Raw genomic sequence first — 461,373 nt, forward strand, 5'->3', positions numbered from 1 at the left:
CTGATACGTAATGGGCCATTTGATGCCGGTGGATAACCCCGGGAGTATCGAATAATGAACTTTGAGCATCCAGTGGAATATCAATAAACCCGAGAGTTGTGCCAGGAAAATAGGAAGTAGTGATAGCATTCTCTACTCCGGATGTGCGATTTATCAATGCATTTATAAAGGTTGACTTTCCAACATTCGTTGTCCCAACTACATACACATCACCACGATCCCTATAGCGGTCGATCGCTATGGAGAGATCATCAATGCCCTGTTGCTTTTCAGCTGAAATTAAGTATATATCCTCTACCTTCAGTCCCTGCTCTTTTGCTTCATGGCGAAGCCATTGCTTTACTTTATTGTGATTTACTGACTTTGGAAGGACATCCATCTTATTACCGACCAGGATGATTGGATTTTGGCCCGTTAATCGCTTTAACCCAGGGATAAAACTCCCATTAAAGTCAAAAATATCAACCAGTTGCACAATGAGACCTTTATTTTTACTAATTTGATTTAACATCTCCAGGAAATCATCGTCCTGATAAGGAACATCCTGTACTTCATTGTAATGTTTTAGCCGAAAACACCGTTTACAAATAACATCGTCTTTCTCAAGTGCAGACTTTGGGGCAAAGCCAGGCTGTTTAGGGTCTGTAGACTGGATCACCGCTCCACATCCCTGACAAATTACTTCACTCATTGGCCGTTTCCCTCCTCCCAAGTAATCTTACCTTTACGTTTCATCCAACTTAAAATTCTCCGTTCAATTCTCCTGTTAAAACGAGTCCAAAAGCCGTCCGTTTCAACAATCGGTACAACTAATATAGTATATAACCCTGCCACGTTTCCTCCTAAAACATCTGTCATCAGTTGATCTCCTACTACGACAATTTCGTTTTTCTGGATTTTCATCTCTTTCCTGGCTCGTTTAAATGCTCTCGATAATGGCTTTCGGGCACTGTGAATAAACGATGTATTCAATGGTTCGGAAAATAATTTCACACGATTTTCATTATTGTTTGAGGCAATCGTAACTTGAATACCATGATGATTCATGAGTCGAAACCAGTTTACGATTTCCTCTGTTGCATCGGGCTCATCCCAAGCAACAAGAGTATTATCTAAATCTGTAATAATCCCTTTGATCCCTTTCCGTATTAAATCCTCTGGGTCTATATCATGTATGCTTTGTACATGCTCATTAGGTAAAAAATGTTTAAACATCACTAATCACTCCATCCTTCACGACAAAATCTCCTTACCCATCATATACAAAATTTCTACAGGATTCAAAACAATAGTGAAACTTTCCTCTTTATGCAAAGAATCGTTCGACAATTCGCGACAACGTTGCCCTGTGGATAAGTTTATGCACATATTCCACACCCCAAATCCTTTGTCTTCACTATCTTGCTAAACATTAACGTTACACTTATCTACAATTACCTGTAGATAAATGGTGTATTGTAGGCTATCTATGAAACATGGTAAGGTAAACGTGCATTACTTAACTATACTCTTTAATAAACAGGAGGTGGCTGCCACAAAAGTGGCAGAGAGATGAAGCAATTATCTGATACCCTGTTACTACAATCTTACCACAAAGCTATCGAACTCAATCTATCACAAGATTTTATTAAACAAATCGAAGAAGAAATACACGAACGCTCTATTGCCCATTTAATTAATAAGAAATTAAATCATGTAGGATAAAAGTGGAACCACCTACAAATACTGAGAATTATCAACTCGTTTCCAGGGGAGGAAACGAGTTTTTTATTTATATTTTCTTTCTTTACTTTTGTCGTGTCTCTACTTATTTAAAAGAATTGTCAAAAATACTCCATGATTCATTATCTGAAAGTAGTATTCAGTTGAATATTCCTTTACTTTTTGATTACAATTGAGTGAAGTAACATTTGCTTGAACGATATCACTTTTGAACTTAGCCAGAGGGAGGAACAACTAGATGCTATTGGCTGTACTATTGCCTTTTATTATTGCCATTTTTATCCCATTCCTAAGCAAATGGAAAGATAAATTTCATACTGGCTTCATTGTAACCGCTGTACCCACTGTGATTTTTATTTATTTTGCTCAATTTTTAGGTTCGGGATTTGATCCGGTATCAAGAGAATATACTTGGATACCATCGTTAAATATGAATATCGTCTTTTATTTAGACGGATTGAGCTTATTATTTGTTCTGCTAATAAGCGGAATCGGTTCCCTAGTTGCTTTTTATTCGATCTATTATCTACATAAATCAGAGCAGCTAGGACATTTTTACGTTTACTTTCTATTATTTATGGGATCGATGTTAGGAGTAGTCCTTTCCGATAACGTGTTCGTGCTATATACGTTTTGGGAGTTTACTTCGTTGTCATCCTTCTTACTTATTGGTTATTGGCACTATAAAGAGGGATCTAGATACGGTGCCCTAAAGTCAATGTTGATCACTGTATTTGGCGGTCTCAGCTTACTGGGTGCCTTAGTTTTCATGAGTGTGATTACAGGGACATCAAGCATTCAGCAGATGATTCTTCAGCAGGAGCTTATTCTGAATCACCAATTCTTCCCTCTAATCCTTGTTTTAATTTTATTAGGTGCTTTTACAAAGTCGGCACAGTTTCCATTTCATATCTGGCTGCCAGATGCAATGGAGGCTCCAACTCCTGTCAGTGCGTACCTGCACTCGGCAACAATGGTTAAAGCCGGACTCTTTTTAGTGGCCAGATTTTCACCTATGTTATCAACATCTGATTGGTTTTTTATCATTGTCTCAAGTGTTGGGATTGTTACACTATGTTGGGGGTCCTATATGGCCGTACGTCAAACCGATCTCAAAGCCATCCTGGCCTTCTCGACAATCAGTCAACTTGGAATGATTATGGCCATGCTTGGATTTGGAACAAAGGTTGCCGTATTTGCAGCCGTCTTCCACATCTTGAATCATGCAACCTTTAAAGGAAGCTTGTTTATGGTCGCCGGGATTGTTGATCATGAAACAGGTTCGCGCGATATTCGTAAACTTGGTGGACTGATGACATTCCTTCCGATCACTGCAACATTAGCCCTGTTCGCTTCCTTTTCTATGGCAGGTGTCCCATTGCCATTCTTAAACGGGTTTTACAGTAAAGAATTATTCTTTGATTCTGCAATTCATTTACAACAAACTACAACTGGATTCATTGCTTTTCTAAAAACAGCCTTCCCTTACCTGGCCGTTTTCGGAAGTATCTTCACGTTCGTCTATTCTATGTATTTCTTTTTCGGGACATTCAGAGGGAAAGCGAACGTGCACGAGCTTCCTAAGAAGCCGCATGAAGCACCATTTGGAATGCTCGTATCACCGATGATCTTAGTGGCTGGAGTCATTGTCATTGGACTCTTTCCTCAATTGATCAATGAACCCTTGATCGCCCATGCGGCTTCAGCCGTAAAAGGCTTTGATCTTCCTGGTCATCACATAGCCTTTTGGCATGGAATTAAACTGCCGCTGATTATGTCACTGACCGTGATCGTATTTGGTACGGTTCTTGTCCTATCTATGAGTAAATGGCAAGGAATCTACCGGTTTATCCCTGGGGGCTTAAGCCTCAATAAATTCTATGATGGACTCGTTGATCGAACAGTAGAATACTCTTCTGCTTTAACTAAGGGCTATATGAACGGTTCGATCGGTCGGTATGTCCGCTTAATTGTAGGAGCGATTATTATTGGCAGCTTCGGCATCATGATAGCAACAAATGGGTTTCGTCTGGAAACTGGGAACCTTGCCGAAGTGACTATAACAGAATTGTTTGTGGCAGTGATGATGGTCATTGCCGCTATCGGCACGATCATAGTCAGAAACCGAATTGCTGCGATTCTCATTTTAGGGGTTGTAGGATATGGTCTCTCGCTCTTGTTCGTCATCTATCGAGCTCCCGACCTGGCTCTGACTCAATTTATTATCGAAACCGTTACACTGGCCCTGTTCTTGCTTGTGTTTTATCACTTGCCCAAGTTTGAGAACCATACTCAATCCGCAAAGACTAAAACTGTTAATTTAATTATCTCAATCGGCTTTGGAGCCCTCATGACGATGGTGGCCATTTCTGCCCATAGCAGCAAGATGTTTGATTCGATTGCCAGTTATTTTATCGAAAACTCTTATAAACTCGGCGGTGGAGATAATATTGTTAATGTGATTCTAGTGGACATGCGCGGACTGGATACATTGTTTGAAATTACTGTACTTGGAATAGCCGCGATGGCCATCTATGGACTGATTCGATTACGTGGAAACAGGAAGGGGGATTAAATCATGGAAATCGTTATGGCCGTTCTTGCTGGTATTTTATTTACCACAGCCGTTTATAACCTCCTCCAGAAGCAGATGCTTCGTATTATCATAGGTACAGCGCTGCTTTCTCACGGTGCACATTTATTTATCCTGACTATGGGAGAGCTGAAAAGAGATAAACCACCTATTCTTTCGGAAGGGGTTGAAAATTATACGGACCCGCTTCCACAAGCATTAATTCTCACTTCCATTGTGATCAGCTTTGGGATCACGAGTTTATTACTCGTCCTAGCTTATCGAACATCTAAAATCAATGGTACAGATAATATGGAGCAATTGAGAGGTAACGATTATGAGTAATTTAATATCACTTCCCATTATCCTGCCGCTTCTGGCAGGAATTATAGTCGCATTTTTTGCAAATAAGTTACCGCTGGCACGAGCGATATCAAAAGTGATTGCTTTAACAAACCTGGCTGTGACCGGTTTTATTCTTTATCGAATTTACCAAAATGGACCCATTATTCTTGAAACCGGTGACTGGGCAGCTCCCTATGGCATTATCCTCGTAGGGGACATGTTATCGATAACGCTCGCTTTCACTACCAACCTTGTCGCCGTTGCCTGCGTTTTTTATGCATCAAAATCCTTGACGGAACAACAGGAATCTTATTATTTTTACAGCTTTTTCTTCTTGTTGATTACTGGGGTCAGTGGTGCATTTATAACAGGGGATATTTTCAACCTGTTTGTGTTTTTTGAAGTGTTGCTGATGGCATCCTATGGCCTAATCGTGCTTGGAAATGGACGAGCTCAACTTCGTGAGTCGATGAAATATGTATTGATCAATCTGTTTTCTTCCATGGTTTTTGTCACAACAGTTTCTTTCTTGTATTCGGTTGTAGGAACATTGAATATGGCTCACATTGCTGAGCGTGTTCAGGAAGTGGATCAGCAAGGAATCCTGACGACAATCGGTATTTTATTATTCTTTGTGTTTGCCACGAAGGCAGCCGTCTTTCCATTGTATTATTGGCTCCCCAACTCCTATAGCGCGCCCAACCCTGTTGTATCAGCATTATTTGGGGCTTTATTGACGAAAGTAGGAATTTATTCGATCCTAAGAGTTTTCACATTGATCTTTGCCTGGGAAGCAGATTTAACCCATACCCTCTTCATTTATTTAGCAGCTTTCACAATGATTTTTGGTGTGATCGGTGCTTTATCAACGAATAATATAAAATTGATTATGGCTTACAATATTATTCCAGCAGTAGGGTTTATGATAATGGGGATAGGTATTTTTACGGAAACATCGATCAGTGGTACGGTTTACTATTTAATTCATGATATGGTGATCAAGGCCGCATTCTTTTTATTAATTGGAGTTATCGTCTACGCAGCCGGAACCTCCGACTTAAGAAAAATAAAAGGGTTGATTCATCATTACCCTGTGCTCGGCTGGTTTTTCTTTATTGCCACTCTCGTCCTTGCAGGTATTCCTCCGTTTAGCGGATTCATTGGAAAGCTTCTCCTCATCCGGGGAGCCTTGGCTCAGGAGGAGATTTTGATTGTCATTGTTGCTCTCATCTCCAGCCTGCTCATTCTCTTTTCCATGATCAGAATCTTTATTCAAGGATTCTGGGGAGAGAAAACACAGCTTGCTCATCCTGAGCGAAAGCAGGCTGCCAATAAGATGACCTGGCCAATTGGATTTCTGTTATCCATTTCTGTGCTTCTCGGGGTAGGGGCTGAGTGGTTTTACCCTTCTGTTGAATGGATAGGTGAATATTTAATGAATCCGCAAATTTATATCGATTCTGTTCTAAAGGAGTAGAAAGCTTATGCCATTTCAAATCGTCATCAATTTGATTTTAGCTGCGATGTGGATGTTTTTAAGTGAAACTTACAATGTTAAAACATTCATTGTCGGCTACCTATTAGGAATTGCCCTGCTCTTTTTATTGCAACGATTCATTCCTGATGCTTTTTACATGAAAAAAGCAGGTAAAGTCATTAAATTAATTTTATTATTTATTCGCGAGCTTATACTATCAAATATTGATATTGTCAAACACGTTTATCGTCCAAAGCTTGATATTCAGCCTGGGATTTTTGCTCTTCCTACCGAGTTAAAAAGTAATTGGGAGATTACGCTGTTAGCAAATTTGATAACTTTAACTCCTGGAACTTTATCCTTAGTCATTAGTGATGATTATTCCGTCATCTATGTCCATGCGATGGATATTGCTGATGTCGAAGAGTCAATAAGCGAGATTAAGGAAACATTTGAGAAAGCCATCATGGAGGTGACTCGCTAATGGGAGATATTTTAAATCTCACCCAATCACTTATCGACATCTCTGTGATTATCGCAATCATAGGTGTTTCTATTTCCTTGCTTTTGCTTCTTTATCGCACGGTGAAGGGACCGACCAATTCGGACCGTGCTGTGGCCCTTGACACCATTGGGGTTAACATTATGGCACTTGCAGGATTAATCGCCATCCACCTCGTAACCACTAAAGTAAATGATGTCATTTTGCTTATCGGAATCTTGCTGTTCATTGGAAATGTAGGATTGGCCAAATTTCTAGAAAAGGGTGTTATTATTGAGCGGGATATGGATTAACGCTGTACTTGATATTCTGATTTGTCTTTGTCTGCTCTTTGGGACATTTTTTATAGTGTCTACGGCTTTAGGTGTGTTAAGATTTCCAGACGTGTACACACGACTTCACGCAGCCACTAAGAGCTCAACGTTAGGAATTACGGGTATTCTTATCGGGGCTTTCCTGTTTATGTACGTTGAGCATGGGATTGTCAGCGGAAAGTTATTGTTGGGCATCCTTTTCATCCTGTTAACAGCCCCAGTTACAGGGCATGTTCTTGGGAGGTCTGCTTACTATAGTCGAGTTCCTTTAAGTGATAAAAGTGTTGAAGATGAATATAAAAGTAATTTAGAAAAAGTAAAAGAACACTAAATCGTACTACTAGCAAAGAAGCCGGATATCCCGGCTTCTTTTTTAATCTTACTTTTTCTTTACTGTACAAGCACAGGGACACGCCTGCGCACATACACTTGTGATAGGCACGAGCCTAATACTTACGGAGGTGTGTGCATTGTGAGCAGTCTAATCGCTTCCATACTTTATTTCTTTAAGGAATCGCTTCTATTCATGTCGTATGTCAAAAATCAGGCTTTCCCCAACCCACTGTCGAAAGAGGAAGAGGCCAGACAGCTTAAACTTATGGAGGAAGGCAGCCGCGAAGCAAGAGACACTTTAATTGAGCATAATTTAAGACTCGTAGCTCATATTGTCAAAAAGTTTGAAAATACAAAGGAGGATTTCGAGGATTTAATTTCAATTGGAACGATAGGTTTGATAAAAGGCATAGAGAGCTATTCTACGGGGAAGGGAACCAAATTGGCCACGTATGCTGCAAGATGTATTGAAAATGAAATCCTGATGCATTTACGTTCCACTAAGAAGATGAATAAAGACATCTCTTTGCAAGATCCGATCGGTCATGACAAAGAAGGAAATGAATTAAACTTGCTCGATATTTTGCAAGCAGATGTCGAGGATATTGTGGAAGAAATACAGCTTCACATGGAGCTTGAACAAATCAAGGAGTTTATCACCGTATTAGATGAACGGGAAAAAGAGGTGATTGTTTTCCGTTACGGACTTGGAGACACTGATGAGCGAACCCAGCGGGAGATTGCTAAGGAGCTTGGCATTTCGAGAAGCTATGTTTCCCGAATCGAGAAGAGAGCCTTAATGAAAATCTTTCATGAATTTTATAAACAAAGCAAACAAGGTAAATCTTCTTAACAACAGTTTCTGGCTAGGAAACATAAGTAAAGCCACTGCACAGGCAGTGGCTTCTATTCTTCAAGTAAACGCTGGCGCAGTTTCTTCAACTTGAGAACTAGCATAAATGCGGAACCTAATAACCCTGCGATCATGACTAGCAAATAAAGATAAGCTGAAGAATGATATTCATAGATACTTATCAGTACGCCAATATATAAATAGCTGCTCAATATGAGTAACGTTAACGTAAAACGTTTATAATCTGTAATTTTGTTCTCGATCGATTCGGCAGACTTCATAATGCCACCTCCTGCACGTACAACTATAGTAACATATCTATAGTCAAACAGGAGCGGTAATTTCTTCTAGTCTAGTGATGAAAGCATCTTCATGATCATCGTTGCAGCATTCGTTGCCGCCTTTGGAAGGAATTGGTCAAATGAAATGGAAGATTCCTTCCCAGCGATGTCTGAAAGAGCCCGGATCACAACGAAGGGCGTACTATATTTATAGCATACCTGGGCGATCGCTGCGGCTTCCATCTCTGCAGCAATCATCTCAGGGAATTTACCTCGTACAAAGTTGACACGAGCTTCCTCTTGCATAAAAGAATCACCTGTAGCAATGATCCCTTTTTTCGCCTTCGCATCTGTTGACTTCACGGCCTCCATCGCCTTCTCCATCAAAACAGAATCTGCCGGATACATAGCGGGTAGTCCAGGAACTTGTCCGTATTCATATTTAAAGGCTGTCACATCCACATCGTGATGAGTAACCAGTGTAGAAATCACCAGATCTCCGACTTCCAGTTCCTTCGCAAATCCTCCCGCTGAACCCGTATTAATAACGCGATCAATGGTAAACCTTTCATGCAAAATCGTCGTTGCAATTGCAGCATTTACTTTTCCAATTCCTGATTTTAGCAGGACAACTGGCTGATCACATAATAAGCCTTTTATAAACACACTCCCTGCCGCTTCGACGGTTTCCTCCATGGTCATTTTGTTTTTTAGTAGTTCTATTTCTTCGTCCATTGCTCCGATTATTCCGATCGCCATGCTTTAGCTCTCCTTCGCTTAGTCCATTTTCTACTGATAAGGGTTACTTGCCAGCTCTTCTACTTTAACTGGTTTATAGCCTGCACCTTCTACCCAGTGTATATAAACACGATACGTCTGCTGTTGCGCTTTATCTGAGACAGTGGCTTCTACTTTCTGCGGTCCGCCCCCGTTTTCCACTCGCCAGGCAATCATGTTGCTCGTATCGATTGAAGTAGCCTTACTTGCAGCTTGTAAGATTTCCTGCCAATCCTGAGAGGACTTTTCATAGGTCACGGTATGGTTGCCACTGGTTTGCTGCTCTGTCGCGACCGGTTCCCAATCTTTAGTAATCACACGGTCTACATTTTTCTTATCACTTTCTTTAATGACCGCGTCTTCTTCCTTTTTATTTTTCTCTTGTTCTTTATCTTTTTGTTGTGAGGACTCACTATCCTGTTCTTCTTGTTCGTCCGTTATTACGTTTAATTCTTGATCATTAGAAGAATTACCATTATCTGCTTGCTGATTACTGGCTGTCTGCTCACTTTCTCCTCCAAAAATAAAGGAGGCTATAAATACAACGATCAACAATGCTCCTGCCCCTGCGAGCCATGTGACCAGTCTAGTACCTTTTCTTTTTTTCTCAAATCGGTTTGCTCTTGAAAAAGAAGATTCTTTTTCACTCATAGTTTCCCCTCCTCTTCTACCCCACCTATTATACATGAAAAAAGTAAGGCTCTAAAATGCACTAAAGTCATAACACCTGGCTTTAATGTTAGAGAAAAAGACAGGGAAGCCCCTGCCTTTCTGAGTTTACTTAGTTGTCACAGATACAATCTTGACATCAAGTTCTCCGCCTGGAGTCACTACAGTTACCTGATCTCCTACTTCATGACCGATTAAACTTTGAGCCATTGGTGAATCATTACTAATTTTCCCTTCGAAGGGATCAGCTTCGGCGCTTCCTACGATCGTATAAGTCTCCTCATCGCCGTCTGGAAGCTCTTGAAAGGTAACCGATTTACCCATGGATACCATATCAGGATTGTCATTATCATTTTCAATGATAACCGCATGACGGATCATATTTTCAACATGCTGGATTCTCGCTTCCACAAAAGCTTGTTCATCCTTTGCAGCATCATACTCAGAGTTCTCAGATAAATCACCGAACCCGCGTGCTTCTTTAATTCGTTCAACCACTTCTTTTCGGCGTTCATTTTTTAAATGCTCAAGTTCTTCTTGAAGCTTTACTTTACCTTCTTCAGTCATATAATAGCTTTTCTCTTGTGCCATTTCCAATACACTCCTCTTTCCGACAAAAAATGACCGTTATCCCGGCATATAGCGAAATGAGCAGTACATTATGTACGCTCATTTGATAACTAATATAGTGTATCTGGGACATAGGTTTTCTAGAACTTCTATCATGAACTATGCCAGATATCTTATAATTTTTCAACTATTTTCTTTACTAAGTTTTTGTCCTTTTTCATATAGAACCGTCTGGATCTTCGTAGCCATTAAATCAATGGCTACATGATTCTGACCGCCTTCTGGGATGATCAAGTCAGCATATCGCTTCGTTGGCTCCACAAACTGAAGATGCATGGGCCGCACCACATTCGTATATTGTTCAATGACCGAATCCAATGTCCGTCCTCGTTCATTAATATCACGCATCATTCTTCGTATAATTCGAACGTCAGCATCGGTATCCACAAACACTTTAATATCCATTAAATCACGTAGCCGAGCGTCCTCTAATACTAATATTCCTTCGACAATAATGACTTCCTTAGGTTCAATCTTGATCGTTTCTTCAGACCTCGTGTGCATCTTATAATCGTAAACAGGTTTTGAAACTGTCTTTTGTTGAATCAGATCGTTTAAATGGTCGATGAGTAAATCATTATCAAAAGCCAGAGGATGGTCATAGTTTGTCTTCAACCTTTCTTCAAGAGGAAGATGACTCTGATCCTTATAATAATAATCTTGCTCAACCATAAGAATTGTCTTATCAGCAAAACGCTGAATAATAGAACGGGTTACACTTGTCTTGCCAGAGCCTGTCCCTCCAGCTACACCAATTACAACAGGTTTATCACTCATGCTTATGGGTTCTCCTTTCATCCCAAAAAGTCGGTTTAATTTGTATAGTTATGGTTCTTAACAGTAATGGCTACTCCATCACCAATCGGAACAACCGATGTATGATATTGTTCTTGAGCTGCCAACCATTGGTTGAAATTTCGAATCTTCTTAGCCAATTTTGCCATTCGTTTTGTGGCCTGGCGGTCGTCTGCCACATATCCTTTAAACAGAACGTTATCAGTAACAATCATCCCGTTTTCCGATAACAGTGGGGCATATAAATGGAAAAACTCTTCATATTTACCTTTGGCAGCATCTATAAAAATGAAATCAAAGGGAGCGGATTGACTCACTTTATTTTTTAAGTCTAGTGCATCACCATGAAAAATCTCAATACAATCTTGCACCTGAAATTTGCAGACATTTTCAACCGCTTGCTCAAAACGCTCCCCATCTCTTTCTATCGTCGTAATCGAGCTGTTTGGAGCAGCCTCGTGCATTCGAAGCGCAGAGTATCCAATCGCCGTACCAATCTCAAGCAGCTTATTTGGTTTGTGCAAACGGATTAGCTGCATCAAGAATTGAATGCCTAAAGGTTCCATAATGGGGACTCCCTGTTTACGTGCCTCATGTTCTAATTGTTTTAGTGCTTCGGACGATTCCGGCAGTAAAGATTGCAAGTACGCATTTTGTTCCATTAATATGCTGTCCCCTTTCTTATTGGACAAGTCCATTTACAACCCTGTTATTTTAACATAAACAAAGAGAGGAATGCGAGTGATTCTCTGCATTCCTCTCTTTTACGCTTATGAAATGTGTTCTTCTTTTAACTTGTTGTGTTCCTCAAGTGTTTTTGAGTAATAAATATTGCCTTCATCATCTGCCAGGAAGTATAGGTAATCGGACTCAATCGGGTTAGCTGCCGCTTCAATGGCATTTTTGTGGAAGCTTGAAATAGGTCCTACTGGTAACTCTTTAACATGATAGGTGTTGTAAGGTGATTCTACTTCGAGATCCTCATAAAGCACACGATCTTTATGCTCACCAAGTGCATAAAGAACTGTTGGATCCGTCTGCAGTTTCATCTCTTTTTCGATTCGATTATAAAAAACACCTGCAATTTTCTTTCTGTTCTCCGCTGTTCGAGCCTCATTTTCAAGTAATGAAGCCATCGTAATTCCTTCATGGAGCGTCATTTTTCGCTTAGCAAAAGCATCACGATAAGGCAGAACAACTTTCTCAGTCCGTTTGATCATTTTTTCAACAATTTGTTCGATACTTGGATCCTCAACATAAAAGGCATAGGTTGAAGCAAACAAGTAGCCTTCTAGAGGATATCGGATTTCCTGTTTTAAAATGACATCATCCAGCAAAGCAGGATGTTGTTCGATGAGTTGGTTTACATACTCCCGGTCGTTCACTTTCGCCATAAACTCTTCTTTTGTAAACTTCAACTCTTTGGCATAGGATTCAGCTATTTGCTCCAATGTATAGCCTTCCGGAATCGTAACACTAAATACTGGGTCTTTCCTGACTTTCCCTGTTTTTAATGATTCAATAATTTGATCAATTGTCATCGCAGAAGTAAATTGATACGTCCCTGCTTGAAAGCCTGTCTCATTTTTAAACTTTGTGTAAAACCTGAAAATAAGAGCATTATTAATCACATTATTTTCTTCTAATATTTGAGCAATTTGCGAAGTTGAAGACCCCAGTGGTATTTTAATATTCTTCTGTGTTTCGTCATCTGGATCTACAGGCTGCAGTGCATTGTTGATATAAAAATATCCTGACACGCCCCCAACTAGAAGAACGATGATAATTGTGGTTAAAACAATCGAAACAATTTTACGAACTGTGCTTGCTTCTTCACTTCTCTTTTTTATGCGGTCTTTATATTTCTTCTTAAAATTTGAATCAGACAACAACGTTCCTCCTTCCGTCCGCTACATTATACTACAAATAACGCGCTATTTTCCATATCTTCACACAATATACATGATAACCTGAAAGTTGTGCAAATCATCAAATCGATTCCACAAAAAAAGCCTATAGCCTTCAGGCTATAGGCAGATCATAAATAATGGTACATAACTTACGTTAAATCTTCATCTGCGAGCGTGTTTAACATTTCCTCTACCATTTCCCACTCTTCGTCTGATTCGATTTGATAAAGAGCTAAGTCGTCTTCTTCATTTCCTTTCTCTTCATATCGGAAAGCAAATACTTCGACTTCGTCTCCTTCTTTTTGCTCTGCCGGTACGACTGCTATATAGGATTGCTCCGTTTGCTCTACGTCAAATGTAAACAATACTTCAAATAAATGTTCTTCTCCGTTTTCATCCGGGATGATAATTCGCTCTTCTTTTTCTAATGCCATTAGTGTGAGCCTCCTTATTGTTGTGAATCTAAATAACTTTGCAGAATGATCACTGCAGCCATCTTATCAATGACTTTCTTCCTTTTTGCACGGCTGACATCTGCTTCGAGCAAAACACGCTCTGCAGCCATGGTAGTCAGCCGTTCATCCCATAGATGAACGACCAGCTTATAATGTTTCTCCAGCCATTTTGCAAATTGCTGGCTGGCTTCGCCTCGGGGACCGATCGTGCCATCCATATTTTTAGGAAGACCTACAACAGCTTCTGTAATATTATTCTCATCTATCAGCGTTTTCAGAGGCTCCTTAGCTGTCGTATAATTTCGTTCATCCCATTTCAATGTGGTAAGGCCTTGGGCTGTCCATCCCAGTGCATCTGAGATAGCAACACCAATCGTTTTCTCCCCTACATCTAATCCAATTTTTTTCATTAAGCATCTCCATTATTCTTTTCCAGATAAAATTTGACTAATTCTTCAATAAGCTCGTCCCGCTCCATTTTGCGTATTAGATTTCTTGCATCCTGATGGCGTGGAATGTAAGCCGGGTCACCCGAGAGCAAATACCCTACAATCTGGTTGATTGGATTATAGCCCTTCTCCTGCAAGGAATTGTGTACAGATAATAACACGGACCGGACATCCTCTTCAAATGGTTCTTCTGAGAAATTAAAGCGCATCGTCTTGTCCATTGAACTCATTTACAGTCACCTCGCACTTCATAGTATTTAACTCCATTATATACCTATTTATAGGAATGTAAAAACTAGTTGTTATTGCTTGCGTATTCTTTGGCATATTTCAGGGCTTCAGGGATCTTTGCAGCATTCTTTCCTCCGGCTTGTGCCATGTCTGGACGGCCGCCACCCCCACCACCGCAGATGGCTGCAGCTTGTTTAATTAGATGACCTGCATGATATCCTTTTTCGATTAAATCCTTGGAAACTCCTGCAATAAGCTGAACTTTTTCTCCATTAGGTGTTGCCAGCAGGATTATCCCGGAGCCAATGTTTTGTTTTAAATCATCAACCATTGCCCGGAGCGCATTCATATCCTTAACGTCTACTTGTTTAGCTAAAACATTCACACCCTCTACTTCTTCGATCTCATCAAGGATAGAAGCAGCTTCTATATTAGAGATTTTAGTGGATAGTGATTCATTTTCTCTTTGAAGCTGCTTAATTTCTTGATGCAGGGCCTGAATGCGATCAGGGACCGTCTCAATCTTCGTCTTCAATAAAGAACCTGTCTCTTTTAGAAGAGATTCTTTGTTATTCATGTATTGATAGGCAGCTTTAGCTGTTACAGCCTCCATTCTTCTCGTTCCTGCGCCTATACCTGATTCAGTAACAATCTTAAATAACCCAATTTCGGCCGTATTATTTACATGACAGCCTCCACAAAGTTCGAGACTATAATCTCCTATCTCAACGAGCCGAACTTCTGAACCATATTTTTCCCCAAATAAAGCCATTGCTCCTTTTTCCTTCGCTTCTTGTAAAGAAGTATAGGCAACGGAAACAGGAATCGATTGCCATATTCTTTCATTCACAATGGCTTCAATCTGTTCTATTTCTTTATCTGTTACAGACCCAAAATGGGAGAAATCAAAGCGAAGACGATCTGTTGCTACAAGTGAGCCAGCCTGATTGACATGCTCGCCTAATACATCTTTCAATGCCTGGTGAAGCAGGTGTGTAGCCGTATGATTCTTAACGATAAAGGTCCTTTGTTTTTGATCGACTTCTGCTAAAACAAGCTCACCCTTTCTGACCGTTCCGTGTTTTACAAAAGCCTCATGCATATTTTGCCCGTTTGGAGCTTTTTGAACAGTGGTCACTTCAAGCAAGGCTTCACCCGCTTTAACCGTGCCCTTATCTGCAATCTGCCCGCCGCTTTCAGCATAAAAAGGTGTGTTCTCCAAGAAGAAATAGACTCTATCTCCCTCGCCTGCTTCTGAAGCAAAGTCTTCTCCTTTGATCAGTTCAACCACCTTCGTTTCGATGGAAAGCTGATCATAACCAATAAATTCACTTGCCACATGAACCTCTCCAAGGACTCCTGCCTGGACTTGCATACTATCAGACTTCTGTCGTGCATTACGAGCACGTTCTCTTTGTTTCGCCATTTCTGTCTGATACCCTTCTTCGTCTATTGTAAATCCAGCCTCGGCAATATACTCCTCCGTGAGCTCCTTCGGAAATCCATATGTGTCATAAAGACGAAAAACTTCTGAACCAGGGAAGATGTTGCTGCCTTTCTCTGTCTCCTGTTTCATAATCGTAGAAAGAATGGCCAGGCCATCGTTTAATGTTTCATGGAAGCGTTCTTCTTCCGTACGAATTACATTCTGGATAAATTCTTGCTTTTGTTGCACCTCTGGATAAAAGTCATGCATGATTTTTGCTACTTCAGGAACGAGCCTGTACATAAATGGCTGGTCAATTCCAATCTGTTTTGCAAATCGAACAGCCCTCCGCAATAATCGGCGAAGGACATACCCACGTCCTTCATTAGAGGGCAACGCTCCATCACTAACAGCAAATGTAACCGTGCGCATATGGTCAGCAATTACTTTGAACGCCGAATCATGTGCAACATCTTTTCCATACTCATAACCCGAGATGGCTTCTGTTGCTTCAATGATTGGCATAAACAAATCCGTTTCAAAGTTGGTTGGCGTGTCCTGAATAACGCTAACCATCCGCTCGAGCCCCATTCCTGTATCAATGTTCTTTTTTGGAAGCGGTGTGTACGTATCATCAGGATTGTGATTAAATTGGGAGAATACAAGGTTCCATATTTCCAGATAACGCTCATTTTCTCCTCCAGGATATAATTCTGGATCAGCTGGATCATCTCCATACGCTTCACCACGATCATAGAAAACCTCCGTGTTGGGACCGCTTGGACCTTCGCCAATGTCCCAAAAGTTCTCTTCTAACCGGATGATCCTTTCTTCTTCTACCCCAATCTGATCTTTCCAAAGGGAGTAGGCCTCATCGTCTTCAGGATGAACAGTAACGGAAAGTTTTTCAGGATCAAAACCGATCCAGTCTGGGCTCGTAAGAAATTCCCATCCCCAGGCCATGGCTTCTTCCTTAAAATAGTCGCCGATTGAGAAGTTTCCGAGCATTTCAAAAAATGTATGGTGACGAGCCGTGAAACCTACATTTTCAATATCATTAGTACGGATCGACTTTTGCACATTTACAATTCTCGGATTCTCTGGGATAACCCTACCATCAAAGTATTTCTTTAAGGTAGCTACACCACTATTAATCCATAATAGAGATGGGTCTTCGTGTGGAACGAGTGAGGCACTCGGTTCGACACTGTGTCCTTTTTCTTTAAAAAAGTCTAAAAACATTTGGCGTACTTCAGCCGAAGTCAACGATTTCATCTTCCTACCTCCTATAATGATATCTCCATACAAACGAAAAACTCCCGTTCCTGCATTATGCAGGGACGGGAGTTTATCTCCGCGGTACCACCCTGATTATAGACAATAACATTTTGCCTATCACCTTAAAACGCATAACGGGGCGCTTGCCGGCGGGGATTAACCGCACTCAGGAATAGCGTTCAACAGAGCTTCTTTTCATACTTCTTTCAGCCTGGGGAAGTATCTCTCTTCTAAAGGGGCTGCTGCCTACTGATTTCCTTCAAAGTGTTCATCGTTCATATAGTATTGATATGCGCTATTATAGATAACATCTGTTTATCTGTCAACGCGCACGGACGAATGGCTGATCTCCTCAACCACCACTTTTAAACAAGTAAGGACCGGAACAGCGGCGATCATACCTACCACACCGGCAAGCTCACCGCCCGCCAGTAGAGCTAGTATAATTAATAGTGGATGGATGTGAATACTTTTTCCCATAATATAAGGAGATAACAAGTTTCCTTCCATGATCTGAATCACAAAAATAGCAATGAGTGCTATAATAAGTGTTTTTACAGAAATCGTAACCGCCACGATTAAAGCTGGAATCGCCCCAAGCAATGGTCCAAAGTAGGGGATAATATTAGTAATCCCAGCCACTACTCCCAATACGAGCGGATAAGGCAGCCCGGCGAGCCAAAAACCAACCGTCGCAAAAAAGCCGACAAATAAGCTGATAAGTAATTGTCCTCTAATGTAGCCCCCCAGTGAATGACTAAGTTTACCGCTTAGATGTTTGGCTTCGTTATGCCATTTTTCCGGGAGCAGACGCAGCAGAGAATGAAAGATTAGTGAATGGTCCTTTAAGAAGTAGAACGTCATCACTGGAATTACAGCCAATAATATAATCACGTTAAATACTCCGCTTAAAGCAGTAACTGCTGACATCAGCCATTCACTAAGCCATGCTTCAAAGTCAGAAAAGTGCTCATCCAGATGTTCATGAATGCCATCCGGAAAACGTTCTGTCTGTGCATAAAATTCGCTTGTCCAGTTTTGATAGGCTTCCATTAAATTCGGTAGTTGAACACTTAAAGCTTTCAACTGTTCCAATAAGTGCGGGTAACCACGATAAAGGGAGAAACCAGTGATTGAAAAAAAGACAGCAAAGATAAGCAGGATCGATAGCCCCCGCGATAAACCAAGCCCCTCTAAAAATTGAACAACTGGATGGAGCAATAAAGATAACACTATTGCGAGTATAAAGGGTAAAAGAATTCGCAGGATCATCAGTACTACATGGTCATAATAGGGATACAGCCAAGCTAAAATAAGCATGAACAGTAACACTACGAAGCCTATGACACTACGACTGATCCATTTAACGGCTCTCTCGCTCATTATGATCCCGACTGATAGAAAATATCATTTAAGGAACTTAAACTTCCATCCTCTTCTATTTGATTAATATTCACCTTTCCATCTTCAATTGACAATTCAATAAAACATGTCCAGCAATAATATTGGTCATTGCCTATTCGCCCTAAATTTCGACCCTGGCAATTTGGACATTTCATAGGACATACTCCTTTTTTTACCAAGTAGTATGTCCTATGTTATCTCCCTTCATACATGAAGAAGGCTTTCTATCCAGCTTATCGATTCATTTACAAATTGATCGGAAGGATTTGAATGTGGAGTATGTTCGAATATGAAATATTTAGCCTGCCCACGGGCCAAGTATTCGACGATTGGCTTGATTCTGAAATACTCGTTTGATTCCTCTAAAGCAGGATGTGGCGGCACCCAAATATACTTTGCTCCTTCAATTAAAATATTATGTAAGTGGACTACTTTAATAAACGGCTGCAGCTGCTTAAGGTATACAGGCCACTCTTCTCCAACTGCTAATAAATAGTCGCCAATATCAATGCAAAGCGATAAGCCATATGCTTCCCATAATTGCTTAGGGAAATCATGAAGAATTTCTATATTATGAGGAGACATGGAAGGCCCAAGTTTAGGCTCACAAACAATGAGAATCTTATAGTTTTCCTGCAATCTGTTGAGAAAACTCAAACCCTCCTTCACTCTCTCTATTATATCCTGGCTGCTGCTATCCTTTATAAAAGGGAAGTGAACAAGCACATAAGCAGCACCTAACTGGGATAATGTACGGACTTCATCCTCAAACTGCAGTCTAGCCTGTTCAGGTTCAAAAGATATGAAGTCGAGCAGATCATATTTACTCTCCCCACGTATAAGCGGAGAGTGGATGCCATAGCGATATCCCTTTTCCCTGGACAGTTGCAAGAATGATTCAAAGTCTATATAGGTTGGAAATTCTCCTATTTCTACGTGTTTAAACCGAGCGTTAAATAAACGTGCGAACTGATTTGGATTTGACATAATCGTACTGCCTGAAAAACCTAATTCATGGGTCACGATGGTACCTGCCTTTACATAAAATCATAAGGGGAAAGTTCCTCTTCTTCCTCATTCAACTCATTAACCGTTTCGTTCTGCAGTTTTTCTACTAAGTGAGTATACCTTAAATTTGTATCAGTCGTCTGCACACCTTCGAGGAAAGCATTTGTGTCCCCGCATATAATAAGAGAATGCTTCGATCTCGTTATTGCCGTGTACAACAGATTTTTCCTGAGCATTCTGCGATAGCTGCGTACAACGGGCAAAATCACAATAGAAAATTCGCTTCCCTGCGATTTATGAATGGACGTGCAATAGGCATGCATGATGTTATTAAGGTTTTTTTTTGGATAGACGACTTCTTTACCATCATAATCGACGACGACCTGCTCCACTTGATCCACGTTTTCTTCTGCTCGGAAAATAGCTGCAATTTCTCCTATATCGCCATTATAAACACCATCTTCCGGCTGATTGACAAGCTGGATCACCTTGTCGCCTTTCCGGTAAGTCAGATCTTTAAACGTCAGATCACGCTTTTGCTTACTTTTTGGATTTACAACACGCTGGATCTCTTCATTCAATTTATGAATGCCGACATCTGTTCGATACATCGGGGCCAGGACTTGCACCTCTCGTAATTCTATTCCTTTATCCAAGGCCTTCTTGACAATATTCGTAACCAAATCTTTCAGCTGATGCTCCCGCGCATTTATAAAATTAAAATCATGCTCTTTCGTCAGCGACTGTCTGGTACACTGGTCATTTTTAATTTCGTGGGCAAGCTGAATTATTTTTGATCCTTCTTTCTGTCTGTACACCTCTGATAGTTGAACAGAAGGAAGCTGGTTGGACGCTAATAAATCTGCCAATACTTGACCTGGGCCGACAGATGGCAGCTGGTCCTCATCCCCGACGATCAAGACTTGCATATCAGAGGGAATGGCGCGGAACAATTGGTTGGCAAGCCACATATCAACCATCGAGAATTCATCAATAATTAATAGCTTCCCTTCAAGTTGGTTGTTTTGATTTTTATCAAAACTGTCATGCCCATCCCAGACGAGCAATCGATGGATCGTGCTGGCTGGCAGGCCGGTTGACTCTGTCATACGCTTGGCGGCACGACCGGTCGGGGCAGCAAGTATAAAGGGAAAAGGCTCTCCCTGATCGTAATCACCTTTGTCGGTAGACAGGTCATAAAGTGTTGAATATGCCTTAATAATGCCTTTAATCACTGTGGTCTTACCAGTCCCCGGACCTCCTGTCAGAATCATAACTTTCGATTGCAGTGCTTTCTCGATTGCCGCAAACTGGTCTTCACCATAACTAATCGACTCTTCTTCTTCCATATCGCCAACAATCTTTAACAGCTCTGCCTGAGTATGCTCCGTTTCGAGTTCTTGCTCCATGATTCTTTCAAGCTGGTGGCAGAAGCCATTTTCTGCATGAAAAAGGGATGGCAAGTAAACACGGTCTTCTTCGATAAAGACATACCGGTCTTCTGCCAGGCGAATAACTTGTTCGGATAATTGATCGAAAGTAATCGATTTCTCCCCACTGCTGCTATTAAGAAGGTTTTCCACTTGAGATAAACAGGACGCTGTCGGCAAATATACATGGCCAGCCGATAGGCTCTGTTGCAAGATATATAAACATGCTGCTCGCAGTCTTGTTGGATGATCAAGCGGTAATTTCTGGACTTTTGCCATTTCATCCGCACGGTGAAAGCCAAAGCCATCCACCTTGAACACCAGTTGATAAGGATCCTCCTCAATAATGGCAAGTGTTTGATCTTTAAATGCTTCATAAATCTTCTGTGAAAGCTTAAGACCGAAGCCATACTGATTCAGGTGGATCATTACATGTTCAAATCCTTGATGTTCCTTTAACGTATTGTAAAGCGTTTCACGTTTTTCTTTCGGAAGTTTGGGAACCTTTTTCAAAACGTCTGGATCTTCCAAAATTGCGGAAATAGCTTGCTCACCTAATTGATCAACCACCCGTTCGGCCGTTTTTTTGCCAATGCCGTGAAAAAGATCGCTCGATAAATAAACAACCAATCCATCCTTAGTTTCCGGAAGTACCCGTTGATAGAATTCGACCTGGTATTGACGTCCGAACTTTTTATGCTCCAGGAAAACACCATGAAAAATATAAGTTTCCCCATCTTCGAGAGGAGGAAAATGACCTTTAATCACTACGCTTCTTTCATCGAAGTCTTCGTTCGTTTCCTGCACGATTATGGAAGCAATTGAAAAGTGCTCCGACTCCTTATGAAAAATCATCCGGCCCAGTTCTCCTTTTATATATGGGCGTTCTTCACTTGTCTCAGAAAATAGCGTTCGTTCAGCCATGTTGTTGCTCCTTTAACTTAATCTTCACCAAGTGCTTGTTCAACTTGTGCCTTAGCATGGGACGCCAGCATATGCTCCTTATTAATTCCGAGCGCTTTATTGAAGTAGGCAAGAGCTGATTCAGCGTCCTCCTTATGTAAGGCAACTACTCCCAAATTATAGTAGGCATCACTGTGCTGATCCTCTAATTGTAGCACACGATTCATCGTCTGTTCAGCCGCTTCAATTTGACCATTTTGTGCTAAACAGAGACCATATTGGAATTGAATATCTACATCCTCGGGATTCAGTTCTACCGCTCTTAGTAAATAGGGGAGGGCCAGCTTAACATACTCCTGATGGATAAATGTCATTCCCATCATAAAGTGAACATCAGCTTCATCTAATCCCTTTTCTATCGCCATTAAATATTGCTTCTGGGCTTTCGTATAGGATTCCTGTTCATAATACACATTGCCTAGTCCATAATAGGCTGTTCCAGCTTCGTCATCTAGTTCAATGGCTCTGTTAAAGAAGCGCTCTGCCCGTTCGAATTCATTTAAATGCACAAGTAAATTACCAAAATTAATATATCCAATTGGATCTTTCGGATTTTCATCAATAGCTTCCGTAAATAACTTAGCCGCCTCTTCCAGCTTATGATTCTGCATGAGTTCAATCGCTTTCGTCATTTTATCCATCTTTCATTCCCCTTTACATAAAAATGGCCATGTCCGTTTAATTTCGGACATGGCCGTATCATTAACCGACATAAGACAATGTTTTGTTTTCTTTCATAATTTCATCAATCGTCGCACCGCCAAGGCACACTTCACCATTATAAAAAACTACCGCCTGCCCTGGTGTAACAGCACGCTCAGGTTCATGGAAGTCGATCTTCCATTTTCCATTCTCAAGCGGGGTAACTGTCACCGTACTGTCGTCCTGTCTATAACGGAACTTAGCAGTACATTCCATACTTTCTGCTGGTGCTTCACCACTTGTCCAGTTGGCATCTGTTGCGATCAGTCCGTCTGAATATAATGCTTCATGATGATATCCTTGCCCTACATATAAAACATTATCATTCACGTTTTTACCGACAACAAACCAGGGTTCACCCGGGCCGCCGATCCCGAGTCCCTGTCTTTGTCCTAATGTGTAATACATAAGCCCGTCATGCTTTCCTTTCACTTCACCTTCAAGTGTTTGCATAGTGCCTGGCTGGGCAGGTAAATATTCACTTAAAAAGTCCTTAAAATTACGCTCCCCGATAAAGCAAATCCCTGTAGAATCTTTTTTCTTCGCTGTCGCAAGATCATTTTCTTCCGCAATTACCCTCACTTGTTTTTTCTCCATATGACCAAGCGGGAACATGACTTTAGCCAATACGTCCTGGGAAAGCTGATTCAAGAAATACGTTTGATCTTTATTGTTATCCACGCCTCGCAGCATTTCGAAAGATCCATTCACTTCACGTACTTGAGCATAGTGCCCTGTCGCTAGATAATCAGCCCCAAGCGCTAAGGCATGGTCGAGAAACGCTTTGAATTTTATCTCTTTATTACACATCACATCAGGGTTGGGAGTTCGTCCTGCTTTATACTCATCGAGAAAATAAGTGAATACTTTATCCCAATACTGTTTCTCAAAGTTAACAGCATAGTAAGGAATATCCAATTGATTACAGACACGTATCACATCTTCATAATCCTCAGTGGCCGTACATACCCCGTTCTCATCCGTATCGTCCCAGTTTTTCATAAAGATACCGACAACATCATAACCTTGCTGCTTAAGCAGCAGGGCCGCTACAGAGGAATCAACTCCCCCGCTCATCCCTACAACTACCCGTGTATCTTTTACTTCTTTCATATTCATTCACCTTCCTATTTCAGCCTTTTAATGATTTGGCTGATCCGCTGCGCTGCTTCTTTGACATTTTCCTCATGATTAGCAATCCCAAAGCTAAACCGAACAGAATTCACCGTTCTTGCATCTCCTTTACCGTACATGGCTGTTAAAACATGGGAAGGTTCCACTGAGCCCGCTGTACAAGCACTGCCACTAGAGGCTGCTATTCCTGATAAATCAAAATTTGTCAGTAATGCTTCAACGTTCATGTTTGGAAAACTAATATTAACGATGGTTTCAATGGTTTGGTTTTCTATCCCATTTATCTGATAGTCAACAGCTTCGTTCGATAATTCCTCTAAAAATATTTGCTTATAACGACTGTACCGCTCTTTTCTGTCAGAACGTACTGTTTCAGTCAATTCAATTGCCTTCTGAAACCCAACGATTCCCGGAACATTTTCTGTTCCTGCCCGCCGTTTCCTCTCCTGTTCACCGCCATGTGCAAGTGACTGCATGGGTGTACCTTCACGAATATAAAGAAACCCTATTCCTTTTGGACCATTAATTTTATGACTGGATACAGCTAATAAATCAACTGGAAGCTCAGTCACATTGATCTCTATTAACCCGTATGCCTGGACAATATCAGAATGGAAGTAAGCCTGATGTGAAGCAAGCAATTCCGCTATTTCCATTATAGGCTGCATCGCCCCTGTCTCATTGTTCACCATCATGATCGAGACTAAGACAGTGTCTTCTCTTAACGAAGCTTCCAAATCGTCAATGCGAATACGACCATCTTCATATACAGGTAAATAAGTGATCTCAAAACCATTCTGCTCCAAGTATTGTGCAGCATGAAGTGATGCATGATGCTCAACCTCTGTGGTAATCACATGCTTTCCTTTCCCTTGATTAGCCAGGACCGTTCCGATGATAGCTAAATTATCAGCTTCCGTTCCGCCACTCGTAAACACGATCTCCTTTTCTTTGGCACCTATGCTGCGAGCAGCTGTTCTTCGCGCTTGATCCAGAGCATTTCTGGCTTTACGGCCGAATTGATGGACACTTGAGGGATTTCCATAAATCGTCTGGTAAACTGGGACCATCGCTTCGATTACCTCGTCATGAACAGGGGTTGTGGCAGCATGATCTAAATAAATAGGCTTCACGTGCTGACACCTCCATATCTTTAAATGTAAAACATATAGGCATCTTGTGTTTGATCGTCTACATGATCTTTAAGATCCTCTAATGTTGTTGTATCTAAAACATCCTTCACTGCATCACGAACCCGTTTCCAAAGAGCCTGTTTCGCTGGCTCTTCGTCCTCAATACCTTCCACTGGGGTGATCGGACCTTCCAATATCCTGATTACGTCTCCCGCTGTAATTTCGTGAGGGGATTTTGTTAACATATAGCCGCCGTAAGCACCCCTGACACTTTTAACAAGACCTGCGTTCCGGAGCGGTGCGATTAATTGTTCTAAATAATGTTCGGACAAATTATTATCCCTCGCTATTTGCTTTAAGGAGATCGGGCCTTCACCAAACTTTCTAGCCAGCTCGATCATAATCGTCAGTCCGTAACGTCCCTTCGTAGAGATTTTCATATCATTCACCCTTCTTCCTTCAATAAGCGAACACAACCGCTTATTGCTCGACAACTTTATTATATAAACATATATCGGTTTTACGTAAAAGGCTCTTTTCGCAAATTTTATTGCTCATTACCTTATAAAATAGCCAACTAAAAAGACAAACCTTACTTTATTAGCGTTTCAAACATGATGAAACAATTTCAGATTTACTAGTAATACCAAACGCTATTATAGCATGAATAGTATGTCTCTTGCATTTTGTTAAGATTAGTCCTACGCTAAAAACTATCAATTCAATAGGAAAGCACACAAGCACTTCCATATATCCGTTTCTATATGCTTGCTACTCCGTTCTCAATCGCACACACACAAACGTGGATGCACAGAGGATAATAATGTAGCGTCCATTGGGAAGCTGCTTGGACGAGCCCATTAAAGGAGAATAAACATATGAGCACGAAACCATTAGCTTTTCGCATGCGCCCTTCTGACATTAATGACATTATCGGCCAGAAACACTTAGTCGAAAAAGATAAAACCATTCATCGGATGGTTACAGCAAACCGCCTGGCATCCATGATTCTTTTTGGCCCTCCAGGCACAGGAAAAACATCGATGGCACAAGCGCTGGCAAAAAGTCTTCGACTGCCATTCAAAACACTTAATGCTGTTACAGATAAGAAAAAAGATATGGAGATTGCCGTTGAAGAAGCAAAAATGCACGGTCAAATGGTATTAATTCTCGATGAGGTCCATCGGTTAGATAAAGCGAAGCAGGATTTCCTTCTCCCACACCTTGAAAGCAATAGATTAACGATGATTGGCTGCACAACGAGCAATCCTTATCATTCTATTAACCCCGCCATCCGAAGCCGATGTCACCTATTTGAATTATATCGCTTAGAAAGAGAAGATATTATCGAGGCGATCCATCGAGCACTTGAAGACAAGGAAGATGGTCTTGGGGACATGCGTATAGAACTAACAGAAGAAGCTCTCACCCATTTCGCCAATGCCGCGAACGGTGATTTAAGAGCAGCTTTAAATGGATTAGAGCTTGCTGCCTTTTCCACTCCAGAAGATAAAGCTGGTGTGGTTTCCATTGATTTATCAACTGCCGAAGAGTGTATGCAAAAGAAAAGCTTTTCCCACGATAAAGACGGCGATGCCCATTATGACGTTCTATCCGCTTTTCAAAAGTCGATTCGCGGAAGTGATGTCAATGCCTCTCTCCATTATTTAGCGCGGTTAATTGAAGCAGGTGACTTAGACAGCATTGGCAGAAGGTTAGTGGTTATTGCCTACGAAGACATAGGTCTTGCCAGTCCCCAGGCTGGGCCTCGCACCTTAGCAGCAGTAGAAGCTGCTGAGCGGATAGGATTCCCAGAAGCCAGAATACCCCTTGCATCTGTGGTAACCGAACTCGCTCTTTCACCTAAGTCGAATAGTTCTTACGTGGCATTGGATGCGGCTCTTGCGGATATTCGCAAAGGAAAAAGCGGTGATGTCCCTATTCATCTTAAAGATTCCCATTACAAAGGAGCAGCCCATTTAGGCCGGGGAGTACAGTATCAATATCCGCACAATTTTGAACATGCCTGGGTAGATCAGCAGTATCTTCCGGACACCATTAAAGATCGGACTTACTACGAACCAAAGACTACCGGAAAATTCGAACAGGCGTTGAAACAAGTGTACGACAAAATAAATAAACAAAAATCATAGACAAGTATAATTCTTCCTCCTGTTGGAAACACTACAAATAAATCTGAGAAACTACTTTTCTAATAGAAAAACAGGAGTGATGAATATGCCAAAGGTTAGACAAGATGCCTGGTCTCATGAAGATGATCTATTATTAGCTGAAACCGTACTAAGACACATACGTGAAGGCAGTACCCAATTAAGAGCTTTCGATGAAGTTGGAGATCTGCTCAATCGTACCTCAGCCGCCTGTGGCTTTCGTTGGAATGCTGAAGTAAGACAAAAATATGAACAAGCAGTAGAACTGGCCAAGAAACAACGTAAAGAGAAAAAGCGCAGTGAAGCAAACATGCCAAGCCCGATGGTCGTTAACACGTTTGAAGAAGAGGAAGAGGAGTATGAAGGGGATGAAATAAGGCAGGAGGTTCCTGTGGTTGCAAATAAAGAGAGCGCTCATCAGCCTGAACCGAGCTTATCACTTTCTCAAATCATTAAACAATTAAAGGCCTATCAAAAAGAGTCTTCCAACCAGCAAAATCTAACTCAAAAATATCAGACGCTAGAAAATGAAAATAAAAAACTTGCATCTATGAATCAACAATTAACCAGTCAATTGAATTCCATGACGGAGGATTATCAAGCTTTAATACAAATCATGGATCGTGCTAGAAAAATGGTTATGTTCGATGACCAAGATTATTCTCAGAGACCACAATTTCGAATGGAGAAAAACGGAAACCTCGAACATGTTGTACGATAATCTAAACTTAAAGCAGCCATTGAATGGGCTGCTTTTTTATGTAACAAAAAGAAATAAAAAAAACCAATCCCAATTGTGCCGTTGTATCATGAGTTTTGAACCCGCTCCAGGCAGGTGGGTGCCCTGCTCCGCACTTCTTGCGTCCTCTCATTATAGTAATGAGGCTTGCATTCCATGCGGAAACTCCAAGCTCCCGTCTCAAAAATGTTCGGTCAAAACGTACATTCGAACAACGTACACATCAGGATTGGTTTCTTTAATTGTATTCAAATCATAGCATAAATATTTCTGCTAATCAAGGTGATATGCTTGAAGTTTTTACCTGCTTTAGTCCTGTTTTTTCTTTTTAAGCTGCAAGTGCAATTCATCTAATTGAGCCTCGCTTACACTCCCAGGTGCATTTGTAAGAGGGTCCTGGGCAGAAGCCGTTTTTGGAAATAAAATGGTGTCACGCAAATTAGTTCTGCCGGCTAACAGCATAATAAACCGGTCAAAACCTAGCGCAATTCCGCCATGTGGCGGGGTTCCGTATTCCAGGGCTTCTAATAAGAACCCAAATTGCTCTCCAGCTTCTTCTTTAGAGAAGCCAAGCACCTCGAACATGCGCTCCTGCATGTCTTTTTGGTAAATACGTAACGAACCTCCGCCTAACTCATATCCGTTCAATACAATGTCATACGCCTCAGCCATCGCATTTCCTGGGTTATTATTTAATTCCTCAATATTCCCATGTGCTGGCATTGTAAATGGATGGTGGGCAGCAAAGTATCTTCCTTCTTCCTCGTCATATTCAAATAACGGCCAATCCGTTACCCAGAGGAAGTTAAACTTTGTTTGGTCAATTAACTCAAGCTGCTTTCCAAGCTTTAACCGAAGCGCACCTAAGCTATCCAGTACTACAGATGTTTTGTCGGCTACAAATAGAAGCAAGTCTCCTTCTTCTGCCGTTAACGCTTCTTTCAATTGAACTGCATCTTGTTCAGAAAAGAATTTGGAAATCGGGCCATTCAATCCTCCGTCCTTCACTTTCAGCCAGGCAAGACCCTTGGCACCATATACCTTAACATCGTCAGTAAGATTATCAATATCCTTTCTTGAGAATGTGTCAGCTTGACCCTTGACGTTAATGGCGCTGACACGGCCTTCTGAAGCTACTGCCCCGCTGAATACTTTAAAATCAGAGTCCTTAACTACTTCAGATACATTAACAAGTTCCATGTCAAAGCGCGTATCCGGTTTATCAGAACCGAAGCGATCCATCGCTTCCTGATATGGCATTTTCTCAAAAGGCGTTGGAATGTCGATTCCCTTGACATCCTTCAATACTTTGGACATCATTCTTTCCGTCATCGCCATAATCTCTTCTTTATTCATGAATGAGGTTTCGATGTCGACTTGGGTGAATTCAGGTTGACGATCTGCACGTAAATCTTCATCACGGAAGCAACGGGCAATTTGATAATATTTTTCAAACCCTGACATCATCAACATCTGCTTAAATAACTGCGGTGATTGTGGAAGGGCATAAAATTCTCCCTCATGTACTCGGCTCGGTACTAAGTAATCACGCGCCCCCTCCGGAGTACTTTTTGTTAAAAGCGGTGTTTCCATTTCAAGATAACCTTCGTCATTTAAAAATGTACGGATAGATTGGGTTGCTTGATGCCTGAGCTTAAACGTTTCCTGCATTTCTTTTCTGCGAAGATCCAAGTAACGATACTTTAAACGAAGATCTTCGGAGACTTCTGAGTGGTCCTCAAGCATGAATGGCGGTGTCTTCGCTTTGTTAAGCACGTTAACTTCCTGAGCCAGTACTTCGATGTCACCTGTTGCCATGTTTTTATTAACCGTTCCTGCGTCACGTTCAACGACTTGACCAACGACTTCCAGCACGTATTCGGTACGAACCTGTTCAGCTAATTGAAGAGCCTCTTTTGATACCTCAGGGTTGAAAACGACCTGGACAACACCTGATCTATCTCTTAAATCAATGAATATAAGCCCGCCAAGGTCACGGCGTTTCTGTACCCAGCCCTTCAAAGTTACTTGAGCTTCTATATCAGAGGTTCGTATCGTTCCACATTCTGTACGATGCATATTATTCTCTCCCGTCTAATTCTTGTTTTACATACCCTGTAATTTCTTCTAAAGGAAGTTCAAACTGATCACCGCTCACCATATTTTTAACAGTAGCAGCATTCTGTTCAAGCTCCCGTTCGCCGAGTACAACGACATATTTAGCATTTAACCTGTCGGCAGCCTTGAACTGGCCTTTCATTTTTTTACCTTGATAATCTTTATCTGCTTGTATTCCAGCATTTCGCAAATTATAGGTTAGACGAACAGCTTCTTGCTCAGCCTCTTCACCGAGTGCTACGACATAACAATCAAGTGATTCCTCAATTGGTAATTCTATTCCTTCTGCCTCAAGCGCCATCAGCAAACGTTCAAGGCTCATGGCAAATCCAATTCCTGACGTTTCTGGACCACCCACTTCTTCTACAAGGCCGTTGTAACGTCCACCGCCACTTAAAGTAGTAATCGCTCCAAACCCGTCTGCATCACTCATTATTTCAAATGCAGTATGGTTATAATAATCCAGTCCTCGGACTAAATTAGCGTCAATGACGTAATCGATCCCCATCGCCTGCAAGTGATTTTTCACATCTTCAAAATACTTTCTAGACTCACCATTCAAGTAGTCCAATATCGATGGGGCCGATTCCATGGCAGGATGATCTTTATCCTTTTTACAGTCAAGTACGCGTAGTGGATTTTGTTCGAGACGTAATTGACAATCCGAGCAGAGTTCATTTTTGTGAGGCTCAAAATGACGAACAAGGGCATCTTTATGCGCTTCTCTACTTTCGTGATCCCCAAGACTATTCAAAACTAGTTTTAAAGAGGTCAAACCGAGCCCCTGATAAGCATTCATAGCTAATGCCATCACCTCAGCGTCCACCGAAGGATCATTGCTGCCAAGCGCTTCTACCCCAAATTGTACAAATTGCCGCATTCTCCCCTGCTGAGGTCTTTCATAGCGAAACATCGGACCAATATAGAATAATTTTGTCGGCTGGTTTGGCTGACCAAATAGTTTATTTTGCACAAACGAACGGACAACGGATGCTGTACCCTCCGGACGCAGGGTAATACTCCGGTCACCACGGTCTGTAAATGTGTACATTTCTTTCTGGACGATATCTGTGCTGTCCCCCACACTACGCTGAAACAATTCTGTATGTTCGAAAATAGGTGTTCTAATTTCTTTATAGTTGTATCGACGACTTAGCTCAATAAGCTGTTGTTCCACATATTGCCATTTTTCCGAAGTACCAGGTAAAATATCCTGTGTACCACGTGGTGCTCTCATATTCATAATGTTTCCTCCTTGAAAATTATCTCATGATCCAAATTTTTTAGACCATATAAAAAACTCCCGTCCCTTTTCTATATCCATATAGAAAAGGGACGGGAGTTGAAGGCCCGCGTTGCCACCCTGGTTGAGGTGAACCATACACCCCCACTCGATAAACAGTTAACGCCTGTATAAACGTTCACACCTACTGTGGATTCGATGCGAAACCTAAGAAATGTCTTTCATCTAATCATTATAGAGAAATGTTTTCAGCCAAATGACATTTCCTCTCTGTCTACATAGAATCAGATTACTCTTTTCCTCAATGGTTTTATTCGATTCATTTAGAATTGATTACTATCATATAGTTTTAGGTGTTCCGCTGTCAAGCTTATCATTCTAGAAAAATAAAGCAGACTTTCCAATCCCCGCATTACATTCTTACAATCACTGAAAATTTTTAGGCAATTCGGGCAGGTTATGGTAAACTTTTCTCGAATATGTGTAAAATCAGCAAAATATGGAGGTGGATACAAAAGTATGAAGCAATGGCTATCATTTATATTTATTCTGACCAGCTTAATCTGGTTAATGCCTAATTTAGTTCATGCAAACAAAGCTGTAATACAGGTAGACCATCTGAATATCAGATCAGGTCCAAGTCTGTCACATTCCATTATTGGGAAAGCTCATAACGATGAAACCTATCAAATTGTAGATAGAAAAGATGATTGGGTCCAAATACAATGGAACGATAAAAAAGGCTGGGTCGCTGGGTATCTAGTTAAAATGAAGAAAGAGCAGCCCGTGACATCGGAAGCAGATCATTTACGCGTCCGATCCGAACCAACATCTCTAGGAGAAGTAACTGTAACAGCCGCAATTTTGAATGTAAGAAGTCAAAGTTCTACCAATAGTTCCGTTATTGCTCAAGTAAGCAAAGGAAAAACATTTACGTATATTGCAGAAAGCAAAGGCTGGTATCAGATAAAACTGGATGACACTAAAACCGGATGGGTTGCAGGATGGCTCGTAACAAGTGATGCTGCTGAAAATAGCACCACGTCTCGTACAGAAGTGACGAAGGTAACTCTTCAATTTAATGGCACAAATATTAGATCTGGTCCATCTTCGGACACAACAGTACTAGCACGCGCTCATAAAGGCGAGCAATTTAACGTATTGGGTAAGGAAGACCAATGGTATAAAATCCAATACAAAGGGAAAGAAGCCTATGTAGCGGGATGGATTGTGAAAGAAGAAACTTCTTCGAATGCCCCTCCCCCCGTTCCTTCTCCATCAGCCCCATCTGGCTCCGGTGGTTTGGACAGTAAAACCATTGTGGTCGATGCGGGGCATGGAGGATTTGATCCTGGATCAATTGGCGTAAGTGGAAGCTATGAAAAGACACTGACCCTGCAAACGGCTCAACAGTTGAAGCAAACACTGGAACAAAACGGAGCTCAAGTAATCATGACCCGCTCCAATGATTCATATGTATCGTTGTCAGCGAGGACCATCATTTCAAATGCTTCACAGGCGGACCTTTTCATAAGTGTTCATTATAATAGCTACCCACAAGCTGCTAGTGCAACTGGAATTAACACATACTATTATCATAGCAACGCAAAATCACTTGCAAGCAACATTCAATCTGGCATGGTTGGCACTACTAAATTAAGGGACCGCGGTATTAGGCATGGCGACTTCCATGTACTGAGAAATAATAACAAACCGGCTGTTTTGCTTGAACTAGGGTTCCTATCAAACCCCAATGAAGAACAAACAGTCAGCAGCACAAGTTACCAGAAAAAAGTTAGCCAGGGAATTAAAAATGGCCTCGAAAACTATTTCAACTAAGATTACTAAAACTCCTATACACGATAAAACAAGCCTGCAGCTAAGCTGCAGGCTTGTTTTATTTTGTGTTCTTACTATCTAATATCAATGTTACAGGTCCTGTATTCGTTAACTGTACATTCATCATAGACCCAAATTTACCGGTTTCAACCTTTATCCCTTCACCTCTTACCATTTCATTGAAGCGTTCGTATAGTTGACTGGCGATATCAGGCTTCGCCGCTTCCATAAAATTAGGACGTCTCCCTTTACGAGTATCTCCATATAAAGTGAACTGGGAGATTGAGAGCAATCCTCCTTTGACATCGTGTAAGGAGCGATTCATTTTTCCTTCCTCATCTTCAAAAATTCTCAGGTGTGGAATTTTATTCGCCAAATAACGAGCATCTTCTTCCGTATCTTCATGCGTAACCCCCAGCAAGACAACAAGTCCTTCTTGGATAGCCCCCATTTGCTCCTGTTCTACTTCAACCGAGGCATTTACTGCTCTTTGTATTACAGCTCTCATGCTTATCCTTCTCCTTCTACTCTTATTGCATAACACGACGAACCGTATACACGTCGTGAATTTGTTTGATTCGCTCCACAATTTTACGTAAGTGGTCTGTATTTTGGATAAGAATAGTAATATGGATGGTTGCCATTTTATTACGGTCAGACTTCCCAGAGACAGCAGTTATATTCGTTTTCGTTTCATTGACAGCCTGCAGCACTTCATTTAGCAGCCCGCGGCGGTCATAACCCCATATTTCCAAGTCAACATGATATTGTTTCGTATCCTGCGGTCCTTTTTCCCAGTGAACGGGGAGTAGCCGTGCTCTAGCTTCCTCCGTATGGACATTTGGACAATCCGCCCGGTGAACGGATACTCCCCTGCCCTTGGTTATATAGCCGACAATCTCGTCGCCAGGTACAGGGTTGCAGCATTTTGACAAGCGAACAAGAAGGTTGTCCACTCCCTCCACTCGAACGCCTGAGTCTCTTTTGCCAGTCTTTGAAGATCTTTTTATTTCAGTAGTGGTGACATCAGCCAAAGTCTCCTCTAGGTTCTGCTCTTTTTGCTGCTGTTTCCTGATTTTTTCAGTTAACCGGGTAGCAATTTGGGCAGCTGTGATCCCCTGGTACCCAACAGCAGCAAACATATCCTCTTCATTGGTAAAATTAAACTTTTCAGCCACACGATTAAGGTTCTCCATCGTGAAAACTTCTTTCGGCTGAATATCAAGGTTTCGTATTTCACGTTCTACCATTTCGCGACCTTTTGTAACGTTCTCTTCTTTTCGCTGCCGCTTGAAAAACTGTTTGATTTTACTTTTGGCTTGAGAGGTTTGGGTGAGCTTAATCCAGTCTTTAGACGGACCGTACGAGTGCTTAGAAGTCATCATTTCGACGATATCGCCTGTCTTTAACTGATAATCGAGCGGCTCCATCTTCCCATTCACCTTTGCCCCAATAGTCTGGTTTCCTACCTCCGTATGAATTCGATAGGCAAAATCAATAGGTACAGACCCTGACGGCAGTTCGATCACGTCCCCTTTAGGTGTGAAAACATAGACCATGTCCGAAAACAAATCAACTTTTAAGGACTCCATAAATTCTTCGGCATCATGGGTTTCATTTTGCCAGTCCAAAATCTCACGGAACCATGTAAGCTTTTCCTCAAAAGATTGAACAACCGGTGTCTGTTTGCCTTCTTTGTAGGCCCAATGAGCAGCGATCCCATATTCCGCAATCTCATGCATATCGTGGGTGCGAATCTGCACTTCCAGAGGGTCACCTTTTGGTCCAATAACGGTAGTGTGCAACGATTGATACAAATTAGGTTTAGGCATGGCAATATAGTCTTTAAATCGTCCAGGCATTGGTTTCCAGCATGTATGAATAATACCTAATACGGCATAACAATCTTTTATACTGTCGACTTGTATTCTGACTGCCAGTAAGTCATAAATTTCATTGAATTGTTTGTTTTGTAAGACCATCTTGCGATAAATACTATATAAATGCTTAGGCCGTCCATTCAAATCTGCTTCAATATTTACATCTCTCAACTGCTCACGAATTTCATCAATAACTTCATCTATATAGGATTCACGTTCATTACGCTTCTGCTTCATTAAATGAACAATCCGGTAATACTGCTGTGGATTTAAATAACGCAGAGCAGTATCTTCCAGTTCCCACTTAATAGTAGAAATTCCGAGCCGGTGAGCGAGCGGTGCGAAAATTTCTAATGTTTCATTTGAAATTCGCCGCTGCTTTTCTGGAGGAAGATGCTTTAATGTTCGCATATTGTGCAAACGATCAGCTAGTTTAATTAAAATCACACGCATATCTTTCGCCATCGCAACAAACATTTTACGATGGTTCTCAGCTTGCTGTGCTTCTTTTGATTTATATTTAATTTTTCCTAATTTTGTTACCCCATCGACAAGCATAGACACTTCCGTGTTAAATGCTTCCTCAATCTCTTCTAATTTAATCTCCGTATCTTCTACCACATCGTGAAGAAAACCGCCCGCAATCGTTTCAGGATCCATCTCAAGGTTAACTAGAATACCGGCAACTTGAATCGGGTGGATAATGTACGGCTCCCCAGATTTTCGGTATTGCTCACTGTGAGCCTCATTGGCAAACTCAAAAGCCTTGCGAATAAATGCAAGGTCATCCTTATTCATATAGTGTCCTGCCTGCTCTATTACTTCTTCAGCTGTAAGTATGTTATCTTTAGCCATATCATCACCCTGATTTCTGTATGCTTCTTCACAAATTTTGTGGTTTGCTTACCATTATCAAAAAAAGCTTGTCAATTGTAAAGGAAAAACGTCTAAAAAACGGATTTACTTGACCATCCCTTGAACGTTTCGTGTCTTTTACATGCAAGGAGAGTAAGAAGCTCGGTTAGCGGCAGCAGCGTAGCACAACCACTAACCGAACTTCCTCATTGCCAGTCCACTGATGTCGGTCCCTTTACGTGTAAAACAAAGAGCGCCCTGTAAAAGGACACTCTCGTTCTTTTAATATTGCATTAATGTAAGTACATCATACCCGTCAAGCTTGTTACGTCCATCTAAGTAGGTCAGTTCAACGAGAAAGGCACAGCCTGCTACAACTCCGCCGAGTTGTTCTACCAATGCAATTGTCGCTTCAATGGTTCCTCCTGTAGCTAGTAAATCGTCTACAATCAGGACTCTTTGACCCGGCTTAATTGCATCTTTATGAATGGTAAGTACATCCTTACCGTATTCAAGCCCATAATCCACCTTAATGGTTTCCCTCGGCAGCTTCCCCTCTTTTCTTACGGGAGCGAAACCGATCTCAAGGGCATAGGATACTGGACAACCTACAATAAACCCGCGAGCTTCAGGACCTACAACTAAATCAATTTCTTTATCTTCTGAGTAATCCACAATTTCGTCTACTGCAGATTTAAAGACTTTTCCATTATCCATAAGCGGAGTGATATCTTTGAATGTTATTCCTTCTTTTGGCCAGTCCTGTACAATAGCGATATGTTCTTTATAATCCATTTACTACTTCCTCCCTGAGGCTGTTTCTCTGCGTATCAAACCAACTCTTCAACTCTTTATAAGTCGAATAATATAAGGATTGTTCAACATATAATTGATTTTTCCGTTCCTGGTAAAGAATAGACTCTGTTAAGTCTCTATGTGAAGGAGTTGAATTAATCGTTAAAATTCCATCTTCCATTTTAACAAAACCCAGCTCAAAAAACACCTTCGAAATAAAATCAATCATGGATCGGTCCCACCCTTTTCGAGCAGCTAATTTGTCTCGATCTTGTGCCAAATGGAACGTTTCACGCTTTACTAGCATACCATAAAACCATTTAAAATGATCTCGGCTAGGCCATGTTTTTAAAAAAGCACTGTCTTCAACTTGATAACAAGCATATACTTTACCTGGCTTAACTTCACGAATCAGATCTGATAAATCTGATAGTTTTTCAGGTAAATCAATGAGCAATAGGCCGTCAACTTTAGAAAGGTAAGCCAGGTCTGCCGGATTATAGATAGGAAGTTGAAACGGAACAGATGTGGAAGAAGATTGCCGAAAACTAACAGCAGCATACGTTTCCTGCTCTGAAAGAGTGATATGTTTTTCGAGATGTTTTGATCCTCTCAAGTCAAACAGCTGCCATGATTGGACCTGTAAATCTTTCACCATAATCTGAGCATTCTTCTTGCCATTCCATTCATTTATTCCTAATTCGCCTACTACTTCAAGTTCGGCATGAGGAGAAATGTGAGGATACATATCTCCCATTCCAAAAGCGATCCCATCTAATCTGGCAGAGTTATCTTGGAAGAGCACTTTAAGATGGTTTTTACGGCTTCCGATCAATCTAAGTTCTTTCGGAGAGTGCTTCATATGGAATAACGGCTTCGGATTCCCCATTCCAAATGGCCGGAGTTTATTCACTTCCTCAATCTGCTGCAAGGAAACCTCCCCAACTTCGATAGACATCTCAATATCAAGAACCTGCTGATAATCATCTGCTGTCAGTTTTTGTTGTGCTAAATGACTTAATTGCTGTCTTAGTTCATCAATTTGTCCCACATCAAGTGTCATGCCGGCAGCCTGGGCATGTCCGCCAAAATGTATGAACCGGTCCCTTACTTCCATACAATTCGCAAATAAATCGTAGGCATCGATACTGCGCGCCGAACCTTTTGCTTGTTGTGATTCGGGATCAATCGCCAAAACAATGGCTGGACGTTCAAATGTCCGCACTAACTTTGAAGCGACAATACCAAGAACCCCCGGATTCCAGCCTTCTTTAGCTACAACGATCACATTACTTAGCTCCTGCTCGCCGCTCCTGAGCATTCGTTCTGCTTCCTTCGCAATATCAGCAACAATTTTTTGCCGTTCCTGGTTGAGTTGATTAATAAATTCAGCTAAACGATCTGCTTCTTCCGCATCTTCTGTTAAGAACAACTGTACAGCAGGGGCAGCATCCTGCAAGCGGCCAACAGCGTTCACGCGTGGACCAATGGTAAATCCAATCGTTTCTTCATCCACTTCACTCTCTATGCCAGCTACCTTTGTTAATGCTTGAATTCCCCTTCTGTTCGACCTGGAAATAGCTTTTAAACCGTAAGACACTAGAACCCGATTTTCATCCTGTAAAGGGACGAGATCAGCAATCGTTCCAATTGCTACCATATCTAGTAAATGACCTGGAAACCTGCCTAGCAAAGCGGTAGCAAATTTGAAAGCTACTCCTACCCCGGCAAGTTCATTGAATGGATAGCTTTCAGAAGTTTTCGGATGGATGATCGCATAGGCTGCCGGCAGAGTCTCCTGCACTTCGTGATGATCCGTGATGATCAGGTCTATGCCAAGTTCTTTGGCCGTATCAGCTTCGGGGATAGCTGCAATTCCTGTATCCACTGTAATAATTACCGTATAGCCATCACCTGCAGCTTGGCTAAAGGCAGCTTCGTTAGGCCCATACCCTTCTGTAAAACGGTTTGGTATGTAAAAATCACAGTCAGCCCCTGCTTCAGTCAATGCTTCCATCAAAACGGTTGTCGAGCTAACCCCATCAGCATCATAATCTCCAAAAACGAGAATTTTTTCTTGATTGCTGATTGCTGTCTGAACCCTTTCAACAGCTCGTTCCATATCTTCCATCAAAAAAGGATCATGGAGATCATCCAAGGATGGATGAAGAAAACGGTCGATAGCCTCCGGGTCAGTCAAGTTCCTTTTTTCAAGGAGGCGTTTCGTCACCCCCGACATTCCCTTGATTGAAGTTGTATCGGAAGAGTGTTGTTGATCATTATATGTAAACTTCCATTTCATTTTACTCTGTAACATGAATTCACCCCTGACCCATCTATTATACAAGAGGGATTCAGGGGTAGCAAACTGCACTTACTTAACATTTGAGTCTGAGTCTCCAGACTGGCTTCCTTCACCTTGCCTATCAGCTACTGGATATGTTTGGTCGGCGTTTGTTGACTGAGCGTCTTCATTTGTAGACTCCTTAAAGCGGTTTTTCAACGAACGATTTTCACGCTGCAGCTTAAAAAACCGAACCGCTCCAGCTAATGCTGTGACGAGCACACCCATTAGAGCAGAAATGATAATAACTAAAATCAATGGTGCTTCACCCGTTCCAAACAAGTAATTTACTTGAACAGGGTCCACATTAATGACGGCGAATACAGCAATAACTAAAGCAAATATGAGCGCAAGAATGATATAAGTCTGGCCCTTCATTTTCCCCCTCCTTCACCCTATCTATCCATCATTTCATATTTCTTTATACCCTATTCTGCCAAGAAATAATCACGCTATAACTGATCTTAAGGAAAAAACAAAAGCGACTGCCCTTCGAAAGGACAATCGCTTTTGCTAGTTAGGCTTAAACTTGGGGACCACCCGTATTTTTCTTCTTACTATATTCAATCGGTTTTTCTTTGATATTCTTACCACGCCATACGAGCCACAGCTGGGCAGCGATGAAAAGAGACGAATACGTACCAGCAATTAATCCAATTACAAGAGCGAAAGCAAAGTTTGTAATTGAAGAAGCACCGAATACGAACAGCATGATCGCTGCAAAGACTACGGTGAGAACCGTATTAAGACTTCGAGCCATCGTCTGAAGTAAACTATCGTTTACGATCTTAGCCAGCTCCTTGAAGGATTTGACTTTCTTTCTCAATTTAACATTTTCCCGTATCCGGTCAAATGTCACAATCGTATCATTTATCGAGTACCCGACGATCGTCAAAATGGCTGCAATTATGGTTACATCAAACTCTAACTGGGTGATACTAAATAACACAATCATGAAAAAGGCATCATGCAACAGGGCTAATATAGCCGTCACAGCAAAGAACAACTCAAACCTTATTGCTACATAGATGATAATACCAATTGAAGCGTATAAGACGGATAGAGCTGCATTTTTAGCCAATTGCTGACCGACAATAGGTGAAACCGTACTAATATTAGGCGTGCTTCCATACTCTTCTTTAAAATAATTTTGTACTTCAGCTACTTTAGCCTTACTTAATTCTGTTTCGAAACGGGCTACGGCAATTTGATCCTGATCACCAGAAATAACAACCTGCTTCGTATTTAAGCCAAATTCACTCTCAAACGTTTCTTCAACCTGTTCCGCCTCAATTTTTTCATTAGCAAGAATCGAAACGCGTGAACCGCTTGTAAAATCAATACCGAGGTTAAGCCTGAATACGCCTAACACGATCGCCCCTACTACAATTAATAGGATAGACAATGCAAAGAAACGTTTACGTGCCCCAACTAAATCAAATTTACGATTAAGGAATGTTGCTTCAGGCTCTTCGCCATCCTTAAGGGAATGGATTTTTTTCGGTTTAACTCCAAACCACTGTGGCCGTTTGTTTAAGAAACGGCTATTCACCCATAGGCCGAGGAATAGACGGCTGGCATATACAGATGTGATGAAACTGACTAGTATACTGATAATCAGCATGGTGGCGAACCCTTTAACAGAACTGGTACCAAAAGTAAAGAGTACGGCAGCTGCAATTAAGGTTGTAATGTTGGCATCTAAAATGGTCGTCAGTGATCGTTTGTTACCAGCTTTAAATGCTGACTTCACCGACTTGCCGGTCTTCAATTCTTCCTTTATCCGCTCGTAGGTAATAATATTGGCGTCAACCGCCATACCGACACCTAAGATGATGGCTGCTATTCCAGGTAATGTAAGAATCCCTTGTAACAGCTCGAACACAAGAAGTACTAAATAAATATAGGCGGAAAGGGTTACAACGGATATTACACCAGGGAATCGATAGTAAACGATCATATAAATAAAAATTAACGCGATTCCAATTAATCCGGCTATGACTGTTTTGTTCATTGCCTGTTCACCAAATTGAGCTCCCACTGAAGTAGAGTATGTTTCCTCAAGTTCAACAGGAAGGGAACCTGCATTAATCAGATCCGCCAGTTGCTTGGCCGACTCTACTGTAAAATCACCAGTAATTTGGACTGTAGTGCTTCTTACTGGTCCATCTGAAAAAGCGGGTGCAGATAAATACGCTGGATCTTCAGTCCCGTATTCCTCTGCAAACGAGGTATCCTCATCATAATCGAGCCAAATAACTAACAGATCGTCACGATAAGGCGTACTCGGATCTTGTTCCTTATTAACAATTTCTTTTGATACTTCATAGAATTCTGAAGCACTTTTCACTTCTAAGGAGACGGCCGGATTATTCATCTGATCATATGTCTGCTGGGCACTTCCTTCTACTATGTCCGAGCCATCCATATATTCTTTTCCTTCTACACCTCTGAAAGATAATTCAGCAGTAGTGGATAAAAGCTTCCTAGCTTCTTCTTGATTCTCAACCCCAGCTAATTGAACACGAATTTTTGATTCATCTTCAATAGTAATGTTCGCTTCACTAATTCCTAATGTGTTCACACGTCGAGTTAATGACTCAACGGTTGCTTCCAGAGCTGTTCGATTAATTTCCTGACCCTCATTCAACGGCTCAACATCATAAAGAATTTCAAAGCCGCCTTGCAGGTCCAACCCTAAATTAATGTCTTTTGTCACACCAGTTATGGTTGTGCCAATCGTAGTAGCTACTAAGATAACCACTAGAAAAAAGGCAACAATTCGACCCCGTTTGACCATAACGCATTTGCCCCCTTCATTTCACGCTCTTAGCTTATGTAATAGAAAAGCATACAATATGCCATCAATCCCTCTATAAGCTCCTCACATCCGTTATTCCTATCATTCCACAGATAACAACAATAGACTCATTATAATACTTAGCCAAAAGATGTCAATCTGAGTTGCTTTCATTAGACAGTGCCTGAATAGACGCCATCAAATCTTCTTCCTGATAAGCTTCAACTGTAAGATAGCTGATATATTGGTTGGTACTTAAGCGAAAGATGTCCTGAACAACCTCATGCAACCTTTTCTCGACTTCCTTCTTCCAGATTTTCTTCTCCAGGCATTTCCATATATCATCCACAGTTGCTTCGGCGTACCCCATATTTATAAATTCTTCCTTTTTACTGATTAAAACGGGCTTCACTTCATCCTTCCATTCACGAACATGTTTTGTCACTTCCATTTTAACTATCACCCACCTGTAAGTTATCTAGACAAAATCTATTGTCATGCCTTGTCCATCTCATCGCATATACTTCATTGTAGCTGAATTTCAATTCTTTGAGAAGGCGGATCTATTATGTCTAAACAAACCTTTCTGCACGGAGCACTTATTCTAGTTGTTGCAGGACTAGTCACACGTTTGCTCGGCTTTATCAATCGTATTGTTCTAGCCCGAGTAATGGGAGAAGAAGGCGTTGGGCTATACATGATGGCTCTTCCTACATTATTTTTAGCCTATACGATAACGCAATTCGGCCTTCCAGTGGCCATAGCTAAAAGGGTTTCCGAAGCAGAAGCTGTAGGAAATGAACGGCAGATTAAACGAATCTTAGCGGTATCGCTCACAGTGACTGGAACATTGAGCATTGTGTTCACAGTCGGTCTATTCATGCTCTCACCGCTTGTAGCTAACTACTTTTTAACCGATGAAAGAGCATTAGCTCCACTGCTCGCCATTACTCCTATTCTACCGATTGTTGCGATCTCATCTGTATTAAGAGGCTATTTTCAAGGGCGGCAAAACATGAAGCCCCAAGCCATATCACAAGTTATCGAACAGGTTGTCCGAATTTCGGCTGTCTTTCTTTTAACAAAACTTTTCTACCCATATGGAATTGAGTATGCGGCAGCCGGAGCAATGATTGCCGTGATCTTAGGTGAATTCGTTTCATTAATTTACATGACAAGGCAATTTAATATTCATAAAAAATTTAAATTACGAAAAACGTGGAAAAAGCATGTCCAGGAAGGTAAAAATACATTGAATCAGCTAATGACGATTGCTTTACCTACTACAGGAAGCCGCTTTATCGGTTCAATCACACACTTCTTTGAACCGATACTAGTTGCTCAAAGTCTTGCTTTTGCAGGATTAACAGCTATTGAATCAACAAAACAATATGGGGAACTAACGGGATATATTTTACCACTGCTCTTCTTACCAACATTTTTAACTCATGCCCTTTCTGCAGCATTGGTTCCTTCTATTAGTGAAGCGGCTGCCATGAGTAAAGGAAACACCATACAATACCGGATTTTACAGTCGATTCGTCTCTCCCTTGCTTCCGGTGGACTTGTCACTATTATCTTTATGATTTTTCCATCTATTATTTTAATGACCATTTACGGTACAAGCAATGCGTCATTCCTTCTTCAGTTCATGGCACCATTCTTTCTGCTTCATTACATTCAAACACCCCTGCAAGCAAGCCTGCAGGCGCTGGATCTGGCAAAGTCCGCGATGTGGAATACCCTGATTGGTGCTTTAATAAAATTCGTTGTGCTCGTTGGGTTAGCGTCAAAGCCTGAATTTGGTATTCACGGGGTCGCCATAGCCATGGTCGTAGGCGTGGTGGTCGTTACAATACTGCATTTATCAGTCTTAATACGCCATGCTGGTTTCAAACTCCCTCCCTTACTGGTGCTCCAATTCTCTACTGTGATCATAGCAACAGGCTGGATCGGTTATCAGCTCAAAGCACACTGGCTGGCAACAAGTCAGCCTTTAACACAACTCCTGGCGATGGGAACCGTTTTAACGATTATTTATGTCATTCTTTTATTCACATGCAGAATGCTTTATGTTAGTGAGTGGAAACTCATCCCCTGGGGGAAGTTATTTAAACAAAAGTAACCCGCATTAGCGTCTGCGGGTTACTTTTTTAAGTATATTCATCTTTCTTGTCAATCCAGATTTCCCCTTCATCATTAATGGAACAAAGTGAAATGTCTTCGAACGACGTGAACCCCCGTTTTTTTACTTCGTTCATTAACCACGCTTTATTTTTTCTAGTTTGTTTCAAGCCACTATATTGCACTTTACCGTCTGCAATCAAGATGACGGCATACGCCGAACTTCCATCTTTCTCCCTCTCAAAGACTGATAATTTTCCAGAGGGTTCAAGAATGGCATACGCCACCTTATCAATTTGTTGTATTCCTTGCTCACGGAGCTGCAGAAGCAAATCCGAAAAATTGTAGCGCTGCTTTCTCATTTCTCTTTCATCAATTTTACCATGCTTAATTAACATGGACGGTTTCCCATCAAACCAGGTTCTGAATCGTTGGCTTTTTATTGAAAAAAAGGCGCTGCCCCACTGGATCAGCAAGAGGATCAACATGGGAACTAATGCTTGCATTATGGAAGCTTCCGGCTTTTCAATAAGGGACACTGCAATCTCCGCAAGCATGATAAATACAACAAGATCCATCACACTTAATTCGCCAATTTCCCGCTTCCCCATCAAACGAAAGACAACCAGAATGATAACGTACGTAAATATGGTGCGAATAATCATCGCGCTTAAAAACATACCACCATCAACCCTTCAATATCACCTGCTTCTTATAACATGACCTAAAATAAACAAATTTATGATAAAAAAGGAACCAAATAACGTAAGATCACATAAATCGTACAAATCACGAGTGAGAGCAGCATCACAGGAATCCCATATAGTGCAAATTTAACGAAAGGAATGGGATGTTTATGACTCGCTGCGAGGCCAGCCACTACTACATTCGCTGAGGCGCCGATGAGGGTAGCATTGCCTCCTAAGCAGGCTCCTAATGCAAGCGACCACCACACTGGGTCGACGTTCATCATTCCGTACCCCTGAAGTTCTTGCACCACAGGGATCATCGCTGCTACGAAAGGGATATTATCGACGATCCCGGACAACAAACCAGAAGCCCAAAGCATCATAAGGGAAGTTATCGGCATATCACCACCGGAAACCACCATCATCCCCCGAGCAATTTCATCTATAATTCCGACTTTCTCAAGTCCACCAACTAACATAAATAAGCCAATAAAGAAAAACAGGGTGACCCATTCAACTTCCTGGAAAACTCGTTCAGCCTCAAGCTGCTTGTCTGATAAAAATAGCAGGAGAATTGCACCACTTACAGCAATTGTCGTAATGTCCATATGAATAAAGGGGTGAAGCATGAATCCTGTAACCGTCAGGATCATAACAAGGATAGAATGAAACAACAATTTGTTCACGACTACATGTTCTCGTGCATCCATATCAAGTAACTGACGAGCCAGACGCTCATTATAAGCAAACTGTTTTTTAAAAAGAACCAGAATGAACCCAAGAACAACTACAAAAATAATTATAACGACAGGACCAAGATGATTCAGGAATGATAGAAAAGTAAAATGCTCTACCGCCTGTCCGATCATAATATTTGGCGGATCGCCGATCAGCGTAGCCGTTCCTCCTATATTGGCACAAAGAATCGTGGTCAACAGATAAGGAAAAGCCGGCAGGTGCAGGCGTTCAACTAGAGTTAACAGCACTGGAACAAACAACATTACCGTCGTTACATTATCTAAAAAAGCTGAGCCTATTGCTGTAAACAGCGCCGTCACGATGAGTAATGGAACGGGTTTTCCTTGAACTGCCTGGGCTAGCTTTATAGCTGCAAATGTAAAAATTCCGGTCTTTTTTGTAATCGACACAAGTACCATCATGGAAAACAGGAGTGCGATGGTTTCCCAATCGATAAAACCTAATGCCTCTTCCCAGTCCAATACCTGAGTAATAAGGAGCAATACTCCCCCAGCTAAAGCTATGAGAGCCCTATTCCATTTCTCCGTCATAATTAAGCAATAGCTTACAACAAAGATCAGTAAAGCAAGTATTGTTGTCATACACCTACTCCTTTTAAATGGTACTTTTCTTATACCTATTCAAAAGGTTGGCAAAATATATACTTCTATCTTAAGGGTTTACATGCATATAGTTTAGAAGACAAGCTAAAAAGGGGATGATGTTTTTGAAGAAACTCCTGCAAGGCGTTCTTGGCTACGGCATAGGTTCAATTCTGTTATTAATGGTAATTGTTGCTGCTGCCCTCGCTCTCCTGCTGCGTTTCACAACCATTGACATTGATACACTCAACCAAATCTCTTTAGTAGCCGGCTTGACCATCCTGGCCTTTGGCGGACTTATTGCCGCTTATAAAGCAGAACAAAAAGGGTGGCTGTCTGGTATTTTAACAGGACTTATTTTCGTATTAGCTATGATTGGATTTCAATTAATCTTTGAGAATTCATGGGTATCTCTTACCCAGCTCAGCTATTTTGGCGGGCTTGTTATTGCAGCTTTATTAGGAGGAATGATCGGAGTTAATATGCCGAGAAGTACAACCGGAAAGAAATAAATGCAAATCTGTCTAACATCAATTTAAAGGATAAATAAAAAAAATCCCGCCGCTTGCGGGATTCTTTCCATTAATCTTGATTTAGTTTCTCACGTATAGAGGAACGGTCAAACTTCATTTGTGTGCCATCCTGTGCGCTAACGATTAATGTAGCTTCATCCAACGCATGGATTGTCCCATGGAGACCTCCAATGGTGATGATTCTATCTCCCTTTTGAAGTTCCGTCTGCATTTGCTGCACTTTCTTTTGTTTCTTCTGTTGTGGACGGATTAACAAGAAGTAGAAAATGACAAACATTAGAATAATCGGCAATAATCCAACTAATGTATCCATTCATATTCCCCCTTTCTAAAAGTTCTTTGCATTTGGTTTGTTGAAACCATACTGTTCAAAGAATTCTTCTCTAAAGTCACCGAGTCGATCTTCTCTAATGGCCTCACGAACTTGCCTCATTAATTTTAACAAAAAATATAGGTTATGATAAGTAGTAAGCCTGAAGCCAAACGTTTCATTTGCTTTTACGAGATGACGGATATAGGCGCGGCTATAATTCCGACATGTATGGCAGTCACAATGTTCATCAATTGGGCGAAAATCTCGCGCAAATTTAGCGTTTCTTACAACAAGACGGCCCTGGGAAGTCATACATGTACCATTCCTCGCAATTCTTGTAGGAAGGACACAGTCAAACATATCAATCCCTCGAATAGACCCATCAATAAGCGAATCTGGAGAGCCAACCCCCATAAGATAGCGGGGTTTATGGTCTGGTAAAAGCGGTGTCGTAAAATCGAGAACCCGGTTCATAACATCCTTTGGCTCCCCAACGGATAGCCCGCCTACAGCATAACCAGGGAAATCAAGGGATGTAAGGTCTTTTGCACTTTGTTCGCGCAAATCCTCATATTCGCCTCCCTGTACAATGCCAAATAACCCCTGGGTTTCTGGCTTTTGATGGCCTTCCAGGCAGCGTTCTGCCCATCGGCTTGTTCGCTCTACTGACTTTTTCATATAATCGTGATCAGCAGGATACGGCGGACACTCATCAAAAGCCATCATGATATCGGCCCCTAGAGAGTTCTGAATGTGCATCGCCTTCTCAGGAGATAAGAATAACTTCTCACCGCTAATGTGGTTACGGAAATGGACACCTTCTTCTTCTATTTGCCGTAGATCACTTAAACTAAAGACTTGAAATCCGCCAGAATCGGTAAGGATGGAGCCATTCCAATTCATAAATTTATGCAGCCCGCCTGCTTCCTCGACAATATCTTCCCCCGGACGCAGCCAGAGATGGTACGTATTCGAGAGAATGATTGACGCCCCCATTCTCTCCAACTCTTCGGGACTCATCGTTTTCACCGTAGCAAGTGTCCCTACCGGCATGAACATAGGCGTTTCAAAAGAACCATGCGGTGTGTGTACACGGCCGAGTCTTGCCCCTGTTTGTTTACATGTTTTAATTAATTCATATCTGATTGCCATGAGTTCGTTCCTTTCCTTCCTCGACTTATATAATGAGCATGGCATCGCCAAAGCTAAAGAACCGATATTTTTCTTCCACTGCTTTATGGTAGGCTTCTAAAATAAAGTCCCTCCCTGCTAAGGCACTAACGAGCATAATGAGGGTGGATTGCGGCAGATGAAAGTTTGTGATCAGACCATCGACAGCTTTCACTTGATAAGGAGGATAAATAAAAATATTTGTCCAGCCGCTTGCCTCTCTAAAACTGCCATAGTCACGTATAATCGTTTCCAGTGTACGGGTTGATGTCGTCCCCACCGAGATAATCCTTCCGCCTTTCTGTTTTACACGTTGCAGCTGCTCCGCAGTTTCATGACTGAGTTGATAAAATTCGGCGTGCATTTCATGTTCTTCAACGTTCTCAACGCTGACAGGCCGAAATGTACCTAATCCTACGTGTAATGTTAAATAGGCAATTTCGACGCCGCTCTGTTCGATATCCGTAAGCAGCTCCTTTGTAAAATGCAGCCCTGCTGTTGGGGCAGCTGCAGATCCTTCTTCTTTCGCATACACAGTTTGATAACGCTCCTGATCCGGAAGCTGTTCCTTGATATATGGAGGAAGGGGCATCTCCCCTAACGATTCAAGTACTTCCAGGAATATCCCCTCATAACTGAATCGAACTTTTCTCCCTCCGTGATCCTGTACTCCGATACATTCTGCTACAAGTTTTCCTTCGCCAAAAACAATTTTCGTCCCGAGTTTTACCTTTTTAGCCGGTTTAACTAGAACTTCCCATTCATCCTCATGATCCTGATGCAGGAGCAGAACTTCCACCTTACCACCACTATCCTCTTTCGAACCATAAAGACGGGCAGGCAGCACCCGGGTATCATTTAATACGAGACAATCCCCAGGCTGTAAAAACTGTTTAATGTCTGAAAAATGATGATGACTGACGTCCTGTTTCTCCCTGTTCAGCACCATTAATCTAGAAGCTGATCGATCTAACAGTGGTACTTGCGCTATGAGTTCTTCCGGTAATTTAAAATCATATTGCTTAACGTCCATGTAAATCCCCTATCCTAAACTTAACGAATTTTGCCGATGATATAAAAAATGAGTGATAACACTATACTTACTACGACCGATGTCATAATTGGAAAATAAAAAGTAACATTGCCCTTTTTAAAACTGATATCACCTGGCAGTTTACCAATCAGGCTCCATACTAATCCGATGACTATAAACACAATCCCTATTACAATAAAGATTTTCCCAAAACCAGTCAAGCTTCTGGCACCTCTCTGTTAAAATGGGTGTACGCTTTCGGCGTCACCATTCTTCCTCTTGGTGTCCGCTGAATAAAGCCCATTTGTAATAAAAATGGTTCGTAGACATCTTCAATCGTTTGCGATTCTTCTCCAATCGTGGCTGCAATTGTATCCAAACCGACAGGCCCCCCCTTGAAGCTGTCCATAATAGCCATTAGCAATTTATGGTCGATATGGTCGAGTCCCTCTCCGTCGACTTGCAGCATTTTCAATGCAGTCTTCGTTGTTTCCTCAGTGATCATATCTTCCCCTTTTACTTGAGCAATATCACGTACCCGCTTCAATAAACGGTTTGCAATTCGCGGCGTCCCTCGGGATCTGCGTGCCACTTCGACAGCAGCATCTCGTGCGATCCCTACGTGAAAAATATCTGCTGTCCGTTCCACAATGTCACATAACGCTCTTGGTTCATAATAATCAAGACGGCTATGTACGCCAAACCGGTCACGCAATGGAGCTGACAATAACCCTGCACGCGTCGTAGCACCGACGAGGGTGAACGGCGGGAGGTCCAGTCGAACGGACCTGGCGCTTGGGCCACTGCCGACAATGATATCCAGACAAAAATCCTCCATAGCGGGATAAAGGATTTCCTCAACAGAACGAGGAAGCCGATGAATTTCATCAATAAATAAAATATCCCCCGCTTCTAAGGAGGACAAAATGGCTGCTAAATCACCCGCACGTTCAATAGCCGGACCTGATGTGGAACGAAATTGACCTTCCATTTCATTTGCAATGATTGAGGCAAGTGTTGTTTTTCCAAGACCAGGAGGACCATACAGCAGAACGTGATCAAGCGGTTCATTACGCATTCTTGCCGCTTCGATAAAAATACGCAGGTTTTCCTTTGTTTTCTCTTGTCCAATATACTGACCGAGGGTTTCTGGACGGAGGCTCAGCTCAATTTGCTGTTCTTCCCCTTGTAACTCCCCTGATATCATGCGTTCTTCCATAGATGTACCTCCTTCCTCCTATGATTTCATGAGCAGCTGAAGTCCTTTTCTGACTAAGTCATCTACCTGACCCTGTTTTGACTTGACAAGTTCACTATGAACCGTTTTAAGCTCACGGTCAGAATAACCAAGCGCCTTCAGAGCTTCAAGCGCCTCTTCTATATGCACTCTCTTATCCTTCGCAGCAGTATCCTCCTGATAGAATAGCGAGTCTTCATTTTCTTCTTCAGGCAACCAAACAATCAGTTTACCCTTCAAATCCAAAATCATCTGTCGCGCTGTTTTTTTCCCTACCCCGGGAAAACGGGTTAAGTATTTCTCATCCTCTTGTTCAATGGCTGAAACAAACTCTGGTACACTAACGGTTCCTAATATCGCCAATGCACCCTTTGGACCAATCCCAGAGACATTCAGAAGTTTTGCAAATAAAAGCTTGTCTTCTTTTTTTTTGAAGCCAAACAGCAGCTGCTGATCTTCTCTTATATAGTGATAAGTATGGACTTTAACTTCCTTGTGCCTTTCGCTTTGAAAATGAAGGGGATTAGCGCAAAGGATTTCATATCCAACCCCTTGAGTTTCAATTGTGACCGAATCGTCCTCGACTGTTGTCAGGAGGCCTTTTACATAAGTAATCATTCATCTATTTCCCTTCTAATCCTAATTTAACATCACTGTGTTTATTGTAACACACAAGCACACGTTCGTATCAAAGAAAAATCGACGAGGGATTGGCGGGGTAGTAAGGTGATTTTTTATGAGAAAAGGATGTCCAGAAACAAAACTTCTGAACATCCCTTAGACTAATCAACATGATTATTTTTTTCATCAACTATAGAAAGGGTCGGTAGATCACTGGCCACTAGCCTCCATTACAACCCCTCTTCATTAGTTAATTGACTAATAACTTGCTGGAAATGTTCAGAACTGGTGATTTTAATTCCATCCGCTAATTTCAGCTTACTTTTTGCCTCAAGAGGCTTTAGTGGAATAGGATTAAAAGACTCCATTACATTTCCTTTCGAAGGTGCTCCCTGAAAGACTGCTAGCTCCCCGTCCTTTGTTACTCCAAAGTACCCCTGTTGCTCCGTAATTGGCGAAATACTATTTACTTGCTTCGAAAAAACCATATTCTCGCGCTTATGTTCTTCAATTGTCCAGTCACGATACTTCGACCAGAAATCTTCCATTGACCAAATGACCTCTTGTTCCTCGGTAATTTCTGTTACCCCGTCTATATAATGCTTTTTTGTAACAACATGAAAGATGACCGGTTCTTGGTGACTAGGTTCAGAAGATGCCATTTCTGCTTTCCTTTCCACAGATCGTTGTTTGGGCAACTCTTCACTGGTTAACGTTTCATGATCTATCCCGTAAACCTGCCATACAGTAAACGAAAGAATAAGCATAACTCCATAAATCCATCGAAACATCTTGATCCTCCTCACAAATAAATATAGCTTCTGTTTCTAGTATGTACAGAAACAGAAGCTATTATCAGGAGGATTTCATTTTAAGAGAGCTCGTCGAGAATTTCATCATCCGCATCTAAATTATGATAGATATCCTGCACGTCATCATTATCTTCAAGCATATCGATCAGCTTTACCATTTTTTCAACGCCTTCTTTATCTAAAGGCGTATAGGTGCTTGGGAACATCGTCACTTCTGAAGCTTGAAAGGTATACCCGCCTTTTTCGAGGGCTCCTTTGACTTCTGTAAAATCTTCAGGTGCCGTGAAAATTTCAAATTGTTCTTCATTAGTTTCCATTTCTTCTGCTCCCGCTTCTATCACTTCAAGCAACATGTCATCTTCATCTGAATCCGTTGTTTGTCTATCGATGACAAGATAACCTTTGCGGTCAAACATGAAGGCAACGCAGCCGTTTTCACCAAGATTTCCATCATTTTTATTGAAGGCATGACGGACATCAGCAGCCGTTCGGTTCTTATTATCAGTGAGCACCTTAACCATAACGGCTACGCCCTCTGGTCCATAACCTTCGTAAGTGAATTCTTCGTAATGAACGCCATCCAGATCTCCAGTTGCTTTTTTAATAGCCCTGTCTATATTATCGTTTGGCATATTGTTGGATTTTGCTTTATCTACTGCTAAACGAAGGTTTGAATTCATTTCCGGGTCTCCGCCGCCTTCTTTTGCAGCCATAAAGATCTCACGAGCGAGCTTCATAAACAACTTACCACGCTTGGCATCCTGCGCTCCTTTACGACGTTTAATATTGTTCCATTTCGAATGTCCAGCCATAGGTATTTCTCCTCTCTTGGAGCAAGTTTTTCCTATAACAATATACCACATTTGGAAATGGATATTAAACAATCCAGATTAATCGTTCTGCTGAAAAAACTGTTTGATTCTTTCTCTAAGGTTCTTCGGCATTTGCTGAGCTTTCAACCTTGCATTCAAGTCTTTCATATCTTCCCATTGACTATTGTTTGAATAGACCGTAACCGGAAGGTCAGTCATAGACTCGACCTTTTGGCGTACCTCCTTGATCACATTGCCATTCCTTCGATCATGAGGATTAATCATAACAGCCACATATACTCTTTCACCGTTTGTAAACGCCTGGGTTTGAGTAACCTCTGTTAATTCGTTGACGGCCTGGGTAATCTCCATGGATTCCTCATTATTGAAATCATTATCGTGAGACTTGTTCGTTTCACTATATTTTGAATCGCGCATTTCCTCATCCGTGCTACGCTTAAAGTAGTTTTCTTCACCTGTTGGAATTTTTCCTTCGTGCTTTGGAGCGTCCTCTTTTCCGTACTCAACTGGTTCATAGAAGTAACTTTCATTACCAGTCTTCGCTGGTCCATCAGCCTGACAAGCAACGAGAAATATCCCGCTCATTAAAGATATAGCAATTATTTTCCACATAAAAACATTCTCCTTTTACCATTACTATGGACTAAGAAGAATGATTTACTCAGTTAATATTAGGTAATTGTTGGAGACGGAGCAGCAGGTAGCTGGCGTTTATGCTGTGAACGTTTATGCAAGCGGTCAATAATGTCTAAATCTTTTTCGGGGACCTGCTCACCTTTTAAGTATTTATCAATCATTTCATAACTCGTTCCCATTTCATTCTCATCTGTTTGACCTTCCCAGAGGCCGGCACTTGGCTGTTTATGAATCACTTCATCAGGGACCCCTAGATGTTTAGCCATTTCTCTTACTTCTCCTTTAGTCAAATGGACAAGTGGAACAAGATCCACACCACCATCACCAAACTTTGTGAAGTAACCCGTGTGCCATTCAGCAGCATTATCCGTACCTACGACAAGATAACGATGATTGGTTGCAACTGTGTAAAGAGTACTCATTCTGAGACGTGCACGTAAATTTGCATCAGCCAGCTGCTGCTGGTCTTCATTTAATGTCCCCAAATCTCTTAGCTTTTGCTGTATAGAGGGAAACATAACCCGGTGTGTTTCTGTCAGGTCAACGGTCAGCGAGGATATATCGCACGACTCAATGACTTTATGAGCATGTTCTTGATCACTAGGCTGGCTTTTACAAGGCATAATTACCCCTAGGGATTGCTCGGGACAAGCCTGTTTAATTAAATGAGCCACAACTGCTGAATCAATTCCTCCGCTAACCCCTACTAGTAAACCATCAACGTTTGCTTCTTTTACTTTTTCATGTAACCAGCTCACAATTTGTTCTACTGTTTCCTGCACGAGTTTGTTCATCCTTTCACACTAATAATGCTTTATTTTAGCATATATTCTGTGTAACGAACAAACCTCTTACGTCTCTGCCATGCCTGATCCAACTTGTTTAGATGAGAGGATATAGAAATCTCTTCCTCCAGACATTTCCGATAGCCATAGAGCCATTCTCTCAGTAAATCAGCAGGGACTAAAACGCCTTGTAACCACAAGCGAGGGTATTCCATTTTCTTGAATAGTGTAAAGAACTCGGATTTGTACTCTTCCATATGTGGTAGAAACCGTTGCGCTAACTGTATGTCATCATAGAGCTTTGGACCATTGTATAATAGGTCAAAATCAATGATCTTAACGTTATGATGAGCATCTATTATAAAGTTATGATGAGCGACATCTCCATGAATCCAAACATGTTTTTGCCATGCCCTCTCCTCTAGTTCCCCCCAGGGGTTATCTGCAAAAAGAGCAAGCTGTTTAACCATCGTAATGTGAATTTCATCATACAATGTTTTTTTCCTATGGGTCATAAACACATCTTTCGTGTCTTCAAATTGTTTGAGACGATGGCCCCATTTTACATACAAAGGATCTCTTGGTATAGAGACTAAGGAAATTCCTTGTGTGGTCCGATGAAATCGCCTCATTATAGCATAAGTTTTAAATCGGTCTTCCTGCCATTTAAAATTAGCATGTCTCCCATCAATCCATTTGAATATTCCCCATTCCCAGCCAAAATTGTTTTTCGTATAGCTTCCATCCGGAAAAGGCACAGGCACTGCAGCCATTTTTTCAGCATCATACCAGCTTTTAAAAAAACGAATTTGTTGAGTTAATACTCTCGAGCGTCGATATCCCTTGATCAGAACTGGCATTCCATTATAATAAGCTTTATATATCTTAGGTTTAATGGTTGAATGATAGGTGACATTCATCTTAACGCCCGTATAAAGCCAATTAAAAAGGCGATCCGTAAAAGAATCGCCCATTCTATCTTTACTCGTCATCTTCATCATCATCTCGCCATGGCTGGTTTCCACTCCAATTTTGCATGGGTCCTTCAGGGTACTGTGCTCCCCCCATTTGATCCCCTTTCATTGGCGGCTGATGCCACCCTCCTACTTGCGGATCTCCGTGACAAGGTTGATGAGCTCCTCCTCCCATATGCGGGTCTGCAAACATTGGCTGGTGTGACCATCCACCCACTTGCGGATTCATGAATGGATCCGGATAACCGCCGTACATCTGAGGCTGAGGGTATCCATGCATCTGCGGACTGTGAGGATCACCACATCCACAGCCTGAATCTGGCATTTGTTGTGCAGGCAGATTCATATGATGTTGTGGGGGAAATTCCATTTCATTTCCCTGCCATGGCATCATTTGCTGCGGGGGATAAGGTTGCTGCATCATCGGATACGGATGAGGTGGACAGCAATAACAATCACTGTGAACCAACTGACCTTGCGGCATCATGTGGCCTTGGGGCATCATGTGACCCTGTGGCATCATTGGGTATGTCGGCATATGCTGCATAGGCATATAATATTCTTCATTATCCGGGGGACCCATACTGTATTCTTGTTCATGAGTGTTTGTTGCTGGCTGCTGTTGAGGTGCATTCGACATTGGATTTTGCATAAAATCTTTTGAGGCTGGCTGCTGTTGAGAATCTTTTGACGCCGGCTTCTGCTCAGGTTTTTCTGGTGCAGGCATCTCAGGTAAATGAAATGTTGTATAATAATTATGCATTGTTTTCTCTGGCATAGGCATCTGTACCGGCATCATGGGCTTTTCCTTAATCGGTTGAGACTTAGGCTGAGGCTTAGGCATTTTTTCATCTTCTTTAATAACAGGAATCGGTTTAGGAGATTGATCCTTATAAGGGTGTTTGGCAGCATTTTCTTTCTTTATAGGAGCTTCTTTCTTCTTTTGAGCCTCTTTTTTTGGTGCTTCTTTCTTCTTCTGAGCCTCTTTTTTCGGTGCTTCTTTCTTTGGTGCTTCCTTTTTAGGAGCTTCTTTCTTCACCGATTTCGACCCCTGAGGGACCTTGATTTTCATTCCCGGCATAATCATATCAGGATTGGAAAGTTGGGAATTTAACGCTTTAAGTTGTTCAAAATCAACTCCATACTTTTTTGATATTTTCCAAAGTGTATCACCTTTTTGTACAATGTGAATTCTCACAGTTGCAACTCCTTTCCTGTGATCTATAATCGATAAGACAATAATAGCTTCATAACACTCTATGCAACGAAACAGAAAAGGTTGATGAATTTGCCTATATTTATTTTTGGAGATTCAAAACAAAAACCCGCATTTTTCAACATGAAAATGAAAAATACGGGTTCTTCGTTACTTATTTGCAACTGGATCCATTTCTAATAAGTAGCTGGGATAGGTTCCAAGCAGTTTAAACGTACATCCTAACATTTCTAGTTCTGCTTTTACCCCAGGGAACAACACCTCGTCATAGGGTTGATCAACGTCTATTAAGAAAAAATAGTTGCCAAGTCCTGTTTTCATCGGTCTGGATTCGATTTTAGACAGGTTCATTTTTCGCCAGGCAAATGCTGAAAGTACTTGATGAAGGGCTCCCACATAATCCTTCGGCAACGTAATCATCACGGTAGTTTTGTGTTTCATTGGCTTGTGGGTTTTTGTCTCGAGTGGCACCGGCGTATTTTGAACCACAGCAAACCTTGTATGATTATTGTCATAATCATGGATATTATGTGTTAAAATGTTCAAACCATTTTGCTCTGCAGCTAGATGATTTCCAATAGCAGCCGTATGAACCCCTTGTTCAACAACAACCTCGGCGGCTTTAGCTGTAGAGGCCGTGTACGCTATTTCAGCTTCTGGATATTTCTTATAAAGATATTGCTGACATTGAGCAATTGCCTGGTTGTGTGAATAAATATGTGTCAGTTCTTCGCCATTATAATCAGGATGAACGAGAAAATGCTGGCGGATCGGTACGGTTAACTCTGTAACCACAGCCTGGTTCACTTCATGAATCAAATAATCAATGGTTAAATGTACGGAACCTTCGATAGAGTTCTCAAGCGGCACGACCCCTAAGTCCACATCTCCGCGCTCCACCGCTTCAAGACATGCTGGGATGTTTTCATAACCGATAAATGGTCCTTCTTCAAAGAAGGCATCAACAGCCATTTTAGTGAATGTCCCTTTTGGTCCAAGGTATCCAACTCGTTGCATAAAGCCTTCACTTCTCCTAACCTTAAGCTCCTGAACTTAAAATCTCCACCCGATCTACGAAGTCCAATTTATGAAGCTTTTGTAATAATTTCTCGATGGAATAAGTCATTCCTGTTGTATTTAAAGACAACGTTACGTTTGCTTTCCCTTGCAATGGAATTGTTTGGTGAATGGTTAAAATATTACAGCCTGACTCTGCCACCGTTAATAATAGATTTGAAAGCGTCCCGGTGCGATCTTCTAAATGAAAGAATAATGTAATCATCTGCTCTTTAACCATCGCCTGGAACGGGAAGACAGCATCCCTGTATTTATAAAAAGCACTGCGGGAAAGATCAACATGTTGAACAGCTTCAAAAATGGATTCCGCTTTGCCGCGTTCCAGTAATTCCTTTGCTTCGATCGTTTTCCTCATAGCATCAGGGAGAATATCGCTACGGACTAAATAAAATTGCTCATTGTAATCCGCCATTACACTACCCCCTTAATCAACAAATTCAAATTCATAATCAAGAAGCCTAACCGTATCTCCATCTTTAGCTCCTCGTTTTCTAAGCTCTTCATCCACACCCATGCCACGCATTTGTCTGGCAAACCGATTGATGGACTGATCTCGAGAGAAATCGGTGCGCCTGAATACAGACTCAATTTTCTCCCCATAAAGAACATAGGCTCCATCATCAGCACGAGTAACCTTAAAAGGAGCTTCTTCTTTTTCAAACTTATATACAACGCGTTCATCGACTTCCTCAATTGGCTGCTCTTCCTGCTTAGGGATTTCATCCAGACGATCTGCTACCGCATACAACAGTTCATCCAATCCGTCTCTTGTCACAGTAGAAATAGGAAAAATGGGTACATTACCGACTTTCTCCTTAAAAGAAGCTAAATTTTCTCTCGCTTCAGGAATATCCATTTTATTAGCAATAATGATTTGAGGGCGTTTGGCTAACCGTTCATCATAGGAGGAAAGTTCATGATTAATTGTTACGTAATCCTCATAAGGGTCTCGTCCCTCAAGTGATGCCATGTCAACTACATGTAGGATTAGTCGCGTACGCTCGACATGTCTCAAAAATTGATATCCTAGACCTACCCCTTCGTGTGCTCCTTCGATCAATCCTGGCAAATCAGCTAACACGAAACTACGGTGATCCTGACTTTCAACTACACCCAGATTTGGAGCCAGAGTAGTGAAATGGTAATCGGCAATCTTTGGTTTAGCCGCCGTTACAACTGAAAGAAAAGTGGACTTACCGACACTTGGAAAACCTACAAGACCAACATCAGCCAGCAGCTTCAGTTCAACTTGTACGTCCAGAGCCTCTCCCAGCTCCCCGTTTTCTGCTATTTCCGGCGCTGGATTCCTCGGTGTTGCAAACCGGGCGTTCCCACGGCCGCCACGACCGCCTTTAGCTATAACAGCTGACTGTTTATGCTCCGTTAAATCTGCTATAACTCTTCCTGTCTCCACATCCTTTACTGTAGTGCCAGGCGGAACACTAACGACCAGGGGTTGAGCATTCTTTCCATGCTGTTTCTGGTTCATTCCATTTTCCCCGCGTTTGGCTTTAAAGTGATGTTGATAACGAAAGTCCATGAGCGTGTTTAAGCCTTCATCGACTTCAAAAACAACATCTCCTCCGTTCCCGCCGTCACCGCCGGCAGGGCCACCCATTGGAACATATTTTTCACGGCGATAGGCTACTAATCCATTTCCTCCATCGCCGCCTTTAACAAATACCTTGACCTGATCCACAAACATTGTGATCACCTCTTATTCTATCGTCATTTCAACGGAAAGTTCATCCTCCTCGCAAAAGGCGATAAACCCTTCCTGTTCCAGCTTTTTATTCAATTGCATGGGATATGTAAAGTTTCCCTTCCATTCCCAGGTTATACCTAGCTGGTGGCTGCCAGCCCCTTGATAAACTTGGACACTTCCTTCATAAAGTTCATCTTTTTTACTGAATTCATCCAACAAAATAAGTAAACGTTTCGCATAAGCCGTCATCTTTTGGTCATGACGGGGTAAATCAACATTATTCTGGATCGTATACACTAAGCGGTATTGCTCTTGGGTCCAATTAAATGTAAGCAGCCAAACAGTGAATTCATAAGCACCACTATTCAACAATCTTCGTTCTTGTTCCGAATCATGAGATATCTTGTTGAGCTGTATTTGGAGCTTATCCATTTTTCCCATGGAAGCATAACCTTGGACTAATTGAATTTGATTCATCCAGTCATGACGCTTATGCCTTAGTATGGCAATTATCTCTTCCTTACTCAAATAAAACAGCCCCCTACCCTGCATATTATTAAAAAGTATAGCAAAGTTTGGCGAGAAACTGAATGATTTTATGAACGAAAGCGCAAGCTCCCTGGTAAACACGACAGAGTTCGGCAATGAACGGGATGAAAGATGTAATACAAGAAAAAGCCGCGCTTATGCAATAGGCATAGGCGCGACTTACATGTTTACGTATGAAACATACTATATTGAATTTAAGCTTCCTGTGCTACAGGATAAACGCTCACTTTCTTGCGGTTACGTCCATAACGTTCGAACTTAACAACACCGTCCACTTTAGCGAATAGTGTGTCATCTCCTCCACGTCCAACGTTTTCACCAGGATATACTTTGGTTCCACGTTGACGGTAAAGGATAGATCCACCTGTTACAGATTGTCCGTCTGCACGTTTCGCTCCAAGACGTTTAGACTCAGAGTCACGACCGTTTTTTGTACTACTTACACCTTTTTTAGAGGCAAAAAACTGCAAATCTAGACGTAGCATGGCTTTGCACCTCCTTACATTTGTGTGATTTTAATATATTGGCTGTATTCATTTTCTATCGTTTCAAGTGAAACCTGCATGCCTTCCAGCAAAGTCTGGGCTTTAGAATGGGCAATTCCATCTAAATTTCCCGGCAAAGTTATCTTTAAATAACCGCCTTGCCCGCCTTGTGCAACTTCAGGTTGAGTATCACAGAGACTTTCAATGGCATTCACTGCACCAAAGGATACAGCGGAAACTGCAGCACACACTAGATCGTGTCCATAAGGTCCACTCTCCGCGTGCCCCGTAATTTCAAAACCTGTGATGTCTCCATGATTGCGAAACATAGATACATTAATCATCGTCAGGATCCCTTACGCCTTGATACTCTCAACAACAAGTTTCGTGTACGGTTGACGGTGACCTTGTTTGCGTTTGTAGTTCTTTTTCGGCTTATACTTAAAGACAGTCAATTTCTTTTGACGACCTTGTTTTTCAACTTTAGCCGTTACAGAAGCACCATCTACGAAAGGAGCACCGACTTTTGTGTCGTCGCCGCCTACGAAAAGAACTTTATCAAAAGTAACAGTTTCCCCAGCTTCTCCGTTTACTTTCTCAACGTAGATTTCCTGGCCTTCCTGAACTTTGATTTGCTTACCACCAGTTTCAATAATTGCGTACATACTTGCACCTCCTTAAATTCACTCAGACTCGCCATTCAGGTACCGATTTACGGTTTCAAAACCTGTTCTGTGCGGTTGTAGCATGAAAGTGCTACTTATATAACATATTGATGTTACCACAGATCAAAACAAGTTGTCAACATGATACCCGCGCCGTTTGATGGCTTCACGTATCATAGTTAATGACCCTTCAAGCTCTATTTGCCATCCCGTAACCTCAGGGTCCGTCCTAACAAATAGCTCCTGTGGAATTTTACTAGAAATATCGTAAGAAAGCAATTGTTTTTTCAGCTCGTAAAGGCTTGGCGAAATCGCTACAAGCGCAGATTCACTCTGTACACTTTCTAATAACTCACGCTCTAAGCGAAAAAGAAGTGTGTCTTTTGAAAAGGAAGGTGTTTGTTGAGCCGTTAATTCCCTGATTACATTCGTCCAGTTTCGTTTCCTTGTGATTTCCATTAAGCCAAGTTTTGTCATCCCTACAATAGTTACAACAACTGGGTCCTTTTTGACTGCTGTATTCATGAACCGAAGCAGTTCTTTCTCATGTTTTTTTTCCTGCATAGATATAAAGTCAACTAATATCATTCCTGAGATATTTCGCAGTTGGATTTGCTTAGCCACTTCTTTCGCCGCTTCCTTATTCATTTCCAGCTTGTGAGAAGATGATAAGGTTTTCTGTTTGTACTTGTGGCTGTTGATATCAATCACTGTCATGGCTTCTGTATGCTCAATGATCAATTCCATTCCTTGCTCTGTTCGTGCAACAGGCTCGATAAGCTGCGATTGAACTTCATTAATTGATTTTCCGGTGTAGCCAGAAATGCTTTTGACCCATTTAACTTTTTCCGCAAGCACAGGGTAGCGGTTCTTAATGGACTGACTTAATTGACTATCATCCAAAATAATTTCTTGTACCTGTGATAACGGATGCTTGCGAATCAGCTGATCAGGTAAAATTGGATCCTCAAGTATTTTACTAATTTTAGCAGCTGACTCATGAGGCAGAAGCTCCTTCCACTGTTTTCTCAGCTGATTTATTTCATTCATAATTGTCGTTACTGAAACGATTGCAGCAGCAGTACGGATAATCACTCCTTCATCTGAATGAAGCTGCTCATTGAGCAATGATTTCAATTCCCCTGCCTGTACCGAATCCATCTTCTTTGAGACTGAGACTCTTTTTCCAAAAGGCTGATAAATGACTAACAGTCCGGGAATAGTAATATCAGCACTAAGCTGAGCCCCTTTTTCTCCAAGTGGTTCTTTTGTTACTTGTACGACTAGTAATTGTCCTTCAGTTAGTGTCCTCTCGATCGAAGCATTTGCCCATGGAATAGCTTCCTTTCTTAAGAACCCTTTACGTTCTTCGCCAAAATCAATAAAAGCTGCTTGCAAGCCTTTATTGATTTGGCTGACTTTTCCTAAATAAATTGAACCCGAAAGCGTTTTGACCTTCGGGCGAGTTGATATATATTCAACGATTTCGTTATTTTCAATTACAATCCCTACTTGCTCGCTTGTCTGTGTTTGTACGGCAATTGTCTTCATCTGACCCCTCTTTTAGTGTAAAATTTTCGGCAGATCTCCCATCCGAAGACTTGTCTTCTTCTGTTCGATAAACATTCGAAGACATTCTTGTTCATCTACTATATATAAACCTGGTTTTCGTTTCAATATATATAGATGTCGGCGATTCGCATGTACATTCTTAAGAACCCTCCGAACAGGAGTATTTGGGTCAATAGACAAATATTTGACCTTTAAGTGCTCTTGGTCTCTTCGAACACCGTACATCAGAAATCTCATGAACGTAAACGTTCGCCGCTTCCACTCCAGGCTGTTTTCTACCACCAGAAAACCAGCTAAGAGCATTCCGGCAAGTGTCATTCTTTCTTCTATGAGGAGGATGACGATGGTGGATAATATACAGGAAAAGGAGACCCACAATGTTGCCTTTATGCTTTTCTGAAAAGAGATCAACTGTGTTAAAACATAGAACAATAACTTGCCGCCATCAAGCGGCCAAATAGGTAACAAATTTAATAATAAGATAATCCGATTGTAATGAACGGCGGTGTCTAATAGCGGATGAGGACCGATGAAAGTTTGAAGTAAAAAAAGCAGGACAGCTATCCATACATGTTGAAGTGGACCTGACAAAATAACATGTACCTGCTCCTTGAATGGTTTGGCTGAATGTTCGTCGCTTACCACCGCACCGCCGAACAGCCAGAATTCAATATGGGAAACGCGCCACCCGTAGGAACGAGCTGTGGAAAAGTGCCCCCATTCATGGAGGGCAACGATTGAAAATAAAACGATGAACTCATAAAACGCACCAGTGAGGAAGGCAGAAAAGGCCAGCAGGAAAAATAAGGGATGAATGCGTACTCTGTTTATGATTACTCAGACCCTTCATCAACTTTTATGACCTGAATCGGATCCAGGTATTGCTCGTCCTTTTTAACCGCAAAGAAAAAATCTTTTGTTTCGCCCTCTGCCGGGTTTAACTGCGCAATTGCCTCTTGTGCCTCTATATGCTCGTATAAATGAACATTAATGGAAGATAGAAAACCGTAAATCGTATTTGTTCCATCTTTGTGCTGAACAATAACGGTTTTATTCGTTTGCTCATCATTCCCTGCAAAAATTACAGTTCCTGCCTTAACCGCCTTCACGGCAGATCCGCCATCTGTTGTCATTACAATTCCTTTCCCGTGATTTTGAAAGGGTTCGGTCACCGTTCCATTCACGGGCAGAGCTAACCCCTTGCTCTGGTTTTCATCCTTAGACTGAACAAGTTGCAAAGGGTCTCCAAACCGCTCGTTATACCAAGCAGTTACACTCGCAAATGGGAACTCCTCTTCAAGCTGGTTCACCACCCATGCCTCAGGCTCTGCAGTAATGGCCAAATTCGTTTTTTGACTAACGAACATCCCTGTAAATAACAAAACTGAACAAATAACTTGTACACCTAAATAAGAAGATCGCTTTTTACTTGTAGGAGCACCTGGAAATCCACCCGTTACGATGGGCGGGAACCCATGCATCTCTTCGTCTTGAGGTGGTGCAATTCTTCTGCTGACTGGGTCGTAACCAGTTGACTTCACTTTATTTCTTTTGCGTTGAGCTATACTTTTACGTACATAGTCAATATTTCTATTCACTCTAACCCCTTCTCTCTTACACCTTTTCTATCAGTCTATGGGGAGTAGATCGTGAATATGAATCGTTTGAATTCAACAAAAATATATTTCCACTTATTGAAAATAAAGAGATTATGAAATCAACGTAAAAAAGCGACATTCCAACACCATGAAGGAATGCCGTTTATATACGTGTTGCTAAGTGCGTAAACCGAAAAAACGCTTAACTTTGGCCATTAGAGTTAAATCTTCTTCCAGGCTTAACAGCGGGACAGATTCTCCTAAGATTCGTCTTGCAATATTTCGATAAGCCAGCGATGACTTTGTATTCGGCTGAAGCGCAACAGGCTCACCTTTATTAGACCCTGTGATGACCGCGTCATCATCAATTACGATGCCTAGTAAGTCAATAGAGAGAATGTTAACGATCTCATCTACATCCAGCATATCGCCATTTTTCATTAAATGATTCCGGATTCGATTGATTACGAGCTTCGGCGGTTCAATATCCTCCTGTTCCAATAACCCAATAATACGATCGGCATCTCGGACACTAGATTTCTCCGGAGTGGAAATGACAATGGCTCGATCCGCTCCAGACACCGCGTTTTTATAGCCCTGTTCGATTCCTGCCGGACAATCGATAATAACATAGTCATAATCTTGTTTCAGTTCATCAACAATAGCTTTGATACCTTCTGGCGTAACCGCAGATTTGTCCGATGTTTGAGCGGCCGGTAATAAATGAAGGCAATCAAATCGTTTATCTGTAATTAATGCTTGCTTTGTTTTACAGCGTTCCTCTACTACATCTACAATATCGTAAATGATGCGATTCTCTAGCCCCATCACTACATCTAAGTTTCTAAGCCCAATGTCGGTGTCTACAAGGCATACTTTCTTATTCTGAAGAGCCAGAGCGGTTCCCAGATTAGCTGTAGTCGTTGTTTTCCCAACTCCACCCTTTCCAGAAGTAATTACAATAGCCTCACCCATTAAGCATTCTCCTTTCAAAACTAGCCAAATCCGGTCTTCTTCTCGTAACTTCCTGTAAGGATTCAATTCGAATGCTGCCTTTCACTTCGTCAACAAAGCCACACTCCATATAAACTCCTTCTGACTCATAATCAGGGGCGCGAGATAATTGGTCCGCAATCCGAAGCTGGTTAGGCTTCATGTAGGATGCAGCAATAATTGCCTGTTCATCGCCTTGAGTTCCTGCATGTGCCACCCCTCTTAAGCGTCCCATAATAAAAATATTACCTGTAGCCATCACTTGTCCTCCGGGATTTACATCGCCGATTAATAACATATCGCCACGGACTTCGAAAACTTGACCTGAGCGAATCGTTTTTACAATAGGTGTGACTTCGGTATTTTCTTTCCACGCAAGTGCTTCCTTCTTGGTCATAACTTCCGATTCAATAGCTTCTACAACCAGCCTCTGTTTTTCCCGGACGATTTCTTTTAACGTTTCTTGTTGCTGACCACTTAAATACCGTTTCCCTATCCGGATAGTTACCCGGATCATAGGTTCATCATGATCCACTCCATTAACGGAAAGCTTCTGTTCAAGTTCATGTATGATCGACTCAAATGAACATTGATCATTTAAGTGAAGAATTAATCCATCTCTTGTTCCTTTTATCATTACAATTTGACCATTCACTGCCACAAGCCCTCACCTCAAAGTCTTAAACAATTCTCCTTTTCTCTCTTACGCACTGGTTAAATCTTCTGACCATTGCTCTAATCGACTTTTCACGCATGGATATAAAATGATGAAAAATATCATATTGCCCGCAACTGTCGGGAGCAGCCGTAATGTTGCGTAAGTGCCCCATGAAATCGTCGTCACTTGCACAAAAGAATAGATCATGTACAGCATCGTATCAGCTAGAGCCACACTAAGCACCGCTAACAATGAAGTCACAATAAAGTTTGCATGAACTAACTTCTTTAGCCCGTGCAAAACATAAGCAGTCATAGCATATGTAGCCATATAAACTCCGAGCACTCCTGTATATACTACGTCAATTAACAAACCAAAGATTATACCATACCAAATCGCATGATAGGTATGATCTTTATCGTAGAAGATGGCAATGATGACAATTAAGCATAACACCCAATGTGGAGTTATTAGTAGATCAGAATAAACGATATTGGCTGGTAATAAACTCATGGCCATCCCTTGTAAAGCGAGTAGGATGAACAGGGCGGCGGGGATTATATAGCGCCTCATTGTTGTTCCCCTCCACCTTGTTCTTCCTCCGGGATGGATTGCATGTCCCGATCAACTACCATGACGTGATTGATATCAAACAAATCTGCAAAAGGTTCAACATAAGCGGTTTTAGTTAAACCAAATTGATCGTTGACCACTTTATCAATCTTACCAATTCTAAGGTTTTTAGGGAAAACACCGCCAAGGCCAGATGAGATCACTACATCTCCCTTTTTAAGCTCAACATCCTGTTTAATCCCCTCTAGAAGCAGACGCCCGCTTTCCTTATCATATCCTTCAATTAAGCCAAACACATTATCTTCGCCCTCTCGAACAACCCATGAAGAGATTTTGTTCGAGCGGTCAAAACCACTTAACAGCTGGACAGTAGAGTGGAAAGCACCAACAGACTTGATTTTGCCTACCATGCCCTCACTCGTAATGACAGCCATATCCTTAGCCACTCCGTGCTCTTCTCCTCGATTGATTGTCATTTGTTCAAACCACCGTTCAGAACTGCGCGCAATGACTGTAGCTTGAATAGGAGTGTAATCACTTAATGATTCTGTCTTATCAATCGTTGCTCTTAATTCTTCATTTTCTTTCTTCAATTGCTGATTTTTTTGAATAAGTCCTTTATACTCAGCTAGACGTGATTTCAGAACTTCATTTTGTTCATAAACATGGAACATATCTTGGATATTGTTTGTTGTATTCGTTATTAATTGGATCGGTGAGTGAAAAATAGATTGAGCCCAGCCCACCGTATCCTGAATAAACTTTTCTGGAACAGTTAATTCAGTACGATCTCTCATTGAAAAACCTATAAGTACTACTAAGATGACGAAACCGATTAACACGGTCATCAGTCTTTTTCTGCGAATAAAAGAAGGCATAAATGCGGCTCCTTATTCCGGTTTCGGGCGAGACGCTACATTAGGTTGAGATCTAAAGTGTTGAATGTATTCCAGAGATTTTCCTGTACCTATTGCTACACAGTCTAGGGGCTCATCCGCTATGAAGACAGGCATGTTCGTTTCTTCACTAATAATAGAGTCCATGTTATTTAGGAGAGCCCCGCCACCAGTCAGGACGATTCCCCGCTCCATAATGTCTGAAGCCAGCTCTGGTGGTGTTTTCTCCAGGGTGTTCTTGACAGTTTCCACAATAGATTCTACTGTATCATGAAGTGCGCCAACGATTTCTTCGGATTTAACGGTAATGGTTTTCGGTAACCCACTTAACAGATCACGACCGCGAATATCCATTTCTTCATTACTTTTGAAATTTCCTGCACCGCCAATTTCCATTTTCACTTCTTCGGCCGTTCTTTCCCCGATCATGAGGTTATACGTTTTACGAACATGCTGGATAATTGCATCATCCATTTCATCACCAGCCACCCGGATAGATTGGCTCGTTACGATCCCTCCTAATGAGATAATGGCTACTTCTGTCGTACCTCCCCCAATATCTACAACCATACTGCCTGTCGGCTCCCATACAGGCATGCCTGCTCCAATTGCTGCAGCAAATGGCTCCGCAATGGGAAAAGCATCTTTTGCCCCTGCCTGTTTTGTTGCATCAATCACAGCACGTTCTTCTACCATAGTGATGCCAGAGGGCACACATACCATGACATTTGGCTTGCTGGCAAATGTAGAACGTGTTTTTAGGGCTTGTTTAATATAATGCTTCATCATTTGAGCTGTTGTTTCATAATCAGCTATAACACCGTCTTTCATCGGTCGAACAACAGTTATGTATCCAGGTGTGCGTCCAATCATGTTTCTTGCATCATTTCCTACCGCTTCTATATCTCCTGTATGAGCATTCTTCGCCACTACGGAAGGTTCGCGTAAAATAATTCCTTTATTTTTTAAAAAAACTAATGTATTTGCAGTTCCCAGGTCAATTCCTAAATCTTGAGAAAATCCAAATAAACCCAATACTATCTTCCTTTCTAAAACCCGTTTTACCAAACAGGAAGAACATCTAATTTTTATGAGAAGAAGCGCCAATTATAAGATAGTCCTTATAAATGGCGCTCATATAGTTCATCAATTTAATTATACGAAAAATCATAGAAAATAGATAGTGTTACAAGTATCCTTTTTCTTTTAATGAAATGAACTTTCTGTCACCAATTACAAGATGATCTAATAATTCTATCCCAATCATCTTACCACATTCTTGCAATCTCCTGGTAACATGAATATCTTCCTGTGATGGCGTAGGGTCTCCCGAAGGATGGTTGTGGGCACAAATAATTGAAGCAGCCGAACGTTTGACTGCTTCCTTAAAGACTTCACGCGGGTGTACAATCGAGGCGTTTAAGCTTCCGATGAAAATTGTCTGACGGTGGAGAACCTGATTCTTCGTGTTCAAAAATAAAACGATAAAGTGTTCCTGTTTTAGTTCACGCATTTCTTCCATTACGAAATCTGCTCCATCTTCCGGACTGCGAATCATATACCTTTCCACAGGTTTCATCTGCTGAATTCTTCGTCCAAGCTCAATAGCCGAAAGAATAAGAACGGCCTTTGCTGCCCCAATCCCTCGAATGGCCGTTAATTCTTCAATGGTCGCATCTTTTAAAAGTATAACCCCTTCGAAATGAATCAACAGCCTCTGCGCAAGGGAAGTGACAGATTCTTGTTTCGTACCACTCCCTAGCAAAATAGCTAGTAGTTCCTGATTTGATAACTGAGCTGCTCCAAGCTCTATTAACCTTTCTCTCGGCCGATCCTGTTTGGGTACATCTTTAATCATGATACTTGTTTCAGCCATTGACGCTTCGCATCCCTTCTTATCTATTCCTCAAAAGAAAGAAGGTCAGCCAGGAGCGATCTTAAAAGCAGTCAGCTCCCTCGTTAATTTTGAAATAGGTAACCCGACAACATTAAAATAGTCCCCTTCAATTTTTTCTACCAGAAGTGCCCCTGAACCTTGAATTCCATATCCTCCAGCTTTGTCCAATGATTCCTGTTTGCTTAAATACCATTCAATCTGATCGTGCGATAATGTCCAAAAATAAACTTTTGTACTTACTACGAAGGAGACCCAGAGACAGCTGTCCCTAATCGAAACCCCCGTATAAACTTTATGACAACTACCACTTAGCTGTTTCAACATAGAATAGGCCTCATCATAGCTCTCGGGTTTTCCCAGCAATTGTGTCCCTTGATAAACGATCGTGTCGGCGGTCAAGACCACTTCATTTGCCGATCGAGAAATGGCAGTATTCTTTTGTTCTGCAAGGTTCTGTACGACGTCTTCTGGATTCATATCTTCTGAAATCACTTCATCCAATAAACTTGAGCGGACTTCAAAGGAAAAACCAGCTTGTAACATGAGCTCCTTCCTTCGAGGTGAAGCCGAGCCTAGAATAAGGTCAGGCAAAGGGACACGTCCTTTCTTTTGAGGTACCTATAGTTTACACAAAAACAAAGCTGCATAAGATTATCTACTTTCTATTTATGACTGTTCATGACTTGGGAGAAATAGTCGAATTCGTAAGTGAAGGTTGATTTTTCACAGCAGTTAAAAGAAGCATTGTTCTGATTATTACTATTTTTTCATTTGCTCAAGCGCCTTCGCAAACATAAGCCAAACAATCCCGTTTTCTCCTTCATTCGCCCACTTTTTTATGGCATTAGTGAAATTCCCGTCTGCATGCTCTGTTTCTTGCCACGTCTTCAGCAGCTGTTTCCTTTCTTTTACAGGGACATCTGCAAGAGACTTTCCTTCTAAATGTTGGATAATAGTATTCACGACAGAAGACTGCGCTTCAGAAACCTCTACATTTCCAGCTGAAACAGACCATGTTTTAATGTAAGTAGGGATGTCACCAGCTGAAAGTTCTGCTGCAATCAGTTCGACTTCTGCTTGATTAGCTCCACTTCCTGCAAGTAAATAATATTGGGATTCGCGTTCCCATATGACAGACGGCAGAGATTGTTCAGTTAAGTCCGCTTTCCATTCATTAGCTTTGGCTTCACTTGAAAAAACTCCAGCCTGGACGATTAATTTATCTAAGCCGGGAAAATCGACGGGAACGGTAGCTGAAGGAGTGGACTGGACAGCCTTCATGTCTGCGTTGGCTGCTCCACTAGTTGGACTCGCCTCATCTGTAACAGATACAAACATTCGCAACAATAAAAAACCAAGAGCCAAACTAATCACCAATGCTGTAGCAATAGATAATCCTATATTCTTCATAAACGATGGACTGCTCGGTTTTTTCCCTTTATGCGGCATTTCATGTACGTGCATCTGCGTCGATTCTCCCCAATAATCATAGGAGTCTTTAGCATTAGTAGAAGCTGCCTGCTCTTTTTTAGCTTGGACGATTTCTTGACTAATCGGATCTTCTTTTTTTCGTAAGGAAATAGAGATTTTATTATTTCGGCTCATTCTATATCACTCCTGCTTGGGTTTCTACCAACCCTATCACAAGGTTTATAAAAAACTAGCTGAATTTTGTCATGTGTCCTTCGACAAGTTTCCCTGTTAAAGAAAGAATCGAGTTATATACCATTCAATTATTTGTGCACCTGAGAAAAAGGAGGTCATAGTACCTGCTGCGATAAAAGGACCGAATGGAAAAGGCTGATGTCTGGATATCAAACCAGTTCGAAGAAGAACGACACAAACTATTGCTCCCATTACAACAGCTAAAAAGAAAGAGACTAGTAACAGCTTTATTCCTAAAGCGAATCCAATTAACCCTAGCAGTTTCATATCGCCTCCCCCCATCCCCCCGCGACTGACCATAATAATTACAGCTGTCCCCATCAGACCAACTAAAGCACCCAGGATGGCCGTCCACCATGTCCCTGAGGGTGCGAGTACACGGTAAATCATGATCAATATGAAGAAAAAGACGAGTACCTTATCCGGGATAATCATATAGCTTAAATCACTTACAACAATTATATGGAGCAAAGACATCAGCAATAGAGCTAACGCTAATTCGGGTCGGAAGCCTATCAGAATATAACTACACATAAATGAGATTCCACTGGCACATTCCATTAGTGGATAGAGGAGGGGAATTTTTTGTTCACAATAGCGGCATCGAGCGCCCAAGAAGAGGTAAGAAATGAGGGGGATGAGATCGAACCAAGATAATGAATGAAGACATTTCGGACAATACGAGCGCTTTCGTTTGAGAAATTCTCTTTTTGGAACACGCAAACCGACAACATTAAAAAAAGAACCGAACAATAGGCCAAGTATAAGAAAATAAAAGCTAAAAACCGTAGTCATTATGCTTACACCTTTTTCTATTTATTTTTTATAGGGGGTTATTTCTGGGAGAGATTTTTCTGAAGTACGATGACTTTCAAGGAGAGCAAACGGTTGAAGAAAGTTATTCAACCGCTTATTTCATATTTTCGTAACCAGCCACGCGATTACGGCCGCTTTGTTTGTTCCGGTCATAAAATCTAAAAATCTAATTAATGTGAACCACATCAAATTACCTGTTAATCGTTGACTTGTTTACTGTTGCACCCCATTACATAAGTCATTTTTCCTATAAAGGCTGTTTCAGATAAATTATATATTATCATAGAGGTTCTTATTATTCAAAAAATTTCCTTATTGCGGAAATAAAATACAAGGATCCTGTAATAAGTAAGACGTCTGATTCATTCATCGTTGGACAAATTTCTTCTAGAGCCTGCTTATAATTCGTATGCACGTGTAGTCGATTATGGGTGACAAGTTGAGAGATCTCTTCAGCCTCCATCGCTTTTGGAAAATCAAAGTGGGTTACCCATAACTCATCAGCTATTCCCTTTAACTGTGCCAGCATCTCCTTTACAGGCTTATCAAGAAGAGCAGCATACATGATGATAATCCTTTTATCATCATAGTGTTTGATCATGGTCTCCACTAATGCTTTAGTCCCTTCCTGGTTATGTGCTCCATCCAAAATGATTTGAGGCTGCTCAGAAACTCTTTCAAAACGAGCTGGCCAAAACGTCGATTCTATGCCTGCTTTGTATTGGCTGCGGTCAACTTTATAACCTGCATCCTTAAGCAGTTCCATTGCATAAAGGGCTAAGGAAGCATTTTTAACTTGATGTTCTCCTTTCAATGGTGAGAAAAAAGAAGACTCTCCGTAACCTGGTGCTGAAAATGAAAAATATTCTCCATTTTGTACACTTTTCAGGTGAGTGCTGGTAAAGCTTTCACCCATCGTAAATAATGGAGCATGCTGTTCCGCTGCCTTATGTTTGATAACATGAAGCACATCGTCTCGTTCCGCTCCAGTAATAACATGGGTTTTTTCTTTAATTATTCCCGCTTTTTCATAAGCGATTTGTTCATAACTGTCGCCAAGTATCCCCATATGATCTAACCCTATATTTGTAATTATGGATAGAGCCGGATGGATAATATTCGTTGAATCCATCCTTCCTCCAAGACCTGCTTCAAACAAAACAAAATCTAAGGGCTGACGAGAAAAATATAGAATAGCCATCGCTGTAATCACTTCAAACTCTGTAGGCTCTCCCCAAACCGTGTTCGCCAATTGTTCTGCAAGTGGCTGAATATCGAGGACAAGGTTCGCAAGTTCCTCATCATCAATCGGATTCCCATTTACGCTAATTCGCTCATTAAATCGCGTGATATAAGGTGACGTAAAACTACCTGCTGTATACCCTTGCTTCTGAACCAAATTCCGTAAAAATGTCAACGTAGATCCTTTTCCATTCGTCCCGGCAATATGAATAGATGTTATTTTTTTCTCTGGATGCCCCAGCTTCTCCATCATCCATTTCATTCGATTTAAACCAGGCTTAACTTTGAACTTTTCGCGTGAATGGATCCATTGTAACGCTTCATCATAATTCATCTATACGACCTTCCTTCAAAAAAGAGGAGAGCATTCGCTTGAATACCCTCCCATAGCTTTATGCTTTTAGTTCACTGATGCGAGTCTCTACTTTACCGCGTTTATCCAAATAATCCTGTTCTTTTTTACGTTCTTCTTCGACAACATGCTCAGGGGCTTTTTTAACAAAACCTTCATTCGAAAGTTTCTTCTGAACACGTTCTACTTCTTTATCCCATTTCTGCCAATCTTTTTCTAAACGTTTTATTTCGTCATCGATATTAATCAGACCAGCAAGCGGCAGATAAAGCTCTGCTCCTGTTATTACGGCAGACATTGCTTTTTCAGGTGCCTTGAGATCTGTACCAATAACGAGTTCACTTGGATTACAGAATCGCTCCAAATAGCTTCGGTTCTTCTCGAGCTCTGCAGCCACTGATTCATCCTTGGCTTGAATCATCAATTGAATTTCCTTAGACATTGGTGTATCAACTTCAGCCCGGATATTACGCACAGAACGAATGATCGATACCAATCGTTCCATTTCGGCAACGGCCGTTTCATTGTGATGCTCTTCTTTCACCTGTGGCCATGCAGCCTGAGTGATCGACTCTCCTAGGTGAGGAAGATGCTGCCAGATTTCTTCCGTAATAAACGGCATAAACGGGTGAAGCATACGCATAATCTGATCTAAAGTGTAAGCTAAAATCGAACGTGTTGTATGAATACGGGCTTCATCTTCTCCGTAGAGCGGAAGTTTGGCCATTTCGATATACCAGTCACAAAACTCATCCCAGATAAAATTGTATAAGTGACGTCCTGCCTCCCCAAATTCGTATTTGTCGATATTCCGTGTTACCTGCTCAATCGTTTCATTTAATCGGGTAAGAATCCAATCATCAGCCACTGATTTTTCACCAGATAAGTCAATGTCATCGTATGTTAAATCACCCATGTTCATTAAGGCAAACCGTGAAGCATTCCAAATTTTATTGGCGAAGTTCCACGTGGATTCAACCTTCTCCCACTGGAAGCGCAGGTCCTGACCTGGAGCGGAGCCGGTAGAAAGGAAGTATCGTAATGAATCTGCACCGTATTCCTCAATGACCTCCATCGGGTCGACTCCGTTACCGAGCGACTTACTCATTTTACGACCTTCTGCATCGCGAACTAGTCCGTGAATGAGCACATCTTCAAATGGACGACGGTCTGTAAATTCAATCGACTGAAAAATCATCCTGCTAACCCAGAAGAAGATAATATCATACCCGGTGACAAGCGCATTGGTTGGGAAGAACCGCTGGAAGTCCTCACTATTCTCATCAGGCCACCCCATCGTAGAAAAAGGCCATAATGCAGATGAAAACCAGGTATCGAGCACATCCTCATCCTGCTCCCAGTTCTCAGCGTCTGTTGGAGCTTTCTTCCCTACGTAGATTTCGCCAGTTTCTTTATGGTACCAGGCAGGAATCCGATGTCCCCACCACAACTGACGGGATATACACCAATCACGAATGTTCTCCATCCAGCGCAGGTATGTCTTCTCAAAACGGTCCGGGACGAAATGAACCTTATCATTCCCGCTTTGTAAGTTAATGGCTTTTTTCGCTAGCGGTTCCATATTAACAAACCATTGTGTAGATAAATACGGTTCCACTACAGCTCCGCTACGCTCAGAGTGACCAACAGAGTGCCAATGGTCTTCTATTTCAAAAAGAACACCTTCCGCTTGCAAGTCCTTGACGATTTGCTTACGACACTCAAATCGGTCCATACCCTGATATTGCCCAGCCTGATCATTCATCGTCCCGTCTTCATTCATAACCAGGACACGTTTTAATTTATGGCGGTTACCAATTTCAAAATCATTGGGATCGTGGGCCGGAGTAATTTTAACTGCCCCTGATCCGAATTCCATTTCTACATAGTCATCCGCTACAATTTCAAGTTCCCGCCCTATAATTGGCAGAATTGCTTTCTTACCAATGAGGTGTTTGTAACGATCATCATCAGGGTGAACTGCAATTGCTGTATCTCCAAGCATTGTTTCAGGGCGAGTCGTAGCGATCTCTATCGAACCTTCCCCATCCTTTAAAGGATAACGCATGTGATAAAAAGCACCCTGGACATCTTTGTATTCTACTTCAATGTCCGACAAGGCGGTTTTTGTAGCTGGGTCCCAGTTGATGATATATTCTCCACGGTAAATCAAATCTTTTTCATAAAGTTTTACAAACACTTCCTTAACAGCTTCGGATAAGCCATCATCAAGTGTGAAACGCTCACGTGAATAATCAAGCCCGAGACCTAATTTTTCCCACTGGGTACGAATAAACTGGGCGTACTCCTTCTTCCATTCCCATGACTTCTCCAGAAATTCCTCTCGACCGAGATCATAGCGGGTTGTTCCCTGTTCTTTAAGCTTCGCTTCCACTTTTGCCTGTGTGGCAATCCCAGCATGGTCCATTCCAGGAAGCCATAATACGTCATATCCTTGCATCCGTTTAACGCGTGTCAAAATATCTTGTAATGTCGTATCCCAGGCGTGACCTAAGTGAAGTTTGCCTGTGACATTCGGCGGTGGAATAACAATCGTATAAGGTTCCTTGTTCTTATCACCTGTTGCTTCAAAAAATTTGCCGTCCACCCAGTATTTGTAACGATCCTTTTCGACTGCTGATGGATCATACTTTGTTGGCATGGTTACATCCTTTTCCTCCATGGATCTGTTCCTCCTTTAATCATCTCGTGAAATAAAAAAATCCCCTTCATCCATAAAAAGGACGAAAGAGATTACTATCCGTGGTACCACCTTTATTTACAGGGATTCCCTGTACACTTCATTAGTTCATAACGGTTTTGAACCGGCTTCTTCTACTTTACTTTCAAAGAAACTGCATCCAGGGCGACCTTCCATCAATAAACTGGCTGGGAAACTTTCAGCACGTGTTTCCCTCTCTGGAGCGTCTATTCATGTACTCTTCCCTATCACGGCATTTCACATATAGGTATTCTTTTTCATATTGTATATAGAATTCACTGTTGAAGTCAACTTTTTTTATTAAATTAGGCTTTAGTATTTGTTTAATGTCAGAAAACCTGTAATGAATGATTGCTGCTCGGCCCATCCACGTCTTGTCATTTATGATAAAAGGAGGAACATATCATGAGTCGTTTCTATCGCTACCGGCTCCCACCATGGTGCAGACATTGGCTGTTAATTATCGAAAGAGCCATTCTGCCTATTATGATTTATCAGCTGTTCCGAACCATATTTTGGCCAACTACACTAGATGTTTTCTTAACAGGTATCTTCATCGGCTTATATATAGCGTTCCATTTAAAATGGATTTAATGCGGAATATAAACGATTTGACCAGGAGTTACATCTTCCTCCAAATCATTGATCTTCTCGATTTGTTTAACAGGAACTTCATATCTTTCCGCAATCATTTCAATGGTTTCATTATCTTGGGCGATATACATTTTCATTTTGGTGTAGGAGTCTTCCCGATTAGGAAAGAGATGTTTAAATATCTGTTTAATCCCATTTACACCAGATGAAGGGGATGCTTCTTCTTCATTTTCGTTTTCTTCCTCTTCCTGGTACGAAGCGAGAGTGGAATGGGGAGGTGTGTCACTCGCATTTACATGGTTTGTCGTTCCTTCCCATTCACTCGTGCTTTCAGAAGAAATCTCCTGTACATGCTCAATTTTATTTTCTTTAAAATAATCCGACAAACTTTGTGATTTTTTATAGGACCATCTTCCCTCTTCATCCTCTTCCTCTTCAATATCCTCTGGTTGCTCAGGCTCATGTAGTTTTCGATGTTCCTGAAGATCAAAAATCGAAGTATCAGGTCTCTCAGGTTCTTCTTTGTTAAAGTCAACAGGTCCAACCGTTAACGATTCATCAAATACTTCTTGCTCAGGAACTGGCGGTGCCTGCTCTTGTCTCAGGCCATTTATGTTAAGTTGAGCCTCTAGCCTAAGATAATGTTCAGCCGGGATTTCATAATCAAAGCTTTCAATGTTAATGTGAACTTGGTCTGTATCCTCCACCCGATCCGCCGGAATCGTCACTTCGACCGGAAAAGAATGAGAAAATTCGTAAACTCCCTCTTCCCCCCTCTCTATTAAATCAACCACCCGTCCTGATTGAATCGGAGCTGTATCTGCATATTTATCTTCTTCCTGCCCCGGCATATATTCGCCTGCTAGAATGACAGTCCCCTTTAAGCGGACTTCATCTCCTAAATCTTCGAGCGTAATTTCCGGTTCTAAAGAAATGCCAAGCAGTTCACGAACGCCCTGTCCTCCCTTAAACTGTAAGGATTCATTTAAATGGAATGAAAAAACTTGTTCTTCCTGATTACCCACTCTATCGTCCCCTCCCTATTTAAAATCAACATAGTTGTTTAATACACCATATGCACAACTCTGTCTTATATACATTATTTAGAGAGTTGACGCCCCCTGACCGCACAAAAAAGGAACATCATCTATTATGATAATGTCCCTCTTTATCACCTCTATAGTGAAGCAAATACCTTCTCAGCCGCTTTAATTGTATATTCAATATCTTCATCCGTATGAGCAACCGACAAGAAAGTCCCTTCGAACTGTGATGGCGGCAGGAAGATTCCTTCTTCAATCATGCCACGATAATATCTGGAGAACATCTCCAAATCTGATTGATTTGCGGTTTCAAAATTGGTGACTGGCTGATTTGTAAAGAAGAACCCAACCATGGAACCTGCACGGTTTACTGTTAAAGGAATCTGATGTTCTGCTGCTGCTGCAGTGAACCCTTCAATGAGACGATCTACTTTTTTACTAATTTGTTCGTATGCTTCTTCGTCCATTGCCTTTAAGGTCTCGTAACCAGCCATCATGGCTAATGGGTTTCCCGAAAGCGTTCCCGCCTGATAAATGTCTCCAACCGGTGCTACACTTTCCATGATTTCACGCTTCCCGCCGTAGGCACCTACAGGAAGTCCTCCGCCAATCACTTTACCTAGACAGGTCATATCAGGGGTTACACCAAAATGCCCCTGGGCACTATTATAACCCACACGAAAGCCTGTCATGACCTCGTCAAAAATAAGTACGGTTTCGTGCTCTTGTGTAATCGACCGCAAGCCTGTTAAAAACTCTTCATTAGGCGGTACAACGCCCATATTTCCAGACACGGGCTCCACAATAACAGCTGCCAGGTCATCACCGTATTCTTCAAATACATAACGCACACTTTCCAGATCGTTATAAGGAACGGTAATCGTATTTTTAGCAATTGATTCCGGTACACCTGGGGAATCCGGAAGTCCTAGTGTAGCTACACCAGAGCCTGCCTTAATCAACAAAGAATCACCGTGCCCATGGTAATTTCCTTCGAACTTAAGTATTTTGTTACGCCCTGTATACCCTCTTGCTACTCTTAGTGCACTCATAGTAGCCTCTGTTCCTGAGTTCACCATTCGCAGCATTTCGATCGATGGCACTCGATCAATAACAAGCTGCGCTAACTTATTTTCAATTAATGTCGGTGTACCAAAGCTTGTCCCGAGCTCGGTCGTTTTCTTAAGCGACTCCACAACTCTTTCATCAGCATGACCAAGTATTAATGGGCCCCAGCTCAATACATAGTCCACATACTCTTGCCCATCGATGTCGTAAATTTTCGAGCCTTTTCCCCGCTCCATGAAAATCGGGTTCATATTAACTGATTTAAAAGCACGGACAGGAGAGTTCACCCCTCCCGGCATTAAGTCTACTGCCTCGTTATACGCATCTGTAGATCGATCAAAGTTCATCCTGAACACCCTTTCCCTTTAACAAAATTACTTCTCTAAATAGCGTGCGACATCTTTTGCAAAATAAGTGACTATTAAATCGGCGCCTGCCCGCTTCATGGAAGTCAGTTTCTCAAGTACGATTTCTTGTTCGTTAACCCAGCCATTTTGGGCTGCCGCTTTAATCATCGAATACTCTCCACTTACGTTGTAAGCCACCAATGGTAAATGATAACGATCTTTCAATTCTCTCATAATATCAAGGTAGGATAAGGCTGGCTTTACAATCAAAAAGTCCGCACCCTCCTCAATATCAGATTCCGCTTCACGAAGGGCTTCCAAACGATTCGCCGGATCCATTTGATAGGCGCGGCGGTCGCCAAATTGCGGAGAACTATGAGCTGCATCACGGAATGGACCGTAGAAGGCTGAAGCATATTTAACAGCATAGGACATAACAGGAATTTGGCTGTAGCCTGCTTCATCTAACCCCTTACGGATTGCAGCAACAAAACCATCCATCATATTAGATGGTGCGATTACATCGGCTCCTGCTTCAGCCTGGGTTACAGCGGTCTTCGTAATCAATTCTAATGATTCATCATTGGCGATATCTCCATTTCTAATCACACCACAGTGACCATGATCCGTATATTGACACAAACAAGTGTCAGCAATAACGGTTAACGAAGTATGTTCTTTTTTAATATAACGAATCGCTTGTTGTACGATTCCTTCATTATGATAAGCTTGCGTACCAACCGCATCCTTCTCGTTAGGCACCCCAAAGACGATCACTGAACGCACACCCAGGTGTTCCAGCTCCGTCATTTCCTCTGCTAAATAATCCAGAGACACTTGATGTACCCCAGGCATAGATGCAACGGCATTTTTAACTCCGCTTCCTTCTACTACAAAGATCGGGTAAATTAAATCTTCTTTATGAAGATATGTCTCTCTAACAAGGGAACGCATTGATTCTGTCTTTCTCAGCCTGCGATGCCGCTTAAACTGTAATGGATTCATTGGGAACTATCCTTTCTTACCAAAATGGTCTGCCATATTACAGACCATAGATTTAATTGTGTATGTTTCTGGAACATAAACCGTCAGGAAACCAGAAGATTTTGCGGCCTCCCCAGTTGTCGGCCCGATGCAAAAGCAAGGGATATGCAGAGCAGGCTCTTTATGATCCTTTGTCAGCTGCATAAATGCTTCTACTGTAGATGGACTAGTGAAAGTCAAAGCATCAAGCCCATCTAGCTGGTTAGCCAGCAAGTTATTCTCATTTACTAATAGCGTATCATATACAGTAGCGGTTTTGAAAAATACTCCCTGTTGTTTGAAGGCGCGAGGCAAGATTTCCCGAGATCGATTGCCCCGTACAAATAAAATCTTCCCGGGTTGCTCTACCTGTTCGAAAAATTGCTCGACCATAGATGATGCTTGATAGTCTGACGGTATAAAATCCGGTGTTATGCCACATGTTTCAAGCATGTGGGCAGTTTTATCACCAACCACGGCCCACTTACAATTCTCAGGTATTTTTATCTGATAAAGACGAATCAACTCGAAAAAAAACTTCACGCCATTAGAGCTTGTCAAAAAAACCCAGCTGAAGTCGTGAAGTTTTGTAAGAATGTTGTGGTTATCTAAAGAGTCATTCAACTTAAACTGAAGGAGAGGAGCATGAAGAACCTTTCCTCCAAATCGTTCAACTTCCTTCTTTATAGATGAGGATTGAGAAGATGCCCTCGTCACCAGAATATTCTTCCCCGCTAGTGGTAACATTACTTGTCATACTCCTCAATAGCGTCATTAACAATTTCTTGAGCTCCTTGCTTTTTCAAGCGTTGAGCAGCTTCTGTCCCTACTGCGATAGGATCTGTCCCAGACACTGTTTCGTTTAGAATCGTTGTACCGTCAGGTTTACCTACCAAGGCTGTCAGCGTTATCGTTTCTCCATTAAGATAGGCATATCCCCCGATAGGAACTTGACAGCCGCCATTCAAATCGTGGAGGAATTTACGCTCTGCAGCGACAGTTGTTTCAGTTGTTTTGTGATTAATTTGTTGTAAGAAATCCAGTAATTCCTTGTCATCTTCACGACATTGGATTGCGAGTGCCCCCTGGCCTACTGCTGGGACACATACATCCGGCTGTAAATACTCGGTCACGAGGTCATCACTCCAGCCCATTCTTTTAAGGCCCGCAGCTGCCAGAACGATGGCATCATACTCCCCATCATTAAGCTTTTGAAGGCGAGTATCAATGTTTCCGCGAATCCACTTAATCTCAAGGTCAGGCCGAACCGCTTTAATCTGAGAGCCGCGTCGCAAGCTGCTTGTGCCAACAATAGCTCCTTCTTGCAAGTCCATTAATGCTATGTGTCCATTCGATACAAATGCATCACGATGATCTTCACGGATCGGAACCGAAGCAACCGTTAACCCTTCAGCTACAACAGCAGGCATATCTTTCATACTGTGAACAGCCATATCAATTTCTTTATCATACATAGCTTGTTCAATCTCTTTAATAAACAATCCTTTTCCGCCCACTTTATTTAAGGTAACGTCCAGAACTCGATCACCTTTCGTGGAAATCCTTTTGATTTCAAATTCGTAAGAAGGATTTATCTTTTTCAACTGATCAATAACCCACTCTGTTTGTGTAATTGCCAAATTACTCTTTCGCGACCCTATTACTATTTTTCTCACAGTCATCCTCCTAGAAGAATTTTAGAAATGAAAATTCGATAACGAACCGAATAAAAAGAAATTAATTAAGAGAACCAGAAATGCCGCCGTATTAAATAGCGAAATTGCGCGACCCTGATACCCTTTGACTACCCGTAAAAACAAGTAGATGATATAGACAAGTAGAACAATAAATGACCCAAGGGTTTTGGAATCGTACCAATAAAACACATCTTCCGACACATAACCCCATGTTACCCCTAAAATCACAGCAATAAGAAGCAATGGCACCCCAAGAATAACCGAAATATATGAAAAGTGGTCCAGCTTCGTTAAATCTCCAAGTCGAAGCAGCTTGGTATTCCATTTCTTCTGTTTAAGTAACCGGTACTGAAAGAGATACATGAGAGAAAAAATAAACGAAAATGTAAAAAACCCGTAAGAAATAATGGCCAACGTTATATGAGCTACAAGCATTTCATGAACTAGCTCAATTCCCTGATCATCAAGCACGCTTGGTGCCCTCGTTGATATGTGAAGCAGCATTACCAAAAATCCTACTACATTTGTAAAAAATACAAGGAAATCCACACGAAATAACCGATTAATAATTAAAGAAAATGTTACTAAGATCCAGGCATAAAAGTACAGGCCATCATAAACTGTCATAACTGGAAAATTTTCTTCTATGAAAATCTGCCTTAATAAAAAAAGGGTCTGAAGTCCCCAAACCATACTAAGTAACCAGAAGGCTGCTCTATTGGCCTTCCGGTTATTTTGAATGAAATCAATAAAATATCCAATTAAGCTGCAACCATACAGGAAGAGGATTAATTCATAGACCCACTTAAACTCGAACATAGTAAACCTCCACCCTTAAAACTTTACAGTCTGAGTAAGTGTGGGGAAGGAAATAGGATCATCAGAACCCTTTACTGACTTATTATTTTTCTTATCCTGTTCCTTCAATTCCTCCTCAACCTCTTCTTCAATCCCAAAGATTTGAGTAAAGAGATGCAGGGATTCTTCAGCGTCTGGCTTGGCAGCAAGCTCCTTGGCCTGAAGAATGGGATCTTTGAGCATCTGGTTGATAATACTCTTCGTATGCTTTCGCAATACTTTCTTTTCCCGCTCTGTTAAATCAGGCATTTTTCTTTCAATACTGCTCATTGTCTCTGCCTGGATGCCCAATGCTTTAGCACGAAGCGCAGAAATTACCGGGATAACTCCGATCGTTTGAAGCCATTCTTTAAATTCTACAATTTCAGCTTCGATCATTAGTTCAATTTTTTCTGCAGCTTGCTTACGAACAGCTAAGTTCGCGTCAACGATCCCTTGTAAATCATCAATATCATAGAGAAAGACGCTCTCAAGCTCTTCTAAACGTGGGTCCAGATCCCTCGGAACAGCTATATCCACAAAGAAAAGCGGTTTCCCTTTTCTGGAACGGTGGATAGGTTCCATCTGTTCGTGTGTAAGTACATATTCAGTAGAGCCTGTTGAACTGATCACGATATCCGCATCCATTAACACAGATTCTAAATGATCCATAGTAGATGCTTGTCCGTTAAATTGATCGGCCACTACTTTAGCCTTCGATAACGTCCGGTTAAGAACTGTGACCTGTCTCACACCGAAACCATGAAGGTTCTTGGCAGCAAGTTCTCCCATTTTCCCTGCTCCCATAATGACGATGTGTTTATGAACTAAATCACCAAAGATTTTACGCGCTAATTCTACGGCTGCATAACTGACAGACACAGCATTTTCCCCGATGCTCGTGTCTTTGTGCGCTTTCTTTGCCATAGTAACGGCCTGCTTAAATAATTGGTTAAAAATAGTCCCTGTGGTATTTGCCTCTTGAGCCTGCAAGAAGACCTGCTTGACTTGTCCTAGGATTTGCGTCTCACCTAGAACCATTGAGTCAAGCCCAGACGTCACACGCATTAAATGTTCCATAGCCCCATCCGCTTCATATATGGAAAGAAACGAAGAAAACTCTTCCTTATCAATATCAAACCAGTTAGCCAAAAACTGTTTAATATAATAGCGGCCTGTGTGGAGTTGATCAACGACAGCAAAAATCTCTGTTCGATTGCATGTAGAAATGATTACATTCTCGAGGATGCTTTTTTGCGAATTAAGCTGCTGCATGGCTTCAGCTAAACGCTCATCTGAAAATGTAAGTTTCTCTCGAATTTCCACAGGGGCTGTTTTATAGTTGAGACCTACTGCTAAAATGTGCATTTCATCTACCCCCATATAACGTTCAAAACTATCACATATTACTTATTATAACATGAAACCTGATATTTTTTTGTGAAAATATGAACAGATTTTGAATCCCTTATGATAGGATACATTTAAGTCCATTACTCACTCAAGGTTCTTAGATTAGAACAACTCTAATTTAATAACTCGTCTGTAATATACCAGAACGAACCGTTAATCGCAAGAAATCAATACTCTGTTCAGCAATACAACTCACTGGACTTGAATATTACGGTTTGCAAACCTAAGTACTACAGTGAGATTCTAGAACGTATGTATCCCTGGAGGTGAATCATATGAAAAAAACTGACTCGTTTGCAGGCTTTTTACTAATCGGGCTTGGACTGTATTTTCTTATCCGACAGTTTAATATACCCTTTTTAAACCCTTTTTACTCATGGCCGACTATACTTATGATCATTGGGGCTGCCTTTCTTCTACATAGTAACATTTCGCGTGAATTTGCTAATATCTTCACCGGAGTCCTGCTTCTAGGTTTAGGGGTTCATTTTCATGGCAAAGTCCACTATTCATTTTGGATTGATCACTGGGGTGTTTATCCCTTTATTATTGGCATTGCTTTTCTGCTTCGATCTTTTAAAACTAAATCAGGTCTGTTACCGGGGCTTATTTTAATAGCGGTAGCAATCTTCGCCTTCCTCACCACATCCAACCCAATATGGTTTCGTTTCATTAACCTGTTGTTTAATTGGATTGAGAACTTCTGGCCTGTCGTACTGATCGGATTTGGTTGTTATTTAATTTATAAAAAGAGATAATCACCATTACATTTAAGGAAGTCCATCAAATCACAGAAATCCCCCTACATAGAAAAAGCAGGGGGATTCCGTTTTATAAGATAGAACTTAAAAAGGCCTGGGTTCGTTTCTCCTTCGGGTAATCGAAAATTTCATTTGGCTGGCCTGCTTCAACAATTCTTCCATCGTGCATGTAGACGACGCGATCCGCGACTTCGCGGGCAAACCCCATTTCATGCGTCACCACAACCATAGTCATCCCTTCCCGTGCTAAATCTTTCATAGTTTGTAACACTTCACCTACAAGCTCCGGGTCAAGAGCAGAGGTCGGCTCATCAAACAGCATAATTTCTGGTTTCATCGCAAGGGCTCGGGCAATTGCAACTCGTTGCTTTTGACCACCAGACAAACGGGATGGGTAGTCATTTGCTTTATCTTCAAGCCCTACTTTGCTAAGCAATTCTTTACCGTCTTCGATTGCTTTAGCTTTTGGAATTTTTTTAACCTGGATCGGAGCTTCAATAACATTTTCCAAGACTGTTTTATGGGGAAACAAATTAAAGTGCTGAAACACCATGCCTACTTTCTGCCTGACTTCATTTAAATTATCTTTTCTAGGATCTATGTCTTCTCCCCTTATAATAACCTCTCCGCTATTTTTCATCTCAAGGAAGTTGAGGCAACGTAGCATGGTACTTTTACCAGAACCACTGGCACCGATTAATACAACCACTTCACTCTCATCGACATTAAAATCAATATCCTTAAGAACATGTAAATCACCAAAGTATTTATTTAATTGGTCTACACGAATCATTTCTTTAGTTTTAATCAAACTACTTCAACCTCCTCATTAATCACTTACTGCTAACTTCTTCTCGACTAAGCTTACTAAAATCGTAAGCAGGAATACAAGAATTAAATAGTACACAGCACTAACAAGCAGCCATGTCATATAATCAAATGTATTAGCTCCTTGAGTTGTAGCGACAGCGAAAATTTCTGCAACACCTACAAATGCGGCTAAGGAGGAATCCTTCAAACCAATGATAAACTGGTTTCCAAGTGGGGGCAAGGCACGTCTAAATGCTTGTGGTAAAATAATGCGGCGCATCGTTAGGGAACGACTCATTCCGAGCGAACGACCCGCTTCAGATTGCCCTTTGCCAATCGACTGAATAGACCCTCGGAAAATTTCGGCAATATAGGCACCATTGTGAAACGCCAGCCCTAAAGATACAGCCCAGAAACCGCTCATCATCCAAATTTCAGTAAGTCCATAGTAGAAGACAAAGATTTGCACAATAAGCGGAGTGCCTCGAACGATGTAGATGTATATGTTCGCTATCCACATTAGCGGTCTAATAGCTGAAATCTTTAATAGGGCAAAAAACAATCCAATAAAGACGGCTAAGAAAATAGAGACTGCTGTTAGTTTTAACGTCATTAGCGCGGCTTCGATAAATATGCCCCGACTTTCTACCAATGCTCCAAAGAATCCACTGTATTCCATAAATCCACTCCCTTTCAAGTGAAAAAGAGTACGCAAAGCGTACTCTTTATTCAGGTCTTACCCATAATTAAGCAGTTCACTCAGGCACAGTTGTAATATCATCATTAAAATACTTTTCGCTAATTTCCTTTAACGTTCCATTTTCTCGCAGTGTTTCTAAGGCAGTGTTGATGTCCTCTAATAGTTTGTCTTTTCCTTTTGCGACAGCGATTGCCTGGTCACTGCGTTCAATAATCTTTTTACCTTCAATCTCAAGATCTTGACCAATCGCTTCCTTACCGGTTAAGAAGTCAGTAATCACGGCATCATGTCTGCCTTTAGCTAATGCTTGTAAAGCAACAACATCACTATCGTATACCTTTACGTTTTCCGTTACTTGTTCAGCAAATTTCACGTAGGTTGATCCTTTTGAAACAGCTATTTCAAGACCTTCCAAATCTTCAAGTGTTTCATGGTCACTATCAGGTCTAGTAAAAATTTGCGCCCCTGAATAATAGTATGGCGTAGAAAAATTTACTTCTTTGGCCCGTTTTTCTGTTATTGTATGACTGGCCACCGCGATATCATAGCGACCCGTTTTAACCCCTTCAACAATAGCAGCAAATTTAGATTTCTCCTGGGCAGGCTCTAACCCCAACTCTTTTGCGACGGCATTTCCGACATCGATATCAAAACCTGTCATCTCTCCCCCTGTTGTCATACTAAATGGACGGAATTCCCCAGAGGCAGCAAAAGTTAACTTTCCCTCTTCCACAAGGTCATACCCAGAAGAAGATTCGCTCGAACCATCTGAACTTGAAGTTGATTCCTCTTCACCACTGCTCCCACAAGCGGAAAGTGTGAAGATCATTAGACTTCCAAGTAAAATAGTAAATAATAATTTTTTCATAAGTTCTAAATCTCCCCCCAATTTTATTGCGACACCTTTATAGTATATACTAAATTCTGACTTTTCCCAAAATTTGAATTATATTATATTCCTCTGTATTCCGAGAAAATACATAGGTTCTTTCCCGATACCTGTACAATCCTCCTGAATTCCTCCAAATCCTCTAAATAACCGATTTCAGCCATAAAAAAAGAACCACCCAAAAGGTGATCCTTTCTATCGATTAATATTTGCCATTCAAATACTTAAGCATCGTTGTCCAAGCCAATTCCTTCCCTTCCCCTGTTTCAGAAGAGAAGGGAATCAGAATATCGTCATCTTCCATCTCAAGCGTTTCATTTATTAATTTCAACTGTTTATTACGCTGACCTTTTTTTATTTTATCTAACTTAGTTGCAATAACCATGACAGGGAGCTCAAAATGCTTCAAATAATCATACATCAAGCAATCATCTTCAGTCGGCTTGTGCCGACTATCAATCACTAGAGCAGTTGCACGAAGCTGCTCCCTTTCAGCAAAGTACTCCTCCATCATTTTGCCCCATTTGGCACGCTCTTTTTTCGATACTTTGGCATACCCATAGCCCGGTACATCTACAAAATGAAAGCTTTCATTAATTCTATAGAAATTTAATGTTTGTGTTTTTCCCGGCTTGGAAGAGGTTCTTGCCAGATTCTTTCTCTGTATCATTCGATTAATAAAAGAGGATTTCCCCACATTGGATCGACCCGCTAAAGCAATTTCTGGGAGTGGTTCTTTTGGATATTGCTTCTTGCTCGCTGCACTTATTATAATTTCTGCCTGATTAACTTTCATGATTTTCAGCCGCCAATGCCTGGTCAAGCACTTCATCTAAATGTTTCACCGGAATGAACGTCAGCCCTTCTCTTACGCTCTCAGGGATGTCTTCCAGATCTTTCTCATTTTCAGCTGGAATAATAATAGTTGAAAGCCCTGCACGATGGGCGCTTAAGGATTTTTGCTTTAGTCCACCTATAGGCAGGACGCGACCTCTTAGTGTTATTTCTCCAGTCATCCCTACTTCTTTTCGAACAGGACGACCTGTAAGAGCCGAAACGAGGGCAGTTGCCATCGTTATTCCTGCAGAAGGACCATCTTTTGGAGTTGCTCCTTCAGGCACATGAACATGAATATCATTCTTTTCCACAAACTCTGGGTCAATATGAAGGTCATCTGCTCTGGAGCGAATATAACTGAAGGCTGCTTGTGCTGACTCCTTCATAACATCCCCCAGCTTACCTGTCAGTGTTAAGTTTCCTTTACCAGGGTAGATGGATACCTCGATCGATAATGTATCTCCACCTGCTGCAGTGTAAGCTAGGCCAGTAGCTGCCCCAACTTGATCTTCAAGTTCAGCTTGTCCATAACGAAATAGAGGGCGGCCTAGAAGTTCTTCAAGTTGGTTCTCCGTAACAATCACTCGTTTCTTCTCTTTGGCCACAATAATCTTCGCCGCTTTGCGGCAGACACTGGCCAATTGTCTTTCAAGATTACGTACACCCGCCTCACGCGTGTATCTCCTGATTAGCTTTAATATGGCCTGTTCCTTAAATTGAATTTGACTCTTTGTCAGTCCATTCTCTTTTATTTGTTTAGGAAGTAAATGTTCTTTAGCTATGTGAAGCTTCTCTACTTCGGTATAACCGGCAATCGAAATAACCTCCATACGGTCAAGCAAAGGACCCGGAATAGAGGTCATCGTATTTGCGGTTGCCACGAACATCACTTTTGATAAATCATAATGCTCCTCAATAAAGTGATCACTGAAGGTGCTGTTTTGTTCTGGATCCAGTACTTCAAGCATAGCAGAGGACGGGTCCCCGCGAAAATCACTAGCCATTTTATCGATTTCATCTAGCAAGAACACTGGATTTACAGTTTCAGCACGTTTCATGCCCTGAATAATTCGTCCTGGCATGGCTCCAATATAAGTTCTTCTGTGGCCGCGGATTTCAGCTTCGTCTCGCACCCCGCCCAAGGATATCCTGACAAAATGACGGTTAATCGCGCGACTAATCGATTTAGCCAGGGATGTTTTACCGACTCCAGGCGGTCCAACTAAACAAAGTATCGGACCTTTTATGGATTGTGTAAGCTGTTGAACAGCCAAGTACTCTAAAACACGTTCCTTAACTTTCTCCAATCCGTAATGGTCTTCATCTAGAATCTTCTCTGCATGAGTTACATCAAGATTATCCTCCGTCTCATTAGACCAAGGGAGGGCAACTAGCCACTCGATATAATTGCGTATGACTGAGCTCTCTGCAGAACTTTGCGGAACCTTTTCGTATCTACCTAATTCCTTTTCGGCAATAGCTTCGACTCTTTCCGGCATTTGGGCTTCTTGAATCTTTTCACGAAGCTGGGCTACCTCTCCCGATTTACCGTCCTTGTCGCCTAGCTCACTTTGGATGGCTTTCATCTGTTCCCGTAAGTAGTATTCTTTTTGCGTTTTCTCCATGGATTTCTTAACATGCTGACCAATTTTCTGTTCGATCTGAAGAACATCTCGTTCATTTCCAATGATTTCGATCAGATGCTTTAAACGAGCTTTCACATTTTCGATTTCTAAAATACTTTGTTTATCCTTAATCTTTATTGGCAAATGCGAGGAGATTAAATCCGCTAAATGGCTTGGGTCATCAATATCAGAAACAGTGTTATATGTTTCTTGACTCACTTTCTTTGAGACCTTTACATATTGTTCAAACTGACTAAGTAGTGTTCTCATCAATGCTTCCTCTTCATTAGCATCTTCATGCACATCGTCCAGTTTTATAATGTCAGCCTGATAATATTCTTCCCCTTCAGTTATATGGTCTATGGAAGCTCGATACAGTCCTTCCACCAAAACCCGATTTGTACCGTTTGGAAGTTTGACCATTTGTTTGACAGTGGCAACAGTGCCTACATCATATACATCCTCGGTCGTCGGTTCATCAATATTAATTTCCTTTTGGGAAACTAAAAACACTTCATTGTCATCCATCATTGCTTGTTCTAGAGCTTGTACAGATTTATCTCTGCCTACATCAAGGTGCAATACCATAGATGGGTACACCAGTAGTCCTCTTAAAGGTAGGAGGGGGATTTGCGTTCTCATTTTTTCTGTCAAAGCTTGCACCTCCGATTAATGCGAATTCGTATATTTATCATATAGAAATCTATTTAGATTGTAAAACGTTAGCCTTAGGGAAAAAGACCGTAAACATACGTATTGTCAACAACTTATCCTACGCCTATTATGAGCAAACAGCTTGCAATTCATGCTTGTATGTACCAATACCTCTTCTCTAACATAGAAGCCGCGCTACATACAATACGTAGCGCGGCTTCTAGCTAAGAAGAGATGAGGTTTAAAGTTTAGGCACTTTCCTTGGGTGTTTCCTTATTCTCATCCTCAACTGAACCATCTGTCAAAATCAATTTAGGATGACTTTTTTCAGCTGTTACCGTATCTTTTGTAATAATACATTTTTCAATATCATCTCGAGAAGGCAAGTCATACATTACATCCAGCATGATTCCTTCAATAATTGAACGAAGACCACGGGCTCCTGTTTTCCGCTCGATTGCTAACTTCGCTATTTCACGAAGAGCTTCCTCTTCAAACTCAAGCTCCACATGATCAATTTGCAGGAGCTTCTGGTACTGTTTGACGAGAGCATTTTTTGGTTTTGTTAGAATTTCCACTAACGCATCTTCATCGAGTTGCTCAAGGCTTCCGATTACTGGTAACCGTCCAATGAATTCGGGAATTAGACCGTAACTTAATAGGTCTTCTGGAAGCACTTTAGTTAGGAGTTCACTTTTCTCATCGTCAACTTCCACCTGTCCTGAACCAAACCCGATAACTTTCTTCCCTAAACGGCGCTTAATAATTTGTTCGATCCCATCAAATGCCCCGCCGACAACGAACAGTACGTTTGTCGTATCGATTTGGATAAACTCTTGATGAGGATGTTTTCTTCCGCCTTGAGGAGGAACGCTAGCCTGAGTACCCTCGAGAATTTTAAGCAAGGCTTGCTGCACACCTTCCCCTGAAACATCCCTTGTAATAGATGGGTTTTCAGATTTACGAGCCACCTTATCTATTTCGTCGATATAAATAATTCCTTTTTCAGCTTTATCAACATCATAGTCAGCAGCCTGGATCAGTTTGAGTAAAATATTCTCAACATCTTCCCCAACATATCCTGCCTCTGTTAATGATGTGGCGTCAGCAATCGCAAACGGTACATTCAAGATCCGTGCAAGCGTCTGGGCAAGTAAAGTCTTTCCGCTTCCCGTCGGTCCAAGCATAAGAATATTACTTTTTGCCAGTTCAACGTCATCGTTCTTAACCCCGGCGTTAATCCTCTTATAATGATTATAGACGGCTACAGACAAGTTCTTTTTAGCCTGGTCCTGCCCGATCACATAATCATTAAGAATGCCGCGAATCTCTTGAGGCTTAGGGACTTCTTTAAATTCCACTTCCTCTTCATTACCCAGTTCTTCTTCAACGATTTCTGTACAAAGTTCAATACATTCATCACATATATAAACACCAGGTCCAGCTACGAGCTTACGAACTTGTTCCTGACTTTTGCCGCAGAAGGAGCACTTAAGCTGACCTTTTTCTTCATTAAATTTAAACATTTCATTCACCCCTTAGTAAAATGACGCCATAAGCGCCTGGTAATTATCCTAGGCATTCGAGCATCAGTTTCTTTTGCTCATCATACCAGATTCATGTAAAACAAAAAAGCAATACCTTTTCAGAGGTGTGCGTATCACGATGCAACATCCTCATTATGTAGATTTATGATCCATAAGTCAAACATTAGCCGCTCTACTATTATATGTAAAAAAACAGGTGTTTCATTCATGATTTAACTATTTTTTATCACTTTATGTACGAGGAATATATGAGAAGACAAGGAACAATCTGCCCCTTGTCTTCCTAGCTTACTATTCTGTTTTACTGTTATCAACTAAAACCTCAATCGCTTTACGTACTTTCAGATCTTCTTTAATCATGTCAGTGTTTCCACCAAGCATTTGAGTTAGTTGGTCTACATCAGTCTGATACATAGATGCCATGTTTTCAAGCTCTGACTTCACGTCTTCCTCGGAAGCTTCCACATTCTCTTCCATAGCAATCGCTTCTAGAGTAAGGTTTGTTTTTACACGTTTACCTGCATCCTCTGCCATTTGCTCACGCAGTGCATCTTCGTCCTGGCCTGTAAATTGGAAGTACATGTCTTTTGTCATGCCTTGCATTTGCAGACGCTGTTCGAATTCACTAACCATACGGTCGAGTTCTGTATCAACCATAGCTTGTGGAATTTCAACTTCCGCATTTTCACTGGCTTTTTGAACAAGAGTGTCACGCTTGTGATTGTCAGCTTCTGTTTTCTTTTGCTCCTCAAGACGCTCACGCGTTTTCTTCTTAAGTTCTTCCAATGATTCCACTTCTTCATCAACATCTTTTGCTAGCTCATCATCTAGTTCAGGAAGTTCTTTCCCTTTTATTTCATGGATTTTCACTTTAAAAGTAGCTTCTTTACCAGCTAACTCTTCTGCATGATATTCCTCTGGGAACGTAACTTCAACTTCTGTTTCTTCCCCTGATTTCTTACCTGTAAGCTGTTCTTCAAAGCCTGGAATAAAGGAGCCGGACCCTACTTCAAGTGAATAGTTATCAGCTTGTCCTCCTTCAAAAGCCTCTCCATCAACGAAGCCTTCAAAGTCCATAACTACAGTATCTCCGTCTTCTACTTCGCCCTCTTCTTTGACAACTAGTTCTGCTTGTTTTTCCTGAAGTTGTTTCAGTTCGTTCTCAACATCTTCATCCGTTACTTCTGTGCTGAGCTCTTCAACTTCAAGACCTTTATAGTCACCGAGTTTAACTTCAGGCTTAACCGTAACTTCCGCAGAGAAAACTAAGGGTTCATTTTTCTCGATTTGTTTCACGTCGACTTCTGGACGATCAACTGGCTCAATACCTGTTTCTTCCACAGCATCTGAGTATGCCTTTGGGAGAACAATATCGAGAGCATCTTGATAAAGTGATTCGACTCCGAAGCGTTGTTCGAACAACTTACGTGGTACTTTCCCTTTACGGAACCCAGGAACCTGGACCTGTTTCACTACTTTCTTAAAAGCTTCATCAAGAGCATTGTTGAAATCCTCTACAGGTACTTCAACTGTAAGTGTCCCCTGATTTCCTTCTTGCTTTTCCCATTTTGCTGACATAAAATTCCCTCCAACATCTATAAATTCCTTTTTTCGTCCAAAGACGACCATTAGGCGATTCTATGATTCTATATACACACGAATCTCATTTGCAACCCCTACATTATAACACAAACATATAGGCTTTCAACATTTGAAATATTTCCTGTATAAAATTGGGGAAACATCAGATTACTCTCCTACCAACAATACGTAATGCTGCTCACTTAATTCAATTTCCTCTTTATACTTCTGTACTTTCTCATCCCTGCCAAACAAGGACTGGTAGGGAATTTGTAAATAATCGTGGCCAAGCTGCTTTAAGGCTTCAACGATATGATCCACTTCTTCTTCATCAGGATAAAACGGATAGCGCACATAACAATAATGCTTCAATAGGCTGTTGATGATCTCATACATCGTTGGATTGCTTTGCTCAACTGCACCGAGCCTAAGTTGAATTTGCTGGATAATATATTCAGACTCAAGCGTATTTAACTCTGAAGGGATAATTAACATATCATTTGAAAATTTACGAATGGGTACCTTATGATCGACTTTATTATCTCTGAACCACTGTATGATAGCTGTTTTAATGATCGGATGAGTAGAATCCTTAGTTAACAGTTTTTCAAACGCTTCTATATCTGTTGAAACGGGTTGCTTCGTTAGCTGTTGGATAGACTTCCATTGAGTATGTATATCCTGATTATCGATAGCTGCGAAGAAAGATTGAACATACTTCTCCCCTTCTTTCTTATGGGTGTCCTGAAGCAGTTTGTTACTGATTTCGTATATTTGCCATAATTGTGTACGACTTTGATGGGGAATAGATTCAGTTTCAAAAACTTCGTCCAATAAGTCAATAAGTTCCTGGTAACGATTATCTTGAAAAAGTATTGTTATGTAAATATGTAAGTAATGATAATAATTCTCTTCCTCAGCCTTCATCTGCTCCTGGCATAAATCTTCCGCTTGGCTAAAGTTACCGAGTTCAATCCAACTCATGAGCAGGCCCGTAGTGACTTCACGAGAAGCAACCTGATAATTCACGAGAGGAAGAAGGAATTCTACAGCCTCCTGGTAGCTTTTTTCTTCAACCGCTTTAAGACCCTTCTCCTCTAACATTGTTTTCCATTTTGGGAACATAACAATATCCCCTTTTCGTTTTTCCATAGGACACCCTTCCTCATACTATTTTTATTACCCGTCTATTTTTACCTTTTTCAGCCGAAAATAAACATAAACATTAAGAACTGATTAATCTGCTTGCTTCAAAAAAATATTAGGGAACACCCTAAAGCTTTAAAGGATTAACGAAACTTATGGATGTACCTCCCCTTAATAAAATATAGAAGAGAGACGTCCAAGGTGGCGTCTCTTTTCATGTATCTTCCAACGCAGTATAGCGAAACTTTATGTATATATATGAAACAATAATAAAATTATATCACAATGAGACAATCATTAACTCCATCTCGTTACCCTCCTTTCATCTTCTATCTAGTTCCTTCATTAATATTGCAACTTCATAATTGAGAGAGCGTTATTTCCAAGTGTGAACTCCGTGTCCTTTGACTAGTATTATCAGGTAGATTGAACTACAATATATAATGGAGATCCTTCTCCAATAATAGAATTATGAGGAGATTTGATATGGAAGAGACGATCAAGCTTGTAACGGTAGCTCTGTTGATTTTAGCGACAGCGTTCTTCGTTGCAAGCGAATTCGCAATTGTTAAAGTAAGACGAACCAAACTAGAAGCACGGGCTGCTGATGGGAATAAAAAAGCTTTAAACGCTTTAGAAGTAACTGGCAACTTAGATTATTACTTATCAGCGAACCAGCTTGGGATTACAATAACTGCCCTTGGTCTTGGTTGGTTAGGAGAACCGACCTTAGAGGTTCTGCTTCATCCACTGCTGGAAGGATTAAACCTGCCGGCAACAGTTAGTCACACTATAACTTTTGTGATTGCCTTTTTTGTTATCACCTTTTTACACGTTGTCCTCGGAGAACTAGCTCCCAAGACAATCGCTATTCAAAGGGCGGAGAATATTACACTTATGCTCTCCGGGCCTCTAATTATATACAGTAAAATTATGTACCCACTAATTTGGCTGTTAAATGGGTCAGCAAATTTATTAGTACGTTTATTAGGGTACCATTCTGCTAAAGAATCGGATGAAGTCCATTCCGAGGAAGAACTTCGTCATATATTAAGCGAAAGTTACCAACAAGGTGAAATCAACCAATCGGAATTTGAATATGTTGATCGAATCTTTGAATTTGACAACCGAACTGCAAAGGAGATTATGATCCCCCGCACAGACATGGCCGTTGTAGATATTGAAGATCCGATAGAAGAATCCTTACAATTCATGAACAAGGAACGCTTTACTAGATATCCTGTTTTCCAGGATGATAAAGATCATATCATCGGTGTTCTTCATTTAAAAGAATTATTTTACAATGACTGGAGCAATACTGAAACTCTTCAACCGTATGTTCGACCAGTATTAAAAGTTTTTGAAAATATCCGTATTCACGACCTGTTAGTCAGAATGCAACGGCAACGAACACACCTAGTAGTCTTAACTGATGAATATGGCGGCACCTCAGGTATGATTACTGCTGAGGACATTATTGAAGAAATTGTCGGTGATATCAGGGACGAATTTGATCATGAAGAAGAGCAAACAATTGTTCAACAAGAAGACGGTTCTTACCTTATTGATGGGAAAACATCCATTCAAGATGTTAATGATTTTTTTGAGATTGAACTTGAGAATGAAGACGTGGATACTATATCCGGCTGGGTATACAACCAATTAATTGATGTAACAAAGGGGTCTGAACTCTCTCATGGCTCTTTTCATTTTAGAGTATTGGAAATGGAAGATCAGCAGATCATATCCATAATGGTATGGGATGACGGTAACATAGAGAAAGTAACCAAATAGCAAAAAAAATGATGATTAAACAAAGCAAAGCCCCCTATTAGCAAAAGAGGGCTTTCCTTACATTGTTCGTTCTGCTCCATTTGTAGCATCCAATAAGATAAGTAAGGAAGGAGAAACTGTACTAACATCTATCAAGCCATCATCCTCTTCCTTAACCTTATCAAGCTGCTGAATAATATAATCGTCTCTACATTTAAACTTTAATTGACCTGAACAAATTTTCCCTTTCAAGGAGAGTACTTGTTCATGCAGTGTCACTCTATCCAAACCATCCACTCCTTTGCATGTTAATACCTTAACGATTACCCTGTGGATTGCCGACTATATTCCTTCTTGCCAATTTGACTGCCTGTAGTTATTTCTTAGTATAGGCAGGACAATTATTATACATACATTCAATGAACCGTCGTATCCATTAAGGTTGAGCAGACTTTGTTCAAGATTATATAAACTCTTTGTTAAAGTGAGGTGTGAAGCAAGCTAGATTAGTTATCTGACTAGCCCCCTATTATGAAATTAAGGAAAATAACATTCTTACTTATTATGCTCACCGGCTTTTCTATTGGTATTTATCAATCTTTTTCTAATCCTTTCACTCTGATCATACTGATTGCGTTTATCATCTGTACGATTGGATTTATCCTGCGTGACCTGCTTAGTAATTCCAGAAACTAGCTTCAAAGGAGCCGTTACCTATGCTGTTCATTCCGACCATGTTAAATCTAGAGGGGAAAAAAGTAGTAGTTGTAGGCGGAGGAAATGTGGCGAAAAGAAAAATCGATAGTCTTCTTATGAGTAAAGCCCAACTAACAGTAGTGAGTCCCTCGCTTACGGACGAGCTTATCTCTTACTATGAAACGGGGAGTATAGATTGGAAGCAAAAGAACTTCGCCCCCGCTGACATTGATGAGGCATTCCTGATTATCGCGGCTACCAATAGTGAATCCGTCAACAATGCCGTGATCAAGGCTGCCCCGGGCGATCGATTACTTAATGCAGCTTCTAACGTCCAAAACGGGAACGTCAGCTTTCCTGCCTATTTCACACGCGGGAAATTGACCATAGCTATTTCTACTGCAGGTGCCAGTCCTTTATTCGCAAAAAAAGTAAAACAAGAATTATCCTGTCAATATAATGAGAGATATGAACAATACCTGGATTTTTTATTTGATGTTCGTCACCTGCTAAAGAAAATCAATCTCTCTTCTGAAGAAAAAAACAACTATTTACATGAAGTCCTTTCAAATACATATCTAGACAGTAAAAAACAAAAAGATATGCTTCATTACCTGAAGCATTATCGAAGACATTTGAAATAACTTATATTTAACTATTCCCAATTAAATAAGCTTTATCTAATTCGTTACGATCACTTCTAACAGTTAATACTGACATTAGAAAATATCACCCATAGAGTCAAATTATTGAGAATGCATAAAAAAGCTAACTCGTATAAAAACCAAGCGCGCGACTCTCCACATAGAGGGTTTCTATCTTTTCGTACGAAAATGAGCATTTAACTGGCCACGGATCATATTCCTGCGCATTTGCGCCTCTCCCTCTTTCTTTTCCTTTCTCATTTCTTGACTTATTTCATATGATTGAACTCCTTCTTCTCGCTTCTCGGCTATCTTTACCAATGTTTCTACATCAGAAAATGAATATTTACGCGTCCCATTCGCAGTTCGATCGGGAAGAATAAGCTTTCGCTCTTCATTGTATCTGATCTGTCGTTCCGATAGACCCGTTAGTTCCTTAACTACCCCTATGGAAATTACTTTTTTACTCTTATAGTCGTCGGTCAAAGCACCCCTCACCCCTCAACTAAGTTACTTTGCCCCAAAAGCAATAGAAAACCCTATGGCGGACATTTGCCGATCCTGTATTTTTCTGATTTCAGCACATCTTTTTAGTAAGGTAACATTCCTTGACTTCAACTAAAAGACTGTTCTGTGTTCCGTCTATGCACCTTTTTTCGTATTTGGATGAGATACATTTTCCGGGTATCCGTAACCACCATGTTCACTTAAGTCAAGTCCCATGACCTCCTCTTCCTCTGTTACACGAATCCCTCCCATGGCTTTATCCATCACTTTCAAAATAATAAAAGCTATCACAAACGCATAAAGACCACAAGTACCAACACCTAACAATTGAACACCAAGCTGTTCAAATCCACCACCATAGAATAAACCTGCCTGCCCTACAGTAGCTAATTCAGGTGTTGCAAATAACCCATTCGAAAGTGTGCCCCATACACCAACTGTACCATGAACAGATAAAGCAAAAATTGGATCATCTATTTTCCTTCTATCAAAGAACTTCATACTGAAGAACACTAAAAACCCGCCAATCAGACCAATAATGACTGCGGCCCACGGTTCAACAAAGGCACAAGAAGCGGTAATGGCAACAAGTCCCGCTAAAGCTCCGTTTAATGTTGTCGGAACATCCGCTTTTCCTGTAATAGCCCACACGACAAGCATGGCACCAACTGCCCCTGCGCCTGCAGCTAATTGTGTGTTTAGTGCTACATAACCAAAGAAGGCATCAGCTACACCAAATGTACTTCCCGCATTAAATCCGAACCACCCAACCCAGAGGAGGAGCACACCTAAGGCAGTAAACACCTGGTTATGGCCAGCAATGTCATTGGATGTTCCATCTTTATTATATTTACCGATGCGCGGTTTCAAAATAATTGTAGCAGCTAAAGCAGCCATCGCTCCTGTTAAATGAACTACAGTTGAACCGGCAAAGTCCTGCTTCCCATGCTCTGCTAACCAGCCACCTCCCCAAATCCAGTGAGCAATTACAGGATATACGACAACAGAAAATAATATCGCAAAAATAACATAGGCTGATAATTTAGCCCGCTCAGCAAATCCGCCGAATGCAATCGTCATAGCAATTGCAGCAAATGCCAGTTGAAAGAAGAAGTCTACAGATCCTGCCAGACCTTCACCCATGGTAGTCGCGTCACCATAAAAGAAATTCGAAAAACCTATTAAAGCATTTCCTTTTCCATAAATTAATCCATACCCTACAGCCCAAAAAACAAGTGATACAATACCGACCGTAAATACTGTCTTACCAGCAATATGCCCTGCATTCTTCATTCTTGTTGAGCCAGCCTCAAGTAAAATGAAACCACCTTGCATAAATAAAACGAGTATGGTGCAAATAACAATCCAAAGATTATTCATTAGAAAAATAGTGTCCATTAACACATAACTCCTTTGTGTAAGTTTTCTTAACATCATTCGTTATATATTAATGTATCAGTATCAAAGTATTCGCACAATAAATATGTGAGATAATCTAACAAGGTATTTTCCAAGCAAAAAACCCCATCCAATCATCTATTTGGACGAGGGGATGGGGTGTTCAATATTTAATTAGATAGAATTTCCTCAGCTATCAGCTTATATGACTGAATACGTTCGCCATAATCATAGGTAATTGTAATGATCATGATTTCATCCGCTAGATATAACCTTTGTAAGTCTATTAGGTTTTGCTTGACTGTCTTCGGATTACCAATTACCATTTTCTTCTTCATCTTCTCCAACTTTTTTTGCTCCTCAATACTAAACGAATATCGTTTGGCTTCCTCCACTGAAGGCACTCCTTTTCCTTCTTCTCCTTTACTACGTTGAATACCCCACAACAAACTACTCCGAGCTATTTCTTCTGCCCGTTCGCTTGTTTCTGAGCACATAACGGTTACGGCAAGAATACAGTGAGGCTGCTGCAACATACCGCTTTGTCTGAAATTGTGTTTATAAGTCTGTATAATCTCGGGATCATTGTTATTACTCATAAAGTGTCCAAATGCATAGGCAGTCCCTTTTCCTGCTGCGAGCAGGGCGCTTTTCTCACTTGTTCCTAGCATCCAAACTTCCGGCAGCACAGCAGGTCGAGGTGATGCAGATACTTTGGAAAACAAATGATCTGAGGGAAAATCATGATTCAGGAAGTGAAGAAGCTCATCAACGGATTCAGGCATTCTTCGGACTTGTTCCAAAAAGTTATCTGAGAGTGCCATTGTCGCTTCCGCAGAACCACCCGGAGCTCTCCCAATTCCAATATCAATACGTTCCGGGAATAAGGTAGCCAACATATTATAAGTTTCGGCAATTCTATATGGTTTATAATGGGGGAGCAAGACAGCTCCAGACCCAATTCGAATGGATTCTGTATTGGCTCCAATGTAACCTAACATGACCTCAGGGGCGGGACAGGAAAAACCCGCAATATCATGGTGCTCCGCAATCCAATAACGTTCAAATCCCAATACCTCCCCAATTTTTGCAAGTTTCATGGATTCTTTTAATGCTTGCTCAGCTGTTGTTCCTGAAGACACAGGAGATTGATCCAATATACTTAGTTTCACAACCGTCTTCCTCCCTTCTCTTAGGCGGCAGCTTCCGGAATATCCCTTCCTATTTAACAGTTAAATTCGATTAGATTTCCATCTGGGTCACTCACGAATACTTGATGCCAATCTGTTTGATTATTCGGTTTATCAACGATTTCGACCTGGTATCTTCGCATTCTTTTAATAAAGCTTTCCATATCCTGCACTCGGATGGCAAAATGACCGTCTCTTGAATCAATGGATGTGACACCTCTTAATGTTCTTCCCTCTTCATGTACAATTAAATGGATTTGCGTTTCTCCCACTTGGTACCATGCCCCGGAAAAATCAAAATCAGGGCGTTCTTCGCTTTCTTGAAACCCAAGCACCTCTCCGTAAAACCGCTTCGCTCTCTTAATATCTGTTACAAGCAATGATACATGATGAATACCTTCGTACATATTACCGACCCACTCCGTTTCATAATTTTAGCTGGTTATCCCATTTTAACACCTTTCTGATTATTTCAATGGTTTCTAGCTCCTAAAATTATTTAATAAATTGAAAAAGACGCTAACCACCTTCATATAAAATGGTGTCAGCGTCTTTTCTTCTAAATCTTCATGCAATTTTATCAGCTAGTCTAATAACCCCTCCAATAGTAAAACACTATGATGAAAGATACCCTCCTCGTTTCAAATAATCCACGATTACCTGAACGGATTCCTCTAACGTTTGCTGATCCGTTTCTATTAAGACCTCCGGATTAAGAGGTTCTTCGTAGGGGGCATCAATTCCGGTAAACCCTTTAATTTCACCAGCACGAGCTTTCTTATATAAACCTTTCGGGTCACGCTCCTCACACTCTTCTACATTGCACTTCACATAGACTTCGATAAATTCTTTCTCGTCTAGTAATTCCCTAGCTCTAGCTCGATCCACACGGTATGGAGAAATGAACGCCGTCAGAGTTACTAGACCTGCGTCAACCATCAGATTAGCCACCTCTCCAATGCGGCGAATATTCTCCTGACGATCTTCAGGGCTGAAACCTAAATTTTTATTCAATCCGTGACGAACGTTGTCTCCATCCAAACGATAAGTGTGGACCCCCAGTCCATGCAGTTTCTTTTCTAGTGCTGCCGATACCGTGGATTTACCTGAGCCGGATAACCCTGTGAACCATAGGGCAGCACTCTTATGATGATTTAACTTCCTTCTGTCCAGTTTGGTTACTTCTGAATCATGCCATACGATGTTTGTTGATTCAGTCATCTTTTTCCTCCTCGAACATTCATAGGTAGATCATGTGTTCAGATTTAGCATTTTAAATTAGAAGAAGACCGAAAAAGCCTTCCTCATATTAGAAAAATATCATCTGCTCATTCAACTATTTTTTCTCATTCCTTTAATAAGTACTTCTGCAACTTCTGGACGAGAGAATTCTTTCGGTGGTTTCTCGCCATTACGAAGTTTTTCACGTACCTTCGTACCACTGAGATGCACATGATGTTCCTTTCCGTGTGGACACGTTTTTGCCGTCCCCATGTTTTCACATTTCGTGCAATAGAACGCATGTTCAAACTTGAATACTTGAATCCCCAATTCTTTTTCAAATTTAGAAATGAATTCTTGTGCTTCATATGTGCCATAATAGTCACCTACACCTGCGTGATCACGTCCCACAATAAAATGCGTACAGCCATAATTTTTGCGGACAATCGCATGCAAAATGGCTTCCTTAGGACCTGCATATCGCATGGCTGCAGGATAGATTACTAGACGTGTGCGATTTTCTGGGTAGTAATTGTTTAAGATCACTTGATAGCTTTCCATACGAATGTCTGCAGGTATATCATCTGATTTAGTTTCACCAACCAACGGGTTTAACAACAACCCGTCTACAGCTTCCAGGGCACATTTTTGAATATATTCATGTGCACGATGAACTGGATTACGCGTTTGAAACCCGACTACGGTATTCCAGCCTAGATCGGAAAACATTTTCCTTGTTTGCAATGGATCAAGGTAAAAATCTTCAAATTCACCGTGGCTGGGACGATTTAATAAATAAACAGGACCTGCAAGATGAACGTCCCCTTTATTATAAACATTTTTCACGCCGGGATGAGCCTCATCCGTGGTCCCATAAACACAACTTGCCTCTTTTTCCTTATCATATGTGTACTTTTCTTCCAGTTTAAGTACACCATAAACCACATCATCATCCCCAATAAGCGCGATCTCTGACCCGATGTCATATTCATCCGCTTGCTGCTGAGTTACAGGTAATGTAATCGGGATACTCCAAACTGTTCCATCTTCAAGACGCATTTCTTCAACGACTCGAGTGTAGTCTGCTTCCCCCATAAAACCACTTAGTGGGCTGAATCCTCCGATAGCAATCAGTTCTAAATCCGACAGACTCCAGGCATTTAATGTTAATGACTTCAATGAACCTGCTTTGTTTAAATAATCTTCTCGCTGGGAACCAGTCAATTCCCGTATTACAAGCTCTCCTCCGTGTGGTAAAATGGTCGCTTCTTCAGTTTGGGTTACTGTCATTAAACGAACCTCCTTTTAATTAATTGAATACCTTTAATTTGGCAACTTGACCCAAAGGCTTATTTATGAAAATCAAGACCGGAGCTGACTTCTTCAACATAACCAGCTCGAACAACATAATCTCCGAAGTGCTCATTTTCGCGGCGTCTTTTTCCATATTGCAAAAGAATCGGCTTTAACGTCTCTAAGATCTCTTCCTCTCCGATATTCTCCCGATACAGCTTGTTTAGTCGATCCCCGGTGAAACCAGCACCCAAATACATGTTGTATTTTCCAGGAGCTTTACCAATGAAAGCAATTTCACCTAGAGCCGGGCGTGAACAACCATTCGGACATCCTGACATACGAATGATAATGTCTTCTTCCCGGATCCCTGCTTCATCAAGGATGTCCTCGATTTTGTCTAGTAGTACCGGAAGATATCGTTCCGATTCAGCCATCGCCAGCCCGCATGTCGGAAAGGCGACACAGGCCATAGAATTTCTGCGTAGGGCGGAATTTTGTTTCCCATCCGTTAGTCCATATTTATTGACTAGTTCCACGATCTCGGGCTTCATTTCTTCCGTGACGTTGGCGATAATGAGATTCTGGTTTGGGGTAAGCCTGAAATCTCCAGTATGAATCTTTGCAATCTCTCGCAGTCCAGTCATTAACGGATAATCTTCTGAATCATTAATACGGCCATTTTGGATAAACAGATTTAAATGCCATCTTCCACTACCCTTGATCCAGCCATAGTGGTCGCCATTATGCTCAAAGTGGTAAGGTTTTGCCTCCCCAAGGTCCCAGCCTAATCTTGCTTGCAGTTCATGAACAAACCACTCGATCCCATATCTATCAATCGTGTACTTGAAGCGCGCGTTCTTTCGCTCTGAGCGGTTGCCATAATCTCGTTGAATCGTGATGATCTGCTCTGCCACCTTTACAATTTGATTAGCTGGACAGAAGCCAATGACTCGTGATAGTTGAGGATATGTAGTTGTATCCCCATGAGTCATCCCCATCCCTCCTCCTACAGCAACATTGAACCCTACTAGCTCTCCATCTTCCATGACCGCAATGAAACCGAGATCTTGAGAAAAAATGTCCACATCATTAGACGGTGGGACCGCGATACCGATTTTAAATTTTCGTGGCAAGTACACAGGACCATACATTGGCTCTATATCACCTTCTGCTTCACGGCTGTCCAGCACTTTCTCTTCGTCAAGCCATATTTCATGGTAGGCTTTTGTCTTTGGTAATAGTTCTTCACTTAAATTTTGTGCCCAACCATAAACTTCTGTGTGAATGTCTGATTGATCTGGATTAACATTGCACATCACATTTCTGTTCACATCACCACAAGCAGCAATGGTATCTAACAGGGCATCATTGATTTCCTGCATACTTTTTTTCATATTCCACTTTAAAACCCCGTGTAATTGAAACGTCTGTCGGGTTGTCAGCTTCAGAGTTCCATTTCCATAAGTGTTTGCGAGGTTATCCATAGTTTGCCACTGACGGGGAGTTGCCACGCCTCCTGGCAAACGCACACGAACCATGTACTGATAAGCTGGTTCCAGCTTTTGCTGCTTCCGTTCATTTCTTAAGTCCCTGTCATCCTGCTGATAGCTTCCATGAAACTTCAATAACTTTGTATCTTCATCAGGAATTCCCGCCGTAATGCGATCTGCAAAGCTTTCTGCGATTGAACCACGCAGGTAATTACTGTCATCCTTAATCCTCTCCATGTCACTTGGGGATCCATGCAGGTGAGTATGTTCCTTTTCCGTCATGAAAAATCTCCTTTCTATCAAACTGCCACTCTACTTTTATAAATTTAGATCATTCTTAATATACATCACGCTGGTAACGTTTCTGCTTACGCAATTCAGCTAAATATGTTTCCGCTTCCTCTATACTCATCTGTCCTTCTTGCTCCAAAATAGTTAACAGAGTAGCTTCTACGTCTTTGGCCATGTATTTTTCGTCACCACATACATAAATAGCAGCTCCGTCTTGCAGCCATTGATACAGGTCGTGACTTTTCTCCAGCATACGATGCTGTACATAGACCTTCTCAGATGTATCACGGGAAAAGGCCACATCTACTCTGGTTAGAATCCCTTCCCTGAGCCACCTTTGCCATTCAACTTGGTAAAGAAAATCGGTGACAAAGTGCTGATCTCCAAAGAATAACCATGATTCCCCTTCAGCACCTGTTTCTTCGCGTTCTTCAAGGAAAGCCCTGTAAGGAGCAACCCCTGTTCCGGCCCCGATCATAATGACTGGAGTATCCGGATTTTCAGGAAGTTTGAAATTTGAATTACGTTGAATAAAAACCGGCAGCGTGTCCCCAGGTTGTGATCGTTCCGCACACTGTCCGGAGCAGACACCCGTTCGTTTGCGCCCATGTGCATCATACCTCAGCGCCCCGACCGTAAGGTGTACCTCATCAGGATTCGCCTTTAAACTACTCGCAATCGAATAGAGACGAGGCGGAATTTTGCGAAGAATCGCAGTAAATTCTTCTGCCGTAACATTCCAAGGGCCAAAATCCTGGACTAAGTCAATAAGATCCCGCCCATATAAGTAGGCTTTCAATTGTTCCTGATTATCTGGCATGACAAGCTTATTCAGTTCTTCATTTGCAGAAAGCTGTCCTGCTTTTTCAAGCAACGGTTTTGTTAACCCGGTAATTTCGAAAGTTGAAGTTAAGGCGTCACGCAATGGCCGCAATTCCCCTTGCTTGTTTACAGGAACAAGCTCTTCAGGGTCCCATTCCAACTCTTGGATCAGTTTAGCTACAAGAGCAGGATCATTTTCCGGAAAAATCCCGAGACTGTCACCTGGTTCAAACTCAAAATTCGCGCCTTCTAGATCTAATTCAAGGTGGCGATTCTCTTTGTTTGACCCTCGGCCATTTAAATTCAAATTTTCCAGGATTTCTGCCTTAAATGGATTTGACCTGGAATAGACCGACTTTCTAATGGATGTGTTTGTTTGCTCTTGCTGAGAGCCTTGCCCCTCCTCTGTATTCACCTGCTTCGCATTATTTAATGTAGCTAGGACTCCGTCAAACCATTCCTCTGCAGGCTCCTCAAAGTCCAGGTCACAGTCTATACGAGGATAGATCCTTTTTCCGCCTAAATCCTCCAGTTTTTTATCAAAATCCTTGCCAGTTTGACAAAAGAACTCATAAGAGCTGTCTCCCAAGGAAAGGACGGAGTATCTGAGGTCATCTAATGCTGGTGCTCTTTTGCTATGTATAAAATCATAGAAAGCCATCGCATTGTCAGGGGGGTCCCCATCACCATGAGTGCTCGTCAGGATAAGTAAATCCTTAACCTTTTTTAAAGACTTGGGTTTAAAGTCATCCATGTCTGATAGTATTACCTTGTAATCTTGCTCCTTCAGCTTTTCCGAGATTTCCCCAGCCAGCGCTTCACAATTTCCAGTGTGCGAACCGAAAAGAATTGTCACTTCACGCGTTGCGGTTTGGTCGACTGTTAGTGAGGACGCTTCCGTCCCTGAATCATTTCCAGTATCTGGTTCGGCTGTTACCGTAGATGCTGCCTGGGAACTAGCTAAGTATCCACTTAACCATATTTTCTGGCTTTCTGTCATCGACGGCAGAACCTGATTTAACAAGTCTGCCTGCTCTTGTTTAAAGGGACTATTCATTACCTGGAACTGCAAATATACCCACCTCACAAAATTCTGTTTAATTTGTAACTAGTAATAGCATCACGTTCATTGTTTTGTGTGAATGTCCTTTCTCACACCTAATCAATGGTTGTACAAGGCTATTTGTCGGACGTAACGTTCAAGAGCTACTACCATCGGCCCCATTTTGGGCTGATCAGGCTTAAGAACATTCAGCACCCCATTTCTGTTTAATTCATTTGCTGTCACTTTCCCAACCGCCACTGCCAACACCTTGTCGTTGAAAGCCTGAATGATTTCATGTTTGTCGCGACTTTTCCCAAATAAATTATTGACCTGTGTTTTACTTGTAAAGACAACGGCATCAAGTGATTGAGTTATGATGGCATTTTTAAGATTGTGTAACACCTCGGGAATTGGTTCTTCATAGGAATAAGGCTGAGACAGATAAACATGACAGCCAGCCTTCTCTAATTCCTCCTTGAGCTTTGCATCATCCTGACTATAAACTTGTAAAAAAACCTGGGTCTGCTTGCGATCTATTTGTTCATCGGCAAATGTTTTCAGGATACTTTCCATTGTCCCATCTTCGGAGACCAGACTGACTTGGACAGCATTGCTCTTACACCAATTCAGTGTCTTTTTCCCGCGAATTGCTACTCGCGTTTCATTTAACTTTTCAATAAATGATGAGTAAAGCCCCACTTCTACTGAAGAGTCAGCCAAGGTTTTAGCTCCTATACCTGTCGTAATAATGGCCCAATCAAATGGTTCAAAAAGAAAATCCTTTATATTCTGTTGGCTAGTTTGTTCGTTTAACGTTTGTTTTCCTTGGATGGGATAAACTACCGGTTTTCCGCCTTTTTTCTGGATCAAGTTTCTTAATGACTCAGCACTTCGATCAGCAGCGACTCCAATAAGTTTTCCATCTAACCAGTTCATAACTCGTACTCCTTTCAATTAATTCCTTTCTTTCGCTGCTGAAGAATACATCAATTAGCCTCGCAAAGCTTCATTGACCCGGTCAGTCAAAGCATCAATCATAATGGGATGGTTACCAAGATATTGACACAACACCACCTGTTGACCTTTCTTCTGTACTTCATTGATTTTGGCTTCCATCGAACGCATAAGCAGCCCGGTAAACCATAGGTAGGGAATCACGAACGTTTGTGACCATCCTCCACGCTTAGAAGTTTGCAAACCATCATGAAAAGAAGGTGAACAGGCAGCTAAATAGCTCACATCGACATTAGCTGCGTCCGTTTTCGCCCTTAATTTACGTGCGATTTGTTCAATTGAATCTTTAGTCTCTGGATGACGGCTGCCTCTTCCAACTAGCAAGATGTTCATGTCTGATTGGTTGGGTACCTTTTTTTCCTGCACACGTTGAACCAAAATATCAATCACCCGATCCTGGACGCCGATCGTTCGTCCGTAAACGAGGTGAACTTGCGGATAGCGAAGTTTCGCTCGATCGATCTCTTCCGGTATATCACTGTAGTAATGACCTGCACTTAGCAATAAGACAGGTATAATAGCAACCTTCGTTGCTCCACGCCGTACAAGGTTCTCAATTCCTTGAGCCATATCCGGTTCTGCCAGTTCTAAGAAGCACGTTTCCTGAAGAGGAACGTCTACCCTTTTTTGGACGGATTGAAGGAAGGAAACAGCTTCTTTACGTGCCTTCTCAACTCGGCTTCCATGACTCACATATAAAACTGCTTCCATGCAAATATCTCCCTCGCTTTCACCCTACAATTGATGGCACATGAGTTTCTGTCTTGTTCTCAAGCTGTTCAAACCATTGCAGCTGTTCCCTCAGCTTCACGACCTTTCCCACAATAATTATTGAGGGATTCTTGAGGTCATTAGCCTTTTCTACAATATTCCTCAGGCTCCCTGTAACGGTACGCTGATGTGCTGTAGTTCCCCACTCCACCAGAGCTATCGGCGTTTCTGGGGGACGACCATGGCGGATGAGCCGCGCACAAATTTCGGGTAGCTTTTTCACACCCATATAAATACACAAAGTATCCATGCTTTTCACAACGTGCTCCCAATATTCTTCCTGATCATATCCATGTTTGTTCACCCCTGAAAGAAAAGCTACAGACGAGCTATAGTTACGATGTGTGACTGGAATACCAGCATAAGCTGGGGCGGCTACCCCAGACGATATTCCGGGAACGATTTCAAAAGGAATCCTATTCTTTGCTAATTCTTCCGCTTCTTCCCCACCTCGCCCAAAAACGAAGGGATCTCCTCCCTTTAAGCGGGTTACTGATTTACCTTGTAAGGCAAAGTTGCAAAGAAGTCTATTAATTGTTTTCTGATCCAAAGAGTGATTATCAGGCCGTTTACCACAATAAATCAGTTCAGCTTCATCCCCCGCTTCATTCAGTAATTCGGTGTTAATCAACCGATCGTATAAAATGACATCTGCTCGCTGAATGGTCTTCAAGCCCTTCACAGTTATTAATTCTGGGTCACCTGGTCCAGCACCGACAATATAAACTTTATTCATAAGTCCCCCCGGGTTCTCCTTGCACATGTAATTCATTGTAGTCCAAGGTATTTAGTTGGGTATAACGAAAACATCTTCCCGTATATATCTTCCTTCAATCCACATAACTCTTAGCGTTGAACACTAAAAAACCTCTCTTCTTATCAACGATAAGAAGAGAGGTTTTAACACATAAATTTAGCTACCTATCTCCTTATCTTTCAAATGCCGGAGCATCTGCTGGAATTGGCACAGTTTTCTGATGATCAATCATCAGACCCGTTGCCGAGGCTTCAAAGGGCCAGTCCCTCCACCTCTCACGATAAGAATGTGAAAATATGTTATTGAATTATTGGTATATATACTATCCACGTTTAGAAAAAATGTCAATAGAATATGGGAAAATTAACAACATTTAATATTTTCTGCAACAAAAATCGGGCAACTTATTTACTATTCGTGCTGAAGAAACTGCGGTTCTCAGTCCCTTAATGTATCCAACCTATTCTAACTTATTGGTTGCGATGTAATTGAAGCAACTAGTGCATACTGCTCAGCTCGAGTATTTCTTTTTTAAAACACAAAAAAGCCAGAATCCTTATGTATTAAGGATTCCGGCTTTTTCTTTTAGCGTCCCAGGCAGGATTCGAACCTGCGACCCACAGCTTAGAAGGCTGTTGCTCTATCCAGCTGAGCTACTGGGACAAGTCATAAGATTGTAGAATTATGTAGGATTAGAGTGGAGCGGGTGAAGGGAATCGAACCCTCATCATCAGCTTGGAAGGCTGAGGTTTTACCACTAAACTACACCCGCATTTACATTATATCATTAGCCACGTTTGGTCATGCCCTTACCTCTGCTAGCTTAGTCAAAGAAGTTGATCGGGCGGGCAACTCGAAGAACATTCGGTGAAGTTTCGCTCGTGGCTGAGGTTTTACCACTAAACTACACCCGCAAAACAATAAAGTTAATGAACGATTTATTTTTTCCGACAAGGATAATTATAGTAAAATACCGTGTCTTTGTCAACAACTCCGCAGCAAAGAGTTAATTCTTTGCTGCTAGAGATGTTTCCAACCTTAACTCTGGCATAGGTTTCCCAGTCACGTGATAATATTGAAGTTCGATCTTATCAAGTGTTTCCCATTCCATGATGGCGTAGGTCGGTTCTTCACGGTCCCTCGGCAATCTGGCACTGCCTGGATTAATGAACAGTTTGTCTTTCACTTTTTCTGCCCCTGCCATATGTGAATGTCCAAAACAAGCTACCTGAGCACCAAGTTCCTCTGCCCGATACGATAGTGGCATTAACGTTGACTTAATTTGGTGTAAATGGCCATGAACAACCAAAATAGTTAAATCACCAATAGACACTAATTGTTCATTTTCCATGTCGGTATCGAAATCACAATTACCTTTAGCGTAATGAAAACCTTCCAACTCTTCAGACTGGTAGCCGAGTTCTGAATCACCACAATGAATGAGCGCATCCACTTCATAACGGTAACGCTGTTTAATCTCCATCACTTCATTGGTTAATCCGTGCGTGTCACTAATAATTAGCACTTTTGGCATTACAAACACCTCTTTATGATAGATCCTGCAACCATTGTTCTATTTTTAGGATAGCATGCTTTCGGTGACTAATTGAATTCTTTTCCGCTGATGTATACTCTGCCATTGTTCGATGAGAATCACTTGGGATAAATATTGGGTCATAGCCGAAACCGTTGTTACCTGCTGGCTCCATAGCAATCCGCCCTTCACAAGTACCCCTTTCCACAAAAGTTTTATGGCCGGGACGTGCAACAGCGACTGCACATACGAAACGTGCTGTACGATCGTGTGCTGGAACGTGGCTCAATTCATCCATAACTTTTTCGATGTTCTTGCGGTCATCCTTGTCTTTTCCCGCATAACGAGCGGAGTAAATACCAGGAGCACCGTTTAGAGCATCAATTTCAAGACCGGAATCATCGGCAACGACAGGAATTTGGAATTGTTCAGCAATTGCCTCGGCTTTGATGACTGAATTTTCCTCAAAGGAGTCACCATCTTCAACTATATCAGCTATCTTCTGATCAAAATCAAGCAATGATTTTACTGTTATATGATATTTCGAAAACATCTCATCAAACTCGTCAACTTTACCCTTGTTTTTTGTGGCAATAACTAATTCTTTCATCGGATTATTTCTCCGAAACTGCTGATGATGTTTCAATGACATCAGCCCATTTTCCAATTGCATCTTTTTGCAGTTTAGTAAGCTCTGCCACTCCTTCTTGGGCCAGGGATATCATCTTCTGAAGTTGTTTCATTGAAAAAGTGGCTTCTTCTCCTGTTCCTTGAAGCTCCACAAATTCCCCTTGACCTGTCATGACAATATTCATATCCACATGGGCTTTGCTATCCTCTTCATAACAAAGATCCAGAATTTCTTCGCCATCAGGGAGGACTCCCACCGAAATAGCTGTTAAAAAGTCAGTCACAGGAAGCTTTTTTAATACTCCTTTTTCAACTAACTTGCCAAACGCAAGTACAACCGCAACGAAAGCACCAGTAATCGATGCTGTTCTCGTGCCGCCGTCTGCCTGAATCACATCACAATCGACCCATAAGGTACGTTCACCTATACGATCTAAGTCAACTACGGCACGTAAGGCGCGACCAATAAGACGCTGTATCTCCATCGTCCTCCCGGAAACCTTTCCCTTTGAGGATTCACGAATATTTCGCTGTTCTGTAGCACGTGGCAGCATCGCATATTCTGCTGTAATCCAGCCTTTTCCCTGTCCGCGTAGAAATGGCGGGACCCGGTCCTCCACACTCGCATTACAGATCACTTTCGTGTCCCCGAAACTTATTAATACAGATCCTTCCGGGTGCTTCACATAATCCGTTTCGATTGTAATTTCCCTTAATTCATTGACTGCACGTCCGCTTCTCATGGCTATGTCCTCCCTTTCGTTCTCTACAACTATACCTAGCCCATCTTAACATAAAAAAAGGTCTATATACAGATTACACTCTTTGCTGCCTTATGTAAAAATGGGCCACTACATCATTATAGTGACCCGTGATTTTCATTTTTATAAACTTCCAGGTTCATTTGCTCCATTAATATCTGAACGTGTTACAGGTTCAGCCAGCGGCTCCCCTGCTTCATTTAAAACTTGTTCGACCCCTTCAACTTTTACTTCAACCGCTTCCACATCATTCATATTGGTTAAGCTCATGACAAGGCTGGCGAGAGCTTGTTCAGACACCGCTTTAGATTCTTGTCCATTTAACAAAGCCTCATTGAAGGTTACACTCAACACCCCTTCATTGAGTTCAGCACTTGTGGCTTGAACGCCTTCATTGAAAGGTTGAAGCAGGGATGTTCCAAGCGCTGGTCCATCGAGGAGGGTCTGTACTAAAGAAGTGTACAAATTACCCTCTGTACTTACTCTCGTGGTTACCGGGACTTGATATACTTCTTCGTCACCTTGTTGAGATGGGAAGTAGACCGTTACGGCTTTACTTCCCACAACATCCGTTTGGTCACCAACATGGACATTGATCCCGTCCGAGCGGGAAACTCCTCCATTGATCGGAGTCCCGCTCACAGGCATTTCCTTAAGTTCATGTCCGTTGATCCATAACTTCATTCGATCTACATTATCAAACTGTGTAACTGTAAAGGTCATTGCCTGCAAAATCTTTTTTTCTTCGTTAGGCTGGTAATTTTTAAATTCTTTTGAGACATCCACGACCATCGTGCCATTATCCTTTAGATTCAATCCTAAAATTTCAGTTCCAGCCGGTAATACCGCCTTAAAGCCGGTTGGTAATAAACTTGAGATTGGTCCATCTTTAACTAAGTATTCTAGGGCTTGTGTAGCTACCTCTTTAGAAGCTGGCAGTTCTACCGTCTGAGGGACAACCATCCCATTAGAATCAATTAAAAATAATTCTCTCGCCACTGTTTCTGCTGCCTCTTCTGCTTCCTTCTGACCTTCTCCTTCAACACTTTCCTTGCCACTGCCTTTTTCTGGTGGTGACTCCTTTGTATTCGTTTCAGGAGTCGCTGCCGTCTCCTCTTCTGGCGGAGCATCCATCTCCTCTAATGATTGCTCCCCTTCAAATAAACAACCCGACAGCAATCCTGTACTTAATAGTACGGCAATCGATAAGGGTTTAATTCCGCATGTTTTCATGCTATTCCCTCCCATGATAGTTTGTACTACCATATATACGAGCTGTAATAAAGTTTAGACCACTGATTTTATGTTGCAAGACAAGATTTTCTAGAAAATGTGTTTTTGTCAGGGGCAGCACTTAGTAGACTCAAGAAAGATTCTCTTTCGAACTTACATAAATAACCTTCAAGATCTAAAACGAAACTTGAAGGTTAATCCTTTCAGTCTTTATTAAGATATACTTTCGATACAGGCAGAATAGGTAATCAGCTTGTCTATTACTTAATCAAGCCTTCCAAACGTGGAAAAATAACAAAGTATTCACACGGCTTTCAAGCTAGCTATTTTGCTGTCTTTTCGAATTGTTCAAGTTCAATAAGCTTTAAGACTTGGATCGGCTCTTCAAACCACCTATTGGCCACCAGCCTGAATTTTTCCATATCTCCTGTTGTATAAAATTCATGCACGGGGGTACTATCTCCCTGTTCTAAAACATTATGGTAGGCCAGAATTAAACTAGTTTCACTAGCGGTTTCCTCTCCAGAGCTTATCACGTTAATGTGGCTTCCCATTTCCTTCTGCACTAAATCCTTTATAAGTGGGTAATGAGTACATCCGAGAATTAATGTATCAATATGGTTCATCTCTTTTAAGGGTAACAAAGTCGAGCTAACAATTTCTTCTGCTTCCGGACCCTCTAAAATACCGTTCTCCACCATAGGAACAAAAGGAGGACAGGCGAGACCATTTACTCGCATAGAATGGTCGATTGCCTTGAGTGCTTCTGGGTATGCTTGACTTTTTATTGTACCTTCTGTCCCAATTACACCTATCCGTTTATTTCTACTGCTCTTGATTGCTGCCCGGGCTCCTGGTTCAATTACACCAATTACCGGGATCGGCAATACGGACTGAAGTTCATTTAATGTGTAGGCGGTCGCTGTATTACAAGCAATAATGAGCATCTTAATATCGCGTCGCATGAGATAATGAACCATCTGCCATGTAAATTCTTTCACTTGATCTTTTGGCCGTGGTCCATAGGGGCATCTTAATGTGTCACCCAAGTAAATAAATTTTTCTTTGGGGAGTTGACGCATCAGTTCACGGGCTACGGTCAATCCTCCAACTCCTGAATCAATCACACCTATCGGCTTTCCCATGAAATCCCTCATTTCTGTTTTTCCTTAGATGTCTCTCGCATATTTTCATGAAGTACATGTAATAAGTGGGTTAATTGTTTAACCTCATCGTCCGAAACATCCTTAAGAACGTCTTGTAAATAGTTTTGGCGTTTTTCTATTACCTCATGAATAATTTGTGTACCTTTTTCTAAGAGATGGGTACGAACAATCCGACGGTCCTTCGAGTCGCGAATCCTCTCCACCAACTCATTCTTCTCCAAACGATCGACGAGATCCGTCGTAGTGCTACAAGCTAAATGAAGATGAGTAGATAGTTCGCCAATTGTCAAATCTCCTTTATCGAGCAGCCACTGTAAAGCTACAAACTGTGGAGTAGTTATCGGGTAGTGATTTAAAATTTCACGTCCCTGCTGCTTTATGATACCTGATATGTACCGTAATTCTTTCTCAACATCTGCAATCGATGATGTGGCCTGCGATTCTGTCACAACCAGCACTCCTCACACAATAAAATGTATTTCTAATACTGCTGTTCTATTTAAAAAAATTCAAGAATTTTTATCAAATTGTCTAAAAAACGTCAGAAAATTGCCTTTTCTTGTTAAAAATCCTTTCAGGTATGGAGTGAAATCATTCATCCATTACCTGAAAGGCCCTATCCATTCCTCATACCAACACATCTACATTTAGAGTTCAAGTTCTCCCATCCGTAATAACTCGACTACGGCTTGAGATCTTCCTTTTACCCCAAGCTTCTGCATTGCATTTGAAATGTGATTCCGAACTGTTTTCTCAGAGATAAACAGTTCATTAGCAATTTCTTTCGTAGTTTTGTCTTGCACTAGAAGCTCAAAAACTTCTCGCTCTCGCTTGGTTAGAATTTGTGTTGGCCTGTAGCCGTCTTCCTTCACAAGCGTACCCCTCCCTTGTTGTCTAGCTATTATTTTGAGGGGAATTATTTAGTCATCATATCTTATGTGCGAAAACATGGCCTCGTGTCGGCCGTTTACGATTTAGATACCAGTCCAAGTTCCTGCGCTTTGAATAAGGCCTCTGTCCGAGACTTGACAGTCAACTTATTAAAGATTCCCGTTAGCGTGTACTCCACACTGCGCTGAGACATGTGCAGGGACTGAGCAATTTCACGATTAGTTAGCCCTGAGGCCACTTCCTTTAGGATAGACTGCTCTTTTTCATTAAGGGAAGGCCCTGCTCCTTCCCTCTTATTAACGGAGTGACTAATGCTCGCTTCCGATCTTCGCAGCTGTTTAAATAAGTGAAGGGGGATGACCACTTCATCGCGAAGCGCACATCGAATCGCTGTAATCAATTGTTCGCTTGTAGCTGTTTTACTCACAAACCCATTTATATTGGCCTCCACCATCATATTAAAATGGGTATTAAGATCAAAACCTGTATAAATCAAAATGGTTAGATCCGGGGAAGTCCTTTTCAGCCTCTTCGCAAGATCTACCCCGCTAATCCCGGGCATATATAAATCAAGCAGCAGGATATCGTATAACTGATTTTTTATCAGCTCTTCTACTTCGCTTGCCTGATCAGTAACATCTACCTTCATATCTTCCTCTTGTTCAAGCATTGCTTTTGTTCCCGCACCTACTGCGGGATGGTCATCAACAATTAAAATACGGGTCATAGTCCCACCTCCTTTGATAGTACATAAGGAAAGGTAATGATGGATTTAAAACCTTCTCCTGGCGCAGTTTCTATTTCAAGGTGACCGTTTAGTCCGTTTACTCGTTGTTCTATGCCAGATAAGCCAATGTGAGAAAATAGATCTCTTTGAAGGGAGTAATCCATCCCTTGCCCATCATCGGAGTATAACAGCATAATTTGGTGTTGGTTGCTAGATAGACTTAGCTTTACAATTTTTGCATTTGAATGTTTGGATGCATTGGTTAACAGTTCCTGTACGACCCGAAAAATAGTTAATACGTGCTCTTGATCAAGCTTCGCGTCAAACCCGTCACTTGTAAAATATACCGTGAAGTTTGAACGTAATTGATACTGCTCAATTAGATTTTCCAGGGAATGAACCAAACCCATCTCTTCAATAAACGCCGGACGCAATTCATTACATGTTTCACGTATTAGGTGAATACTATCTAAAAGTGATTCTTTATAAATGGTAAGCTCTGCCTCTAACGTCTTCGACAAGTCCGACCTTTTATTAATTAAATCATCCATTCTTCTGTACAAGTATAGCTGTTCCTGTAAAACTGTATCGTGTAGATCAATCGAAAGCTGTTTTCTCTGATTCTCTGCAATCGTAAATACTAATCTAGAGAGCCAGGTGGGAGATTTATGAGTTGGATCACTTCTTAAAGTGCGTAATTCTTTAACCAGATCTTCAATCAAGTTCATATTCTCTATAGCAATATTGGCATTATGAGAAATGGTCTGTAAATACGTCTTTTCATCTCGGTTTAGATTCGTATAATCCTTCTTCCCTCTGCACCAAAGCATGGTCACCTTATCTAAAGTAAATCCTACAATTACACCAAAGCCTTTATCTGTTTCCAGAATTGATCCAATATCATATTGCCGGTTCGGAAAATAGTCGTCAAAATGATCCAGTATGTCAGCAGGGATCGGGTCATATACACAATACATTTTCCGGTGATTATGAATAGAATATATATACATTTCCCGTACTTTTAAGACGTTTCCTATTTCCTTTCGCATTACCTTCATAAGATCAACAGCATTCGACTGTTCTTTCATATCTTTAGACATCCTGTGCATACTTTCTTGATAACTATATTTAGCCACAAACAAGAATTTTTGCAATCGGAAGTCCAGCCCTTCTTTTATTGATAACAATAAAATAAGCAGAACATGGATACCCAGATAGATTTGTAAATAATGAATCATTGCAATTTCTTCCCTTACATAAATAGAAAAAATGCAAGGGATTAGAATACTTGGAAGCGCAGATAACAATGCGTAATAGCGAAGACGACCTATCACAAAGGTTATATCAATTAACCTTTCCCTCGTTACTAAATACATAAATGTGATGGGTAAGGCAATTAAAAATAAAGCACCTATTTCCAGGGGAATAATCTTCTCCTTAATCGTCAATGCAGGAATTAAATATAGGAAAATATATGGAAAGAAGGCTACTGACATCCCAATACTCATATACTTAAAAATAGTTCCTACAGATGTATCCTTGTAACTATGCAACCCTTTAAAAATGATGAAAAATAATACAATATACAGACCAAGCAATGTAAAAGGAGGCACATTGTAAAAGAAACTCGGATAATTAGTCGTAATCAGAAAGTAACTTTCCAGTACAGTTATCAAGCTGACAAGCACATACAAAACTTGATAAACTTTTTTTGAGAACCAATATACTTTTAGCTCAGAGAAGTAATTATAAAGGAAATGGATGAGTACGACGGGTGATATTAGAAAGAGAATAGAATTAAGAAAAATACTGTACAGATCATCCCGAACTGCTCCACTATTACTTAAATACCCTAAAGCTATTAGCAAAAAATAGAGCATTAACTGATTGGCCGAAAAACGTTTAGCCACTTTTTTCTCGACAATCCTGGAGATCCAAAATGCTGCAATTAAAAATAATAAAGGTAAAAGAATAAATAATGTCCAATGCAGCAAGGTAGACTCATTAATTGAGGAATAGGTCACTTTTTTGTCTAACTTTTCAACGGTAAACGATTCAACACTTTCCAATTCATGGAACATACGCACCGTGTAATAATCCTCAGGTGATTTTCCTTGCACTGACGTTAATACCGCTCCCGCTTCTACTCCATTTTCATCTGCCCATGAGCCTTCTTTAATCTGTGAGATGACCCAGGCACCGTTTTGACTTCGTTCTAAATCAATTCCAATTAAAGGTTGAGAAAGAGAAATCAAGGTAATATAGCAAGCTGAAAGCAAAATAAAGGATACGAGTACTGTTTGTTTCCAATTTGACATGCGAATATTCACCCCATGAATTCAATCCTATTTATTATACTATGACATTCTAATAGATTAAACAAAGAAGTGCCATAGCCTAACAGTAAAGTTAGGCTATGGCACTTCTATAGATTCATTTATTAAACGCGCTCGTCACTTCCGAAAAAGCTCTTGAATGATTCGATGGCTGTATCACGATTTAGAGCAGCAATTGAAGTAGTCAAAGGAATTCCTTTTGGACATGATTCCACACAGTTCTGTGCATTTCCACATCCCATTAGCCCTTCCTCGTCCATAATTGTCTGCAATCTTTCACTCTTATTCATCGCTCCTGTTGGGTGAGCATTTTTGAGACGAACTTGTGAAAGAGATGCTGGACCAATAAAGTCAGACTTGCTATTGACGTTAGGGCAAGCTTCTAAACAAACCCCGCATGTCATACATTTAGATAGCTCATAGGCCCACTGACGCTTGCTTTCTGGCATTTTTGGTCCTGGCCCAAGATCGTAAGTTCCATCAATTGGAACCCAGGCTTTGACTTTTTTCAAGGAATCAAACATGCGGCTCCTATCGACGGCCAAGTCGCGATTTACGGGAAATGTCGTCATTGGAGCTAATTTGATAGGTTGCTCCAATTGATCAACAAGTGCTGTACAAGATTGTCTTGGCGTTCCATTAATCACCATGGAACATGCGCCACAAACTTCCTCCAGGCATCCCATTTCCCAAAATACGGGCGTTGTTTCTTTCCCGTCAGCGTTCACTGGATTTCTACGGATCTCCATTAATGCGGAAATAACGTTCATATTTTGGCGATAAGGAATGTTAAAGGTTTCTTCGTAAGGACTAGATTCGGGATCGTCTTGGCGCGTAATGATAAACGTAACCGTTTTATTTTCGCTCATGATCATTGTCCTCCTTTATTTACTTTTCGAGTAATCGCGCTTTCGCGGCTCGAGTAGAGATGTGTCTACCTTCTCATAGCTGATCACAGGTTCGTTATTTTCTCTATCATAACTTGCTATTGTTGTTTTCAAAAACTCTTCATCATTACGTTCAGGGAAGTCTGGTTTGAAGTGAGCCCCGCGGCTTTCGTTACGATGGTAAGCACCCTGAGTAATCACACGAGCTAATTGAAGCATGTTCCATAGCTGACGTGTAAACATCGCTCCCTGGTTACTCCAGCGAGACGTATCGTTAATATTAATTCGCTCATACCGCTCCATAAGTTCAACGATCTTTTCATCTGTTTTAAGCAGCTTGTCATTTTCGCGAACAACAGTCACGTTATCTGTCATCCATTCACCAAGCTCTTTATGGATTTGGTAGGCATTTTCATCCCCATCCATACTCATAATCTTTTCAAATTTCTCTTGCTCTTCTTTAACTTTCTCATCGAATAGAGATGAGCTTATGTCATCAGCTATCGTATCAAGACCTTCTGTATATTTCGCTGCATTAGGTCCTGCTACCATTCCGCCAAAAATGGCAGACAGCAACGAGTTTGCACCCAAACGGTTTCCACCGTGCTGACTATAATCACATTCTCCGGCAGCAAAAATACCAGGAATATTTGTCATTTGATCAAAATCTACCCACATACCACCCATGGAATAATGAACAGCAGGGAAAATTTTCATCGGTACTTTCTTAGGGTCATCCCCTACAAATTTTTCATAAATTTCGATGATTCCGCCTAACTTAACATCTAACTCCTTAGGATCTTTATGAGATAGGTCAAGATAAACCATGTTTTCACCATTGATTCCGAGTTTCTGATTCACGCACACATCAAAAATTTCCCGTGTAGCGATATCACGAGGAACAAGGTTACCATAAGCTGGGTACTTCTCTTCTAGGAAATACCATGGCTCACCATCTTTATATGTCCAGATTCGTCCACCTTCACCACGAGCTGACTCACTCATAAGACGCAGCTTGTCGTCTCCTGGAATGGCAGTTGGGTGAATCTGAATGAATTCACCATTTGCATATTTTACCCCTTGCTGATAAAGAGAACCAGCAGCAGAACCTGTATTGATTACAGAGTTCGTCGATTTACCAAAGATAATTCCAGGTCCACCTGACGCCATGATCACAGCGTCCGCCGGGAATGCTTTGATTTCATGATCTTTAAGGTTCTGTCCAACGACTCCGCGACCAACACCATTCTCGTCAATGATTGCTGAAAGGAATTCCCAGTTTTCGTATTTAGTCACTAAGCCATTTACTTCATGACGGCGAACTTGTTCATCAAGAGCGTACAACAACTGTTGTCCAGTTGTAGCCCCGGCAAAGGCTGTACGGTGGTGCTGTGTTCCGCCAAAGCGTCGGAAATCAAGCAGTCCTTCAGGTGTACGGTTAAACATTACACCCATACGATCCAAGAGATGAATGATGCTTGGCGCAGCATCGCACATGGCCTTAACGGGTGGCTGGTTGGCTAAAAAGTCACCACCGTAAACAGTATCATCAAAGTGTTCCCAAGGTGAATCACCTTCACCCTTCGTATTAACTGCACCGTTAATGCCGCCTTGCGCACAAACAGAGTGAGAGCGCTTTACCGGCACTAGTGACAGCATATCGACATGTACACCTTGCTCTGCTGCCTTAATAGCTGCCATAAGTCCCGCAAGACCTCCACCAACTATAACAATATTTTTATTAGACATGATTGAACCTCACTCCCTTAACTTTCAATAGATCAACGTTGCATTAAGAAAATTATGTTAAATACCGTAAGCGAATTGAATCAGCGTACGAACACCTACATAAGAAATAGCTACGAAGATGACGATACTCGCATACGTCATGATACGCTGAGAACGTGGAGAGACTGTAATCCCCCAGCTGACAAAGAATGACCAAAGCCCATTAGAGAAGTGGAATGTAGTTGAAATGACACCTACTATGTAGAACCAGAAAAAGAACGGTTCACTAAGAATGCCTTCCATCAACTGATAGTTTAGGTCTGCCCAGCCGAGTCCAATGGCAATTCGTGTTTCCCATACGTGCCACGCAATAAAAATAAGCGTAATAATCCCAGTAATACGCTGAAACATGAACATCCAGTTTCTGAAATATCCAAAGTTCGACAAGTTACTCTTCGCTGTGAATGCAATATATACTCCGTAAATGGAATGGAATAAAAGTGGTAAAAAGATAATAAAAATCTCCAGTACGTAACGATATGGCAAGCTCTCCATAACATGAGCTGCCGAGTTAAACGCCTCTGGTCCACGAGTTGCAAAAAAGTTCACAGTTAAGTGCTGAAGCAGGAATATCCCAATGGGTAGTACTCCTAATAATGAATGTAATCTCCTGTTAACATATCCGCGCGTTCCTGCCATGTTTACCCCCCTCGAGATGATAACGATTAATGTATGTACATTTTTCAGAAAGTGAAGCGCTTTAAAAACGCATATTAAATATAGGAAAACCCCTTTTCCCAACAAAAAACTGGCAAATGTACAATTTGTGACACGTTTATTGTACTTCTATCATTTCATAGCGTCAAGAAAACGAACTACAATTTGATTAAAAATACACATTTTTTCTAAATTGATAAAATGTAAGATTACTGTTGCTACTTTTATAAATTCAAGCGATAATAATTGTGTAGAAAGGAATGAGCGTCATGAGAGAAACAGCTAAGCTATCCACTCAAAACATCTCATCGCTAGTGTCTACTGGCGCAGGGTTTGATTTGCTGCGTTACTATACTTTGCCCGACTTTCTCGGAAAAGATGCCCCATATCTCTTATATTTCATGGGGAAAAATATAGCTCGCGAAACAACCCTTGAAACATGGGAAGACCTTTATGAATTTTTTCAATATATGGGATGGGGCGAACTCAAGCTGATCAAAGAAAAGAAAAAAGAAATCATATTTCATTTATCAGGACACATAGTCGAGAAGCGTTTAACACAGAAACTACACAATGTTGATTTCCGGTTAGAGAGTGGATTTTTAGCCCAGATGATCCAAATCATTACCAGTGATACATATGAATGCTTTGAGCAGATAAATAAAAAAGAAAATGCGGTTGAAATAACTGCGATTAAAGGATAGAAGCCACCTGATTACTCAGCTGGCTTCTCTTCATTTAGATGTCTTAATATTTGATCCGCTACCGGTTCAGGTATCCCTAAGCGGGTTAAATCTACAGGCGCAGCCTCTTTAATCTCTTTGACAGATTTGAAATGGCGTAACAGCAATCTTCTTCGCTTCTGTCCCACTCCTGGTATGTCATCAAGTTCTGATTGAATAGCACCTTTACCGCGTAACTGTCTATGAAAGGAAATAGCAAAGCGGTGCACTTCGTCCTGAATTCGCTGAACTAAATAAAACTCCTGTGAATTTCGATCTAAATCAACGAGAACCGGTGGGTCTCCATACAAAAGCTCGCTTGTCTTATGTTGGTCATCCTTCGCCAATCCACACAAAGGAATATCCAGCCCCAATTCATTTTCGAGAATATCCATAGCTGCACTCATCTGGCCTTTCCCACCATCGACTACAATGAGATCAGGTAAAGGAAGTTCCTCTTTTAGCACACGAGTATACCTTCTGCGGATAACTTCACGCATCGTATCATAATCATCAGGACCCTTGACGTCACGAACTTTATACTTCCGATAGTCCTTTTTACTTGGTTTTCCATCAATAAATGTAACCATAGCCGAGACGGGATCAGTTCCTTGTATATTAGAATTGTCAAAGGCTTCAATACGGTGAGGAGTTTGTATATTCAGCTGGTTTCCGAGCGACTCCACAGCCTTAATCGTCCGCTCCTCATCTCGCTCAATTAAAGCAAACTTTTCTTCGAGAGCGATCCCTGCATTTTTCCTGGCTAACTCAACTAACTCTTTCTTTCTCCCTCTCATAGGAATGAGAACCTTAGTATCGATTGCTCCTTCCAGCACCTCTCTGTTTGTCCCTACAGGCACAAGAATTTGCCTCGGATATGGGTGATTCTGATGCAAATAGAACCGTCCAACATAACTAAGAAATGTCTCTTCTGGAGCATCAAAGAACGGAAACAAAGCTACATCACGCTCAATCAATTTACCTTGTCTTATGAAAAAGACCTGAACACACATCCATCCTTTATCATACGAATAGCCGAAGACATCACGGTCTACTTCATCATTTAAGGTCATTTTCTGTTGCTCCATGACTGATTCAATATGTTCAATTTGATCTCGTAATTCTTTTGCTCGTTCAAAGTCCATTTCTTCAGAAGACTTATACATTTGCTGTTGCAAATCTTTCTTAATTTCTTTGTGGCCTCCATTTAAAAAGGACGTAATATTCTGCACGATTTCCTGATTTGTTTCTTTTGACACTGGAAACTCACAGGGACCCAGGCATTGATGCATATGATAATAAAGACAAACACGATCGGGCATCGTGTTACATTTTCTTAGTGGATATAATCGGTCAAGCAGCTTTTTAGTTTCTCTGGCTGCAATCACATTAGGATAAGGACCATAATACTTTCCTTTATCTTTCTTAACCTTTCTTGTAACAATCAATCTTGGATGTCTTTCAGCCGTAACTTTTAAATAAGGGTAGGATTTATCATCTTTTAAGAGCACATTGTATTTAGGATCATGCTTTTTTATTAAATTCATTTCTAAAATGAGAGCTTCCATATCAGAAGTTGTCACGATATATTCAAAGTCATTAATTTCCCTTACAAGCCTTTGGGTTTTCCCATCGTGAGCTCCGGTAAAATAAGAGCGGACTCGGTTTTTGAGTACTTTTGATTTACCGACATAGATAATGGTGTCATTCTTATCTTTCATAAGATAACACCCTGGCTGATCAGGCAAAACCGCTAGCTTTTCTTTTATAGTTGCGTTCATGATTACTTCACTCCAACTTATTAGACATCTATAGCCAACCTGCCACACTTCAGTCCTTAGGGGGAGTTATGAATATTTTTCTCCGAAAAAAAGCCACGCTGCAGGGCAACGCGGCTACTACCACTTCTACTTCTCACTAAGAATGTTTAGTAACTAATTCAGCTAGTGCTTCTTTAGGTTGAAAGCCGATTACTTGATCAACGACCTTCCCATCTTTAAAGAGAAGTAATGTTGGAATACTCATAACACCGAACTTACTTGCTGTTTCCTGGTTTTCATCGACATCCAATTTAACGATCTTCACTTGATCGCTCATTTCTTCATCTAGTTCTTCAAGCACTGGAGCAATCATTTTACATGGACCACACCAAGGTGCCCAGAAATCTGCAATAACAAGACCTTCGTTTGTTTCTTCAGTAAAGTTTTGATCTGTTCCTTTTACAATTGCCATCGTTTATTCCTCCTCGATCATGTAGTCTGTTAAGAGTATATCATTTTCTATTTTGAGTGACTAACAATATGTTTTGTAACGATGGAGGTGTCCTGTAGCGGCTAAAACAAATGAGAATATAAAAAAGCCAAAGCAAGTAACGCTTAGCTTTGGCTGCTTCTTCATGAATTATGCATTTACCTTCATTTGTTTCACTTCATCAACAAGCTTTGGCACAACATCAAAGAGATCCCCGACAATTCCATAATCGGCAACGTTAAAGATGTTGGCTTCCGGATCCTTGTTAATTGCAACGATCACTTTAGAGTTGGACATACCAGCTAAATGCTGAATCGCTCCAGATATTCCGCAAGCAATATATAAGTCTGGTGTTACCACTTTTCCTGTCTGGCCAATTTGTAGTGAATAATCACAGTAGCCCGCATCACATGCGCCTCTTGAAGCACCAACCGTACCACCAAGAACTTCAGCAAGCTCTTCAAGGGGTTCGAAGCCTTCAGAACTTTTGACACCGCGTCCACCAGCTACAATAACTTTCGCTTCAGAAAGGTCAACTCCATCAGATGATTTACGAATGATATCCTTAATAATAGTACGTATATCCTTAACATCAACATCCTTTGTAGTTACTTCCCCTTCCAGAGCGTCATTCCTTTCAAGGGATGGAATGTTATTCGGACGAATTGTTGCGAAAACCAGGCCATCCGTGATTTCTTTCTTCTCAAAAGCTTTACCTGAATAAATCGGTCTAGTGAATACAATAGCGCCGTTTTCGGCTGCAACCTCTGTGGTATCTGAAATTAGTCCGGATTCCAGCTTACTTGCAAGTTTTGGTGTTAAATCCTTTCCCTGAGAGGTGTGGCCCATAATAATTCCTTCTGGTGACTCTTCCTCGATTACAGGAAAAATTGCCTGCGCATGACCTTCAGATGTATACGTTTTCAAATTATCGTGTGCAACAGTTATAACTCGGTCTGCGCCGTAGTACACCATTTCCTTACCCATCTCATGAAGGTCTCCGGCACCACTTAGAACACCGATCACTTCTCCTCCATCACTAACAATTCTTGCTGCAGCAATAGCCTCAAAGGTTACATTTCTAAGAGAACCTTCCCGTATTTCTCCGATTACTAATACCTTTTTACCCATAACAAATCTCCTTCCCTGTCTCGAATATTTAAAGTACTTTCGCCTCAGTTTTTAATAAGGATACAAGTTCCTTCACCGCATCTTCAGTTTCACCTTCCAACACTTTGCCTGCCTGTTTTTCCGGTGGTAAGAAGATTTCTGTGGTTTTTGTTTTTGGTTCAACATCCTCTTCGTCAAGATCCAGGTCATCGATCTCTAACTCTTCAAGCGGTTTCTTCTTCGCTTTCATGATTCCCGGCAAAGAAGGATAACGAGGTTCGTTAAGACCTTGTTGACACGTTACCAGTAGTGGAAATGACGTTTCTACCTTTTCTACATCCCCTTCGACATCACGTTCAATGTGAACGGTTTCACCATCAACTGAAATGTTGGTAATCGTAGTTACACAAGCTATATCCAGACGCTCTGCCAAGCGAGGACCCACTTGACCGCTTGCTTCATCGATGGCTACGTTCCCGCCTAGGATGAGATCTACTTCTCGATCAGCAAAAAATGCTTCTAGAATTTTAACGGTTGTAAACTGATCTCCATCTTCCAAATCTTCTTCCGTATTAATCAGTACCGCCTTGTCCGCTCCCATTGCAAGGGCAGTCCGCAGCTGCTTCTCGGATTCCTCTTCCCCAATAGTTACAACGGTAACTTCTCCGCCGTGCTCATCCCTAAGATTAATAGCTTCTTCAACAGCGTATTCATCGTAAGGGTTAATAATAAATTCTGCGCCGTCCTCTTCAATACGACCACTATTGATCGATATTTTTTCTTCTGTGTCAAAAGTACGTTTCAATAATACGAAAATGTTCATTCTGATTCCTCCTAATCTATTGGTCTTTAAATACTGGTTTTCTTTTCTCAATGAATGCCTGTATTCCTTCTTTGGCATCTTCATTGCCGAAGACTTCGCCAAACGCTGCAGCTTCAGCTCTGTTACCATCTGAAAACTGACCAGTGTGAGCATATGGGATTAGTTTCATTATTTGATGAATAGCAGGTCCGCTTTTAACAGAAACCTGTACAGCGAGCTTCTCCGCCGCTTCAAATAATTCCCCCCGAGCAAAGCTCTGGTTCGCAAGGCCGGCTGCTGCCGCCTCTTTGCCGCTGATGGGAACGCCTGTCAAAATCATTTCATAGGCTTTGGCGGCGCCTACATATCGTGGCAGGCGCTGGGAGCCCGCAAAACCAGGAATAATACCCAGGTTCAGCTCTGGTAAACCTAACTTTGCATCTTCTGCTACGTATCGTATGTGACAAGCCATTGCCAGCTCCAGTCCTCCCCCAAGTGCTGCTCCATGGATGGCAGCAATGATAGGAATATGAAAGTTTTCCATACGATTAAAAAGTTGTTGGCCCGTGCTGGAAAGCTGCTCATAATCCGAGGCAGCTTGTAAGGAGGTGAATTCCTTAATATCTGCACCTGCTGAGAAAAACTTTCCCTCCCCATGTATAAGGATAGCCTTTATACTGTTATCTTTCTCCACGTCATCCAGTACTTTAGATAGATCATTTAATAGTGTACTAGACAAAGCATTAGCCGGTGGGCTTTGAATCGTAATTCTTGCAAGGTGGTTTTCTTTCTGCAAATAGACTGTAGACACTAGCATCACTCCTTTACGATTTATGCAGAGTCAGTCCGTTGATGATAAAGCTATGGACTTCTTTCGCTTGATCTCCTATGTGATAACGCTGGTCTTTCATAACCCAATTGGTTACCGCTTCATCCATCATGCCGAAAATCAGCTGACGAACAAGTTTACGGTTTAAATCATCACGAAACAACTTTTCTTTTATTCCCTCTTCCAATATTTGATCAATTACAGCTAAATACCTCTTTAACACCTGATTTATTTTAGACCGTAATTCTTTATTGGATTGCCGGAGTTCAAGCTGCGTAACAATCGCTAAATGATGATCGGCAGCCAGCTGCTCGAAATGAGTTTCAACTAGAGTAAGAAGTTTTTCTTCAGCTGTCTGCCTTGAGGTTGTTTCTTGTTCAATTCTTTCGATAAACTGCCCCATTTTATCCTGAAATAAAGAGATTAAAATATCCTCTTTATTTTTAAAATAGAGGTAAATGGTCCCATCAGCCACCCCTGCTTTTTTTGCGATTTTTGAAACCTGCGAAGAGTGGTATCCATTTTCAGCAATAACGACAACTGCTGCGTCGATGATCTGTTTATATTTTGGTTTATCTTTTTTCATAAATCTCCCTGCCTTTATTGTGAAAATGAATGAATGGTCATTCACACATCATAATACATACTTCTAACTATTCTGTCAACTTTCTATGAATCTATGAGTTTTGCAGATTGCTTTCTTCCAGCTTCTTATTCTCTTCATCAACAAGTGTACGTCGAAGAATTTTCCCGACCGCTGTTTTCGGAAGCTCATCGCGGAATTCATAAATACGCGGAACTTTAAATGCTGCCATATGTTTTCGGCAAAATTCATTTAATTCTTCTTCTGTTACATTCTGACCCTGCTTCCTTACTATAAACGCTTTAACAGTTTCCCCGCGATAGGCATCTGGTACACCGATAATGACTGCTTCCTGAACTGAATTATGCTCATAAAGGACTTCTTCTACTTCACGAGGGTAAATATTATAGCCTCCGGCAATAATCATATCCTTTTTGCGGTCAACTACATAGAAATAACCATTCTCATCCATACGACCCATATCACCTGTACGAAACCATCCCTCTTCACTGAGTACCTGATCCGTGTCTTCTTTTCTGTTCCAATACCCTTTCATGATTTGCGGTCCTTTTACGACGATTTCTCCTATCTCCCCAATGGGAACTTCTTCGCCTGCTTCCATACTTACAATCTTAGCATCGGTATTCGGCCACGGTACCCCGATACTTCCACTTATACGATTACCCCAAATAAAATTAGAATGCGTGACGGGAGATGTTTCGGTTAAGCCATACCCCTCTACAAGCTTTCCGCCGGTAACACTTTCAAATTTCTCCTGAACTTCCACAGGAAGCGGTGCCGAACCGCTAATACAAGCCTCGATAGATGACAGGTCATACTTTTTCAGGTCAGGATGATTCAGGAGAGCAATATAAATAGTTGGGGCACCTGGAAATAAGGACGGTTTCTGCTTTTCAATCGTTTTCAGTACCTCACCTGGTTCGAACTTAGGCACTAAAACCATTTTTGAACCCATCATAACAGACAAATTCATAACGGAGGTCATCCCGTAAACATGGAAGAATGGTAAAATGGCAAGAACCACTTCCTTCCCCTTCTCACACTTATACATCCATGTCATGGCCATTTGAGTATTTACAACTAAATTATAGTGACTTAGCATTACCCCTTTAGGAGAACCTGTAGTTCCACCTGTGTATTGCAAGAGGGCTATGTCCTCAACTGGATCTATTTCTACTGGAGAAAGCTGGCCGCTGCTATTATCCAAAATGTGTTTCCATAAATGTGTGTCGTATGATTGTTCTGGTTTCACCAAAACCTGATGCTGACGCTTCTGTATGAAAGGGTACAGTTTGTTTTTCGGAAATGGGAGGTAGTCTTTAACACCGGTAACAATAATATGTTCAAGAGAAGTGTTTGGTTTAACATTAACCGCTTTTGGATATAGAATATCCAGGCAGATGATCATCTTTGCCTCGGAATCCTTCAACTGATATTCAAGTTCTCGCTCCATATACAGCGGGTTGGTCTGAACTACAATACCGCCAGACATTAAAATTGCGTAATAAGCGATCACCGACTGAGGACAGTTAGGCAGCATTACGGATACACGATCGCCTTTTTCGAGCCCTAACTTCTGTAAGTAACTCGCAAAGCTCCGGGTCTCGTCAAAAAGCTCCTGAAAGGTCATTTCTTTCCCCATGAAATGAAGCGCTTTCTTTTTTCCGTAGAGCTCAACGCTATCCTCCAAAAAGCTGTGCAGCGGACGTTTATCATAATCTACTGCTGCAGGAATTTCAGGCGGATAATTTTTGAGCCAAGGACGTCGACCACTCTCCATAAAAACCCCTCCCTCTTTGTATTACTTTTTATTATACCGTTATCGACGTCAAATTTGAAATATATAATTATAATTTTGAAAATATTTACTTTGAGTAAGCAAACCATCTGAAAGTACATGCCTATAACAGAACATACACGATACCAATCACAATAAACAATGAAGCAATAACGATCAATATTTTTGCTAATGTCTCCATATTATTCCACCCTTCAAATGATGTTAGCCCCGATCACGTATGACAATCCTGCTGAAATAATAAATGAAATAAAACCAACAGCCCGGTTATCTTCAGTGATCTCGTCATCGATCTTGAATGAGGGAGTGAGAAATTCAAATATGAAATAGCCAATTAACAGTAGGATGAATCCGAACAGCCCCCACCCCATCGTTTGGAGGAGGGAGTCATTCTCTTGAATGGAGAAGCGGAAAATATTAGCGATGCCAAATATTTTCCCCCCAGTTGCCATAGCTACAGCTAAATTACCATTCTGAATTTCTCTCCAATTATTATAGGTGGTTACTAGTTCAAATACAGCCATAAATACAACAACACACAGAACTACAACACTATAGCTTGCTGCGGTTTCAATGAGTGCATGTTCCCAGAATCCTGTCATAAATAAGCTCTCCCTTTGTACGAGTTTACCTTAATTCGAGCACGGTGACTCCGCTGCCACCTTCATTCATGCCGCCAGCACGGTACGAGTCAACTTGGCGATGGTTTTTCGCATAATTTTGGACAGCTGTTCTCAGTGCGCCTGTTCCTTTTCCGTGTATAATGGAAACACGTGGATAATTCGCTAACAATGCATCATCAATATATTTTTCCAATTGATTTAAAGCTTCTTCGTAACGTTCCCCTCTTAGATCAAGCTCCGTTTTAACATGATAGCCTTTCCCTTTCACGGTAGCCATAGGTTTTTCCTTGTATGGCTGTTGAGCCTTTACAAATTCTAAATCGTTCCGTTTTGCCTTAACCTTCATCGCGCCAACCTGAACCTGGAATTCATTGCTGCTCGTTTGCTCCAGAATAACCCCTTGCTGATTTAACGTAAGCAGTTTCACCTCGTCACCAGGTCTTAACTCTTTGTCTTCTTGTTTAGATACTGGTTTCTTACTGGTTTTTTTCTTATTTGCCAGGTTCGGCTTTGTTTCATCCAATGCTTTTCTTGCCTCAATCAATTCGTGGTCTTTAATTTCAGCCTGGTTCTTCATTTGTCGAAGCTGCTGGACTATTTCTTCCGCTTCATGTCTTGCTTTTTCAACTGCTTTCTCTGCTTTAGTTTCAGCTTTTGTATATAATCGTTCTCGTTTCTCCTCAAACTGTTTCCATTGCGTTTGCAAATCACGATACAATTCTTCTGCTTTTGTTAATGTTTCTTCCGCTATATCGTAGTCTCTTTCAGCATTTCTTGTTGATGCTTCAAGTGAAGCAATCATATTCTCAACGCTTTGTGAATCAACTCCGACCTGCTGCTTAGCAGTTTCTATAATCGGCTCTTCTAGACCAAGCCTTCTGGATATCTCAAACGCATTACTACGTCCAGGAACCCCTATCAGAAGGCGGTAGGTTGGCTTTAATGTTTGGATATCAAATTCAACGGAGGCATTCGTAACCCCTTCCCTATTGTACCCATACGCTTTGAGCTCAGGGTAGTGTGTCGTCGCAACTACCCGGGCTCTGCGGCCAACTACCTCATCTAATATGGACATAGCTAAAGCAGCTCCTTCTTGAGGGTCTGTTCCTGCCCCTAGCTCATCGAATAAAACTAATGTACGTTCATGGACATGCTTTAAAATTTCCACAATATTGGTCATGTGAGAGGAAAAAGTTGATAGGCTTTGTTCGATGGACTGCTCATCCCCAATATCCGCATATACCTGTTCGAATACAGCCAATTCACATCCATCCATAGCAGGCACCTGGAGACCGGACTGAGCCATTAATGTAAACAAACCAAGCAGTTTCAAGGTAACTGTTTTACCTCCAGTGTTTGGCCCTGTAATCACAATTGAAGTGAAATCAACTCCTAAATCGATATCATTAGGAACAACTTCCTCTGGGTCTATAAGCGGGTGTCTTGCCTGTTTAAGATGAATACGACCTTCATCATTCATAGTCGGCATAGCGGCTTTCATTTCACTGCCAAGTTTGGCCCTGGCAAACATAAAATCTACATAGGCAAGTATTTCAACATTAGAATAGAGCAAGGATTGTTCTTCTGAAATAGCTAAGGACAATTCTGTTAAAATACGCTCTACTTCCTGGCGCTCTTGTACTTTTGATTCCTGTAATTGATTATTTAAATCTACCACCACTTGTGGTTCGATGAATAAGGTAGCTCCTGATGCAGATTGATCGTGAACAATCCCACCTATTGAACCTCGATATTCTTGTTTTACGGGTAATACGTACCGTTCATTTCTAATAGTGACGATGGCATCAGAAAGCATGTTACTTTTCGATCTGGTGAAGGTCTCCATCTTATCGCGGACACGGCTTTCTGAAGTTCTAATTTTCGAACGGATCGTTCTAAGTTTATCAGAAGCTCCGTCCATCACTCCTCCGTGCTCATCAATACAGTTTCTAATTTTTCTTTCAAGTTCTGTGAGGGGAACGATACCTTCCACAAGTCCCCTCAATATAGGCATTTCAGGTTCTTCCATCTCTTCAACAAATCGTTTTAACTGCTTTCCACCGTAAATCGTGCTTGCAATATCAAGACATTCGAAGGCACTAAGCACTCCTCCAATAGTTGTCCGCTTAATGCTCGGTTTAATGTCAAAAATTCCGCCCAGTGGAATGTAACCCTTAAGACGGATCACCTGGGCTGCTTCATCTGTTTCTTTTTGCCACTGAGTGACTTCCTCAAGTTCAATTGAAGGCTTCAATGCGAGCGCACGTTCCTTACCAAGTGAGGAAGCCGCCTGCTCCGCTAATTGTTCAATAATTTTTTTGTATTCTAAAACATGAAGGATTCGTTGGTTCATGTTAATAAAGTCTCCTTTATGCACAACTAATTCTTACCAAGACGTTCCATCAACTGCTGTGTCGTCATTGTATTTAGTACAGATTCCTTACGGAGCCACCCTTTTCTAGCGGTGCCGATCCCAACCTCCATATGGTCAAGCATCGGATAGCTATGGGCATCCGTATTAATTGCGATCGTTACGCCAGCATCCTGTGCTCTCATTAGCCATTCCCAACTTAAGTCAAGGCGATTGGGGTTCGCATTAAGTTCCAAAATTGTTCCCGTTTTCTGTGCACCTTCAATTAGCTTCTCTAATTGTACTTGATAACCGGCTCTGCGGCCAATTAATCGTCCAGTTGGGTGGGCAATCATATCAACGTAAGGATTCTGAAGTGCAGTGTTAAGCCGATGCATAATTTGGTCTTCAGATTGATTAAAGCTGGAATGGATAGAGGCAATAACAAAATCCATTTCCTTTAAAAACTCGTCCTCAAAGTCTAGAGAACCGTCTGGTAGGATATCCATTTCAACTCCGGCAAATATGTGGAAGCCCTCCATTTCAAGATTAATCTTGTCAATCTCTTGTCTTTGCATTCGTAAACGCTCTTCATTTAACCCGTTGGCAATTCTTAAATACTTGGAATGATCTGTTATAGCGATGTATTCATATCCCATATTCTTGCTTTGTTCTGCCATTTCTCTTATCGATTGGGCACCATCACTCCACGTTGAGTGCATATGAAGGTCGCCGCGAATATCTTTTGATTCAAGGAGAGAAACTGACTCTTGAAATGCTTCAACTTCTCCCTTGTTTTCACGTACTTCAGGAGGAATATAGTGAAGTCCAAAATGCTGAAAGAAATGTTCTTCGGTTTCAAAGGTCAGCATTTCACCTGTCTCCGCATTTTCTACCCCATACTCACTTATTTTTTCTTGTTTTTGCTTGGCCAGTTGTCTCATTGCTACATTATGTTCTTTTGACCCAGTAAAATGATGCAAGGTAGAAGCAAACTCTTCAGGTTCGACAATTCGAAAATCCACACCTATATCGTATCCTTCATCTATGATAATCGAAACCTTTGTATCACCAGAGGAAACAATTTCTTTTAGCTCCGGGTAGGCAAGTAATTCTTCTCTTGTCTGCTCAGGATTTTTAGAAGCAATAATGAAATCGAGATCCTTAATCGTTTCCCGCATTCTTCTTAAGCTGCCTGCCACAGAGAAACGTATAATCGTTTCTGCTTGATTCAAAAAGGCTTCGATTTTTTCTGCGATCGGCAGCATAAAAGCAATAGGAAGCCTTTCAGGTCTTGAACCGTATTCCTCTAGCGTTTTCAATATTTTCTCTGCTGACTTCTTGCCAAAGCCTTCAAGCTGTTCTACCTTACCCTCTTCAAGGGCTTCTTTCAGTGATTCAGCATCGGTTACTCCTAATTGTTGATAGAGTTTAGCGAGCTTCTTCCCGCCCAAGCCCTGAATATCAAGTAAGGGAACCAGACCGGCCGGCACCTCCGCCTGTAATTGTTCTAACGTTTCAGATCTCCCTTGATCCACATACTCCTGGATGACGGCTGCAGTACCTTTACCGATGCCTTTGATCTTAGTAAAATCGTTGATTTCATTCAGAGAATAATCATTTCTTTCTAACGCTTGGGCAGCTTTACGGTAAGCTGAAACTTTAAATGAATTTTCTCCTTTTAATTCCAGATAAACAGCAATTGTTTCAAGTAATTGAATCACTTTCTTTTTATCAATTGTCATGATTTAGTCCACCTTTCATGCATTTCAACAGTTGAAGATACAAAGAAAAGGCCGCTATGAAATTTTCACAGCGACCTTTCCATAACAAGCCAAAAACAGGAGATAGCCACGTCAAACTTAACAAATCTCCTTCAACTTCCGAATAGCTCACATGTAAAACCATAGAAAATAACAATTCGTTCTACTGTAGCAAGCTTATCATATGGTCTACCCACATTGTCTTGATTTGGCTGGACAGGATGGGAGTGCTTTCAATAATAAACTGGGCAAGAAACGAACCGTCCAAAGCGTTTTGAACAACACTTAAAGGTACTAATGCCGCTATGTATAATAGAATAAACAAAAGAAAATATCTTTCTGCAAACCCTAAAATGCCGCCTAACAGACTATTTATTGAACTCAGGATGGGTAGTTCTGCAACAAAGTCCAGCATGGAAGCAATAATCTGTAAGATAATTTTAACACCAAAAAATAAAATAGCGAAGGCTGCAGCATTATAAAATGCTTGTTCTAAAGGAAGGTTCTCCGCAAAAATTGCCCAGGACGCTCCCTCTGGGAGTTCTGGGTAGGGAACCCACAAAATAAGTTTTGGTGCTAGATTGTCATAATACATTACAGCAACGATAAAAGCAGCAATAAATCCTATCAGATGAAATAACTGGAGGATAAAGCCCCTTCGCACGCCTACCATAACGCCAAAGAATAAAATAATTAAAAGCAGTATATCAATCATGTCAGTCGTCGTCCTCTTTCTCTATCTTGTCAATATAATTCATTAATTCCGTACACTCTTCTTTTAGTTTAATATATTCATTCATTGTATTAACCGCTGTCAAGACTGCAAGCTTAGACGTATCTAAACTTGGATTAGCTTCATGTATTTCGCGCATTTTCTGATCCACAAGACTAGATACCATGCGGATATGGTGCGGCTCTTCATGCCCAACAATTGTGTACGAGCGATTGTTAATCTCAACGGTGATTCTTCTTCTGTTTTTATCTGATTGGGACACATCCATACCCCCTTGATTCTCAAGTCCTAAGCATAATAGTAACATGAAGCTGAACATTTGGGAAACCAAAAAGTATTAATAACTCTGTTCTGTTCATGTTTCTAATTTGCTATACTGATTTTATACTTTTCAATAGAGAGGACTTAACTATGTCACAAGTTGTTCTAACCTTACCTAAAGAAAAACTTCAGGAAATGCAAAGTTATTATAAACAAAGTCTGAAGGCCACACCCCAGAATGCTGCTTTTGCAGCCAAAACACCAAGTTGTACAATCACAGCGTACAACTCTGGAAAAGTACTTTTTCAAGGAAAAGCTCCGCAGCAGGAATCAGATAAATGGGGAAAATCCGCTGCTCAATCTTCCTCTAAAAAGTCAAAACCAAAATCCACTCATCGATTTCATCCCGATAAAGCGTTGTTTGCCCAATCCCATATTGGGTCAGATGAAGCCGGAACTGGTGACTTTTTCGGTCCGATAACTGTGGCTGCGGCCTATGTAAAAGATCATCAAATTGGCCAGTTGAAAGCAATCGGGGTAAAGGATTCAAAACACCTCAGTGACAAACAAATCACACATATCGCTAAACAAATTGTGGAAATGAATATTCCTTACAGTCTGCTGCGTTTAGATAATATGAAATATAATGAATGGCAGGAGAGGGATTGGACACAAGGCAAAATGAAGACAATGCTTCACCATAAAGCTTTAGAAAATTTGCTTACAAAAATTGCGCCTGAGCAGCCGGCTATTCTGGTTGACCAATTCTCCCAGCCTGACGTTTACGCAAAACACTTGAAATCTGAACGTAAACAGCTTCAGAAGAACATATTCTTTATGACCAAAGCCGAAAGCTATTCCACGTCTGTCGCTGTCGCTTCCATTATTGCCAGGTCGAGTTTCGTGAAAGCGATGAATCAAATTGAGATGGACACCGGGCTTCCTATTCCTAAAGGAGCTTCAGGAACCGTTGACAAAGCGGCAGCAAAAGTTATTACCGTTTATGGAGAAGACAAACTGCGTGAAATTGCCAAAATACATTTTGCTACTTTAGAGAAAGCCCGAAAATTAACGTAGCCACAAACAAAGCGTGCCATAAAATGGCACGCTTTTGTTACGCTCTATTTAGCAAAACTAACCGCGGAGCTCAGCCCGGTGAGTTTGTTTAACGGCTTCAAGAATTTGATTGTGAGCTTCTTCTACTTCCTTATCCTTCAATGTTCGTTGTGGATTTAAATAAACAAGGTTAAAAGCCAGTGATTTCTTCCCGTCTTCAAGATGTTCGCCCTGATAAACATCAAAGACCTGTACAGCCTGAATGAGCGGATCTCCGGCCTCGGCAATCGTCTTTTCAATATCAGCAGCAGGTATAGATTCGTCTACAACTAAGGCAATGTCTCGACTCACCGCCGGATATTTAGGTATTGCTCGAAAGCCTTCTTCTTTCGTGTACATGTTGAAGAGCTCCTCAATATTTAGATCAAACACATACGTTTCCTTTAATCCCATTTCCTTTTGGAGTTTCGGATGGACTTGTCCAAGGAACCCAACCGTTCTCCCACCGGATTTAATGAGAGCCGTTCTTCCAGGGTGCATGTGATCAATCTTTCCTTTCTCAAATGAAACAGACAGATCCAGCTTAGCAGCCAGCCCCTCAACAATTCCTTTTACAACGAAGAAATCGACAGCCTTTTTCTCTTGCTGCCATAGATGACTTACCCATTCACCCGTTAAGGCACCAGAGGCTCGCAGTGTTTCAACAGGCTGTTTCGTGACTCGTTCTTCTTCATTGATGAAAACTTGACCAATTTCATAATACCCCAGGTTATTTTGTTTACGTGCAGTATTATAGGCTAGCGACTGAAGCATCTCAGGAAGTATGCTTAGACGAAGATGGCTATGATCTTCACTCATTGGCATAGCCAATTTAACAGGTTGCTTGGCCTGATTAGCAATCTCCACGCTTACAAGCATGGCGGCTCTTTTTTCACTAGTAAGTGAATACGTAATTACCTCATCTAAGCCTGCCCCTTCAAGGTATGTCTTGATTTCACGCTTCAACTTTTGATTCTGTGACAATCCGCCTGCCTGTGAAGCACCTTGTGGAAAAGTATACGGCAGTTGATCATACCCGTATATACGAGCCACTTCTTCAAGCATATCCTCAAACTGGGTGACATCTCCCCTTCTCGTCGGTACGGAAATTTGAAAATCATCTCCGGATTGAGTGAATGTAAATTGAAGGCGATTGAGAATATTCGCGATTTCTTTTGTTGAAATTTCAGTCCCTAACCGATCATTTATGCGCTGGGTATCAATGGACACTTTTCGCTCGGTCCGATCAAGTTGATCAAACTTAGCAACTCCTGAAAGTACACTGGCACCTGCGTATTTTTCTAAAAGCTCACATGCTCTTTGGCCTGCTCGCTCTACTCGATTTGGATCCACTCCTTTTTCAAAACGTGTACTTGATTCACTGCGTAGTCCATGATCCTTGGAGGACTGTCTCACAACAGCTGGATCAAAATAAGCAGCCTCCAGCAAAATCGTTGTGGTGCTCTCGTTAACCTCAGAATCTGCCCCGCCCATTACACCAGCAATCGCCTGTGGCTTAGTACCGTTTGTAATGACTAAATGATCTGGTGTTAATGTGCGTTCTTGATCATCTAACGTCACAATCGTTTCGCCGTCTTTTGCTTTACGGGTTACGACTTCTTTAGAGCCGAAACGATCGTAATCAAAAGCGTGAAGCGGCTGTCCATATTCAAGCAATACATAGTTTGTGATGTCCACTACGTTATTAATCGGGCGAATTCCAGCTGCCGTTAAACGATTTTGTATCCATAACGGAGACGTTCCTACTTTTACATCTTTGATTATAAACGCACCATAGTAAGGATTGGCCTCTTGGTCTTCAACCGTGACAGATAGATATTCTGATGCTTTCTCCGAAACAGGATGGACTTCCTCAACAGCCAATTCGTACTCACGACCCAGAGCTGCCGCCACTTCATAGGCTACCCCAGCCATGCTTAGACAGTCTGCCCTGTTTGGCGTTAAACCAAGCTCGATGATGATATCATCCAGATTCAGCAATGATACAGCATTTTCACCTGCTTGCACATCCTCCGGAAAAACAAAAATCCCATCATGGTATTCTTTCGGAACATCTTTCTCATCTACACCAAGTTCTTGAAGGGAACAAACCATTCCGTTTGACTCTTCTCCGCGCAGCTTTGTTTTCTTAATTTTAAAATTGCCAGGCAGTACAGCTCCTGGAACAGCAACAGGAACATACTGACCTTCTGCTATATTAGGGGCACCGCATACAATTTGTAATGTCTCGGTTCCCACGTCAATTTGACACAATGATAATTTATCTGCATTCGGATGCTGCTCACATGAAACCACATGACCAACCACTACCCCTGTAACTTTTTCAGCCACAGGTTCTACACTCTCTACTTCTATGCCTGTTTTCGTTATAATTTCAGCAAGGTCTTCCGGCTGATAATCACGCACATTTATATATTGATTTAGCCAATTCAAGGATACTAGCATGTCCTTATCCTCCTTATGCTTTATGGTATTGTTTTAAAAATCGTTGATCGTTTGTATAGAAATGACGAATGTCATCCACACCATATTTCAACATGGCAATTCGTTCTGGGCCCATTCCAAAAGCAAAGCCGGAATACTCATCTGGATCGTACCCTGCCATTTCGAGTACATTAGGGTGAACCATGCCAGCCCCCAGGATTTCAATCCATCCCGTTCCTTTACAAACGGAGCATCCGCTTCCACCGCACATTTTACAGGAGATATCCATCTCCACAGACGGTTCTGTAAAAGGGAAGAAGCTTGGACGCAGCCTGATTTCCCGCTCAGCTCCGAACATTTGCTTAGCAAATGTATCAAGAACTCCTTTTAAATCGCTCATCCGCACATCTTTATCGACGAGCAGCCCTTCAATTTGAGTAAACTGATGGGAGTGGGTGGCGTCATCTGTATCACGGCGATAGACTTTTCCCGGGCAAATCATACGTACAGGTTCAGAACCATTTTTCTGCCCCATTGTTCTCGCCTGGACAGGTGATGTATGGGTACGTAGTAAAAGTTCCTCCGTAACGTAAAAGGAATCCTGCATATCACGAGCAGGGTGACCTTTAGGCAGGTTCAGCGCTTCAAAATTGTAATAATCCGTTTCCACTTCCGGCCCCTCTTTAATTTCAAATCCCATCCCGATAAACAGGTCTTCTATTTCCTCTACAAGAGAAGTTAACAAGTGAGGACCTCCGACCTGTATCGGGCGGCCAGGCAATGTAATATCAATACTTTCAGCCTCTAATTGTTTTTCAAGCGCCTCGTCTTCAAGACGGGTTTGTTTAGATTCGATTGCATCGGCTATCTCTTCCCGAACATCATTTGCCAGTTGACCGATAACCGGTCGTTCCTCTTTCGAGAGTTTTCCCATCCCGCGTAATACTTCTGTGATCGGACCTTTCTTGCCCAAGTATTCGACACGAATGTCTTTAAGGGCTTGCACTTCTTCGGATTTCTCAACTTTGCTTAATGCTTCTTGCTTTAATTCCTGCAAACGTTCCTTCATGTCCTGCTTCCTCCTTCAATCTCAAAATAAAAAAAAGCCTCATCCCCTCATAAAAAAGGGACGAGACTTGTTTAATCGTTTCGCGGTACCACCCTTGTTGACACACCAGTGTGCCCACTCAAGTTCTTAGATAACGGATATGAATCCGGCACATCTTTAACAGATGCCAGCTCCAGAGTGAAATTTCAACAACGGCCACGATAGAAATGCTTTCAGTCTAAGGCATTTCTTCCCTTAATCGATGCTGCCCTTATTTACTATGCTCCTTCTTCACTATTCACTATATAACTGTTCATTAATTATAGAGAAAGACGATGAGTTATGCAAGCCTATCCTTTTAAATGATACATTAATATGGCCGCAGCAATCGCCACGTTTAATGATTCAGCCTGTCCATAAATCGGGATATAGACTCTCTCGCTTGCATAAGCTAGCAATTCATTGCGAATGCCCTGTCCCTCATTACCGACAATCAAAGCTGCTTTCTCAGGTTGTGGTAACTTTTTATAAGGTTCAGCATCCTGAAGAGCTGAGGCCCAAACCATAACATTAGCAGCTTGCAGATCCCGTATAACGTCTTCTAATTCCCCTTGAAAAATTGGAATATGAAACAATGACCCCTGGGTTGAGCGAATCGTCTTTTCATTAAAAGGATCCACACAGCCTTCTCCAACCACTACATGGTCAAAACCAGCGGCATCAGCCGTGCGAATTAACGTGCCAAGGTTCCCCGGGTCTTGCACAGCATCAATTAACAAGGTCAACGTTTGCGGTTGGAAAGGCACAATCTTTCGCTCAACAATCGCTGCGATCCCTTGAGGCGTTTGTGTTTGAGAAATGGTCTGAAACACTTGCTCACTTACATCAGTAAGCTGTACGTCCGTGTCAGGAACAAAAGATTCTCCTTCTCTTCTGATCACTTCCACTACTTTCCAGTCACTTTTTTGTGCTTCTTCTATTAAATGGTGCCCTTCCACTAAAAAGGTTCCCGTTCTTTCTCTATATTTTCGTTTATGTAACTTTTTCCATTCTTTCACTTTCGAGTTATTGACAGATGTTAGCATATTATGTTTTCCCTCGTTTAATTTGAAGTTTTCTTTTAATCATACATAGCTTATTCTCATTTGGTCAAACTAAACATAATTCAAAAGTGGAGGTAGACAAAAAATGGACTTAAACTTAAGAAAAGCAATCCTGTCTAACGTTTCAGGACACAATACGGATCAGCTGGAAGCTACTATTGTTGACGCCGTCGAAAATGGTGAAGAGAAGATGCTTCCTGGGCTTGGGGTTTTATTTGAAATGATCTGGAAAGAAGCGAACGAACAGGATAAACATGAAATGCTTGAAACTCTTGAACACAGTCTGCAGAAGCAATCATAAAAGCCACCCCTAAGGGGATGGCTTTTTATTTTAGTCAAATGTAATTTCTTTTACTTTTTTATCATCGAGTCGTTTAATAACTTCTACAATTAGATGAACAGCATTCTCAAAATCGTCCCGATGAAGCATCGCTGCATGGGAATGAATATACCGTGTTGCAATGGTTATGGATAAGGCTGGCACCCCATCATGGGTTAAATGAATAGCACCTGAATCTGTACCGCCTCCAGCCAAGGAATCAAACTGATAAGGGATAGCATTTTCATCTGCTGTATCGACCACAAAATCTCTCAGTCCTTTATGAGAAACCATGGAAGCATCATATAAAATTATTTGCGGCCCATCTCCCATTTTACTTTGAGCATCACGCTCAGAAACTCCCGGAGTATCTCCTGCAATACCTACATCTACGCCAAAAGCGATATCCGGATTAATTAAATGAGCGGAAGTACGAGCACCTCGTAAGCCAACTTCTTCTTGTACCGTACCAACACCATAAACAATGTTCGGGTGTTTCTCAGACTTCAGGCGTTTGAGTACTTCAATTGCAATAGCACAGCCGATCCGGTTGTCCCAAGCTTTGGCAAGCAGCATTTTCTCATTTTTCATTTGAGTGAATTCAAAATAGGGAACGATAGAATCTCCTGGTACTACACCAAACTCTTTTGCTTCTTCTTTACTTGAAGCACCAATATCTATGAACATGTCTTTAATTTCGACAGCCTTTTTACGCTGGTCGGCAGGTAGAATATGAGGAGGCTTAGAACCGATAATTCCAGTTAGATTGCCTTCACGAGTCATGATAGTTACGCGCTGGGCAAGCATTACCTGACTCCACCATCCGCCAACAGGCTGAAAGTAGATATAGCCTTTGTCATCGATACGTGTCACCATGAAGCCTACTTCATCCAGGTGACCTGCGACCATGACTTTCGGACCTTTTTTATTTCCTACCTTCTTAGCTACCAGGCTTCCGAGATTATCTGTATACACCTCATCCGCATAAGGGGTGATATACTTAGTCATGACATCCCTAGCTTCGCGTTCGTGCCCCGGAATTCCATTCGCATCTGTTAAATCTTTGAGCATCATTAGTGTTTCATCTTTTTTAGCCATATGTACAATTCCTCCTTTTGTCTCACTATTCCCTATTATATAGTTTTTATTATGAATTCACAAAAAATTACGTCTAATATCCCTGATCCTGCCGCTCAAAGTTCACTTCATTTTTTTGAATATATGCCTTCTGTAACTCCCCGGCCTGGAAGCCAAGCGTTTTTCCTAGTGATAAAAAGGCTGCAAACAATTCAAAATAGCTTGTCTCGTTTTTTTCCCGTTTAAAACTCTCGATAGCTGTGAATATAGCAAGAAAAGCTTCTGTTTGATTCATCTTCTCGTTAAGCGCTGAAGTTTGATACCGAAAGCCGAGATCCAGCCCCAGAGAAAGGATGAAATGTAACCCATCCACGTACTCCTCCAGCACAACTTCTTTAGGGCTTGCTGGCTTCTTACTCCAAAATTTAAAACACCGGGTTTCGTTCGCTAACTCCCCGATCTCAACTAATAGTGCCAGTATTTTATTATCTACAACATTCATCTCTTGCAGATCATGCGTATGTATAATGTGAGCATCTAGCTTCTGCTGCATGTGATAAAAAGATTCCCAATTCATGATATTCCTCCTAAAAAAATTTTCTTCAACATAAATGTATCACTTTTTGAAACAAATAGGGAACGTTAATCGTACATGTGCTAACAATCACTTTCAGGGAGAAGGTAACTATGATAATTATACTCTTTCGAATCTTATTAATTATAGCGATATTGTTCATCATTTACACAGTTTACAAATTCATAGTAAACCCCAGAAGAAGGCTTGATCATGCCCATCAAAAGCACGAGTTTTACTTTCACGATACCCCTGAAAATACGAAACAGAATTTCTTCATTACCTATAAAGGATTAATGTTTGAAGGAGAAAAATATCTTGGGACTACTGAGGAAGCGTTTGAAGTTGTCACTATTAATATTTTCACCCATTATCCTGAAAAGTTACAAGGATTAGAGAGAAATGACTTATACTTTCTTGAAGAGCAAGTTTTAATAAGGTACCCTTATGCCAGAATCGAATGGAAATATCCGATCAATCGGTTAAATATACGCCCGATCAATGATGATCAGTAACTGATTAATTAGGTGTTTTCTATTAAAATACCTCGGACACATAAAAACATGGCCAGTACCTCAGAGCAGCGGGTACCGGCCTCTTTTTTAACTGGTTTGAAAGAAATCCTGCCAAATCAACACTTCATATTTCTTCCTTAGCAAGTAACACGCGAAAGCAAGCAATCCAGAGAATAATAACAGCATAGGGATGGATAAGAGGGTAATCCATTGCCCTACTGAAGTGTATACCACAGCCAATGGAAAGTTTGCCAGCAAGGAAGATTTAGTGTAATCCTTAAAATCTTTACTCATTTCAATTAGACAATAAGACAATAAATGAAAATGGATGAATGGAATTAAGCGAAGAATTGCCACCTGTCTTACCGTTAAATGAGATTTCCGTTTATTCCACTTCTGATACATAGCCTGCATTTTCTTTAGACCAAAGGGAACAAGACGAATCATTCGATAAAATATAAGACTGGAGAGCAAGGTTCCAATGACTGAATAGGCAGTTCCAGCAACTGGTCCGAATAGCATACCACCTGTGACACAAACGAGCATTACCGGTAAAAATAAAAAAGGACGTAACAAATGGATCGCAATAAATAATAGTGGTGCCCACGCTCCTTGATGTTCTACCCATGCCAGAACGGCAGTCGATGTTTCGGCCATCCACTTCGCCTCCCTGCCTACAGATTATGACAGCATTATGGAAAATAGAACCACATGAGCATCAACAAACCAACTAGCTGAATCACTGCTAATATGGACCATCCAATACGGAAACGGGAATAATTTAACTTGTGTCGAAAGACTCTCATTCCGGCAACTCCGCCGCACGCTCCCCCCATTAAAGCGAATAACCACAATCGTTTCTCTGTCACTCGCCATTGCCCTTTTTTAGCTTTCCTTTTGTCATACCCCATTAAAATAAACAGCGCAGTGCTGGATAGAATAAAAACAAACAGGATCCAATAAGATACGGCCATCATTACTCCCCCGTCCATCACGAAAAGAGCCATTTCCAGGCGAACGGAAATGGCTTCTTATATTTAAATATTTTCTTTATTTAAGAGCTGATTTGGCTTGCTCTGCCAGGCTTGAGAACCCTTTTTCATCATTGATGGCAAGCTCAGCAAGCATTTTACGGTTTACTTCTACACCGGCAAGCTTAAGTCCATGCATTAAGCGGCTGTAAGAAATGTCATTCATACGAGCTGCTGCATTAATACGTGCAATCCAAAGTTTACGGAAGTCACGTTTTTTCTGACGGCGGTCGCGGTATGCATACTGACCTGACTTCATTACTTGCTGTTTAGCAGTTTTAAATAGTGCGTGTTTTGAACCATAATAACCTTTAGCTAATTTAAGGACACGATTACGACGTTTACGTGTCACTGTTCCACCTTTAACTCGTGGCATTGTAATTCCCTCCTATATGAATCTGTTTCGTTTATTATTTTTTCGGAAGCATGTGTTTAATACGACGGAAGTCTCCGTTTGAAACTAATGTCGCTTTACGCAATTTGCGTTTTTGCTTCGTAGATTTATTTGCGAATAAGTGGCTTGTAAACGCATGGGAGCGTTTCACCTTTCCACTACCAGTTTTTTTGAAACGTTTCTGAGAACCTTTATGGGTTTTCATCTTAGGCATTGACATTTTCCTCCTTTAACTGATTCTACTTACTTCTCTGCTAGAGGAGCAAGCATCATAAACATATTGCGACCTTCCATTTTTGGTTTGGTCTCAATAGTAGCAACGTCCTTACATTCTTCAGCCAGACGTTCAAGAACTTTTTGTCCAAGTTCTTTATGAGTGATTGCACGACCACGGAAACGGACAGATGCTTTCACTTTGTCACCTTTTATTAAGAATTTACGAGCATTACGAAGCTTCGTATTGAAGTCATGCTCTTCAATTCCCGGGCTTAATCGAACTTCTTTAAGCTTGATAATCGTTTGATTCTTACGAGCTTCTTTCTCTTTCTTCTGCTGCTCATAACGGTACTTACCGTAATCCATGATCCGGCAGACCGGTGGTTTCGCATTTGGAGCTACCATGACAAGGTCAAGGTTGGCATTTGTCGCAATGTCAAGTGCTTCATTACGAGATTTAACTCCGAGCTGCTCACCGTTTACATCAATGAGTCTTACTTCACGTGCGCGAATTTTCTCATTAACATTCATGTTATCCTTGCTAATAGTCAGCCACCTCCATCATAATTTAGAAACTTATATAAGATCCGTCATCGACAAGTGGTTTTGAATCCATAAAAAAAGTGTCGGCACACAGACTGCACCCACACGTTTCCCTTATAGAATACAAAGGATAATTAACCTGCCAACTGCATATGTTTGCGTCGATCAGGTGAGAAGCGGGTGCTTCTTCTTGTCTCAGATCCGTTCATTCAGTTACCTAACAATAATAGCACGCTGGTTTCTCCATGTCAACAGCTATTGCCTTGCAGTTCATCGTTAGATCATATGAAGGTTTTTTCCGAAAGGCTCTTTTCGTAAATTTTGTTGCTCCGAGAACTATAAACTACTTCTTAAAGTACGATTTCGGAAATACACTAGGCTGGTATGCGGTGGATTGAAGCGTTGCCCGCGGAAAGCGACTGCCCGAAGTGAAAATCAACCTCGCTTTTGGGACGAAAGTTTATATCAACTTCGAGGGTTAGGTCAAAAACAACAATCTTTTAGAAAACAGCCTTCCAAAAAGCTCAGCTGATAACACTTTTACGTCCGCTATTTATTTAAAAGTTTTAAATCAATTTCATTACGGATTTCATCTTTAAAAGTCGCCACGGTCTTCGTTTCTGACTTCTGTTCACCATAACGACGGACATTTACGGCATGGTCTTCGATCTCTTTATCCCCCACGACGAGCTGGAATGGGATTTTTTGAGTTTGAGCTTCGCGAATCTTATATCCTATTTTTTCATTACGCTCATCCACTTCAACCCTGACGCCTGCCTCTCTTAGTTCATCTTCAAGCTTTTTCGCATAGTCAAGGTGGGCCTCAGCCGAAACTGGTATAATTTTGGCCTGAACGGGCGCGAGCCATGTCGGAAAAGCCCCTTTATACTCTTCAATTAAGAAAGCAACGAATCGCTCCATGGTAGAAACAACTCCGCGGTGAATAACAACCGGACGGTGATCCTTGCCATCCTCGCCAACGTACGTCAGGTCAAATCGTTCAGGGAGATGAAAGTCCAGCTGAACAGTGGACAGTGTTTCTTCTTTTCCAAGTGCTGTTTTCACTTGAACATCAAGTTTCGGACCATAAAAAGCGGCCTCTCCTTCAGCTTCCACATATTCAAGTTCCATATCTTCCATCGTTTCCTTTAACATTGCCTGAGCTCTATTCCACATTTCATCATTATCTACATACTTCTCTTTATCTTCCGGATCACGATAAGACAGACGGAACCGGTAATCGTTAATTCCGAAATCACGGTAAACCTCTTGTACGAGGCGAACGACACGTTTAAACTCATCCTTCAACTGATCTGGGCGAGCAAAGATATGAGCATCATTCAAGGTCATCGCTCGAACACGCTGCAAGCCAGCAAGAGCTCCAGACATTTCATGACGGTGCATTGTTCCCAGTTCAGCAATCCGGACGGGAAGGTTACGATAACTGTAAAACTCATTTTTATACACCATCATATGGTGCGGACAGTTCATTGGGCGCAGAACTAAGTCTTCATTGTCCATTTCCAATGTTGGGAACATGTCATCTTGATAGTGATCCCAGTGCCCACTTGTTTTATAAAGGTCTACACTCCCTAGCACAGGTGTGTACACATGGTCATAACCTAAACGTTCTTCTGTATCAACTATATAACGCTCAATGTTACGACGAATTGTCGCCCCTTTCGGTAACCAGAGCGGCAAGCCTTGCCCTACTTTTTGATTGACTGTAAACAGCCCCAGCTCCTTACCTAGTTTACGATGATCGCGCTCTTTTGCTTCCTCTAAAAGATGAAGATATTCTTCAAGTTGTGCTTTTTTCTCAAATGCTGTCCCATAAATTCGCTGCAGCATCTTGTTATCACTGTCCCCACGCCAATAGGCACCAGAGATGTTCAGTAACTTAAATATTTTAATTTTACTCGTTTGAGGAACATGAACTCCACGGCAAAGGTCGAAAAATTCACCTTGTTTATAAATGGTAAGGGTCTCCCCTTCTGGGATATCTTGAATAAGCTCGAGTTTTAAATCATCACCAAGCTCTTTATACTTTTCAATTGCCTCTTCACGAGTAAGTTCAATTCGCTGGATTTCAAGATTCTCATCAACGATACGCTGCATTTCCTTCTCAATTTTCGGCAAATCCTCAGGTGTTAAAGAAACATCGAGGTCAATATCGTAGTAAAAACCACTTTCAATCACAGGACCGACACCAAGCTTGACCTCACCATACAGACGTTTAATAGCTTGTGCCATTAAATGGGCTGTAGAGTGACGCAGAATATCGATTCCTTCTGGATTTTTATAAGTTAAAATTTCCACTGCACCGTCCTGTTCAATGGGACGCCTTAAATCATAATCTTCTCCATCTAATTTAATTGCTAATGATTGTTTCTTAAGCCCTGGCGAAATCGACTGGGCAATCTCTTCTCCAGTAGTTCCTATAGGAAATTCCTTCTTATTACCATCTGGAAACGTAATATGAATTGCTTCTGCCATGTTGCCACTCCTTTTTCATAAAATTAAAAAAACGCTCGCCCCTTCTGCTGCTAAGCAAAAGGGGCGAGCGTGATTACTCGCGGTTCCACCCATCAATTCCCACAAAAAATACTTTGTGGCTCCATTCATCCTTAACGCGGACCAAACGCTGTTTATTACTCATTTCCTTTCACAAACAGAGCTCAGAGGTGGTAAACAGCTAATCCGTCAAGGAAGAGTTTTCAGCCAGTGACTCTTCTCTCTATACAAGCGTCCATTAGAGTTCTTGTCCTCATCAGTGCAGTAAATATATGTAGGTATTATAGCGGTAAACAAGAAAGAAATCAAGCCCAATCGAAAGGAAATTCCGAAAGGGGCTTACAAGACGCTTTTTCTTCAAACAAATTTGTTAGCAAATCAAGCTTCGAATCTCCCAAGTGATCAGAATAAATAATTAGCTCGTCCGGCGCAAAAATAAGGGCTGGGGTAATTCCAAAATTAATAGGTAAATTGGTTAGAAAAGGAGCTGGATATTGATTCAAATAAAGAACGAGTTCGTCCCGACTAACTTTATTTCCCTCATCATGGAAATAATGAAGCTCCTCGTCATGAAATACATGTAATACATGCACCCCCGTGTCCCTATTATTGACACCGCGCCTCCATGAATCAACCATAAGCTGATGCGCCTCTTCCAGCTTATATTCATCTAATATTTTCCCTGTAAAATCCACTAAATCCTCATAGATCTTTTCCAGACAAACAGCACTTAACCAGTCAAAATCGACATAAAAACGACCTGATAACTTGTCATTTACACATGTCTCGATAGCTTGTTCTAAATCAGGGATTACAATTCCTGCCGGAGGTTCCAGTCTGAACTCACTGCTCAATTCTATAATCCGTTTAATCTCCTGCTTTTCTTTATAGTGAAATACATGCTTGAGTACACCCTCTGTCCATGGTGCCAGCTTTTGATCCTTAATGACTCTTGTCACACTTTGTACAAAATCATTAAAAACTTCTCTCAACGACAACTCAGTTTCTATTAATAACTTGTTATGTGAGATATCTTTAACCATCCAGGGGCAGGAGTGATCTATTTGAAGTTCTGTTATCACCTGATGGAAATAAAAAGCAACTTTTCGACTGGAAAACTGTATACATACCAACACACTTCCCCCTCATCACAAAAACATCCCCACCTGCAGTGAGCATTTATTTAGACTATTACGTCTTATACATATGATAAGAAGGAATGAAACATGCCTATTGACCTCGTCGATTCTGTCCCTCCACAGGTACACTATCACTTAATTGCTTCACACGTTCCGTAATTCGCTGTGCTTTAACTTGATCAATATCTCCACGATTGCTCGTCATTAATACTTTTTCTAATTCATTTAGAGAATAGTTAGAAGTGAAAAAGACCGGAAGCCGCTCCATCATTCGGTATTGTAATATAGATCCCAAGACTTCGTCACGAAACCACGCGGATTGAGATTCTGCTCCTATATCATCCAGCATGAGCACAGGTGTTTTTTTAAAGGCCTCAATCTTGTCATTCATGGAATCGTCTTTTATAGAGGCTTTGATCTCCCGAACAAATTCAGGCATATAAATAATCATCGAAGCAATATTTTTTTTCATTAATTCATTAGCAATCACTCCGAGGAAAAATGTCTTACCCACTCCAAAAGGACCGTGAAAATACAATCCTCTGCTCGGAAGCTGCTCATCTATTTTTTCGAGATATTGTACGGTTCTCTGGATAGCCTGACCACGATCATCATCATTAAAGTCTATTCGATCAAGGTTAGCCTCCAAAATTTCCCTTGGGATATGAAGGCTGCTTATTAAAGAGCGCTGATTCCGCTGCTGCTCTTGTTGACGTTCACTGCGGCACTTATTATAAACCAATTTAATTTCTGAACCTGTCACCTCTAACTGAGGAACGTGACCAGGTAAAATATTGATACAAGCTTCGCGAGAAGGACACTTTTCACAATCCTTTGATTGCGATTGATACTCATAAAGTTTGATCAGCTGTTTTTCCAGGACATCTTCCGTTAGAGAAGGATGGTCCCTGACCAGCTGTTTTATCTCTGATGAATTCAGAACTTCACGCTTCATGTGACCTAGACGTTGTTGAAATTGTTTATGATTACTCATCCACTTTTGCAAAGATTTTTGAATGGGCTCCACGAATTACTACACCTCACGATTCATTTCCTTTATTCGACAGCTTCCGTATACGCTCAGCAATATCCTGCTTATTGATCGGGGCTGCAGGTTGTTTCTCTTTAGGCTCCCCGCGCTTCTTAAACCAATCCGGGATAACTTCCTGATTTGTATTTTTTTTCCGATATGTGTTTCTCTGTTTCCCCCACTGCTGATACTTCTGATGTTCAGCCTTGGCAAGGTTCATTGCCTGTCTCACAGTAGACACATTTTTGCGTGCCCAATGACTGGCAATTTTCTCAAGGTAAGGCTTCGATAGTTTCATATCCGTTTTTAATAGCACATAGTGAATCAGAACATTCATGACCCCAGGCTGGAGGCCTTGTTCTGTCATAATATCTCGAATTATTTTCATTTCCTGCTCTGAGGCTTGATTACCGTTCGATAGATCCTCCAAAAGTTCTCTAGGTGAGATTTCTTCTAGTAATTGAATAAACTGCTCTTCCTTATTGCCTGCTTCTTTATTAGTAGACTCAGGGACCTTTTCCCGCTCGTCAATACTCCCATTCTCTGCAGAAGGCCTGTCTTTCATATAATCATGACAAGCAGCTTTTAGTTCATCAATTATCAATTCATTTTCCTCATTAATAGCCCAGATAATCGCCCGCTCGATTTCACTGGACGTTAAGTTGTACAAAGCAACTAGCTGGGAAATAATCCTCCGATGATCCCCAGTAAGAATCTTCTCACTCGGATACATCCTCTGCTTTAATGCATGATGCAGCCAATTAAAATCTACCCGGCTGTTTAAAATCGCTGGACCGCGGGACACTGTGCCTTCTCGACGTTGCGCAGATTGTTTTTGCTGATCCAGTAAAGCTGACGAAGGGTACACCCCATGAAATACACGATCAAATGTTTCTGTTACTTCCTCATATTCTTCCACAGAAACAGTAGGCAAGGAAAACCTGGTGCGCAATGATTTAAATTTATCTTCACCCATTTCATGTCTTAACAACAAGGAAAGCATATCATCATTAAAAAATTCCTCCGGGGAAAATGGGGGCCTGATTTCATATAAGTAAACAGTTGTCGCTTCTTTTTTTGATAGATATGTTCGTAAAAGCCCTAGCGCCTCAAGCTTTTGCCTGGCTTTATATACTTGATCCAAGGGGGTAGACAGAAACGCCATAATCGCATGATGGGATTGTACAAACCCTCGCTCGCACGTTTCATATTCATTAACTAAAAATTGATATAAGGAAATAGCTAGCTTTCCTATTAGTGGTTGATATAAATGGGTTAATGACCATTGAGCGGATTGAGGAGCTGAACCTGTTTGAATAATTCTAAATCCATCTATTGGTAAAAGCTTTCCTATATACCGATCCATGAATAGACCCCCCTTTCATCTGAAAAAGAAAATGAGCCCCAACCCGGCTCATCCTTTATCTTCATGTTTAATTAATTCTTTTAACTCGTCTATAAACACATTAATATCTTTAAATTGGCGATATACTGATGCAAAACGAACATAAGCTACCTCATCAATTCTTGAAAGTCGCCCCATGATCATTTCACCTATATCCTTGCTTTGAACTTCTGATACACCACGATTTCTCAGTTCCTTCTCAATATCAAGGGTTACAGCTTCCAATTCCTCAACAGCAACCGGTCTTTTTTCACATGCACGTATAAGACCGCGCATAAGCTTCTCACGGCTGAACTCTTCTCTCGTTCCTTCCTTTTTTACGACAATCAGCGGTACCTCTTCGATTCTCTCAAAGGTCGTAAAGCGAAAGTCACATTGTTCGCATTCCCTTCTCCGCCTGATCGAATGTCCCTCCTCGATCGGCCTCGAATCCAGCACCTTCGTACTTTTATAGTGGCAATTTGGGCATTTCAATACAATCAACTCCACATATTCTTCGATTCATTCTCATCTTTCTGACGATTTTAATGAAGGAAACTGACGATCAAGCTGCTCGTAAAGCTGAAGAATCAACCTGTCACTGAAGCCAAAATCTACCGGTCCACCTGAATCACTAGTCACAGAAAAATCTACAGATGTTTGAAATGGACGTACCATAATAATGGTTGCAACGATGAAGGCTTTTCTGTTTCCCTTATAGTTCACGGTAATCTCTCCACGCTCATTTGAAACGGCCGCTTTTTCAGAAGGTGCAGGAAATAGATCCGCTACCGCTCTGAATACTTCGTCTTTCTTGGCTTTATAGTAATGTGTTTTAAGTCTCTTATCATGTGGTTCTTCACTTGTTTCTGCATGATTACTAAAATACCTGGAAATAAATGATTTCACATACCTAACCCCTTCAAAACAAATTCGACATCATCTGATTATATTTTAACACGTTTTACTAAAAAAAAAAGTGAAGGTTCCCTAAACGCACTTAACGCGAAAGCAAAGTTCGAATCAATGCAGACAAGAACAAAAGCGGAAGCGGATGACTGGTCCTGCGTGCTGGAGCTGGATGTTGCTAATTTCAGTATGGTTATTCACAAGCAAATATTTTTGTAATTTCTTATATAACAAAAAAAGCCGTACAGAAGGAACTGTACGGCTTTCAATCACTATAGGACACGGGACTGTGGCACTTCAACAGGCCCCATCCCTCTCGGAACTTCCACTGTTTCATTTCGACCAGCCTCTAGTGCTTCGACAATAAATTCAGCTGCTACATTTGGATCGATGCGATCACCGCAAGTATATACATCGATACTTGCATATCCATGCTCGGGAAAGCTATGGATCGTTAAGTGCGACTCCGAAATAATAACAACCCCGCTTACCCCGTGTGGAGCGAATTTGTGAAAGGCAACTTCCCTTACTTCAGCACCTGCTTTGAGTGCTGCATCTACAAAAGTTTGTTCGATATATGACATATCGTTTAATTTATCTTCGTTACAATCCCATAATTCTGCAATAACATGTCTTCCCATTGTATCCATTCAAGGACCCCCCTTTTGATCAGTAACAAATTCACTTCCAAATGCCTAACATGCTCTACCACGGGGGAAAGTTAGTCCTGAGAGGTCCTAACCCTTTGAGCAGACATGAAGTCAATAATATTCAGAAGTTCAGAAAAAGTATATACGGTTTCCTGCATTATTGCAAGACACATTTTTTATTCTCTCATGGGGTGGTTCCTATTATAGATACAAAGACATATTAACGCCACTATTTACGATACTTTTACTTTCTTCTCTTGGCTTAAAAAGCTTCCGACATATTTGGCTAAATCCACAACTCTGCAGGAGTAACCCCACTCATTGTCGTACCACGCTAACACTTTAACTTTACGATCTTCGATAACTTGAGTGGATAATCCATCTATAATAGCCGAAGTTTCTGAAGTTGTATAATCAATGGAGACAAGCGGTTCATCACTGTATTCAAGAATTCCCTTCATTTTATCATCTGCCACTTTTGAAAAAGCCTTATTTATCTGCTCTTCCGTAACATCCACTTTCAGGTCAACGACTAAATCAACCAGGGAGACATTTGGGGTAGGAACCCTTAAAGCCATGCCATTTAATTTCCCCTTCATCGATGGAATAACCTCACCAAGAGCCTTGGCAGCTCCCGTGGACGTTGGGATAATAGATTGCGTGCATCCACGTGCACGGCGAAGGTCCTTGTGCGGATTATCTAAGTTTTTTTGATCGTTGGTAAAGGCATGGACAGTCGTCATTAATCCATTCTCAATGCCAAATTGATCTTCAAGCACTTTGACCACGGGTGCTAAACAATTTGTCGTGCAAGAAGCGTTTGAAATCACATCGTGCTGTCCTGGTTCATACGCTTCCTCGTTTACTCCCATCACAATTGTGGCATCAACTTCCTTTCCTGGAGCTGTAATGATAACTTTTTTTGCACCGGATTGGATATGCAACGATGCGTCCTTCTGTGTTTTAAACTTACCGGTCGCTTCAATAACAATGTCTACATTTAATTCATCCCAAGGCAGTTCTAAGGGATCTCGAGTCGCACAGAGTTTTATTTTCTTTCCGTTAACGACAATTCCTTGATCTATCGCTTTAATAGTTCCTTCAAAGCGTCCATGAACACTATCATATTTCACCATGTGTGCAATGGTTTCAGCAGGATAACTTGCATTAACTGCAACTAATTCAATCGAGTCGTCTAACACAGCCTTTCGAAAGACCATGCGCCCTATTCTGCCTAATCCATTTATCGCAATTCGCGTTTTCCCCATAAAGCAAGCCCCCTATATATGATATACTTTTGATCATTTTCACAAAAATAGTATAGCACATTGAAAGCGTTTTTGCAGAATTAAATACTTTTTTTAAAAAAAATAACTAACCTAAACAGATAAGATTTCCTGTCAGGTTAGTTTATGATGTTCCATTTCTCAAGTATGCTTTTTAATTGTTCCTGACTCTCTTTAACACTTCCTGTGTTATCAATGACAGCATCCGCCATCTCAGCCTTTTCGCCAACAGGGATTTGAGAACTTATTCGTTGTTCGGCATCCTCCATACTTGACTGGTCACGCTCCATCAGCCTTTGTAATTGCGTACCCTCATCTACGTATACCACAAGTGTCAGATCGGCGTAATGGGCAAGTTTACTTTCAAATAGTAATGGGATATCAAGCACAACGGCAGAATTTTGTTCTGCTTTATAAGCATCCCTTTGGCGCAGCATCTCTTTTCGGACTTCCGGGTGCACAATTTGATTTAAAAGATCTCGTTTTTCCTTATTTTTAAACACTATTTTTCCCAAGCTCTTTCGATCGATCGTTTTATCCTCATGCAATACTTCTTCACCAAATGCGTCAACGATTTTATGGTAAGCAGGCTCACCAACATTAACTACTTCTCTGGAAATTACATCGGCATCCACTACGGGGATATTGAAGGTATGAAACATTTCAGAAACTGTACTTTTACCACTTGCTATACTGCCGGTTAACCCGATTACAACTGTCATAATAACCTCCTCATACAAGCTTAATCAGTCCAATAATAATGAGTAGCATTCCTGGAAGTATTGATATATTGTTGATTTTTTTGCTCAGTTTCTCACCGCTTCGAACGCCTGCAAGTAACATGAAGGTCGTCATGATTAAAATTAAGCAAGCCGTTAAGTTAGGATCGATTCCTATGAATGAACCGCTGATTCCTGCTGCAAAGGTATCTAACGAGAGGGCAAGACTGAGAAGCAGCAGTTCTCTCCCTTTAATTTGCCCCGATCTGTCTAAATCAGCCGCTTCAGGTGATTGTAATACCTTCGTGGGCTGTGCCCAGACATTGTCCTCCTGTGTTGGTTTCTCAGGCTTCCTTAAACAATGGAAGAGGAAAAACAGCCCAATTGCGATCAGTCCTAATGCACCAAATCTTTCAGCATATGCTTGATCAATGAACGGTTTAATCCATTCACCTAAGTAGGCAGATAACAGGTAACAGCAGCCCGATAAACAAGCAATGGCACAAATTCCTTTTTTCGAAATCCCAATCTTTTTTAAACCAATCATACAGCCGATCCCAAAGCTGTCCACGCTCACAGCCAGGCCGAAGAGGAATGTAAATAGAACGATGCCCAATACGGTTCACCTCATATCCAAGAATGTGTGACATAGTATATGGACTCTCTTCGAAACCTGTTACTTCTGACAAATCGGGCAAATATGGGTGCCTCGCCCACTTACTTTTAACTTCACAATAGGGGTGCCACAGTCCAAACAATCCGTATCCTGCTTCCCGTAAACTCGCAGCTTCTGCTGAAACATTCCCATCTGTCCCTGGCTGTTCAAGTAAGACCGAATGGTAGTGCCTCTCTGTTCTACCGCCTCCATGATCGTATCAATACTCGCCTGTCTAACTCGTGCAGCTTCTTCTATAGAGAGTTGGTTTGCCAATCGCTCAGGGTGAATTCCGCTGCGATAAAGGGTCTCGTCCACGTAAATATTGCCCAGCCCCGCTACGACAGACTGATCTAGCAGGACTGCCTTCATATTGCGTGTAGTTTTACTAATTTTTTCATAAAAGTATTCAATGGTAAAAGCGGGATCGAATGGATCAGGCCCCAATTGATTTAAAGGTTTCTCATTCCATTCTGTTCCTTTCTTAAATAAATGCATCGTTCCAAATTTACGAACGTCGTTATAACGCAATTCAGTACCATCAGTAAAATGAAAAATAACATGAGTATGCTTCGGCTTCTCCACCGAAGCATCGTACACACCAAACTTCCCTTCCATTCGCAAATGGGAGACCATTGAAATATCATCCATCTTGAATATAAGGAACTTTCCTTTTCTTCCAATATCACGAATCGTCTGTGAATGAACCCATTGCTTAAAGTCATTTGGGTCTTGCGGGCGTTTAATAATATTTCCCCAATATATTGAAACGTCTTCAATTTTCTTATTTAGAACGAGTTGCTTTAATGTTTGTCTGACCGTTTCCACTTCAGGTAGTTCCGGCATGTTGGATCTTGTTCCCCTCTCTTACTTCGCGTCATACCAGGTTGGCCCATAAGAATAATCCACCTCTAGTGGCACCTCTAACTTGACTGTATTCTCCATGACCTCTGCTACAACATCTTTTAGTTTTTCTATTTCTTCTTCAGGCACTTCCAGAATAAGTTCATCATGTACCTGAAGTAACATTCGCGCCTTGAAACCGTCCGCTCGCAAGCGATGATATAAATCGATCATTGCTTTTTTAATAATGTCTGCTGCACTTCCTTGAATAGGTGTATTCATAGCTGTTCGTTCAGCAAAACTTCGCTTATTAAAGTTACGGCTTGTAATATCCGGCAAGTATCTACGCCGTTGCATAAATGTTGTTACATAGCCTGACTGTTTCGCTTCTTGAACAGACTCTTCCATGTAGTCTTTTACGCCAGGATAACTATTTAAATATTTTTCAATAAAACTCTTGGCTTCCTTACGGGAAATACCCAGACTCTGGGATAAGCCATAATCACTAATGCCATACACGATTCCGAAGTTAACGGCCTTAGCCTGACGTCTCATTTGATTTGTGACTTCATTACCGGGCACATCAAAGACTTCGCTGGCTGTTTGAGTATGAATATCTTTTCCTTCTTTAAAGGCCGCCATTAATTTTTCATCCCGGGCAATATGAGCTAAAACCCGAAGCTCAATTTGAGAATAATCACTTGAAAACATAAGCCATCCTTCTTCAGAAGGTACAAAAGCCTGTCTGATTTTCCTTCCCTCTTCAAGACGAATAGGTATGTTTTGCAAGTTAGGTTCAATAGAACTTAGGCGCCCCGTTTGAGCAAGTGCCTGGTTAAATCGAGTATGAATCATATTATTTGAGCTATCCACCACCTTCAGTAATCCCTCGAGGTAAGTAGATTGAAGTTTACTTAACTGCCTGTACAAAAGGATTTCTGGAATGATCGGATGCTGATCTTCAAGCTGTTCCAAGATGTCTGCTGAAGTTGAATAACCTGTTTTTGTCTTTTTAATGACTGGTAGTTGAAGGTCTTCAAACAGAACCGGCCCAAGCTGTTTAGGTGAATTCAAATTAAACGATTTTCCTGCAAGCTCATAGATTTCTGCCTTGATCGTTTCAAGTCTTTCTTCAAGCTCGCCTCTCATCTGTTCAAGTCGGTCCACGTCAACCTTTACTCCTTGATGTTCCATTTCTCCTAAAATTAATGCTAATGGCATCTCCAGGTTTTTATATAATTCCATCTGTTCGTTTTGTTCTAATTTTTGTTCCATAAGATCTTTAAGTTTAAACAACATCGTTGCTTTTCGGGCAAGATGCACATGGAAAACATCCTCAGAATCCGGAAGCTTCACTTTAGCTCCCTTTCCATATATTTCTTCATCATATTGCACCGCATTTTCATTCATTCGATGACTAATGGATGGAATATCATGGTTATTTTCCGAAGGGTTAAGTAAATAGGAGGCAAGCAGTAAATCAAAACTGATCCCTTTCGCTTCTATTCCGTAACGCTTTAAGGCTACTACCGTTTGCTTTGCATCAAAGACCCATTTTTCTTTCGTTTCATCCTCCATCCATGCTTTAAAACCTGCAGACTTTTCCGCATCTTCTATCGAAATAAAGTAATGCTCATGCTTATTGACAAAAGCAACCCCTTCAATCGGAGCCTTATGGTAATTATCAGAAAGCATTTCTACAATTAAGGCTTCTTGTCCAGCCAATATTTCCTCGTTAACATCCGTGATAACATTCACATTCATTTCCGGCCACTCATCATCTTGATCCAGCGGTGTTGAGTCCCCTTCTGGTGAAGCTACACGATTCATAAGTGACTGAAAACCAAGGTTGCGGAACAGAGCACTTATATTCTTACTTTCATAACCAATATAACGGATATCTTCAAGGCTGATTTCAATCGGAGCTTTTCTTTCGATGGTGACAAGCTGCTTACTCATAAATGCTTCTTCTTTATTAAGTTCCAGCTTTTCTTTCAATTTCTTTCCGCTCACATCTTCCAGGTTGTCATACACGTTCTCAAGCTTATCGAATTGACTTAGCAGTTTGACTGCGGTCTTTTCGCCAACACCCGGAACACCTGGAATATTATCCGAACTGTCTCCCATCAATGCCTTCAGATCGATAATTTGGTCTGGACGCACTCCCATTTTTTCCTGCATAAAAGCAGGATCATATGAATCAACAGTTGTGATCCCTTTTTTAGTCAGGCTTACATGAATACGATCTGAAACGAGCTGTAATAAATCCTTATCCCCTGAAATTACTTTTACTTCCAAATTGCTTTCGCCCGCTTGGGTCGCTAGCGTTCCGATGATGTCATCGGCTTCATAATTTTCAAGTTGGTAATATGGAATAGCAAACGCGTCCAATAGTTCTTTGATGACCGGAAACTGCTCAGACAGTTCAGAAGGCGTCTTCTGCCTGCCGCCTTTATAGTCCGAATACGTCTTGTGGCGAAATGTTGTTTTACCAGCATCAAATGCGACTAATAAACGATCGGGCTTATCCTCTTCTAGGATCTTTAACAGCATTGTCGTAAATCCATAGACCGCGTTCGTATAAACCCCCTTATCGTTATTCAACAAAGGCAGCGCAAAAAATGCCCGATACGCTATACTGTTTCCATCTATTAGTACGACTTTTTCCGCCATTTGCTCAACTCCTCAAGTATATGTATGTCTTTGCTCTATTCTACCACGTTTGTTGTCAGGAATAAAAAGACAGCTATTTCTCTGACCACCATGAGCAACCCTGAATCCTTCTCCCAACAAAAAATTGCATTAAAAAAGAGCAGAAGCAAGGGTTCGCTTCTGCCCAATAAGAGAAAACACCTTGGATGAAAGGGTTTCATTGGTAATAGTACCAAAACTTTATAAAGGGTCCTTTAAAAAAATATTAATGATTTGTAAATTTCTTCGGCAAAATAATTTCGAAGGTTGTACCTTCATTCACTTCACTTTCAACTTTGATAGATCCCTGATGAGCTTCGACAATGTGCTTTACAATCGCCAGACCCAGCCCAGTGCCTCCGGAATTACGGCTACGGGCCTTATCGACTCTATAAAATCTTTCAAATATCCTGGAAATTTCCTCCTCTGGAATCCCAACTCCATTATCCTTAATGGAAATACTAACGGACTCTCCATGATTTTGAAGCGATACTTGTACCAGTCCTGCTTCTCCTGTGTAGTTAACAGCATTTGTAAGCAAGTTCAGAAACACTTGCTTTAACCTGCTTACGTCTCCTTGAATGGTAGCCTTCTCGTCAATGGACATATCGAGACGAATGGATTTTTGAGCTGCTTGATGTTCTATGATCGGGAACAGTTCACCTAGAAGGTTCTGCAGCTCGATCTCTTCAACAAGTAATTTAAAATCATCTCTTTCTACTCTGGAGAGCTCCAGCAAATCTTCAATAAGCGATTGTAGACGCCCGCTTTCCTTCAGGATGATTCGCATAAATTGCTCCATCATAGCTTCATCTTTCATCGCGCCGTCCAGCAGCGTCTCTGAAAATCCTCTAATCGATGTAATAGGCGTTTTAAGTTCATGAGAGACATTAGCAACAAAGTCTTTACGCATTTGTTCAAGTTTTTTCATTTCAGTAATATCATGAAAAACAAGCACGATACCTTTCCATTTATTGTTACTACTAAAGATGGGCGCACCCGTCACTTCAAAATGCCTTCGGTCAATATGGACAGGCAGAGCAAATTTTTCACTGATCGTCTCTTCAAACATATAGATAGTCTGTACTGTTTCGTGAATGGCTGGGTAAGGAATGGCATCATGGTAAAGGTAACCTATGTATTCCTTCTTAATGCCGCCAAAACTTTCAAGAAAAGCTTTATTAACAATAAGAATATAACCCTTTTCATCTATTAAAATCAGGCCATTCCCCATGTTATTAATGACTGCTTCTAGTTGAGTTTCCTGCATTCCTTTGGTACTCATCATATCCTGAAGGTTCCTGGCAAGAACATTGATAGATCGGCTCAATTGACCTGCTTCACCAAAATGTCCTTCGTAGGTGCGGGCATTGTAATTTCCTTCAGCTAATTCTGTAGCCGCCTTTGATGCAGCACGAATTGGCCGAATATATTTAGAAAAAACATTAAAAACAACTAAGAAAATAGCAATGATCCCAAGCAGCAAAGTAAATCCAATGAGTAGCCAAATGTTTTTCGTAATATCTAATAACGACTGTACCGGTGAAAACACTACAAGAGTGCCAGTTATACCTTCCAAGTTCATCTGGAGGGGATAGTAGAAAACGGTCTCCCCTAATCGCCCTGCATTCATCGGAAATTGGTTTAATTGGATATTTGCAATAATTGTTTCTTTTTCGTCCTTCTGAATCGTCGGCAGTGTCTCAACCGTATCAATAATAACTTCACCTTGATTAGAGACCAATAAGATTCCTGTGTTCAGCTGCTTGCTAAAATCATTAAGGGAATTAGCCGTAAGTTGACCATCTTCTGAAAATTCCTTAAGGTAGCTGGCGACGTATTCACTCTGAACTGAAATGCGTTCTTCAAAGACATCAATAAAATAACTTCTTGTTAGCTGGGCTAATAAAATACCTAATCCGACCATGACAATAATGACAACTATCATATAGGTCAGAAGCGGCCTTTTATTGATCTTCATTTACTTTGGCTCCTCCATCTTGTAGCCCAATCCACGGATCGTTTTGATATAGACAGGCTTTTTTGTATCCGGTTCTATCTTCTCACGTAAATGACTGACATGGACATCAACAATTCTAGTATCTCCAACGAAGTCATAGTTCCAAACAGCACTTAGTAATTGATCTCTTGATAAAACCCGTCCAATATTTTGAGCCAAATAATGAAGCAGTTCAAATTCCTTCGGGGTAAATAGTAGTGAATTCCCTTTAATCGTTGCTTCATATTGTTCTGGATAAATAATTAAATCGGCTATTTCAATGAACCGTGATTCTTGTCCCATGGGCTCTCGTACCATTCTGCGTAAAATCGCCTTAATACGGGCCACCACTTCACGCGGGCTGAATGGCTTTGTTAAATAGTCATCCGCTCCTAATTCCAACCCTAATACTTTATCGAACTCATCATCTTTAGCTGTAAGCATTAGAATAGGGGTCTCCACTTGGTTCTGGCGGAGTTGTTTACATACTTCCATTCCATCCATCCCTGGAAGCATGACATCAAGTACGATCATGTCATAAGTCGTGGCTGATGCTTTCTCAAGGGCTTCTGGGCCAGTGTAAGCGACATCAGTTTCATACCCCGCTTGATCGATATTGTATTTTAATAACATAACAATGGATTCTTCGTCATCAACTATGAGTATTCTTTGCGCCACTTCGATCACCTCAATCTACAGGATACGTTCATGTTCATCATACAATGAAGTTTACACGGTGAACACGTATCTTTACAACTTTTACTTAAACTTTACATTTTATCCGGAAATTATAGTCCTAGTTATGGTGAGCGATAAATTCATCTATGAAAAAAAGCCAGCTTCCGCTGGCTTTTTCACGAAACTAATAAAAATTCTCTAAGGAGCTCGCATTCATAGATTTAGGTTCAAACGGAGGCTGGACAGCCAGCTTCCCTTCCACAACCACATCTCCTTCTTCGTCATACCCGACAACTTCCAAATCAACTACATGCTCTTCCTTCCGGACCGATTTCACTTCAAGCCTTATCCGAACTTCACTATAGTGATGAACAGGCTTAGGATAGGAGAGTTGTTGTCTCGTAATATGACTCCCTGGACCAGGTAAATGCATGGAGACCATCGACGATATCATTCCAAATACCATAACGGTGGGCACCACAGGACGTTTAAATGGAGTTCCGGATGCATAATCATGCTGAATGTATAAAGGATTAGCATCATCTGTTAAACCAAGATACATTAACAGTTCCCGATCTTCTATAGTAGAAGATGCCGTGAATGTGTCCCCGACTTTTAAGTCATTGATTTTTTTACCTAGTTTCCTCTTTTTACCAAGCATACTTCCACCTCTTTTGAAAGCGTTTTCCCATTTTAGTAAGAAAAAGGTTCGAGGCGTACCCCGAACCTGTCTCCTTTAGTTTAATACATTGAGTACATTTTTAACAGAGTCAGCAGATTGATCTAATTGTTTTTTCTCATCCTCTGTAAGTTCAAGCTCAATCACTTCTTCAATTCCGTTTCCGCCTAAAATTGTAGGTACACCGAGGTAGATGCCCTCATAACCATACTCACCTTCTAGATATGCAATCGCTGGGAGTATTCTCCGCTGATCTTTAAGAATCGCTTCAGCCATTTGTACTAATGAGGCTGCTGGAGCATAATAGGCACTCCCATTTCCAAGTAGTCCTACAATTTCTCCTCCACCCTTACGAGTACGTTCCACGATCGCATCAAGGCGCTCTTTAGAAATAAGCTTTTCTAACGGAATGCCACCTGCAAATGAGTAGCGTACAAGTGGAACCATGTCATCCCCATGTCCACCTAATACGAATCCTGTAACATCTTTAATGGATACGTTGAGTTCTTCTGCAACAAATGTGCGGAAGCGAGAAGTATCCAGTACACCAGACTGACCAATTACCCGATTCTTAGGAAGTCCAGCTTCCTGAAATACAGAATAGGTCATCGCATCAACAGGATTTGTTAATACAATTATATAGCAATCAGGTGAATACTTAACAATTTCTTTTGTAACGCTTTTCATAATTTTGGAGTTTGTACTGACGAGGTCGTCACGGCTCATTCCTGGCTTACGGGCAATACCTGCTGTAATGATGACTAGGTCAGAGTCTTTTGTATCCTCATAGTCGGCTGTACCTTTTATATTTGCGTCAAATCCTTGCACAGGACTTGCTTCAAGCATGTCTAAGGCTTTTCCTTTAGTCGGATCTTCCATATCAGGAATGTCTACTAATACAACATCGCCTAGTTCCTTTTGAGCTGCCATTAGTGCAGTTGTAGCACCAGTAAAGCCGCTGCCAATTACAGAAATCTTATTTCTACGAATTGCCATCATGATCCCCTTCCTTAGTCCATGTTTTTAATTAAAGCGTCACCAAACTCAGAACATTTTACTTCAGTAGCACCGTCCATCATTCGTGCAAAGTCATACGTCACAACTTTGCTTCCGATTGTCTTGTCCATAGCTTTAGAAATAAGCTCTCCAGCTTCTCTCCAACCTAGGTGGTCAAGCATAAGAACCCCGGAAAGAATAACAGAAGATGGGTTTACTTTATCCATTCCTGCATACTTAGGTGCTGTACCGTGTGTGGCTTCAAAAATAGCATGTCCAGTTTCAAAGTTGATGTTAGCACCTGGAGCGATACCAATTCCGCCAACTTGGGCAGCCAGGGCATCAGAAATATAATCCCCATTTAAGTTCATTGTTGCCACAACGTCGAATTCCTTTGGACGAGTTAAAATTTGCTGCAAGAAGATATCGGCAATTGCATCTTTAACGATCATTTTACCCTCAGCTTCTGCTTTATCTTGTGCTGCATTTGCAGCATCTTTGCCTTCCTTTTCTACAATACGATCATATTCAGCCCATGTGAATACTTTATCACCGTATTCTTCTTCTGCCACTTCATAGCCCCAATTTTTGAAGGAGCCTTCTGTGAATTTCATAATGTTGCCTTTATGGACGAGGGTTACATTTTTACGTCCTTCATTAAATGCATAATCTATGGCCGCACGTACAAGACGTTTTGTACCTTCTTCTGAAACAGGCTTAACACCAATACCGGAAGTTTCAGGAAAACGTATATTATGTACGCCCATTTCGTTTTGAAGGAAATCAATGACCTTCTTCACTTCAGGTGAACCTTCCTGCCACTCGATTCCCGCATAGATATCTTCTGTATTTTCACGGAAAATCGCCATATCTGTGTCTTCAGGGCGTTTAACTGGAGATGGCACACCTTCAAAATATCGTACAGGACGAAGACAAGTAAACAAATCCAGCTCTTGTCTTAGTGCCACATTTAATGAGCGAATTCCACCGCCGATAGGTGTAGTAAGTGGACCTTTAATAGCAATTTTGTAATCACGAATCGTATCTAGCGTAGCATCTGGCAGCCATTCACCTGTTTCGTCATAGGCCTTTTGACCAGCAAGTACTTCTTTCCATTCGATAGATTTTTCACCGTTATAAGCTTTATCAACAGCAGCTTCGATCACCTTGCTGGCTGCTGCCCAAATATCTGGTCCAATTCCGTCACCTTCGATGTACGGTATAACCGGACGGTCTGGTACGTTCAAATTACCATTCTGTTCTACTGAGATTTTCTGTGATTGTGTCAAAATAAACCCTCCTGAAAATTAGTATCTGGGATAAAGCATCCTTTTCTATCATACGTTAAAATAACCCGAATAAAAAGAGCAGAGAAAAAGCATACATTCAAAAATATTCAGCTTCTCTTGGGAGCTAATACATTCGTCATCCTTAAGTAAACTTTCATATTGGCTTACCAAACGTTATGCTCTTTCTAATTCACCCATACAATTCTATTCTAACGCTCTTCGATTGGCTTGTATGTTTGCCCTTTAGGCCCAACGTACTCAGCTCTTGGACGAATCAAACGATTATCTGCATATTGCTCTAGAATGTGTGCAAGCCAGCCAGACACACGGCTTACTGCGAAGATTGGTGTAAAGATATCGTGATCGATTCCAAGACTGTGATAAACGGATGCAGAATAAAAGTCTACATTGGCAGGTAAGCCTTTGTTTTCTTTAATGTAATCTTCAATCTTAATAGACATATCATAGTATTTAGAATGGCCAGTGAGTTCCGTCAGCTCGCGGGACATTTCACGTAAATGCTTGGCACGTGGGTCGCCATTACGATAAACACGGTGCCCCATACCCATGATTTTTTCTTTGTTTTCCAGTTTTTTCTCAATTTCTGGAATCGCTTGCTCTACAGATCCGATCTCTGTAAGCATCTCCATGACACGCTCATTTGCTCCACCATGAAGGGGCCCTTTGAGTGCACCGATAGCAGCTGTTACACCTGAATAAACATCAGAAAGTGTAGCCACACAAACTCGTGCAGTAAATGTAGATGCATTCAATTCGTGGTCTGCATGAAGCACCAATGCCTTGTTAAAAGCTTCTACTTCGATATCTTCCGGATCTTTCCCGTTCATCATATATAAGAAATTCGCAGCAAAACTAAGATCTCTCTTAGGTTCTACAGGGTCTTTGCCATTACGTATGCGAGCAAAAGCTGTAACCACTGTCGGAATTTTTGCTTGTAAACGAAGTGCTTTACGTTTATTTGCTTCTTCCTCCATAACATCTGATTCGGGATCAAATAAACCTAACATGGACACAGCTGTGCGTACAGCAGCCATTGGGTGAACGGTAGATAGATCATACGACTTCAGGTGGTCCACTACTTCACTCGGAATACCCATATTCGAAATAAGTTCTGTTTTAAACTGGTTCAATTCGTTTTGTGTCGGAAGCTTTTGATTCCAGAGCAAATAAACAACTTCTTCAAAACTAGAGTTGTTTGCTAAATCATCGATATCATATCCAACATAGGTTAATTTGTCATCGATAATCGAACTGATAGTTGACTCTGTAGCTGTAATTCCTTCTAAGCCTTTTGTTGATGCCATACAATCTCTCCTTTTTAATATGTTCCATTCTTTCATTATCGGTGAGATAAACACTTGATAATAGACCTATAAATGGATTTGCAATTCATCCCCACGGCTAATTATAAAGTATTCTGAGTTCAATGTGAATTGAAACCGTTTAATTTACGATATTTTATAAACTATTGACGATTCTTGGAAACCAATGAATTCCCTGAATGTCTGCATTAAAGAGTTTACTTATGTTAGGTGGGACGAGCATGAACAAATTCCGCGTTCAGCAATTTATCCGCTTCTTAATCGTTTGCGCCGGTACACTTATCTGTATTATTGTTGCCCTTACATTGTGGCAATATTTATTTCCATTTATTTTTGCTTTTATCATTTCTTGGACGTTACAACCATTTATAAGGATTTTCGAACAGCATCTTCATTTACCGAGAACGCTTTCCATCTTGCTCTTACTTCTATCAATCGCTACCTTTGCACTCGGTTCGTTAACCTTAATCATCGCTGAACTTATTGACCAGATGCAAAGGTTATTGTCAGGTGGTGCCCACCATTACTTACAAATCATTAACACCTTACATGATAAGCTTCTTGGGTTGATCCAGCCACCATTAAACTACATTGACCAATGGCTCGGGATGATCGATTCTTCCTGGCAGCAGTCTATCTATCAATCGGCAGATATATTCCGTGAAAAGCTAAGTGTTACCGGAATGGAATGGATGAATAATATTTTACAATTTCTCAGCAGCGGGCTGGCTGGTGTACCTGAATTTACAATGACATTAATCGTCGGTATTCTTTCTACTTTTTTCCTTAGTAAAGATTGGGACATAATTCAAAATTACCTTGTCCAACAAATGAACATATCCGTCCAACATCATACATCGGCTGTATTTTCCGATTTCAAAGAAACGGTTAGCGGTATTGTAAGAGCACAAATTATTTTGATGAGTATATCTATTGCGATGATTTACGTGGGACTAGTTATATTGGACATTCCCAATGCTTTAACCATTGCCCTTGTCTCAGGTGTCGTTGATTTTATCCCTTACATTGGTACAGGTATTATTTTCATTCCATGGATCGTCTATCAATTTATAATGGGTCAATTCGAAATGACGATCTGCCTGGCGGTACTCTATATGGTGATTATCATTACAAGGCAATTGCTGGAACCAAAAATCTTAGCTTCACATTTCGGTGTCCACCCACTTGTTTTGTTAACAGGCCTGTTTGTTGGCTTTCAACTGGTGGGTATGTATGCAGTCATCGTAAGCCCGATTATTATTGCCTTTATCAAAACACTTCATACAACAGGTGTCATATCGCAGGCATGGTACTTCATTAAAGGCCAAGAATAAGAAGCTGTTCCTCAGGTCTCTAAGGAACAGCCTAGCATTATCTTCGGTAAATCGTAATGGTATTCCGGTCCACCAGTTTCATAATAATTCTGCGTATAAACGATTTAATTAAGGGTCTTGTTCTAGGAAGCAGTAAAAGAAAGCCGGTAGCATCCGTAATAAAGCCCGGCGTTAGAAGTAATACAGAGCCTACCAAAATACAGGCACCGTCCAGTAACGCATCCGCTGGTTCCTGACCAACTCCAACAGAGGACTGTACTTTGCGAATAGTTTCAAGCCCTTGCTGCTTAGCAAGCCATGCTCCAATAACACCAGTGGTTATGATCAGCAGGATCACCCACCACGCACCGATTATTTGTCCAGCCCAGATAAACAAGGCTATTTCTAATGCCGGTATAATAATAATGAGTAGAAACAACCAGCGAAACATAAGATCGTCCTTTCTGAACCTTTTTCCTTTATTATATGACAGATTCGATTTCATACCAAAAGAAAAAAGCAGAGTCTAAATTTGACTCTGCCTATTACTCTTTATTAAAGCACACTTGCATGTCCTTCATAAATATCCCCACGAGAACTATCCATCGTGATATCTGATCCATCTGTGATTTTGGTAAGCGCACCTTCCACACCTACAATAACCGGAATCCCAAGGCTCAGTCCTACAACTGCAGCATGTGAAGTTAATCCGCCTTCCTGTGTGATTAGTCCAGCAGCCCTTTCAATAGCTGGCATCATGTCACGATCTGTACCATAAGTGACAAGAATATCTCCATCTTCGACTCTGTTCATCGCTTCTTCAGCATCTTTTGCTACTACAACACGGCCATAGGCACTCTTGCGTCCTACTCCTTGGCCTTTCACGAGTACATCCCCGATGACATGAATCTTCATCAAGTTCGTTGTACCACTTTCACCTACAGGGACACCTGCTGTAATTATGACCCGGTCTCCCCGCGTTACAACTCCTGAAGCCAGTCCACGGTCTACTGCAACGTCTAGCATATCATCTGTTGAATGCGCATGAGGTCCCATTACAGCATGTACCCCCCATACAAGGGAAAGCTTACGATTGACCCGTTCGCTTGAAGTGATCGCAACGATCGGAGCAAATGGACGATATTTAGAAATCATTCTTGCCGTGTGACCACTCTCTGTTGGTGTAATTACCGCATTGACCTCAAGGTTAATGGCTGTATGGGTAACAGATTGACTGATACCGTCCGTGATCGTCATATCACTGTGTTTAGAACGTTCACTAAGAATCGCTTTATAATTTAAGCCTGTTTCTGTTTTTCTCGCGATATTATGCATCGTGCGGACTGCTTCTTCAGGGTAGTCTCCCGCAGCTGTTTCTCCTGAAAGCATAATCGCATCTGTCCCGTCAAAAATAGCATTGGCCACATCGGAAGCTTCTGCACGAGTTGGCCGAGGATTTCGCTGCATGGAATCAAGCATTTGTGTGGCAGTAATAACAGGTTTCCCAGCTTTATTACATTTTCGAATTAATTCCTTTTGAACAAGCGGGACATCCTCAGCAGGGATCTCAACGCCTAAGTCACCCCGAGCTACCATTAATCCATCACTTACTTCTAAAATTTCTTCAATATTGTCGACACCTTCCTGGTTTTCAATCTTAGGAATGATTTGAATGTGTGTCGCATCATGTTTTTCTAGAAGCTCTTTAATTTCAAGTACATCTGAGGCTCGGCGCACGAAAGAAGCAGCAATAAAATCAACATCCTGCTCAATACCAAATTCAATATCTTTTGCATCCTTATCCGTAATTCCAGGAAGGTTCACACTGACGTTCGGAACGTTTACGCCTTTTTTATTTTTTAATAGGCCATTGTTTAATACGGTTGTTTTAATTTCATTTTGTTCTGGGAGAACTTCTTCTACCAGAAGCTCGACCAGACCGTCATCAAGCAGGATTTTTGAACCTTTATGAACATCGTTAATTAATCCTGGATAAGTTACAGAGAAGCGCTCGGCATCACCTTCGATTTCTTCCATGGACACGTAGGCTGTTGATCCTTTTTCCAATTGAGCTTCGCCGCCCTTAAGTGTACCTGTCCTGATTTCAGGACCTTTCGTATCCAGTAGTATGGCTACTGTTTTTCCAGTTGCATCCGCCGCTTGACGAATATTCTTAATGCGTGCCCCGTGTTCTTCAAAATCCCCGTGTGAAAAATTTAAACGGGTAACGTTCATTCCTGCTTCAATTAACTTAGTCAGCATCTCCACAGATTCGGATGCAGGTCCGATGGTGCTTACGATCTTGGTTTTTCTAATCATATTACTTCCTCCTCAAAACATCTATTCACTTAATTAGATCGATAACTCTTTTGACAGACGATACAAGTTTAAGTCGACTGAATGCTTGGCATTTAGGATTTCCAGTATATCGTGGTCTACTAGTTCATTTTTCTCTATACCGACCATGCGCCCGGCCTTCCCTGCGATGAGCAAGTCAACAGCATAGGCTCCCAGACGACTTGCCAACACGCGGTCAGAAGCTGATGGAGAACCGCCGCGCTGGGTATGTCCTAAGACTGTTACACGTGTTTCCAGGTCGGTCGCTTCTTTAATTTTTTTACCAAATTCGAATCCACTTCCCATTCCTTCTGCCAGTATGATAATACTATGTTTTTTTCCGCGATCGTGTCCGCGCTTCAGACGGTCGATCACATCATCAAAGTCATCTTTAACTTCAGGGATCAAAATACTTTCTGCTCCATCGGCAAGACCTGCCCAGAGAGCCAAATCCCCGGCATCTCGTCCCATTACTTCAATTACATACGTCCGCTCATGGGATGTTGCTGTATCACGGATCTTATCGATCGCGTCAATAATTGTATTTAAAGCCGTGTCAAATCCAATGGTAAAATCAGTTCCAGGAATGTCGTTATCAATAGTTCCAGGCACACCAATACATGGGTAGCCGTGTTCCGTTAGTTTCTTTGCACCCATGAATGTCCCATCTCCACCGATGACAATTAATCCTTCGATGCCATGCTTTTGTAATTGTTCTATTCCCTTCTGCTGACCTTCTGCTGTTTTGAATTCTTCACAGCGAGCTGAATATAGTTTCGTCCCTCCACGTTGAATAATATCCCCTACAGAACCAAGTTCCAGCTTTTCTATAGTACCATCAATCAGTCCCTGGTACCCGTGCTGGATTCCATAAACCTCAATGTCATGGTAGATTGCCTTTCGAACAACGGCACGTATAGCAGCATTCATGCCCGGGGCATCTCCGCCACTTGTTAATACACCTATTTTTTTCATCCTCATTCACCTCAAAAAGTTATACGTATTAATCTGTCTCCCCATTCACATGTAAAGTGAAACCTCTATTCTATATCAGACTAAGCTTTAACCACTTATCCTTATTTATAGACATAAACTAGAACAGGAATACAAAGTCTTCGACCGAATGATAGCGTTACCATTCTGTAAAGATGACAAAAGTCGCACGTGGATCTTGTGCGACTTCGCAATTTAAGCTTTATTTTTACCCTATCATTATATATCAAGATGTGTATAATCACCAATTTTTTTGTATTTATTAAATCGATTTTCTAACAAGTCAGACTCACTACTTTTTTCAAGCTCCTTTAAGGACTCATCCAGCAATTCCCTTATTTGATCTGATTGAGCCTTAATATCTCGATGAGCCCCGCCGCGTATTTCCGGAATAACTTCATCAATTACGTTGAGAGTTTTCAAGTCATTGGCGGTAATCTTCATCGACTCAGCCGCTTGCTGAGCTAAGCCTGAATCTTTCCAAAGGATGGAGGCAGCTCCTTCCGGTGAAATAACGGAGTAGGTCGAATTCTCGAGCATAAATACACGATCACCAATTCCAAGACCTAAAGCACCACCGCTTCCACCTTCACCAATCACAATACAAACAATTGGAACAGTAAGGCCGGCCATTTCCATTAAATTTCTGGCAATGGCTTCACTTTGCCCGCGCTCTTCAGCTGCTCTGCCTGGGTAGGCACCCTTCGTATCAATAAAGGTGATGATAGGGCGTTTGAACTTCTCAGCCTGCTTCATTAGGCGCAGTGCTTTTCGGTAACCTTCCGGATGAGGCATACCGAAGTTCCGCCTGATATTTTCTTTCGTATCTTTTCCACGTTGGTGGCCAATTATAGTTACCGGTCGTTCCCCGAACTTCGCAATACCTGAGACAATGGCTTCATCATCTCCGTATAAACGATCACCGTGCAGTTCGAGAAAATCTGTAAATAGTTCCTCAATGTAATCAAGAGTGGTCGGGCGCTCAGGGTGTCGTGCCATTTGCACTCTATCCCACGGTTTCATTCGATCGTATACATCTTTTTCCAGCTTCTCTAATCGATTTTCTAAAGTGACGATCTCGTCACTTAAGTCCATCTCACTCTCTTCTGTTAAACGTTTTAGTTCAGCTATTTTCTCCCGAAGTTCTACTACTGGTTTTTCAAACTCCAATACGTGCTTCATGTGGCTTCGCCTCCCGTCTGATGCAGCTCGAGCACCGTTGTCAGTGTTGCTTTCATGTCATGACGGTGGATGACGCGGTCTAATTGTCCGTGCTCAAGCAAAAATTCAGCAGTTTGGAAATCATCTGGGAGTTTCTCGCGTATTGTCTGTTCTATAATCCTGCGTCCGGCAAAGCCTATTAAAGCGGCGGGCTCTGCAAAGTTATAATCCCCTAACGAAGCAAAGCTGGCTGAAACGCCTCCTGTAGTAGGATGAGTCATGACCGAAATGAACAAACCTTGCTCCTGGTGGAGACGCTGTAAGGCAATCGATGTTTTACCCATTTGCATAAGGCTTAGCACACCCTCTTGCATCCGCGCACCGCCAGAAGCCGTGAAGATAATAAACGGAATCTTTTCTTTTCTGGCTTGTTCAATGGCATTGGTAATTTTCTCTCCTACAACCGAGCCCATACTGCCCATCCGAAAACGAGCATCCATAACAGCTAACGCTGTGGGGATCCCATTTAACGCTGCTTTTCCAGTAACAACAGCTTCATTTAAGTCTGATTTCTTCCTGTCTTTCTCAAGCTTTTCCTCATAATCCGGAAACTCCAGCGGGTTATTTGAGATCATGTACTTGTCCCATTCTTCAAAAGAGTCACCATCGAACAAGTGATCAATTCTTTCGTAAGCACTTAGCCTATGGTGATGACCACAATGTGGACATACGTTATGATTTCTAATTAATTCTTTTCTATAAAATATCTTTTGACAACTTGGGCACTTTTGCATTAGACCCTCAGGTACATCCTGCTTTGCTTCCTGACTAGGGATGGATGCATACCTTTTTTTCTTGCTGAAAAAATCTCTAAGCAAGCTGATTCCTCCTTTAGGACAAAGGTTTCTACTATATACTATACAATAATGTAATCAGATAACATCACTTAATATGTCGGGGTATATTAAACAACATTAATTATGATCGAACAACGTTGTGACCTGTGCAGCAGAACCCTGTCTGATCACTGATTCCATTTCCTCATACCAGGATGCATGATAGGTAATATCATGAACTGTATGGGTGAACCCGGTAATAAATTGCCACATCGATAATAGCAAGGGATGCCTGCTTTGTTCAAATAAATAGTGAAAAAGACGCTGGTGCCTCTCACAAGAATGCTCTTCCCGTAACAATGAGGATATGACTGACAGCTGTTGATTTGACAACCTTCCAACTGACATGAATAACACTTCTTTCTCCAACATCTGCTTCGCCGTTAGCAGCTCGTCTCTGGTTCGTGAATTATTGAGTAAGAATTTAGACAATAATTCTACCATGTGATAAGGACGGTATGTTCTCATATACGTTCCCTCACCACGCCGAGTTTCAATTAATCCTAATAATTCCATTGCTCGTAAAGCCTCTCGAATGGAGGATCTTCCTACTTTAAGTCGTTCGCTCAACTCTCGTTCGGAAGGCAGTTTATCACCAGGTTTTAACTCGTGAGCTTCAATATATGACTTAATTTGTTCCAGAACCCCTTCATACACTTTCTCATTTAAAGATCGGGACACACCTAAAGCCCCCTCCTTCACACATACAATATGTAAGAACAAAAGTGCAAGCGCCCGGGCAGACAAGACAAGCGTACCATTTCAAAAACCACAAGAGAAAAGCCGGAGAGCTTTTCTCTTGTGTTACCTTCACTCTTCATCAATAAGGGTAAGTTGTCGGGTCTTTTCTGCCACTTCTTCAGGATCTACATGATGTCTGGCTACACCTGATTCCATAGCAGCCTGCGCTACACTGGCTGCAACAGCAGGTGCTACTCTTGGATCAAATGGTGCTGGAATAACGTAATCCTCATGAAGTTCCTCATCGCTCACTAAAGAAGCAATGGCTTCCACTGCAGCAATCTTCATCTTTTCATTTATACGTGTTGCTCGAACGTCAAGAGCTCCGCGAAAAATCCCAGGGAAAGCAAGAACGTTGTTCACCTGATTAGGAAAGTCGGATCGGCCCGTCCCAATTACACGTGCGCCAGACTCCTTCGCATCCTCAGGCATAATTTCCGGTTCCGGGTTAGCCATAGCAAAAATAATAGAATCATCGTTCATTTTAGAGACCATTTCTTTAGAAAGGAGGCCTCCAACAGAAACTCCGATAAATACGTCTGCTCCTTCCATTACTTCTTCTAAACTGCCACTTACTTTATCTTTATTCGTAATTTTAGCTACTTCATCTTTTACATCATTCATTCCGTTCGGGCGACCTTCGTAAATCGCTCCTTTTGAGTCACACATAATAATGTCGCGAACGCCAAAATGGTAGAGCAATTTAATAATGGCAATTCCGGCTGCTCCTGCTCCGTTAGCCACTACTTTAATTTCAGAGAAAGACTTCCCGGTAATTTTTAATGCATTAACTAACCCGGCTAGAGTTACAATCGCTGTGCCGTGCTGGTCATCATGGAAAATTGGGATATTTGTTTCTTTTTTCAAACGGTCTTCAATGATAAAACAATTTGGGGCCGCAATGTCCTCCAGGTTTACGCCACCAAAAGTAGGCTCCATTAATTTAACTGTTTGAACAATCTCATCTATGTCTCTAGTATTTAAGCAGATCGGAAACGCATCTACACCGGCAAAACTTTTAAAGAGGGCAGCTTTCCCTTCCATTACAGGCAGGGCTGCTTCTGGCCCGATATTCCCTAAACCCAATACCGCGGATCCATCACTAACGACAGCTACCATATTCCCTTTCATTGTATAATCATATACCGATTCTTTATGATCATAAATCTCTTTACATGGTTCAGCAACCCCAGGAGAATAAGCGAGGCTTAAATCTTTTGAATTTCTAACAGGAACCTTTGAGTTAGTTTCCAGTTTCCCTTTATTAGCACGATGTATATGCAGTGCTTCATCACGCAAATTTGACACGAGTACACGCTCCTTTATAACAGATAGAATAAAGCCGATTTGGTGGTCAGACCACTATTAACCTCTTCATTATAACAGATCGATTTGGGCTGTAAAGAATATGACTAAAGCTTTTATGCCCTAAGCGGGACCATTAGAATAAAATCGACTAATTTCGCGTTGCTCTGAAACAAGATTAAACCTATCTACCTTAAAATCATACCAGTAGATTATTTGAGTCGTCTTGGGCGTCTTCTAATTAATTTGTCTTACTAACCTATTATCGTAAGGCAACGGAGGATAAACCAAAAAACTCGTGTAGTTTTCGTAAGCATTCTTCAGAAACAGATAAAGAATAGGATTCACTTAATTGGTAAGTTTTGCGGTCTTCAGCCAGAAAGAGCAGTACTGGTGTGTCTCCAGGAAAATAGGTCGATAATTTATTTAATCTGGCCAATGTTTGTTTTTCTTCAGATATGCTCGTTTTTATAAACAGCCTTTGTTCGGTACGATCAGATTTCTCCTCGTTATCTAAACGGGAAATCTCATTAACCACCCATTGTTTACGGCCATTTCGCTCTTCAATCTTCCCTTCTATCACGGCAAGCATTTGTTCTGAAATCCATTGTTTCACACTTCGGTACAGTTCCGGAAAAACGACAGCGTCCATTTCTGTTGTTTCGTCGCTCACTGTCAAGAACGCCATCGGATCTCCCCGCTTCGTCCTTATCTCTTTCAGCTTTTCAATGACAACAGCTGATTTAACAGACTTTACACCTTTTTTTTGAAGAATATCTTTCAACAGTCTAATGTTCAATCGAGTAAGCTGCTGACGGTGAACCTCAAGCGGATGTTCTGATAGATAGGTGCCTAATACTTCTTTCTCCATGGAGAGCTGTTGTAAAACAGGGAAAGGATCGACTTTCAGCGTTTGTCTGCCCAATTCTAAATCTGAACTAAACAGGCCAGGCTGGTCCTGAAACTCTTTAAACAATTCCCCTTGTTCTAAAGCCTGATCGATACTGGCGAGCAGACTTGCTCGATTGTGCTGCAAATCATCAAACGCGCCTGCCATGATCAAAGCTTCAATCACTGACCTGGAAACCTCTTTGTTCCGAACTCTTAAACAAAAGTCATTTAAATGTTTAAACGGCGCCTCTTTTCTGGCATTCAAGATTGCCTGGGCAGCCTGAAAACCGATCCCTTTAATGGACAAAAAACCCAGCCGGATTGCTCCATGCTCATCACGAGCATATATATGACTTTTGTTGATCGATGGTCCTTTTATTGAAGTTCCTAAATCTTTTGCTTCCCGTAAATATGTTGATAACTTATCGCGGTCACCTATTGTTGAATTAATAAGTTCTGCTAAAAAATAAGAAGGGTAATGTGCCTTCAGATAAGCCAACTGATAAGAAATCATACTATAAGCCACAGCATGACTTCGATTAAACCCATAATTCGAAAACTTAACAATCCAGTCAAACAACTCATTTGCCACATCATCAGTGTAGCCTGTTTCTACCGTCCTCGAAATGAATTGCTCTCGCTGCTGTACAAGTATTTCTCTTTGTTTCTTACTTACTGCCCGTCTTAATAAGTCTGCCTCTCCCAGTGAATATCCTGCCATTTTCTTAGCAACTTGCATAATTTGTTCTTGATAGACGAGCACTCCAAACGTTGATTTTAGGATCGGCTGCAAATCAGGATGAGGATAATCAATTTCCTCTACTCCATGCTTTCTATTGATATAGACTGGAATGTATTCCATTGGACCAGGACGATAGAGGGCGTTAACGGCAACGACATCCTCAAAGTGACTTGGTTTTAATCGACGAAGGACATCCTTCATCCCTTGTGATTCCAGCTGAAACACGCCATTTGTTTTTCCCTTCTGTAACAGTTCAAATGATTGATTATCGACAAGAGGAATTCCTTTAATGGAAAAATTCGAATCTCTGTAATCCTGAATTTTCTTTTCTATTCTTCTCATCAAAGAAAGGTTCCGAAGACCAAGAAAGTCCATCTTTAACAGGCCGACAGCCTCGATGTCCCCCATCGCAAATTGAGTAAGCTGAACATCACCTTGCCCTTGCATCAGGGCTGTATATTCAATAAGTGGCTGCTCACTGATCACTACCCCCGCTGCGTGGGTAGAAACATGTCGTGGCAGTCCTTCCAGTTTACTTGCCAGCTGGAACACTTTTTGTAAATGAGGAGAGGAGCGAATGTATTCTTTTAATGCTGAAGATTTTTGCACCTGCTGCCTCAATTTACTGGATGACCCTCCTTTAATATGATTAAGAATAAAGGAAGCATCCCTGTGATCCACATTCATCGTTTTAAACAGCTCCCGTAATACACTTCGTGAGGCAAAAGTACCAAACGTACAAATTTGGGCAACGTGTTCCTTCCCATATTTATTTGCTACGTACTCAATCACTTCATCACGCCTGTCGTCTGGAAAATCAATATCTATATCAGGCATAGTCAACCGTTCAGGATTTAAAAATCGTTCAAAAAACAGGTGATATTCCAGGGGGTCAACCTGTGTGATGCCTAACAAATAGCTAACGATCGAACCAGCAGCCGAACCCCTTCCTGGTCCTGCCTCCATACCAGCTTCTCTAGCATAATCGATGAAATCCCACACAATGAGAAAGTAATCACTGAAATTCATAGAGGTGATGACCTTCAGCTCATGTTCCAACCTTTCCCTTGCCTCCTGTTGATTCTCTGTATACTTTCTTGTTAATTCACGTTCACAAAGAAAGCGTAAAAATTGGGCAGAGGATTTTCCGTCCGGTACAGGGAATGAAGGGATAAGCTGCTGGTGGAGATCAAGCTGGATGTTACAGGACTCCACAATAGTTTGATTGGCCTCCAGCACTTCCGGCCACCAATCTTTATAATAATTTTCTACTTCCGCGGATGGTTTTAAATATTGATGATGACTGCTAATCTCATCAAGCGTAAATGTTTCGTCACGATCAATGGCGCGTAAACATTCATACGCCTCAGCGTCATCAGCATTAAGATAGCGAACCTCATTCATCGCTGTCACCGGTATGCCGCTTTGCATTGACCACTCTTTCAATGGGTGGTGAAGCTGCCGTTCTATGTGAACACCATAATCTTTTACACCTAAATATACCTCATCGAAATAAAGCCGCCAGTTCGACAAGTCATCCTCAACATCCTCAGTCATGCCATTGAGAATCGAAGGACCCCAGGAAGTTTCAGAAACGGAAACAATCGCAATGAGATCCGCAGGATATACAGGTATATCCTCAAGGGAAATCTCCTCTGATGCCTGCCTCAATGTACTTATAGACAGTAGCTCCTGGTAGCCTTGCTTACTTTTCGCAAGCAATACGACTGGAAAGTATTCTCCCTTATACAGTAGTTGTATTTTCATTCCTAATAAAGGCTTTATCCCTGCCTCAAGACAAGCCCTGTAAAAAGCTACGGCTCCACTCATTACGTTGTCATCTGTGAGCGCAAGGGAAGTGAAACCAAGTTCTTTCGCTTTTTTTACAAGAGAAGGGATTTGGATCGTACTGTTCATTAGGCTATATCCACTATGTACATGTAAATGTGTAAACGACATCGGAGCCACCTTCTTTCTATCTTATATTATATGGAAGTTATCCCACCTAAGAAAGCCTCCTGCATAATTCCTTAAAGCTAAGAATATTTTGAGTAATAAGTGAAATCTTTAATAACTTTTTTAGCAGAAAGAGGGACGAGATGGAAGAGGAAAGACTTATTGTATCCATGATCCAATGCTTTTTCATTGCTTTTGGTGTAATAATGGGAGGAACCTTAATCGGCAGTATTGGCAGCTTCCTCACCGGTGAAGCTCCTCTTACCTCTATGTATAGAATTGCAAAAGCCCTGCGCATTTGGGCGATCGTAGCCGCAATTGGAGGGACTTTTGACGCAATCAGCAATTTTGAAAAAGGTATATTTGACGGTTCAACGTTTGATTTGTTTAAACAAGTGATGATTATCGTCTCAGCCATGGGAGGTGTCCAAGCTGCCCTTCTACTATTCGAATTCCTGCTTGGGGAGGAGGTTACTTAATGTACATCCCTCCACAAGTTAGAAGTACCGAGTGGCGACGCTTCTTTGCAGGAATGGTATTTGGGATCATCTTCGGATATGTATTATTTGTATTTATAAATGGTCAGTTACAGGAACAGCTGCTGGAAGAAAACATTGAGTTATCGACTGACCTCAAGGACACAGAGGCGAAATACGAGAAACTGCTAAATGCGGAAGAAGAAGAAGAGGAAGAGAGAACAAAAGGACTGACAGTTCAAGAAATTGTCGTTGAATTCCAAAATGCAAAAGAACTAGAAGTGGATAAACTTACTCAGCACCAACTTTCATCCATGGTGAAAGAGCAACTTACCTCCCTCACCGGCGAGAAAATTGAGGACGCTGCCAAGCAAAGAGAACTGATAGTCTCAGCAATTGAAAACAAACGGTTTAAAGTCGACGATTTCATTTATCTATTAACTGTCGAGCAGCTCGTAATCGCAAATGAATTAATTGTAGACATATCGATCTCCATAGACCGATAGAAATGTCAGCAGGCAGATAAAGTCCTGCTGACACAATTTATTATGAACGATAAGCCAGACAAGCAGCTTCTAATTCGTTCACGATTTCATCTGTTTCATCCCAGGAATAGGCAGAAGCTCCTGCCGCCATCGGATGACCGCCTCCATTATGGTTGGCAGCAATTGTATTAACAACAGGTCCTTTCGAGCGCAGCCGCACACGAATTACGTCTTCCTCCTCCACAAAAAAAGCCCAAGCCAGAATTCCTTCGATATCGCCAAGCAACCCTACAAGCGCACTTGTTTCTGTCGCCGTCACGTTGTGTCTTTCAAGTATTTCCTTTGGGAGCCGCACTGTACTATATCCTGCTTCGTTTAAGGTAAAGTTCTGGAGCACATACCCTTTCAATTTAGCCACATTTATAGATGTTTTGTACATATTATTATACAGCTCAGGCCGGTCGAACGAATAGTTAACAAGCTCAGCAGCCGAAGTTAACGTATGGTTCGTTGTACTAGGAAACAAAAAACGTCCGGTATCACCGACAATTCCGGCATACACCAATCTCGCTGCTACATTGTTAAATGTAAATCCTAAATCAAACATTTCTTTGAAAAACGTGTATATCATTTCAGATGTTGAGCTAGCATCCGTATTGACCCAGCTCACATCTCCATAATCATCTACGACCGGGTGATGATCAATTTTGATTAGTTTATCGCCTTTCTTATACCTCTGATCATCGATGCGTGCTTGATTCGCTGTATCACAAACAATAACAAGGGCTCCCACATAATCCCGATCTGAAACCTCATCCATTTTTGCTAAGAACTGAAGGGAAGGTTCATCATACCCTGCGATCATAACTTTCTTCGATGGAAAACTGTGCTGAATCATTTCAGCCAGACCTGCCTGTGAACCAATTGCATCCGGATCTGGACGCACATGACGATGTATGATAATCGTTTCATAATGTAGAATAGCTTCTGCAATCTCTCTCATTAACATTATTTCAACCCTCTCTCTATCATTCCTGTTCTAATTAAAACACAAAAGTTAGTGCGATAGGTAGCAAAACCGTGAGAAACAAGCTACAATTAATGAGTAACTATTTATCATCAGGAGTCGATTCAGATTGATCATTTTCCCAATTATTATCCTTATCTCATTTGTGCTTTACATTTACTATAAAGTGATGCTTGTAAAGTCTCGTGATCCTTTAGAACAATCCTATATGAACAGTAAAGCGAAAGTATTCCTTGGCATCTTTGTTTTTTTCTTCGGGATCAATCAATATCTTTATTACGAAACTCAACTCTCTTTATTTATTGGAATTCTATTCCTAGTCATAGGCGGGTTCCAATTGCGGCTTGGCATGAAAATGACCCGCCATTACCGGAATGAATTTAGAAAGCACCGTGCATAACCTTGAAACTAATATTCAGGGAGAAAAACAGCTGTCTCAATCGATACGGAATGTAAATCCGATTTTGAGGCAGCTGTTTTATCTATCTATAAGCTGTGCCATTAATAATGCTTTACCAACAATAGCCTGATCATGGTGCACTTCTATATCCACTTTAGCAAACTTTCTGCCCACTTCAAGAATCTCTGGCTTAATCTGAATTTCACTCTCTAATTGTACGGGCTTAATGAAAAAGACGGATATGTTTTCAACAACCAAGTCTCCTTTTTTATGCTTGCTTAACAGCCTGCTGGTAGATTCTGTGATGAGCGATGTAAACACCCCATAGGACATAGTCCCAAGTTGATTGGTCATCTGGGGAGTCACTTTTGTTTTTAACAAGAACTCACCATTTTCCGTTTCCCCTAATTCAAGCTGGCTTGTTATGAGATCGTCAATGGTTTCTCCCACCTGAGGCTGGCGCTGAATTTGCTGCAGGGCTTTTAATACATCTTGCCTTGAGATAATCCCTTGAAGCTTATGTGCCGGGTCTACCACAGGCATAAGTTCGATCCCTTCCCAGACCATCATATGGGCAGCATTCGCTAAAGAGGTTTTCGTATGAACGATCATCGGATTCTTCGTCATAACCTTATCTATTCTAACCTGCTTTTCTTTTCCGATTACGTCTTTTGATGTAATCATCCCCACAACTCGATTCTTTGCATCCACTACAGGATACCTGCTGTGCAAAGTTTCCTCATTCAGCCGGTGCCAGTCCTGCACACAATCTTTCGTTGTTAAGAATTTTGCTTCATCGAATGGTGTGTAGATGTCATTGACTAGCACGATTTCCTTTTTAATAAGCTGATCATAGATAGCGCGGTTGATCATGGCAGCAACCGTAAACGTGTCATAACTCGTTGAAATAACAGGCAGTTTCTTTTCATCAGCAAGTCGCTTAACAGCGTCGGTAGTATCAAAACCGCCAGTAACCAATACCGCAGCACCTTCTTTTACTGCGAGCTCGTGTGCATTCGTCCGATTCCCAACAATCAGAAGCGAACCAGCTTCCGTATAACGCATCATCGCATCCAGCTTCATAGCCCCAATGACAAATTTACTTAATGTTTTGTATAACCCTTCCCTTCCACCAAGCACTTGTCCGTCTACTATGTTAATAATTTCAGCGAACGTTAATCGTTCTATGTTTTCTCTCTTCTTTTTCTCAATTCGGATCGTCCCCACACGTTCGATCGTACTAACAAGATCCTGATTTTCTGCTTCCTTAATGGCACGATATGCGGTTCCTTCACTTACATTTAGAGCCTTTGCTATTCCCCTCACTGAGATTTTACTTCCCACAGAGAGGGAGTCTATGTGGTCCAGAATCTGCTCATGTTTGGTAGCCATTTTCTCTCACCAATCTTTCCAACTGTACTAATAAATTAATCGTTGATTGTTATTATACTAGTGATACAGTTTAACCGCAATTTTTACAACATAAACAAAGGCTTACCTTTTAATCATGCTTTTTCGGAGAAAAAAAGTTGTAGGGAGGCAGAAGATTATCTAGATTTATTAGCTGAAACAAGCACAAAAAACCCGCGGAATCTCCGCGGGTCTCTCATCTCTCTAAAGTTCGATTAAATCACCAGGCTGTAACGCTTTTCCTCTCCCTGGTTTCACTTTTGAAGCAAAACCTTCACCATCTTGGTTAATTAAATCGAAGGTGTTGTAATGAACCGGGACTACTTGTTTCGCGTTAAGCCACTCTGCAGCAGTCAATGCGTCCTCTGGGCCCATTGTAAAGTTATCTCCGATTGGGAGAAATGCCAGATCAATATCATTTCGTTCGCCAATCATCTTCATATCTGTAAACAATCCAGTATCCCCAGCATGGAAAATCGTTTTCCCATCAATGGTTAATAAAATTCCTGTAGGCATTCCTGTATATATGATCGTTCCATCCTCTTCAGTATAAGAAGAACCGTGGAATGCCTGGGTGAATTTCACTTCCCCAAAGTCAAATTCCTTACTGCCTCCAATATACATCGGATGGGTATTTAACCCTTTACTTCCCAGATAAGAAGCTAATTCAAAAGGCGCAATGATTTGTGACTCATTGCGATTTGCGATTGCAAAAGTGTCCCCAACATGATCATTGTGACCATGTGTTAATAAAATCACATCAGCCTGCACATCATCGGCATTTAAATCCGTATTCCCATTATCTGAAATGAACGGATCAAACAAAATTGTTTTTCCATGAGCTTCAACTTTTACAACAGAATGTCCATGATAAGATACTTTCACACTTACACTCCTTTTCACTTTTTACCCTCCTCAATAATATTGCCATGCGTGCTCATATTTTTGAATGAGGTTAGGATCAATTAATGTATTAGGTTCAAATGAAACGGTTTCCCCGTCCCTGTTTACAATTTCCCGATCTTCATCATTTCCAAACACGGTCAGGGACTTTAATAATTCACTCGTTAGAAATTCAGTTTCCTTAGTTATCTCAAGTTGACTTACATCAATAGGTTCGCGGCTTGCCATGACAAATCCCCAATCTCCGAAACTGGGAATCCCGACATGGAAGTTTTCAATATGAAGCCCTGTAGCTGCAACCGTCTCACTGATTGTCCAATAAACTTCCGTTGCAAAGACAGGACTCGTTGCTTGAATCATGGCTGCTCCGCCAGGTTTCAAGTGATTTCTAACGAGGGAATAGAATTCTTTTGTATATAATTTATTGAGACTCTCGTTGTTCGGATCAGGTAAATCAATAATAATCACATCATAAAACTGATCTGCTTTTTCAAGAAACTGAAATGCATCTTTATTATGAACGGTGACTCTCTCATCGAGAAGTGATCCTTCGTTTAAATTGAGTAAATGATGATTTGTCTTGGCCAGATTAGTAACAGAAGGGTCGAGATCGACAAGGGTAATCTCCTCTACATCTGAATACTCTAACAACTCCCGAGCCGCTAATCCATCACCACCTCCAAGGACGAGTACCTCTTCATGGCTTTCTGCTTGAGCCATGGGAGGATGGACAAGCGTTTCGTGATAACGGTGCTCATCTGAAGAACTAAATTGAAGCGACCCATTTAAATATAGTCGAGTATCTCCCTGTTCTTTAGTCAAAACGATTTTTTGATAGGCACTTTCCTCCATATAAATAATCGGGTCCTGGTAGAGCTTTTGTTCGAAGGAAAAGGCCATCTCTTCTCCGAAAAATAATCCGCCGACTAATAATATTCCGATCACTACAGCCGCTGAGACATGAAAGACCATTTTTTTAATTTCTTGCCTAAATAGGTACAGGACGACAACAGCAACTCCAAGATTAATACAAGCGACAAAGAAAGCACTCTTCACCATACCCATTTGCGGGCGCAAATAAAAAGCGAATAGCAATCCGCCAATTAATCCCCCAGCGTAATCTGAGAACAGCACTCTTGCAGTACTTCTGCTTAATTCCACGCCAATTTCATTCGCTTTTCGAATCAAAATCGGCAATTCCACCCCGGTAAGTGCACCGACCGTAAATGTGATTAAATATAAAAATAAGGCATCCGAACCAGCCGGGGCAAATGCTGTCATGCCAAACATCATAAAGCTGGAGAATCCGCCGATTAGCGCAACCATAAATTCAATCCATACAAATGTAATGATCAATTTCTTCATCACTTTCTCGCTCAAACTGGCACCGATCCCCATACCAGTTAAAAACAAGCTGATCGTCAACGTATATTGTTTCACACCATCTCCAAGTATGTATGAGCCCAGCGCGCCGAACAACACTTCAAAAATAATGCCGCAAATCGAGACAATTCCAGAAGCCCAATAAATTACCCTGCTCTTTCTTATGGCTTCGTTATTCATTGTTTTCACTCCTACATCAAACAACCGACTTTAAAAAGGCCACTATGAATCAGTAATCCATAGCGGCTCAAAACACATTCTTTTTTGATTAGAAAGTACACCTGCGCTGTTTATGTAATGGAGGCGCCAATTACAAAAGCCAGCCCGATTGATACACCCATCGAAACAATTCCAACAGCTGTATTATTTTCTTTGAGTTTGGACTCTACAGAAAACTTCCTCATGAATAATTCAAATAACAAGTAAGTAACCATTTGCAAGACAACCCCAACAGCACCCCAAATCAAGGTATCCCATAACGTAAAGCTATGATAAATGGCAAAGGATAAGATAATACAAATCCCAATAACCTTTCCTGAAATTGACATGGCGACAGCTTGATTTCCGTTACTTATTTCGTCCCAATCCTTATATTGCTTCGTAAGCCATTCAAACAAAACTAAACCAATCACTACAACAACTACGCCTAGAGCGAAATACCCTAATGTGGCTATAAATGGTTCCATTCCATTCCCTCCTTTATTTTCCTGCACCAGGTCCGCCGCCGCGGTTTGAAGAGCCGCGAAAAGAACCGGGTTTTCCTGAGTTGTATCCTCCGTACTTGTTATAACCGCCGTAGCAATTACCTGTTGACTGACAAGTTGATGCACGTTTTCTCGCCCAATCATCAGAGTCAAGCATTCGATTCAATAAGGAGTATGCTAATAATCCTTGGAAAAAGCTCGGTGAATAATGGTTTCGTACAAATTCGTCACTGGATAATTCAATTAAGACCAGACCGGGTTCCGCATCGCTTTCCTGTAAGATTACAAAGTGCTCTGGATAAACGAGTACTTGTTTCCCATCATTTCGTTCGCTTACTTCTTCAGGTGGAATATTCTTTTTAAGGAGCTCAGTAACCTTTGGCAGCGTGAGCTCCTGTGTCATATAAATTTCAGAAATTCCCCTGTCAGTCTTGACAGTATCAAGTAAAGGAAAACCCTTTCTGATTAATTCTTCAATGGATGAAGTATCCGTGTTATTAATGTTATCAATAATTTCATTCCGGGATGGTTCCTCAGGCAGCTCTTCATATGTATCTTCTGTATATGAACCAGAAATCCCTCTTGAATCACCATTATTTCCAAACATATTCATTCCTAGAACTACTGCGATGATCACAACGATTATAACTCCGCCAAAACCTCTCACGTGCAACCCCTCCCTTCATCAAAAAATACACGTGCCCAACGTACAGTCAGGCACGATTCATCTCCCGCTTTATTACTCTTTATTCATTCTCTTTTTAAGGGCAGCCAATTCATCATCTACACTATTTTTATCATCTAAAGCATCAAACTCATCATCGAGAGAACGATTTGATTTGGAGAGATCCTCACTTGTCTCAGCCTCCGCTTCATGCTGCATGACTTTCTCTTCCATTCTTTCAAATCCCTGACGTGACTCGTCACTGCCAATGCCGGACATCGTACGGTTCATCTTCGTGCGTGTTTTCGCTGATTCTGCTCTTGCTTTAAGCGAATCCTTTTTCAGCTTCATTTCCTGATACTCTTTCTTCATTTCATCAAGTTTCTTACGAAGATTATTAGAATCCTGCTCTGCACGTTCATGTGAAGCTTTAAATTGATCAGCCTGTTCCTGATGATTGTTTTTATCTTCAAGTGCACGACGGGCTAAATCTTCATTTCCTGCTTCAATGGCTTTCTCAGCCTGCTTCATGCGTTTGTCACTTAATGCCTGTGCGTCATCATATTTACGCTTCAGCATTTTTTCATTAGCGATTTGCTTAGCCACGGCACTCTCTGCATCACGGATGTCGCTCTCCATATCTCTCATGAATTGCTCCAGCATTTTCACTGGATCTTCAGCTTTATCTAACATAGAGTTAAGCTCAGCACCGACAACCGTTTTGACCCGATTAAAAAGTTTAAACATTTCATTTCCTCCTTATTATTTAGAACCGGCTATGATTTTTATTTCATACGCTTCAATATCATATCCATAGCTCACTTCAATTTCACTGCCCCAGGATTCTAAGGATAAGTATGTTTCCTCATCATTAGAAATATACTCAGCGTAACGAGTGGTCCGGCCATTTATATTTTGGCTCCGGCCTTCTCCCGTCACATATGCTTCACCCTCCTCATCCTTATGATAAGTGGTACCTTCATATTCAATTTGCTTGGGAAAGGAATCCTGCGGAAGCTTAATTGTCTCATATATACCCAGTTCCAGCACATCATCCATCTCTGCAGAAAGCCACTTTATATTAGTACCTTCCAGTAGTTGATAAGAGTACCATTCATAAGACCCGTCACGGTAAGTAATTTTACCGACCACTTCATAATCCACAAGGTCAAATGTGACGATATCACCTACCTGAATGTTAAGAACCGTTCTTTCTTTCACTTCGGGAGTTTCTGTTTTTTTATTTGAAAACAGTTTCGAAAAGAATCCCAAATGCTCACCTCTCTTCAACTAAGACCTTGTATCTGTATGTACGGGGTGAACCCGTACTTGGTTTCACTTTATTATAACTTTTTATAAAAAAACAGCAGAACGAAAGAAAGTCCTACTATTTGACAAGTTATGCTTTTAATAATTCATCCGCACTTGCATAATCAAGGCCATGGGCTTCAGCTACTGCTTGGTAGGTTACATAGCCGTCAAGAGTATTTATTCCTTTAAAGAGCGCTTCATTATCCTTGCTTGCCTGTTTGTACCCTTTGTTGGCAAGCTGCAGGGCATAAGGAACCGTCACGTTTGTCAAACCGATTGTTGATGTTCGCGGGACTGCCCCCGGCATGTTGGCTACAGCGTAATGTAATACTCCATGTTTTTCATATGTCGGATTATCGTGTGTTGTAATTCGATCAGTTGTTTCAAAAATCCCCCCCTGGTCGATGGCAACATCAACAATGACTGACCCTTCAGGCATCGATTTCACCATTTCTTCTGTTACAAGTTTAGGTGCTTTTGCCCCCGGGATAAGGACAGCTCCGACAACCAAATCCGACTCTTCAAGTGCTTCTTGGATATTTAATGGATTGGACATCAACGTATTAATGTCTGAACCGAAAATATCATCAAGCTGCCGCAAACGTTCAGGGTTCAGATCGATGATCGTAACATCAGCTCCTAGTCCCATTGCAATTTTGGCTGCATTTGTTCCTACAACCCCTCCACCTATGATGGTTACTCTACCTCTTCTTACACCAGGAATCCCCCCAAGCAGAACGCCTCTTCCACCATGAGATTTTTCTAAGAACTGCGCTCCGATTTGAGAAGCCATTCGCCCAGCTACTTCACTCATCGGAGTAAGCAAAGGCAATGAACCATTAGCCAGCTGTACCGTTTCATAAGCAATGGCAACCACTTTTCGATCGATCAAAGCTTTTGTTAATTCTGGTTCTGGAGCTAAGTGTAAATAAGTAAATAAGATAAGTCCTTCATAAAAGAAATCATATTCTTCTGGAAGCGGCTCTTTCACTTTCATAACCATTTCCTGCCCCCATGCTTCTTTTGCTGTGGAAACGATTGTAGCACCAGCTTCTTTGTATTGCTCATCTGTAAAGCTAGACCCAACACCTGCATTTGTTTCAACAAAAACCTGATGTCCGGAATTCTGTAAAGTAATCACTCCGGCCGGTGTCATAGCAACACGGTTTTCGTTATTTTTCACTTCTCTGGGCACACCTATTTTCACGAATACTCAACCTCCTACTTCGATTCGACCAGGGTAAACCTCACTTCCTGTCAAAATCAGCTATAACTTCATTTTTTACAAGTGAACAGAAGACTATTCTGTAAGCCCTTTCATTGTATCAAATTCATGTAAGAAACTGTAGTCATGGTCAAAAAAATGAAGGATCTTCTTTCAACGATATCGATTAATGACATCTAGCCCACCCGTGACTTCATAAATGGTCCCCGTTATCATATCTGACTGTTCTTCACATAGAAAGGCGATCGTTCGGGCTATATCCTCACCGGTTCCAGGTCTGCCGATCGGTGTTTTATCACCTTTTATTTTTTTGCCTTGTTCGATAGTCGCTTCCTTCATATCACCAGTAATATTGCCTGGACATACCATGTTCGATGTTATACCATTTTCAGCTTCTTCAAAGGCGATCGTTTTCGTTAATGATACTAAACCAACCTTCGCAGCAGCAAAGGCTGAGCGGTAGATCCACCCTGACGAGGTACCTGCCCCTTGAAAACCATAGTTAATAATTCGTCCAAACGCTTGAGTCCTCATAACAGGAATAATCTGTTTGAGTAAATAAAACGCAGCATCAAGATTCCCTCTGATCATATCGTTCCATTCGTCATCGCTGTAATCGACCAGCTTCTTTCTTTCAAAAATATAAGGGCCTGCATTATTGATCAGAAAATCTATCCGTCCAAAGCGGCCTACTGCTTTTTCAACCAGTTGTTTCAAATCAAATTGAGAAGTAACATCTACTTGAACCAACTGTATTCTATCTGATAGTTCACTATATTGTTCCAATAGCTCCTTAGCTTTCTTTTCATCTGTTCGATAAGTGACGGTAACCGTATGATCTGCCTTGAGAAATTGCTCTGTCACTTTCTTCCCCAACCCTTTTGTCCCTGCTGTAATGATTGCGTGCCGCATATGTATTCTCCCTTCTATTATCAGGTTGCTTATGTTCGATTTCGTTATGATCACTCTGTATGGGAAACATAGTTCCTTTTTTCGCCTTGGGTGTGAATACTGACCGTTTATACATATACTGTACTATAAACAAAGATTAAGGTTCAGCTAAATTGCCTCTATATGTATATTACGGAATATGAAAAAAATCACTAACCGCTTCATATGTAAGCACTGTCACAACTTTTATCGTGTTATAATAAAGGTAATTAACGGAAGGGAGAGTTCATGATGACATTTGAGTACAAAGATATCGTCGTCGCCGTTGATGGGTCTGAAACTGCGGAGGTAGCCTTTAATAAGGCCATCGATATCGCTAATCGGAATCAATCAAAATTGATCCTTGCCCACATTGTCGACACTCGTGCGTTTTCAACCGTAGAAGCATACGACCGTTCGCTTGCTATTCGGGCCGAGAAATACGCCACGGAATTACTTGAGGATTACCGAAGCAAAGCAGAAGCTGCAGGTGTAACCAATGTAGTGATTGATATTGATTACGGTTCCCCTAAAGTGAAAATCGCCAAAGATGTCGCTCCCAAGCACAAAGCCGATTTAATCATTTGCGGGGCTACTGGCTTAAACGTCATGGAACGCTTCTTTATCGGCAGTGTTTCCGAGCACATCATAAGATATGCGAGTTGCGATGTACTCGTGGTACGTGAAGATAACGCGGAAGAAGAATAAATGAAGCTAATTTCAGTATCTTTTTTCATTGGCTCCATACGAGAGAAGATGCTCGACTAAGAACATCCTCTCTCGTTTCTGCCAAGATGCTTATCTTTGTTCTTTCATTCAATAATCTTTCTGCACTTCTCTTACTACGTGAGTGATCTCGGGTAAGACCAGACTGTCCATTGCTAGTTTCACTGCCCCGCTCGACCCTGGTGTAGAAAAGACAGCCGTTCTGCGGGCTACACCGGCTGTTGCTCGGGATAAGAGCGCAGCCGAACCAATGTCTTCCGTATAACTAAGCATCCGAAATAACTCACCAAAACCAGGAATTTCTTTATCAAACATTGACGTCACGGTTTCGATCGTCACGTCTCTCTTTGCTATCCCCGTGCCCCCGTTAGTTAACACAACATCAATTTGTTCGTCCATAATCCCTTGCTGCACTGCATCCCTTATGGTGCTTATCTCATCTTTAACTATTAGATAATTGTTAACTTGATGATCCTTGGCTGTGAGCTTTTCGATCATTAATCGTCCACTCTTATCCGTTTCTTTCGTCCTTGTATCGCTAATAGTAACAACCATACAGCGCACTGCATGAGGTGCGTTTTGCTTGTGTTGCTCCACAGCCATTCTCTAGACCTCCTTCTCCATTAATAAATGACGGTATTGGTAAAATTTCATAGCGAATTCAGTCATTTGCTTCGTCAATTGGTAGTTGGAATAAGCCCCGACCGCTACACTAATAAGAGGAATGCCCTGGAATAGCTTTCTTTTGAACACGAGGATAAACAATGACTTGAATGCCTGCTTCATAGGCTGCTCAAACCATGTTTCATCCGTGAGCTGGTCCTCTCCTTCATATACATAGGGATGCTGAGTCAACTTGATTTCCTCTATCAATTGATCCCAAGCAGCTTCTTGCAGTCGCTTAGGCAGCATAGCTGCATGAAACACTTTAAACGAAATCATCATCTCATAGGGGTGATTCATCTCGTGACCAAATGTCAAGCCAACTAGCTGAACTGCCCGCAAATTCAATATGGTCATAAGCGGGAAGTCTATCCCCAGTAACAGCCACCCTCCCGTACCAGTTAACCCGCCTTGAGCAAACGAATACAAACGGCCTCTGGCTACCTGCTGATCTGCTATGTACGTTAGTTGATTGACATCAAGCTGCTTCATGTCTTCAATGTGAGTGACATTTGACTGAAAAATCCGCCCAACCATTAATATGCGTTCACGTGCATCGTTTTGGAAAGCAGAACTCTGAAGAAAAGCATGGGTATGAAATAGCCAGCCATCCAGTTTTGAAAAGAACTTTTGCTTTACTTCCGGACTGATGCGGCTAAAGGAGTCACGGATCCAATCATCGTACATCATCTCAAAATCATTGGCTTGATAACTCGACTGGTGCTCCCGCCACGTTTCAATCCCCTCTATCACTCTTTTCTTTGTCAAAAACACCCCTCCTTCAATACCTTTCACTAGCCTAATTGTAGCTCGTATCGATGAAAAATGAAAATGGTTTAGGAAGGTTGTTTATTCAAAAAAAGAGTTAGACATCGACTGTCTAACTCTTCTCCGATTTATAAGCCTTTTTCAACTGTATCGCGAGCAATCATAACCTCTTCATTCGTTGGAATGACCATCACTTTAACAGGAGAATGCGGATAATTGACAAACGCTTCTTTCCCACGCACCTGGTTAAGAGAAGGATCCCAATAAACTCCCATAAACTCTAAGCCTTTTAACACGCGTTCACGAATGGATGTACTATTTTCCCCAACACCTGCTGTGAAAATAATCCCATCAATCCCATGCATACGAGAAGCGTAGGAACCGATGTATTTGTGAATGCGATTAGCAAAAACCTCCAGCGCAAGTTCAGCACGCTCATCCCCCACTGAAGCTTTTTCCTCAATGTCACGCAAATCACTTGAGAAACCTGATAAAGCAAGCATTCCACTTTCTTTATTTAGCACATTCATCACTTCATTTGCTGATTTCCCTGTTTTATCCATAATGAATGGAATAAGAGCAGGATCAATATTTCCTGAACGAGTTCCCATCGTAACTCCGGCAAGTGGTGTGAATCCCATGGATGTATCAATAGATTTGCCACCTTCAATTGCTGCAATACTTGCACCATTTCCAAGGTGACAGGAAAGCAGACGAAGCTGTTCTACAGGGCGTCCAAGCATTTCCGCTGCACGCTCAGAAACATACTTATGGGATGTACCATGGAAACCGTACTTACGAATTCCATATTGCTCATAATACTCGTAAGGCAAGCTATATAAGTACGATTGTTCCGGCATCGTCTGGTGGAACGCTGTATCAAATACAGCTACATGAGGAACATTTGGCATTAGCCCCCTGAATGCTTGAATTCCGGTTAAGTTAGCAGGATTGTGCAGTGGAGCAAGGTCAGATACATCCTCAATTTCCTGGATGACTTCATCCGTGATCAAGACAGAATCACTGAACCGCTCTCCTCCGTGCACGACACGGTGTCCTACCCCATCGATTTCGTCAAGTGATTGAATAATTCCATGACCTGTCAGCTTATCTAAAAGTAAAGAAACAGCTTCACTGTGGTCGGGAATTTCTGTTACAGTTTTATCTTTTTCACCATTAAACTCTATTGTAAATACAGCATCATCTAGTCCGATTCGCTCTATAAGTCCTTTTGTCACGACGGTTTCCTCCGGCATTTCAATCAATTGAAACTTTAAAGAAGAACTGCCTGCATTTATCGCAAGAATATTATTCAACGTTGCTCATCCCCTTAAATATAGGTTCGTATCTTTCTGCCAATACCATTTAACCACCAGCCAGACTCGTTTTCAAGGTCTAAGGAATATGATAACGTTTACTTGATATATTTCTTATTTTCTCACTTTTCTATCGCTTTATAATCTTGAAACCACTGATTCATTTGAGCTAGAATATCCGCCATTGCGTCCGGATTCTTAAAGGACGGAAGCTGAACGAGCAATGCTTGCTTAGGTGCTGTTGTGGATTGACCTTTCTTTTGCAAAATTAAGATGCTTTTTCCGTGCTTCTCATCCTTGAATAGAGAGTCTGATAGCTGCAGCATCCCGACTATATGGGCTTCTTCCCTAAGAAACTCGTTGAGTTGCTGAGATTGATCACTGTCAAAGAGGAAGTTCGGTACAATAAACATTAAATAACCGCCGTCTTTCGTATAGTTTAACCCTTGTTCAATAAATAAATGATGGGCATACGAATGATCTTCTTCCGCCTTAAGCTTGTACTGTTTAGCCTGGCCATCATCAGGATAATAACCAACTGGAAGATCAGCAAACACAAAATCTACCGGTTCCATTAAAAATGGACGCAGACTATCCTGATGGAAAAACTCAACATGATTTTTTTGCAAGTTCGCATTAGCTAAAGCCAGTTGGATCAATGTTTGGTCTACTTCACTTCCGTAAGCTGTAATCTCCATATCAAGTTGATTGATGACAGCCGTCATTAAATTCCCTGTCCCGGCGGCTGGGTCAAATAATTTCAACTGCTCTTCACCTTCAAATAGCTTAGATGCTATATACCCCATAAACATAGCTACGGAATCGGGTGTAATGAGGTGCTGCTGTTGCGTTGCATCTTTCATTCCTTTTAATATTCCCAGCTGTATGGCTTTACGTACTTCCTCTTTGCTATATTCATCACTCTTTATTTTCACCAGCTGATTATTTAATTTAGTTGAGAGCTGGTCATCTATATCCTCAAAAGGCTGTCCGTTAAACAACGTATCCAGTGTTTCAGCAATTCCCTCCAGGTACGTAACATTCAAATCCATTTCAATGATTGTAGCTGTTTCATCGATCCAAATATATAATGCCTCTACGTTTTCTTGTTTCATCATGATCCTCCTGTCTCCATCATAACCTTATTTCATACGAAAGGAACGCATTGCGAATCTGCAAGGTATGCGTTCCTCAAACGTGCTTAATTCTAATTCTAACCATACCGGAAATAGGCATCCACTTCAACACTAAACCATCTCAAATACATGACTTCCCCAAGTCACCCAGACCGATCATCTATCCATTTAATTGCCTAAATGGTAAAATACATGGTGAATGATATGAAGGAGGCTTTCTCAGATGGATAACCAACGCAGAAATCTCTATTTTTATTACCACCCTGACCCTGAGCTGGAAGAGAAACTGGAACCACTTTACCGGCTGGCAAAAGAAAACGACTTTACGCTTGTAGACGAATCAAAAGATGCAAATATCATCGTATCGGTAGGTGGAGACGGTACTTTCCTCCAGGCAGTAAGAAAGACAGGCTTTCGACAAGATTGTTTGTACGTCGGAGTCAGGACAAAAGATGAAGCCGGATTGTATTGCGACTTTAATCTTGATCATTACAATGACATGGTTCATTCCATGCTGCACGCCGAACTTGAAGTCAGACGTTTCCCGGTTATTGAATCTACGGTAAATGAAGAATCGAGCTATCTTTGTCTTAATGAATGCAGCGTTCGTTCTACATTGATTAAATCAGTCGTTATCGATGTTTATATCGATGAGATTCATTTCGAGACGTTCAGAGGAGATGGCCTTATCGTAGCCACACCAACAGGTAGTACTGGCTATAATAAATCAACCAAGGGAGCTGTAGTTGATCCTAAACTTCCATGCTTCCAGGTCAGTGAACTTGCCTCATTGAACAATAATCGGTACCGGACACTTGGGTCTTCCTTTATTTTAAGTTCAGAACGTACTCTTCGTTTAAGCGTTCGGCAGGACGGCAATGATTACCCTATCATCGGCATGGATAACGAGGCATTTTCAATACGAAACATTCAAGATATCACTGTGAAATTAAGTGATAAGGTTATTAAAACAGTCAAGCTGAAAAATAACTCTTATTGGGAACGGGTTCAGCGCACCTTTCTATAAAAGGATTCATTTGGAAAAGCCGGGCAGACGATCGCCTGGCTTTTCATTTATACTCGCTGATACATAATTTCACCATCTACCACAGTCATCATTACCGTTGCATCGGTTAATTCATGCGGCTTAAGAGCAAATAAATCACGGTCTAAAACAGTAAAATCGGCAACGTAATTTTTTTCAAGGATTCCATGAGCATCTTCTTTCCCCATCGCATAAGCGCTCCCCTTCGTGTATAAAGAAACAGCCTCATAAACCGTCAGGCGCTCCTCGACCTGATACACTTCATTGTCGTAGGTGGACCTGCGATCGACTGCAGCCCGAATTCCAAGTAATGGATCGATCTCTTCGATCGGTGCATCCGAGCCACCTGCACAAACAATCCCTTCATCCAGCAAAGTTTTCCAGGAGTATGAGGTTTTTAGACGAACAAGACCGAGACGATCCATCACCCATGGGAAGTCTGAAGCAACAAAAGTCGGCTGAATATCAAGAATGACATTAAGCTGCTGGAGCTTGTTAATGAGAGACGGACTTAAAATTTGTGCATGGATAATCCGATCTCTCTCTCCCGTCTGAATCGGGTGTTCCATAATTACCTCAGCAATTGCCTCTACTGCTGCATCCCCGATTGCATGAACGGCAACAGGCATCTGTCTTTGTCGTGCTTTAAGGACGAGTTCTTTCAACTGTTCACGAGTATAGATAGCTACACCTTGATTCCCTTTATCATCGGCGTAATCTTTTGTGAGCCAGGCAGTTCGTCCACCAAGCGCTCCATCCGCGAATATTTTCATTGCCCCAAGTTCAACAAAGTCCGTACCTTTTTTAAAACCTAAACCCTCTGCATCCATATCCTCTATAACTCCATGATGTACGAGCAAATGAGCCCTGAATTTCACATCTTGACCATTAATGACATCGGTAAAGACGTCAAATGTTTTCTTAAAGCCTCCATAATAATTGAGATCCTCACTATGACCGCCCACCAGTCCGTGTGCATGCATATCACTGACAGCAAGCTCTGTTGCTTTTCTTAAATAGTGGGGGGTCACTTCAGGTGTTGCCTTTTTAATTAATTCCTGTGCTTGGTCATGAAAGTACCCTGTTAGTTCAAGGTGTTCATCTCGCACAATCACTCCGCCTTGAGGGTCGGGTGTTCGCTCTGTAACACCTGCAAGTTCCATTGCTTTTGAATTGGCTAATAAGGCATGACGGCAGACTCGCGTAAGCATCATAGGATGGTCTTTAGTGAGTTCATCTAACTCTTTTTTATGTATAATTCGTTTGTCTTCCCATTGGTTCTCATTCCATCCTTCTCCGATGATCCATTTACCTTTTTCAAGCTGTTCAGCATGAAGGCTTAAAGCTTGCTTCACTTCCTCAGCAGATTTCATAAATGACAAATCAAGCCGCATTAATCGTTCTCCATGCCCGATGATATGAAGGTGACTGTCTGTAAAACCAGGGTACATCACAGCACCCTTTAAATCGATTTCTTCTGTTATCGAAGGCTGATATGCAGCATAAAGTTCCTGGGTGTACCCTGTCGCTACAATCGTTCCTCCATCAGAGATAACGGCCTCTACCCAGTCTCCTTCTTCTTTCATCGTATATATTTTCCCACCATACCATAACTTCATATGTCTGCCCCTTCCCATTATTTTTATATTTACCATACAGGAATTCACATCACATTGTAAATTAAGAGGCAGACGCAATTTGCCTATCGCGCTTATCATCAAACCCATCATATACTACGAAAGCCCACCATGCTAAGCGCATCGTGGGCCTTTTTCTAAAGTAATTCATCAAACTCATCTTTTTCCGTTTGGTTTCGATCCATTTCAACAACAACGGATTGATTGATAGCCTCTGCAATATCCTGACTAAAATCAACTTTGGATTCATAAAAATTGGCTTTTTCTCTTGTGGGCTTCGTTTTAGGAGCTTTCGGTACAAAGATGGTACAACAGTCTTCGTAAGGCAGCACAGATATATTATAAGTACCGATTTTCCTGGAGACCTCGATAATTTCAAGCTTATCCATTGCTGCTAACGGGCGAAGGATCGGCAAGTTGGTTACTTCATTAATCGTGTTCATGCTTTCCATTGTCTGGCTAGCCACTTGGCCAAGGCTTTCCCCGGTGTTTAAGGATAGAATTCCCTCTCGATCCGCTAGTTGCTCACTAATTCTCATCATCATTCTTCTCATGATCGTCATACTGTAACCTTCAGGCATTTCCCGGTGAATTTTTTGCTGGATGTTCGTAAATGGGATGATATGGACTTTAACCTTCGTACCATATTTGGAAAGTTCGCCTGCGAGGTCCAGCACTTTTTGTTTAGCCCGCTCACTTGTATAAGGTGGGGAGTGAAAATGTATCGCCTCTAGTTCAACTCCACGCTTCATTGTCAAAAAACCGGCTACAGGACTATCTATCCCTCCTGATAGAAGCAAGAGTGACTTGCCAGATGTCCCAACAGGGAGACCACCTGCTCCAGGGTAATCTTTTGCTGTAATATATGCGGCTCCATTTCTTAACTCTACTTTTAACTCAACATCAGGGTTATGAACGTCAACAGTGATCCCTTCTGTATTCGAGAGCACATAACCTCCGATAATATGATTCAGATCTTGAGAACCAATCGGAAAATCCTTGTCCGCTCGTTTTGATGAGACCTTAAAGGTACGTGCCTCTGGTGCATCGTTTATGGCATATAGGGCCGCCTGTTTAATTTCTTCCTCACTCTTATTAACTTTAATAGCAAAACTTAATGTATGAATGCCAAAAACTTGCTGACACTTTTTCATGACAGGATGAGGGTCTGTCCCGTTTAAAAGCACATACATTCGCTCTCTTTTTTTAGAAACCCGAACACTTGGAAACTCTTTTAACTTTTTAATCAGGTTACTTTGCAGTTTACTTTCGAATTTCCTCCTGTTCTTCCCTTTTATAAACATTTCACCATAGCGAATTAATATATGATCAAATTCCATAGTTACCTCCTTATTGATGCGTTACATGAACAACCGCACTTTTTAGTGCTTGTACAAACTGATCGATTTCAGCTTTTGTATTTTGATAAGATAAGCTTATTCTCAGAGAAGATGTAGACCTTTCAGCTTCTAACTTGCACGCCTCTAATACAGCACTTACATCTGACTGCTTAGAAGAACAAGCTGATTTTGTTGAAATATATATTTCGTTCTCGGCAAGTTTATGGATGAGCACTTCCGGTTTAAAACCAGGCAGTGAAATATTAACGATATGCGGTGCACCATTTTCAGGGGAATTTATCACCAAGCCATCAATTTGCCGGAGTTGTTGTTTTAAATCACCTTGCAACGCTTTTAACTCCTGCAAATGGTCCTTCTCCTTCTGCTTGATTAACCTTATAGCCTTAGCCAAAGCTACGATTCCCGGAAGATTCTCTGTGCCAGCCCGCTTCTCTTGTTCTTGCCTTCCTCCATGTAATAAAGGAAACAAAGAAACATTTTTCCGAACAAAAAGTGCTCCTGTTCCTTTTAAACCGTGAATTTTATGACCAGATATCGAGACTAAATCAATACTCCAATCCTTTATATGAATGGGTACTTTTCCTAGTCCTTGGACATGATCGACATGGAAAAACAACTTGGGATACTTGTTAGTAAGCCTACCGATTTCCTCGATAGGCTGAACGGTTCCTATTTCATTATTTACAGACATCACACTGACTAAGATCGTGTCCTTACGAATAGCTTTATCAATTTCGTCTGGATCAACATGGCCTGCTTCATCTACGTTCACATACGTTACCTCAAACCCAAGTGATTCCAACGAATGGAAAGCTTCAAGAACGGATGGATGCTCTATTGTAGTCGTAATCAAGTGTTTCCCTCTATTTTGATGCTTCAAAGCAATTCCCTTTATAGCCAAATTATTCGCCTCTGTTCCTCCTGAAGTAAACAACACTTCACTGGCCTCAAGTTCCATCAGGTCAGCTACTAGTGTCCGGGATTTTGTAAGCAGCCTTTCAGCGTCACTACCTAGCTGATGAACGGAAGATGGGTTAGCATAAAAGCTTTCAGCAGATTTCATGAAGCTCTCAAGAACCTCTGGCAATGGTTTAGTTGTAGCACTATTATCTAAATATATCAAAAGGAAGCACCTCTTTCCTATTTCGCAGTACATTATCGTACCATAACAAGCGGGCAAATTAAATGTTTATACTCAAAAATAAGAGCTAGCACCCATTCGAGGATACTAGCTCCGTTAATCGTGCCTATTTATTTTAAACGGGTACTTGCTCTCCTTCTTTGATCCGGCTAAGTGCCTCTGGATCCACTTCATTAATGGCCGAACTAGCTCTATTCAACGCTTCTTCATAACGATAGGATCGGAAATCATTTTCCGCTTCAAGTAATTCAGCTGCAAGCAGTGGGTATTGACTGCGATATCGATTCCCATACTGGATCAACCGTTCTACGAGGTGAGCTTTTGTAATAACAATCTCAGCTTCTTTATTTATCGCTTCTGTTTCCTCAATAGCTTTTTCAAGCTTAAGATTTACTTCTGCCATATCAAGCGGCTGAGTCTCCAAACTTCGAAAAACCTCATCAATATCTTCGCTAGCTCTTTGCATTCCTTCAAAGAAATAGATGGGGATTCCTGGTAAATTACTTCTCTTCAATCGGCGATGGGTATCGAGGATCAGCTGCTCCATTTCGGACAGTCTATTCTTAGCATCCATTTCATCCTTTCGAAGGGTTTGAATCCGTTCATTGAAAGTACTATGTTTCTCTTTTACCTCTTCTAGTTGTTCCTGTGCTTCTTCAAGTTCTTTACGCAGCTCCGTAAAAGATGTTTTCCCATCTTCGAGTTTTTTATCGAAGCTCAAATACTTCTTCTTCAATAACATCATAGATTGGTCAATACTATGGTACGTATCAACGTCATCCGTTTCCATTTGATAAGTTATTTGTAACCTTTCTAATTCTTGCTTCGTTTCTTCGAGTATGGTTTCTAACTTCTCAAGTGAGGCCTGAAAGGATGGATGCTGTTGTCCTACAAATGTATGAGCTAGGGCTTCTTGTTCCAGTGTTTGATAGATTTCTTGAACTCGAACCTCTATCTCATCAATAAGAGATTGCACATCTTCTTGATCTCCCTTTTCTAAACGTTCGACAGCATTTTTCAATTGTTCTTGATAATTTTCCACCTCTGGCTCTAAGCTTAGATGAGAGACACGATAGCCGTCTTCTTCCATGTCTTTAATTCCTGCTAGGAGCTCAGTTAACTGTTCTGGAAGTTCCGTTTGACTTTTTTTCAGACGGTCAGGGAAAACAGCTGCTTCTTCAGATAAAAGGCTAAGCTTTTCACGAATAGAGTGAACAAGGTCATTTGCCTCCAAATAGTTCCCTTGCTCGATTTCCTCTTCGTACTGCATTAATTCAGTCTCAAGTTCTTCGGTTCTCGTTTCAAAAACCTGAACCGCTTTACCGTATTGATAACGGTTATGTATCAGCTTCTTCTTTAGTTCCTTCAGGTCGGGCGCCAGAGATTCAAGTTCCAAACGGCTGCTTTTCTCCGAATCAAGCAGCATTTCCAATTCATCGAACATCTCTTCAATATCCCGCTCAACTGATTTCAATTCATTTTCTGTGTGGTTCAAGGCTTTTCTTACCCGCTTAAACCGATAACGGTCAGCTGCCTCTTCCGCATCAAACAAATGCTCTTCTAAATCAGGAAGTTCTCTGGTTAGAATTTGATCCCAGCGGTTACGCCACGTCTCAAACCGCTCCTGGGTTTGACCCGAAAGGTTTAATGATTTTACACGGGATAGTTCCTCTGTCACATTTCGATTCATGATATCCATCTTCCATCCTTCTAAACGGTCGACTTCATCATACACTTTTTTTCGCCAGATCAATCCAATGATGATCAGTGCGATTAGTACTAGAATGCCCCCAATGAAGTACCTCATAAACAGCCTCCTTACAAAATGCACGTTCACGGATCATTACGATCATATTAATAAAATTTAGATACTTCTTATGATATCATGTATGTAATCATTTTGGCTAAAATATTTCAAATTTATTAACATATTGACAATTAATGCAAGGAAAGCAGGTGAAAGTTTATGATTGACGGTCACGTACACTCTCCATATTGTCCACACGGGACTTCTGACTCCTTTGATTCCTATGTGGAAAAGGCCATTGAATTCGGGTATGATTCATTGACGTTTACTGAACATGCCCCTTTGCCCTCTTCCTTCATTGATCCTGTTCCATTAAGAGACAGTGGGATGGATGCAAATGCGCTTGAATCATATATCAGGGATTTAGAAAAAGTGAAGAGATCCTATGCTCCTGATATTAATGTACAGATAGGACTGGAAGTTGATTATATTCGAGGATTTGAGAAAGAAACTGAGAGTTTATTAAATGAATACGGACCTTCCCTTGACGACAGCATCCTATCTGTCCACTTTCTCCCCATTCATAATGATTGGTACTGCATAGATTACAGTTCGGATATGTATAAAAGTGCTCTTGCGGCTATTGGTGATCAGTGGCAACTCTATAAACTATATTTTGATATACTCCTTCAATCTGTTTTAACTGATTTAGGCTCCTTCAAGCCGAACAGGATTGGACATATGACCCTTATTAAAAAATTTCAGAGGTTATATGAACCGCCGCAAGGATGGGAACAAATGGCTGAATCCTTACTTGAATCTGTCAGGAACAAAGGGATGACTCTTGATTATAATGGAGCCGGTATAAAAAAAGAACAATGCAAAGAAGCCTATCCGCCAATAAACATCGCTCGGAAGGCTTCCGCAAAAGGAATTCCGCTTATTTATGGTTCGGATGCACACAACAGTTCTTCGTTAAAGCAAGGCTATTCATCTATTGACACTTCTATTATACGCTAAAGACCCGCCTCGCCTTCAACGCTTTACGTTCCATCATGAGTGAACTGTAAACGTCGATAAAATGAGAAACAGAAGTATCTGTTAAAAGGGACTCCTGGAATTCAAGCGGCATTACAAATGGAGCATTTAACAGACCTTTTAGCTGTACCAAGCATAGCTTTTCTTTATAAGTAACCTCAAGTTTGCTCGATTTATTAAATAGAAGTTTTGTGAAGAGATGGTTCTCTTTAGCTAAATAGGTGACTAACATTTCTCTGGCAAAAACAGTGTTCAACGTTAATTCACGATTCACCAAACAGGAAAGTTGATAATGTTCCTGCTTATATTGTAAAATTCTTTTCACTAATGATTCTAAATTTTGCTCCAAATTTGCATTTAGTTCTTGCTCAATCATCTCAAGGTACGGTTCAAAGTAATGAACGGCTAAAGACTCAAACAACCCTTGTTTACTCTTGAAATAGTAATGAATCAATGACACGTTAACCTGTGCACGGTTGGCGATATCCCGGACAGATGTTCCGTTAAACCCTTGACTATAGAAAAGCTGGCTGGCGACATCTAACACCTTTTGTCTTGTTGTATTTTGACGGTTCATCATTGAATTCCTCCTTACTAGAGGAGTTCCCCATTATCCGTTAAAATCCTTTAAGAATCGTACATCAATTCCCGACATTCCGGCAGGAATCCTGTCGAAATAATTAAATCATAGGAGGCTTTATCATGTTTCAGACCACACAGTATAAAGGTACAAAACAAGAACAATATCACCTGCTCATTAAACAGCTTGATGCACTGCTCGAGGGTGAACCCGATCAAATAGCCAACCTGGCAAATGCATCTTCCTTGCTTAATCAATTTCTAGAAAATGTGAACTGGGTCGGTTTTTATGTGTGGAGAGAGGATGAGCTGGTCTTAGGACCATTCCAGGGGCTCCCGGCATGTGTCCGTATTCCAGCTGGTAAAGGCGTCTGTGGAACTGCTGTTTCGGAAGGTACCTCTCAACGAGTTCACGATGTGAATGCTTTCCCGGGACATATTGCTTGTGATGCAGCCAGCCAATCAGAAGTTGTCGTTCCTATCTTCAAAGATGGTTCTATATACGGTGTCCTCGATATTGACAGTCCGTCTGTAGGCAGATTTGACGATACAGATGAAGAATTTCTATCGTTATTCGTTAAAACTCTTGAAAAACATCTTTAATAGTATGATTTAGGCTCTCTTAATAACTTAATAACAGATTACAGCCGCTCTTCTATATGATGGAGCGGTTTTATTGTTTCTTATTCGAGAATTTAATGTAAGCTAATAGTCTGGACAGGATTCATCCTTGACTTATATCTATAAAAATTCTATAATAGCCTTTGTGTAAAATAAATGGCAGCCTATGTGAATCCGGCGACTGTCTTCATTTTGTTCCTCGTTTAAGAGGTGCATCGCGTAACTCTCTGCTGCTGGAGCGATGGTGCATGAAAACAAAATGTACAGCGTTACAAGGAACACACTGTTTTTATTTTATGCAAAATAAAATAAAAGAGGAGGAAATACCAATGGCACGTTATACAGGATCAACCTGGAAAAAATCACGTCGTTATGGCATTTCTTTAAGTGGAACTGGTAAGGAACTAGACAAGCGTCCTTACGCTCCTGGACAGCATGGTCCAAATCAAAGAAGAAAACAATCTGAATACGGACTTCAGCTTCAAGAGAAGCAGAAGCTTCGTTTCATGTACGGCTTAACTGAGCGTCAATTCCGTCGCTTGTTCGAAGAAGCTGGTAACATGAAAGGTATTCATGGTGAGAACTTCATGATTCTCCTTGAATCTCGTTTAGATAACCTTGTGTACCGTCTAGGTCTAGCACGTACGCGCCCACAAGCTCGTCAGCTAGTAAACCACGGTCACGTAACTGTTGATGGCGGCCGCGTAGATATTCCATCATACCGCGTTGCCCCTGGCCAAGTAATTGGTCTTCGTGAGAAATCACAGAACCTAAACATCGTACAGGAAGCTGTTGAAGTGAGCAACTTCGTACCGGAGTATCTTTCTTTTGATGCTGATAAGGCAGAAGGATCTTACTCTCGCTACCCTGAGCGTTCTGAACTTCCAGCTGAAATTAATGAAGCTCTTATCGTTGAGTTCTACTCTCGTTAATAGCCTATTCTATGAAAACCACCCCATTCAGGGTGGTTTTCTTTTATGAATAAAATGGCAAAAACCGCCACCTCAGGTCATCCAATAAATGGGTGACCTGAGGTGGCGGTTTTTGGTAAATAATGAGCAATAAAAATACTTAACTAAGGGTAAGCTTAAATGAAGTAGCCTCTCCAGTTCCACTCAAGTCATGCAAAAACTAGTCAATCGACTCAGTGACCCCCACAACGTAGGGTAGTTCGGCGTTGGAACAGGACCGTTCTTAGCCGAACTTCCTTAAATGTCGAACTACCCCTGTCGTGACTACAGGCACTTGCCCATTATCTTTAAACGTACCGAATTAAAAAGTATTTTTTCTTTCCTCTGCGAATGATGGTAAACTTATCTTCAATCCGGTCCGTTTTGTTAATTGTATGTGATAGTTCCTGGTTTCGTTCCCCATTAATATAGACGGCCCCGTTCTTAATATCTTCTCGCGCCTGGCGCTTGGAAGAAGAAATTCCAGCTGCAACTAACAATTCAACCAACGCTGGTTCTTTTTCCTCTGAGTGGTATGCCGGCACATCTTTGAAACCCTGTTCGATCTCTGCCCCGGAAAGGGATTTTATATCTCCGCTAAACAAAGCTTCACTAATTCGCTCTGCTTGCTTCAAGGCATCCTCATCATGTACAAGTCGTGTCATCTCTTCAGCAAGACGACGTTGAGCTACCCGTTTCTCAGGCTGTGACTCTACTTCCTTCTCAAGATCAGCGATTTCGTCATGGCTTAAGAATGTAAAATACTTCAAAAACTTCACCACGTCACGATCATCGGCATTGATCCAAAACTGGTAGAATTCGTATGGAGTCGTTTTCTCAGGATCTAACCAAATGGCCCCTCCGGCTGTTTTACCAAATTTGGAACCATCTGCTTTCGTAATCAAAGGCATCGTTAAGCCAAAGGCTTCCGTTTCTTGCTCCCCGGCAGATGACCTGCGAATGTATTCAAGCCCTGCAGTTATATTTCCCCACTGGTCACTGCCGCCAATTTGTAGTGTACAATTTTCTTTTTCGTTTAGCTGTTGAAAGTCAAGAGCCTGTAAGATCATATAACTAAATTCCGTAAAGCTTATGCCGCTTTCAATACGAGACTCAACAGAATCTTTTGCCAGCATGTAATTGATACCAAAGTGTTTTCCTGTATCACGAAGGAAATCAATTATAGTCATCTGCGATAGCCATTCGTGGTTGTTTCTGGCGACAGCTGCGTTTTCTCCTTTATCAAAATCAAGCAATTTCGCAAGCTGCTGGCTCAATTTTTCGCTATAGCCAAGTACAACCTCAGCCGAGTTCAACTGACGCTCTGTAGACCGCCCGCTGGGATCTCCTATCATTCCCGTTCCGCCGCCAACTAAGGCAATCGGCCTGTGTCCAGCTTCCTGAAATCGTTTCAATAACAAGGCCGGAACTAAATGTCCAATGTGAAGACTGTCACCCGTTGGATCAAACCCGCAGTACAGTGTTACCTGTTTTTCATTTAAATGTTTACGTAATCCTTCTTCGTCGGTGATTTGATTAACCAAACCACGTTTCTCTAAATCTGTTAAGATATCCAATCTTCAACACCTCTGTTTTCTTGAAATTTTTAAAAAACAAAAAGACCTCCTCCCTAATAAAAGGGACGAGGTCTTTTCGCGGTACCACCCTTGTTGCACATAACATGCCACTCCATTGATAACGGTTGAACAATCAACCGTCTTCCGACCCTGTCAGAAGACTGCTCCAGACCGTAATTCAAGAGTAAATATATGCTGACTTCCAGCAGCCGCCAGCTCTCTAAAAAAGGGATTTACTCTCTACTTCAGCCATTCATCACACGAATAATTAAACTGTATTCAATTATTATCATAACTTGATTAAAAAGGCAACAGTGAATTTATGTAGAACCATGTCTTAAAACGACGGATATGTTATAATGTAGTGTGGAATTTAGGAGGGTTTTTAAATATGGGGAACAATAAAAAGTTTGATTTTCAGTATCTTAAGTCCCTTTGGGAGAGGGGAGTCATCCAAAAGAATACTCGCATCGGCTACGATGTGGCTTGGAATATTATATTATTTTTTATCATTATTGGAGTCGTCGGACTATTCTTCGCAGGCGGTGTCGGAGCTGGATATTTTGCCTCTCTCGTAAAGGACGAGCCTATGAGAAGTGAGGCAGAGATGCGGGAAAGTATATATAACTATGAGGAAACATCAGAGATTTATTTTGACGATGAAAACTACTTAGGAAAAATCCAATCGGATATATACCGTGAGGAAGTTTCTATAGACCAAATGAGTAAGCATCTGAGAAATGCGGTTATTGCAACAGAGGATGCCTACTTTAATACACATAATGGCGTTGTCCCTAAAGCTGTCATGCGTGCGATCATGCAAGAGGCTACGAACGCAGCAGTTAAAACAGGCGGTAGTACATTAACGCAGCAACTCGTGAAAAACCAAATTCTAACAAATGAAGTATCTTTTGAGCGAAAAGCAAAAGAAATGCTAATAGCCCTAAGGGTCGAGCGTTTTTTTGAGAAAGAAGAAATTTTAGAAGCATACTTAAATATTGTTCCCTTTGGCCGTAACGCAAACGGCCAAAACATAGCGGGTGCTCAATCAGCTGCTGAAGGTATATTTGGTGTAAGTGCGAAGGATTTATCCATCCCTCAAGCTGCTTTTATCGCAGGGCTCCCACAAAGTCCCTTTGCGTATACGCCATTTAAAAATAATGGTGAAGTAAAAAGTGAGGAAGAGCTTCAGCCAGGAATTAACCGCATGAAAGAAGTACTACAGAGAATGTATGAAACAGAATCCATTACTAAGGAACAATACGAGAAAGCACTGAACTTTAATCTAGTAGAAAATCTAGCAGAACCTACAAATTCATCGTATGAGAAATACCCTTTCTTAACCGATGAGATTCATAGACGTGCGAAAGATATTATCATCAAGCAGTTAGTTAAAAAGAACGGCGATACTATGGAAGACCTGGCTAACAATGATGAGCTGGCAGAGGAATACAATATTCTGGCAGAAAGGCGTTTGAGTACAGGCGGCTTCAAGATTCATACAACGATAGACCAGGAGATTTATGGTGTTCTTCAAAAAGTAAAAAATAATTACAATCGTTACCCTCGAAACAAGACGATTACGGTTACAGACCCTGAAACTGGAAAACAGGTTCAAAAAGTAATCCTTGGCCAAGTGGGGAGTACAGTTATTGAGAATTCCACTGGTAAAATAAAAGGGTTTATTGCTGGTCGTGACTTTGATCAGATGCAAGTGAACCATGCCACTCAGAGACCGCGTTCGATTGGGAGTACTATGAAACCACTGGCTGTATATGGACCTGCTATTGATATGGGGCGCCTTCAGCCCGGATCAGTGCTTGCTGACGTTCCTTATCAATATCGTGGTACAAGCGATGATGTTACAAACTACAGCATGGGGTACCACGGACTCGTATCGGCACGATATGCATTAGCTAAATCCTATAACGTGCCGGCGGTTAAAGCATATATGAAAATTATTGACGAAAACCCAGCTAAAAATTATTTAGAAAAGATGGGGATCACAACATTGAGTGAAGAGCACTATACGAACCCTTCCCTGGCACTCGGTTCTGCACTCATTAAGAACTCAGAAAACACTAATGCTTACGCTACTTTTGGAAACATGGGAACATTTGTAGATGCCTATATGATCGAGAAGATTGTAACGAAAGACGGAGAAGTTTTCTATCAGCATGAAAAAGAATCTGCAGAGGTCTTCAGTCCTCAAGCTGCCTACCTGACGATTGATATGATGCGGGATGTCTTACAATACGGTACAGCAGCAGGATTAAAGGGTCAGCTTACGAATCCCGGTGTAGACTGGGCGGGTAAAACAGGAACCTCTCAAAACAAAAGAGATACATGGTTTGTAGCCACCAACCCTAACGTGACCGTGAGCATGTGGATGGGTTATGACCGTAAGGAAAATTTACAAGATGTTCCTAACTATAGTGGAAGAAATACAGCACTATGGGCTGATGTAGTCAACGCTTTATCAGAAATCCGACCTGAGCTGATGATACCAGACAGTGGATTCCAGCGTCCGAATGGGATCGTGTCACGTTCTTACTGCGCGACATCAGGATTATTAGCTTCTGAGCTATGTTCCTCAGTAGGACTAGCTAAAAGTGACCTCTATATCCCTGAATACGCTCCTACGAAAGTGGACGACAGCTTAATTAGTGGTAATTTTGTCAGAGTGAAGGACAAACTAGTGGCTGCCGGAGGTAATACGCCAAGTGAATTTGTGATAGACGAAGGCGGCGTCACTCTGAGCCCAGAATTTATCAAAGAAAACAACTATGATTCACAATCGACGTTAAATTATCTGATTCCAAATAGAGGGGCCTGGGAGAATGTTGCACTTCCTTCCTCCGGATCGTTATCAACGTCATCGTCTATAGAAAATGATGGGAAGAATCCTGCAGCTCCAAGCTCTGTTTCAGTAAGCTCTTCAACCATTTCCTGGTCCGCCTCATCAAGTAATGATGTTGTCGGTTACAGAGTTTACAAGGCTTCTAAACCCGGAGGCTCATTCTCAGTAATAGGAAGTACGACTGAGACTTCCCTTAACTTCTCTGGTGGAGATGGTGTTTATGCAGTCAGAGCCGTAGATTATTTCGGTCAATCTTCGGGAAATTCATCTACTGTTAAGGTGGGTGATCCTGGAAAACAATCATCCAAACCAGAGAAAGAGGAAAAGGAAAAACAAAAACCTAAACAAGATCAGCAGTCAGAATCTACAACAGAGCAATCTGAAACTAATGATGCGAGTTCATCATCAGAAGAACCTGAAAGCAATAATGGTTCACAAGAGGAGAATGCTTCTGAAGAAACCTCTTCAGAACAAGAATCTACGGAAAGTGAAAATGCTTCTTCAGATTCTAACACGGAAGACCCTAACAAACAGGATCAAGACGATTCTGAAGAATAGATCACACCATTCATATCTACTCCAGTCCTGTGCCAGGGCTGGAGTTTTCTTATGCAGATGATTTAAAATAACAATCAATCATGTATAATGTGAAGAGTAGATAAGAAATCCCTCACAGCTAGGTGGTGACGCAATGGAACATACGAAAACACTTTACTCAGAAACCTTTGATAGTAAATATGGGCCTATCACAGTTGAAGGTCCGCTCCTGCCAGATCAACTATCTCGTTATACATTCGACGAAGGGCTAAATGCCTTCCGTCCTCCAGCCAAACAGTTCGAAGCACTTCAAAGTATTGCTGATTTTAAAGAGGGACGAATTGTTATCGCCCGTAATCAAGATAATATTATTGGTTATGTTACGTTTCTCCATCCTGATCCGTTAGAGCGTTGGTCAGAAGGAAATATGGAAGACCTCATAGAACTAGGAGCCATAGAGGTAATTCCGAAGTTTCGTGGCTTTCGTGTAGGCTCACGCTTGCTTCAAATATCTATGCAAGATGAATATATGGAAAACTACATCATTATTTCAAATGAGTACTATTGGCATTGGGATCTTAAAGGAACGCACCTGTCCATTTGGGACTATCGAAAAGTTATGGAAAAAATGATGGCTGCCGGCGGGCTGACACCAGCTCCAACAGATGACCCTGAAATCATATCCCATCCTGCAAATTGCTTAATGGTAAGAATAGGAAAACATGTTCCCCAGGAATCTGTCGAACAGTTTGATCACTTACGGTTTCTCACCCGCCATCAATATCGTAAAGCAAGGGGCGAATGAGTATGAAAGTCGAAGAAATTATGAATAAAGATGTCATCACTATGTCTCCTGACGATTGCATTGAAACAGCGTTAAAGCTGTTAAATGCTCACCGGATTCGCCACATTCCTATTGTTGATCAGCAAAACTGTGTGATCGGAATTGTCTCCGACCGGGACGTCAGGGATGCAAGTCCGTCTATTTTTGATGATCCTGAACAATCAGAACAACTTAACCACCCGATCCAATCAATCATGACTACACCAGTTACAACCGTCCACCCACTTGATTTTGTAGAAGAAGTAGCAGGCATTTTTTACGAACAGGAAATTGCCTGTGTCCCCGTTACAAGAAATGATGAACTTATTGGAATCATTACAGAAAAGGATATGCTGCACACACTCATCCAGCTAACTGGAACGAATGTACAAAGCTCTCAAATAGAAATAAAAGTGATCAACAAACCCGGAATGCTCCCCCAGGTAACACAGGTTTTCGGAAAGCGGAAGGTAAACATCAGTTCTGTCCTCATCTATCCATACAAACCTGATCAAAACTATAAAATTATAGTTGTGCGGATCCAAACCATGAATCCACTGCCAACGATCGAGGATTTAAAAGCTGAAGGGTATGAGGTGCTTTGGCCGAATTTGCCGGGGATGACATCATGACCTGTCCATCAAGCTTCGTTTTTTCAGAAGAGTTTACACGCTATCGATTCCGAGACGATCATCCATTTAACCAACAACGAGTACTTATGACAAAGGATTTACTTGAAAAAGAGCATGCCCTTACTGATGACCAGATTATCCCGCCCCGCGTGGCTACTGAACAAGAATTAAGACTCGTCCATCATCCTAAATACATCAATGCTGTAAAAAGGGGCGGTGAAGGGCTGCTAACCGAAAGTGAAGCGTTGGAATATGGAATTGGAACTGAGGATACGCCAATATTTTCTGGTATGCATGAAGCTTCCTCCCTCTTAGTTGGAGGCACACTTGCGGCTATCGATTCTGTCCTGCAGGGAAAGGTAAAACATTCAACTAATTTAGGCGGTGGTCTTCACCACGGATTTGAAAGAAAGGCCTCAGGATTTTGTATTTACAACGATGGGGCTGTTGGCATTAAATATATCCGAAAACACACCGATTACAAAGTCCTCTATGTTGATACGGACGCGCATCATGGAGATGGTGTGCAATGGGCCTTTTATGATGACCCGAATGTTTGTACCTTCTCTATCCATGAAACAGGGCGCTACCTTTTCCCGGGTACTGGAAATGTTAACGAACGCGGCCTCAAAGAAGGGTATGGTTATTCGTTTAATTTGCCTATAGATGCCTTTACTGAAAATGAATCGTTTATACAGTTGTATGAATACGCTTTCAGACAAATCGTAGACTATTTCAGACCAGACATTATTATTACCCAGAATGGTGCAGATGCCCATTTTTTGGATCCACTTACCCACTTATGTGGAACCATGAAATTATATGAGAAAATCCCAATGCTTGCTCATCAACTTGCTCATGAGTATTGTGAAGGAAGATGGGTTGCGCTTGGAGGAGGAGGTTATGATATTTGGCGGGTTGTCCCAAGAGCTTGGGCACAACTCTGGAAGATCATGTCAACAGGAAGCCCTTTTAATGGTCCCTTACCTGCTTCTTGGAAAGACCATTGGCAGTCCAAATCCCCAGTACAATTGCCTTTACACTGGGATGACCCGGCGGGAAGTTATCAGGAAATTCCGAGAAAACAGGAAATATCCGAAAAAAACCAAAAAATATTAGAAAAATCAATGCAGTTCATTCTCAATCAGAAAAAATTTAACTCATAATAAAAGACCTGACCTTGATATTATCCCCCTCAGGTAGACAGCAAAAAAAGAGAGCATTTGATATGATGATCTTAACATACTACCTGGAGGGGATTTTCTATGGCTAAAAAGGGACAAACCTTTACTACCTATACTGAAGGTTTAAAGCGTGAAGTCGCTCGTTTGAAGGTTGAAGAAGGATGGTCATATCGACAGCTTAAAGAACGTTTTGGAATTAAGAGTGACGCCCAAATAGCCAACTGGGTACAAAAAGTACAAAAGAATGAATCATTCGAGGACCAACGTGGAAAATGGAATAAGGAACATTTTAGTACTCCCGAAGAAGAGAATGCTTATTTGAAAGCGCAGGTAGCTTACTTAAAAAAGCGCAATCCAAATCTCCATGGGAAGGAGTGATCCTAAAAGCAAAACGGTTTGAAATCATTGATAAACTAAGAAGGAAACACCCATTAGTATGGCTCCTTAAAATTGGGGAAGTTTCGAAAGCAGGGTATTACAAATGGCGAAACACGCATTCCAAACGTGTCATCAGGGACAAAGATGACCTACTACTGAAAGAACATATTATAGCTATTCATAAAGTCCATCCTTATTATGGATATAAAAGGATGACACGAGCTCTATGCAGGGAAGGTATAAAAGTCAATCATAAACGGGTCCGTCGACTAATGAGAGAATTAGGGATTAAGTCCATCATTCGTAGAAAACGCCCCTTCTATGGTAAAAGAGGATCCGTGATTTTTAGCAATGTCTTGAATAGAGAATTTCAAGCAGAGAAACCTTATCAAAAACTCGTTACAGATATTACTTACATTCGAGTTGGTGATTCTTTTCGGTATTTATCTGCCGTTTTGGACTTATTCAATAATGAGATTGTAGCTTGGGAATTGTCAGCAAGAAACGATCTTGATTTAGTATTGAAGACGATGAAGCAACTGGAGGATAAGCCTTTTATTGAGGATAGCCTTATCCATTCCGACCAGGGTTTTCAATACACAACAAACGCCTTCAAAAAGCAAGTGACAGAAAAGATGAACATACAAGGGAGTCATTCTCGGAGAGGGGACTGCCACGATAATGCATGTACTGAATGTTTCTTCTCTCATTTAAAAACAGAAAAGTTATATATAAAGAAACCAAAAACAGAAGAAGAAACTTATAAATATATTGAGGAATATATACGCTTCTATAATTATGATCGATTTCAAGAAAAATTTAACGGCCTTTCCCCAATTGAATATCGGGAAAAGACCGCAGCTTAAGTTACTCTTTTATTAATGGTCTAGTTGACAGGGATATGTGCACCTCAGGTCTTTTTTTATGAAGAAATACCAGTGTCAAGAATGACAATCTCAACCCTGCGATTCTTACTCCAATTCTCTGTCGAATTGTTTGGTACAACAGGGCGCGTATCAGCATAGGCAGACGCTGTGAATCGACTTTGCTTTAATCCTTCTGTATTTGAAAGTAAGTACCTAATGACACTCCCTGCCCGGGCACCTGATAGTTCCCAGTTCGAGGGATATTTAAAGGTGGCGATTGGACGGTTATCCGTATGTCCTTCTACTTTTACCTCATTTGGTATAGCAGCCAACAGTGTTCCCACTTTGTTAAGAAAAGGCTTACCTGCTTCAAGAATCGCTGCCTCACCGCTGTCAAACAGCAGCTGTTCCTGCAACACTAATACAATCCCCTGGTCTGTTCTACTAGCTGAGATCGTGTCCTGTAGATGGTGGCTTTCAAGGTATTGGTTTACTTCCTTAAGCAGATCATCCAAGTCAGAAGGTTGACCTGCAGTATGTTCAGGATCAGCTATAATTATCGAACTGTTTGTTGACTGATTAAACTTGTTACTCAACTGCCCATTTTCTTGAATCTTCACTTGATCTGTCGGATTCTCATTATCAACAAGAGAAGGGTAAAATTCAAAAACCATTTTGTTTTGAAAGGACTCAGCTATCGCATCAAATTTTACTAGGTTGACTTGAGACATTGAAAATAAAAGAATGAAGAATACTAAAATTAAAGTGACCATGTCTGCATATGTAGTCATCCATTTGGGGGAGCCTTTTTGATCTGTTTTTCTTCGACGCTCAAACTTCATTTGCTGGTTCCTTTACTTGAGCTCTCCCATACTTTGCCTTCTCTTTCGGTACATTTTTATCTTCCTCCGAAAGAAAAGCACTTAGTTTTTCTTCAAGAAGTTTAGGGTTCTGGCCGGATTGTATTCCTATAACTCCTTCAATGATCACTTGCTTAATAAAAACTTCCTGATCGGTTTTATTTGCAAGTTTCCCAGCCATAGGGTTAAATACTAAATTAGCCAATAACGTACCATATAGTGTTGTCAGAAGCGCTACTGCCATCTTCGGACCTAAGGTTTCAGGGCTGCTTAATGTCTGCAACATAAGTACAAGCCCGATTAACGTCCCAATCATCCCCCAGGCTGGAGCATACTCTCCTGCCTTTTCAATAATCTTTCTTCCTCGCTCGTGCCGTTCTTCAACTGCCACAATCTCTGCGGTCATGATCTCGTTAATCATTTCTGGCTGGGCCCCGTCCACCGCCAGTAGAATGCCTTTCTTAATAAAAGGGTCTTCTACTTCATTAAGCTCACTCTCGAGTGAAAGCAGACCTTCTCTGCGCGCTTTGTCGGATAGTTTAACGAATAATTGTACTAATTCACGTAAACTCATATCACATCTCTTAAATGATTCCTTGAGCACGCGAGACGTGACCTTCATTTCTGTTACATTAAAATTTACCATTAAAGCCGCGAAAAGTCCGCCAATTACAATTAAAATAGAAGCGGCATCAGCAAAAGAAGCCGCTCCTCTGATGCCTGCACTCGACATGATTCCATACATAACCATCACAATACCTATAGTGAGCCCGATTGGAGTCAACACATCCCGCTTGTTCATTGATCTCTCTCCCCGATTTATAAATACATTTAGTATTTATATCGGCACTACTTCGATTGTGTTGAGTTCCTTTCAATAATTCTATGAGGCAAAGTAACATTTTGCTCTTCGACTTCTTCTTTGTTCATAAACTTCGTGAGTAACCGCATAGCTACTGCCCCAATGTCATACATAGGCTGAACCACTGTTGATAAGGTCGGTCGAACCATCGTAGCCAGACGAGTGTTGTCAAACCCAAACACCTCTACATCTTCAGGTACTGACAATCCCCTGTCTTGTGCTCCATGAATGACCCCTAAAGCCATTTCATCCGCTGCAACAAAAATAGCACTAGGCTTATCATTAAGCTCCCAAAGCTGTTCAAATGCCTCAATCCCTGAGTCGTAGGAATAGTCTCCAGTAATAATCAACTCATCATTTATGGAAAGGTTACGATCACGCAGAGCACGCTTGTATCCTTCAAGCTTTTGATTGTTTATTTCAGTATTTTCAGCCCCCGACACGTAGGCGATCTGCTCATTATTGTGAGAAACTAATAATTCTACAGCTTCATAGGCAGCCTGTTCATAATTAATATTGACTGAAGGAGTTTCCTTCGTTTCATCTACTGTCGCTGCAAGAGCCACAGGTACGGAAGCATTTTTAAATTCGTGGACATGATCGTCAGTAATTTTTCCGCCCATAAATACAAGTCCGTCCACTTGTTTTCCGAGCATAGCATTAATTAAGTGGAGTTCCTTGTCTTTATTTTGATCAGAGTTACTAAGAATAATGTTGTAATTGTACATCGTTGCTATATCTTCAATCCCTCGAGCTAATTCCGCGAAAAAGATACTTGAAATATCAGGAATAATTACCCCGACTGTCGTAGTTTTCTTGCTGGCCAGTCCCCGTGCTACAGCGTTTGGCCGATAACCAAGCCGCTCGATAGCATCATTTACTTTTTTTCTCGTTGCTGGTTTTACATTGGGGTTACCGTTCACTACTCTTGACACCGTGGCCATTGATACACTTGCTTCTCTCGCTACATCATATATTGTTACATTCATACTGCTTCCTCCTCCGTCGATTACAACTATTCCGACATATTATAAATCTCATCATACGATAATTAGCTATCCTCCGCAATGTCCCTTAATTGTTCGTTAGTTCTAGGATACCCTAACTATTATACCGAATAACATGATAACAAAAAAATAAGTCAAGCTGAAATTTCAGCCTGACTTATTTAACATGACATAATTTGTTCATAAAATTGTGCAGATCATTGTCTAGCTAAGGCATTTACGTTAAAGTTATTTAATTCTTTCATAAATGATTCAAAGGTTGGAATATCCATTTGCTGTGCTGAATCTGAAAGAGCAACAGCAGGGTCTGGATGTACCTCTGCCATCACACCATCCGCACCAATAGCAAGGGCTGCTTTTGCTGCAGGCAGAAGCAGGTCTCTTCGCCCTGTTGAGTGTGTTACATCAACCATAACAGGTAAATGCGTTTCTTGCTTTAGAATTGGAACGCTTGAGATATCCAGAGTATTTCTAGTTGCCTTCTCATATGTCCGAATTCCACGTTCACAAAGAATAATATTACCGTTCCCACGAGATATTATATATTCTGCTGCGTTAATGAACTCGGAGATAGTTGCGGACATTCCACGTTTTAATAAGACAGGTTTATTGACAGACCCAGCTTCTTTCAACAACTCAAAGTTTTGCATGTTCCGTGCACCAATCTGAATGACATCGAGATAATCAACCGCTTGTTCAATATCAGCTGGATTAACGATTTCACTTACAACTGCTAAATCATGTTCATCAGCTGCTTTTTTTAATATTTTCAAACCTTCGATACCAAGGCCCTGGAAATCATAAGGTGAAGTTCTTGGTTTAAAGGCACCGCCTCGCAATAATTTCAACCCTTGCTTTTTAACGGCTTCAGCCACAGTAGATACTTGTTCATAACTTTCTACTGCACATGGCCCCATGATAAAGTGGTGTTCTCCATCGCCAAATTTTTCACCTTTAATGTCAATTACCGTATCTTCAGGCTTTTTCTTCCTGGAAACTAGCAATGCTTTTCTATGGTCATCCTCTTGAAGTTCAAGACCAGCCTTGAATATTTCCTTAAACAAATGAATAACCGTTGAATCTTCAAAAGGACCATCATTGTGTTTTGAAATTTGGTCAAACATGACTCTTTCTCTAACAGGGTCAAACCGATTCATCCCTTGTTTTTCTTTAATCTGACCAATATCCTTTACCAATTCACCGCGTTTATTGATTAAATTCAAAAGCTGCAAATTAACCTCTTCCAGTTGATTACGCAACTGGTCTAACTGTTGGTTACTCATAACTAGTCCTCCTATGTCTATTATTATTATTTTAGAACCCAAAATTCATTCAAAAGATAATTAGGAATAATTATAGCTAATTTTACGAAAGTTGTCACCCATAGTAAGGGCTTTCATGAAAAATTGTTTAAAAAGTTCATCATTTTCAGTCATATCACTATATAAATTCAAAGATTAGAGGCTGATCATAAACGCACTTCCTTTTTCTTATGTGTGATCAGAAGCATTTGTTAATGATGCGACTGTGATATTATGATGGCTATTATGCCAGCAAACAGCCTTGTCTTTAAATAACAACGCCTGTGGGGATTCATGTTTCACGTGATAGTCTTCAGCAATTTTGTTGCTAAGCACTCTATCTTCCTGTACATAAAGTATGAAACAGGGAAGGTCAGATTCCTTGCAATATAATTCGTACTCTTCTTTCGCTGAAGCACTAATCGGACAAGTAAGACTATGCTTTAAAAGAAAAAATACCTCGTTGTTCCTAATAAGATCACTCAATTCCTGCTCAGTTGTTATGTGCTGAATAGTCATAGAAAAGTCTCCTTCTACAGAATATCTGTTAGAAAAGCTCTAGGTTAAAAAAAGCAGGGGCTCCTGCCCCCGCTCTAATGGATCTTATACGTTTGAAGAAGTCGTTGAATCTTGTTGTTTCTCAAGCTCCTGTGCTGCTTCTTCGATCGCCTCCGCAACCTCCTGGGCAGCTTTCTCGGCTTCCTCATCATCATTACTTCTAGCGCTATTTACTTTGTCTTGGAAAGATTTTGTAGAGTCCTTTACTTTTGAACCTAGCTCCTGTGATTTTTCTGAAACTGTTCTTGAAAATTGTGAAGAAGATTCAACAGCACGGTCTTTCCACTCACCGCCTTTTTCATATGCCACATCTTTCCACTCGCCAGCACGCTCTCTCCAATCACTTGAACCTTCACTAATATTCGTGCGCAACTCTTTACCTGATTTAGGGGCAAACAATAACGCCACAACTGCACCCACTAGTCCACCAATAAGTGATCCCAGTACAAAATCTCTTCCATTCCCATTAGACTTATCAGTTTGCTGGTTGTTTTGATTACTCATCATTGCATTCCTCCTATTTTATTTATGATCTTCATTTTTCGATTTCTTCCAGAGATTAATGGCTACTTGTCCCCACTTCATCGCCTGAGCTGCTGAATCTGTGTTGTTATTCGCAGATGTCGTCAGACCCTTGGAAAAGGTTCTTAGAGACTGATTAAAGTCCTGCACAGAATCGCCAATCCCTTTAACACCATCTACCAATGTATTTAGCTTTTGAGATTTTTCGCCTACATCTTCTGCTAATTTATTGGTTTTATTTAATAATGCTGTCGTTTCTAACGTAATACCTTCCATTTGTTTCTCAACGCCTTCTAATGTGTCAGCTACATTATTCATGGTACGGCGTACGGCGACTAGTGTTCGAGCTACATAAATGACCAGAACCGCAAATGCTATCGCTGCAATAAGTGCAGCAATATATAACATAATTATCATTGCCCCTAAGCACACTCCTTCTTCGTATGTATTTACAGTTTAGTAATTACCCATTACAGGAAATTTATAAACGTGTATCGCTATTATTGGATATATTCTAGATACATTTTGTAAAACCCTCTAAATTTAGACGGAATTTTCACAAAGTAATAACGTGCGAACTAAAATGCGTTGTCCGCACGTTCATATACTAAACACTGCTTTCTTCATAAGCCTTTTGAAACTTCTGAATATCTCCTGCACCCATAAATAATAAAACCCCTTCTTCATATTGCGCCAATTGATTTGTATCTTCAATATTAAGAATATAAGCTTCAGGTATAAGATTTTGCAGATGTTCAATGGTAAGCTTACCACTGTTTTCCCTTGCAGATCCAAATATATCACACAAATATACAGCATCAGCCAATTTTAAGCTTTCAGCAAACTCATTTAGAAATGTTTTTGTTCGAGTGTACGTATGGGGCTGGAAGATAGCGACAATCGACCTGTCTGAATACTTCTTCCTTGCTGAATCAATCGTAGCTGTAATTTCAATCGGATGATGGGCATAATCATCAACTAAAATTTGATCATTCCATTCCTTTTCTGTAAACCTTCGTTTCACACCAGAAAAGGTGGAGAGTTTGCGAATTTGCTCGGCTGGCATCCCTTCATAGTGACATATGGCTATAACACTCAAAGCATTTAAAACCGTATGTGTTCCAAATTGCGGAATGGTAAACGATTCATAGAACGTATTGCGTACAAACACATCGAAGGTCGTTCCCTGCTCGTCTTCATGAATATTTTGAGCCTGAAAATCATTTGTATCCGCTAATCCGTAATACAACACAGGAACATTTGCCTGAATGTGCTGAAGATGCTCATCATCACCACAAGCTATAATTCCTTTTTTCACTTGCTTCGCCATTTGCTGAAAAGCTTGGAATACATCTTCAATACTTGTGAAATAATCAGGATGGTCGAAATCAATGTTGGTCATAATCGCATAATCAGGTTCATATTCTAAGAAATGTCTGCGATATTCACAGGCTTCAAAAGCAAAAAATTGACTTTTCTCATGCCCTTTTCCCGTTCCATCGCCAATTAAGTAGGAAGTGGGATAATTTTCAGAAAGGACATGAGCCAGCAGCCCTGTAGTCGATGTTTTGCCATGGGCCCCTGTTACCGCAATACTTGTGTACCTCTGCAGCCAGTTACCCAGGAATTCGTGATACCAATAAAATGGTAGCCCAAGTTGTTTGGCTGCATTAACTTCTTCATGGTCGTCATTAAATGCATTTCCAGCAATAATAATTAGTCCTTCTTTTATATTATCTTTAGTAAAAGGAAGAATAGGGATCTCTCTCTCTTCAAGGACTTCCTGTGTAAAAAATCTTTTTTCCACATCAGAACCTTGAACATTTTTTCCGGAATCATGCAAAATTTGTGCCAGCGCACTCATTCCTGTTCCTTTAATACCAATAAAATGGTAAGTTGTCATAAACAAGAACCTCCAAAATAAAGTAAATCACTATTGTATAGTGTATGTAATTACAAGTTAGCTTGCGATTATTTTGCTCGCCTCATACTCTCTTCGTAAAAGAATACTCTTCATTCTACCATGTCAATACCTCGTAAAAAAGCGTCTAATCTTATGAAGCTTACTCCATGAGAGAGCAAGCTTCAGCCGCTGTCTCCACAAGGAGAAATAGGCAGTACACCTTATTCATTCCCAATAAAATCAACAAGCTCAAGACGAGGATTAGGTTTATAACGTCTTCCTTCTTTTGCCTCTTGATTCCCATTAATTTTGACATTATCTCCTGTAAACCCGATTCCTATTTTCAAAAGGCTTCCGCCAACTCCATACATATCCACAGGTACGTTTAATTCTTCAAATGATCGGATCCGCTTTTCAGTGAATCCTCCGGTCACAACTATTTTCACATGTTCAAACCCTTCTTGATCGAGGGCTTTACGAAGGGCAAAAACCAACTCTGGATTAACACCTCTAGGATCAAAAGTTCCCATCAGGTGTTGATTTCTAAGAAAATACTTATCAACTAAATTTCGGGAGGTATCCAGTCTTACACTTACAAGGTCATCACCGAATTCACGAGCAACTCGCAGAGAATCCGTAATGACATCATTATTGTAGTCTACGAGTGCCATAAGCTGGTCTTCAGGAAATTGACTTTGATAAGCTTTGCATGCTGCCACTACGTCCCCTCTGAACATTTGGATCAAAGCATGGGGCATTGTGCCCATTCCTTCTTTTCCCCACCATTCATTCATAGCATGAGTAGCCTGGGCCGTTGAACCACCGATAAAGGCAGAATAACCATCTCCCGACTGTTGCGTGAAATGGTCGTCTCTATCCCCCATGAAAATAACCGGTTTTTGCTTTCCAGAAGTTCGGCCAGCTTTTACGACGTTGTACACATTTGTAGCCACGGATGTGCGCCGTGCCAATATTCCATCGATAATCCCTTCTAAAAAGCCAAAGTACTGGTAGGGACCTGTGATAGTCAGAACTGTTTCATATGGACTGATTTTATCGCCATCTTTTAAAGAGCGTATTTCAAGCTCCTCAGGGTGATCGGCAAACGTATGGATCAGAGCAATGGCTTCATCTGTTCCGCACAGGACAGCGTTATGCTTTTTTTGGAAGAACTGCATCGTTACCACGTTATCAGCTAAATGTTTTTCGATGATTTCTTTCGTTTTTAAAAAATAAACAGCTGAAAACCATCCTTCAGCAACACGTTCATCAAATTTGAATGTTCTATTCGTTAAGCGAGAAATCTCGCCATTTAATTTACTTTCAATTTCTTTCATCTTTTTACTCCTTAAGAAATTAGGATCTGTTAAAGCTTCATTCTTTGTATATGATATAGAATTGGTACATTTTTAACAAGAGCTTTTCTAGTTTGAATGAGAAGGTATTAGGCCATAGTCCCCATCAGTTCGTCTACTTGCTGTTTAGTTAGGAGGATATCTCTCGGTTTGCTGCCTTTTTGTTCGGAAATAATCCCATAATCCTCCATTTGATCAATCAACCTGGCGGCCCGGTTATAACCAACTTTAAAACGACGCTGCAACAGGGAGGCGCTTGCTCCATTGTGATCAAGGACAAAATGGACAGCTTCTTCAAACAAAGCATCTGTTGCCTCTTCATTCGAAAGCTGCTTGATCAGCTCTTCTTGCTCGAATAAGTAATTTGGCGGTGCTATTTTCTTTACATACCCGGTGATCCGCTCAATTTCATCGTCTGACACAAAAGCGCCCTGAATCCGAACAGATCGTCCTGAACCATTTTCTATGAACAGCATGTCCCCTTTACCGAGCAGCTTCTCCGCTCCGCCTGTATCGATGATCGTTCTGGAATCTACTTGTGAAGAAACACTAAAGGCGATTCGAGTTGGGATATTTGCCTTAATTAACCCAGTAATTACGTCTACAGATGGCCGCTGGGTAGCTACTAATAAGTGAATGCCACATGCTCTGGCCTTTTGAGCAATTCGGCAAATAGAATCCTCCACATCCTGCGGAGAAACCATCATAAGGTCAGCCAGTTCATCTATGACAATAACGAGATAAGGCAGCTTTTCAGACTTTCTTCCCTGCTGGATCATCTTCTCATTATAGCGCTCAACATCCCTTGCTCCTTCAGCTACGAATTTTTCATAGCGCTCTTCCATTTCTTTTACCGCCCATTTCAAAGCAGTTGTGGCTGCTTTTACATCTGTAATTACCGGAGAAACAAGATGTGGAAGATTATTATACGGAGCGAGTTCTACCATTTTCGGATCAATCAATAGGAACTTCACATCTTCATGGTGTGCTTTGTATAACAGACTAATTAATATGGTATTTATACATACACTTTTCCCAGAACCTGTCGCCCCGGCAATAAGTCCATGCGGCATTTTTTTCAGGTTCGTCACAACAGAGTCTCCACCAATATCCAAACCTAGAGCAACGGATAAAGGAGATGAGTCATCCCTAAATGCTTCGGACTCAAAAATCTTCTGTAACCCAACCATTTCTGCCTGCTGGTTAGGAACCTCTATGCCTACCGCCTGTTTCCCCGGAATAGGGGCCTCAATCCGAATGTCCCTCGCAGCCATGCTCAACTTAATATCATCAGATAGATTTGTAATCTTACTGACCTTTACACCTGGCTCAGGCTGAACCTCAAACCTTGTCACTGCCGGTCCTTTCATTGCATGGACCACCTTTGCCTTTACATGAAATTGGCGCAAGGTTGTCTCCAGCAATTCCATCTGTTCATGGATCCACGTCTGATCATCCGACGATTTTTTAACAGGGTCATTTAATAAATGTAACGGTGTGGAGTATTCCAGCCTCTCATCGGCTTCAGGATCATGTTCTTCCACTTGATCACTGGCTTTCACTGATACAGGCTCCTCATCATTGTCCTTTAAAAGAGTTTTTTTTTGCTGATCTCTACTTCGTTTATCACGAGGAGTCATCACTACATTGAACGGCACACGTGAACCTTTGGATCGACCGGCAGGCTTTGTAGGTTTTGGCTCGGGAAGAGATTCACTTTTTTCCTTCGAAGACCCTGATTGATTTTCTTCCTTTGTTACAGTCTTTTCTTTTGTATTTGCTATGGTTTGCTCACTTGAATTTGCCGCAGTCTCTGCGCCTGTATTAATTGTACTCTCTTCTTCTGAAGGAATGTCCTCTGCTTTTTCTAGTGTGTTATTTAGCTGCTCCTTCTCCCCTATTGGAAACTCTTTTATCTCGTTATCCACTACATCTTGCCGAGGCTCCTTGACTGAAAGATCGCTTTTTTCAGCAGGCTTTTCCGCCTGTCTATTCAAGGAAACAGGACGTTTTTCACGCTTTTTACCTTCATCGATCTTGCCACGCATTCTTTGGCGAATCGCCTGCCACTGTTCCTCATCACTCCTAGCTTGTTCCATACTCAAAGATTGAGAGAAGTTGTTTGGATTTTGCTTTTTATATTCAGGCTCCTCTTCATTTACTACAGGCTTTGCCCGCGGATTATAACCATAAATGGGTGAGGGGACATCACTCGGTGTAAAGGGCTGTGACGATGTTTCCGGCAGCTTAGGCTTGGATTGCTTGGACTTCTCAGCTGATTTCCTGTACGTATCCTCCTTACTTTTCTTACCTTCTTTAGTAAAACCGTCGTAATTAAATTCTCGCTTTTTTTCTTGTTCTCTTTTTTTTGAACGTGTTTTATAAGCTGGTTTTTCATGGTTATTTTGTTTTGAAGTGTCAGGTATTACAGGAAAACGAAAATTCCCTGCTTTAGGATATTTATAAGTCATTTTTGTATTAGCATTTGACTCATGATGGTTTCTCTTAGACTCATGCGGCTTCCGTCTTTGTGTCTGATCCTCATCAGAATCAAACAAACCCTTAAATTTATTCTTAAATTCATTCCACATTATTTATCACACTCTCTTTACGTACATAATGGATAGAGGGTATATTCATTCTAACAGGTTTTAGACCGATTTTGGTTTACAATATGTTTAAAATAAGACTCAACTACAGAAAAAGAAGCAAAGGGCTTAGTTCTTAAGTTCCCTTTGCTTCCATATTTATCTTAAAATTCAAATGGTTGTCCGACCTCGTAGTCTTTTTCTAATACTAAGATGCCTTTTTCCTTCGGAGCATTTTCCAGTTCCAGTTCTCTTGCTGAGCAAATCATCCCGCTCGAAGGTACCCCGCGCAATGATGCATCTTTAATTTTCATACCGCTAGGCATTACAGCCCCGACTTTAGCGATGACGACTTTTTGGCCTTGCTCAACATTAGGAGCCCCACACACAATTTGCAGGGTATCATTACCTATATCTACATGGCAGACACTAAGCTTGTCCGCATTTTCATGTGGGCCTTTTTCTGCTACATAGCCGACTACAAACTTAGGGGTCAAATCAAAATCGAGTGAATCATCTAGCTGCTCCAGTTTAAACAATGTTCGTAACTGACCAAGGATCTCTTTTGTCAGCCGTAGCTTACCTTCCCCTTTTAGCGACAAATGTTCGGATGCATTAAAAATGTTATAGCCAAGCAGAGATCCGTCCTGACTATTCGTAATCTTCACCACATCTCCATATATCTTTGAATGAGTCGTTAAACGATCTCCTTCTTTAACTGGAACGAGTAAAACGTCCCCAATTCCTTTTGGGTTATAAAACACATCCATTCATTCATCGCCCTTTCTGTTTTTCTTAGGTTTTTTTTGAGCGAGTATAAAAATTGGTTCCAACTGTTTATCTTCATATAAGAAAGATAATGAGGTTACAGGGACGAGCCCTTCCGCGAAAAACTTCATCGCCATTTGGGCCAGAATGTCATATCCTTCTGGATTCTTAATATCTGCAAAAATGATGACATCCTGATGAGGGATGCTAATCGCTAGCTCCCCTTCAAATTCAACTTTTAATTTCTCTAACAAAACTTCGTTTAAGATTCTGCTCGCATCGTACCCATCCTGAGCTGATTGAAAGTAAAAGTCATTTCCGTAAACCGTGTCTTTTTTCATGTCAATTGGAAGAGAACGAACATTAAAGCTGGCGATCTCCTTCATGCGTTCCTCCGTCCATTGTTCTCTTTCCAGCATATCTTTATCTATAAGCTGATAGGACTTACCAAGATCCAATGCATAATATATCCTAGTTTCAGCTGTATGCTCCTCTACCACCAATTTCTTGCCGTTTTCTGTCTCTATTGGAAAAGAAGCCGCCCGTATAACAGGATAAATATGTTGTTCTTTACCCGAAAGTTCATGAGTTTCATTCATGATCCGCAAGGCCTCCTGAACATGGTCCACCAGTTCATCAACTGCCTTTTCCCCACGGTTCTCATACTTAGAAATCACGTTGGGAAGTGTGATCGTAATTCCTTTTCCAGAATCGTCCCATTCAACCCTAAACGTATCTTTATCACGGTTAAAAACCGTTTTCCATTCCTCACACTGCAATCGTTCTTCGAGAATTTTCTTCATCTTTATACTCGTCATTTTCATATTCTCTTCCTCCTTCTATGATGGAAGAATGATTCCGCAATCCATTTTAGCATATAGGATAAAGCTATTACACTCAGTTGCTGTCCTTTTTCTCCAAAAAAGAAACAAGCTGCACTCAAAACAGCTTGTTACAATTCTATACCGGCCATAAACGATTCAATTTCCTGTTGTGTTTTCCGGTCTTTGCTAACGAAGCGGCCGACTTCCTCGCCCTTTTGGAAGGCAACAAAGCTTGGTATTCCAAAAACATCATACTCCGCACAGACATGAATAAATTGATCGCGATCAACATAGACAAACGTCCACTCTTTGAAACGTTCTTCTATCTCCGGAAGAACAGGTTCAATCACACGACAATCCGGACACCAGTCCGCAGAAAATAATAAGACCGTTTGCTTCTCATTTATTAGTTCCTTTAATTGACCATCTGATTCTAAAGTAATCATTCATACACCCCCAAGCCTTATTTTAGCACACGATTACTCATATTCAATTAACATGTCCCCATCCTTGATCAGCCCTCTTCTCCTAAGCCAAAGCGCAATTAAATAACTAATAATTGCCGGGGAAATGAAATGAAGAATCAAAACGATGCCAACAATATCCCATGAGAATCCCATAGTCTGAAAGGTCATGATTTGGCCAACTAACCCGCTCGTCCCCATCCCTGCTCCTGAAGCATTATTTTCTAATTCCAGCCAAACGGTCGCAACAGGTGCAAGTAAGGCCCCGGCAGCTGTTGGAGGAAGAAGAATGATGGGCTTTTTAACAACATTCGCTACCTGGAGCATGGAGGTGCCAATACCTTGGGCTATGAATCCTCCTAATCCATTGTCACGATAACTTATCGTAGCAAAGCCGATCATTTGCGCAGCACAACCGATCGTAGCCGCACCAGCAGCCAGCCCATCAATAGATAACATGATTGCAATAGCTAAACTTGAGATCGGTGCCGTTAAAGCAAGCCCCATCAGCACAGCCACAATGGTTCCCATTATAAAAGGCTGTTGAGCAGTGGCCCAGTTAATAATTTCCCCGAACCCAGTCATAAACTGGTCGATGGGAGGACCGATGAACTTCCCGGTAAAAAAACCTACTGTTAAAGTTACGAATGGCGTTAGGATAATGTCCACTCGCGTCTCTTTACTAATTAACTTTCCAACTTCAGTCGCCAATAATGCAGAAATATAACTTCCTGCCGGCCCACCTAAATCTGCACCAAAAGCCCCACTAAACAAAGCTGCAAAAATAACAAGGGGAGGTGCTTTCAATCCATAGGCGATGGCTACCCCTATCGCCCCACCCCAAATCTTGGTATCCATAGCGAAGTTGCCCAACTCTATGAAAGAATCGAGGGAAGGAATCTGCTGACCGATTGTTTTAATAATCAACCCAATAATTAAGGATGAGAACAAACCTAAGGCCATATAGCTTAATGCTGTTATTAAATAAGAATGCACAGAAATATGTACGCCTTTTCTCTCTAAGAAGTTTTTCATAAAGACCCCTCTTTCTATAACGCATTCATTTTACATTATAATTAAACACGTGTAAACACACATGAACCTTTCACTTTTATTTACTTTTAACAAGTACACTTACCCCCGCACATAATTATTTAGTCCTGTTTAGTTGAAATTATGGAAAAATTCCCGATACATACAAAAGGGGGGATATCATATGAAATCATTAAGAAGCCGTGTTCGGTTCATAGTTGGATTGGCTTTAATCAGCTTGCTTGTTCTAATAGGATTTTCTACATACTTTTTTACGAAACAGACAGAGATAGCAGATGAAAGCAAACAAGTTCAGACGGCGTTAACAGCCAGTACAGAAATTAAGTATTTAATGACAGATACTACCAAGGCGCAACAAGCTTTTTTTACAAATCCAAGTAAGGAGACAGCGGAAGCTATTACAAAGTCTATATCACTAGTGAGGGAAAATGCTCAAACCTATGCGGATAAATACAGTTCATATGAAGCTGTATCTAAGAGGTTTTCTGCCATTTCTGAGCAGGCTAAACAATATGAACAGGAACTTGAAAATCTGATCAATGCATTCAAATTACTTGGGTACACCGAATCGGAGGGAATGTATAAATTTATCAATGAATCCTATCAGTCTTTTAACGAGCTAGTCACCACCATCAATGACCCTAAATTGGAAACAGCTTTATTGCAAATGAGGCTCCAAGAACAGGCGTTTCTGAACCAGCCAACGAAAGAACGATTGTCAAATTTCAAGGAGAGTTCAGGATCATTTGAACAAGTTGCTGATTCGTTAAGTTTACCGGAAGAACAAGCCACTAGTGTAGATCGAACTTTATTAAAATATGAGCAATCTTTAAACACCGTCCATAGCACATTTAACCAGGCGGATACAGTAAGATCTACCTTCGAAAAGATTTCAAACGATATATCAAAACTAGTGAATCAAGCTATCGTTTCGGCAGAAGAAGTGAATGAGCTGATTACAGCAGAACAAAACACATTGAAGAATTTTATCATGAAACTTTTGTTCATTATAGGAGGTATTGCTTTACTCGCAACCTTAAGTACAGGATTCATCATAATTCGTTCAATTACAAAGTCTGTCACTACGCTTAAAGAAGGTACTGCAATCATTGGAGATGGTGACCTTTCTCATCGAATTCACTTATACTCTAAAGATGAAATGGCTGAGATCGCAAATCAATTCAACATCATGGCTGAGAAAATGGAGCGCTCCGTTCACAAAGTGCTAGGAGCTTCAGGTGTGTTAAATACATCTTCAGACCATTTGACTTCAGTATCTGACCATTCTGCCACTCAAGCACAGGAGGTTAATGATGCTATTAATCAAGTGGCTATAGGTTCTCAGGACCAGGCTCAGAAAATTGAAGAAACGGCGAAGCTGATCGAGCATGTTTCGGAAGCGATTAGTGATACATGTCTGGCTACAGAGGATATAACCCACCGTTTGCAAGAAGCGGACAAAGAAGGAAGAGATGGATTAGGAACAGTTAATGAACTTGAATCAACCTCAAATTCCTTCATAGAACTAGCCTCTCATATGTCCAGCAAGGTTCAATCGGCTTCTGAGCAGTCGGAGGAAGTGAAAAAGATTGTGGGAACGATTGAGGATATCGCTGATAGTACTGATTTATTAGCGCTTAATGCAGCTATTGAATCCGCACGAGCTGGTGAGGCAGGAAGAGGATTTGCCGTCGTTGCGGATGAAGTAAGAAAACTATCCGAGCGATCAAAACAGGAAGCAGGGAGAATTCACGAGCTCGTCTTAAATATGTCTAAGCAGATGACCATACTCACCACAGACGCTGGCCAATTTGATGACTATCAAACTTCGCAAAACAAGGCGGTTCTTCAAACGAAAGAAGCGTTTACTCGTATTTCTTCTTATGTAAAAGATATGAATCACCAGATTAATCAAGTGAAAACGGCTGTAAATGGAGTAGAAACAGTTAATGATAATGTAAAAAGTAAGCTCCACGAGATTAGTATTATCTCAGAAGAAGCTGTAGCAACCGCTGAAGAGGTAGCAGCATCGAGTGAGAATCAACTTCACTCCATTGAACAAGTACATCAAGCGGCAACGGGCTTACAATCTCTCTCACAAGAATTATCATCAGAGGTAAGTCAATTTACGATCCAGGAAAATAGAAGCATTTACGAAGATACATTTGATGAGTCAGCAAGCGTAAACAAGGGACTCTTCCAACATAATGATACTCATGATGAGTATAGTGATCTTGATCAAGAGAATATCCCAGTACCTCTAGAAGAAGACAATGACATAAACACGGAAAATGAAGAATTCTACGATCACGAAAGAAAATCATCATAATAAATAAGCCCCTCTCCAATGAGGGGCTTATTTATTATTCCCTGACAAGGCTACCAGAATATTGAACAGAATTGGCAATTTCCATCATTTTTTCAGAGTCTGAAACAAGCTCACCTTTTTCAGTGTATGTTGTTATTTTCACACCGCCTACACTGACTTGAAGCTCATATTCTTCCTCCTTATTCAACGGCAAAACACGAACATAGCTAAACCGATCTTCATCTTTATAAGACTGAAACAACAAACTTTTATCTATGGTTGAAGCCGCCTTGTAGTTCAAACGACTGGCCTGACTTTCCATTGAATTATAAAAAAGAATGTATGTCTGCTCATTACCCTCTGTCATGACTATATTGTTATTAGCCTGCTGCTTTACTTCCATTGAGCCAGGCAGATACATGGATAGCGCCTGGCCATCATAGTTCGGCTCCATACTTTCTTGTTCAAATGCTTTCAAAGAGGCCTCTTTCGTCTGACTAATCGCCTCTTTTTCAGAAAGCATGAAATTGCATCCCCCAAGGAGCATAGCCAATACTATGAAAAGTATCCCCTTTATTAAATACATGTTCAGTTACTCTCCTTACGCCCAATTTTGTCTACTTTTATCATACTATGTCGATTAAATTTAACAAGGGTTAATTTTATCCATTCCAAGTTGATTTTCTGGACAATAACCTGTATCTAACAACATACTAGGAATAGATCTAATATTGGGAGGGGAATTATATGGAACTTACTATTTATTTAGCTGGCCAAATTCATGACGATTGGCGTGATGAACTGAAGGATAAGGCTGAAAGAAAGAATTTTTCCATTAACTTTGTAGGTCCACAGGAAAACCACCAACTTTCTGACAGTATTGGAGAAGACATTATGGGGCAGCAGCCAGGGAAGGTATATCGAGATGAGGCCGCCTCAAGTATTAATAATTTCCGAACTCAATTATTGCTTTCTAAAGCAGATGCTGTGATCGCCTTATTCGGGGAAGAATACAAACAGTGGAATACAGCTATGGATGCCAGCCTTGCTATTCAGGCCAATAAGCCATTAATATTAATCAGACCCGAGTCCCTGGTCCATCCATTAAAAGAATTGTCTAACCAGGCTACGGTTACAGTTGAAACCATTGAACAAGCATTAAAAGTTCTAGGTTATGTTTATGAATGACCTTGCCATAACAAGAGCCTGCCCATCGTTGATCTGGCAGGCTCTTTAACTTTCTGATCTTTAAAATTCAGTATCGTTTTACATGCTAAACCTCAAAACCCTTTCCATTTGTTCACTTATTTCATATTAATTTTTAGTAAGTCGAAGGATGATCTGGGCCACTTCTCAATTTTTTCTCGTCTTTTTTATTTGAACGGGCTAAAGGTTTAGATAAAGCGTTGAGCTCTTCTTTACTTTTGTTTTTAGATTTGTTTTTCATTTCCCATAACCTCCTCATCAATAGTCTGTCTCATTATCAGAATATGATGACCAAAAAAAGAACATCCTTTGTAAACAGGATGCCCTTCTCGTTATTGATCGTATAGCCATTGACCTCTCAGAAGTTTGACTACATGTCCAAACATTTCTTCACGTTTAACTAAACCGTTTGTGAAAACACCAATCGTACCTTCACGTTTCCGTACATCTGTCTTCTCAGTGTACACATCAATTAACTCCCCAAGCTCTCTTCCTGTCTGAAGTCCTTTTTTAATTTCTTCGGGCAGTGGGATTCGTGCTCCGCTTGCTTTATACACGTTCTCTTTTTGGTCTACAAGCACTCCCCAATTACAAAGGTACCACTCGTCTTCTATTTCCATGACACCACCTTCTAATCCAATACCGATATCACTTTTTTTTAGGGCTGCACACTCACGCGCACGATTAATCGCCCCTTCTAAAGTTTCTTCGTCTGAAAAGGGTTGTGCGGCTACCTTGGATTGTGCTTCCACCCCGATGATTTCATCCTCTGCAAAGATTCGCTTGACGGATTCAATCTTTGTAGGGTTGAGTGATCCTATATAAATTTTCACAGGTGACGGCACCTTCCTCATTAAAAAATTTTTCAGTTTCTAGCATAGCACAAAGCCGCACCATGTGAAATATGAACCAGGGTGCGACTTTATTATTACATCTTATACGTTTGACCTGATAGCATCAACTGTATTTTGATCCGTGGATTTAACTAGTTTCGTGATCAATTCTTTAGCCGCTGCATAGTCATCGATATGGATGATCGAGGAAGACGTGTGAATGTATCTTGAACATATTCCAACAACAGCTGATGGAACACCATTATTCGTTACATGGACACGTCCAGCATCTGTACCTCCCTGAGAGACAAAATATTGGTAAGGGATATCATTCGTTTCCGCTGTATCCAATACGAATTCTCTCATGCCTCTGTGAGTGACCATCGACTTATCGAGAATGCGTAGAAGAGCTCCTTTGCCCATCTGGCCAAATTCTTTATCCTCTCCACTCATATCATTAGCGGGGGAAGCATCCAGGGCATAAAATATATCTGGTTTAATCATTTGTGAAGCTGCTTGAGCTCCTCGCAATCCAACTTCTTCCTGAACAGTAGCTCCTGAATAAAGTTGATTGGATAACTTCTCTCCCTGTAATTCTTTTAACAGTTCTATCGCCAGACCACATCCATAGCGGTTGTCCCAGGCTTTAGCTAAGATCTTCTTTTCATTTGCCATTGGTGTGTACGGGCAGATAGGCAGGATGGATTGACCAGGTCTGATGCCGATGGCCGCTGCATCTTCTTTATCATCCGCTCCGATATCTATAAGCATATTTTTCAGTTCCATTGGCTTTTTACGCTGCTCTGGTGTTAAATTATGAGGAGGAATCGAGCCAATCACTCCAACAACAGGACCTTTATCTGTCAACACTTGAACCCGCTGTGCCAACAGCACTTGATTCCACCAACCGCCTAATGGCTGAAAGCGAAGCATCCCGTTCTTTGTTATTTGGGTGACCATAAAACCTACTTCATCCATATGCCCCGCCACCATTACCTTTGGTCCTTTCCCGTGACGGACACCAAACACACCGCCTAGTCGATCCTGGATGATTTCATCTGAATAGTTTTCCAATTCTCTCTTCATAAATTTGCGGACGTGATGTTCGTTTCCAGGTGCCCCTGGGAGTTCTGTCAGCGTCTTAAAAAGATCCTGTGTCTCTTGATTCATGTTATGTACTCTCCTTTTTGGTTTCTATACTATAGTTTAACGAAAAAGTAAGAACGTTTCTACAAATCAGTTTTTTTATTGTTATATTTCCTTTTAGCAAGAAATTCTAGTATACTGAAAATAGAATATAGATTTGAGGTGAGTGAACTATGAATTGGAAAAAGGTTGCAATAGCTGCAGGTGTTGGAGCACTTGCTGGTTATGTTGTAAAAGAACAAGTGGCAAACAAACAAGGTGTCACTCCTGAAAAAGCTTTAAAAATTGCCAAGGAAGCATTTAAAAAGCAAGGACCTATCAGCGGTTCATGGATTTACATGAAGCCAGAAGATTTAAACAAAAACGGAATCAACTATGAAGTATATCGTGGCGGAATTTCTAAAAACCAGGATGGCGAAACCTCACAATATGAATTCTTCATTGATTCAGAAACAGGCACTATTATCGATGTAGAAGAAGCATCAGCTTAACTAAATATGGATTTCAGATATAAAGATTCCCCGCCTGATTAATATTCAGCGCGGGGTGTTCTTTTATTCATATGCATGTGCAATTCGACTCAGCTGATCAATCACTTCTCCCTTTTGATCAAACTTCATGGCGCGGTATTGTGCGTCATGGTAAAAAACATACCAGGCTTCCCTGCTGTAACCATAATCCATCCACTTTTTCTTTTCATGGACAGAGGTAACAGGGAAATCATCATAAGCCAAAGCCCAGAGCACATTTTGATGAGCATGAGTTGGCATGATGTCTGCCATATGAATAAACGTCTCCTCACCATCTTCAAAAATAATAATGGCATGCCCATCGCTGTGACCACTTGTGTGAACCATTCGTAAGCCAGGTAAAACCTCAATGGAACTTACAAATGTATGTACGAGTGATTCTACAGGCTTCCAATTCGCTTCCCAATACGTATTTTTCGAGCGCATATTCGGGTTTCTCATTTCATTCCATTCTGTTTCGCTCGTATAGATCTTCGCATTAGGGTAGGCAGGAACGAGCTCGTCCTCATCCCAGGCCGTCAAGCCACAAGCATGATCAAAATGTAAATGTGTCATCAATACGGTATCAATATCTTTATTTGTGAAGCCTAATTCTTCTAAGCTTTTTTCAATATTTGAATCCTCAAGGACCCCGAAATTACGCTTTTCCTTCTCTGTCAGCTTGTCCTCGCCAATTCCTGAATCGATTAACAAGTTCTGGCCGTCTATTTGTAATAAGATCGGATCAGTTCGTAATTCAATTTGGTTTTTCTCATTTACAGGATATTTACGACTCCAGAGCGCTCTAGGGACGACTCCAAACATCGCTCCTCCATCCAAATGGGTTACACCGCCATTTAACCATGTTAATGTCGCCCTGCCTATTTTCATTGTTTCCAACACAATCTCCTCCTCCACTCCGTTATGAAGCTATTCTACCATAGGAAAGAATTGTTTTGAAAACGTTATCAACCTTTAAAACGAGCTTTACACCTGTATATCGGCTGACCTTTAGCCGAGAACTTCTCCTCGTATTCTGTAGGAACATTCAGGGAATCCTCAAGCCCATGAAGATCCAGGGAAACTTCTTCAAGGACCATACCAAACTGTGAAAAACTGGCCAGAGAATACTCGAATAATCCACGGTTATCAGTTTTAAGCGTCAGCTCTCCCCCAGGTTTTAATACATCCTCATACTGCTCTAGAAAGGTATGAAAGGTAAGCCTTCTTTTTTCATGGCGACTTTTCGGCCATGGATCTGAGAAATTTAAGTAAATATGATCAATTTCATTCGGGGCAAAAAGGTCACGCAAGTCTTGAGCATCTTCATTAATGAGGCGTACATTCTCCGTTTCTGCATCAAGCGCCTTCTTTAAAGCTCCTACAATGACACTTTTCACACGTTCAACACCAATGAAATTGACTTCAGGATGCTGTTTACCCATCCCTGCAATAAATTGTCCCTTTCCTGACCCTATTTCTAAATGAAGTGGTTGTTTCTTATCAAACACTTCGTTCCAGGTGCCTTTCCATTCAAAAGGACTGCGAATCACAATATGATTGTTATCATCCATATAATCGTCTGCCCAGGGTTTATGTCTTAAACGCATAGGTTGAAATTCCTCCTTTTATCCGTTAAAAGCTTACCACGAATTATGCAATTTGTTAAAGTTTTTTAATAATGTGAAGAAAACAGAGGTATGTGCACTTATACAGCTATATTAGTAATCATGAGGCAGTTATATCGCGACCAGGATAAACAATCCCATTACATTCAGCTATATCGTAAAAATTAACTATTGGGTTGTAAGCGCTTCCTGATATATGATTAAAATCGTTATATTAAAACCTGAACGGTCTGGAACATCAAGACGGAAGAACGAAGCCAGCCAACTAAAAAATAAAACAGGAGTGAGTGTAAACGAATGAATCTTATTACTGGAATGATCGAATTGACTGTACTTGCTGTTTTCTCCGTACTCTTTGCAGGATACGCTTTACTTATATACCCTTTTGAAAAGTTAAACGAAAAAATGAGTTCAGAAGTACGTGAAAAGAAACTGAAGTATTCAGCTATCTCTCAATAAGAAACGAAAAAAACTTGCGTTAGTAACCCTAACGCAAGTTTTTTTCGTTCAGATGATTTCGTGATGAACCATCATGTCCCTTAATTTAATCATTCTAATAGAAGCCTCCTGATATTCGCCCCGCATCATATGCCATTGAATGAACGCTAATGATTGAGAGACTGCATACCATGTCATTCGATTAAATAAATGAGCATTTGGTTCTACACCATATTGATTCAACCATCGATTCCAGTCTTCCTGAGGGATATAAGAATATAGCAGCATTCCAAGATCCAATGCCGGATCCGCTACCATCGCATTATCCCAATCGATTAAATACAATTGATCCCTTGAGGAAAGCAGCCAGTTATTATGGTTTGTATCACAATGACATACCACATGGCGAGCAAACTCTACTTCTTGTACATGTTTTTCTAAGTATTGAATGGCTTGATGCATTTCAATGCGCGGCTCTACCTGGCCTAGTATTTTTTGATTTTCCTTTATATCTGTTAGAACCTCACTTGGTGTTAACGGATGTTTTCCCAACCTCATAAGCATGTCTAACAGTTCAGATGAATGGTGAATCTTACTTAGTAATGCAGCTACTCTGGGATGCTTCATTTCTTCGGCGCTTAGCTCATGACCTTCAAGCCAGTCCTGTGCTGTAATTACATCCCCATTTTCTAATCTTTTCGTCCACATAAGCTTAGGTACGATTCCTTCAGCAGAAAGAACGGCAAGAAAAGGTGAAGAGTTACGTTTTAAAAATAAACGCTTCCCCCCGTTTTGAGCATAATATGCTTCACCCGTGGATCCTCCAGCAGGCGTTATTTTCCAGTTGCTTCCTAATATGTGCTCCAACCAATTCACCTTCAATTCCTCAAATCTCCCTGTGATGGCATCACATTTTTATCTTCTATCAGTATACCGTATCTAGTAAAAAATCTGTAGTCTGTCTCACAACTGTATATTTTAAGACACCTTCTAATAGATTAACTCAAAAGAGCATCAACATTCAAGCGAAAACCTATCCAATATACAAGATGCGTAATTGCTCAGCACGTTTGTATGACACACTAAATACACAGGACTGCTCAATAAAGAACACTTTAGAATACAGGAATGCTATTCCTTACTTGTTTGATCTACCTCCCATTCTGGACGCTTAAAGGCAATCTTCTTTGTATGACGCATAAGCAAATCAGCCATTTTCAACTGGTTATGTTTCAGAGGAGCACTATATTCTCTTTTCTTGTTAAGCCAATCAGAAAAACGTGTTTCATCGATGTACGAAGTAAGAAATGGTGGCTTCGCTCCATCGAATGTATGAGAAGGTGCCAGTACAACTTTATGGAAAGAATAATCAATTGCATATGTATGAAGAACACTTCTCACAAAGGTTTCCGTTCTCTTTAATCCGTGCATTGGACTGAGCACCTTCGAACGCTTCTCTTTTTTTTCTACATGCCAGCTTGACTCGCTTGATGGATGAATCATGGTCACATCAGGGAAATCCATGACTGAAATAATTTCAACTTCTTGCGGACCAATGAGTAAAATCTCCGCCTTAACCGGAACCGATTTAATTTCCACTACAGGGTAGTACATCACTAAAAATGTGTCAGGTAATCGTTGCAGCAGCATTTTCAACATTTGATCTTTATGGATAGTTCTATCTATAAACGATTTCTTCTGAATGGTTGTAGAAGCCCACTTAACTTGGAATGGAAAAATTCCATTAAGAAAATATTGTTTAAGTTCTATCATTGTTTTTGGGGACCACTGTACTTCTCCCTGTTGATCCCCAGATTCTACCTGTTTCTTTTTTAAAAAACGATGCCACGATTTACCTTTATCATCTTTCTCAAGTATGAATTTTCCACCTTCTTCGTTGGGACAAAGTTCTCCTTGTTCCCAAAGGTGCTTCATCTTTTTCCAGTTATCCTGCTTTAAACGAATATACTGACTGGAATATTGATACATATTAGTTTCATAGCGCGAAATATAATCATACAGTTTAATTAACTGTGCCATTATACTTCACCTCCACGTTGCAACCTGACTTCGCAAACGGCTTCATATTTCGGGGTTTGTTGAGGGTGTATTCGGTAAAGACAAAAGCGATCCACATCCATTAAATAGTTACTCATAAACAGAGGGTCCACTTCCTCATCCATCAACGGGCATTGTCCATCAACCCATTTTTTCGCCAAGGTCACGTGGGGCGAGTATGCTCTCTTTTCTTTTGCAAAACCTGCTTGCTCACAAATCTGTTCTACGCCTTCCTGGATCATCATAAGAGAAGAAGAAGCTTCGACTGAAATATGAAACACTCTTGGACGTTCCCGCTTACCAAAAGTATCAGCAGGTCCAAGACTTAATTCGAAGGGTTCCGGCCATGAATAGCCCATCAGCTGCTGCTCTATCTTTTCAAGTGGGGTGCTTTCACACGCTCCTAAAAACTTTAAGGTAATATGAAAATCATCAGGATGTGTCCAGTTCTTATAAGACATGTCATGCTTAAGCAGTTTTTGTAGATCAGCAAATTCATCCCGCTTATCTTCTGAAATTGGAATCCCAATAAAATAATGGTTTCCCATCAAGATACACTCCTTTTTGACGATTCTACAATCCACACCGGACGGTAAATTAATGTAAGGCACTATTTTGTTAATTGATAAATGGATTCAGCGTAAATAGCGATCGCCTTCACCATATCCTTGATGCGAACGTGCTCATTTTCCTGATGGGCTGTATCAGGACTGTCTTTAAATAAAGCTCCAAAAGCCACACCGGACGAAAGTGATCGGGCATAAGTAGCTCCGCCAATTGACTGGACGTTCTCTTCTTCGTTTGTAGCTCTGTTATAAATAGATAGTAATGTTTGGACATAAGGATGCTTCGCTTCTATATAAAGAGCGGGCAAATGATCGTATAACTCCAAGGTCCCTCCTGTTTCCTTAGCGAACTGTGATAATTTGTTTATAACAGTTTCCCCATCGACCGTGACTGGGTAACGCGTATTGATCCCCACCTGACACTTGTCTCCTTTAACCCAGCTTATGGAGCCGACGTTAAGTGTTAAAGCACCAGAATTATCAGCACATTTTAATCCTATTGTTTCCCCAGAGTAATCATATAACCCGTTGGATAATTTGGTAAGAATTGTGCCCTGCTCTTTTGAAAAAGGAAGTTGTTGCAGATACTCCAGCATAAGAAGGGCAGCATTTTTTCCTTTTTCTGGTCTGCTTCCATGAGCAGAAATACCCTCAATGCTTAAGGTTACTTCTCCATCGTGTTTGTTCATCTTCCCCTTTATTTCTTTCGCTTCCAGAAAAGATTGGAACGACTCACTTAAGCTGGCGGTCGTTTTAACACTGGCCTTCGCTCGGGAAGGAACCATATTAAGGCGACCCCCACTTTCCAGCGTTAATAGCTCAAAATCTTCCCCTTCCCTATCTTGGATAGGGATCGTAACATAAGTATCTATTAATCCTTTTTCTGCATTAATAACCGGGAAAGAAGCATCCGGGGAGAAACCAAATTCGGGCATAGATTCGTGCGTAAAATAATGTTTAATGCCCTGCCAGTCCCTTTCTTCATCCGTTCCAAGGATAAGGCGTACACGCCTATTAGGCTGAAACCCCTGATCCTTTAGAAGTTTCATGGCGATATAAGCAGCCATTATAGGCCCTTTATCATCCTGGGCCCCTCTCCCATAAAGGTTCCCATCTTTTATTACCGGTGAAAAGGGATCAGTGTCCCACCCTTCTTCCGCAGGCACGACATCCAGATGACCGAGAATACCAAGAATTTCTTCCCCCTGGCCAAATTCAATATGACCGGCATGGCTTTCAACATTCTTTGTTTTAAAACCGTCATCCTCAGCTAATTTCAACATAGTTTGAAGAGCTTGATCAATGGGTTCACCATAGGGATATCCCTCGTCTGATTTATAAACACTGGGGATACGGATTAGTTTCATGGTCTTTTCAATAAATTCTGGTTCATATTGCTGGCTTAATAAAGTAAAATTCATAGAGATCCTCCCTTTTTCATAATCTTTTGATAAGTAAAGTCATCACAGACGGCATACAGCTCAGCTTGGGGTGGCAGTTTCTCATCAAGTTTGCGATTAATTGTGAGGTCACTTCTGTCTGCGATCAGCGTTGCTCCTTCATCAATTAACGCTTGAAATGCATCTCGATAGGTACTCCATGAGGAACGAATGGGGATTCGATAAAGATCATCCCCAACGGAACGTCTCAAAAGTTGGTTATAAAGATTTGAAACCCCTTTACTAAAGGCTGATCGCACTGCAAGAGAGGAGATGGTTTCATTTGAAATAATAAATTCATCCACACTAGCATGTTGAAAGTTCTTGATATGTTTTTGTTCCATAACTTCAACAACAGTATGAACATCAGGAGCAACAGATTCAATGGTGGAAGCAATCAAAAGGGTTTTGCCATCGATCACTTGATCGCCTGATAAGCTATCATCTGCAAATATTACAACCGAACGGGCATTGGTTATAGAAGCTTTTTCTAAAATGTAGAGTTCTGAAGCATTTCCTTTTATGTAGTGAATGTTCTCGGTTAATACAGGAGCTTCATCTAGCTCGTCAATTATAATAATTTCTACATTCTTATATGTATCCACCATTTCATTGACGGCAAAGCGTGCTTTTTGTGACCATCCAACAATAATAAAATGATCTTTACCTTTAAACATAATATCACCCTCCACCCGTTTTCTCCTAAATACAGCAAGTATATCAATAATTTTACCTATCACGATTCCGATCAAACCGATTCCGAATACGTATAAAAATATGGCGATACCACGACCAGCAGCGGTTACAGGATAATAATCACCATACCCTACTGTGGTTACGGTCGTCATCACCCACCAGAAACCATCGAAAACAGTAGGAAACGTATCTTTTTCCACATAGACGATAAGAAAAGAGGATAAAATTACAAGTAAAGCGCTGCTCATAAATAATACGTAATTATTCACCTTTACCATTTTTAAGATAATCTTTCTTAATATCAACATCGTGTACTCACCTCTATCTTTAATTCGTTGTTAAATTTGACGAAAAGTCTGTAAATTTAATGTATTTGTCTAGCCGTTTTGGTTTCAGTGTTGTAATATAGAGATAACTTCATACATTCACTAGCACCGCGAGAATTCCAATGAATGACAATAAGGAGTGGTTTTTTGAATCATCCATCATCCCGTATGCTAAACCGAATCAAAGCTGTTTACTTGTACATTAAGGACCAAGGAACAGTTACGACCAGGCAGCTATCTGAGGAGTTCGGTATCACTGACCGAACGATGCAAAGGGACTTAAGCATTTTGGAATACAACGGACTTGTCTCAAGTCCGCACCGTGGAAAGTGGACAACAACAGAGAAAAAGGTAAAAATATCATGACGAATAGATAGAACACCCGGAAAAATTCCGGGTGTTTTTTTGTTAGTCCATTTTGGTAATGGTCATTAAATATTCGATTTCCTCATCAGTTAGCTCTCTATACTCGCCAAGCTCAAGCTCTGGGTCAAGCTTTAGGCTCCCCATTTGTATTCGCTTCAAATACGTAACCTTCTTGTTAACGGCTTCAAACATTCGTTTCACTTGATGGAATTTGCCTTCTGTTATCGTCAGTTCAATTTCAGAGACTTGATCTGACTTAATAATGTTCAGGTCGGCTGGTTTTGTAATATAGCTATCATCAAGCGTGACTCCTTGTTTAAACTTTGAAACATCTTCTTCTGTTACTACACCTTCGATGACAGCATAATAGGTTTTCCCAATATCTTTCTTTGGTGTTGTTAAACGATGTGCAAGCTGGCCGTCGTTGGTAATTAAAAGTAAACCTTCTGTATCTTTATCTAATCTGCCAACAGGAAATGGTGCAAAAACCTGATCTTCTGGCTGCAGAATATCAATTACAGTCATATCATGAGCATCTTCTGTGGCTGAGATAAGATCACCAGGTTTATTAAGCATTAAATAAATATACTCCCGGTAATTCACTTCTTCCCCCATGACGGTTACTGAATCGTCTTCCGGGTTAACATGAGTCTTACCATTTTTTTCGGGGTGGCCATTGACTCTTACATTTCCACCTCTCAGCAGCCCTTTAACTTCTTTACGTGTTCCATATCCCATATTCGCTAACAGTTTATCAATTCTCATAACTTACCCCCTTTGCCTGCGATGCAAAAACTTATCGAGAATTCGGACTCGACCGCCTAGAATTCGCTCAAGCAGCGTTGTTTTATAAGCCATCCACATATAAAGGATGCCTCCAACACTAACACCTAATACTAATATAAAGAAAGCAGCCAGTCTGCTGTCCATCGGATTCCATAAAAGCCCTATAGACCATTTAATGACAAAAACAACCGCTGCCATGATCGTTGAGATAATTAATATAAGCAAAGTCCTCTTGTATACTTGTTTGAAGGAGAAATCGATAGCTCTATGAATGCGCCATAGGTTCAATGATACAGCGACAAGAACAGCTAATCCTGTGGAAATAATCGAACCCTTTGCTCCAAACTCAACGATAAACCAGGAATTTGTAAGTAACTTAATGGCAAGCCCTGAACCGAGACTAATCACTGCGAAGTTTTGACGGTTGATTCCTTGCAAGATCGATGACGTCACAGTATATAAGGCAAAAAATAATCCAACAGGCGCATACCACCTAAGTAAGCTACCTCGATAGCTTAATTTTTCCAACCCATAAAAGGAACCATAAGCTTCATAAGCAAGAACAGATAACCCAACAACAGCAGGCAAAATTAGAAGTGAGATAATCTGTAAAGCTTGGTTAATCTGATGATTTAATTGGTCCATGTGCTCTCCTGTAAATGACCGTGTGATCGCTGGGAGCATTGCAAGCGACAACCCAATCCCAAGGGTCACAGGGATAATCACTAATTTATGGCTTAACACATGAATAGCAGATATAGAGTCGTTAGAAATTTCACTAAGACCAGCCGCAGACATCGCCTGGTTAAACGTAAATTGATCTATCAACTGATATAAAGGTGTCGCAATTCCTACTAATACAAATGGACCAGCGTAACCCAATAACTCCTTCATCATTGATTTTTTAGATAAATCGTATGTGTACTCTTGTTGATCTACTAGCTTGTCTAAATGAGGTTTGCGCTTTTTCCAAAACACAGCCAGGACGAGTAATGAAGCAACCGCCCCTATAAAGGCCGCAAAAGTGGCAAAACCAATGGCTGTTGCACGAGTGCCGTCCACTATATTAAGTACCACGTATACTGATATTAGTAAAAAGATGATCCGGACTATTTGCTCGATAACTTGCGAGATTCCGGTCGGAGCCATCGACTCATTTCCCTGGAAAAATCCTCTTATGATACTCATGCAAGGAATGATCAGCAAAGCAAAACTAACCATCTTAATGACCATAGTTACGTCGGCAACACTAGTAACCGAATCTTCATTCAATGACAAACTATGAATGGCAATTTGTTCTGCACTAAAAAATAACAACAAAAACGCGACAACTCCGGTAAAAGCCATTAACTGCATTCCGGATTTAAACATATCCCGTCCCGTTTGGTAATCTTCCAACGAATTATACTTAGACACAAACTTGGAGACAGCCATCGGGACACCAAGTGTAGATAAACTCAATAAAATGTTGTATGGTGTATAAGCATAGAAGTAAAGCGCTATCCCGTTAGCACCTACCATCTGTTCAAATGGAACTGTATAGATCATACCTAGAAATTTTGACAGAAATGTTGCACCTGTCAAAATCATTGTACCCTTTAAAATCTTCGACATAATATTCTATTCACCTTCAATTGTTGTAGAGTCGAACGCATCTATTTTATCATAAAAATCGACGAAATATCTGCTTTAGTGGTTAAAAGAAAGGAAGAACAACATGAGTTACCAAGTTACGGTCATCGGCGGAGGCCCATCAGGCTTAATGGCTGCGATTGCAGCAGCTGAACAAGGGATGAAAACACTACTCCTTGATAAAGGAAAGAAACTCGGCACTAAACTTGCCATCTCAGGTGGCGGACGCTGTAATGTCACTAATCGTCTTCCTGAAGACGAAGTGATCAGACACCTTCCTGGCAACGGCAAATTTTTGTATAGTCCATTTTCTGTTTTCAATAACTATGATATTATCGAGTTTTTTGAAGAGCTAGGGGTTGGATTAAAAGAAGAGGACCATGGACGAATGTTTCCAGTTAGTAATAAAGCAAAAGATGTCGTCAATGCTCTTCTTAATCGTCTCGAGGAATTAAACGTTGAAATTCGAACAAAAACGCCCGTAGAAGCAATTCATTATGGACAGGATGACCATCAAATTATCTTACAATCCAAAGAGAAAATCAGTACACGCTCTGTCGTATTAGCCGTTGGCGGTAAAGCTGTCCCTCATACAGGCAGTACTGGGGACGGGTATGCATGGGCTAAAAAAGCGGGCCATACCATCACTGAGTTATTTCCAACTGAAGTCCCTTTAATTTCGAAAGACTCTTTCATTCAAGAAAAGACCCTCCAGGGACTTTCTTTACGAGATGTTAACGTGTCAGTATTAAGTAAGAAAAATAAACCACTGATCACCCATCGTATGGACATGCTGTTCACACATTTTGGATTATCAGGACCAGCTATTTTAAGATGTTCGCAATTTGTAGTAAAAGAATTTATGAAAGGTCATAGACCCGTAACCATCGAAATCGACTGCTTACCCGATCGAAATGAACACTCTATAATTGATGAATTTTACAAGCAAATGAATGAGCAGCCCAGGAAGTCATTTCGCAACATTGTGAAGGGAATTGTTCCCGAGCGCTTACTTGACTATCTACTGCAACATATTAGTGTGAAATCTGGAGACAAAGCAGCAAACATCTCAAACCATCAGCTGCGTGACTTCGTTAACGATCTAAAACATTTTCAAGTATCCATACATGATTCCCAGCCTATTGAAAAAGCTTTTGTAACAGGCGGTGGTGTCTCCATTAAAGAAATCGTACCAAACACGATGCAATCAAAACTAATGAATCGGTTATATTTTTGTGGAGAAATTCTCGATATTCATGGGTATACGGGAGGCTATAATATTACAGCGGCTATGGTTACGGGAAGAGTGGCCGGGATCCATGCTGCCTATGAAGCAATGGGCACTTAAAACATGTATGGCTCAAAAGGAAATATTCTGAGAGAGTAAAAAGTCTGCTCTCTCAGCCTCTTTACCAATAGATATCCCTAAGAAATTCACCAGGATACTAAGTAACCCTTTGAATCCACATAGTAATTCCCCGACCAACCACATTCCTTGCCCCTCCACTATATTTACATCTGCTTTTCAGTAATCATACAAATACCTCCGGTGCCAAATATACCTTTTAAGTCAACCCACTTCAAAAAAGTTTTAAGTAACTTGCAAATCTCAGTTTAAAATAACTCTTTTAAAGCAAAATAAAAAAGTACTTATTAAAATTGTGAGGGTGAAAATTTTATGGCCTTTTTTAAATTGCTCAAAAAGGGAAATAAATCATCTGGTATTGCAGCAATAGGGAACACATTGTTGGCGATCATTAAAGGGATAGCTGCTGCAGTGAGTGGGAGTGGAGCCATGTTCGCTACTGCCATTCATTCTGCCGCAGATGCGACTAACCAGGGATTTGTGTATTTCGGAAGCGCATTAGCTGAAAAAGAACCAACTAAGCGATTCCCTACTGGATTCGGACGAGTCGTGAACCTTTTTGTGCTCATTGCTGTAACCATAATAACGATCATGGCTTATGAAACCATCTTAAAAGGATGGAAATTAATACAAGAACCGCATCCTTCTTCTAACATTTGGCTAAACGTTGGCATACTAGCGATCGCCATTTTGGTCGACGGCTATATTTTAATTAAGGTAATGAAAGAAATTGGTAAGGAAAGCCGTTCTGAGTCAAACGGTGGCAATATCTTTATAAATGCATTTAAAAACGTTAGTCTGGCCGCACCGCCGACACGTCTCGTTTTCTATGAAGATATTGTAGCAACAGCCGGTTCAGCGATCGCCCTTATTTTTGTGGTACTTTCCTACTTTACTGGTCTTTACTTTCTAGATGGGCTAGGTACTTTAATTATCGGTATATTACTCATTGGCATCGCATTGAAAATTGGGTATGAAAACACACTCGGTCTTATTGGTGTCGCGGCTCCTAAAATTGTAGAGGAGAGGGTAGCTAAAGTTATTTTAAATGACGATAATGTTGTGGATATTAACAAACTACGTATCCTTCAAGAAGGAAGAGACTACCATGTAGAAAGTTATATTGAATTAAGAAAAGGGATGACTTTAGCCGAAGCAGATGATATTAAGTATCAAATACAAGAAAAAGTGTTACAAGATGAAAGTATCGTCGATGCTACTATAGGTATTTTAGAGACAGATGAACAGAAAGACTGGTCACCTGATAAAAAAGAAAGTGATCGTTCTGAATAAAGGTAACCCCTTCATGTTCTAACCTCTACTGAAGAATTAAAACATACAAAAAAGCCTTGGATATATCCAAGGCTTTTTAAATTGACGTGGCCGCGTCCTACTCTCACGGGGATCGACCCGACTACCATCGGCGCTGAAGAGCTTAACTACTGTGTTCGGCATGGGAACAGGTGTGACCTCTTCGCTGTCGCCACCACATCATTCTGTTAGGAAGGGTGAACCTTCAAAACTGGATAAGAGGGGCAAGACAAACATCATGTTTACGTTAATAATCTAGCTTTGACTCCCATAAACGGTCGTCTCCGCTTTTTGATATAGTTAAGTCATCGATTGATTAGTATCCGTCAGCTCCACGTGTCACCACGCTTCCACCTCGGACCTATCGACCTCATCGTCTCTGAGGAATCTTACTTACTTGGCGTAAGGGGAAATCTCATCTCAAGGGGGGCTTCATGCTTAGATGCTTTCAGCACTTATCCCGTCCACACGTAGCTACCCAGCCATGCTCCTGGCGGAACAACTGGTACACCAGCGGTGTGTCCATCCCGGTCCTCTCGTACTAAGGACAGCTCCTTTCAGATTTCCAACGCCCACGACGGATAGGGACCGAACTGTCTCACGACGTTCTGAACCCAGCTCGCGTACCGCTTTAATGGGCGAACAGCCCAACCCTTGGGACCGACTACAGCCCCAGGATGCGATGAGCCGACATCGAGGTGCCAAACCTCCCCGTCGATGTGGACTCTTGGGGGAGATAAGCCTGTTATCCCCGGGGTAGCTTTTATCCGTTGAGCGACGGCCCTTCCATACGGTACCGCCGGATCACTAAGCCCGACTTTCGTCCCTGCTCGACTTGTAAGTCTCGCAGTCAAGCTCCCTTGTGCCTTTACACTCTGCGAATGATTTCCAACCATTCTGAGGGAACCTTTGGGCGCCTCCGTTACTCTTTAGGAGGCGACCGCCCCAGTCAAACTGCCCACCTGACACTGTCTCCGAACCGGATCACGGTCCTGGGTTAGAATGTCCGTACAGCCAGGGTGGTATCCCACCAGCGCCTCCACCGAAGCTAGCGCTCCGGTTTCTCAGGCTCCCACCTATCCTGTACAAGCTGTACCAACATTCAATATCAGGCTACAGTAAAGCTCCACGGGGTCTTTCCGTCCTGTCGCGGGTAATGCGCATCTTCACGCATAGTATAATTTCACCGGGTCTCTCGTTGAGACAGTGCCCAAGTCGTTGCACCTTTCGTGCGGGTCGGAACTTACCCGACAAGGAATTTCGCTACCTTAGGACCGTTATAGTTACGGCCGCCGTTTACTGGGGCTTCGGTTCAACGCTTCGCGCCAAAAGCGCTAACGCATCCCCTTAACCTTCCAGCACCGGGCAGGTGTCAGCCCCTATACTTCGCCTTACGGCTTCGCAGAGACCTGTGTTTTTGGTAAACAGTCGCTTGGGCCTTTTCACTGCGGCTCCTCGGCAGAGGAGCACCCCTTCTCCCGAAGTTACGGGGTCATTTTGCCGAGTTCCTTAACGAGAGTTCTCCCGCTCACCTTAGGATTCTCTCCTCGCCTACCTGTGTTGGTTTGCGGTACGGGCGCCTCTTTCCTCACTAGAGGATTTTCTTGGCAGTGTGAAATCAGGAGCTTCGGTACTTTAGTTCCCTCCCCATCACAGCTTGACGTTGCCGAGTGGATTTACCTGCCTCGACCGTCTTACTGCTTGGACGCACACATCCAATGGTGCGCTCTCCTTATCCTCCTGCGTCCCCCCGTCGTTCAAACGGAAAGGAGGCGGTACAGGAATATCAACCTGTTGTCCATCGCCTACGCCTTTCGGCCTCGGCTTAGGTCCCGACTAACCCTGAGAGGACGAGCCTTCCTCAGGAAACCTTGGGCTTTCGGTGAAAGAGATTCTCACTCTTTTTTCGCTACTCATACCGGCATTCTCACTTCTAAGCGCTCCACCAGTCCTTACGGTCTGACTTCGCAGCCCTTAGAACGCTCTCCTACCACTGATCCGTTCGGATCAATCCGCAGCTTCGGTGGTGTGTTTAGCCCCGGTACATTTTCGGCGCAGAGTCACTCGACCAGTGAGCTATTACGCACTCTTTCAATGATGGCTGCTTCTAAGCCAACATCCTGGTTGTCTAAGCAACTCCACATCCTTTTCCACTTAACACACACTTAGGGACCTTAGCTGGCGGTCTGGGCTGTTTCCCTCTCGACCATGAACCTTATCACCCATGGTCTGACTCCCAGAACAAAGTCGTTGGCATTCGGAGTTTGACTGAATTCGGTAACCCGGTAGGGGCCCCTCGTCCAATCAGTGCTCTACCTCCAAGACTTTCTATTCTGAGGCTAGCCCTAAAGCTATTTCGGAGAGAACCAGCTATCTCCGTGTTCGATTGGCATTTCACCCCTACCCACACCTCATCCCCGCAATTTTCAACTTGCGTGGGTTCGGGCCTCCAGTCAGTGTTACCTGACCTTCACCCTGGACATGGGTAGATCACACGGTTTCGGGTCTACGACCGCATACTCACGCGCCCTGTTCAGACTCGCTTTCGCTGCGGCTCCGCTTCTGATGCTTAACCTTGCATACAGTCGTAACTCGCCGGTTCATTCTACAAAAGGCACGCCGTCACCCATCAATGGGCTCCGACTACTTGTAGGCACACGGTTTCAGGTTCTCTTTCACTCCCCTTCCGGGGTGCTTTTCACCTTTCCCTCACGGTACTGGTTCACTATCGGTCACTAGGGAGTATTTAGCCTTGGGAGATGGTCCTCCCGGATTCCGACGGAATTCCTCGTGTTCCGCCGTACTCAGGATCCACTCCGGAGAAAAGAAGATGTCGATTACAGGGCTCTTACCCGCTCTGGCTGATCGTTCCAGATCGATTCATCTATCTTCTTTTTTGGTAACTCCAATGGAGTGTCCTACAACCCCAGAAAGCAAGCTTTCTGGTTTGGGCTGATTCCGTTTCGCTCGCCGCTACTCGGGAAATCGCGTTTGCTTTCTCTTCCTCCGGGTACTGAGATGTTTCAGTTCCCCGAGTCTGCCTTCGTTTACCTATGAATTCAGTAAACGATCCTACTCCATTACGAGCAGGGGGTTTCCCCATTCGGAAATCTTCGGTGCACAGCCTACTTACGGCTTCCCAAAGCATATCGGTGTTAGTCCCGTCCTTCATCGGCTCCTAGTACCAAGGCATCCACCGTGCGCCCTTATTCACTTAACTATCTGTGAAAAGACGTTTGAAAATTGATGTTTGATGTCTTGTCATCCCGTGTTGATCTTGCGATCAAACACGTTCTGAAATATCTTATCCAGTTTTCAAGGTTCACATTGAGAAGATCGTTTGATCTCTCAAAACTGAACAACCAACCAGTGCGTCTTCCGTATGGATCAGCATCCATCAACCCGAAGGTTGTGTCCGCCTTCCATAGTTCCTTAGAAAGGAGGTGATCCAGCCGCACCTTCCGATACGGCTACCTTGTTACGACTTCACCCCAATCATTGGCCCCACCTTCGGCGGCTGGCTCACATAATGTGTTACCTCACCGACTTCGGGTGTTGCCAACTCTCGTGGTGTGACGGGCGGTGTGTACAAGGCCCGGGAACGTATTCACCGCGGCATGCTGATCCGCGATTACTAGCGATTCCGGCTTCATGCAGGCGAGTTGCAGCCTGCAATCCGAACTGAGAATGGTTTTATGGGATTTGCTACACCTTGCGGCTTCGCTGCCCTTTGTACCATCCATTGTAGCACGTGTGTAGCCCAGGTCATAAGGGGCATGATGATTTGACGTCATCCCCACCTTCCTCCGGTTTGTCACCGGCAGTCACCTTAGAGTGCCCAACTAAATGCTGGCAACTAAGATTAGGGGTTGCGCTCGTTGCGGGACTTAACCCAACATCTCACGACACGAGCTGACGACAACCATGCACCACCTGTCACTTGGTCCCCGAAGGGAAAACCCTATCTCTAGGGTGGTCCAAGGATGTCAAGACCTGGTAAGGTTCTTCGCGTTGCTTCGAATTAAACCACATGCTCCACCGCTTGTGCGGGCCCCCGTCAATTCCTTTGAGTTTCAGCCTTGCGGCCGTACTCCCCAGGCGGAGTGCTTAATGCGTTAACTTCAGCACTAAGGGGTGGAAGCCCCCTAACACCTAGCACTCATCGTTTACGGCGTGGACTACCAGGGTATCTAATCCTGTTTGCTACCCACGCTTTCGCACCTCAGCGTCAGAAACAGACCAGAGAGTCGCCTTCGCCACTGGTGTTCCTCCACATATCTACGCATTTCACCGCTACACGTGGAATTCCACTCTCCTCTTCTGTCCTCAAGTTCCCCAGTTTCCAATGACCCTCCACGGTTGAGCCGTGGGCTTTCACATCAGACTTAAGAAACCGCCTGCGCGCGCTTTACGCCCAATAATTCCGGACAACGCTTGCCCCCTACGTATTACCGCGGCTGCTGGCACGTAGTTAGCCGGGGCTTCCTCGTTAGGTACCGTCAAGGTACCGCTCTATTCGCACGGTACTTGTTCTTCCCTAACAACAGAACTTTACGATCCGAAGACCTTCATCGTTCACGCGGCGTTGCTCCGTCAGACTTTCGTCCATTGCGGAAGATTCCCTACTGCTGCCTCCCGTAGGAGTCTGGGCCGTGTCTCAGTCCCAGTGTGGCCGATCACCCTCTCAGGTCGGCTACGCATCGTCGCCTTGGTGAGCTATTACCTCACCAACTAGCTAATGCGCCGCGGGCCCATCTGTAAGTGATAGCCAAAGGCCATCTTTTACTTCTCCCTCATGCGAGGGAAAAGATTACCCGGCATTAGCCCCGGTTTCCCGGAGTTATTCCGATCTTACAGGCAGGTTGCCCACGTGTTACTCACCCGTCCGCCGCTCATTCCACAGGCATCACCCCCGAAGGGGATCTGCCTGCTTCCTGCGCTCGACTTGCATGTATTAGGCACGCCGCCAGCGTTCGTCCTGAGCCAGGATCAAACTCTCCATAAAAGTTAAGTTTGCTTGTGCACGGATGCACTGCCTTCAACGTTGCAACAGGACGTTGCGAACCTATTTGAAGATCCTTTGACTCTTTGCACACCGAATGTGCTTGTTTGTATTCCCTCTATATAATAGAAAGAATGTATTGACGTACTGGTTGGTTCGTTCAGTTTTCAAAGATCAAAATGTTGAGTGCCGCTTCAAAACAGCGACCTAATTAATGTAACATGGTAAAAGAGTTGAAGTCAACAACTTTCTTTATGAAATATCAGTTGCATTAATAGGTATTCGCAATGGATTGATGCGACGTAAATTAATTCTAGCATAAAGCCTAAAAGATTGTCAATAGTTCAATAGATTTTTCGAATCACCAATCAAATTGTAACTATTTGTATTTTAAAAGCAACACTAAATACTCTATATGTTATGAAATAAATTGTCAATGACTATTTTAAAAAAACCACACCCAGGATAAGTGTAGTTTTTCAGGCTGACTTTATATAATAAATAGAGCTTTTCCATTTCTTTCTAATGATTTTGGCTGCCATTTTTGCACCGCGTTTATCATCGGTGATCAGTAAAATATTCTTTTCACAGTCCATACGCTCTTTAAGCTCACGAGATAGATAGCTAAGGGGGATATTTTCAGACCCTGGGTATGGAGAATGTGAAGCCGATATATAATCTCGGATGTCTATGATACAGTACTCCTTTATAGAAATCTGTTCATCCCCAATATAAGTAAGCGACTTATGGTCTGCTGCATTTTTCAGGAAAAGTATTAGTACGATTACAATTATTAAAATTAAGATAAGTTCCATACAATGTTTCCTCTATTACCTTAAAAAACGAGCTCACCATTCCAGGCAAGCATACCGCCTTTAAGATTGTGGACCTGTTCAAATCCATTTTCCTTTAAAAATTCAGAGGCATTCATGCTTCTTCTTCCAGAGCGGCAAACCATGATATATTCTTTTCTTGGGTCTAGGTTGCCAACAGCTTCTGGTATATGACCTAGCGGAATGTGGTTGGCAGTAGGAATTACACCCTGTTCTACTTCTTCATCTTCCCTTACATCTATAACGGTGAACTCCTTGTTACTATCAAGAGCCTCTTGCAGTTCGTCTGCAGTGATTTCAGGAATATTGCTCATCAGAGATCTCCTCCTTAAAGTTATCTGTGATTCATATTGTATTAGTCTACATATTGAAGTCAAGAATTTGAACTCAATGTTACTGTTCAAAAGCACAAGCGTTCGATAGACAAGACAGAGGAAGTTCGTCTAAGACCGAACTAACCACTACGAGCGAGGGCGTGTGCCACCTTCAATGCGGAGCCACGGAGACAATTGACTAGTCTTGCGCGCTGGAGCTGGATGTCGCTTTCGTATGCCTAAAAAAAGGACGCCTTCGAAAGAATGACGTCCTCTCTCCTATATAATTAGTTGGCTACAATGTTTACCAGTTTACCTGGCACAGCAATTACCTTACGAACTGTTTTCCCCTCCAGCCATTCTTGCACTTGTTCATTCTCTAACGCAGCTTTTTCCAAATCCTCTTTTGAAGCATCTACATTAATCATCATCTTGGCCCGTACTTTTCCCATGACCTGGATTACAATCTCCACCTCATTTTCTACGAGCTTCGATTCATCGAAAGTCGGCCATTCCTGGTAGCTGATTGTTTCCTTGTGCTCAAGTTTCTCCCATAGTTCTTCAGCCAAGTGAGGGGCTACAGGGGATAACAACTTGACAAACCCTTCAGCAAATTCTTTAGGAATCTCGTTCGCTTTATAACCTTCATTAATGAAAACCATCATTTGGGAAATCCCTGTGTTAAAGCGTAGCTCCTGGAAGTTTTCACTTACCCTTTGGACAGTTTCATGATACGTCTTCTCCAATGACATATCAGCACTATTTTCTTTAACAGCTTTCGAAAGTTGTCCGTCGACCACAAACAATCTCCACACACGGTCTAGAAAACGTCTTGCTCCATCAAGCCCATTCGTAGACCAGGCAACCGAAGCGTCAAGAGGACCCATAAACATTTCATATAACCTTAGTGTATCCGCGCCGTGACTATAAACAATATCGTCCGGGTTCACTACATTTCCTTTAGATTTACTCATTTTCTCGTTACCTTCACCAAGAATCATCCCTTGGTTAAACAATTTTTGGAAAGGTTCTTTTGTGGGAACAGCACCAATGTCATAAAGCACTTTATGCCAGAAGCGTGCATATAGCAAGTGTAGAACTGCGTGCTCTGCTCCTCCAATATAGACGTCGACAGGCAGCCATTTCTTTAATTTTTCGAAATCGGCAAACACCCCGTCGTTATGAGCGTCAATGTATCGAAGGTAATACCAGCAGCTGCCCGCCCACTGCGGCATTGTATTCGTTTCACGGCGCCCCTTCATGCCTGTTTCCGGGTCAACCACATTCACCCATTCACTAATATTGGCTAATGGCGATTCCCCCGTGCCTGAAGGTTTGATTTCCGTAGTTATTGGCAGCGTTACAGGAAGTTGATCTTCCGGAACAGGTGAAGTCGTTCCATCCTCCCAATGGATAATAGGAATCGGTTCTCCCCAATATCTCTGACGGCTGAATAACCAGTCACGGAGCCGGTAAGTCGTTTTCTTCGTGCCTTTTTCATTTTTCTCCAGCCAGTTAATTGATTTCTTAATCGCTTCTTCTTTATCTAATCCATTTAAGAAATCAGAGTTCACATGTTTTCCATCACCCGTGTACGGCTCTTCTTCAATATCCCCGCCTTCAACTACTTCGATAATTGGAAGATCATACTTTGTAGCAAATTCATAATCACGTTCATCATGGGCCGGGACCGCCATGATTGCGCCGCTACCATAACTCATCAGCACATAATCAGCTACCCATATCGGCAATTTATTACCATCAATCGGGTTGACAGCATAAGCCCCGGTAAATACACCTGATTTATTTTTGGCCAAGTCTGTTCGCTCAAGATCACTTTTCTTCTGTGCTTGATCGATGTAATCCTTCACAGCTTCTTGTTGTTCATCTGTCACAATTACATCCACTAGTGGATGCTCAGGCGCCAGCACAGCATAGGTCGCTCCAAAAAGTGTATCAGGTCTCGTAGTAAATACGCCAAAAGAAGTTCCGTGACCGGCGATATCGAAGCTTACTTCCGCACCTTCTGATTTGCCGATCCAGTTTCGCTGCATATCTTTAATGCTTTCAGGCCAATCTAATTCTTCAAGATCATCAAGAAGCCGGTCTGCATAGGCAGTAATTTTAAGCATCCACTGTTTCATAGGTCTGCGTTCAACAGGATGGCCTCCACGCTCACTTTTGCCGTCGATTACTTCCTCATTGGCAAGTACCGTACCTAGTGCGGGGCACCAGTTCACGGCTACCTCATCAATATAAGCAAGTCCTTTTTCATATAGTTTAAGAAAAATCCATTGTGTCCATTTATAATAGTCGGGATCGGTCGTATTAACTTCCCTGTCCCAATCATAAGAGAAGCCTAGTTCCTGGATTTGCCTGCGAAAAGTATCAATATTATGTTTTGTAAATTCCCGAGGGTCATTCCCAGTGTCCAGGGCATATTGTTCAGCAGGGAGCCCAAAAGCATCCCAGCCAATTGGGTGCAGCACTTCATATCCCTGCATACGCTTCATTCTTGAAAGAATATCTGTTGCTGTATAGCCTTCAGGATGACCGACATGAAGACCAGCACCTGATGGATAAGGGAACATATCCAGCGCATAAAACTTCTCTTTTTCCGAATCATTGTCTGTTTTAAAAACTTTATTATCTACCCAGTATTTCTGCCATTTCTTTTCAATTTTCTTATGATCAAAAGCCATACTGTTCCTCCTTCTTACTTTTGCTATATAAAAAAGTCTCTCGTCCCTTATATTCAAAGGGACGAGAGACTTATCTCCCGCGGTACCACCCAAATTAACGTTATCATACGCTCACTTGACATCGATAACGGTGATAGAGCCGGAAGGAACTACTGACTTGTTCGCTCCTTCAACATCCAAGGCGAGTTCATAAAGGTCAAGGACAGCTTACACCGACCGCTGCCTCTCTTATGCTTGAAACTTTACTACTAGTCCTCTTCCACGTTTATTATATATATTCGTATAGTAATGAATGGTGATAGCTTTGTCAAGCTTACTCCCTATAATGTTTAGTAAACGTTTATACTGGGTATCTAGATAGTTACATCAAACTATTACCTAATGGAGGGTGCCCATGGTACGAAAATTATTTAAAAAGGCAACGGATTATGCAAAACAAAACCCTGAACAAACTAAACGTTATGCTAAAAAAGCCTTTGATACAATCAAAAACAAGCAAAAATCTTCATCTAGTAAACAGCCTAAAAAATAAAAGGTGTAAGCCTATTTTTCAAAATGGGCTTACATGTCGAATCTTTTCCTATATGTGCGCTGTAACCCCCACTCCTCCAATGAAAGACCTCCAATCTAATCTATTTTAAACAATTTTATTTTGGTCACTTATCATGATAACTCAAATGGATTCGTTTCAAAATTTAAATTTAAACCAAAACATGCTACAATACTTTTGCTATACATTGAACAAGACACGCTTAGAAAGAAGGCATCTAAACATGACCCTTAAAAGAGTCCTGCATTACGCTCATGAATTGATGACAGATGTGCTAACAATGGGGGATATCGCCATAGACGGGACGTGCGGTAATGGACATGATACTCTATTAATCAGCCAGCTCGTTGGTGAAACCGGACACATATATGGATTTGATATCCAGGATGAAGCCATCTTCAATACCAAACAGCGGCTGATCGACCATCAGGCAATCGAGCAGACCACACTGATTCATGATAGCCACGCTACTATTGAACAACACATTCCTATCGAACATCTCACACGTCTTAAAGCGGCAATTTTTAACCTTGGTTATTTACCTGGCAGTGATAAGTCCGTTATTACTGAAGCCAATCACACTCTTTCTTCCATTCAAAGCATTCTCTCCTATCTCCAAAAAGGAGGGCTGGTTGTACTGGTGGTTTATTATGGTCATCCGGGTGGCGAAGAGGAGAAAACAGCATTACTCGACTATGTAAGCCATTTGGATCAGCGTCAATACAATGTGCTGCAGTATGGATTTATCAATCAACGAAATCAACCGCCGTTTATTCTAGCCATCGAAAAGAAATAGCCTGGTACCCTATAACGGTTTACCAGGCTTTAATTTGTGATACATTTTCGTATTAATATAAAAGAAAGTCGCTTTTACTCCACTTACCTTTAATAATTCCCTCACAAAGCCTTTTGCATGTTGAATATTGCTTACCTTCCGATCAGCGAGGTACATGCCTACTAATCCTTCATGGATCATTTGATGAAAAGCAGCATCAGGCAGCTTTTGGACTTCCTGATTCGTTTGCTTCACGAAAAAAACAAATCGTTGTTTCATTTGTTCTTCATGATCATAATAGGAACAGAAATTTAAATCCCCCTCTTCTTCATCTTCCTGCTGATCAATATAATAATCGAGCAGAATATGAAGGCCCTGCATAAACGGAAAGTAGCTTTTCTCAATTTGGTTAGCCAGACTGTCTGTCATTTCCCCGCCTAATGTATAGGAAATCAGGCAGAAAATCCCCAATGTAGAACCCGTACAAGCAGAGAATTCAAACCACTCTAAATTCGGCCAGTGCTTCTGGTGATCCTTAAACCAGTTTTTCAAACGCGGTATACGCTCCTCTTCAATCACATGCTTATGTACTTGAAGATCACTATAAAGCCCTCCAAGTTTCAAGGTATGTTCATATACTCCGACGTAGTCTTTCGCGTTACGCAGCACAGACTGACAAGTTTGCACAAGATCGCCTAAATATCCGCCATCATTTTTATCTTCACGATAGTAATAATAATCTTTTATTTCATTATCTGGTGTTAGCGCATCAATCATTGCCTGATGAAGCATCCTGAAATCTTTCGGATCCATTGAAGTACTTCGATCACACAAATTATCTAAATAGTCACTAATCGTTTGATAAGCCACGATAAAACGGATCGACTCTTTCCATTTGTCTCTAGCTAACAGGGCGTATATCCCACCGCCCTCACAATGAAAAGTTTTTGATTCGATACTGGCTAATGCCTGATCTCTTAACTCAGAATTTGGTATATCTTTTGCCTTACTAATCCATTGATTCAGCTCTGTGTGTACTCTCGGGAAAATATCCTTGTACACTCTAGCCATTAGATGCAAAGCATTCGCAGGGACTTGAGGAGCCACAAGTCATCCCTCCTTATGATGTAGGTTAGATAGTTGTTGGTGAATAAAATGGCTGGTATATGTGTAAACTTGTTTCCATTCCGGTTCATTAAAAATCTCATGATAAAGCCCCGGCCACTCTTTATATGTTTTCTCAGAAAGATCGACGCTATGAAACCATTCTTTTGTTTTCTCTGCGTCAACCATCAGATCTTCTCCTGCTTGCATAATCAGCAAAGGAACTTCTGGAAATTCATTAATTTTGACAAAGGCTTGTTGAATATTATGTTGAAATTCCCTATACCACCTTACTGATACTTTTTCTAAAATTAGTGCATCTTCACCGTCACGTTTACGGACAGATTCATTTCTCGTAACTTTTTCAGACTTGAGCTGAGTGCCCACCTGCAGCTTAGGACATACACGGTTTAACATTCGAGACGCCACTTCCATAGGTTTAGAGGCCCCTTCAAGAATTCCAACCGCCGGGGAGGCCAAGATTACACCATTAACCTTAGGTTTAATCTGCTGCATCGTGCGTATAACAGCTAGTCCACCCATACTATGCCCCAAAAGAAAAACCGGACCTTCATCCGCTTCCTGCAGCCATTCTTCTATCGTATGTATGTACTGATGAAAGGAGTCAATATGGCCTTTCACCCCTTCTGATCTGCCTTGACCTGGGAGATCCCGGCAAATCACCTTGTAACCATCATCCTTAAGCTGCTTGATTAAATGTTGATACCTTCCGATGTGTTCAAAAGCTCCATGAACGATCACAATAGTCGTCTGGACCGCACTCATATGAATCCTCCCCATGCAACAGCTTACTTTTGCTATACTAGATTATAATCATATTATAAGGGGGATTATCGTGATTTGCGAATATAAAGGAAAGCACCCACAAATTGATTCGACAGCCTACATAGCTGAAGATGCAGTCGTTACGGGCGATGTCGCCATTGGTTCGTATGCAAGTATTTGGTTTAAAACTGTTGTACGCGGAGACGTAGCTCCCGTTAAAATTGGTAGCGAAGTAAATATCCAAGACTTGAGTATGCTGCATCAAAGTCCCAACCAGCCGTTGATTATTGAAGATGGTGTAACTGTAGGACATCAAGTCACCCTTCACTCCGCTCATATTAAAAGGGACGCACTCATTGGTATGGGGTCTCTCATTCTCGATGGCGCCGAAATAGGTGAGCAGGCATTTATCGGAGCAGGCAGTCTTGTTCCTCCAGGAAAAGTCATACCTCCCCGAACGCTGGCTTTTGGCCGTCCAGCAAAAGTGGTTCGGAAACTAAACGAGGAAGATTATAAAGAGCTGGACCGAATTCTGACAACTTATGTCGAGAAAGGTCAAATTTATAAACAGCTTAGACAAGAATCATAACAAAAATAAAAAGAACCGATCTTCAAAAAATTGAAGGCCGGTTCTCCTCTTATTTACTTCAGACGTTTTTTCAACTCTTCAGCCCGATCTGTTTTTTCCCATGGGAATTCAACATCTGTTCGGCCAAAGTGACCGAAGGCAGCCGTTTGACGATAGATAGGACGGCGAAGATCCAGCATTTTGATAATACCAGCAGGACGTAGATCAAACAATTCTCTTACTGCTGTCACAAGCTTCTCTTCTGTTACTTTTCCTGACCCGTTAGTATCAATGGAAATTGATACTGGCTGTGCTACGCCAATAGCATAAGCCAATTGAACTTCACAGGAATCGGCTAAACCGGCAGCTACAATGTTTTTCGCAACATAGCGAGCAGCATAAGCTCCAGATCGGTCAACTTTAGTAGCATCTTTACCACTAAAGGCCCCACCCCCATGACGGGCATAGCCTCCGTAGGTGTCTACGATAATCTTTCTTCCGGTTAGCCCGGCATCACCTTGGGGGCCACCAATCACGAACCTTCCAGTAGGATTAATAAAATATTTAGTATTCTCATCAATAAGTTCTGACGGCACTACTGGAAGGATAACTTTTTCCTTCAAATCTCTTTGAATTTGTTCAAGTGTTATTTCTTCTGCATGCTGTGTCGAAATAACAATAGTATCGACACGAACAGGCTGATCCTGTTCATCGTATTCAATTGTTACCTGAGTCTTTCCATCGGGGCGCAAATAGCTGAGGGTACCATCATTGCGCATATCAGAAAGTCGTTTGGATAACTTATGAGCAAGAGAAATTGGCAAAGGCATCAGTTCTGTCGTTTCGTTATTTGCATAACCAAACATTAGACCCTGATCTCCCGCACCAATAGACTCAATTTCTTCATCGCTCATTTGACCTTCCCTTGACTCCAGTGCTTCATCTACTCCGCCTGCAATGTCAGGAGATTGTTCATCTATAGCTGTTAATACGGCACATGTATCAGCGTCAAATCCGTATTTCGCTCTTGTATAGCCAATATCTTTAATGGTTTGACGTACAATAGCAGGGATATCTACATACGTATTCGTGCTGATCTCACCTGAAACGAGGACTAGCCCAGTTGTAACAGTTGTTTCACACGCAACACGTGCGTTTGGATCGTTTTTTAAAATTTCATCTAGAATAGCATCAGAAATCTGGTCACAGATTTTATCAGGATGACCTTCTGTTACAGATTCAGATGTGAATAACCGGCGATTGGCAGGCATTCTGCTAAACTCCTCCTTCTGTTATATACATAGATTAGACGGAACTCTTTACCAGTATCACTAGAAACCTATAAGTTTCCTTACAATCGTTATTATGGCTATCGCACATTTCACGTTATATGTACATATGAATATGAACATCATAAGAAATTGTGCTGGAACCTTTTTCCAATAAAAGAAAAAACCCTTCCTTCGTTCAGAGGAAAGGTACTGTTCCCTTTCGCTCTTATCGTCCAAGGCTAACAACTGCCTTGCTCCAGGTTAGCACCATGTCAGGTATTTATCTGACGGTTGCCGGGTTTCTTAGGGCCTGTCCCTCCACCAACTCTGGATAAGAGAGTATCCGTTCGGAATAATCGTACCGAAATCCTCATTTAATGTCAATCAGTTTACTATGCTTTAAGAAACAGGCAATTCCCTCTAAACAAGTATAACTATTATTATAGAACAATAATCACTTTACATTTCCCTTGAAACTACGATAGACTGGCTGCCCTATTTGTTGAAAATTCAATGGTTGAAATAACCAATGTTTAAAGCTTTAAATGGGTGAGGAAAAAGCAGATGTTCTTCCATAACCATACGTAGTAATAGGTTTAATCGTATAGTAAGTTTACTCTGCCCAAGACTTCATATCCCTCGCATGCATGATACACAACTTTATAGTAAAATAAATTGAAAGCATTTTCATGATTAGTATGGAATATTAAAATGAATGTGTTATACTATTAATCAGCTTAAAGCAATGTGCTTTTTATTAATTTTATAGTAAAGGCGGGTTGACACATATGAGTGCCATTAACCAAATGTCAGATTTAAACCAACTTTTAGCACAAGAGCATGTCCTCCATCATTTGTCTGTACCACAACTTGTAGAAAAAATACTTTCCAAGAAAGAAGGATCGTTAACGGATCGCGGGGCTGTTCTTGCTACCACAGGCACCTATACTGGCCGGTCTCCAAAGGATAAATTTATCGTAAAAGATCATGAGTCAGAATCCACCGTCAACTGGGGAAGCACCAATCAATCTATAGATGACAGCACGTTTGTTCGCTTATACCACAAAGTGCTGGATTATTTAAAAGAACGTGATGAATTATTTGTTTTTAAAGGCTACGCAGGCGCAGACAAGAAAAACCGTCTACCTATTCAAGTCATCAATGAATTCGCGTGGCATAATTTATTCGCCCATCAAATGTTTATCCGCCCTACGGAGCAAGAGCTTTCTCAACACGAAGCCGAGTTTACAGTCATCTCTGCCCCAACATTTAAAGCCGATCCAAAAGTAGATGGAACAAACTCGGAAGCTTTCATTATAATTTCATTTAAACATAGAATTGTACTCATTGGAGGAACAGAATACGCAGGCGAAATTAAAAAGTCGATATTTTCTGTTATGAACTACTTGCTTCCTAAACAAAATAGTATGCCTATGCATTGTTCAGCTAACGTTGGAAAAGAAGGCGATGTAGCGTTATTTTTTGGTTTATCAGGAACAGGGAAAACAACGTTGTCTGCTGATCCGGAACGACGGCTGATCGGTGATGACGAGCATGCCTGGTCACATAATGGAGTGGCTAATATCGAGGGTGGCTGTTACGCCAAGTGCATTAGTTTATCAGCTGAGAAAGAGCCGCAAATTTTTAACGCCATCCAATTTGGATCAGTGTTAGAAAACGTAGTAGTGGATGAGGAGACCCGGGTTCCTGACTATGATAATACCAGCCTGACTGAAAACACACGAGCGGCTTATCCATTACATCATATTGATAATACCGTACAACCAAGCATTGCAGGACACCCAAATGCAATTGTTTTTCTAACTGCAGATGCTACAGGAGTTCTCCCGCCGATCAGTAAATTGACAAAAGAACAGGCGATGTACCACTTCTTAAGCGGATACACAAGTAAATTAGCGGGTACAGAACGTGGGGTTACTTCTCCACAGGCTACCTTCTCTGCTTGTTTTGGATCTCCATTTCTGCCATTAGCACCTTCAGTATATGCAGAGATGCTGGGCGAGAAAATTGACCAATTTGATACGAGCGTTTATCTCGTCAATACAGGCTGGACAGGAGGAGCTTACGGGGAGGGAGAAAGAATGAAACTGTCCCATACCCGTTCAATGGTGCATGCAGCTCTTGAAGATGAGCTAAATTCAGTAGAAACATACACAGACCCAGTATTTGGCCTTCAAATTCCGCTTCACTGTCCTGGGGTACCAGATGATGTGTTGTTACCGAGAAAGACATGGAGCAACCCTGAAGCTTATGATAAGAAAGCCCAGGAACTAGCAGAAAAATTTCACGAGAACTTCAAGAAATTTACTCATGCCAGCTCAGCTATTAAAAATGCTGGTCCTGCTTCCGGCAGGAACTAAATTATGTTTCCTCATCTCCTCAATATAGATAAAGCAAGCGCGCAGTATTAACTGCGCGCTTGCTTTTGTTACTGCAGCTTATTCAGCAGGCTCTCCTAGAAACTTCTCTCTAATTTGTCTCATACAATTGGGCAGCACATCATCTTTCATCATAAAGCTGTACTGCTCATCACTTACAATTCCTTCAGGGAGCTTCTCAAGCAAAACAGGACCATCCGTTTCAAAATAATGATCTTGCGCTTGTAACTGCGATATGGAAGCGAAATAGACATTTTTAACAATTGTTCCGCCCTTCCCAGCTACATGGTACTGGCCGACATAGTCGATCTGCTTGACACATCCTCCAGTTTCCTCCAACACTTCTCTGATTGCAGCATCTTTCGCATTTTCTCCTTTTTCTACTTTGCCACCAGGAAATTCGAGACCCCTGTCCTTATGGTTAGTTAACAGCCAATTATTATCGAATCGACAAATAACCCAAACATGCTTTGGTGTCTTAGAAAATGGATGATTATCAAAAGATAACTTAACTTGATTTCGATAGTAATCGCTAAATGTTTTCATATAAGATCATCTGCCTTTAATCCGTTGTTTATGTAATGAAGAAGAACTTTAGCGATACACTCTGTCATGTATTGCTATTTAAATCGTATCATAAGCAAGCCAGATTACAAACAGTACCGTTCTTTTTATCACTATGATTACTGTTACCCTCCTGTATAGTTTGTAAACGCAAGACTTATTACCATAATTATGAAACTGAAACTAATATCAATCGTATGTACTTATACATGAATAAGGTGGAGCACTTAACTTTGGGACCAATTGGCCAAAGGAGTGCTCCCAGTAAACACTTAGAAAGCAAAGCATCCGTAAATCAAAAAATGAGGTGCCTAATTTAAGTTCCATAACGCAATAATACAAATAAACCGCTTCTAGGATTAGAGGCGGTTATTTATCTTCTAAAACACCCATCCCACTGATGTGGTGCCTGGTCGTATCATCACCTAAATCATAAATCATCTGCAAGGCTCGCGTCATCCCCTCATCATACTCATCATTCGAACTGTCTTTATGATATTCTACAAATGGAACGTGTGATCGAAAGAACGCTCTTGTATCCGAGTTATATATTTCATTAAAAACCTCTCTTAATAAAAGGAGTTCTTCTCGATCTGCGTTAATGATGAACTCATCATTGTTGCCGTTACGATTGATTGAAATTTCACGTGTGCCGATATTGACAAAATATTGGTTTTTTCCTTCCATAATAAAAAACCTCCTCTATATGTAGCTTTAGCTACAAAGGAAGGCTTTATTACTTGAAAAGGCAAGAAGCAGATATTACCAAACCGATAAAATGCAAACCTATTCCCACTCCCAGGTATAGCTTTGCACGGTAATCTGATCCAAATAGGATTCATCAACGCTAACCCCTATTCCATTTTCAGCAGGCACACTTATTTGACCGTCTTTTACCTCAATGGGTTCTTTGAGGACATCCCTATAAAAGTATCTGTCTGAACTTGATAAATCCCCTGGAATCGTAAAGTTTGGTAAAGAAGCGAGGGCTAGATTATGTGCCTTAGCGATTCCCGTCTCTACCATACCGCCACACCAAACTGGAAGTCCATTGCTTTGACAGTGATCATGGATATTCAGTGCTGCTGTCAAGCCCCCTACCCGGCAGACCTTTATATTGATGACCTGGCAGCTGCCGAGTTCAATCGCTTGCTTTGCATCATGTAATGACGTTATGGATTCATCCAAACAAATGGGAGTATTCATTTGTTCCTGTGCTAGTTTATGCAGATAGAAATCACCAGGCTCAAAAGGCTGCTCAATCATCAGCAATCCTAAATCATCGAGAGCAATTAGGTAATCTAAATCCTCTTCCCTGTACATTCCATTCGCATCAATCATAATACCAAGGTTAGGTTCGACAGACTGAATCTGTTTGATTTTGTCCCTTTCCTTGCCTTTTTCAACCTTTAACTTATACCGCTCATAACCTGACTGCCGCATCCGGTTTATATCTTCAGTGATGGAATCAGACAGACTTAAGACGGCGCCCGCTTTAACAGAGGCACGCGTACCTCCAATCAATTTAGCCAGACTCACGTTGCTCTGTTTCGCACATAAATCCCACAGAGCTCCTTCCAAGCCAGCTTTAGCCATTTGATTACCTTGTATAAAGGAAGTTATGCGTACGAAATCCCCTGGTTCTTGGATGTGTTGGACGTCTAAATGAGGAAGGATAATATCTCTAAGCACGTGCCAGGCTGTTTCGATAGTTTCGGCTGTGTAAAAAGGGGTAGAAAATGCCGAAACCTCTCCGTATCCTTTCAGACCCTGATGGTCACTAACCTCAATAATAATTACTGAGCGCTCATGGAGTTTTCCCTGATGTGTTACAAATGGGCTCCTTAGCGGCAGTGAAATTTTACGTAAAATGAGACGATGTATATCCATTAGTATACGTCCCTTTCCATACACTCAAATAATTTTCTTCTGACAATTTTATTCGAAGCATTTCTCGGCAGCTCTGATATAATGAACAACCGTTTCGGGATTTTATAGGAAGCCAAATATTGGCGACAATATGTGGTCATCTCTTCTAGAGACAGATCCGCTCCTGCCTGGAGAACCACAAAGGCTACCGGCACCTCTCCCCATTCCTCATCTGCTGTACCAGTTACCCCCACCTCTTCGACTCCTGCAAGCCCCATTATAACGCTCTCAATCTCAGCCGGATAAATATTTTCTCCTCCTGATATAATCATATCTTTAACACGATCGACAACGTACAGAAAGCCTTCGTCATCTAGGTACCCTGCATCACCCGTTGCCAAATATTCTGAGTCATTTCCCGCTTTTTTATAATACCCACCAGATACCATCGGTCCTTTAACATGTATTTCTCCTGTTTCATAGGCAGCAGCTGTTCTTCCATCCGCTATAACTTTCAGCGTGGCCGGAGCCAGGGCTTTGCCGGCTGATCCGAGCTTTCGAAAGGCATCCACAGGACTTAATGTTGCAATTTGAGAACTGGTTTCCGTCATGCCATACGTTTGGAAAACAGGAATATCCTTCTTACTTGCCCTCTCTAATAACGGCCTGGGAACTGGCCCACCGCCCAATAACATGCATCGAAAAGATGAAGGATAGTCCTCTTGTTGTAGGTCTAGTATCAACCTTTGAAGCATGACGGTTACCACGGAAACGATCGTTACACCACGATAGCGAATCTCATCATTGATCACCTGGGCATCGAAATGTGACAGTAATCGGATGGGCATTCCATAGATGACATTCTTCATTAGTAAAGAAAAGCCACCAACATGGAACATAGGCAGGCAAATCAGCCATTTGTCTGATTGCGACAAACCCAAATTCAAAGCTGAACCGACAGCACTGAACCAATGATTTCCGTAAGTATGCATAACAGCTTTAGGTTTTCCAGTTGTGCCCGATGTGTACATCATGGTAAAAACTTCTTCTAAATATAACTGTTCTTTCAACTCAATGGACTCATTGCATGTTGGTAGATGATTCATATAAATTAGATCGTCATGTCCTAACAAAACTTCTTCAATAGTACGATGGGCTTTTTCTACAAGATTCGGATCAACAATCAATGCGGAAACTTCTGCATCGTTTAATTGATAGGCAAGTTCTTCAGGAGTCAATCGCGTATTTAAACAGACAGCTACTGCTCCAATATAGCTTAGTGCGTGAATACAAATGGGAAACTCTATTCGGTTACCAGACAATAGGGCAACATGATCTCCAGTCTTCACACCCTCTTTTATTAACCCCTTGGCCAGCTTTCGACTTTCTTCTCTTAGAGCAGAATAACTCAAAGATAGATGTTCACCATATTCAATCGCTGTTGCTTCTGGTTGTAATTCATGCTGTTTTTCCAGCCAATGAGGAATTACATTCATGCTCATATCCTCCCTTTTATCATATAAAAAGGGCTGCCTAAGCTATAGGAAGCCCTTCTTTAACCATTCATTTTGTGATCATGGGAAACGCGGGAACTGACCGAAATCAGGTTTGCGTTTTTCTTTAAACGCATCGCGTCCTTCTTTCGCTTCCTCAGTTGTGTAATAAAGCAAGGTTGCGTCACCACCCATTTGCTGCAGGCCTGCTAGACCATCTGTATCAGCATTGAAGGAAGCTTTCAAGAAACGAAGAGCTGTCGGTGACTTCTCAAGCATTTCTCTGCACCATTGCACTGTTTCATCCTCAAGTTGCTCAAGAGGAACAACTGTATTAACGAGTCCCATATCCTCCGCTTCTTTTGCACTATATTGACGGCATAGGTACCAAATTTCACGTGCCTTCTTTTGACCGACAATACGTGCAAGTAAACCAGCGCCATATCCTGCGTCAAAACTTCCAACCTTTGGACCTGTTTGACCAAAGATGGCATTGTCAGCAGCAATCGTCAAGTCACAAACAATATGTAGGACATGACCGCCGCCTACCGCATAGCCAGAAACCATCGCAACGACTGGTTTAGGAATAACTCGGATAAGTCGTTGTAAGTCCAGCACGTTCAAACGAGGAATATGGTCGTCGCCCACATAACCTCCGTGCCCTCTTACACTTTGATCTCCACCTGAGCAAAATGCGTCATCGCCAGCTCCTGCCAATACAATGACTCCGATTTTGGAATCATCACGTGCGTAAGCAAAAGCATCAATTAATTCTTGCACAGTTCTAGGGGTAAAGGCATTACGAACTTGTGGACGATTAATCGTAATTTTAGCAATTCCTTCATACGTTTCGTAGAGAATTTCTTCGTATTCTCGCTCGGTAATCCAGTTATAAGTCATACATAACCCTCCATTGTAAACAAATTGCGGACAAGCTTATCCGCTTCCATACAATTACTATTGTATCACGAAGTCTTCGACAGTTTTAGCAAAAAACTCTGGTTGTTCGAGATGTATTGTATGTCCTGCCCTTTCAACCACGACTAAAGTTGATTGAGACAGGCGCAAGTCCATCCCCTTATTAATAGTAAAAAATTTATCATCCCACTCGCCAACGATCAGTAGCACCTCTACTGGAAGGTCAGCAAGCTTTTCCCACCAGGAAGGCTGCTGCCCCGTTCCCATCCCTTCGAGGGACTGAATTAAGCCAAGGGGATCCTGACTTAATCGTTCTTCATGCAATTGAGCAATGTCTTCAGCAGCCAGTTGTTTTTGACTCTCAAAAAGCGGGATTTTCCTCCAATAATTAACGAACTCCTGTAAGCCTTCGTTTGTAATTTTGTCCATTAATGTTTGATCCTTAGCTCGTCTAGTGATTTGTTCCTCAGAATTGGCAAGACCAGGGGAAGCACTTTCGAGAATTAGTTTATTTGTATACTCAGGGTAAAGCATAGCAAAGGATAGGGCTGCTCGTCCGCCCATGGAATAACCTAGCACATCGACAACAGAGAGTTGTAAATGTTCCAGAATTTCCACTACATCTGCAGCAAATTGTTCCATTGTTACCGCACCGACGGCTCCTGTATATCCGTGCCCTGGCATGTCGATGCAAATCGACCTGATGGAATCTGGCAATAACCGCTGTATTTTAGAAAAAGTGCGGCCACTGCCCGTAAACCCATGGAGCATCAGGACAGGCAGTCCCTCCCCTTCATCGTCTACCCAGTAAGTACGATGACTCAGTTTGATATACATCAACTAGACCTCATCCAGGAAATCCAAGGTTTCTGCGATACCCTGCCATTTATCTTTATGAAAAGCCACATGATCTTCCCTGTTCGTGATTACTTCTACTACACTTAAACCCTTCTCTTTATAGCTATCCTCTAATGAACGTTTGTAGGCTTCCCAATTATGAACACGTCTATGTGTTCCACCATACATGTCAACAGCTTTTTTAAAGTCCACCCCGGTCGGCGTTCCGAATAGCTCTTCAAAATAGGCAGGCTGGTTAGCTTGGGGAAGGTAAGAAAAGATTCCGCCACCATCGTTATTAATGATAACAATCGTAATGGGCAGTTGATGCTGCTTAGCAAGCAGCAATCCATTCATATCGTGAAAAAAGGATAAATCCCCCAGAAGCAGTGTTGTGGGTTGTCCAGTTGCCGCTACCCCGATGGCTGTCGAAACTACCCCATCAATCCCATTTGCTCCACGGTTAGCCATCACTTTAATATGCTTCGGAGTGGCCATAAAGAAGCTGTCGACATCTCGAATTGGCATACTATTTCCAACAAATAAAACAGAATGATCCAGCATTGAATTCGTCAGATGAACCACAGCATGACCTTCGTTTAAATCCTTACTTTGTTCAGCAAGCATATGACTTTTAGCGATCATATTCATCTCCTGCCAATGCTGTAACCAAGCATTCTCAATATGGTCTGCCTGCAGGCGGTCAAAGATCCTTTGGCAAAACTCACCGGGATCACTCCAAACAAACTGTGTAGCTATACCTGAGGGCTCCCGATAGCTTGCGTATGTGTCTACAACATAATGATCGATCGTAGAATCATGTTTTTGTATCCACTGCAAGTATGGTTTGGAGACAGGCATCGCCCCAAACCGAATGATATAGTCCGGCTTGAGCGCCTCTTTTCTCTTATCTGATTTTAAAATGGCATCGTAGTTTTCAATAATATTTCGTTTATCATGCTCGCCCGCTCTTAATTGGGCTAAAGGATCAGCCAGAATAGGAACCCCTGAGCGTGCGGCCAACTTTGTAAGATGGACTGCTATGTCAGTATCCGTCTGCGGTCCGCATACGATTAATCCATTTTTATCGCTCGCCAGTAATTCCACAAATTCAGCTGCCTGATCTTCCGAAATCTGAGGCAGACCGTATATACTTTTCGGAATCGGTTTTACTCCTTCATTCCAAAGATCATTTATATTGAAATCTGGAACTAATGGTTCTCTCAATGGAAGGTTTACATGTACGGGGCCAGGATGGTTCGATTCACTTTCCCCCACTGCACGAGCGGCCTGTTTTCTCACATAAGAGAGTAACCCATCTTCGGGTAATGCTAAATCGTGAAACCATTTGACGTAATGGCCATACATACCAATTTGGTCAATAGATTGGGGTGCTCCTACATCCCTAAGCTCATGGGGACGATCCGCTGTTAAAACAACAAGTGGAACCCTGCTATAGTAAGCCTCGACGATAGCCGGATAATAATTAGCTGCAGCGGTGCCAGACGTACAGACAAGCGCTACGGTCTTTTGTTTTGCTTTAGCTAAGCCCAGCGCGAAAAAAGCAGCAGATCTCTCATCGACATGGACCCAGTGTTTCACTCTATCGTATCGACTAAATGTCATGGCGAGCGGGGTAGATCGTGATCCGGGTGAAATTACCACATCTTCTATACCCGAATAAGCGAGCTGGGCAACAAAATGTGTCATATATCTTGATAAGGTGTCCGTGTAATTCATACTGATCCCCCTAATACAGATAACATAGGCCGAAGCTTCACGGCTGTTTCTTCGTATTCCGCATCAGGATCAGAATCTTCTACGACCCCACATCCAGCAAATAAAGAAGCTTCATCCTGTTGAAGCAGTGCGGAACGGATCGCTACTGCAAACTCCCCATTATTATGACCATCAAACCAGCCAACAGGGCCCGCATACCAGCCTCGATTTAATGTTTCATGTTTCCTGATATAATCAACAGATTGCTTCTGAGGCATGCCCCCAAGTGCTGGAGTTGGGTGAAGTTTCTCCACAACATCAAGCAGTGTATACCCTTGTTCAAGAGTGGCTGTTACAGGAGTATATAAATGCTGTAAATTGCGGAGCGGATAAACGACTGGTGCACTAGGAATATCAACATTATAGCAACACGCTTCCACAGCTTCCCTAATCATCTGAACAACAAAATCATGCTCCTGACGATTTTTTGGATCATTCAGAAGCTGCTGACTGAGGAGGTGATCCTCCTTTTTATCCTTCCCACGTGGAATAGTTCCCGCTAAACAAGTAGAGACAAGCTTCTGATTTTCTAATTTAGCCAGCCTTTCCGGCGTCGCCCCGATAAAATAATCTCCACCATTTTCGAAAACAAAAATATAGCTATTTTGTTGAGTCTCGCATAATTCCTCCACGATTGCGGCCAATTCAACTAAGGCATCAAATTTCACACGCAGTTCACGGGCCAGTACAACTTTCCCTAGCTTTCCTTGCTTAATATCATCGGTAGCTTGCTTGACACTCTGTTTCCATTTCTCCGCTTCCGTTTCCACCCATGCTGTTTGTTTGGGCAGATTCAACTCTTGACGAGCCCCGTGTAAAAGATGATGTTGCTGCTCCTCTATTTGGCGAATAATTTGCTGCTTATGATCTTCCTCAAAAATCAGCAAGTTTGTCGTCAAGTACGATTTTGAGCCTTTATTCGTCAACAAATAGGCCGGAACCGTCATCTGGCAGTCAGGAAAGCCCTCCCATGGAGTTGAATTATTCTGGTTGGCATCGAAGCTAAAGCCTCCCAGCGTGACAAGGCCTGTCCCTTTTTCATAGTACGGGTCGTATACTTGGGCTTCGTTCATAAGTTCATTCCAGTTTGATTCTATTTTCCTGAATCGGTTCGGGTGAGCTGCTGTCATCCTGTGAGCAGCACCTACACCTGCCATCGTGAAATCCTCATCTGCACTTTTCCAAAATAAACGATGCTGGTCTACCTTCTGTGATCGATCCAAAAAGGTAAAAGCCTCTGTATAATCTATTTCATTCACAAAACTGATAAGTTGCGGCTTTCTTTCAGAAGTCGCCTTATTAATCGCTTCCTCAACCATTTCATCTATTTGAGGCACTTTTATATGAAGCATTAAAATTCCTCCCACCCCAGTTAGGGACGTTGCATTATATTAAGATAAATCATTTACACACCATTTATAAAAGATAGTGATCCTCTTCTATTTTATTCTCTTTTTTATCTTGACTCAAGGAATCTTAATCGGTTCCTGCATATTCTTACAAGGATTGACACCAGAGGACTGTTTGCCTAAACTTAAGTTGATATTATATTACTAGTTTGATTACAAGGGAGATGACACCCATGAGTTCTGTTTCAAATCAAAATATGAGAGCTTCCTTGAATGAACGTGACGGATTTCAAGTTTGGTGGAGGTTACTGCGTCCTCATACGTTAACCGCTGCTTTCGTACCCGTATTCGTGGGGACGATGCTTGCTGCTCTGGATCATGGGATTCATCTTGGATTATTTGCTGCAATGCTTTTCGCTTCGGTCTTAATTCAGGCTGCCACAAATATGTTTAACGAATATTATGATTTCGTCAGAGGTTTAGACAATGAGAACTCTGTTGGAATAGGCGGAACGATTGTGCGGGATGGAATCCGACCGCGAACGATTTTAAACTTAGCCATCGGCTTCCTCGTAGTGGCTACATTGCTTGGTGTTTATATCTGCGCCTCTTCCAGTTGGTGGGTGGCTGTGATCGGTCTAGTCTCCATGCTGCTAGGGTATCTTTACTCAGGCGGTCCTTACCCGATAGCCTACACCCCATTAGGAGAGCTAGCTGCAGGGCTATTCATGGGCACAATCATTATTGGCATAAGTTATTATATCCAATCATTGAGTTTAACATGGGAAGTTATTGTGATCTCGGTTCCAGTGGCGATATTTATTGGAGCGATCAACTTGGCAAACAACATTCGTGACCGCGTCGGGGACGCTGAAAACGGCCGCAAAACTATAGCCATTTTATTCGGCCATCATGGAGCTGTCCGCTTCTTATTAAGCTTATATGTGATTGCCTATGGAATAACTGTAGTGTTAACCGCAATAGGAATGCTTCCCATCTGGTCTATCTTTACATTGCTTAGCATTAGAAAAGGCATCCAATCTATACGGGGATTTGCTGGGGAGAAATCCCCATTAGAAATGATGCCGGCCATGAAGGCAACGGCACAGACCAATACCTTATACGGTTTATTACTAGGAATTTCACTTCTATTGCAATTGTTTTTCCCCTTTTCATTTTAGCTAGTATAAGAGCAGTTGAAATGGAAGGCAACCTTATTACAACCCGAGCTCAAAAAACAGGCCGGGTTGTTTTTTTGGGGGATAGGATAAGCTGGAAATACCTCATCTTTATATATGTTTGATATTATGAAATCAGGGAATTAAAAATAGAGGATGATAAAATGGATATATCTATACAAAACACATTAATGGAAGCACTAGGAATGGAAGTTATCGAAGCCAGGCCGGACAAAGTTATCCTTAAAATGCCTGTAGACCATCGCACACATCAGCCGATGGGCTTTCTCCATGGGGGAGCAAGTGTAGCACTGGCTGAATCCGCTGCAAGCATTGGGTCCTTTTTAAATATTGATCCAGAACGACAGCAGATTTTTGGAATTGAGATTAATGCTAACCATACGAAAAGTATACGCTCCGGGTTTGTTTATGGCACTGCCATCCCCCACCACCGTGGCAAAACAACTATGGTTTGGGAAATTCGAATAGAAGGTGAAGACCACCAATTGATCTCTATTTCAAGGTGTACGGTGGGGGTCGTGTCCCGCCAAAGTTCCTAGCCGCTTCCAACTAATTAGGAGTGAAATAATGTTAACTGATAAACAGTTGAATGAATTCAAACAACAGCTAGAAGCAATGAAAGAAGAAGCGGAACAAGAGTTGGCTAAATTTCAAAACCAGCAGAAAAATAGTGAAGACCCTAATGATAAGGAAGGTGAACTTTCCAGTGTAGCTGATCACCCTGGAGATCTAGGAACTTCACAATTTGAAAAAGAGAAAGAGTATACACTTCATGAGCAAACACGGGAAAAGCTAAAAGAAATTTATGCTGCTCTTGATCGGATTAAAGATGGTAGTTATGGAAAGAGTGAAAAGTCGGGAGAGCCGATCCCGCTTGAACGTCTAAAGGCAATGCCGACAGCGAGAATGACCGTAGAGGAAGCAGAAAGCACCTGAAGAAGGAGAGCGGTCCATACGCTCTCCTAAATTTCTGTTTTTATAACGCTAGAAAAATTCGTTCTCTATGAGACATTTATGCAGCGGAAGAGGTCTTTATCCGTTTCTGCTCAATCCACGGCTTAAGTTTAATAAACAGTGGGATAAATAATATTCCAACAATGACTCCCTTTAGTGCATTAAAGGGAAGAATTGCCCCTACAACCGTCAACCATTTTACTTGATCAGACATTGTTTCCCACCCCATAAACCAGCTATATGCAGGTAAAAAAAGAAAATAATTGAGGACGCTCATCCCTATCGCCATGATAACAGAGCCTGTAATTAACCCCGAAACAAGGCTTTTTACGTTCTTAAATTTGTGATAGAACATGGAAACAGGCACGATGAATAAAACGCCGGCCATAAAGTTACTAACAACTCCTACAGGATCAGCTGCTCCTGTATAAATTAAATAAAGAGTATTTTTCAAACCTTCCACAATGATCCCCGCTGCTGGAGTAAACAGAATAGCAGCAACAAGCGCAGGAACTTCACTGAAATCAATTTTCAAATATTGAGGAAGCATTGGTAACGGAAAATTTAGCAGCATTAAAATCATCGAAATACTTCCAAACAATGATAATATAATTAACTTTAATAGCTTTGATGATTGACCTGTGTACGGGTTCATCAACAATCTCCTCCTTCATCTTTTGCATCGATTCAAAATCCCAGATGAAGGTAACCGAAAGACAAGTTCCCATATAAAAAACCTTAAGCAACAGGGCTTAAGGTTAGAGGTTTGTCCATAGGAAAGTAAAGGCAGGTTCCTCACCTACCATTCCACTCGACATCTTCTCCCATCCAGACTTTAACTGTCGGTCCCGGAATTCAACCGGGTCCACCGTCAGGCTAAACACCTAACGGGTCACGGACTTAGAATACTTTTGAAGTATTCCTTACCGTCGGTCGGGAATTGCACCCTGCCCCGAAGATTTGAATCGATATTATATAATTAAGCTAATCTTACAAAAAAGCGAACGAAATTGCAATATTTTTTTTATGCTTACTCAGTGAGTTCAAGTTCCATAATTATCGTTTCACCTTTTATAACATTAGATTGTGACGTATAGGAGAACTGAGCAACTTGGTTACGATTCATAATTACAATTGGAGAGGCAAGACTGGAAAGTTCCCGTGTTACTTTTGCTAAATCGAACGTAATTAGAGAATCGCCCCTTGAAACACGACTTTTCTCTTTTATATTTGTCTCGAATCCTACACCTTCCAGCTCTTCTGCATCGATTCCAACTTGTAGTAACAATTCAACACCTGTATCTGTTAATAAATTTACAGCATCTTTGGTCGGAAAAATTTGTGTAACTTCACCCGATACGGGAGCAACCATTTCTCCCTCAGTTGGCTCAATTGCTATTCCTTCGCCCATCATCTTGTTAGAAAACTTCTGTTTCGGAACATCGGACAGCTGAATTATTTTCCCAGAGAAAGGGCTACTAATCATAATTTTATTTTGTGTCACTTTAAATCCCCCTCTACAACGATCAAGGTTTTACTACTTCCGCAGATGGAAAGATATTCTCTAATGATTGAAGACGCCCATGTTCATCACGATAAACAATATGTTTGCGCTCAAATTTAGTAGGGCAGTCAATACCCACGGAAGCTGCCAAATTGTATAGACCATCCCTTATGGATAATACATAATTACAGGTTCGGAACGACTTTTCTTCTACAATTAAGGCTTTTTGAAGATCGGGGTTCGTAGTGGCCACTCCCACCGGACAATTATTCGTATGACAAATTTCAGCCTGAATGCAGCCTACAGAGAACATCATTCCTCTGGCAATATTTACTAGATCGGCACCCATCGCGAGAGCCATTGCAACTTTGTCAGGAGATATTAGCTGACCTGATGCAAACACTTTCACACGATCTCGCACATTATATTTCTTCAACATATCGTCTACTACAGGCAGGGCGGAGTTAATTGGCAGACCGGTCGCATCTGCAAGTTCCTGGTAAGACGCACCCGTGCCCCCTTCCCCTCCATCAACTGTAATGAAATCGGGGCCTTCTCGACTGTCTGCCATATGTGATACCATTTCCTCTAATTGTTCAATATTCCCTACCACGATCTTCATTCCAATAGGTTTGCCACTTACTTCACGCAACTCCTTCATAAATTCAAACATTTCTTCATTATTACTGAATTGGTAAAAACGGTTGGGGCTATCTATGGACTCCCACGGTTCAACATTACGGATTTCAGCAATCTCAGGCGTCACCTTAGCTCCGTCAACGTGCCCGCCTCGTGTTTTTGCACCTTGTGCAAGCTTCAGTTCAAACGCTTTTACCTCGTCTATTTCACTCTTTCGTTTAAATTCTTCCCATGAAAATTCGCCATCCTTAGTCCGAACACCAAATAACCCTGGTCCGATTTGGTAAATGATATCCACGCCACCTTTAAGATGGTGATGGGACAATCCGCCTTCTCCAGTATTCATCCATGCACCGCCTGCTAATCCAAGTCCAGTAGACAGGGCGGTAATTGCCTTTTCACCAAGGGATCCGTAACTCATAGCAGATTGACCAACCAGCCCCTTCACCGTAAAGGGGTGTTTGCATGTATCTCCCCCAATCACGACTGCTTCCTCATCTGGTAAATAAAATGGATTCGCTTCTTTATAAGAAGGATGCTCCTTGCGTTGGAAAAGCTTTTCTTTATCCACATGATACACTTTCGTACGTACTTTATTCTCGTTATCGACAAGCATTTCTTCACGCTGGGTAGGGTACATAGCATTTTTAAGATAATAACCAGGGGCCTCAAAATCGCGTTCCGATCCAAAACCGATTAACCGTTTATTATATTTAGCTGAAATATATGTACCCTCCATTTGGTTTCGGGTAAATGGTTTCCCCTCATTATCATCGTTAAATAAATATTGTCGTAATTCAGGTCCCATTTTTTCAGTGATATATCTCATCTTTCCAAGAATAGGGTAATTTCTTAGGATCGAATGGCTTTCCTGCCTCTTATCTTTCAACATTATTCTTATAATAAGTATAGTTATAGCTAAAATTATGGCAAAAAAAACAGACATAATCCCTATCAATAGCAGAGCTGCTATTTCCATAAGACCACTCCTTCGAATGTAAATCATTCAACTCTTCCTAGTTTCATATACCACATATCCCATATTCTCAATCATTTTTTAGCAAAAATAAAAACCCTGGCTATGCGCCAGAGTTTCATTTTTAGTCTTCTAAAGGGTTTAAGCTTTCTTCACCAGTCAGGTTGGCGATCATATCAACTAAAAGATCGATTTCTTCATTCATATCTTTTATACTGACCGTCTCTACAGGTGAGTGCATATAGCGTAATGGAAGAGAGACAAGACTAACCGGAACTCCTTGCCCGGTTAAACGCATGCGATCTGCATCAGTCCCAGTCATACGAGGTGTTAATTCATACTGCAAATCTAGGTTTAAAGAGGTCGCACTCTTCTCGAGCAGCTGATTGATTTTTCGATTGATCGGCGCTCCTTTAGCTAATACGGGCCCCCCTTCCAGGCGGACATCTCCATACTTGTTTTTGTTTACACCAGGATAATCCGTGGCAAAGGTGACGTCACAAGCGATCGCCATTGTTGGTTGAATGCCAGCCGCCGCGAAATAGGCACCTCCCATGTTAGTTTCCTCGTTAACTGTACTAACTGCATACACGCCTACGTTAATGTTTCGTTGTGCTAGTTTTCTTAACACTTCTCCAACGATAAACTGCCCTGTACGATTATCGAGTCCTCGGCCGGAAATATATCGATCCATCATAACTTCTGGATCACGTTTATATACGGCTAAATCACCGATTTGAACAAGCTTTTCCATCTCCTGTTTTGATTTCGCTCCACAGTCGATAAAGAGATCTTCTAATCCAAATTCATCCTTTAATCCCCCATGGTGCTGGGCGTTGACCCCAATTACTCCAGTAATGGATTTGTTATTGCCTAGAATAATCACCTTCATCCCAACTGCAGCTTTAGGATTGACTCCACCCATTTTATCGAAGTGGAGATAGCCTTGGTCATCGATACGGTTAATCACAAGAGCAATTTCATCACAGTGACCGGCAAGCAGCACCTTGAATTCTGCACCAGGATTTAATACAGCAATGACATTTCCAGCGTTATCCGTTCTTATTTCATCGGCATGTTTATTTATTTCTTTCATCCATGATTTCTGAATTTCCATCTCCATACTTGACGGAGAAGGGGTCTGTAACATTTTTAGTAAAAAATTTGTTTGTTTTTTTTCCAAGAAACTAAACCTCCTTAAATAGTTCACTCTGTTGAAAATTATACCATTCATCATGATTTATTTAAAAACTGCATAATTAATCAACATTTCGGGAAAATGAAGAGCTGTATGCATAGAAAAGGAGAGAGTTTGAAATGAATTTACATGAATGGTTTCATAAAGGGGTAACACCTGACACTTATATCGAAGCGATGGAACAGCATAAAGAAAACTTACTCAGTATCTATGATCAGTTCATGGTTCCTGAGGAGGATCTGTCATTTTTCAACCCGTTAAGGTCCGAGCAGCTCCGAGCCATTGTCATTACCGAAGACTGGTGTGGAGATGCCATGCTTAATGTACCGATTTATTTACGTATCGCAGAGGCAGGTGGAATTGAGACCCGTTTCCTGAAACGCGATGAAAACCTTGAACTGATGGACCAATACCTGACAAATGGAAAATCCCGTTCGATTCCGAAAATTATCGTCATAAATAAAAACGGGGGCGAAATATTTAATTGGGGGCCACGTGCTCCGAAATTACAGGCGTTTATCGATAAGTCGTTAGCCAGTCTTCCTCCAAATGATGCAGGTGACTTTAAAGAAAAACAACAAGAGATGTTTCAGTTTGTATCAAAGGCTTACCGTGACAACAAAGAGTTTCACTCATTTGTGTATCAGGATATAAAAAAGCATTTGCTAAATAATGACTAAGCATGCCGTTCTTATGACGGCATGCTTCCCTTATGTTTGAATCCTTTCCCTGGGAGCCATACTAGTAGATAAAAAAGGGGATTTATGGGTATGCAGCAATGGATTCGCGATTATTTTCAACTTCCTCTCTTTATCCGCCTGCTATCGGTGATATTTATTACAATGATCATTTTTGGTACTATGATCCATCTGATAGAACCAAACAGCTTCCCAACGATTTTTGACGGGATTTGGTGGGCATTTGTAACAGGGGCTACAGTCGGCTATGGTGATTACGTACCACTGACTGTACCAGGTAAACTTATAGCAATGTTATTAATTTTTTCAGGTGGAGGACTTCTCACTTTTTATATGGTGACCTTAGCCTCTACAACTGTTGAACATGAGCGGGCCCTTTCGAAAGGCCAAGTACGTTATAAAGGAGAGTCTCATATCATTTTAATCGGCTGGAATGAACGGACAAGACAGCTGATCAATATGATGAGAAAAGATGACATCGATGATAGTATTGTTTTAATTGACGAGACGAATAATCAAATGTATCAAAAACTGTCAAATGTCCATTTCATCAAAGGGGACGCCACAAACGAAGAAACACTTGAGAAAGCAAACGTATGTAAAGCTAGAATGGCCGTTGTTACATCCAACCCTTCAAAGAAAGAACATCAATCCGATCAAGCTGTCATCCACCAGCTTGTCGCTTTAAAAGGGCATCACCCTAATTTATTTATCATTGCAGAAGTATTGACAGAACGTCAAAAAGTTAATGCTGAAAGAGCTGGAGCCAATACGGTAATTCGCTCAAATGATTTCATGAGCAGTTTATTTTACCATGAGCTTTACCGAAAAGACCCCCTTCAGCCCTTTCAACTTTTTTTAAATTTATTAACCAATCGTCAATTTCATGAAGAAAAAGTGTCTTCTTCCTTAGCCGGACAGCCAATGATTCAGATCATCGAACATTATTTAAAACAAAGCTCACAAATAATTGGTATACGAAATGGGAAGAATTTCTCCTTCGATTTCGATGCGAATACAACTTTAACTGAGGAGGATTACTTAATTTTATTTACCCCGTTCAACGAGTAATACTTGCTCACATTGTTGGACCAATTCTTTACCTGTTTGGATAAATTCCTCTGGAAAATCCGCATCCTTGTCCCGTGGGGTTTGAAACTGATCAAATGCTGCCCGGAAGTTCCCTTCTTGCACATGATCATCAATACCATCTTGGTAAGCATGAGAAAGAAGGTACGGTTGGTTAACTTTTACAGTCGCAGGGGCTGTTGGCGAATCTAGTGTCCCTTCGACAACAGAAAAGGGGATCCTAAGAAATTGATAGCCACCCTGCTCCGCAATTTTATAGTCAAAATAGCCGTGTTCATAATCCCAATTATCCGAAAAGGAAAATCCAATAGGTTGAAGCTTTTGTTCAAGCTCGTGTAAATCGAATAACTCACCTGTCAGTTGAGACGACAAATTAATCACACACATTCCCTCCTTTTCATCTTATCGTACCCAAATAAAACCACCTCAGGTCATCCATTTTCTGGATGACCTGAGGTGGTAATTTATGGTCTTTTATAGGCGTTTTTCTAGATCTTGCTTTTGTTGTTCGAATCCTGGCTTTCCGAGAAGTGCGAACATATTTTTCTTATATGCTTCAACACCGGGCTGATCAAATGGGTTCACACCAAGAATATATCCGCTGATCGCACACGCTTTTTCAAAGAAATAAGCAAGATAGCCAAATGTAAATGCATCTCGCTTTGGTATATGCACAATAAGATTCGGCACTTGACCATCCGTGTGAGCAAGCATCGTACCCTGGTACGCTTTCTCATTCACTTCATCAACTGTCTTTCCAGCTAAATAATTCAGGCCATCTAAGTTTTGCTCATCTTCTTCTATCGTATAATCTGATGTCGGCTCTTCCACATGCAGTATCGTCTCAAATAAGTCACGACGACCGTCTTGTACGTATTGTCCTAATGAATGAAGATCCGTTGAGAAGTTTGCGGAACTTGGAAAAATCCCCTTCTGATCCTTTCCTTCACTCTCACCAAACAACTGTTTCCACCACTCAGAAAAATATTGCAGAGAAGGCTCGTAATTGATCATCATCTCGATCGTTTTCCCTTTATTATACAGCGTATTTCTAACCGCAGCATATTGGTAGGCAGGGTTTTCAGACAAACGATCTGTACTTAATTCTTCTCGACTTGCCTGAGCCCCTTTCATCATGTCATCAATATCAATGCCACTGGCTGCAATGGGAAGCAATCCTACAGCTGTAAGTACAGAATAACGCCCGCCCACATCGTCAGGGACTACGAACGACTCATAGCCTTGTTCATCAGCTAGTGTCTTCAGTGCACCTTTTTCCTTATCTGTAGTGGCGTAGATTCGTTTCTGGGCTTCTTCACGACCATACTTTTCCTCCAAAAACTTACGGAAAATGCGAAATGCAATCGCCGGTTCTGTCGTCGTTCCGCTTTTTGAGATCACATTGATCGATACATCTTTATTCTTCAACACATCAAATAACTCATTCATGTAAGGAGCACTAATACTGTTCCCCACAAAGAAAACTTGAGGCGTGGTGCGCTGATCAATAGATAATTCATTGTAAAAGCTATGATTTAGCATTTCTGTCGCTGCACGCGCTCCTAAGTATGAGCCGCCGATCCCGATAACAAGCAAAACATCTGAATCTTGCTTTATCTTTTCAGCAGCTTCCTTAATTCTTGAAAATTCTTCTTTATCATAATCAACAGGTAAATCAAGCCAGCCAAGGAAGTCATTTCCTGCACCCGTTTTCTCATGTAATGCTTTATGAGCTAATGATACAGTTCCTTCCATATATTCAAGTTCATGTTCATTGAAAAATGGTAAAGCTTTTTCATAATCAAACCGAACGTGTGTCATCTTCATCCCTCCAAGATTCATCATTTAAAAAATTAAGCCATTTTCACTTTACCTAAACGTTCTAAGCAAATCAAGTAGGCCTATTCATGTAACCGCATTCAATCAAAAAAAGAAGTACAGGTCAGCCTGTACTTCTTACGATGATTACTTAGACATTTCTAATATAGACTCTACATCGCTGGCTTCAAGCGTGCTAAAGTTACCAAAAGGTCCTCGTTTCATGGCGCGATCAACGATCAAGTCAAAGTTCTGATCATCTATATCGTAGTCAGCAAGTCTCTCAGGGGCCCCTATAGATGTCCAGAACTGCTGTAAAGCGTCGATCCCTTCCTCAGCTATCTGACGATCCGATTTGCCTTCAGAATCTATTGAAAACACTTTCGTAGCCAACCGCACGAATCGATCTTCGTCGACACCAAGGTTATGCTTCATCCAATTTGGGAAAAGAATCGCGAGTCCTCCAGCATGCGGAATGTCATACACAGCCGAGACCGCGTGTTCAATATTATGGCTCGCCCAATCTCCCCGGTATCCCATTTGCAACATTCCGTTTAAAGCAATCGTTCCAGCATATAAGATCGTCTCTCGATATTCGTATGATTCAAGGTCATCCAGAAGCTTAGGTGCCGTATCAATCACTGTCCGTAAAACACCCTCGACCATTTCATCCTGCACAGGTGATGGCGTTGGATTGTGGAAATATTGCTCTAATAGATGTGACATCATATCAACTATCCCATAAATGGTCTGATCACGCGGTACTGTTATGGTGTTTTGCGGATCTAAAATAGAGAATGTTGGAAACGTATAAGGAGCATAACCCCAGCCATATTTTTCGTTCGTTTCCCAATTGGTAATGACTGCCCCAGCATTCATTTCAGAACCGGTAGCCGCCAGAGTTAACACAGTACCGAATGGAAGAACTCCGTCTGGGATAGCTTTGCGAGTAACTAAATCCCAAGCATCCCCTTCGTATCTTGCGCCGGCAGCAATTGTTTTTGTACAGTCAATAACGCTGCCCCCGCCTACAGCAAGAAGAAAATCGATGTCTTCTCTTTTACAAAGTTCAACACCTTTTCGAACTGTACTCAGTTTGGGGTTTGGTTCGACACCAGACAACTCATGAATCTTGATCGTTGTTTTATTTAATTCTGTTATGATACGATCGTAAACCCCATTTTTCTTAATACTGCCTCCACCATAAACAATTAAAATGTTTTTTATATCATTAGGAAGCTGTTCAGTTAATTGTTCGCCCTGATTTTTACCGAAAATCAGCTTAGTCGGATTTTGAAATGTAAATGCGTCCATTGCTACTTCCCCTCTCTGTATTTCTCAGTTTTCCATTATCCATGATCCATGTAAATTTCTCAAAAGAAACGCAATATGTATAAAATGGCTTTTATTACTAAGACTATAAATGTTCATTTTACTAATATGAGGAGTGAAAATATGAATACAATCCAACGAATCGCTTTACTACTGACGATTATTGGTGCGATAAACTGGGGTCTGATTGGTTTGTTCCAATATGATCTTGTCGCTGGTTTATTTGGAGGCGGAGAGCAAAGTGGAGCGTTTGCGCGCATTATCTATACGCTTGTAGGAATTAGCGGACTTATTACTATTTCCCTTTATTTCTCCCGTGCTGCCGAACACCATGAAGCAACGACAGCAGAATCAACCGAGTAAGAGAAATAAAATAAAGAATACTAAAACCCGGCTGTGGAAGCCGGGCTTTTAGCGTGGAAATCATTTCCATTATTTGCGGAATTTTTCACGGTCATCAGACTGTTTAATCCAGTCTTCTAACTTATCCTTAAGTGTGTTGAATCCTGCTGAAGCATCTTCTTGCTGGGGAGCCGCTTGTTTACGAGGACGACGCTCCTTTTTAGGTGCTTCTTGTGTGGCACGAATAGAGAGAGAGTATTTATTATTTTTCTCATCAATGTTTAGAATTTTAACTTGAACTTCATCACCTTCAGAAAGATGTTCGTTAATATCCTTTACATAGCCATGAGTTACTTCAGAAATATGCACAAGTCCTTGTACTTGTTGATCGAGTGCAACGAAAGCACCGTATGGCTGTATTCCTGTAACTTTACCCTCTAAAACTTGACCTTCTTGGAACTTATCTGACATGCTATACAACTCCTGATTTAAATTATTCGTTTCTTTTAACGCAATTACTGATTTTATCATAACTCCTCATAATAAGCAAAAGGCTTCTGATGATCATTTCCCTCTTAAACTATTATTTTCACATGATTTTTCAATAAATATTAAAAAACAGGTTTAAAGGAAGGACCATAAGGATATTAATATTAGCGTAAGACTTTCTCGTATTCCCCCTGTGAAAGCAAAGCGAATCGTTCGCTTTGCTTTTTTTTGTTTTTTACGATGTCAAGCTTTCTATTTCTATATTTTCCAATAATTCGTTACTATAAGAATGAGATCCGCTTAAAGGAGCAGTGATACAATGAACCGTTTCTATGAACTAACAGAAAGAAGAGGAACAAGATCTGTTAAGTGGGATTTAGCTGAAGAACTGTACCAAGATTCAGATGTGCTCCCCATGTGGGTAGCCGATATGGATTTTAAGGCTCCTGAAGCAGTTGTCCAGGCACTAACCCAAAGGGTTGAACACGGAATTTTTGGATATACGATAGCTGATGATCCACTTAAGTCTGCCATTATCGAATGGCTTAACAAGCGTCATAATTGGAATGTGGAAAGAAACTGGATCACATACAGTCCCGGTGTCATCCCAAGTTTGCATATGGCCGTGCAATCTTTAACCGGTAAAAATGATGCAATTTTGATTCAGACTCCTGTATACCCACCTTTTTCAAGCGTAGTCAAGGACCATGACCGTACACTAGTTGAAAATCCCTTAGTCTTTAATGAAGGGATATATTCTATTGATTTTAGTGACTTTGAAGCTAAGATACAGGACCATCAGGTTAAGCTATTTATTCTTTGCAACCCTCATAACCCCGTCGGCAGAGTGTGGACGCGGGCAGAGCTTGAACAAATCAATGATATTTGTTTAAAACATGGAGTTATAGTAATTTCGGATGAAATACATGCTGACCTGATTTTTCCTGGCCACACACACATCCCGATAGCTTCTCTGTCTAAAGAGGCTAGCAACAATACCATAACCTGTCTTTCTCCAACAAAAACTTTTAACCTGGCAGGATTACAAGCCTCTTACTTAATTACAGAGAATGATGAAGCCAGAGGGTTACTAACAGATCATTTCAATAAACAAGGGATGTTTATGCTGAACACATTAGGTATTACTGCGATGGAAGCAGCATACCTGCACGGAGAAGAATGGCTTGAGGAACTGATCGAAACCCTTGAGATGAATCGGAACTACGTCACACAGCGTCTCCACGAAGAAACTGAAACGCTGCGGGTTACTCCTGCTGAAGGCACCTATTTATTATGGATTGACTGTCGTAAACTAAACCTCTCCCAGCCTGAATTGATTTCCTTTATGCAGAAGAAGGCGAAGGTCGGGCTTAATGAAGGGGCCTCCTTTGGCGAAGAAGGGACAGGCTTTATGCGAATGAATATCGCTGCACCCAAGAAACTTATTGAAGAGGGAGTTTCACGAATCATACAGGCCGTCAATAACGATAAAACAAAAACGTAAACGCCCCAGTAGCCACGAATAGCATAAGACAGCAGCGCAGCAAAGTAAAACAACAGCCCCTCTCCCGACCATACGAGAAGGGGCTGTTGCTATTCTTTTTGCTTCTCATTTAAATCAGTAGGATCACTTGCCTTATCCTTATCACTATTTAATGTGATTTCTGCACAAGCCACCCGATCTCCTGAATCTCCTGCAGGCTGTGACATGCCGTCATCAGGTTCGCTATGAATGACTAATGATGTCCCTTCTTTTCTTAATAAAGAGGTTTGACCATCTTTCAAGGTAGCCCCTGAAATCATTAATTTTGCCTTAGCTGAGCCGCTTGATTCTACATCAAGGTTAGGCAGATCGCCTACATGGGCGCCTTTCTGATTTAATAAACCATGCTTCTTTTTAGTAGGGTTAAAATGATTTCCTGCACTTTTAAAGTCCGGCCCTTCACATTTTGGAAACTCATGGATATGAATGCCATGCGGGCCTGCTTCTAGACCTTCTGCTTGCACTTTCACCTCTACTCCATCTGACTGCTCTGTTAAGGTGACGCTGCCAATTCGATCTCCTTCCTGATTATAAAGAGCCGATTCCAAAGGTGAACGTTTTTCACCGCATCCCGTTATCATTAATAAACTAACTAATGCACCGATCCAAACAACTCTCATATTGTACGTCCTTTCAAAATGTAATCTTACCTTTAGCTTTTCCAAGAAGCTTTGTATTTATAATCAATTGAAGCAATGAGAGTGCTGCGATACAAAAAAGCAACACCTGAGATAGAACCCAAGTGCTGCCGTTCACTGATTATGCTGATAGTTATCTTGTTCTTCTTTAACGGGAGAGTAATCTGTCCGTTCCTCCTCTTTACGAGAAACTTTAATGATAAAGTACATCGTAACTGCAGCACCAACGATAAATACTAATAAGGTCAGAAGAGCTGGAATATATTCAGATTTATCTTGGGGGAAATAGAGAAATTCCATCATAGGGCAACACACCTTTCCTTATACACCACCATTATAACAAATACATATATCCATAAGTGATGCTTCTCTATTTTTTCAAAAATTTAAACTCTGGTACAATAGTCAACAAGGAGGGGTTTAAATGTCAGAGTTTCAGAATGGAACAGTCGTTAAGGCTCATTATAAATCAGGGATTTACATAGGTGAAGTAATGGAAGATCGCAATCAACATTATTTAGTTAAAATACTTGCCGTCGACAAACATCCTATGCAAGGCGACCTTCATAACCCAGGAAAAACAGAGGATGTATTTTTTCATCAACGAAAAGCATTAAGTCATAAGGAAAAAGCAAATATCCATAAACACGCTGTCCACCCTTATGAAAGCGAACAGGTACCCGATTACGACGATTCTTTGAAACAATCAGTAGAAAGGTTAAAGCAAAAATTGACACGGCGGGAAACTGAGTTTAATCAGCATGCTTTAGATCAACTGAACGATCTCGAAAAACAATACTTCAGATAAAAACGCGCTCACCTTGAGCGTGTTTTTAACTTCCGGGAACTTTCAAGCTTTTCTTCTTTTTCTGGGGCTTCCCGTAAATTTTTGTAACAATCTTTGGTGCTTGCTCAAATAAAACCATCCCTATAAATGCCGCGAGGAGAATATATAACCCGCTAAAGGCTTTAAGCACCCCGGTAGCTACACCAGCGATGACTACAGAAAATTCACCCCTTGAGCAGATCGATAATCCTGCTCGTAAGGAGGCACGTTTTGGCAGTCCATAAAGTGGTCCGCCAAGGATGCCTACTAGCAGTTTTGCAATTACTGACCAAATCAGAACAGTAACGAGCAGACCAGCCATCGGTACGCCGTTGCCTAAGTTAATGGTTGTCCCAAAGTAAACAAAAAATGTCGGAAGCATAAGATCACGAATCGGAAAAACGGTTTGCTCTACTTTTTCAATTTTACCAATTTCAGCGAGCATCATGCCTGCCAAAAAAGCCCCCAGTACTTCTGAGAGCCCAAGATAAAGAGCCAAACCACCGTAAGATAGGGCTATCCCTGTTAGCAATGCAATCTTAAAATCTTCATCTGCTATTCGATCAAGCAATGTCTCAATTTGTTTAAATACGGTTTTACCAAGGATGATCGCTGCTAATGTCAACCCGATAATCTTACCTGTAATCGCAAGAAAAGAAACCGTAGTGAAGGTCTCACCAGAACTGACACCGAATAAGATGGCTACCACGATCGGCGCAGCAAGATCTTCGAAAATAAGTATCCCTAAAATATATTCTGTTTCTATGTTAGCCATTCTGCCTCGGTCATCCAGCAGCTTAGCTGTAATCGATGAACTAGTCGCATAGGCAATTCCACCGATTAAAAAACTTGAAAATAAATCAAGATTGAATAAAAGGGCAATACCTGTAGTAATCCCTAAGCTTAAGAACAAGTCCATCAACCCGGAAGGCCAGATTTTTTTAGCAATCCCGCCAAGCCGTTTCACATTGAACTCCAAACCTAATAAGAAAAATAGCAGGACAATTCCTATTTCACTTGCAAAATGAAGAAGTTCGTTTCCAGCAAGTTCTCCAGCCAGAACGATCCCTAAAAGTATATACAGAATAACTCCAGGGATTTTGATTTTAAGACTTAAAAAACCTAAATAAAAAATGGCAATTAGAATTAGCCCTGCACCCAACAGGGCAGGAAATTCACTGTGCACTAATCATCAGCCCTTTCCACTGCACAATTCAGAGAAGCTGTCAATCTGCTCCTGCTTACCAATCGTCATAATGACATCCCCTGGGAACAGTTTAGTGTCTGCTTCTGGGATGGCAATACTTTCGTCTCCTTTTATGATACCAATGATTGTGACTCCTGTCCTATTTCTAATTTCAGACTGCTCAATTGTTTGTTCAATGATGGGAGAAGCCTCCTTTAACTCTATCCAATCAATTACAATTTGATTTCTGAACATCTTTAATTTATTGGCATCCACAGGCTGGTATGTTGCACCGAGTAACTGGGCACCAAGTTCTCTCGTTTCATCTGATGTCAAATCCATGGCAAAGTCCGCTTCTTCACTGTCAGCCTCTTCAAAAAAATACAGTTCCCGCTTCCCTGTATGATGTACGATCAGCACAAGCATACTGTCTTCAGCTGTTTTTAAAGTGATTTTTTGACCAATGCCTGGTAACTGTGAAACAGAAATATTCATTACTATCCACTCCTTTTTCTTTTTTGACCTGATCTCATTAGTATGACACATTATAAGGTCTTCATTAAAATTAACCATTGGATTAACTCCATCGGTTACATTGTAATACTATCAGGAGTTGAGCTGTCAATCTACACCCCAGTTTGTTTTCTGATATCGGGTGTGGTAATTTAAAATAGTTAAATGTTTAAGAGGAGGTAATACCAATGAGTGTACATATTGGTGCCAAACCTGGAGAGATTGCCGATAAAATTCTATTACCTGGAGATCCCTTAAGAGCAAAGTATATTGCTGAGAATTTCCTGGAAGATGCAACATGCTACAATGAAGTCCGCGGCATGTATGGTTACACAGGAACCTATAAAGGTGAACGTATTTCTGTTCAAGGAACTGGCATGGGTGTCCCATCCATCTCAATTTATATTAATGAACTTATGGAAAGCTATGATGTTAAGAAGCTCATCCGTGTGGGCACATGCGGAGCCCTGCAAAAGGATGTTCAAGTGCGTGATGTCATTCTAGCCTCAACATCAACTACTGACTCACAGATGAATCGAATGGTATTTGACCACATAGATTTTGCCCCGACTGCTGATTTTAGTCTTTTGAAAACCGCTTATGATGCTGGTGTTGATAAAGGACTTAACTTGCGTGTCGGTAATGTTTTCACTAGCGATAGCTTTTACCGGGATAATGCCATGGACCTTTTCAACTTATTGGCTAAATACAATGTGTTAGCAGTGGAAATGGAAACGACCGCATTATACACACTTGCAGCCAAATACAACCGCCAGGCGTTATCTGTGCTTACCGTTAGTGATCACATTTTAACGGGTGAAGAAACTTCTTCTGAAGAACGTCAGACTACTTTTAACGACATGATTGAAGTAGCGTTAGAAGCAGCTATTGAAGACTAATTTCATATCCGCTTCAATTTAAATGCCCGCCATTGTGCGGGCTTATTTATTTGAGACTAACATTGAACCGTATTCCTCTAATGTATACCCCATACCTGACTTTGCTCAGTGCCATCGCCTATTAAATAGTTAATAAATTCCCATGCAAAAAAGCAACCTGAATGATAAACCATTCAGGTTGCTTTATAAATAGTAAAAAAGCTATTAAGATCTTGTTAAAAGGTAATGGGCTAAAGTTCGAGCCATCACACCTGTTGGACCTTTAGGGCCTAAATCGTGCGATTTTTCAGCCATTGATGTTCCAGCAATATCTAAGTGTACCCAAGGAGTTTCTTCTGCAAACTCCCCGACAAAAGCTCCCCCCATAATTGGATGAGCTTTGCGTGTAGGAGAATTATTTAGGTCAGCAATTGAGCTGTTTCTAACTTGTTCCCGGTAATCTTCGTTATAAGGAAGCTGCCAAATTGGTTCATCCACAGCTTCACTGCTCTTCTGCACAGCATTGAAGAAGATTTCGTTATTCGTCATCGCACCTGTCATCCAGGAACCTAATGCTGTAACTACACCACCTGTTAAGGTAGCTATGTTTATAATACGTTCAGCACCCAATTGTTTAGCATAGGTCACTCCATCGGCCAGGGCTAGTCTGCCTTCCGCATCAGTATTTAGCACTTCGATTGTACGGCCACTCATAGATGTAATGACGTCATCAGGTTTAAACGCAGCACCGGAAATCATATTGTCAGAGGAAGGAATTACAGCTAAAACATTTTGCTTTGGCTGTAAACGGCCAACAATATCCATTGCCCCAAGAACAGCTGCTGCTCCACCCATATCTCCTTTCATTCCTGGCATGCCTGTCTTCGTCTTGATTGAATAGCCTCCAGTGTCATATGTAATCCCTTTCCCCACTAGTGCTGTGACATCTGTCCATTTCTCCAGCCCCTGATATTTCAATACAATCATCTTCGGCGGCTCAACGGAACCTTGATTAACAGCGAGTAAGGCTCCCATACCCAGATCTTCCATTTGATTCTTATCAAGGATCTCCACTGCAAAACCATAACTATCAGCCAAATCTACAGCGTATTGTGCCATATTGGTAGATGTCAGCATATTGGCGGGTAGATGCACTAGATGCCTGGCTGTATTTACACCGTGACTGAAGGAGTATCCTTTTTCTAACGAACGAAGCAGAATGTCTTCTTTTTCGTTTGAAATTAAAGTAAGTGAGTCCATCATCGATTGTGGCTCAGGTTGCTCACGTTTAAAATTAATGAGTCGATAAGTGGATGTTCCCATCGATTCGGCAATAAGTTGAGCACAATCACTACTGGAATGTTTGTCCGATTGGAAACTATCAAGAGCTATGGACACTTCGGTGACTTTGTCAGATTGCAGCCTTTTAAATAACTTTCCAAAAGCATTCTTAAGCTGTTTTCTTGTAAGTTGAGCTCGATCTCCTAACCCCAAAAAATAAATCCGCTTAAGAGGAAGCTGGCCAGGAGGCAGATATTTAGAAATTTCTTTATACTCCCTGGAAAGATCACCTTCTTGGATATGTGCAGCAACTTGGCCAGTGGAGTGATCATTTAATGTTTGATAGATTACTTGTTGATCGATATCTCCCTTGGTTAAACCGACAATAAGGGTATGTTTCTGGCCAAACAAATCTTTTTGAACGTTGAACATAGTTTACACCTCCATTGCCAGTATACTAAAAATATTGCCGATTTGCCTCCTGCAGTTTTAGAAGGGACTAATGAAAGAAACATGTGATACAATACCATTAAGATTTATTGAAACCTATATTCCTTTACAGGCATAATGAAGGAAAGGATGTCTTTTGACCGTATGGATTTACTACAAAATTTCCCTCTTTGGGCGGCACTCGCCGCCATAATTTTCGCACAAATTGTTAAGATTCCCATTCAATTTATCGCCTCTCGCAAATTTGACGGTGGGCTTGCGTTTAGCACTGGCGGGATGCCAAGCAGCCATTCCGCAGCTGTCACTGCTTTAGCAACAGGAGTGGGGGTCGACCAAGGATTCGATTCCTCGATTTTCGCTGTTGCTTGTGTATTTGCTATTATCGTTATGTTTGATTCCACTGGTGTCCGAAGACAAACAGGTGAACAAGCTATTATGTTAAATATTTTATTAAATGACTTTCACCGTTTTGTTGGTGAGGCAAAAGAATGGGGAAATAAAGAAGAATTTCAAAAACGCGAAGAACTGAAGGAGCTTCTTGGCCACAGACCGATTGAAGTCTTTTTTGGGGCTCTCACTGGTATTGGTTTAACCCTGGTACTGAATGTACTCGTCTAATTAATGCAAGAAACCGGATCCGACTTATTCGGATCCGGTTTAGTTCTATTCTTCAAGAATCTGTGTTCTGAATACCTGTAAGGCTTCATTTTTATTCAGTTTAGTTAAATCTTCGTCAGTAAGGGTTCCATCGCCTTCTTTAATGACATACACATTGACCTTCTTCTTCCCCCAATGCTCATAAACATCATCTACTGTCGGGTAATACAAATCAATCTCATTTCCGTTGATCGCAGAACCTTTATCTGCCACAACGCCATAACCGTAATTGGGAATAAATAATATCGTTCCTATTGGATATACTGATAAATCTGCTGCAATAGTAGAATATAAGTCTCTCTTTACAGTAACACCGGAAAAGGTTATTCCAAACTGGGGATGATCTGGTGTTTTTCCTGTTGATTCATATCCAGCTGTATAGCCTGTCGCAACCACTGTATGACTGGGATACTGAGATAAGTCAATCGCTTCCCGGAGAGAAGCAGGTGCTTCCACAGTAGAAGTTGAAACATAACGTTGTTGTGCCTTTTTTACGTTAAGAGATTTGGTTTCAAGCCCTACCCTTCTTTCATCAAATGCAGTCATGGTCAGTGCTGAAACTTTCTCATGATTACTAGATATCCAGTTATCAACGTCTTTGAGTGAAATGTTTGTAATGTTCACCCAGGTAAAATAAATAGCTGTCGCAAATAACGCTACGAAAAATAGAGTCCGTAAATATTTTCTCATGATTATCACCTCACGATGTCATCATGTCCAACATTTACCTGAAATATACAACACCACGGTATCTATACAGAAGCCGTGGTGTGTAAATTAGAACATTTGATATCCGTGTTTTCTAAGTAATTTGATGACAATACCTGCTCCAATGGTTCCAGCAAAGCCACAAAGAAGAATAGTAATATCAACAGCTTGAAGTTTGACTATCTGATCAAAAACAGTTCCAAAAGCTTCAGAAGTTTCAGTAAAATATCGACCTATTTCAAAATTATCTACGATGAGTAAGACAATGGCAGGATAGACAATAGCCATAATCCAGGATGATCGTAGAATCATGTTAATTAAGAAAGAGATCCCAAAAAACAACACAAAAAACAATAACATGGATACAACAAACTGAACAATATTCAAAATAAATCCCCCTAATTAAAAGCGCAAGAGCGATCGTGCATAAAAATTATATATTCTCGGCTTTAAAAAAGCAAAGACAGCTGACCTGCCTTTGCTTTTACTTATCAAACTTATTTAAAGAGATTAAGCTTTCCTTTTTTAAGAAGAAGCCCGATGCCACCCAGTTTAAGAAGATAACGATTATCAATCACTTTCTTCATTGCTGAAGCAGACCATCCAAATAGTTTCTTATCATCGAACACGACACCAATCGCATCACTATGACCGAGTGAAGCAACCGTACCTTGGATCTTAGGAGTGAACGACTCTAGATGGTTATCGCCTTGCACTAATTTCGTAAGGCTTGCTGCTGTGTGTTCAGCCATTTGAATAGCAATTTGTGCTGTTGGAGGGTACGGACGTTCTGTTTCCTCATTCATAATTACCGCGCAGTCACCAACGATGAAGACATCATCATAATTAGGAGCACGTAGGTCATCACGAACTGGAATTCGACCACGATTTGTTTCAAATCCAGCGTCAACAATTAAGGAATTCCCTTGAACACCAGCTGCCCACACAACCGTATTCGTAGCAATCTCTTCTCGCTTTTCATCTTTTTCAAATATCAGTTTATCTTCAGTAACTTCCTTGATCATCGCACCGATTTTAAATTCTACACCGCGTGCTTCAAGAGAATTCATTGCATATTCCACTAATTCAGGATCGAAGCCTGGAAGCGCAGTTGGTGCAGCTTCAACGTTTATAATACGTACCTTTTCTCGAGGAATATCATATTCCTTACAGAGTTCCGGAACTCTGTTCGCAAGTTCACCAACAAATTCAATTCCAGTGAATCCAGCCCCGCCGACAACAAGATTTAAACGCTCTTCTTTCTTGTCTGCCTCATTGTTGTATTTAGCAAAGTTGTATTCAATATGTTGACGAATGAGTCGTGCACTATTAATACTGCTAATTGTAAACGCATTTTCTTTAAGACCGGAAATTCCAAACGTTGCAGCTTCAAAGCCAAGACCGACTACTAAATAATCATAAGAAAGTTCCCCATTTTCCAGTGTAACCTTCTTTTCATCGGGTCTTACTTTCGTTACAGTATCTTGAACAAAATTAATTTTGCTAGTGTCAATAAGCTCGTTAATCTGGATCCTCGTCTTATCATGGTGCAGCGTGCCAGCAGCATTTTCATGCAGCCATGTCGTTTGGTAATGATAGTTATGCTTGTTCACTAAAGTAATGTTCGCTTCGTTCACGTTTAAGCTTTTTTGAAGCTTAACCGCTGTCATAATTCCACCGTATCCGGCTCCAATGATCACGATATTAGGGTTATTCATGATTATCACTTCCATCTCGAGATTTTTAACCACTTTCTGGCCTACATCTTAAATATCGTTCTTTGTGACTCGTTTCACACAATCCAACATAAAAAAAAGCCCGTCGATTCTTATTTAGTTTTGTCATAAAATCGTAAAATGTTTTCTGATTTTATCTTAGACCTTTTCCTTTCTATTTTCAACCCTTGAGTAATTTTCCGAAAGTTCCTAACCTTTATGACTTTATACTAATCAATGCAAATCAATAGAAATGCCAATAAAATTCATTTTATGATAGAATAAAAAAAGTGTCATTTTATCAAGAGGAGGCAATCTTAATGGATGATAAAGTTTATGATATAACCATCATCGGCGGAGGTCCCGTCGGTTTATTTACTGCATTCTATGGTGGCATGCGTCAAGCTAGCGTTAAGATAATAGAGAGTTTACCTCATTTGGGTGGGCAGCTTACGGCACTATACCCTGAGAAATATATATTCGATGTAGCCGGGTTTCCACGGGTTCGGGCACAAGAGCTTGTTGATAACTTGGAGGAACAAGCATTGGCATTTGATCCTGCGATCGCTTTGGATCAAGCAGTTGAGACAGTTGAACGTCTTGAAGATGGCTCTTTCAAGCTGACAACAAATTCTGAAGCACACTATACACGCACACTTATTATCACTGCCGGCAACGGGGCTTTTCAACCACGAAGACTGAAGATTGACGACACGGAGCGATTCGAAGAGACTAACTTACATTATCACGTTAATGATATGAATCATTTTGCTGACAAAAATGTCATGATTTGCGGTGGAGGAGATTCAGCAGTGGATTGGGCATTAATGCTTGAACCTGTCGCGAAGCAGGTTTCACTTGTTCATCGTCGTGATAAATTCCGTGCCCATGAACATAGTGTCGAGCAGCTGATGAACTCTAGTGTCAAATTGATGACGCCTTTCACACCCGAAAAAATGATTGGGGAAGCTCGGATCAACCAGGTGGAGCTTCATGAAGTTAAAGGCGATCGGGTAGAAACGGTCGACGTTGATGAAGTAGTTGTGAACTACGGCTTTATCTCATCCCTAGGTCCCATTAAAAATTGGGAACTGGAAATCGAGAAAAACAGTATTGTGGTGAATTCTAAAATGGAAACTAATATTGAGGGAATTTATGCAGCGGGTGATATTTGCACCTATCCTGGAAAAGTGAAGCTGATTGCTTCCGGTTTTGGGGAAGGACCCACTGCCGTAAACAACGCGAAAGCTTATTTAGACCCAAGTGCGCGGGTACAACCTAAGCATTCTACAAGCATGTTTTCCTAACTTGTAGGCTGCGAAAAGCTATCTTCAGGTCATTAACTGAAGATAGCTTTTTTTCTTTGAAGAGGTCATGGAGTGGGATTGCACAGAAAAGCAAAATAATTGCACATAAATTTGATTAATTGAATATAACTTTAATTATTCGCTTATAAAAACTATTGGGTCATTTTCCACGCTACAAAAAATCCTTCTTCACATTCGATAGAACGTAAAGAAGGATGATCAGCTATTAGCAATTAGGATCAGGTGTTCCAGCATTTGTTGCTGTTTTAAAGGAAGATCCGCAGCCGCATGATACAATGGCGTTCGGATTATCAATTGTAAACCCGCCGCCCATCATATTTTGTTTAAAATCAATCGTTGTGCCTTCAATGATCGGAATATCTTGATTATGGATGACAACAGGGATGCCGTCTAAAACCATAGTCTTGTCTAACTCTTCATTTATTTCATCTTCGAAGCCCATCGCATAAGACAATCCACTACAGCCCCCACCTTTTATTCCAAAACGAAGGTGTACGTCCCCTGACTCTTCTTCCTTCATCATTTCTTTTATTCGATGGTTAGCTGCTTCCGTGATATTAAGAATCATCTGGAGCCTCTCCTTTCATATCATTATAATTAGTATACTAAAATGACACGACCCTGATCAAATATCCGCTACGCTATCAAAAAACCCCTTTATGAAAAAGATCATAAAAGGATTTTCACGGGCAGCATGACACCTTTAAAATAGGGGATTTTCTTCCAGGTGCTGATAAATATTTTGCACTAACTCTTCAGGTGTGTCCGCCATTACGCGGTCGCCATTTACCAGGGCATACAGTCCTTGTGAACAAATGCCGCACTGGCTGAGGCAACCATATTCTATAACATCAAGATCCGGGTCTTTTTCAAGCTCTTCCATAGCTTCATCAGCCCCGCTGATTAAATTATTTACACAAAACTCAATAATTGGATTCATCCGCTTCACCTCTTCATCCTGGATGAAACCCCGCTAGAATATAATCCTACCACATTATTAAATAAAAAGACACCATCAAACCTACTGATAGACAGGCTTAAGAGATCCCTTACAACCCATGTTGTTCAAGCACGGAATAAACAGATTTCAAGCGCGGAATTCCTTCCCCAGCCACTTCTCCGTTTACGACGATTAACGGATAGAAAAGCTCGTCATTTAAGACTTGCTGTACAAATTCTTGATCTGTTTTATGATGATGTTGTGAGTAGATATCTACATAATTAAAATCCACATGTCCTTGTCCATACTTTCGTGTAATAGCTGCCTCCAGCCATTCAAACGTTTCTTTTGATCCTGGTGCATTGACACAGCTGGCACACCTTTCTTCCGCACCGTACACTGTTAAGTAAATTTTTTGATCACTCATTTACGCCCCTCCATCTCAATGTTGTTCGTATATAACCATTTTACAAAAGAAGATAAAAAAGATAAAATGAAAGTAGTTCTCAATTGAATTATATTTTGAAGAGACATCCATAGATTTTTAGTTCATTCCGTTTTATAATGAGGATATTGAAAGGGGAAGATCGAACATGGAAGCACAAGTTCAAGAAGTACTCAATAAACTTCGCCCATTTTTACTACGTGATGGAGGAGATGTAGAATTAGTGGACGTTGAAGATGGCATTGTCCGTCTTCGTTTAATGGGAGCATGCGGGAATTGCCCAAGTTCTACCATTACGCTTAAAGCAGGGATTGAGCGTGCACTTTCTCAAGAGGTTCCTGGAATTTATGAAGTGGAACAAGTATTTTAATTAATTGACAGGTGTTAGCTGAAGAGGATAAAGCATTTCGATGCAGTACATCCCATTTTGATTAAGTCCGTACATAATTATGTACGGACTTAGTTGTTTTTCTAATCAACTGCTGTCATCGGGCCATTGCCTTCAAGTACTTGAAGAATGTTATTAAGACTTAACTCCATCATTTGATATCTGGTTTCAAGACTTGCTGAGCCAATGTGAGGCAGACAAGTCACTTCTTTAAGCGTTAAAAGCGGGTGATCAGCAGATATCGGTTCATCCTCAAATACATCAAGCCCCGCTCCTCTAATTTCACCAGACTTTACTGCTTCGTAAAGGGCCATTTCATCCATTACTTTTCCTCTGGATGCATTAATAAAAATAGCTTCGTCTTTCATATGGCTAAAAACATTCGCATTAAACAAATGATGCGTCTCGTCTGTCAATGGAACTAAGGAAACAACAAAATCAGCCGAACTGATAAGCTGGTCAAAACTGACATAGTTCAGCCCCAATTCTTCTTCAGCTTTTTGCTTTCGGGTTCTATTATGATAGATCACATTCATATCGAAACCTCTAGCCCGCTTAGCCACAACTTCACCTATTCTCCCCATGCCGACAATTCCTATAGTTTTATGATGAATATCTGAACCAGCAAGTAATAGGGGTGACCAATGCTCCCACTCTCCTTTTTTGACCATATCAGCGGCTTCGAGAATCCTTCTCGCTGTGGTCATTAATAGAGCAAAAGTTAAATCAGCCGTTGTATCTGTCAATACATCTGGCGTATTAGTAACCGTTATTCTATGTTTTTTAGCCGATTCGATATCAATATTGTCAAAACCTACCGCCAAATTAGCAACCACCTTCAAGGTATCCGTCTGGCTTAGTATCGTCTCGTCAATAGGATCACTCAGCATCGTTACCAGTCCTTCGGCTTTCTTGGATTCCTCTAACAACTTTTTATAAGGTACTGATTCTTCTGCGCTGTCCCACATGTTGATGTTCAATTTTTCCCTAAATGAATCAACAACATCATCAGGCAGTTTTCTAGTGATATAAACATAAGGCTTCGTCACTTTTATCCCTTCCTCTCTTTCATCCTTGTAGAATTTATTATAAACGAAAATAAGCAGTAAAACATATGATGGAATGCCTAACAGAAATTTTTGATATAATGCAGTTATGCCCAATCTTTTTTCCATAAGACAGAAACATCTATTGTGCTGTAACTACATGCAAGGAGGTCGATAATCATGAGTGGAGAAAATCGAACAATGACTGTATTAGAGAAAAAAGCAAGAGAATGGCTGATTGAAAGAGGTGTAACTGTCGACGATATGGCTGAACTTGTCCATTATCTTCAATCGAAATACCATCCTAAACTAACCATGGAGGAGTGTCGCTTTAACGTTAATCAAGTACTTAAAAAGCGGGAAGTGCAAAATGCGATCGTCACAGGGATACAACTCGATGTGCTCGCTGAACAAAAAAAGCTTGAAGAACCGCTTCAATCCACCATTGAAGTGGATGAAGGGTTATATGGGGTAGATGAAATCATCGCCTTTTCTATTGTAAATGTTTATGGATCCATTGGTTTCACAAATTATGGGTATATTGATAAACAGAAGCCCGGAATCCTTAAGGCCCTGAATGATAAATCCTCCGGTAATTGTCATACCTTCTTAGACGACATCGTTGGAGCCATTGCAGCGGCTGCCTCAAGCAGACTTGCCCACAGTGCGGTTGGCGAAGCAGAAGAAGAATAAATAAGAGTAAAGTCACGCTACGTGCGTGGCTTTTTTTAATTTTTCTGAAACCTTGCGGCCTTTTTATTCGTTATATCATATAATAGTTATAATGACTTTGGAAAGGGATGGGGTAATGGCACGTTTAAAGAGAAGTTGGATATGGATTGGCCCTTTAATAATTCTGCTTGTTGGTGTTTTCATCCTGTTTGTTGAAAATTACCAGGAAGTAACTGGACCTCCGAGTGAAGAATGGAGTCGGGAAATTGAACTAGGAACCCTTTCTTCAAACATTCAACCACACGTATCAGAAATGAGTAATAGCACGCTATCCATTTCATATGCAACGAAAAAAGGGGTACAACAGAAAATACTTAGTGATACCAATCAAGTAATTGCGAAGCATACATACGATATTCCTTATAATAAATGGACAGAAACATATGTAAAGAATGACCATGTACTTTATTTTGATTACTATGCGATTTATGATGGGAAAACAAAGGAAAAAATCACCGACGCTTCTCGTTTCATTCCATTAAAAAATAACGTAGTCTATCAACAAGGATTGGAAATTTTCATCATGAATCCTGAAACTAAAACTTCTTCTTCATTACTAACTTTACCAGACGATAATGTTGAATTCAGTATGTATGAAGCTGACTCTCAGATCTATTTAATGACACAGAAAACAGATACTTCAGGGATTGACATCACTTTTTATCAGGTAAAACAAACCACAGTTTCTAAACTGGCAGAAACACAATTCCAGACAAAGCCATCAGAGGTTGCGAAGTCTATTCAGTTCACGATAGAAGATCATCAGTATTCGCTCTTCCTCCAAACATTCCAGAAACAAAGTATGTCCGGCAAACCAGTTTCTCACTATTATTACTCTAAACAACCCTTAGATGAGAAGCCACAGTTAGAATCGATTACGTTTTCAGATCCAGCGGCAAACCAGGCGCTGTCAGAAATCTCGGACTTCGAAATAGGGACCGAAAATGGGCAAACAGTTCTTTTGTTTAAAGGATATGGATTTACGAAAACAGGCTACCGGGAAGATGGTCAGTTCAACATTTATCAAGCCATAATAAACGAACAAGGTAAATCAACCACTACACGGTTGAGTAATACACCTGATTCCTCCTCCCAGCCGGAACGAATCAATGAAGACGCAATCATTTGGGTGGACGGACAGGGCGATACAAACCGCCTGCTGCTTGCATCATCCCATCCTGAGGTTATTGAACAAGCTCAGCAGGTTTCCGGGGAATATCTTCTCGGCGCATTAGGAAAAACAGTAGGAATGCTTTCATATAGCTTTTTTGCAGTTATTGTGGGGCTCATTTGGTATATATGGCCATTGATTTTCCTTGCTGTTATGATGTTTAGTTCAAACAAGGCCTATGATAAAGATCAGGAATGGGTATTCTTCTTAGGGGCCTTCATCTACCTCGGAGCAGCCATTCTTTTTAAAGATCGTATTTACACACCTTCCCTCTTATCACGTGCTCCTGAGTATTTAAGTTTTACAGGGAGTTCCATTGTCTACACCCTTGTATTTGCCTTGGTCATCTATGCTATTATGCAACTGAGTAAAAGAGATTGGTCGATTACAGTACGTCTTAGTTACTTTGTCGGTGTTCATCTTCTGTTCGTCACGATATTTTATGGACCCTACCTTATCTAATAAAAGGAGATGTCCCAAATCCCCTCAGGTCATCTTTTTCGTTTAGACTGTTCTCAAAAGGAGTGGCTGCATCCTCTGCAAGCCACTCCTTTTGCCAGACTGAACATTATTTTTTTATAACACCCTAATAGTGTAGTGGATGATTTGTTTGTAAGCCTGTCCTGTCTGTCCCTTTCCATTCCATTAGCAACAGACTGACTTATCCCTTTTTATCTTTTTAACCACTCATATAAGTCCTTCATTTTGTAGGTTGGCTGTTTCACGCTATATTGAATGTCCTTAAAAGAAGTAACACCCGTTTCAACCATCAGTGTATCAAGACCTGCATTTATTCCTGCCAGAATATCTGTCTCATAATTATCACCAACCATGAGGACATCTTTTTTTTCTAAGCCAGCTTTATCCAAAGCTTGCTCCATCGCAATCGCTTCCGGTTTACCAACGAAGATTGGTTTTGCCCCTGTGCTGACAGCCACTACTGAAGTTAACGCTCCATTTCCCGGAAGCATTCCTCTATCTGTTGGAATGGCAGCATCCTTGTTCGTACTTATTAACTTCGCGCCATTTCGAACATTTAAACAGGCTTTGGCAAGCTTTTCATAGGAAATATTGCGATCAATACCTATAATCACATAATCTGCTCCATGATCCACCGCTTCATGCCCCTCTTTCTCCAGGGCATCATAAAGGCCTTCCTCTCCAATCACATATACCTTTGCTTGTGTTTTTATTGAAGAGACATACTTTGCTGTCGCCAGACTTGACGTAAACACTTGATCGCCTGTAGCAGGGATGCCCATATCATTCAACTTCTTAGCAACCTGCTCAGGTTTAGCCGATGAATTATTCGTCAAATATATAAAGGGAATCGATTGTCCCTGTACAAACTTAACAAACTCTGCAGCTCCGGGAATTGGGTCTTTTCCTCTATACATGGTTCCATCTAAATCGATAAAATAAGCCTTGTATTGTTTCATTGATTTGCACACCTGCTCTCACATATTACTCCGATATTTTTTGAATTCTATTCGTTTGAGAAAGCACTGACAGGACCTAACTCGTCATTCAAATACTTACGAACACGGTCTGGAAAATGACTAAGCGATTCACTATTTCGATCCCAACTATGCATGATTGCTTCATGGTCAACCTTTAAATAATGCTGAACAACCATTTTACGAAGTCTGATTATTTCTTTATAGGCGTTTAATTCCTCTTCAGGAAGCACCTTTTCATCCGTTAAAATATCAATAATATCCTCATAGCTTCCTGGATCACGCATTATAAAGCCATCAATCATTTGATTTCCGACATCAATGATTATTTCCACACAAAGATGTGTCACCCTTTCTAAGCCTAAATAGTCGCTAAATGTTTGAAATGTTTGCTTCTTTTGTTCCGCTAATAATGTGTCCATATATAACAATAATTCTTCAATTTTTTTTCGATCCACAAAATACATGATTTTTCCTCCTTGTAACACTCTTTCACTTTAAATAGAATAACACAATTATCTTTTCATGAGATATTAGGATGTATATTTACGTTTTCATACGAATTCTGCTATAGTATATAGTGGAATTAAACGAATCGGAGGCGAACTTATTGGATAGAGAACTCGCATTAGAACTAGTACGTGTAACAGAGGCAGCAGCTATTGCTTCCGCCCAATGGATGGGCCGCGGTGATAAAATGAACGCAGATGATGCGGCTACAACAGCAATGAGAACTATTTTTGATTCTGTTTCGATGGACGGTGTTGTTGTCATCGGTGAAGGCGAATTAGACGAAGCCCCTATGCTTTACATTGGTGAAGAACTTGGGGATAAGGCAGGGCCTAAAGTTGATATCGCTGTTGATCCTTTAGAAGGTACTAATATTGTAGCAAAGGGTCATAATAATGCCATGGCAGTTATTGCAGCAGCCGAACGCGGCACCTTGCTTCATGCTCCTGATATGTACATGGACAAAATAGCAGCAGGTAAAAAGGCTAAAGGTCTCATACATATCGACGATCCTATAGAACGAACCATTGATATCGTTGCTAGAGCAAATAATAAACGTATTGAAGATCTAACTGTTATTATTCAAGAACGCGAACGCCATCAGGAAATCATCGATCGCATCATTAAAAAAGGTGCCCGTGTAAAGCTCTTTGGTGACGGAGACGTTGGTGCTTCGATTGCAACATGTCTGCCCCAAACAGGTGTCGACCTTTTTGTAGGGACTGGAGGTGCACCTGAGGGTGTCATATCTGCTGCTGCGATCAAAAGCCTTGGCGGTGATATGCAAGCCAGACTTGTCCCTCAGAATGAAGAAGAATCACAGCGCTGCCAGACAATGGGACTTGAAGACCCCCTTCAGCACCTTACTTTAAATGATCTAGTCCGAGGTGATGATGCAATCTTCGCAGCTACGGGTGTAACAGAAGGTGAACTGCTAAACGGCGTGAAGTTTCTTGGCGGCGACCTCGTTGAAACGGACTCAATTGTAATGCGAGCCAAAACACGTACAGTCCGTTTTATTAAAGCTAACCACCACCTGGACCATAAGCCACATCTAAAGTTTGAAAAATAGGAGCTGACGTTATGAGTGATGATCAACTCATCAAGGATGTTACAGAACATTCAACAACCCGCTTCGTAGTGTTTGTTGTCGGGGGGCACCTATATGAATTAGCCTTCCTTCACACAGAGCACTATCCTGACCAAACCATGGTTTTAGACCTTAATAAGAACAGATTCGGTCTTATAGATCACGAAACCCTGGATAGACCAAACTATCTTGAACATGTTTTTCAAATTAATGAGATTGATGCAGAAAAACTTAGAGCACGGTTACACGAACTTATTTAATCGTTTTAAAAAAACCGGCATGGTTTCTACACCTTGCCGGTTTTTTGATTTACTTGACTACTTTTTTCAACACAAAGTACGCACAGCCAAAGTTGCAATATTCATATAAATAATCTTCTAGCGTACTTATTTTTGTTTCAAAAGTGGCTTTAGCATTTTGATCATCGTAAAAACCTTTAAGACGAAGCTGACCGTAGCCCCAATCCCCTACTATAAAGTCATATTTACTTAAAATATCACTAAAACGACCTTCTAATTCTTCCTCACTGAAGCCATCCCGATAATTCTCGACGACTTCATATGTTTTCCCAAATAGTTCAATCACTCGGATCACCTCATACCTTATCATTAGTGTATCATATTTAAAATCAGTGGTGATAATACAACTACAAAAATTTTGTATCATTCCTTAAAAAAAGTCCAACCTAAAAGTAAGTTGTCATATGAACAGGAGGATTTAACATGAAAAATTATAGATTATTTACCCTTATAATGGGGCTGACTTTCCTGCTATTAGCCGGTTGTACGGAAGCTCAACAAGAAGAAGCAAGAGACCAGGGAACGGATGAGGCCTTACATCGAAATGAAATGGACGACTATAACGACCGTCCCATGGAAGGACAAGTAGGTTACGTTCGTTACGAAAAAGATCAACTTGACCAAGATGCTGAACAAAATCAGAACTTTAAAGTCAATAAAGAAAAAGTGGCAGATATGATTTCACGTATGATTCTCAAATACGAAGAATTTGAAGACGTAGCGACTCTCGTTACTGATGAAGAAGTTCTTGTTGCTTATCAGGCACCGGACGGACAAGATCGCGAGCTATCAGCAGATATGGTTAAAAAAACAGCCTATTCATTAGTTCCAAGTTTTTACCATGTATATATCTCTGATAATCCCTCTGCATTTGGCGATATCCAAAGCTTAAGTAACTCGACAGTTTATGATGATCAATATAATGAAGTGATCGATAACATTATTCAAAAAATGAAGGAAGCCCCTCAGGGTAAAGACGAACCGTCCGAAAATACTGACGCGTCCTAACCCTTTCCCTAACTTTACCAAGCATAAGAGCCTTATAGGAAAGAAAGGCTAACTGTACCAATTTATTTGAAGGTGAATATAAATGAACATTCGTTCTAAAGTACTTTTAACCATCATGATTACAGCTGTCTGTCAGTTATTTACCATGTACAATGTTTCAGCTAGCGAAGAGTCTGAACGCATGTCCCTTTACAAAAAAACATCTGCTGTCACCAATATTCCATGGTATTACTTTGCCGCTATTGATCAATACGAACGTCAAATACACGATGAGATACCTGAAGGAAGAGTAACAGCAATTCAGCCAGATCCATTATTTTGGAGAGGAGTCAATGAACCTTCGATGTTTTTCCCAGATGGATGGGGAGCCAGCGGAAACGATGACGCGAAAGCTGAGATGACAAATGATGAAGATATTCTTTGGTCTTTAGGTAATTATATAAAGTCATATGGAACCACTAAAGATGATATAAGAATAGCATTATGGAATTATTATAAACGTGATTTAACCGTCCAAACCATTATGAATACTGCTCAAGTATTTAAAAAGTTCCAAACTGTTTCACTGACGGATCGGGACTTCCCTCTGCCCTTGGAAGCCAATTACAGTTACAACAATACATGGGGAGATGTGCGAGGATTTGGAGGAAGGCGAATCCATGAAGGAACTGACATCTTTGCGAACTATGGAGTTCCTGTAAAGTCCACCACATATGGAGTGGTTGAAATGAAAGGCTGGAATAAGTACGGTGGATGGAGAATTGGAATTAGGGATATTTATAATATTTACCATTATTATGCCCATTTAAATGGGTTTAAAGATGGAATCAAAGTGGGAGACGTAGTGAAGCCCGGAGATGTGATAGGAAGTGTCGGGGCTACCGGTTATGGACCTCCTGGCACCTCAGGAAAATTCCCACCCCACCTCCATTACGGCATGTACAAAGATAATGGAGAACACGAATGGTCCTTTGACCCTTATCCTTATTTGAAGAAGTGGGAAAAATTAGCCCGGAAATCACAATAGAAAGACGCAGGAAGTTGAACGTGGAACTACCACAACTACTCGCGACACAAAGGAAAGCCCGGGTGCCTCTCGTAAGACGAGAAAACATCGGGCTTTTTCCTTCTAGCTTTGAGATTTAGATTTTTTTACTGCATTCGTTATACTAAGTGCCAGGCCGCCCCAAATTATAACTATAGTGATAATAAACATAACGATAGCCATTAGCGAGCAACCTCCTTCTTCTCTTTATTTGACTGCTGCTCCAGTTCATTGTTAGGCCATTTTTTAATGGACATTAATGCCCCGACAAAAATGGCTCCAATGGCAACAATCCACCCAAAGTTAAATAAGAAATCAATTGGATAACCTCCGTATGCAGCTGATAGTTCAGAGCGTAAGTTTTGCAGCAGCATGTAGCCAAGTACTATTGGTGTGATGATCCCTAAACAAACTCGCCACCAGGTACCTAATCTAATATCAGAAATATCGTTAGCATGAGACTGGAAACCTTTAAGTCCTTTAGCAAACCAGGCTAAGGCCACAACTTCGAACAAGCCTGCCATTGCTACCCCATAGCTGTTAATGAAATGATCGACAGTATCTAATAGGTTCAGTCCGCCTCTTGTTGCGTAAAGTAAAGAAATTAGAGCAGAAAGCCCGCCCCCGATGGCAATTGATTTGCCTCGTGAAATATTGAATTTCTCGGATACGGCTGCAACGTACGTTTCAGTAATAGAAATAAGAGAAGACAATCCAGCCAATACTAAAGTTGCAAAAAATAGAAAACCGAAGATTCTTGGAATTCCAGGAATTTGGCTAACAATTTCCGGGAATACCATGAAGGCAAGTCCTACTCCTCCTACACCTTTTTCAGCCGCTAGCTGACTGACGGATGTATCATAGGTAAAAGCCATAAAACCAATTGCAGCAAATACCCCAATTCCCGCCAGGATTTCAAAGGAAGAGTTGGCAAACCCGGTAATAAATGCATTATTCGTTATATCAGATTTCTTAGGAAGATAGGAAGCATATGTCACCATAATAGCAAAAGCAATTGATAAACTGAAGAAAATTTGTCCATATGCTGCTACCCAAACCTGTGGATCTGCAATACTTGACCAATCAGGCGTAAAGAATGCTGAGAGACCGTCTGCAGCTCCCGGCAAAGTTACTGCTCGGATAACCATTATCGTAAACAAGATAACTAAAGTAGGAATAAAAAATTTGTTTGCTCTTTCGATTCCTTTCTTAACACCTTTAGAAAGAACTCCCAATGTAATAACCCAGACAACTAACAGCGGAAGTAATATTTTTGGTACTAGGCCTCCAAATGTCCCTGGATCTGTAAGTGTTAAAAAGTCTCCTACAAAAAAGCTGGTAGGATCATCGCCCCATGTTAAACCAAAGGAATAATATGCATACATAATTGCCCAGGCAATAATCACAGCGTAATAAGTAGAAATAATGAAAGCAATCGTTACTTGCCACCAGCCTATCCATTCGAACCCTTTTCGGACCCTGCCAAGAGACTTAGGAGCCGAACCACGGTGCTTATGGCCTACCGTGTACTCCAAAATTAGTAACGGTATACCTGCTGTTAACAATGCAAACAGATAAGGAATAATAAATGCGCCGCCTCCACTTTCATAGGCTGTGGCGGGGAAGCGCCAGATGTTCCCTAAACCAATTGCCGAACCCATGGCAGCAAACAAAAAACCTGCCCGTGACCCCCATTGTGATCGATTTTCCATGTGAAAAGACCTCCCTTTCATAATCAGAATCCTTTCTCTATACTTGTATGTGACAAGCATGGAAAAGAGAATCTTTATAATTTTTATTTTTTTCTGATTATTTATACTTAGATTATAACCATACTGTTGATTAGATGTCAAAGCAATATTTTGGTACCAATTATCTTTAAAACCCTCTTTTAATCCTTATTTTGTAAGTGAAACAAAAAAGAGAGGCGCGTTTAAGCACCTCTCTCACAAGTATATTTTACCTAGTACCATAGTCTTTTGATAAAGCAAAATGGACAATCGCGGCTAGTACCGCAGTGATAATAAGCGTAATTATGAATGCCCATATTAATTGTCCTGTATAACCTAACAGTAAATAGCCAACTCCTGCAGCTAATGCAGCTATAAAGGCGTAAGGCAATTGTGTTAGTACATGATCGATATGGTTGGAGCCAGCACCTGTTGAAGACAGGATCGTCGTGTCCGAAATAGGTGAGCAGTGATCTCCAAATACAGAACCTGCCAGCACAGCAGATAAAGCAGGTATGACCAGGCTCACATCAATCCCCGCAGCAATCTGGCCTGCTATCGGCAGCATGATACCAAACGTACCCCATGATGTCCCTGTAGCTAAAGCCATGAATCCTGCCACAATGAAAATTAGAAATGGAAGTAAAGATACGCTAATTGACGCCTGGTTCACAAAACTGACCAGATACTCTCCTGTCCCAAGCTGATTGATTATATCTCCGATCATCCAGGCGAAAAGGAGAATATACACGGCAGGCAACATCGCCTTTATTCCTTCCACAAATACATGATTCATACCTGATTTAGGTTCAGGCTGCTTAATATAAAGGAATAGTGCCAAAATTACTGATAATAATCCACCTATAAATAATGAAATGTTTACATTTGTATTAGCAAATATACTTAATAAGTCCACGGACGCTGGTGAATTTCTTATACCGGTTATCATCATGGACGTAACTGTACCCACAATTAATACTGCAATCGGCCAAATAAGATGAGACATCTTTCCATGATTATGCTCTGAAAATTCATCATTTAAATCCCCGGGAACATCATCTTTTCTTTCAGGGTCAATGAGTTCACCTGTTTGAACCGCCCTGCGTTCGTGCTTACGCATCGGGCCAATGTCTACTTTCATAAATACGGTAAGAAAAACAAGAAGTAATGCTGCAAAAACATAGAAGTTGTAAGGAATCATTCTGACGAAAGCTTCAAACGCTTGATAATTGGCAATTTCGTTTGCAGCTAGAATACTTCCGATTGTTCCGATAATATAAGCGCCCCAGCTTGAAATGGGCGAAATCACAGTTACCGGTGCCGATGTTGAGTCTATATAGTATGCCAGCTTGGCCCTGGAAATTTTGTGGCGGTCTGTAACAGGCCTGGCCACCTGGCCAACAGCAAGGGCATTAAAATAATCATCAATAAAAATAATAATTCCTAACAAGACAGGAACAAGCTTTGCCCCTTTTCGAGTTTTAATACGGTTCACAGCCCATTTACCAAAGGCTCTGCTGCTTCCAGAGGCTGTCATAAAGGCTGTAGCAATTCCGAGTAATAGTAAAAATGCTAATAAATAAATATTGCCTGTATTGAGAGCCCCTTCGCTATAAAAAATCGTAGCGAAAACGCTCCAAATCAATTGGATTCCTTCCACAATATTTAATTGTGTCAACATAAATGCTCCGACAAGGATGCCTGCAGCTAGTGATAATATGACTTTTCTCGTTACAATTACAAGCCCAAGCATTAGCAATGGTGGAATTAATGAGTAAATGGTTCCTTCCAAGATCGTCCCCTCCGTTATCTTAAGATGGTCTTTCGGTGCCTGCGGGGTTCCACTGGAGATAAAAATTGAGGAATATAAAATAGCAATAAAAACACAAAAAAGACAATGATAGAAAATAATCTACCATTGCCCTATTAGCAACTTGATTATCCTCCATTTCGATCAGTAGCGCCCCATACACCAAGAAAAGCATGCACGAGAGTGTATTTCTTATTCAGATATACACCAGATTAAAGCAGATTGACAGCTACATTAAACTTCGGCAGGACTCCCCTTTCTTCGTGTGATCATCGTTGTCATTCTCCCACAGAATACTAATAAAGCCTGCGCCTCTACCTCACCGATCTGATAAGGTCACGCATATTTAGTTCCTACACAGTTTATCAGGAACTTACCTTTATTGCAAGGGGTCCATTGGGATAGAGAAGGTTGGAGACTCATTGTTCCCGTCTTCATTATAAAATTCAGGCACTTCACCCATAACCATGCGAGTATCTATCGGAATTTTATTGGATACTACCGTAGGTTCTGAAGAAAAAGGGATGACCACTCGCAAGCTAACTTTATAATGAATCCATAATTGAAAATGTGCAGAGTTAATTCCATATTCGGTAATTTCATTTTTAAATTGTGTTTGAACATCTCCAATCACCTGTAACTGAACTGGTACCTCAGGCCCCAAGTTTGATAGAAGTGTGTTGTTTGTTGCCAGTCCTATTGGTACTCGAATTAAAGTCACTGGTTCTACACTCGGATCCCCTTCTTGCGGCTCAAGATCCGCTTCTAATGTTACATCCATGGGCAGATCATTTTGTTCCATTCGTCTAAGAAAATGCTGTACTCTAATAGTGGTATCCCTTAAAGCTTTGTTCACAACGAGAGAATTCCAGCCCATTGAAACTATGTTTCCTTCATCATCTTTTTCAATCTCCACCAAGTCGTCGTAATTTATACCCTCGGAGATTTGCCTGCTGACCGCTTCGTTAATAGCAACCCTCGCCAATTGATGGGCTTTAGTATTTGCAATATCTTGTATGGCTGGTGTGATTCCTTTGTCAATTAGCCACAGGCATGAACCAGTGATGATCAGAAAACAAATAAATGTAATAAGGATCCTCTTCCCGATTGAGGGTGGATTCGCTTTCTTTTTTCTCATAAAACAACCCCTCCTGCACTATCTATATGTCGGTGAGGAGGGGTTTAAGCATCCTGTTAGAAAGTTGTTTCACATTTTGTGATCCATGCTTCTGATAGCAAGTTAGAAGTTAGCACCTCTGTTCTCATTACACAATGACCGTAGAGACTGTGCAAGAACATCGCGCAGCAGCTCTGGCATATAATATCTTTTATTTTTAGCATAGGCGATCTCAGGAAAAAGTCTGCCAAACGTAAACGTGTCAGCAGTGGCCAGTGTATAAGCTCTCTCCTGGTCAATCGCCTTGCCGTTCATACGCACATCACGGACGTGGAATTCACCATCAGAACCTTCTTCGGTTTCTATTTCCACCCCTGAAAACACCATTTTACCAATCACCTCTCCTCTAAACCCTAAGCCTTTCAAACGAATTTCCGTCAGTTTTTTTGTATGAGCAACACGTATCACTTCCAATAGTTCGTCACCAAAAAGCTCAACTTTACATGGATTCATTGGGTGAGGGCAAATTCTATGAATGTCCTCCAGCGTAATTTCCCCAGGATGAATATGGTCCAATAATACACCCGAATTCAGCATAGCAAGATCTGCATCAGTCCAATCCTGCATACCTTTGGTAAACTGTTTCATAAGCGGTGTTTCCTTGAACCAGGCAACTTTTAAAGGCCGCTCGATGCTCGCTAAAGGGGTTTGCAAATGTTCAATTGCATGGCGTCTCTTATCTTCTACCTGACTCGTCACTATGTTATCTTTCTTCATATGTTCTGTAGGGACAGCGTAAGCTTCCTTGTTACTTATCGAATGCGTTTCATGATCCCATTCAATTAACACTTCACCTAAATGAGTTCCGTGCTTACCAACGGCTGTTAGAAGGGATTCATTCGTTATCTCACCATTTTGAAAGAGGTGATGCGTATGTCCTCCTATAATAATATCAACACCCCGATAACGTCTGGCAATCTCTTCATCATCATACATCCCAAGATGAGATAGAAGGACAACGATATCTGCTTGTTTCTGAACCTCTTCCAAAAGCTTGTCCAACACATCGAAAGGTGAAGCAATTGACCAGCCCAGCAGTCTGTAAAACGTCTCAAAAGGAGCCGTAAGTCCTACCACACCGACCCTAACGCCGTGCTTTGATCGAACTACTTTGTAAGGTTTTAACCAATAAGGCTGATTATTTTTTTGAGATTGTAAATTAGCACAAACCACATCGAAATCGGCTTTATCATATAAAGAATATAGATCATCATAAGATAAGGTGATTCCTTCGTTATTTCCTAAGTTTGCAAAACTATAGCCTGCTTCGTTAAGAAGTTCAACATTGCCTTTTCCCATCAACCCTTCCGTTAATGGATGAAATCGATCAACATGATCCCCATTGTCCAGCAGCCAATAGCTCTCCTCATTTATATCGTGCAGCTTTTTTCGTTGATTAAAATGACCTATAATTTGAGGCCAATTCTCAAAGTGGCTATGCAAATCACTGGTATAATATAAAAAGATTTTTTCCTTCATCATCAGTCTCCTTATCCAATCCCTTGCCAGATTAGTCGTATGCCAGCCATGATAAGTAAAATGCGAAGAAACCATTCCACCGCCTGTCCATTAACTTTTCGGTTAATAAATGCTCCGCACATCCCGCCCAAATAGGCACCAGGGATAAAATAAAGGGCCCGAGCCCAATCAACGTGCCCTAGATAAATATGTGTAGTCGTATTGGTTATACTTGATATAAATATAATGAACATAGAGGTAGCGGTTGCGATATGAGGTGGAAATCGAAAAAGCAGGATCAAAGCTGGAACGAAAAGCGAACCTCCCCCTATCCCAAGCAGCCCTGATAATACACCTATTGTAAAAGATAAGAGAAATCCATAACCAAATGGAAACGTATAGGAATACTTTTCTCCATTAAGTTCTACAATCCTTTTCTTGCCCTTTAATGCAATTTTATTTGATGGCTTTCGCGGAAGAAAAAATAATAAGGATACAACAATCATGACACTTCCAAACAATAAGGCAAAGTGATCTGTTTGAAAAAATTGAATAAGCCATGACCCTAATATACCGCCAGGAATGCTTCCAATTAGTAAGAGGAATCCTGCCTTTAGGTCCACTCGTCTATGCTTAATATAGGATAGCGTTGAAGAGAGCCCCGTAAAAACCATCACAACTAAAGAGATTCCTACAACCTTCTCTGGAGTGACCCATGTAAACAAGTGATTATGATCACTTAGAAAAAGAAGCGCAGGTACCAATATAACTCCGCCACCCAGCCCTGCTATACTACCTGTCAATGCTGTTATAAATCCAATAAGTAAAGCAATGATAATAAACATGAATAACCTTCTATCTGTATTAGAGATAATATTATAGTATCACGTTTTCTATGACGAAAACATGACTAGAATGCAATACCTTCTAGTCTTTCCTCATTCTTCATGAATTAAAAAACCGTACAGATGGAGATCATCTGTACGGCATAGATTCGATATTTACTTATCCAATAGAACCTTCCATCTCGAATTTGAATAATGTTGAATCTTCATCTGTATCTTATATTTGCAAAAATACTTACCTCAAGCGATTTTCGAAAAAAATGCTTTTTCATAAAATCAAACTTCTCCAATCTAGGGGGGCACAAACAGGGCATAAAAAATACTACGTTAAATCGAAATCACTGGTTCAGAGTTAAAGAGGTTTTTTTCGCTAACTGTTTAAAATCTAATTACATAAATGAGAGTGAGTACGGCTCTTCTTCGCGTTTAAGACTACACTTCCGAATTTCTTCACCCGAATAATTTCGCCTAGTTTCTTTCAAACGATTTCATTAACATATAAATAGGAAGAAATTAATTTCCAGTATGAATAAAGTTACCTCCTTTTATCAGCTAAAAGTCATATTTATCCGTTGATAAATGCGGCTGTTTAAAAAATTAGTTGTTTTAATGAAGGCTTGATGGTTTTAGACGTATTAAACCATGTAAAGATTACTCTTATTGTTATCGAACTAAACGGCCAAAAGAGACACTCGTTCTTATTGAACACTTGCGCCCGTTTCTTTAATAGGATTAAAAGAAAATAATTGATCCAAAATAAATAAAGCTCATAACAAAAAACACAGTCAGAAAAGTAATTAATCCATTAGGTAACTTTTCGTAAAAATAAATTAAAGCCAAGCCTATATTCAACATTCAACAGTTCAAATTTTATAAAAAGTAGTGATAAAAATAAATATAGCAATAACACAACCAAGTAAAGCATAAAGTTTTTTATTTTTAGAGAAGTCTTCAATAGCTCTAATTAAGACTATACCTCCTAGTAAATAAAATATAATTTCTGCTAAAAGAAAATTAATAAAGTTCCTTTACGGTTTTGCCAAGCTGGTAACATGTTTAACCTATCCTTAAATATCTTGCCACATTAAAAATTAACTATATTTTGTTAATCTATGGGGCGTTAATCGATTTATTTATTGGAATAGTTTCTTTTTATTACTTTTTTGTTGGTTTTCAGTGTAACTCAATACTGTTCACCTCTCTTTTCTTCCTAAATTTCCCAATTATGGGTGGGATATAAATTATAGATGCACCGAGAAAAATGCCTGCTTTAGTTAAATGGTTCCATATCGTATCAGAGTAGGTGCTGCCATTTAATAGGGCATCCGCATACATAAATAAAATTATAAGGATGAATCCAATCCAAATATGAATTTTGTATTTTTTCATTATAATATAACTCCCTATTCCGAGAAATCATTCATTTAATTATCTGGTCCTTATATGTAAGATTGGCGCTTATTCAAGGTAAGCGCCCTATTGCGGAAGACTTGAAATCAAGATTCCTTAGTAGAACTAAACTGATGAACGCTTTTTCGAAAGTTCATGTTGAACCCTTTCGAGCCAATTGCCTATTAACGCTTCAAATACATTAGACTGTTCAATCTGAAGGTTATGACCTGCCATATCGAGTGTGGCGAAGGTCGCTCTTGGAAAATAATCAATCAACTTCCATGCATCTTTATACCCAACAACACTCTCCTGCCGCCCCGTAATGATTAATACTGGATATTCCAATGGTAAAGAATCCTTATTTCGGCTGGCAACTTACCCTTCATACGCTTGTTCTAAAGTATTTATATCAATTTTTTTCATCTCATACAGTGCCTTCATCACTCTTTCTGATTTCTCAGGATCGGGGTCACTTACCATTTCGGTCAAGTTGGCAGGATTAATTTTCCACGACACGCCATACTTATCTTTTAGCCAACCGCAGTTTTGAGCCTTTTCATCTCCGCCTTCGGAGAGTTTTTCCCAAAAATAGTCCAGTTCATCTTGCGTGTCGCAATGGACAATAAATGATATCGCCTCAGTAAAATTGAATTGAGGACCGCCATTTAATGCTACGAATTCTTGTCCTTCCAGCTGGAATTCCACAGTCATTACAGTTCCCTCTGATATCCCATCGATTTCTTCTATACCCTCCTTACGCTCCTTCCCGTAGCGAGTGATTTTTTGGATTTTGTTATTCATAATTTTTTCCTCCTTTTTATAATTCCATTTATCACATACGACTGACAAGGATTTCTTCTCGATTGCTAAAAATCTTTATTACTCCACAATCTGGCCCAACTGATGATCAAAATTATTCCGCATCCGCGCCCATATTGTTGAAAGGAAGCAAAAAAGCCCTATAATGCATAAAAGACGCAATTCCTTATTAAGGAAATGCGCCCTCGTATATTATTATTAGTCAGATTTCTTCTGGCTTTTAATCCTCTATACCTTTTATCAAAAGGTATAATGGGGATAAATCAGATAGAGGTTGTCGTTTTGCGCCCTTGAAGCATTGTCTTCGTGTTAAAGACTGACACCTCTTTCTTTATAGAACTATTCGTATGAGCTGGATGGTACGTCGTTGCCGTATATCGAACGAGGTTGAGTATCTATAAAGTTAAGAGGATTCCTTCCATCTGATTAATTTTATATGGGTGGTATCGTTTATGATTTATCTTGGAATTGATATTGGAAAACGTCATCACGAAGCTGGACTGATCAATGAAAAAGGGGATTCTATCGGAAAGACATTACGCTTTGCCAATACGAAAAAAGGCAGCGAAAAGCTTCTTAATTTCCTAAATCAACACCAGGTTACACCTGAAGACTGTGCTTGTGGTATGGAAGCCACAGGTCACTATTGGTTATCTCTCTTTTCTTTCCTTCATCAACTTGGATTTAAAGTGACGGCTTTTAATCCTATGCAGTCTGATGCACTACGCAACTTTTATATTCGTAAGACCAAAACGGATATTAAAGATGCGTACTTAATGGCCCAGGTTATTCGCATTGACTCTCCAGAAGCGACTCCTTTTGTTCGAGAAGACCTACTTGAACTCAGACACCTCGAGAGGCTTCGTTATGCCTTGGTAGATCAAAGCTCAGATGTTAAGCGTAAAATCATCGCTTTACTAGATCAGGTTTTTCCTGAATATGAACAAGTGTTTTCTGATGTTTTCGGGCTATCTTCCACAGAAATTCTTTTAAACTATACATTACCAGAAGATCTTTTAGACATTGATACAGATAAACTAGCAGATGTGCTCTACCGTGTCAGTAAAGGACGTTACGGGACTACAAGAGCTCGTTGGAAAGCTGAACACTTGAAAGAAAGCGCCCGGAATACCTTTGGTATTTCAATAGGTACAGATGCATTTAAGATGCAGATCCATCTCCTATTGGAACAAATAGCTCTTTTCGAAAAACAATTGGCTCAAATAGAAGAAGAGTTAAGTGAGCTCTCGAGTCGTCAACATCATTATTTAACCACCATAACAGGCGTGAGTGATGTCACAGCTGCAGTCATTTTAGGTGAAATTGGTTCAATTGATCGCTTCGAACAACCAAAACAATTAGTCGCCTTTGCAGGTCTGGATGCTACCGTGCACCAATCCGGTGAATTTAATGGCTCTAATACGAAGCTTTCAAAAAGAGGTTCGCCTTATCTTAGACGTGCTATATGGCAAGCAGCATTTGTGGCTAGCTTTAATGATCCTGCCCTATCCCTTTATTATCAAAAGTTACGAGATCGTGGGAAAGCTCACGGTACTGCAGTAGGGGCCGTAGCTCGTAAATTAACACACATCATATTTGCAATTTTGAGAGATCAAAAACCTTATGTGCCTCGCCCTCAAATCAATGATGATTAACAACTGTTTATTGCAGTTTTAATAATTACAAGGGTGAGGTTTATTTGGCATGCTTAATTTTATTACGATGAATTTAATAGAATAGTATGATTTAGTTCCTTGACATTTTATAGCTGGTCTTTAATAGAATAAAATGGTTACCTTTTATTTTTATCAAATTTGACCCAACCATAAAAGATAATTATAGCAATGATAGGAAGAAAAGAAGGTATCCAATGGTACTCTATTGGTAAAGGAAAAAATAGTATTCCTGATAGGATGATTACAGGAAGCACCCATATAAACCACATTCTTACACGTTTATTTTTAAAGCTCAGTTCGAATGCCTCCATTACTCATTCTCCCCTCAGTTTAAATACGAACATATCAATAAGAAGTTTCATAAAAGGTATAAAAGACAAACCCGTTTCTTTCTTGAAGTAACCTGCACCGATAGCTGTAAAAACAATAAGACGGACTGAACATAGGCAGCTAGTTATTCAATTTTTGCGCCCCTTATATGGAATAACCTACCTATATTAAAAATCTAATTTTAGCTTCTCTTTAATCTCATTTAATAAGTATTTATGCCTTTCCGTGGAAATAAGGGGTGCTTTCCTTGAAGAGTTAACCTTATCCTGTGTAAATATGAAGGTCCCATCATTTAGAGCATAAAAGACATATGGCACTTCTTCAGCTGACTTTAACTCTTTGGAAAAGCTAAACATATACGTGTTTTGGGATTTTAAAGTTCCAAATAAACTTTCTTTCTCTGCTTCTTGAACTTTTATTCCTTCCACCATATTTAAAATTTCCTTTATTTTGGCCCTTTCCGAAATCTTTTTGGTCATCTCTTCATTCGATGAACGGCCTTCTACTTTTTGCACGAAAAGAACTTCTGCAAAACTCTTGTTGTCTATTTTGATTACTTCGCCCGAATTTGAACAAGCACTTAATAAGCCAATTACAAAGAAGAATATGGATAATAACAAAGCAAAATTCTTTTTCATTCTTACTCCCCTTCATTGAAAACTAGTAGCAGTATTCCAGATAACTGCCCTTTAACTTAACAACGATTATTTCAAAATTCCATATTTGCCACAAGAAGTTACTCCATCATCTGGCCCTTAACTGTAAAAAGGACGCGTTATTCGATAAACGCGCCCCGTTTCATGAAGACTTGATTTCAAGGTAATATTAATAATCATCTTCTTTTGCCCCTATTACGGAAGTATTTGTAAAATAATGTTAACTATTTTATCAATCGGTAACGTTCCATCAATAATGAGATCGGAATTAGATTTTATAGTCTCCATTTCTAAATAGGCATCTCTACCATTATCCAAATAAAACTTTAAATCATTATGTATTTCAGAAGATGAGCTATTTTTGTGATCTCTTAAGAAACGCCTGGCCATTGCAACGTCTAGAGGAGTATCAATATATACCGATAAATTAATATAGCTTTTCATACTACGGTTCTTATATGCAAATGGGTAATCCAGTATTATGTATGATGGAGTTTCTTTAGTCTCTAATAAAGATCGAAAGTCTGAGATCAGAGGTTCTAAATCCCATTGATCATAATCAGGTTCCTCTTTGACCCATTCAATTAGATCCTTTGGTGAATTTTCGAATTCATAGTCATCAAAGAATAGTTTTTTAGAACCTTTTAACTTGGAACCCAATTCATTCGTTACAGCAGTTTTTCCTCCACCTGACACAGCTGCAATGGAAATCACATATGGCTTTGCATTCATCAAATCACCCCTTAACATCATTAACTTACTTAAAACTGCCCTTTAAAAGGGGGGATAGGCGGTCATATAACCATCTCTATTATCTTATTAACCCATGCAGAGTCTTCTTTGATTTCTAATTTATTACACAGAGACCTATGAACACTTTTAAACTCCATAACGATACTCTTCATAACATTGGTGATTTCCAAAGCATTCCTTCCGCATTCCCAACTCTTAAGAAAGGAATGTTGCCAATCTTCTAACTGACTCCTTTCCCCTTCATATTTTGCCCAATCACCAAAACCATTTGGTTGGAGCCCTTTATCCATATACCAAGCAATTGACATAGACAGACGTAAATGATCAATACAATTCAAAGCGTAATAATACTCTTCCCTCATAACTCTTCGGTATGCTTCATGTAAATAAGCAAAGAATTTCCTTCTCCAAAATTGAAATTCTTCAAATGTTGGTTCATAAGTTAAAGCCCTGGATTTATTTAGAATGTCAGCCATTAACTCATTAGTATCTTTTATTACTTTAATATGTTTCAGCCAATTTGAAGGTTGAATATCATTAGGCTCATAGTAAAAAGTATCAACCTTAACAAAACAATCATAGTGAACAACGGTGTAAATCGACAGAGGATTTGTATCTTCAAAAAATAAAATATTTCCCCATTTTTGAGGGCGAGTTTTTTTGTTAGAAATGTACTCCTTTATCTTTTCAGGCTTGACCACTACTCTAAGGTCGATATCGGAATATAGATCCGTATTCCCATTACCAATTGAACCACCATAAAAGAATGCTAAAACATGATCATCATTTAATAAATCACTTTCAATTGAGGATAAAAGTTTTTTTCGATAATCTGGTAATCGTAAATCTCTCTGTTCATATTTACTTACAAATCCCACACATTCAAACCACTCCCTATAATTGGTATATAAAATCATATTCGATATTTAATACATATCTCCTTCAGTTAAATTCCCTATAGCAGGAAAAGCAGCAAAACGGACTATATTTTGACAGTGGGTTATTCAACTTTTGTTAGCAATAGGTAAGCGTTTGAAGTTATCTCCGGCTTTTCCCCTGCTCCGCACCGAACGTGCTAGTTTCCCAGCATTCGGCGTTCCATCTAATGATATGTACTAAATTATAAGTTCCTTGTTACTCTTCGAGACTGGATCGCTTGATCCCTTCCATCCCACATACCTTTCGGTATTGGTTAATTTTATCTAGAATTCGTTGGTTTTGTGGAATCTTTTCAAGATAAAAATTGATTCGCTCGATATCTCTAATGTGTATGAGCCGGTGGACATCTTTATGGAGAATGCGGAGGTTTTGAAACTTATCCGTTCCTCCAAAACTCTTGGGTACATAATGATGACAATGAACATCTGAAGCATGTAAATACTCGCCTGTAATTTCACATTTACCCATCTTCATACTGTACCGACTTATTCGATTATCAAGATATTCTATACTCCGATTCGGTAGAGAAGCTTTCATTAAATAACCGACTTCTTGTTGTATATCCGGTCGTAACTTTTTATAAATTTGTTCTCTACCTCTCTTTGTGTAAAGCGAAAGCTTTGGACTGAAGTTCATCTTATGGAATGTTTTAACATTACCAATAGGAAAAAGGTACATCCCTCTAATGTTGATAGTCTTCGTTCCTAAGCTAAAGTTCTTCTTATAAAAAGGTGGTGGCTGAAAAGGATGTTCTAGTTTTCCAACCGGTCGAAGACGGTTCACTAGAAATGGTTTAAGATCGAAAGCAAGACGTGAGAACGCAAGGCTTACATGAGTCGCTCGTTTGAAGTAATGATGAATACCCAAAACGAAACTATTATAACGTTGAATATTTCCAGCAGAAGGGGAAGCTTTTATTGTTCGAATGAGCTTCTTAGCTTCCTGTTTGATTTTCCTTCTTTTTGAGGAAATGACCCCTGTATGGGCCACTCGTTTCTTCCCCTTTTTATTCGCACGAATGGTGAAACCTAAGAACTCTGATTCTCGTTTTCTCAAGTTTACAATTTGAGATTTCTCTGGAGAGATGTCCAACTTTAAACGCTCTTTGAGGTAAAGACGTACCGCATGGTACCACCGTTGAGCTGTCTTTCCATCTCGGCATAGAATTTTAAAATCATCGGCGTACCTAATCAAGTATCCTTGCTTCAAGTTTGTTTGTTTTCTAGCTCGCCTTTTAGCATCATCTGAACTGTAGGTTTTTGTAAGAGGAAAGACCTCCCATTGTCCTGCAACCCATTGATCTAAGTCATTTAGAACCACATTAGAGAGTAAAGGTGATAGAATACCACCTTGTGGTGATCCTTTCACAGGCACACCTTCTCCATCGATTTCGGACTTGATCATTTTAGCTATACAAGCGAGAACCTTTCGGTCTCGAATACCCATATTCCAAAGCTGTTTATTTAGTAATGAGTGATTCACATTATCAAAGAAACTTTTAATATCTACATCGACGACAAAATGAAATTGCGCTTGGTTAATTAAGTATTGTATCCTTGCCATAGCATGATGAGCAGACCGGAGAGGTCTGAACCCGTAACTATGTTTGAAGAATTGAGACTCAACAATCGGTTCGAGAACTTGTTTGAAGCTCTGTTGGATGATTCTATCCAAGATACATGGAATCCCAAGAGGTCTCCATTTACCGTTCTCTTTTTCAATCCATTCTCTTCGAACTTTCTTCGGGTGATAGTTTCTTAGTTTGGTTCTTACTTCGTTTACGAGATTGTTTTCCGATAGCTCTTTCATGTCATCGATGGTTTTTCCATCGGTACCTGGCGTTTTGGACCCTTTGTTGGTTTTAATCATGCGAAAAGCGAGCAGGATGTTTTCTCTCGAAATGATCGTGTCATAAAGATGAGAAAACTTGTATCCTTGACTCGCTTTTTCATGTAGGTCTGTAAACGTCTCCGTCATATGATAATAATCCCAGTTTCGCAACGTTGGCACTGTGGCATCCCTCCTTATGGAGTGATGTTCCCACGTTCCTACCCGATCGGTGCCATTCACTTACGGAAAATAATCGTTTCATTCATTAGACTTGGGGCTGTTCCTCCACTCCCATTACAGGAGATTCCAGTCACTCCCCTACCCTCACAAGGACAAATACTTTTCAGCATGGAGCTTTATAGCAACCGTTTCGGGTGACAGCCCTTGTTTCAACGTCCCTTGCTTTCCAAGTACCTTACAACGTAGCTTTCCATACTAAACATAGGTGCTTCCTTTAAGCCTGTGAGCTGGATACCGCCATGGTTCGGTATAGCGTATTTCAGAGGGCGCAGTTTTACTCCACACCACTCACGTCATCGTAAGATGACACGTAAGTTTCCCTACGTTGAAAATTTAGACCCTTACTTTCGGAGGTTCGTCAGTTCCTATCTCAAGGAACGATTCTCACCGTATCTAGTTTTTCAGCCGTGAGGCATATCCGTTGGCATACCTTTTCTTATTGAATGGCTACAGCCTTCGTTCTACCTAATCTACCTGTGCTTCATACCCTATAACCTATCAATTATAACGCATGCAGGAGTATTGACGGGATGGTTTCAGGAAACATGGATCCGTCATTCCCATCCTCCGTTGTAAAGTTGAAATTTAATTGTTTAAACTTCCTGCTTTTTCACGGCGAAAGGCGTTTATAGCAGAACTTGTCGCGCGCGCCCTATTCTTGAATAACACAACTACTATGGACTGAGATTTTTAAAAAAGGTTGGTTATGATATGAACAGTAGAACGAGTCCACCTACGATAAAACAGTAAAAGGAAAAATACTTCAGCTTACCCTGAGCCATTATGTTCATAAACCATTTTAGTGCTCCGTACGATGCGATTATAGAAGCGATAAAAGCAATTGTGTATAAAGCCCAGACTTGTGACAAACTCCTTTCTATGAGTGTGTCAATAGAAAGAATCATAGTTCCTAAGCTTACTGGGATGTATAAAAGGAAAGAAAAACGAAGGGCTGTTTCTTGTTTCATTCCTAATAACATAGCTGCGACAATCGTAGCCCCTGAACGGCTAATCCCCGGTATTAAAGCCACCCCTTGAGCTAACCCCACTAACAGAGCATCCTTCCAGGTGATACTTCCTTCATTTTTATTCCCTCTAAGATCTCGGATGATCCATAAAGCAAGACCTGTAATAAGCAACGTAACTCCAACAATCCACACTTCATTAAGTTCTGCTTCTATAAAATCCCCAAATAAAATTCCAAGTACACCTGCTGGAATTGTTCCGATTATTAAGTAAATAATAAAGTAAAAGTCATCCTTCAGTTTGGAATCTCTCGATAAAATATATCCTATTCCATTCTGTATTAATCTCATAATATCGTTACGATAAATTATTAGCACAGCGATCAACGATCCAAAGTTTACCAGGATTAGGAAGTCTAACCCTTCATTTTTCATATCAATCAATTCTTGAAGAATAACAAGATGGCCACTGGATGAAATGGGAATAGGTTCCGTAAAACCTTGAAATAACCCTAAAAATAAATACGTTAATAATAACCATAAATCTTGCATTGCAATTTCCCCTTAGTTCATATTGCTAGCTCTATTCTTTTTGTTTTTGTACCCCCGTATTTTTATTTTCTATCTTTAAAGGTAATAAAGACCACAAAGGAAAATAATAAGAATATAACAATACCAACACCTAGCAATACGTTAATAATCAATTCAATAAAAATCACCCTAACTAATCCTACTTAATTATGTAATAAGTCACTCTTCCTTATTTAACCAGCACTTTATCTTAATAACAATTATTTCAAATCCTTATCAATTGCACAATACGTTACTCCAGAATATGGCCCTTAAATGTAAAAAGGACGCGTTATTCAATTAAACGCGACCCGTTTGCGAAGTAAATAGGTAAACTAAAAGATTTACCTTAGCTTCCACATATGTAATTTTATGGACCACTACCCACTAAAAATATAAAAACACCTGGTGTCACAAACGTTACGATAAATACTATTAAGCATGGTACATTGATCATCTTGTTTTTTAAATCTTTTGCCACATAGATTTCTCTTGAAGCAAGTATTATTCCAGCCAATGAAGTAGCACTGATAAACATAACTATTGCAAAAAAAATTGCAGCAAAATCATCATTTGGATATAAAAACACTAATACAGCGACTGCAATTAAAATTAAACAAGTAAGTAATACAGAATATTTAGTCGGTTTTCTCACTACCTTCTCTCCCCTCCCTTATAAGATTTTCCTACAGATTAAAATATGAAAACAACTTCAATTTAACACGTAATGGGAATTATAAACAATTATTTCTTTTAAATCCTTATTCAATTATCTGGCCCTATTCAAAAGGACGCGTTATTCGATAAACGCGCCCGATTGTTTTACAATGCGCCCCTATCCCGATATAAAAACAACGTAAGTGAATTTAACAAAATGGTAACAATGACAAGTACTGTTGAAGCAACAGCTACACCACGCATTGTATCCCCCAGAGCAGCCCAGTCTTCAATTTTTACCAAGTGAAGGTTATAAAAAATTTGTAAACATATTGCGATAGCGCAAGCGCTGAAACTGATAATAGAAAGACCAATCCATTTCATATTCTTCTGTTTTTTATCTCCCGCAAGATTAATAATAGGAATTATCCAAGCTATTAACCCAAGTATCAAACTGCCGACGTTAAGCCAACCAGCATCAATCATATTTCATCCCACCTTCATTTTTTTCTTTCTAAATTTCTCCTCAACAAAATGGACCTTTTCATGAAAACTTGTTTAAAACGACCTCCCGTTTTTGCACCCGATAATTGATCAACAGAAATATGAAAAATGTCCCCAAAACTGCTCGCCAAATAATTCATACCATATATACTTCTAAAAAGTATCATCCCTCTTAGAAGTATGGAACAACCTCATTAAACGAGTAATTGTTTCCATATAAATATGGAAAATTTTAAATGTAACGTTTACATTACATTACCCCTCGTATATAATTGAATTATGTAAGGTGCACATTACAATTCAGGAAGGTCGTTAACGATGAAACATGGAGTACGTAATGACGTAAAAGATTTTAGAAAAGAAATGGGTTTCACTCAGGATCAATTGGCCGAAAAGATCCTCGTTACCAGACAAACGATTATTGCTATAGAAAAGCAACGTTATGAACCATCCATTGGAACAGCCATTAAATTAGCTACTGTACTAGATTGCTCTTTAGAGAATTTATTTTGGATCGAAGGAGAGGAATGAAAATGAACGTAACCTATAGAACAAACTTCCTGTTGAAAATGGGGATTCCGTTATTTTTATTTTATATGTATTTTTTTCAGTCTCACTCTACAATGACTTTAGTTGCTGCTATTATAGCCACGATTCACTATGGCTCATTTGGGGTTGATATTCATAGAAAAGGAAACTGGACCAAGGTCAATCTTGAGCATGATCAGCGCACCCGTTCTAATGCTCACTTTGCCGGATACATTACCTATTGGGTTGTGATTATTTCGCTATTCATCGGAGGTACACTTGTGCTGCACACAGATATACCTCTTACTTTTCCTAATCTCATCGCCTATACTATTCTAGCTAGTTTCATTTTAAGGTGGATTATACGTGACTATCTTAATAATCGTGAGGACATAGAAGATGCCCTCCCGTTAAAGGGAGAAAAATAATGTGGGCGATTTGCGCAAGAGAGTGTAAAGAATTATTTAAAGGCATCCGTCCTATCATTATCATTGGAATATTATTAGGTGTGTCCTATCTATCTGCTCGGTTAGCTAGCGTCTTTCCTGGAAATATTGAAGGAGTTACAAAGCAAGATATCTACACGACCGGTTTGTCGGTTTCTATCTTTTTCTTTGGGTTGCTTTTTGTGTTTACATTGTCTCACAGCACCATTAATAGAGAAGTTGAGTCACGTACAATGCGATTTCTAGTAACTAAAACATCTCGGAATAACATTCTATTTGGTAAATTACTAGGAATCATTCTGTTCTGGTTCATCATTGTGACAGTGTGCTTAATCGTAACCACCTTTTTCTCTAAGTCCCTCCATTACATGATGTTATTGGAGTGTATGGTTTTTTTATTCTATTGCATTAGCGCAGCTGTTTTGCTTTCCCATGTTAGTGTCCAGACCAGGTCAATCCATGTTTCTTGGAATAGCGCTTTCCTTGCTTCTTCCTGGTTTATCCTTATGGGCTATTATGTCAGAAAAATTTTATATTAATTGGTTTAAATATCTAACACCCTATCACTATTTTGCATTCGATTTACCGTTAAAGCTTGCTCCTCTATTACTGGCCATGGTGTTATCGTTTCTATCCCTGTACATCTTTAAGAGGAGAGATTTCTAATGACAATCATTCAAACAAACAATCTATCTAAATCGTTCAAGAACCAACAAGTTGTTCGTTCTATTTCTTTGGAAGTAAATAAAGGTGAGATATTTGGTTTTCTAGGCCGTAATGGAGCTGGGAAAACAACGTTTATTAATATACTTACGGGAATCATGCTTCCTACATCCGGTGAATTTCGTTTGTTAAATTATGAGGGAGATCTTGATGAAGTAAAATCTAAAATTGGCGTCCTACCTGACTACTCTTCTTTTTATAACAATCTTAGTGCAAAGAAACATTTGAAGTACTTTTCCAGGATTTCTGGAATTAAAGTTTCCGACTCTAAAATTCATGAAACATTGAGCCTGGTTGGACTCGCAGAACACCAAAATAAAAAAGTAGGAAAGTTTTCTTTTGGAATGAAGAAAAAGTTAGGTATTGCTCAGGCTATTGTCCATGACCCGGAACTCCTTTTTCTAGATGAGCCGACTTCTGGGATTGATGCCGAAGCCGTTATTCAAATTCAACAGCTTATTAAGGAGTTAAACAGCCGAGGCAAGACTATTTTCATGACTTCTCATAATTTAGATGAGGTAGAAAAGATCTGTACGAATATTGCGATCATGAAAGAGGGTGAGATTTTCACTCAGGGTTCAATGGACGAATTGAGGAAATCCTACCAATCGACCTTAACCATTCGGGTCAAATTAGCTCCTGATATAACAGCGACCCATAAAAAGCAGATTGAACAGAACCTTTCTAAAGAGACTTATAAATACGAATGGGATCAAAACTTTTTTGTTACGGAAGTTTTTGCAGAGGAAGATATCCCAATACTTCTTAACTCCCTTATAACACAAGGGATTAACATTTACGCAGTGAACGTTATTGAACCGTCGTTAGAGGAAATATTTCTCGAACAACGTGTTAAATTGATGGATTAAATTCACCTAAAATACACCTAAGGGCGCAATACTTATTCCAGAATTGCGCCCGATTGTAAAAGGTATCAACAAATTTTAATAGAGTAAATTAAAAAAGGAATAAAAATATTAAAAGGTTTGCTACCATTAAGACTGAAGCAAAAATAGTTGATTTTTGCAATGCTTGTTTAGATATAAAACTCCAAAACCCCATTATTAAGGAAGCTATCCCTAATATTAAAATCAAGTAATACATAGCCTGAAACAAGGATTGATTGTCAGTACCAAATCCAACGAAGAAAAATGCGACAATTGAGAGCGTTACAAATGCACTTAATATTAAGAAAATATAGCTTTTCCATAGGTCCTTGGTCATCACATAGCCTCCCCCTTCAATTGATAACCCAATTTCTGGAATAATTCAATTCCTAATTTTCATCTATTTTTTCTTAATTATTGCAGGGCCTATAAAAATACAGACAGCAAAGGTAGCCAAAAGATAGTAAAAAATGTACCTAACTTCAATTAACTCTTGATTTAAAAACTGATCGCGGACAAACAAATATATGAAAAGCAAGAAATTTGATAGCCCAAAAACCGCAACTAAAAATTTTCGGTAACTAAATTCAACCCTTTCGTCCGATTCCACAACACCCTCGGCATCTCTTCTCCTCTTTAGCCATTCGGCGATACTAATGCCAAAACCCAGTCCTATAAGTAATCCCCATTGTATCGCACCCACGATCAAACTCACTATGCCTACACCAACAATTCCACCAGCAAGCATTGTGATGTATCTATTATTCATTATCTCACCTTCTTTTTAGTTTTCTATCCAAAACAATTCGTCTAAAGAGGTATCTAAATATTTACTTATTTGCAAGCATAACTGAATAGTTGGATTGTATTTTTGAGCTTCAATCAAATTCATTGTTTGCCTTGTTACGCCAACCTTTTTAGCAAACTCACTTTGTGTGAGTCCCCCCTTTTCAATACGAACAATCTTTACTTTATTTTTTACAGTGATTCCTCTCAGTTCAACCACCTCGATCCAATTACATTACACTTACATCGTAACATATACTAGTCAATAGTAAAATATATATTACAAAGGTAATATATAAACCAACCCTATGTGAAAGGTGAGGTTGTTATATGCAGTTCCTATCCCAAGATGCCTTGCTCCGCAATCTGGCCCTTTCATAAATAACAATCCTTACTCCAGATTTGCGCCCCGTTTGGTGAAGACTTGATTTCAAGTTATTTAAAGATGTTTGATGTTTTGGTGAGATTTTATCCCATCCTTTTATAAAGGAAGTAACTTTTCAAATTAATTTTCCAGTTCAGAATTTCAGTTGCTACTCTTTCTGGAGAATCCCAACGAACATTATGTTTTGTATTTTCTATCCCTATAACTTTCACCTTTTTTAACGCGTTCTTAATTTTTTCGATTCCTTTTTGTCGCGAGTTATCATAATTTGGCAATGTGGAATAGAATAATAAAACCGGACATTCAATGTTTTTGTAAGTAGTTGAGCACGGTTCTGAATAGAATGCTTGGATTGTTGCTAAAAGGCTGTAACGATCAGCTCTCAGAATATAGTGATCATTACTTTTGATAAAATTAGAGGAGATAATAGAATCAAGTTTCTTATTCCAAGGCTTTGTCGTGTACTCTTGGTATGTATTGACTATCTCATCCCAAGAGCTATATTTGCTTGACTCTATATATTCCGACCAACCTGAAAGCGCTTTCCCTTTTGTCAAGCCCTCAGCCATTTCAGGAAATACATACCCTCCATCTATTAAGACTAGTCCTTCTATTTTATCGGGAAACTCTTTTGCCGTATGTAGCGCCAGGTCAGCCCCCCAAGAATGACCCAGAATGTAAAAAGTACTATTTACTAATGTATGTATTACTCGGTAAATACGTTTCGCAAGTGAGGTGAACCGGTAATCTCTTTCTAATTTTAATGGATTGGTTTCTCCATGGCCTGGGAGATCTAAAATAATTATGTGAAAATCTTCAAATAGATACTCTCTTAGTTCCAGAAAACTATTCGAGTCCCCTGTCATTCCATGAAGACAAACGAGTGAAGGCAATCTGTTGTCTCCGAACTCATATGCTTTAAAAGAGTGGTTATCCACCATTACGTTAAATTCTTTCACTTTAATCCTCCAATCTTATATTCAGCAATCTACTCTACATATTAATTTGCAAGACAGTCATACGTTTTTCATTTGTAACGTGGGTGATACTGAGTTTTGTAAACGCCCCGCGATTGTTTAAGATTTGAATTCAAGATATGTGGATTTATTGTTCCATTTGTGTACTGGCAAGAATGGAGTCTACAGCTATCTCTATAACTTCAGGCTTTTCAAGATGAACACTATGCCCAGATCCTTCGGCTAAAATATATTTAGTGTGAGAGTTTAGCTTAGTTTGATTGCGGATTAACGATTGTCATATGTGTTCTATTTCCTCGGCTTCTGCCTTATGTAACCCTTCACTTTCTACCATTTCTATAATTGATGCCTTTGGATCCCTACCTATAACTAAAGTAGGGGTATCAGGAAATATGCGCTGATTAGTTTCCCTACCGGACAAGAGATCATATTCAAGCTCTTCACTTAGAGATTCGAACATGGATGGGTTACTCATAAATTCCTCTACTTCTATGTGTCTGCTGCTTGGTAATAATTTTTTGAGTTCAATAATCCAATCTTTCATCTCCACTTGTAAATCGTCTTTTGAAAGACCGGAATACGTTTTGCATTTTTCTATCCAAGTTTCCGTACTATTTCCATCCTCTCCGTCGATCTCAACTTCATCTAGTTTATAAGCATCATATGAAGTTGAGTCGACTAAAATAAACCCACTAGCCACGTTTGGATACTCCTGAGCAAATTGCTGAAGAATGAGCCCTCCATAAGAATGGCCTAATAATATAGGAGAAGTGATACTAAGCTTCTTAATCAGAGCATTAAGATCCTTTGCGTTCTCCTTACAATTTCTTGGTATTATCCCCTTATCACTTCGACCGCAGCTAGCTCTATTGTAAACAATCACTCTTGCGTGTCTGGAAAGATTTTCACATAAAGTTTCCCATTCAAATAAAGAGCTTATCATACCTGGTTGAATAATTATTGTCCTACCATATCCTTTCATCCATACCTCTAGTTTTTTGTCACCAATATTGACGAGTGTCTTAATTAAAATCACCTCCTATTTACTTCAGATAAGCGCCCGATTGTTTTACAATGCGCCCCTATCCCGATATAAAAACAACGTAAGTGCATTTAATAAAATGGTAACAATGACAAGTAATATTGAAGCAACAGCTACACCACGCATTGTATCCCCCAGAGCAGCCCAGTCTTCAATTTTTACCAAGTGAAGGTTATAAAAAATTTGTAAACATATTGCGATAGCGCAAGCGCTGAAACTGATAATAGAAAGAGCAATCCATTTCATATTCTTCTGTTTTTTATCTCCCGCAAGATTAATAATAGGAATTATCCAAGCTACTAATCCAAGTACCAAACTGCCGACGTTAAGCCAACCAGCATCAATCATATTTCATCCCACCTTCATTTTTTCTTTCTAAATTTCTCCTCAACAAAATGGCCCTATACATTAAGAAAAGCGCAATCCTTTGCTCGAGAATTGCGCCCGTTTGTTTAGCAAGCTAAACTAAAAAAACTATGTTTTGAATTATTTGTTTAAGTTATGTTCGTTCAAAAATCCTTATTGTTTCTACAGGATCGTTAACGGCAATTACATTTTAGAGATTCCACTAGCGAGAACGCTAAACAAGAAGCTTATGGTTGTTAAACCAGCAACAGGTATGGCAAAACCTTTGTTATTTTTAAATTCATAAGCAGCAACAATTACTCCCGCCACACATAACACCAACCATACAGGAATAAATATTAGCTCTGCTATGTTTGTCGGTAATAAAGCGTAAGAACCAGTTAAAAAAAGCAACCAATTAATAACCAACAGCCCCAAAACACCTAATGAAATTTTTCGAGGGGCTGGCCCCTTCTCATTTCTTTTAACAGCCAAAAAAGCTGGAACAACAAACGTTAAAATTACAATCGCTCCTACAAATACTCCAAATATTAATGAAAATGTGATTACCATCACTCCTTTGGATTTGATGACATGAATGCACATTCATTTTAACACAAAATGGAAATAAAATTCCCTCTTTCTTTTAAATTCTTATTCAATTATCTGGCCCCATACATTAAGAAAAGCGCAATCTTTTGCTCCAGAATTGCGCCCGATTGCTTAATACTGTCTTAGGATGTATAGGTCACGGGGATGGGGGAAAGACGACTAATGAGTTATTCGGGTAGGTTCGAAATGGTTGGCTTAAAATAAGTGGGTCAAATAATTTTCTTATTCCCATAGCATATGAAAAATCAAAGGCACTAAGCAAAATATGAGCATACCAAATGCCATTATTCCTACAGTTTGAACAATGTATGGGTCGTTATAAGTGAAAAATCCAGCAGTAAATCCATACAAAAAACCTAAACCTGAGACAATCAAATTAACTATTAATAATGATGAATAGCTAGACTTTTCCCTACGTAATTTATAGTAACCCAGACCCGCAATCATCACGAGAGCGTTAATGAGAAAACCATAAAATATAACCAACACAATCATTAACCCCACACCTTTCATTTGAAAACTAAACACTTCGATATTAACACAAATTGGAAACTAAAACTCCATTTTCATTAATTCTTATTAAACAATCTGACCCGACACATTAATAAAAGCGCAATCCTTTGTTTCAGAATTGCGCCCGTTTCATGAAGACTTGATTTCAAGATAATATTAACAACGATCTTACTCTTCCGCCCCCTATCAAGGAAGATCGCTCTGTCACTTTCAAAGTTCAAAAAATCAGACAAAACTTAGTATGATAGTTATTGTTAAACTTTGAACAAGCAAAATAGTTATCGTTTTCCCTCCAAGTACCTCGCCTTTATTAACAATCAATCTGTGTCCTGTAAAATTAATAATTAGCACAACAGTTAAAGTGAAAATGAAAGTTATGATTGCACCATCCATTAATATTCCCCCTCGAATATATTATTGCGCCGACTGTTTTAATATATTTCTCCAAACCAATTGGATAGTCGCATGTAACCAGACAGGCGACTATCCAAACTTTTATTTGATTTCCTTTTTATCTTTACTTAATACTTTCACATTATAACGAGCGTCACGAATAGCTTCTGTCTCCTCATCACTTTGGATAAGCAAATCAATTTCCGAGCTAATTTCCTGTGCAATCTGCTGGGCATCGGGATCACCTTCATTTAAAGATGTTTTGACCGTTATCTGAAGAGGATAGGGGTGAAACGAGTAAGCAAAACCTGTTACAGGCAAGTTCTTAGCTTCCATCAACGCACTAGCAATATGACCGAGCGCTCCTGTTTTTGCCCATTGTTTCTCTTGCTCCCGTGCGATTTTCTGCACTTGTCGAACATCCAGCTTATATTCATCTCCATAGACCTGGGCCTCTTCTTTCATTATTTCCTTTAATTGGTCTAAGCGATCTTCCGTTTCAGGTACAATGACGTTCATGAAAATACCTTCTATATCATTGATCCGAACGGAGATTGGAAACATTAACTCATACCCTTCCGCCTTCAAACGTTTTGTTAATGTAGCCTGTAGTGCTTCACTATCTCGCATATCCTGCTCAATCTCTTCTTTGCTTCGTTCGGCTTGGATCTCTTTTTCTTTAAAAGGAACAACCGTCACTTCATAACCGGTTAGACCTGCTTCTCCAAGTTGAGTTTGTATCTGATCTGAAAGGTTCTTTTCGTTTCCAGACAATCCAGTAAAAGCGACTTTCAATTCTTTCTTTTCCAAACGAAGCTGAAGGTTTCCGATCTTCAATCCGTTTTCTTTTGCAATAATCTTAACCTGATCTGAGATGTTTTCCATCTGATCCAACCGTTGTTCCTCTTCCTTTATAAACTGGCTAATATACGGGATTTTTGCGACGACATTTTCCATTGCCGGCATAAATAGCGCACTCCCCAACAGTATTACGACTAAGGCTGCAGCCGTTAAACTGCTTAAAAGGAGCATTCGGGGCTTTCCCTTACGAGGCGGGGTGTCTAGCTGACTCAATACCTTTTGCTGATGACTCTCCTTAAATTTCATCTGATTCATCTTTTCTGGGTAGCTCCATTTATTCTTCAAGGATCATTCCCCCTTCGATATGATGTCTTAAGCTTTTTCGAGCGCGATGAAGCCTGCTTTTAACCGTATTTGGGTTCACCTGTAAAACACAGGCAATCTCATTTACGGATAAATTCTCGTAGTAATAAAAGATAACCACTTCACGCAGCTTCACCGAAAGCTTTAACACCTTCTTAAAAAGTAAATCATTCTCTTCTCGCTGCACAACTTGAGAAGACACGGAATCCATACTTCGATCATTTCCTGGTCTTACTACCGATCGAGGGATTAAATTCCGAAATGGCCAACTCCTAACGTAATCCTTGCAGTAATTCACTGTAATTCGATACAACCACGTCCGGTAGGAAGAGCGTTCCTCGAAAGTATGAAGGGATTGATAACACTTAATAAATATTTCCTGCGAAAGATCTTCGGCTAACTGCCTTTCCTTCACATATGTAAATGCAACACGAAGCACCATGTCCCCGTACTCTTCCATTAAATCCACTAATATCTCTCGTGTAGACTGATGTTCTTGCTTTTCTCGCTTGTCATGCATATCCTCCCACCCCCTTTTACATCTCGTTAGACGAAACTCGAGTGCTTCCCGTTCCCTAATAAATTGATAAAATCAAGGTACTTATTTTAACGTTTAGATTCTACAAAAAAGACGCTCCTCTGTAACTAGCATCTAGCTAGATAAGGTCTTCAGTTTTATTCCATTTAACGTCCTTTACATAAGTCAGGCGCTTGTTCCTTAATCAAGGAAAGCGCCCGTTTGTTGAACATTCCCTAGACTAAATTCACTCTTTTTTCTTCCTAACTTTCCTAATTATGGGTGGAATATAAATTATAGATGCACCGAGAAAAATGCCTACTTTTGTTAAATGGTTCCATATTGTATCAGAGTAGGTGCTCCCATTTAATAGGGCATCCACATACATAAATAAGATTATAAGGATGAACCCAATCCAAATATGAATTCTGTATTTTTTCATTATAAAACAACCCCCTATTCCGAGAAATCATTCATTTAATTATCTGGCCCTCATATGTAAGATTGGCGCTTACCTTTTCAAGATAAGCGCCCGTTTAATGAAGATCAATTTATTGATTTAAAGCAATAGAATTGCTGATATTTTTGGTTTTCCACATATGTATATTTTAATGAGACTAATTGATTTGATTTCCTTTCTTTTTATAAAAATAAAAACAATTAAATACACTGGATAAAGCTACAGCAAGCCATAGCCACTTTAAATCATAGTGATTGTTAAAAGAAATAATACAATTGGTTACTAGTAAAATAACTGCGATTATCGAAATTATAAACCTAGTTTTATTAGACAATCTCTCACCACCCAAAAAAGTAAATAGTTTTCCAGTTAAAGGATAACATAAATATATTGCGGTTAACATTTTTAACCAAACTGCTGTTTATTTGGTTGAAAGGGAAAAAACATAGCTAATGTTCCGATAAAGCGCCCTTTTTTATTCAACAATATGGCCCTTAAATTAAAAAAGGACACGTTATTCGATAAACGCGCTCCTTTAATTGAATTAGGACTTTCAAATTGCCTCATATAAATAGGCAATAAATAAAATACATAAAATAACCGTCACAAATTTTTTGTGTTTTTTTAAACTAATATATGTAAAACCAGCTATTGCAACCATCGTTAATGAGGAGAATATGAAATCAAACCATTTTTCTTCTATGAAAAAGGTATCAATTGTATCAAATATCCAGAATAGAATTAGGGCATAAAGGTAAACCATATTTGATTGATCTTTTTTCTTTTGACCCATTTTAAAATTTCAACTCCAATTTCTAAAAAATCTTGAGCAATGAGGACGACTTTCTACTGTAACAATCGCTCCCCTATAACGGAACATTGAATATGTAGCAATCATTTTCTGCGTCTTTGGCACAATAAGCGATTAATATTGGTAATGGTATTTTCATAACTCATTTCTAGTATTTACTCGGTGGGCCAACATTACAATGATACCTATAGGAACTCCAAAAACAATATACATAGCCAAAATAGGGATTATACCCTCAATTGCCATAGTGTTATTTAGAAGGGCAATTGTAAATAAAAATATAGTTACAAAAGTAAAGAACAAGCCCAATCCTTTTCTTTTCCTCCGAAATGCAGATATTCCACATGCCAGCATAACCACAATTATAAATCCTAATATACCTTGTATAAATGGCAGTAATAGTATGTCTTCGTTATGTGTTATCAGAGCATAACTTGAAAAAAGTATCGTAATTACTCCAATAATAATTTGAAAAAGTATATTTTTTAACAAATGTATCCCAACCCCGTCATTATATTTTGTTAAAGTAACTTACTCTTTAGCTTAATAACAATTATTTCAAATTCTCATCAACTTCACAATTACTTTATGGCCAAAAGGACGCGTTATTCGATAAACGCGCCCGTTTGCTTAACAGCATGTTATTCAAAATTCTTTCTCATTACTATTCTGTCATCGTTTATTAAGTAGTTTTTTTGTAAAACCGTTCTTCGTTCTTCCTAGGCCCCCATTTGATGGTAGGAGGTAAGCGCTTGAAACCTTTTTATTATTGGGGTAGTACCAACTTTTTGTCACATTACTCACGCTAATCCATTTATTTACAAACTGACGGCTTTAATAGCGTAGATCTCGCATTCTACGCTAAAATCTTGATTTAAAAATCACAGAAATAAGTACCCTTATGATTCTCAGAAGGTACTATCACATTAAAAGTTTTGCGTAGAAATATGAAATTATATCTTAGCGTTGTAAAAATCGTATTTTTATTGAAGATTCTGTCTAAGCGTGAGTATTACGTTAAAATGTTGGCGATACCCCAACTGTGAGCTTATTTTTAAAAAAGTAATCCATATAACTTAGCCATAGGATGGGATTATTCCCCATACTATGTCCTATTTTTACACTTATCTCGGAGTCTCCCCATATGCGAAAGATAGTGCTGATCTTATTGAATAAAAAACGGTTGGATGGAAGAACCACCACAAGCAGATGACCGTAACAAGTTGATCAAACAAAAAGGTGAATAAGGAGTTTAACCACATCCGGACATTCCGTGGTAGAATAGAAAAAGCCTTATTTTTCGATTAATAATCGAGAAATGAGACTTTTATTTAACACCTTAAAGATCCACCTTAGTCTTCCCCTGGTATAAGCTCATTATCATTCGAACCACATTCTGGGCATTGAGACCAAAGAATAACAGCTTCCTTTTCATTGAGATCTTTTCGATCAACCTTAATGACCTTCGCTTCATCATGAAGGCATGTTCTGCATCGTTTTTGTATAGTTTGTCCAACATGATATTGACTCATCTTATCCTCCAAAAAATTATATTTTCTACTAGATAATAACACAGAAAAATAATTCAAGGGTATTACAATACCTTCCAACCTTCCCGTTTAACGTTTTGCTGGCGGTACCCCTTATAGATTTATTGTAAAAAGAATTAGCCCTATTCAGAGCTACTTTTTAGTGGAACAGGTGTGGGTAAAACATACATTATCCACAAGTGGGTCCTTTTAATTGTTTCCCGTTGTATTTTATAGAGGACCCTTCAGATTGGTCGGAGACCCCTCCATAAGGCTTCTATAATCGTCCTCGTGCCCCGTTGCTTTGGCGATATTAAACAGTCCATTATAAAACTTTCTTTCATCCAGATGGTGCATATACTCGTATTCGAATCCACTGGCCGTATAGAAAGCAAATTCCCAGACAGCCTGGTGATCTCGTTTACTCACTGCTCGTGCAATCGCATCAAGGACTTTAAGTAACTCAACGGTAATGCCCACGTTATCTCTTGCATAATGCCGTATAGAAGCGAATCCAATGTATAAATAATCGTCAAAGGTAAGGTTTTGTAAAATAAGACGAAGGTTAGAATCTTTATCGGTTAAATAAGGAGTCAACTTCGCCTTCTGAGAAATATTGATTAATAAATCTCCAATATCATAAAGGGTGTCAGTTGCTGTTTTGGGGTCATCATTTCCCAAGGCACGAATCGCAATTTCCACAAATTTATTGATACTGAATTCTATATCCTGAATTTCGGTTTGACTATTTCCTGTATGGAACATATTTTTATATTTATATTCATTAATGGTTGTTCTCTCATTCTTCTTCCAGTAGGTTAACAAGGGCATTGAGCTAAAGACAAAACTCCCAACTTTGTATTCTAGGCGAATAATGAGATCATCTTTATATGCTTCCTCAATCAATGGAATAAAGTCAATCGTTTGTAAATAACCCGAATCATCAAGGCCTATGTGATGTGCCTTATATTCCGGGAGTTGAGCATTTATTGTCCCTTCATCTTCTACCCTGTAAGGATCAAGCTCATTAAGTAAGGAATTCTCAATAATATCAATGGATTCCATTTTCATATCTCCCGTCATATTGGATACTTGAAGCCAAGTGACAATGTAGTTAATAAAAAAGGCAAAAGTCCCTAAACATAAAGCAGTTAGTAAGGTTGCTGTGACCGGGATCAAACAATATTGAGAGGCTGCTTCGCCGTTTAGAAACAATAGACAAAACAATACATACAGGAAACTCCCGTTAAAAATCCCTAGGGTTCGCTGTGTCACTTTGGTCATCATAAAATTCTTTAGGATTCTCGGTGAATATTGGCCAGCGAAAGTCGTTAATGCTGTTAACACACCATAAAAGGTAAAGGCGTTTAATGATAAAAGTCCCCCCGTTAAGGTACTTAAAATGGTTTCGGTCAATTGATAGTTTGCACTCAAAATAGATGGCATCATGTTACCAAACTCCATTTTCAGATCGGCCCACACGGTAATGGCAAAAAGCAATAGAGATAACCCTGCATAAATAATCGGCGTCACCCAAAGGTTGGAGTAAATTTGGTGCCATTTCTCTCTTTTGGACATGTTTTTGTACTTCTTTATTGTGGCTTGGAGTTTGTTCTGATGCTTCATTTTGACACTCCTCTATGGACATGATCTATTTATCCTTCTATACCCCTTCTTTATAGTGTTTTAATCTTTAATGGAAAAGAAAAGATTGGGTTTGCTGATCGAACGACGTCTTACCATCTAGAAAGCCAAAAAAATAACCAGCTAATTAATTAGCTGGTAACCTAGAATTTAATATTGTAACCGCCTGTTAGATAAGCCTATTTGAACGATTTGGTGTCAGTCCAGTGGGGTGAGGAGCTTACACCATAAAAGGTAAGGCTTCTTTTGTGTTTTAAGCAATAGATATTAGAAAATAAATGTTCTCTAATATATAAAGAGGAATGAATTTTATAAACGTTTTCACTGAGAAACTCTATTTACTCCAGCCGGATCACTCCATTACTTAATGATTGTGGTTCAAAAATGACAGAACCTCCGTTGATACTTTATGGGGGAATTGGGTATTAAACCCATGCCCGCCTCCTTCAAATAAACGCAATTCCGATTCTGGTATCATTTTATTTAAGATATTAGCGTTTTCGGCTGGAATAATCGCGTCTTCCTGACCATGCATGACTAGCACTGGAACAGTAAGCCCAGTCAACCGATCGTAATTACCGTCCCATTGAAAGATCATCCTTAATTGACGTTGGAAGGACATAGCATCAATCGGCGCTTTTCCTGCCCATTTTAACACCTCTTTAATAAATTCCTTGTGTGTGGATGCAAATTTGTGAGGAAAAAGGATATGAACGAGGTGGTCTTTTACTTTTCCCTGTGTTCCGCTATTTTCTTTCTGCAGCCATGCTCGTACGTCTTCATCTGCGGGAACTTGTTGATCGCCTCCGCAGTTTGTACAACCTAAAACTAACTTATCCACTCTCTCCGGGTAATGCAAAGCAATCTCTTGTGCTACCATCCCACCCATAGAGAACCCCATGATATGGGCTTTTTTTATGTCTAGTTTGTTCATTAGTTCAATCGTATCTCTGGCAAAATTGGCAATAGTATAACCCGTGGTTGGTCTGTCTGTGCGTCCGGAACCACGGTTATCGAAAGCGATTGTACGAAATTCCCTGGAAAGGTCGTTTCGAAAATCATCTCCCCACCAATCTAGGTTTGCTCCAAGACCCATAATCATGACGAGTACAGGTCCTTCTCCTTTTTCCTCATAATACATTTGAATATCTCTGACTTGTATTTTTGGCAATGTGTTCAACTCCAAAAGCAGCATTTATAAAACGGGTGAAAATAAACGGGCAAAGGATTAAATCTAATCATACAAATTTTTCCTTAAGTAATTATTTAAAATTTCGAAACTCTCTTCAAGTAATCAATCAATTAAATAGTCCTTTAAAAAAAGAAAGAGCGCAAGTATTATTCCAGATTTGCGCTCGATTGTTGTAGATACATTATCCTCAATTATCTTTGAATTTTAAAAAAATTCATACTTAACCTCCTCGCATTATTTTTCTTTTAACATTGAATACTTTCGATAAGCTTTATAGAAACTGCTACCAAAAAAAACAACCAGAAGTGCGGGAAACAACCTCAAAAGGACAAATGGAGTTTCAAATAAAAGTGCTTTCCAAAATAATGCACCTTTCATACTCCAAAGACCTTCAGTTAAATATAATCCCGAATCCTTGTAAAGCATATAAGAAAAAGCCAAACACAGCATACCCAACCCAAATGAATAACCCATTAATCTTTTATAATAATTACCCTTTGATTGACGATCCGAGAAGATTTCATTTTGAGCATCATCTTCTTTTTGCCAATACCGTATTCCACCAAGCCAGAACCCCTTTATATAGACCCAACCGAAATCTTCATATATCCCTTTGTATTCCACGAACTTTTTCTTTGGTAAATAATCTTGATAATCAAGTCGCATAACATATCTCTTGTCAGTTTTTTCGAAAGTGTATATTCCTAATCCACTAATATTTGTACAGCGATAGCCTTTTTGTAATTGCTCGTTCAGCCATTGCTCTTCTTTTTCAATATTAAAAAATACTTTAAACCTCCTCATTTGATTCACTTCCTTCATACAAGGATAAAATATGCAATAGTCTTTCTTGTTCCATTTTCAAAATGGCGCTTCCTTCTGTAGTTATCATATAAACTTTTCTCCGCCCTGAATTTCCAACAGGTTCAATCCAACCATGTTTATTCAAGTTTTCAATTGCCCCATATAATGTACCAGCCGCTAAAATAACGTTACCATTACTTATTTTTTCTATCTTCTGCATTACGGCATAGCCGTGGAGTGGCTCACGTAGAGCTAATAAAATATAATGCATGGTTTCAGACAACGGCAATAATTTATGTTTCATACTTTCACCCTCTATCCAGTTCAACTATATAGTTTGACTTTATAATAAAGTAATACAGTTCAACTGAATAGTCAATACCATATTTAAAATTCATTGAAGGAACTTAAAGTAAAACCTTTATAATTAGGGAAGAATTTAATCTAAAAAAGTCGATTTCCTTTACATTAGGAAATCGACTTTTTGTGTAATCTTATTCAATTAAATGGCGCTTTCATGCAAAAGAGTGCAAATCCTTATTCCGTAAAAGCGCCCCGTTTCTTTAATAGGATTAAAAGAAAATAATTGATCCAAAATAAATAAAGCTCATAACAAAAAACACAGTCAGAAAAGTAATTAATCCATTAGATAACTTTTCGTAAAAATAAATTAAAGCCAAGCCTATATTCAACATTCAACAGTTCAAATTTTATAAAAAGTAGTGATAAAAATAAATATAGCAATAACACAACCAAGTAAAGCATAAAGTTTTTTATTTTTAGAGAAGTCTTCAATAGCTCTAATTAAGACTATACCTCCTAGTAAATACAATATAATTTCTGCTAAAAGAAAATTAATAAAGAAATTAATAAATATTGTTAAAAACATAGCAACGGTTAGTGAGATATCTAAAATTAATAAAGTTCCTTTACGGTTTTGCCAAGCTGGTAACATGTTTAACCCATCCTTAAATATCTTGCCACATTAAAAATTAACTATATTTTGTTAATCTATGGGGCGTTAATCGATTTATTTATTGGAATAGTTTCTTTTTATTACTTTTTTGTTGGTTTTCAGTGTAACTCAATACTGTTCACCTCTCTTTTCTTCCTAAATTTCCTAATTATGGGTGGGATATAAATTATAGATGCACCGAGAAAAATGCCTGCTTTAGTTAAATGGTTCCATATCGTATCAGAGTAGGTGCTTCCATTTAATAGGGCATCCGCATACATAAATAAAATTATAAGGATGAATCCAATCCAAATATGAATTTTGTATTTTTTCATTATAATATAACCCCCTATTCCGAGAAATCATTCATTTAATTATCTGGTCCTTATATGTAAGATTGGCGCTTACCTTTATTCAAGGTAAGCGCCCTATAATGGAATAAAATTATATTGCAAACAACACACTATTCTCTCTTGTAATCTAAAATTTCGTCTTTTGAGTATTCTAATAATGGAAAACTAGGGCTATCTAAGGTCTTATAATAATTTAAAGCACTTTTCTCTTCTCTGGTTAAATCCTCAGGCTCTTTATTTTGAATATATCTAATACCGTGTTCATCCTTAAAATAAACGGCATACCAGTCTTCCCCATTACTGTCAATAACCTTTATAGAAGTTATACTATAAAATTCCGTAAGTTTGACTAACGTATCTGCCAAAGATAATTTTGCTTCCGTCTCTCCTGAACCCTCTGTTGTTTTTTGGGTGAAAATAAGTTGAGAATTTGCCCCTTCTTCACGAAAGTTTTTCTCATATTCTGGGGGTTCTTCCTTTTCTACACCTAACTGATGATACATAGAATTACAGGCTGTTAGAAAAAGGAATGCTATCAGTATGAATATCATTTTAGCAATTAGTTTCTCACTCAAATAATCCCCAACCTTTAGTTTTTTTATTGTTCTGTAATGCTGGTCCTCTAAATCCCTAATGTAAGTATGATTATTATGAAAACTAATCACCATCATATTTGAAAGGGCATGTTGTTCGATAAACGCGCTCCGATAACGGAACAATATTTAGTATTTACTGATTATCTAACATACCTCTTAATATCTTTGTATCCTTAGGGGAAATATCAAAACCATTATTTTCGTGACCGACATACATCACTCTGCTTTTTTCTCCTGTTTTACCAAGTACAAGATTCAATCCGTGAGTATTGCTGTGTTTTGCAATAGAAAAGTACATAATAATGCAATGAAAAATACATAAGCTTGCCAGCCGATTTTGTTCAGTTGTTTTGCCTTGATAAAGCATGGCTGACTCTGTAACTATCTCCCGCAAATGTAAGTACATGGGCATGATGTATAACCCGGTCAACCAAAGCTGCCGTAAGTCTCGAGTCCACAAAAATACGATTCCATTGACTAAATTCCAGGTTTGAAGTGATTATGATGCTCTTCTGTTCATACCAATCGGTGATGAGTTGAAAAAGCAGCTCGGCTCCTTCTTTACTAAATGGAATGTATCCCATCTCATCTAAAATGATTAGATCCACTTTTTTAAAGCGATTCCTAAACTGTTGGAGCTTTCCTTCTCTCCACATTCTTTCTAACATATCAACTAGATCAGACACTCGGTAGAATCGGACCTCATAGCCTTTCTTACACGCCTCCCGGCCTAACCCTGTCGCTAAATGAGTCTTCCCTGTACCTGGAGAACCTGTTAGAACTACATTCTCTTTCTGAGAAATAAAGTGTAGATCTATCAATTCAGTACGATCTAGCTGAGGAGGAAACCTTATTTGATCTCCCCATTGAAAATCCGCAAGGTTTTTATAATTAACGAACTTTGCTTTTTTAATCAGACGTTCAGCTTTTGCTTCTTCTCTTAATTCAAATTCCTTACGGAAGAGTGCTTCTAAGTATTGCGTTTCATTTTCAAATGGAATTTTTTCGTAAATGTCAGCTACATAAGCCAATCGTAAGCTTTTACACATATCCCTAATGTTCATATTCGCTGCTCACCATCCTCTTTCGCGCTTGGTTGTAATAGGTCGTATTTGGACCAATCAACGTCGTAAGGATGGGAAGTAGAATCAGAGATTCTTTCAGGTTGGTGTTGGAGGAGATCATAAAACCTTTCATTAATTTCCTCCATATCATGATTGATTAATAGGTTGATCAACCAATGCAATCGTTCTTTTCGTAAAGTAAGTGATTCAATATTTAGATAAGCTGCTATGCGCCCTGGCAAATATGGGTTATATCTTGAATAAGGAACTGATCTTGGTTTGGACGCCCAGGCTCTCATAATGGAAAGCCAAGGAATATTTCGACTTTTGTTCATATATGGACGAAAGTCCGAGTGCAGAATTTCTCCGTAAGGAGAGACCACTTTATAACGGTCCCAATAAAGTACTAGATGAAGATAACTAAAATTATATCCTTTAGGAATATGCTCTTTCTTGCTGTCTATAGTGATTTCTCCATACTTGTTAGCCGTCACCTTCATTTCTTTAAATATCGGATAATCTTCCTCCGGCAGAGCTAGGGCATGGTTCATTTCTTCATCAAGCAATTCTTGAATACGGACTTCCTTTGAGTAGTGAATTCGCTGACGATCTTGTACTAGTTTTTCATTTAAGATATTGGTTAGATCCTCATAGCTTTCTATGATTGGAGAAGGAGTAACGAAGTTATATCTTACATATCCTACTTTATTTTCAACGTGCCCTTTCTCATTCCCCTTACGCACATTACACGCTTGGATTTCAAATCTATAGAAATTAGCGAACTGAAGAAATTCATCTGTAAAGATGGCTTCGCCATCCTTATCCCTTGCTTTAATAACGGCGGCTTTCAAATTATCGATTCTAAGCTTTCGCGGTACTCCACCCAGTCGCTCGAAGATCTTCTTTAACCCGTATAAAAAGCATTCCTGATTTTCCCCCGGGAGAGGAACAGTTAAAGCTGCATTACTATAAGGTAGGCTCATCACTAAACAATGAACATCGATAAATTTACCGTCTTTAACAGCTTCAGTTATTCCAAAGTCCACTTGGGCTTCAGCCGGGGGGTGATTTAACCTTTCACTATTTTTATCTTTAATTTCCTCTGAATTATTCTTTCCTTCTTTCCACTCAGCAATGAAATAACAGACGGTCCGGTAGGACCCTTCAAACCCATGACCTTGAAGTTGTTGAAATATGGTCTTATTTTTCCTTCTCAGTTTTAGCTTTAGTTTTCGATCTTCTATAAGCCAGTCCGTTACGATTTCTCCCCAATGTTCCTCATACATCATTCCTTTTCGAGCCATCTGTTTTTCTTTTGGGACTTGCTCTTCATCCGCATATTTCTTGGCGGTACGCCAATTCACTTGAGCTCGATTAGCGATTTCATTAATAGAAACGTCTTCATGATTTCGTAAAGTTTTGATATGATTGATTTTAGTCATTGCTAGCAATCCTCTCGACCTCCACTGTGTTTGATTCGACACCAATTACAGTAGAGTTATATTGGATGGCTGGCAAGGCTTTTTTTTATCTAAAAAAGAAGTGCAGAGTTATGTACGTTTTCATTGCACATCTCTGTACTTCTATATTGCACTACACAATTGCCATCTTCATAGCGAATTAATATATCATAGTCTGGATTTTCACTATCTACATCACCTTTCTGTTTTTTACCTTCTGCGTTTTTCAGGGCTTCTTCAAACTTTGATATGAGTGTATCTTTATCAATCGTAGTAAAGTAATCTTCATTTATTCCTCCATACCCGTCAGATTTAGAAATAGAAATCGATGAAATGTCATCTAGCAGTGTCATCTCTTTCTCTTGAGATTGACAAGCAAACAAAAGAGACACACAAAAAGACAAAGAAAGTAATAAAAGTATTTTCTTCAAAAGTATCTCCCCTAATCAATACAAGTATTTTTCTTGTTCAATTTTAGCATAATTTTTCCATAAATTGGCCCTTATATGTAAGAATAGCGCTTACCTTTATTCAAGATAAGTTAGCAATAGGTAAGCGTTTGAAGTTATCTCCGGCTTTTCCCCTGCTCCGCACCGAACGTGCTAGTTTCCCAGCATTCGGCGTTCCATCTAATGATATGTACTAAATTATAAGTTCCTTGTTACTCTTCGAGACTGGATCGCTTGATCCCTTCCATCCCACATACCTTTCGGTATTGGTTAATTTTATCTAGAATTCGTTGGTTTTGTGGAATCTTTTCAAGATAAAAATTGATTCGCTCGATATCTCTAATGTGTATGAGCCGGTGGACATCTTTATGGAGAATGCGGAGGTTTTGAAACTTATCCGTTCCTCCAAAACTCTTGGGTACATAATGATGACAATGAACATCTGAAGCATGTAAATACTCGCCTGTAATTTCACATTTACCCATCTTCATACTGTACCGACTTATTCGATTATCAAGATATTCTATACTCCGATTCGGTAGAGAAGCTTTCATTAAATAACCGACTTCTTGTTGTATATCCGGTCGTAACTTTTTATAAATTTGTTCTCTACCTCTCTTTGTGTAAAGCGAAAGCTTTGGACTGAAGTTCATCTTATGGAATGTTTTAACATTACCAATAGGAAAAAGGTACATCCCTCTAATGTTGATAGTCTTCGTTCCTAAGCTAAAGTTCTTCTTATAAAAAGGTGGTGGCTGAAAAGGATGTTCTAGTTTTCCAACCGGTCGAAGACGGTTCACTAGAAATGGTTTAAGATCGAAAGCAAGACGTGAGAACGCAAGGCTTACATGAGTCGCTCGTTTGAAGTAATGATGAATACCCAAAACGAAACTATTATAACGTTGAATATTTCCAGCAGAAGGGGAAGCTTTTATTGTTCGAATGAGCTTCTTAGCTTCCTGTTTGATTTTCCTTCTTTTTGAGGAAATGACCCCTGTATGGGCCACTCGTTTCTTCCCCTTTTTATTCGCACGAATGGTGAAACCTAAGAACTCTGATTCTCGTTTTCTCAAGTTTACAATTTGAGATTTCTCTGGAGAGATGTCCAACTTTAAACGCTCTTTGAGGTAAAGACGTACCGCATGGTACCACCGTTGAGCTGTCTTTCCATCTCGGCATAGAATTTTAAAATCATCGGCGTACCTAATCAAGTATCCTTGCTTCAAGTTTGTTTGTTTTCTAGCTCGCCTTTTAGCATCATCTGAACTGTAGGTTTTTGTAAGAGGAAAGACCTCCCATTGTCCTGCAACCCATTGATCTAAGTCATTTAGAACCACATTAGAGAGTAAAGGTGATAGAATACCACCTTGTGGTGATCCTTTCACAGGCACACCTTCTCCATCGATTTCGGACTTGATCATTTTAGCTATACAAGCGAGAACCTTTCGGTCTCGAATACCCATATTCCAAAGCTGTTTATTTAGTAATGAGTGATTCACATTATCAAAGAAACTTTTAATATCTACATCGACGACAAAATGAAATTGCGCTTGGTTAATTAAGTATTGTATCCTTGCCATAGCATGATGAGCAGACCGGAGAGGTCTGAACCCGTAACTATGTTTGAAGAATTGAGACTCAACAATCGGTTCGAGAACTTGTTTGAAGCTCTGTTGGATGATTCTATCCAAGATACATGGAATCCCAAGAGGTCTCCATTTACCGTTCTCTTTTTCAATCCATTCTCTTCGAACTTTCTTCGGGTGATAGTTTCTTAGTTTGGTTCTTACTTCGTTTACGAGATTGTTTTCCGATAGCTCTTTCATGTCATCGATGGTTTTTCCATCGGTACCTGGCGTTTTGGACCCTTTGTTGGTTTTAATCATGCGAAAAGCGAGCAGGATGTTTTCTCTCGAAATGATCGTGTCATAAAGATGAGAAAACTTGTATCCTTGACTCGCTTTTTCATGTAGGTCTGTAAACGTCTCCGTCATATGATAATAATCCCAGTTTCGCAACGTTGGCACTGTGGCATCCCTCCTTATGGAGTGATGTTCCCACGTTCCTACCCGATCGGTGCCATTCACTTACGGAAAATAATCGTTTCATTCATTAGACTTGGGGCTGTTCCTCCACTCCCATTACAGGAGATTCCAGTCACTCCCCTACCCTCACAAGGACAAATACTTTTCAGCATGGAGCTTTATAGCAACCGTTTCGGGTGACAGCCCTTGTTTCAACGTCCCTTGCTTTCCAAGTACCTTACAACGTAGCTTTCCATACTAAACATAGGTGCTTCCTTTAAGCCTGTGAGCTGGATACCGCCATGGTTCGGTATAGCGTATTTCAGAGGGCGCAGTTTTACTCCACACCACTCACGTCATCGTAAGATGACACGTAAGTTTCCCTACGTTGAAAATTTAGACCCTTACTTTCGGAGGTTCGTCAGTTCCTATCTCAAGGAACGATTCTCACCGTATCTAGTTTTTCAGCCGTGAGGCATATCCGTTGGCATACCTTTTCTTATTGAATGGCTACAGCCTTCGTTCTACCTAATCTACCTGTGCTTCATACCCTATAACCTATCAATTATAACGCATGCAGGAGTATTGACGGGATGGTTTCAGGAAACATGGATCCGTCATTCCCATCCTCCGTTGTAAAGTTGAAATTTAATTGTTTAAACTTCCTGCTTTTTCACGGCGAAAGGCGTTTATAGCAGAACTTGTCGCGCGCGCCCTTTTCATGAATACTCAGCTTCAAGATAAATTTATAAAGATCTTCCGCGTTGGAATAGGAAAAGTAGTGAAAGATCCCTATGGTAATCTTTCTAATTGCGAATGGATAACGTCTCCTTCCGTGGTTTGTACTTTTAAAGGTTCAACTATTTGATCCACTCCTATTTGAATGTAGGGTGTTTTATTACTTTTACCACCATCAACCAATTTCAAAGTGACTTCCGTGTTTCCTATGACTTTAACTTTTTCCACTTCAACATCTTTTCCTACATACTTTTCACCTAAGCTAACGTGAATTTGCTTTTTTCCTTCTGATATAGTGGATATTCTATAATAACTATCCAGGGATTCATTTTCTTCTTGATTATCATAAGGTGTGAACCCTTCATTAATCACCCAATAATTATCATCTGTATATAAGACCAACCCTATAGTTGCAAAAAGAACAAGGGGCAAGGCGACTAATATCCCTTTATCCCTCTTGCCAAGCTGTTTATCGTTCATTTTACTACTTATAAATGGAAGAAGTATTGTTCCAAGGACGGCCACACTAAAAATGCCGGCACCTAGAAAACCGTAAGCCATGCCTTCAAATCCGCGAACCTTAATAAACCCATAAGCTGTTACGCCTAAAGAAGTTAAGAAAGTAACTATTGGAGCTAAATAGAATTTGCCTTTTTTCTTAGAGGCTATAAGAGTAAAGACAAAAATAATCAATCCAAAAAACAGTCCAAAGAAAACGATTGTAAACACTAGACGCACCTCCGAGTTAGTATATAAATAACGCTATCAAACGGTCAATAAACAAAATAATAATCGTATCTATGATTATAGAAATCCATAGCCACTTTTTGCTGAAAAAAATTAAAGTAAATATAATTAAGAATAAAGAAGCTGGGAAATAAAACAAAAACGTTATTCCTTGAATGTAACCTGTTGCTGCTTGTGCAGAGGATTCCCAATCATAAAAATTTAGTCCTGAATAAATAATATAAAACAAAATCACAGCCCTGATGGAAACCAAAAGCAATTTCAGGCCCCGATTGAACTGTACTAATTTTTTTAATGGCTTTATCTCAACTTCATCGGATACTGGTGGTTTTGGATAGCTCTCTTCAAGATTGACTACATTAGAATATAATTGTTGACATTCACTGCAATGATGAATGTGATTCAATACAACTTGTTTTGCATCATCATCTATATCATCGATGACAGGGATTAATTCTTGGGTTAATAGATGAACCTTTTGATTATCATCCATGTGATTACCTCTCTTTAGCCATTTGTTTTCTCATTCTAAACACTTTGGATTTTAAAGTTGAGACAGGGATGTTGAGTAATGCGCTAATTTCTTGATAATCATAGCCGTAATATACTTTCGCAAGTATAATTGCCCTATCTGTAACATTTAGTTCACCCAAAACTGTGTCAATTTGATTATTTACCACTGTCTTTACTTCCGGGGTCTGGTTATTGATTAATACGGTTTCAATAATATTTTCATCCTTTAACAGTTCGGGTTTTTTCTTTTTGTGATAATCCAAAAATGTGTTTTTTGCTCCTTTTACTAACCAACTTTTCATGTAAGTCACTTCAAGAACGCTTGATGGATTTACAAGGATTTTTGCAAATAATTCCTGAATTATATCATCTGCAACCTCATCATTTTTCGTTAGTCCTATTAAGAAATTTCTTAAATAAACATAATGTTCTTTATAAATCTCTTCAATGAGTTCTAATGGATTGATCCTATGCATTTTTAAACTCCCCACAATATCTTCAGCATTAAAGTGACGATTATAATCCAAAAAGGTTGCAATCCTTATAAAATTTCAGAAAAAATAAAAGGACCGTTTAATTGGTCCCTTTATGTATAGAGATTCATTTCTGGTTCTAATACAGGAATCCGCGAATTTAATGAAACAGTTACTCTTTAGAAAATCATTCTGCATAAGGTTTTATTAAATTAAAGCGCCCGTTTGGTGAAGACTTGATTTCAAGATAATATTAATCCTCGTTACTTAGAAGGGCTTTTTTCAGTAGCCAGCCAAATACTTAATCCTATCATCGAAAAACCTGCAATTCGGTTCATTAGTTTATCTTTATCAAATCCCGCCTTTTTTTTGTATAACAAGCCTCCTGCATACGCATATCCACATGAACAGATGAATTCAATTATTATATATAGCAATCCTACGGTAAATAAAAGACCTACTGTATTAGCAGCGTTAGGGTCTATAAATTGTGGTAAAAATACTGCAAAAAGAATGTAAGCTTTGGGATTCGTAGCAGCTACGATGAATTCTTGTTTAACTGATTCATAAACTGGGACTGGTTTTGCTTTGGCAAGGCCTTCATCATGCGAAGGAGAGGCTGAGACCCTATCTTGACCTTCACTTCTGGGAGAACGTCTAAGCATTTGAATGCCTAAATACATCAAATATATAACTCCAATCCACTTTACTAGCTGAAAGATAATGGATGACGAAGCCATCAAAGTTCCAAGGCCTAAAGCAACGGCCCCAATCATTAAGATAAATGCAAAGAAACGTCCAGAAACAGCTTTGATTGCTACAGAAGGACTTTTAACATATCCATTTCTTAACGAAAGGATCTGATTTGCCCCTGGGGTTGCAGCCATTACAATGGCAGCAGGTACAAACGCATACCAACTAATATTTGAACCTAACAAATCCGTTTGAAAATACATCCATAAAATAAAACAAAGCATTATGAATGAACTGACAAAAGAGATTTTCCACATCTTTTTCATAAAGTGTACCTCCTATATGTGCAAAGAGAATAATTCCTTATTCAAGATAAGCGCCCGATAACAGAATACTTGATTTCAAGATAATTTTAAAAGCCAATAATAGTGATCTTCCACTATTGCCCCCGTTAATGGAACAATGTTTGTTATTGATTTAAAAGTCTTGTGATAAAACCAAAATTATCATCATCTTTTACTAGAAAATCAAAACCCAAATAAGCTGCACTACCAAGTAAAATTGCCCAAAATGCGATACTAGCCGTCATTAATGCTAAGGTTTTTGAACGTGTACCGCCAAATGAGACAGCTAGTAGTGCTGTTAAATGACTACCTACAAAAAACGGTCCAATGAATGCTAAGCCAGGCAAACCGTATTTATCCCAAATATTCTTCGCACGTTTATTTTTAGAGTCACTTTTTTCTTTATTGCCTATTTTCTTCTTACGCCAATTGCGAACTGAGTCTACAAACACAATAAGTAAAACTAGCGTTAATAAATTGCCTAAAAATGCAATAATAATAACTGGGATTGCTGGAATACCACCTATAATTGCAATCGGTACTATCATTGCTACCTCAAAAAAAGGGATTGCTGCTAATAAAAAAATAATAAAATACGTCCATATCATTCTCTAATACCCCATATATGCTTTACCTTCACTTTCAGCATATTTCCTTTCAAGTTCATCAGTTTAAAACAAAAGCTTTTCAACAAAATGGCCCTTTTCATAAAGAAAGAGCGCCAATTATTATGAGAATACAATTTGCCTCCTTTTATAAGAATTATGAAAGCCATTTCATTCTAACATAAAATGGAATAATCATTTCCTTCTTTCTTCAATTATTCTTGTTCAACAAACTGGTCCAAAATGTAAAAAAGACGCGTTACTCGATAAACGCGCCCCGTTAACGGAGGAAATATGATTTATTTCTTCTCAAAACTCTTAATAAGTCTTATAAGCCAATATAATACTATCCAAGGAAGTATAAATTTTGTCGCCCATTCCATTAAATTTGGAACTACATATGATATGTTGACTCCTATAAAATCGAGAACAAACCAAAGTAACAATATAAGTGCTATATCAATGACTATGTATATAATTGGCATATTATCAATCTGTTTAGATCGTTTAATCGTTTCTCGAAAAGCTAACACAATTAGTACAATGGTTAGTATTAAAATTGCAAAAGTAATTAATTGGACTACAATATCACTCCAAACAATTTCATTCATATAAACAACACTCCAGTAAGGTATAATCAAGATGAAAATATTATACCAATTATTTCAAATTGGCTTTGTTTTTGCAATGAGTTATTCAGTTATCTGGACCTTCGTATTAAAGCAAAAGTAGCGCAAGTCTTATCCAATTCTTGCGCCTTTTTACAGAAGATTTGATTTCAGAACTAATCTCCCTTACCTAGATACGTTTCCTCAAAACTATTTCCATCTACATTCTCTACAGACAACTCACCCTCTATAGCACCTAATCCTACCATTATATACGGGTTATTTTCGCTATTTTTCTTTTTACTCTCAGATAGAGTAATTTTGGTATCTCCTGAAACTATATCTACATTATCTAACTCTAATGATTTATTTTCATTTCCAGATGATACTACAACCATTTTTTTACCTTCTGATATTGTAAATACTTTAAATCCTCTGGTATCCGAATTATTCTGCAGTTTCGTTACATACGTTTCAATTTCATCTACTTCACCCAACCTGCTTTTTTCCAAAACCCAGTTGTTTTCAGGTGAATAACCTCCACAAGCAACTAAAATCGAACTGATAAAAATAAACATAAATACAAAAAGAACCTTTTTCAATAGTCTCCCCCTATCCGGTTAAATCCTCAATTAAATTCTTACTATATACTACAAATTTTTGTAAAAGTTGTTTCCATTTTAACACAAAATGGAAACCAAAATCCCTATGTCTTTAAAAATCCTTATTCAAAAATCTGGTCCTTTTGTGGAAGATCGGCAATCGATTTAAGTACACAACTTTTATCAACTTTATTTACTGTCGACAAATCAAGCTTTTTTATAAAAGTATTAATGACTTAATGGTTCCAGCCTTGTTGGGTTATAACAGGTAAAAGCAATAAAAATAGACCCCCTTGTGTGATGGCAATGTGGGTCTATTTTTCCCTCGTTAGAGTCTTACCCTCTTGATGGGGTCAGTCTATTGAGAACCGGCAATGTTCGCGCATTGTCGGTCTTTTTTATGATATTCATTCTTCCAATTCTTATGTATATAGTGTACCAGAACTTAAAATAATTTAAATCCATCAAAGCATAAATAGCCTAAAATGGGGATCAACATGGCTTTGAAGGGGCACAAATGGGGCACAAACACACATCAAAAAAATAAACCCTTATCACACATGTTGTTGTGATAAGGGTTTATAGTTATTAACCAATAGAACCTTCCATCTCGAATTTAATGAGACGATTCATTTCTACAGCATATTCCATCGGAAGTTCTTTCGTAAATGGTTCAATGAAGCCCATTACGATCATTTCAGTTGCTTCCTCTTCAGAAATACCGCGGCTCATTAGATAGAACAGCTGCTCTTCAGAGACTTTCGAAACTTTCGCTTCGTGTTCCAGCGAGATATTTTCGTTCATAATTTCGTTGTAAGGAATTGTATCAGACGTTGATTTATTATCCATAATCAGTGTATCACACTCAACGTTAGAACGGGCTCCCTCTGCTTTACGTCCAAATTGCACGATTCCGCGGTATGTTACTTTACCACCGTGTTTAGAAATGGATTTTGAAACGATTGTAGAAGAGGTATTCGGTGCCAGGTGGTGCATTTTAGCGCCGGCATCCTGATGTTGTCCTTTACCAGCAAGTGCGATAGATAACGTCATTCCGCGAGCTCCTTCACCTTTAAGAAGCACAGATGGATATTTCATTGTAAGCTTAGAACCTAAGTTACCGTCTACCCATTCCATTGTAGCATTCTCTTCGGCGACAGCGCGCTTCGTAACGAGGTTATACACATTGTTTGCCCAGTTTTGGATTGTTGTATAACGGCAGTAAGCATCTTTTTTAACAATGATCTCAACTACTGCACTGTGCAATGAACTTGAAGAGTAAGTTGGTGCTGTACACCCTTCAACATAGTGTACGGAAGCTCCTTCATCAACGATGATCAACGTACGCTCAAACTGCCCCATGTTCTCGGAATTAATTCTGAAATAAGCTTGTAACGGTGTTTCAACTTTCTGTCCTTTTGGAACATAGATGAAGGAACCACCGGACCAAACAGCTGAATTTAGTGCAGAGAACTTGTTGTCAGAAGCTGGAATAACCTTGGCAAAGTACTCTTTGAATAGCTCTTCGTTTTCCTTTAACGCTGTATCCGTGTCTTTAAAGACTACACCAAGTTCTTCAAGATCTTTTTCCATATTGTGATAAACTACTTCAGATTCGTACTGGGCAGAAACCCCTGCAAGATACTTCTGCTCTGCTTCAGGAATCCCCAGACGATCGAAAGTGTTCTTGATTTCTTCAGGTACTTCATCCCATGAACGTTCAGAACCTTCAGATGGTTTGACGTAATAGGTAATATCATCAAAATCCAGTTCGGACAAGTCACCGCCCCATTGAGGCATTGGCTTTTTGTAAAACTGTTCAAGAGACTTCAGTCGGAAATCAAGCATCCACTGCGGTTCTTCTTTATAATCGGAGATTTGCTTAACAACTTCTGCTGTCAAGCCTTTTTCAGTACGGAAAATAGAAACATCTTTTTCATGAAAACCGTATTGATATTCCCCAACCTCTGGCGCTTTTTTAGCCATGATTAAATACCTCCTTTTGGTATATAAAGACAATTAATCTTCTTGTTCGTCGTCCACACCTTTTTCCATTGCTTTCCATGCAAGCGTAGCACATTTAATACGTGCTGGAAACTTAGCTACACCTTGTAAAGCTTCAATGTCACCAAGGTCGATGCTGTCATCATCCACTTCATTACCGAGCATTAATTCAGAAAACATGTGTGACATTTTTACTGCATCTTCAATTTTTTGCCCTTTGATGGCCTGTGTCATCATAGATGCTGAGGACATGCTGATTGAACAGCCTTCACCATCAAATTTGGCATCCTCAACTACTCCTTCGTTTACTTGCAACTGAAGTTGTATCCGATCACCGCACGTTGGGTTATTCATATCAACAGTAAGGTGATCTCCCTCTACTGTACCACGATTACGAGGATTTTTGTAATGGTCCATAATAACTTGGCGGTAGAGTGTATCTAGGTTATTAAAAGACATCGCCAAAATACTCCTTTGTTGTTTGTAATCCCTGAACAAGTCGATCGATATCCTCTTCAGTGTTGTAAAGATAAAAGCTAGCTCTCGCCGTAGCAGAAACCTCAAGCCACTTCATTAACGGCTGAGCACAATGGTGACCAGCACGAACAGCTATTCCTTCCGCATCAAGTACTGTTGCCAGATCATGCGGATGTACATCTGCCAGGTTAAAGGTAACTAGTCCTGCTCGTTTATCAGGACCGTAGATCGTTAAACCTTCGACCGTTTTCATTTGCTGCTGTGCATACTCAACAAGCTTATGTTCATGCTCAGCTATTTCATGTAACCCAACCTCATTAAGGAAATCAATTGCAGCACCGAGGCCTACGGCACCTGCAATAATTGGTGTGCCCCCTTCAAACTTCCAAGGAAGCTCCTTCCAGGTTGAATCATAAAGATTTACAAAGTCGATCATTTCTCCACCAAACTCGACAGGCTCCATCTCATTTAATAATGATCGCTTACCATAAAGAACACCGATACCTGTAGGGCCACACATTTTGTGCCCTGAGAAAGCATAAAAATCACAGTCAAGCTCTTGAACATCTACCTTCAAATGAGGCGCCCCTTGAGCCCCATCAACTAACATGACAGCACCATTACGATGGGCTATAGCAGCAATCTCTTTAACAGGGTTTATAGTCCCAAGTACATTAGATACGTGTGCTATTGCTACAATTTTTGTATTCTCTGTAATCGTCTTCTCGGCTTCTTCCAGGAGAATCGTCCCGTCAGACTGAAGTGGCATATACTTTAAAGTTGCTCCGGTTGCTTTAGCCAATTGCTGCCAGGGAATAATATTACTATGATGTTCCATAGGGGTGATCACAATTTCATCACCTTGACTCAGGCTAGCACGTCCATAGCTTACAGCGACTGTATTAATCGCTGTTGTTGTTCCTCTTGTGAAAATGATTTCTTGCGTACTTGCTGCATGAATAAATCTGCGAACTTTTTCACGTGCACCTTCATACTCATCCGTTGCCCGGGTCCCCAGTGTATGCACTCCACGGTGTACATTAGAATTGTAGCCGCGGTAATATTCATCCAGCTTCTCAATAACCTGAACAGGCTTTTGAGATGTAGCGGAAGAATCTAAATATACGAGCGGGTGGCCATTAACTTCCTGATGCAGAATCGGGAAAGCATCACGAACCGCTTTTATATCCATTAATAAACTTTCCTTTCGATCACTTTCGTTAACTGTTCTTTAACAGCTTTTACAGGAAGCTGATTCACAACAGGTGCCAGGAAGCCATGAATAACTAGGCGCTCAGCCTCTACCTGAGAGATGCCGCGGCTCATCAAGTAATACAGCTGAATTGGGTCTACACGACCCACAGAAGCTGCGTGGCCTGCTGTTACATCATCTTCATCAATAAGCAGAATAGGGTTTGCATCACCACGTGCATCCTTACTCAACATAAGAACACGTGATTCTTGTTCCGCATTTGATTTAGTAGCCCCATGCTCAATTTTCCCGATTCCGTTAAAGATACCAGAAGATTTATCTTTCATAACACCATGTTGAAGAATATATCCTTCTGAACCTTTTCCAAAATGTGTGATGTTTGCTGTGAAGTTTTGCTTTTGTCCTCCACGTCCGATCGCAACTGTCTTAGCATTTGAATGAGAGTTATCACCAAGTAAATGTGTGATGTTCTCTGAAATTGTATCGCCTTCATTCATTTGTCCAAGCGCCCATTCAAGCGTTGCATCACGATCAGCAACTCCTCGGCGATTCGCATACACGGTTGTTCCTACATCAAAGTTGTCAACAGCACCAAAGTCAACCTTGGATCCGGCTTTTGCAAAAACTTCTGTAACAATATTGGCAGACGTTTTTTCCTCTTTGTTGTGAGAAATATAGTTTTCCACATATGTTACTGAACTATTTTCTTCTGCTACAACTAACACGTGATTAATTAAAGAAGCTTCCGGATCTTCCTGCCAAAAAATGGCTTGCAGAGGTTCTTCAATCTCCACATTTTTAGGGACATATAAGAAAACACCGCCATTCATCAGAGCAGCATGCAACGCCGTCAGACGATGCTCATCAACATGAACAGCATCTGTCATATAATATTGCTCCACTAAGTTACTATGCTCTCGTACAGCAGTTTTCATGTCAGTAAAAATTACACCCAGATCTTTCAACTTTTGGTCCAAGCTCCCATAAGCGGCAGTATGATTACGCTGGATTACTAAGTTTTGCTGCTCTTTTTCTTGATCCAGGAAGTTTTGAATCTCTTCAGGGAGATCTCCTAATGATTCAATCTCTTCTCCGCTGACATCATGTTTAAAGTCCGAGAAATTCCATTTACTAACATTAGTCTTATCAGGCTTCGGCATCTCCAGTGATGCTGATTTATCCAGGGCACGCAGACGAAGGGTTTTCATCCACTCTGGTTCATTTAAGCCTTGAGAGAATTGTGTTACATATTCTTTGTCGTATGGTAGTGAGACTTTTACAGTCATAATGATCCCTCCTATCTATTACGCTTGTTGACCGATGGTTTCGTCTTCAATGCCAAGCTCTTGCTTGATCCAATCATAACCCTCTTCTTCAAGGCGCTGAGCCAATTCAGGTCCACCTGACTTCACTACTCGCCCTTGCATCATTACATGTACTTTGTCCGGTGTAATGTAATTAAGAAGGCGTTGATAGTGAGTAATCATTAAGCATCCGAATGTATCATTACGCATTTGATTGATTCCTTTTGCCACAACCTTCAGAGCATCAATATCCAAACCAGAGTCAATTTCATCCAAAATAGCAATAGCCGGCTTCACCATCATCAGCTGAAGGATTTCATTACGTTTTTTCTCACCGCCGGAGAATCCTTCGTTCAGGTAACGCTGAGCCATATTCTTATCCATATCAAGGGTATCCATCGTACCATCCATTTCTTTGATGAATTTCATTAGAGAAATTTCATCGCCTTCTTCACGCTGAGCATTAATTGCTGTACGAAGGAAGTCTGAGTTCGTTACACCGCTGATTTCACTTGGGTATTGCATAGCCAAGAATAAGCCTGCTTGAGCACGCTCGTCCACTTCCATTTCAAGAACATTTTCTCCGTCAAGAAGAATTTCACCTTGAGTAACTTGGTATTTTGGGTGTCCCATAACTGCAGAGGCAAGTGTCGATTTACCTGTTCCGTTAGGTCCCATAACAGCGTGGAACTCTCCACCTGTAATTGTAAGATTTACACCTTTTAAGATTTGCTGACCTTCAATTTCTACGTGAAGATCTTTGATTTCAAGCGTTGATCCTGCCATAAATAATACCTCCAGTTAATCTATTATTATTGAATGTGTTGGTTGTTGTGGATCAAAAAACCATTCTCAATTTATTCTCATTACAATCTTATATCATTTAGAATCTGATATCAACTGATTTCAATTGTCAGCACGTGCTTTACCCCATTAATTTGATAGCTCATAAATTAATGAGATAACAAGTTTCTTCCCTATTATAATAACAAACTTTTACGCAACAAAAAAATCAGGTGTCCTAAGATCACCTGATTCTTTATCATTCTATTTATGCAGTTGACGATCCACTTGCGCGACCATTTTCTGACTCCGTTCGAATTCTCGTTGGCGTTTTTCCTCAATTTTCAATCTTTCATCCAACTTACTGCTGTATTCTGCGTAGCTGATGTTATGGGCTTGTTGCATCGCTTTTTCCATTTCAGCAGTGTAATTCAAACTCAAATAGTCACTAATAATAAATCAACCCTTTCAGATTTTTTACACAATTTAGCTTATCACAGATTTTTACCCGCGCCAAAGTTGAAATAAACCTAAAAACGGAATATTGAAGCGTTTTTGAATAATAATACAACCTTATACATCCATATGTTTATAATAAGTCTGATTTCCTCCACTTTTCAAAAAATTATACAGTAGTCTTAATGTTTATCTGAAGATAAGTCAGAATATGCATCTTGAACGAGTGTCATTGCCTGACTTAATGCAGCCCCGCCGCCAAAAGCTGCAGCCACTCCGCAAGCTTCCATGATTTCCTGCTCACTTGCAGCTTGATCGACACAACCTTTTGTATGATAAACCATACAATACTCATCCTGTGCAACAATGCTTATACTGAGAGCCATAAGCTGCTTATCCTTTTTAGATAGTTCTCCATCATTGAAACATGCTTCCGAAAAAGCATTAAAGTGGCGGGCAGCTTCAGGCATTTTTTCTGAAAAAATCCCTATACCGTGTTTATACTCCTGCAAATATTCTGATGTCCAATTAAATTCTTGTTCTTCCATCCGTAATGCCCCCTAAAATAAAAATACGTGACTTCGGTTAGTTTTAACGAAGTCACGTATTGTATGCGTTACATTATTTTACTTTCCATCAACTGGAACAACAGCGCCATCATATTCCTCTTTAATAAAAGTTTGGATTTCTTCTGAGTGAAGAACATCAACTAGTGTTTGAAGTGCTTTGGAATCCTTATCCTCACTTTGTGCTGCTACAACGTTTACATAAGGTGATTCAGAGTCTTCCAGGATTAATGCATCTTCACTTGGGTTCAAACCTGCCTGAATAGCGTAATTGGTGTTAATAGCTACTAATGCACCTTCTTCACGTTTGTACGTTTTAGGAAGAATAGCGGCATCGACACCTGTATCAAATTTTAGGTTTTTAGGATTTTCCACAATATCGTCAACGGTTGCATTTACTTTATCCACGCCTTCATCCAGTTTAATCAGGCCTTCTCTTTCAAGAAGCGATAGAATACGTCCGTGATCAGCAACTGACCGGCTCATAATCACCGTTGTTCCTTCTTCGATTTCATCAATACTGGAAATGTCCTTGGAATAAATACCCATTGGCTCAATATGAATCCCGCCAAGGTTTGCAAAATCGTATCCGTGTTCAGCTTCCTGCGCCTTTAAGTAAGGGATATGCTGGAAGTAATTCGCATCAATTCTACCTTCAGCTAAATCTTTGTTAGGTAAAATGTAGTCCTGATATTCCTCTATTTTAAGAGTAATTCCTTTTTCTTCAAGAATCGGCTTCGCTTGTTGAAGAATTTCAGCGTGCGGCACACTGGTTGCTCCAACTTTTATTTCCGTTTTCCCTTCTTCTGAGGAACTTTTTTCCCCTGAAGAGCCACATGCTGAGAGTACTAAGATAAATAATAGAGCAAGAACACTAATCGAAAATTTTTTCATTTTTTCCATCCCCTTTTATATAAAGTTTATCTTTTATCCAATTTGCGGGAAATCATATCCCCAATGAATTGGAAAACAAATACGATCACAACAATTAATAAAGTACACACAAGAACTACACCAAAATCACTGCGCTGAAAACCGTAAAAGTAAGCAAAGTCCCCAAGTCCACCAGCACCAATTACACCTGCTACTGCCGTGTAACCAATCAAAGCAATGGCTGTTACTGTAATACCTGATATGAGGGCCGGCATCGATTCTGGCAGTAGGACTTTGAAAACGATTGTGGAATATTTTGCTCCCATTGATTTAGCAGCTTCAATTACTCCTTTATCTATTTCTTTCAGTGCAATTTCCACCAATCTGGCATAGAAGGGAGCTCCCCCAATAATGAGGGCCGGCAGAGCCGCTTTCGGACCGCGAATCGTCCCCATTAAAAAATCGGTAAACGGAAATAATAGCAAAATTAAAATAATGAAAGGGATTGCTCGAAATACGTTAACTAATGAAGCCGTGACCCAGTTCAATGGTTTGTTTTGCCATAGTCCCCCCGGTCCTGACAAGTATAAAAGTAACCCAAGTAGCAATCCTAGTATGAATGTTCCTGCCACCGAAATGCTCGTCATAAATAGAGTTTCTTTTGTTGCTGTAATCATCTCCTGCATTTCTACATTCGCGAACATTCCTTTATTCATCTGGGTTCACCTCCACTTGCACAGAAGTGGTTTGTATATAAGTGATCGCTCTGTCTATTTCCTCTTTATCGCCAACAAATTGAACAAACAACGTTCCATAAGCCCCTTTTTGAGTTTGCGTAATTTTCCCATGAAGAATATTTACATCAATCGTAAACGCTCTGGAGAGTTCACTAATAAGAGCCTGGTTCGTACTCTCACCAATAAAGTGAAGTTTTACGATCTCACCGGATTTGTACGTTTCATTTATGAGTCCCAACGAATGTTCGCGATCAGGATCACCCATTACCTGGTCTACAAACCGTCTCGTAACTTTTTGCTTCGGATATAAAAACACATCCAGCACGTTACCTGACTCCACAATTCTTCCTTCTTCCATTACGGCGACACGATGGCAAATCTTCCGAATCACATGCATTTCATGTGTGATCAATACAATCGTTAGCCCCAGTTTTCGGTTAATGTCTACTAACAAATCCAATATAGAGTCTGTTGTTTCTGGATCAAGTGCTGAAGTTGCTTCATCGCACAGAAGTACTTTTGGATTGTTAGCCAAGGCTCTGGCAATTCCAACCCTTTGCTTTTGACCACCGCTTAGCTGTGAAGGATAAGACTCCCCCCTGCCAGAAAGCCCTACCAAATCAATCAATTCATTGACGCGTTTCTTACGCTCTTCTTTTTTTACACCCGCGATTTCCAACGGAAAAGATATGTTATCGTAAACTGTTCTTGACCAAAGCAGATTGAAATGTTGAAAAATCATTCCTATTTCCTGTCTGGCCACTCGCAGCTTGCTTTTATTAAGTTGAGTGACATTTTCGTTATCAATGGTTACACTTCCATCACTTGGCTCCTCAAGCCGGTTTAGAAGTCTGATAAACGTACTTTTACCTGCACCACTGTAACCAATGACTCCATATATTTCACCTTTTTCAATATCCAGGTCCAGTTTATCAACTGCACGGACATTTTGATCTTTCGTATAAAAAACCTTTGATAATTCCTTAATCGAAATCAACGCTGTTCCTCCTAAAAACTAGCGACAATTCCCTGTGACCGAACATTATACTGATTGACTCAGTAAACGGGCAACCTTCTAAAGGGAAAAGCGCTAAATCCATGTGATAATAAAAAACGCCTTTCTGTTTGAGAACAGAAAGGCGTTTACACGTCTTAATCATCTGTTCTCTCATCTGCCAAAGCCTAAAGCTTTGCAGGAATTGGCACCTTTTCAAGTTAATAAACTTGACGGTTGCCGGGCATCAACGGGCCAGTCCCTCCGCCTCTCTTGATAAGAGATACATATATTCATATTGTTGAATTAAGTTTTCTGAATGATACAAACAGGATTTTAGCACCACTACTTTGAACTGTCAACAAAAATCGACATCAAAAAATCCCTTCCTTTTAGAAGAGACGGGTTTTCATTCTCTTCTCATCTTTCAAAGCTCTGCTTTGCTGGAATTAGCACCGTGTTGTTAGTAAACCGGTTGCCGGGCGTCAATGGGCCAGTCCCTCTGCCTCTCTTGATAAGTGAAGATGTCGATATTTATGTAAGGAATATGTTAGCATGGGGTTGCATTCGCGTCAATAAAAAAGTTTGGAGGAACCAACAATGACCACCGCAATCGACTTTGAATTACCATTTATTAACTCTCGTGAAACATACCGATTAGCTGACGATCTCGGGAAAGTAATCATGCTCACCTTTTGGGCTTCATGGTGCCCTGATTGTGGAGTGGATTTACCGAAGAAGGAGCAGCTTTTCCGGTCCCTGGACAAAGAAAAAGTAAAGATGCTTACAGTAAATGTTAAGGGGCGGGAAAGAAATAACAATGATGGTAGAATATTTACGGAGAAATTTCTCACCCAGCCAACTTTGGAGGACAACGAAATGGAAGTGTATAATCAATATAATTGCGAAGGTGTACCTACTACCATCCTTATTAACAAAGATGGATATGTGACTCATAAATTTGGTGATAAAACCTCTTTTCTTTCCATTGTAGAAGCGGTTGGAACACTAATTTAATGGGAGAGCATTAACAACGACTCTACTAAAAGCACATCACGATAATCTCCGTCTATTTTAACGATAGACTTCGGGAGAGAAGTAAGTTTAAGGTTTCCCCCTAACAACTGATGAAACACTTTATAAGTAGAGGAAATCTGTAAAGCATCCGTGACACCCTTTTCACGGGTTAGTCTCATTCCATCTTGTGAAATAAAAATCTTAATATCGTAACTATTTGCTTGAACGGTTAAAAGTATTGTTCTCTTTTTCCACCTTGGAAGTAGATCTGACCTGCCATTAACTCGATTGATCCATTCTTCCACTAACTCAACCAAACTAATCCCCCCTTATAACTTCACAATAAAATTTCGTGATTTAGAGGGGAGATCCCTGCTTAATTCCCACAGAATCGTTCGTCATTTCCCGGGAAATCAAGCTACTTTTTTACATATTGCGATATTCTCTCTAACATATGCGGGACAGAGCGGAAGGCATATACTTTTTCCACCAGTCCACCCTCCTTCGTAATCAGCATACACGGAACACTTTCTATTCTATATTCTTGCATTAGCCTGGGGTGTAATGAAGCATTCAACTCATAAAATAACCCTGATTGATAAACTTCTTCTATGGTGATTAACATTTTTCTGGCAATGTGACATGTTCCACAAAAGGGAGTGTGAATAAAAGTAAGCGCGATATGCTTGCCATTAAGGTGATTAGCTGCATTTGATTCGTCTAATGTAAGCAAATTGCTCCTCCTAGATTAAATACATCGGTTTCACTTGAAAATGTTTGCTTAACAGTGCACGAGCAAGTTCAGGCTCTGGAGTAGCTGCCACTTCTCTAAATGCTTTATCAATATAAATATGAACAGCATGAGGGAGTTCTTCAGTGAGCTGCTTTCGAAGCTTATAACCAGAATCATCTTCATCTACCAGGATAAAAACCGGCCTATGATCAAGGTTGTTATCGAGGATTAACTCCTCCATTCTCTCAACTCCCAGTGTGCCATGGGTACATACGATGTCCACGGACTCCTTCAAAACTTTGTTCAGCTTCTTCTTATCTGTAATCCCTTCAACAATTACAATTCTGTCTTCATTCAACCCTATCACCCACTATATAGAAACAGACCATGCCGTGTAAGCATGGTCTGCACATGATTTATATCCGCCTGTGATCATGCAGGCAAAGACCATTCTTGTAACCTTGCCTGTACTTTTATAAGAAACGATTATTAGTCTTCGTCAATCATTTCTTCATACTGCTCTGCAGACATTAATTGTTCCATTTCGGAAGAATCACTTGGCTCAACGATAACCATCCATGCCTTTTCATATGGAGATTCATTAACAAATTCAGGGCTGTCCTCAAGCTCTTCGTTAATTTCAACTACTTTTCCACTGAGTGGAGCATATAATTCAGAAACCGTTTTAACAGATTCCACACTACCAAATGGCTCGTCTGCTTCGACTTCTTCTCCAACTTCCGGAAGCTCAACAAACACAATATCCCCAAGTTCGGATTGCGCGAAATCAGTTATTCCAATACGTACTTTACTTCCTTCTTCTTTCACCCATTCATGCTCTTCAGAATAACGTAAATCTTTAGGTAAACTCATACCTATCCCTCCAAATTATAAATAGTATAATCAACAAATATAAACATAAAAGCTTTGAGCTTTTATTTCCAGCCTTCTGCTCACTAGATCCAGATCTCAGTGAACTGTTCTTCTTTAAATCCGATTGTGACTTTCGTTCCGTCTGTTACAATCGGCCGTTTAATTAACATCCCATCAGAAGCCAGATATTCGATCATCTCTTTTTCTGTTGCATCCTTCAACTTTTCTTTCATATTATGTTCACGATACTTCTTTCCACTCGTGTTAAAAAATTTTCGAGCAGGGAGATCGCTATGATGAATCAGTTGCTGGAGCTCGTCTTCAGTAGGTGTCTGCTCAACGATATGTATTGTTTCATAATCTAACCCATTATCGTCCAACCACTTTTTAGCTTTCTTGCAAGTACCACAATTAGGGTACCAGTAGAAGGTTAATGACATTCGCTTCCCTCCCTTACTGACGGTTGATTCCTATTTTACCATACTGACACGAAAAATATCATTCGTTAGTTTAGATTGGCTCCAAGAAATCTGTTACGATACTTAATTAAAACGAAGCCCCTGCTGAGAAATAATCCATAGCCGGGGCTCCTTTAGTTTAAACCGTGTACTTTTGCTCTTTAATTAACGTCTGGGCAATCTCTCGTTTTCTTGCAATCACATTTGAAGGTGTATGGCGAGTCAGTTTTCGTAAAGCCCCCAGCATCATCCGGAGAGAGTCGCCAGATTCTGCTGCTAGCAATGTTTCTTTCGCATGAGCTTCAATACGATTGAAAGCTTCCTGTACATATACTTGAGTATAAAGAAGCTTTTGTATGTTTTTCTCTTCCCCTTGCTTTTGAATTGCCTTATCTGTTCGTAAAATAGCCGATTCCATGTTGTAGATTTCTCCTGTAATATCCGCAATGTTCACCAGGATTTCCTGCTCATTTTCCAGTTTCTCGCCATATTTCTGTGCAGCAAGTCCCGCAGCTAAGAGAGCTATCTTTTTAGCATTCTTCAAGAGATATTTTTCTTGTTCTAACGCTTCATCTCCTGGTTCTTCAGGCATCATTGTCATGATCTCTTCCTGAAGAGCCTGAGCTTTTTGCAGGAGTGGCAGTTCACCTTTTAACGCTTTCTTGAGCAGAGTTCCTGGTACAATCATGCGGTTTATTTCATTTGTACCCTCAAAAATTCGATTAATTCGAGAATCTCGATACATGCGTTCTACTTCATATTCTTGCATAAATCCATAACCGCCGTGAATTTGCACAGCCTCGTCTGCGGCGAAATCCAGCAGTTCGGTTGCAAATACTTTATTCAAAGAGCACTCAATCGCGTATTCTGCGATTACTTTAGCCACTGCTGCCCCATCTTTTAGTTGATCATCAGTTAGTTTACCCATGCTTTGCTCGAACAGGCCAACCGTACGATAGACAGAGCTTTCATTTGCATACGTATTAGCTGCAACAGATGCAATCTTTTCCTGAATAAGCGGAAAGCCAGAGATTGGCGTTTTAAACTGTTTCCGTTCATTCGCATATTTAACGGACAATTCAATTCCGCGTTTCGCACCTCCAACACCGCCGATTGCCAGCTTATAACGTCCAACATTAAGAATGTTAAAGGCTATAATATGTCCTTTCCCAATCTCTCCAAGTACATTCTCAACAGGTACCTCAACATCTTCAAGCACTAAGGTACGTGTAGACGAACTCTTTATTCCCATTTTCTTTTCTTCGGGTCCAGTAGAAACACCTTGAAAGTCGCGTTCCACGATAAAAGCGGTGAACTTTTCACCATCAATTTTAGCGTAAACGATGAACAAATCAGCGAAAGCTGAATTTGTGATCCACTGCTTCTCCCCATTAAGAATATAGTGGGTGCCAGCTTCGTTAAGCTTAGCTGCTGTCTTTGCCCCTAGAGCATCTGACCCCGAACCCGGTTCTGTTAAAGCATAGGCTGCTAGTTTTTCACCCGTAGCTAACAGAGGCAGATACTTTTGTTTCTGCTGCTCATTTCCGAAAAACACAATAGGAAGTGAACCGATCCCAACATGAGCCCCGTGAGTAACAGAAAAGCCGCCGGCCCGAGAGAATTTTTCAGTAATTAATGATGAACTAATCTTATCAAGCTGGAGGCCGCCATATTCTTCTGGTACATCAGCACCTAACAACCCAAGTTCCCCTGCCTTTTTCAGTAGTGCCACGGAGTGTTCAAATTCATGGTTCTCCAGGTTATCAATTTTCGGAACCACTTCCCCTAGAACAAAATCTTCAGTTGTTTTTGCAATCATATGATGTTCTTCAGTAAAGTCTTCTGGAGTGATAACATCTTCTGCCGTTAAGTCTTCTACTAAAAAACCGCCGCCTTTGATCATTTCTTTCGTTTCGCTCATCACTGTTCCTCCTCTTAAATTAACTCAAAAACACCAGCGGCTCCCATTCCGCCACCAATACACATCGTCACCACACCAAACTGTTCATTTCTCCGTTTCATTTCATGAATTAAACTTAATGTCAGCTTCGTTCCCGTACAGCCAAGTGGGTGACCCAAAGCAATCGCCCCGCCATTTACATTTACTTTGTTAACATCTAAGCCAAGTTTACGAATCACTTGCAGGGATTGAGAAGCAAAAGCTTCATTTAATTCAAAGAGGCCGATGTCCTGGAGTTCAAGTCCTGCGAGCTTCAGTGCCTTTGGAACCGCCTCAATCGGACCAACCCCCATAATTTCCGGTTCTACCCCTGCTACGGCAAATGACCGAAATTTCACCAATGGGGTCATCCCTTCAGCTTGTGCTTTATCACGATCCATTACGAGTACCGAGGCGGCACCATCACTCATTTGCGAAGAATTTCCAGCCGTCACTGTTCCTGTAACGGAGAAGGCTGGTTTTAATTTAGCTAGCACCTCTGCCGTGGTACCTTCCCGTACACCTTCATCCATAGAAAAGGTAATTTTCTCTTCTTCTAATCGATTTTCGTTGTTTAATGTACGATGGGTTACTTCAACAGGAACAATTTCATCTTTGAACCTTTCTTCTTTAATGGCTCTGGCAGCCCTCTCATGACTTTGGACAGCAAACGCGTCCTGATCCTCTCTGGAAATGTCGAATCGGTTCGCTACCTCCTCAGCAGTATGCCCCATGGACATGTAATATTCCGATGCCTGTTCTACAAGCTGTACATTCGGTTTAATAACGTGGCCGCCCATCGGAATTAAACTCATGGACTCTGCCCCTCCTGCGAGAGCTGTTTCACTATGTCCAAGCATAATCTTTTCAGCTGCATAGGCGATGCTTTGCAATCCAGAAGAACAATAGCGGTTAATCGTTATAGCTGGAACTTGATGAGGCAGTCCTGCTAGACCTGCTATGTTCCTTGCCATATTCATACCTTGTTCAGCTTCCGGCATAGCACAGCCTATAATGAGATCATCAATCGCCCCGTCATAACCTCCTGCTCTTTTCAACGTTTCTTTTATTGTTAAGGCGGCAAGATCATCTGGACGTGTATGTGCAAGTGATCCTTTTTTCGCGCGCCCTACAGGTGTTCTCGACCCTGATACTATTACTGCTTCCTTCACAGTCCTTCCCCCCTTCTAATTACGCAGCGGCTTGCCTTTCAATAACATGTGCTGCATCCTGGCCTGAGTCTTCGCTTCCCCTATTAAACTTAAAAATGCTTCTTTCTCTAAATCCAGTAAGTATTGTTCGTCAACTAATGTTCCTTCCTTTACACGCCCTCCTGCCAGCACGTAAGCTAATTTCTCAGCGATCTTCAGATCATGGTCACTTGCGTATCCGCTAAGTGCAAGCGACTTTGCTCCAAGCAGCATCGTGGCATAACCTTGTTCTCCAACCACTGGCACTTTTGTCCGTTTCGGTGCCTGATAACCTGAATCAGCCAACCCAATTACCTTCTGTTTGGCATCATGGAGCAGATGGTCGCCGTTGACACTAATTGCATCGCTCTGATCTAAAAAGCCATTCTCTCTTGCTTCTTCTGCTGAGGTCGATACTTTAGCCATGGCTATCTTTTCAAAAACCGTATTAGCAACCTTTTGCAAATCAGCATCTACACCTTGTGGGATATTGCGTAAATGTTTAAGATAAAGCTCTTTATTTCCTCCCCCACCAGGAATGAGACCCACTCCGGCTTCAACCAATCCCATATACGTTTCACTTGAAGCCTGGATCGCAGAGGCTGGCAAACAAACTTCCGCTCCTCCACCCAGCGCCATGCCAAATGGGGCAGAAACAACCGGCTTATCTGAATACTTTATCTTCATCATGGCATCCTGGAATTGCTTCACAACTAATTCAATTTCAAAGAAGTTAAAGTCCTGTGCTTCCATTAACATCATTCCGAGGTTTGCCCCGACACAGAAATTCTTGCCCTGGTTGCCAATTACCAGTCCTTTATAGTTTCTATCTATTTCATCAATCGCATAGTTAATCATTTGAATAATATCCAGCCCAATGGCATTACTTTGTGAATGAAATTCCAGCCCCAGCACTTCATCTCCAAGATCAATTAAGCTTGCGCCTGCATTTTTCTTGATCACTTCATTTGTTTCTTTAAGGCGCTTAAGGTTTATATGTTTCGTGTTGTAGTGCTGTTGTTCATAGGAACCTCGGTCATAGTAGTAAACATTTCCGTTTTTTTGTTTATAGAACTGTTCATGACCCTCATTCACCATCTGCTCAATCCAATTTGGTATTGTTTCTCCCTCTGCCTTCATTCTTTCGACAGATTCCTTAACACCGATTGCATCCCACAATTCAAATGGACCTAACTCCCAGCCAAATCCCCAGCGCATCGCTTCGTCTATAGAAGGGACATCATCAGCAATCTCGCCATATAACTCTGCAGAATAAAGCAATACCGGCTTCATAATCGACCAAATGAGATCACCTGCACGGTCCCCTTTAGCAGATACGAGGCCTTTAATCTTCCTCTTCACACCTTTTTCCTGCTTTGCCATTTCAGTAGCTTTTGTTTTAAGTTTCTGTCTTGGTTCATAGTCAAGCGTTTCAGGATTTAATTGAAGAATTTCACTTCCTCTTTCCCCACGTTTCTTAAGGAAGAACCCTTGCCCGCTTTTCGCTCCAAACCAGCCTTTTTCATGCATTGTTTTCATAAAATCAGGAACTGTAAACATTTCTTTTTCTTTTCCATTCACCTGTTCGTAGACATTATTTGCCACGTGAATAAATGTATCTACCCCAACTACATCAAGGGTCCTAAATGTAGCACTTTTCGGTCTGCCAATTAGGGGTCCTGTGACCGAGTCTACTTCTCCTATGCTATAATTTCCTTTTATCATTTCCTGCACGGTTACAAGCAGCCCATAAGTACCGATTCGGTTAGCGATAAAGTTTGGTGTATCTTTTGCCTCCACTACACCTTTCCCCAGGACATCCTCACCGAATTTCTTCATAAAAGAAAGAACAGCCGGGTCCGTGTTTTTAGTAGGAATCACTTCTAAAAGTTTTAAATAACGTGGCGGGTTGAAAAAGTGCGTACCTAGAAAGTGTTTTTGGAAATCTTCACTACAATCCTCTGCCATTGCTTCCACTGATATTCCCGAAGTATTTGAGCTGACTATGCTGCCTTGTTTTCGATATTTATCGACGTCAGCGAGTACTTTTTTCTTAATATCAAGGTTTTCTACCACAACTTCAATCACCCAGTCAGCCTCTTGAAGTCTCTGTATGTCATCCGTCATATTACCAACCTCAATCAGATCAAGACTGGCTTCGCTTGTAATTGGGGATGGTTTCTGCTTCTTCAATGCTTTTTTGCTGGCTGAGGAAAGCCGGTTTCTTACAGAACGATCCTTTAAGGACTTTCCTTGTTTTTTTTCAGCTTGATTTATTTCCCGAGGTACAATATCCAAGAGCAATGTTGGAATCCCCACATTAGCCAGATGTGCAGCAATTCCGGCTCCCATCACCCCAGATCCTAAAACCGCCGCGCGTTTAATTTTGCGACTCATATGTCTCCCCCTATCTATTTTTGAATGAATACTCATTCATTTTTTGGTTAAAAAAATATCCTGATATTTTAAATAGCTAATTTCACTATAAAATATATTCTGACATTTCGCAATCTTTTTGTAGATATTTTTGGTAAAAACAAGCTAAATTTCTGAACCCACAGGCAATTTCCAATTTAAACACAGTTATTAGAAGAAAGAAAAGTATGCATCTACATTATTAAATACTTTTTTCATATGAAGCTATTTCCCTACAACACCTTTTAGAACAAATGCCACATTTGCCGGACGCTCAGCTAAACGGCGCATAAAGTATCCATACCAATCGTTCCCGAAAGGTACATATACACGCATTTTATATCCCTCACTCTCTAGTTCTTCCTGTCTCTCCTTTCGAATTCCATAAAGCATTTGAAATTCAAATTGATCTTTCGGAATATTATGTTTTTCAACAATTTGTTGAGTGTATTCAATTATTGCATCATCATGGGTGGCTACTGCTGTATAATTTCCATTTAATAAGTGTATTTTGATAATTTTCTTATAATTTTCATCAACGTCTTTCTTATCTGGGAAAGCCACTTTAGGTGATTCTTTATAAGCCCCTTTAACGAGGCGAAGATTAGGGTTATAGTGATCCAGGTCTTCAATATCTTCCACTGTACGATATAGGTAAGCCTGCAACACTGTTCCTATGTGTTCGAACTCAGATCGTAATTCTTTAAATATATCGAGAGTCTTCTGACATCTTCCATGATCCTCCATATCAATGGTGACAAACACGTCTTTCTCTTCTGCAACTCTGAGGATCCGTCTCATGTTTTCCATAACAATCTCTTCAGAAATATCCAGCCCCATTGAGGTTAATTTTAAGGAAAGCTGAGAATCCAATCCGTTATCTGCAATCGCTTTGATCGCTTCTATACACCCATTAGCTGCTTCTTTAGCCTCGTTTTCAGTGTCGATGAATTCACCTAGGTGGTCAATGGTTACAGCCAACCCCTTATTGTTCAATTGTTGAATGGTCCTTACAGCGTTAGGAATGGTCTCCCCCGCAACGAACCGTCCAGCCCCAAAACGTAAACCATATCGCTTAGCCAGTCTTGTAAAAAAACGATTTTTAGACAAAAACAAAAAGAAATTACGAAGAAGTTGTTCCAACTAAAAAACCCCCTGCAACCATAGTCCAATCAAAGAGTTATGTCTTTAGTCAAACCGTAAGATTAAAGTATGACGACATTTTTGTAAACGCTATCACAATCATATCTTATCACTTTTTTTAAAAAATGGGTATTAATTCGCCCAAAAATTCGACAGTAAATTAATAAACTTATCTCATATTAATTATGCTTAAAGATCATACTAAAATGAATGATCTTAAGGAGAGTGAACGATGATGCAGCAAAACCAATTTGGACAATTTAAAGGATCGCAGCCGATGGCACAAGTGCCGCCTATTGTGAGTACGAAGGACCAGCTTTACATTTCAGATATGCTGTCATGGAATTTAAATGCATGTAAAAAAGCACATTTTTTCGCACAAAACTGCCAGACACCTGAATTACAACAAGCCTTAGAACAAGCTGGTCAAATGCACCAACGCCATTACGACCGTCTTCTCAACCACTTAAATAATCAGAACAAACCGAATTAAGGAGGAGCTTTGATGAGTCAAAATCAACCGTCTAATAAAATTCAAAACCCTGAAACATCTGTCCCTAAAACCCCGCAAATGAACGAGCGTGACTTTATTAATGATCAATTGACAACCGAGAAGTATATGACAGGCTCCTATTCAATCGCCCTGAATGAAGCCAGCAACGAAACACTGTACCAGGATCTATCTACCATTTTTAAAGAGACTCAGGATTGTCAGCGAAACTTGTACAATCTTATGTTCAAAAACGGCTGGTATGCTGTTGAACAGGCAGAGCAAACAAAAGTCCAACAATCCTATCAACAATTTAACGGATACAAAACACAGTTTCCATACAGTGTTCAATAAGAACAAAAGCCTGGCTCCATATAATCGGGCGCCAGGCTTTATCATGTTGCCGTCAACCCACCGGCTCATAGCCCTGGGCCTCAATAGCTTTTTTCATCAAATCTTTGCTTACATAAGATTCATCGTATGCAATGTCTACTTTTCCACTATTCACATCAACTTCCACAGCATGTACCCCTTCCAGCTTCGTTAATACATCCTTAACGGTTTTCTCACAGTGACTGCATGTCATACCATTCACTTCTAATGTTAATTGCATTGTTGTCTACACCTTTCCTTTCAGATTATTATTTATAAAGCGTATCTTTCAAGATTATATAAAGTATGTTCCACATAAAGTCTGCTCCCTAAACTCTTTATTCAACACGTGATATAATAGCTGAGATGCAAGGAGATGATTCATTGAGAAAATATATCTACATAGGAATCGCTCTAGGTGGCGGGGCAGGATCTACTATACGTTATTGGCTCTCCGAAGTATTTAATCAAAACGGATTATTACCCTATGGCACATTACTGGTAAATTTGGCTGGCTGCTTCTTGCTTAGTTTTTTCTTTAGTAAATTTATTAATTCTACTTGGTCTCCCTCTGTCAAAATCGGCCTCACTACTGGATTTATCGGGTCACTAACCACCTTTTCTACTTTTACTATAGAAAGTATAGAGTTGTTACAGGATAGTCTTTATTTAGGTAGTTTTTATCTCTTATTCTCCCTCCTTGGCGGTTTTATAATGACGTGGTCTGGATTAAAGATAGGTGATTTAACGTGATCTCTTCCATTATTGTATTTATGGGTGGCATGCTGGGAGCGATTCTTCGATATGAACTAAGTCGATGGCTTAATAAAGATGGAAGGATTCCGTGGGGGACAGCACTCGCAAATATATCCGGAGGATTGCTGCTAGGTTATTTGATTGGAGTACAGGGGTCACTTAACCTCCCTGACTGGGCCTGGCTGCTAATAACGGTAGGCTTTTGCGGTGGATACACAACCTTTTCTACGTTTAGTTATGAAGTAATGACCTTGATGAAAAAAAGAGCTTATATAGCTGCTTTTATATATGGGATGGGATCCACATTATTAACGATATTGGGGGCAGCACTGCTGCTTTATTGAACGAAAAGAAAAAGCCCCACGCACTGTGGGGCCGATTAAAAATTAACTGACGACTTCCTTTAGAACATGCATCTCTTCATGATCCAGAAGGTTCTTGTTAACCACTTTGTGAATTTCTTTATTCATATTTTCCTTGAGGTCTTTCGTTTCTTCCTTATCCCCTACTAAATAAATACGTTCCCATCCATGTTGTTTGGCTTGCTTGTCAATTGTAGGGGCAACACTTTTATACCAGCGATAACGATTAGCTTCAAATCGTTCCTGAAACTCATCTTGTTTCGAGCTTTTTGCCCCGCCAGATCTCATAGAGGCATCCGCATGATGGGGACCTTGATGCTGTCGCCAGTCTTCTGTATCTAAATCCAGTTCAAGCAGTTGGGTATCATGCAATAACCCAAGCTCTGCATCAATTAATTTAATTTGATTTTTTTGCGTTAAGACTACACCTGTCTTAGGAAAAGTTTCCTGCATTTCTTTTAATTGATGCAGTACGGGAGATTCTTCCCAATAAAATTTACTAGTGACGGGCATCTGCAGCCTTTCAGCAAACCAGACCGAGTCATCCGCTGTGACAAAAAGCACTACACTTTTAGCAAAATGTTGTTCATTTTCCTGAATATAATTATTTACTTTCTCTTTAACCGTTTCAAAATTTCGTTTTTCCTCGGAGTCCCCTTCTTCCTGAAGGTACGATTCAAAATTATTCAGCCCATTTTTCAAATGGATACGCCATTCTCCGCCTTGTTGATCAGGATCAGAAGGGTCGGTATTCAAATACATCGTAAAAACTCGATGAGGCTTCTCCAAATGTACATGTTCTAACTTTTTAATTTGATCGTTCAGGTTCATAAAGTTCATCGACTCCTTTTATTATAGAATCCGTTCTACAGAAACTATTTCCGTTTAAGAATTCGGTTAAACTTTGATTCTACACGAATTACCTTCCTATTCCCCTTTTAAAGTTCTGCATGCGATTCCATCATCACTTTTAAAGATTGGTTTCGCTTCCTCTTCCATAAAAATATCATCCCTTTTGATTAATATTCAAAAAAACAACCTGCTGTTGTAACAGCAGGTTGTTTCTTCGTCTTATTATTTTGTCCACTCAGCAATCAGATCCTGATGATTGTCGATCCATTTTTGGGCGCCTTCCTCAGGAGATTCTGCCTCATTCAACGCACCCATTAAGCTGCCTAGCTGCTGATCGTTTAACATAAAGTTATCGAACCATTTCACAACTTCTGGCTGGTCTTCCTCAAGCCCAAGTCTTGCCGCGTAGGAAATGTCTTCGGAATCTCCATAAACATTTTTTGGATCTTTGAGAAATTTAAGATCCAATTCCGCAAACGCCCAATGCGGTTTCCAAAGGGTCACTGCGATCGGTTCTTTTTCCTTCATTGAGTTTTTCAATTCCGCCATCATGGTTGGACCAGAAGATGAAGCTAGAGAATAGCTATCTAGATTATACTCTTTTAATGCCTCTTTAGTTAGTGACATAATACTAGCTCCAGCATCGATACCCACAATTCTTTGCTCAGGGAATTTATCTGACTGCTTTTTAAGATCTTTTATTGTATTTACATCTTTCATATAGGAAGGTACAACAATCCCAAGTTTGGTTCCCTCATACCATGTATCTCGCCAATCAATTTCCTCTTTATATTTTTCATAAAAAGCCTTATCCGTATGTGGCAGCCAGATTTCCATTCCGATGTCTAAATCACCGCTTGCTAAGGCTTCATACAAAAAACCTTTTTGTACTTGTTTCAGCTCCACATTATAACCTTTGTTTTCCAGGATGATTTTCCACATATTTGATACTGCGACATTTTCAGCCCAGTTATTCATCCCGATACTTATCGTACCTTTGTCGCCTGACTCCTCTCCTTCACTGTCACCGTTTGCGGAATCCGAACTTGATTCCCCACAGGCAGCAAGGATCAGGAGTGCACTTAGGCAAACAACAGGTAACCATTTACGTAAACTGCTCATAGTTTGTTTCCTCCTTTATTATTTAAATAACTATAGAAAATCCGACAAATTCAACACAATTTTGTATTTTACCATAAAATAAATTAAGTTCAAACATTTTATTCTGTACAAAAAAATAATAGTAAATGGCATGGAAAAAAACACCACCTCAGGTCATCCATATTATGGATGACCTGAGGTGGTGGATAATGGAGTAATTTACTTTTTGTGTCTGTTGTGAACTCTTTGATCTGCTTCTCGACTTCTTTCTAACGCTTCAAAATCTTCATGATCGGCAATTTCTTCGGAAAATTCTATATCACGCCCAGGATGTTTCTGAGCATCCGGTGTCTGTGGTAATTTGTGTTTTTTCTTTCCTTTGCCGCTGTTATGTTCATCTCTGCCCATTGAGATCCCTCCTTCACTATTGTTGGTCCTATTATTTGCCCCAAAAACGTTTCTATTCTATACTTACTGTAATTGAACCAGCTGTTTTCTAGGGTTCCGCAATTGTAACGATTGGACTGGACCGAGAGAAAACACACGACCTTTAGTCGTGATACGGAGGGACAAAAGCCCGGGAGATATCTCATTTGTGAGGTATCTCCCCTTTTCATGGTCAAGGAGGGAATTGAATGAATAAAGAATGGTTTAAATTAGTTATTGCGGCTTTCTTCGAAGTCGGCTGGGTTATTGGCCTTAAACATGCGGAAAGTGTATTAGCTTGGTCAGGAACAGCCGTAGCCATTTACGTTAGTTTTTATCTGCTTATTGCCTCAGGAAAGAAACTTCCAGTCGGCACTTCTTATGCCGTGTTTACCGGGTTAGGCACGGCGGGGACGGTATTGGCAGAAATTTTCTGGTTTGGAGTACCTTTTCAATGGATAAAAGTCCTGCTTATCTTATTTTTGCTTAGTGGAAGTGCAGGATTAAAACTCTTAACTGATTCACAAAAGAAAGAGGAGAGTGAAACCATATGAGCTGGGTTGTTTTAATTGCAGCTGGACTATTCGAAATGTTTGGCGTGACGATGATAAACAAATACCAGAAATCACGATCTGTCTTATCACTTACCGCAATGATTGCGGGGTTTGTGCTCAGTTTTATCTGTTTATCGATAGCTATGAAGGAATTACCAATGGGGACAGCCTATGCTGTATGGACCGGGACAGGAGCGGCTGGAGGGGCTATTCTTGGTATGATCTTTTTTGATGAGCCCAGGGATTGGAAACGACTTCTTTGTATAGGTATTATCATCGCAGCTGCTGTAGGTTTAAAATTAATCAGTTAAACTAAAACCCGCCCTTTGCTTATATACGAAGGACGGGTTTTTAATTAATTATGGATGAACAAGTCAAATACATATCCAAAGTCTTTGATATGATACTTTTTCTTTGTTTCCAATAGCCAATCAAATGTAGCTTCATTTATATCCTTAAATTCAGCTGACACGCTTGTCTCCTGGCTTCGGCTATTTTGAAGCGTAGCTGAGGCTGTTTGTAAGCTTTGTTTCGCATACCCTGTCATAAGATCGTTCTCATAGTTAATTTCAGCAATTTTAAGCAATGATTTATAGAGGTCTTTGAGATCTTCGATAAACTTCTTGTGTACATCAATATCAAAATGAGTATTACCTAATTGAAATTTGATCTCTACATCTAAATCAATCGTACCTGCTGTTTCCAACTCAACGTTTGTGAACTGATTCGTGCTGTAGGCATACCTGCGAAGAGTACGCTGTTTGCTTGCTGCGCTAGTTCCGTCTACATGAATCAACGCTTTATTAGTAAAACAGTACTCATCAGATTTTGATTTGATCAAGAAATAAATTTTCTCATCGTCTTCGTGCATCACATAATCATCAGCATCTACTTTATCATAGTCCTCTGGTTTGATGACGCTGCCAATATCGCTTAAACCTAAAGCATCTGTAGCCATCTTTTTAAACATCTCAAACATCTCCCTTTTAACTAAAGCTCGCACCCATTCTATCATGAAACCAAGTAAAATTGGTTAACTCCAATAAAATAATCCAAAAAATCCCACCTCAGGTCATCCATTTTATGGATGACCTGAGGTGGAATGTACTGGAATATCATTTATGAGCTATGGATGGTTTTATTTGCTGCTGCAACATTGTTGTTTCTGGTAATGGAAAAATAGGCTGTACCTAAAGCTATCAGAACAAATATCCCTCCAACCGATGCGTTGTGTACAACTGACGACTGCTCGATTACCAATGCTCCAACCGTAGAACCCAACGCGATCCCGAAATGAAGCGCGGAGTTATTTAAACTTTGCTGAATTTCTGATGTTTCCGGTGCAGAGTTAATCAAATAACTTTGCTGGGCAGGGGTAATAGCCCAGCTAAGCATACTCCACACCACCATAACGACTAAAAATAACGGCAGGGAAAAGGTGACAAACGGGATCATAAAAATAGCAATCGCAAAGACAACAATAATTCCGACAATGCTACGCTCCGCTCCCCATTTATCAGAGATAACACCGCCGACACCCCCACCTAATACTGCTGCAATACCAAAGATTAAATATACAATGCTTACCCAGGACGCGTTCAAGCCCATTGTTGACTTCAGAAACGGAGTCAAATAAGCATATAACGTTAAATGTCCTGATAAATAAAAAAATGAGGTCATCTGTGCACTAAAAATTTTGTGATTCTTTAACGTACGAATTTGTTCTTTCAATGGAATGACTGGCTTTGGTTCAATTTTATCAAGAAAAACAGCTACTCCAATCATCGATAGCAAGGTTAGAACCGCGATGAATAAAAACGGCGCACGCCAGCCAAAGGCATTGCCGAGTGTCAAACCAATGGGAACTCCCAAAACTAGTGACGCACTTACTCCCATAAAAATGGTCCCAATCGCACGAGCCCGATATTCTTTTTGGACGATAGAGGAAGCTAGCGTTACCCCTAAAACGACGAGCAATGAACCACTTGCTGCCGACACCACTCTTGCGATCATAATGACTGTGTAATTTGGACTCCAAAACGCAAGCAAATTTCCCAGGAAAAAAATCGACAGGCAAACAAGTGTTAACTTCTTACGTTCAAACTTAGCTGTTGCCGTTAACAAAATGGGAGAAGAAATGGCAAAAACAAGCGAAAAAATAGTAATCAGTAGTCCAGCTTGTCCTAAAGTTACATTCAAATCCTTTGCTATTAAATCCAGTGTTCCTCCGATTATTAACTCGACTGTCCCTACAACAAAAGAAACAACCGCCAACATATATACCTTTTTATTCATAATCTCATGTCCCTCTCTATATTGGTTACCACTAAGATGGTAACCAATTACCTTAGAAAAAACAAGGGGAATCGTTATACATTTTACGAATTGATTAAAAATGTGTATCCTTTAAACACTAAAGTTTATTTGATGAGGTGTATATATGCTGCAGAAGTTCGGATTTACACAATATGAAAGCCAAGTATTTGAGGTGTTGACTGCAAGCAGCGAACCGCTTGATACTAGTTCAATTGTAAAATATTCACACGTCCCCAAGTCAAAAGTTTATGAAGTTCTAAATCGGTTAGTCGAAAAAGGTTTATTATTGACCTCTTTTCAGGAAAGAAAAAAATTATATACGGCACTTCCATTAGACACGACGATCGACAAACTAACCCGTGAATTTCAGGAGAATGTCAAGGCGCTGAAACACCGTGAATATACCCTAACACCGAGCGATGACCGGGTGTGGACAATCCAGGATCATCCAGCCATCACTTCGCTGACCACGGGCCTTATTAGCCGTGCCGAACAATCGATTTATTTATCCGGTTGGAGTGATGATATCCAGCCGCTCCTCTCGGAATTAGAACGTTTAAATGATCAGCATATTAAAATTGAAGTTCTATCAGTAGGAGAAGTGAACACATTCCTGAGTGATATCCATATCCTTGTTCCAATGGAGAAGCATGAAGCGTTAGAAAGACATAAGCTGATCATCATTGATGAAAAAGAAATTCTATTTGCCGGATTAGAACAAGATACCTGGCAAGGAATCAAAACCATGTCTAAACCGCTCGTTAAGTTTTTCACTGAATTCTTCTTTCACGACGTAGCCCTCACGGAAATCACTAAAAAGTATGAAAACACCCTTATGAAAGATGAGAAAATCAAAAACATCTTAATGAAACTAAGATACTAAATAACCCCTTTATTTACCACCTCAGGTCATCCAGATATTGGATGACCTGAGGTGGTAAAATTATTACATTAAATCGCAATAAAAAAGCCGCGATGAACACTTCATCGCGACTAAAATGGTAACAGCTTTCTTCTATATAATCTAATGATCATCTCAATAAAGAACGGTGAGAATCGTTTTGGAAAAAACCGTTTCTGGTAATATGAATAATAGGCTTTTTTCAGATCTGGCCAATGCGGGCATTCCTTCTCTTGAGTAAACCTGACCACATCAATAACTTTTATCCGCTGATCATTTGTCAACATGATATTTCGTAAGTGAATATCAGAAGGATTGAGTCCTTTACTGCGGGCGAAATCAAGCGCTTCATCAACCATAGCTACCATATTAGGAGTAATGGGAATACCGCTCACTAAACAATCATAAAAAGTGATGCCATCTAAATACTCAAGAACTAAGTACCCTTCTCCCACTTCGATCAGTTCTGGAAAATAATCATAGTTGGAAAGCTGCTCATAAATTTCACCTTCCTTTTCAGCAAGTACTTGCTGTTCGGAGTAAAAAACTTTAACAGCCTTCATTGTTCCTTTTATTCGGAATACGGCCGCACTTCTTCCCTGACCTATTAGCTGGAGCTCATCAGGTATTTTTATGACTTGCTCTCCGTCAATTTGAACGGTACTGACCAATTCTTTGACCGTTTTCATATCTATCCCCTCATTAGCATTCCTCTAATATCTGTCTCCTTTATTATAGCAAACCTTTAAAAATTATTATTACAATATGTTTTAAGATTTAAATTATGTAACCGAAAAAGCTGCCAAGAAGGCAGCTTTTTCAAATCAATCATCTTGATCTTGTTCATATTCAATCACTTCACCGGATTGTCCATGGACCTTCACTTCGTATTCAGCGTCCCCATCCTTAAATTCAAAGGAATAATGGCCATCATCTAATTCAGCTTCAAGTAATTTGCCTTTAGCCTCTTTCTTAGCAATAGCTGTTGCTTCATCCATGGACAACTTAACATTTGTATTAGTCTCATTATCCGAATCGTCACCAGCATCTTGCTCATCATCACGATCGACTTCAATGATTTCACCATTTTTCGCATCCACATCTACATCTGTTTCTACACCATTTTCCTCTTTAACTTGAATATCATACAAGAGTTGGCCGTCATCGGTTTCCTTTTCAACTTTTTCGACTGTACCCTTAATCTCTTTCTCAACGATTTCCTTCGCTTCGTCTGTAGTAATTGAAGTTTTTTGATTAGATGTATCTGCCCCTGTCGCAGCAGTTACTCCAATAGCGCCACCTAATACTACAACTCCAGCCATACCGACAATCATTAATTTTCGCTTCATTACATAATTCCTCCTTTATTTAAGTTCTACTCTTAATATAATCAAGAAAAATGAGAGACCCCCTAGAATGAAATGAGAAATTCATGAGAAATGCAAATTGTTTTTTGGAACAACATTCTAAACTAGAAATCAGGTCAACTTTTGTCAAAAAACACTGGCTTCGCTCTCTAATCGTCCCAGCTTAATTTGATCTCCCCTGTAATCGCATTAATTTGCACCGTAGCTTCCGCCTCGTCACCACGCTCAATATCAATCAAGTAATAAAACTGACCATCCTCTTCCTCATACTCCATATCTTCAACGGTTCCTGAAACTTGTTGCAAAGCAAGTTTCTGCGCTTGTTCCTCCGTTATCGGAGGGTTAGTTCCTTGCAGTGGCTGCTCCTGTTTTTGATTAGCGTATTGATTTTCCTCTGTAACCATCTGTTCTTTAATTACTTCACCTGTTTCAGAAATCGTCAGTTTCATTTTTTTATGTTCTAGCTTGACCTCCACCTCATACCGTGACTGTTCCTTTTCTTTCCGCTCCGTAAAGGAGGTGATTTCACCATTGTATCTTTGTTCGATTTGTTTTCTGATTTTAGCCTCGATCGATTCTGACTGGTTGGTTGTCAAGCGTTCCATATGATTGATCTCACTTGTCTTTTTATCTATTCGGATTTCATATTGCCCTGTTTTTCGTTCCAAAGTGAAAATAAATTCTTCGCTCGTCTGGTCCACTTCAACAACCTTTCCTTCATACTGACTTCCGACCTGGTCCTTTGCCTCACCGACAGACAAAGCTTCAGCAGACGTGAGGCTCTCGAGAATCTGCCACACCAGCAAGGTAAAGAGGGTAAGTATCCCTAGAGAGAGCAGGATCCTCGTTATCTTCTTTTTCACTGTTATGCCTCCCATCCGTTTTACTTTTACCATACAAAATTAAAATGAGAAATCACTGAGAAAGAGGCAGTTTTATCGTCGCTTTCGTCCCTGCTTTTTCTTCACTGTGCAGATGTAGTTCCGCATCCATCACCTGCGCCAAATCTCTAGCCAGGGCTAATCCCAACCCAAAGCCTCCAGATTTTCTAGTTCGAGCTTTATCCACCCGATAAAAACGGTCAAACACTCTTACTAAATCATCTTTGCTAATGCCGATTCCGTAATCGGTAATGTGGATATAAGCTTGATCTTTCTCCCTATACGCTTCTACTTGAACCTCTTCCTCACTGTACTTTCTTGCATTGTCCATGAAAATATAGAGAAGCTGCTTCAATTTCTGTGCATCCGCTAACACAATCAAATCTTCCTCAACGAATACCTCTACCCTTCGTTTATAAGCTTTTTCAAAAGCTCGTACACTTTCTTGTAAAAATGCTCCAAGTTCAATATCCGTTATGTCTGCATTCCAGTACTCATCATGTTTTGCTAATACCAGAAGTTGTTGTGTTAAATCTTTCATCCGTACCGCTTCAGAATGAATGGCTTCAATCGATTCATCAAAAAGCTCTGCATCCTGTCTGCCTCGCCGTTTCAGCAAACTCGAATACGATTCAATAACCGTTAATGGAGTCTTTAATTCATGGGAGGCATTTGATACAAACTGCTCCTGTTTTTCATAATTGGACTGTAGAAGGTTTATCATTTCATTAAATGTTTCCCCCATTACATACAGTTCATCACTTGATTTCTCTGGAAGGTCAAGCTGTTTAAATCGTCCACTTTCACGTATTTCCTGCATCGTGTTCGTCATCGATGTGATCGGTCGCGTAATCAAATTACTTAAAAACCTTGCGGATATAAATAGTGGAATGATCGCAACCAGAGTGACTATGATGAGAACAATTTGTAGTACTTGTAAATTCCGTTCTGTAGTTTTCAGGCTCTCAACAACCTGCAAGGCAGCCACCTCTCCAGTTGACCAAATAATGGGCACCGAAACCATGGCGTGCTTAGTCTCTTTATAATCAATAACCTTGGACACTTCTTCGGGGTAAAATGGTATAGAGCCTTCTCGTAGGCTGCTATAGCCTGGGGACGCCGACCCTGGCCCTACATCATCCTTCATAACGATTTGCACAATTCCATTTACAGGTACATAAGCGCGTAAAAGCTTAGAAACTGGCAAGCTCGGTTGATTACTATTCAGAGCTGCTACAATCTGCTCAGCTTCGGTCTCTGTCTGTTCTAATTCACTTGAATACATGATTCGGCTAAAAGAAAAATAAACCGCTACATTAATCAGAACGAGTAGGACCACAAACAGTACCGTCGTGTACAAATGAATTCTATTTCTTAACTTCATCGCGGTCCCTTTAGCACGTAGCCGACCCCACGAACTGTTTGAATTAATGCAGGATCATAAGGTTTATCCATCTTATTTCGTATGTAACGAATATACACGTCAACTACATTCGTATCTCCATAATAATCATAGCCCCAAACCGCATCTAAAATTTGCTCCCGATTCAGCACCTGACGTTTATTTTTCATTAAATAAGCAAGCAAATCAAACTCCCTTGGTGTGAATTCGATGAGATCACTTTTTCTGAAGACTTCATGTGTTTGCTCATTAAGACGTAGATCCGCCACCTCTATCCAAGCCGCTGACTCATCATCCGCAGAGTTGGAATGATTTCTTAAGGCAGCACGAACTCTTGCCAGCAGTTCCTCTATTTGAAAAGGTTTCGTTATATAATCATTTGCCCCTAAATCGAGTCCTGATACTTTATCCTCAACAGAATCCTTCGCCGTTAACATGATGACAGCCATATGCTGATCATTAGAACGAATCCTTCTTAATAACTCTATTCCACTTATTCCAGGCAGCATGATGTCAAGCAGCAGCAGATCCCATTGCTCTTCATGGTATCTTTGCAACCCTCCCATTCCATCAAAAGCTTTCCCCACTTCATATCCTTCATATGTTAATTCAAGCTCCAGAACCCGGGCAATTTTCTCTTCATCTTCAATAATCAATATCCTGGATTTTTCCAAGTTCATCCTCCTCATTCACCCTCGTAATTACCGCCATTTTAGCACACTTCCAGTCAATATTTTGTAAAATTAAAAAGCTCACCTTCATTTAAAGGTGAGCTTTAGGTACTATTTTTCCTTGTTAGAAAGGTGCTTTCCTTTATGGCTGACTAACCGCCCGTCTTGGTCAACTTGATCAACCTGAGCATCGTACGTGCCTTCTGTTAACGTATCAGATGCTTGTTCATGAGTAGTAGCTAACCCCTGAGATATATCATCCCTGCGCTCATAATCGGCTGATTCATACCGACGGTCACCAATCGTTTCGTACTTCTTGTTTTGTTTACTCATCACATAACCTCCTCGACCACAGTCCTAGCATTCGCAAAATGCTTAAGAATAACCACCTAACCTCCTGCAAACAATAGATATATTGCAAAAATAAGAAGAGGAGACTATACGATGAAGGCTGTGACTTATCAAGGGGTTAAAGATGTTAAGGTGAAAGAAGTTCCGAACGCCTCCCTCCAGAAAAAAGACGATATCTTAGTCAGGATTACAAATACGGCAATATGTGGCTCCGATTTACACTTAGTCCATGGAATGATCCCTCACACTCCAGAAGACTATATTATCGGTCATGAACCGATGGGCGTGGTTGAAGAAGTTGGTCCAGAAGTCAACAGGGTAAAAAAGGGGGATCGTGTTATCATCCCGTTTAACGTCTCGTGCGGGGAGTGTATGTACTGTAAGATGGACCTCGAAAGTCAATGTGATAATGCTAACGCCTACGGAGAAGCAGGAGCTTATTTTGGTTATTCGGAAACATACGGTGGATATCCTGGCGGGCAGGCAGAACTCCTGCGTGTACCTTATGGAAATTTCACCCCATTTGTTGTCCCTGAAGACAGTGAACTTGAAGATGAGAAGGTGCTTTTCTTATCTGATATTATCCCGACAGCTTACTGGGGTATTGAACAAGCGGAAGTCAAACAAGATGACACTGTTGTCATCCTAGGCTGCGGTCCTGTCGGCCTATTGGCACAGAAATTCGCCTGGATGAAAGGTGCCAAACGAGTGATTGCAATTGATTACGTTGGTTACCGTTTAGAGCATGCTAAACGCACCAATCATGTCGAGGTATTTGATTTTTCAAAAACAAAAGACCTTGGAGCTCACATTAAAGAAATAACAGGTGGCGGAGCAGATGCAGTAGTGGACTGCGTCGGAATGGATGGGAAGAAAAATGTTGCAGAAATGGTCGAAAGTGCCCTGAAATTACAAGGAGGAGCAATGGGGGCCATTCAGCTAGCGAGTAAAGTTGTAAGAAAAGGTGGCACGGTTAGCCTAGTAGGGGTTTATGGAACACGATATAATCAGTTTCCGCTCGGTGATTTTTTTGCTAGGAACATTACATTAAAAATGGGACAGGCACCAGTCATACATTTTATGCCTGAGCTGTACAAAATGATAAAAAATGAGGAGTTCGACCCAACAGATATCATTACTCATAGACTACCACTTGATAAAGCAGAACATGGTTATGATATTTTTGATGAAAAACATGATGATTGCATAAAAGTTATCCTGAAACCATAAATGGATAAGCCGTTAAGTAAGAGTCTATACTAAAACGTGGAGGTGCAAGCCATGAGCAAAAAGAGCAATTCTGAGAAACGAAAGGTTCAGCCAACCGTAAACAAACAAGGTTTGACAGAGGATGTAGCTGACCAGCAGCCAGATTCGCAGTTAGAACAGCGAACAAAAAGAAGAAATACTAAATAAGAAAAAAGCTGACTTTCATAGTCAGCTTTTTTCCCTTTCCAGCATCTCCTTCACAAAAGATGTATAACTATCCGTTGAATAGGACTGGTAAATGATCTGTGACAATCTAATCGGATCCCCAAAAAAGAACCTTTCATATAGCGATTGCCTTGACCCAAACGCACTCATACAAAGGTCAAAGGCCAACGTAAAGATCTGAACCCGCTCTCGCCCTTTAACCTCAAAACCCTGTAAATAATGGTCTAATTCAGTTCCTATTGCTGAATGAAACTGAGTTTCATCCATAAGAGTTACCATTCCGCTGGCACCAAGCAATTGAATAATTTCAGTAAATCTCGGATAAGTTTCCTGAAATTGGTTCACTGCGACATAGAGTGGAATCTTATCGGGAATCATCACTCCCTCGTCATCGAGACTTGCATTTGTCTCAGAAGACAGTAGTAACGCTTTTGAGGATTCAAGTCCTTTAATAATCTCTGCTACCTTGCTTTGCACATGCTGATATTCGCTAATATTAATCGTGTCAACGATCATTTGGGCAAGACCAAGAATAAACTCCATTTTAATCACTTGTCGGGACACAATTTGATGCAGAGTAAAGGGGACAAAGTTTCCTTTTATATAAAAGTCATTCGCAACCTTCACATTGTCATAAAAAAACACGCGTTCCCAGGGCACTAGCACATCGTCAAAAATAACAACCGTATCCATCTCTTCAAACCGTGAACTAAGCGGAGCATTAAAGTGTGAAGCATCTTTTACAAAGGAAGGTCTGCACGCGAACTTTAACCCAGTTGTATCACTTGGAATGGAGAAAGCAAACGCATGAGACTTATCTTGAACCCCTGGCGCTGAGAATACGATGATCTCATCCGTTATCCCACCCTGAGTCGCCAGTAATTTTGCACCTTTCACGACAAGTCCTTCCTCGATTCGTTTCACTACTCGTGCGTTCGTTTGACCTTCTTCTAAAAAAGACAATTGCGAACGGTTATTTTGGGGATTTACGAAAGTGTGAGTAAAAGATAGGTCATGTGAGCGTGCATATTCATAGAACTGTTTCAAATGTTCCGGGAAACAATTAGGTTTATCTTTTAACAGATGAACAGAACTTGCAAAGGCAGCTAACACTGTATTCATATAATCCGGACTTCTTCCCATTAATCCAGCTGAATGACGAGCCCATACTTGCACCATTTTCCGTCGTCGCTCAAGGTCGGGTTTTGAAGTAGGGATTAAATAGGACATCCCTATTCGCTCTTTACTCTTTTGAGTAGTGTATGTCATGACTTCCTTTAATCGCTCTATGTGCTGTAAATCATATAGTTCAGATTGGCTTTGAACAACTCCTTGAAAAGCAGGATGATGAGAAATCTTCCCCTTTACTTCATTTCCCTCCACCCACACCGCTGTGTTTAACTGATCAATCCCTTCCTTATATTGTTCCCCTGTACGCACCATCATGGCCTCACTCCCGTCAATTGATTACATGAATTCTAGTGCATAGTTTATGATGGGAATGATGGAGTGTGCCTGAGTAGTTAGCCCGTAAAAATGGCCCGCCTTTTACAGCGGGCCTCAGTTCAGGACTGGGTTATACTTTCACTTTGGAATTGTTCAGTTTCCGTCGAGCCTTTCAATGCTGTAGTAGACGAAGTCCCGCCTGTAATCACCTGTGCTACCTCATCAAAGTAGCCTGTGCCTACCTCCCGCTGGTGGCGTGTTGCGGAATACCCGTAACTTTCGCTCGAAAATTCAGCTTGTTGCAATTCGGAATAGGCCTCCATGCCGCGATCTTTATACTGTCGGGCGAGTTCAAACATTCCATGGTTGAGGGCATGGAATCCAGCTAAGGTAACAAATTGAAATTTATAACCTATCTCCGCCAGCTTTTCCTGGAAGTGGGCGATCGTCGCATCATCCAACTTTTTCTTCCAGTTAAAGGATGGTGAACAATTATAAGCTAACAGTTTTCCAGGATACTTTTCATGAATCGCCTCTGCAAACTGTCTCGCTTCCTCTAAATTAGGGTGTGCTGTTTCGCACCATATTAAATCGGCGTAAGGAGCATAGGATAATCCGCGGGCGATCGCCTGATCGATCCCTGCTTCCGTTTTGAAAAATCCTTCTGCGGTGCGATCGCCTGTAATAAATTCTTGGTCAATGGGGTCTACATCACTTGTAATCAAATCAGCTGCATTGGCATCTGTACGTGCGATAATGATAGTAGGCACCCCCATTGTATCAGCCGCAAATCGAGCTGATATTAAATTTCGTACAGCTGTTTGTGTCGGCAGAAGAACTTTACCGCCAAGGTGCCCGCATTTTTTCTCTGAGGAGAGCTGATCTTCAAAGTGAACCGCAGCGGCTCCTGCTTCGATCATCCCCTTCATCAATTCAAACACATTCAGCTGCCCGCCGAACCCTGCTTCGGCATCTGCCACTATTGGAGCAAACCAATCGATATCATCGTTTCCTTCCATGTGATGAATTTGGTCTGCTCGCTGCAAGGCCTGATTGATGCGTTTGACTACTTGTGGAACACTGTTTGCAGGATACAAACTTTGGTCTGGATACATTTGGCCGGACAAGTTGGCATCTGCAGCCACTTGCCAACCACTTAAGTAGATTGCTTTTAACCCTGCTTTAACTTGCTGCATCGCTTGATTTCCAGTCAGAGCTCCAAGAGCATGAACATAGTCTTCTTCATGTAGTAACTTCCATAGCTTTTTCGATCCTTTTTCCGCTAGTGTATGTTGAATATCGATCGATCCTCTGAGACGAAGTACATCTTCAGCACTATAAGGTCTGGTAATCCCTTCCCATCTATCGGATTGTTCCCATTGTTCTCTTAAAATGTCTGCTCGCTTATTCCCCATTGCACTTCCTCCTTAAATTATTCAGCTCATATAAATTTCCAATCAATACCTAATTTCAATGACCGTTATCAAAATCACTACTTTAAGGGATCATCACATTTGTTTGTTCACCTCACTGTTATATATTAATAAAACAATTAATCATAATGTTATATAACAATATGTCTAAAAAAATTTACTCCTCTTTCTTGGAAAGGCAGCGATTACACTCCATCATATACGTATAATTACTGCCTTCCACTTCGGAACCACACTGCGGGCAAGTGATTCCTGCATTTCTACGTGTTTCATTCATTTTCATATTAACTCCCCCTTCTGTATAACAGTTAAATTATTTTGTTTTCTGTTATAAAACAGTTTACGATGATTATTCCACTTTTGCAACCCTTGTTTTGGAATTTTCCGAAAAATAATTTAAGGAACTTCTTAAAGGACGGTCGTAACAGGCTTTCCTTACTGAAATAATTTTCTAATTACATGAAAAAGACCCGCCCCCCCTCGGACAGGTCTTCTGTTCTCATTATGAAAAAATCTCATCGATTTGGGTGATGTCATGATCCGTCAGTTGCACATCCAATGTTCTTAAGTTGTCGATGACCTGGCTTTCCCTTTTCGCCCCAGGTATGATCGCATCAATGGAATCATGTGTTAAATACCAGGCTAGCACAACATGGGCGACCTCTTCACCTTTTGACTCCGCTATCTCACGTACTTGCTCTACTTTTTCAAGATTACGTTGAAATTCGTCACCCTGAAATAGTGGGTTTTTAGCCCTGATATCATTAAAGGTATTGTTACGATCATATTTACCTGCCAGCAGTCCCGATGCTAATGGAAAATAAGGAACGAACGTAATGTCGTTGGCTGCAGTATATGGAAGTAATTCTTGTTCTGCTTCCCGTTTAAACAGGTTATATTCTGACTGAATCACGTCAACATAGCCATCTTTATTCGCTTCCTTCAGTTGATCTAATGTAAAATTGGATACTCCAATCGACCGAATTTTTCCGGCATCTCTTAGTTCCTTCAATGCACCAACAGCTTCATCTTTAGGCGTATCTTCATCTGGAAAATGAATATAGAACAAATCAATATAGTCTGTTTGCAGCCGTTTCAGACTCGAGTCAACTGCTTCTCTTAAAAAGTCGGGGGAGTTATTAAACACTACATCATCCCCTTTAAATTGATGGGCCCCTTTGGTTGCTAGTACAACGTCATCCCGCTTACCATGCTCTTTCACAACTTGGCCTGTCAGCTCTTCTGAACGCTCAGGACCATAAATAAACGCTGTATCTAAAAAATTGATTCCATGCTCGATAGCTGTCCGAACAACATCCTTACCGGCCTTTTCATCTAAATCAGGGTACAGGTTATGTCCTCCCACTGCATTGGTTCCAAGTCCAATTGGATTCACTTTTATATCCGATTTCCCTAAACGAGTATGGCGCGCCATTCTATCATTCCTTTCTTAATCATTTCACACCATACTTTCTACCACTTTTTTACACAGATAAAACGTCTAACGAACTAAACAGTGAGCTAGAGCATTCGTCACTGTTCCATATTCAGAGGCGTGCGGGCGATCCTCACCGTCCTCGTATCCATAATCCACCATACGATTACGATTTAAGCACAGTTTGGTAAACTCGGGTTTGAAGAAGTCAAACAACTTGAAACGGTCTTCTAAGTGGGGAAACTTCTTCTGGTAATCGACAATGGAATGAGATAACGTTTTCCAAAATTCCGTTTCAGGTAACAACTGATGGTTATCCAGAATTGAGGCCAAATAGCGCAGATGACAAATAAATAGCCCAGTAAAAATGAACTGTGTCAATCCTTCCGGCGGTTCACTCCTTAGCACCTGTTTCAAATCATCCGTCAGTCCGCGTAACTCCTCAAAAGGCTGATCACTAATGTTGACATCATCAACAAAGTCTTTCACAGCCAGACGATGAGGTTTGTAATCTTTTAAGACGAGAATTGTGTTTTGCCCGTGTGGGGAAAACACCGTTCCATATTGATATAGAAAATGAAGCAGAGGATCCATAACGACTTGAAGTAGATTTTCTATCCATTTTTCCGGAGTGAGACCAGAGTGCTCGATCAAGCTCTGTATATAAGGTTTCCCCTCAGCATCCTCATATAACAGGGCAGCTAATGTGATGGCCTGTTCACCTTCTTCAAGATACGAATAGATGCTTTCCCTGAAAATGACCCCAAGCATTTCAAGATATTGATAAGGAGCTTGTTTGAGCAGATCATAATTACGATGGTCAACATTTATACTAGCCACTTCCCCTGGGAGGATCACCTGACAATCCTCTTTTAGAAAGGGATCCTTCTCATAGATACCTTTAATAAATGATGTAATTTCAGGTGCGATCAACGTTCGCTCCGAGGGGAGTCCTCTATATACGAGTGTATTTAAAATGCTCATCGGCAGCTTAACATGATGTTTCTTTTCGTTTGTTTGATTAACGAATGTCCGGATCGATTGCTGTGGTAAATAATTATCCTTCCCCTTGCCTAATGGAATAATGTAACCGTAAGCCAAGTCATCTGCGAATTGTTGAATGATATTATTCTTCCACTGCCATTCATGGACAGGCATCAAGTAATAATGCTCCGGGTCGACATTGGATTTTTCCAGCTCGCTTTGAAACGTCTCTTTTTCGTCCGTCGTAAGTTCTTGATCAATTAAGGTTTGATAGTTATGACCCTGTACAGCTTGAAAGCTTGCCCTGTTGCGATGAACACCGATCCATAGTAATTTAACTTGCTTCTGTTGTTCCGGAGCATAAGCCAAATAGTCATCATACCCAAACCCGATTCTGCCTTTGTTATAAGTAATCCACGGATGGCCTGTCATCTTCCCTTCCAGCCAGGCATAATCTTCATGGATTAAGTCATCTGACCTCACTGAACCATCCTTCGAAATATGTGCATCAGCCAGCAAGGTGTGATTCAATTCCTTAATTAAATGACCAGCTGTTTCAGGTGACATGCCGATTAACGGCTGAATATCGAGAAGAAATTCAACTGCACTTGCTGCTTCTTTCTTTCTCTCGTCTTCCTCGACCTCAATAGAGTCTACCTTTACGTCAAAACTATCAAAGTACCGTTTTCGGGCTAGAAAATGATAGAATTTACGGCTATTCACAACCAATTTATAAGCAGTAAGCTCACTTTCTGCCACAACCTCAGGCTGAATCATATCTTCGTACATATATTCCGCCAGCATTTTTGCTATCAACTGTTTATTAGCATGCTTCCAACGATCTTTATCTAATACTTCCTTTATTTGCTTGGCATATAACATACGGACCCTTCTTTCTCTGATTGATTAACTGTCCCAAAGGTTTGGAATACACAGTGCTCCTGTAACGGAAAGACTTCTCTTCCGGCAATCCGATTAATAATAACTGCATTTCTATAGGCACCCAGCCCAAGGTCAGGGGCCCCTACTCCATGTGAGTGCATTTCTGCATTCTGCACAAATACCGAGTTACGTTGATTAATAATGTTATAATCTTCTCCCACGTTGTATCTGCCCTGGTCATCCCAGTCAATCAGATGGAATAAAGGAGATAGAAACTTCGGAATTTCTGTTTTATATCCTGTTCCAAGGATGATGACATCACTATCACTTTCAAATGTTTCTCCATTTACAAATTGCCGTCCCAGCAGCTTCCAATTTGATCGTGCTCCTACAATAGACATAATTTCAGACATCGCCTGTAAATGCACGTTCAACTTTTGATGGCCTCCCACAGTTCCTTCGTATAAACAATCGTATATATCTGCGATCGTGTCCATGCTGATTCCTTTGTAGAGAAGATCCTGTTCTTGTAATAAGGCATCTTTCTTATGCTGGGGCAATTGATAAAAGAATTTTGTATAATCTGGTGAAAAATACTCTAACCCGAGTTTTGAATATTCCATTGGAAAAAACCCCTTAGACCGGGTGTACCAATTGATTTCAGCATCTTCTCCTCTTGTTTTTAACAAATCAAGAAATACTTCTGCTGCACTCTGTCCGGATCCGACCACTGTAATCGAATCCGCAGCTGATACAGTTTTCTTTTTCTCTAAGTAATCTGATGTATGGAAAATAGTCTTCCCCACATGCTCCTGCAGGGTAGACGGTATCGAAGGTACAGATCCAATCCCAACTACTAGATTTCGCGTCAGCATTCGAGTCCTAGATTTTTGACCAAACTCCTCCACATGAACCTCATAAACTTTTTCTCCGTGGTCAAGTTGAAGTTCATGGACAGCCTGCACGTCCATATTAAAGCGACAATTATCAAGCTGCTCAGACACCCACTTGCAATAGTGGTTGTATTCTTTTCGTGAAATATGGAATTTCTCTAAAAAATAGAAGTGATACAACCGCCCGTGTTGCTGCAAATAGTTTAAAAAGCTATAGTCACTTTGCACATTTGCCAAACTGACTAGATCAGCAAAAAAAGGAACTTGAAGTGTCGTTCCTTCAATCATCATTCCAGGATGCCAGTCAAATTCCGGCTTTTTGTCAAGAAACACCCCATCTATGTCGTCTGCCTCATCTAGTAAAGCGGCAAGACCTAAGTTAAACGGACCAAGCCCTACTCCTATTAGGTCGTAAATTGGCTCCTTCTCTTGTTCATGAATAGACACTTGACCACCTCTTTTCAAAAACTTCCCGCTCGCAAAACATGAGCATTGCCTTTTTATCAGGTAACTGGATAGGTTTTATTTTTTCAAACCCGCATTTTTCAAACACATGAATCATTCTCGCATTCCTGCAATCAGGTTCTGCAATCACTTTTTGCGTATCTTGATACCTGAATTGGAACTTCACCATAGCTTTCAATAAACGAAGCGCTAGTCCTTTTCCCAGATACTCCTTTTCACCGATTAACAAATGAATGCCTTGATCAAAAGGTTCTGCCTGATAGCTTCCTTCCACTACATCCCCCTTCACCCAGTAAGATTCCCAATAGCTCATCGGCTCGCCGTCTAATAATCCGATATATGTCCTCTGGTGCTGGTCAGAAACGTTTTTTTCCATATGCTTAAACAATGCTTCTTCAGATATATTTAATTGCCAGAACGGGATCACATGCTCCTGATGCATCCATTTCATAATAAACGGGAAATCCTTCTCCAGCTCAATGGGCCTAAATGCGATAGATTGGTTGATCGTTTCATCCAAAACCTCATATTCCATGTACACTTTCCACCTTTCTGTAAAGAGGGTTATCCACGAGGGTATAGACGGATTGATTTTCTAATGATCCTGTAAGTTCATCCATATCGTAAAACCTGGTTAATAGATTAGCTTTACAAGGCAATTTATCTTCATATAAAAGGGAATTCAGCAAAGCTGACGGTTCAGAATACTCCTCTTCATGCTCCTTTAACCGTTCATGTAAAAGTTCCATCAATTGTTCCTCTGAGATTAGCCTTTTCATGCCAAAACTATTGATTAATCCAAACAAGTGATTGAGAAAAAAGTAATATCTGAACCGCTCATCCGCAATGTCATCGGCACAAACCGTATCACTTTTCTTATTTAAATCTGGCAGTATCTTTCTTAAGTGTTCGGCTTTTGATTGGCTAAAATAGTACCCCTGATTATCGCGATAATAAAAGTGAACAGGGTATCCATCCTCTAACTTAACAATTGAATTTTGCTGATGGGCTTCCAATACAATGCCATATTTCTTGTATAACCAGAGGAGAGGCTCTAACGTTAAGGACAAGTACCGATCAAACCAATCGTGGCTGACTGCTGCAGCCGTTCTGCCTTCATTCGCAGCGATTTGTTCGATCAAAACTTGCAATCGTGATTGTTCACTGTAAGCATGATCCTGACACAAACCCGCCACTAACGTAACCTGGCGACTGCCTTCGTAAAAAGGATTACGCCGTAAAACCACATCATAAGTAGAACCAGCATTTGGCAAAAGTAGCTTAAGATAGGCTGGGTCCTGAATAACCTCAAAGCTCGGGAAGGCTTCATATAAACTGCTTCCCATTTCCGTATCGAGCAACTTGGAAATCTCAACCCCTCTGTCCAACTCTTTTTGCTGGTTGACACGCAAGGAGTTTGTAATTTTTATCGGGATGGAAAACTTGTACATGAACTCGGAGTCTTGTCTATAGACTGTCCGAAATGATGACGTCGCTGAATACGGTGAACCTAATGGACCTATATATTCAAGTTGGTCCTTCTCAAGTAATTCTCTTACTCCCTGATCCTCAAGCATTTTCTGAGCCTGTAATGGATGTACAGGGAATAGGACAGCGTTGTTCTGTTCATTCAAAATTTGCTCGATCATCTCCTGTGATATCTCAGGATCATCTTGAAGTTGGTTAATCATTTGCAGGCCTGCTGAATGTTGCAAGGAACTGTCCTGAATAATTACGTCTTGTTCTGCTTTAAAATAGTGAAGCTGAAATTCGCCTTTCATTTCTGGTGAATAAAGATTGTCTTCCTTTTCCGTTATCCCCTGTTTACTTTTAGGAGTAGGATGCAGCAAATGTCCTAATAGTAAGGATTGTTCCGCTTCGATAAAATCAAAATCACCTTGAACTAGACGGTCCGAGTCTCCTTTACGACTTTCAATATATTTGTTTAAATTCTGACAACTCAAGATGACTCGGAGCATCAGTTCATCCTGCGTGTTCCCACGACCGTGATTTAGTGAAAGCTCCTTCGTAATCAAGGCGACTAATGAAATATAATCAAGGGGGAGAAGCACCCCGTCTTCTCCTGGCTGCATATAAAAGGGAAAAGCAAATTGATGGCGACCGGTAAGTGACCAATAGCGGACAGGAAAGATAAGTGTTAAGTTTTGATGAGACAATTCACATGCGATGACTCGCTCTTCCACTGTCGTCATTCGTGGAAAGTCGCTGCTGTTCATTAATTGAAAATGACCGGTTTCACGTACATAACAATTCGCGAAGCTTTGCATGGTAACCTGTTCGGCAGTTCTTTTGACTTCATTCATTGAGTTATCCTCCTTGTTTTAATCTCATTAAAACCCAGCACCTCTATGTCTTTCAAAATAGCATCGATATCTTGAATCTCCGTTCTAGGATTTAACAAAGTGAACTTCAAATAGATATCCTCTTGAACCTTAGTTTTTGCAATAGCAGCCATTCCTTGTTCAAACAACTGCTGCTGGATAGAACGATTCAGTTCATTTATTTCCTTCCTGGCGATCCCCCTTGGTTGAAAGCGAAAAACGATCGTATTTAGTTCAGGAGTCTGATTTAACACATGAAAATGGTCTAAATCCTCTAGAAGCTGTGCGGATTGATTGGCTACCACGAAAGTATGGTCAATCATTTCAGCAAAACGATCGGTTCCTACAGTTCTAAGGGAAACAAACAGTTTGAAAGCATCGAATCTTCTTGTCGTTACAACTGATTTGTTGACTAGATTAGTAATTCCCTCTTCTTCATCTGCTTCAGGGTTTAAGTAATCAGCATGATAGTTCGTATATTGGAATGAACGTCCATCATTAACAAGAAAGGCGCCACAACTGATCGGCTGATAAAACAACTTATGAAAGTCCACTGTAATGGAATCGGCTGATTGAATCCCATTTAATTTATGAGCATGTGTCCGGCTTAAAATTAATGCACCGCCAAACGCGGCATCTACGTGGAACCATAATCCATTTTCGCCAGCTACCTCTGCCAGTTCTTCGAGTGGGTCAATACTTCCGAAATCTGTGGTTCCGCAAGTTCCGACCAAGGCAAATGGCAAAGAACCTTCTTTCCTCAACATCTCTATCTTTTCATGGCAGTCATAAATACTTAGTCTGTGATTATGATCTGTCTCTACGGTTACGACAGCTTCAGCTCCTAATCCAAGTTGTGATGCTGATTTCTGAACAGTAAAGTGGGCATCTTCGGAACATAGAATTTTCATCCTTTTAAACGCAGAAGGTAATCCTTCTTGCTGGACATTACAGCCCCAATGCTTCTCGCAAAAAGAATCTCTAGCTAAAAGCAGCCCCATATAGTTGGATTGACTGCCACCACTTGAAAAGACCCCGTCAGATATTTCAGAAAGTCCAAAACGCTGTGTTAACCAGGCAATCATCTCTCGTTCCACGTAAGTAGCTGCTGTGCTTTGGTCCCATGAATCCATCGATTGATTATATGAACTAATGATCATCTCTGCCGCGATCCCTGACAGTAAAGGGGGACAATGCAAATGAGCCACACTTTTTTCGTGAGATACATGAAGGTTGTTTCTTAAAAAAGGTACATCTATTTCTTCTAATAAATCCCTCAAAGTCTCCCCTTGCCTTGTTGCCATGACCATACCGCTTATCGCTTTTCGAACTTCGTCAGGTCTCCCTCCCTTATAGGGCTGATCAAAATCCGAAAAAACTTCGGTCAGTTTTGTGGAGACGTGCTGTACGATCTCTTCATAAGCTTTTAACCCTTCAGCTCCTCTATGAAAAAACAAGTCATCAAATGCGTTGTACGCTGTCTCATCACCTTTCATTACTTGTAAGGAATGCACGGTTAACCACCTCTCTCTTCTAATCCAGCAAGTATGGATTCTTTTAGGATGTTTGCTACGTCGTCAATTTGATCTTTGGTGATGATCAAAGGGGGTAACAACCGAACAACACTTCCATGCCTGCCACCAACCTCTACAATCAAACCTCGCTCTAAGCAATTTTTCTGAATGGCACTAGCAAGCTCTGGATTAGCAGGAAAACTTCCATCAGAAGAGGGTTTCAATGTTGGATCTACTATTTCAACACCGATCATTAACCCCCTGCCTCTGACATCTCCAAGCTCCGGTATGTCCTTTTGCACTTTCGTCAACAAGCCCATTAATCGATCTCCCATTATTTCAGCGTGAGCGACCAGGTTCTGTTCCTTAATAAATTTAATGGTGGCTGTGCCAGCAGCCATAGCCAATTGGTTTCCTCTAAACGTTCCAATATGAGCTCCAGGCTGCCATTGGTCTAACTTCTTATCATAGATCACGACAGATAATGGCAGGCTGCCCCCTATGGCTTTGGATAAGACTACAACATCAGGGACAATACCGGCATGCTCAAATGCAAAAAATCTGCCAGTACGTCCAATACCTGTTTGAATTTCATCGATGATAAGCGGAATGTTCCTTTCTTCTGTTATTCGCCGCATTTCCTTCAGCCATTCTATATTTGCCGGAATTGATCCGCCTTCTCCTTGAACAACTTCTAAAATCATAGCTGCAGGCGGTAAGATTCCACTTTCAGGATCATCTAACATGTTTTCAATATACTTGCTGCTAATTTGATGACTTTCCTCTCCGCCTATCCCAAAAGGACAGCGATAGGTGTAGGGATAAGGCATAAAGTGTGTGTTTGGTACCAGCCCTTGCACCTTTTCTTTAGGTCCCAAAGTTCCGCTAATTGACATGGTTCCATGTGTAGATCCATGATATCCTCCATGAAAAGATAAAATTGTGCTTTTCCCTGTGGCGGTTTTTACAAGTTTCATTGCCGCTTCGATAGCGTCCCCGCCTGTCGGCCCGCAAAATTGTATTTTAGCTTTTTCGGTAAACTCTTGGGGCAAGGCAGCGTATATTTCATTTATAAACTCTTCTTTTACAGGCGTTGTCAAATCGAGGGTGTGGAGAGGTCTTTGATCTTTGATCACTTGTTCCATCGCCTCCATCACTTTTGGATGATTATGGCCAAGAGCTAATGTCCCTGCACCTGCTAAGCAGTCATAGTATTGTTTCCCATCCATATCTGTCACAAAGATCCCTTGTGCTTTATCGATTGCAATAGGAATTCTACGTGGATAAGAACGGGCATTTGATTCGCGTTGCTCTTGTGTATCTAATAAGGATTGGTTGTTTTTCTCCAGCTGTGTCAGCATAAAAAAACTCCTTTTCTAATTGATAATTATTTTCAATTGATTTGCAAAACAAGCATAATTGATAATGATTATCAATGTCAATGAACCTTGTGTACCACTTCAGTAACAAAGATTGAATTCAAATGTATGAATAATTAGAGATTTTTTCACCCTTACCGCTTTCCTTAAAAAAGAACAAAAAATAAGGGACACGCCTTGTTAAGCGTATCCCTTCAGAAGAAAACTTATCGTTTTCCAAGTTTTAAAATTGAAATCAGACTTAGAGTCTTTCGAACTATTTTACAGTCAAATGTTTGGTGCAATTATAAAGATCACATCTCCACTTTTCCTCTAATTTATTTACTAAAGTAACAGATGTGTTGTCCAGCCTCTCAACCTCTTTAAACCCCTCGTCTAAACCCGAAACAAGGTGTCCAATAAAAGCGCCGTGACTTACAATAAGCACTCGCTTATTTGGATGGTTGATAACCACATCTTTCACAAAGGACTTCCCTCGCTCAAAAATACTAGGCTGCTTTTCTATTCCCAGATCAAGATCACGCCAGTTTACTCCCCACTTCTCTATTCTTTCTTCCTCTATTGTTCCTTCAATCTGCCCGCCTGATGCTTCTCTAATTCTATGATCGATCAAAATCTCTTGAATGGATAATCGTTTGGCTATAATTTCTGCAGTTTGTTTAGCTCGCTTTAAAGGGCTTGAGTAAATGACATCCCATTCTTCATCATCTAAGCGTCCAGCCAACTTATATGCGTCTTGTCTTCCTTCTTGATCCAGTGGAATATCCGAATTTCCCTGTGCCCTTTTCTCTTTATTCCACGGTGTGCTTCCATGCCTAATCAAACCAAGTGTGGTCATGTCAGAACCTCCTCGTCACGAAAGTAATTCCTAAAAAAAGAGCCGCATGGGCTCTTTTATCAGATTAGTCTAAATCATAATCAGTAACGGCGCCTTTTGCGGCCGAAGACACGAGGCGAGCATATTTCGCAAGTACTCCTGTCTTGTGTCGCAGTTCAGGTTGCACCCATTCCTGCTTGCGTTTTTCTAACTCTTCGTCTGTTACGTCAAAATTAATCTGTTGTGTATCACTATCAATCATAATCGTATCGCCTTCTTTAAGTAGACCTACCGGGCCGCCAACGAACGCTTCAGGGGCAACATGTCCAATTACAAACCCGTGCGAACCTCCGGAAAAACGCCCGTCCGTCAATAAGGCCACTTTACCTCCAAGACCTTTCCCTACAATCATGGAAGTAATGGAGAGCATTTCCGGCATTCCAGGCCCGCCTTTTGGACCAACATTTCGGATCACAACCACATCGCCTTCTTTCACTTCGTCTCCCACGATGGCAGTTGTCGCATCCGCCTCACTGTCAAAAACCCGTGCCGGACCTTCGAAGCGGCTGATTTTCTGTCCGGACATTTTGGCTACTGCCCCTTCTGGTGCAAGGTTTCCCTTTAATAAAACAAGAGGACCATTTGGTTTAATAGGCTCATCAAATGGCACGATTACCTGCTGGCCTTCTTTCAACGGCTCCGCTTCTTCAAGATTTTCTGCCACAGTCTTTCCTGTCACAGTTAAGCAGTCACCATGCAGCAACCCTTGTTCGTGCAACAGCTTCATGACTGCAGGTACTCCACCACTTTCATATAAATCCTGCATCACATATTTTCCGCTTGGTTTCATATCAGCAATATGCGGAACCTCCTGGCGAATGCGCTCAAAATCATCGAGAGAGAGATCGACACCAGCTGAATGCGCCATCGCTGTTAAGTGCAGAAACGCGTTCGTTGACCCGCCTAGCGCCATGACGACCGTAACCGCATTTTCAAAAGCTTTCTTTGTCATAATGTCACGAGGATAAATACCTTTTTCAAGCAAACCAACAACCAGTTCACCTGCTTGTTTACACTCTTGTTCCTTATAGTCATTTACCGCTGGAGTAGAAGACGATCCTGGAATACTCATACCCAGCGCTTCTACAGCGGAGGCCATCGTATTGGCCGTGTACATGCCACCACAAGCTCCTGCGCCAGGACAAGCATGACACTCTACCTTATGAAGTTGATCATCATTAATAGTCCCCTCATGGTACTGACCAACCGCTTCAAATGAGGACACGATATCAATATCCTTACCGTTCAACTTACCCGGCTGGATGGTACCTCCATAAACATAGACGGAAGGAATATTCAAGCGGCCAAGCGCCATAAGACAGCCTGGCGTCGTTTTGTCACACCCTCCAATGGCAACAACACCATCTAAACGTTCTGCATTCGTAACCGTCTCAATAGAATCAGCAATGATCTCACGGCTTGGCAGAGAATAATGCATTCCTTCATGACCCATTGCAATTCCGTCAGAGACTGTAATCGTATTAAAAATCATCGGAGCTCCACCATTATCAGCTGCTCCCTGCTTCGCCTCTTTAGCCAAGTCATCAATATGTATATTACAAGGAGTTACCTCACTCCATGTACTGGCAATACCAATCATCGGCTTCTGAAAGTCTTCATCTTTAAAGCCAACCGCACGTAACATCGAACGGTTCGGGACCCTGTTCACACCTTCACTGATCACTTTACTACGAATACGCAAATCCTTTTTCTCAGCCATTGTCTCCATCCTTTCCTGCCTATCTAACAAAATATAATACTTTTCTATTATAACGATGATACAGATTTCAGCGTAAATTCGCAATTAATTTTCTGAAAATATGAAACTTTCCCTCTAATAAAGCGCTTTCTTTATTGTTCCCATCACCTTGATTTTTTTAAAAAAATTCTAACCCAGCCAGTGTAATCCTAGCCGGGTTAGAACACCGTATCCGTGTCTATTTAAATTCCCTGGTGGCAGCTACAGCTTTTTTCCATCCACTGTACAACTGTTCTCGTTTTTTAACTTCCATTGAATCAGCAAATGTATGGTCATTCCGCCACTGTCTCGCAATATCCTCTTTATTCTTCCAATACCCAACAGCCAACCCAGCAAGATAAGCTGCCCCTAGTGCTGTTGTTTCCTGAACAACGGGCCTCTCTACGGGTACACCAAGGATGTCACTCTGAAACTGCATTAAGAAGTCGTTTTTAACCGCACCGCCATCCACACGTAATGTACTTACATCAATTCCTGAGTCAGCTATCATCGCATCAAGAACATCTTTCGTCTGGTAAGCCAGTGATTCTAATGTTGCTCGGATGAAATGGGCCTTGGTAGTTCCTCGGGTTAATCCAAACACGGCACCGCGGGCGTCACTATCCCAGTAGGGTGTTCCTAAACCGACAAAGGCTGGAACGAGGTAAACTCCATCCGTAGAGTCAACTGCTGTCGCAAAGTCCTCGCTTTGCGGCGCATTTTCAATCAATTGCAAGCCGTCACGAAGCCATTGAATAGCCGAACCAGCTACGAAAATACTTCCTTCAAGCGCATACTCGACCTTGCCCTCGACTCCCCACGCCAACGTTGTCAGCAATCCGTGTTTAGAAGTTACTCCTTCCTCACCAGTATTCATTAGCATAAAGCAGCCTGTGCCGTACGTATTTTTAGCCATTCCCTTGTCAAAACACGCCTGACCGAACAAAGCAGCTTGCTGATCTCCAGCAATTCCGGCGATCGGAACCTCATGCCCGAAGAAATGATAATCAACTGTCTTGGCATACACTTCAGAAGATTGTTTGACCTCTGGCAGCATTGCTTTCGGAATGTCCAGAATCTCTAATAACTCCTCATCCCACTCAAGATCATAAATATTAAAAAGTAACGTTCTTGAGGCATTTGAATAGTCTGTTATATGAGTTTTTCCGCCAGACAACTTATAGACGAGCCACGTATCCATCGTTCCAAAAAGCAAATCACCTTTTTCTGCCTTTTCACGGGCACCTTCCACATGGTCCAAAATCCATTTCACTTTCGTCCCTGAAAAGTATGGATCCAGCAACAGCCCTGTTTTTTCTTTAAACAGCTCATTATGTCCTTTTTCCCGCAGTTCTTTACAAATGCCTTCCGTCTGACGGGATTGCCAAACGATCGCCTTATAAATTGGTTTTCCGGTATGTTTATCCCATACGACGGTCGTTTCCCGTTGGTTTGTAATACCGATTCCAGCTATTTGATCAGGCTCAACATCTGCCTTTCTAAGTACCTCAGCCACACAGGCAAGAACCGATGTCCAAATTTCATTCGCGTCATGCTCCACCCAGCCCGGTTTAGGGAAAAATTGCTCAAACTCTTGCTGACCTGTCTCAACAATTTCTCCTTTTTGATTGAATAAAATTGCCCTTGAGCTTGTCGTACCTTGGTCTAGCGATAATATGAATGTTTCACACATTTGAAAACCACCCTCCGATTATAGTATTGAATTAGGTTAATTTAGACTATTTTTTCCTCAAATTTATCTGCAGCGGTTTCATCTTTTTTTAATTCAGATCTCGCCGCACCGACTAGAATGAAAGCCATGATCGCACTTAACACCCAAAATAAAGTGGTAAATTCTCCAAGGAATAATGCCCTGTAGAAGACAGCACCATAGATTCCGCCCAAGACAGGACCTACCACCGGAATCCAAGCATAGCTCCAGTCAGAGCCACCCTTGCCGGGAATTGGCAGCAGGGCATGCGCGATTCTCGGGCCAAGATCACGGGCAGGATTGATCGCATATCCTGTAGCTCCACCTAAGGACATTCCAATCGCCACAATTAAGGCCCCGACAATTAATGGATTCAACCCATCTGTAAACTCATTTGCACCAATAAACATTAATCCCATTAATAGAACGAATGTACCGACTATTTCACTTACTAAGTTGGAAAATGGACTGCGGATAGCCGGGTCAGTGGCAAATACACCAAGTTTCGCTCCCTGGTCTTTTGTCTCCTTCCAGTGTGGTAAATAATTCAAAAAAACAATAACCGCTCCGATAAAAGCACCAAGCATTTGCGCACTAATATATAAAGGAACTTTCGACCAGGGAAATTCTCCAGCTGCAGCAAAGCCCAAGGTGACGGCAGGGTTAATATGGGCTCCGGTAAAATTGCCAACTGCATACACACCCATAGTTACGGCCAGCCCCCAGCCGATCGTTATGACAACCCAGCCGGCTCCCTCTGCTTTTGTACCTTTCAATACAACTCCACCGACTACTCCGCTGCCAAAAATAGCCAAAATCATCGTGCCTAACAATTCAGCAACAAACTCAGACATAAGTTCACTCCTTTTGGTTCGTTAACCTTATTTTGAAGACATAAAAAAGACCCACACTAAAATCCTAGCACTTTCCTCAGGGTAAAGTACTAAAATTAGTGTGAGTCTCCAAATCTCCATCACGTAGTTAACTTGTTACTTACAATTTAAACCATTGTGTAAACGCTGTCAACTGCTTTTACTAAATTAGTTAAGATTGCTTATTTCAGAAAGGATTTGTTTTATGAAGGATTATTTAACGTTCACTGAGATATAATTGTATAAAAATAACTTTGATTATTGCCCATTTTATTATAAACTTCAGTAATGAAGAAAACTTGCAAATAGGAATGGTGTTCATGTTTAATAAACAAAAAACGTACGATAAATTATTAGAGCTTGTAAAAGCAGATAACATAAAGCGGGAAGAAAACTTAAGGAATCACCTCTACACTAAACTTGGCGGCAAAGCTGACTTCTTTATCACCCCCACCACATTTAAGGAAATACAAAAAGTCGTTAAGTTTTCTAATGAAGAGAATATCCCTTTCACGCTGCTTGGCAACGGGTCAAATTTAATCATTAAGGACGGTGGAATCCGTGGAATCGTCATAAACCTTAAACACCTTGATAACATTTCTACAGAGGAAAATACTCTAGTAGCTCAAAGTGGTGCTCGTATTATCGATGCCTCACGGTTTGCCATGGAACAACGCCTATCAGGCCTTGAATTCGCCTGCGGAATACCTGGAACGGTCGGAGGAGCTCTCTACATGAATGCAGGGGCTTACGGTGGTGAAATTAAGGATGTTCTCGACTACGCTTACGTAGTAGATCGGAATGGAGATATCGTGAAGCGGCTGGCTACGGAATTAGATCTGGACTATCGTACCAGTAACATACCTGACAATGGTGACATTGTCATCGAGGCAACTTTTAACCTAAAACCGGCGAACTATGAAGACATTAAGACTGTGGTTGACGACCTTACTTATAAACGTGAATCCAAGCAACCATTAGAATACCCTTCTTGCGGCAGTGTCTTTAAGCGCCCACCTGGATACTTTGCAGGCAAACTTATTCAGGACAGTAAGCTTCAGGGAACGAACATTGGTGGAGCTGAAGTTTCTACGAAGCATGCCGGGTTTATCGTCAACAAAAATAATGCAACAACGACAGATTATATCTCTTTGATCGAACATGTACAAAAAACAGTCAAAGATAAATTTGGCGTCGACTTGGAAAGAGAAGTAAGAATTATTGGTGAGGATAAGGATTAGAAGTAAGCTGCGTATCCAATGGATGCGCAGCTTTTTCTATCTAGTAAGAAGGCGGAGTATCATAAACATCTTTAGGAGCAGGAGACAACTTTGCCTTATCCCCGTACGGAACAGGCTGATGGACATAATTAAATTGTCCTCTTCCATCTGGGGCAACCCCTTGAGCCCACGGACCGTCCGCATCTGCGTTCCCCCTAGACGTATTATAAAAATCATAGGATACTGCCTGTAACTCTTTTTCGCGTGGGAAAGTTGTAGGGACAACAACATCCTGAGCTTGCTGCTCGAGCTCATTAATGGCTTCTATCCACTGGTTCTGATGGGCTGTATCACGGGCTAAAAGAAAGCTTAATGTATCTTTAACCAAAGGATCATCTGATATAGTATAAAGACGGGCTACTTGAAGACGTCCTTGTGACTCTGCATTTAAATTAGCTCTAAAATCAGCAAGCAGGTTACCGCTAGAAATAATGTAATCTGCGGTCCAGCGATTTCCTACACTGTCAGAAGGCATTGCTCCTAGACCTGAAACGATGGCATGCTGCGGATTCATTCCTCCAAGTACAGCCGCCACTGCCGGGTCAGTCTTATAGGCATTTTCCTGCGCTTCCAGGGCTTCCAGCGAAGTACCATCAAGTAAGCGGGCGATTAACGTAGATAAGATCTCCACATGAGCAATTTCCTCCGTCCCAATATCCAATAGTAAGTCACGATACTTTTTATTGGCTCGGACATTAAAACCTTGCATTAGGTATTGCATCATAACCGATATCTCTCCCCACTGGCCTCCGAGCACCTCTTGAAGTTTTTTCGCATATTCCGGATCTGGACGGGAAACTTTCGCCTCGTATTGTAACTCCTTTACATGGTAAAACATTCAATCCTCTCCTCATATAGGGTACAATTCTTACCATATGCGAGAGGAAAGAATAGGTGTTTGTCTAATTATCTTTAAACTGGGCTTCAGCTCAAACAAATGGCCTTATCCATCTTACTATTCATTACTGAAATCAGGACTTTCTTCTTAAAGAATATGTATAAGAAGCTGCCTCTCAAAAAATAATACTCAGTGACACATCAATAAAGGAGCAGATACTATGACAAGTTTATTGGTAAAAATTGTTACCCTCCCCATCGTACTCATTTTAGCTATGTACTTTTTAGAAAGTGTAGATTATGGCTCCATTTGGCAGCCTATCATGGTCGCCATTGTGCTTACAGCCATCGGGTTAGTTATGGAATACATGTTCCTAAATGACGAAAACGCGTTATGGAAAAGCACACTTCTGGATTTTGTAACGTCGATTATTATTATTTGGGGGTTTTCTAATATCTTTACTGGTGCTGAGGTTACCTTCACAGGAGCCCTCATTACGTCCCTGGTTATAGGAGTGTGTGAGTATTTCCTTCACAAACACCTTATCGGCACGCGAAAGACCGCGAAGGTACCTGCCTAATTTAAAAATACCGAAGCAAATGCAGCTTCGGTATTTTTTGATGCTTGAATTGGTAAAACTTCTGCTAGTTCTCCGTGGGAAAGCAGGTTACATTAAAAATTGAGCTCCTGATCGTCCGTGCACATTTCACATACATCATAAATGTCGTATGTTTTTTCAGGTAAATTGTCCTCATCCACCTGTTGAATTCTGCCGCATACCTCACAAATCCTTTGATTCTTTGCCAATTCCTATCACCTTCCCCACATGATTACTTATATTAATCTTTTCCTTTAATGGGATAATTATGCAAAAGAAAAGAGGACACTTCACGCAAATGCATGAAGTGTCCCCTTCTTTATCTTCACCTATAATATTAGGTTTGTAATCGAGGTTTAGTTGGATCACAATTTGGCTGCTGAAGCTCCGTTGATTCTGAGAGCTTGATCAGATAATAGCATTCTTCCCTCATCATATGGTCAGCCATCAGCGGGGCAAATGTCCCTAATGCCTCCTTACTTAACTCTAACTCCTCGATCTCATTTAGGAAATTACTGAAGAGCTTCATTTCAAGGGAAACATTATGATTAAATCTTTCAAGGGCTGGGAATGTAGAAAGATTTGTTCTTAAAAACCCTGTCATTTCAACGGCTTTCAGATAAAAATCTTCAAAATCCTTCGTAAAATCGTCACTTTTTGCTTTAATTTTCTTTTCGATTCGATCCATATTATCTGAGATGGCTCCTGCATGGCCTGCAGCATCTAACAGCCATAGCAAATGATGATGAAGTTCATGAAAGACAGGCGGTACTTCTCCTTTTTTCAAATATGTCAAAATGCGTAAATACTCTTCCAATTCATTCACCATATGATTGATGAAAGTTGGACCCAATCCTATCTTAATCTTTCCAAACAGATGTTGCTCAATAATATGAAGCTTAAATTCCCTTAGCCTCTTTCCCGATTCGTCAGCTTGTTTGCTTAATTCTATCAAATCTCCTTCTGGAACTCTTGCCAAAAGGTGATCAAATACTTGAATAAAATGGTTAGCCATTTCGATTTCTTCTTTTTCTTCTGGTGCGAGTGAGTCATGGATAAAACGAGCGTGATCCCCTAATACTTGCAGCCAAAACCCATGTTCGAATTTAGCGGTTTGTTGAAAGTCTGCCATCAGCGTCCTCTCCCCTTTTATTCCATAATAGTAACAGCATATCTAAGCTTTTAAACAAATATGACAAACACCGAGGGGGATCTATGCCGTATTACTCCATTCATAAATGAATAATATTTTATTTTCTTTAATACCAGATAAAGAAAAACATGACACACAGACTGAGAGGAACGAATCAATCAGCCGAGTACAAATAATCAATTCAACCCAAATTGGGAAAATAAGTTAATTAAGTTGTTCTCATGTTCCATGAGGTATGATCTATATGAGGTAAATGCTGTCCGCTACAATTTACAACAATTAACAACAAATTAATAAACAAGCTCTATAATAAGACATGATTCAAATAATGTGGTATTAGAGAGGAGAAAAGATGACATGTCACAAAAAAGATCAATGGATCAGTGGATCGAACAATTAAATCAGGAAAGCTTAAAGAAAAACTTTGACCGACGAGATTTTCTGCAAGGAGCCGGAAAAATTGCCGGTCTTTCTCTCGGACTCGTTATCGCTCAATCAATGGGAGAATTAAAGGTGGATGCGTCCGCGAAATTCAGCAGCTATCCGTTTTCACTTGGGGTTGCTTCTGGAGACCCTTTATCTGACAGTGTCGTTCTTTGGACAAGGCTCGCTCCAGAACCCCTCAACGGTGGAGGAGCACCCAAGCACAACATTCCTGTAAAGTGGGAGTTAGCTAAGGATGAACACTTCCGTCACATTGTTCAGCGCGGAACGGAAGTGGCCAGACCAGAACTGGCTCATTCTGTACATGTTGAAGTAGAAAAGCTTCAGCCAGATACAGTATATTTCTATCGATTTAGAGCAGGTCATGAACTCAGTCCAGTTGGCAGAACGAAAACAATACCTGCGGAAGGTGCCAGTGTAGCCAGCCTTACCTTTGCCTTTGCTTCTTGTCAGCAATACGAGCACGGCTACTATACCGCTTACAAACATATGGCAAAAGAAGACCTTGACCTTGTCTTCCATTTAGGGGATTACATATATGAATATGGTCCAAATGAGTATATATCAGGTTCAGGGAATGTCAGAGACCATAGTGGGCCGGAAATTAAATCACTAGAAGATTATCGAAATCGCCATGCACAATATCGAACTGATCAAGATCTGCAATCAGCCCACGCTGCTTTTCCGTGGGTTGTAACCTGGGATGACCATGAAGTGGAGAACAACTATGCAGATATGATTCCGGAAAAAGGTCAGTCTGTTGAGGAATTTGTTAAACGACGTGTCGCTGCTTACCAGGCCTATTATGAGCACATGCCACTAAGAAAGTCTTCGATGCCACATGGTGTGGATATGCAATTATACCGCCAATTTTCTTATGGTGACTTAGCCAAATTCTTCGTCCTGGATACACGCCAATACCGTTCTAACCAGGCAAATGGAGATACTAGCTCACCTCAAACACCTGAATCTCTTGATCCTTCACGTACCCTTCTTGGAGAAAAACAGGAGGACTGGCTGCTTCACAACCTGGGTCAATCACACTCTAAATGGAACGTCATGGCCCAGCAAATTTTCTTCTCTCAGCGAAACTACGGTCCAAGTCCGGACCAGCCAATGTTCAGCATGGATGGCTGGGATGGATATACACCTGCCCGTCAACGGATTACCGATTTCGTTAAAAGCAAAAATATGAATAATTTAATCGTCTTAACAGGAGATGTACATGCAAACTGGGCATCCAACTTGATTGCTGATTTTAATGACCCCAATTCCCGTGTTTATGGAGCAGAATTTGTGGGGACTTCTATAACATCAGGCGGAAACGGTTCAGATAAGCGAGCAGATACTGAGCGAATTTTAACCCTAAATGAACACATTCAATTTTTTAACGATTTCCGTGGGTATGTTCGCTGCCAAGTAACTCCAGAACAATGGAAAGCAGACTACCGTGTTCTCCCTTATGTGACACAGCCTGGAGCAGATATTTCTACAAGGGCATCTCTTGTTTATGAAAAAGATCAAACGGGATTGAAAGAAGTATCTGAACATGTTGTTCCACAAGGGAAAAACATCTCTAATGAAGTGGAAGAAGATCGTCATAAAGCACATGGCCGCGCTCATAAAAAGCAAATTAAGAAAAAGAAGGATAAGCTTCCTAACTAATGTTTAATGAAAAGAATCAGGAAGAAAGCAGGGGGTATCTTCCCCCTGCTTTCTCTTTTTGAGTGGTGAGTAAAAGGAGGAGACGAAATCTAAAATAGTACATTCACAATTACTATTGATACTAAACAAGTACTATACATGTACAAAGCATTCTTTATATTGCCTTTAGATACATCCTTTGAATTAAATACTTTAGAATATTTGTAAGTCAGCAAGGTCAAAACTAGCATTGAAACGAATAAAAGCTTCATTTTTCCCCTCCTAACAACACCAGGTAGTTGATTGTAATTAATTCTTAGTAAAACTAAGAGCTCTCCTTGCTATTCTTTGTTAACTTATCCATCTTATTTTCCAATCGCTTCGATCTTTTATTTAGTTTTCTGAAGTTAACGAATAAGAATACTATAGCTACAGGAATAGATATGAGCACCAAAAACAATACAATTTGAACAATTATATCCCCTGTATTTAAGCTGCCACTTTGTGCCGCCGTAAATAAATACAAAAATTATTCCTCCTCAAATAGATACTTAAAAAACAAATCATAAAAAAACCCAACCACTCTGCATTTTAGCAAAGATTGGGCTTTTCTTGTTTCTAACTTCACGTGTAAGGTTAATGTCTTCAACTTTCAGAGTCTAGCTTTTCTAAACTGGAATCATTTTCAACAATGTCTAAAGTAAAATTAGTATATAACTTTCCTTGTTTAATGATATTTACGTCCCATTCCCCTTTTTCAGGCAGAGTTATTTTGGTGGTTGCAAAGGCAACGGGATTCTTTGAAACCGTTTCAGCCCCGTTCGTCTCCAATGGGATAAGTCCACTTTTTCCTGTTTCTGGCGTTTTAACGGGACCTTGCAGCTCTTTTATTTCTATATCTTTAACTGTAACTTGTTTATTGGTTTCTGTGTTTGTTGCCTTGATCTTTAGGTCTTGGCTGATAAAATCTTTTCCTTTACCCCAGAAGTAGATGTATAGGTCAGTTGGTTCTTTTAATGTAACAGGAACATTCAACAATCCAAATTCATTGGGCACTCCGATAAATTCGTGTCCGTACAAAATTCCACCCTTTTTTTCATTAACCAGAAACTCAGAAGGGGGAGTAGTGATTGTTGCGGATTTTCCATCATGATTAACTTGTGTGTTTACTAATGGAAGATTACTCAGTATTGAACAACCGCTCAAAAAGATTAAAATAACAACCAGTGTAACTCTTTTTTCCATTGGGACCTCCCGTTAAAGTTAATGTAGAAAATCTATTTCCAGCATTAAAATCTCTTCCTGCCCAAAATAATGACTACCACAAGGTAACTACATCCCTTATTTTATCCGATTTGACGATTTTTAATAGAAAAAAGTTTCAGTTTCACTACACAATATAATCTGGCCTGTTGCCTTTTAAAACTTTTAGGGCAATCCTCCTAACCGAATTCCATCTCCCCCTTATCGTTGGGCAATACCCTTCCCATACTTGAAGAGAGAACTTTTTCGAAAATACATTAAAAAAGCATAAAATTGCCAAATTGACAACTTTATGCTTTACATTATATTTATTGTATTCAGCCACCAAACTATGTATTGGTGGAGACGGTGGGAGTCGAACCCACGTCCGGAGATATCGGCACTCGGGCTTCTACAAGCGTAGTTGATATATTATCTTTCACTGTCCCTTCAGCCTATCAACGGGCTTCCGAGCAGCTAGCCTGATTAGTCTCTTCGTTTTTCCTCAGGCGGTGGAAAAACGCGTAGCCCGCTTCAGTTTGAGACCCTTCATCTAGCACACGGGCGATGCCAGGAAGGATCAGCTATAGACTACTTACGCAGCTACAGCTAGGTTATCGTTAGATTCGCCAGTTATTATAGGCAAATGACGTTTTACGAGTCGTCGCTCGACTTGCAACCCAAGCTCGACCTATCCCCGTCGAATCCGTAACGTCCCCGTTAGGATTAAGGATAGAGCATCAAGCTCTTTATTCACTTTTTGTTTGCGACATAAATAATTATAGCACATTTGCACTAAAAATCAAGCATCTACTTTAAACTGTCCTTAATAGCCCGGTCGATTTCACGATTGACCTGCTTACGTTTAAGATCCTCTCGCTTATCATATTTCTTCTTCCCTTTTCCTAGGCCAATCAGTACCTTGGCTACCCCATTTTTTATATAAATCTTTAGAGGAACAAGTGAATATCCCTTTTGCTGGGTTTGGCCAATAAGCTGGTTGATTTGTTTCCGATGAAGCAGAAGTTTACGGCTTCTAGTAGGATCATGGTTAAAAATATTGCCCTGTTCATACGGGGAGATATGAAGATTATGCAAATAAACTTCTCCGTTACGAATACGTGCGAAACTATCTTTCAAGTTTACACGACTTGCCCGAATTGACTTAATTTCTGTCCCTTGTAAGACAATACCCGCTTCATAGGTTTCTTCTATAAAAAAGTCATGGCGCGCTTTTTTATTTTGCGCGATTGTCTTTCCATTTCCTCTTGGCATAGCGATTTCCTCCTCTAATACGTGAATTTAATTGTACCAAATATCTGATGCATATCCAATTTGAATCTTACGAAGAAGCCTTCCTATAGACACTTTTAATGAGGTTATGAGATGATACTTTCACAAAAGTTAACAAAAGGAGCTACTACATTGAACTCTCAGGTCATGCCTATCAAAAAGCTATCGCTTAATGATTTTCATGCTGTTAAGCAAATGAATACAGGGATCGATGATGATTATGTAATTCGCATTTTCGACCGGCTAATTAGTTCCAGAACCCAGGAGCTGTTCGGACTGTTTCACGAAGGAGAGTTAGTTTCCATTGGGGGTTACAGCCTTTTCGGGAACAACCAGTATGCCATGATTGGACGGTTAAGAAGCAACCTTAAACTCCGCTCAAAAGGGTATTCTACTGCTTTGCTCACTCAATTAATTAAGGAACTAAGACAGAAGCCCGACGTTAAATGGATTGGAGCCAACACTCATGTTTCAAACGACCCTACCCGCAGAGTGCTGGAAAAGATCGGCATGCAGCCAGGCCTGGTCAGTCATTACCTGACCTTGACGGCACCCGAAAAATTAAATGGTTATACGCCAGGGGCAGTCTGGAAGGAAGTTTTCAATACAAGGGAAAAGCTCTCGTACTTACTCAACTTGTCAGATAATGCTCTCGGGTTGTTTCCTTATGAATGCTATTATCCCTTACCGTACGACCAAGTATTTTTTACGGAAAACTACTTAGAAGAAGCTTGTATGTATGTAAACCCCGATAAAACAAGGTTTGTATTGATTAAAAATGACCAAAAGAAATACCGCTACGCACATGTGAAGTATTTCTGGAACGATCATTATCAACAGCCTGGTTTTTTCGAGACCATTCTTGATCATTGGAATAAGAATGATGATAACTACGGATCCTGGATTGACTTTTCTGTTGAAGGGTTTAAACAAATTGCCGATGTAAGCCCCTATGAAGTCCAGGATCCGTGGATCCTTTATGATGTTTGGACTTAATCATTAACGGAGCGCGCGGGCGGCTTGCCGCGCGCTTCGCCTTTATAAAGGGCGATCTATTTCTTTTTCTTTCGTCCCTTTTTAGCAACTCCTTTATTACGGTAAAAAGGTTTATTTCCTTTTTGTTTTTTCTTTTTCTTGTTTTTTTTCTGCTCAGGAGCTTTAGATTGAATTTGAGTTGGACGAGATTTACGTTCCCGTTGCTTTCGTGGCTTCATCCCAACTACTTCAAAATCAACCACTCTTTCATCTAAGTTTACATTGACAACTTTAATGGTTATCTCATCACCAATCCTGAACATATTGCCTGTCCGTTCACCGATCATGGCAAACTGTTTTTCCTGAAAATTATAGTAATCATCTGTCAGGGTGCTCACATGAACAAGCCCTTCTACCGTGTTAGGCAGCTCTACAAATAGGCCAAAACTCGTGACTGAACTAATAACACCTTCATACTCTTCGCCGATCTTATCTTCCATATACTCCGCTTTTTTCAAATCATCTGTTTCGCGCTCAGCATCAACAGCAGCCCGCTCCATCTCAGAGGAATGTTTAGCGATTTCAGGAAGCTGGTCTTTCCAATGCTTCCGCGTTTTATAATCCAATTGATCTTCCACCAGATAGGTCCGGATTAACCGATGTACGATCAAATCAGGATACCTCCGAATCGGTGAGGTGAAATGGGTGTAAAATTCTGTTGAGAGACCGAAGTGACCAAGACTCTGCGGATCATATTTCGCTTGCTGCATGGAACGAAGCATCAGCTTCGAAATAATCATTTCCTCTTGTGTCTCTTTTACTTCCTCGAGCACTTTTTGCAAGGCTTGCGGGTGAATATTATCCGCTGATCCTTTAACTGCAAAACCTAAATTAGCTACAAATTCAAAGAAGTTTTGTAATTTTGATTCATCCGGGTCCTCGTGTACACGGTGAATGAATGGCACTTCCATCCAATGAAAATGTTCAGCCACAGTCTCGTTGGCAGCGAGCATGAACTCTTCGATCAGACGTTCAGCTACGGAACGTTCACGGATTTTAACGTCCACAGCTTTGCCTTCTTCATCAACGATGACACCAGCTTCCTTAAAGTCAAAATCAATCGCACCGCGGCCAAAACGCTTCTTACGTAAAATTGCCGCCAGTCCTTCCATTTCACGAAACATCGGCACAAGATCTTTATACTTCTCAATGAGTTCTTCATCATTGTCCTCTAGTATGGAGTTGACATCTCGATAAGTCATTCGTTCGTTCGTTTTAATGACACTTTGAAAAATTTCATGCCCGACTACGTCGCCACGGTTATTGATTTCCATCTCACACGATAATGTTAAGCGATCGACCTGGGGATTAAGCGAACAAATCCCATTTGATAATCGATGGGGGATCATGGGAATCACGCGGTCAACTAAGTAGACACTCGTCGCCCGTTCCCGAGCTTCCTTATCAATTGGAGAATTCTCTTCAACATAATAGGATACATCAGCAATATGGACACCCAATTTATAATGTCCATTGTCAAGTCTTTTTACAGTTACCGCATCATCTAAATCCTTGGCATCCGCTCCATCAATCGTTACGATCGTCTCATCCCGAAGATCGCGACGGTTACTGAATTCACCCTCCGAAATTTGATCAGGTGTCTGCCCTGCCTGCTCGAGAACTTCCTCTGGAAATTCGGTCTTGATTCCGTGCTTATGAATAATTGAAATAATATCGATCCCGGGATCGTTTTTATGCCCCAGTATCTCCACCACTTCACCTTCTGCACTCATCCGCTCTTCGGGAAACTTAGTAATTGAGACAATGACTTTGTGACCCTCTATCGCCCCGTTTGTTTGGCCTTTAGGTATGAATATATCATTGGGAATCCGTTTATCATCGGCAACAACAAATCCAAAGTTGCGGCTAGATTCAAACGTTCCGACCACCCTTGTGGTAGCACGCTCCACAATCCGGATAACCGTCCCTTCCGGCCGCTGGCCATTCTCATCCCGCTTTTCAATACGGACGAGTACCGTGTCATTGTTCATAGCCGAATGTAAATCAGAATGATGAATATAAACATCATCCTTACTATCATCCTCAGGGAGCAGGAACGCAAAACCCTTGGCATGCATTTGGATCCTGCCTCGGATTAAATTCATCTTCTCAGGCAGCCCGAAGCGGTTTTTCCTCGTCCGAACAAGTTCCCCCTGTTCTTCTAACTGGTTAAGAGCTTTCATAAGGTCCTTAAACTCGTCTGATCCCTCAAGCTCTAACGCCTCTTCAAGTTCACTCACCGACAAAGGTTTAGTTGCTTTTTCGTTAAAGTATTCTTGTACTTTTTGTGTTAACTCATTGTTCATATTAATCTTACCTCCTTTAAGCAAAGGACAAGACTCTGATCCTAAGACCAATCAAGGGATTCAAGAAACGCGAGGATGTCCTCATGGAGCTGTTCTTTTTCTTTATCCATTGTGATCACATGGCCAGAGTTTTTGTACCATTTGATATCCTTTTGATCGGACTCTAATTGCTCATAAATATAATTAGCACTTTCTGTATTAATCATCTCATCTTCTTCAGCTTGTACGATAAAAGCCGGTGTGTAGATTTGATCGACTTCATCATGGACTCTTGTGATAAATTGTCCAAGCTGTTTAAACATATCTTCTGATTCATCTAATAATTGCTGAACTTCCGCTTCAATTGTATCCTTGTCTTTTCCCTCTAATTGTTTGTATTGCTTCGCTTTAAACTGGAAACCCTGGGTCAGCTGTGTTTCATTATCAAAGAACATGGGTGCACACATTGTCACAATACCCTTAATAGGCTCTGAGTATGCAAGTTTCAGCCCAAGAACTCCTCCCAGTGACAGACCGGCCACTGCAATTTGTGAATACCCTAATTCGCGTAAGTGGGTTAATGCATCCTTAACATCTGTCCACCATTGCTCTGGAGTCACATCAATCAGCGCCTCTAATTCTTGTCCGTGGCCACGGTAAATAGGTGCATGACTCGTATACCCATGCTTTTGTAGAAATCGTCCAAGCATCCGTACATCAGCAGAATGACCCGTAAATCCATGGAGTAATAATACCGCACGATCTCCCGCTTCAAATGTAAATGGTTCTGGTTGTTTTATTTTCATATTCGTTTGCTCTCCTTACTTCAACTATTTCCTTAAATGAAAAGTTTCATTCTTGATTTGCAATGTTTCTATCTTACCAAATTCAGTCACAAATCACATCAGATTAATTATCCCATTCAAAAAGCCGTGCTTTTTTACATAAGCACGGCTTTTCATACATTTATTTAAGTCTATCCTAATACGTAAGCTGCCAAAAAAGAAAGGACAAAGAATAAGACGCCGGTTACGACAGTAGCACGATGAAGAACGGCATCGATTCCGCGTGCTTTCTGTTTGCCAAACAATTGTTCAGCTCCTCCAGAAATAGCACCAGATAACCCGGCACTTTTCCCAGATTGTAATAGCACAAGAACAATTAAGGCAACCGTATCAATCGCTAATAGAGTAATTGCAAGTGTTTCCATGATGTGCCAACACCTCCTAAAGACGAACAAGTAACTATTTTTAAATGTAGCATAAAAGCCCTTGATCAGCAAGAAAATAAAGATGATTAAAGGATATTACAAGAATATTTTCGGAAAGTTAAACATAGTTGCAATAGTCTTTGATCGTTTTTGACATAATTTTGATTGATGATGATTATAATTGGTTGTTTATGATTGATTTTTGTAAAGGCTTACCTTAAAATATAGTTAAAAGGATTGAGAAGGGAGGGAATTGATTGTTAACACCTGAACGACATCAATTAATTCTTGAATTAATTCAAGAACATCATACCGTTACAATCAAGCAGCTTGTAGAGCATACAACATCCTCTGAATCGACTATCAGACGTGATTTGGATCAATTAGAGCAGTTAGGGAAGCTTAAACGGGTACATGGCGGTGCCTCGTTAAGACAAGCTGCAAGCGAAGAACCAACACTACGAGAAAAAACAACCAAAAACCATCAGGAAAAGGTTTCAATTGCAGCCATGGCTGCCTCTATGGTCCGAAATGGTGAGTGTATTTTTATTGATGCCGGGTCCACAACCTACGAAATGATCCCCCATTTATCGGATAAAAACATTACTGTCGTTACTAATGGATTGAATCACCTTAATGCCCTTACCAGCCATTCAATTCCTACCTATGTTCTTGGAGGCTTCGTTAAGCAGCGGACTAGAGCAGTAGTTGGGACCATGGCTTTAAAAAATTTAGAGCAATATCGATATGACCAATGTTTTCTTGGAGTAAATGGTCTCACCCTGGAAGATGGTTTTACTACTCCTGATCCTGAGGAGGCAGCCATTAAACGAACAGCGCTATCTCTTTCCCAAAAGCGATTTGTTCTGGCTGACCACTCTAAGTTTGAGGAAGTCGCATTTTCACAAATTGCTGATTTGAGGGAAGCAAGCATCATTACAAATTACCAGGGTGCTTTATCCGCTTCTTATAAGGAAAAAACTAGCCTAAAGGTTGTGACACCATGATTTATACCTGTACATTAAATCCTTCGATTGACTATATCATGCACGTCGATCAAATCCAGCTCGGTGAGTTGAACCGCGCAGATAAAACGTTATATTACCCCGGAGGGAAAGGGATTAACGTCTCCCGAGTGATGGCAAGACTATCCGTTCAAAACACGGCACTTGGCTACCTTGGGAAATTTACCGGAAAGTTCATCACAGACTTTCTAGACGGGGAAAATGTCCAGCACCATTTTGTTGACACAGGGCAATATACAAGGATTAACGTCAAGCTAAAAGGTGATCAGGAATCCGAAATTAACGGTCCTGGTCCAGAGATAGATTCCATCCAGCTGGGTGAATTACTGGCAAAATTTAAAGAGTTGAACAAAAACGATATTCTCGTTCTGGCAGGGAGTGTGCCCTCCTCTCTCCCGAAAGATTTTTATTCCCAAATATCCGAGATCTGCGAAATGAATGGAGTGTTACTTGCAGTAGACACTTCTGGGGAAGCATTGAAACAACTGGTTGGGAAAGATTTATTTTTATTAAAACCAAATGATTATGAGCTTGGAACCTTGTTTAACACAACTATCGAAACGAAAGAACAAGCTGCTTATTATGCAAAAATGCTTGTACAGCAGGGAACGAGACACGTCATCGTTTCCATGGGCGGCAAAGGGGCTGTTTATGTAAATGAACATGAGCAGTTGTATGCGACCGTTCCTCAAGGAACCGTTAAAAATTCTGTAGGAGCTGGTGATTCGGTTGTTGCTGGATTTATCTCTGCCCTATCTTTAAACAAGGAAATGAAAGAAGCCTTTAGATATGGAGTAGCAGCTGGTAGCGCCACAGCTTTCCAGGATGACTTATGCCATCATTCAGACGTGGAGAAGTTATTAAACCAAGTAACCATTACCCCACTTCATAAGGAGGGAAAAACAAATGAAAATTACTGATCTTTTAACGACGAAAACGATTATTTTGAATATGAGCGCTGCTTCAAAGCCTGAAGCTATTGATGAGCTAATCGGTAAGCTGGATAAAGCAGGTAAGCTTTCTGACCGGGATGAGTACAAGAAGGCTATTGAAGCACGTGAACAGCAGAGTACTACAGGTATTGGAGAAGGTATTGCTATCCCCCATGCCAAAACTTCCGCAGTTGCTGAACCAGCTATTGCCTTTGGACGCTCACAGGAAGGTCTTGATTATGAATCCTTAGACGGACAGCCGACCAATCTCTTTTTTATGATCGCTGCCTCTGAAGGAGCGAATCAAACCCATTTAGAAACACTATCTCGTTTATCATCGTTTTTAATGGATAAGGAATTCCGAGCTAAGCTTGAGACAGCCAAAACTGAAAGTGATGTAATTGAAGCGATTAACGCGAAAGAGGCAGAGGAAGATGAGGAGGAAGAATTATCTTCTCCTGAAGGGAAAATCCTTGCTATCACTGCTTGCCCTACTGGGATCGCTCATACGTACATGGCTGCAGATAAACTTAAAGATACGGCCAAAGAAATGGGAATCAACATTAAAGTCCAGACTAACGGCTCAAGTGGTGTAAAAAACCGACTGACTGAAGAGGACATCTCCGCGGCTGACGCGATCATCGTTGCGGCTGATACTAAAGTGGATATGAGCGGTTTTAATGGAAAGCCAGTTATTGAAGTTCCGGTTGCAAAAGCCATCCATGAACCGGAAGACTTACTCAATAAAGCCGTCAATAAAGATGCTCCTGTCTATCAGGAGGATGGGAACAGTTCAGACTCGTCGTCCGGTGACAAAAATCAGCGAACTGGATTTTATAAGCACCTTATGAATGGGGTCTCAAACATGCTTCCATTCGTTGTCGGTGGTGGTATTCTGATTGCGATCTCTTTCTTCTTCGGGATTAACGCGGCTAACCCCGACAGTGATCAATACAACCGCTTTGCTGAAATGCTAAGTATCATTGGCGGCGGCAATGCTATGTTCCTGCTCGTACCTGTTTTAGCAGGGTTTATAGCCTCCAGTATCGCAGATCGCCCTGGATTTGCCCCAGGTATGGTCGGTGGTTTAATTGCGATCACTTCAGGTACAGATGGAACAGGCTCTGGATTTCTTGGTGGTTTAATTGCTGGTTTCTTAGCAGGTTATCTAACCGTTGGGATTAAAAAAGTGCTGGCTGGATTACCAAATGTACTGGATGGACTTAAAACTGTTCTCTTCTATCCCGTGTTATCTATTTTTGGAACAGGGATGATTATGTTACTCATTAACCCTCCTCTCACTAGCATTTATACAGGTTTACTCAGCTGGCTTGAGGGGTTAAGCGGTGCGAACATCGCCCTTGTCGGACTGATTTTAGGCGGAATGATGGCCGTAGATATGGGTGGACCTATCAATAAAGCAGCTTATACCTTCGGGTTAGCTACACTTCAAGCCGGAAATTATGAATTTATTGCTATTGTCATGGCTGGAGGAATGGTTCCTCCATTAGCAATGGCGATTTCAACGACGCTTTTCAAAAATAAATATTCCGATCAAGAACGGGAAACAGGGAAAACAGCCTATGCTCTTGGTGCCTTTTTCATTACTGAAGGAGCGATTCCATTCGCTGCTGCCGATCCAGGCAGAGTCATTCCGTCCATGGTTGTTGGCTCTGCATTAACAGGCATGCTGACAGCATTATTCAGTATCCACCTTACAGCCCCTCACGGAGGAATCGTTGTAATCGGATTAGTTCAAGGCGGCCTAACTAAAGCGATGCTCTACATCCTGGCTATTCTCATCGGCTCAATTGTGGCTGCAATTATAGTAGGATTCTTGAAAAAAGACCTGCGAAAGGCTTAAAATAGTATAGTTAGGGTATCTTTGCACTAAATACCTATTTATCAAGGAGGAATAATCATGGTAGAGAAAACTTTCAACATTACATCTGCTGACGGTGTTCACGCTCGTCCAGCAACCGTACTTGTACAGAATGCAGGCAAGTATGAGTCAGATATTAACCTACATTATAAAGAGAAGGCGGTTAACTTAAAATCCATTATGGGAATTATGAGCTTAGGAATCCCATCAGGAGCAGAAGTTAAAATTACTGCTGAAGGCAGTGACGAGCAAGAAGCGATTGATCACCTGGCAACAACAATGAAGAATGAAGGTCTGGGGGAATAATTTCATGACACAGCTACAGGGGATTGCAGCTTCCAGCGGTATTGCTATTGCTAAAGTATACCGCTTGGAAGCTCCAGACCTTACTTACGATAAGACGAAAATCGACCAACCTGCTGAAGAAATCAAGCGGCTTCATGAAGCGATCGATATTTCTAAAGGTGAGCTTGAAAAAATAAAAGAACATACGAAGAAAACGTTAGGAGATGAGCATGCAGAAATCTTTTCTGCACACCTGCTCGTTTTAAGTGATCCGGAACTTATCAATCCGATTGAAGATAAGATCAAATCTGAAGATGTAAATGCGGAAGCAGCACTAGATGAAACAGCGGACATGTTCATAAATATGTTTAAAAACATGGACAATGAATATATGAAAGAACGTGCAGCTGATATTCAGGATGTAACGAAACGTGTAAAGGCTCACCTGCTTAACGTCACCTTTCCTGATCCAGCATTAATTAATGAAGAAGTGGTCATTGTCGCTGATGATCTCACTCCTTCTGATACGGCACAGCTTAACAAACAGTATGTAAAAGGGTTTACGACAGATATCGGTGGCCGTACATCTCACTCTGCTATTATGGCCCGCTCTCTTGAGATTCCTGCAGTTGTTGGAACAAAGGACGTTACCAGTCAGGCTGAGAACGATTCCATGATTATCGTTGATGGAATAGACGGCGGTGTCATCCTTAACCCTTCCTCTGATGATATCGAAGCCTATCAACAGAAGCTTGCAGATTTTGAAGAGAAGAAGAGAGAATGGGCTAAACTTAAAGATGAACCAACGAAAACATCTGAAGGTGAACACGTAGAACTTGGCGCCAACATCGGGACACCTGATGATATCGAAGGTGTATTAAATAACGGCGGAGAAGGTGTTGGTCTCTATCGGACTGAGTTTCTTTATATGGGCAAAAACCAATTGCCTACAGAAGAAGAACAGTATGATGCTTACTCTTCTGTTTTGAAGCAAATGGGAGACAAACCTGTTGTCGTCCGTACACTTGATATCGGGGGCGATAAAGAACTAGAATATTTAGACCTTCCAAAAGAAATGAATCCATTCCTTGGCTTCCGTGCAATTCGCCTTTGCCTGGAACGTGATGATATATTCCGCGTTCAATTGCGTGCATTGCTGCGGGCAAGTGTCCACGGAAACTTAAAAATCATGTTCCCGATGATTGCAACATTAGATGAATTCCGTCAGGCTAAGTCTATTCTAAATGAAGAGAAGGACAAGCTTGTTCAAGAAGGTCAGGATGTATCCGAACAAATTGAAGTAGGAATGATGGTTGAAATTCCAGCAACCGCTGTAATTGCACGTCAGTTCGCTAAAGAAGTTGATTTCTTCAGTATTGGAACAAATGACTTGATCCAGTACACGATGGCTGCTGACCGAATGAATGAACGTGTTTCTTACTTGTATCAGCCTTATAACCCGGCTATCTTAAATCTCGTAAACAATGTAATTGAAGCAGCTCATTCAGAAGGCAAGTGGGCTGGAATGTGTGGGGAAATGGCAGGAGATGAAATTGCCATTCCATTGCTTCTTTCACTTGGATTAGACGAATTTAGTATGAGTGCCACTTCCATTTTACCAGCACGAACCCAAATCAGATCCCTGTCTAAACAGGAGCTCGCTTCTTACAAGAATGAGATCCTATCAATGGGTACTGCGGAAGATGTTGTGGATTTCATTAAAGATAAAGCTAATCTCGTATAGAAATTACTCTTAGATTGTGGCAAAATGATCAATAGATAAAAGGTCTTCTTTTTCAAATTGTAATAGGAAAGAAGTGTTTTCATGACATTTACGATCATTATGATTATTTGTGTTGCTATCGTACTCGGAGTTGCCGCTGCCTTCGCAGTAGCGATCTCAAAAGGTTACGATTACAAACACACGGTTGATCCATTGCCGGATGAAAGTCACAATAAAGAAGAATATAAAAAATCTGATGTCCGCTGAACTGGACATCAGATTTTTTTGTTAAAGGATTCACTTTGAAAGGTAAGTTGAACTTTACGCCGCGCTTTCGGCTCAGGGATGCGGGCGGGATAGCCCATCTGTATAACCCCTGCCACCTTATGAGACGCCGGGTGAAGACCAATCCCCTTAATAAATTCAGGGTCATGAATATAAGGACTCGTGGTCCATAATGCACCGACACCCCTCTCCCAGGCAGCTAATTGTGCATTTTGAATAAACGCACACACGGCAGAATAATCCTCCTCAAACTTATGAAGGTCCGGATCACGATCCAAATAAACTAAAGCATGATGCGGAATATTGATCAGAAACCGTTTAATTCCGTTCATCATCTTGTCTGTTTTGGCAGCAGAATACCCCTTGGCAAAACCTTGTTTCAAATAACTCTCAATAACCAGGTCTGCATAACTCTGTGCACCTTCCTTCTGAAACACCATAACATTCCAGGGTTCTTTCAAACGATGATTCGGTGCCCAACTGGCTATCTGAAAAATCTCCTGCAAAACAGCCTCATTTACTAATTGCTTTTTAAAGTCATGAATCGATCGTCGAGTTTGAATGGCATCTACTACTTTCATATATTCCCCGCCTTTATGAACGAAAAGGATCCAACAGCTTATAACCGATAAAATAACCCCATTCCCTTAAGAAGAAGGGCATTCTCGTTTCTATTGTTTTATATGCAGAATAATCAGTCGGCACTCCTTTGGCTTCCATTCCATTTTCCCTTGCGACCGCTACAGCTCTTTTCAGGTGATACTTGTCACTAACAATCAGGAAGGAATCTACTTCTTGCTTTTCAGCCACTTCCTTCGCATTTATTAGATTTTCTTTTGTGACCTGTGAAGTACTTTCTATGAGTATATCTGACTTAGGAACTCCATGGTTCACTGCATAATTACGACCTACCTCAGCCTCTGAGGCCACTGCATGCTCACTTTCTCCACCAGTAAAAATAAGGTATTCTACTTGTCCATCATTATAAAGTTCAATACCCTGTTTCAATCGTCCTTCAAATACCGGACTCGGCTTCCCATTCCACTGGGCAGCCCCTAATACTATAGCTGCTTCAGCTTGCACGTTTTTTTGATCTTCTCCATATGTCCAAATCGAATACCCTGTGAAAGCAACATAACTTATGAGCAGCCAAAGGACTATGGCTATCCATTTTTTCATACCCTTTGCTCTCCTACTAATATATCTGACAACTAACCTCCATCATAACACAGAATATTCCCGATTGGATGCCTGAATTTTTGATTAAAAAAGACCACCTGGCACATCGGCCAGTGGTCTGTAACAGGTTATCTCATGTCTTTACTTATTAAGGTTATAAAAAGCTTTCTCCCCTGCATAAGTAGCTGTTCCTAGCAGCTGATCTTCAATTCGGAGAAGCTGGTTGTATTTAGCTACTCGATCTGTTCGTGATGGAGCACCTGTCTTAATTTGCCCGGCGTTCGTTGCCACGGCAATGTCAGCTATTGTAGCATCTTCGGTTTCACCAGAACGGTGAGAGATAACAGCTGTGTAACCAGCGCGCTTCGCCATTTCAATGGCTTCAAATGTTTCAGTAAGTGAACCGATTTGGTTAACTTTGATCAGGATAGAGTTCCCAACCCCTTCTTCAATGGCACGAGCCAGCTTCGTTGTGTTTGTAACAAACAGATCATCGCCAACTAATTGAACGCGATCGCCAATTCGATCTGTTAATAGCTTCGTACCTTTCCAGTCATTTTCGTCAAGTCCATCTTCAATGGAGACAATCGGGTATTTATTGACAAGCTCTTCGTACCAGTCAACCATTTCCTCAGAAGTGCGGACGACTCCTTCGCCTTTCAGGTTGTACTTGCCATCCTCATAAATTTCAGACGACGCAACATCCATCGCCAGCTTAACTTCTTCATCAGGCTTGTACCCTGCTTCTTCAATCGCTTCGATAATGGTAGAAAGAGCTTCTTCGTTAGATTGAAGGTTTGGAGCAAATCCACCTTCATCACCAACACCTGTATTGTAACCTTTGGACTTCAATACTTTCTTCAAGGCATGGAAAATTTCAGCACCCATGCGTACAGCTTCTTTAAAAGTTGGTGCGCCTACAGGCATAATCATAAATTCTTGAATATCAACGTTATTGTCAGCGTGTTCTCCGCCGTTTAAGATATTCATCATTGGCGTTGGAAGTGTGGATGCCGTAAATCCTCCAAGATACTTATAAAGAGGCTGTCCAACTACGTCAGCCGCTGCATGTGCTACAGCCATAGATACGCCCAGGATTGCATTCGCACCTAATTTTCCTTTATTTTCAGTACCATCCAGCTCTATCATCAGCTGGTCAATGATCACTTGCTGTGTTACATCCATACCTAATAGATTAGGAGCTATTTTTTCATTAACATTTTCAACAGCCTGGAGAACACCTTTACCTAAATAACGGTCTTTATCTCCGTCGCGCAATTCAACAGCTTCGTATTCACCAGTAGAAGCCCCGCTTGGAACGAGTGCACTACCAAAAGCTCCGGATTCTGTATAAACTTCAACTTCAACGGTTGGATTACCGCGTGAATCAAGTACTTCACGTGCGTATACATCAGTAATATATGGCATTAAAATCTCTCCTTATTATTTAATTAATGATTTTCCTGTCATTTCTTCAGGCTGTTCTACTTTTAATAACTTCAATAAAGTAGGCGATAAGTCACCAAGAATGCCATCCTGGCGAAGGTTTATCCCCTCTTTTGTAACAATGACAGGTACCGGGTTTGTCGTATGAGCAGTCATTGGATTTCCTTCAAGAGTAGTCACTTCATCGGAATTCCCGTGGTCCGCTGTAATAATGGCATGACCGCCTTTTTCATGAATCTTATCTACAATCTTACCTAAACATTCATCGACGGTTTCAATCGCCTTAATCGTTGGCTCCAGCATCCCTGAATGACCTACCATATCAGGGTTGGCAAAATTCAAAATGATAGCATTGTGCTTGTCTGCATCTAACTCACCAAGCAGAGCGTCCGTTACCTGATAAGCGCTCATTTCAGGCTGAAGATCGTAAGTAGCCACTTTAGGTGAATCAATTAAGATACGCTCTTCCCCTTCAAATTCTTTCTCACGACCGCCACTCATAAAGAAGGTGACGTGAGGATATTTCTCGGTTTCTGCGATACGAAGCTGGTTCATATCATGAGTTTCTAAAACTTCACCGACCGTATTTTTTAACTCATTAGGTGCAAATGCAATGTTACTATCCACTGCATGACTATATTGAGTCATACTTACAAAGTGAAGGTTTTTAGGAGCGTCTTCTCCACGTTCAAAATCATTGAACTCATTATTGGCAAAAGAACGTGAAATTTGAATCGCTCTGTCAGGACGGAAATTGAAAAAGACAACGGCATCTTCATCCTCAATCGAAGCAATGTGATGTCCCGTATCATCCGTAATCACGACAGGTTCTACGAATTCATCATAGATTTCCTTTTCATAGGATTCTTTAACAGCTTCAAGCGGATCAGAATAAGCTGGACCTTCACCATAAGCGATTGCATCATAAGATTTTTTCACACGATCCCAGCGATTATCCCGATCCATTGCATAGTAACGGCCAGAAAGCGTAGCGAACTGTCCTACGCCGATCTCAGCCATTTTCTCTTGGGCCTGCTGGATATAGGTCAGGGCTGATTGTTGATCAACATCCCGACCGTCCAAGAAGCCATGCACATACACTCTCTCAAGACCGTAATCTGCCGCCAGTTGAAGGAGGGCATACATATGATTGATATGACTATGAATTCCCCCATCAGAAAGAAGACCAAAGATGTGCAGAGCCTTCTTATTCTCTTTAGCATGAGTTACAGCTTCTACAAGTGATTCGTTTTTCATAAACTCTTTTTCACGAATGGATAAATTGATACGTGTTAAGCTTTGGTACACAATGCGGCCAGCTCCAATGTTCAAATGACCAACTTCAGAGTTTCCCATCTGTCCGTCTGGAAGACCGACATACTCACCGCTTGCTTGCAGTTGAGCATGGGGGAAGTCATTCCAGTATCGATCAAAGTTAGGAGTGTTTGCTTGCTTCACCGCATTCCCCATTTCTTCATCTCGAATGGCAAAACCATCAAGAATAATGAGGGCAGCTAAATTTTGCTTACTCATGCTTACCTGCCTCCACTAGTTTTAGGAAAGAATCAGCTTCAAGACTTGCTCCTCCAACCAAGGCTCCATCAATATCAGATTGAGAGAGAAGTTCATCTACGTTAGCTGGTTTCACACTGCCGCCGTATTGAATACGCACCGCTTCAGCTGCCTCTGTATTAGCAAATTCGCCGACCACTTTACGAATATGTGTGCACACCTCATTGGCTTGCTCAGAAGTTGCTGTACGTCCTGTTCCGATAGCCCAAATTGGTTCATAAGCGATGATCGTATCAGCGATCTGCTCAACAGTCAGTCCTTCTAACGCTTTCTTCACCTGTGATTCTACATGATCCATCGTTTGATCTGCTTCACGCTGTTCAAGTGTCTCTCCTACACAAACAATCGGAGTTAAGCCATGGTTAAAGGCAGCATGAACTTTCTTATTCACCACTTCATCCGTTTCTTCAAAAATCTCGCGACGTTCAGAGTGTCCAAGTACAACATAAGTAACACCAAGTTCTTTAAGCATCACCGGGCTTACTTCCCCTGTGAAGGCACCACTTTCCTCAAAGTGCATGTTTTGGGCGCCGACCTTAAGTGAAGACCCGTTCGTTTCTTCGACCATCTTTTGTAGAAAAGGAAATGGCGCACAAACGATGGATTCCACTTCGCTTGCTGAAGGAACTTCATGTTTAGTTGCTTGAACAAATTCATTTGCCTCTGTGTGCGTTTTGTTCATTTTCCAGTTACCTGCAATTACTTGCTTACGCATGTTACAACACCTCTCCACAAATTATTTATCGTTAAGCAAAGCTACGCCTGGAAGTTCTTTACCTTCCATAAATTCAAGGGATGCGCCGCCCCCCGTAGATACGTGGTCCATATCATTAGCGAAACCGAACTTCTCTACGGCTGCAGCTGAATCCCCGCCGCCAATTACGGAATAGCCTTCCGTCTCTGCAAGCGCATTCGCTACACTTTTCGTTCCATTTGCAAATGTCTCCAGTTCAAACACACCCATAGGTCCATTCCAAATAACTAACTTAGAGTTTTTGATCACATCTGCATACTTTTCTCTCGTTTTCGGTCCGATATCTAGGGCTTCCCAATCAGCCGGAATGCTATCGATTGCTACTTCTTTCGTGTTGGCAGAGTCAGAGAAATCATCAGCAACAATTACATCCTCGGGCATTAAGAAGTCGACACCTTTTTCCTCTGCTTTTTTCATGTATTCTTTTGCAAGATCAATCTTATCTTCTTCTAGCAGCGACTTGCCGATTTCGTGCCCTTGCGCTTTTACAAACGTATAGGCCAGCCCGCCACCTATGATCAGGTGATCTACTTTATCAATGAGGTTGTCAATGACGCCAATTTTATCTTTAACCTTTGCGCCTCCGATAATGGCTGTAAATGGACGATCAGGGTCAGATAACGCTTTACTCAGTACGTTAATCTCCTTCTCCATTAAAAATCCCGCAACAGCAGGGATATGTTCTGCTATACCCGCGGTTGATGCATGCGCACGATGCGCAGCACCAAAGGCGTCATTCACATACAGATCAGCCATGTTGGCAAAAGCTTTAGCTAATTCCGGGTCATTTTTTTCTTCACCAGGATGAAAGCGAACGTTTTCTATCAGAAGAATATCTCCTCCCTGGGTTTCTGAGAGAGCAGTATTCACCTCTTCGCCCACTACTCCATCCGTTTTCGTGATGGTTTGGCCGATTAATTCACTTAAGCGCTTGGCTACCGAATCAAGCCGCAGCTCTTCCACGACTTCACCTTTAGGCCGTCCAAGGTGACTCGCAAGGACCACTTTAGCACCATTACCCGATAGATGTTTAATCGTCGGTAACGCTGCCTTAATTCTTGTGTCATCCGTCACCTCTCCACCGCTCATAGGAACGTTAAAGTCAACACGGCAAAAAACGGTTTTTCCTCGTACGTCTACATCACGAATTGTTTGTTTATTCATGATTGGACAACCTCCTTCAATTTGGTCAGGACTAGTTCCTGCCCATTATGTACGTTTCCACGAAACATTTGTGTGAAAACGCCTAATCAGGAACTCTTAATCACATGGATAAAGGAGGAGGACATACATGGACCCCCTCCTTTATCTATTAGCATACATGAAATTGTTAGTCAGTGATACTCGTATTATAGGCCTTTGCTCTTAAGATATACAGCAAGGTCTACACAACGGTTAGAGTAGCCTGTTTCGTTATCATACCATGAAACAATTTTAACCATATTGTCTTCAAGAGTTAGAGTAGATAGACCATCAATAATAGAAGAATGCGTGTTGCCGTTATAGTCTGTTGAAACTAAAGGCTCGTCACTATAATCTAGAATTCCTTTAAGGTTGCCTTCTGCTTCCTCTTTAAGTGCTGCGTTAACTTCTTCAGCTGTTACATCTTTATCTAGTTCTGCAACCAGGTCAACGATAGAAACATTTGCTGTTGGAACACGCATAGCCATGCCGCTAAGTTTACCGTCTAATTCAGGAAGCACTTTAGCTACAGCCTGCGCAGCCCCTGTTGTTGTCGGGATGATATTTTGAGCAGCAGCACGGGCACGACGATAGTCTTTGTGTGGTAAGTCAAGGATTTGTTGATCATTCGTGTAAGAGTGAACAGTTGTCATCATTCCACGTTTAAGACCGAACTTATCGTTTAATACTTTTGCGTATGGCGCAAGGCAGTTTGTCGTACAAGAAGCGTTGGAAATTACATGGTGCTCATCTTTGTCATATTGATCTTCGTTTACACCCATAACTACTGTTAAGTCTTCTTGTTTTGCTGGAGCAGAAATAACAACTTTCTTCGCACCTGCATCAAGGTGTTTCTTCGCATCGTCACGCTGAGTGAAGCGACCAGTAGACTCGATAACGATTTCTACTCCAAGATCTCCCCAGCCAAGGTTAGCAGGATCTTTTTCAGAAAGGACTTTGATCTCTTTCCCGCCAACTACTAGATTATCGCCATTAACAGTAACCTCTTCATCAAGCTTACCGTGGACTGTATCATACTGAAGTAAGTGTGCCAGCATATTGGCATCCGTTAAATCATTTACAGCTACAATCTCTACCTCATTATTCTTAAGTGCAGCACGGAAAACATTACGTCCAATGCGCCCGAAACCGTTAATACCAACTCTTACAGTCATGCTTAATTCCTCCTTAAAATAGTAAACAATTTTTATTTAAAAGGGATAACCCTTTACTAACTCTGATGCAGCCCCTTCATCGGTGATCAGTATATTACTCTGACCCGGCTGAAAATAGGAAGCAATCGCCCGTGCTTTAGATTTTCCTCCTGCGACCGCGATAACATCCTCGGCTAAAGCCAGGTCCTCAAGCTGCAATCCGACTGTCCGAACTTTATGGACGATCTCGCCTGATTGGTTAAAGTAATAACCAAACGCTTCTCCTACTGCTTGTCTTTCGTGAATTAACTCCAGCTGAGAAGTTGGCGTTTTCCGTCGTTCGGCCATTGTCATAGCCTCTCCTATTCCGTGAACAACCATACCTGCATTACGGATCATATCGAGCACTTCTTTAATAGAAGGTTCTTCAATGATCGTCTGATAGGATTCCTCACTTAAAGGGTCAGGAACATAGAGAAGGCGATAATCACCTCTGGCTTTTTTCGCCATTTCAGCACAAATTGTATTAGCCTGATTCTCGACACGCTCTCCAAGGCCTCCGCGAGCTGGTACAAACATACATTGACTCGCTTTTTCGAGTGGTGTCATCATCTCTGCTACAGCAGCCATTGTCGAGCCGCCGGTAATAGCAACTGTTTCTCTTGATTGCAAATGTGCTTTCAAGTATTCGACACAAGCTTTGCCCATTTCCTGTTTAACCCAGTCTGACTGATCACTATCACCCGGAATGACGACAACATCGTCTAACTTTAATTTATCCATTAACTGCTGTTCTAAAACTTTTATTCCCGTTACATCCTTTATAAACGCTGCTAGCTGTTCAAGAATCGCCTGCCCTTCATAGGTCAAATGCATTCCTCTTGATGTAATATCAACAGCCCCTTGCTTGCTCAGAAAGTCAACTTCACTTCTAACGGTCCTTTCAGCAAGCTGACTGTTCTCAGATAGCGCTCTTCTGCCCACCGGCTGCATCAACCGAATATAGTGAAGCAGTTGATAACGTCTTTGCATAATTTCAAGGACGTCCGGAAACAATTTCTTTTGTAAGTCAATTAAAGCTCTCATGAAAAAGCTCCTTCATCATGAAAAGTATATTAGTTGGGATAGATATGTCCCAGGCAGTCATAATCTGTCCCGCTCGGAGCAAAAAAATATCCTTTTCAATTAATATATTATCAGTGCGACTGAAGCTGTGCAACTGAAAAACTTAGTGTAACCGCTCTCTTAACGAAAAAACATCGATTTCCCGGTAATCCATTCTTTCTTCATTTACAAAAAGGACAGGAATTTCGAGAAAATAACTATGCAATAACTCTTCATCATCTTCTATATTAACCTCAGTCATCTCAATTTGGTAGTCCATGGCAAGCACTACAACAAGATCTTTGACTTCATCACATAATTTACAATTACTTTTACCGTACAGTGTTATTTTATTCATGTCTTCCTCCCTTTCTCTAAATAAAGTACAATTGTAAGTATGACAAAACAAATAGAGCCACGTTAAGAAACGTGGCTCTCGAAATCATAATAACCATGATTAATTTTTAATTTCTTCGCTTCTAGGAACTCTATTAATTCATCTTCACTGGCCGTTCGTTCAAGGGAACGATACAGTGACATTAAATTAAAGGACAGCTTTCTTTGATGCTGCATATCAAGGATGTGGATTCTGCGATCTTCTGGAATCTTTTCGGTTGATATGATTTTGAAACGAATAATTTTTGTCATAGAATCTCCTTTTCGCTTAACGAAAAACAACTAATCCGTATATCAACAAGAATAACATATCCACTTTTTGAATGAAACTTATTAACACTCCACAATACTAAAGCTTTACCAAAGAAAACATCTGCTCCAATGAGCAGCGTGGGTAAATTAAAAAATTATTAAATAAAAGTTAAAGCGCGCCCGAGAGGATTCGAACCCCCGACACGTAGAACCGGAATCTACCGCTCTATCCAACTGAGCTACGGGCGCAAAATCAGAAAGACAAGGTATATTATAAGGTTAATCAGCGAGAAAATCAAGGTTTATTTTGACTAGATACTCTTGAAATTCTATTAAAAGTCACAGGTTTATCTTATTCAAATTAGGGAAATGATGGTACAGGGATGCTCAATTACACTAGCATCAATGAATTATTGCACTACCGCAAATCTTGAAATCCATAGACTCTGAAAACCTGTCAGGGATTAAGGAAATAAGTCAAAAAGGCACAATCTTTTCGTTTGACCTTTTCTGACCTTAAAGGTATGATAAAAATATATTCCATCATATATGCAATGATGAAAAGGAGGAAATTACAATGAATTTAATCCCAACAGTAATTGAACAAACTAACCGTGGAGAACGTGCCTATGACATTTATTCCCGCTTATTGAAAGATCGGATTATTATGCTAGGCAGTGCTATTGATGATAATGTTTCCAACTCAATTGTTGCCCAACTATTATTCTTAGCTGCTGAGGATCCTGACAAAGACATTTCGCTTTACATCAACTCACCGGGTGGATCCATTACCTCTGGAATGGCCATTTACGATACAATGCAATTCATCAAGCCAAACGTTTCTACAATCTGCACAGGAATGGCTGCTTCTATGGGTGCTTTCCTTCTCAATGCCGGTACAAAAGGAAAACGTTATGCCCTGCCAAACAGTGAAGTGATGATCCACCAGCCTCTAGGCGGAACACAAGGGCAAGCATCCGATATTGAAATTCACGCTAAACGCATCATTAAAATGCGTGAGAAACTAAACCAAATTCTATCAGAGCGCACTGGTCAGCCACTTGAAGTGATTGAGCGTGACACAGACCGAGATAATTTCATGTCAGCTCATGAAGCTGTCGATTATGGTCTAATCGATAAAGTGATGGAAAAGACAGGCGAATAAGAAACAAAAGCCCACTGTACGTACAGTGGGCTTTTGTTATGTATAGCCCGTGGAGAACAAACAATGTATGATCATAAACATTTTGTTCATTCCTTCACATAAATTCGTATTACTCTTTTACAAAGGCTGTTAATTCAGCTATCGCTTTTTCTTCATCTGTGCCGTCAGCTATTAACAAAATCTCCTCATCATAGGCCACTGCCAAACTCATAAGCCCCATAATACTCTTAGCATTCACGCGCTTCTGATCTTTTTCAATAAAAATATCTGAAGAAAAGCGGTTGGCTTGCTGGACGAATTGTGCAGCAGGTCTAGCCTGTAAACCTGTCTCTAATTCAATCTTAACGGACTGTTCAATCATCTATTCATTCTCCTCTCTATCATCATTTCACTATTTAGAAAGCGCATACAATCTTTTTAAATAAAGAACGCTTCCTGTAGGAAAGCGTTCCTCAATTGTAAATCATTATAGCATGAAATTTTTCAAATTACATTAGTTTTGACTACTTTCCTTCACTTCTCCACGTCTAACCTTCTCCGCGAAATCATCGATTTTACGCAAGCGGTGGTTAATACCGGATTTACTTATCGGAGAGCCTGATACTAACTCCCCAAGCTCCTTTAACGAAACTTCCTGATGCTGAAGCCGAAGTGATGCAATTTCGTGAAGCTTATCGGGCAGGGCCTCTAAACCTACAGTCCGTTTAATGAATTTAATATTTTCCACCTGTCTGAATGCAGCCCCAATCGTCTTATTTAAGTTGGCCGTTTCGCAATTAACAAGCCGATTTACGGAGTTGCGCATATCTCTAACGATACGTACATCCTCAAATTTAAAAAGAGCTTGGTGGGCCCCGATATTACTAATCAACTCGGTAATCTTCTCAGCCTCTTTTAAATAAGTAATAAATCCCTTTTTTCTCTCCAAGGTCCGGGCGTGTAACCCAAAGCTGTTCATAAGCTCACATAATGCTTCATTATGCGATTCATCAGATGAGTGGACCTCTAAATGATAAGACGATGTCTCAGGGTTATTTACAGATCCTCCTGCTAAAAAGGCTCCTCGTAAGTATGCCCGCTTGCAAGCGGTAGTTCCCAAATACTTTTTCGGAATCTCCGGATTGACCGAGAACGGTCCGACTAAAATTTCTAAGTCTTTTAATAGCTTTTCAGCATTTTCTTTCATTCTGACAATATAAACATTATTCTTTTTTAAACGCATTTTCTTCCTTACCAGAAGTTCGACCGGATACGGATATAGCTTTTTGATCAACATATAAATGCGTCTCGCAATCGCAGCATTCTCTGTTTGTATATCTAACAAATAGGACTTATTAGATAGAGAGAATGTTCCATTCATTCGAACGAGGGCTGCCAGTTCCGCTTCCACACTACTCTTTTCTTCGGCTTCCACATTCGTTAATTCCTTTTTAATCTCTGATGCAAACGACACTAAGTTCACCCCCATTTAAACAAGCTCCGGCATCATGGCTGACTTTCTGCTATAACATCGAATGAAGCAAATGAGCTAATTTTTTCGTATCATGGCGAATGGCAGCCTTACTTTTATCAATGATATCTTCTTCAATAATGTTTAATCCCAACGCTTTAATTCGGTCCATGTCATAATGCACGGGTTCTGCATTTTCTTCTGCATAGACTTTGCGGATATTCGGACCAATTGGCTTATTATGAACGACAACAGAATGAATGCATCCTTCGCCGACATGATCATAGATAGCCTGCACGTGATCAGCAGCAGTATAACCTGAAGTTTCCCCTTCCTGTGTCATCACATTACAGACATACGTTACTTTGGCCTTCGTTTCTCTCAATGCCTGACCGATCTCAGGTATAATAATGTTCGGAAGAATGCTAGTGTATAGACTCCCCGGTGCAATCACAACCAAATCTGCATCTCTGATGGCATTCATCGCTTCTGGTAACGGCTGAATAGGAAGCGGGCTGACATATACCCGTTTAATTCGCTTGTTGGCTTTTGGAATATTGGACTCCCCAGTTACAAGCGTACCATCTTCCATTTCAGCGTGCAGATTCATTGAATGGTTTGCAATCGGGTAAATATTCCCTTTCACATTCAACACACGAGAGATTTCCTTAATTCCATGGTAAAAGTCTCCAGTCATTGATGTCATAGCAGCGAGAAGCAGGTTACCCATTGAATGTCCAGAAAGTCCATTCCCATTAGCAAAACGATGTTGAAATAAATCAAGAAGCATTGGTTCTGCATCCGACATGGCCGCAAGCACGTTCCTAATATCACCGGGTGCTGGGATCGAAAGCTCACTTCTTAATCTTCCTGAACTCCCTCCGTCATCTGCAACGGTCACAATAGCGGAGAGGTCAATCGGAAAGTATTTAAGTCCCCTCAATAACACGGGCATCCCGGTCCCCCCGCCAATGACTACTACCTTGGGTTTATTCAAACGATCCATGGATTACAAACCCTTTCTTTTATCAATATCCCGGTGCGTCACATGGGTAACAAAGTCACTGGAAAAGTAATTGGAAAGATACTCAGCTATGGCAACAGAACGGTGCTGTCCACCCGTACAGCCAATTGCTACTACTAGCTGGCTCTTCCCTTCTCTCTTATACTGCGGCAGCATAAACTGCAGCAAATCTTTAAGCTTTTCAAGAAATTTTTGAGTATCAGACCATTTAAATACATAGGAAGAAACTTCTGAATTTAACCCTGTCAACGGACGCATGTTTTCCACATAATGAGGGTTAGGTAAAAATCTGACATCAAACATAAGGTCTGCATCGATTGGCACCCCATACTTAAACCCGAAAGAAACCATCTGAACAGAAAACACTTGCTGTTTCTGTGCTTTGTATCGATCGAGAATTCTCTCTCTCAGCTCCTTAGGTTTAAGGCTTGACGTATTAATAATGGTTTGAGCCCTGCCCCGCAATTCGTCCAGCATCTTCCGCTCCTGACGAATGCCTTCGAGCGGCAGCCCATCTTTTGCCAATGGATGGGATCGTCTAGTTTCTTTATATCTTGAAACGAGGGATTGATCTTCTGCATCCAGAAATAGAATATGACCTTCCAGCCAGTCCTCATTCCCTAAGCGATCAAGGGCATCAAATAAGGAATCGAAAAATTCACGTCCCCTTAAATCCATGACAAGAGCCACATTCTTAATATCATTAGTTGAATCCTTCATTAAATCCAGAAATTTAGGTAAAAGAGTCGGCGGCAGATTATCAACACAAAAAAAGCCTAAGTCTTCAAAGCTTTGGATAGCAACCGTCTTTCCTGCTCCAGACATTCCAGTTATGATTACAAGTTGAGTATTGTTTTCTTTTTCGGCCATAAGCCATCGCTCCTCATTACATAGGTCGAGACGGGTCCAGATCCTGGTCGATCAATTGAAAGTCAGTCGTATAGACGAATGTACCGTATACTTGTTCTTCACTCGCTAAAATATGATTGAATATATAACGATCACCTTCAGCCATCGGTTTAGTCAACACATCCTCTACAGCTACCCATTCGAGCTGACCCTCTTCACTGACTTCTAATAGCTCTCCTTGATAGTCTGTAGTATAGAACGTAAACATCATCCACTCCTGAACAGTTTGATCGTCCTCTTTCATGATAAAAGTGAAAGATCCTTTGAGTTCAGGATCTTTTATGCGTAAACCAGTTTCTTCGTTAAATTCACGGACTACGGAGTCTTTAATATTCTCTCCTGCCTCCATTTTTCCGCCGGGAACGACATACCAGCCACGCCTTGGTTTCTTTAACATTAATATATGATTATCCTTAAGTAAAATACAGTTTGCTACACGTTGCATGTCTTGTCACCTCATTTATTCTCTAGAGGGCATCCTTGTCTATTATACAATGAATACGTAACTGGCTACAATGTTATGCTTATTGAACAAAAGCAAAAAGCGCCCCGGAATACAGGACAGATGACGGACAGATGAGGTTTGACTCGCTGCCTTTCATCTGTACTAGTAGCTATAATTTTCGTATAAAGGCACAAAAAAATGCACAGGTGATAAACACCTGTGCCTAATAGAGATCTATTAAAAGGGGGTCAATTAATCACTTTTATTGTACCCCATCAATGTTTCATGCGTGTTACAGGAGAATTAAGCTAGAGTTACTTTTTTATTTTACCGCTTTTAACTCTTCTAATAAGTTCTCAATATAATTCTGAGCAGACTGGGCAGCAATACTGCCATCCCCAGTTGCTGTCACAATTTGGCGTAACTCTTTCTCACGAATGTCTCCTGCCGCGAAAACACCTGGCACTTTGGTTTCCATTTTTTCGTCCGTTTCGATATAGCCTTGTTCATTCGTAACTCCAAGACTTTCAAATGGTTTGCTGAGCGGAATTAGACCGATATAAATGAACACACCGTTTGTGTCGAACTCGTATTCTTCGTTTGTTTTCTTATTATACAACGTGACACTTCCGACTTTGCCGTCTTGTTCATTGATTTCCTTCACAACTGTATCCCAGATGAAGTCAATCTTATCATTGTCAAACGCACGATCCTGTAAAATCTTCTGAGCGCGCAGCTCATCACGGCGGTGAACTATTGTTACTTTGTTAGCAAACCGTGTAAGATAGACCCCTTCTTCTACAGCAGAGTCCCCTCCGCCGACAACAACAAGTTCTTTTTCTTTAAAGAAGGCACCATCACAAACGGCACAATAGGAAACACCACGGCCCCCAAGCTCTTTTTCACCCTCGACGCCTAACGCTTTGTACTGAGCACCTGTTGTGATAATCAGGGCCCGTGTTTTATATTCTTTATTACCAGCAACAACTGTCTTGTATTCTTTCCCCTCGATTACTTCCTTAATGTCGCCATAGGCATATTCTGCGCCGAACTTTTTAGCATGGTCAAACATTTTATTGGAAAGATCAGGTCCCAGAATATGATCAAACCCAGGATAGTTCTCCACATCTTCAGTATTTGCCATTTGGCCGCCAGGAATACCACGTTCAATCATTAACGTATCAAGGTTAGCCCTTGAAGTATATACAGCGGCCGTCATCCCTGCCGGACCGGCGCCTGCTATAATGACATCATAAATTCTTTCTTCGGTCATTGGATCATCAACTCCTTGTCAACACTAACTTAATCCTGTAAACATCATAGTAAATCTTACTGAGAGCGTCCATTAATGTGCTTATCCACGAATCCATGGTCCGCCTTCTTCACTCAACTTCGGAAACTGTTTACATCCCTTTTCCCAAAGCTGTAAAGCACGCGATGGATTGCCAGTGTGATAGCAAGAGATGCTAAACCATTTATAATAGCTTCTTCTCCTCACTACTTGTTTATTCCTCAATGCTCGAAAACGGTCCACTGCTTCATTATAGTACCCAGCTCGTGCTAACGTTTCAGCGATAGCCAATTTCTGTTGTTCGTGCATAGGATACACATTTCTTAACGGCTCAATTAAGGAAAGTGCTCGTTCTTCTTGTTGTTCTGCTAAATAGAAACACGCTAGATTGACGAGACTGTGTATATTTTTATGATCTTTCTTCAGCCATGCGTTTTCCAATTCAATCGCGTCCGCATGTTCACCGCTTTGAAACAAGGCATACGCATATTTATGCTTGGCAAGACTAAATTCAGGAAACAATTCCATCATTTCTTGTAAAACGGGCAAAGCTTGGCCCCATTCTTCATGTTCTAAATGATAAAAGGCCGTTTCCTGATAAATAAGCAGTTCATCTTCATCATCAAAAGCAAAGTCCTCTTCAATTTCTTCCTCTTCTATGGAATTAAGCATACCCAGCAATTGTTTAGCCGCTTCCTCAAAGTCTCCGTCACCCGTATAATCTAAATACTTTTCGGCATACTTTTTAGCGTCACTTAAAAGACCTAGATGGGCATAATTATTAGCCATCAAGTAGTAACAGTCCGGATATTGTTCTCCAAATTGAACAATTACTTCACTTAACAGCTGATTCGCAGCATGATAAGAACCAATCTCGGTATAAACAACAGAGAGCTGACAAGAATAAAGCGGTTCATCAGGACTGATCTCTATGGCTTTCTTCAGCCATTTAACAGCCGCATCGAACCGCCGTTTTTTAAAGGCATGGATTCCATGAGAGAAATAAAAATTCCCTGTTGGTAAAAAAGGGATGATATTTGTGTTTTCATTGGTTGCAGCAGGATTCGGTGATGTCGTCATGACGGTCCCCCTATTTTCCGTGTCCATTCTCACTAATTATGCAGTATAACATAGAAGCAGCAAATGAAATAGAAGAATTTTGTATTTTTTTGTAGATCACCCGGATAATTTTTAAATTAAGAATCTTGAAACGAGGATATTTTCTTAAAGAAATGGTCCCTGTCGAACTAGACAGAGACCATTCTCTTTTATTGTTGATGTCGTTTTTCTAATACAGCCAGCACTTGATCAAGGCTGACTCCTCGATCAGTTAATAATAGTAATAAATGAAATAATAAATCTGCAGACTCCAGTGAAAGCTCTTCAGGGTCATCGTTTTTCGCAGCAATGATGACTTCGCCCGCTTCTTCACCAATTTTTTTAGCGATACGGTCAACGCCTTCCTGAAAAAGCTGGGAGGTATATGAATTCTCAGGTAAAGTCGTCTTCCGTTCAGCCAGTACTTTTTTTAATTCGTCTATAATGGCATAGGGCTGACCATCCGCACGCACATCATGGCTTAGCAAAGACTCAGTAAAGCAGCTATAATCACCCTTATGACAAGCTGGGCCAGATGGAATGACCTGAACTAACAAGGCATCCTGATCACAGTCAAAGCGAATTCCCACTACTTTCTGAGTATGACCTGATGTCTCCCCCTTATGCCAAAGCTCTTTTCGGGAACGGCTGTAGAAAACCGTTTCTTCCTTTTCTAAGGTAAGTTCAATGGATTCTTTATTCATATAGGCAAGCGTCAGCACCTCTTTCGACCTAGCATCTTGCACAATCGCAGGCACTAACCCTTTTTCGTCAAATACAACGTCTTGCAATTTCATCGCACAACGACTCCTCTCCCTGCTAAGTACTTCTTCACGTTCCCTATCGATGTTTCTTTGTAATGGAAAATAGAAGCCGCCAGTGCAGCATCAGCATTCACTTTGTCAAACACTTCGTAAAAATGCTCTGCAGAACCGGCACCGCCTGAGGCAATGACCGGAACTTGCACAACTTCCTGTACAGCTTGTAGTAAAGGCAAATCAAAGCCTGACTTCTGACCATCTTGATTCATTGAGGTTAACAGAATTTCTCCCGCCCCCAGGCGAACAGCTTCTTCGGCCCATTCCGTGACCAGCCACTCCGTAGAGGTCCGGCCTCCATGGGTGTACACCCGCCACGAATCTGCAGTGCTATCGAACCGGGCGTCAATAGCTACAACGATACACTGGCTGCCAAAGTAGTCAGCCCCTTCTCGTATCAACTCGGGCCGTCGAACAGCTGCGGAGTTTAAGGAAACTTTATCAGCACCGTTGCGTAACGTTTCCTTAATGTCTTCTAACGTACGAATCCCTCCCCCCACTGTAAAAGGGATCGCCAGTTCTGAAGCAACTGCTCTTACGACGTCAATCATTGTTCTTTTTCCTTCATGGCTTGCGGAAATGTCGAGAAAAACAAGCTCATCCGCCCCTTGGTCATCATATACTTTCGCCAGTTCAACAGGATCACCTGCATCACGAATATCAACGAATTGAACTCCTTTTACTACTCGTCCGTCCTTTACATCTAAGCAGGGAATAATCCGCTTCGATAACATTAGCGCACCTCCTCGTGGAGCGCCTCAGACAGCTGAAAACGATTCGTATATAAAGCTTTCCCTACAATTGAGCCAATGACGTGCTGATCTTGATATTTTTTTAGTTCCTGTAGATCTTCAAGTCCTTGAATTCCGCCTGATGCAATCACGTCTACACCTGTTTCAGAGGCCAGTCGAACAATTTCTTTCGTATTTGGGCCCTGGAGCATTCCATCCTTGGCAATATCGGTATAAATAAAGGTTTCTGCGCCAGCCTCGGCCAGTTCTTTTCCTAAATCAACCGCCTTGACTTCAGAACGTTCAAGCCAGCCTTCTGTTGCTATATAGCCATCTCGTGCATCTAATCCGATAACTATTTTTTCTTTATAATTTTTTAAAAGCTGTTTCGTTAATGGAAGATCACGTATAGCTAGTGAGCCGACAATGACGCGGTCAACTCCCTGATCGAGATAAAAAGCCGCATCCTGTTCAGAACGGATACCCCCTCCAATTTGTACGTTACAATCGAGTTCGCGAGCCACCTTTAAGACGTGTTCAGCATTTTGCTTTGATCCTTTTTTTGCCCCATCCAAATCGACCATGTGAATCCAGGAAGCCCCGGCGCCAGCAAATCCTCTTGCCACTTCGAACGGACTGTCTCCATAAACAGTTTGTTTGTCAAAATCGCCTTGTTCTAAACGGACACACTTTCCTTCACGCATATCAATTGCAGGAAATATTGTAAAACTCATCACACATGCTCCTTACTGTGTACCATTTGCTTGCAAAAGTTTTCTAATAATTGCATCCCGGCCCGGCCACTCTTCTCCGGATGAAACTGACTGGCTACAAGATTATCTCTTCCCACGATCGCCGGCACAGCCATATGATAATCAGCTGTGGCATACAAAAGAGAGGACTCCTCTGTTTGAACAACATAGGAGTGAACGAAATACACAAATTCTTCTTCAACTTTAGCTAAAATGGGTCGGTCTAGCTGATGAATCATTAACTGGTTCCAGCCCATATGTGGCACTTTATAAGAAGTTCCTTGATGATCTAGACCTGTAAACCGTTTGATTTTCCCGGGAAATAAACCCAGTCCAGCCGTCGAACCGCCTTCTTCGCTTTCTTCAAATAAAAGTTGCATTCCCAGACATATCCCATAAAGTGGCACACCTTTATCCACTTTTCTTTTAATAAAATCGATAAACTGATGCTCATGTAATGCTTTCATCGCGTCAGGAAATGCCCCTACTCCCGGTAATATATAACCATGGCAGTTTTCAAGTTTACTTGGTTGATCACCGATCTTATAAGGAACCTCAAGCCTTTCTAGTGCTTTAGAAACGCTGAATAAATTTCCCATTCCATAGTCTATGATTCCAATCATTTATAAACTTCCTTTCGTACTCGGCACTCCTTGAATACGGGGATCAATCTTGGTGGCTTCATCCAATGCCCTGGCTAATGCTTTGAACATTGCCTCGACTATATGATGGGTGTTATGGCCATGGTGAAGCACAATATGGAGATTCATGCGTGCTTCGACCGCAAGCTTCCAAAAGAACTCATGCACATTCTCTGTATCAAATGTTCCAACACGGTCTTTAGGCAGCTCTGCTTTCCATTCAAGATGTGGCCGGTCGCTTAGGTCGATCGCCACTGTAACAAGAGTTTCATCCATGGGAAGTGTCATGGAGCCATATCGTTTAATTCCTTTTTTATCCCCCAGTGCCTGTCTTAGAGCTTGCCCAAGGCAAATCCCAAGATCCTCTGTCAAATGATGGTCGTCCACTTCTACATCGCCTTTACCTGTGGCATTTAAATCAAATAACCCATGCTTAGTGAACAACTCCAGCATATGGGCCATAAAAGGTACCTGCACCTCAAGATCAGACTGTCCCTGGCCATCTACATTAAAATCGATTGCTATATCCGTTTCCCTAGTCGTTCTCGTAATTAATGCTTTTCGATTTACCGTCATTTCCATCGCTCCTTGCGTGTTTCAATCGCTCTGGCATGAGCTTCTAACCCTTCTAACCTGGCAAATTGCGCAATCTTATCCCCATTTTGCTGTAATGCTTGTTCACTATAAGAAATCACACTCGACTTTTTAACAAAATCATCTACTGTGAGCGGGCTTGAAAACCGTGCTGTTCCGTTCGTCGGGAGCACGTGATTCGGTCCTGCATAATAATCACCCACCGGCTCACTGCTGTAAGGCCCCAGAAAAATAGCTCCCGAATGCTTGACTTTAGCCATATCTTGAAAAGGATGTTCCGTCACAATTTCTAAGTGTTCTGCAGCGATTTCGTTAATGGTTTCCAGCGCTTCCGCTTTCGTGTCACACACAATAATAGCGCCATAGTCCTCGATGCTGGCTTTGGCGATCTTATACCTAGGCAGTGTACGAAGCTGGGAATAAACAGCGGTGCGAACCTCTTCCGCCAGAGACTCCTCAGTTGTAACGAGAATACTGGAAGACCTGGCATCGTGTTCAGCTTGTGACAGCAAATCTGCCGCTACCTCATCAGCTTTTGCAGTATGATCTGCCAACACCGCAACCTCACTCGGCCCCGCAATCATGTCGATATCCACATCTCCGAAAACTTCTCGTTTAGCTAGTGCTACATATACATTCCCTGGACCAGTAATTTTATCTACAGGCGCAAGTGTTTCTGTTCCATAAGCTAAAGCAGCGATAGCCTGGGCTCCTCCCGCTTTAAATACTTGCTCTACTCCTAATAGATGCGCTGCGGCAAGAACCCCAGCTGGAATATTCCCATCGGTGTTTGGCGGGGTAACCATCACGATCCGTTTGACTCCGGCCACTTGGGCAGGGATTACGTTCATCAGGACCGAAGAAGGATAAGCAGCCGTTCCACCGGGCACGTAAATTCCCGCTCCATCGATAGGCGTCACTTTTTGTCCAAGGATTGTCCCATTAGCATTCGAGTCAAACCATGATGTCGTCCGTTGCTTTTCATGAAAGTTTCTAATATTCGCAGCCGCTTCTACCAGGATTGTTCTATCATTCTCATCTATTGATGTATATGCCTCAGCCAATTCCGTCTTAGTCACACGCCAGTTCTCTATATCCGTCCTATCAAATCTTTTCGTGTAAGCTCGAACAGCTTGATCTCCGTTATTCTTCACATCTTGAATAATCTCCCGGACTGCTTGTCTCTGCTCCTCTGTACCCTGATCAACACTTCTCTTCAGGGAGGATACGTCAGATCTCATCATCATTCTCATCAACGTTCCACCTCCACTACGTCACTCAGCTTATGCACCATTTCATCAATTTCCCTGCTTTTTACTCTGTAACTCACTGGGTTTACGATCAGTCTTGATGTGATATCGGCTATCTTTTCATATTCTACTAATCCGTTCTCTTTTAACGTACGTCCTGACGAAACAATATCTACGATTCGATCAGCCAGGCCAATGAGTGGAGCGAGCTCAATCGAACCATTTAGAGGGATAATCTCAATCTGCGCGCCCTGTTCCCTGAAGTAATCAGATGCCACTTTCGGGTATTTTGTCGCAATCTTAGGAGCGATCCGTCCTAGCGGCTGGTCAGGCAGGCCTGCCACTGCGACGTAGCAAGGGCTGATGTGTAAATCCAGCACTTCATATACATCACGATCCTGCTCTAGCAGAACATCCTTACCTGCTATGCCGATATCTGCAGCTCCATATTCGACATACGTAACAACATCCATCGGTTTCGCCATCATAATTTGAATATTTTGGTCAGGAAACTCCAGAATCAGCTTTCTAGACTCTTCAGCATCTGAGGCTATATAATAGCCTGCCTGCTCCATCAACCCTGCCGCTTCCTCATAAATTCTTCCCTTTGGCATGGCGATCGTTATGGGTTTACTCATTAAGACCGCCTCCTCTTACAGTTAAATCTATACTATCATGAAGCTGTTCTTTAAATTTTTCTAAATCTGGGACCTGATCGATATGCTGCAGCAGAACATAGTACCCTTCGTGACGTAGTGCCCCGGCTCTTTGCAAGCCTTCCGCATGTGTATCATCATCGACGATTACTCCCACTCTGACGTCGTCCTCCTGCTCCTGAACCTCCAGCGCCTCAAGCAATCGTTCTAAGTGTATGGCAAAGCCCGTTGCTGAAGCGTTTAGTTGAAAGGATGGCAGCAAAGTATCATAACGGCCTCCGTTACAAAGTAATGCCCCTAGCTTGGGCGCATACCCTTCGAACAATATTCCCGTGTAGTAATTCATATGGCTGATTAAATTAAGATCTACGTGTACATACCTGTCAACGCCATACTGTTTCAATATTTTATAAAGCTGCTTTAATTCGTTCACAGCCTGCATACACGATTGGTTTCGGGCCAGTGCTTTACTGGCTGTAAACACTTCTTCCCCGCCGCGCAGTCTCAAGATGGAAAGCAAAGCCTGTTTCGTTTCTTCAGGAAGCTGACTCATCTTAACGTCTTCCCGAAACCCTACATAATTTTTTCGATATAAATGTTGTAAGAGAAGCTCTATTATTTCAGACTCCTTCCCAAGCAGATCATGGAAGAAAGACTTTACAAAACCAATGTGGCCAATTGTAATAACAAAATCATCTAAGCCCGCCTGTTTCAATGATTCCACTAATAAGGCAATCACTTCAGCATCCCCGTAAGATGAATGATCGCCGATCAGCTCTGTACCAACTTGTTCAAACTGGGCCGGCTTGCCCCCCTCAGTCTGCTGAGCCCGGAAGACTGGGCCTTCGTATGCAAGTCTTAACGGGAACTCAGCTTCCTTAAGCTGTGAAGCGGCCACACGAGCAATTGGTGCCGTCATATCTGGACGCAGAACGAGCGTGTGACCCTGCTGATCCAATAGCTTAAACAACTGCTGCTCCGGCGTCGCACTCATTTTACCCACCGTTTCATGATACTCTAACAGCGGGGTATCCATCAGCGAATAGCCATAGGAAAGAATCGTAGATGTCAGCTTTTCCCTGGCTTTCGTTTTTTGATTATAAAAAAAAGGAAGCGTATCGCGCATCCCCAGTGGTTTTTCAAACATAAGCCTTTTAGCCATTGAAGTACCAACCTTTCTAAAACTCAAAATCCTTTAGTATGCTAATATGCTAACAAAATAAAGATAAACCGTCAAAACATTTTTAATGACCTTTTCGGCGGTCACAGACTGCAAATCCGTGCCTGTATTTATCCAAGGGGTTGTTGTAAAAGAAAAAACACCGTAAATCAATTCCGGTGTTTCTAGTTCATACTCGTTTGTAACAAAAACAAAAAAGCGACTAACGAATGAGGAATATCATCACGAATTTGCCACTCAATCAAGTAGCCGGGCATCTTGTCAAAGCGGTCTGCCGCTTCAATCGGAACGGCACCCCGCTTTGCCACAGCCCACACTTTCCCCCTCTTCATCCGTTACTTTATAGTGACCGATATGTGTATCGCCTTCCGCCTTCCAATGTACATTCGCCTTCTCGATGTAATAAAACGTGCTTTTACTCGACTTCTTATTTCGCTTTAATTCAGTATAAGCCACGTAGTTTCCATTGGGATGCTGAACATATCCTCTCCAGTACGTTCCGCCTTTCTTATCAATTTTATAGGAAGTTTCACCTTGTTCACCAATCATTTGATAGGATGCGGGAGTCAGCCATCCTCCCGCATAAAAAGAAGCAACAGCCCCTATAACACGATTCCCATACGGCTCCTGTTTTATCTCACTGTAAACATCACCGTCCATGTCGTATAACCTTGCATGAAAAATAGACGAAGCTTTATGACCGATGTACATCCGCTGAGGAAACCTGGTAAATGTCTGACAGGAAGAATCCTGCACAAATTGGAGTGATTGCTTTGCTTTCACGGAATCTTTCCAGCCGCTTTTAAGAAGTGCTAGGCCTATAGCCGAAAAGAAAATACTATAGAATATTCCTAGTGCAGCACTCCCCCCGCCAACAAAGAATATCGAGGTTACAAAAACGATCATTCCAATTAGAAACGCGCTGCCTGTTAACAGCTGTCTTTTAGCATCTCTCCGTATCAGGCTCTGTACCTCCGTCACGACAAACCCCTCCATTAGAACTTAAGTATAATTAGTAAAATTATACATTAGAAAAGACGATCACTCAATACAAAGAGAGATCGTCTTCCCGTTATGATTAACCTATTTCCACTGGCTGAACTGCTTCCTCTAACAATTGGTCTAATTCATCCGTATACGTTTTCTTTTGTTTAGATGACCAGTCTAACTCGTTTGCCATAAAGTCAATGACAGCATGTTGATGCTGTTTCACCCATTCGATATCAAAGAAGAGTGCCCCTGTCCGTCGGATAAAGAAATCAACAGGTTTATAAACCATTTCATATTCTAATGCAGTTATGAGCTGTGCAAAAGTAACCGGATCTATTTGTGCTCGTTCAGCATCTGGCTTCTTGTCTTTATATAATTGAAATACGGTATCGACATTAGCTCCGTATAAGTTCACAAGTTTACTAGCTATTTCATTCGATAATCCAATGGATTCGCCAATCTGAATTCGTTTCTCTCTAAATTGCTTAAACCCTTTCGAGCCGTTAACTTCGCCGCCAGATATCGGTAAATGAGCCGATTCAGAATCGGAGTAGCGAATTCCGTATTCTTCCATCAATTGATCGCGAACTAAATCGACAGCAGATTGCGCCATTTTGCGGTAACCCGTCAATTTGCCGCCAGCCATTGAAATCAAGCCAGAATCGGATACAAAAATCTCATCTTTTCGGGATATTTCTGAGGGATCTTTGCCTTCTTCATGAAGCAGTGGTCTTACTCCTACCCAGCTTGATTCTACATCTTCTTCGGTTACTTCGACGGTTGGAAACATGTAGTGAATGGCGTCCAAAATATAGTTTCGGTCATCCGTTGTCAGCTTAGGATGGGAGATGTTCCCGTCATATTCCGTATCCGTTGTCCCTACATATGTTTTTCCATCCCGCGGAATCGCGAAGATCATTCGTCCATCAGGTGTGTCAAAATAAACCGCCTGTTTCAATGGAAAGGCTGTCTGATCAAATACTAAGTGAGCACCTTTGGTGAGCTGTAGTGTTTTTCCTTTTTTAGAACCATCAAGGCCACGTAATTCATCAACCCACGGCCCGCCTGCATTGACAACTTTTTTTGCTTGGACCTGATAAGTCTCTCCGCTGAAAGTATCTTCCACAATCGCCCCTTCAATCGATCCCGCATCGTTGTACAAGAAGTCGATTACTTTTGCGTAGTTGGTTGACAGCGCACCATACTCCACTGCTTTCTTCATGACCTCAAGCGTTAACCGGGCATCGTCTGTTTTGTACTCCACGTAAAACCCAGCTCCCTTCAAGCCATCGCGTTTTACGAGTGGTTCTCTTTCAATCGTTTCCTCGGGAGTCAGCATCGTTCTTCGTTCACCTTTCTTAACGCCTGCTAAATAATCATACACCCTTAATCCAATACTCGTCGTAAACGGACCAAATGTGCCTCCTTCGTGAAACGGCAGCATCATCCACTCCGGTGTTGTCACATGGGGACCATTCTCATAAACAATCTCGCGTTCTTTCCCAACTTCTGCTACCATCTTCACCTCAAATTGTTTTAAGTAACGAAGCCCTCCATGTACAAGCTTGGTCGACCGGCTGGACGTACCGGCAGCGTAGTCCTGCATTTCCACGACCGCTGTTTTCATTCCGCGGCTGGCAGCATCTAGTGCAATCCCAGCGCCGGTTATGCCTCCACCGATTACTAGCAGATCCCATTGCTCCCTATTTAGCTGTTCAAATTGATCTTGTCGATGATAACTAGAAAACATTTTCATACGATCTCTCCTTCTACCCATTTCATTTCAAATGAGGCCGTCTGTTACGTGTATTCCCATATAAAGATTAAAATATGTGTAGAAATCGTGGTTGTTATGAATAACTTCACTCGATTCCACAAAAAAAGAGACCACGAACAACTTTATAACCAGTTTGTTATAAATTGTCGTGGTCTCTCCGTATCTCCGACCTCATCTATTAACTTACTTCTAATAGTAACAGATATTTCACCTTTGTAAAAGAAAAATGTAAATTATTTAAAGACACGCGCTGCCTTTACAGCCTTCTGCCATCCTTCATAAAGGTGCCTGCTTTCCTCTTCTTCCATCTGAGGTTCGAAATCCTTTTCCATAGACCACTGTTGTGAAATTTCGTCACGATCTTCCCAGAAATCTACAGCAAGTCCCGCTAAATAAGCAGCACCGAGGGCCGTTGTCTCATTGATTTTTGGACGTTCAACCGGTACATGCAAAAGATCGCTTTGAAACTGCATCAGCAAATCATTTTTAACAGCTCCGCCATCCACGCGAAGTTTCTTCAAATCAATCTTCGAATCTTCGACCATAGCATCGACCACATCTTTAGCTTGATAGGCCAGAGATTCAAGTGTAGCCCGTACAAAATGGGATTTTTTCGTTCCACGTGTTAACCCAAAGACAGCCCCACGTGCTTCACTATCCCAATAAGGTGTACCTAATCCAACAAAAGCAGGAACGACATAAACGCCGTCCGTGGAGTCTACTTCTTCGGCGATGTTCTCACTTTGTTTGGAAGACTCAATCATGCGTAAGCCATCACGAAGCCATTGAATAGCAGATCCTGAGACGAAAATGCTCCCCTCAAGAGCATATTCTACTTTTCCATCCAGTCCCCATGCCAGTGTTGTCAATAGCCCATTATTTGAACGGACCGCCTCTTCACCCGTATTCATGAGCATAAATCCGCCTGTGCCATATGTGTTTTTGGCCATTCCTTTTTCAAAGCATGCCTGACCAAACAGGGCAGCCTGCTGATCGCCTGCAATTCCGGCAATGGGAATGTTGCTTCCGAAGAAATGATAGTCAACCGTATGGGCGTATACTTCAGAAGATGGCTTGACCTCTGGGAGCATGCTCTTCGGTACACCTAAAATGTCTAGCAATTCATCATCCCATTTGAGATCATAGATGTTGTACATTAACGTTCTTGATGCATTCGAATAATCCGTGACATGTTCCTTTTTTCCAGATAACTTATAAACAAGCCACGTATCGATGGTACCAAACATGAGGTCACCGTTTTCAGCTTTCTCTCTTGCCCCATCCACATGGTCTAGTATCCATTTTACTTTCGTACCGGAAAAATAAGGATCTAACAGCAATCCTGTCTTATCGTGGAAGGTATCATTAAGCCCTTGCTCGCGAAGGTCATTACATATTTCCTGTGTCTGCCTGGATTGCCACACGATTGCCTTATGAATGGGTTTGCCTGTATGGCGATCCCAAATGACTGTCGTTTCCCGCTGATTCGTAATACCAATTCCTGCAACTTGTTCCGCTTCAACGTCAGCCTTTGTCAGCACATCGGCAATACAGGCTAGAACAGAGGTCCATATTTCATTGGCATCGTGCTCGACCCAGCCCGGCTTCGGGAAATATTGCTCAAATTCCCTTTGGGCGGTTTCAATCACTTCCCCGTCGTGATTGAATAACATAGCACGTGAGCTAGTTGTTCCTTGATCAATCGATAAAATGTATGTTTCCATCTGATCCTCCCCTTTCTTCACTACATATTAAACTCCCACAGTTCCTTACGAGAAGTAGTGACAGCAGATACGCCTGAATCGATAGCCTCATCTACTTCTTTCTTCGTCCGGATTAACCCCCCGGCGATTACCGGCACACCCAATCGTTCCTTTATTTCTCGTATCATTCCCGGCAGTATTCCAGGCAAAACTTCTACAAAATCCGGCTGAGTTTTCTTAATAATTTTGACATTATGGTCAATGGCCTGGCTATCAATCAAGAACAGCCTTTGAACCGTTATTAATCCATATTTTTTCGCCCGCTGAATGACAGAAGAACGTGTGGAAATCACACCATCTGGGCGTACTTCCCTGCCAACAAACTCCATCCCATATTCATCTGCTTTTAATCCTTGGATAAGATCAATATGAATTAAGATCTTTTTGCCCGCTTTTTGCCCCGCCTTAACTAGCTTCTTGAGCAGTCCAAGGCGTGTGTCGAGCAGGATAATGTATTCTGAGTCTGACCTCAGCAGGTGTTCAAAATCTTTCATGTGCTTGATTGCAGGTAATACACGCTGGTTGATCATCAATGTCTTTCCACCTCGGCCTTTATAGGTTGATCACGTTCTTCCATTTCCTGCTTCGTATAGATAACCCTCATCGGGTTTCCTCCAACAAATGAACCAGCAGGCACATCTTTATGAACAAGGGTGCCTGCTGAAACAATCGCTTCATCACCAATCTGAACACCAGGAAGAATCGTTGAATTCGCTCCAATCATTACCTCATCTCCAATGACCACATCACCTAAGCGATATTCTTTTATTAAATACTCATGGGCTAAAATCGTTGTATTATAACCAATTACGGTATTGCGGCCGACTGAAATCTTTTCCGGGAACATAATATCCACCATTACCATGAGGGCAAACGCCGTTCCATCGCCAACTTTCATACGCAGAAAAGTACGGTACATCCAATTCTTCACTTGTAAAAACGGCATATATCTGGCCGCCTGAATGACGATGAAATTTTTAACCACTTTTAAGAAAGGCACCGTCTTATAAATGTGCCACAAGGAATTGCCCTCATTTACCGGGTAACGCTGTGTTTTACGCATGATTTATCCTCCAGTAATCTTCAGTAAGTCCCTCATATTGCTCAGCATATAATCAGGTCCCAATGCATCAAGCACTTCGCGGCCTTTTACCGTCCAGGCTACCCCGGCAGTTGCTGTTCCTGCATGCTGACCTGCTTCAATATCATGAGTGTTATCGCCAACCATTATCACCTCTGACGCTTGAGAATCCAGTGCTTTTAAAGCTTTTATAATCGGCTCAGGGTGCGGCTTGGCATGAGTCACGTCATCAAGTGTTACGACGATATCAAACGCGTCATCAAGACCAGCCAGCGCGAGGCCCATCTCAACTGTCTGGCGCATCTTAGTCGTTACAATTCCGAGACGAAACCCTTGTTCTTTTAGCATCTGAATCGTTTCCACCACGCCATCATATACGGTTACATAATCATCATGATGGCTCATATTATGAGCACGATATACATCAATTAATTCATCAACGCGTTCAGCATCAATCTGCTGCATACTATCCTTTAACGGCGGGCCGATAAAGTCGATGATTTCCTCCCGGCTGTACGGCCGCTTACCATATCGTTCAATCGTATGGATAAACGAAGCAATGATCAGTTCGTTCGTATCTATTAATGTTCCATCCAGATCAAAAAGTATCGTACGTATGCTCATTAGTTGTTTCCTCTCTCTCTCGTTGTAATCTATTCCAGACAAATCCGACTGCCGCCGTCAACACAATTGCCGTCAGCAAGCGAATAAGTAATAAAGGCCAGACAGGAATCCCAAGCGGAATAAAGACGAGTGTATCCTCAATGACAGCATGACAGGATACTAAAAACAATACTGCCAAATACATATCTTTTTTAGAAACACCATCTTCTTCTACCGCCTGGATCATTAGCCCCGCGCCATATGCCAGTCCGATGGTCAGACCAGCCACAAGCGTCATCGATGTATTGCGCTCCATTCCAAGGAATCGGGTCGCCGGGGCCACCCAGCCAGAGAATCTAGTCAGCCAGCCTCTTTCTCTCAAATATTGCATAACGATCATCAACGGGATGACAATAAAAGCCAGCTGAACAATTCCGATGAGTGCTGTTTGTACACCATGCATGATGATCTCTGTCCATCCCTCAGGTGCAGCCTGCTGCTCAGGGGCTAATCCATAAACGGCCTGCTCCTGCCCGCCTTTCCATAACAAATTAATCAGAAAAGCAGATACGAAGGCAAGGCTGAGCCTGACACCTACTACAAACCACCAGCTGACCCCCACTTTTTTTGCAACCGTAGATTCAATCAAAAGATTATGCGAAAAAGATAGCATAACGGCTAGAATAAATACCTCTTTCACAGTAAAATCAAATGAAATAATCGCTGCAATTCCGGCATATAAGTTTAAGAAATTCCCGAGTACAAGCGGAACAGCTGCCTCTCCGGAAAGGCCAATCCACCCCATGATAGGCTCTAGCTTTTCCATCGCCCATGGAAGAACTGGAGTGCACTGAAGTATCGTCACAATCAGGGTGACGGGGAAAATAACTTTTCCTAACGTCCATGTCAGCTGAAGACCTTTAGTTAGACCACGCTTTAAGATGCCGAACATATCTTATGTCTCTCCTCTATTTTACTTTCTTGCCATTATAATATTTATCCGCTAGACCGGTCTTTCGACGATAAACCATAATCACAATGGCTAAACCGATGAGGATAACAGATATGAGTTGGGCTGTACGAATTTCCCCAAACAAGTACAAGCTATCCATACGCATGCCTTCAATAAAGAAGCGTCCGAAAGAATACCAGATTACATAACTTAAGAATACTTCACCACGACGCGGATTAAATTTGTGTCTTAAGAGTAATAGAAGTATAAATCCTCCAATATTCCACAGTGACTCATACAAAAAGGTCGGGTGATAGATCGTTCCACCGATACACATTTGCTGATTAATAAACTCAGGTAAGTACTGCATATAGTTGTTATAAAAGCTTTCAGTAACCGGCCCGCCATGAGCTTCCTGGTTCATAAAGTTGCCCCACCGGCCAATAGCCTGTCCTAAAATAATGCTAGGTGCAGCAATGTCCGTCATCATCCAGAAAGACAGACCCTTTAGCTTTGTATAGATATAAGCAGTCAAAACCGCGCCTATTAATGCGCCATGAATTGCAATACCACCTTCCCATATCGCGAATACATCCCACCATGGTCCGCCAACGTAGCGGTCCCATTCAAATAACACATAATAAATGCGTGCACATACGATCGCAGCGGGTATCGCAAATACCACAATATCCACCATATAATCTTTTTTTACACCTATTCGTTCTGATTCTTTAGTTGCCAGCCACAGGCCAAGAAATGCGCCAGTTGCTATAATGAGGCCATACCAATAGATTGACAGGGGGCCTAACTGTAAAAAAACACGATCTAATGCTTCAGGTGTACAAGCCACAAGGTCACTCTCCCTTACTCATTATTCGATTGATCATCATCAATCACTTTTGTTAATCGCTCTGAAAATTCCTCTGCAGCGTTTACACCCATTCGTTTCAGGCGGAAGTTCATAGCAGCCACTTCAATAATGACCGCTAAGTTACGACCAGGACGAACCGGAATGGTTGCTTTAGGAATTTCGACATCCATAATCTTCATCGTTTCTTCTTCAAGACCAAGTCGGTCATACTGTTTATTTTTATCCCATGCTTCAAGGTTAATCACAAGTGTAATCCGCTTGAAACTCCTGACCGCACCTGCACCGAACAGTGTCATTACATTTATAATACCCAGACCGCGAATCTCAAGTAAATGTTCAATTAGGGGGGGACTATTCCCAATTAATCGATCATAATCTTCTTGCCTTATCTCTACACTATCATCAGCGACGAGTCGATGCCCACGTTTTACGAGCTCTAAAGCTGTTTCACTTTTACCGACTCCGCTTTGCCCCGTAATCAGTACTCCGATTCCATAGATATCGACTAACACTCCGTGAATCGCTGTGAAGGGTGCAAATTTTGTTTCCAGAAAGTTAGTCAATCGACTGATCACTCTTGTTGTTTTATAAGGGGAGAGCATTAGCGGCACAGCCCCTTCTTTAGCTGCCACTACCAACTCTTCAGGAATATCCATCCCTCTCGTAATCACAATTCCAGGCGTAACATCAGTACATAATTGCTCGGCTCGATCGCGGCGCTGATCATGTGTAAGGTCATTGAAATAAGAAAGCTCTGTTTTACCTAACAATTGTAATCGTCTTTTAGGGTAATATTTGAAGTATCCCGTCATTTCGATCCCTGGACGGGAAATGTCACTCATATGTATTTCACGGTGAATACCATCTTCTCCTGCAACAAGCTCCAAGTCAAACTGCTCAAGTAAATGCTCCGTTCTTACCTTGTTCATAACCTTTACCTCCTGTGAAATAAATCATGCAGTCACTAACCCCTATTGTAGCATGTTTTACTAGCTTAGAGAAAAAAGAGACCGCTCCGCTGAAGAAAGCGAACCGGTCTATCGTTTAACCATTACTCTTTAATAAAGCTGTTCAACACCAGGTTAATTAGTGAAATAAAAACGGCGGCCACGATCGTCATTCCGAAGCTGGTGATTTCAAATGTACTTCCGAGGAAAGCATCTGTCATCGCTAACGTAATCGCGTTAACAATAAATAAAAATAACCCCAGCGTTACCACCGTGATCGGCAAGGTTAAAACCACCAGAACAGGGCGGACAATGGCATTCAATATCGATAAAATGAAGGCAGCCAGCAAAGCACCCCCAAGTCCATCTATCGTTACTGAAGCAAATAATGCGCCGACGATAACGATGGCTGCCGCATTCACAAGGATGTGTAATATCCAGCTTTTCATCCTTTATCCCTCACTTCTAGCAGCAGGATTTACAAACGAGGATTCTTAATTGTCACAGATCCCGTTTTTGTTTCTGCTTCTAAATGATACGCTGCTTCATACTCCTCATGTGCTTCAAATTGAAGCTCTTTATTCATAACTTCCTTTTTGTTATTTAAAATTTTGTAATTGTCGAGTTCGCAATTCAAACTTCCAACCGAAGATTTCAGTTTCCCGTCTATTCGTTTATGCGGCGGCAATGTCAGGGTAATACTTCCTCTTAAAGTTTTGAAAAAACCGGTATGAGCATGCCCACCGCTATTCGTTAGATGAATCGCTCCTGAAATCGTAGTAGCATCATTTTTTCCGAACTGACCATTAAGCGTCATACTGCCATGGATGGTTTCCGTTTCACACGTCTCAAACTTACTGTCCGTTACTGTAATGGAACCATTTCCAGTCGAAAGTTTACTCGTTTCCCCTTGAGCACCTCTTAACTGGATAGCTCCATTTGCCGTTTTAAGCTGAAAGTGATTGGCATCAATTGATGTAGACGTTACCGACCCATTTGATACTTTGACTTTAATAAACTCATATTCAGTTTCTGGTACATACAATTTGATTGAAGCTTTCATTTTTTTAGATGGGCTGGATATACGCAGCAAGTCCTGGCTAACTTCAAACTGATTGTCTGCCTCAAATCTGGATCTTGCTTCTTCTTCATTTTCAACCTGATACACTTTCACCCCATATTCAGCGCGGACACGGTCCTCCTGCCACGGTACAATGGTGAGTGAACCGTTCGCAATCGATGCATCAATGTCGTTAAATGACAGCGCATCTGTTTCAAATACATGCTCGAATTCAACTGACTCTCCAAACGATAGGTCAAAGTCAGTATTTTTTATTTTATCAACAGCTTCTCCGATAAAATCTTTAAAGCCATACTTCTTTTTCGCAGACTTATTTGTATTGGATTCCTTTTCTTCCATAGCAGTCAGCAGCTTAGCTCCTTCTTCTGCAGTAATAGTTCCTTTTTCAATCATCGTAAGAATTCTCATACGTTCTTCATTCATGTTCTAATCGCCCCTTTTCCTTAAGCCTTCCCCATTTAGGAGAGTTGAAAACTAAAAAAGCACCTTAAAGACAATACTGTCATCTAAGGTGCTTAAGAACCATCAAGTGAATGTCCATTTATAAAATCGTTCCGTCTTCAATCGAGCTGTCTGTTCTGACTTCTGATCGTGATTATCTATTAAGCTCATCATACCATCAGCCTGGGATAAATGCGCCTGAATCGCGGCAAGCTTTTGCTCCCAATAAGGTTCGATATCGAAAATATAATCAGGTTCTCCAAGATCTTCCTCATGATAATTAGAAATCGCATGCATCCATACTTCAGGCCTCACCGACTCTTTCATTTGGCCAATAGCTGCAACCACTGCTGCTGCAAGGGCATCATGATCAGGGTGGACGGCATAACCTGGATAGTGAGTAATAACTAGACTGGGCCGCAATGCCTCCAACTTTTCACGTAAGTAGTCGGCAACCTCGTCTTTCGGTTCAAATTCTAATGTCTTGTCCCGATAACCAAGCAGCTCTACATCAATGTCAAGCCGCTTGGCCGCCTCCGTTAATTCCTGCCTGCGAAAAGAAGATAATGTCTCGCGGTTCGCGAAGACTGGGCTCCCCATATTCCTCCCCATTTCACCAAGCGTTCCGCATAGATAGGTGACAGGAATTCCTTCGGCTCTGAATTTTGAAATGGTCCCCGAGGCTCCGAATGATTCATCATCTGGGTGCGGGAAAATAACAACAACATGCTGATTACTCATGAACATCCGCCTCATGAGAAAAAGGGGTTTCGCTAATTTCTAGGGCTACCATCAAGCGACCTTCCCGATCATGTCCGGCCATCAGTAATCGTCCTTTATCATCAATTTCAAAATCGGTAACTCCTTCAGCATAAACCCAGCCAAGATTCAGCTTTAGCCCAACACGATAGGAACCACCTGTGCTGACAATCTTGCCATGCTGATACGTAACCTGAGCATTTCTAATAAACGCTCCGACATTGTATGCTTTCTCATCAAAATGGCTGGCATAAGCACCATTCGTTGTTTCTAAATGTACATATACATCTTGATTAGCAAGTTCATTAATCTTTTCTTGAACAATGGATTGTTCGATCGCTTTCATCCCAAAATTCCTCCCGTTAAAACGTCTCTTGTTTAACGATACTTAATTACGACCGAACCGTCAAAACATCTACCTATTTTAAAACCTTTTCTTTTGACCTCAGCTTGTCTTCCATCCGCTTTCTGTCCCGCTGGAGAATAGGTTTTAAGTACTTACCGGTATAAGAGTCTGCTTCATCGGCAACTTTTTCCGGCGTTCCTGTTGCAATTATCTGTCCACCTTTTTCTCCGCCTTCAGGCCCGAGATCGATAATGTGATCAGCTTCCTTTATCACATCTAAGTTGTGTTCAATAATTAATACAGAATCTCCATTCTCCACCAGTCGTTGAAGTACCCTCAGTAATCGGGAAATGTCATCTACATGCAGTCCTGTGGTTGGCTCATCCAGAATATAAAAGGATTTCCCATTAGAACGGCGATGCAATTCACTAGCAAGCTTCACGCGCTGTGCTTCGCCACCAGACAAGGTGGTAGCGGGTTGTCCTAGTTTAATGTATTCTAACCCTACATCAGCTACTGTCTGCAGTTTCCGGCTGATCTTAGGAATGTTTGCAAAAAAGTCAAGCGCTTCTTCGATTGTCATCCCCAACACTTCAGCAATACTTTTTCCCTTATATTTTACTTCCAGTGTTTCACGGTTATAACGTTTCCCGTCACACACTTCACATGGGACGTAAACGTCCGGTAAAAAGTGCATTTCGATTTTAATAATTCCGTCCCCGCGACAAGCTTCACAACGACCGCCTTTAACGTTAAAGCTAAAGCGTCCCTTTTTATAGCCGCGTATTTTGGCTTCATTCGTCTGAGCAAACACATCCCTAATGTTGTCGAAAACACCTGTATACGTAGCTGGATTAGAACGTGGGGTACGTCCAATCGGTGACTGATCGATATCAATCACTTTCTCCAGCATATCAATCCCTTCGATTTCTTTATGCTTCCCGGGTTTTTGTTTGCTATTATGAAGCTTCTTCGACAGTGACTTGTACAAGATTTCATTGATTAATGTACTCTTGCCAGAACCTGAAACGCCTGTCACAGCTGTCAATAAGCCGAGCGGTATTTTAGCATTTACCTTTTTCAAATTGTTCTCTTCAGCTTGCTTGATCTTGAGGTAGCGTCCATCAGGTTTACGCCGTTTTGCTGGCAGCGGGATAAACTGTTTCCCAGCTAAATACTGACCTGTCAACGAACCCTGGCTGCGCATCACTTGTTTCGGTGTTCCCTGGGCTACGATCTCTCCTCCATGGGCCCCGGCTCCCGGTCCGATATCAATCAAGTAATCAGCAGCCAACATGGTATCTTCATCATGTTCTACGACAATCAGCGTATTATCTAAGTCCCTCATTCGTTTTAGCGTGGTAATTAGACGATCATTGTCACGTTGATGTAGTCCGATTGAAGGTTCGTCTAACACGTACAGTACCCCGGTTAAGGCTGATCCGATTTGTGTAGCCAGTCGGATTCGCTGTGCTTCCCCGCCAGACAGGGTGCCGGCTGATCTCGATAATGTTAAATAATCAAGTCCGACATTGGCTAGAAAACTTAAACGTTCACAAATTTCCTTCAGAATCATCCGGGCAATGGTTTTCTCTTTTTCCGTCAATTCCAGTGATTCAAAGAATTGTTTCGCTTCTACTACAGAAAAATCTGTCGTACGGCCAATGTGTTCACCATTAATTAAGACAGCCAGGGCTTCTTCATTTAAGCGATTCCCTTTACATTTAGGGCATGGCTTTTGAATCATATATTTCTCCATTTGTTCACGAATAAAATCAGAACCGGTTTCACGATACCTTCTGGAAACATTCGGAATGACCCCTTCAAAGAAAATCTCATTCTCGCGTACTTTTCCAAAGTCATTTTCATACCGGAAAAAGATTTTTTCTTTTCCGCTGCCATACAGCACACGATCTAATTGTTCCTTAGGTAAGTCTTTAACAGGTTTGTTTAAATCAATATCGTAATGCTTGGCGACACTTTTCAGCAGTTGAGGATAGTATTGTGAACTTGTCGGCTCCCAGGCGGCTATCGCATGTTCTTTTAACGACTTGTTCCAATCTGGGATCACTAAATCAATATCCACTTCAAGTTTAGTTCCGAGCCCATCGCAGCGATTACATGCGCCGAATGGGCTGTTGAATGAAAACATGCGCGGTTCAAGCTCACTCACCGAAAAGCCGCAGATCGGACAAGCATGATGCTCGCTAAAAGTCATTTCTTCGCCATCAATCACATCTACCAGCACGTGACCGCCGCCAAGGTTAAGGGCCGTTTCCAGTGAATCAGACAGGCGCCCCTCGACACCTTCTTTTGCGACAACACGATCAACCACAACTTCGATGGTATGCTTTTTATTTTTCTCAAGATTAAACTCTTCAGTGACTTCGCGCATTTCTCCATCAACTCGCAAGCGGACATAGCCTTCTTTTTGCAGCTGCTCAAAAACTTTGGCGTGTTGCCCTTTACGCCCCGATATTACAGGAGCCAGAATTTGCAGTTTCGTCCGTTCAGGTTGTTCCATAATCTGATCCACCATCTGCTGGACTGTTTGTGAATCAATTTCTATCCCGTGATTCGGACAAGTTGGTCGTCCGATTCGCGCAAACAGCAAACGCAGATAATCAAAGATTTCTGTTACCGTACCCACTGTAGAGCGGGGGTTACGGCTTGTTGTTTTTTGATCAATCGAAATAGCCGGTGATAACCCTTCAATAGAATCAACATCAGGCTTGTCCATCTGGCCAAGAAACTGACGAGCATAAGCACTTAACGACTCCACATACCGGCGCTGCCCCTCCGCATAGATCGTATCAAAAGCAAGGGAAGATTTCCCCGACCCGGAAAGACCTGTCATGACCACAAGTTTATTCTTCGGAACATCAATGTCAATATTCTTTAAATTGTGGGCTCTTGCTCCCCTAATACTGATATTTTTACTGGCCATAAGCCGATCATCCTTCCGCTTTTAGTTCCAAAATGATATCACGAAGCTCAGCTGCTCTCTCAAAGTCAAGGTCCTTAGCTGCTTGTTTCATTTCTGTCTCTAAGTTATCAACCAATTCAGCACGTTCTTTCTTCGTCATTTCTGAAGGTTTTTTCTCCGTACCATAAGTGGTTGCGTCTTCAGCGACTTTGCTGACTTGAATTACATCACGGATTTGTTTCTTGATTGTTTTGGGAGTAATGCCGTGCTGTTCATTGTAAGCAATTTGCTTTTCGCGTCGACGATACGTTTCCTCAATCGCGTATTCCATCGAGTTAGTGGTTTTATCGGCATACATAATAACCCGGCCACTTTCGTTACGCGCTGCACGGCCAATCGTCTGAATTAACGAACGATCTGAGCGTAGAAAACCTTCCTTATCTGCGTCCAGTATCGTAACCAGTGATACTTCGGGAAGGTCGAGACCCTCTCGCAGCAGGTTGATACCCACAAGGACATCATATTTACCCAGCCTTAGATCTCTGATAATTTCAATCCGTTCAAACGTTTTGATTTCCGAATGGAGATAGGCTACCTTTATCCCTAAATCCTTCAGATAATCGGTAAGGTCTTCTGACATCTTTTTCGTTAATGTTGTGACCAGCACCCGCTCATTACGTTTACTGCGCATGTTAATTTCGCCGACTAGATCATCAATCTGCCCGTGGATCGGCCGAACTTCAATTTCTGGATCAAGCAGCCCTGTTGGCCGGATGATTTGCTCGGTTAATTTTTTAGTGTGCTCAAGCTCATAAGATCCTGGCGTAGCAGATACATACGTAATTAAATTTATGTGCTTTTCAAATTCTCCAAACGTCAGTGGACGGTTATCGAGGGCTGAAGGCAGACGGAACCCATGATCCACAAGCACTTGCTTACGTGCCCGATCTCCGTTGTACATCCCGCGAATTTGCGGAAGCATTACATGTGACTCATCCGCCATAATGAGAAAGTCATCTGGAAAGTAATCAAGCAGCGTATAAGGCATGGCCCCTTCTTCCCTGAATGTTAGATGACGGGAGTAATTCTCGATTCCAGAACAAAAGCCCATTTCGTTCATCATCTCTAAATCGTAATTTGTCCGCTGTTCAAGGCGCTGGGCTTCCAAAAGTTTATTTTGGTCTTTGAGCTCCTTCACTCGTGCATGCATTTCTTTCTCGATATTTTCAATCGCTTTTTTTAACTTTTGTTCCCTTGTTACGAAGTGAGAAGCAGGGAAAATGGCAACATGTTCACGCTCACCGACGATTTCTCCTGTCAGCACATCAATTTCACGAATTCGATCGATTTCATCACCAAAAAATTCTACCCGGATCGCATGTTCTTCCTTTGAAGCAGGAATTATTTCAACAGAGTCTCCTCTGACTCGAAAAGTCCCGCGCTGGAAGTCAATATCATTACGGGCATATTGAATGTCGACGAGAAAACGCAGCAGTTCATCTCGGTCACGTTCCATGCCTTGACGAATAGAAAGAACTTGACTGCTGTATTCTTCCGGAGAACCTAAACCATATATACACGAAACACTAGCTACAATAATGACATCATTTCTTTCAAATAAAGAAGTCGTTGCCGAATGACGCAGTTTGTCAATTTCATCATTAATGTTAGAATCCTTCTCAATAAATGTATCAGTTTGTGGTACATAAGCCTCCGGCTGGTAGTAATCATAGAAGCT

Annotated in this window: 467 protein-coding genes, 3 tRNA genes, 3 rRNA genes, 2 other RNA genes, 2 pseudogenes, 7 riboswitches and 8 other annotated features (2 of these 492 running past the window's edge); of the genes and pseudogenes, 90 read left to right on the forward strand and 387 right to left on the reverse strand. The window is 40.9% G+C overall.

Annotated features, from left to right (window positions below):
- Both yqeH and P9989_RS13070 read right to left on the reverse strand, forming a co-directional pair.
- A protein-coding gene (yqeH, locus tag P9989_RS13065) for a ribosome biogenesis GTPase YqeH (RefSeq protein WP_283075338.1) crosses the window boundary here: on the reverse strand, window positions 1–691 show its 5' portion. Its footprint begins 410 nt before the window's first position; 691 of the gene's 1,101 nt are visible here — the first part of the coding sequence; it begins with the start codon at window positions 689–691; its stop codon lies off the left edge, out of view.
- The gene (locus P9989_RS13070) at window positions 688–1,215 is read right to left on the reverse strand and encodes a YqeG family HAD IIIA-type phosphatase (RefSeq protein WP_283075339.1); all 528 of its coding nucleotides are present in this window, start codon (window positions 1,213–1,215) and stop codon (window positions 688–690) included. The genes yqeH and P9989_RS13070 overlap by 4 nt, the downstream gene beginning before the upstream one ends.
- Before the next feature lie 336 nt (window positions 1,216–1,551).
- Between P9989_RS13070 and P9989_RS13075 the strand changes: the two genes are divergently transcribed.
- The 8 genes from P9989_RS13075 (at window position 1,552) to sigK (ending at window position 8,118) form a co-directional block, all read left to right on the forward strand.
- Window positions 1,552–1,704, forward strand: a complete 153-nt coding sequence (locus P9989_RS13075; RefSeq protein ID WP_079530346.1) for a sporulation histidine kinase inhibitor Sda — start codon at window positions 1,552–1,554, stop codon at window positions 1,702–1,704.
- A 256-nt stretch (window positions 1,705–1,960) separates the two neighbouring features.
- Window positions 1,961–4,297: a Na+/H+ antiporter subunit A gene (locus P9989_RS13080; RefSeq protein WP_283075340.1), complete on the forward strand. Its 2,337-nt coding sequence runs from the start codon at window positions 1,961–1,963 to the stop codon at window positions 4,295–4,297.
- A 3-nt stretch (window positions 4,298–4,300) separates the two neighbouring features.
- Complete coding sequence (locus P9989_RS13085) at window positions 4,301–4,639, forward strand: Na(+)/H(+) antiporter subunit C (protein ID WP_283075341.1); 339 nt, start codon at window positions 4,301–4,303, stop codon at window positions 4,637–4,639.
- On the forward strand, window positions 4,632–6,116 hold the full coding sequence (locus tag P9989_RS13090) for a Na+/H+ antiporter subunit D (RefSeq protein WP_283075342.1): 1,485 nt from the start codon (window positions 4,632–4,634) through the stop codon (window positions 6,114–6,116). The genes P9989_RS13085 and P9989_RS13090 overlap by 8 nt, the downstream gene beginning before the upstream one ends.
- 7 nt (window positions 6,117–6,123) lie before the next feature.
- The gene (locus P9989_RS13095) at window positions 6,124–6,600 is read left to right on the forward strand and encodes a Na+/H+ antiporter subunit E (RefSeq protein ID WP_283075343.1); all 477 of its coding nucleotides are present in this window, start codon (window positions 6,124–6,126) and stop codon (window positions 6,598–6,600) included.
- The gene (locus P9989_RS13100; RefSeq protein ID WP_283075344.1) at window positions 6,600–6,911 is read left to right on the forward strand and encodes a monovalent cation/H+ antiporter complex subunit F; all 312 of its coding nucleotides are present in this window, start codon (window positions 6,600–6,602) and stop codon (window positions 6,909–6,911) included. The genes P9989_RS13095 and P9989_RS13100 overlap by 1 nt, the downstream gene beginning before the upstream one ends.
- Window positions 6,883–7,263 (forward strand): monovalent cation/H(+) antiporter subunit G, encoded by a 381-nt coding sequence (mnhG, locus tag P9989_RS13105; RefSeq protein ID WP_390307193.1) that lies wholly within the window; start codon window positions 6,883–6,885, stop codon window positions 7,261–7,263. Before P9989_RS13100 ends, mnhG begins: the two co-directional genes overlap by 29 nt.
- Window positions 7,264–7,404: 141 nt before the next feature.
- On the forward strand, window positions 7,405–8,118 hold the full coding sequence (sigK, locus tag P9989_RS13110; RefSeq protein WP_283075346.1) for an RNA polymerase sporulation sigma factor SigK: 714 nt from the start codon (window positions 7,405–7,407) through the stop codon (window positions 8,116–8,118).
- A gap of 53 nt (window positions 8,119–8,171) precedes the next feature.
- Here sigK and P9989_RS13115 read toward each other — a convergent pair whose 3' ends face one another.
- The 19 genes from P9989_RS13115 to cymR all read right to left on the reverse strand — a co-directional run bounded on the left by P9989_RS13115 (window position 8,172) and on the right by cymR (window position 25,233).
- Window positions 8,172–8,399 carry a YrhC family protein gene (locus P9989_RS13115; RefSeq protein WP_283075347.1) on the reverse strand — a complete coding sequence of 76 codons (228 nt, stop codon included), beginning with the start codon at window positions 8,397–8,399 and terminating at the stop codon, window positions 8,172–8,174.
- A 66-nt stretch (window positions 8,400–8,465) separates the two neighbouring features.
- Window positions 8,466–9,158, reverse strand: a complete 693-nt coding sequence (gene mtnN, locus P9989_RS13120; protein WP_283075348.1) for a 5'-methylthioadenosine/S-adenosylhomocysteine nucleosidase — start codon at window positions 9,156–9,158, stop codon at window positions 8,466–8,468.
- 30 nt (window positions 9,159–9,188) lie between these two features.
- Window positions 9,189–9,827 (reverse strand): YrrS family protein, encoded by a 639-nt coding sequence (locus tag P9989_RS13125; protein ID WP_283075349.1) that lies wholly within the window; start codon window positions 9,825–9,827, stop codon window positions 9,189–9,191.
- A gap of 126 nt (window positions 9,828–9,953) precedes the next feature.
- Window positions 9,954–10,436 carry a transcription elongation factor GreA gene (gene greA, locus P9989_RS13130; RefSeq protein WP_283075350.1) on the reverse strand — a complete coding sequence of 161 codons (483 nt, stop codon included), beginning with the start codon at window positions 10,434–10,436 and terminating at the stop codon, window positions 9,954–9,956.
- A 162-nt stretch (window positions 10,437–10,598) separates the two neighbouring features.
- Window positions 10,599–11,252 (reverse strand): uridine kinase, encoded by a 654-nt coding sequence (gene udk / locus P9989_RS13135; RefSeq protein WP_283075351.1) that lies wholly within the window; start codon window positions 11,250–11,252, stop codon window positions 10,599–10,601.
- A gap of 35 nt (window positions 11,253–11,287) precedes the next feature.
- Window positions 11,288–11,932 carry an O-methyltransferase gene (locus P9989_RS13140; protein ID WP_283075352.1) on the reverse strand — a complete coding sequence of 215 codons (645 nt, stop codon included), beginning with the start codon at window positions 11,930–11,932 and terminating at the stop codon, window positions 11,288–11,290.
- Window positions 11,933–12,040: 108 nt separating this feature from the next.
- Entirely contained in the window at window positions 12,041–13,159 is a 1,119-nt protein-coding gene (mltG, locus tag P9989_RS13145; protein ID WP_283075353.1) for an endolytic transglycosylase MltG, read from the reverse strand.
- 170 nt (window positions 13,160–13,329) lie between these two features.
- Window positions 13,330–13,614 (reverse strand): DUF1292 domain-containing protein, encoded by a 285-nt coding sequence (locus P9989_RS13150; protein ID WP_283075354.1) that lies wholly within the window; start codon window positions 13,612–13,614, stop codon window positions 13,330–13,332.
- Window positions 13,615–13,628: 14 nt separating this feature from the next.
- Complete coding sequence (ruvX, locus tag P9989_RS13155) at window positions 13,629–14,045, reverse strand: Holliday junction resolvase RuvX (RefSeq protein ID WP_283075355.1); 417 nt, start codon at window positions 14,043–14,045, stop codon at window positions 13,629–13,631.
- Window positions 14,045–14,314, reverse strand: coding sequence for an IreB family regulatory phosphoprotein (locus P9989_RS13160; RefSeq protein ID WP_079530363.1), 270 nt, complete (start codon window positions 14,312–14,314; stop codon window positions 14,045–14,047). The genes ruvX and P9989_RS13160 overlap by 1 nt, the downstream gene beginning before the upstream one ends.
- A 65-nt stretch (window positions 14,315–14,379) precedes the next feature.
- Window positions 14,380–17,016, reverse strand: a complete 2,637-nt coding sequence (gene alaS, locus P9989_RS13165) for an alanine--tRNA ligase (RefSeq protein WP_283075356.1) — start codon at window positions 17,014–17,016, stop codon at window positions 14,380–14,382.
- A gap of 318 nt (window positions 17,017–17,334) precedes the next feature.
- Window positions 17,335–18,402 carry an AI-2E family transporter gene (locus tag P9989_RS13170; RefSeq protein ID WP_283075357.1) on the reverse strand — a complete coding sequence of 356 codons (1,068 nt, stop codon included), beginning with the start codon at window positions 18,400–18,402 and terminating at the stop codon, window positions 17,335–17,337.
- Window positions 18,402–18,578: a hypothetical protein gene (locus P9989_RS13175; protein ID WP_176142538.1), complete on the reverse strand. Its 177-nt coding sequence runs from the start codon at window positions 18,576–18,578 to the stop codon at window positions 18,402–18,404. Before P9989_RS13175 ends, P9989_RS13170 begins: the two co-directional genes overlap by 1 nt.
- Before the next feature lie 49 nt (window positions 18,579–18,627).
- On the reverse strand, window positions 18,628–19,446 hold the full coding sequence (locus P9989_RS13180) for a TIM barrel protein (protein WP_283075358.1): 819 nt from the start codon (window positions 19,444–19,446) through the stop codon (window positions 18,628–18,630).
- 14 nt (window positions 19,447–19,460) lie between these two features.
- Window positions 19,461–21,785, reverse strand: a complete 2,325-nt coding sequence (gene recD2 / locus P9989_RS13185) for an SF1B family DNA helicase RecD2 (RefSeq protein WP_283075359.1) — start codon at window positions 21,783–21,785, stop codon at window positions 19,461–19,463.
- Window positions 21,786–21,802: 17 nt separating this feature from the next.
- Window positions 21,803–22,465 (reverse strand): tetratricopeptide repeat protein, encoded by a 663-nt coding sequence (locus P9989_RS13190; protein WP_283075360.1) that lies wholly within the window; start codon window positions 22,463–22,465, stop codon window positions 21,803–21,805.
- Window positions 22,466–22,526: 61 nt separating this feature from the next.
- Window positions 22,527–23,639, reverse strand: coding sequence for a tRNA 2-thiouridine(34) synthase MnmA (gene mnmA, locus P9989_RS13195; protein WP_283075361.1), 1,113 nt, complete (start codon window positions 23,637–23,639; stop codon window positions 22,527–22,529).
- A 14-nt stretch (window positions 23,640–23,653) separates the two neighbouring features.
- Entirely contained in the window at window positions 23,654–24,793 is a 1,140-nt protein-coding gene (locus tag P9989_RS13200; RefSeq protein WP_283075362.1) for a cysteine desulfurase family protein, read from the reverse strand.
- A 20-nt stretch (window positions 24,794–24,813) separates the two neighbouring features.
- Window positions 24,814–25,233: a cysteine metabolism transcriptional regulator CymR gene (gene cymR / locus P9989_RS13205; protein WP_079530371.1), complete on the reverse strand. Its 420-nt coding sequence runs from the start codon at window positions 25,231–25,233 to the stop codon at window positions 24,814–24,816.
- A gap of 438 nt (window positions 25,234–25,671) precedes the next feature.
- On the opposite strand from cymR, the gene P9989_RS13210 reads away from it, so the two are divergent.
- The gene (locus tag P9989_RS13210) at window positions 25,672–26,946 is read left to right on the forward strand and encodes a replication-associated recombination protein A (RefSeq protein WP_283075363.1); all 1,275 of its coding nucleotides are present in this window, start codon (window positions 25,672–25,674) and stop codon (window positions 26,944–26,946) included.
- An 85-nt stretch (window positions 26,947–27,031) separates the two neighbouring features.
- Entirely contained in the window at window positions 27,032–27,685 is a 654-nt protein-coding gene (locus P9989_RS13215) for an RsfA family transcriptional regulator (protein WP_283075364.1), read from the forward strand.
- A 62-nt stretch (window positions 27,686–27,747) separates the two neighbouring features.
- Here P9989_RS13215 and ssrS read toward each other — a convergent pair.
- The 3 genes from ssrS to hisS form a co-directional block, all read right to left on the reverse strand.
- Window positions 27,748–27,936: non-coding RNA, 6S RNA (ssrS, locus tag P9989_RS13220), on the reverse strand.
- Between the two features lie 76 nt (window positions 27,937–28,012).
- The gene (gene aspS / locus P9989_RS13225; RefSeq protein ID WP_283075365.1) at window positions 28,013–29,782 is read right to left on the reverse strand and encodes an aspartate--tRNA ligase; all 1,770 of its coding nucleotides are present in this window, start codon (window positions 29,780–29,782) and stop codon (window positions 28,013–28,015) included.
- Between the two features lies 1 nt (window position 29,783).
- On the reverse strand, window positions 29,784–31,064 hold the full coding sequence (gene hisS / locus P9989_RS13230) for a histidine--tRNA ligase (protein WP_283075366.1): 1,281 nt from the start codon (window positions 31,062–31,064) through the stop codon (window positions 29,784–29,786).
- A gap of 85 nt (window positions 31,065–31,149) precedes the next feature.
- Window positions 31,150–31,378 (reverse strand) — a binding site (T-box leader).
- A gap of 205 nt (window positions 31,379–31,583) precedes the next feature.
- Between hisS and P9989_RS13235 the strand changes: the two genes are divergently transcribed.
- On the forward strand, window positions 31,584–32,903 hold the full coding sequence (locus P9989_RS13235; protein WP_283075367.1) for an N-acetylmuramoyl-L-alanine amidase family protein: 1,320 nt from the start codon (window positions 31,584–31,586) through the stop codon (window positions 32,901–32,903).
- 58 nt (window positions 32,904–32,961) lie between these two features.
- On the opposite strand, the gene dtd is transcribed toward P9989_RS13235, so the two are convergent.
- From dtd to P9989_RS13270, 7 genes are all read right to left on the reverse strand, one after another.
- Window positions 32,962–33,411 carry a D-aminoacyl-tRNA deacylase gene (dtd, locus tag P9989_RS13240; protein ID WP_283075368.1) on the reverse strand — a complete coding sequence of 150 codons (450 nt, stop codon included), beginning with the start codon at window positions 33,409–33,411 and terminating at the stop codon, window positions 32,962–32,964.
- A 22-nt stretch (window positions 33,412–33,433) separates the two neighbouring features.
- Complete coding sequence (locus P9989_RS13245) at window positions 33,434–35,638, reverse strand: RelA/SpoT family protein (protein ID WP_283075369.1); 2,205 nt, start codon at window positions 35,636–35,638, stop codon at window positions 33,434–33,436.
- Window positions 35,639–35,920: 282 nt separating this feature from the next.
- Window positions 35,921–36,433, reverse strand: a complete 513-nt coding sequence (locus P9989_RS13250) for an adenine phosphoribosyltransferase (protein WP_283075370.1) — start codon at window positions 36,431–36,433, stop codon at window positions 35,921–35,923.
- Complete coding sequence (recJ, locus tag P9989_RS13255; RefSeq protein WP_283075371.1) at window positions 36,423–38,750, reverse strand: single-stranded-DNA-specific exonuclease RecJ; 2,328 nt, start codon at window positions 38,748–38,750, stop codon at window positions 36,423–36,425. Before recJ ends, P9989_RS13250 begins: the two co-directional genes overlap by 11 nt.
- 57 nt (window positions 38,751–38,807) lie before the next feature.
- Window positions 38,808–39,155: a LapA family protein gene (locus P9989_RS13260; protein ID WP_283075372.1), complete on the reverse strand. Its 348-nt coding sequence runs from the start codon at window positions 39,153–39,155 to the stop codon at window positions 38,808–38,810.
- A 145-nt stretch (window positions 39,156–39,300) separates the two neighbouring features.
- Window positions 39,301–41,577 (reverse strand): protein translocase subunit SecDF, encoded by a 2,277-nt coding sequence (gene secDF / locus P9989_RS13265; protein ID WP_283075373.1) that lies wholly within the window; start codon window positions 41,575–41,577, stop codon window positions 39,301–39,303.
- Between the two features lie 154 nt (window positions 41,578–41,731).
- Window positions 41,732–42,028, reverse strand: a complete 297-nt coding sequence (locus P9989_RS13270; protein ID WP_283075374.1) for a post-transcriptional regulator — start codon at window positions 42,026–42,028, stop codon at window positions 41,732–41,734.
- A gap of 117 nt (window positions 42,029–42,145) precedes the next feature.
- Here P9989_RS13270 and spoVB point away from each other — a divergent pair, with 117 nt between their 5' ends.
- The gene (gene spoVB / locus P9989_RS13275; protein WP_283075375.1) at window positions 42,146–43,702 is read left to right on the forward strand and encodes a stage V sporulation protein B; all 1,557 of its coding nucleotides are present in this window, start codon (window positions 42,146–42,148) and stop codon (window positions 43,700–43,702) included.
- Between the two features lie 28 nt (window positions 43,703–43,730).
- On the opposite strand, the gene P9989_RS13280 is transcribed toward spoVB, so the two are convergent.
- Entirely contained in the window at window positions 43,731–44,381 is a 651-nt protein-coding gene (locus tag P9989_RS13280) for a DUF421 domain-containing protein (RefSeq protein WP_283075376.1), read from the reverse strand.
- A gap of 59 nt (window positions 44,382–44,440) precedes the next feature.
- The gene (locus P9989_RS13285) at window positions 44,441–45,730 is read right to left on the reverse strand and encodes an ArsB/NhaD family transporter (protein WP_283075377.1); all 1,290 of its coding nucleotides are present in this window, start codon (window positions 45,728–45,730) and stop codon (window positions 44,441–44,443) included.
- A 125-nt stretch (window positions 45,731–45,855) separates the two neighbouring features.
- Between P9989_RS13285 and P9989_RS13290 the strand changes: the two genes are divergently transcribed.
- Window positions 45,856–46,242 carry a TIGR04086 family membrane protein gene (locus P9989_RS13290; RefSeq protein ID WP_283075378.1) on the forward strand — a complete coding sequence of 129 codons (387 nt, stop codon included), beginning with the start codon at window positions 45,856–45,858 and terminating at the stop codon, window positions 46,240–46,242.
- Window positions 46,243–46,312: 70 nt separating this feature from the next.
- On the opposite strand, the gene yajC is transcribed toward P9989_RS13290, so the two are convergent.
- The 34 genes and pseudogenes from yajC to P9989_RS13460 all read right to left on the reverse strand — a co-directional run bounded on the left by yajC (window position 46,313) and on the right by P9989_RS13460 (window position 75,319).
- Window positions 46,313–46,576, reverse strand: coding sequence for a preprotein translocase subunit YajC (gene yajC, locus P9989_RS13295; RefSeq protein WP_283075379.1), 264 nt, complete (start codon window positions 46,574–46,576; stop codon window positions 46,313–46,315).
- A gap of 15 nt (window positions 46,577–46,591) precedes the next feature.
- Window positions 46,592–47,728, reverse strand: a complete 1,137-nt coding sequence (gene tgt / locus P9989_RS13300) for a tRNA guanosine(34) transglycosylase Tgt (protein ID WP_283075380.1) — start codon at window positions 47,726–47,728, stop codon at window positions 46,592–46,594.
- A 25-nt stretch (window positions 47,729–47,753) separates the two neighbouring features.
- Window positions 47,754–48,779 (reverse strand): tRNA preQ1(34) S-adenosylmethionine ribosyltransferase-isomerase QueA, encoded by a 1,026-nt coding sequence (gene queA / locus P9989_RS13305; protein ID WP_283075381.1) that lies wholly within the window; start codon window positions 48,777–48,779, stop codon window positions 47,754–47,756.
- 20 nt (window positions 48,780–48,799) lie between these two features.
- The gene (locus tag P9989_RS13310; protein WP_283075382.1) at window positions 48,800–49,000 is read right to left on the reverse strand and encodes a DUF2905 domain-containing protein; all 201 of its coding nucleotides are present in this window, start codon (window positions 48,998–49,000) and stop codon (window positions 48,800–48,802) included.
- Window positions 48,997–49,998, reverse strand: a complete 1,002-nt coding sequence (gene ruvB, locus P9989_RS13315; protein ID WP_283075383.1) for a Holliday junction branch migration DNA helicase RuvB — start codon at window positions 49,996–49,998, stop codon at window positions 48,997–48,999. The genes P9989_RS13310 and ruvB overlap by 4 nt, the downstream gene beginning before the upstream one ends.
- An 18-nt stretch (window positions 49,999–50,016) precedes the next feature.
- Window positions 50,017–50,634, reverse strand: coding sequence for a Holliday junction branch migration protein RuvA (gene ruvA / locus P9989_RS13320; RefSeq protein ID WP_283075384.1), 618 nt, complete (start codon window positions 50,632–50,634; stop codon window positions 50,017–50,019).
- Window positions 50,635–50,867: 233 nt separating this feature from the next.
- Window positions 50,868–51,428, reverse strand: coding sequence for a BofC C-terminal domain-containing protein (locus P9989_RS13325; protein WP_283075385.1), 561 nt, complete (start codon window positions 51,426–51,428; stop codon window positions 50,868–50,870).
- 80 nt (window positions 51,429–51,508) lie between these two features.
- Complete coding sequence (locus P9989_RS13330; protein WP_283075386.1) at window positions 51,509–52,261, reverse strand: YebC/PmpR family DNA-binding transcriptional regulator; 753 nt, start codon at window positions 52,259–52,261, stop codon at window positions 51,509–51,511.
- A 78-nt stretch (window positions 52,262–52,339) separates the two neighbouring features.
- The gene (locus P9989_RS13335) at window positions 52,340–52,894 is read right to left on the reverse strand and encodes a YhcN/YlaJ family sporulation lipoprotein (protein ID WP_283075387.1); all 555 of its coding nucleotides are present in this window, start codon (window positions 52,892–52,894) and stop codon (window positions 52,340–52,342) included.
- A gap of 59 nt (window positions 52,895–52,953) precedes the next feature.
- Window positions 52,954–53,700, reverse strand: coding sequence for an NAD(+) synthase (gene nadE, locus P9989_RS13340; protein ID WP_283075388.1), 747 nt, complete (start codon window positions 53,698–53,700; stop codon window positions 52,954–52,956).
- 32 nt (window positions 53,701–53,732) lie between these two features.
- Window positions 53,733–54,728: an aminoglycoside phosphotransferase family protein gene (locus tag P9989_RS13345; RefSeq protein ID WP_283075389.1), complete on the reverse strand. Its 996-nt coding sequence runs from the start codon at window positions 54,726–54,728 to the stop codon at window positions 53,733–53,735.
- On the reverse strand, window positions 54,685–55,875 hold the full coding sequence (safA, locus tag P9989_RS13350) for a SafA/ExsA family spore coat assembly protein (protein WP_283075390.1): 1,191 nt from the start codon (window positions 55,873–55,875) through the stop codon (window positions 54,685–54,687). The genes P9989_RS13345 and safA overlap by 44 nt, the downstream gene beginning before the upstream one ends.
- Window positions 55,876–56,043: 168 nt before the next feature.
- The gene (gene pheA / locus P9989_RS13355; RefSeq protein WP_283075391.1) at window positions 56,044–56,910 is read right to left on the reverse strand and encodes a prephenate dehydratase; all 867 of its coding nucleotides are present in this window, start codon (window positions 56,908–56,910) and stop codon (window positions 56,044–56,046) included.
- Window positions 56,911–56,932: 22 nt separating this feature from the next.
- Window positions 56,933–57,382 carry an ACT domain-containing protein gene (locus tag P9989_RS13360; RefSeq protein WP_283075392.1) on the reverse strand — a complete coding sequence of 150 codons (450 nt, stop codon included), beginning with the start codon at window positions 57,380–57,382 and terminating at the stop codon, window positions 56,933–56,935.
- A gap of 12 nt (window positions 57,383–57,394) precedes the next feature.
- Complete coding sequence (gene obgE, locus P9989_RS13365) at window positions 57,395–58,675, reverse strand: GTPase ObgE (RefSeq protein WP_283075393.1); 1,281 nt, start codon at window positions 58,673–58,675, stop codon at window positions 57,395–57,397.
- Between the two features lie 12 nt (window positions 58,676–58,687).
- The gene (locus P9989_RS13370) at window positions 58,688–59,203 is read right to left on the reverse strand and encodes a Spo0B domain-containing protein (protein ID WP_283075394.1); all 516 of its coding nucleotides are present in this window, start codon (window positions 59,201–59,203) and stop codon (window positions 58,688–58,690) included.
- A 215-nt stretch (window positions 59,204–59,418) separates the two neighbouring features.
- A complete protein-coding gene (gene rpmA, locus P9989_RS13375; RefSeq protein ID WP_079530402.1) occupies window positions 59,419–59,709 on the reverse strand; it encodes a 50S ribosomal protein L27 in 291 nt (96 codons plus the stop codon).
- Between the two features lie 14 nt (window positions 59,710–59,723).
- Complete coding sequence (locus P9989_RS13380) at window positions 59,724–60,053, reverse strand: ribosomal-processing cysteine protease Prp (protein ID WP_283075395.1); 330 nt, start codon at window positions 60,051–60,053, stop codon at window positions 59,724–59,726.
- 12 nt (window positions 60,054–60,065) lie between these two features.
- Window positions 60,066–60,374 carry a 50S ribosomal protein L21 gene (gene rplU, locus P9989_RS13385; protein ID WP_079530404.1) on the reverse strand — a complete coding sequence of 103 codons (309 nt, stop codon included), beginning with the start codon at window positions 60,372–60,374 and terminating at the stop codon, window positions 60,066–60,068.
- Window positions 60,375–60,388: 14 nt separating this feature from the next.
- Window positions 60,389–60,461 (reverse strand) — a sequence feature (ribosomal protein L21 leader region).
- Between the two features lie 36 nt (window positions 60,462–60,497).
- Window positions 60,498–61,925 carry a ribonuclease E/G gene (locus tag P9989_RS13390; protein WP_283075396.1) on the reverse strand — a complete coding sequence of 476 codons (1,428 nt, stop codon included), beginning with the start codon at window positions 61,923–61,925 and terminating at the stop codon, window positions 60,498–60,500.
- A gap of 12 nt (window positions 61,926–61,937) precedes the next feature.
- Window positions 61,938–62,780, reverse strand: coding sequence for a site-2 protease family protein (locus tag P9989_RS13395; protein WP_346274906.1), 843 nt, complete (start codon window positions 62,778–62,780; stop codon window positions 61,938–61,940).
- Entirely contained in the window at window positions 62,780–63,544 is a 765-nt protein-coding gene (locus P9989_RS13400) for a M23 family metallopeptidase (RefSeq protein WP_283075397.1), read from the reverse strand. The genes P9989_RS13395 and P9989_RS13400 overlap by 1 nt, the downstream gene beginning before the upstream one ends.
- Window positions 63,545–63,721: 177 nt before the next feature.
- On the reverse strand, window positions 63,722–64,519 hold the full coding sequence (gene minD / locus P9989_RS13405) for a septum site-determining protein MinD (protein ID WP_283075398.1): 798 nt from the start codon (window positions 64,517–64,519) through the stop codon (window positions 63,722–63,724).
- Entirely contained in the window at window positions 64,512–65,198 is a 687-nt protein-coding gene (minC, locus tag P9989_RS13410) for a septum site-determining protein MinC (protein ID WP_283075399.1), read from the reverse strand. The genes minD and minC overlap by 8 nt, the downstream gene beginning before the upstream one ends.
- 42 nt (window positions 65,199–65,240) lie before the next feature.
- The gene (gene mreD / locus P9989_RS13415) at window positions 65,241–65,768 is read right to left on the reverse strand and encodes a rod shape-determining protein MreD (protein WP_283075400.1); all 528 of its coding nucleotides are present in this window, start codon (window positions 65,766–65,768) and stop codon (window positions 65,241–65,243) included.
- Window positions 65,765–66,646, reverse strand: coding sequence for a rod shape-determining protein MreC (gene mreC, locus P9989_RS13420; RefSeq protein WP_283075401.1), 882 nt, complete (start codon window positions 66,644–66,646; stop codon window positions 65,765–65,767). The genes mreD and mreC overlap by 4 nt, the downstream gene beginning before the upstream one ends.
- A 12-nt stretch (window positions 66,647–66,658) precedes the next feature.
- Window positions 66,659–67,699 (reverse strand): rod shape-determining protein, encoded by a 1,041-nt coding sequence (locus P9989_RS13425; protein ID WP_283075402.1) that lies wholly within the window; start codon window positions 67,697–67,699, stop codon window positions 66,659–66,661.
- A 151-nt stretch (window positions 67,700–67,850) separates the two neighbouring features.
- Window positions 67,851–68,540 carry a RadC family protein gene (gene radC, locus P9989_RS13430; protein ID WP_283075403.1) on the reverse strand — a complete coding sequence of 230 codons (690 nt, stop codon included), beginning with the start codon at window positions 68,538–68,540 and terminating at the stop codon, window positions 67,851–67,853.
- Between the two features lie 45 nt (window positions 68,541–68,585).
- Window positions 68,586–69,104 carry a Maf family protein gene (locus P9989_RS13435; protein ID WP_283075404.1) on the reverse strand — a complete coding sequence of 173 codons (519 nt, stop codon included), beginning with the start codon at window positions 69,102–69,104 and terminating at the stop codon, window positions 68,586–68,588.
- A gap of 216 nt (window positions 69,105–69,320) precedes the next feature.
- The gene (locus P9989_RS13440; protein ID WP_283075405.1) at window positions 69,321–70,166 is read right to left on the reverse strand and encodes an SPOR domain-containing protein; all 846 of its coding nucleotides are present in this window, start codon (window positions 70,164–70,166) and stop codon (window positions 69,321–69,323) included.
- A gap of 96 nt (window positions 70,167–70,262) precedes the next feature.
- Window positions 70,263–70,760, reverse strand: a complete 498-nt coding sequence (locus P9989_RS13445) for a prepilin peptidase (protein WP_283078916.1) — start codon at window positions 70,758–70,760, stop codon at window positions 70,263–70,265.
- 45 nt (window positions 70,761–70,805) lie between these two features.
- Window positions 70,806–71,021, reverse strand: a pseudogene (locus P9989_RS13450) (prepilin peptidase); the annotation flags it as partial.
- Window positions 71,022–71,337: 316 nt separating this feature from the next.
- On the reverse strand, window positions 71,338–72,618 hold the full coding sequence (locus P9989_RS13455; protein ID WP_283075406.1) for a bifunctional folylpolyglutamate synthase/dihydrofolate synthase: 1,281 nt from the start codon (window positions 72,616–72,618) through the stop codon (window positions 71,338–71,340).
- Between the two features lie 58 nt (window positions 72,619–72,676).
- On the reverse strand, window positions 72,677–75,319 hold the full coding sequence (locus P9989_RS13460; protein WP_283075407.1) for a valine--tRNA ligase: 2,643 nt from the start codon (window positions 75,317–75,319) through the stop codon (window positions 72,677–72,679).
- 54 nt (window positions 75,320–75,373) lie between these two features.
- Window positions 75,374–75,598: a binding site (T-box leader), on the reverse strand.
- Between the two features lie 165 nt (window positions 75,599–75,763).
- Here P9989_RS13460 and P9989_RS13465 point away from each other — a divergent pair.
- Window positions 75,764–75,952 carry a hypothetical protein gene (locus tag P9989_RS13465; RefSeq protein ID WP_283075408.1) on the forward strand — a complete coding sequence of 63 codons (189 nt, stop codon included), beginning with the start codon at window positions 75,764–75,766 and terminating at the stop codon, window positions 75,950–75,952.
- Here P9989_RS13465 and spoVID read toward each other — a convergent pair.
- From spoVID to hemA, 7 genes are all read right to left on the reverse strand, one after another.
- The gene (gene spoVID / locus P9989_RS13470) at window positions 75,949–76,977 is read right to left on the reverse strand and encodes a stage VI sporulation protein D (RefSeq protein WP_283075409.1); all 1,029 of its coding nucleotides are present in this window, start codon (window positions 76,975–76,977) and stop codon (window positions 75,949–75,951) included. The genes P9989_RS13465 and spoVID overlap by 4 nt on opposite strands.
- 152 nt (window positions 76,978–77,129) lie before the next feature.
- Window positions 77,130–78,410, reverse strand: a complete 1,281-nt coding sequence (gene hemL / locus P9989_RS13475) for a glutamate-1-semialdehyde 2,1-aminomutase (RefSeq protein ID WP_283075410.1) — start codon at window positions 78,408–78,410, stop codon at window positions 77,130–77,132.
- Window positions 78,411–78,437: 27 nt separating this feature from the next.
- Window positions 78,438–79,415, reverse strand: a complete 978-nt coding sequence (gene hemB, locus P9989_RS13480; RefSeq protein ID WP_283075411.1) for a porphobilinogen synthase — start codon at window positions 79,413–79,415, stop codon at window positions 78,438–78,440.
- Between the two features lie 6 nt (window positions 79,416–79,421).
- The gene (locus tag P9989_RS13485; RefSeq protein WP_283075412.1) at window positions 79,422–80,180 is read right to left on the reverse strand and encodes a uroporphyrinogen-III synthase; all 759 of its coding nucleotides are present in this window, start codon (window positions 80,178–80,180) and stop codon (window positions 79,422–79,424) included.
- Window positions 80,180–81,109 carry a hydroxymethylbilane synthase gene (gene hemC, locus P9989_RS13490; protein ID WP_283075413.1) on the reverse strand — a complete coding sequence of 310 codons (930 nt, stop codon included), beginning with the start codon at window positions 81,107–81,109 and terminating at the stop codon, window positions 80,180–80,182. The genes P9989_RS13485 and hemC overlap by 1 nt, the downstream gene beginning before the upstream one ends.
- Window positions 81,110–81,130: 21 nt before the next feature.
- Window positions 81,131–81,949: a cytochrome c biogenesis protein gene (locus P9989_RS13495; RefSeq protein ID WP_283075414.1), complete on the reverse strand. Its 819-nt coding sequence runs from the start codon at window positions 81,947–81,949 to the stop codon at window positions 81,131–81,133.
- Window positions 81,950–81,964: 15 nt separating this feature from the next.
- A complete protein-coding gene (gene hemA / locus P9989_RS13500; protein WP_283075415.1) occupies window positions 81,965–83,335 on the reverse strand; it encodes a glutamyl-tRNA reductase in 1,371 nt (456 codons plus the stop codon).
- 320 nt (window positions 83,336–83,655) lie between these two features.
- On the opposite strand from hemA, the gene P9989_RS13505 reads away from it, so the two are divergent.
- A complete protein-coding gene (locus P9989_RS13505; protein ID WP_283075416.1) occupies window positions 83,656–84,138 on the forward strand; it encodes a LiaI-LiaF-like domain-containing protein in 483 nt (160 codons plus the stop codon).
- A gap of 73 nt (window positions 84,139–84,211) precedes the next feature.
- Here P9989_RS13505 and P9989_RS13510 read toward each other — a convergent pair whose 3' ends face one another.
- From P9989_RS13510 to P9989_RS13545, 8 genes are all read right to left on the reverse strand, one after another.
- Complete coding sequence (locus tag P9989_RS13510) at window positions 84,212–84,934, reverse strand: amino acid ABC transporter ATP-binding protein (RefSeq protein WP_390307318.1); 723 nt, start codon at window positions 84,932–84,934, stop codon at window positions 84,212–84,214.
- A 36-nt stretch (window positions 84,935–84,970) separates the two neighbouring features.
- Window positions 84,971–85,630: an amino acid ABC transporter permease gene (locus P9989_RS13515; protein ID WP_283075418.1), complete on the reverse strand. Its 660-nt coding sequence runs from the start codon at window positions 85,628–85,630 to the stop codon at window positions 84,971–84,973.
- A gap of 76 nt (window positions 85,631–85,706) precedes the next feature.
- A complete protein-coding gene (locus P9989_RS13520) occupies window positions 85,707–86,519 on the reverse strand; it encodes a transporter substrate-binding domain-containing protein (RefSeq protein WP_283075419.1) in 813 nt (270 codons plus the stop codon).
- A 223-nt stretch (window positions 86,520–86,742) separates the two neighbouring features.
- Complete coding sequence (gene yihA, locus P9989_RS13525; protein ID WP_283075420.1) at window positions 86,743–87,336, reverse strand: ribosome biogenesis GTP-binding protein YihA/YsxC; 594 nt, start codon at window positions 87,334–87,336, stop codon at window positions 86,743–86,745.
- Window positions 87,326–89,644 carry an endopeptidase La gene (gene lon, locus P9989_RS13530; protein WP_283078917.1) on the reverse strand — a complete coding sequence of 773 codons (2,319 nt, stop codon included), beginning with the start codon at window positions 89,642–89,644 and terminating at the stop codon, window positions 87,326–87,328. Before lon ends, yihA begins: the two co-directional genes overlap by 11 nt.
- A 260-nt stretch (window positions 89,645–89,904) precedes the next feature.
- Window positions 89,905–91,182 (reverse strand): ATP-dependent protease ATP-binding subunit ClpX, encoded by a 1,278-nt coding sequence (gene clpX / locus P9989_RS13535; RefSeq protein ID WP_283075421.1) that lies wholly within the window; start codon window positions 91,180–91,182, stop codon window positions 89,905–89,907.
- Between the two features lie 312 nt (window positions 91,183–91,494).
- Window positions 91,495–92,781, reverse strand: coding sequence for a trigger factor (gene tig, locus P9989_RS13540; RefSeq protein ID WP_283075422.1), 1,287 nt, complete (start codon window positions 92,779–92,781; stop codon window positions 91,495–91,497).
- Between the two features lie 171 nt (window positions 92,782–92,952).
- Window positions 92,953–93,936: a hypothetical protein gene (locus P9989_RS13545; RefSeq protein WP_283075423.1), complete on the reverse strand. Its 984-nt coding sequence runs from the start codon at window positions 93,934–93,936 to the stop codon at window positions 92,953–92,955.
- Between the two features lie 480 nt (window positions 93,937–94,416).
- Between P9989_RS13545 and P9989_RS13550 the strand changes: the two genes are divergently transcribed.
- Window positions 94,417–95,724, forward strand: a complete 1,308-nt coding sequence (locus P9989_RS13550) for a hemolysin family protein (protein ID WP_283075424.1) — start codon at window positions 94,417–94,419, stop codon at window positions 95,722–95,724.
- 57 nt (window positions 95,725–95,781) lie between these two features.
- On the opposite strand, the gene P9989_RS13555 is transcribed toward P9989_RS13550, so the two are convergent.
- Window positions 95,782–95,982, reverse strand: a complete 201-nt coding sequence (locus tag P9989_RS13555; RefSeq protein ID WP_283078918.1) for a hypothetical protein — start codon at window positions 95,980–95,982, stop codon at window positions 95,782–95,784.
- Between the two features lie 437 nt (window positions 95,983–96,419).
- On the opposite strand from P9989_RS13555, the gene P9989_RS13560 reads away from it, so the two are divergent.
- Window positions 96,420–97,043: an NAD(P)-binding protein gene (locus P9989_RS13560; RefSeq protein ID WP_283075425.1), complete on the forward strand. Its 624-nt coding sequence runs from the start codon at window positions 96,420–96,422 to the stop codon at window positions 97,041–97,043.
- A 171-nt stretch (window positions 97,044–97,214) separates the two neighbouring features.
- Here the strand turns inward: P9989_RS13560 and P9989_RS13565 are convergent, their stop codons facing one another.
- The 25 genes from P9989_RS13565 to P9989_RS13685 form a co-directional block, all read right to left on the reverse strand.
- Entirely contained in the window at window positions 97,215–97,529 is a 315-nt protein-coding gene (locus P9989_RS13565; protein ID WP_283075426.1) for a MerR family transcriptional regulator, read from the reverse strand.
- A 156-nt stretch (window positions 97,530–97,685) separates the two neighbouring features.
- The gene (locus tag P9989_RS13570) at window positions 97,686–98,948 is read right to left on the reverse strand and encodes an ammonium transporter (protein WP_283075427.1); all 1,263 of its coding nucleotides are present in this window, start codon (window positions 98,946–98,948) and stop codon (window positions 97,686–97,688) included.
- A 170-nt stretch (window positions 98,949–99,118) separates the two neighbouring features.
- Window positions 99,119–100,120, reverse strand: a complete 1,002-nt coding sequence (locus P9989_RS13575; RefSeq protein WP_283075428.1) for an LLM class flavin-dependent oxidoreductase — start codon at window positions 100,118–100,120, stop codon at window positions 99,119–99,121.
- 53 nt (window positions 100,121–100,173) lie between these two features.
- Window positions 100,174–100,545: a VOC family protein gene (locus P9989_RS13580; RefSeq protein WP_283075429.1), complete on the reverse strand. Its 372-nt coding sequence runs from the start codon at window positions 100,543–100,545 to the stop codon at window positions 100,174–100,176.
- Window positions 100,546–100,753: 208 nt separating this feature from the next.
- Window positions 100,754–101,359: an adenylyl-sulfate kinase gene (gene cysC, locus P9989_RS13585; RefSeq protein WP_283075430.1), complete on the reverse strand. Its 606-nt coding sequence runs from the start codon at window positions 101,357–101,359 to the stop codon at window positions 100,754–100,756.
- A 111-nt stretch (window positions 101,360–101,470) separates the two neighbouring features.
- A complete protein-coding gene (sat, locus tag P9989_RS13590) occupies window positions 101,471–102,649 on the reverse strand; it encodes a sulfate adenylyltransferase (protein WP_283075431.1) in 1,179 nt (392 codons plus the stop codon).
- A 59-nt stretch (window positions 102,650–102,708) separates the two neighbouring features.
- On the reverse strand, window positions 102,709–104,427 hold the full coding sequence (gene cysI, locus P9989_RS13595) for an assimilatory sulfite reductase (NADPH) hemoprotein subunit (protein WP_283075432.1): 1,719 nt from the start codon (window positions 104,425–104,427) through the stop codon (window positions 102,709–102,711).
- Between the two features lie 55 nt (window positions 104,428–104,482).
- On the reverse strand, window positions 104,483–106,330 hold the full coding sequence (locus P9989_RS13600; RefSeq protein ID WP_283075433.1) for an assimilatory sulfite reductase (NADPH) flavoprotein subunit: 1,848 nt from the start codon (window positions 106,328–106,330) through the stop codon (window positions 104,483–104,485).
- A 90-nt stretch (window positions 106,331–106,420) separates the two neighbouring features.
- The gene (locus P9989_RS13605) at window positions 106,421–107,239 is read right to left on the reverse strand and encodes a uroporphyrinogen-III synthase (RefSeq protein ID WP_283075434.1); all 819 of its coding nucleotides are present in this window, start codon (window positions 107,237–107,239) and stop codon (window positions 106,421–106,423) included.
- A 54-nt stretch (window positions 107,240–107,293) separates the two neighbouring features.
- On the reverse strand, window positions 107,294–108,028 hold the full coding sequence (locus P9989_RS13610) for a sirohydrochlorin chelatase (RefSeq protein WP_283075435.1): 735 nt from the start codon (window positions 108,026–108,028) through the stop codon (window positions 107,294–107,296).
- A gap of 19 nt (window positions 108,029–108,047) precedes the next feature.
- The gene (gene cobA, locus P9989_RS13615) at window positions 108,048–108,824 is read right to left on the reverse strand and encodes a uroporphyrinogen-III C-methyltransferase (RefSeq protein WP_283075436.1); all 777 of its coding nucleotides are present in this window, start codon (window positions 108,822–108,824) and stop codon (window positions 108,048–108,050) included.
- A 190-nt stretch (window positions 108,825–109,014) separates the two neighbouring features.
- Window positions 109,015–109,132, reverse strand: a riboswitch (SAM riboswitch).
- 302 nt (window positions 109,133–109,434) lie between these two features.
- Window positions 109,435–109,508: transfer RNA gene (locus tag P9989_RS13620), tRNA-Arg, on the reverse strand.
- A 35-nt stretch (window positions 109,509–109,543) separates the two neighbouring features.
- Window positions 109,544–109,617 (reverse strand) — tRNA-Gly (locus P9989_RS13625).
- A 234-nt stretch (window positions 109,618–109,851) separates the two neighbouring features.
- The gene (locus P9989_RS13630) at window positions 109,852–110,379 is read right to left on the reverse strand and encodes a metallophosphoesterase (RefSeq protein ID WP_283075437.1); all 528 of its coding nucleotides are present in this window, start codon (window positions 110,377–110,379) and stop codon (window positions 109,852–109,854) included.
- 13 nt (window positions 110,380–110,392) lie between these two features.
- Window positions 110,393–110,989 carry an XTP/dITP diphosphatase gene (locus P9989_RS13635; RefSeq protein WP_283078919.1) on the reverse strand — a complete coding sequence of 199 codons (597 nt, stop codon included), beginning with the start codon at window positions 110,987–110,989 and terminating at the stop codon, window positions 110,393–110,395.
- 4 nt (window positions 110,990–110,993) lie between these two features.
- Window positions 110,994–111,752, reverse strand: a complete 759-nt coding sequence (rph, locus tag P9989_RS13640; protein ID WP_283075438.1) for a ribonuclease PH — start codon at window positions 111,750–111,752, stop codon at window positions 110,994–110,996.
- 141 nt (window positions 111,753–111,893) lie between these two features.
- On the reverse strand, window positions 111,894–113,003 hold the full coding sequence (locus tag P9989_RS13645) for a GerMN domain-containing protein (protein ID WP_283075439.1): 1,110 nt from the start codon (window positions 113,001–113,003) through the stop codon (window positions 111,894–111,896).
- Between the two features lie 323 nt (window positions 113,004–113,326).
- Window positions 113,327–114,148 carry a glutamate racemase gene (racE, locus tag P9989_RS13650; RefSeq protein ID WP_283075440.1) on the reverse strand — a complete coding sequence of 274 codons (822 nt, stop codon included), beginning with the start codon at window positions 114,146–114,148 and terminating at the stop codon, window positions 113,327–113,329.
- Window positions 114,149–114,156: 8 nt separating this feature from the next.
- Window positions 114,157–114,618 carry a MarR family winged helix-turn-helix transcriptional regulator gene (locus tag P9989_RS13655; protein WP_283075441.1) on the reverse strand — a complete coding sequence of 154 codons (462 nt, stop codon included), beginning with the start codon at window positions 114,616–114,618 and terminating at the stop codon, window positions 114,157–114,159.
- Window positions 114,619–114,816: 198 nt separating this feature from the next.
- Window positions 114,817–115,041 carry a helix-turn-helix domain-containing protein gene (locus P9989_RS13660; protein ID WP_079530455.1) on the reverse strand — a complete coding sequence of 75 codons (225 nt, stop codon included), beginning with the start codon at window positions 115,039–115,041 and terminating at the stop codon, window positions 114,817–114,819.
- Window positions 115,042–115,136: 95 nt separating this feature from the next.
- Complete coding sequence (locus tag P9989_RS13665; RefSeq protein ID WP_283075442.1) at window positions 115,137–115,787, reverse strand: response regulator transcription factor; 651 nt, start codon at window positions 115,785–115,787, stop codon at window positions 115,137–115,139.
- On the reverse strand, window positions 115,784–118,105 hold the full coding sequence (locus tag P9989_RS13670; protein WP_283075443.1) for a sensor histidine kinase: 2,322 nt from the start codon (window positions 118,103–118,105) through the stop codon (window positions 115,784–115,786). The genes P9989_RS13665 and P9989_RS13670 overlap by 4 nt, the downstream gene beginning before the upstream one ends.
- 122 nt (window positions 118,106–118,227) lie before the next feature.
- Entirely contained in the window at window positions 118,228–118,992 is a 765-nt protein-coding gene (gene sdhB, locus P9989_RS13675) for a succinate dehydrogenase iron-sulfur subunit (protein WP_283075444.1), read from the reverse strand.
- 15 nt (window positions 118,993–119,007) lie between these two features.
- Entirely contained in the window at window positions 119,008–120,759 is a 1,752-nt protein-coding gene (sdhA, locus tag P9989_RS13680) for a succinate dehydrogenase flavoprotein subunit (protein WP_283075445.1), read from the reverse strand.
- A gap of 57 nt (window positions 120,760–120,816) precedes the next feature.
- Complete coding sequence (locus P9989_RS13685) at window positions 120,817–121,437, reverse strand: succinate dehydrogenase cytochrome b558 subunit (protein ID WP_283075446.1); 621 nt, start codon at window positions 121,435–121,437, stop codon at window positions 120,817–120,819.
- Between the two features lie 287 nt (window positions 121,438–121,724).
- Between P9989_RS13685 and P9989_RS13690 the strand changes: the two genes are divergently transcribed.
- A complete protein-coding gene (locus P9989_RS13690; RefSeq protein ID WP_283075447.1) occupies window positions 121,725–122,159 on the forward strand; it encodes a DUF2507 domain-containing protein in 435 nt (144 codons plus the stop codon).
- Between the two features lie 11 nt (window positions 122,160–122,170).
- Here the strand turns inward: P9989_RS13690 and uvrC are convergent, their stop codons facing one another.
- The 12 genes from uvrC to zapA all read right to left on the reverse strand — a co-directional run bounded on the left by uvrC (window position 122,171) and on the right by zapA (window position 135,307).
- On the reverse strand, window positions 122,171–123,958 hold the full coding sequence (gene uvrC / locus P9989_RS13695; protein ID WP_283075448.1) for an excinuclease ABC subunit UvrC: 1,788 nt from the start codon (window positions 123,956–123,958) through the stop codon (window positions 122,171–122,173).
- Between the two features lie 136 nt (window positions 123,959–124,094).
- Window positions 124,095–124,409 (reverse strand): thioredoxin, encoded by a 315-nt coding sequence (trxA, locus tag P9989_RS13700; RefSeq protein ID WP_079530463.1) that lies wholly within the window; start codon window positions 124,407–124,409, stop codon window positions 124,095–124,097.
- A 168-nt stretch (window positions 124,410–124,577) separates the two neighbouring features.
- Window positions 124,578–125,558 (reverse strand): electron transfer flavoprotein subunit alpha/FixB family protein, encoded by a 981-nt coding sequence (locus P9989_RS13705; RefSeq protein WP_283075449.1) that lies wholly within the window; start codon window positions 125,556–125,558, stop codon window positions 124,578–124,580.
- Between the two features lie 28 nt (window positions 125,559–125,586).
- Window positions 125,587–126,360, reverse strand: a complete 774-nt coding sequence (locus P9989_RS13710) for an electron transfer flavoprotein subunit beta/FixA family protein (RefSeq protein ID WP_283075450.1) — start codon at window positions 126,358–126,360, stop codon at window positions 125,587–125,589.
- Window positions 126,361–126,376: 16 nt separating this feature from the next.
- Entirely contained in the window at window positions 126,377–127,150 is a 774-nt protein-coding gene (locus P9989_RS13715) for an enoyl-CoA hydratase (RefSeq protein WP_283075451.1), read from the reverse strand.
- 13 nt (window positions 127,151–127,163) lie between these two features.
- Window positions 127,164–127,754: a fatty acid metabolism transcriptional regulator FadR gene (gene fadR / locus P9989_RS13720; RefSeq protein WP_283075452.1), complete on the reverse strand. Its 591-nt coding sequence runs from the start codon at window positions 127,752–127,754 to the stop codon at window positions 127,164–127,166.
- A 91-nt stretch (window positions 127,755–127,845) separates the two neighbouring features.
- Window positions 127,846–129,552: a long-chain-fatty-acid--CoA ligase gene (locus P9989_RS13725; RefSeq protein ID WP_283075453.1), complete on the reverse strand. Its 1,707-nt coding sequence runs from the start codon at window positions 129,550–129,552 to the stop codon at window positions 127,846–127,848.
- A gap of 212 nt (window positions 129,553–129,764) precedes the next feature.
- Window positions 129,765–130,172 (reverse strand): DUF350 domain-containing protein, encoded by a 408-nt coding sequence (locus P9989_RS13730; RefSeq protein WP_283075454.1) that lies wholly within the window; start codon window positions 130,170–130,172, stop codon window positions 129,765–129,767.
- A 25-nt stretch (window positions 130,173–130,197) separates the two neighbouring features.
- On the reverse strand, window positions 130,198–132,546 hold the full coding sequence (locus P9989_RS13735) for an endonuclease MutS2 (RefSeq protein WP_283075455.1): 2,349 nt from the start codon (window positions 132,544–132,546) through the stop codon (window positions 130,198–130,200).
- Between the two features lie 26 nt (window positions 132,547–132,572).
- On the reverse strand, window positions 132,573–134,288 hold the full coding sequence (gene polX / locus P9989_RS13740; RefSeq protein ID WP_283075456.1) for a DNA polymerase/3'-5' exonuclease PolX: 1,716 nt from the start codon (window positions 134,286–134,288) through the stop codon (window positions 132,573–132,575).
- Window positions 134,289–134,469: 181 nt separating this feature from the next.
- Window positions 134,470–135,021 carry a CvpA family protein gene (locus P9989_RS13745; protein ID WP_283075457.1) on the reverse strand — a complete coding sequence of 184 codons (552 nt, stop codon included), beginning with the start codon at window positions 135,019–135,021 and terminating at the stop codon, window positions 134,470–134,472.
- 1 nt (window position 135,022) lies between these two features.
- On the reverse strand, window positions 135,023–135,307 hold the full coding sequence (gene zapA, locus P9989_RS13750) for a cell division protein ZapA (protein WP_390307260.1): 285 nt from the start codon (window positions 135,305–135,307) through the stop codon (window positions 135,023–135,025).
- A gap of 143 nt (window positions 135,308–135,450) precedes the next feature.
- Here zapA and rnhC point away from each other — a divergent pair, with 143 nt between their 5' ends.
- Window positions 135,451–136,377: a ribonuclease HIII gene (gene rnhC, locus P9989_RS13755; protein WP_283075458.1), complete on the forward strand. Its 927-nt coding sequence runs from the start codon at window positions 135,451–135,453 to the stop codon at window positions 136,375–136,377.
- Between the two features lie 57 nt (window positions 136,378–136,434).
- Here rnhC and pheT read toward each other — a convergent pair whose 3' ends face one another.
- The 3 genes from pheT to P9989_RS13770 form a co-directional block, all read right to left on the reverse strand.
- Window positions 136,435–138,861, reverse strand: coding sequence for a phenylalanine--tRNA ligase subunit beta (pheT, locus tag P9989_RS13760; protein WP_283075459.1), 2,427 nt, complete (start codon window positions 138,859–138,861; stop codon window positions 136,435–136,437).
- Between the two features lie 13 nt (window positions 138,862–138,874).
- Window positions 138,875–139,909 carry a phenylalanine--tRNA ligase subunit alpha gene (pheS, locus tag P9989_RS13765; RefSeq protein ID WP_283075460.1) on the reverse strand — a complete coding sequence of 345 codons (1,035 nt, stop codon included), beginning with the start codon at window positions 139,907–139,909 and terminating at the stop codon, window positions 138,875–138,877.
- Between the two features lie 53 nt (window positions 139,910–139,962).
- Window positions 139,963–140,189: a binding site (T-box leader), on the reverse strand.
- Between the two features lie 49 nt (window positions 140,190–140,238).
- Window positions 140,239–140,973, reverse strand: a complete 735-nt coding sequence (locus tag P9989_RS13770; RefSeq protein ID WP_283075461.1) for a TrmH family RNA methyltransferase — start codon at window positions 140,971–140,973, stop codon at window positions 140,239–140,241.
- Between the two features lie 103 nt (window positions 140,974–141,076).
- Between P9989_RS13770 and sspI the strand changes: the two genes are divergently transcribed.
- Entirely contained in the window at window positions 141,077–141,292 is a 216-nt protein-coding gene (gene sspI, locus P9989_RS13775; protein WP_283075462.1) for a small acid-soluble spore protein SspI, read from the forward strand.
- A 30-nt stretch (window positions 141,293–141,322) separates the two neighbouring features.
- On the opposite strand, the gene P9989_RS13780 is transcribed toward sspI, so the two are convergent.
- On the reverse strand, window positions 141,323–142,408 hold the full coding sequence (locus tag P9989_RS13780; RefSeq protein WP_283075463.1) for a M42 family metallopeptidase: 1,086 nt from the start codon (window positions 142,406–142,408) through the stop codon (window positions 141,323–141,325).
- Window positions 142,409–142,481: 73 nt separating this feature from the next.
- Complete coding sequence (locus P9989_RS13785) at window positions 142,482–142,964, reverse strand: dUTP diphosphatase (RefSeq protein WP_283075464.1); 483 nt, start codon at window positions 142,962–142,964, stop codon at window positions 142,482–142,484.
- A 110-nt stretch (window positions 142,965–143,074) separates the two neighbouring features.
- On the opposite strand from P9989_RS13785, the gene P9989_RS13790 reads away from it, so the two are divergent.
- Complete coding sequence (locus tag P9989_RS13790) at window positions 143,075–143,476, forward strand: sigma-w pathway protein ysdB (protein WP_283075465.1); 402 nt, start codon at window positions 143,075–143,077, stop codon at window positions 143,474–143,476.
- A gap of 87 nt (window positions 143,477–143,563) precedes the next feature.
- Here the strand turns inward: P9989_RS13790 and P9989_RS13795 are convergent, their stop codons facing one another.
- The 23 genes from P9989_RS13795 to citZ all read right to left on the reverse strand — a co-directional run bounded on the left by P9989_RS13795 (window position 143,564) and on the right by citZ (window position 166,446).
- Entirely contained in the window at window positions 143,564–144,133 is a 570-nt protein-coding gene (locus tag P9989_RS13795; RefSeq protein WP_283075466.1) for a TVP38/TMEM64 family protein, read from the reverse strand.
- A 35-nt stretch (window positions 144,134–144,168) separates the two neighbouring features.
- Entirely contained in the window at window positions 144,169–144,468 is a 300-nt protein-coding gene (locus P9989_RS13800; protein WP_283075467.1) for a DUF1294 domain-containing protein, read from the reverse strand.
- 58 nt (window positions 144,469–144,526) lie between these two features.
- Window positions 144,527–144,883, reverse strand: a complete 357-nt coding sequence (gene rplT / locus P9989_RS13805; RefSeq protein WP_283075468.1) for a 50S ribosomal protein L20 — start codon at window positions 144,881–144,883, stop codon at window positions 144,527–144,529.
- 34 nt (window positions 144,884–144,917) lie between these two features.
- The gene (gene rpmI, locus P9989_RS13810) at window positions 144,918–145,115 is read right to left on the reverse strand and encodes a 50S ribosomal protein L35 (protein ID WP_283075469.1); all 198 of its coding nucleotides are present in this window, start codon (window positions 145,113–145,115) and stop codon (window positions 144,918–144,920) included.
- 29 nt (window positions 145,116–145,144) lie between these two features.
- Complete coding sequence (gene infC / locus P9989_RS13815) at window positions 145,145–145,648, reverse strand: translation initiation factor IF-3 (RefSeq protein WP_283075470.1); 504 nt, start codon at window positions 145,646–145,648, stop codon at window positions 145,145–145,147.
- An 80-nt stretch (window positions 145,649–145,728) separates the two neighbouring features.
- Window positions 145,729–145,858: a sequence feature (ribosomal protein L20 leader region), on the reverse strand.
- Between the two features lie 351 nt (window positions 145,859–146,209).
- Window positions 146,210–148,156, reverse strand: coding sequence for a threonine--tRNA ligase (thrS, locus tag P9989_RS13820; RefSeq protein WP_283075471.1), 1,947 nt, complete (start codon window positions 148,154–148,156; stop codon window positions 146,210–146,212).
- Between the two features lie 56 nt (window positions 148,157–148,212).
- Window positions 148,213–148,443: a binding site (T-box leader), on the reverse strand.
- A gap of 36 nt (window positions 148,444–148,479) precedes the next feature.
- Window positions 148,480–149,307 (reverse strand): sporulation protein YtxC, encoded by an 828-nt coding sequence (gene ytxC / locus P9989_RS13825; protein WP_283075472.1) that lies wholly within the window; start codon window positions 149,305–149,307, stop codon window positions 148,480–148,482.
- A 97-nt stretch (window positions 149,308–149,404) separates the two neighbouring features.
- Window positions 149,405–150,340: a primosomal protein DnaI gene (gene dnaI / locus P9989_RS13830; RefSeq protein ID WP_283075473.1), complete on the reverse strand. Its 936-nt coding sequence runs from the start codon at window positions 150,338–150,340 to the stop codon at window positions 149,405–149,407.
- 13 nt (window positions 150,341–150,353) lie between these two features.
- Window positions 150,354–151,709, reverse strand: a complete 1,356-nt coding sequence (locus tag P9989_RS13835) for a replication initiation and membrane attachment family protein (RefSeq protein ID WP_283075474.1) — start codon at window positions 151,707–151,709, stop codon at window positions 150,354–150,356.
- A 48-nt stretch (window positions 151,710–151,757) separates the two neighbouring features.
- Window positions 151,758–152,222 carry a transcriptional regulator NrdR gene (nrdR, locus tag P9989_RS13840; protein WP_283078920.1) on the reverse strand — a complete coding sequence of 155 codons (465 nt, stop codon included), beginning with the start codon at window positions 152,220–152,222 and terminating at the stop codon, window positions 151,758–151,760.
- 33 nt (window positions 152,223–152,255) lie between these two features.
- On the reverse strand, window positions 152,256–152,636 hold the full coding sequence (locus P9989_RS13845) for a cytosolic protein (protein ID WP_283075475.1): 381 nt from the start codon (window positions 152,634–152,636) through the stop codon (window positions 152,256–152,258).
- A gap of 272 nt (window positions 152,637–152,908) precedes the next feature.
- The gene (gene speD / locus P9989_RS13850; RefSeq protein WP_283075476.1) at window positions 152,909–153,286 is read right to left on the reverse strand and encodes an adenosylmethionine decarboxylase; all 378 of its coding nucleotides are present in this window, start codon (window positions 153,284–153,286) and stop codon (window positions 152,909–152,911) included.
- A gap of 233 nt (window positions 153,287–153,519) precedes the next feature.
- On the reverse strand, window positions 153,520–154,554 hold the full coding sequence (locus P9989_RS13855; RefSeq protein ID WP_283075477.1) for a glyceraldehyde-3-phosphate dehydrogenase: 1,035 nt from the start codon (window positions 154,552–154,554) through the stop codon (window positions 153,520–153,522).
- A 137-nt stretch (window positions 154,555–154,691) separates the two neighbouring features.
- A complete protein-coding gene (gene coaE, locus P9989_RS13860; RefSeq protein WP_283075478.1) occupies window positions 154,692–155,294 on the reverse strand; it encodes a dephospho-CoA kinase in 603 nt (200 codons plus the stop codon).
- A 10-nt stretch (window positions 155,295–155,304) separates the two neighbouring features.
- Entirely contained in the window at window positions 155,305–155,907 is a 603-nt protein-coding gene (gene ytaF, locus P9989_RS13865; protein ID WP_283075479.1) for a sporulation membrane protein YtaF, read from the reverse strand.
- 60 nt (window positions 155,908–155,967) lie between these two features.
- Complete coding sequence (gene mutM / locus P9989_RS13870) at window positions 155,968–156,792, reverse strand: DNA-formamidopyrimidine glycosylase (protein ID WP_283075480.1); 825 nt, start codon at window positions 156,790–156,792, stop codon at window positions 155,968–155,970.
- 21 nt (window positions 156,793–156,813) lie between these two features.
- Window positions 156,814–159,462, reverse strand: a complete 2,649-nt coding sequence (gene polA / locus P9989_RS13875) for a DNA polymerase I (protein ID WP_283075481.1) — start codon at window positions 159,460–159,462, stop codon at window positions 156,814–156,816.
- 244 nt (window positions 159,463–159,706) lie between these two features.
- The gene (gene pnpS, locus P9989_RS13880) at window positions 159,707–161,461 is read right to left on the reverse strand and encodes a two-component system histidine kinase PnpS (RefSeq protein ID WP_283075482.1); all 1,755 of its coding nucleotides are present in this window, start codon (window positions 161,459–161,461) and stop codon (window positions 159,707–159,709) included.
- Entirely contained in the window at window positions 161,462–162,157 is a 696-nt protein-coding gene (locus P9989_RS13885; protein ID WP_283075483.1) for a response regulator transcription factor, read from the reverse strand.
- A 184-nt stretch (window positions 162,158–162,341) separates the two neighbouring features.
- Window positions 162,342–162,818: a MaoC family dehydratase gene (locus P9989_RS13890; RefSeq protein ID WP_283075484.1), complete on the reverse strand. Its 477-nt coding sequence runs from the start codon at window positions 162,816–162,818 to the stop codon at window positions 162,342–162,344.
- A gap of 75 nt (window positions 162,819–162,893) precedes the next feature.
- Complete coding sequence (mdh, locus tag P9989_RS13895; RefSeq protein ID WP_283078921.1) at window positions 162,894–163,832, reverse strand: malate dehydrogenase; 939 nt, start codon at window positions 163,830–163,832, stop codon at window positions 162,894–162,896.
- 14 nt (window positions 163,833–163,846) lie between these two features.
- Window positions 163,847–165,121: an NADP-dependent isocitrate dehydrogenase gene (icd, locus tag P9989_RS13900; protein ID WP_283075485.1), complete on the reverse strand. Its 1,275-nt coding sequence runs from the start codon at window positions 165,119–165,121 to the stop codon at window positions 163,847–163,849.
- Between the two features lie 209 nt (window positions 165,122–165,330).
- Window positions 165,331–166,446 carry a citrate synthase gene (gene citZ, locus P9989_RS13905; RefSeq protein WP_283075486.1) on the reverse strand — a complete coding sequence of 372 codons (1,116 nt, stop codon included), beginning with the start codon at window positions 166,444–166,446 and terminating at the stop codon, window positions 165,331–165,333.
- A 239-nt stretch (window positions 166,447–166,685) separates the two neighbouring features.
- Here citZ and ytvI point away from each other — a divergent pair, with 239 nt between their 5' ends.
- Window positions 166,686–167,798, forward strand: a complete 1,113-nt coding sequence (ytvI, locus tag P9989_RS13910; protein ID WP_283075487.1) for a sporulation integral membrane protein YtvI — start codon at window positions 166,686–166,688, stop codon at window positions 167,796–167,798.
- A gap of 37 nt (window positions 167,799–167,835) precedes the next feature.
- Here ytvI and P9989_RS13915 read toward each other — a convergent pair whose 3' ends face one another.
- The 8 genes from P9989_RS13915 to dnaE all read right to left on the reverse strand — a co-directional run bounded on the left by P9989_RS13915 (window position 167,836) and on the right by dnaE (window position 178,760).
- Window positions 167,836–168,228 carry an FxsA family protein gene (locus tag P9989_RS13915; RefSeq protein ID WP_283075488.1) on the reverse strand — a complete coding sequence of 131 codons (393 nt, stop codon included), beginning with the start codon at window positions 168,226–168,228 and terminating at the stop codon, window positions 167,836–167,838.
- A 104-nt stretch (window positions 168,229–168,332) separates the two neighbouring features.
- Entirely contained in the window at window positions 168,333–170,093 is a 1,761-nt protein-coding gene (pyk, locus tag P9989_RS13920) for a pyruvate kinase (RefSeq protein ID WP_283078922.1), read from the reverse strand.
- A 36-nt stretch (window positions 170,094–170,129) separates the two neighbouring features.
- Window positions 170,130–171,089: a 6-phosphofructokinase gene (gene pfkA / locus P9989_RS13925; RefSeq protein ID WP_283075489.1), complete on the reverse strand. Its 960-nt coding sequence runs from the start codon at window positions 171,087–171,089 to the stop codon at window positions 170,130–170,132.
- Between the two features lie 237 nt (window positions 171,090–171,326).
- A complete protein-coding gene (accA, locus tag P9989_RS13930) occupies window positions 171,327–172,289 on the reverse strand; it encodes an acetyl-CoA carboxylase carboxyl transferase subunit alpha (protein ID WP_283075490.1) in 963 nt (320 codons plus the stop codon).
- Complete coding sequence (gene accD / locus P9989_RS13935) at window positions 172,286–173,146, reverse strand: acetyl-CoA carboxylase, carboxyltransferase subunit beta (protein ID WP_283075491.1); 861 nt, start codon at window positions 173,144–173,146, stop codon at window positions 172,286–172,288. Before accD ends, accA begins: the two co-directional genes overlap by 4 nt.
- A 96-nt stretch (window positions 173,147–173,242) precedes the next feature.
- Complete coding sequence (locus tag P9989_RS13940) at window positions 173,243–173,845, reverse strand: FadR/GntR family transcriptional regulator (protein ID WP_283075493.1); 603 nt, start codon at window positions 173,843–173,845, stop codon at window positions 173,243–173,245.
- A gap of 129 nt (window positions 173,846–173,974) precedes the next feature.
- Window positions 173,975–175,213, reverse strand: coding sequence for an NADP-dependent malic enzyme (gene ystJ, locus P9989_RS13945; protein ID WP_283075494.1), 1,239 nt, complete (start codon window positions 175,211–175,213; stop codon window positions 173,975–173,977).
- Between the two features lie 259 nt (window positions 175,214–175,472).
- On the reverse strand, window positions 175,473–178,760 hold the full coding sequence (gene dnaE / locus P9989_RS13950) for a DNA polymerase III subunit alpha (protein ID WP_283075495.1): 3,288 nt from the start codon (window positions 178,758–178,760) through the stop codon (window positions 175,473–175,475).
- 182 nt (window positions 178,761–178,942) lie between these two features.
- Here dnaE and ytrH point away from each other — a divergent pair, with 182 nt between their 5' ends.
- Together ytrH and ytrI are read left to right on the forward strand one after the other, a co-directional pair.
- Entirely contained in the window at window positions 178,943–179,278 is a 336-nt protein-coding gene (gene ytrH / locus P9989_RS13955; protein ID WP_283075496.1) for a sporulation membrane protein YtrH, read from the forward strand.
- Window positions 179,278–179,781, forward strand: coding sequence for a sporulation membrane protein YtrI (gene ytrI / locus P9989_RS13960; RefSeq protein ID WP_283075497.1), 504 nt, complete (start codon window positions 179,278–179,280; stop codon window positions 179,779–179,781). Before ytrH ends, ytrI begins: the two co-directional genes overlap by 1 nt.
- A gap of 40 nt (window positions 179,782–179,821) precedes the next feature.
- On the opposite strand, the gene P9989_RS13965 is transcribed toward ytrI, so the two are convergent.
- On the reverse strand, window positions 179,822–180,769 hold the full coding sequence (locus P9989_RS13965; protein ID WP_390307277.1) for a DHH family phosphoesterase: 948 nt from the start codon (window positions 180,767–180,769) through the stop codon (window positions 179,822–179,824).
- Window positions 180,770–180,896: 127 nt separating this feature from the next.
- On the opposite strand from P9989_RS13965, the gene P9989_RS13970 reads away from it, so the two are divergent.
- Window positions 180,897–181,187 (forward strand): YtpI family protein, encoded by a 291-nt coding sequence (locus tag P9989_RS13970; RefSeq protein ID WP_283075498.1) that lies wholly within the window; start codon window positions 180,897–180,899, stop codon window positions 181,185–181,187.
- A gap of 78 nt (window positions 181,188–181,265) precedes the next feature.
- Here P9989_RS13970 and P9989_RS13975 read toward each other — a convergent pair whose 3' ends face one another.
- The 9 genes from P9989_RS13975 to P9989_RS14015 form a co-directional block, all read right to left on the reverse strand.
- On the reverse strand, window positions 181,266–182,579 hold the full coding sequence (locus P9989_RS13975; RefSeq protein ID WP_283075499.1) for a DRTGG domain-containing protein: 1,314 nt from the start codon (window positions 182,577–182,579) through the stop codon (window positions 181,266–181,268).
- 222 nt (window positions 182,580–182,801) lie between these two features.
- Entirely contained in the window at window positions 182,802–183,482 is a 681-nt protein-coding gene (locus tag P9989_RS13980; RefSeq protein WP_283078924.1) for a metal-dependent hydrolase, read from the reverse strand.
- 30 nt (window positions 183,483–183,512) lie between these two features.
- Window positions 183,513–185,063, reverse strand: a complete 1,551-nt coding sequence (locus P9989_RS13985) for a polyamine aminopropyltransferase (protein WP_283075500.1) — start codon at window positions 185,061–185,063, stop codon at window positions 183,513–183,515.
- Window positions 185,064–185,173: 110 nt separating this feature from the next.
- Window positions 185,174–185,569 carry a DUF350 domain-containing protein gene (locus P9989_RS13990; RefSeq protein WP_283075501.1) on the reverse strand — a complete coding sequence of 132 codons (396 nt, stop codon included), beginning with the start codon at window positions 185,567–185,569 and terminating at the stop codon, window positions 185,174–185,176.
- A gap of 13 nt (window positions 185,570–185,582) precedes the next feature.
- Window positions 185,583–186,254, reverse strand: coding sequence for a DUF4247 domain-containing protein (locus tag P9989_RS13995; RefSeq protein WP_283075502.1), 672 nt, complete (start codon window positions 186,252–186,254; stop codon window positions 185,583–185,585).
- 72 nt (window positions 186,255–186,326) lie between these two features.
- Window positions 186,327–186,998 carry a PspA/IM30 family protein gene (locus P9989_RS14000; RefSeq protein ID WP_283075503.1) on the reverse strand — a complete coding sequence of 224 codons (672 nt, stop codon included), beginning with the start codon at window positions 186,996–186,998 and terminating at the stop codon, window positions 186,327–186,329.
- Between the two features lie 15 nt (window positions 186,999–187,013).
- On the reverse strand, window positions 187,014–187,523 hold the full coding sequence (locus P9989_RS14005) for a DUF4178 domain-containing protein (protein ID WP_283075504.1): 510 nt from the start codon (window positions 187,521–187,523) through the stop codon (window positions 187,014–187,016).
- Window positions 187,524–187,650: 127 nt separating this feature from the next.
- On the reverse strand, window positions 187,651–188,769 hold the full coding sequence (ald, locus tag P9989_RS14010) for an alanine dehydrogenase (protein ID WP_283075505.1): 1,119 nt from the start codon (window positions 188,767–188,769) through the stop codon (window positions 187,651–187,653).
- 171 nt (window positions 188,770–188,940) lie between these two features.
- Window positions 188,941–189,699, reverse strand: a complete 759-nt coding sequence (locus P9989_RS14015; RefSeq protein ID WP_283075506.1) for an SDR family oxidoreductase — start codon at window positions 189,697–189,699, stop codon at window positions 188,941–188,943.
- A gap of 270 nt (window positions 189,700–189,969) precedes the next feature.
- On the opposite strand from P9989_RS14015, the gene P9989_RS14020 reads away from it, so the two are divergent.
- Window positions 189,970–190,425 carry a universal stress protein gene (locus tag P9989_RS14020; RefSeq protein WP_283078925.1) on the forward strand — a complete coding sequence of 152 codons (456 nt, stop codon included), beginning with the start codon at window positions 189,970–189,972 and terminating at the stop codon, window positions 190,423–190,425.
- Window positions 190,426–190,533: 108 nt separating this feature from the next.
- On the opposite strand, the gene P9989_RS14025 is transcribed toward P9989_RS14020, so the two are convergent.
- The 4 genes from P9989_RS14025 to P9989_RS14040 form a co-directional block, all read right to left on the reverse strand.
- Window positions 190,534–191,046, reverse strand: a complete 513-nt coding sequence (locus P9989_RS14025; RefSeq protein WP_283075507.1) for a MogA/MoaB family molybdenum cofactor biosynthesis protein — start codon at window positions 191,044–191,046, stop codon at window positions 190,534–190,536.
- 3 nt (window positions 191,047–191,049) lie between these two features.
- Window positions 191,050–191,874: an EcsC family protein gene (locus tag P9989_RS14030; protein ID WP_283075508.1), complete on the reverse strand. Its 825-nt coding sequence runs from the start codon at window positions 191,872–191,874 to the stop codon at window positions 191,050–191,052.
- Between the two features lie 128 nt (window positions 191,875–192,002).
- Window positions 192,003–193,190 carry an acetate kinase gene (locus P9989_RS14035; RefSeq protein ID WP_283075509.1) on the reverse strand — a complete coding sequence of 396 codons (1,188 nt, stop codon included), beginning with the start codon at window positions 193,188–193,190 and terminating at the stop codon, window positions 192,003–192,005.
- Window positions 193,191–193,312: 122 nt separating this feature from the next.
- Complete coding sequence (locus P9989_RS14040; RefSeq protein ID WP_283078926.1) at window positions 193,313–194,305, reverse strand: class I SAM-dependent methyltransferase; 993 nt, start codon at window positions 194,303–194,305, stop codon at window positions 193,313–193,315.
- 244 nt (window positions 194,306–194,549) lie between these two features.
- Here P9989_RS14040 and P9989_RS14045 point away from each other — a divergent pair, with 244 nt between their 5' ends.
- Window positions 194,550–195,353, forward strand: coding sequence for an NAD kinase (locus P9989_RS14045; protein ID WP_283075510.1), 804 nt, complete (start codon window positions 194,550–194,552; stop codon window positions 195,351–195,353).
- A 47-nt stretch (window positions 195,354–195,400) separates the two neighbouring features.
- Here P9989_RS14045 and P9989_RS14050 read toward each other — a convergent pair whose 3' ends face one another.
- The 4 genes from P9989_RS14050 to ezrA form a co-directional block, all read right to left on the reverse strand.
- On the reverse strand, window positions 195,401–196,990 hold the full coding sequence (locus P9989_RS14050; RefSeq protein WP_283075511.1) for an amidohydrolase: 1,590 nt from the start codon (window positions 196,988–196,990) through the stop codon (window positions 195,401–195,403).
- Between the two features lie 155 nt (window positions 196,991–197,145).
- A complete protein-coding gene (thiI, locus tag P9989_RS14055; protein ID WP_283075512.1) occupies window positions 197,146–198,348 on the reverse strand; it encodes a tRNA uracil 4-sulfurtransferase ThiI in 1,203 nt (400 codons plus the stop codon).
- A 10-nt stretch (window positions 198,349–198,358) separates the two neighbouring features.
- A complete protein-coding gene (locus P9989_RS14060; RefSeq protein WP_283075513.1) occupies window positions 198,359–199,492 on the reverse strand; it encodes a cysteine desulfurase family protein in 1,134 nt (377 codons plus the stop codon).
- Window positions 199,493–199,625: 133 nt separating this feature from the next.
- Window positions 199,626–201,317 carry a septation ring formation regulator EzrA gene (ezrA, locus tag P9989_RS14065; RefSeq protein ID WP_283075514.1) on the reverse strand — a complete coding sequence of 564 codons (1,692 nt, stop codon included), beginning with the start codon at window positions 201,315–201,317 and terminating at the stop codon, window positions 199,626–199,628.
- Window positions 201,318–201,476: 159 nt separating this feature from the next.
- Here ezrA and hisJ point away from each other — a divergent pair, with 159 nt between their 5' ends.
- Window positions 201,477–202,277, forward strand: coding sequence for a histidinol-phosphatase HisJ (gene hisJ, locus P9989_RS14070; protein ID WP_283075515.1), 801 nt, complete (start codon window positions 201,477–201,479; stop codon window positions 202,275–202,277).
- On the opposite strand, the gene refZ is transcribed toward hisJ, so the two are convergent.
- Window positions 202,267–202,875 (reverse strand): forespore capture DNA-binding protein RefZ, encoded by a 609-nt coding sequence (gene refZ, locus P9989_RS14075; protein ID WP_283075516.1) that lies wholly within the window; start codon window positions 202,873–202,875, stop codon window positions 202,267–202,269. The genes hisJ and refZ overlap by 11 nt on opposite strands.
- Before the next feature lie 122 nt (window positions 202,876–202,997).
- Between refZ and P9989_RS14080 the strand changes: the two genes are divergently transcribed.
- Complete coding sequence (locus tag P9989_RS14080) at window positions 202,998–203,477, forward strand: GAF domain-containing protein (protein ID WP_283075517.1); 480 nt, start codon at window positions 202,998–203,000, stop codon at window positions 203,475–203,477.
- Between the two features lie 347 nt (window positions 203,478–203,824).
- Window positions 203,825–204,427: a 30S ribosomal protein S4 gene (gene rpsD / locus P9989_RS14085; RefSeq protein WP_283075518.1), complete on the forward strand. Its 603-nt coding sequence runs from the start codon at window positions 203,825–203,827 to the stop codon at window positions 204,425–204,427.
- A gap of 326 nt (window positions 204,428–204,753) precedes the next feature.
- Here rpsD and tyrS read toward each other — a convergent pair whose 3' ends face one another.
- Window positions 204,754–206,022: a tyrosine--tRNA ligase gene (gene tyrS / locus P9989_RS14090; RefSeq protein ID WP_283075519.1), complete on the reverse strand. Its 1,269-nt coding sequence runs from the start codon at window positions 206,020–206,022 to the stop codon at window positions 204,754–204,756.
- A gap of 58 nt (window positions 206,023–206,080) precedes the next feature.
- Window positions 206,081–206,288: a binding site (T-box leader), on the reverse strand.
- Between the two features lie 125 nt (window positions 206,289–206,413).
- On the opposite strand from tyrS, the gene P9989_RS14095 reads away from it, so the two are divergent.
- The 5 genes from P9989_RS14095 to P9989_RS14115 all read left to right on the forward strand — a co-directional run bounded on the left by P9989_RS14095 (window position 206,414) and on the right by P9989_RS14115 (window position 213,302).
- Entirely contained in the window at window positions 206,414–209,440 is a 3,027-nt protein-coding gene (locus P9989_RS14095; RefSeq protein ID WP_283075520.1) for a transglycosylase domain-containing protein, read from the forward strand.
- Window positions 209,441–209,573: 133 nt separating this feature from the next.
- Window positions 209,574–210,224, forward strand: a complete 651-nt coding sequence (locus P9989_RS14100) for a GNAT family N-acetyltransferase (protein ID WP_283075521.1) — start codon at window positions 209,574–209,576, stop codon at window positions 210,222–210,224.
- A gap of 2 nt (window positions 210,225–210,226) precedes the next feature.
- Window positions 210,227–210,874: an acetoin utilization AcuB family protein gene (locus P9989_RS14105; RefSeq protein ID WP_283075522.1), complete on the forward strand. Its 648-nt coding sequence runs from the start codon at window positions 210,227–210,229 to the stop codon at window positions 210,872–210,874.
- Window positions 210,871–212,040, forward strand: a complete 1,170-nt coding sequence (locus P9989_RS14110) for an acetoin utilization protein AcuC (protein WP_283078927.1) — start codon at window positions 210,871–210,873, stop codon at window positions 212,038–212,040. Before P9989_RS14105 ends, P9989_RS14110 begins: the two co-directional genes overlap by 4 nt.
- Before the next feature lie 99 nt (window positions 212,041–212,139).
- A protein-coding gene (locus tag P9989_RS14115) for an IS3 family transposase (RefSeq protein ID WP_390307287.1) occupies window positions 212,140–213,302 on the forward strand; the annotation gives its coding sequence in 2 pieces (ribosomal slippage) (window positions 212,140–212,398 and window positions 212,398–213,302; 1,164 coding nt in all).
- A 56-nt stretch (window positions 213,303–213,358) separates the two neighbouring features.
- Here the strand turns inward: P9989_RS14115 and motS are convergent.
- From motS to P9989_RS14185, 14 genes are all read right to left on the reverse strand, one after another.
- Window positions 213,359–214,144, reverse strand: a complete 786-nt coding sequence (gene motS, locus P9989_RS14120) for a flagellar motor protein MotS (RefSeq protein ID WP_283075523.1) — start codon at window positions 214,142–214,144, stop codon at window positions 213,359–213,361.
- Entirely contained in the window at window positions 214,134–214,964 is an 831-nt protein-coding gene (gene motP / locus P9989_RS14125; protein ID WP_283075524.1) for a flagellar motor protein MotP, read from the reverse strand. The genes motS and motP overlap by 11 nt, the downstream gene beginning before the upstream one ends.
- 47 nt (window positions 214,965–215,011) lie before the next feature.
- Window positions 215,012–216,013: a catabolite control protein A gene (ccpA, locus tag P9989_RS14130; RefSeq protein WP_283075525.1), complete on the reverse strand. Its 1,002-nt coding sequence runs from the start codon at window positions 216,011–216,013 to the stop codon at window positions 215,012–215,014.
- Window positions 216,014–216,228: 215 nt separating this feature from the next.
- Window positions 216,229–217,314, reverse strand: a complete 1,086-nt coding sequence (locus P9989_RS14135; protein WP_283075526.1) for a bifunctional 3-deoxy-7-phosphoheptulonate synthase/chorismate mutase — start codon at window positions 217,312–217,314, stop codon at window positions 216,229–216,231.
- Window positions 217,315–217,521: 207 nt separating this feature from the next.
- The gene (gene ytxJ / locus P9989_RS14140) at window positions 217,522–217,851 is read right to left on the reverse strand and encodes a bacillithiol system redox-active protein YtxJ (RefSeq protein ID WP_283075527.1); all 330 of its coding nucleotides are present in this window, start codon (window positions 217,849–217,851) and stop codon (window positions 217,522–217,524) included.
- Window positions 217,852–217,935: 84 nt separating this feature from the next.
- Window positions 217,936–218,397 (reverse strand): YtxH domain-containing protein, encoded by a 462-nt coding sequence (locus P9989_RS14145; RefSeq protein ID WP_346274855.1) that lies wholly within the window; start codon window positions 218,395–218,397, stop codon window positions 217,936–217,938.
- Window positions 218,398–218,412: 15 nt separating this feature from the next.
- Complete coding sequence (locus P9989_RS14150; protein WP_283075528.1) at window positions 218,413–218,829, reverse strand: DUF948 domain-containing protein; 417 nt, start codon at window positions 218,827–218,829, stop codon at window positions 218,413–218,415.
- A gap of 190 nt (window positions 218,830–219,019) precedes the next feature.
- A complete protein-coding gene (gene murC / locus P9989_RS14155) occupies window positions 219,020–220,315 on the reverse strand; it encodes a UDP-N-acetylmuramate--L-alanine ligase (RefSeq protein ID WP_283075529.1) in 1,296 nt (431 codons plus the stop codon).
- A 221-nt stretch (window positions 220,316–220,536) separates the two neighbouring features.
- Window positions 220,537–221,652 carry a nicotinate phosphoribosyltransferase gene (locus P9989_RS14160; protein WP_283075530.1) on the reverse strand — a complete coding sequence of 372 codons (1,116 nt, stop codon included), beginning with the start codon at window positions 221,650–221,652 and terminating at the stop codon, window positions 220,537–220,539.
- 107 nt (window positions 221,653–221,759) lie between these two features.
- On the reverse strand, window positions 221,760–224,261 hold the full coding sequence (locus P9989_RS14165) for a DNA translocase FtsK (protein WP_283075531.1): 2,502 nt from the start codon (window positions 224,259–224,261) through the stop codon (window positions 221,760–221,762).
- Window positions 224,262–224,422: 161 nt separating this feature from the next.
- On the reverse strand, window positions 224,423–225,028 hold the full coding sequence (gene ytpR / locus P9989_RS14170; protein WP_283075532.1) for a YtpR family tRNA-binding protein: 606 nt from the start codon (window positions 225,026–225,028) through the stop codon (window positions 224,423–224,425).
- Window positions 225,029–225,850 carry a DUF1444 domain-containing protein gene (locus P9989_RS14175; protein ID WP_283075533.1) on the reverse strand — a complete coding sequence of 274 codons (822 nt, stop codon included), beginning with the start codon at window positions 225,848–225,850 and terminating at the stop codon, window positions 225,029–225,031. It lies immediately after the preceding gene.
- A gap of 128 nt (window positions 225,851–225,978) precedes the next feature.
- Window positions 225,979–226,296, reverse strand: coding sequence for a thioredoxin family protein (locus tag P9989_RS14180; protein WP_283075534.1), 318 nt, complete (start codon window positions 226,294–226,296; stop codon window positions 225,979–225,981).
- A gap of 33 nt (window positions 226,297–226,329) precedes the next feature.
- The gene (locus P9989_RS14185) at window positions 226,330–227,349 is read right to left on the reverse strand and encodes a PTS sugar transporter subunit IIC (RefSeq protein ID WP_283075535.1); all 1,020 of its coding nucleotides are present in this window, start codon (window positions 227,347–227,349) and stop codon (window positions 226,330–226,332) included.
- A 181-nt stretch (window positions 227,350–227,530) separates the two neighbouring features.
- On the opposite strand from P9989_RS14185, the gene P9989_RS14190 reads away from it, so the two are divergent.
- The gene (locus tag P9989_RS14190; RefSeq protein ID WP_283075536.1) at window positions 227,531–229,696 is read left to right on the forward strand and encodes a methyl-accepting chemotaxis protein; all 2,166 of its coding nucleotides are present in this window, start codon (window positions 227,531–227,533) and stop codon (window positions 229,694–229,696) included.
- Window positions 229,697–229,730: 34 nt separating this feature from the next.
- Here the strand turns inward: P9989_RS14190 and P9989_RS14195 are convergent, their stop codons facing one another.
- Window positions 229,731–230,261 carry a hypothetical protein gene (locus P9989_RS14195; RefSeq protein WP_283075537.1) on the reverse strand — a complete coding sequence of 177 codons (531 nt, stop codon included), beginning with the start codon at window positions 230,259–230,261 and terminating at the stop codon, window positions 229,731–229,733.
- Window positions 230,262–230,422: 161 nt separating this feature from the next.
- On the opposite strand from P9989_RS14195, the gene P9989_RS14200 reads away from it, so the two are divergent.
- Entirely contained in the window at window positions 230,423–230,863 is a 441-nt protein-coding gene (locus tag P9989_RS14200) for a YtoQ family protein (protein ID WP_283075538.1), read from the forward strand.
- A 133-nt stretch (window positions 230,864–230,996) separates the two neighbouring features.
- On the opposite strand, the gene P9989_RS14205 is transcribed toward P9989_RS14200, so the two are convergent.
- The 3 genes from P9989_RS14205 to P9989_RS14215 all read right to left on the reverse strand — a co-directional run bounded on the left by P9989_RS14205 (window position 230,997) and on the right by P9989_RS14215 (window position 232,884).
- Complete coding sequence (locus tag P9989_RS14205; protein WP_283075539.1) at window positions 230,997–231,122, reverse strand: hypothetical protein; 126 nt, start codon at window positions 231,120–231,122, stop codon at window positions 230,997–230,999.
- 91 nt (window positions 231,123–231,213) lie between these two features.
- A complete protein-coding gene (locus P9989_RS14210) occupies window positions 231,214–231,714 on the reverse strand; it encodes a DUF84 family protein (protein WP_283078929.1) in 501 nt (166 codons plus the stop codon).
- 102 nt (window positions 231,715–231,816) lie between these two features.
- A complete protein-coding gene (locus P9989_RS14215; RefSeq protein ID WP_283075540.1) occupies window positions 231,817–232,884 on the reverse strand; it encodes a M42 family metallopeptidase in 1,068 nt (355 codons plus the stop codon).
- Window positions 232,885–233,033: 149 nt separating this feature from the next.
- On the opposite strand from P9989_RS14215, the gene P9989_RS14220 reads away from it, so the two are divergent.
- Entirely contained in the window at window positions 233,034–233,351 is a 318-nt protein-coding gene (locus P9989_RS14220) for a PepSY domain-containing protein (protein WP_283075541.1), read from the forward strand.
- 63 nt (window positions 233,352–233,414) lie between these two features.
- On the opposite strand, the gene P9989_RS14225 is transcribed toward P9989_RS14220, so the two are convergent.
- Both P9989_RS14225 and trmB read right to left on the reverse strand, forming a co-directional pair.
- A complete protein-coding gene (locus tag P9989_RS14225) occupies window positions 233,415–234,269 on the reverse strand; it encodes a YtnP family quorum-quenching lactonase (protein WP_283075542.1) in 855 nt (284 codons plus the stop codon).
- 68 nt (window positions 234,270–234,337) lie between these two features.
- Window positions 234,338–234,979, reverse strand: coding sequence for a tRNA (guanosine(46)-N7)-methyltransferase TrmB (trmB, locus tag P9989_RS14230; RefSeq protein WP_283075543.1), 642 nt, complete (start codon window positions 234,977–234,979; stop codon window positions 234,338–234,340).
- A 315-nt stretch (window positions 234,980–235,294) separates the two neighbouring features.
- On the opposite strand from trmB, the gene P9989_RS14235 reads away from it, so the two are divergent.
- The gene (locus P9989_RS14235) at window positions 235,295–235,456 is read left to right on the forward strand and encodes a hypothetical protein (protein WP_283075544.1); all 162 of its coding nucleotides are present in this window, start codon (window positions 235,295–235,297) and stop codon (window positions 235,454–235,456) included.
- A 48-nt stretch (window positions 235,457–235,504) separates the two neighbouring features.
- Here P9989_RS14235 and P9989_RS14240 read toward each other — a convergent pair whose 3' ends face one another.
- The 5 genes from P9989_RS14240 to P9989_RS14260 form a co-directional block, all read right to left on the reverse strand.
- On the reverse strand, window positions 235,505–236,311 hold the full coding sequence (locus tag P9989_RS14240; RefSeq protein ID WP_283078930.1) for a phosphotransferase family protein: 807 nt from the start codon (window positions 236,309–236,311) through the stop codon (window positions 235,505–235,507).
- A gap of 255 nt (window positions 236,312–236,566) precedes the next feature.
- Window positions 236,567–237,475 (reverse strand): NERD domain-containing protein, encoded by a 909-nt coding sequence (locus P9989_RS14245; RefSeq protein WP_283075545.1) that lies wholly within the window; start codon window positions 237,473–237,475, stop codon window positions 236,567–236,569.
- Window positions 237,475–238,041, reverse strand: coding sequence for an RNA 2',3'-cyclic phosphodiesterase (gene thpR / locus P9989_RS14250; protein WP_283075546.1), 567 nt, complete (start codon window positions 238,039–238,041; stop codon window positions 237,475–237,477). Before thpR ends, P9989_RS14245 begins: the two co-directional genes overlap by 1 nt.
- A 62-nt stretch (window positions 238,042–238,103) precedes the next feature.
- Complete coding sequence (pepV, locus tag P9989_RS14255; RefSeq protein ID WP_283075547.1) at window positions 238,104–239,480, reverse strand: dipeptidase PepV; 1,377 nt, start codon at window positions 239,478–239,480, stop codon at window positions 238,104–238,106.
- Window positions 239,477–240,502, reverse strand: a complete 1,026-nt coding sequence (locus P9989_RS14260) for an ion channel (protein WP_283075548.1) — start codon at window positions 240,500–240,502, stop codon at window positions 239,477–239,479. The genes pepV and P9989_RS14260 overlap by 4 nt, the downstream gene beginning before the upstream one ends.
- Before the next feature lie 144 nt (window positions 240,503–240,646).
- On the opposite strand from P9989_RS14260, the gene P9989_RS14265 reads away from it, so the two are divergent.
- Window positions 240,647–240,886 carry a DeoR family transcriptional regulator gene (locus tag P9989_RS14265; protein WP_390307297.1) on the forward strand — a complete coding sequence of 80 codons (240 nt, stop codon included), beginning with the start codon at window positions 240,647–240,649 and terminating at the stop codon, window positions 240,884–240,886.
- Window positions 240,887–240,928: 42 nt separating this feature from the next.
- Here the strand turns inward: P9989_RS14265 and P9989_RS14270 are convergent, their stop codons facing one another.
- Together P9989_RS14270 and P9989_RS14275 are read right to left on the reverse strand one after the other, a co-directional pair.
- Complete coding sequence (locus P9989_RS14270; protein ID WP_283075550.1) at window positions 240,929–241,651, reverse strand: pseudouridine synthase; 723 nt, start codon at window positions 241,649–241,651, stop codon at window positions 240,929–240,931.
- A gap of 3 nt (window positions 241,652–241,654) precedes the next feature.
- The gene (locus P9989_RS14275) at window positions 241,655–243,286 is read right to left on the reverse strand and encodes a putative polysaccharide biosynthesis protein (RefSeq protein WP_283075551.1); all 1,632 of its coding nucleotides are present in this window, start codon (window positions 243,284–243,286) and stop codon (window positions 241,655–241,657) included.
- Window positions 243,287–243,389: 103 nt separating this feature from the next.
- Between P9989_RS14275 and P9989_RS14280 the strand changes: the two genes are divergently transcribed.
- Window positions 243,390–244,652 (forward strand): BaiN/RdsA family NAD(P)/FAD-dependent oxidoreductase, encoded by a 1,263-nt coding sequence (locus tag P9989_RS14280; protein WP_283075552.1) that lies wholly within the window; start codon window positions 243,390–243,392, stop codon window positions 244,650–244,652.
- 330 nt (window positions 244,653–244,982) lie between these two features.
- The gene (locus P9989_RS14285) at window positions 244,983–245,963 is read left to right on the forward strand and encodes a cation diffusion facilitator family transporter (protein ID WP_283075553.1); all 981 of its coding nucleotides are present in this window, start codon (window positions 244,983–244,985) and stop codon (window positions 245,961–245,963) included.
- 84 nt (window positions 245,964–246,047) lie between these two features.
- On the opposite strand, the gene rrf is transcribed toward P9989_RS14285, so the two are convergent.
- The 6 genes from rrf to leuS all read right to left on the reverse strand — a co-directional run bounded on the left by rrf (window position 246,048) and on the right by leuS (window position 254,832).
- Window positions 246,048–246,161, reverse strand: a 5S ribosomal RNA gene (gene rrf / locus P9989_RS14290).
- A 116-nt stretch (window positions 246,162–246,277) separates the two neighbouring features.
- Window positions 246,278–249,201: ribosomal RNA gene (locus tag P9989_RS14295) — 23S ribosomal RNA — on the reverse strand.
- 216 nt (window positions 249,202–249,417) lie between these two features.
- Window positions 249,418–250,986, reverse strand: a 16S ribosomal RNA gene (locus P9989_RS14300).
- Together the 16S, 23S and 5S rRNA genes form the textbook arrangement of a ribosomal RNA operon.
- 476 nt (window positions 250,987–251,462) lie before the next feature.
- Window positions 251,463–251,798: a rhodanese-like domain-containing protein gene (locus P9989_RS14305; RefSeq protein ID WP_283075554.1), complete on the reverse strand. Its 336-nt coding sequence runs from the start codon at window positions 251,796–251,798 to the stop codon at window positions 251,463–251,465.
- Between the two features lie 20 nt (window positions 251,799–251,818).
- Complete coding sequence (locus tag P9989_RS14310) at window positions 251,819–252,130, reverse strand: rhodanese-like domain-containing protein (RefSeq protein WP_283075555.1); 312 nt, start codon at window positions 252,128–252,130, stop codon at window positions 251,819–251,821.
- Between the two features lie 287 nt (window positions 252,131–252,417).
- Complete coding sequence (leuS, locus tag P9989_RS14315; RefSeq protein WP_283075556.1) at window positions 252,418–254,832, reverse strand: leucine--tRNA ligase; 2,415 nt, start codon at window positions 254,830–254,832, stop codon at window positions 252,418–252,420.
- Between the two features lie 54 nt (window positions 254,833–254,886).
- Window positions 254,887–255,103: a binding site (T-box leader), on the reverse strand.
- 123 nt (window positions 255,104–255,226) lie between these two features.
- On the opposite strand from leuS, the gene P9989_RS14320 reads away from it, so the two are divergent.
- Both P9989_RS14320 and mnmM read left to right on the forward strand, forming a co-directional pair.
- Window positions 255,227–255,364, forward strand: a complete 138-nt coding sequence (locus P9989_RS14320; protein WP_283075557.1) for a hypothetical protein — start codon at window positions 255,227–255,229, stop codon at window positions 255,362–255,364.
- Between the two features lie 241 nt (window positions 255,365–255,605).
- Entirely contained in the window at window positions 255,606–256,178 is a 573-nt protein-coding gene (mnmM, locus tag P9989_RS14325; RefSeq protein WP_283075558.1) for a tRNA 5-(aminomethyl)-2-thiouridylate-methyltransferase MnmM, read from the forward strand.
- A 9-nt stretch (window positions 256,179–256,187) separates the two neighbouring features.
- On the opposite strand, the gene P9989_RS14330 is transcribed toward mnmM, so the two are convergent.
- On the reverse strand, window positions 256,188–257,264 hold the full coding sequence (locus P9989_RS14330; RefSeq protein ID WP_283075559.1) for a tetraprenyl-beta-curcumene synthase family protein: 1,077 nt from the start codon (window positions 257,262–257,264) through the stop codon (window positions 256,188–256,190).
- A gap of 3 nt (window positions 257,265–257,267) precedes the next feature.
- Window positions 257,268–258,047, reverse strand: a complete 780-nt coding sequence (locus P9989_RS14335) for an alpha/beta hydrolase (RefSeq protein ID WP_283075560.1) — start codon at window positions 258,045–258,047, stop codon at window positions 257,268–257,270.
- 70 nt (window positions 258,048–258,117) lie between these two features.
- Between P9989_RS14335 and P9989_RS14340 the strand changes: the two genes are divergently transcribed.
- Window positions 258,118–258,636, forward strand: a complete 519-nt coding sequence (locus P9989_RS14340; RefSeq protein WP_283075561.1) for a gamma carbonic anhydrase — start codon at window positions 258,118–258,120, stop codon at window positions 258,634–258,636.
- Between the two features lie 53 nt (window positions 258,637–258,689).
- On the opposite strand, the gene metK is transcribed toward P9989_RS14340, so the two are convergent.
- Window positions 258,690–259,886, reverse strand: coding sequence for a methionine adenosyltransferase (metK, locus tag P9989_RS14345; protein WP_283075562.1), 1,197 nt, complete (start codon window positions 259,884–259,886; stop codon window positions 258,690–258,692).
- 223 nt (window positions 259,887–260,109) lie between these two features.
- A riboswitch (SAM riboswitch) is annotated at window positions 260,110–260,224 on the reverse strand.
- Window positions 260,225–260,674: 450 nt separating this feature from the next.
- On the opposite strand from metK, the gene pckA reads away from it, so the two are divergent.
- Entirely contained in the window at window positions 260,675–262,267 is a 1,593-nt protein-coding gene (gene pckA / locus P9989_RS14350) for a phosphoenolpyruvate carboxykinase (ATP) (RefSeq protein WP_283075563.1), read from the forward strand.
- A 78-nt stretch (window positions 262,268–262,345) separates the two neighbouring features.
- Here pckA and ytkD read toward each other — a convergent pair whose 3' ends face one another.
- The 8 genes from ytkD to P9989_RS14390 form a co-directional block, all read right to left on the reverse strand.
- Window positions 262,346–262,831: an RNA deprotection pyrophosphohydrolase gene (gene ytkD / locus P9989_RS14355; protein WP_283075564.1), complete on the reverse strand. Its 486-nt coding sequence runs from the start codon at window positions 262,829–262,831 to the stop codon at window positions 262,346–262,348.
- A 387-nt stretch (window positions 262,832–263,218) separates the two neighbouring features.
- Complete coding sequence (locus P9989_RS14360) at window positions 263,219–263,536, reverse strand: hydrolase (RefSeq protein ID WP_283075565.1); 318 nt, start codon at window positions 263,534–263,536, stop codon at window positions 263,219–263,221.
- A gap of 99 nt (window positions 263,537–263,635) precedes the next feature.
- Window positions 263,636–264,739 (reverse strand): o-succinylbenzoate synthase, encoded by a 1,104-nt coding sequence (gene menC / locus P9989_RS14365; RefSeq protein WP_283075566.1) that lies wholly within the window; start codon window positions 264,737–264,739, stop codon window positions 263,636–263,638.
- Window positions 264,739–266,214 (reverse strand): o-succinylbenzoate--CoA ligase, encoded by a 1,476-nt coding sequence (locus tag P9989_RS14370; RefSeq protein WP_283075567.1) that lies wholly within the window; start codon window positions 266,212–266,214, stop codon window positions 264,739–264,741. The genes menC and P9989_RS14370 overlap by 1 nt, the downstream gene beginning before the upstream one ends.
- A gap of 78 nt (window positions 266,215–266,292) precedes the next feature.
- The gene (menB, locus tag P9989_RS14375; protein WP_283075568.1) at window positions 266,293–267,111 is read right to left on the reverse strand and encodes a 1,4-dihydroxy-2-naphthoyl-CoA synthase; all 819 of its coding nucleotides are present in this window, start codon (window positions 267,109–267,111) and stop codon (window positions 266,293–266,295) included.
- Between the two features lie 57 nt (window positions 267,112–267,168).
- A complete protein-coding gene (menH, locus tag P9989_RS14380) occupies window positions 267,169–267,966 on the reverse strand; it encodes a 2-succinyl-6-hydroxy-2,4-cyclohexadiene-1-carboxylate synthase (protein ID WP_283075569.1) in 798 nt (265 codons plus the stop codon).
- A gap of 3 nt (window positions 267,967–267,969) precedes the next feature.
- Window positions 267,970–269,706 carry a 2-succinyl-5-enolpyruvyl-6-hydroxy-3-cyclohexene-1-carboxylic-acid synthase gene (gene menD, locus P9989_RS14385; RefSeq protein ID WP_283075570.1) on the reverse strand — a complete coding sequence of 579 codons (1,737 nt, stop codon included), beginning with the start codon at window positions 269,704–269,706 and terminating at the stop codon, window positions 267,970–267,972.
- Window positions 269,703–271,097 carry an isochorismate synthase gene (locus tag P9989_RS14390; protein WP_283075571.1) on the reverse strand — a complete coding sequence of 465 codons (1,395 nt, stop codon included), beginning with the start codon at window positions 271,095–271,097 and terminating at the stop codon, window positions 269,703–269,705. Before P9989_RS14390 ends, menD begins: the two co-directional genes overlap by 4 nt.
- Before the next feature lie 230 nt (window positions 271,098–271,327).
- Between P9989_RS14390 and P9989_RS14395 the strand changes: the two genes are divergently transcribed.
- From P9989_RS14395 to P9989_RS14405, 3 genes are all read left to right on the forward strand, one after another.
- Window positions 271,328–272,275 (forward strand): 1,4-dihydroxy-2-naphthoate polyprenyltransferase, encoded by a 948-nt coding sequence (locus P9989_RS14395; RefSeq protein ID WP_283075572.1) that lies wholly within the window; start codon window positions 271,328–271,330, stop codon window positions 272,273–272,275.
- Window positions 272,276–272,436: 161 nt separating this feature from the next.
- The gene (locus P9989_RS14400; RefSeq protein WP_283075573.1) at window positions 272,437–272,832 is read left to right on the forward strand and encodes a hotdog fold thioesterase; all 396 of its coding nucleotides are present in this window, start codon (window positions 272,437–272,439) and stop codon (window positions 272,830–272,832) included.
- A 28-nt stretch (window positions 272,833–272,860) separates the two neighbouring features.
- The gene (locus tag P9989_RS14405; protein WP_283075574.1) at window positions 272,861–273,229 is read left to right on the forward strand and encodes a TraR/DksA family transcriptional regulator; all 369 of its coding nucleotides are present in this window, start codon (window positions 272,861–272,863) and stop codon (window positions 273,227–273,229) included.
- 76 nt (window positions 273,230–273,305) lie between these two features.
- Here the strand turns inward: P9989_RS14405 and P9989_RS14410 are convergent, their stop codons facing one another.
- From P9989_RS14410 to P9989_RS14425, 4 genes are all read right to left on the reverse strand, one after another.
- A complete protein-coding gene (locus P9989_RS14410) occupies window positions 273,306–273,902 on the reverse strand; it encodes an ECF transporter S component (protein ID WP_283075575.1) in 597 nt (198 codons plus the stop codon).
- A gap of 157 nt (window positions 273,903–274,059) precedes the next feature.
- A riboswitch (FMN riboswitch) is annotated at window positions 274,060–274,211 on the reverse strand.
- 66 nt (window positions 274,212–274,277) lie between these two features.
- On the reverse strand, window positions 274,278–274,751 hold the full coding sequence (locus P9989_RS14415; RefSeq protein ID WP_283075576.1) for a PTS sugar transporter subunit IIA: 474 nt from the start codon (window positions 274,749–274,751) through the stop codon (window positions 274,278–274,280).
- Between the two features lie 22 nt (window positions 274,752–274,773).
- Entirely contained in the window at window positions 274,774–276,336 is a 1,563-nt protein-coding gene (locus P9989_RS14420) for an FMN-binding glutamate synthase family protein (protein ID WP_283078931.1), read from the reverse strand.
- Window positions 276,337–276,490: 154 nt separating this feature from the next.
- Entirely contained in the window at window positions 276,491–277,516 is a 1,026-nt protein-coding gene (locus P9989_RS14425; RefSeq protein WP_390305063.1) for a M20/M25/M40 family metallo-hydrolase, read from the reverse strand.
- Between the two features lie 167 nt (window positions 277,517–277,683).
- Between P9989_RS14425 and P9989_RS14430 the strand changes: the two genes are divergently transcribed.
- Complete coding sequence (locus P9989_RS14430) at window positions 277,684–278,244, forward strand: thioredoxin family protein (RefSeq protein WP_283075578.1); 561 nt, start codon at window positions 277,684–277,686, stop codon at window positions 278,242–278,244.
- A 90-nt stretch (window positions 278,245–278,334) separates the two neighbouring features.
- Window positions 278,335–279,333: a potassium channel family protein gene (locus P9989_RS14435; RefSeq protein WP_283075579.1), complete on the forward strand. Its 999-nt coding sequence runs from the start codon at window positions 278,335–278,337 to the stop codon at window positions 279,331–279,333.
- Here P9989_RS14435 and P9989_RS14440 read toward each other — a convergent pair.
- The 3 genes from P9989_RS14440 to P9989_RS14450 form a co-directional block, all read right to left on the reverse strand.
- Window positions 279,310–279,738, reverse strand: coding sequence for a YugN-like family protein (locus P9989_RS14440; protein WP_346274858.1), 429 nt, complete (start codon window positions 279,736–279,738; stop codon window positions 279,310–279,312). The genes P9989_RS14435 and P9989_RS14440 overlap by 24 nt on opposite strands.
- An 87-nt stretch (window positions 279,739–279,825) precedes the next feature.
- Entirely contained in the window at window positions 279,826–281,172 is a 1,347-nt protein-coding gene (locus P9989_RS14445) for a glucose-6-phosphate isomerase (protein WP_283078932.1), read from the reverse strand.
- A gap of 144 nt (window positions 281,173–281,316) precedes the next feature.
- Entirely contained in the window at window positions 281,317–282,483 is a 1,167-nt protein-coding gene (locus P9989_RS14450; protein WP_283075581.1) for an iron-containing alcohol dehydrogenase, read from the reverse strand.
- Window positions 282,484–282,624: 141 nt separating this feature from the next.
- Between P9989_RS14450 and P9989_RS14455 the strand changes: the two genes are divergently transcribed.
- Window positions 282,625–282,864 carry a DUF378 domain-containing protein gene (locus P9989_RS14455; protein ID WP_283075582.1) on the forward strand — a complete coding sequence of 80 codons (240 nt, stop codon included), beginning with the start codon at window positions 282,625–282,627 and terminating at the stop codon, window positions 282,862–282,864.
- A gap of 69 nt (window positions 282,865–282,933) precedes the next feature.
- Here the strand turns inward: P9989_RS14455 and yugI are convergent, their stop codons facing one another.
- On the reverse strand, window positions 282,934–283,314 hold the full coding sequence (gene yugI, locus P9989_RS14460) for a S1 domain-containing post-transcriptional regulator GSP13 (protein WP_283078933.1): 381 nt from the start codon (window positions 283,312–283,314) through the stop codon (window positions 282,934–282,936).
- Between the two features lie 337 nt (window positions 283,315–283,651).
- Between yugI and P9989_RS14465 the strand changes: the two genes are divergently transcribed.
- Entirely contained in the window at window positions 283,652–284,836 is a 1,185-nt protein-coding gene (locus tag P9989_RS14465; RefSeq protein ID WP_283075583.1) for a MalY/PatB family protein, read from the forward strand.
- Between the two features lie 89 nt (window positions 284,837–284,925).
- Here the strand turns inward: P9989_RS14465 and P9989_RS14470 are convergent, their stop codons facing one another.
- Entirely contained in the window at window positions 284,926–285,495 is a 570-nt protein-coding gene (locus P9989_RS14470) for a superoxide dismutase family protein (RefSeq protein WP_283075584.1), read from the reverse strand.
- Window positions 285,496–285,627: 132 nt separating this feature from the next.
- A complete protein-coding gene (locus P9989_RS14475) occupies window positions 285,628–285,816 on the reverse strand; it encodes a hypothetical protein (protein ID WP_283075585.1) in 189 nt (62 codons plus the stop codon).
- 121 nt (window positions 285,817–285,937) lie between these two features.
- On the opposite strand from P9989_RS14475, the gene kapB reads away from it, so the two are divergent.
- Complete coding sequence (kapB, locus tag P9989_RS14480; RefSeq protein ID WP_283075586.1) at window positions 285,938–286,321, forward strand: kinase-associated lipoprotein KapB; 384 nt, start codon at window positions 285,938–285,940, stop codon at window positions 286,319–286,321.
- Window positions 286,322–286,346: 25 nt separating this feature from the next.
- Here kapB and P9989_RS14485 read toward each other — a convergent pair whose 3' ends face one another.
- Window positions 286,347–287,525 carry a cation:proton antiporter gene (locus P9989_RS14485; RefSeq protein ID WP_283075587.1) on the reverse strand — a complete coding sequence of 393 codons (1,179 nt, stop codon included), beginning with the start codon at window positions 287,523–287,525 and terminating at the stop codon, window positions 286,347–286,349.
- A gap of 6 nt (window positions 287,526–287,531) precedes the next feature.
- Window positions 287,532–288,020, reverse strand: coding sequence for a cation:proton antiporter regulatory subunit (locus tag P9989_RS14490; RefSeq protein WP_283075588.1), 489 nt, complete (start codon window positions 288,018–288,020; stop codon window positions 287,532–287,534).
- Between the two features lie 206 nt (window positions 288,021–288,226).
- Here P9989_RS14490 and deoD point away from each other — a divergent pair, with 206 nt between their 5' ends.
- Window positions 288,227–288,937 carry a purine-nucleoside phosphorylase gene (deoD, locus tag P9989_RS14495; RefSeq protein ID WP_283075589.1) on the forward strand — a complete coding sequence of 237 codons (711 nt, stop codon included), beginning with the start codon at window positions 288,227–288,229 and terminating at the stop codon, window positions 288,935–288,937.
- 204 nt (window positions 288,938–289,141) lie between these two features.
- Here the strand turns inward: deoD and P9989_RS14500 are convergent, their stop codons facing one another.
- On the reverse strand, window positions 289,142–290,629 hold the full coding sequence (locus P9989_RS14500) for a leucyl aminopeptidase (protein ID WP_283075590.1): 1,488 nt from the start codon (window positions 290,627–290,629) through the stop codon (window positions 289,142–289,144).
- A gap of 162 nt (window positions 290,630–290,791) precedes the next feature.
- On the opposite strand from P9989_RS14500, the gene P9989_RS14505 reads away from it, so the two are divergent.
- Window positions 290,792–291,265, forward strand: coding sequence for a divergent PAP2 family protein (locus P9989_RS14505; RefSeq protein ID WP_283075591.1), 474 nt, complete (start codon window positions 290,792–290,794; stop codon window positions 291,263–291,265).
- 45 nt (window positions 291,266–291,310) lie between these two features.
- On the opposite strand, the gene P9989_RS14510 is transcribed toward P9989_RS14505, so the two are convergent.
- From P9989_RS14510 to P9989_RS14520, 3 genes are all read right to left on the reverse strand, one after another.
- Window positions 291,311–291,994, reverse strand: a complete 684-nt coding sequence (locus P9989_RS14510) for a 3D domain-containing protein (protein ID WP_283075592.1) — start codon at window positions 291,992–291,994, stop codon at window positions 291,311–291,313.
- A gap of 87 nt (window positions 291,995–292,081) precedes the next feature.
- On the reverse strand, window positions 292,082–292,399 hold the full coding sequence (locus P9989_RS14515) for a YuiB family protein (protein WP_283075593.1): 318 nt from the start codon (window positions 292,397–292,399) through the stop codon (window positions 292,082–292,084).
- A 110-nt stretch (window positions 292,400–292,509) separates the two neighbouring features.
- Entirely contained in the window at window positions 292,510–293,730 is a 1,221-nt protein-coding gene (locus P9989_RS14520; protein ID WP_283078934.1) for an NAD(P)/FAD-dependent oxidoreductase, read from the reverse strand.
- A gap of 311 nt (window positions 293,731–294,041) precedes the next feature.
- Here P9989_RS14520 and P9989_RS14525 point away from each other — a divergent pair, with 311 nt between their 5' ends.
- The gene (locus tag P9989_RS14525) at window positions 294,042–295,034 is read left to right on the forward strand and encodes an NAD(P)/FAD-dependent oxidoreductase (RefSeq protein ID WP_283078935.1); all 993 of its coding nucleotides are present in this window, start codon (window positions 294,042–294,044) and stop codon (window positions 295,032–295,034) included.
- 226 nt (window positions 295,035–295,260) lie between these two features.
- Here P9989_RS14525 and P9989_RS14530 read toward each other — a convergent pair whose 3' ends face one another.
- The 3 genes from P9989_RS14530 to P9989_RS14540 all read right to left on the reverse strand — a co-directional run bounded on the left by P9989_RS14530 (window position 295,261) and on the right by P9989_RS14540 (window position 296,422).
- Entirely contained in the window at window positions 295,261–295,623 is a 363-nt protein-coding gene (locus P9989_RS14530; RefSeq protein ID WP_283075594.1) for a HesB/IscA family protein, read from the reverse strand.
- Window positions 295,624–295,758: 135 nt separating this feature from the next.
- On the reverse strand, window positions 295,759–295,995 hold the full coding sequence (locus tag P9989_RS14535; protein WP_079526908.1) for a YuzB family protein: 237 nt from the start codon (window positions 295,993–295,995) through the stop codon (window positions 295,759–295,761).
- 109 nt (window positions 295,996–296,104) lie between these two features.
- Window positions 296,105–296,422 (reverse strand): YuzD family protein, encoded by a 318-nt coding sequence (locus P9989_RS14540; RefSeq protein ID WP_283075595.1) that lies wholly within the window; start codon window positions 296,420–296,422, stop codon window positions 296,105–296,107.
- A 166-nt stretch (window positions 296,423–296,588) separates the two neighbouring features.
- Here P9989_RS14540 and P9989_RS14545 point away from each other — a divergent pair, with 166 nt between their 5' ends.
- Entirely contained in the window at window positions 296,589–296,810 is a 222-nt protein-coding gene (locus tag P9989_RS14545; protein ID WP_283075596.1) for a NifU family protein, read from the forward strand.
- A gap of 101 nt (window positions 296,811–296,911) precedes the next feature.
- On the opposite strand, the gene P9989_RS14550 is transcribed toward P9989_RS14545, so the two are convergent.
- Window positions 296,912–297,877 carry a 2-hydroxyacid dehydrogenase gene (locus tag P9989_RS14550; protein WP_283078936.1) on the reverse strand — a complete coding sequence of 322 codons (966 nt, stop codon included), beginning with the start codon at window positions 297,875–297,877 and terminating at the stop codon, window positions 296,912–296,914.
- 177 nt (window positions 297,878–298,054) lie between these two features.
- On the opposite strand from P9989_RS14550, the gene P9989_RS14555 reads away from it, so the two are divergent.
- Window positions 298,055–298,567 (forward strand): phosphatidylglycerophosphatase A family protein, encoded by a 513-nt coding sequence (locus P9989_RS14555; RefSeq protein WP_283075597.1) that lies wholly within the window; start codon window positions 298,055–298,057, stop codon window positions 298,565–298,567.
- Window positions 298,568–298,682: 115 nt separating this feature from the next.
- A complete protein-coding gene (locus P9989_RS14560) occupies window positions 298,683–300,239 on the forward strand; it encodes a hypothetical protein (protein WP_283075598.1) in 1,557 nt (518 codons plus the stop codon).
- A 209-nt stretch (window positions 300,240–300,448) separates the two neighbouring features.
- Here P9989_RS14560 and P9989_RS14565 read toward each other — a convergent pair whose 3' ends face one another.
- Both P9989_RS14565 and P9989_RS14570 read right to left on the reverse strand, forming a co-directional pair.
- A complete protein-coding gene (locus P9989_RS14565) occupies window positions 300,449–301,216 on the reverse strand; it encodes a TIGR01457 family HAD-type hydrolase (RefSeq protein ID WP_283075599.1) in 768 nt (255 codons plus the stop codon).
- 47 nt (window positions 301,217–301,263) lie between these two features.
- A complete protein-coding gene (locus P9989_RS14570; protein WP_283075600.1) occupies window positions 301,264–301,701 on the reverse strand; it encodes a DUF86 domain-containing protein in 438 nt (145 codons plus the stop codon).
- A gap of 143 nt (window positions 301,702–301,844) precedes the next feature.
- Here P9989_RS14570 and glpX point away from each other — a divergent pair, with 143 nt between their 5' ends.
- On the forward strand, window positions 301,845–302,816 hold the full coding sequence (gene glpX / locus P9989_RS14575; protein WP_283075601.1) for a class II fructose-bisphosphatase: 972 nt from the start codon (window positions 301,845–301,847) through the stop codon (window positions 302,814–302,816).
- Between the two features lie 11 nt (window positions 302,817–302,827).
- A complete protein-coding gene (locus P9989_RS14580) occupies window positions 302,828–303,094 on the forward strand; it encodes a DUF3055 domain-containing protein (protein WP_283075602.1) in 267 nt (88 codons plus the stop codon).
- Between the two features lie 49 nt (window positions 303,095–303,143).
- On the opposite strand, the gene P9989_RS14585 is transcribed toward P9989_RS14580, so the two are convergent.
- Window positions 303,144–303,443 (reverse strand): YutD family protein, encoded by a 300-nt coding sequence (locus tag P9989_RS14585; RefSeq protein ID WP_283078937.1) that lies wholly within the window; start codon window positions 303,441–303,443, stop codon window positions 303,144–303,146.
- 113 nt (window positions 303,444–303,556) lie between these two features.
- Here P9989_RS14585 and P9989_RS14590 point away from each other — a divergent pair, with 113 nt between their 5' ends.
- Both P9989_RS14590 and P9989_RS14595 read left to right on the forward strand, forming a co-directional pair.
- On the forward strand, window positions 303,557–304,141 hold the full coding sequence (locus P9989_RS14590) for a YhcN/YlaJ family sporulation lipoprotein (RefSeq protein WP_283075603.1): 585 nt from the start codon (window positions 303,557–303,559) through the stop codon (window positions 304,139–304,141).
- Window positions 304,142–304,256: 115 nt separating this feature from the next.
- Window positions 304,257–305,168, forward strand: a complete 912-nt coding sequence (locus tag P9989_RS14595; protein WP_428841955.1) for a M23 family metallopeptidase — start codon at window positions 304,257–304,259, stop codon at window positions 305,166–305,168.
- A gap of 102 nt (window positions 305,169–305,270) precedes the next feature.
- Here the strand turns inward: P9989_RS14595 and P9989_RS14600 are convergent, their stop codons facing one another.
- The 9 genes and pseudogenes from P9989_RS14600 to P9989_RS14640 form a co-directional block, all read right to left on the reverse strand.
- Window positions 305,271–305,369, reverse strand: a complete 99-nt coding sequence (locus tag P9989_RS14600; RefSeq protein ID WP_346274859.1) for a methionine/alanine import family NSS transporter small subunit — start codon at window positions 305,367–305,369, stop codon at window positions 305,271–305,273.
- Window positions 305,369–306,898: a sodium-dependent transporter gene (locus P9989_RS14605; RefSeq protein WP_283075604.1), complete on the reverse strand. Its 1,530-nt coding sequence runs from the start codon at window positions 306,896–306,898 to the stop codon at window positions 305,369–305,371. The genes P9989_RS14600 and P9989_RS14605 overlap by 1 nt, the downstream gene beginning before the upstream one ends.
- A 247-nt stretch (window positions 306,899–307,145) precedes the next feature.
- On the reverse strand, window positions 307,146–308,708 hold the full coding sequence (locus P9989_RS14610; protein ID WP_283075605.1) for a Na+/H+ antiporter NhaC family protein: 1,563 nt from the start codon (window positions 308,706–308,708) through the stop codon (window positions 307,146–307,148).
- A gap of 158 nt (window positions 308,709–308,866) precedes the next feature.
- Window positions 308,867–309,051: riboswitch (Lysine riboswitch) on the reverse strand.
- Window positions 309,052–309,105: 54 nt separating this feature from the next.
- The gene (gene yunB / locus P9989_RS14615) at window positions 309,106–309,864 is read right to left on the reverse strand and encodes a sporulation protein YunB (RefSeq protein WP_283075606.1); all 759 of its coding nucleotides are present in this window, start codon (window positions 309,862–309,864) and stop codon (window positions 309,106–309,108) included.
- A 102-nt stretch (window positions 309,865–309,966) separates the two neighbouring features.
- Window positions 309,967–311,382 (reverse strand): bifunctional metallophosphatase/5'-nucleotidase, encoded by a 1,416-nt coding sequence (locus P9989_RS14620; RefSeq protein WP_283075607.1) that lies wholly within the window; start codon window positions 311,380–311,382, stop codon window positions 309,967–309,969.
- An 11-nt stretch (window positions 311,383–311,393) separates the two neighbouring features.
- Entirely contained in the window at window positions 311,394–312,206 is an 813-nt protein-coding gene (locus P9989_RS14625; RefSeq protein WP_283075608.1) for a sulfite exporter TauE/SafE family protein, read from the reverse strand.
- Window positions 312,207–313,379: 1,173 nt separating this feature from the next.
- Window positions 313,380–313,595 (reverse strand): hypothetical protein, encoded by a 216-nt coding sequence (locus P9989_RS14630; protein ID WP_283075609.1) that lies wholly within the window; start codon window positions 313,593–313,595, stop codon window positions 313,380–313,382.
- Window positions 313,596–313,721: 126 nt separating this feature from the next.
- Window positions 313,722–313,952: pseudogene (locus P9989_RS14635) on the reverse strand (alpha/beta fold hydrolase); the annotation flags it as partial.
- Window positions 313,953–313,973: 21 nt separating this feature from the next.
- A complete protein-coding gene (locus P9989_RS14640) occupies window positions 313,974–314,399 on the reverse strand; it encodes a VOC family protein (RefSeq protein ID WP_283075610.1) in 426 nt (141 codons plus the stop codon).
- 470 nt (window positions 314,400–314,869) lie between these two features.
- On the opposite strand from P9989_RS14640, the gene P9989_RS14645 reads away from it, so the two are divergent.
- Complete coding sequence (locus tag P9989_RS14645; protein ID WP_283075611.1) at window positions 314,870–316,072, forward strand: IS110 family RNA-guided transposase; 1,203 nt, start codon at window positions 314,870–314,872, stop codon at window positions 316,070–316,072.
- Window positions 316,073–316,590: 518 nt separating this feature from the next.
- Here P9989_RS14645 and P9989_RS14650 read toward each other — a convergent pair.
- The 7 genes from P9989_RS14650 to P9989_RS14680 form a co-directional block, all read right to left on the reverse strand.
- Window positions 316,591–317,061, reverse strand: coding sequence for a hypothetical protein (locus P9989_RS14650; protein WP_283075612.1), 471 nt, complete (start codon window positions 317,059–317,061; stop codon window positions 316,591–316,593).
- 213 nt (window positions 317,062–317,274) lie between these two features.
- A complete protein-coding gene (locus tag P9989_RS14655; protein ID WP_283075613.1) occupies window positions 317,275–317,811 on the reverse strand; it encodes a nucleoside/nucleotide kinase family protein in 537 nt (178 codons plus the stop codon).
- Window positions 317,812–317,873: 62 nt separating this feature from the next.
- Window positions 317,874–318,710: an aminoglycoside 6-adenylyltransferase gene (locus tag P9989_RS14660; RefSeq protein WP_283075614.1), complete on the reverse strand. Its 837-nt coding sequence runs from the start codon at window positions 318,708–318,710 to the stop codon at window positions 317,874–317,876.
- A gap of 256 nt (window positions 318,711–318,966) precedes the next feature.
- Window positions 318,967–320,781 (reverse strand): group II intron reverse transcriptase/maturase, encoded by a 1,815-nt coding sequence (gene ltrA, locus P9989_RS14665; protein ID WP_283075615.1) that lies wholly within the window; start codon window positions 320,779–320,781, stop codon window positions 318,967–318,969.
- Between the two features lie 764 nt (window positions 320,782–321,545).
- Window positions 321,546–322,358: an undecaprenyl-diphosphate phosphatase gene (locus P9989_RS14670; RefSeq protein ID WP_283075616.1), complete on the reverse strand. Its 813-nt coding sequence runs from the start codon at window positions 322,356–322,358 to the stop codon at window positions 321,546–321,548.
- Window positions 322,359–322,746: 388 nt separating this feature from the next.
- Window positions 322,747–323,031: a hypothetical protein gene (locus tag P9989_RS14675; RefSeq protein WP_283075617.1), complete on the reverse strand. Its 285-nt coding sequence runs from the start codon at window positions 323,029–323,031 to the stop codon at window positions 322,747–322,749.
- A 167-nt stretch (window positions 323,032–323,198) separates the two neighbouring features.
- Window positions 323,199–323,519: a hypothetical protein gene (locus tag P9989_RS14680; protein ID WP_283075618.1), complete on the reverse strand. Its 321-nt coding sequence runs from the start codon at window positions 323,517–323,519 to the stop codon at window positions 323,199–323,201.
- Between the two features lie 336 nt (window positions 323,520–323,855).
- Between P9989_RS14680 and P9989_RS14685 the strand changes: the two genes are divergently transcribed.
- The 4 genes from P9989_RS14685 to P9989_RS14695 all read left to right on the forward strand — a co-directional run bounded on the left by P9989_RS14685 (window position 323,856) and on the right by P9989_RS14695 (window position 326,103).
- A complete protein-coding gene (locus P9989_RS14685; protein ID WP_283075619.1) occupies window positions 323,856–324,068 on the forward strand; it encodes a helix-turn-helix transcriptional regulator in 213 nt (70 codons plus the stop codon).
- 2 nt (window positions 324,069–324,070) lie between these two features.
- On the forward strand, window positions 324,071–324,493 hold the full coding sequence (locus P9989_RS14690; protein ID WP_283075620.1) for a hypothetical protein: 423 nt from the start codon (window positions 324,071–324,073) through the stop codon (window positions 324,491–324,493).
- On the forward strand, window positions 324,493–325,050 hold the full coding sequence (locus tag P9989_RS21715) for an ABC transporter permease subunit (RefSeq protein WP_390305340.1): 558 nt from the start codon (window positions 324,493–324,495) through the stop codon (window positions 325,048–325,050). Before P9989_RS14690 ends, P9989_RS21715 begins: the two co-directional genes overlap by 1 nt.
- 126 nt (window positions 325,051–325,176) lie before the next feature.
- Complete coding sequence (locus P9989_RS14695) at window positions 325,177–326,103, forward strand: ABC transporter ATP-binding protein (protein ID WP_283075621.1); 927 nt, start codon at window positions 325,177–325,179, stop codon at window positions 326,101–326,103.
- 88 nt (window positions 326,104–326,191) lie between these two features.
- Here the strand turns inward: P9989_RS14695 and P9989_RS14700 are convergent, their stop codons facing one another.
- From P9989_RS14700 to P9989_RS14910, 43 genes are all read right to left on the reverse strand, one after another.
- Window positions 326,192–326,458, reverse strand: coding sequence for a hypothetical protein (locus P9989_RS14700; protein WP_283078940.1), 267 nt, complete (start codon window positions 326,456–326,458; stop codon window positions 326,192–326,194).
- A 63-nt stretch (window positions 326,459–326,521) separates the two neighbouring features.
- The gene (locus tag P9989_RS14705; protein WP_283075622.1) at window positions 326,522–326,890 is read right to left on the reverse strand and encodes a hypothetical protein; all 369 of its coding nucleotides are present in this window, start codon (window positions 326,888–326,890) and stop codon (window positions 326,522–326,524) included.
- 15 nt (window positions 326,891–326,905) lie between these two features.
- Window positions 326,906–327,127, reverse strand: a complete 222-nt coding sequence (locus P9989_RS14710; RefSeq protein WP_390305336.1) for a helix-turn-helix transcriptional regulator — start codon at window positions 327,125–327,127, stop codon at window positions 326,906–326,908.
- Window positions 327,128–327,375: 248 nt separating this feature from the next.
- Window positions 327,376–328,251 carry an alpha/beta fold hydrolase gene (locus P9989_RS14715; RefSeq protein WP_283075623.1) on the reverse strand — a complete coding sequence of 292 codons (876 nt, stop codon included), beginning with the start codon at window positions 328,249–328,251 and terminating at the stop codon, window positions 327,376–327,378.
- Between the two features lie 295 nt (window positions 328,252–328,546).
- Window positions 328,547–329,305, reverse strand: a complete 759-nt coding sequence (locus tag P9989_RS14720) for an alpha/beta hydrolase (RefSeq protein ID WP_283075624.1) — start codon at window positions 329,303–329,305, stop codon at window positions 328,547–328,549.
- 33 nt (window positions 329,306–329,338) lie between these two features.
- On the reverse strand, window positions 329,339–329,659 hold the full coding sequence (locus P9989_RS14725; protein WP_283075625.1) for a hypothetical protein: 321 nt from the start codon (window positions 329,657–329,659) through the stop codon (window positions 329,339–329,341).
- Between the two features lie 201 nt (window positions 329,660–329,860).
- A complete protein-coding gene (locus P9989_RS14730) occupies window positions 329,861–330,262 on the reverse strand; it encodes a hypothetical protein (RefSeq protein WP_283075626.1) in 402 nt (133 codons plus the stop codon).
- 228 nt (window positions 330,263–330,490) lie between these two features.
- The gene (locus P9989_RS14735) at window positions 330,491–330,763 is read right to left on the reverse strand and encodes a hypothetical protein (protein ID WP_283075627.1); all 273 of its coding nucleotides are present in this window, start codon (window positions 330,761–330,763) and stop codon (window positions 330,491–330,493) included.
- A 243-nt stretch (window positions 330,764–331,006) separates the two neighbouring features.
- Window positions 331,007–331,174, reverse strand: coding sequence for a hypothetical protein (locus P9989_RS14740; protein WP_283075628.1), 168 nt, complete (start codon window positions 331,172–331,174; stop codon window positions 331,007–331,009).
- 102 nt (window positions 331,175–331,276) lie between these two features.
- Complete coding sequence (locus P9989_RS14745; RefSeq protein ID WP_283075629.1) at window positions 331,277–332,320, reverse strand: DUF4030 domain-containing protein; 1,044 nt, start codon at window positions 332,318–332,320, stop codon at window positions 331,277–331,279.
- Window positions 332,310–332,858, reverse strand: a complete 549-nt coding sequence (locus tag P9989_RS14750; protein ID WP_283075630.1) for a sigma-70 family RNA polymerase sigma factor — start codon at window positions 332,856–332,858, stop codon at window positions 332,310–332,312. Before P9989_RS14750 ends, P9989_RS14745 begins: the two co-directional genes overlap by 11 nt.
- Before the next feature lie 1,010 nt (window positions 332,859–333,868).
- Window positions 333,869–334,078, reverse strand: a complete 210-nt coding sequence (locus P9989_RS14755; RefSeq protein ID WP_283075631.1) for a hypothetical protein — start codon at window positions 334,076–334,078, stop codon at window positions 333,869–333,871.
- A 183-nt stretch (window positions 334,079–334,261) separates the two neighbouring features.
- Window positions 334,262–334,618: a hypothetical protein gene (locus tag P9989_RS14760; protein ID WP_283075632.1), complete on the reverse strand. Its 357-nt coding sequence runs from the start codon at window positions 334,616–334,618 to the stop codon at window positions 334,262–334,264.
- Between the two features lie 860 nt (window positions 334,619–335,478).
- Window positions 335,479–335,658, reverse strand: a complete 180-nt coding sequence (locus P9989_RS14765) for a hypothetical protein (RefSeq protein ID WP_283075633.1) — start codon at window positions 335,656–335,658, stop codon at window positions 335,479–335,481.
- Between the two features lie 228 nt (window positions 335,659–335,886).
- On the reverse strand, window positions 335,887–337,281 hold the full coding sequence (locus tag P9989_RS14770; RefSeq protein WP_283075634.1) for a DUF2254 domain-containing protein: 1,395 nt from the start codon (window positions 337,279–337,281) through the stop codon (window positions 335,887–335,889).
- Between the two features lie 382 nt (window positions 337,282–337,663).
- Entirely contained in the window at window positions 337,664–338,470 is an 807-nt protein-coding gene (locus P9989_RS14775; protein ID WP_283075635.1) for an alpha/beta fold hydrolase, read from the reverse strand.
- Window positions 338,471–338,725: 255 nt separating this feature from the next.
- Entirely contained in the window at window positions 338,726–339,295 is a 570-nt protein-coding gene (locus tag P9989_RS14780) for a DUF2812 domain-containing protein (protein ID WP_283078942.1), read from the reverse strand.
- A complete protein-coding gene (locus P9989_RS14785) occupies window positions 339,282–339,599 on the reverse strand; it encodes a PadR family transcriptional regulator (protein ID WP_283075636.1) in 318 nt (105 codons plus the stop codon). Before P9989_RS14785 ends, P9989_RS14780 begins: the two co-directional genes overlap by 14 nt.
- Window positions 339,600–339,998: 399 nt before the next feature.
- Complete coding sequence (locus P9989_RS14790; RefSeq protein WP_283075637.1) at window positions 339,999–340,250, reverse strand: hypothetical protein; 252 nt, start codon at window positions 340,248–340,250, stop codon at window positions 339,999–340,001.
- Between the two features lie 119 nt (window positions 340,251–340,369).
- Window positions 340,370–340,585 carry a hypothetical protein gene (locus P9989_RS14795; protein ID WP_283075638.1) on the reverse strand — a complete coding sequence of 72 codons (216 nt, stop codon included), beginning with the start codon at window positions 340,583–340,585 and terminating at the stop codon, window positions 340,370–340,372.
- Window positions 340,586–340,713: 128 nt separating this feature from the next.
- Window positions 340,714–341,274: a hypothetical protein gene (locus P9989_RS14800; protein WP_283075639.1), complete on the reverse strand. Its 561-nt coding sequence runs from the start codon at window positions 341,272–341,274 to the stop codon at window positions 340,714–340,716.
- Between the two features lie 58 nt (window positions 341,275–341,332).
- Window positions 341,333–341,566, reverse strand: coding sequence for a hypothetical protein (locus tag P9989_RS14805; RefSeq protein WP_283075640.1), 234 nt, complete (start codon window positions 341,564–341,566; stop codon window positions 341,333–341,335).
- A complete protein-coding gene (istB, locus tag P9989_RS14810) occupies window positions 341,541–342,263 on the reverse strand; it encodes an IS21-like element helper ATPase IstB (RefSeq protein ID WP_283075641.1) in 723 nt (240 codons plus the stop codon). Before istB ends, P9989_RS14805 begins: the two co-directional genes overlap by 26 nt.
- Window positions 342,260–343,705, reverse strand: a complete 1,446-nt coding sequence (gene istA, locus P9989_RS14815) for an IS21 family transposase (RefSeq protein ID WP_346274861.1) — start codon at window positions 343,703–343,705, stop codon at window positions 342,260–342,262. Before istA ends, istB begins: the two co-directional genes overlap by 4 nt.
- Before the next feature lie 89 nt (window positions 343,706–343,794).
- Window positions 343,795–344,154: a hypothetical protein gene (locus P9989_RS14820; protein ID WP_283075643.1), complete on the reverse strand. Its 360-nt coding sequence runs from the start codon at window positions 344,152–344,154 to the stop codon at window positions 343,795–343,797.
- Window positions 344,155–344,384: 230 nt separating this feature from the next.
- Window positions 344,385–346,199: a group II intron reverse transcriptase/maturase gene (gene ltrA, locus P9989_RS14825; RefSeq protein WP_283075615.1), complete on the reverse strand. Its 1,815-nt coding sequence runs from the start codon at window positions 346,197–346,199 to the stop codon at window positions 344,385–344,387.
- A gap of 789 nt (window positions 346,200–346,988) precedes the next feature.
- A complete protein-coding gene (locus tag P9989_RS14830; RefSeq protein ID WP_283075644.1) occupies window positions 346,989–347,663 on the reverse strand; it encodes a YesK family protein in 675 nt (224 codons plus the stop codon).
- A gap of 16 nt (window positions 347,664–347,679) precedes the next feature.
- Window positions 347,680–348,174 (reverse strand): hypothetical protein, encoded by a 495-nt coding sequence (locus tag P9989_RS14835; RefSeq protein ID WP_283075645.1) that lies wholly within the window; start codon window positions 348,172–348,174, stop codon window positions 347,680–347,682.
- Between the two features lie 4 nt (window positions 348,175–348,178).
- Window positions 348,179–348,721 carry an RNA polymerase sigma factor gene (locus P9989_RS14840; protein WP_283075646.1) on the reverse strand — a complete coding sequence of 181 codons (543 nt, stop codon included), beginning with the start codon at window positions 348,719–348,721 and terminating at the stop codon, window positions 348,179–348,181.
- A gap of 209 nt (window positions 348,722–348,930) precedes the next feature.
- Entirely contained in the window at window positions 348,931–349,686 is a 756-nt protein-coding gene (locus tag P9989_RS14845) for a LysE family translocator (RefSeq protein ID WP_283075647.1), read from the reverse strand.
- A 143-nt stretch (window positions 349,687–349,829) separates the two neighbouring features.
- Window positions 349,830–350,312 carry a small multi-drug export protein gene (locus P9989_RS14850; protein WP_283075648.1) on the reverse strand — a complete coding sequence of 161 codons (483 nt, stop codon included), beginning with the start codon at window positions 350,310–350,312 and terminating at the stop codon, window positions 349,830–349,832.
- Window positions 350,313–350,608: 296 nt separating this feature from the next.
- Window positions 350,609–350,920 carry a hypothetical protein gene (locus P9989_RS14855; protein WP_283075649.1) on the reverse strand — a complete coding sequence of 104 codons (312 nt, stop codon included), beginning with the start codon at window positions 350,918–350,920 and terminating at the stop codon, window positions 350,609–350,611.
- Window positions 350,921–351,093: 173 nt separating this feature from the next.
- Window positions 351,094–351,519: a hypothetical protein gene (locus tag P9989_RS14860; protein WP_283075650.1), complete on the reverse strand. Its 426-nt coding sequence runs from the start codon at window positions 351,517–351,519 to the stop codon at window positions 351,094–351,096.
- 588 nt (window positions 351,520–352,107) lie between these two features.
- Complete coding sequence (gene sufB, locus P9989_RS14865) at window positions 352,108–353,505, reverse strand: Fe-S cluster assembly protein SufB (RefSeq protein WP_283075651.1); 1,398 nt, start codon at window positions 353,503–353,505, stop codon at window positions 352,108–352,110.
- A gap of 33 nt (window positions 353,506–353,538) precedes the next feature.
- A complete protein-coding gene (gene sufU / locus P9989_RS14870) occupies window positions 353,539–353,982 on the reverse strand; it encodes a Fe-S cluster assembly sulfur transfer protein SufU (RefSeq protein ID WP_283075652.1) in 444 nt (147 codons plus the stop codon).
- Window positions 353,972–355,192, reverse strand: coding sequence for a cysteine desulfurase (locus P9989_RS14875; RefSeq protein ID WP_283075653.1), 1,221 nt, complete (start codon window positions 355,190–355,192; stop codon window positions 353,972–353,974). The genes sufU and P9989_RS14875 overlap by 11 nt, the downstream gene beginning before the upstream one ends.
- The gene (sufD, locus tag P9989_RS14880) at window positions 355,192–356,499 is read right to left on the reverse strand and encodes a Fe-S cluster assembly protein SufD (protein ID WP_283075654.1); all 1,308 of its coding nucleotides are present in this window, start codon (window positions 356,497–356,499) and stop codon (window positions 355,192–355,194) included. Before sufD ends, P9989_RS14875 begins: the two co-directional genes overlap by 1 nt.
- Before the next feature lie 18 nt (window positions 356,500–356,517).
- Window positions 356,518–357,303 (reverse strand): Fe-S cluster assembly ATPase SufC, encoded by a 786-nt coding sequence (gene sufC, locus P9989_RS14885; protein WP_283075655.1) that lies wholly within the window; start codon window positions 357,301–357,303, stop codon window positions 356,518–356,520.
- A gap of 261 nt (window positions 357,304–357,564) precedes the next feature.
- Window positions 357,565–357,741 carry a YuzK family famiily protein gene (locus P9989_RS14890; RefSeq protein ID WP_283079020.1) on the reverse strand — a complete coding sequence of 59 codons (177 nt, stop codon included), beginning with the start codon at window positions 357,739–357,741 and terminating at the stop codon, window positions 357,565–357,567.
- A gap of 197 nt (window positions 357,742–357,938) precedes the next feature.
- Complete coding sequence (locus P9989_RS14895) at window positions 357,939–358,304, reverse strand: carboxymuconolactone decarboxylase family protein (protein WP_283075656.1); 366 nt, start codon at window positions 358,302–358,304, stop codon at window positions 357,939–357,941.
- Between the two features lie 78 nt (window positions 358,305–358,382).
- Entirely contained in the window at window positions 358,383–359,216 is an 834-nt protein-coding gene (locus P9989_RS14900; RefSeq protein ID WP_283075657.1) for a MetQ/NlpA family ABC transporter substrate-binding protein, read from the reverse strand.
- A 26-nt stretch (window positions 359,217–359,242) separates the two neighbouring features.
- Window positions 359,243–359,911, reverse strand: a complete 669-nt coding sequence (locus tag P9989_RS14905; RefSeq protein WP_283075658.1) for a methionine ABC transporter permease — start codon at window positions 359,909–359,911, stop codon at window positions 359,243–359,245.
- Complete coding sequence (locus P9989_RS14910) at window positions 359,904–360,929, reverse strand: methionine ABC transporter ATP-binding protein (protein WP_283075659.1); 1,026 nt, start codon at window positions 360,927–360,929, stop codon at window positions 359,904–359,906. Before P9989_RS14910 ends, P9989_RS14905 begins: the two co-directional genes overlap by 8 nt.
- A 168-nt stretch (window positions 360,930–361,097) precedes the next feature.
- Window positions 361,098–361,209: riboswitch (SAM riboswitch) on the reverse strand.
- Between the two features lie 134 nt (window positions 361,210–361,343).
- A riboswitch (SAM riboswitch) is annotated at window positions 361,344–361,447 on the reverse strand.
- A gap of 79 nt (window positions 361,448–361,526) precedes the next feature.
- On the opposite strand from P9989_RS14910, the gene P9989_RS14915 reads away from it, so the two are divergent.
- A complete protein-coding gene (locus tag P9989_RS14915; protein WP_283075660.1) occupies window positions 361,527–361,943 on the forward strand; it encodes a TlpA family protein disulfide reductase in 417 nt (138 codons plus the stop codon).
- On the opposite strand, the gene P9989_RS14920 is transcribed toward P9989_RS14915, so the two are convergent.
- From P9989_RS14920 to P9989_RS14960, 9 genes are all read right to left on the reverse strand, one after another.
- Complete coding sequence (locus P9989_RS14920) at window positions 361,940–362,260, reverse strand: hypothetical protein (RefSeq protein ID WP_283075661.1); 321 nt, start codon at window positions 362,258–362,260, stop codon at window positions 361,940–361,942. The two genes, P9989_RS14915 and P9989_RS14920, sit on opposite strands and share 4 nt — an antisense overlap.
- A gap of 101 nt (window positions 362,261–362,361) precedes the next feature.
- Window positions 362,362–362,676, reverse strand: a complete 315-nt coding sequence (locus P9989_RS14925; protein WP_283075662.1) for a thioredoxin family protein — start codon at window positions 362,674–362,676, stop codon at window positions 362,362–362,364.
- A 10-nt stretch (window positions 362,677–362,686) separates the two neighbouring features.
- On the reverse strand, window positions 362,687–363,034 hold the full coding sequence (locus P9989_RS14930; RefSeq protein WP_283075663.1) for a toprim domain-containing protein: 348 nt from the start codon (window positions 363,032–363,034) through the stop codon (window positions 362,687–362,689).
- Between the two features lie 131 nt (window positions 363,035–363,165).
- Window positions 363,166–363,549, reverse strand: a complete 384-nt coding sequence (gcvH, locus tag P9989_RS14935; RefSeq protein WP_283075664.1) for a glycine cleavage system protein GcvH — start codon at window positions 363,547–363,549, stop codon at window positions 363,166–363,168.
- 83 nt (window positions 363,550–363,632) lie between these two features.
- Window positions 363,633–363,989 carry an arsenate reductase family protein gene (locus P9989_RS14940; RefSeq protein WP_283075665.1) on the reverse strand — a complete coding sequence of 119 codons (357 nt, stop codon included), beginning with the start codon at window positions 363,987–363,989 and terminating at the stop codon, window positions 363,633–363,635.
- Between the two features lie 157 nt (window positions 363,990–364,146).
- On the reverse strand, window positions 364,147–365,928 hold the full coding sequence (locus P9989_RS14945; protein WP_283075666.1) for an acyl-CoA dehydrogenase FadE: 1,782 nt from the start codon (window positions 365,926–365,928) through the stop codon (window positions 364,147–364,149).
- A gap of 14 nt (window positions 365,929–365,942) precedes the next feature.
- Complete coding sequence (locus P9989_RS14950) at window positions 365,943–367,118, reverse strand: acetyl-CoA C-acetyltransferase (RefSeq protein ID WP_283075667.1); 1,176 nt, start codon at window positions 367,116–367,118, stop codon at window positions 365,943–365,945.
- Between the two features lie 15 nt (window positions 367,119–367,133).
- A complete protein-coding gene (locus P9989_RS14955; protein WP_283075668.1) occupies window positions 367,134–369,533 on the reverse strand; it encodes a 3-hydroxyacyl-CoA dehydrogenase/enoyl-CoA hydratase family protein in 2,400 nt (799 codons plus the stop codon).
- Between the two features lie 243 nt (window positions 369,534–369,776).
- Window positions 369,777–370,694, reverse strand: a complete 918-nt coding sequence (locus P9989_RS14960; protein ID WP_283075669.1) for a proline dehydrogenase family protein — start codon at window positions 370,692–370,694, stop codon at window positions 369,777–369,779.
- A 235-nt stretch (window positions 370,695–370,929) separates the two neighbouring features.
- Here P9989_RS14960 and P9989_RS14965 point away from each other — a divergent pair, with 235 nt between their 5' ends.
- Together P9989_RS14965 and P9989_RS14970 are read left to right on the forward strand one after the other, a co-directional pair.
- On the forward strand, window positions 370,930–371,187 hold the full coding sequence (locus tag P9989_RS14965) for a hypothetical protein (RefSeq protein WP_283078943.1): 258 nt from the start codon (window positions 370,930–370,932) through the stop codon (window positions 371,185–371,187).
- Between the two features lie 12 nt (window positions 371,188–371,199).
- Window positions 371,200–371,538 carry a spore coat protein gene (locus P9989_RS14970; protein ID WP_283075670.1) on the forward strand — a complete coding sequence of 113 codons (339 nt, stop codon included), beginning with the start codon at window positions 371,200–371,202 and terminating at the stop codon, window positions 371,536–371,538.
- A 52-nt stretch (window positions 371,539–371,590) separates the two neighbouring features.
- On the opposite strand, the gene P9989_RS14975 is transcribed toward P9989_RS14970, so the two are convergent.
- Window positions 371,591–371,797, reverse strand: a complete 207-nt coding sequence (locus tag P9989_RS14975; RefSeq protein WP_283075671.1) for a copper ion binding protein — start codon at window positions 371,795–371,797, stop codon at window positions 371,591–371,593.
- Between the two features lie 143 nt (window positions 371,798–371,940).
- Here P9989_RS14975 and crcB (P9989_RS14980) point away from each other — a divergent pair, with 143 nt between their 5' ends.
- Window positions 371,941–372,309: a fluoride efflux transporter CrcB gene (crcB, locus tag P9989_RS14980; protein WP_283075672.1), complete on the forward strand. Its 369-nt coding sequence runs from the start codon at window positions 371,941–371,943 to the stop codon at window positions 372,307–372,309.
- Window positions 372,306–372,656: a fluoride efflux transporter CrcB gene (crcB, locus tag P9989_RS14985; protein WP_283075673.1), complete on the forward strand. Its 351-nt coding sequence runs from the start codon at window positions 372,306–372,308 to the stop codon at window positions 372,654–372,656. The genes crcB (P9989_RS14980) and crcB (P9989_RS14985) overlap by 4 nt, the downstream gene beginning before the upstream one ends.
- Before the next feature lie 42 nt (window positions 372,657–372,698).
- Here the strand turns inward: crcB (P9989_RS14985) and P9989_RS14990 are convergent, their stop codons facing one another.
- From P9989_RS14990 to P9989_RS15000, 3 genes are all read right to left on the reverse strand, one after another.
- Window positions 372,699–373,505, reverse strand: a complete 807-nt coding sequence (locus P9989_RS14990) for a VLRF1 family aeRF1-type release factor (protein ID WP_283075674.1) — start codon at window positions 373,503–373,505, stop codon at window positions 372,699–372,701.
- 243 nt (window positions 373,506–373,748) lie between these two features.
- Complete coding sequence (locus P9989_RS14995; protein ID WP_283075675.1) at window positions 373,749–374,648, reverse strand: glycine betaine ABC transporter substrate-binding protein; 900 nt, start codon at window positions 374,646–374,648, stop codon at window positions 373,749–373,751.
- Between the two features lie 198 nt (window positions 374,649–374,846).
- Window positions 374,847–375,035 carry a YfhD family protein gene (locus tag P9989_RS15000; protein WP_283075676.1) on the reverse strand — a complete coding sequence of 63 codons (189 nt, stop codon included), beginning with the start codon at window positions 375,033–375,035 and terminating at the stop codon, window positions 374,847–374,849.
- Between the two features lie 77 nt (window positions 375,036–375,112).
- Window positions 375,113–375,213, forward strand: a riboswitch (guanidine-I (ykkC/yxkD leader).
- A 49-nt stretch (window positions 375,214–375,262) separates the two neighbouring features.
- Between P9989_RS15000 and P9989_RS15005 the strand changes: the two genes are divergently transcribed.
- The gene (locus tag P9989_RS15005; protein WP_283075677.1) at window positions 375,263–375,607 is read left to right on the forward strand and encodes a DMT family transporter; all 345 of its coding nucleotides are present in this window, start codon (window positions 375,263–375,265) and stop codon (window positions 375,605–375,607) included.
- Window positions 375,604–375,918: a DMT family transporter gene (locus P9989_RS15010; RefSeq protein ID WP_283075678.1), complete on the forward strand. Its 315-nt coding sequence runs from the start codon at window positions 375,604–375,606 to the stop codon at window positions 375,916–375,918. Before P9989_RS15005 ends, P9989_RS15010 begins: the two co-directional genes overlap by 4 nt.
- 44 nt (window positions 375,919–375,962) lie before the next feature.
- Here the strand turns inward: P9989_RS15010 and P9989_RS15015 are convergent, their stop codons facing one another.
- Window positions 375,963–376,577 carry a PH domain-containing protein gene (locus P9989_RS15015; RefSeq protein WP_283075679.1) on the reverse strand — a complete coding sequence of 205 codons (615 nt, stop codon included), beginning with the start codon at window positions 376,575–376,577 and terminating at the stop codon, window positions 375,963–375,965.
- 149 nt (window positions 376,578–376,726) lie between these two features.
- Window positions 376,727–377,902 (reverse strand): MFS transporter, encoded by a 1,176-nt coding sequence (locus P9989_RS15020; RefSeq protein WP_283075680.1) that lies wholly within the window; start codon window positions 377,900–377,902, stop codon window positions 376,727–376,729.
- Window positions 377,903–378,047: 145 nt separating this feature from the next.
- Here P9989_RS15020 and P9989_RS15025 point away from each other — a divergent pair, with 145 nt between their 5' ends.
- A complete protein-coding gene (locus tag P9989_RS15025; protein ID WP_283075681.1) occupies window positions 378,048–378,806 on the forward strand; it encodes a TrmB family transcriptional regulator in 759 nt (252 codons plus the stop codon).
- A 110-nt stretch (window positions 378,807–378,916) separates the two neighbouring features.
- On the opposite strand, the gene P9989_RS15030 is transcribed toward P9989_RS15025, so the two are convergent.
- The 6 genes from P9989_RS15030 to P9989_RS15055 form a co-directional block, all read right to left on the reverse strand.
- Window positions 378,917–379,513: a serine/threonine-protein kinase gene (locus P9989_RS15030; RefSeq protein ID WP_283075682.1), complete on the reverse strand. Its 597-nt coding sequence runs from the start codon at window positions 379,511–379,513 to the stop codon at window positions 378,917–378,919.
- Window positions 379,514–379,648: 135 nt separating this feature from the next.
- Window positions 379,649–380,173, reverse strand: coding sequence for a PepSY domain-containing protein (locus tag P9989_RS15035; protein WP_283075683.1), 525 nt, complete (start codon window positions 380,171–380,173; stop codon window positions 379,649–379,651).
- A 167-nt stretch (window positions 380,174–380,340) separates the two neighbouring features.
- Complete coding sequence (locus P9989_RS15040) at window positions 380,341–381,054, reverse strand: PepSY domain-containing protein (RefSeq protein WP_283075684.1); 714 nt, start codon at window positions 381,052–381,054, stop codon at window positions 380,341–380,343.
- Between the two features lie 52 nt (window positions 381,055–381,106).
- Window positions 381,107–382,456 (reverse strand): sensor histidine kinase, encoded by a 1,350-nt coding sequence (locus tag P9989_RS15045; RefSeq protein ID WP_283075685.1) that lies wholly within the window; start codon window positions 382,454–382,456, stop codon window positions 381,107–381,109.
- Window positions 382,453–383,148 carry a response regulator transcription factor gene (locus tag P9989_RS15050; RefSeq protein WP_283075686.1) on the reverse strand — a complete coding sequence of 232 codons (696 nt, stop codon included), beginning with the start codon at window positions 383,146–383,148 and terminating at the stop codon, window positions 382,453–382,455. Before P9989_RS15050 ends, P9989_RS15045 begins: the two co-directional genes overlap by 4 nt.
- Before the next feature lie 108 nt (window positions 383,149–383,256).
- Window positions 383,257–383,478, reverse strand: coding sequence for a YozQ family protein (locus P9989_RS15055; protein WP_283075687.1), 222 nt, complete (start codon window positions 383,476–383,478; stop codon window positions 383,257–383,259).
- Between the two features lie 111 nt (window positions 383,479–383,589).
- On the opposite strand from P9989_RS15055, the gene P9989_RS15060 reads away from it, so the two are divergent.
- Together P9989_RS15060 and P9989_RS15065 are read left to right on the forward strand one after the other, a co-directional pair.
- Window positions 383,590–384,726 carry a zinc-dependent alcohol dehydrogenase gene (locus tag P9989_RS15060; RefSeq protein WP_283075688.1) on the forward strand — a complete coding sequence of 379 codons (1,137 nt, stop codon included), beginning with the start codon at window positions 383,590–383,592 and terminating at the stop codon, window positions 384,724–384,726.
- A gap of 51 nt (window positions 384,727–384,777) precedes the next feature.
- Window positions 384,778–384,912: a hypothetical protein gene (locus tag P9989_RS15065; protein WP_283075689.1), complete on the forward strand. Its 135-nt coding sequence runs from the start codon at window positions 384,778–384,780 to the stop codon at window positions 384,910–384,912.
- A gap of 21 nt (window positions 384,913–384,933) precedes the next feature.
- On the opposite strand, the gene hpaB is transcribed toward P9989_RS15065, so the two are convergent.
- The 14 genes from hpaB to P9989_RS15135 all read right to left on the reverse strand — a co-directional run bounded on the left by hpaB (window position 384,934) and on the right by P9989_RS15135 (window position 402,883).
- A complete protein-coding gene (gene hpaB / locus P9989_RS15070; protein ID WP_283075690.1) occupies window positions 384,934–386,376 on the reverse strand; it encodes a 4-hydroxyphenylacetate 3-monooxygenase, oxygenase component in 1,443 nt (480 codons plus the stop codon).
- Window positions 386,377–386,495: 119 nt separating this feature from the next.
- Window positions 386,496–387,791 carry an isocitrate lyase gene (gene aceA / locus P9989_RS15075; RefSeq protein WP_283075691.1) on the reverse strand — a complete coding sequence of 432 codons (1,296 nt, stop codon included), beginning with the start codon at window positions 387,789–387,791 and terminating at the stop codon, window positions 386,496–386,498.
- Window positions 387,792–387,966: 175 nt separating this feature from the next.
- On the reverse strand, window positions 387,967–388,092 hold the full coding sequence (locus tag P9989_RS15080; protein WP_283079021.1) for a hypothetical protein: 126 nt from the start codon (window positions 388,090–388,092) through the stop codon (window positions 387,967–387,969).
- A gap of 219 nt (window positions 388,093–388,311) precedes the next feature.
- Window positions 388,312–389,244: an aldo/keto reductase gene (locus P9989_RS15085; protein WP_283075692.1), complete on the reverse strand. Its 933-nt coding sequence runs from the start codon at window positions 389,242–389,244 to the stop codon at window positions 388,312–388,314.
- A 66-nt stretch (window positions 389,245–389,310) separates the two neighbouring features.
- Window positions 389,311–391,110 (reverse strand): IucA/IucC family protein, encoded by a 1,800-nt coding sequence (locus tag P9989_RS15090; RefSeq protein ID WP_283075693.1) that lies wholly within the window; start codon window positions 391,108–391,110, stop codon window positions 389,311–389,313.
- A complete protein-coding gene (locus P9989_RS15095; RefSeq protein ID WP_283078944.1) occupies window positions 391,089–392,444 on the reverse strand; it encodes a lysine N(6)-hydroxylase/L-ornithine N(5)-oxygenase family protein in 1,356 nt (451 codons plus the stop codon). Before P9989_RS15095 ends, P9989_RS15090 begins: the two co-directional genes overlap by 22 nt.
- Window positions 392,437–392,976, reverse strand: coding sequence for a GNAT family N-acetyltransferase (locus P9989_RS15100; RefSeq protein WP_428841956.1), 540 nt, complete (start codon window positions 392,974–392,976; stop codon window positions 392,437–392,439). Before P9989_RS15100 ends, P9989_RS15095 begins: the two co-directional genes overlap by 8 nt.
- A gap of 16 nt (window positions 392,977–392,992) precedes the next feature.
- A complete protein-coding gene (locus P9989_RS15105) occupies window positions 392,993–394,792 on the reverse strand; it encodes an IucA/IucC family protein (protein WP_283075695.1) in 1,800 nt (599 codons plus the stop codon).
- Complete coding sequence (locus P9989_RS15110) at window positions 394,789–396,324, reverse strand: pyridoxal phosphate-dependent decarboxylase family protein (RefSeq protein WP_283075696.1); 1,536 nt, start codon at window positions 396,322–396,324, stop codon at window positions 394,789–394,791. Before P9989_RS15110 ends, P9989_RS15105 begins: the two co-directional genes overlap by 4 nt.
- A 2-nt stretch (window positions 396,325–396,326) precedes the next feature.
- Window positions 396,327–397,685: an aspartate aminotransferase family protein gene (locus P9989_RS15115; protein ID WP_283075697.1), complete on the reverse strand. Its 1,359-nt coding sequence runs from the start codon at window positions 397,683–397,685 to the stop codon at window positions 396,327–396,329.
- A gap of 274 nt (window positions 397,686–397,959) precedes the next feature.
- Window positions 397,960–398,541: a histidine phosphatase family protein gene (locus P9989_RS15120; protein ID WP_283075698.1), complete on the reverse strand. Its 582-nt coding sequence runs from the start codon at window positions 398,539–398,541 to the stop codon at window positions 397,960–397,962.
- A 64-nt stretch (window positions 398,542–398,605) separates the two neighbouring features.
- Window positions 398,606–400,300 (reverse strand): dihydroxy-acid dehydratase, encoded by a 1,695-nt coding sequence (ilvD, locus tag P9989_RS15125; protein ID WP_283075699.1) that lies wholly within the window; start codon window positions 400,298–400,300, stop codon window positions 398,606–398,608.
- Between the two features lie 217 nt (window positions 400,301–400,517).
- A complete protein-coding gene (glpK, locus tag P9989_RS15130; protein ID WP_283075700.1) occupies window positions 400,518–402,011 on the reverse strand; it encodes a glycerol kinase GlpK in 1,494 nt (497 codons plus the stop codon).
- Between the two features lie 41 nt (window positions 402,012–402,052).
- Entirely contained in the window at window positions 402,053–402,883 is an 831-nt protein-coding gene (locus P9989_RS15135; RefSeq protein ID WP_283075701.1) for an MIP/aquaporin family protein, read from the reverse strand.
- A 338-nt stretch (window positions 402,884–403,221) separates the two neighbouring features.
- Between P9989_RS15135 and murB the strand changes: the two genes are divergently transcribed.
- Entirely contained in the window at window positions 403,222–404,142 is a 921-nt protein-coding gene (gene murB / locus P9989_RS15140; RefSeq protein ID WP_283075702.1) for a UDP-N-acetylmuramate dehydrogenase, read from the forward strand.
- Between the two features lie 40 nt (window positions 404,143–404,182).
- On the opposite strand, the gene P9989_RS15145 is transcribed toward murB, so the two are convergent.
- A complete protein-coding gene (locus P9989_RS15145) occupies window positions 404,183–405,019 on the reverse strand; it encodes a manganese catalase (protein WP_283075703.1) in 837 nt (278 codons plus the stop codon).
- Window positions 405,020–405,239: 220 nt separating this feature from the next.
- Between P9989_RS15145 and P9989_RS15150 the strand changes: the two genes are divergently transcribed.
- Window positions 405,240–405,599: a DUF2512 family protein gene (locus P9989_RS15150; RefSeq protein WP_283075704.1), complete on the forward strand. Its 360-nt coding sequence runs from the start codon at window positions 405,240–405,242 to the stop codon at window positions 405,597–405,599.
- A 355-nt stretch (window positions 405,600–405,954) separates the two neighbouring features.
- Here P9989_RS15150 and P9989_RS15155 read toward each other — a convergent pair whose 3' ends face one another.
- Window positions 405,955–406,749 carry a DUF2935 domain-containing protein gene (locus tag P9989_RS15155; RefSeq protein WP_283075705.1) on the reverse strand — a complete coding sequence of 265 codons (795 nt, stop codon included), beginning with the start codon at window positions 406,747–406,749 and terminating at the stop codon, window positions 405,955–405,957.
- 378 nt (window positions 406,750–407,127) lie between these two features.
- On the opposite strand from P9989_RS15155, the gene P9989_RS15160 reads away from it, so the two are divergent.
- Window positions 407,128–408,879 (forward strand): alkaline phosphatase D family protein, encoded by a 1,752-nt coding sequence (locus P9989_RS15160; RefSeq protein WP_283075706.1) that lies wholly within the window; start codon window positions 407,128–407,130, stop codon window positions 408,877–408,879.
- A gap of 624 nt (window positions 408,880–409,503) precedes the next feature.
- On the opposite strand, the gene P9989_RS15165 is transcribed toward P9989_RS15160, so the two are convergent.
- The 3 genes from P9989_RS15165 to smpB form a co-directional block, all read right to left on the reverse strand.
- A complete protein-coding gene (locus P9989_RS15165; protein ID WP_283075707.1) occupies window positions 409,504–410,103 on the reverse strand; it encodes a hypothetical protein in 600 nt (199 codons plus the stop codon).
- 355 nt (window positions 410,104–410,458) lie between these two features.
- Window positions 410,459–410,819, reverse strand: a transfer-messenger RNA (tmRNA) gene (gene ssrA, locus P9989_RS15170).
- Between the two features lie 91 nt (window positions 410,820–410,910).
- Window positions 410,911–411,375: an SsrA-binding protein SmpB gene (gene smpB / locus P9989_RS15175; RefSeq protein WP_283075708.1), complete on the reverse strand. Its 465-nt coding sequence runs from the start codon at window positions 411,373–411,375 to the stop codon at window positions 410,911–410,913.
- A 111-nt stretch (window positions 411,376–411,486) separates the two neighbouring features.
- Here smpB and P9989_RS15180 point away from each other — a divergent pair, with 111 nt between their 5' ends.
- Window positions 411,487–412,389 carry a GNAT family N-acetyltransferase gene (locus tag P9989_RS15180; RefSeq protein ID WP_283075709.1) on the forward strand — a complete coding sequence of 301 codons (903 nt, stop codon included), beginning with the start codon at window positions 411,487–411,489 and terminating at the stop codon, window positions 412,387–412,389.
- Window positions 412,390–412,445: 56 nt separating this feature from the next.
- Here the strand turns inward: P9989_RS15180 and rnr are convergent, their stop codons facing one another.
- The 3 genes from rnr to secG all read right to left on the reverse strand — a co-directional run bounded on the left by rnr (window position 412,446) and on the right by secG (window position 415,923).
- A complete protein-coding gene (gene rnr / locus P9989_RS15185; protein WP_283075710.1) occupies window positions 412,446–414,734 on the reverse strand; it encodes a ribonuclease R in 2,289 nt (762 codons plus the stop codon).
- A gap of 41 nt (window positions 414,735–414,775) precedes the next feature.
- The gene (locus P9989_RS15190; RefSeq protein ID WP_283075711.1) at window positions 414,776–415,519 is read right to left on the reverse strand and encodes an alpha/beta hydrolase; all 744 of its coding nucleotides are present in this window, start codon (window positions 415,517–415,519) and stop codon (window positions 414,776–414,778) included.
- A gap of 170 nt (window positions 415,520–415,689) precedes the next feature.
- The gene (gene secG / locus P9989_RS15195) at window positions 415,690–415,923 is read right to left on the reverse strand and encodes a preprotein translocase subunit SecG (protein WP_283075712.1); all 234 of its coding nucleotides are present in this window, start codon (window positions 415,921–415,923) and stop codon (window positions 415,690–415,692) included.
- Window positions 415,924–416,180: 257 nt separating this feature from the next.
- Here secG and P9989_RS15200 point away from each other — a divergent pair, with 257 nt between their 5' ends.
- From P9989_RS15200 to ytzI, 6 genes are all read left to right on the forward strand, one after another.
- Entirely contained in the window at window positions 416,181–416,930 is a 750-nt protein-coding gene (locus tag P9989_RS15200; protein WP_283075713.1) for a DeoR/GlpR family DNA-binding transcription regulator, read from the forward strand.
- Window positions 416,927–417,868, forward strand: a complete 942-nt coding sequence (pfkB, locus tag P9989_RS15205) for a 1-phosphofructokinase (RefSeq protein WP_283075714.1) — start codon at window positions 416,927–416,929, stop codon at window positions 417,866–417,868. Before P9989_RS15200 ends, pfkB begins: the two co-directional genes overlap by 4 nt.
- A complete protein-coding gene (locus P9989_RS15210; protein ID WP_283075715.1) occupies window positions 417,855–419,744 on the forward strand; it encodes a PTS fructose transporter subunit IIABC in 1,890 nt (629 codons plus the stop codon). The genes pfkB and P9989_RS15210 overlap by 14 nt, the downstream gene beginning before the upstream one ends.
- 57 nt (window positions 419,745–419,801) lie before the next feature.
- On the forward strand, window positions 419,802–420,068 hold the full coding sequence (locus P9989_RS15215) for a phosphocarrier protein HPr (RefSeq protein WP_283075716.1): 267 nt from the start codon (window positions 419,802–419,804) through the stop codon (window positions 420,066–420,068).
- 4 nt (window positions 420,069–420,072) lie between these two features.
- The gene (gene ptsP, locus P9989_RS15220) at window positions 420,073–421,791 is read left to right on the forward strand and encodes a phosphoenolpyruvate--protein phosphotransferase (protein WP_283075717.1); all 1,719 of its coding nucleotides are present in this window, start codon (window positions 420,073–420,075) and stop codon (window positions 421,789–421,791) included.
- A gap of 81 nt (window positions 421,792–421,872) precedes the next feature.
- A complete protein-coding gene (gene ytzI / locus P9989_RS15225) occupies window positions 421,873–422,037 on the forward strand; it encodes a YtzI protein (protein WP_283075718.1) in 165 nt (54 codons plus the stop codon).
- Between the two features lie 8 nt (window positions 422,038–422,045).
- Here the strand turns inward: ytzI and P9989_RS15230 are convergent, their stop codons facing one another.
- From P9989_RS15230 to P9989_RS15280, 11 genes are all read right to left on the reverse strand, one after another.
- A complete protein-coding gene (locus tag P9989_RS15230; protein WP_283075719.1) occupies window positions 422,046–422,636 on the reverse strand; it encodes a nitroreductase family protein in 591 nt (196 codons plus the stop codon).
- A gap of 13 nt (window positions 422,637–422,649) precedes the next feature.
- Window positions 422,650–423,234 carry a YdcF family protein gene (locus tag P9989_RS15235; protein ID WP_283075720.1) on the reverse strand — a complete coding sequence of 195 codons (585 nt, stop codon included), beginning with the start codon at window positions 423,232–423,234 and terminating at the stop codon, window positions 422,650–422,652.
- Window positions 423,235–423,375: 141 nt separating this feature from the next.
- A complete protein-coding gene (gene eno, locus P9989_RS15240) occupies window positions 423,376–424,662 on the reverse strand; it encodes a phosphopyruvate hydratase (RefSeq protein ID WP_283075721.1) in 1,287 nt (428 codons plus the stop codon).
- 15 nt (window positions 424,663–424,677) lie between these two features.
- The gene (gene gpmI, locus P9989_RS15245) at window positions 424,678–426,213 is read right to left on the reverse strand and encodes a 2,3-bisphosphoglycerate-independent phosphoglycerate mutase (RefSeq protein ID WP_283075722.1); all 1,536 of its coding nucleotides are present in this window, start codon (window positions 426,211–426,213) and stop codon (window positions 424,678–424,680) included.
- On the reverse strand, window positions 426,206–426,967 hold the full coding sequence (gene tpiA, locus P9989_RS15250; RefSeq protein ID WP_283075723.1) for a triose-phosphate isomerase: 762 nt from the start codon (window positions 426,965–426,967) through the stop codon (window positions 426,206–426,208). Before tpiA ends, gpmI begins: the two co-directional genes overlap by 8 nt.
- 21 nt (window positions 426,968–426,988) lie before the next feature.
- Window positions 426,989–428,170, reverse strand: a complete 1,182-nt coding sequence (locus P9989_RS15255; RefSeq protein WP_283075724.1) for a phosphoglycerate kinase — start codon at window positions 428,168–428,170, stop codon at window positions 426,989–426,991.
- Window positions 428,171–428,355: 185 nt separating this feature from the next.
- Window positions 428,356–429,363 (reverse strand): type I glyceraldehyde-3-phosphate dehydrogenase, encoded by a 1,008-nt coding sequence (gene gap, locus P9989_RS15260; protein WP_283075725.1) that lies wholly within the window; start codon window positions 429,361–429,363, stop codon window positions 428,356–428,358.
- Window positions 429,364–429,399: 36 nt separating this feature from the next.
- Window positions 429,400–430,428 (reverse strand): sugar-binding transcriptional regulator, encoded by a 1,029-nt coding sequence (locus P9989_RS15265; protein WP_283075726.1) that lies wholly within the window; start codon window positions 430,426–430,428, stop codon window positions 429,400–429,402.
- Window positions 430,429–430,570: 142 nt separating this feature from the next.
- Entirely contained in the window at window positions 430,571–430,804 is a 234-nt protein-coding gene (locus P9989_RS15270) for a glutaredoxin family protein (RefSeq protein WP_283075727.1), read from the reverse strand.
- 62 nt (window positions 430,805–430,866) lie between these two features.
- Window positions 430,867–431,094, reverse strand: coding sequence for a hypothetical protein (locus P9989_RS15275; protein WP_283075728.1), 228 nt, complete (start codon window positions 431,092–431,094; stop codon window positions 430,867–430,869).
- 175 nt (window positions 431,095–431,269) lie between these two features.
- Window positions 431,270–431,343: transfer RNA gene (locus P9989_RS15280), tRNA-Arg, on the reverse strand.
- A 328-nt stretch (window positions 431,344–431,671) separates the two neighbouring features.
- Between P9989_RS15280 and clpP the strand changes: the two genes are divergently transcribed.
- A complete protein-coding gene (gene clpP, locus P9989_RS15285) occupies window positions 431,672–432,259 on the forward strand; it encodes an ATP-dependent Clp endopeptidase proteolytic subunit ClpP (RefSeq protein WP_283075729.1) in 588 nt (195 codons plus the stop codon).
- A 109-nt stretch (window positions 432,260–432,368) separates the two neighbouring features.
- Here the strand turns inward: clpP and P9989_RS15290 are convergent, their stop codons facing one another.
- The 31 genes from P9989_RS15290 to uvrB form a co-directional block, all read right to left on the reverse strand.
- Entirely contained in the window at window positions 432,369–432,620 is a 252-nt protein-coding gene (locus P9989_RS15290) for an HPr family phosphocarrier protein (protein ID WP_283075730.1), read from the reverse strand.
- 132 nt (window positions 432,621–432,752) lie between these two features.
- Window positions 432,753–433,712 (reverse strand): DNA-binding protein WhiA, encoded by a 960-nt coding sequence (gene whiA / locus P9989_RS15295; protein WP_283078945.1) that lies wholly within the window; start codon window positions 433,710–433,712, stop codon window positions 432,753–432,755.
- A gap of 49 nt (window positions 433,713–433,761) precedes the next feature.
- Window positions 433,762–434,715, reverse strand: a complete 954-nt coding sequence (locus P9989_RS15300; RefSeq protein ID WP_283075731.1) for a gluconeogenesis factor YvcK family protein — start codon at window positions 434,713–434,715, stop codon at window positions 433,762–433,764.
- Window positions 434,716–434,718: 3 nt separating this feature from the next.
- Complete coding sequence (rapZ, locus tag P9989_RS15305) at window positions 434,719–435,603, reverse strand: RNase adapter RapZ (RefSeq protein ID WP_283075732.1); 885 nt, start codon at window positions 435,601–435,603, stop codon at window positions 434,719–434,721.
- A 16-nt stretch (window positions 435,604–435,619) separates the two neighbouring features.
- Entirely contained in the window at window positions 435,620–436,087 is a 468-nt protein-coding gene (locus P9989_RS15310; protein WP_283075733.1) for an 8-oxo-dGTP diphosphatase, read from the reverse strand.
- Window positions 436,088–436,409: 322 nt separating this feature from the next.
- The gene (trxB, locus tag P9989_RS15315) at window positions 436,410–437,360 is read right to left on the reverse strand and encodes a thioredoxin-disulfide reductase (RefSeq protein WP_283075734.1); all 951 of its coding nucleotides are present in this window, start codon (window positions 437,358–437,360) and stop codon (window positions 436,410–436,412) included.
- An 81-nt stretch (window positions 437,361–437,441) separates the two neighbouring features.
- Window positions 437,442–438,458, reverse strand: a complete 1,017-nt coding sequence (locus P9989_RS15320; protein WP_283075735.1) for a tetratricopeptide repeat protein — start codon at window positions 438,456–438,458, stop codon at window positions 437,442–437,444.
- Window positions 438,459–438,646: 188 nt separating this feature from the next.
- Entirely contained in the window at window positions 438,647–439,273 is a 627-nt protein-coding gene (gene hisIE / locus P9989_RS15325; RefSeq protein ID WP_283075736.1) for a bifunctional phosphoribosyl-AMP cyclohydrolase/phosphoribosyl-ATP diphosphatase HisIE, read from the reverse strand.
- Window positions 439,270–440,028: an imidazole glycerol phosphate synthase subunit HisF gene (gene hisF / locus P9989_RS15330; protein ID WP_283075737.1), complete on the reverse strand. Its 759-nt coding sequence runs from the start codon at window positions 440,026–440,028 to the stop codon at window positions 439,270–439,272. Before hisF ends, hisIE begins: the two co-directional genes overlap by 4 nt.
- Window positions 440,028–440,759, reverse strand: coding sequence for a 1-(5-phosphoribosyl)-5-[(5-phosphoribosylamino)methylideneamino]imidazole-4-carboxamide isomerase (gene hisA, locus P9989_RS15335; RefSeq protein ID WP_283075738.1), 732 nt, complete (start codon window positions 440,757–440,759; stop codon window positions 440,028–440,030). The genes hisF and hisA overlap by 1 nt, the downstream gene beginning before the upstream one ends.
- On the reverse strand, window positions 440,759–441,400 hold the full coding sequence (hisH, locus tag P9989_RS15340; protein WP_283075739.1) for an imidazole glycerol phosphate synthase subunit HisH: 642 nt from the start codon (window positions 441,398–441,400) through the stop codon (window positions 440,759–440,761). Before hisH ends, hisA begins: the two co-directional genes overlap by 1 nt.
- The gene (gene hisB, locus P9989_RS15345; RefSeq protein WP_283075740.1) at window positions 441,401–441,994 is read right to left on the reverse strand and encodes an imidazoleglycerol-phosphate dehydratase HisB; all 594 of its coding nucleotides are present in this window, start codon (window positions 441,992–441,994) and stop codon (window positions 441,401–441,403) included. It abuts the gene before it with no gap.
- A complete protein-coding gene (gene hisD, locus P9989_RS15350) occupies window positions 441,991–443,265 on the reverse strand; it encodes a histidinol dehydrogenase (protein ID WP_283075741.1) in 1,275 nt (424 codons plus the stop codon). The genes hisB and hisD overlap by 4 nt, the downstream gene beginning before the upstream one ends.
- Window positions 443,265–443,900: an ATP phosphoribosyltransferase gene (hisG, locus tag P9989_RS15355; protein ID WP_283075742.1), complete on the reverse strand. Its 636-nt coding sequence runs from the start codon at window positions 443,898–443,900 to the stop codon at window positions 443,265–443,267. Before hisG ends, hisD begins: the two co-directional genes overlap by 1 nt.
- Complete coding sequence (locus tag P9989_RS15360; RefSeq protein WP_283075743.1) at window positions 443,893–445,080, reverse strand: ATP phosphoribosyltransferase regulatory subunit; 1,188 nt, start codon at window positions 445,078–445,080, stop codon at window positions 443,893–443,895. The genes hisG and P9989_RS15360 overlap by 8 nt, the downstream gene beginning before the upstream one ends.
- A 182-nt stretch (window positions 445,081–445,262) precedes the next feature.
- On the reverse strand, window positions 445,263–445,406 hold the full coding sequence (locus P9989_RS15365) for a hypothetical protein (protein ID WP_283075744.1): 144 nt from the start codon (window positions 445,404–445,406) through the stop codon (window positions 445,263–445,265).
- A complete protein-coding gene (locus P9989_RS15370; protein ID WP_283075745.1) occupies window positions 445,378–446,079 on the reverse strand; it encodes a hypothetical protein in 702 nt (233 codons plus the stop codon). The genes P9989_RS15365 and P9989_RS15370 overlap by 29 nt, the downstream gene beginning before the upstream one ends.
- Before the next feature lie 97 nt (window positions 446,080–446,176).
- Window positions 446,177–447,844, reverse strand: coding sequence for a glycerol-3-phosphate dehydrogenase/oxidase (locus tag P9989_RS15375; RefSeq protein WP_283075746.1), 1,668 nt, complete (start codon window positions 447,842–447,844; stop codon window positions 446,177–446,179).
- A gap of 254 nt (window positions 447,845–448,098) precedes the next feature.
- Window positions 448,099–449,589, reverse strand: a complete 1,491-nt coding sequence (gene glpK, locus P9989_RS15380; RefSeq protein ID WP_283075747.1) for a glycerol kinase GlpK — start codon at window positions 449,587–449,589, stop codon at window positions 448,099–448,101.
- A gap of 20 nt (window positions 449,590–449,609) precedes the next feature.
- Window positions 449,610–450,158, reverse strand: a complete 549-nt coding sequence (locus P9989_RS15385; protein WP_283078946.1) for a glycerol-3-phosphate responsive antiterminator — start codon at window positions 450,156–450,158, stop codon at window positions 449,610–449,612.
- Window positions 450,158–450,691: an acyltransferase gene (locus P9989_RS15390; RefSeq protein ID WP_283075748.1), complete on the reverse strand. Its 534-nt coding sequence runs from the start codon at window positions 450,689–450,691 to the stop codon at window positions 450,158–450,160. Before P9989_RS15390 ends, P9989_RS15385 begins: the two co-directional genes overlap by 1 nt.
- A 3-nt stretch (window positions 450,692–450,694) precedes the next feature.
- The gene (gene ppaX, locus P9989_RS15395) at window positions 450,695–451,333 is read right to left on the reverse strand and encodes a pyrophosphatase PpaX (protein ID WP_283075749.1); all 639 of its coding nucleotides are present in this window, start codon (window positions 451,331–451,333) and stop codon (window positions 450,695–450,697) included.
- Window positions 451,308–452,264 (reverse strand): nucleoside recognition domain-containing protein, encoded by a 957-nt coding sequence (locus tag P9989_RS15400; RefSeq protein WP_283075750.1) that lies wholly within the window; start codon window positions 452,262–452,264, stop codon window positions 451,308–451,310. Before P9989_RS15400 ends, ppaX begins: the two co-directional genes overlap by 26 nt.
- Window positions 452,265–452,280: 16 nt before the next feature.
- Window positions 452,281–453,114 carry a prolipoprotein diacylglyceryl transferase gene (gene lgt, locus P9989_RS15405; protein ID WP_283075751.1) on the reverse strand — a complete coding sequence of 278 codons (834 nt, stop codon included), beginning with the start codon at window positions 453,112–453,114 and terminating at the stop codon, window positions 452,281–452,283.
- Window positions 453,115–453,128: 14 nt separating this feature from the next.
- Entirely contained in the window at window positions 453,129–454,064 is a 936-nt protein-coding gene (hprK, locus tag P9989_RS15410; RefSeq protein ID WP_283075752.1) for an HPr(Ser) kinase/phosphatase, read from the reverse strand.
- A gap of 122 nt (window positions 454,065–454,186) precedes the next feature.
- Window positions 454,187–454,531, reverse strand: a complete 345-nt coding sequence (locus P9989_RS15415) for a phage holin family protein (protein ID WP_283075753.1) — start codon at window positions 454,529–454,531, stop codon at window positions 454,187–454,189.
- A 29-nt stretch (window positions 454,532–454,560) separates the two neighbouring features.
- Window positions 454,561–455,586, reverse strand: a complete 1,026-nt coding sequence (locus P9989_RS15420; RefSeq protein ID WP_283075754.1) for a DUF4097 family beta strand repeat-containing protein — start codon at window positions 455,584–455,586, stop codon at window positions 454,561–454,563.
- A gap of 102 nt (window positions 455,587–455,688) precedes the next feature.
- Entirely contained in the window at window positions 455,689–456,345 is a 657-nt protein-coding gene (gene bshB2 / locus P9989_RS15425) for a bacillithiol biosynthesis deacetylase BshB2 (RefSeq protein WP_283075755.1), read from the reverse strand.
- Entirely contained in the window at window positions 456,338–456,709 is a 372-nt protein-coding gene (locus P9989_RS15430) for a YojF family protein (protein WP_283075756.1), read from the reverse strand. The genes bshB2 and P9989_RS15430 overlap by 8 nt, the downstream gene beginning before the upstream one ends.
- Before the next feature lie 73 nt (window positions 456,710–456,782).
- Window positions 456,783–459,656: an excinuclease ABC subunit UvrA gene (uvrA, locus tag P9989_RS15435; RefSeq protein WP_283075757.1), complete on the reverse strand. Its 2,874-nt coding sequence runs from the start codon at window positions 459,654–459,656 to the stop codon at window positions 456,783–456,785.
- Window positions 459,657–459,663: 7 nt separating this feature from the next.
- Window positions 459,664–461,373 carry the 3' portion of an excinuclease ABC subunit UvrB gene (uvrB, locus tag P9989_RS15440; RefSeq protein WP_283075758.1) on the reverse strand. 276 nt of this gene lie beyond the right edge of the window, so 1,710 of the gene's 1,986 nt are visible here — the last part of the coding sequence; the start codon falls outside the window, past its right edge; it ends in the stop codon at window positions 459,664–459,666.

Source organism: Halobacillus naozhouensis, assembly GCF_029714185.1.
GTDB classification, from domain to species: domain Bacteria; phylum Bacillota; class Bacilli; order Bacillales; family Halobacillaceae; genus Halobacillus_A; species Halobacillus_A naozhouensis.

What these genes read in the sequence shown, in the direction of transcription:
- P9989_RS13745 (WP_283075457.1), bottom strand. Translation starts at nt 135,021, where the DNA reads ATGATTGATATACTGCTTTTAATTATTTTATTCTTTGGCGTTATGGTA.
- P9989_RS13380 (WP_283075395.1), bottom strand. Translation starts at nt 60,053, where the DNA reads ATGATTAATGTATCTATGTTTCGCAATCATGGAGACATCACAGGTTTT.
- P9989_RS13725 (WP_283075453.1), bottom strand. Translation starts at nt 129,552, where the DNA reads ATGGAGAGTGGTCGACGTCCTTGGCTCAAAAATTATCCGCCTGAAATT.
- P9989_RS15160 (WP_283075706.1), top strand. Translation starts at nt 407,128, where the DNA reads ATGTCACAAAAAAGATCAATGGATCAGTGGATCGAACAATTAAATCAG.
- polX (WP_283075456.1), bottom strand. Translation starts at nt 134,288, where the DNA reads ATGACAATTGATAAAAAGAAAGTGATTCAATTACTTGAAACAATTGCT.
- gpmI (WP_283075722.1), bottom strand. Translation starts at nt 426,213, where the DNA reads ATGAGTAAGCAAAATTTAGCTGCCCTCATTATTCTTGATGGTTTTGCC.
- P9989_RS14735 (WP_283075627.1), bottom strand. Translation starts at nt 330,763, where the DNA reads ATGATTGTGTTGGTTATATTTTATGGTTTTCTCATTAACGCTCTCGTG.
- P9989_RS14695 (WP_283075621.1), top strand. Translation starts at nt 325,177, where the DNA reads ATGACAATCATTCAAACAAACAATCTATCTAAATCGTTCAAGAACCAA.
- P9989_RS15080 (WP_283079021.1), bottom strand. Translation starts at nt 388,092, where the DNA reads ATGAAAATGAATGAAACACGTAGAAATGCAGGAATCACTTGCCCGCAG.
- P9989_RS15390 (WP_283075748.1), bottom strand. Translation starts at nt 450,691, where the DNA reads ATGCGTAAAACACAGCGTTACCCGGTAAATGAGGGCAATTCCTTGTGG.
- P9989_RS15015 (WP_283075679.1), bottom strand. Translation starts at nt 376,577, where the DNA reads ATGTTTAAAAAGATGGCTACAGATGCTTTAGGTTTAAGCGATATTGGC.
- P9989_RS14445 (WP_283078932.1), bottom strand. Translation starts at nt 281,172, where the DNA reads ATGACACACGTTCGGTTTGATTATGAAAAAGCTTTACCATTTTTCAAT.
- rnr (WP_283075710.1), bottom strand. Translation starts at nt 414,734, where the DNA reads ATGAACAATGAGTTAACACAAAAAGTACAAGAATACTTTAACGAAAAA.
- P9989_RS14020 (WP_283078925.1), top strand. Translation starts at nt 189,970, where the DNA reads ATGACATTTGAGTACAAAGATATCGTCGTCGCCGTTGATGGGTCTGAA.
- yajC (WP_283075379.1), bottom strand. Translation starts at nt 46,576, where the DNA reads ATGGATACATTAGTTGGATTATTGCCGATTATTCTAATGTTTGTCATT.
- yugI (WP_283078933.1), bottom strand. Translation starts at nt 283,314, where the DNA reads ATGTCAGATAAGTTCCAAGAAGGTCAAGTTTTAGAGGGTAAAGTTACA.
- istB (WP_283075641.1), bottom strand. Translation starts at nt 342,263, where the DNA reads ATGAACATTAGGGATATGTGTAAAAGCTTACGATTGGCTTATGTAGCT.
- P9989_RS14535 (WP_079526908.1), bottom strand. Translation starts at nt 295,995, where the DNA reads ATGAATCCAATTATTGAGTTTTGTGTAAATAATTTAATCAGCGGGGCT.
- P9989_RS13435 (WP_283075404.1), bottom strand. Translation starts at nt 69,104, where the DNA reads ATGTTACAAGCTGGTTTTTCCTTTGAAGTCCGCTCAAGTTTATTGGAT.
- P9989_RS14945 (WP_283075666.1), bottom strand. Translation starts at nt 365,928, where the DNA reads ATGAGCGAAACGAAAGAAATGATCAAAGGCGGCGGTTTTTTAGTAGAA.
- yihA (WP_283075420.1), bottom strand. Translation starts at nt 87,336, where the DNA reads ATGAAAGTTAATCAGGCAGAAATTATAATAAGTGCAGCGAGCAAGAAG.
- P9989_RS14475 (WP_283075585.1), bottom strand. Translation starts at nt 285,816, where the DNA reads ATGATGGAATTTCTCTATTTCCCCCAAGATAAATCTGAATATATTCCA.
- P9989_RS13665 (WP_283075442.1), bottom strand. Translation starts at nt 115,787, where the DNA reads ATGACCCGTATTTTAATTGTTGATGACCATCCCGCAGTAGGTGCGGGA.
- trxA (WP_079530463.1), bottom strand. Translation starts at nt 124,409, where the DNA reads ATGGCAATTGTAAAAGGAACAGATCAAAACTTTACTGAAGAAACAAAC.
- P9989_RS15065 (WP_283075689.1), top strand. Translation starts at nt 384,778, where the DNA reads ATGAGCAAAAAGAGCAATTCTGAGAAACGAAAGGTTCAGCCAACCGTA.
- mdh (WP_283078921.1), bottom strand. Translation starts at nt 163,832, where the DNA reads ATGGCAATTCGTAGAAATAAGATTTCTGTAATTGGCAGCGGCTTTACT.
- P9989_RS15090 (WP_283075693.1), bottom strand. Translation starts at nt 391,110, where the DNA reads ATGTTATATGCCAAGCAAATAAAGGAAGTATTAGATAAAGATCGTTGG.
- ruvX (WP_283075355.1), bottom strand. Translation starts at nt 14,045, where the DNA reads ATGAAAAAAATTGGATTAGATGTAGGGGAGAAAACGATTGGTGTTGCT.
- ruvA (WP_283075384.1), bottom strand. Translation starts at nt 50,634, where the DNA reads ATGATTACTTATGTAAAAGGCCTCCTGACAACAGTCGAGGACGATTCG.
- queA (WP_283075381.1), bottom strand. Translation starts at nt 48,779, where the DNA reads ATGGACGTTAAGCAATATGATTTTAAATTACCGGAAGAACTCATAGCG.
- ezrA (WP_283075514.1), bottom strand. Translation starts at nt 201,317, where the DNA reads ATGAGGTACTTCATTGGGGGCATTCTAGTACTAATCGCACTGATCATC.
- P9989_RS14995 (WP_283075675.1), bottom strand. Translation starts at nt 374,648, where the DNA reads ATGAGCAGTTTACGTAAATGGTTACCTGTTGTTTGCCTAAGTGCACTC.
- P9989_RS15180 (WP_283075709.1), top strand. Translation starts at nt 411,487, where the DNA reads ATGATACTTTCACAAAAGTTAACAAAAGGAGCTACTACATTGAACTCT.
- P9989_RS14725 (WP_283075625.1), bottom strand. Translation starts at nt 329,659, where the DNA reads ATGATTGATGCTGGTTGGCTTAACGTCGGCAGTTTGGTACTTGGATTA.
- P9989_RS13485 (WP_283075412.1), bottom strand. Translation starts at nt 80,180, where the DNA reads ATGTTACCACTAGCGGGGAAGAATATTCTGGTGACGAGGGCATCTTCT.
- P9989_RS14435 (WP_283075579.1), top strand. Translation starts at nt 278,335, where the DNA reads ATGCAGCAATGGATTCGCGATTATTTTCAACTTCCTCTCTTTATCCGC.
- P9989_RS14390 (WP_283075571.1), bottom strand. Translation starts at nt 271,097, where the DNA reads ATGCTTCATATAAAAGTGCCTCAAATAGATGAAATGGTTGAGGAAGCG.
- P9989_RS14245 (WP_283075545.1), bottom strand. Translation starts at nt 237,475, where the DNA reads ATGGCACAGTTAATTAAACTGTATGATTATATTTCGCGCTATGAAACT.
- P9989_RS13140 (WP_283075352.1), bottom strand. Translation starts at nt 11,932, where the DNA reads ATGGAACAAAATGCGTACTTGCAATCTTTACTGCCGGAATCGTCCGAA.
- P9989_RS13630 (WP_283075437.1), bottom strand. Translation starts at nt 110,379, where the DNA reads ATGCCAAAAGTGCTAATTATTAGTGACACGCACGGATTAACCAATGAA.
- uvrC (WP_283075448.1), bottom strand. Translation starts at nt 123,958, where the DNA reads ATGAACGCAACTATAAAAGAAAAGCTAGCGGTTTTGCCTGATCAGCCA.
- P9989_RS13390 (WP_283075396.1), bottom strand. Translation starts at nt 61,925, where the DNA reads ATGAAGACAATTGCCGTACAAACACAGACAAGCGAGCAAGTAGGGATT.
- P9989_RS14955 (WP_283075668.1), bottom strand. Translation starts at nt 369,533, where the DNA reads ATGAGTCGCAAAATTAAACGCGCGGCGGTTTTAGGATCTGGGGTGATG.
- P9989_RS14520 (WP_283078934.1), bottom strand. Translation starts at nt 293,730, where the DNA reads ATGAATAACCCTAATATCGTGATCATTGGAGCCGGATACGGTGGAATT.
- P9989_RS15215 (WP_283075716.1), top strand. Translation starts at nt 419,802, where the DNA reads ATGGTAGAGAAAACTTTCAACATTACATCTGCTGACGGTGTTCACGCT.
- P9989_RS13445 (WP_283078916.1), bottom strand. Translation starts at nt 70,760, where the DNA reads ATGTGTAGTTATATTCTGATAGGCTTCCGACCCGAATTAGCGTTAGCT.
- sdhB (WP_283075444.1), bottom strand. Translation starts at nt 118,992, where the DNA reads ATGAGCGAAAATAAAACGGTTACGTTTATCATTACGCGCCAAGACGAT.
- P9989_RS14595 (WP_428841955.1), top strand. Translation starts at nt 304,257, where the DNA reads ATGATTACAGCTGTCTGTCAGTTATTTACCATGTACAATGTTTCAGCT.
- mreD (WP_283075400.1), bottom strand. Translation starts at nt 65,768, where the DNA reads ATGAGGCGCTATATAATCCCCGCCGCCCTGTTCATCCTACTCGCTTTA.
- P9989_RS13090 (WP_283075342.1), top strand. Translation starts at nt 4,632, where the DNA reads ATGAGTAATTTAATATCACTTCCCATTATCCTGCCGCTTCTGGCAGGA.
- P9989_RS14045 (WP_283075510.1), top strand. Translation starts at nt 194,550, where the DNA reads ATGGATAACCAACGCAGAAATCTCTATTTTTATTACCACCCTGACCCT.
- P9989_RS14450 (WP_283075581.1), bottom strand. Translation starts at nt 282,483, where the DNA reads ATGGACGCATTTACATTTCAAAATCCGACTAAGCTGATTTTCGGTAAA.
- P9989_RS14490 (WP_283075588.1), bottom strand. Translation starts at nt 288,020, where the DNA reads ATGAATATTTCTGTTTCACAGTTACCAGGCATTGGTCAAAAAATCACT.
- P9989_RS14015 (WP_283075506.1), bottom strand. Translation starts at nt 189,699, where the DNA reads ATGCGGCACGCAATCATTACAGCAGGGACAAAAGGGTTGGGGAAGAAA.
- P9989_RS13990 (WP_283075501.1), bottom strand. Translation starts at nt 185,569, where the DNA reads ATGGAACCATTTATAGCCACATTAGGGTATTTCGCTCTAGGCGTAGTT.
- P9989_RS14320 (WP_283075557.1), top strand. Translation starts at nt 255,227, where the DNA reads ATGGTACGAAAATTATTTAAAAAGGCAACGGATTATGCAAAACAAAAC.
- rplT (WP_283075468.1), bottom strand. Translation starts at nt 144,883, where the DNA reads ATGCCACGAGTTAAAGGTGGAACAGTGACACGTAAACGTCGTAATCGT.
- P9989_RS15010 (WP_283075678.1), top strand. Translation starts at nt 375,604, where the DNA reads ATGAGCTGGGTTGTTTTAATTGCAGCTGGACTATTCGAAATGTTTGGC.
- P9989_RS13635 (WP_283078919.1), bottom strand. Translation starts at nt 110,989, where the DNA reads ATGAAAGAATTAGTTATTGCCACAAAAAACAAGGGTAAAGTTGACGAG.
- P9989_RS14940 (WP_283075665.1), bottom strand. Translation starts at nt 363,989, where the DNA reads ATGTCATTAACCTTCTACTGGTACCCTAATTGTGGTACTTGCAAGAAA.
- P9989_RS14175 (WP_283075533.1), bottom strand. Translation starts at nt 225,850, where the DNA reads ATGAAAATGACGAGTATAAAGATGAAGAAAATTCTCGAAGAACGATTG.
- P9989_RS14400 (WP_283075573.1), top strand. Translation starts at nt 272,437, where the DNA reads ATGGATATATCTATACAAAACACATTAATGGAAGCACTAGGAATGGAA.
- P9989_RS15275 (WP_283075728.1), bottom strand. Translation starts at nt 431,094, where the DNA reads ATGACAAAAATTATTCGTTTCAAAATCATATCAACCGAAAAGATTCCA.
- P9989_RS13215 (WP_283075364.1), top strand. Translation starts at nt 27,032, where the DNA reads ATGCCAAAGGTTAGACAAGATGCCTGGTCTCATGAAGATGATCTATTA.
- P9989_RS14540 (WP_283075595.1), bottom strand. Translation starts at nt 296,422, where the DNA reads ATGAGTGATCAAAAAATTTACTTAACAGTGTACGGTGCGGAAGAAAGG.
- P9989_RS13735 (WP_283075455.1), bottom strand. Translation starts at nt 132,546, where the DNA reads ATGAACCAACGAATCCTTCATGTTTTAGAATACAAAAAAATTATTGAA.
- P9989_RS14900 (WP_283075657.1), bottom strand. Translation starts at nt 359,216, where the DNA reads ATGAAAAAATTTTCGATTAGTGTTCTTGCTCTATTATTTATCTTAGTA.
- murB (WP_283075702.1), top strand. Translation starts at nt 403,222, where the DNA reads ATGTTTAATAAACAAAAAACGTACGATAAATTATTAGAGCTTGTAAAA.
- P9989_RS15270 (WP_283075727.1), bottom strand. Translation starts at nt 430,804, where the DNA reads ATGAATAAAATAACACTGTACGGTAAAAGTAATTGTAAATTATGTGAT.
- P9989_RS14165 (WP_283075531.1), bottom strand. Translation starts at nt 224,261, where the DNA reads ATGTGGAATGAATTTAAGAATAAATTTAAGGGTTTGTTTGATTCTGAT.
- P9989_RS14680 (WP_283075618.1), bottom strand. Translation starts at nt 323,519, where the DNA reads ATGATTGATGCTGGTTGGCTTAACGTCGGCAGTTTGATACTTGGGTTA.
- speD (WP_283075476.1), bottom strand. Translation starts at nt 153,286, where the DNA reads ATGGATACAATGGGAAGACATGTTATTGCAGAATTATGGGATTGTAAC.
- P9989_RS14455 (WP_283075582.1), top strand. Translation starts at nt 282,625, where the DNA reads ATGAATACAATCCAACGAATCGCTTTACTACTGACGATTATTGGTGCG.
- P9989_RS14630 (WP_283075609.1), bottom strand. Translation starts at nt 313,595, where the DNA reads ATGAAAAAATACAAAATTCATATTTGGATTGGATTCATCCTTATAATT.
- refZ (WP_283075516.1), bottom strand. Translation starts at nt 202,875, where the DNA reads ATGATGAACCGTCAAAATACAACAAGACAAAAGGTGTTAGATGTCGCC.
- P9989_RS13730 (WP_283075454.1), bottom strand. Translation starts at nt 130,172, where the DNA reads ATGACAGGATTCTGGGAACATGCACTCATTGAAACCGCAGCAAGCTAT.
- P9989_RS14135 (WP_283075526.1), bottom strand. Translation starts at nt 217,314, where the DNA reads ATGAGTAACCAACAGTTAGACCAGTTGCGTAATCAACTGGAAGAGGTT.
- P9989_RS14915 (WP_283075660.1), top strand. Translation starts at nt 361,527, where the DNA reads ATGACCACCGCAATCGACTTTGAATTACCATTTATTAACTCTCGTGAA.
- hemB (WP_283075411.1), bottom strand. Translation starts at nt 79,415, where the DNA reads ATGAATCCATTACAGTTTAAGCGGCATCGCAGGCTGAGAAAGACAGAA.
- P9989_RS14305 (WP_283075554.1), bottom strand. Translation starts at nt 251,798, where the DNA reads ATGGAACTTATCTTAATTTTAATAATTGTAATCGTACTAATACTTTTC.
- hisG (WP_283075742.1), bottom strand. Translation starts at nt 443,900, where the DNA reads ATGAGTAAACCCATAACGATCGCCATGCCAAAGGGAAGAATTTATGAG.
- P9989_RS14275 (WP_283075551.1), bottom strand. Translation starts at nt 243,286, where the DNA reads ATGTCGAAGATTTTAAAGGGTACAATGATTTTGACAGGTGCAACATTT.
- P9989_RS14280 (WP_283075552.1), top strand. Translation starts at nt 243,390, where the DNA reads ATGAGTTACCAAGTTACGGTCATCGGCGGAGGCCCATCAGGCTTAATG.
- ytzI (WP_283075718.1), top strand. Translation starts at nt 421,873, where the DNA reads ATGACATTTACGATCATTATGATTATTTGTGTTGCTATCGTACTCGGA.
- P9989_RS13770 (WP_283075461.1), bottom strand. Translation starts at nt 140,973, where the DNA reads ATGCTAACATCTGTCAATAACTCGAAAGTGAAAGAATGGAAAAAGTTA.
- P9989_RS13495 (WP_283075414.1), bottom strand. Translation starts at nt 81,949, where the DNA reads ATGTTCGAGTTTAAGTGGGTCTATGAATTAATCCTCTTCCTGTATGGT.
- P9989_RS14180 (WP_283075534.1), bottom strand. Translation starts at nt 226,296, where the DNA reads ATGATTACTTTAGAATCAGATGGTCAATTAAAGGAACTAATAAATGAG.
- tig (WP_283075422.1), bottom strand. Translation starts at nt 92,781, where the DNA reads ATGTCAGCAAAATGGGAAAAGCAAGAAGGAAATCAGGGGACACTTACA.
- P9989_RS14755 (WP_283075631.1), bottom strand. Translation starts at nt 334,078, where the DNA reads ATGGTTTACCTTTATGCCCTAATTCTATTCTGGATATTTGATACAATT.
- leuS (WP_283075556.1), bottom strand. Translation starts at nt 254,832, where the DNA reads ATGGCTTTTGATCATAAGAAAATTGAAAAGAAATGGCAGAAATACTGG.
- mreC (WP_283075401.1), bottom strand. Translation starts at nt 66,646, where the DNA reads ATGCCTTCTTTTATTCGCAGAAAAAGACTGATGACCGTGTTAATCGGT.
- P9989_RS13965 (WP_390307277.1), bottom strand. Translation starts at nt 180,769, where the DNA reads ATGTTAATGAGAGAGATTGCAGAAGCTATTCTACATTATGAAACGATT.
- mnmM (WP_283075558.1), top strand. Translation starts at nt 255,606, where the DNA reads ATGACCCTTAAAAGAGTCCTGCATTACGCTCATGAATTGATGACAGAT.
- P9989_RS13975 (WP_283075499.1), bottom strand. Translation starts at nt 182,579, where the DNA reads ATGGCTACCAAACATGAGCAGATTCTGGACCACATAGACTCCCTCTCT.
- P9989_RS14685 (WP_283075619.1), top strand. Translation starts at nt 323,856, where the DNA reads ATGAAACATGGAGTACGTAATGACGTAAAAGATTTTAGAAAAGAAATG.
- mnmA (WP_283075361.1), bottom strand. Translation starts at nt 23,639, where the DNA reads ATGAAAGAAGTAAAAGATACACGGGTAGTTGTAGGGATGAGCGGGGGA.
- P9989_RS14620 (WP_283075607.1), bottom strand. Translation starts at nt 311,382, where the DNA reads ATGAAGGAAAAAATCTTTTTATATTATACCAGTGATTTGCATAGCCAC.
- radC (WP_283075403.1), bottom strand. Translation starts at nt 68,540, where the DNA reads ATGGCTGAAACAAGTATCATGATTAAAGATGTACCCAAACAGGATCGG.
- lon (WP_283078917.1), bottom strand. Translation starts at nt 89,644, where the DNA reads ATGAGAACGCAAATCCCCCTCCTACCTTTAAGAGGACTACTGGTGTAC.
- P9989_RS14640 (WP_283075610.1), bottom strand. Translation starts at nt 314,399, where the DNA reads ATGAATAACAAAATCCAAAAAATCACTCGCTACGGGAAGGAGCGTAAG.
- pheA (WP_283075391.1), bottom strand. Translation starts at nt 56,910, where the DNA reads ATGCAACGAGTTGGATACCTTGGACCAAAAGGGACATTCACTAAAATG.
- P9989_RS15055 (WP_283075687.1), bottom strand. Translation starts at nt 383,478, where the DNA reads ATGAGTAAACAAAACAAGAAGTACGAAACGATTGGTGACCGTCGGTAT.
- yunB (WP_283075606.1), bottom strand. Translation starts at nt 309,864, where the DNA reads ATGAGAAAAAAGAAAGCGAATCCACCCTCAATCGGGAAGAGGATCCTT.
- P9989_RS14370 (WP_283075567.1), bottom strand. Translation starts at nt 266,214, where the DNA reads ATGAATGTAATTCCTCATTGGCTGGAAAAACAGCATGAATTACAACCA.
- P9989_RS15265 (WP_283075726.1), bottom strand. Translation starts at nt 430,428, where the DNA reads ATGAGAGCTTTAATTGACTTACAAAAGAAATTGTTTCCGGACGTCCTT.
- hisD (WP_283075741.1), bottom strand. Translation starts at nt 443,265, where the DNA reads ATGAGAATGATGATGAGATCTGACGTATCCTCCCTGAAGAGAAGTGTT.
- P9989_RS14420 (WP_283078931.1), bottom strand. Translation starts at nt 276,336, where the DNA reads ATGTCTGTTTTTTTTGCCATAATTTTAGCTATAACTATACTTATTATA.
- P9989_RS13890 (WP_283075484.1), bottom strand. Translation starts at nt 162,818, where the DNA reads ATGCTTGGTAAAAAGAGGAAACTAGGTAAAAAAATCAATGACTTAAAA.
- P9989_RS14185 (WP_283075535.1), bottom strand. Translation starts at nt 227,349, where the DNA reads ATGAAAAACTTCTTAGAGAGAAAAGGCGTACATATTTCTGTGCATTCT.
- P9989_RS13560 (WP_283075425.1), top strand. Translation starts at nt 96,420, where the DNA reads ATGCTGTTCATTCCGACCATGTTAAATCTAGAGGGGAAAAAAGTAGTA.
- glpK (WP_283075747.1), bottom strand. Translation starts at nt 449,589, where the DNA reads ATGGAAACATACATTTTATCGATTGATCAAGGAACAACTAGCTCACGT.
- P9989_RS13440 (WP_283075405.1), bottom strand. Translation starts at nt 70,166, where the DNA reads ATGAGCCGAAATAATAAAATCTCTATTTCCTTACGAAAAAAAGAAGAT.
- trxB (WP_283075734.1), bottom strand. Translation starts at nt 437,360, where the DNA reads ATGACCGAAGAAAGAATTTATGATGTCATTATAGCAGGCGCCGGTCCG.
- P9989_RS13150 (WP_283075354.1), bottom strand. Translation starts at nt 13,614, where the DNA reads ATGGCATTAGAAAAAGAAGAGCGAATTATCATCCCGGATGAAAACGGA.
- secDF (WP_283075373.1), bottom strand. Translation starts at nt 41,577, where the DNA reads ATGGTCAAACGGGGTCGAATTGTTGCCTTTTTTCTAGTGGTTATCTTA.
- P9989_RS13605 (WP_283075434.1), bottom strand. Translation starts at nt 107,239, where the DNA reads ATGAACTGGTTAGATGGAAAACTTATTGGAGTCGCTGCTGATCGAAGT.
- uvrA (WP_283075757.1), bottom strand. Translation starts at nt 459,656, where the DNA reads ATGGCCAGTAAAAATATCAGTATTAGGGGAGCAAGAGCCCACAATTTA.
- ytvI (WP_283075487.1), top strand. Translation starts at nt 166,686, where the DNA reads ATGAACAAATTCCGCGTTCAGCAATTTATCCGCTTCTTAATCGTTTGC.
- P9989_RS13075 (WP_079530346.1), top strand. Translation starts at nt 1,552, where the DNA reads ATGAAGCAATTATCTGATACCCTGTTACTACAATCTTACCACAAAGCT.
- sufB (WP_283075651.1), bottom strand. Translation starts at nt 353,505, where the DNA reads ATGGCTAAAAAAGCGCCAGAGGTTGGGGAATATCAATACGGTTTTCAT.
- hemA (WP_283075415.1), bottom strand. Translation starts at nt 83,335, where the DNA reads ATGCACATTTTAGCAGTAGGTCTCAACTATAAAACAGCCCCTGTGGAA.
- P9989_RS14555 (WP_283075597.1), top strand. Translation starts at nt 298,055, where the DNA reads ATGAGTGGAGAAAATCGAACAATGACTGTATTAGAGAAAAAAGCAAGA.
- P9989_RS15045 (WP_283075685.1), bottom strand. Translation starts at nt 382,456, where the DNA reads ATGAAGTTAAGAAATAGAATTCATTTGTACACGACGGTACTGTTTGTG.
- P9989_RS14195 (WP_283075537.1), bottom strand. Translation starts at nt 230,261, where the DNA reads ATGTATTTAATAAAGGGGATACTTTTCATAGTATTGGCTATGCTCCTT.
- P9989_RS13235 (WP_283075367.1), top strand. Translation starts at nt 31,584, where the DNA reads ATGAAGCAATGGCTATCATTTATATTTATTCTGACCAGCTTAATCTGG.
- dnaE (WP_283075495.1), bottom strand. Translation starts at nt 178,760, where the DNA reads ATGAACAGTACGATCCAAATCCCTTCTCTTGTAAAAAAAGCGAAAGAA.
- P9989_RS15430 (WP_283075756.1), bottom strand. Translation starts at nt 456,709, where the DNA reads ATGAAAGCGATCGAACAATCCATTGTTCAAGAAAAGATTAATGAACTT.
- P9989_RS15120 (WP_283075698.1), bottom strand. Translation starts at nt 398,541, where the DNA reads ATGACCACACTTGGTTTGATTAGGCATGGAAGCACACCGTGGAATAAA.
- P9989_RS13550 (WP_283075424.1), top strand. Translation starts at nt 94,417, where the DNA reads ATGGAAGAGACGATCAAGCTTGTAACGGTAGCTCTGTTGATTTTAGCG.
- P9989_RS13645 (WP_283075439.1), bottom strand. Translation starts at nt 113,003, where the DNA reads ATGAAAACATGCGGAATTAAACCCTTATCGATTGCCGTACTATTAAGT.
- ytxJ (WP_283075527.1), bottom strand. Translation starts at nt 217,851, where the DNA reads ATGACTATTCAGCACATAACAACTGAGCAGGAATTGAGTGATCTTATT.
- P9989_RS14875 (WP_283075653.1), bottom strand. Translation starts at nt 355,192, where the DNA reads ATGGATATAAAAGCGGTTCGTGATGCTTTCCCGATTCTGCATCAGGAA.
- P9989_RS15115 (WP_283075697.1), bottom strand. Translation starts at nt 397,685, where the DNA reads ATGCTGACACAGCTGGAGAAAAACAACCAATCCTTATTAGATACACAA.
- P9989_RS14965 (WP_283078943.1), top strand. Translation starts at nt 370,930, where the DNA reads ATGCAGCAAAACCAATTTGGACAATTTAAAGGATCGCAGCCGATGGCA.
- thiI (WP_283075512.1), bottom strand. Translation starts at nt 198,348, where the DNA reads ATGGAATTTGATCATATATTAATTCGCTATGGTGAAATGTTTATAAAA.
- polA (WP_283075481.1), bottom strand. Translation starts at nt 159,462, where the DNA reads ATGGCGGAAAAAGTCGTACTAATAGATGGAAACAGTATAGCGTATCGG.
- hpaB (WP_283075690.1), bottom strand. Translation starts at nt 386,376, where the DNA reads ATGATGGTGCGTACAGGGGAACAATATAAGGAAGGGATTGATCAGTTA.
- rpsD (WP_283075518.1), top strand. Translation starts at nt 203,825, where the DNA reads ATGGCACGTTATACAGGATCAACCTGGAAAAAATCACGTCGTTATGGC.
- P9989_RS13790 (WP_283075465.1), top strand. Translation starts at nt 143,075, where the DNA reads ATGATAATTATACTCTTTCGAATCTTATTAATTATAGCGATATTGTTC.
- P9989_RS14050 (WP_283075511.1), bottom strand. Translation starts at nt 196,990, where the DNA reads ATGAAGTTATGGTATGGTGGGAAAATATATACGATGAAAGAAGAAGGA.
- P9989_RS13170 (WP_283075357.1), bottom strand. Translation starts at nt 18,402, where the DNA reads ATGAGCGAGAGAGCCGTTAAATGGATCAGTCGTAGTGTCATAGGCTTC.
- mtnN (WP_283075348.1), bottom strand. Translation starts at nt 9,158, where the DNA reads ATGGCGATCGGAATAATCGGAGCAATGGACGAAGAAATAGAACTACTA.
- pheT (WP_283075459.1), bottom strand. Translation starts at nt 138,861, where the DNA reads ATGCTAGTATCCTTGAATTGGCTAAATCAATATATAAATGTGCGTGAT.
- P9989_RS14605 (WP_283075604.1), bottom strand. Translation starts at nt 306,898, where the DNA reads ATGGAAAATCGATCACAATGGGGGTCACGGGCAGGTTTTTTGTTTGCT.
- P9989_RS14560 (WP_283075598.1), top strand. Translation starts at nt 298,683, where the DNA reads ATGGCACGTTTAAAGAGAAGTTGGATATGGATTGGCCCTTTAATAATT.
- P9989_RS13505 (WP_283075416.1), top strand. Translation starts at nt 83,656, where the DNA reads ATGAAAAAAACTGACTCGTTTGCAGGCTTTTTACTAATCGGGCTTGGA.
- gap (WP_283075725.1), bottom strand. Translation starts at nt 429,363, where the DNA reads ATGACTGTAAGAGTTGGTATTAACGGTTTCGGGCGCATTGGACGTAAT.
- P9989_RS13360 (WP_283075392.1), bottom strand. Translation starts at nt 57,382, where the DNA reads ATGGCGGATTACAATGAGCAATTTTATTTAGTCCGTAGCGATATTCTC.
- P9989_RS14310 (WP_283075555.1), bottom strand. Translation starts at nt 252,130, where the DNA reads ATGAGCAATATTCCTGAAATCACTGCAGACGAACTGCAAGAGGCTCTT.
- eno (WP_283075721.1), bottom strand. Translation starts at nt 424,662, where the DNA reads ATGCCATATATTACTGATGTATACGCACGTGAAGTACTTGATTCACGC.
- greA (WP_283075350.1), bottom strand. Translation starts at nt 10,436, where the DNA reads ATGGCACAAGAGAAAAGCTATTATATGACTGAAGAAGGTAAAGTAAAG.
- P9989_RS14505 (WP_283075591.1), top strand. Translation starts at nt 290,792, where the DNA reads ATGGATTTACTACAAAATTTCCCTCTTTGGGCGGCACTCGCCGCCATA.
- P9989_RS14235 (WP_283075544.1), top strand. Translation starts at nt 235,295, where the DNA reads ATGAATCTTATTACTGGAATGATCGAATTGACTGTACTTGCTGTTTTC.
- P9989_RS13520 (WP_283075419.1), bottom strand. Translation starts at nt 86,519, where the DNA reads ATGAAAAAATTATTATTTACTATTTTACTTGGAAGTCTAATGATCTTC.
- P9989_RS13080 (WP_283075340.1), top strand. Translation starts at nt 1,961, where the DNA reads ATGCTATTGGCTGTACTATTGCCTTTTATTATTGCCATTTTTATCCCA.
- alaS (WP_283075356.1), bottom strand. Translation starts at nt 17,016, where the DNA reads ATGAAATCGTTGACTTCGGCTGAAGTACGCCAAATGTTTTTAGACTTT.
- P9989_RS14465 (WP_283075583.1), top strand. Translation starts at nt 283,652, where the DNA reads ATGAACCGTTTCTATGAACTAACAGAAAGAAGAGGAACAAGATCTGTT.
- hisJ (WP_283075515.1), top strand. Translation starts at nt 201,477, where the DNA reads ATGATTGACGGTCACGTACACTCTCCATATTGTCCACACGGGACTTCT.
- fadR (WP_283075452.1), bottom strand. Translation starts at nt 127,754, where the DNA reads ATGAAAAAAGATAAACCAAAATATAAACAGATCATCGACGCAGCAGTT.
- P9989_RS13190 (WP_283075360.1), bottom strand. Translation starts at nt 22,465, where the DNA reads ATGGATAAAATGACGAAAGCGATTGAACTCATGCAGAATCATAAGCTG.
- P9989_RS14670 (WP_283075616.1), bottom strand. Translation starts at nt 322,358, where the DNA reads ATGCAAGATTTATGGTTATTATTAACGTATTTATTTTTAGGGTTATTT.
- P9989_RS14425 (WP_390305063.1), bottom strand. Translation starts at nt 277,516, where the DNA reads ATGTTACAGACCCCTTCTCCGTCAAGTATGGAGATGGAAATTCAGAAA.
- cymR (WP_079530371.1), bottom strand. Translation starts at nt 25,233, where the DNA reads ATGAAAATCTCTACGAAGGGACGTTACGGACTGACGATTATGATCGAG.
- P9989_RS13855 (WP_283075477.1), bottom strand. Translation starts at nt 154,554, where the DNA reads ATGGGGAAAACGCGAATTGCGATAAATGGATTAGGCAGAATAGGGCGC.
- P9989_RS13580 (WP_283075429.1), bottom strand. Translation starts at nt 100,545, where the DNA reads ATGTACGAAGGTATTCATCATGTATCATTGCTTGTAACAGATATTAAG.
- P9989_RS14405 (WP_283075574.1), top strand. Translation starts at nt 272,861, where the DNA reads ATGTTAACTGATAAACAGTTGAATGAATTCAAACAACAGCTAGAAGCA.
- ptsP (WP_283075717.1), top strand. Translation starts at nt 420,073, where the DNA reads ATGACACAGCTACAGGGGATTGCAGCTTCCAGCGGTATTGCTATTGCT.
- cobA (WP_283075436.1), bottom strand. Translation starts at nt 108,824, where the DNA reads ATGAATAAAGTTTATATTGTCGGTGCTGGACCAGGTGACCCAGAATTA.
- sufC (WP_283075655.1), bottom strand. Translation starts at nt 357,303, where the DNA reads ATGGCAGGATCAACGCTTGAAATCAAAGATCTTCACGTAGAAATTGAA.
- rpmA (WP_079530402.1), bottom strand. Translation starts at nt 59,709, where the DNA reads ATGCTACGTCTAGATTTGCAGTTTTTTGCCTCTAAAAAAGGTGTAAGT.
- obgE (WP_283075393.1), bottom strand. Translation starts at nt 58,675, where the DNA reads ATGTTTGTGGATCAGGTCAAGGTATTTGTTAAAGGCGGCGATGGAGGA.
- P9989_RS15145 (WP_283075703.1), bottom strand. Translation starts at nt 405,019, where the DNA reads ATGTTTTACCATGTAAAGGAGTTACAATACGAGGCGAAAGTTTCCCGT.
- P9989_RS14000 (WP_283075503.1), bottom strand. Translation starts at nt 186,998, where the DNA reads ATGTTTAAACTTTTTAATCGGGTCAAAACGGTTGTCGGTGCTGAGCTT.
- P9989_RS14190 (WP_283075536.1), top strand. Translation starts at nt 227,531, where the DNA reads ATGAAATCATTAAGAAGCCGTGTTCGGTTCATAGTTGGATTGGCTTTA.
- P9989_RS14530 (WP_283075594.1), bottom strand. Translation starts at nt 295,623, where the DNA reads ATGATTCTTAATATCACGGAAGCAGCTAACCATCGAATAAAAGAAATG.
- rph (WP_283075438.1), bottom strand. Translation starts at nt 111,752, where the DNA reads ATGAGAAGCGGACGTGCAGTCAATGAATTAAGGGAAATTACAATCGAA.
- P9989_RS15310 (WP_283075733.1), bottom strand. Translation starts at nt 436,087, where the DNA reads ATGCAACGTGTAGCAAACTGTATTTTACTTAAGGATAATCATATATTA.
- P9989_RS14410 (WP_283075575.1), bottom strand. Translation starts at nt 273,902, where the DNA reads ATGAACCCGTACACAGGTCAATCATCAAAGCTATTAAAGTTAATTATA.
- rapZ (WP_283075732.1), bottom strand. Translation starts at nt 435,603, where the DNA reads ATGGCCGAAAAAGAAAACAATACTCAACTTGTAATCATAACTGGAATG.
- P9989_RS14895 (WP_283075656.1), bottom strand. Translation starts at nt 358,304, where the DNA reads ATGGAAGAACAAGAATTTAATTGGACATCAGAATATTTGCAGGAGTAT.
- motP (WP_283075524.1), bottom strand. Translation starts at nt 214,964, where the DNA reads ATGAACAAGCGGGATGTGTTGACTCCAATCGGGCTCACTATAGGTATT.
- P9989_RS14040 (WP_283078926.1), bottom strand. Translation starts at nt 194,305, where the DNA reads ATGAAACAAGAAAACGTAGAGGCATTATATATTTGGATCGATGAAACA.
- zapA (WP_390307260.1), bottom strand. Translation starts at nt 135,307, where the DNA reads ATGGATGTGTCCCAATCAGATAAAAACAGAAGAAGAATCACCGTTGAG.
- sufU (WP_283075652.1), bottom strand. Translation starts at nt 353,982, where the DNA reads ATGTCTTTTAATAACCTAGATACACTCTACCGCCAAGTTATTATGGAC.
- P9989_RS14360 (WP_283075565.1), bottom strand. Translation starts at nt 263,536, where the DNA reads ATGGAAGGAAAAAACCAATATTTTGTCAATATCGGCACACGTGAAATT.
- P9989_RS15030 (WP_283075682.1), bottom strand. Translation starts at nt 379,513, where the DNA reads ATGAAAACGGTCAAAGAATTGGTCAGTACCGTTCAAATTGACGGAGAG.
- P9989_RS13175 (WP_176142538.1), bottom strand. Translation starts at nt 18,578, where the DNA reads ATGAAATGTCCAAATTGCCAGGGTCGAAATTTAGGGCGAATAGGCAAT.
- P9989_RS13270 (WP_283075374.1), bottom strand. Translation starts at nt 42,028, where the DNA reads ATGGAAGTGACAAAACATGTTCGTGAATGGAAGGATGAAGTGAAGCCC.
- pckA (WP_283075563.1), top strand. Translation starts at nt 260,675, where the DNA reads ATGAGTGCCATTAACCAAATGTCAGATTTAAACCAACTTTTAGCACAA.
- P9989_RS15165 (WP_283075707.1), bottom strand. Translation starts at nt 410,103, where the DNA reads ATGGAAAAAAGAGTTACACTGGTTGTTATTTTAATCTTTTTGAGCGGT.
- hprK (WP_283075752.1), bottom strand. Translation starts at nt 454,064, where the DNA reads ATGAACAAGGTAAGAACGGAGCATTTACTTGAGCAGTTTGACTTGGAG.
- P9989_RS15155 (WP_283075705.1), bottom strand. Translation starts at nt 406,749, where the DNA reads ATGGCAGACTTTCAACAAACCGCTAAATTCGAACATGGGTTTTGGCTG.
- P9989_RS13835 (WP_283075474.1), bottom strand. Translation starts at nt 151,709, where the DNA reads ATGGATCGGTATATAGGAAAGCTTTTACCAATAGATGGATTTAGAATT.
- citZ (WP_283075486.1), bottom strand. Translation starts at nt 166,446, where the DNA reads ATGGCATCAACAAAAGGCTTAGAAGGAATTACAGCTACAGAGTCAACT.
- P9989_RS14845 (WP_283075647.1), bottom strand. Translation starts at nt 349,686, where the DNA reads ATGAAAAAGATGTGGAAAATCTCTTTTGTCAGTTCATTCATAATGCTT.
- P9989_RS13160 (WP_079530363.1), bottom strand. Translation starts at nt 14,314, where the DNA reads ATGAGTTCAATGGACAAGACGATGCGCTTTAATTTCTCAGAAGAACCA.
- cysI (WP_283075432.1), bottom strand. Translation starts at nt 104,427, where the DNA reads ATGACGGAAAAGGAACATACTCACCTGCATGGATCCCCAAGTGACATG.
- sdhA (WP_283075445.1), bottom strand. Translation starts at nt 120,759, where the DNA reads ATGTCTAATAAAAATATTGTTATAGTTGGTGGAGGTCTTGCGGGACTT.
- P9989_RS15235 (WP_283075720.1), bottom strand. Translation starts at nt 423,234, where the DNA reads ATGAAAAAATGGATAGCCATAGTCCTTTGGCTGCTCATAAGTTATGTT.
- ytrH (WP_283075496.1), top strand. Translation starts at nt 178,943, where the DNA reads ATGGAAGAGGAAAGACTTATTGTATCCATGATCCAATGCTTTTTCATT.
- rnhC (WP_283075458.1), top strand. Translation starts at nt 135,451, where the DNA reads ATGTCACAAGTTGTTCTAACCTTACCTAAAGAAAAACTTCAGGAAATG.
- P9989_RS14800 (WP_283075639.1), bottom strand. Translation starts at nt 341,274, where the DNA reads ATGATGGTGATTAGTTTTCATAATAATCATACTTACATTAGGGATTTA.
- P9989_RS15150 (WP_283075704.1), top strand. Translation starts at nt 405,240, where the DNA reads ATGACAAGTTTATTGGTAAAAATTGTTACCCTCCCCATCGTACTCATT.
- P9989_RS14160 (WP_283075530.1), bottom strand. Translation starts at nt 221,652, where the DNA reads ATGAAAGAAATTGAAAGTAAATTAAATGGCGAGATTTCTCGCTTAACG.
- P9989_RS13100 (WP_283075344.1), top strand. Translation starts at nt 6,600, where the DNA reads ATGGGAGATATTTTAAATCTCACCCAATCACTTATCGACATCTCTGTG.
- P9989_RS14335 (WP_283075560.1), bottom strand. Translation starts at nt 258,047, where the DNA reads ATGAGTGCGGTCCAGACGACTATTGTGATCGTTCATGGAGCTTTTGAA.
- P9989_RS14265 (WP_390307297.1), top strand. Translation starts at nt 240,647, where the DNA reads ATGACAATAAGGAGTGGTTTTTTGAATCATCCATCATCCCGTATGCTA.
- aceA (WP_283075691.1), bottom strand. Translation starts at nt 387,791, where the DNA reads ATGGGGAATAAGCGAGCAGACATTTTAAGAGAACAATGGGAACAATCC.
- P9989_RS13780 (WP_283075463.1), bottom strand. Translation starts at nt 142,408, where the DNA reads ATGGCTAAAAAAGATGAAACACTAATGATGCTCAAAGATTTAACAGAT.
- P9989_RS14970 (WP_283075670.1), top strand. Translation starts at nt 371,200, where the DNA reads ATGAGTCAAAATCAACCGTCTAATAAAATTCAAAACCCTGAAACATCT.
- P9989_RS13670 (WP_283075443.1), bottom strand. Translation starts at nt 118,105, where the DNA reads ATGTCAAATTGGAAACAAACAGTACTCGTATCCTTTATTTTGCTTTCA.
- P9989_RS14905 (WP_283075658.1), bottom strand. Translation starts at nt 359,911, where the DNA reads ATGAATAAAGGAATGTTCGCGAATGTAGAAATGCAGGAGATGATTACA.
- P9989_RS14785 (WP_283075636.1), bottom strand. Translation starts at nt 339,599, where the DNA reads ATGAAACATAAATTATTGCCGTTGTCTGAAACCATGCATTATATTTTA.
- hisH (WP_283075739.1), bottom strand. Translation starts at nt 441,400, where the DNA reads ATGATTGGAATCATAGACTATGGAATGGGAAATTTATTCAGCGTTTCT.
- P9989_RS15420 (WP_283075754.1), bottom strand. Translation starts at nt 455,586, where the DNA reads ATGAATGAAGAACGTATGAGAATTCTTACGATGATTGAAAAAGGAACT.
- aspS (WP_283075365.1), bottom strand. Translation starts at nt 29,782, where the DNA reads ATGCATCGTACAGAATGTGGAACGATACGAACCTCTGATATAGAAGCT.
- P9989_RS14975 (WP_283075671.1), bottom strand. Translation starts at nt 371,797, where the DNA reads ATGCAATTAACATTAGAAGTGAATGGTATGACATGCAGTCACTGTGAG.
- P9989_RS14750 (WP_283075630.1), bottom strand. Translation starts at nt 332,858, where the DNA reads ATGCATGACAAGCGAGAAAAGCAAGAACATCAGTCTACACGAGAGATA.
- P9989_RS15385 (WP_283078946.1), bottom strand. Translation starts at nt 450,158, where the DNA reads ATGATCAACCAGCGTGTATTACCTGCAATCAAGCACATGAAAGATTTT.
- P9989_RS14100 (WP_283075521.1), top strand. Translation starts at nt 209,574, where the DNA reads ATGGAACATACGAAAACACTTTACTCAGAAACCTTTGATAGTAAATAT.
- P9989_RS14150 (WP_283075528.1), bottom strand. Translation starts at nt 218,829, where the DNA reads ATGATAATTATGTTATATATTGCTGCACTTATTGCAGCGATAGCATTT.
- ppaX (WP_283075749.1), bottom strand. Translation starts at nt 451,333, where the DNA reads ATGAGCATACGTACGATACTTTTTGATCTGGATGGAACATTAATAGAT.
- smpB (WP_283075708.1), bottom strand. Translation starts at nt 411,375, where the DNA reads ATGCCAAGAGGAAATGGAAAGACAATCGCGCAAAATAAAAAAGCGCGC.
- P9989_RS15085 (WP_283075692.1), bottom strand. Translation starts at nt 389,244, where the DNA reads ATGGCGCGCCATACTCGTTTAGGGAAATCGGATATAAAAGTGAATCCA.
- motS (WP_283075523.1), bottom strand. Translation starts at nt 214,144, where the DNA reads ATGAAGTTTGAGCGTCGAAGAAAAACAGATCAAAAAGGCTCCCCCAAA.
- ytkD (WP_283075564.1), bottom strand. Translation starts at nt 262,831, where the DNA reads ATGAAAACATTTAGCGATTACTATCGAAATCAAGTTAAGTTATCTTTT.
- P9989_RS15400 (WP_283075750.1), bottom strand. Translation starts at nt 452,264, where the DNA reads ATGTTCGGCATCTTAAAGCGTGGTCTAACTAAAGGTCTTCAGCTGACA.
- P9989_RS13690 (WP_283075447.1), top strand. Translation starts at nt 121,725, where the DNA reads ATGAGAGAAACAGCTAAGCTATCCACTCAAAACATCTCATCGCTAGTG.
- P9989_RS14650 (WP_283075612.1), bottom strand. Translation starts at nt 317,061, where the DNA reads ATGAAAAAGAATTTTGCTTTGTTATTATCCATATTCTTCTTTGTAATT.
- thpR (WP_283075546.1), bottom strand. Translation starts at nt 238,041, where the DNA reads ATGGGAAACCATTATTTTATTGGGATTCCAATTTCAGAAGATAAGCGG.
- P9989_RS14285 (WP_283075553.1), top strand. Translation starts at nt 244,983, where the DNA reads ATGGCCTTTTTTAAATTGCTCAAAAAGGGAAATAAATCATCTGGTATT.
- P9989_RS14705 (WP_283075622.1), bottom strand. Translation starts at nt 326,890, where the DNA reads ATGAATAATAGATACATCACAATGCTTGCTGGTGGAATTGTTGGTGTA.
- P9989_RS13710 (WP_283075450.1), bottom strand. Translation starts at nt 126,360, where the DNA reads ATGAACATTTTCGTATTATTGAAACGTACTTTTGACACAGAAGAAAAA.
- P9989_RS15190 (WP_283075711.1), bottom strand. Translation starts at nt 415,519, where the DNA reads ATGAAAATAAAACAACCAGAACCATTTACATTTGAAGCGGGAGATCGT.
- rplU (WP_079530404.1), bottom strand. Translation starts at nt 60,374, where the DNA reads ATGTACGCAATTATTGAAACTGGTGGTAAGCAAATCAAAGTTCAGGAA.
- P9989_RS13785 (WP_283075464.1), bottom strand. Translation starts at nt 142,964, where the DNA reads ATGAATTGGGAATCTTTTTATCACATGCAGCAGAAGCTAGATGCTCAC.
- P9989_RS15105 (WP_283075695.1), bottom strand. Translation starts at nt 394,792, where the DNA reads ATGAATGAAGTCAAAAGAACTGCCGAACAGGTTACCATGCAAAGCTTC.
- P9989_RS14025 (WP_283075507.1), bottom strand. Translation starts at nt 191,046, where the DNA reads ATGGCTGTGGAGCAACACAAGCAAAACGCACCTCATGCAGTGCGCTGT.
- P9989_RS14740 (WP_283075628.1), bottom strand. Translation starts at nt 331,174, where the DNA reads ATGGATGGTGCAATCATAACTTTCATTTTCACTTTAACTGTTGTGCTA.
- P9989_RS14260 (WP_283075548.1), bottom strand. Translation starts at nt 240,502, where the DNA reads ATGTTGATATTAAGAAAGATTATCTTAAAAATGGTAAAGGTGAATAAT.
- P9989_RS14790 (WP_283075637.1), bottom strand. Translation starts at nt 340,250, where the DNA reads ATGTTACCAGCTTGGCAAAACCGTAAAGGAACTTTATTAATTTTAGAT.
- dtd (WP_283075368.1), bottom strand. Translation starts at nt 33,411, where the DNA reads ATGAGAGCTGTAATACAAAGAGCAGTAAATGCCTCGGTTGAAGTAGAA.
- P9989_RS13085 (WP_283075341.1), top strand. Translation starts at nt 4,301, where the DNA reads ATGGAAATCGTTATGGCCGTTCTTGCTGGTATTTTATTTACCACAGCC.
- P9989_RS15255 (WP_283075724.1), bottom strand. Translation starts at nt 428,170, where the DNA reads ATGAATAAACAAACAATTCGTGATGTAGACGTACGAGGAAAAACCGTT.
- P9989_RS14500 (WP_283075590.1), bottom strand. Translation starts at nt 290,629, where the DNA reads ATGTTCAACGTTCAAAAAGATTTGTTTGGCCAGAAACATACCCTTATT.
- P9989_RS13610 (WP_283075435.1), bottom strand. Translation starts at nt 108,028, where the DNA reads ATGGAAGCAGTTTTATATGTGAGTCATGGAAGCCGAGTTGAGAAGGCA.
- minD (WP_283075398.1), bottom strand. Translation starts at nt 64,519, where the DNA reads ATGGGTGAGGCTATTGTAATTACTTCTGGAAAGGGTGGAGTTGGGAAA.
- P9989_RS14470 (WP_283075584.1), bottom strand. Translation starts at nt 285,495, where the DNA reads ATGAGAGTTGTTTGGATCGGTGCATTAGTTAGTTTATTAATGATAACG.
- glpK (WP_283075700.1), bottom strand. Translation starts at nt 402,011, where the DNA reads ATGTGTGAAACATTCATATTATCGCTAGACCAAGGTACGACAAGCTCA.
- P9989_RS14110 (WP_283078927.1), top strand. Translation starts at nt 210,871, where the DNA reads ATGACCTGTCCATCAAGCTTCGTTTTTTCAGAAGAGTTTACACGCTAT.
- ccpA (WP_283075525.1), bottom strand. Translation starts at nt 216,013, where the DNA reads ATGAATGTAACAATATATGATGTAGCGAGAGAAGCAAGTGTATCAATG.
- hisIE (WP_283075736.1), bottom strand. Translation starts at nt 439,273, where the DNA reads ATGAAATTGCAAGACGTTGTATTTGACGAAAAAGGGTTAGTGCCTGCG.
- P9989_RS13515 (WP_283075418.1), bottom strand. Translation starts at nt 85,630, where the DNA reads ATGGAATACAGTGGATTCTTTGGAGCATTGGTAGAAAGTCGGGGCATA.
- menB (WP_283075568.1), bottom strand. Translation starts at nt 267,111, where the DNA reads ATGACTTATAACTGGATTACCGAGCGAGAATACGAAGAAATTCTCTAC.
- P9989_RS14855 (WP_283075649.1), bottom strand. Translation starts at nt 350,920, where the DNA reads ATGAATGAAATTGTTTGGAGTGATATTGTAGTCCAATTAATTACTTTT.
- P9989_RS15210 (WP_283075715.1), top strand. Translation starts at nt 417,855, where the DNA reads ATGAAAATTACTGATCTTTTAACGACGAAAACGATTATTTTGAATATG.
- bshB2 (WP_283075755.1), bottom strand. Translation starts at nt 456,345, where the DNA reads ATGAGTAATCAGCATGTTGTTGTTATTTTCCCGCACCCAGATGATGAA.
- P9989_RS14545 (WP_283075596.1), top strand. Translation starts at nt 296,589, where the DNA reads ATGGAAGCACAAGTTCAAGAAGTACTCAATAAACTTCGCCCATTTTTA.
- P9989_RS14215 (WP_283075540.1), bottom strand. Translation starts at nt 232,884, where the DNA reads ATGAATCAAGAGACACAGGATCTTTTTAAGACGCTGACAGAACTCCCA.
- P9989_RS15230 (WP_283075719.1), bottom strand. Translation starts at nt 422,636, where the DNA reads ATGAAAGTAGTAGATGCCATTCAAACTCGACGATCGATTCATGACTTT.
- P9989_RS14700 (WP_283078940.1), bottom strand. Translation starts at nt 326,458, where the DNA reads ATGACCAAGGACCTATGGAAAAGCTATATTTTCTTAATATTAAGTGCA.
- infC (WP_283075470.1), bottom strand. Translation starts at nt 145,648, where the DNA reads ATGAATGTTAATGAGAAAATTCGCGCACGTGAAGTAAGACTCATTGAT.
- P9989_RS14835 (WP_283075645.1), bottom strand. Translation starts at nt 348,174, where the DNA reads ATGGATGATAATCAAAAGGTTCATCTATTAACCCAAGAATTAATCCCT.
- P9989_RS15415 (WP_283075753.1), bottom strand. Translation starts at nt 454,531, where the DNA reads ATGAAAAGCTGGATATTACACATCCTTGTGAATGCGGCAGCCATCGTT.
- P9989_RS14270 (WP_283075550.1), bottom strand. Translation starts at nt 241,651, where the DNA reads ATGAGAATTGATAAACTGTTAGCGAATATGGGATATGGAACACGTAAA.
- recD2 (WP_283075359.1), bottom strand. Translation starts at nt 21,785, where the DNA reads ATGGCTGAACGAACGCTATTTTCTGAGACAAGTGAAGAACGCCCATAT.
- P9989_RS14730 (WP_283075626.1), bottom strand. Translation starts at nt 330,262, where the DNA reads ATGTGCATTCATGTCATCAAATCCAAAGGAGTGATGGTAATCACATTT.
- kapB (WP_283075586.1), top strand. Translation starts at nt 285,938, where the DNA reads ATGTCAGAGTTTCAGAATGGAACAGTCGTTAAGGCTCATTATAAATCA.
- P9989_RS13125 (WP_283075349.1), bottom strand. Translation starts at nt 9,827, where the DNA reads ATGAGTGAAAAAGAATCTTCTTTTTCAAGAGCAAACCGATTTGAGAAA.
- P9989_RS14850 (WP_283075648.1), bottom strand. Translation starts at nt 350,312, where the DNA reads ATGATATGGACGTATTTTATTATTTTTTTATTAGCAGCAATCCCTTTT.
- P9989_RS13915 (WP_283075488.1), bottom strand. Translation starts at nt 168,228, where the DNA reads ATGTTTCGCTGGTTGTTTCTACTCATTATTATTATACCGGCATTAGAA.
- P9989_RS15025 (WP_283075681.1), top strand. Translation starts at nt 378,048, where the DNA reads ATGCTGCAGAAGTTCGGATTTACACAATATGAAAGCCAAGTATTTGAG.
- menD (WP_283075570.1), bottom strand. Translation starts at nt 269,706, where the DNA reads ATGAATTACACGGACACCTTATCAAGATATATGACACATTTTGTTGCC.
- P9989_RS15005 (WP_283075677.1), top strand. Translation starts at nt 375,263, where the DNA reads ATGAATAAAGAATGGTTTAAATTAGTTATTGCGGCTTTCTTCGAAGTC.
- P9989_RS13985 (WP_283075500.1), bottom strand. Translation starts at nt 185,063, where the DNA reads ATGAATAACGAAGCCATAAGAAAGAGCAGGGTAATTTATTGGGCTTCT.
- hisS (WP_283075366.1), bottom strand. Translation starts at nt 31,064, where the DNA reads ATGAATATGAGAGCACCACGTGGTACACAGGATATTTTACCTGGTACT.
- P9989_RS14145 (WP_346274855.1), bottom strand. Translation starts at nt 218,397, where the DNA reads ATGATGAGTAATCAAAACAACCAGCAAACTGATAAGTCTAATGGGAAT.
- clpX (WP_283075421.1), bottom strand. Translation starts at nt 91,182, where the DNA reads ATGTTTAAATTTAATGAAGAAAAAGGTCAGCTTAAGTGCTCCTTCTGC.
- P9989_RS13465 (WP_283075408.1), top strand. Translation starts at nt 75,764, where the DNA reads ATGAGTCGTTTCTATCGCTACCGGCTCCCACCATGGTGCAGACATTGG.
- P9989_RS13325 (WP_283075385.1), bottom strand. Translation starts at nt 51,428, where the DNA reads ATGTTTCGATGGATTTATGGAGTTATGCTTATTCTTTCGTTTACTGTA.
- pfkA (WP_283075489.1), bottom strand. Translation starts at nt 171,089, where the DNA reads ATGAAAAAAATAGGTGTATTAACAAGTGGCGGAGATGCCCCGGGCATG.
- P9989_RS14200 (WP_283075538.1), top strand. Translation starts at nt 230,423, where the DNA reads ATGGAACTTACTATTTATTTAGCTGGCCAAATTCATGACGATTGGCGT.
- sat (WP_283075431.1), bottom strand. Translation starts at nt 102,649, where the DNA reads ATGACAGTAACCCAAACTGAAGAAGCGACCATTTTACCACACGGAGGA.
- mutM (WP_283075480.1), bottom strand. Translation starts at nt 156,792, where the DNA reads ATGCCGGAACTACCTGAAGTGGAAACGGTCAGACAAACATTAAAGCAA.
- udk (WP_283075351.1), bottom strand. Translation starts at nt 11,252, where the DNA reads ATGAGTGATAAACCTGTTGTAATTGGTGTAGCTGGAGGGACAGGCTCT.
- cysC (WP_283075430.1), bottom strand. Translation starts at nt 101,359, where the DNA reads ATGACTGAATCAACAAACATCGTATGGCATGATTCAGAAGTAACCAAA.
- sufD (WP_283075654.1), bottom strand. Translation starts at nt 356,499, where the DNA reads ATGACTGTAAAAGTCTCACTACCATACGACAAAGAATATGTAACACAA.
- P9989_RS13510 (WP_390307318.1), bottom strand. Translation starts at nt 84,934, where the DNA reads ATGATTCGTGTAGACCAATTAAATAAATACTTTGGTGATTTACATGTT.
- murC (WP_283075529.1), bottom strand. Translation starts at nt 220,315, where the DNA reads ATGACAACTTACCATTTTATTGGTATTAAAGGAACAGGAATGAGTGCG.
- P9989_RS13250 (WP_283075370.1), bottom strand. Translation starts at nt 36,433, where the DNA reads ATGGATTATAAAGAACATATCGCTATTGTACAGGACTGGCCAAAAGAA.
- accA (WP_283075490.1), bottom strand. Translation starts at nt 172,289, where the DNA reads ATGAAGCACGTATTGGAGTTTGAAAAACCAGTAGTAGAACTTCGGGAG.
- P9989_RS14565 (WP_283075599.1), bottom strand. Translation starts at nt 301,216, where the DNA reads ATGAAACAATACAAGGCTTATTTTATCGATTTAGATGGAACCATGTAT.
- P9989_RS14590 (WP_283075603.1), top strand. Translation starts at nt 303,557, where the DNA reads ATGAAAAATTATAGATTATTTACCCTTATAATGGGGCTGACTTTCCTG.
- hisB (WP_283075740.1), bottom strand. Translation starts at nt 441,994, where the DNA reads ATGACGGTAAATCGAAAAGCATTAATTACGAGAACGACTAGGGAAACG.
- P9989_RS14690 (WP_283075620.1), top strand. Translation starts at nt 324,071, where the DNA reads ATGAACGTAACCTATAGAACAAACTTCCTGTTGAAAATGGGGATTCCG.
- hemL (WP_283075410.1), bottom strand. Translation starts at nt 78,410, where the DNA reads ATGAACTTTGATCGATCTACAGATGCGTATAACGAGGCAGTAGACTTA.
- P9989_RS14780 (WP_283078942.1), bottom strand. Translation starts at nt 339,295, where the DNA reads ATGAGGAGGTTTAAAGTATTTTTTAATATTGAAAAAGAAGAGCAATGG.
- P9989_RS13335 (WP_283075387.1), bottom strand. Translation starts at nt 52,894, where the DNA reads ATGTGGAAAATAATTGCTATATCTTTAATGAGCGGGATATTTCTCGTT.
- P9989_RS14990 (WP_283075674.1), bottom strand. Translation starts at nt 373,505, where the DNA reads ATGAACCTGAACGATCAAATTAAAAAGTTAGAACATGTACATTTGGAG.
- P9989_RS13705 (WP_283075449.1), bottom strand. Translation starts at nt 125,558, where the DNA reads ATGGGTAAAAAGGTATTAGTAATCGGAGAAATACGGGAAGGTTCTCTT.
- P9989_RS14580 (WP_283075602.1), top strand. Translation starts at nt 302,828, where the DNA reads ATGAGTGATGATCAACTCATCAAGGATGTTACAGAACATTCAACAACC.
- P9989_RS14570 (WP_283075600.1), bottom strand. Translation starts at nt 301,701, where the DNA reads ATGTATTTTGTGGATCGAAAAAAAATTGAAGAATTATTGTTATATATG.
- P9989_RS14795 (WP_283075638.1), bottom strand. Translation starts at nt 340,585, where the DNA reads ATGAAAAAATACAAAATTCATATTTGGATTGGATTCATCCTTATAATT.
- tgt (WP_283075380.1), bottom strand. Translation starts at nt 47,728, where the DNA reads ATGGCAATCAGATATGAATTAATTAAAACATGTAAACAAACAGGGGCA.
- P9989_RS15360 (WP_283075743.1), bottom strand. Translation starts at nt 445,080, where the DNA reads ATGGCTAAAAGGCTTATGTTTGAAAAACCACTGGGGATGCGCGATACG.
- secG (WP_283075712.1), bottom strand. Translation starts at nt 415,923, where the DNA reads ATGGAAACACTTGCAATTACTCTATTAGCGATTGATACGGTTGCCTTA.
- menC (WP_283075566.1), bottom strand. Translation starts at nt 264,739, where the DNA reads ATGGATATACATCGTCTCATTTTACGTAAAATTTCACTGCCGCTAAGG.
- P9989_RS14440 (WP_346274858.1), bottom strand. Translation starts at nt 279,738, where the DNA reads ATGTGTGTGATTAATTTGTCGTCTCAACTGACAGGTGAGTTATTCGAT.
- rpmI (WP_283075469.1), bottom strand. Translation starts at nt 145,115, where the DNA reads ATGCCTAAGATGAAAACCCATAAAGGTTCTCAGAAACGTTTCAAAAAA.
- thrS (WP_283075471.1), bottom strand. Translation starts at nt 148,156, where the DNA reads ATGGCAGAAGCAATTCATATTACGTTTCCAGATGGTAATAAGAAGGAA.
- P9989_RS14395 (WP_283075572.1), top strand. Translation starts at nt 271,328, where the DNA reads ATGAGTTCTGTTTCAAATCAAAATATGAGAGCTTCCTTGAATGAACGT.
- clpP (WP_283075729.1), top strand. Translation starts at nt 431,672, where the DNA reads ATGAATTTAATCCCAACAGTAATTGAACAAACTAACCGTGGAGAACGT.
- P9989_RS13545 (WP_283075423.1), bottom strand. Translation starts at nt 93,936, where the DNA reads ATGGAAAAACGAAAAGGGGATATTGTTATGTTCCCAAAATGGAAAACA.
- P9989_RS15000 (WP_283075676.1), bottom strand. Translation starts at nt 375,035, where the DNA reads ATGGGCAGAGATGAACATAACAGCGGCAAAGGAAAGAAAAAACACAAA.
- P9989_RS14585 (WP_283078937.1), bottom strand. Translation starts at nt 303,443, where the DNA reads ATGATAAGGTATGAGGTGATCCGAGTGATTGAACTATTTGGGAAAACA.
- P9989_RS14095 (WP_283075520.1), top strand. Translation starts at nt 206,414, where the DNA reads ATGGGGAACAATAAAAAGTTTGATTTTCAGTATCTTAAGTCCCTTTGG.
- P9989_RS14770 (WP_283075634.1), bottom strand. Translation starts at nt 337,281, where the DNA reads ATGAAGCATCAGAACAAACTCCAAGCCACAATAAAGAAGTACAAAAAC.
- ruvB (WP_283075383.1), bottom strand. Translation starts at nt 49,998, where the DNA reads ATGGAAGAACGCATGATATCAGGGGAGTTACAAGGGGAAGAACAGCAA.
- P9989_RS13800 (WP_283075467.1), bottom strand. Translation starts at nt 144,468, where the DNA reads ATGGACGGGGGAGTAATGATGGCCGTATCTTATTGGATCCTGTTTGTT.
- ytpR (WP_283075532.1), bottom strand. Translation starts at nt 225,028, where the DNA reads ATGGATGTGTTTTATAACCCAAAAGGAATTGGGGACGTTTTACTCGTT.
- P9989_RS13070 (WP_283075339.1), bottom strand. Translation starts at nt 1,215, where the DNA reads ATGTTTAAACATTTTTTACCTAATGAGCATGTACAAAGCATACATGAT.
- P9989_RS15300 (WP_283075731.1), bottom strand. Translation starts at nt 434,715, where the DNA reads ATGGATCGTTTGAATAAACCCAAGGTAGTAGTCATTGGCGGGGGGACC.
- pfkB (WP_283075714.1), top strand. Translation starts at nt 416,927, where the DNA reads ATGATTTATACCTGTACATTAAATCCTTCGATTGACTATATCATGCAC.
- P9989_RS15060 (WP_283075688.1), top strand. Translation starts at nt 383,590, where the DNA reads ATGAAGGCTGTGACTTATCAAGGGGTTAAAGATGTTAAGGTGAAAGAA.
- gcvH (WP_283075664.1), bottom strand. Translation starts at nt 363,549, where the DNA reads ATGAGTTTACCTAAAGATTTACGTTATTCTGAAGAGCATGAATGGGTG.
- P9989_RS14220 (WP_283075541.1), top strand. Translation starts at nt 233,034, where the DNA reads ATGAATTGGAAAAAGGTTGCAATAGCTGCAGGTGTTGGAGCACTTGCT.
- P9989_RS13115 (WP_283075347.1), bottom strand. Translation starts at nt 8,399, where the DNA reads ATGAAGTCTGCCGAATCGATCGAGAACAAAATTACAGATTATAAACGT.
- deoD (WP_283075589.1), top strand. Translation starts at nt 288,227, where the DNA reads ATGAGTGTACATATTGGTGCCAAACCTGGAGAGATTGCCGATAAAATT.
- P9989_RS15375 (WP_283075746.1), bottom strand. Translation starts at nt 447,844, where the DNA reads ATGAAAATGTTTTCTAGTTATCATCGACAAGATCAATTTGAACAGCTA.
- P9989_RS13685 (WP_283075446.1), bottom strand. Translation starts at nt 121,437, where the DNA reads ATGGCAGGAACGCGCGGATATGTTAACAGGAGATTACATTCATTATTA.
- sspI (WP_283075462.1), top strand. Translation starts at nt 141,077, where the DNA reads ATGGACTTAAACTTAAGAAAAGCAATCCTGTCTAACGTTTCAGGACAC.
- P9989_RS14600 (WP_346274859.1), bottom strand. Translation starts at nt 305,369, where the DNA reads ATGGCTATCGTTATGTTTATTATCACTATAGTTATAATTTGGGGCGGC.
- P9989_RS14510 (WP_283075592.1), bottom strand. Translation starts at nt 291,994, where the DNA reads ATGAGAAAATATTTACGGACTCTATTTTTCGTAGCGTTATTTGCGACA.
- P9989_RS13460 (WP_283075407.1), bottom strand. Translation starts at nt 75,319, where the DNA reads ATGGAGGAAAAGGATGTAACCATGCCAACAAAGTATGATCCATCAGCA.
- P9989_RS13455 (WP_283075406.1), bottom strand. Translation starts at nt 72,618, where the DNA reads ATGAATTATGATGAAGCGTTACAATGGATCCATTCACGCGAAAAGTTC.
- P9989_RS14625 (WP_283075608.1), bottom strand. Translation starts at nt 312,206, where the DNA reads ATGTTTATTATCATTGCTTTACTTATTGGATTTATAACAGCATTGACA.
- P9989_RS15290 (WP_283075730.1), bottom strand. Translation starts at nt 432,620, where the DNA reads ATGATTGAACAGTCCGTTAAGATTGAATTAGAGACAGGTTTACAGGCT.
- spoVB (WP_283075375.1), top strand. Translation starts at nt 42,146, where the DNA reads ATGTCTAAACAAACCTTTCTGCACGGAGCACTTATTCTAGTTGTTGCA.
- P9989_RS15020 (WP_283075680.1), bottom strand. Translation starts at nt 377,902, where the DNA reads ATGAATAAAAAGGTATATATGTTGGCGGTTGTTTCTTTTGTTGTAGGG.
- P9989_RS14765 (WP_283075633.1), bottom strand. Translation starts at nt 335,658, where the DNA reads ATGAGTCAATATCATGTTGGACAAACTATACAAAAACGATGCAGAACA.
- P9989_RS13260 (WP_283075372.1), bottom strand. Translation starts at nt 39,155, where the DNA reads ATGAAGGGCCAGACTTATATCATTCTTGCGCTCATATTTGCTTTAGTT.
- pnpS (WP_283075482.1), bottom strand. Translation starts at nt 161,461, where the DNA reads ATGAAGATCAATAAAAGGCCGCTTCTGACCTATATGATAGTTGTCATT.
- pepV (WP_283075547.1), bottom strand. Translation starts at nt 239,480, where the DNA reads ATGAATTTTACTTTATTAAGCCAGCAATATGAACCAGAATTTATTGAA.
- P9989_RS13210 (WP_283075363.1), top strand. Translation starts at nt 25,672, where the DNA reads ATGAGCACGAAACCATTAGCTTTTCGCATGCGCCCTTCTGACATTAAT.
- P9989_RS21715 (WP_390305340.1), top strand. Translation starts at nt 324,493, where the DNA reads ATGTGGGCGATTTGCGCAAGAGAGTGTAAAGAATTATTTAAAGGCATC.
- P9989_RS13285 (WP_283075377.1), bottom strand. Translation starts at nt 45,730, where the DNA reads ATGACAACAATACTTGCTTTACTGATCTTTGTTGTAAGCTATTGCTTA.
- menH (WP_283075569.1), bottom strand. Translation starts at nt 267,966, where the DNA reads ATGTATATCAAACTGAGTCATCGTACTTACTGGGTAGACGATGAAGGG.
- P9989_RS14080 (WP_283075517.1), top strand. Translation starts at nt 202,998, where the DNA reads ATGTTTCAGACCACACAGTATAAAGGTACAAAACAAGAACAATATCAC.
- recJ (WP_283075371.1), bottom strand. Translation starts at nt 38,750, where the DNA reads ATGTTACAGAGTAAAATGAAATGGAAGTTTACATATAATGATCAACAA.
- P9989_RS13795 (WP_283075466.1), bottom strand. Translation starts at nt 144,133, where the DNA reads ATGGCCGAAACATCGACTGCCGTTCTGGCATGGGTAGAACATCAAGGA.
- P9989_RS13245 (WP_283075369.1), bottom strand. Translation starts at nt 35,638, where the DNA reads ATGGCTAAAGATAACATACTTACAGCTGAAGAAGTAATAGAGCAGGCA.
- P9989_RS13095 (WP_283075343.1), top strand. Translation starts at nt 6,124, where the DNA reads ATGCCATTTCAAATCGTCATCAATTTGATTTTAGCTGCGATGTGGATG.
- P9989_RS13330 (WP_283075386.1), bottom strand. Translation starts at nt 52,261, where the DNA reads ATGGCTGGACATTCGAAATGGAACAATATTAAACGTCGTAAAGGAGCG.
- P9989_RS14655 (WP_283075613.1), bottom strand. Translation starts at nt 317,811, where the DNA reads ATGAATGCAAAGCCATATGTGATTTCCATTGCAGCTGTGTCAGGTGGA.
- coaE (WP_283075478.1), bottom strand. Translation starts at nt 155,294, where the DNA reads ATGACAGTTGTAATCGGGTTAACCGGCAGTATAGCAAGTGGTAAAAGT.
- P9989_RS14430 (WP_283075578.1), top strand. Translation starts at nt 277,684, where the DNA reads ATGAATTTACATGAATGGTTTCATAAAGGGGTAACACCTGACACTTAT.
- trmB (WP_283075543.1), bottom strand. Translation starts at nt 234,979, where the DNA reads ATGCGTTTAAGACATAAACCCTGGGCAGACGATTATATGGATGATAAC.
- pheS (WP_283075460.1), bottom strand. Translation starts at nt 139,909, where the DNA reads ATGAAGGAACGTTTGCAGGAATTAAAGCAAGAAGCATTAAGCAAAGTT.
- istA (WP_346274861.1), bottom strand. Translation starts at nt 343,705, where the DNA reads ATGACTAAAATCAATCATATCAAAACTTTACGAAATCATGAAGACGTT.
- hisF (WP_283075737.1), bottom strand. Translation starts at nt 440,028, where the DNA reads ATGTTATCGAAGCGGATTATTCCCTGCTTAGATGTAAAGGACGGACGA.
- ilvD (WP_283075699.1), bottom strand. Translation starts at nt 400,300, where the DNA reads ATGGCTGAGAAAAAGGATTTGCGTATTCGTAGTAAAGTGATCAGTGAA.
- P9989_RS15320 (WP_283075735.1), bottom strand. Translation starts at nt 438,458, where the DNA reads ATGACGACATCACCGAATCCTGCTGCAACCAATGAAAACACAAATATC.
- hisA (WP_283075738.1), bottom strand. Translation starts at nt 440,759, where the DNA reads ATGAGTTTTACAATATTTCCTGCAATTGATATGCGTGAAGGAAAGTGT.
- ytrI (WP_283075497.1), top strand. Translation starts at nt 179,278, where the DNA reads ATGTACATCCCTCCACAAGTTAGAAGTACCGAGTGGCGACGCTTCTTT.
- P9989_RS14645 (WP_283075611.1), top strand. Translation starts at nt 314,870, where the DNA reads ATGATTTATCTTGGAATTGATATTGGAAAACGTCATCACGAAGCTGGA.
- P9989_RS13570 (WP_283075427.1), bottom strand. Translation starts at nt 98,948, where the DNA reads ATGGACACTATTTTTCTAATGAATAATCTTTGGATTGTTATTTGCACC.
- P9989_RS15035 (WP_283075683.1), bottom strand. Translation starts at nt 380,173, where the DNA reads ATGAAGCGAAAATTAATGATTGTCGGTATGGCTGGAGTTGTAGTATTA.
- racE (WP_283075440.1), bottom strand. Translation starts at nt 114,148, where the DNA reads ATGGGAAAGCCGATAGGTGTGATTGATTCAGGAGTTGGAGGATTGACC.
- P9989_RS14205 (WP_283075539.1), bottom strand. Translation starts at nt 231,122, where the DNA reads ATGAAAAACAAATCTAAAAACAAAAGTAAAGAAGAGCTCAACGCTTTA.
- tpiA (WP_283075723.1), bottom strand. Translation starts at nt 426,967, where the DNA reads ATGCGTAAGCAAGTAATTGCAGGTAACTGGAAAATGAACAAAACGCAC.
- metK (WP_283075562.1), bottom strand. Translation starts at nt 259,886, where the DNA reads ATGCCTGCCAATCGCCGGTTATTCACATCTGAATCTGTAACAGAAGGT.
- P9989_RS13280 (WP_283075376.1), bottom strand. Translation starts at nt 44,381, where the DNA reads ATGTTTTTAAGCGCGATGATTATTCGCACCATATTTACGTACGTTATC.
- P9989_RS15135 (WP_283075701.1), bottom strand. Translation starts at nt 402,883, where the DNA reads ATGTCTGAGTTTGTTGCTGAATTGTTAGGCACGATGATTTTGGCTATT.
- P9989_RS14105 (WP_283075522.1), top strand. Translation starts at nt 210,227, where the DNA reads ATGAAAGTCGAAGAAATTATGAATAAAGATGTCATCACTATGTCTCCT.
- P9989_RS14805 (WP_283075640.1), bottom strand. Translation starts at nt 341,566, where the DNA reads ATGCTTTATCAAGGCAAAACAACTGAACAAAATCGGCTGGCAAGCTTA.